The 461,373-nt window shown below is 72.2% G+C and carries 367 protein-coding genes, 5 tRNA genes and 3 riboswitches (2 of these 375 running past the window's edge); of the genes, 209 read left to right on the top strand and 163 right to left on the bottom strand.

Features of this window, described 5'->3' with window-relative positions; all coding sequences use genetic code 11:
* On the bottom strand, positions 1–1,374 hold the 5' portion of the coding sequence (locus tag AC0NZQ_RS06220; RefSeq protein ID WP_474528790.1) for an acyl-CoA carboxylase subunit beta. Its footprint begins 228 nt before the window's first position; 1,374 of the gene's 1,602 nt are visible here — the first part of the coding sequence; the start codon lies at positions 1,372–1,374; its stop codon lies off the left edge, out of view.
* Positions 1,375–1,457: 83 nt separating this feature from the next.
* Between AC0NZQ_RS06220 and AC0NZQ_RS06225 the strand changes: the two genes are divergently transcribed.
* Positions 1,458–2,243, top strand: coding sequence for a biotin--[acetyl-CoA-carboxylase] ligase (locus AC0NZQ_RS06225; protein WP_474528791.1), 786 nt, complete (start codon positions 1,458–1,460; stop codon positions 2,241–2,243).
* Between the two features lie 51 nt (positions 2,244–2,294).
* The gene (locus tag AC0NZQ_RS06230) at positions 2,295–2,858 is read left to right on the top strand and encodes a PH domain-containing protein (RefSeq protein WP_474528792.1); all 564 of its coding nucleotides are present in this window, start codon (positions 2,295–2,297) and stop codon (positions 2,856–2,858) included.
* A 17-nt stretch (positions 2,859–2,875) separates the two neighbouring features.
* On the opposite strand, the gene AC0NZQ_RS06235 is transcribed toward AC0NZQ_RS06230, so the two are convergent.
* From AC0NZQ_RS06235 to AC0NZQ_RS06350, 24 genes are all read right to left on the bottom strand, one after another.
* Positions 2,876–3,562: a hypothetical protein gene (locus AC0NZQ_RS06235; protein WP_474528793.1), complete on the bottom strand. Its 687-nt coding sequence runs from the start codon at positions 3,560–3,562 to the stop codon at positions 2,876–2,878.
* Positions 3,562–4,269 carry a PilN domain-containing protein gene (locus AC0NZQ_RS06240; RefSeq protein ID WP_474528794.1) on the bottom strand — a complete coding sequence of 236 codons (708 nt, stop codon included), beginning with the start codon at positions 4,267–4,269 and terminating at the stop codon, positions 3,562–3,564. The genes AC0NZQ_RS06235 and AC0NZQ_RS06240 overlap by 1 nt, the downstream gene beginning before the upstream one ends.
* The gene (gene pilM, locus AC0NZQ_RS06245) at positions 4,269–5,342 is read right to left on the bottom strand and encodes a type IV pilus assembly protein PilM (protein ID WP_474528795.1); all 1,074 of its coding nucleotides are present in this window, start codon (positions 5,340–5,342) and stop codon (positions 4,269–4,271) included. Before pilM (AC0NZQ_RS06245) ends, AC0NZQ_RS06240 begins: the two co-directional genes overlap by 1 nt.
* A 25-nt stretch (positions 5,343–5,367) precedes the next feature.
* On the bottom strand, positions 5,368–6,255 hold the full coding sequence (locus AC0NZQ_RS06250) for a prepilin peptidase (RefSeq protein ID WP_474528796.1): 888 nt from the start codon (positions 6,253–6,255) through the stop codon (positions 5,368–5,370).
* Positions 6,252–8,309, bottom strand: a complete 2,058-nt coding sequence (locus AC0NZQ_RS06255; RefSeq protein WP_474528797.1) for a hypothetical protein — start codon at positions 8,307–8,309, stop codon at positions 6,252–6,254. Before AC0NZQ_RS06255 ends, AC0NZQ_RS06250 begins: the two co-directional genes overlap by 4 nt.
* Positions 8,306–8,950, bottom strand: a complete 645-nt coding sequence (locus AC0NZQ_RS06260) for a hypothetical protein (RefSeq protein ID WP_474528798.1) — start codon at positions 8,948–8,950, stop codon at positions 8,306–8,308. Before AC0NZQ_RS06260 ends, AC0NZQ_RS06255 begins: the two co-directional genes overlap by 4 nt.
* Positions 8,944–9,429 (bottom strand): type IV pilus modification PilV family protein, encoded by a 486-nt coding sequence (locus AC0NZQ_RS06265; RefSeq protein WP_474528799.1) that lies wholly within the window; start codon positions 9,427–9,429, stop codon positions 8,944–8,946. Before AC0NZQ_RS06265 ends, AC0NZQ_RS06260 begins: the two co-directional genes overlap by 7 nt.
* Before the next feature lie 18 nt (positions 9,430–9,447).
* Positions 9,448–10,557, bottom strand: a complete 1,110-nt coding sequence (locus tag AC0NZQ_RS06270; RefSeq protein ID WP_474528801.1) for a hypothetical protein — start codon at positions 10,555–10,557, stop codon at positions 9,448–9,450.
* A gap of 430 nt (positions 10,558–10,987) precedes the next feature.
* Positions 10,988–11,668, bottom strand: coding sequence for a hypothetical protein (locus tag AC0NZQ_RS06275; RefSeq protein ID WP_474528802.1), 681 nt, complete (start codon positions 11,666–11,668; stop codon positions 10,988–10,990).
* Complete coding sequence (locus tag AC0NZQ_RS06280) at positions 11,668–12,384, bottom strand: PilN domain-containing protein (protein ID WP_474528803.1); 717 nt, start codon at positions 12,382–12,384, stop codon at positions 11,668–11,670. Before AC0NZQ_RS06280 ends, AC0NZQ_RS06275 begins: the two co-directional genes overlap by 1 nt.
* Positions 12,381–13,463: a type IV pilus assembly protein PilM gene (gene pilM / locus AC0NZQ_RS06285; protein ID WP_474528804.1), complete on the bottom strand. Its 1,083-nt coding sequence runs from the start codon at positions 13,461–13,463 to the stop codon at positions 12,381–12,383. Before pilM (AC0NZQ_RS06285) ends, AC0NZQ_RS06280 begins: the two co-directional genes overlap by 4 nt.
* A gap of 57 nt (positions 13,464–13,520) precedes the next feature.
* Positions 13,521–16,265 (bottom strand): hypothetical protein, encoded by a 2,745-nt coding sequence (locus tag AC0NZQ_RS06290; protein ID WP_474528805.1) that lies wholly within the window; start codon positions 16,263–16,265, stop codon positions 13,521–13,523.
* Positions 16,262–16,990 carry a PilW family protein gene (locus AC0NZQ_RS06295; protein WP_474528806.1) on the bottom strand — a complete coding sequence of 243 codons (729 nt, stop codon included), beginning with the start codon at positions 16,988–16,990 and terminating at the stop codon, positions 16,262–16,264. Before AC0NZQ_RS06295 ends, AC0NZQ_RS06290 begins: the two co-directional genes overlap by 4 nt.
* Positions 16,984–17,439 (bottom strand): hypothetical protein, encoded by a 456-nt coding sequence (locus AC0NZQ_RS06300; protein WP_474528807.1) that lies wholly within the window; start codon positions 17,437–17,439, stop codon positions 16,984–16,986. The genes AC0NZQ_RS06295 and AC0NZQ_RS06300 overlap by 7 nt, the downstream gene beginning before the upstream one ends.
* 101 nt (positions 17,440–17,540) lie before the next feature.
* Positions 17,541–18,056, bottom strand: coding sequence for a prepilin-type N-terminal cleavage/methylation domain-containing protein (locus AC0NZQ_RS06305; RefSeq protein WP_474528808.1), 516 nt, complete (start codon positions 18,054–18,056; stop codon positions 17,541–17,543).
* A 176-nt stretch (positions 18,057–18,232) separates the two neighbouring features.
* A complete protein-coding gene (locus AC0NZQ_RS06310; RefSeq protein WP_474528809.1) occupies positions 18,233–18,736 on the bottom strand; it encodes a prepilin-type N-terminal cleavage/methylation domain-containing protein in 504 nt (167 codons plus the stop codon).
* A 118-nt stretch (positions 18,737–18,854) separates the two neighbouring features.
* Positions 18,855–20,111 carry a type II secretion system F family protein gene (locus tag AC0NZQ_RS06315; protein WP_474528810.1) on the bottom strand — a complete coding sequence of 419 codons (1,257 nt, stop codon included), beginning with the start codon at positions 20,109–20,111 and terminating at the stop codon, positions 18,855–18,857.
* Positions 20,108–21,439, bottom strand: coding sequence for a type IV pilus twitching motility protein PilT (locus AC0NZQ_RS06320; RefSeq protein WP_474528811.1), 1,332 nt, complete (start codon positions 21,437–21,439; stop codon positions 20,108–20,110). Before AC0NZQ_RS06320 ends, AC0NZQ_RS06315 begins: the two co-directional genes overlap by 4 nt.
* Before the next feature lie 231 nt (positions 21,440–21,670).
* On the bottom strand, positions 21,671–23,335 hold the full coding sequence (locus AC0NZQ_RS06325; protein ID WP_474528812.1) for a GspE/PulE family protein: 1,665 nt from the start codon (positions 23,333–23,335) through the stop codon (positions 21,671–21,673).
* Between the two features lie 83 nt (positions 23,336–23,418).
* Positions 23,419–23,853 carry a CBS domain-containing protein gene (locus AC0NZQ_RS06330; RefSeq protein ID WP_474528813.1) on the bottom strand — a complete coding sequence of 145 codons (435 nt, stop codon included), beginning with the start codon at positions 23,851–23,853 and terminating at the stop codon, positions 23,419–23,421.
* 16 nt (positions 23,854–23,869) lie between these two features.
* Positions 23,870–25,918 (bottom strand): LAGLIDADG family homing endonuclease, encoded by a 2,049-nt coding sequence (locus AC0NZQ_RS06335; RefSeq protein WP_474528814.1) that lies wholly within the window; start codon positions 25,916–25,918, stop codon positions 23,870–23,872.
* Positions 25,915–29,367, bottom strand: a complete 3,453-nt coding sequence (locus tag AC0NZQ_RS06340; RefSeq protein WP_474528815.1) for an error-prone DNA polymerase — start codon at positions 29,365–29,367, stop codon at positions 25,915–25,917. The genes AC0NZQ_RS06335 and AC0NZQ_RS06340 overlap by 4 nt, the downstream gene beginning before the upstream one ends.
* Before the next feature lie 40 nt (positions 29,368–29,407).
* Entirely contained in the window at positions 29,408–29,644 is a 237-nt protein-coding gene (locus tag AC0NZQ_RS06345; RefSeq protein WP_474528816.1) for a hypothetical protein, read from the bottom strand.
* Between the two features lie 83 nt (positions 29,645–29,727).
* Positions 29,728–30,609, bottom strand: coding sequence for a GNAT family N-acetyltransferase (locus tag AC0NZQ_RS06350; RefSeq protein ID WP_474528817.1), 882 nt, complete (start codon positions 30,607–30,609; stop codon positions 29,728–29,730).
* Between the two features lie 163 nt (positions 30,610–30,772).
* Here AC0NZQ_RS06350 and AC0NZQ_RS06355 point away from each other — a divergent pair, with 163 nt between their 5' ends.
* The 3 genes from AC0NZQ_RS06355 (at position 30,773) to AC0NZQ_RS06365 (ending at position 33,667) form a co-directional block, all read left to right on the top strand.
* Positions 30,773–30,943, top strand: coding sequence for a hypothetical protein (locus tag AC0NZQ_RS06355; RefSeq protein WP_474528819.1), 171 nt, complete (start codon positions 30,773–30,775; stop codon positions 30,941–30,943).
* Positions 30,944–31,114: 171 nt separating this feature from the next.
* Positions 31,115–32,029, top strand: a complete 915-nt coding sequence (locus AC0NZQ_RS06360) for an AurF N-oxygenase family protein (RefSeq protein WP_474529436.1) — start codon at positions 31,115–31,117, stop codon at positions 32,027–32,029.
* Positions 32,030–33,667, top strand: a complete 1,638-nt coding sequence (locus AC0NZQ_RS06365) for an FAD-dependent oxidoreductase (RefSeq protein WP_474528822.1) — start codon at positions 32,030–32,032, stop codon at positions 33,665–33,667.
* Positions 33,668–33,670: 3 nt separating this feature from the next.
* Here the strand turns inward: AC0NZQ_RS06365 and AC0NZQ_RS06370 are convergent, their stop codons facing one another.
* Genes AC0NZQ_RS06370 through AC0NZQ_RS06380 form a run of 3 tightly spaced genes read right to left on the bottom strand, consistent with a single transcriptional unit; the run spans position 33,671 to position 36,928 of the window.
* Complete coding sequence (locus AC0NZQ_RS06370) at positions 33,671–34,462, bottom strand: hypothetical protein (RefSeq protein ID WP_474528824.1); 792 nt, start codon at positions 34,460–34,462, stop codon at positions 33,671–33,673.
* Between the two features lie 55 nt (positions 34,463–34,517).
* Complete coding sequence (locus tag AC0NZQ_RS06375) at positions 34,518–35,645, bottom strand: DUF5685 family protein (RefSeq protein WP_474528825.1); 1,128 nt, start codon at positions 35,643–35,645, stop codon at positions 34,518–34,520.
* Positions 35,646–35,674: 29 nt separating this feature from the next.
* The gene (locus tag AC0NZQ_RS06380; protein WP_474528826.1) at positions 35,675–36,928 is read right to left on the bottom strand and encodes an APC family permease; all 1,254 of its coding nucleotides are present in this window, start codon (positions 36,926–36,928) and stop codon (positions 35,675–35,677) included.
* A gap of 83 nt (positions 36,929–37,011) precedes the next feature.
* Here AC0NZQ_RS06380 and AC0NZQ_RS06385 point away from each other — a divergent pair, with 83 nt between their 5' ends.
* The 5 genes from AC0NZQ_RS06385 (at position 37,012) to AC0NZQ_RS06405 (ending at position 41,825) form a co-directional block, all read left to right on the top strand.
* The gene (locus AC0NZQ_RS06385) at positions 37,012–37,221 is read left to right on the top strand and encodes a dodecin (RefSeq protein WP_474528827.1); all 210 of its coding nucleotides are present in this window, start codon (positions 37,012–37,014) and stop codon (positions 37,219–37,221) included.
* 2 nt (positions 37,222–37,223) lie between these two features.
* Positions 37,224–37,676: a flavodoxin family protein gene (locus tag AC0NZQ_RS06390; RefSeq protein WP_474528828.1), complete on the top strand. Its 453-nt coding sequence runs from the start codon at positions 37,224–37,226 to the stop codon at positions 37,674–37,676.
* A 98-nt stretch (positions 37,677–37,774) separates the two neighbouring features.
* Positions 37,775–39,109 (top strand): alpha/beta hydrolase, encoded by a 1,335-nt coding sequence (locus AC0NZQ_RS06395; RefSeq protein ID WP_474528829.1) that lies wholly within the window; start codon positions 37,775–37,777, stop codon positions 39,107–39,109.
* Between the two features lie 32 nt (positions 39,110–39,141).
* A complete protein-coding gene (locus AC0NZQ_RS06400) occupies positions 39,142–40,851 on the top strand; it encodes a phosphatidylglycerol lysyltransferase domain-containing protein (protein WP_474528830.1) in 1,710 nt (569 codons plus the stop codon).
* Positions 40,848–41,825 carry an alpha/beta hydrolase gene (locus AC0NZQ_RS06405; protein ID WP_474528831.1) on the top strand — a complete coding sequence of 326 codons (978 nt, stop codon included), beginning with the start codon at positions 40,848–40,850 and terminating at the stop codon, positions 41,823–41,825. Before AC0NZQ_RS06400 ends, AC0NZQ_RS06405 begins: the two co-directional genes overlap by 4 nt.
* 4 nt (positions 41,826–41,829) lie before the next feature.
* Here the strand turns inward: AC0NZQ_RS06405 and AC0NZQ_RS06410 are convergent, their stop codons facing one another.
* The 3 genes from AC0NZQ_RS06410 to AC0NZQ_RS06420 are packed head-to-tail and all read right to left on the bottom strand — an operon-like array spanning position 41,830 to position 44,802.
* Positions 41,830–43,401 (bottom strand): DNA polymerase Y family protein, encoded by a 1,572-nt coding sequence (locus tag AC0NZQ_RS06410; RefSeq protein ID WP_474528832.1) that lies wholly within the window; start codon positions 43,399–43,401, stop codon positions 41,830–41,832.
* 2 nt (positions 43,402–43,403) lie between these two features.
* Entirely contained in the window at positions 43,404–44,093 is a 690-nt protein-coding gene (locus tag AC0NZQ_RS06415) for a hypothetical protein (protein ID WP_474528833.1), read from the bottom strand.
* Positions 44,094–44,124: 31 nt separating this feature from the next.
* Complete coding sequence (locus AC0NZQ_RS06420; RefSeq protein ID WP_474528834.1) at positions 44,125–44,802, bottom strand: TetR/AcrR family transcriptional regulator; 678 nt, start codon at positions 44,800–44,802, stop codon at positions 44,125–44,127.
* 86 nt (positions 44,803–44,888) lie between these two features.
* On the opposite strand from AC0NZQ_RS06420, the gene AC0NZQ_RS06425 reads away from it, so the two are divergent.
* Positions 44,889–45,830, top strand: a complete 942-nt coding sequence (locus tag AC0NZQ_RS06425) for a hypothetical protein (protein ID WP_474528835.1) — start codon at positions 44,889–44,891, stop codon at positions 45,828–45,830.
* A gap of 12 nt (positions 45,831–45,842) precedes the next feature.
* Here AC0NZQ_RS06425 and asnB read toward each other — a convergent pair whose 3' ends face one another.
* A complete protein-coding gene (asnB, locus tag AC0NZQ_RS06430) occupies positions 45,843–47,705 on the bottom strand; it encodes an asparagine synthase (glutamine-hydrolyzing) (RefSeq protein ID WP_474528836.1) in 1,863 nt (620 codons plus the stop codon).
* 147 nt (positions 47,706–47,852) lie between these two features.
* Here asnB and AC0NZQ_RS06435 point away from each other — a divergent pair, with 147 nt between their 5' ends.
* On the top strand, positions 47,853–48,548 hold the full coding sequence (locus AC0NZQ_RS06435; protein ID WP_474528837.1) for an alpha/beta fold hydrolase: 696 nt from the start codon (positions 47,853–47,855) through the stop codon (positions 48,546–48,548).
* On the opposite strand, the gene AC0NZQ_RS06440 is transcribed toward AC0NZQ_RS06435, so the two are convergent.
* Entirely contained in the window at positions 48,545–48,814 is a 270-nt protein-coding gene (locus AC0NZQ_RS06440) for a hypothetical protein (protein WP_474528838.1), read from the bottom strand. The two genes, AC0NZQ_RS06435 and AC0NZQ_RS06440, sit on opposite strands and share 4 nt — an antisense overlap.
* 240 nt (positions 48,815–49,054) lie before the next feature.
* Between AC0NZQ_RS06440 and AC0NZQ_RS06445 the strand changes: the two genes are divergently transcribed.
* The 5 genes from AC0NZQ_RS06445 to AC0NZQ_RS06465 all read left to right on the top strand — a co-directional run bounded on the left by AC0NZQ_RS06445 (position 49,055) and on the right by AC0NZQ_RS06465 (position 56,879).
* A complete protein-coding gene (locus AC0NZQ_RS06445; RefSeq protein ID WP_474528839.1) occupies positions 49,055–50,176 on the top strand; it encodes a helix-turn-helix domain-containing protein in 1,122 nt (373 codons plus the stop codon).
* A gap of 59 nt (positions 50,177–50,235) precedes the next feature.
* Complete coding sequence (locus tag AC0NZQ_RS06450) at positions 50,236–51,030, top strand: hypothetical protein (protein WP_474528840.1); 795 nt, start codon at positions 50,236–50,238, stop codon at positions 51,028–51,030.
* 150 nt (positions 51,031–51,180) lie between these two features.
* Entirely contained in the window at positions 51,181–55,092 is a 3,912-nt protein-coding gene (hrpA, locus tag AC0NZQ_RS06455; RefSeq protein ID WP_474528842.1) for an ATP-dependent RNA helicase HrpA, read from the top strand.
* Between the two features lie 97 nt (positions 55,093–55,189).
* Positions 55,190–55,612 carry a YciI family protein gene (locus AC0NZQ_RS06460; protein WP_474528843.1) on the top strand — a complete coding sequence of 141 codons (423 nt, stop codon included), beginning with the start codon at positions 55,190–55,192 and terminating at the stop codon, positions 55,610–55,612.
* A 7-nt stretch (positions 55,613–55,619) separates the two neighbouring features.
* The gene (locus AC0NZQ_RS06465) at positions 55,620–56,879 is read left to right on the top strand and encodes an RNA polymerase sigma factor (protein WP_474528845.1); all 1,260 of its coding nucleotides are present in this window, start codon (positions 55,620–55,622) and stop codon (positions 56,877–56,879) included.
* Here the strand turns inward: AC0NZQ_RS06465 and AC0NZQ_RS06470 are convergent.
* Positions 56,870–58,120, bottom strand: a complete 1,251-nt coding sequence (locus AC0NZQ_RS06470) for an arginine deiminase (RefSeq protein WP_474528847.1) — start codon at positions 58,118–58,120, stop codon at positions 56,870–56,872. The genes AC0NZQ_RS06465 and AC0NZQ_RS06470 overlap by 10 nt on opposite strands.
* Before the next feature lie 129 nt (positions 58,121–58,249).
* On the opposite strand from AC0NZQ_RS06470, the gene AC0NZQ_RS06475 reads away from it, so the two are divergent.
* Complete coding sequence (locus tag AC0NZQ_RS06475; RefSeq protein ID WP_474528848.1) at positions 58,250–58,720, top strand: hypothetical protein; 471 nt, start codon at positions 58,250–58,252, stop codon at positions 58,718–58,720.
* A 2-nt stretch (positions 58,721–58,722) separates the two neighbouring features.
* On the opposite strand, the gene AC0NZQ_RS06480 is transcribed toward AC0NZQ_RS06475, so the two are convergent.
* The gene (locus tag AC0NZQ_RS06480; protein ID WP_474528849.1) at positions 58,723–59,220 is read right to left on the bottom strand and encodes a GtrA family protein; all 498 of its coding nucleotides are present in this window, start codon (positions 59,218–59,220) and stop codon (positions 58,723–58,725) included.
* 103 nt (positions 59,221–59,323) lie between these two features.
* Between AC0NZQ_RS06480 and AC0NZQ_RS06485 the strand changes: the two genes are divergently transcribed.
* The 4 genes from AC0NZQ_RS06485 to AC0NZQ_RS06500 all read left to right on the top strand — a co-directional run bounded on the left by AC0NZQ_RS06485 (position 59,324) and on the right by AC0NZQ_RS06500 (position 64,664).
* The gene (locus tag AC0NZQ_RS06485; RefSeq protein WP_474528850.1) at positions 59,324–60,484 is read left to right on the top strand and encodes a 5-(carboxyamino)imidazole ribonucleotide synthase; all 1,161 of its coding nucleotides are present in this window, start codon (positions 59,324–59,326) and stop codon (positions 60,482–60,484) included.
* Complete coding sequence (purE, locus tag AC0NZQ_RS06490; protein ID WP_474528851.1) at positions 60,477–60,971, top strand: 5-(carboxyamino)imidazole ribonucleotide mutase; 495 nt, start codon at positions 60,477–60,479, stop codon at positions 60,969–60,971. The genes AC0NZQ_RS06485 and purE overlap by 8 nt, the downstream gene beginning before the upstream one ends.
* Positions 60,972–61,039: 68 nt before the next feature.
* Positions 61,040–63,697, top strand: coding sequence for an alpha/beta fold hydrolase (locus tag AC0NZQ_RS06495; protein ID WP_474528852.1), 2,658 nt, complete (start codon positions 61,040–61,042; stop codon positions 63,695–63,697).
* Complete coding sequence (locus AC0NZQ_RS06500) at positions 63,690–64,664, top strand: ABC transporter permease (protein WP_474528853.1); 975 nt, start codon at positions 63,690–63,692, stop codon at positions 64,662–64,664. Before AC0NZQ_RS06495 ends, AC0NZQ_RS06500 begins: the two co-directional genes overlap by 8 nt.
* A gap of 1 nt (position 64,665) precedes the next feature.
* On the opposite strand, the gene AC0NZQ_RS06505 is transcribed toward AC0NZQ_RS06500, so the two are convergent.
* The gene (locus tag AC0NZQ_RS06505) at positions 64,666–65,196 is read right to left on the bottom strand and encodes a CGNR zinc finger domain-containing protein (RefSeq protein ID WP_474528854.1); all 531 of its coding nucleotides are present in this window, start codon (positions 65,194–65,196) and stop codon (positions 64,666–64,668) included.
* A 73-nt stretch (positions 65,197–65,269) separates the two neighbouring features.
* Between AC0NZQ_RS06505 and AC0NZQ_RS06510 the strand changes: the two genes are divergently transcribed.
* On the top strand, positions 65,270–66,256 hold the full coding sequence (locus tag AC0NZQ_RS06510) for an EamA family transporter (RefSeq protein WP_474528855.1): 987 nt from the start codon (positions 65,270–65,272) through the stop codon (positions 66,254–66,256).
* A 4-nt stretch (positions 66,257–66,260) separates the two neighbouring features.
* Positions 66,261–66,869, top strand: coding sequence for an acVLRF1 family peptidyl-tRNA hydrolase (locus AC0NZQ_RS06515; RefSeq protein ID WP_474528856.1), 609 nt, complete (start codon positions 66,261–66,263; stop codon positions 66,867–66,869).
* Here the strand turns inward: AC0NZQ_RS06515 and AC0NZQ_RS06520 are convergent.
* Complete coding sequence (locus tag AC0NZQ_RS06520) at positions 66,853–67,707, bottom strand: alpha/beta hydrolase fold domain-containing protein (RefSeq protein ID WP_474528857.1); 855 nt, start codon at positions 67,705–67,707, stop codon at positions 66,853–66,855. The two genes, AC0NZQ_RS06515 and AC0NZQ_RS06520, sit on opposite strands and share 17 nt — an antisense overlap.
* Before the next feature lie 4 nt (positions 67,708–67,711).
* Positions 67,712–69,034: a UDP-glucose dehydrogenase family protein gene (locus AC0NZQ_RS06525; RefSeq protein WP_474528858.1), complete on the bottom strand. Its 1,323-nt coding sequence runs from the start codon at positions 69,032–69,034 to the stop codon at positions 67,712–67,714.
* A gap of 56 nt (positions 69,035–69,090) precedes the next feature.
* Here AC0NZQ_RS06525 and pgi point away from each other — a divergent pair, with 56 nt between their 5' ends.
* Together pgi and gnd are read left to right on the top strand one after the other, a co-directional pair.
* On the top strand, positions 69,091–70,734 hold the full coding sequence (gene pgi, locus AC0NZQ_RS06530) for a glucose-6-phosphate isomerase (protein WP_474528859.1): 1,644 nt from the start codon (positions 69,091–69,093) through the stop codon (positions 70,732–70,734).
* A gap of 1 nt (position 70,735) precedes the next feature.
* Complete coding sequence (gnd, locus tag AC0NZQ_RS06535) at positions 70,736–71,755, top strand: phosphogluconate dehydrogenase (NAD(+)-dependent, decarboxylating) (RefSeq protein ID WP_474528863.1); 1,020 nt, start codon at positions 70,736–70,738, stop codon at positions 71,753–71,755.
* 156 nt (positions 71,756–71,911) lie between these two features.
* Here gnd and AC0NZQ_RS06540 read toward each other — a convergent pair whose 3' ends face one another.
* Positions 71,912–73,999, bottom strand: a complete 2,088-nt coding sequence (locus AC0NZQ_RS06540; RefSeq protein ID WP_474528864.1) for a CASTOR/POLLUX-related putative ion channel — start codon at positions 73,997–73,999, stop codon at positions 71,912–71,914.
* 96 nt (positions 74,000–74,095) lie between these two features.
* On the bottom strand, positions 74,096–75,541 hold the full coding sequence (gndA, locus tag AC0NZQ_RS06545; RefSeq protein ID WP_474528866.1) for an NADP-dependent phosphogluconate dehydrogenase: 1,446 nt from the start codon (positions 75,539–75,541) through the stop codon (positions 74,096–74,098).
* A 143-nt stretch (positions 75,542–75,684) separates the two neighbouring features.
* Between gndA and AC0NZQ_RS06550 the strand changes: the two genes are divergently transcribed.
* On the top strand, positions 75,685–77,154 hold the full coding sequence (locus tag AC0NZQ_RS06550; RefSeq protein WP_474528867.1) for a DUF1800 domain-containing protein: 1,470 nt from the start codon (positions 75,685–75,687) through the stop codon (positions 77,152–77,154).
* 10 nt (positions 77,155–77,164) lie between these two features.
* Positions 77,165–78,481: a DUF1501 domain-containing protein gene (locus AC0NZQ_RS06555; RefSeq protein ID WP_474528868.1), complete on the top strand. Its 1,317-nt coding sequence runs from the start codon at positions 77,165–77,167 to the stop codon at positions 78,479–78,481.
* A gap of 105 nt (positions 78,482–78,586) precedes the next feature.
* Here AC0NZQ_RS06555 and AC0NZQ_RS06560 read toward each other — a convergent pair whose 3' ends face one another.
* Positions 78,587–81,106, bottom strand: coding sequence for a hypothetical protein (locus tag AC0NZQ_RS06560; RefSeq protein ID WP_474528869.1), 2,520 nt, complete (start codon positions 81,104–81,106; stop codon positions 78,587–78,589).
* Between the two features lie 127 nt (positions 81,107–81,233).
* Here AC0NZQ_RS06560 and AC0NZQ_RS06565 point away from each other — a divergent pair, with 127 nt between their 5' ends.
* Entirely contained in the window at positions 81,234–82,460 is a 1,227-nt protein-coding gene (locus AC0NZQ_RS06565; protein WP_474528871.1) for an amidohydrolase, read from the top strand.
* Positions 82,461–82,522: 62 nt separating this feature from the next.
* On the opposite strand, the gene AC0NZQ_RS06570 is transcribed toward AC0NZQ_RS06565, so the two are convergent.
* Positions 82,523–83,473 (bottom strand): alpha/beta hydrolase, encoded by a 951-nt coding sequence (locus AC0NZQ_RS06570; protein WP_474528872.1) that lies wholly within the window; start codon positions 83,471–83,473, stop codon positions 82,523–82,525.
* A 29-nt stretch (positions 83,474–83,502) separates the two neighbouring features.
* Complete coding sequence (locus AC0NZQ_RS06575) at positions 83,503–83,958, bottom strand: hypothetical protein (RefSeq protein ID WP_474528874.1); 456 nt, start codon at positions 83,956–83,958, stop codon at positions 83,503–83,505.
* Positions 83,959–84,009: 51 nt separating this feature from the next.
* Between AC0NZQ_RS06575 and AC0NZQ_RS06580 the strand changes: the two genes are divergently transcribed.
* Positions 84,010–84,546, top strand: coding sequence for an NUDIX hydrolase (locus AC0NZQ_RS06580; RefSeq protein ID WP_474528875.1), 537 nt, complete (start codon positions 84,010–84,012; stop codon positions 84,544–84,546).
* Between the two features lie 11 nt (positions 84,547–84,557).
* Here AC0NZQ_RS06580 and AC0NZQ_RS06585 read toward each other — a convergent pair whose 3' ends face one another.
* Positions 84,558–86,003 (bottom strand): glycine hydroxymethyltransferase, encoded by a 1,446-nt coding sequence (locus AC0NZQ_RS06585; RefSeq protein ID WP_474528876.1) that lies wholly within the window; start codon positions 86,001–86,003, stop codon positions 84,558–84,560.
* A 25-nt stretch (positions 86,004–86,028) separates the two neighbouring features.
* Positions 86,029–86,113: riboswitch (ZMP/ZTP riboswitch) on the bottom strand.
* 4 nt (positions 86,114–86,117) lie between these two features.
* A complete protein-coding gene (locus tag AC0NZQ_RS06590) occupies positions 86,118–88,148 on the bottom strand; it encodes a putative bifunctional diguanylate cyclase/phosphodiesterase (RefSeq protein ID WP_474528877.1) in 2,031 nt (676 codons plus the stop codon).
* Between the two features lie 106 nt (positions 88,149–88,254).
* On the opposite strand from AC0NZQ_RS06590, the gene AC0NZQ_RS06595 reads away from it, so the two are divergent.
* Positions 88,255–89,418: an acyl-CoA dehydrogenase gene (locus AC0NZQ_RS06595; RefSeq protein WP_474528878.1), complete on the top strand. Its 1,164-nt coding sequence runs from the start codon at positions 88,255–88,257 to the stop codon at positions 89,416–89,418.
* A 22-nt stretch (positions 89,419–89,440) separates the two neighbouring features.
* On the opposite strand, the gene AC0NZQ_RS06600 is transcribed toward AC0NZQ_RS06595, so the two are convergent.
* The 8 genes from AC0NZQ_RS06600 to AC0NZQ_RS06635 form a co-directional block, all read right to left on the bottom strand.
* On the bottom strand, positions 89,441–96,769 hold the full coding sequence (locus AC0NZQ_RS06600; protein ID WP_474528879.1) for an amino acid adenylation domain-containing protein: 7,329 nt from the start codon (positions 96,767–96,769) through the stop codon (positions 89,441–89,443).
* Positions 96,766–98,115, bottom strand: a complete 1,350-nt coding sequence (locus AC0NZQ_RS06605) for an aminotransferase-like domain-containing protein (protein ID WP_474528880.1) — start codon at positions 98,113–98,115, stop codon at positions 96,766–96,768. The genes AC0NZQ_RS06600 and AC0NZQ_RS06605 overlap by 4 nt, the downstream gene beginning before the upstream one ends.
* A gap of 2 nt (positions 98,116–98,117) precedes the next feature.
* The gene (locus AC0NZQ_RS06610; protein ID WP_474528881.1) at positions 98,118–98,342 is read right to left on the bottom strand and encodes an MbtH family protein; all 225 of its coding nucleotides are present in this window, start codon (positions 98,340–98,342) and stop codon (positions 98,118–98,120) included.
* On the bottom strand, positions 98,339–99,169 hold the full coding sequence (locus tag AC0NZQ_RS06615) for a thioesterase II family protein (protein WP_474528882.1): 831 nt from the start codon (positions 99,167–99,169) through the stop codon (positions 98,339–98,341). Before AC0NZQ_RS06615 ends, AC0NZQ_RS06610 begins: the two co-directional genes overlap by 4 nt.
* Complete coding sequence (locus AC0NZQ_RS06620) at positions 99,166–100,560, bottom strand: enoyl-CoA hydratase/isomerase family protein (protein ID WP_474528883.1); 1,395 nt, start codon at positions 100,558–100,560, stop codon at positions 99,166–99,168. Before AC0NZQ_RS06620 ends, AC0NZQ_RS06615 begins: the two co-directional genes overlap by 4 nt.
* Positions 100,557–115,289, bottom strand: a complete 14,733-nt coding sequence (locus tag AC0NZQ_RS06625; protein ID WP_474528884.1) for an amino acid adenylation domain-containing protein — start codon at positions 115,287–115,289, stop codon at positions 100,557–100,559. The genes AC0NZQ_RS06620 and AC0NZQ_RS06625 overlap by 4 nt, the downstream gene beginning before the upstream one ends.
* Positions 115,286–123,166: an amino acid adenylation domain-containing protein gene (locus AC0NZQ_RS06630; RefSeq protein ID WP_474528886.1), complete on the bottom strand. Its 7,881-nt coding sequence runs from the start codon at positions 123,164–123,166 to the stop codon at positions 115,286–115,288. The genes AC0NZQ_RS06625 and AC0NZQ_RS06630 overlap by 4 nt, the downstream gene beginning before the upstream one ends.
* Before the next feature lie 80 nt (positions 123,167–123,246).
* Entirely contained in the window at positions 123,247–124,035 is a 789-nt protein-coding gene (locus AC0NZQ_RS06635; RefSeq protein WP_474528887.1) for a response regulator transcription factor, read from the bottom strand.
* A gap of 190 nt (positions 124,036–124,225) precedes the next feature.
* Between AC0NZQ_RS06635 and AC0NZQ_RS06640 the strand changes: the two genes are divergently transcribed.
* The 4 genes from AC0NZQ_RS06640 (at position 124,226) to AC0NZQ_RS06655 (ending at position 127,945) form a co-directional block, all read left to right on the top strand.
* A complete protein-coding gene (locus AC0NZQ_RS06640) occupies positions 124,226–124,540 on the top strand; it encodes a phosphopantetheine-binding protein (RefSeq protein ID WP_474528888.1) in 315 nt (104 codons plus the stop codon).
* A 92-nt stretch (positions 124,541–124,632) separates the two neighbouring features.
* Entirely contained in the window at positions 124,633–125,739 is a 1,107-nt protein-coding gene (locus tag AC0NZQ_RS06645) for an LLM class flavin-dependent oxidoreductase (protein WP_474528889.1), read from the top strand.
* An 11-nt stretch (positions 125,740–125,750) separates the two neighbouring features.
* Positions 125,751–126,902, top strand: coding sequence for an N-methyl-L-tryptophan oxidase (solA, locus tag AC0NZQ_RS06650; RefSeq protein ID WP_474528890.1), 1,152 nt, complete (start codon positions 125,751–125,753; stop codon positions 126,900–126,902).
* A gap of 32 nt (positions 126,903–126,934) precedes the next feature.
* Positions 126,935–127,945, top strand: a complete 1,011-nt coding sequence (locus AC0NZQ_RS06655) for an AfsR/SARP family transcriptional regulator (RefSeq protein WP_474528891.1) — start codon at positions 126,935–126,937, stop codon at positions 127,943–127,945.
* 9 nt (positions 127,946–127,954) lie between these two features.
* Here the strand turns inward: AC0NZQ_RS06655 and AC0NZQ_RS06660 are convergent, their stop codons facing one another.
* Genes AC0NZQ_RS06660 through AC0NZQ_RS06680 form a run of 5 tightly spaced genes read right to left on the bottom strand, consistent with a single transcriptional unit; the run spans position 127,955 to position 144,625 of the window.
* Positions 127,955–129,616 carry an ABC-F family ATP-binding cassette domain-containing protein gene (locus AC0NZQ_RS06660; protein WP_474528892.1) on the bottom strand — a complete coding sequence of 554 codons (1,662 nt, stop codon included), beginning with the start codon at positions 129,614–129,616 and terminating at the stop codon, positions 127,955–127,957.
* Entirely contained in the window at positions 129,613–130,392 is a 780-nt protein-coding gene (locus AC0NZQ_RS06665; RefSeq protein WP_474528894.1) for a thioesterase II family protein, read from the bottom strand. The genes AC0NZQ_RS06660 and AC0NZQ_RS06665 overlap by 4 nt, the downstream gene beginning before the upstream one ends.
* On the bottom strand, positions 130,389–131,258 hold the full coding sequence (locus AC0NZQ_RS06670; RefSeq protein WP_474528895.1) for an ACP S-malonyltransferase: 870 nt from the start codon (positions 131,256–131,258) through the stop codon (positions 130,389–130,391). The genes AC0NZQ_RS06665 and AC0NZQ_RS06670 overlap by 4 nt, the downstream gene beginning before the upstream one ends.
* On the bottom strand, positions 131,255–138,658 hold the full coding sequence (locus AC0NZQ_RS06675) for an amino acid adenylation domain-containing protein (protein WP_474528896.1): 7,404 nt from the start codon (positions 138,656–138,658) through the stop codon (positions 131,255–131,257). Before AC0NZQ_RS06675 ends, AC0NZQ_RS06670 begins: the two co-directional genes overlap by 4 nt.
* A gap of 42 nt (positions 138,659–138,700) precedes the next feature.
* Complete coding sequence (locus AC0NZQ_RS06680; protein ID WP_474528898.1) at positions 138,701–144,625, bottom strand: SDR family NAD(P)-dependent oxidoreductase; 5,925 nt, start codon at positions 144,623–144,625, stop codon at positions 138,701–138,703.
* Between AC0NZQ_RS06680 and AC0NZQ_RS06685 the strand changes: the two genes are divergently transcribed.
* A complete protein-coding gene (locus tag AC0NZQ_RS06685) occupies positions 144,603–144,794 on the top strand; it encodes a hypothetical protein (protein ID WP_474528899.1) in 192 nt (63 codons plus the stop codon). The two genes, AC0NZQ_RS06680 and AC0NZQ_RS06685, sit on opposite strands and share 23 nt — an antisense overlap.
* A gap of 82 nt (positions 144,795–144,876) precedes the next feature.
* On the opposite strand, the gene AC0NZQ_RS06690 is transcribed toward AC0NZQ_RS06685, so the two are convergent.
* The 11 genes from AC0NZQ_RS06690 to AC0NZQ_RS06740 all read right to left on the bottom strand — a co-directional run bounded on the left by AC0NZQ_RS06690 (position 144,877) and on the right by AC0NZQ_RS06740 (position 176,543).
* A complete protein-coding gene (locus AC0NZQ_RS06690) occupies positions 144,877–145,659 on the bottom strand; it encodes a polyketide synthase (RefSeq protein ID WP_474528900.1) in 783 nt (260 codons plus the stop codon).
* A complete protein-coding gene (locus AC0NZQ_RS06695; protein WP_474528901.1) occupies positions 145,656–146,417 on the bottom strand; it encodes an enoyl-CoA hydratase-related protein in 762 nt (253 codons plus the stop codon). Before AC0NZQ_RS06695 ends, AC0NZQ_RS06690 begins: the two co-directional genes overlap by 4 nt.
* A gap of 2 nt (positions 146,418–146,419) precedes the next feature.
* Complete coding sequence (locus tag AC0NZQ_RS06700) at positions 146,420–147,664, bottom strand: hydroxymethylglutaryl-CoA synthase family protein (protein WP_474528902.1); 1,245 nt, start codon at positions 147,662–147,664, stop codon at positions 146,420–146,422.
* Positions 147,661–148,962 carry a beta-ketoacyl synthase N-terminal-like domain-containing protein gene (locus AC0NZQ_RS06705; protein WP_474528903.1) on the bottom strand — a complete coding sequence of 434 codons (1,302 nt, stop codon included), beginning with the start codon at positions 148,960–148,962 and terminating at the stop codon, positions 147,661–147,663. Before AC0NZQ_RS06705 ends, AC0NZQ_RS06700 begins: the two co-directional genes overlap by 4 nt.
* Positions 148,959–149,213 (bottom strand): phosphopantetheine-binding protein, encoded by a 255-nt coding sequence (locus tag AC0NZQ_RS06710; protein ID WP_474528904.1) that lies wholly within the window; start codon positions 149,211–149,213, stop codon positions 148,959–148,961. Before AC0NZQ_RS06710 ends, AC0NZQ_RS06705 begins: the two co-directional genes overlap by 4 nt.
* Before the next feature lie 36 nt (positions 149,214–149,249).
* On the bottom strand, positions 149,250–156,287 hold the full coding sequence (locus tag AC0NZQ_RS06715; RefSeq protein WP_474528905.1) for an SDR family oxidoreductase: 7,038 nt from the start codon (positions 156,285–156,287) through the stop codon (positions 149,250–149,252).
* On the bottom strand, positions 156,284–170,917 hold the full coding sequence (locus tag AC0NZQ_RS06720) for an amino acid adenylation domain-containing protein (RefSeq protein WP_474528907.1): 14,634 nt from the start codon (positions 170,915–170,917) through the stop codon (positions 156,284–156,286). Before AC0NZQ_RS06720 ends, AC0NZQ_RS06715 begins: the two co-directional genes overlap by 4 nt.
* On the bottom strand, positions 170,914–172,995 hold the full coding sequence (locus AC0NZQ_RS06725; RefSeq protein ID WP_474528908.1) for an alpha-ketoacid dehydrogenase subunit alpha/beta: 2,082 nt from the start codon (positions 172,993–172,995) through the stop codon (positions 170,914–170,916). The genes AC0NZQ_RS06720 and AC0NZQ_RS06725 overlap by 4 nt, the downstream gene beginning before the upstream one ends.
* A 246-nt stretch (positions 172,996–173,241) precedes the next feature.
* Positions 173,242–174,099 (bottom strand): AfsR/SARP family transcriptional regulator, encoded by an 858-nt coding sequence (locus AC0NZQ_RS06730; RefSeq protein WP_474528909.1) that lies wholly within the window; start codon positions 174,097–174,099, stop codon positions 173,242–173,244.
* A 105-nt stretch (positions 174,100–174,204) separates the two neighbouring features.
* Positions 174,205–175,413, bottom strand: a complete 1,209-nt coding sequence (locus AC0NZQ_RS06735; RefSeq protein ID WP_474528910.1) for a cytochrome P450 — start codon at positions 175,411–175,413, stop codon at positions 174,205–174,207.
* A complete protein-coding gene (locus tag AC0NZQ_RS06740; protein WP_474528911.1) occupies positions 175,410–176,543 on the bottom strand; it encodes an ornithine cyclodeaminase family protein in 1,134 nt (377 codons plus the stop codon). Before AC0NZQ_RS06740 ends, AC0NZQ_RS06735 begins: the two co-directional genes overlap by 4 nt.
* Before the next feature lie 204 nt (positions 176,544–176,747).
* On the opposite strand from AC0NZQ_RS06740, the gene AC0NZQ_RS06745 reads away from it, so the two are divergent.
* The 3 genes from AC0NZQ_RS06745 to AC0NZQ_RS06755 are packed head-to-tail and all read left to right on the top strand — an operon-like array spanning position 176,748 to position 179,836.
* Positions 176,748–178,397, top strand: a complete 1,650-nt coding sequence (locus AC0NZQ_RS06745) for a (2,3-dihydroxybenzoyl)adenylate synthase (RefSeq protein WP_474528912.1) — start codon at positions 176,748–176,750, stop codon at positions 178,395–178,397.
* 5 nt (positions 178,398–178,402) lie between these two features.
* The gene (locus AC0NZQ_RS06750) at positions 178,403–179,641 is read left to right on the top strand and encodes a DegT/DnrJ/EryC1/StrS family aminotransferase (protein WP_474528914.1); all 1,239 of its coding nucleotides are present in this window, start codon (positions 178,403–178,405) and stop codon (positions 179,639–179,641) included.
* Positions 179,642–179,650: 9 nt separating this feature from the next.
* Entirely contained in the window at positions 179,651–179,836 is a 186-nt protein-coding gene (locus AC0NZQ_RS06755; protein WP_474528915.1) for a tautomerase family protein, read from the top strand.
* A gap of 31 nt (positions 179,837–179,867) precedes the next feature.
* Here AC0NZQ_RS06755 and AC0NZQ_RS06760 read toward each other — a convergent pair whose 3' ends face one another.
* The 3 genes from AC0NZQ_RS06760 to AC0NZQ_RS06770 all read right to left on the bottom strand — a co-directional run bounded on the left by AC0NZQ_RS06760 (position 179,868) and on the right by AC0NZQ_RS06770 (position 182,994).
* Positions 179,868–180,587 (bottom strand): TetR/AcrR family transcriptional regulator, encoded by a 720-nt coding sequence (locus tag AC0NZQ_RS06760; protein WP_474528916.1) that lies wholly within the window; start codon positions 180,585–180,587, stop codon positions 179,868–179,870.
* A gap of 97 nt (positions 180,588–180,684) precedes the next feature.
* Entirely contained in the window at positions 180,685–182,250 is a 1,566-nt protein-coding gene (locus AC0NZQ_RS06765; RefSeq protein WP_474528917.1) for an MFS transporter, read from the bottom strand.
* A 66-nt stretch (positions 182,251–182,316) separates the two neighbouring features.
* Positions 182,317–182,994 carry a ScbR family autoregulator-binding transcription factor gene (locus tag AC0NZQ_RS06770; protein WP_474528918.1) on the bottom strand — a complete coding sequence of 226 codons (678 nt, stop codon included), beginning with the start codon at positions 182,992–182,994 and terminating at the stop codon, positions 182,317–182,319.
* Between the two features lie 173 nt (positions 182,995–183,167).
* Between AC0NZQ_RS06770 and AC0NZQ_RS06775 the strand changes: the two genes are divergently transcribed.
* Positions 183,168–184,031, top strand: coding sequence for a ScbA/BarX family gamma-butyrolactone biosynthesis protein (locus tag AC0NZQ_RS06775; RefSeq protein ID WP_474528919.1), 864 nt, complete (start codon positions 183,168–183,170; stop codon positions 184,029–184,031).
* A 12-nt stretch (positions 184,032–184,043) separates the two neighbouring features.
* Here AC0NZQ_RS06775 and AC0NZQ_RS06780 read toward each other — a convergent pair whose 3' ends face one another.
* On the bottom strand, positions 184,044–184,805 hold the full coding sequence (locus tag AC0NZQ_RS06780; protein WP_474528921.1) for an SDR family NAD(P)-dependent oxidoreductase: 762 nt from the start codon (positions 184,803–184,805) through the stop codon (positions 184,044–184,046).
* A gap of 31 nt (positions 184,806–184,836) precedes the next feature.
* A complete protein-coding gene (locus AC0NZQ_RS06785) occupies positions 184,837–186,447 on the bottom strand; it encodes an ABC-F family ATP-binding cassette domain-containing protein (RefSeq protein ID WP_474528923.1) in 1,611 nt (536 codons plus the stop codon).
* Between the two features lie 117 nt (positions 186,448–186,564).
* Between AC0NZQ_RS06785 and fahA the strand changes: the two genes are divergently transcribed.
* Positions 186,565–187,734, top strand: a complete 1,170-nt coding sequence (gene fahA, locus AC0NZQ_RS06790; protein ID WP_474528924.1) for a fumarylacetoacetase — start codon at positions 186,565–186,567, stop codon at positions 187,732–187,734.
* Between the two features lie 34 nt (positions 187,735–187,768).
* Here fahA and AC0NZQ_RS06795 read toward each other — a convergent pair whose 3' ends face one another.
* Complete coding sequence (locus AC0NZQ_RS06795; RefSeq protein ID WP_474528925.1) at positions 187,769–188,626, bottom strand: NAD(P)H-binding protein; 858 nt, start codon at positions 188,624–188,626, stop codon at positions 187,769–187,771.
* Between the two features lie 67 nt (positions 188,627–188,693).
* On the opposite strand from AC0NZQ_RS06795, the gene AC0NZQ_RS06800 reads away from it, so the two are divergent.
* Together AC0NZQ_RS06800 and AC0NZQ_RS06805 are read left to right on the top strand one after the other, a co-directional pair.
* Positions 188,694–189,134, top strand: coding sequence for an Rrf2 family transcriptional regulator (locus AC0NZQ_RS06800; protein ID WP_474528926.1), 441 nt, complete (start codon positions 188,694–188,696; stop codon positions 189,132–189,134).
* 111 nt (positions 189,135–189,245) lie between these two features.
* Positions 189,246–190,667, top strand: a complete 1,422-nt coding sequence (locus tag AC0NZQ_RS06805) for a S1C family serine protease (protein WP_474528927.1) — start codon at positions 189,246–189,248, stop codon at positions 190,665–190,667.
* Between the two features lie 33 nt (positions 190,668–190,700).
* Here AC0NZQ_RS06805 and AC0NZQ_RS06810 read toward each other — a convergent pair whose 3' ends face one another.
* Entirely contained in the window at positions 190,701–190,976 is a 276-nt protein-coding gene (locus AC0NZQ_RS06810) for a hypothetical protein (RefSeq protein ID WP_474528928.1), read from the bottom strand.
* A gap of 44 nt (positions 190,977–191,020) precedes the next feature.
* Positions 191,021–192,379 carry a cryptochrome/photolyase family protein gene (locus tag AC0NZQ_RS06815; RefSeq protein WP_474528929.1) on the bottom strand — a complete coding sequence of 453 codons (1,359 nt, stop codon included), beginning with the start codon at positions 192,377–192,379 and terminating at the stop codon, positions 191,021–191,023.
* A 51-nt stretch (positions 192,380–192,430) separates the two neighbouring features.
* Here AC0NZQ_RS06815 and AC0NZQ_RS06820 point away from each other — a divergent pair, with 51 nt between their 5' ends.
* The 20 genes from AC0NZQ_RS06820 to AC0NZQ_RS06915 all read left to right on the top strand — a co-directional run bounded on the left by AC0NZQ_RS06820 (position 192,431) and on the right by AC0NZQ_RS06915 (position 211,306).
* A complete protein-coding gene (locus tag AC0NZQ_RS06820) occupies positions 192,431–192,871 on the top strand; it encodes a DUF5709 domain-containing protein (protein ID WP_474528930.1) in 441 nt (146 codons plus the stop codon).
* A 19-nt stretch (positions 192,872–192,890) separates the two neighbouring features.
* A complete protein-coding gene (locus AC0NZQ_RS06825; protein ID WP_474528931.1) occupies positions 192,891–193,529 on the top strand; it encodes an MBL fold metallo-hydrolase in 639 nt (212 codons plus the stop codon).
* An 8-nt stretch (positions 193,530–193,537) separates the two neighbouring features.
* Positions 193,538–194,614, top strand: coding sequence for a dipeptidase (locus AC0NZQ_RS06830; protein WP_474529437.1), 1,077 nt, complete (start codon positions 193,538–193,540; stop codon positions 194,612–194,614).
* A 49-nt stretch (positions 194,615–194,663) separates the two neighbouring features.
* The gene (locus AC0NZQ_RS06835; RefSeq protein WP_474528932.1) at positions 194,664–195,209 is read left to right on the top strand and encodes a PadR family transcriptional regulator; all 546 of its coding nucleotides are present in this window, start codon (positions 194,664–194,666) and stop codon (positions 195,207–195,209) included.
* The gene (locus AC0NZQ_RS06840; protein ID WP_474528933.1) at positions 195,206–197,227 is read left to right on the top strand and encodes an oxidoreductase; all 2,022 of its coding nucleotides are present in this window, start codon (positions 195,206–195,208) and stop codon (positions 197,225–197,227) included. Before AC0NZQ_RS06835 ends, AC0NZQ_RS06840 begins: the two co-directional genes overlap by 4 nt.
* Before the next feature lie 68 nt (positions 197,228–197,295).
* Positions 197,296–198,456: a hypothetical protein gene (locus tag AC0NZQ_RS06845; RefSeq protein ID WP_474528934.1), complete on the top strand. Its 1,161-nt coding sequence runs from the start codon at positions 197,296–197,298 to the stop codon at positions 198,454–198,456.
* Positions 198,453–198,950: a DUF1697 domain-containing protein gene (locus AC0NZQ_RS06850; protein WP_474528935.1), complete on the top strand. Its 498-nt coding sequence runs from the start codon at positions 198,453–198,455 to the stop codon at positions 198,948–198,950. Before AC0NZQ_RS06845 ends, AC0NZQ_RS06850 begins: the two co-directional genes overlap by 4 nt.
* 154 nt (positions 198,951–199,104) lie before the next feature.
* Entirely contained in the window at positions 199,105–199,929 is an 825-nt protein-coding gene (locus AC0NZQ_RS06855) for an amidohydrolase family protein (RefSeq protein ID WP_474528936.1), read from the top strand.
* 24 nt (positions 199,930–199,953) lie between these two features.
* Positions 199,954–200,484: an MSMEG_0572/Sll0783 family nitrogen starvation response protein gene (locus AC0NZQ_RS06860; protein ID WP_474528937.1), complete on the top strand. Its 531-nt coding sequence runs from the start codon at positions 199,954–199,956 to the stop codon at positions 200,482–200,484.
* A gap of 2 nt (positions 200,485–200,486) precedes the next feature.
* Positions 200,487–201,545 carry an MSMEG_0568 family radical SAM protein gene (locus AC0NZQ_RS06865; protein WP_474528938.1) on the top strand — a complete coding sequence of 353 codons (1,059 nt, stop codon included), beginning with the start codon at positions 200,487–200,489 and terminating at the stop codon, positions 201,543–201,545.
* Between the two features lie 5 nt (positions 201,546–201,550).
* Positions 201,551–202,960, top strand: coding sequence for an MSMEG_0567/sll0787 family protein (locus tag AC0NZQ_RS06870; RefSeq protein ID WP_474528939.1), 1,410 nt, complete (start codon positions 201,551–201,553; stop codon positions 202,958–202,960).
* Complete coding sequence (locus AC0NZQ_RS06875) at positions 202,957–203,796, top strand: carbon-nitrogen hydrolase family protein (protein ID WP_474528940.1); 840 nt, start codon at positions 202,957–202,959, stop codon at positions 203,794–203,796. Before AC0NZQ_RS06870 ends, AC0NZQ_RS06875 begins: the two co-directional genes overlap by 4 nt.
* Complete coding sequence (locus AC0NZQ_RS06880; protein WP_474528941.1) at positions 203,793–205,031, top strand: MSMEG_0569 family flavin-dependent oxidoreductase; 1,239 nt, start codon at positions 203,793–203,795, stop codon at positions 205,029–205,031. Before AC0NZQ_RS06875 ends, AC0NZQ_RS06880 begins: the two co-directional genes overlap by 4 nt.
* Entirely contained in the window at positions 205,028–205,858 is an 831-nt protein-coding gene (locus AC0NZQ_RS06885) for a carbon-nitrogen hydrolase family protein (protein WP_474528942.1), read from the top strand. The genes AC0NZQ_RS06880 and AC0NZQ_RS06885 overlap by 4 nt, the downstream gene beginning before the upstream one ends.
* Positions 205,859–206,968: an MSMEG_0565 family glycosyltransferase gene (locus AC0NZQ_RS06890; RefSeq protein WP_474528943.1), complete on the top strand. Its 1,110-nt coding sequence runs from the start codon at positions 205,859–205,861 to the stop codon at positions 206,966–206,968.
* A gap of 50 nt (positions 206,969–207,018) precedes the next feature.
* Positions 207,019–207,396 (top strand): DUF485 domain-containing protein, encoded by a 378-nt coding sequence (locus AC0NZQ_RS06895; protein WP_474528944.1) that lies wholly within the window; start codon positions 207,019–207,021, stop codon positions 207,394–207,396.
* Positions 207,393–209,036, top strand: coding sequence for a solute symporter family protein (locus AC0NZQ_RS06900; RefSeq protein ID WP_474528945.1), 1,644 nt, complete (start codon positions 207,393–207,395; stop codon positions 209,034–209,036). Before AC0NZQ_RS06895 ends, AC0NZQ_RS06900 begins: the two co-directional genes overlap by 4 nt.
* A gap of 176 nt (positions 209,037–209,212) precedes the next feature.
* A complete protein-coding gene (locus tag AC0NZQ_RS06905) occupies positions 209,213–209,764 on the top strand; it encodes a DoxX family protein (protein WP_474528946.1) in 552 nt (183 codons plus the stop codon).
* A 51-nt stretch (positions 209,765–209,815) separates the two neighbouring features.
* Complete coding sequence (locus AC0NZQ_RS06910) at positions 209,816–209,989, top strand: hypothetical protein (protein WP_474528947.1); 174 nt, start codon at positions 209,816–209,818, stop codon at positions 209,987–209,989.
* Positions 209,990–210,055: 66 nt separating this feature from the next.
* Positions 210,056–211,306 carry a sensor domain-containing phosphodiesterase gene (locus AC0NZQ_RS06915; protein WP_474528948.1) on the top strand — a complete coding sequence of 417 codons (1,251 nt, stop codon included), beginning with the start codon at positions 210,056–210,058 and terminating at the stop codon, positions 211,304–211,306.
* Positions 211,307–211,381: 75 nt separating this feature from the next.
* Here the strand turns inward: AC0NZQ_RS06915 and AC0NZQ_RS06920 are convergent, their stop codons facing one another.
* Both AC0NZQ_RS06920 and AC0NZQ_RS06925 read right to left on the bottom strand, forming a co-directional pair.
* Positions 211,382–213,670, bottom strand: a complete 2,289-nt coding sequence (locus AC0NZQ_RS06920; protein WP_474528949.1) for a HelD family protein — start codon at positions 213,668–213,670, stop codon at positions 211,382–211,384.
* A 39-nt stretch (positions 213,671–213,709) separates the two neighbouring features.
* On the bottom strand, positions 213,710–214,849 hold the full coding sequence (locus AC0NZQ_RS06925) for a DUF3500 domain-containing protein (RefSeq protein WP_474528950.1): 1,140 nt from the start codon (positions 214,847–214,849) through the stop codon (positions 213,710–213,712).
* Positions 214,850–214,930: 81 nt separating this feature from the next.
* Here AC0NZQ_RS06925 and AC0NZQ_RS06930 point away from each other — a divergent pair, with 81 nt between their 5' ends.
* The 4 genes from AC0NZQ_RS06930 (at position 214,931) to AC0NZQ_RS06945 (ending at position 217,231) form a co-directional block, all read left to right on the top strand.
* A complete protein-coding gene (locus tag AC0NZQ_RS06930) occupies positions 214,931–215,251 on the top strand; it encodes a putative quinol monooxygenase (protein ID WP_474528951.1) in 321 nt (106 codons plus the stop codon).
* Between the two features lie 94 nt (positions 215,252–215,345).
* Positions 215,346–216,617 carry a serine hydrolase domain-containing protein gene (locus AC0NZQ_RS06935; RefSeq protein ID WP_474528952.1) on the top strand — a complete coding sequence of 424 codons (1,272 nt, stop codon included), beginning with the start codon at positions 215,346–215,348 and terminating at the stop codon, positions 216,615–216,617.
* A 1-nt stretch (position 216,618) separates the two neighbouring features.
* The gene (locus AC0NZQ_RS06940; protein WP_474528953.1) at positions 216,619–216,852 is read left to right on the top strand and encodes a hypothetical protein; all 234 of its coding nucleotides are present in this window, start codon (positions 216,619–216,621) and stop codon (positions 216,850–216,852) included.
* A gap of 31 nt (positions 216,853–216,883) precedes the next feature.
* Positions 216,884–217,231: an avidin-fold protein gene (locus AC0NZQ_RS06945; RefSeq protein ID WP_474528954.1), complete on the top strand. Its 348-nt coding sequence runs from the start codon at positions 216,884–216,886 to the stop codon at positions 217,229–217,231.
* 36 nt (positions 217,232–217,267) lie between these two features.
* Here the strand turns inward: AC0NZQ_RS06945 and AC0NZQ_RS06950 are convergent, their stop codons facing one another.
* From AC0NZQ_RS06950 to AC0NZQ_RS06960, 3 genes are all read right to left on the bottom strand, one after another.
* Positions 217,268–218,152: an alpha/beta hydrolase gene (locus AC0NZQ_RS06950; RefSeq protein ID WP_474528955.1), complete on the bottom strand. Its 885-nt coding sequence runs from the start codon at positions 218,150–218,152 to the stop codon at positions 217,268–217,270.
* Positions 218,153–218,677: 525 nt separating this feature from the next.
* Positions 218,678–219,172, bottom strand: coding sequence for a hypothetical protein (locus AC0NZQ_RS06955; RefSeq protein WP_474528956.1), 495 nt, complete (start codon positions 219,170–219,172; stop codon positions 218,678–218,680).
* Positions 219,173–219,720: 548 nt separating this feature from the next.
* Positions 219,721–219,793: transfer RNA gene (locus tag AC0NZQ_RS06960), tRNA-Arg, on the bottom strand.
* Positions 219,794–219,899: 106 nt separating this feature from the next.
* Here AC0NZQ_RS06960 and AC0NZQ_RS06965 point away from each other — a divergent pair.
* Positions 219,900–220,256, top strand: a complete 357-nt coding sequence (locus AC0NZQ_RS06965) for a hypothetical protein (protein WP_474528957.1) — start codon at positions 219,900–219,902, stop codon at positions 220,254–220,256.
* Positions 220,257–220,265: 9 nt separating this feature from the next.
* On the opposite strand, the gene AC0NZQ_RS06970 is transcribed toward AC0NZQ_RS06965, so the two are convergent.
* Positions 220,266–221,915, bottom strand: a complete 1,650-nt coding sequence (locus AC0NZQ_RS06970) for an alpha/beta fold hydrolase (protein ID WP_474528958.1) — start codon at positions 221,913–221,915, stop codon at positions 220,266–220,268.
* A gap of 56 nt (positions 221,916–221,971) precedes the next feature.
* Between AC0NZQ_RS06970 and moaC the strand changes: the two genes are divergently transcribed.
* From moaC to AC0NZQ_RS06990, 4 genes are read left to right on the top strand one after another with little or no spacing between them, the layout of a single operon-like run.
* Positions 221,972–222,472 carry a cyclic pyranopterin monophosphate synthase MoaC gene (gene moaC / locus AC0NZQ_RS06975; RefSeq protein WP_474528959.1) on the top strand — a complete coding sequence of 167 codons (501 nt, stop codon included), beginning with the start codon at positions 221,972–221,974 and terminating at the stop codon, positions 222,470–222,472.
* Positions 222,469–222,957 (top strand): MogA/MoaB family molybdenum cofactor biosynthesis protein, encoded by a 489-nt coding sequence (locus AC0NZQ_RS06980; RefSeq protein WP_474528960.1) that lies wholly within the window; start codon positions 222,469–222,471, stop codon positions 222,955–222,957. The genes moaC and AC0NZQ_RS06980 overlap by 4 nt, the downstream gene beginning before the upstream one ends.
* Positions 222,957–223,463, top strand: coding sequence for a molybdenum cofactor biosynthesis protein MoaE (locus tag AC0NZQ_RS06985; RefSeq protein WP_474528961.1), 507 nt, complete (start codon positions 222,957–222,959; stop codon positions 223,461–223,463). Before AC0NZQ_RS06980 ends, AC0NZQ_RS06985 begins: the two co-directional genes overlap by 1 nt.
* Positions 223,460–223,636 carry a hypothetical protein gene (locus AC0NZQ_RS06990; protein ID WP_474528962.1) on the top strand — a complete coding sequence of 59 codons (177 nt, stop codon included), beginning with the start codon at positions 223,460–223,462 and terminating at the stop codon, positions 223,634–223,636. The genes AC0NZQ_RS06985 and AC0NZQ_RS06990 overlap by 4 nt, the downstream gene beginning before the upstream one ends.
* 41 nt (positions 223,637–223,677) lie before the next feature.
* Here the strand turns inward: AC0NZQ_RS06990 and mscL are convergent, their stop codons facing one another.
* The 5 genes from mscL to AC0NZQ_RS07015 all read right to left on the bottom strand — a co-directional run bounded on the left by mscL (position 223,678) and on the right by AC0NZQ_RS07015 (position 227,312).
* Positions 223,678–224,094, bottom strand: a complete 417-nt coding sequence (mscL, locus tag AC0NZQ_RS06995; RefSeq protein ID WP_474528963.1) for a large conductance mechanosensitive channel protein MscL — start codon at positions 224,092–224,094, stop codon at positions 223,678–223,680.
* A 52-nt stretch (positions 224,095–224,146) separates the two neighbouring features.
* Positions 224,147–224,806 (bottom strand): SAF domain-containing protein, encoded by a 660-nt coding sequence (locus AC0NZQ_RS07000; RefSeq protein ID WP_474528964.1) that lies wholly within the window; start codon positions 224,804–224,806, stop codon positions 224,147–224,149.
* Between the two features lie 129 nt (positions 224,807–224,935).
* Positions 224,936–225,310 carry an FmdB family zinc ribbon protein gene (locus AC0NZQ_RS07005; RefSeq protein ID WP_474528965.1) on the bottom strand — a complete coding sequence of 125 codons (375 nt, stop codon included), beginning with the start codon at positions 225,308–225,310 and terminating at the stop codon, positions 224,936–224,938.
* A 50-nt stretch (positions 225,311–225,360) separates the two neighbouring features.
* Positions 225,361–225,936: a 5-formyltetrahydrofolate cyclo-ligase gene (locus AC0NZQ_RS07010; protein ID WP_474528966.1), complete on the bottom strand. Its 576-nt coding sequence runs from the start codon at positions 225,934–225,936 to the stop codon at positions 225,361–225,363.
* Positions 225,933–227,312, bottom strand: a complete 1,380-nt coding sequence (locus AC0NZQ_RS07015; RefSeq protein ID WP_474528967.1) for a UTP--glucose-1-phosphate uridylyltransferase — start codon at positions 227,310–227,312, stop codon at positions 225,933–225,935. The genes AC0NZQ_RS07010 and AC0NZQ_RS07015 overlap by 4 nt, the downstream gene beginning before the upstream one ends.
* A 146-nt stretch (positions 227,313–227,458) precedes the next feature.
* On the opposite strand from AC0NZQ_RS07015, the gene glp reads away from it, so the two are divergent.
* From glp to AC0NZQ_RS07050, 7 genes are all read left to right on the top strand, one after another.
* Positions 227,459–228,697, top strand: a complete 1,239-nt coding sequence (gene glp, locus AC0NZQ_RS07020) for a molybdotransferase-like divisome protein Glp (protein ID WP_474528968.1) — start codon at positions 227,459–227,461, stop codon at positions 228,695–228,697.
* A 59-nt stretch (positions 228,698–228,756) separates the two neighbouring features.
* Positions 228,757–229,404, top strand: a complete 648-nt coding sequence (locus tag AC0NZQ_RS07025; protein ID WP_474528969.1) for a GNAT family N-acetyltransferase — start codon at positions 228,757–228,759, stop codon at positions 229,402–229,404.
* Between the two features lie 133 nt (positions 229,405–229,537).
* On the top strand, positions 229,538–230,275 hold the full coding sequence (sepX, locus tag AC0NZQ_RS07030) for a divisome protein SepX/GlpR (RefSeq protein ID WP_474528970.1): 738 nt from the start codon (positions 229,538–229,540) through the stop codon (positions 230,273–230,275).
* Positions 230,276–230,301: 26 nt separating this feature from the next.
* Entirely contained in the window at positions 230,302–232,020 is a 1,719-nt protein-coding gene (locus AC0NZQ_RS07035; RefSeq protein WP_474528971.1) for a stealth family protein, read from the top strand.
* A 79-nt stretch (positions 232,021–232,099) separates the two neighbouring features.
* Positions 232,100–232,173 (top strand) — tRNA-Ala (locus AC0NZQ_RS07040).
* Between the two features lie 447 nt (positions 232,174–232,620).
* Positions 232,621–233,031 (top strand): hypothetical protein, encoded by a 411-nt coding sequence (locus AC0NZQ_RS07045; protein ID WP_474528972.1) that lies wholly within the window; start codon positions 232,621–232,623, stop codon positions 233,029–233,031.
* Between the two features lie 42 nt (positions 233,032–233,073).
* A complete protein-coding gene (locus tag AC0NZQ_RS07050) occupies positions 233,074–233,478 on the top strand; it encodes a hypothetical protein (protein WP_474528973.1) in 405 nt (134 codons plus the stop codon).
* Positions 233,479–233,605: 127 nt separating this feature from the next.
* Here AC0NZQ_RS07050 and AC0NZQ_RS07055 read toward each other — a convergent pair whose 3' ends face one another.
* The gene (locus AC0NZQ_RS07055) at positions 233,606–234,421 is read right to left on the bottom strand and encodes a helix-turn-helix domain-containing protein (protein ID WP_474528974.1); all 816 of its coding nucleotides are present in this window, start codon (positions 234,419–234,421) and stop codon (positions 233,606–233,608) included.
* A gap of 230 nt (positions 234,422–234,651) precedes the next feature.
* Here AC0NZQ_RS07055 and AC0NZQ_RS07060 point away from each other — a divergent pair.
* The 7 genes from AC0NZQ_RS07060 (at position 234,652) to AC0NZQ_RS07090 (ending at position 241,256) form a co-directional block, all read left to right on the top strand.
* A tRNA-Pro gene (locus tag AC0NZQ_RS07060) sits at positions 234,652–234,744 on the top strand.
* A gap of 171 nt (positions 234,745–234,915) precedes the next feature.
* Positions 234,916–235,611: a TetR-like C-terminal domain-containing protein gene (locus AC0NZQ_RS07065; protein WP_474528975.1), complete on the top strand. Its 696-nt coding sequence runs from the start codon at positions 234,916–234,918 to the stop codon at positions 235,609–235,611.
* A 53-nt stretch (positions 235,612–235,664) separates the two neighbouring features.
* Positions 235,665–236,885, top strand: a complete 1,221-nt coding sequence (locus AC0NZQ_RS07070; RefSeq protein ID WP_474528976.1) for a cytochrome P450 — start codon at positions 235,665–235,667, stop codon at positions 236,883–236,885.
* A gap of 55 nt (positions 236,886–236,940) precedes the next feature.
* On the top strand, positions 236,941–238,401 hold the full coding sequence (locus AC0NZQ_RS07075; RefSeq protein WP_474528977.1) for an MFS transporter: 1,461 nt from the start codon (positions 236,941–236,943) through the stop codon (positions 238,399–238,401).
* Between the two features lie 84 nt (positions 238,402–238,485).
* Positions 238,486–239,325 carry an alpha/beta fold hydrolase gene (locus AC0NZQ_RS07080; protein ID WP_474528978.1) on the top strand — a complete coding sequence of 280 codons (840 nt, stop codon included), beginning with the start codon at positions 238,486–238,488 and terminating at the stop codon, positions 239,323–239,325.
* Complete coding sequence (locus AC0NZQ_RS07085) at positions 239,303–240,160, top strand: MmyB family transcriptional regulator (RefSeq protein WP_474528979.1); 858 nt, start codon at positions 239,303–239,305, stop codon at positions 240,158–240,160. The genes AC0NZQ_RS07080 and AC0NZQ_RS07085 overlap by 23 nt, the downstream gene beginning before the upstream one ends.
* 220 nt (positions 240,161–240,380) lie before the next feature.
* A complete protein-coding gene (locus tag AC0NZQ_RS07090) occupies positions 240,381–241,256 on the top strand; it encodes a helix-turn-helix domain-containing protein (RefSeq protein ID WP_474528980.1) in 876 nt (291 codons plus the stop codon).
* A gap of 167 nt (positions 241,257–241,423) precedes the next feature.
* Here the strand turns inward: AC0NZQ_RS07090 and AC0NZQ_RS07095 are convergent, their stop codons facing one another.
* Positions 241,424–241,795, bottom strand: a complete 372-nt coding sequence (locus tag AC0NZQ_RS07095; RefSeq protein WP_474528981.1) for a nuclear transport factor 2 family protein — start codon at positions 241,793–241,795, stop codon at positions 241,424–241,426.
* Positions 241,796–242,078: 283 nt separating this feature from the next.
* On the opposite strand from AC0NZQ_RS07095, the gene AC0NZQ_RS07100 reads away from it, so the two are divergent.
* Genes AC0NZQ_RS07100 through AC0NZQ_RS07130 form a run of 7 tightly spaced genes read left to right on the top strand, consistent with a single transcriptional unit; the run spans position 242,079 to position 252,430 of the window.
* Positions 242,079–242,876, top strand: coding sequence for a transposase (locus tag AC0NZQ_RS07100; protein WP_474528982.1), 798 nt, complete (start codon positions 242,079–242,081; stop codon positions 242,874–242,876).
* Entirely contained in the window at positions 242,786–243,109 is a 324-nt protein-coding gene (locus tag AC0NZQ_RS07105; protein ID WP_474528984.1) for an acyl carrier protein, read from the top strand. The genes AC0NZQ_RS07100 and AC0NZQ_RS07105 overlap by 91 nt, the downstream gene beginning before the upstream one ends.
* Positions 243,106–248,397 carry a type I polyketide synthase gene (locus AC0NZQ_RS07110; protein ID WP_474528986.1) on the top strand — a complete coding sequence of 1,764 codons (5,292 nt, stop codon included), beginning with the start codon at positions 243,106–243,108 and terminating at the stop codon, positions 248,395–248,397. Before AC0NZQ_RS07105 ends, AC0NZQ_RS07110 begins: the two co-directional genes overlap by 4 nt.
* Positions 248,394–250,073 carry a long-chain-fatty-acid--CoA ligase gene (locus tag AC0NZQ_RS07115; protein ID WP_474528987.1) on the top strand — a complete coding sequence of 560 codons (1,680 nt, stop codon included), beginning with the start codon at positions 248,394–248,396 and terminating at the stop codon, positions 250,071–250,073. The genes AC0NZQ_RS07110 and AC0NZQ_RS07115 overlap by 4 nt, the downstream gene beginning before the upstream one ends.
* Positions 250,070–251,092 (top strand): LLM class flavin-dependent oxidoreductase, encoded by a 1,023-nt coding sequence (locus AC0NZQ_RS07120; RefSeq protein ID WP_474528988.1) that lies wholly within the window; start codon positions 250,070–250,072, stop codon positions 251,090–251,092. Before AC0NZQ_RS07115 ends, AC0NZQ_RS07120 begins: the two co-directional genes overlap by 4 nt.
* 41 nt (positions 251,093–251,133) lie before the next feature.
* A complete protein-coding gene (locus AC0NZQ_RS07125; RefSeq protein ID WP_474528989.1) occupies positions 251,134–251,943 on the top strand; it encodes a thioesterase II family protein in 810 nt (269 codons plus the stop codon).
* Between the two features lie 52 nt (positions 251,944–251,995).
* On the top strand, positions 251,996–252,430 hold the full coding sequence (locus AC0NZQ_RS07130) for a PaaI family thioesterase (protein ID WP_474528990.1): 435 nt from the start codon (positions 251,996–251,998) through the stop codon (positions 252,428–252,430).
* A gap of 98 nt (positions 252,431–252,528) precedes the next feature.
* On the opposite strand, the gene AC0NZQ_RS07135 is transcribed toward AC0NZQ_RS07130, so the two are convergent.
* From AC0NZQ_RS07135 to AC0NZQ_RS07145, 3 genes are all read right to left on the bottom strand, one after another.
* Entirely contained in the window at positions 252,529–253,392 is an 864-nt protein-coding gene (locus tag AC0NZQ_RS07135) for an AfsR/SARP family transcriptional regulator (protein ID WP_474528991.1), read from the bottom strand.
* Between the two features lie 208 nt (positions 253,393–253,600).
* On the bottom strand, positions 253,601–253,798 hold the full coding sequence (locus AC0NZQ_RS07140) for a hypothetical protein (RefSeq protein WP_474528992.1): 198 nt from the start codon (positions 253,796–253,798) through the stop codon (positions 253,601–253,603).
* 25 nt (positions 253,799–253,823) lie between these two features.
* Positions 253,824–254,852: a phosphatidylglycerol lysyltransferase domain-containing protein gene (locus tag AC0NZQ_RS07145; protein ID WP_474528993.1), complete on the bottom strand. Its 1,029-nt coding sequence runs from the start codon at positions 254,850–254,852 to the stop codon at positions 253,824–253,826.
* A gap of 589 nt (positions 254,853–255,441) precedes the next feature.
* Here AC0NZQ_RS07145 and AC0NZQ_RS07150 point away from each other — a divergent pair.
* From AC0NZQ_RS07150 to AC0NZQ_RS07220, 15 genes are all read left to right on the top strand, one after another.
* Positions 255,442–256,518 carry a diacylglycerol/lipid kinase family protein gene (locus AC0NZQ_RS07150; RefSeq protein ID WP_474528994.1) on the top strand — a complete coding sequence of 359 codons (1,077 nt, stop codon included), beginning with the start codon at positions 255,442–255,444 and terminating at the stop codon, positions 256,516–256,518.
* A complete protein-coding gene (locus tag AC0NZQ_RS07155) occupies positions 256,515–258,134 on the top strand; it encodes an MmgE/PrpD family protein (protein ID WP_474528995.1) in 1,620 nt (539 codons plus the stop codon). The genes AC0NZQ_RS07150 and AC0NZQ_RS07155 overlap by 4 nt, the downstream gene beginning before the upstream one ends.
* 97 nt (positions 258,135–258,231) lie before the next feature.
* Positions 258,232–259,878: an aldehyde dehydrogenase family protein gene (locus tag AC0NZQ_RS07160; protein WP_474528996.1), complete on the top strand. Its 1,647-nt coding sequence runs from the start codon at positions 258,232–258,234 to the stop codon at positions 259,876–259,878.
* A 39-nt stretch (positions 259,879–259,917) separates the two neighbouring features.
* Positions 259,918–261,060, top strand: a complete 1,143-nt coding sequence (locus AC0NZQ_RS07165; protein ID WP_474528997.1) for an acyl-CoA dehydrogenase — start codon at positions 259,918–259,920, stop codon at positions 261,058–261,060.
* Between the two features lie 50 nt (positions 261,061–261,110).
* Entirely contained in the window at positions 261,111–262,436 is a 1,326-nt protein-coding gene (locus AC0NZQ_RS07170; RefSeq protein ID WP_474528998.1) for an aspartate aminotransferase family protein, read from the top strand.
* Between the two features lie 6 nt (positions 262,437–262,442).
* Positions 262,443–262,955, top strand: a complete 513-nt coding sequence (locus AC0NZQ_RS07175) for a type II toxin-antitoxin system RatA family toxin (protein WP_474528999.1) — start codon at positions 262,443–262,445, stop codon at positions 262,953–262,955.
* A gap of 6 nt (positions 262,956–262,961) precedes the next feature.
* Positions 262,962–263,498: a hypothetical protein gene (locus AC0NZQ_RS07180; protein ID WP_474529000.1), complete on the top strand. Its 537-nt coding sequence runs from the start codon at positions 262,962–262,964 to the stop codon at positions 263,496–263,498.
* Between the two features lie 110 nt (positions 263,499–263,608).
* Positions 263,609–264,523 (top strand): ferritin family protein, encoded by a 915-nt coding sequence (locus tag AC0NZQ_RS07185; protein WP_474529438.1) that lies wholly within the window; start codon positions 263,609–263,611, stop codon positions 264,521–264,523.
* A complete protein-coding gene (locus AC0NZQ_RS07190) occupies positions 264,520–265,557 on the top strand; it encodes a beta-ketoacyl-ACP synthase III (protein WP_474529001.1) in 1,038 nt (345 codons plus the stop codon). Before AC0NZQ_RS07185 ends, AC0NZQ_RS07190 begins: the two co-directional genes overlap by 4 nt.
* A 76-nt stretch (positions 265,558–265,633) precedes the next feature.
* Positions 265,634–265,909: an acyl carrier protein gene (locus AC0NZQ_RS07195; RefSeq protein WP_474529002.1), complete on the top strand. Its 276-nt coding sequence runs from the start codon at positions 265,634–265,636 to the stop codon at positions 265,907–265,909.
* Positions 265,909–267,126, top strand: a complete 1,218-nt coding sequence (locus tag AC0NZQ_RS07200) for a beta-ketoacyl-[acyl-carrier-protein] synthase family protein (protein WP_474529004.1) — start codon at positions 265,909–265,911, stop codon at positions 267,124–267,126. The genes AC0NZQ_RS07195 and AC0NZQ_RS07200 overlap by 1 nt, the downstream gene beginning before the upstream one ends.
* Positions 267,123–268,658 carry an acyl-CoA carboxylase subunit beta gene (locus AC0NZQ_RS07205; protein WP_474529005.1) on the top strand — a complete coding sequence of 512 codons (1,536 nt, stop codon included), beginning with the start codon at positions 267,123–267,125 and terminating at the stop codon, positions 268,656–268,658. Before AC0NZQ_RS07200 ends, AC0NZQ_RS07205 begins: the two co-directional genes overlap by 4 nt.
* Before the next feature lie 40 nt (positions 268,659–268,698).
* Positions 268,699–269,952 (top strand): fatty acid desaturase family protein, encoded by a 1,254-nt coding sequence (locus AC0NZQ_RS07210; protein ID WP_474529006.1) that lies wholly within the window; start codon positions 268,699–268,701, stop codon positions 269,950–269,952.
* Positions 269,953–270,019: 67 nt separating this feature from the next.
* Positions 270,020–271,540 (top strand): APC family permease, encoded by a 1,521-nt coding sequence (locus AC0NZQ_RS07215; protein ID WP_474529007.1) that lies wholly within the window; start codon positions 270,020–270,022, stop codon positions 271,538–271,540.
* Between the two features lie 97 nt (positions 271,541–271,637).
* On the top strand, positions 271,638–274,166 hold the full coding sequence (locus AC0NZQ_RS07220) for a bifunctional glycosyltransferase/CDP-glycerol:glycerophosphate glycerophosphotransferase (RefSeq protein ID WP_474529008.1): 2,529 nt from the start codon (positions 271,638–271,640) through the stop codon (positions 274,164–274,166).
* Between the two features lie 69 nt (positions 274,167–274,235).
* On the opposite strand, the gene AC0NZQ_RS07225 is transcribed toward AC0NZQ_RS07220, so the two are convergent.
* Together AC0NZQ_RS07225 and AC0NZQ_RS07230 are read right to left on the bottom strand one after the other, a co-directional pair.
* On the bottom strand, positions 274,236–274,439 hold the full coding sequence (locus AC0NZQ_RS07225; protein WP_474529009.1) for a CsbD family protein: 204 nt from the start codon (positions 274,437–274,439) through the stop codon (positions 274,236–274,238).
* Positions 274,439–274,693, bottom strand: coding sequence for a hypothetical protein (locus AC0NZQ_RS07230; RefSeq protein WP_474529010.1), 255 nt, complete (start codon positions 274,691–274,693; stop codon positions 274,439–274,441). Before AC0NZQ_RS07230 ends, AC0NZQ_RS07225 begins: the two co-directional genes overlap by 1 nt.
* A gap of 234 nt (positions 274,694–274,927) precedes the next feature.
* Between AC0NZQ_RS07230 and AC0NZQ_RS07235 the strand changes: the two genes are divergently transcribed.
* Complete coding sequence (locus tag AC0NZQ_RS07235) at positions 274,928–275,602, top strand: phosphatase PAP2 family protein (RefSeq protein WP_474529011.1); 675 nt, start codon at positions 274,928–274,930, stop codon at positions 275,600–275,602.
* Here the strand turns inward: AC0NZQ_RS07235 and AC0NZQ_RS07240 are convergent.
* The 3 genes from AC0NZQ_RS07240 to AC0NZQ_RS07250 all read right to left on the bottom strand — a co-directional run bounded on the left by AC0NZQ_RS07240 (position 275,553) and on the right by AC0NZQ_RS07250 (position 280,003).
* The gene (locus AC0NZQ_RS07240; RefSeq protein ID WP_474529012.1) at positions 275,553–277,079 is read right to left on the bottom strand and encodes an AMP-binding protein; all 1,527 of its coding nucleotides are present in this window, start codon (positions 277,077–277,079) and stop codon (positions 275,553–275,555) included. The two genes, AC0NZQ_RS07235 and AC0NZQ_RS07240, sit on opposite strands and share 50 nt — an antisense overlap.
* 85 nt (positions 277,080–277,164) lie before the next feature.
* The gene (locus AC0NZQ_RS07245) at positions 277,165–278,325 is read right to left on the bottom strand and encodes a hypothetical protein (RefSeq protein WP_474529013.1); all 1,161 of its coding nucleotides are present in this window, start codon (positions 278,323–278,325) and stop codon (positions 277,165–277,167) included.
* 40 nt (positions 278,326–278,365) lie between these two features.
* Entirely contained in the window at positions 278,366–280,003 is a 1,638-nt protein-coding gene (locus AC0NZQ_RS07250) for a dolichyl-phosphate-mannose--protein mannosyltransferase (protein ID WP_474529015.1), read from the bottom strand.
* A gap of 46 nt (positions 280,004–280,049) precedes the next feature.
* Between AC0NZQ_RS07250 and rsmI the strand changes: the two genes are divergently transcribed.
* From rsmI to AC0NZQ_RS07300, 10 genes are all read left to right on the top strand, one after another.
* Positions 280,050–280,895 carry a 16S rRNA (cytidine(1402)-2'-O)-methyltransferase gene (gene rsmI, locus AC0NZQ_RS07255; protein ID WP_474529016.1) on the top strand — a complete coding sequence of 282 codons (846 nt, stop codon included), beginning with the start codon at positions 280,050–280,052 and terminating at the stop codon, positions 280,893–280,895.
* Positions 280,896–280,918: 23 nt separating this feature from the next.
* Positions 280,919–282,715: a methionine--tRNA ligase gene (metG, locus tag AC0NZQ_RS07260; RefSeq protein WP_474529017.1), complete on the top strand. Its 1,797-nt coding sequence runs from the start codon at positions 280,919–280,921 to the stop codon at positions 282,713–282,715.
* Complete coding sequence (locus AC0NZQ_RS07265; RefSeq protein ID WP_474529018.1) at positions 282,699–283,541, top strand: TatD family hydrolase; 843 nt, start codon at positions 282,699–282,701, stop codon at positions 283,539–283,541. The genes metG and AC0NZQ_RS07265 overlap by 17 nt, the downstream gene beginning before the upstream one ends.
* Positions 283,542–283,893: 352 nt before the next feature.
* Entirely contained in the window at positions 283,894–284,979 is a 1,086-nt protein-coding gene (locus AC0NZQ_RS07270; RefSeq protein WP_474529019.1) for a transglycosylase family protein, read from the top strand.
* Between the two features lie 120 nt (positions 284,980–285,099).
* Positions 285,100–286,260 (top strand): aggregation-promoting factor C-terminal-like domain-containing protein, encoded by a 1,161-nt coding sequence (locus AC0NZQ_RS07275; RefSeq protein WP_474529020.1) that lies wholly within the window; start codon positions 285,100–285,102, stop codon positions 286,258–286,260.
* A gap of 24 nt (positions 286,261–286,284) precedes the next feature.
* Positions 286,285–287,037, top strand: a complete 753-nt coding sequence (locus AC0NZQ_RS07280) for an alpha/beta fold hydrolase (protein ID WP_474529021.1) — start codon at positions 286,285–286,287, stop codon at positions 287,035–287,037.
* Positions 287,034–288,248 (top strand): M20 metallopeptidase family protein, encoded by a 1,215-nt coding sequence (locus AC0NZQ_RS07285; RefSeq protein ID WP_474529022.1) that lies wholly within the window; start codon positions 287,034–287,036, stop codon positions 288,246–288,248. Before AC0NZQ_RS07280 ends, AC0NZQ_RS07285 begins: the two co-directional genes overlap by 4 nt.
* The gene (rsmA, locus tag AC0NZQ_RS07290; protein ID WP_474529023.1) at positions 288,245–289,084 is read left to right on the top strand and encodes a 16S rRNA (adenine(1518)-N(6)/adenine(1519)-N(6))-dimethyltransferase RsmA; all 840 of its coding nucleotides are present in this window, start codon (positions 288,245–288,247) and stop codon (positions 289,082–289,084) included. The genes AC0NZQ_RS07285 and rsmA overlap by 4 nt, the downstream gene beginning before the upstream one ends.
* A 14-nt stretch (positions 289,085–289,098) precedes the next feature.
* A complete protein-coding gene (locus AC0NZQ_RS07295; protein WP_474529024.1) occupies positions 289,099–289,626 on the top strand; it encodes a CD225/dispanin family protein in 528 nt (175 codons plus the stop codon).
* A gap of 1 nt (position 289,627) precedes the next feature.
* Positions 289,628–290,053 carry a DUF4190 domain-containing protein gene (locus tag AC0NZQ_RS07300; protein ID WP_474529025.1) on the top strand — a complete coding sequence of 142 codons (426 nt, stop codon included), beginning with the start codon at positions 289,628–289,630 and terminating at the stop codon, positions 290,051–290,053.
* Between the two features lie 6 nt (positions 290,054–290,059).
* Here AC0NZQ_RS07300 and AC0NZQ_RS07305 read toward each other — a convergent pair whose 3' ends face one another.
* The 3 genes from AC0NZQ_RS07305 to AC0NZQ_RS07315 form a co-directional block, all read right to left on the bottom strand.
* The gene (locus tag AC0NZQ_RS07305) at positions 290,060–291,040 is read right to left on the bottom strand and encodes a ribose-phosphate diphosphokinase (RefSeq protein WP_474529026.1); all 981 of its coding nucleotides are present in this window, start codon (positions 291,038–291,040) and stop codon (positions 290,060–290,062) included.
* Positions 291,041–291,042: 2 nt separating this feature from the next.
* Positions 291,043–292,485 carry a bifunctional UDP-N-acetylglucosamine diphosphorylase/glucosamine-1-phosphate N-acetyltransferase GlmU gene (glmU, locus tag AC0NZQ_RS07310; protein ID WP_474529027.1) on the bottom strand — a complete coding sequence of 481 codons (1,443 nt, stop codon included), beginning with the start codon at positions 292,483–292,485 and terminating at the stop codon, positions 291,043–291,045.
* Positions 292,486–292,525: 40 nt separating this feature from the next.
* Positions 292,526–292,601: transfer RNA gene (locus tag AC0NZQ_RS07315), tRNA-Gln, on the bottom strand.
* Positions 292,602–292,756: 155 nt separating this feature from the next.
* On the opposite strand from AC0NZQ_RS07315, the gene AC0NZQ_RS07320 reads away from it, so the two are divergent.
* On the top strand, positions 292,757–293,695 hold the full coding sequence (locus tag AC0NZQ_RS07320; protein ID WP_474529029.1) for an acyl-CoA desaturase: 939 nt from the start codon (positions 292,757–292,759) through the stop codon (positions 293,693–293,695).
* Between the two features lie 62 nt (positions 293,696–293,757).
* Here the strand turns inward: AC0NZQ_RS07320 and kynU are convergent, their stop codons facing one another.
* Positions 293,758–295,005 (bottom strand): kynureninase, encoded by a 1,248-nt coding sequence (kynU, locus tag AC0NZQ_RS07325; protein WP_474529030.1) that lies wholly within the window; start codon positions 295,003–295,005, stop codon positions 293,758–293,760.
* A gap of 10 nt (positions 295,006–295,015) precedes the next feature.
* Positions 295,016–295,780: a tryptophan 2,3-dioxygenase gene (locus tag AC0NZQ_RS07330; RefSeq protein ID WP_474529031.1), complete on the bottom strand. Its 765-nt coding sequence runs from the start codon at positions 295,778–295,780 to the stop codon at positions 295,016–295,018.
* Between the two features lie 33 nt (positions 295,781–295,813).
* Here AC0NZQ_RS07330 and AC0NZQ_RS07335 point away from each other — a divergent pair, with 33 nt between their 5' ends.
* From AC0NZQ_RS07335 to AC0NZQ_RS07345, 3 genes are all read left to right on the top strand, one after another.
* Positions 295,814–296,452 carry a TetR/AcrR family transcriptional regulator gene (locus tag AC0NZQ_RS07335; protein WP_474529032.1) on the top strand — a complete coding sequence of 213 codons (639 nt, stop codon included), beginning with the start codon at positions 295,814–295,816 and terminating at the stop codon, positions 296,450–296,452.
* Positions 296,453–296,521: 69 nt separating this feature from the next.
* Positions 296,522–298,498 carry a hypothetical protein gene (locus AC0NZQ_RS07340; protein ID WP_474529033.1) on the top strand — a complete coding sequence of 659 codons (1,977 nt, stop codon included), beginning with the start codon at positions 296,522–296,524 and terminating at the stop codon, positions 298,496–298,498.
* Positions 298,499–298,568: 70 nt separating this feature from the next.
* Positions 298,569–299,525: a DivIVA domain-containing protein gene (locus tag AC0NZQ_RS07345; RefSeq protein ID WP_474529034.1), complete on the top strand. Its 957-nt coding sequence runs from the start codon at positions 298,569–298,571 to the stop codon at positions 299,523–299,525.
* Positions 299,526–299,594: 69 nt separating this feature from the next.
* Here the strand turns inward: AC0NZQ_RS07345 and AC0NZQ_RS07350 are convergent, their stop codons facing one another.
* Complete coding sequence (locus AC0NZQ_RS07350) at positions 299,595–301,364, bottom strand: ABC-F family ATP-binding cassette domain-containing protein (protein ID WP_474529035.1); 1,770 nt, start codon at positions 301,362–301,364, stop codon at positions 299,595–299,597.
* A 10-nt stretch (positions 301,365–301,374) separates the two neighbouring features.
* Positions 301,375–302,298: a 4-(cytidine 5'-diphospho)-2-C-methyl-D-erythritol kinase gene (locus AC0NZQ_RS07355; protein ID WP_474529036.1), complete on the bottom strand. Its 924-nt coding sequence runs from the start codon at positions 302,296–302,298 to the stop codon at positions 301,375–301,377.
* A gap of 226 nt (positions 302,299–302,524) precedes the next feature.
* Here AC0NZQ_RS07355 and AC0NZQ_RS07360 point away from each other — a divergent pair, with 226 nt between their 5' ends.
* The 3 genes from AC0NZQ_RS07360 (at position 302,525) to AC0NZQ_RS07370 (ending at position 305,473) form a co-directional block, all read left to right on the top strand.
* Complete coding sequence (locus AC0NZQ_RS07360; RefSeq protein WP_474529037.1) at positions 302,525–303,205, top strand: 50S ribosomal protein L25/general stress protein Ctc; 681 nt, start codon at positions 302,525–302,527, stop codon at positions 303,203–303,205.
* Positions 303,206–303,223: 18 nt separating this feature from the next.
* On the top strand, positions 303,224–303,793 hold the full coding sequence (gene pth / locus AC0NZQ_RS07365) for an aminoacyl-tRNA hydrolase (RefSeq protein WP_474529038.1): 570 nt from the start codon (positions 303,224–303,226) through the stop codon (positions 303,791–303,793).
* Positions 303,794–304,033: 240 nt separating this feature from the next.
* Positions 304,034–305,473, top strand: a complete 1,440-nt coding sequence (locus AC0NZQ_RS07370) for a protein adenylyltransferase SelO (RefSeq protein ID WP_474529039.1) — start codon at positions 304,034–304,036, stop codon at positions 305,471–305,473.
* A gap of 11 nt (positions 305,474–305,484) precedes the next feature.
* Here the strand turns inward: AC0NZQ_RS07370 and AC0NZQ_RS07375 are convergent, their stop codons facing one another.
* The gene (locus AC0NZQ_RS07375) at positions 305,485–305,832 is read right to left on the bottom strand and encodes a hypothetical protein (protein ID WP_474529040.1); all 348 of its coding nucleotides are present in this window, start codon (positions 305,830–305,832) and stop codon (positions 305,485–305,487) included.
* A 138-nt stretch (positions 305,833–305,970) separates the two neighbouring features.
* Between AC0NZQ_RS07375 and AC0NZQ_RS07380 the strand changes: the two genes are divergently transcribed.
* Positions 305,971–307,422 (top strand): HNH endonuclease signature motif containing protein, encoded by a 1,452-nt coding sequence (locus AC0NZQ_RS07380; RefSeq protein WP_474529041.1) that lies wholly within the window; start codon positions 305,971–305,973, stop codon positions 307,420–307,422.
* Positions 307,423–307,472: 50 nt separating this feature from the next.
* Here the strand turns inward: AC0NZQ_RS07380 and AC0NZQ_RS07385 are convergent, their stop codons facing one another.
* The 4 genes from AC0NZQ_RS07385 to AC0NZQ_RS07400 form a co-directional block, all read right to left on the bottom strand.
* Positions 307,473–309,389 carry a serine/threonine-protein kinase gene (locus AC0NZQ_RS07385; RefSeq protein ID WP_474529042.1) on the bottom strand — a complete coding sequence of 639 codons (1,917 nt, stop codon included), beginning with the start codon at positions 309,387–309,389 and terminating at the stop codon, positions 307,473–307,475.
* Positions 309,386–309,730 carry a hypothetical protein gene (locus AC0NZQ_RS07390; RefSeq protein WP_474529043.1) on the bottom strand — a complete coding sequence of 115 codons (345 nt, stop codon included), beginning with the start codon at positions 309,728–309,730 and terminating at the stop codon, positions 309,386–309,388. Before AC0NZQ_RS07390 ends, AC0NZQ_RS07385 begins: the two co-directional genes overlap by 4 nt.
* A 91-nt stretch (positions 309,731–309,821) precedes the next feature.
* Complete coding sequence (locus tag AC0NZQ_RS07395) at positions 309,822–310,664, bottom strand: aldo/keto reductase (RefSeq protein ID WP_474529044.1); 843 nt, start codon at positions 310,662–310,664, stop codon at positions 309,822–309,824.
* A 47-nt stretch (positions 310,665–310,711) separates the two neighbouring features.
* Positions 310,712–311,809, bottom strand: a complete 1,098-nt coding sequence (locus AC0NZQ_RS07400; protein WP_474529045.1) for a cysteine--tRNA ligase — start codon at positions 311,807–311,809, stop codon at positions 310,712–310,714.
* A gap of 126 nt (positions 311,810–311,935) precedes the next feature.
* Between AC0NZQ_RS07400 and AC0NZQ_RS07405 the strand changes: the two genes are divergently transcribed.
* The gene (locus AC0NZQ_RS07405) at positions 311,936–312,166 is read left to right on the top strand and encodes a sigma factor-like helix-turn-helix DNA-binding protein (RefSeq protein WP_474529047.1); all 231 of its coding nucleotides are present in this window, start codon (positions 311,936–311,938) and stop codon (positions 312,164–312,166) included.
* Positions 312,167–312,169: 3 nt separating this feature from the next.
* Here AC0NZQ_RS07405 and AC0NZQ_RS07410 read toward each other — a convergent pair whose 3' ends face one another.
* On the bottom strand, positions 312,170–312,529 hold the full coding sequence (locus AC0NZQ_RS07410; protein WP_474529048.1) for a hypothetical protein: 360 nt from the start codon (positions 312,527–312,529) through the stop codon (positions 312,170–312,172).
* A gap of 81 nt (positions 312,530–312,610) precedes the next feature.
* Here AC0NZQ_RS07410 and AC0NZQ_RS07415 point away from each other — a divergent pair.
* Positions 312,611–312,684: transfer RNA gene (locus AC0NZQ_RS07415), tRNA-Gly, on the top strand.
* Positions 312,685–312,763: 79 nt separating this feature from the next.
* Here AC0NZQ_RS07415 and AC0NZQ_RS07420 read toward each other — a convergent pair.
* The 3 genes from AC0NZQ_RS07420 to moaA form a co-directional block, all read right to left on the bottom strand.
* Positions 312,764–313,453, bottom strand: a complete 690-nt coding sequence (locus AC0NZQ_RS07420) for a YoaK family protein (protein WP_474529049.1) — start codon at positions 313,451–313,453, stop codon at positions 312,764–312,766.
* A 135-nt stretch (positions 313,454–313,588) separates the two neighbouring features.
* A complete protein-coding gene (locus AC0NZQ_RS07425; RefSeq protein WP_474529050.1) occupies positions 313,589–314,065 on the bottom strand; it encodes a CBS domain-containing protein in 477 nt (158 codons plus the stop codon).
* A gap of 19 nt (positions 314,066–314,084) precedes the next feature.
* The gene (moaA, locus tag AC0NZQ_RS07430) at positions 314,085–315,089 is read right to left on the bottom strand and encodes a GTP 3',8-cyclase MoaA (RefSeq protein ID WP_474529051.1); all 1,005 of its coding nucleotides are present in this window, start codon (positions 315,087–315,089) and stop codon (positions 314,085–314,087) included.
* A 260-nt stretch (positions 315,090–315,349) separates the two neighbouring features.
* Between moaA and AC0NZQ_RS07435 the strand changes: the two genes are divergently transcribed.
* The gene (locus AC0NZQ_RS07435; protein WP_474529052.1) at positions 315,350–316,351 is read left to right on the top strand and encodes a helix-turn-helix domain-containing protein; all 1,002 of its coding nucleotides are present in this window, start codon (positions 315,350–315,352) and stop codon (positions 316,349–316,351) included.
* On the opposite strand, the gene AC0NZQ_RS07440 is transcribed toward AC0NZQ_RS07435, so the two are convergent.
* The 4 genes from AC0NZQ_RS07440 to AC0NZQ_RS07455 all read right to left on the bottom strand — a co-directional run bounded on the left by AC0NZQ_RS07440 (position 316,332) and on the right by AC0NZQ_RS07455 (position 321,084).
* Entirely contained in the window at positions 316,332–317,381 is a 1,050-nt protein-coding gene (locus tag AC0NZQ_RS07440; protein WP_474529053.1) for a GGDEF domain-containing protein, read from the bottom strand. The two genes, AC0NZQ_RS07435 and AC0NZQ_RS07440, sit on opposite strands and share 20 nt — an antisense overlap.
* Before the next feature lie 176 nt (positions 317,382–317,557).
* The gene (locus AC0NZQ_RS07445) at positions 317,558–318,574 is read right to left on the bottom strand and encodes an NAD(P)/FAD-dependent oxidoreductase (RefSeq protein WP_474529054.1); all 1,017 of its coding nucleotides are present in this window, start codon (positions 318,572–318,574) and stop codon (positions 317,558–317,560) included.
* A complete protein-coding gene (gene fdxA / locus AC0NZQ_RS07450) occupies positions 318,571–318,900 on the bottom strand; it encodes a ferredoxin (protein ID WP_474529056.1) in 330 nt (109 codons plus the stop codon). The genes AC0NZQ_RS07445 and fdxA overlap by 4 nt, the downstream gene beginning before the upstream one ends.
* A 3-nt stretch (positions 318,901–318,903) precedes the next feature.
* Entirely contained in the window at positions 318,904–321,084 is a 2,181-nt protein-coding gene (locus AC0NZQ_RS07455; protein WP_474529057.1) for a molybdopterin-containing oxidoreductase family protein, read from the bottom strand.
* A gap of 252 nt (positions 321,085–321,336) precedes the next feature.
* Here AC0NZQ_RS07455 and AC0NZQ_RS07460 point away from each other — a divergent pair, with 252 nt between their 5' ends.
* Positions 321,337–321,960 (top strand): hypothetical protein, encoded by a 624-nt coding sequence (locus AC0NZQ_RS07460; RefSeq protein ID WP_474529058.1) that lies wholly within the window; start codon positions 321,337–321,339, stop codon positions 321,958–321,960.
* A 45-nt stretch (positions 321,961–322,005) separates the two neighbouring features.
* Here the strand turns inward: AC0NZQ_RS07460 and gad are convergent, their stop codons facing one another.
* Complete coding sequence (gene gad / locus AC0NZQ_RS07465; protein WP_474529059.1) at positions 322,006–323,376, bottom strand: glutamate decarboxylase; 1,371 nt, start codon at positions 323,374–323,376, stop codon at positions 322,006–322,008.
* A 177-nt stretch (positions 323,377–323,553) separates the two neighbouring features.
* Between gad and AC0NZQ_RS07470 the strand changes: the two genes are divergently transcribed.
* Entirely contained in the window at positions 323,554–324,525 is a 972-nt protein-coding gene (locus AC0NZQ_RS07470) for a beta-ketoacyl-ACP synthase 3 (protein ID WP_474529060.1), read from the top strand.
* A 13-nt stretch (positions 324,526–324,538) separates the two neighbouring features.
* Here AC0NZQ_RS07470 and AC0NZQ_RS07475 read toward each other — a convergent pair whose 3' ends face one another.
* Both AC0NZQ_RS07475 and AC0NZQ_RS07480 read right to left on the bottom strand, forming a co-directional pair.
* Positions 324,539–325,690 carry an acyl-CoA dehydrogenase family protein gene (locus AC0NZQ_RS07475; RefSeq protein WP_474529061.1) on the bottom strand — a complete coding sequence of 384 codons (1,152 nt, stop codon included), beginning with the start codon at positions 325,688–325,690 and terminating at the stop codon, positions 324,539–324,541.
* Positions 325,691–325,704: 14 nt separating this feature from the next.
* The gene (locus AC0NZQ_RS07480; protein WP_474529062.1) at positions 325,705–326,466 is read right to left on the bottom strand and encodes a 3-hydroxyacyl-CoA dehydrogenase; all 762 of its coding nucleotides are present in this window, start codon (positions 326,464–326,466) and stop codon (positions 325,705–325,707) included.
* Positions 326,467–326,581: 115 nt separating this feature from the next.
* On the opposite strand from AC0NZQ_RS07480, the gene AC0NZQ_RS07485 reads away from it, so the two are divergent.
* Positions 326,582–327,199, top strand: a complete 618-nt coding sequence (locus AC0NZQ_RS07485) for a TetR/AcrR family transcriptional regulator (RefSeq protein ID WP_474529063.1) — start codon at positions 326,582–326,584, stop codon at positions 327,197–327,199.
* Between the two features lie 850 nt (positions 327,200–328,049).
* Positions 328,050–328,781: an ANTAR domain-containing protein gene (locus AC0NZQ_RS07490; protein ID WP_474529064.1), complete on the top strand. Its 732-nt coding sequence runs from the start codon at positions 328,050–328,052 to the stop codon at positions 328,779–328,781.
* 105 nt (positions 328,782–328,886) lie between these two features.
* Here AC0NZQ_RS07490 and AC0NZQ_RS07495 read toward each other — a convergent pair whose 3' ends face one another.
* Both AC0NZQ_RS07495 and AC0NZQ_RS07500 read right to left on the bottom strand, forming a co-directional pair.
* Positions 328,887–329,057: a hypothetical protein gene (locus AC0NZQ_RS07495; protein WP_474529065.1), complete on the bottom strand. Its 171-nt coding sequence runs from the start codon at positions 329,055–329,057 to the stop codon at positions 328,887–328,889.
* A gap of 83 nt (positions 329,058–329,140) precedes the next feature.
* The gene (locus AC0NZQ_RS07500; RefSeq protein WP_474529066.1) at positions 329,141–329,419 is read right to left on the bottom strand and encodes a hypothetical protein; all 279 of its coding nucleotides are present in this window, start codon (positions 329,417–329,419) and stop codon (positions 329,141–329,143) included.
* Between the two features lie 293 nt (positions 329,420–329,712).
* Between AC0NZQ_RS07500 and AC0NZQ_RS07505 the strand changes: the two genes are divergently transcribed.
* The 9 genes from AC0NZQ_RS07505 to AC0NZQ_RS07545 all read left to right on the top strand — a co-directional run bounded on the left by AC0NZQ_RS07505 (position 329,713) and on the right by AC0NZQ_RS07545 (position 340,514).
* Positions 329,713–330,456 carry a sigma-70 family RNA polymerase sigma factor gene (locus AC0NZQ_RS07505; RefSeq protein WP_474529067.1) on the top strand — a complete coding sequence of 248 codons (744 nt, stop codon included), beginning with the start codon at positions 329,713–329,715 and terminating at the stop codon, positions 330,454–330,456.
* A gap of 119 nt (positions 330,457–330,575) precedes the next feature.
* Positions 330,576–331,223 carry a hypothetical protein gene (locus tag AC0NZQ_RS07510; RefSeq protein WP_474529068.1) on the top strand — a complete coding sequence of 216 codons (648 nt, stop codon included), beginning with the start codon at positions 330,576–330,578 and terminating at the stop codon, positions 331,221–331,223.
* Between the two features lie 132 nt (positions 331,224–331,355).
* The gene (locus tag AC0NZQ_RS07515) at positions 331,356–335,081 is read left to right on the top strand and encodes a TIGR03773 family transporter-associated surface protein (RefSeq protein ID WP_474529069.1); all 3,726 of its coding nucleotides are present in this window, start codon (positions 331,356–331,358) and stop codon (positions 335,079–335,081) included.
* Positions 335,078–336,676 (top strand): anchored repeat ABC transporter, substrate-binding protein, encoded by a 1,599-nt coding sequence (locus AC0NZQ_RS07520; protein ID WP_474529070.1) that lies wholly within the window; start codon positions 335,078–335,080, stop codon positions 336,674–336,676. Before AC0NZQ_RS07515 ends, AC0NZQ_RS07520 begins: the two co-directional genes overlap by 4 nt.
* Positions 336,673–337,626, top strand: coding sequence for a TIGR03773 family transporter-associated surface protein (locus tag AC0NZQ_RS07525; protein WP_474529071.1), 954 nt, complete (start codon positions 336,673–336,675; stop codon positions 337,624–337,626). The genes AC0NZQ_RS07520 and AC0NZQ_RS07525 overlap by 4 nt, the downstream gene beginning before the upstream one ends.
* Positions 337,623–338,342 carry an anchored repeat-type ABC transporter ATP-binding subunit gene (locus tag AC0NZQ_RS07530; protein ID WP_474529073.1) on the top strand — a complete coding sequence of 240 codons (720 nt, stop codon included), beginning with the start codon at positions 337,623–337,625 and terminating at the stop codon, positions 338,340–338,342. The genes AC0NZQ_RS07525 and AC0NZQ_RS07530 overlap by 4 nt, the downstream gene beginning before the upstream one ends.
* Positions 338,343–338,346: 4 nt before the next feature.
* Entirely contained in the window at positions 338,347–339,273 is a 927-nt protein-coding gene (locus AC0NZQ_RS07535) for an anchored repeat-type ABC transporter permease subunit (protein WP_474529439.1), read from the top strand.
* Positions 339,242–339,406, top strand: a complete 165-nt coding sequence (rpmF, locus tag AC0NZQ_RS07540) for a 50S ribosomal protein L32 (protein ID WP_474529074.1) — start codon at positions 339,242–339,244, stop codon at positions 339,404–339,406. The genes AC0NZQ_RS07535 and rpmF overlap by 32 nt, the downstream gene beginning before the upstream one ends.
* Before the next feature lie 85 nt (positions 339,407–339,491).
* Positions 339,492–340,514 carry a ketopantoate reductase family protein gene (locus AC0NZQ_RS07545; protein ID WP_474529075.1) on the top strand — a complete coding sequence of 341 codons (1,023 nt, stop codon included), beginning with the start codon at positions 339,492–339,494 and terminating at the stop codon, positions 340,512–340,514.
* A gap of 91 nt (positions 340,515–340,605) precedes the next feature.
* On the opposite strand, the gene AC0NZQ_RS07550 is transcribed toward AC0NZQ_RS07545, so the two are convergent.
* Both AC0NZQ_RS07550 and AC0NZQ_RS07555 read right to left on the bottom strand, forming a co-directional pair.
* Positions 340,606–341,853: a M24 family metallopeptidase gene (locus tag AC0NZQ_RS07550; RefSeq protein WP_474529076.1), complete on the bottom strand. Its 1,248-nt coding sequence runs from the start codon at positions 341,851–341,853 to the stop codon at positions 340,606–340,608.
* On the bottom strand, positions 341,850–343,178 hold the full coding sequence (locus AC0NZQ_RS07555) for a M24 family metallopeptidase (protein ID WP_474529077.1): 1,329 nt from the start codon (positions 343,176–343,178) through the stop codon (positions 341,850–341,852). Before AC0NZQ_RS07555 ends, AC0NZQ_RS07550 begins: the two co-directional genes overlap by 4 nt.
* A 324-nt stretch (positions 343,179–343,502) precedes the next feature.
* On the opposite strand from AC0NZQ_RS07555, the gene AC0NZQ_RS07560 reads away from it, so the two are divergent.
* The 8 genes from AC0NZQ_RS07560 to AC0NZQ_RS07595 all read left to right on the top strand — a co-directional run bounded on the left by AC0NZQ_RS07560 (position 343,503) and on the right by AC0NZQ_RS07595 (position 355,198).
* Positions 343,503–344,597: an ABC transporter permease gene (locus tag AC0NZQ_RS07560; protein ID WP_474529078.1), complete on the top strand. Its 1,095-nt coding sequence runs from the start codon at positions 343,503–343,505 to the stop codon at positions 344,595–344,597.
* A gap of 66 nt (positions 344,598–344,663) precedes the next feature.
* Complete coding sequence (locus AC0NZQ_RS07565) at positions 344,664–345,836, top strand: substrate-binding domain-containing protein (RefSeq protein ID WP_474529079.1); 1,173 nt, start codon at positions 344,664–344,666, stop codon at positions 345,834–345,836.
* 88 nt (positions 345,837–345,924) lie between these two features.
* Entirely contained in the window at positions 345,925–348,480 is a 2,556-nt protein-coding gene (locus tag AC0NZQ_RS07570) for an ATP-binding cassette domain-containing protein (protein WP_474529080.1), read from the top strand.
* Positions 348,481–348,551: 71 nt separating this feature from the next.
* Positions 348,552–349,967: an amidohydrolase family protein gene (locus tag AC0NZQ_RS07575; protein ID WP_474529081.1), complete on the top strand. Its 1,416-nt coding sequence runs from the start codon at positions 348,552–348,554 to the stop codon at positions 349,965–349,967.
* 2 nt (positions 349,968–349,969) lie between these two features.
* Positions 349,970–350,872, top strand: coding sequence for an NAD(P)-dependent oxidoreductase (locus AC0NZQ_RS07580; protein WP_474529082.1), 903 nt, complete (start codon positions 349,970–349,972; stop codon positions 350,870–350,872).
* The gene (locus AC0NZQ_RS07585) at positions 350,869–351,981 is read left to right on the top strand and encodes a zinc-dependent alcohol dehydrogenase (protein WP_474529083.1); all 1,113 of its coding nucleotides are present in this window, start codon (positions 350,869–350,871) and stop codon (positions 351,979–351,981) included. The genes AC0NZQ_RS07580 and AC0NZQ_RS07585 overlap by 4 nt, the downstream gene beginning before the upstream one ends.
* A complete protein-coding gene (locus AC0NZQ_RS07590; RefSeq protein ID WP_474529084.1) occupies positions 351,978–353,462 on the top strand; it encodes an NAD-dependent succinate-semialdehyde dehydrogenase in 1,485 nt (494 codons plus the stop codon). Before AC0NZQ_RS07585 ends, AC0NZQ_RS07590 begins: the two co-directional genes overlap by 4 nt.
* 74 nt (positions 353,463–353,536) lie before the next feature.
* Complete coding sequence (locus AC0NZQ_RS07595; protein WP_474529085.1) at positions 353,537–355,198, top strand: purine-cytosine permease family protein; 1,662 nt, start codon at positions 353,537–353,539, stop codon at positions 355,196–355,198.
* 42 nt (positions 355,199–355,240) lie between these two features.
* Here the strand turns inward: AC0NZQ_RS07595 and AC0NZQ_RS07600 are convergent, their stop codons facing one another.
* From AC0NZQ_RS07600 to AC0NZQ_RS07615, 4 genes are all read right to left on the bottom strand, one after another.
* Positions 355,241–356,290: a LacI family DNA-binding transcriptional regulator gene (locus AC0NZQ_RS07600; RefSeq protein WP_474529086.1), complete on the bottom strand. Its 1,050-nt coding sequence runs from the start codon at positions 356,288–356,290 to the stop codon at positions 355,241–355,243.
* A gap of 83 nt (positions 356,291–356,373) precedes the next feature.
* Positions 356,374–357,060 carry a GntR family transcriptional regulator gene (locus tag AC0NZQ_RS07605; RefSeq protein WP_474529087.1) on the bottom strand — a complete coding sequence of 229 codons (687 nt, stop codon included), beginning with the start codon at positions 357,058–357,060 and terminating at the stop codon, positions 356,374–356,376.
* A 189-nt stretch (positions 357,061–357,249) separates the two neighbouring features.
* The gene (locus tag AC0NZQ_RS07610; RefSeq protein ID WP_474529088.1) at positions 357,250–357,744 is read right to left on the bottom strand and encodes a VOC family protein; all 495 of its coding nucleotides are present in this window, start codon (positions 357,742–357,744) and stop codon (positions 357,250–357,252) included.
* Between the two features lie 54 nt (positions 357,745–357,798).
* Positions 357,799–358,116 (bottom strand): Dabb family protein, encoded by a 318-nt coding sequence (locus tag AC0NZQ_RS07615; protein ID WP_474529089.1) that lies wholly within the window; start codon positions 358,114–358,116, stop codon positions 357,799–357,801.
* Between the two features lie 61 nt (positions 358,117–358,177).
* Between AC0NZQ_RS07615 and AC0NZQ_RS07620 the strand changes: the two genes are divergently transcribed.
* The 14 genes from AC0NZQ_RS07620 to AC0NZQ_RS07685 all read left to right on the top strand — a co-directional run bounded on the left by AC0NZQ_RS07620 (position 358,178) and on the right by AC0NZQ_RS07685 (position 377,364).
* The gene (locus tag AC0NZQ_RS07620) at positions 358,178–359,242 is read left to right on the top strand and encodes a ketopantoate reductase family protein (RefSeq protein ID WP_474529090.1); all 1,065 of its coding nucleotides are present in this window, start codon (positions 358,178–358,180) and stop codon (positions 359,240–359,242) included.
* A gap of 76 nt (positions 359,243–359,318) precedes the next feature.
* The gene (locus AC0NZQ_RS07625) at positions 359,319–361,499 is read left to right on the top strand and encodes an alpha-ketoacid dehydrogenase subunit alpha/beta (protein ID WP_474529091.1); all 2,181 of its coding nucleotides are present in this window, start codon (positions 359,319–359,321) and stop codon (positions 361,497–361,499) included.
* Positions 361,500–361,508: 9 nt separating this feature from the next.
* A complete protein-coding gene (locus AC0NZQ_RS07630; protein ID WP_474529092.1) occupies positions 361,509–362,909 on the top strand; it encodes a dihydrolipoamide acetyltransferase family protein in 1,401 nt (466 codons plus the stop codon).
* 140 nt (positions 362,910–363,049) lie between these two features.
* A complete protein-coding gene (locus tag AC0NZQ_RS07635) occupies positions 363,050–364,624 on the top strand; it encodes a hypothetical protein (protein ID WP_474529094.1) in 1,575 nt (524 codons plus the stop codon).
* A gap of 34 nt (positions 364,625–364,658) precedes the next feature.
* Entirely contained in the window at positions 364,659–365,843 is a 1,185-nt protein-coding gene (gene xylA, locus AC0NZQ_RS07640; RefSeq protein WP_474529095.1) for a xylose isomerase, read from the top strand.
* 1 nt (position 365,844) lies between these two features.
* Positions 365,845–367,227 (top strand): xylulokinase, encoded by a 1,383-nt coding sequence (xylB, locus tag AC0NZQ_RS07645; protein ID WP_474529097.1) that lies wholly within the window; start codon positions 365,845–365,847, stop codon positions 367,225–367,227.
* The gene (locus tag AC0NZQ_RS07650; RefSeq protein ID WP_474529098.1) at positions 367,196–368,458 is read left to right on the top strand and encodes an ROK family protein; all 1,263 of its coding nucleotides are present in this window, start codon (positions 367,196–367,198) and stop codon (positions 368,456–368,458) included. Before xylB ends, AC0NZQ_RS07650 begins: the two co-directional genes overlap by 32 nt.
* A gap of 117 nt (positions 368,459–368,575) precedes the next feature.
* Positions 368,576–369,592, top strand: coding sequence for a LacI family DNA-binding transcriptional regulator (locus tag AC0NZQ_RS07655; RefSeq protein WP_474529099.1), 1,017 nt, complete (start codon positions 368,576–368,578; stop codon positions 369,590–369,592).
* A gap of 186 nt (positions 369,593–369,778) precedes the next feature.
* Positions 369,779–371,026 carry a sugar ABC transporter substrate-binding protein gene (locus AC0NZQ_RS07660; protein ID WP_474529100.1) on the top strand — a complete coding sequence of 416 codons (1,248 nt, stop codon included), beginning with the start codon at positions 369,779–369,781 and terminating at the stop codon, positions 371,024–371,026.
* 65 nt (positions 371,027–371,091) lie between these two features.
* Positions 371,092–372,081, top strand: a complete 990-nt coding sequence (locus tag AC0NZQ_RS07665) for a carbohydrate ABC transporter permease (protein WP_474529101.1) — start codon at positions 371,092–371,094, stop codon at positions 372,079–372,081.
* Positions 372,078–372,896, top strand: coding sequence for a carbohydrate ABC transporter permease (locus AC0NZQ_RS07670; protein WP_474529102.1), 819 nt, complete (start codon positions 372,078–372,080; stop codon positions 372,894–372,896). Before AC0NZQ_RS07665 ends, AC0NZQ_RS07670 begins: the two co-directional genes overlap by 4 nt.
* A 5-nt stretch (positions 372,897–372,901) precedes the next feature.
* The gene (locus AC0NZQ_RS07675) at positions 372,902–374,647 is read left to right on the top strand and encodes an amylo-alpha-1,6-glucosidase (RefSeq protein WP_474529103.1); all 1,746 of its coding nucleotides are present in this window, start codon (positions 372,902–372,904) and stop codon (positions 374,645–374,647) included.
* 45 nt (positions 374,648–374,692) lie between these two features.
* A complete protein-coding gene (locus tag AC0NZQ_RS07680; RefSeq protein WP_474529104.1) occupies positions 374,693–375,151 on the top strand; it encodes an N-acetyltransferase family protein in 459 nt (152 codons plus the stop codon).
* 71 nt (positions 375,152–375,222) lie between these two features.
* Positions 375,223–377,364 (top strand): PP2C family protein-serine/threonine phosphatase, encoded by a 2,142-nt coding sequence (locus tag AC0NZQ_RS07685; protein ID WP_474529106.1) that lies wholly within the window; start codon positions 375,223–375,225, stop codon positions 377,362–377,364.
* 41 nt (positions 377,365–377,405) lie between these two features.
* Here AC0NZQ_RS07685 and eda read toward each other — a convergent pair whose 3' ends face one another.
* Both eda and edd read right to left on the bottom strand, forming a co-directional pair.
* Positions 377,406–378,068 carry a bifunctional 4-hydroxy-2-oxoglutarate aldolase/2-dehydro-3-deoxy-phosphogluconate aldolase gene (eda, locus tag AC0NZQ_RS07690; protein WP_474529107.1) on the bottom strand — a complete coding sequence of 221 codons (663 nt, stop codon included), beginning with the start codon at positions 378,066–378,068 and terminating at the stop codon, positions 377,406–377,408.
* Complete coding sequence (gene edd / locus AC0NZQ_RS07695; protein ID WP_474529108.1) at positions 378,065–379,912, bottom strand: phosphogluconate dehydratase; 1,848 nt, start codon at positions 379,910–379,912, stop codon at positions 378,065–378,067. Before edd ends, eda begins: the two co-directional genes overlap by 4 nt.
* A gap of 91 nt (positions 379,913–380,003) precedes the next feature.
* Here edd and AC0NZQ_RS07700 point away from each other — a divergent pair, with 91 nt between their 5' ends.
* Positions 380,004–381,188 (top strand): ROK family protein, encoded by a 1,185-nt coding sequence (locus tag AC0NZQ_RS07700; protein ID WP_474529109.1) that lies wholly within the window; start codon positions 380,004–380,006, stop codon positions 381,186–381,188.
* Between the two features lie 17 nt (positions 381,189–381,205).
* Here the strand turns inward: AC0NZQ_RS07700 and AC0NZQ_RS07705 are convergent, their stop codons facing one another.
* Positions 381,206–382,165, bottom strand: coding sequence for a TetR/AcrR family transcriptional regulator (locus AC0NZQ_RS07705; RefSeq protein ID WP_474529110.1), 960 nt, complete (start codon positions 382,163–382,165; stop codon positions 381,206–381,208).
* Positions 382,166–382,391: 226 nt separating this feature from the next.
* On the opposite strand from AC0NZQ_RS07705, the gene AC0NZQ_RS07710 reads away from it, so the two are divergent.
* The 15 genes from AC0NZQ_RS07710 (at position 382,392) to AC0NZQ_RS07780 (ending at position 398,547) form a co-directional block, all read left to right on the top strand.
* Positions 382,392–382,565 (top strand): CsbD family protein, encoded by a 174-nt coding sequence (locus AC0NZQ_RS07710; RefSeq protein ID WP_474529111.1) that lies wholly within the window; start codon positions 382,392–382,394, stop codon positions 382,563–382,565.
* 119 nt (positions 382,566–382,684) lie between these two features.
* Positions 382,685–383,008 carry a hypothetical protein gene (locus AC0NZQ_RS07715; protein ID WP_474529112.1) on the top strand — a complete coding sequence of 108 codons (324 nt, stop codon included), beginning with the start codon at positions 382,685–382,687 and terminating at the stop codon, positions 383,006–383,008.
* Positions 383,009–383,043: 35 nt separating this feature from the next.
* Positions 383,044–383,475 (top strand): CBS domain-containing protein, encoded by a 432-nt coding sequence (locus AC0NZQ_RS07720; RefSeq protein WP_474529113.1) that lies wholly within the window; start codon positions 383,044–383,046, stop codon positions 383,473–383,475.
* Between the two features lie 269 nt (positions 383,476–383,744).
* Positions 383,745–384,260: a hypothetical protein gene (locus tag AC0NZQ_RS07725; RefSeq protein WP_474529114.1), complete on the top strand. Its 516-nt coding sequence runs from the start codon at positions 383,745–383,747 to the stop codon at positions 384,258–384,260.
* Positions 384,257–384,661, top strand: coding sequence for a hypothetical protein (locus tag AC0NZQ_RS07730; protein ID WP_474529115.1), 405 nt, complete (start codon positions 384,257–384,259; stop codon positions 384,659–384,661). The genes AC0NZQ_RS07725 and AC0NZQ_RS07730 overlap by 4 nt, the downstream gene beginning before the upstream one ends.
* Before the next feature lie 5 nt (positions 384,662–384,666).
* Positions 384,667–385,488: a phosphate ABC transporter ATP-binding protein gene (locus AC0NZQ_RS07735; protein WP_474529440.1), complete on the top strand. Its 822-nt coding sequence runs from the start codon at positions 384,667–384,669 to the stop codon at positions 385,486–385,488.
* The gene (gene pstC / locus AC0NZQ_RS07740; protein ID WP_474529116.1) at positions 385,485–386,528 is read left to right on the top strand and encodes a phosphate ABC transporter permease subunit PstC; all 1,044 of its coding nucleotides are present in this window, start codon (positions 385,485–385,487) and stop codon (positions 386,526–386,528) included. Before AC0NZQ_RS07735 ends, pstC begins: the two co-directional genes overlap by 4 nt.
* Positions 386,529–386,535: 7 nt before the next feature.
* The gene (pstA, locus tag AC0NZQ_RS07745) at positions 386,536–387,672 is read left to right on the top strand and encodes a phosphate ABC transporter permease PstA (RefSeq protein ID WP_474529117.1); all 1,137 of its coding nucleotides are present in this window, start codon (positions 386,536–386,538) and stop codon (positions 387,670–387,672) included.
* A gap of 24 nt (positions 387,673–387,696) precedes the next feature.
* A complete protein-coding gene (locus tag AC0NZQ_RS07750) occupies positions 387,697–389,418 on the top strand; it encodes a substrate-binding domain-containing protein (RefSeq protein WP_474529118.1) in 1,722 nt (573 codons plus the stop codon).
* Positions 389,415–392,258: a hypothetical protein gene (locus tag AC0NZQ_RS07755; protein WP_474529119.1), complete on the top strand. Its 2,844-nt coding sequence runs from the start codon at positions 389,415–389,417 to the stop codon at positions 392,256–392,258. The genes AC0NZQ_RS07750 and AC0NZQ_RS07755 overlap by 4 nt, the downstream gene beginning before the upstream one ends.
* A complete protein-coding gene (locus tag AC0NZQ_RS07760) occupies positions 392,255–393,157 on the top strand; it encodes a sortase (RefSeq protein WP_474529120.1) in 903 nt (300 codons plus the stop codon). The genes AC0NZQ_RS07755 and AC0NZQ_RS07760 overlap by 4 nt, the downstream gene beginning before the upstream one ends.
* A gap of 126 nt (positions 393,158–393,283) precedes the next feature.
* On the top strand, positions 393,284–394,576 hold the full coding sequence (locus tag AC0NZQ_RS07765) for a substrate-binding domain-containing protein (RefSeq protein WP_474529121.1): 1,293 nt from the start codon (positions 393,284–393,286) through the stop codon (positions 394,574–394,576).
* 105 nt (positions 394,577–394,681) lie between these two features.
* Positions 394,682–396,424: an Ig-like domain-containing protein gene (locus AC0NZQ_RS07770; protein ID WP_474529122.1), complete on the top strand. Its 1,743-nt coding sequence runs from the start codon at positions 394,682–394,684 to the stop codon at positions 396,422–396,424.
* A gap of 132 nt (positions 396,425–396,556) precedes the next feature.
* Positions 396,557–397,672 carry a hypothetical protein gene (locus AC0NZQ_RS07775; protein ID WP_474529123.1) on the top strand — a complete coding sequence of 372 codons (1,116 nt, stop codon included), beginning with the start codon at positions 396,557–396,559 and terminating at the stop codon, positions 397,670–397,672.
* Positions 397,669–398,547, top strand: coding sequence for a hypothetical protein (locus tag AC0NZQ_RS07780; protein WP_474529125.1), 879 nt, complete (start codon positions 397,669–397,671; stop codon positions 398,545–398,547). Before AC0NZQ_RS07775 ends, AC0NZQ_RS07780 begins: the two co-directional genes overlap by 4 nt.
* Positions 398,548–398,587: 40 nt before the next feature.
* On the opposite strand, the gene AC0NZQ_RS07785 is transcribed toward AC0NZQ_RS07780, so the two are convergent.
* Complete coding sequence (locus AC0NZQ_RS07785; RefSeq protein ID WP_474529126.1) at positions 398,588–399,376, bottom strand: alpha/beta fold hydrolase; 789 nt, start codon at positions 399,374–399,376, stop codon at positions 398,588–398,590.
* Between the two features lie 134 nt (positions 399,377–399,510).
* Between AC0NZQ_RS07785 and AC0NZQ_RS07790 the strand changes: the two genes are divergently transcribed.
* The 3 genes from AC0NZQ_RS07790 (at position 399,511) to AC0NZQ_RS07800 (ending at position 402,466) form a co-directional block, all read left to right on the top strand.
* Positions 399,511–399,927, top strand: a complete 417-nt coding sequence (locus AC0NZQ_RS07790; RefSeq protein ID WP_474529127.1) for a MarR family winged helix-turn-helix transcriptional regulator — start codon at positions 399,511–399,513, stop codon at positions 399,925–399,927.
* Between the two features lie 174 nt (positions 399,928–400,101).
* Positions 400,102–401,871 carry an Ig-like domain repeat protein gene (locus AC0NZQ_RS07795; protein WP_474529128.1) on the top strand — a complete coding sequence of 590 codons (1,770 nt, stop codon included), beginning with the start codon at positions 400,102–400,104 and terminating at the stop codon, positions 401,869–401,871.
* Positions 401,872–401,899: 28 nt separating this feature from the next.
* Positions 401,900–402,466, top strand: a complete 567-nt coding sequence (locus AC0NZQ_RS07800) for a hypothetical protein (protein WP_474529130.1) — start codon at positions 401,900–401,902, stop codon at positions 402,464–402,466.
* Between the two features lie 22 nt (positions 402,467–402,488).
* Here the strand turns inward: AC0NZQ_RS07800 and AC0NZQ_RS07805 are convergent, their stop codons facing one another.
* Complete coding sequence (locus AC0NZQ_RS07805; protein WP_474529131.1) at positions 402,489–403,151, bottom strand: alpha/beta fold hydrolase; 663 nt, start codon at positions 403,149–403,151, stop codon at positions 402,489–402,491.
* A gap of 83 nt (positions 403,152–403,234) precedes the next feature.
* On the opposite strand from AC0NZQ_RS07805, the gene AC0NZQ_RS07810 reads away from it, so the two are divergent.
* Positions 403,235–404,242 carry a YihY/virulence factor BrkB family protein gene (locus AC0NZQ_RS07810; protein ID WP_474529132.1) on the top strand — a complete coding sequence of 336 codons (1,008 nt, stop codon included), beginning with the start codon at positions 403,235–403,237 and terminating at the stop codon, positions 404,240–404,242.
* A 24-nt stretch (positions 404,243–404,266) separates the two neighbouring features.
* Positions 404,267–405,847, top strand: coding sequence for an adenylate/guanylate cyclase domain-containing protein (locus tag AC0NZQ_RS07815; protein WP_474529133.1), 1,581 nt, complete (start codon positions 404,267–404,269; stop codon positions 405,845–405,847).
* Here the strand turns inward: AC0NZQ_RS07815 and AC0NZQ_RS07820 are convergent.
* From AC0NZQ_RS07820 to bluB, 3 genes are read right to left on the bottom strand one after another with little or no spacing between them, the layout of a single operon-like run.
* Entirely contained in the window at positions 405,796–407,292 is a 1,497-nt protein-coding gene (locus AC0NZQ_RS07820) for a cobyric acid synthase (protein WP_474529134.1), read from the bottom strand. The genes AC0NZQ_RS07815 and AC0NZQ_RS07820 overlap by 52 nt on opposite strands.
* On the bottom strand, positions 407,289–408,197 hold the full coding sequence (locus AC0NZQ_RS07825; protein WP_474529135.1) for a cobalamin biosynthesis protein: 909 nt from the start codon (positions 408,195–408,197) through the stop codon (positions 407,289–407,291). The genes AC0NZQ_RS07820 and AC0NZQ_RS07825 overlap by 4 nt, the downstream gene beginning before the upstream one ends.
* Positions 408,194–409,894, bottom strand: coding sequence for a 5,6-dimethylbenzimidazole synthase (bluB, locus tag AC0NZQ_RS07830; protein ID WP_474529137.1), 1,701 nt, complete (start codon positions 409,892–409,894; stop codon positions 408,194–408,196). Before bluB ends, AC0NZQ_RS07825 begins: the two co-directional genes overlap by 4 nt.
* 5 nt (positions 409,895–409,899) lie before the next feature.
* On the opposite strand from bluB, the gene AC0NZQ_RS07835 reads away from it, so the two are divergent.
* Positions 409,900–410,472: a histidine phosphatase family protein gene (locus AC0NZQ_RS07835; protein WP_474529138.1), complete on the top strand. Its 573-nt coding sequence runs from the start codon at positions 409,900–409,902 to the stop codon at positions 410,470–410,472.
* Here the strand turns inward: AC0NZQ_RS07835 and cobS are convergent.
* Genes cobS through AC0NZQ_RS07865 form a run of 6 tightly spaced genes read right to left on the bottom strand, consistent with a single transcriptional unit; the run spans position 410,444 to position 417,409 of the window.
* Positions 410,444–411,199, bottom strand: coding sequence for an adenosylcobinamide-GDP ribazoletransferase (gene cobS / locus AC0NZQ_RS07840; protein ID WP_474529139.1), 756 nt, complete (start codon positions 411,197–411,199; stop codon positions 410,444–410,446). The genes AC0NZQ_RS07835 and cobS overlap by 29 nt on opposite strands.
* Complete coding sequence (gene cobA, locus AC0NZQ_RS07845) at positions 411,199–412,440, bottom strand: uroporphyrinogen-III C-methyltransferase (protein ID WP_474529140.1); 1,242 nt, start codon at positions 412,438–412,440, stop codon at positions 411,199–411,201. Before cobA ends, cobS begins: the two co-directional genes overlap by 1 nt.
* Positions 412,437–413,453, bottom strand: a complete 1,017-nt coding sequence (gene cobC / locus AC0NZQ_RS07850; protein WP_474529141.1) for an Rv2231c family pyridoxal phosphate-dependent protein CobC — start codon at positions 413,451–413,453, stop codon at positions 412,437–412,439. The genes cobA and cobC overlap by 4 nt, the downstream gene beginning before the upstream one ends.
* Positions 413,450–414,832, bottom strand: coding sequence for a cobyrinate a,c-diamide synthase (locus tag AC0NZQ_RS07855; RefSeq protein ID WP_474529142.1), 1,383 nt, complete (start codon positions 414,830–414,832; stop codon positions 413,450–413,452). Before AC0NZQ_RS07855 ends, cobC begins: the two co-directional genes overlap by 4 nt.
* A gap of 4 nt (positions 414,833–414,836) precedes the next feature.
* Positions 414,837–415,448 carry a cob(I)yrinic acid a,c-diamide adenosyltransferase gene (gene cobO / locus AC0NZQ_RS07860; protein ID WP_474529143.1) on the bottom strand — a complete coding sequence of 204 codons (612 nt, stop codon included), beginning with the start codon at positions 415,446–415,448 and terminating at the stop codon, positions 414,837–414,839.
* Entirely contained in the window at positions 415,448–417,409 is a 1,962-nt protein-coding gene (locus AC0NZQ_RS07865; protein WP_474529441.1) for a VWA domain-containing protein, read from the bottom strand. Before AC0NZQ_RS07865 ends, cobO begins: the two co-directional genes overlap by 1 nt.
* 65 nt (positions 417,410–417,474) lie before the next feature.
* On the opposite strand from AC0NZQ_RS07865, the gene AC0NZQ_RS07870 reads away from it, so the two are divergent.
* Entirely contained in the window at positions 417,475–418,227 is a 753-nt protein-coding gene (locus tag AC0NZQ_RS07870; protein ID WP_474529144.1) for a (2Fe-2S)-binding protein, read from the top strand.
* A 4-nt stretch (positions 418,228–418,231) separates the two neighbouring features.
* Here AC0NZQ_RS07870 and AC0NZQ_RS07875 read toward each other — a convergent pair whose 3' ends face one another.
* Positions 418,232–419,086, bottom strand: a complete 855-nt coding sequence (locus tag AC0NZQ_RS07875; protein ID WP_474529145.1) for a CbtA family protein — start codon at positions 419,084–419,086, stop codon at positions 418,232–418,234.
* Between the two features lie 20 nt (positions 419,087–419,106).
* Complete coding sequence (locus AC0NZQ_RS07880; protein WP_474529146.1) at positions 419,107–419,322, bottom strand: CbtB domain-containing protein; 216 nt, start codon at positions 419,320–419,322, stop codon at positions 419,107–419,109.
* 55 nt (positions 419,323–419,377) lie between these two features.
* A riboswitch (cobalamin riboswitch) is annotated at positions 419,378–419,438 on the bottom strand.
* A gap of 84 nt (positions 419,439–419,522) precedes the next feature.
* Between AC0NZQ_RS07880 and cbiE the strand changes: the two genes are divergently transcribed.
* Positions 419,523–420,722 (top strand): precorrin-6y C5,15-methyltransferase (decarboxylating) subunit CbiE, encoded by a 1,200-nt coding sequence (gene cbiE, locus AC0NZQ_RS07885; protein ID WP_474529147.1) that lies wholly within the window; start codon positions 419,523–419,525, stop codon positions 420,720–420,722.
* Positions 420,723–420,753: 31 nt separating this feature from the next.
* Entirely contained in the window at positions 420,754–421,500 is a 747-nt protein-coding gene (gene cobM, locus AC0NZQ_RS07890; protein WP_474529148.1) for a precorrin-4 C(11)-methyltransferase, read from the top strand.
* Here cobM and cobF read toward each other — a convergent pair.
* Positions 421,470–422,231 carry a precorrin-6A synthase (deacetylating) gene (cobF, locus tag AC0NZQ_RS07895; RefSeq protein ID WP_474529149.1) on the bottom strand — a complete coding sequence of 254 codons (762 nt, stop codon included), beginning with the start codon at positions 422,229–422,231 and terminating at the stop codon, positions 421,470–421,472. The genes cobM and cobF overlap by 31 nt on opposite strands.
* Before the next feature lie 18 nt (positions 422,232–422,249).
* Between cobF and AC0NZQ_RS07900 the strand changes: the two genes are divergently transcribed.
* Entirely contained in the window at positions 422,250–422,993 is a 744-nt protein-coding gene (locus tag AC0NZQ_RS07900) for a cobalt-precorrin-6A reductase (RefSeq protein WP_474529150.1), read from the top strand.
* Here the strand turns inward: AC0NZQ_RS07900 and cobJ are convergent.
* Genes cobJ through AC0NZQ_RS07915 form a run of 3 tightly spaced genes read right to left on the bottom strand, consistent with a single transcriptional unit; the run spans position 422,962 to position 426,044 of the window.
* Positions 422,962–424,464 (bottom strand): precorrin-3B C(17)-methyltransferase, encoded by a 1,503-nt coding sequence (gene cobJ, locus AC0NZQ_RS07905; protein ID WP_474529151.1) that lies wholly within the window; start codon positions 424,462–424,464, stop codon positions 422,962–422,964. The genes AC0NZQ_RS07900 and cobJ overlap by 32 nt on opposite strands.
* Position 424,465: 1 nt before the next feature.
* Complete coding sequence (locus tag AC0NZQ_RS07910) at positions 424,466–425,098, bottom strand: precorrin-8X methylmutase (protein ID WP_474529152.1); 633 nt, start codon at positions 425,096–425,098, stop codon at positions 424,466–424,468.
* Positions 425,091–426,044, bottom strand: a complete 954-nt coding sequence (locus tag AC0NZQ_RS07915) for a precorrin-3B synthase (protein WP_474529153.1) — start codon at positions 426,042–426,044, stop codon at positions 425,091–425,093. Before AC0NZQ_RS07915 ends, AC0NZQ_RS07910 begins: the two co-directional genes overlap by 8 nt.
* A 77-nt stretch (positions 426,045–426,121) precedes the next feature.
* Positions 426,122–426,239, top strand: a riboswitch (cobalamin riboswitch).
* 39 nt (positions 426,240–426,278) lie between these two features.
* On the opposite strand from AC0NZQ_RS07915, the gene cobN reads away from it, so the two are divergent.
* Positions 426,279–429,824 carry a cobaltochelatase subunit CobN gene (gene cobN, locus AC0NZQ_RS07920; RefSeq protein ID WP_474529154.1) on the top strand — a complete coding sequence of 1,182 codons (3,546 nt, stop codon included), beginning with the start codon at positions 426,279–426,281 and terminating at the stop codon, positions 429,822–429,824.
* A gap of 65 nt (positions 429,825–429,889) precedes the next feature.
* Here cobN and AC0NZQ_RS07925 read toward each other — a convergent pair whose 3' ends face one another.
* Positions 429,890–430,234 (bottom strand): MerR family transcriptional regulator, encoded by a 345-nt coding sequence (locus AC0NZQ_RS07925; RefSeq protein ID WP_474529155.1) that lies wholly within the window; start codon positions 430,232–430,234, stop codon positions 429,890–429,892.
* Between the two features lie 60 nt (positions 430,235–430,294).
* Here AC0NZQ_RS07925 and AC0NZQ_RS07930 point away from each other — a divergent pair, with 60 nt between their 5' ends.
* Positions 430,295–431,077 carry an alpha/beta fold hydrolase gene (locus AC0NZQ_RS07930; protein WP_474529157.1) on the top strand — a complete coding sequence of 261 codons (783 nt, stop codon included), beginning with the start codon at positions 430,295–430,297 and terminating at the stop codon, positions 431,075–431,077.
* Positions 431,078–431,145: 68 nt separating this feature from the next.
* Here AC0NZQ_RS07930 and AC0NZQ_RS07935 read toward each other — a convergent pair whose 3' ends face one another.
* Together AC0NZQ_RS07935 and AC0NZQ_RS07940 are read right to left on the bottom strand one after the other, a co-directional pair.
* Positions 431,146–431,457: a hypothetical protein gene (locus tag AC0NZQ_RS07935; protein ID WP_474529158.1), complete on the bottom strand. Its 312-nt coding sequence runs from the start codon at positions 431,455–431,457 to the stop codon at positions 431,146–431,148.
* Entirely contained in the window at positions 431,454–431,663 is a 210-nt protein-coding gene (locus AC0NZQ_RS07940; RefSeq protein WP_474529159.1) for a hypervirulence associated TUDOR domain-containing protein, read from the bottom strand. The genes AC0NZQ_RS07935 and AC0NZQ_RS07940 overlap by 4 nt, the downstream gene beginning before the upstream one ends.
* Positions 431,664–431,706: 43 nt before the next feature.
* Between AC0NZQ_RS07940 and AC0NZQ_RS07945 the strand changes: the two genes are divergently transcribed.
* Positions 431,707–432,681: a TIGR03557 family F420-dependent LLM class oxidoreductase gene (locus tag AC0NZQ_RS07945; protein WP_474529160.1), complete on the top strand. Its 975-nt coding sequence runs from the start codon at positions 431,707–431,709 to the stop codon at positions 432,679–432,681.
* A gap of 10 nt (positions 432,682–432,691) precedes the next feature.
* Complete coding sequence (locus AC0NZQ_RS07950) at positions 432,692–434,494, top strand: glycoside hydrolase family 15 protein (RefSeq protein ID WP_474529162.1); 1,803 nt, start codon at positions 432,692–432,694, stop codon at positions 434,492–434,494.
* Here the strand turns inward: AC0NZQ_RS07950 and AC0NZQ_RS07955 are convergent.
* Positions 434,469–434,936, bottom strand: coding sequence for a hypothetical protein (locus AC0NZQ_RS07955; RefSeq protein ID WP_474529163.1), 468 nt, complete (start codon positions 434,934–434,936; stop codon positions 434,469–434,471). The genes AC0NZQ_RS07950 and AC0NZQ_RS07955 overlap by 26 nt on opposite strands.
* An 82-nt stretch (positions 434,937–435,018) precedes the next feature.
* Positions 435,019–435,996 (bottom strand): TIGR03557 family F420-dependent LLM class oxidoreductase, encoded by a 978-nt coding sequence (locus tag AC0NZQ_RS07960; protein WP_474529164.1) that lies wholly within the window; start codon positions 435,994–435,996, stop codon positions 435,019–435,021.
* 39 nt (positions 435,997–436,035) lie between these two features.
* On the opposite strand from AC0NZQ_RS07960, the gene AC0NZQ_RS07965 reads away from it, so the two are divergent.
* The gene (locus AC0NZQ_RS07965) at positions 436,036–436,197 is read left to right on the top strand and encodes a hypothetical protein (protein WP_474529165.1); all 162 of its coding nucleotides are present in this window, start codon (positions 436,036–436,038) and stop codon (positions 436,195–436,197) included.
* Here AC0NZQ_RS07965 and AC0NZQ_RS07970 read toward each other — a convergent pair whose 3' ends face one another.
* Positions 436,198–437,040: an MOSC domain-containing protein gene (locus AC0NZQ_RS07970; RefSeq protein ID WP_474529166.1), complete on the bottom strand. Its 843-nt coding sequence runs from the start codon at positions 437,038–437,040 to the stop codon at positions 436,198–436,200.
* A gap of 125 nt (positions 437,041–437,165) precedes the next feature.
* Between AC0NZQ_RS07970 and AC0NZQ_RS07975 the strand changes: the two genes are divergently transcribed.
* From AC0NZQ_RS07975 to AC0NZQ_RS07985, 3 genes are all read left to right on the top strand, one after another.
* Positions 437,166–438,044 carry a trypsin-like serine peptidase gene (locus tag AC0NZQ_RS07975; protein WP_474529167.1) on the top strand — a complete coding sequence of 293 codons (879 nt, stop codon included), beginning with the start codon at positions 437,166–437,168 and terminating at the stop codon, positions 438,042–438,044.
* 123 nt (positions 438,045–438,167) lie between these two features.
* Positions 438,168–439,046 carry a sulfotransferase family protein gene (locus tag AC0NZQ_RS07980; RefSeq protein WP_474529168.1) on the top strand — a complete coding sequence of 293 codons (879 nt, stop codon included), beginning with the start codon at positions 438,168–438,170 and terminating at the stop codon, positions 439,044–439,046.
* 203 nt (positions 439,047–439,249) lie between these two features.
* Positions 439,250–439,783 carry a hypothetical protein gene (locus tag AC0NZQ_RS07985; RefSeq protein ID WP_474529169.1) on the top strand — a complete coding sequence of 178 codons (534 nt, stop codon included), beginning with the start codon at positions 439,250–439,252 and terminating at the stop codon, positions 439,781–439,783.
* 23 nt (positions 439,784–439,806) lie between these two features.
* Here the strand turns inward: AC0NZQ_RS07985 and AC0NZQ_RS07990 are convergent, their stop codons facing one another.
* Genes AC0NZQ_RS07990 through AC0NZQ_RS08010 form a run of 5 tightly spaced genes read right to left on the bottom strand, consistent with a single transcriptional unit; the run spans position 439,807 to position 444,843 of the window.
* Positions 439,807–441,090 (bottom strand): DUF58 domain-containing protein, encoded by a 1,284-nt coding sequence (locus tag AC0NZQ_RS07990; protein ID WP_474529170.1) that lies wholly within the window; start codon positions 441,088–441,090, stop codon positions 439,807–439,809.
* Between the two features lie 7 nt (positions 441,091–441,097).
* Positions 441,098–442,078: an AAA family ATPase gene (locus AC0NZQ_RS07995; protein ID WP_474529171.1), complete on the bottom strand. Its 981-nt coding sequence runs from the start codon at positions 442,076–442,078 to the stop codon at positions 441,098–441,100.
* A 10-nt stretch (positions 442,079–442,088) separates the two neighbouring features.
* Complete coding sequence (locus AC0NZQ_RS08000) at positions 442,089–443,282, bottom strand: DUF4350 domain-containing protein (protein WP_474529172.1); 1,194 nt, start codon at positions 443,280–443,282, stop codon at positions 442,089–442,091.
* Complete coding sequence (locus tag AC0NZQ_RS08005) at positions 443,279–443,944, bottom strand: DUF4129 domain-containing protein (protein WP_474529173.1); 666 nt, start codon at positions 443,942–443,944, stop codon at positions 443,279–443,281. The genes AC0NZQ_RS08000 and AC0NZQ_RS08005 overlap by 4 nt, the downstream gene beginning before the upstream one ends.
* Positions 443,938–444,843, bottom strand: a complete 906-nt coding sequence (locus AC0NZQ_RS08010) for a hypothetical protein (protein WP_474529174.1) — start codon at positions 444,841–444,843, stop codon at positions 443,938–443,940. Before AC0NZQ_RS08010 ends, AC0NZQ_RS08005 begins: the two co-directional genes overlap by 7 nt.
* A 109-nt stretch (positions 444,844–444,952) precedes the next feature.
* Here AC0NZQ_RS08010 and mtrA point away from each other — a divergent pair, with 109 nt between their 5' ends.
* The 5 genes from mtrA to hpf all read left to right on the top strand — a co-directional run bounded on the left by mtrA (position 444,953) and on the right by hpf (position 450,872).
* Positions 444,953–445,642 (top strand): MtrAB system response regulator MtrA, encoded by a 690-nt coding sequence (mtrA, locus tag AC0NZQ_RS08015; RefSeq protein WP_474529175.1) that lies wholly within the window; start codon positions 444,953–444,955, stop codon positions 445,640–445,642.
* A 4-nt stretch (positions 445,643–445,646) separates the two neighbouring features.
* A complete protein-coding gene (gene mtrB, locus AC0NZQ_RS08020; RefSeq protein WP_474529176.1) occupies positions 445,647–447,392 on the top strand; it encodes an MtrAB system histidine kinase MtrB in 1,746 nt (581 codons plus the stop codon).
* 100 nt (positions 447,393–447,492) lie between these two features.
* Positions 447,493–449,283 (top strand): LpqB family beta-propeller domain-containing protein, encoded by a 1,791-nt coding sequence (locus AC0NZQ_RS08025; protein WP_474529177.1) that lies wholly within the window; start codon positions 447,493–447,495, stop codon positions 449,281–449,283.
* A gap of 148 nt (positions 449,284–449,431) precedes the next feature.
* Entirely contained in the window at positions 449,432–450,136 is a 705-nt protein-coding gene (locus AC0NZQ_RS08030; RefSeq protein ID WP_474529178.1) for a ComF family protein, read from the top strand.
* Between the two features lie 127 nt (positions 450,137–450,263).
* The gene (gene hpf, locus AC0NZQ_RS08035; RefSeq protein WP_474529442.1) at positions 450,264–450,872 is read left to right on the top strand and encodes a ribosome hibernation-promoting factor, HPF/YfiA family; all 609 of its coding nucleotides are present in this window, start codon (positions 450,264–450,266) and stop codon (positions 450,870–450,872) included.
* 157 nt (positions 450,873–451,029) lie between these two features.
* On the opposite strand, the gene AC0NZQ_RS08040 is transcribed toward hpf, so the two are convergent.
* Positions 451,030–452,151 (bottom strand): GNAT family N-acetyltransferase, encoded by a 1,122-nt coding sequence (locus AC0NZQ_RS08040; RefSeq protein WP_474529179.1) that lies wholly within the window; start codon positions 452,149–452,151, stop codon positions 451,030–451,032.
* A 39-nt stretch (positions 452,152–452,190) separates the two neighbouring features.
* Here AC0NZQ_RS08040 and AC0NZQ_RS08045 point away from each other — a divergent pair, with 39 nt between their 5' ends.
* Positions 452,191–453,465 carry an ionic transporter y4hA gene (locus tag AC0NZQ_RS08045; protein ID WP_474529180.1) on the top strand — a complete coding sequence of 425 codons (1,275 nt, stop codon included), beginning with the start codon at positions 452,191–452,193 and terminating at the stop codon, positions 453,463–453,465.
* Positions 453,466–453,510: 45 nt separating this feature from the next.
* Positions 453,511–456,399 carry a preprotein translocase subunit SecA gene (secA, locus tag AC0NZQ_RS08050; RefSeq protein WP_474529181.1) on the top strand — a complete coding sequence of 963 codons (2,889 nt, stop codon included), beginning with the start codon at positions 453,511–453,513 and terminating at the stop codon, positions 456,397–456,399.
* Positions 456,400–456,601: 202 nt separating this feature from the next.
* Here the strand turns inward: secA and AC0NZQ_RS08055 are convergent, their stop codons facing one another.
* Positions 456,602–457,153 carry an Rv3235 family protein gene (locus AC0NZQ_RS08055; RefSeq protein ID WP_474529182.1) on the bottom strand — a complete coding sequence of 184 codons (552 nt, stop codon included), beginning with the start codon at positions 457,151–457,153 and terminating at the stop codon, positions 456,602–456,604.
* Positions 457,150–458,073 carry a LysM peptidoglycan-binding domain-containing protein gene (locus AC0NZQ_RS08060; protein WP_474529183.1) on the bottom strand — a complete coding sequence of 308 codons (924 nt, stop codon included), beginning with the start codon at positions 458,071–458,073 and terminating at the stop codon, positions 457,150–457,152. Before AC0NZQ_RS08060 ends, AC0NZQ_RS08055 begins: the two co-directional genes overlap by 4 nt.
* 115 nt (positions 458,074–458,188) lie before the next feature.
* Between AC0NZQ_RS08060 and AC0NZQ_RS08065 the strand changes: the two genes are divergently transcribed.
* The 3 genes from AC0NZQ_RS08065 to AC0NZQ_RS08075 form a co-directional block, all read left to right on the top strand.
* Positions 458,189–459,979 carry an SIR2 family protein gene (locus AC0NZQ_RS08065; protein WP_474529184.1) on the top strand — a complete coding sequence of 597 codons (1,791 nt, stop codon included), beginning with the start codon at positions 458,189–458,191 and terminating at the stop codon, positions 459,977–459,979.
* A 47-nt stretch (positions 459,980–460,026) separates the two neighbouring features.
* On the top strand, positions 460,027–460,584 hold the full coding sequence (locus AC0NZQ_RS08070) for a hypothetical protein (protein ID WP_474529186.1): 558 nt from the start codon (positions 460,027–460,029) through the stop codon (positions 460,582–460,584).
* 395 nt (positions 460,585–460,979) lie between these two features.
* Positions 460,980–461,373 carry the 5' portion of a fatty acyl-AMP ligase gene (locus AC0NZQ_RS08075; RefSeq protein WP_474529188.1) on the top strand. It continues 1,433 nt past the right edge of the window, so 394 of the gene's 1,827 nt are visible here — the first part of the coding sequence; it begins with the start codon at positions 460,980–460,982; its stop codon lies off the right edge, out of view.

A 461,373-nucleotide genomic window follows, 5' to 3' on the forward strand; every position in this document is an offset into this window, starting at 1 on the left:
CAGGATGTTCACCGCGCCCTGGGCGCCCATGACGGCGATCTGCGCCGAGGGCCAGGCGAGGTTGATGTCGGCGCCGAGGTGCTTGGACCCCATCACGTCGTAGGCGCCACCGAAGGCCTTGCGGGTGATGACGGTGACCTTGGGGACCGTCGCCTCGCTGTAGGCGTAGATCAGCTTCGCGCCGCGACGGATGATGCCGGTGTGCTCCTGCTCGACACCGGGCAGGAAGCCGGGGACGTCGACGAGAGTCAGCACCGGGATGTTGAAGGCGTCGCAGGTGCGGACGAAGCGCGCTGCCTTCTCCGAGGCGTCGATGTCCAGGCAGCCGGCGAACTGCATCGGCTGGTTGGCCACGATGCCCACCGGATAGCCCTCGATACGACCGAAGCCGACGATGATGTTCTGCGCGAAGAGCTCGTGGACCTCGAGGAAGTCGCCGTCGTCGAGCAGGTGGTTGATGACCTCGTGCATGTCGTAGGGCGTGTTCGCCGAGTCCGGGATGAAGCTGTCCAGGACGGCGTCGTCCTCGTCGATCGTGTCGGTGACCTCGGTGGCGAAGACCGGCACCGGGTCGAGGTTGTTCGACGGCAGGAACGACAGCAGCGACTTCACATAGCCGATGGCGTCGTCCTCGTCGCTGCCGAGGTAGTGCGCGTTGCCGCTCTTGGTGTTGTGGGTGCGGGCGCCGCCCAGCTCCTCGAGCGTGACGTCCTCGCCCGTGACGGTCTTGACCACGTCCGGGCCGGTGATGAACATCTGCGAGGTCTGGTCGACCATGACGATGAAGTCGGTCAGGGCCGGGGAGTAGACGTGCCCGCCGGCCGCCGCGCCCATGATCAGCGAGATCTGCGGGATCACGCCGGAGGCCCGCACCGTGCGGTGGAAGATCTCGCCGTAGAGGCCGAGGGAGACGACGCCTTCCTGGATGCGGGCGCCACCACCCTCGTTGATGCCGACGACCGGGCAGCCCGTCTTCATGGCGAAGTCCAGCACCTTGACGATCTTCTCGCCGTAGACCTGGCCGAGCGCGCCGCCGAAGACGGTGACGTCCTGGCTGAAGACGGCGACCGGACGGCCGTCGACGGTGCCGGCGCCGGTGACGACGCCGTCACCGTAGGGCTTGTTCTGCTCCATGCCGAAGTTGGTCGAGCGGTGCCGGGCGAACTCGTCGAACTCCATGAAGGAGCCCTCGTCGAGCAGCGCGTGGATGCGCTCGCGGGCCGTCATCTTGCCCTTGGCGTGCTGCTTCTCCACCGCGCGCGCGGAGCCGGCGTGGACCGCCTCGTCGTAGCGGCGCTCGAGATCGGCCAGCTTGCCGGCCGTGGTGTGGATGTCGGGTGCGGAGTCCGGGGACTCGACGGCGTCGGCGGTCATGGCCTTGGACTCTAATCGGCGCGACGGTGCGCTACGGCCGTGAGGTGACCGATCTCGCCGCGCGACCCGGTTACGGTGGGGCGATGGACCGCCCGCCGCTGGACGTCGAGGCCATCCGCGCCGCCCTGGGAGATCGCTGGAGCAGCGTCGAGACGGTCGCCGAGACGGCGTCCACGAACGCCGACCTGCTGGCCCGGCCCGCCGCCGCCGACCGCACCCTGCTCGCCGCCGACTTCCAGAACGCCGGCCGGGGACGCTTCGACCGGGTCTGGAGCTCACCGCCCCGAGCCGGGATGACGGCCTCCTTCCTCGTCCGGCCCGCCGCGCCGCTGGCAGCCCGCGGCTGGCTGCCGCTGCTCGCCGGGGTCGCGGTCTGCGAGGCGGTGACGGAGCTGACCGGCCTGCAGCCGACGCTCAAGTGGCCCAACGACGCGCAGCTGGCGGGCGCGAAGTTCGCGGGGATCCTGGCCCAGTCGGTCGAGGACGCCGTCGTCATCGGGGTCGGCGCCAACGTCTCCACCACGGCCGAGGAGCTCCCCGCCGGGGTGGCAGCCACGTCACTGGCCCTCGCCGGCGCCGAGGTGACCCCGACCCAGCTGGTGATCGCGGTGGCGCGGCGCCTGGACGCGCGACTGGCCCAGTGGGACGACTGCCACGGTGATGCCGCCGCCTGCGGCCTCGCCGCGGGGTACCGGGAACGCTGCGGGACGCTCGGAGAACCGGTCCGGGTCACCTTGGGCCAGGGAGAGGTCGTGACCGGCACCGCTCGCGACATCGACGACCGGGGACACCTCGTCGTCACGGTCGACGGCGTCGACCGGGTCGTGACGGCCGGCGACGTCGAGCACCTGCGCCCCGCGATCGGATAGCCTGCGGCCACTCCCGGCTCGCCGATGCCGGGTCGCAGGAGGCGGTCGTCCATGGGGTATCCCGAGAAGCTGCTCGCCGACGACGAGCGCGTCGTCGAGCACCTGCACCCGCACTGGATCACGCTGGTACCCGCGACGTTCTGGTTGGTGGCGATCGGTGCCGGCGCCGGTGCCGGCATCGCCCTGGCGCCGCACCACGGCACCGGCCGCACCGTGGTGACCGTCGGCGTCCTCGTCCTCGCGGTCATCCTGCTGCTCTGGCTCACCTTCGCGCCCTGGATTCGCTGGCGCACCACGCACTACGTCTTCACCACGCATCGCGTGCTGATCCGGCGCGGCGTGCTGCACCACGTCGGCCGGGACATCTCGCTGCAGCGGATCAGCGACGTCGCGTTCAGCCAGTCGCTCTGGGACCGTCTGGTCCGCGCCGGCACCCTCACCATCGAGTCCGCCGGGGAGCACGGGCAGGAGACGCTGAAGAACGTGCCACGCTCTGATCAGGTCCAGCAGCTGCTCAACCGCTTGATCGAGGAGGACGCCGACCGCCGCGCGCGATCGGCGTACGGCAACCCGCCGGCCGGCTACCGGGGCCGGGAGGACCATCCCGACCGCTGAGACGCCGGCAGCCGGTCTCAGCGCCCGGCGGCCTGCGAGAGCTGCGTGCGCTCGGCGGCGGCGCTCGGTGCGACGAAGGCCTGCATGGTGAGCTGCAGCGAGGTCGCGCCGCCCTCGGCGCTGCCGCGGACCATGTGGGTGATGAGGACGGCGCGCGGCTGCTCGGTCTGCAGTTTGCGCAAGAACGAGTCAAGTCGCGCGGAGGGGCCGTTGACCTGTGCGGTGATGGTGAGGCCGTAGACACCGGCGAGGCTGCCCGCCGCGGGTACGCCCGCCGACGCCGTCGGCGACGAGGCCGGCGCGGGACTGGTCGACGCAGCGGCGGGCGTGCCACCGGCCACCGTCGACATGTCCACCGGCGCGCCCACGGCCAGCGAGACGACGTCGGTCCCGGTGCGGTTGCCGAGGACCTGCAGGGAGCGAAGGAAGTCCGGCACGCCGCCGGTGTCCGGCAGCGCCCGCTGCGCCGCCTGCAGTGCGCTCCGCACCGTGGTCATGTCCCGGCTCTCGTTGCGCAGCGTCGAGAGCTTGGCCTGCCAGGCCAGGTTGGTCTGGCGCACGTCGGCGGCCTGCCCCTTGATGCTGGTGGTCTCGGCACGCTGTGGTGAGACGAGCAGGACCCAGCCGAGGACGGCGACCGCGATCGCCGCGACGATGCCGCCGGCGATCCAGCGCCGCTCCTGCGGCGAGCGAGATGCCGACATCACTTGCCTCCCTTGCTCTGGTAGCGCCCGCTCAGGGCCTCGGCGGTGACCGGGACGGTCATCTGCCAGGTGCTGCCGCCGTCGGCCTTGGTGACGCTGGTGATGGCGGGGGTGCCGAAGCCCGTCACCTTGGCGAGCGCGTCGGCGAAGTCGGCGACCCTGTCCTTGTCGCGGGCGGTCCCGGTGAGCGCGAGCGATCCGATCTGCTGCAGCCCCGAGGTGTCGAGCGGGTCCGTCTGAGCGGTGCTGCTCGCGCCGGTGACGGCGGCGTCGACCTGGGTGATCGCGACCCCGGCCGGTGCGGTCCGGCGCAGCGTGGCGAGCAGGTCGCTCCACGTCACGTCGGTCGCCATGAGCTGCCGCAGCCGGTTCTGGATCGTCGCGGTGGCCGCCTTGTCGGTGACCAGCGGGGCATAACGACCGGTCTGCTGCTGCAGCGCCGTCTGCGCCCGGCGCGCCTCGTCCAGCCCGTTCTGTGCCGAGTGGGTCTGCCACCACGAACCGCCGTAGGCCCCGACCAGGACGGCGACGAGGGCGGCGATGCCGATGATCACCCGGCGCCGGACGATGTCGGTGCGGCGGCCCGCGGCGATCTCGTCCGGCAGCAGGTTGACCCGGACCGGGACGAAGCGTGGCGCGCAGCCCTGCTCCGCGGCGACCGCCGGCTCGGGAGCGTGGTCGGCGGCGCGGTCGGTGACGGCGGTCATCAGGCTGCTCCCAACGTCAGGCCGATGGAGACGGCGGCGGCCGAACGGAAGCGACCCAGCGCGTCGACCTGTCCCTGCTGCTGGGCCTTGCGGGGTCGTGCGATGCGCTGCAGTGGGTCGGAGAGGAAGGTCGGGATGCTTACGGCTCGCGTCAGCTCGTCGGCGAGGCCCGGCAGCAGGGAGGCGCCGCCGACCAGCGCCAGCCGGACGACGCGGTTCGCCGGATGCGCGGACCGGAAGTAGTTGAGCGAACCGCGGACCTCCACGATCAGCGGTCGCAGTGCCTCGGCGATGATCGCCGGGGTCTCGGTCAGGTCGATGCCGTCGACCGTGCGCGCCGCCGTGTCGGAGAGTGGCCGCAGCCCGTGGCGCCGCTTCACCCGCTCCGCGTCAGCCGTGGCGAGGCCCAGCCGGGTGGCGAGCTGGGCGGTGATCTCGTCGCCGCCGCGGGGGATGGTCCGGACGATCTGCGGGACGCCGTCGGTGTGGATCACGATGCTGGTGCTGTTGGCGCCGAGGTCGACGACGGCCTCGGTGTCCTGCGCGAGATGGGCGCAGGCACGCAGCACCGCGAACGAGGCGAGGTCGACCTGCACGACGGGCAGCCCCGCCGCCTCGACGGCGCGGACGATGTCGATCACGGCCCGTTTCGGCGCCGCCACGATGAGGCCGGCCACGGTGTCCCTGCCGTCGGCGGGGGCCGGCTGCAACGGATAGAAATCCAGTGCCGCCTCGTCTACCGGCAGCGGCAGGACGTCACGGGCGAGGAACGGCAGCGCTTGGCGCAGCTCCTTGGCCGGCAGCCGGGGGACGTCGAACTCGCGGACCACCACCTGCTGGTGGGTGACCCCGAGGACGACGTTGCGGGTGGAGAAGTCGTGCTCGGCCCAGAGCGCTCGCAGTGCCGAGGTGACGGCCTTGTCGTCCTTCACGACACCGCCCACGACGGCCTCGGCGGGGAGCACGCGCTGCCCGAACCGGGTGACCAGCGGTCGCTCCTTGGCGGTGGTCGCCTCGACGGCACGGATCGACGTGGACCCGATGTCCAGGCCGACGACGGTGGTGGCTGCCATGAGGATTCTCCTTCGGTCCGGACGATCAGACGGCGAACAGCGAGCCGGACCACGCGAGGAGCGGGGCGGCGGCGAGGACGACGAGGACGGTGCCGGCGATGAGGGCCGCGCCGACGGGGACGGTGGCCGGACGCGCGGCGACGACGGCGGCGGGGGCAGCAGGGCCGGCAGGGGCGAAGGCGGTGGGGGCGACCGTGGGACGTCGCCTCGGCGCGGCACCGATCCCGGCGATGCCCGCGACACCCGCCACGCCCGCCACGGCGACGACGATCACCATCACGATCAGGCCGGTGACCAGGGTCGACCAGGACAGCCAGCCCAGGTACATCCCCAGCAGGCCGGCGAGTTTGGCGTGACCGGGCGCGACGGCGAAGGGGGCGGCGAGCGCCATGGTGAAGACGGCCAGGCCGAAGCCGACCGCGCCGACGAGCGCCCGCAGGGTGGGGTGCCAGTCCCCGCCGACGGCGCCGGCCGGCAGCAGCAGGGCCGAGGCCACGACGTAGGAAGGCAGCACGATGACGTCCGGCAGCCGGCGCAGGTCCAGGTCGATCATGGCCAGCGAGACGGCGACACCGGTGAGGTACAGATAGGCCGGGACCTCGGCCGAGACCCCGAAGCGGAGCACGACGGCGACGAAGAGCGCGGCCGTGATCAGCTCCACCAGCGGATACCGCATGCTGATCGGCAGCCGGCACGACGCGCAGCGGCCCCGCAGCACCAGCCAGCTCAGCACCGGCACGTTGTGCCGACCCCGGATCGGGGTGTCGCAGCCGGGACAGTGCGAGGGCGGCGAGACCACCGACTCCTCGCGCGGCACGCGGTGGATGACCACGTTGAGGAAGGAGCCGATCGCCAGCCCCAGGACGGCCGCGAGCGCCACCGGCAGCCAGCGGGCGAGTTCGTCGACTGTCACCGCGGGCTCCCGGACGAGACATTGAGGATGGTCCACGGCGAGGCGGCGCCGGCGCCGTTGTCCAGCACGGGGACGAAGGGCAGTCCGGCCGAGGCGTAGCTGAGGTAGTCGACGCGCAGCGAGTAGCCCGACGACGGTCGGCTGGTCGAGATCGCGGTCGTCGGAACCTCCCAGAGCTGCCCGACGGCGCCCCGGTGGTTCATGTAGACGCCGCCGTCGACGACGAGCGTCCCCAGCGCGCTGCCACGGTTGAAGTTGTCGACACGCACGGAGCCGCTGAGCGCCATCACCGCGGCCTCGATCCGGCGGTCACCGGTGGCGCCGAGGTTCTGGTACTGCCGCGACGGGTGCGTCGCCTTCAGAGTGCCGTCGGAGCGCGCGACCAGCTTGCTCTCGGCGTTCGAGTAGAGCCCGCTGATGTCGTTGGGGCAGTAGCCGTCCGTCGGGCTGCCGGCAGCGCAGGCGACCGGGTGATAGATCCGGACGTCGTTCACGGCGACGAGGTCGATGGCGGCGCCGCCGGTCCAGGACCGCTCGCCGGCGGAGTTGGTGCCGACGGTCCTGGTGGTGGTGACGTCGCCGGTGACGACGATGTCGTGGGTGGCGACGAGGCTGAGCCGGCCGCTGCTCAACGTGCCCTGCACGTAGGCGTCGCCGGCGGAGGTCGAGTAGCTGGTGATGTCGCCGCCGCTGCCGAGGGCCAGGCCGGGAAAGGACGGCGCCATCCCCGAGCCGGGGGTCCCGGCGTCCCGGATCTTGATCGTGGTGGCGGTGACGGGGACGCTCGCCTGCACGCCCGTACCGGAGGTCGCCGGGGTGTAGCAGGTGCTCCCCGCGACGCCGGTGGTGAGCGGGCTGGTGATGGTGGCGTTGCTGCCGGCGAGGACGATCCGGGTAGGCCCGCTGTAGGTGCAGTCGGCGACCGGGTCGGCCGTGGCCGGCAGGCTCAGCTGCTGCGAGAACGTGGCGACAGCCTGCCGGCCGGAGCTGGTGACGGGGGTGCCGCCGAGCAGGGGGTCGGTCCGGTAGGGCGCGGTCGCGTCGCCGACCGCCGGACGGGACGCCGTCGACCAGCCGGTGGCGGCCGGCGGCAGCGTCTCGGCGTCGGGCACCGTGAAGGACGGCCCGCTGGTCGACCCCACCTCGCCGTTGGTCAGGTAGAGCGCGTCGCGGCTGTAGACCGGACCGGTGAAGCGCGCGCCCTTGCTGAACCGAACCTCGCAGGGGGCGTCGCGGGAGATGGTGGTGCGTTGCGAGAGCCCGGGAAGGACGCCGGTGATCGGATCGGCGGCCAGGGTGTAGCCGTCCTCGCTGAAGTCGGTTCCCGGCGCGAGCCCGGTGCGACCGGCGCTGACGCTGCCGCGTCCCCTGCCACCGAGGGCGACGGGGTTGCTCGGGTCGTCGTAGTAGAGGGCGTCGCAGACGGTGTCGGTGTAACCGTCCGCCGGTGCGCTCGCCGTCCCGTTCCAGTGGACGACGGACCGCGCCGGCAGCCCCACCGCCGCCGCCGTCGTCGGGTCCGAGAGCGTGATGGTGCGGTCGCGGTAGTACGAGCGCAGGAAGGCCGTGCCCAGCGTCTCGTAGTTGGAGAAGTAGGTGAAGCGCAGCACGCTCGGCTTGCCCGACAGGTCGGCGGTGAGGCTGCGGGTCGCGCCGTTGGCACCGTTGGCGCGTCCGGTCGACACCACGCGGACGGTGCCGCCGTTGGCGTCGAGGTAGCGGGTGTTGTTGAGCGCGGTGACCGAGTAGGTCTGGGCGCCGATGGACGCGGTGAGCGTCGGGTTGGTCCGCAGCCACTCGCAGGCCTGGATGCTGACGCTGCGGCAGTGGGCGTTGAGCTGGGCGAGGTAATCCTGGATGCCGGACTGCGCGGCCGCGAGGGCGGCGTAGTTGTCCTGGCTCGCCCGGGCCGGCCGGACGTTGTTCGTGACGACGGTGAGCATGGTGGCGGTGCCGAGCATGACCATCGTGCCGACGAAGAGCACGAAGAGCAGGGCGAAGCCGCCGTCGTCGGCAACGCTGGGACGCCCCCGGCGGGCAGCGAGCCGGCTCACGTCGCACCGCCGGGCAGCTTGGCGCTCGAGGTGAAGGTCCGCACGCCGCCCGTACGCGGGGTCACCCGGAAGGCCAGGTCGACGCGCGTCACGGCGGCGCTCGCGGCGGTGAGCAGGGCGGTGCAGTCCAGAGCGGTGCCGTCGGCGAGGTACGGCCGGAACAGGCAGGCCGGCGTGCCGCCGGTAGCCGGCAGCAGCGACGCCCCCTCGGCGACCTGCACCAGCGTGTCGGCCGAGCCGTTGCGCGTCAGCGTCTGCACGAGCTGGTCGCCCCGCAGCTGCAGCGTGACGCGCGTGGTGGCGGTCGTGGTGCAGCTGTCGGTGCAGGCGGGCAGGTTGCCGAGCTGGGCGTTGAACGACACCGAGGTCGGCGTCACGCTGAGGCCCCGGTCGGCGGGGTCGGCCGACGGGACGACGGCGACCTGCAGCAGGTCGGTCCAGGCGCTCATCGTGGTGCGGGCGGCCGCGGTGCTCAGGCTGCCGTCGGCGGTGCGGTCCGTGGTGTCGGCCGTGGTGACGAGCATGGTGAGGGCGAGGGCCCCGGCTATCGACATCAGCGACATCGAGACGAGCAGCTCGGTGAGGCTGATGCCGGCGTCGGCGCCGCCGCTGCGGGCCCGCCGCAGCACCCCGGTCAGCATGCGATCACCGAGTCCATGCGGACCACGCGGCCGGCGGCGCCGGGCGGGGTGACCGTGACGCTGACGGCGATCTTGCGGACGGACTCGTCGCCGGGGGCCACCGTGGCGGTCGCGGCCAGGCAACGCTGGTCGGGGTAGCTGACGGTGCGGGTCACCGTGAAGGTCTTGCCGCCGACTGTCTGCTGGGCCGAGACGCTGGGCGCGGCCGTCAGGGACGCCTTGGACATCGCGCGGGCGCGGTCGGTCTCCTGCTGCGCCAGCTGGGCGGCGGTGACCCGGTCGGCGGTGTCGTTGTTGCCCTTGACCCCGGTGACGAGCGCGAGCACGGCCGCGGCCGCCACGATGACGAAGAGGGTCAGCGAGACGATGGCCTCGATGAGGGTGAAGCCGGCGTCGGCGTGGGCACCGTGCGCGCGCCGCGAGAGCATGCCGGCGGGCGTCCCCGGCCGGTGGCGCGGGACTGGCACGGTGCAGGTCATTCCGGTCTCCTCTCCGGCTCAGACGAGGGCAGGGGGGATCCAGCCGGGCTGCAGCGAGCCGGCGGTGGCGGCGGTGTAGGCGAGCTTGAGATCGACCAGGCCGCCGGGGTTCGTCCCGCTGGTGACGGTGACGCTGGCGAGCGGGACGCCCAGCAGGCTCAGCAGCTTGAGCTTCACCGCAACGGCGAGGTCGGCGGTGACGGCCAGACCCCAGGCCGAGGCGGGGCTGGACTGCGAGAGGGCGCCCGGACCGAGCCTGATGGTCATGGTCGCGGCGGTGCCGTCGTCGGTGAGGACGCCCAGCCCCGAGGCCGCGGAGAGCAGGTTGTTCAACCCGGTGGCGGCGAGCAGCTGCGACAGGCCGAGGGTGACGGTGAGGGTGACGAGGTTGCCGTCCACCTTGACGTTGACGCCGAAGCCGGCGACCGTGATCGTCTGCCCCACCGCGGGCACGACGACGCCGCCGATCTTGGCGATGATCCCGCCGCCCTGGGCCAGCGACAGTGTCAACCGGTCCTGCAGCAGCGAGCTGCCGCTGAGCGACTGGGTGGCGGCGCAGCTGGTCGGCGTCGTGGCGCACGATGCCGAGGACCCGATGACGCCGAGGTCGCCGACGGGAAAGCCGAGCAGGGTGAGGTTGGGGTTCGCCACCCGCGCGCTCGCCGTGTACCCGGCGGCATCGCCGGTGGCGTACCCCTGCGTGGCGCCGGTGGTCAGGACGACCGCGGGGGGTGCGGCGACGGCGGGCAGCAGGGGGCCGAAGCAGTTGCTCGCGTCCCAGCCGCGCTGACCGCAGGTGGGGTAGCCGCTGCTGGGACGCGGCTGCTGGCCGTCGCTGCTCTGCGCCGCGAGCCCCACGCCGACCAGGGCGTTGGCGAGCTGGGTCGTCACGGTGTTCGGCAGGGCGAGCAACGCGTTCACCAGCGGCGTCACCACGGAGCTGGTGAGGGGCCCGGTGATGGTGTCGGTGCCGAGCAGGCCACCGAGCAGCGACACCTTCGACGTCAGGGTCAGCTGCGTCCCGGTGGTGACGGCAGCGGCCTTCGCCTCACTCGAACCGTCGCCCGGCGCGCTGACGGCGTCTGCGCCGCGGGAGAGGCTGCCGGCCAGCAGCGCGAGCGCCGCCACGACCGCGACACCACCGCGTATCCGCCGCCGTCGACGCAGCCGACCGGACCCGGGCCGCGCGGAGCGGGCGGGGCGGAGGCGGGGTGCGCGGGTCACGGAGGGCCTCTCGATAGGTCGCTCACAACCGGCAGGTGAGCACTTGGTTCACACAGATTTTACGTGGGATCTCGGCAACATACAATCGGTGTCAAGTTGCGGGATGCGGACAGCACGACGGCCGGAGCGGCGAATGTTCTCCCCGTCGTCCCCGGCCCCCCGGTCAGACGACGTGATTCGCGGCTCCGGCCGCCGTGTGTTCCGAGGATGACCTCGGAACGGTTGTCGGACTGGCGCAGCAGTGACGGGCCCCCCGGCCGATGAGTGCGTTGCCAGTCCGACACGCGCCCGGCGGCGCGTGCTCGTGGGCGGGGCGTGCCCGCCGCGATACAGGTCAGCGACCCCCGGGGGTGGGTGTCGTGGCGGCCCCACCGCTCGCTGGCGCGACGAAGGCCGTCATGGACAGCTGCAGTGAGCTCGTCCCGCCCGTGCCCTTCGCGCGGGTCACCGATGTGAGCAGGACCGCCCGGGTGTTCGAGGCGTCCTGGAGGCGGCCGAGGAATCGACTCAGCGCGACGTCGCGGCCGGAGACGGTGGCGGTGAGGGGCAGCTGCAGGATTCCGCTCGCCGATCCGCCGGCCTGGCCCGCCGCGGGCGTGTTCGCCGAGGGCGACGCGGAGGATGCCGTCGCCGACGGGGCGGTCGCCGGTGCCGGTGCCGCGCTCACCGGTGTCGGGTCGCCGACGTTGACGGAGGTGACCGCGGTCCGGGTCGTGGCGGCGAGCGACTGCAGCTGGCGCAGGAAGGCCGAGGCCCCGGTACTGCTCGGCAGCGCCGTCCGCGCGGCGGCGAGCGCGGCCCGGTACTGCCCGGCCTTGGCCTGCTCGCCGCTGAGCTGGGTCACCCGCGACTGCAGCGTGGTGTTGGTCAGCTGCGCGTCCGCGGTCTGCGACTGGATGTCGGCGGTCTCGTCCCGCTGGGGGGAGATGAGCAGGAACCAGCCGACGAGGGCGATGACGAGGGCGAGCACGCCGGCACCGATCAGGTGCAGCCGTTCCCGTTGCTGAGTACCCATCACTTGCCCACCTTCGGGGTGAAGCGGCCACTGAAGACCCGCGAGCTCATCGAGATCTCGATGGCGAAGGTCCCCTTGCCGCCGCTGACGATGACATTGCTCGGCTTGACCCGGACGAAGCCGGGAATGCGGCCCAGGGCATCGACGAAGGCGGCCACCGAGCGGTAGTCGCGGGTGGTGCCGGCGAGGTCGAGGGAGCCGGCCAGTGTCGTCCCGGCCGGCAGCAGCGCGGTGTCGGCGTCGGTCGCGGCATCGTTCGCGCCGGCGAGCTTGCCGGAGAACTGCAGGATCGACACCCCGGCCGGCGCGGCGGCGTCGAGGGAGGCCAGCAGCCTGCGCCACTCGATGTCGCTGGTCATCACTGCGCCGAGCTGGACTCGCAGCTGGGCGATCTGAGCCTGCGTCTGGACGATGGCCTGGTACCCGCGGACGCGATTGTCGAGCTGGCTGGTCTGCTGCCGGGTGGCGTCGAGCTCGTCCTGCGAGGAGCTGGTCTGCTGCCGGGCCAGGCCGTAACCGACCCCGACGAGCACCAGCAGCGCGACGAGCGCGACGGCCAGCCGGCGGCGCAGCCAGGTCAACCGCCGCTTGCCGATGACCTCCGGCGGCATCAGGTTCGCGCGGACGGTCGCCACCGGTGCCGCGGTCGCCGCAGTGAGATCCCGCAGCGGCATGGTGCGGGCGGTACGAGGCGCGCCGCCGGTGGTGGCGGTCACGACGCCACCCCCAGGGTGAGGCCGACCGACACCGCGGCCGCGGAGCGGTAGTGGCTCAGGGCGTCGTGCCCGCTGCCTCGACGGGCGTAGCCCACGTACTGCAGCGGGTTGCCGAGTGACGTCGGGACGCCGACCAGGCCGCCGAGGGTCTCGGTGAGGCCACGCAGCCGGGAGCCGCCGCCGACGAGCGTCATCCGCGAGACGACGCTGTCGGGTTGGCTCTTGGCGAAGTAGCCGATCGAGCTGCGGATCTCGTTGACGAGCGGCCGGACGGCCTCGTCCATCGCCTCGGCGTGGTCGGGCCCCAGCATGCCGGTGAGCCCGACCTGGCACTTGTGCTGCTCGGCATCGGGCATGGAGAGGTTGAGCCGACGGCTGAGCAGCGCGGTGATCTCGTCCCCGCCTCGCGGAATCGTCCGGACGATCTGCGGGACGCCCCCGACGTGGATCACGAAGAGGGTCGTGTTGGCGCCGATGTCGACGACGGCCTCGGCGCCGTTCGTCGCCGCGGCGACCGCGCGGAGGACGGCGAAGCAGGCGAGGTCCACCCGCTCGACGTGCAGTCCGGCGCGCTCCACCGCCTCGACGGTGTCGGCAACGGCCTCGCGGGGTGCCGCGGTCAGCAGACCGCGAACGGTGTCCTTGCGGGTCGCCGCGCCGGTCTTGTCCTTGCCGCGGCGACCCTTGCGCCCGTCGCCGCTCCCGGCGTCCTCGAGCGGGAAGAAGTCGAGGATGGCGTCGTCCACCGGCAGCGGCAGGACGTCGCGAACCTGGTGCGGCAGCGCGCGGCGCCTCTCGGCTTCGGGGAGGTTGGCGATCTCGATCTCCCGCACCACCACCTGGGTGTGGCTGACGGCGAGGGCGACCGAACCGGACGACAGCGCCTTGCCGCCGCGCAGCTGCTTCAGTGTGGCGGTCACGGCCTTGGGGTCCCTGACGACGCCGCCGACCACGGCGCCGGGGGGCATGGCGAGCTGTTCGAAGCGTTCGATCATCGGACGGTTCTTGGTGCGTTTCACCTCCACCGCGCGAACGGTGGTGGCCCCGAGGTCGAGGCCGGCGATCAGGGGGGCAGCCATCTCAGGCTCCTTCGGCGGGGTGGGGGGTGTGGGGGGCGCGAACGGCAGAGGGGCAGGTCATGGCGACGCCGGCGGATTCGTGCCCGCGGAGAGGCTGACGATGTCCCACGGGCGGGCGTAGTTGCCGCTGGTGGCCGGCGGCACGTACGGCAACTCGGCACGCTGCAGGTCGACGTACGTGTACTGCAGCGTCGTCCCGCTGAGGTTGACCGATCCGGAGATGACACCGTTTCCGCCGCGGAAGGACTGGTAGACGCCGCCCTTGATGTTCAGGTAGCCGACGTAGTCGCCGCGGTTGTAGTTGTCGGTTCGCAGCGAGCCGGAGAGGGCGAAGACGGCGGCCTCGATGGTCCTGTTCGCCGGGCTCGCCATGTTGCGGTACTGCTCGGCAGGGTGGGCACTGGCGTAACCGCCGTTCGTGATCAGCGAGTTGGAGCTCGAGGTCAGTCCGGTGATGTCGTTGGGGCACCAGCCGGGGCTGGTGTTGTTGATGTCGGTGGCGTCCTGGTCGACGCAGCTCACCGGGTGGTAGTTGCGCACGTTCTGGCCGGCGGCGATCGAGACCGCGTCGGTGTCCGGGGTGTAGCCGGTGGGGTTGGTGATGTCGCCGGTGATGATCACGTCGTTGTCGGCGACGAGGCTGAGCTTGCCCTTGTTCGCTCCGTCGACGTACAGGTCGCCGGGCTGGTTGCTGCCGCCGGAGCCGGCGTAGGCACCGCTGGCGGTGGTGCCGGTGTTGTACTCGGTGACGTCCTTGGGGTTGGGGAAGTAGCTGACGCCGCTCGGCGGGGTGTAGGTGTAGTCCGACTGTGTGACGGTGAAGCTGAACGCCGGGGTGCCGGAGCTCCACGACCCGCCGGAGTAGACCTGGCGCTTGACGGTGAGCGTGATCGGCGTCGCCGTCAGCGTCTCGGTCGCCGGGGTCGGCATCGTGAAGAACGTGTCGGCGCCGGTGCCACTCTTGGCAATGGAGCCGGTCGTGGTCGAGACCGGCGTCGGCGTGCCGACCGTGGCCGTGGCAACGTAGCGCCGGCTGCCGGCGACATTGGCCTTGGCCAGACGGGCGTTGGCGGCGTTGACCAAGCAGGCGGCCTGGTCGGCGCTCGTGCCGGTGACGCAGCTGGCGGGGGCCACGTCGGCGACGATGGCGTTCCGGACGGCCTGATAGGCGCCGCCGGTCTGGGTGACGCTCGGTGACAGGCTGGGCCCCAGCTGGTTGTACTCGCATTCGAAGAGCTGCCGGTTCGTTGCGGTGGCGCTGCCGCAGCTGGTCTTGGTGTACGACAGCCACCCGGTCGAGGTCGTCGCGTCCGTGGCCGTGCCCAGGTTGGTCCAGGCGCAGGGCTTCGAGGCGCCGGCCGAGTAGAGCACGCTCGTCGAGCAGGCGGCCCCGATCGCGGAGCTGTCGTCGTGCTTGGTGACGTCGCTGGGAACGTCCGTCGACGGCACCCAGAAGACCTCGTTGGTTGCGCTCGGCGTCTGCGTCGCCTTGGTGGGGTTCGCCGGCCACCCGCCGCTGGGCGCGGTGCCCTTGTTGCGGACGACGATCGCGCCGCTGCCGTACTTCGTGTAGTCGAGGGTGAAGTTCCGGACGCCGTCGCTGCTGATGTCCACGGTGGGGTAGCAGCCGCTGCTCGAATCGGTGTTCCTGGCATTGGTGCGCGGGCTGGTGATGGTGGCGGTGCCGTCGCCGTTGAGCTTGACGCGCGTCGGGCCGCTGTAGACGCAGGCGTTCTTGGGGACGCCGTCCTGGCCGATCGTCGCGTCCAGCTGCAGATCCGCCGCGGCGACGGTGGGGAAGTTCGTGGTGTTGGTCATCGTCGTGCCGCGGTAGTTCTGACCGGGGGGTGGCTGCGGGTTGGTGTAGCGCTTCGCGTCCTGGTCGTCGTAACCCCACATCGTGTAGACGGGCTGGTTGAAGCGCGGCCCGCTGCCGTTGCTGAGCAGGGCGTCGCGGGTGAAGGTCTTGCCGTCCTGCACCATCGACGAGCTGAAGACCAGGTCGCAGCCGCCACTGCGGGTGACGCTGGTGCCGCTGCTGAGGCTCGAGGTGGCGCCGAGCCGGCCGTCCTCGCCGTAATCCGAGCCATTGGCATTGCGCCCGGGCGACGACGCCGACTCGTAGTACCAGTGCTGGCCGCAGTTCGCCGCGGTGTCGGGGCCGGTGGTGTCCGGGCCGGCCCAGGTCACGTAACGCGGTACCGAGGAGTTGTTGTACCGGTAGGACGACGACACGTTGCCGTAGATGCCGCTGTCGGAGAGGTAGATCTTGCGACCGGGCGTGTAGTAGCCATTGAGGAAGGCCGGGGCGAACGATTCGTAGTCGGAGTAGTAGCCATAGGAGAGGATGCTCGGCTGCAGCGAGAGGTCAGCGACAACGGTGCGCGTGACGTCGTGCGAGCGTCCGGTCGAGGTGACGCGGACATAACCGTCCGACGTCACGTTCTTCGCGGTGGTCCACGAGTACGACTGCGCGGTCCCGAGGGAGGGTCGGGTCTGGTTACTGACGTTGTTGCTGCTGGCGCCCAACGCGTCGGGGCAGACCCGTGACTGCGACCGGCACCACGGCAGGCTGACCAGATAGGCGATGACGTCGTCGACGCCGGAGCGGGCGGCCTCGGTCGCGGCCAGGGCGTCCTCGCTGTTCTTGGCTTCGCTGATGTTGGGCACGACAGCGGCGAGGGCGGCGGCCACTCCCAGCGTGACGAGGGTGGTGACGAGCAGTGCGAAGATCAGCGCGAAACCGCCCTCGCCGTCGCCGGCCCGCCGACGGCGGAGGGTCTCGTGCAACCGGGAGGTCATGACGTCGCCCCGGTGATGGCGACGGTGGACGACAGTCGCTGCACGGTAGTGCCGGTCTTGCCGGGGGCGATCAGCTGAATCCCCACCGCGGCAACGCTGCTGGCGGTCATGGCTGGCGTGCACTGCGTCGCGGGCTCGGTCGCGCTCGTGCAGTAGGTGAACACCGGGACGGGCGACTTCAGAGTGTCGTTCGCGATGGCACGCAAGAGCGTGACGGTCGAGGTCGGCTTCGACGGGTCGGGGTAGTTCGTCGTGTAGTCGTAGGGCGAGGGATAGGTGGTGTAGGCGATCTTGGGCGCGTAGGTCTTCTCCACGAGCTGGCCGTTCACGATCGAGATGTCGATCTTCGTCGGCGGCGTCCGGGTGGTCGACCCGCTGCGGCTCGCGGCGTTGAGGTTGCTGTAGAAGACGACCCGGTACGGGGTGAGCACCTCGAAGCGACCGGTGGGGAACCCGGCGCGGGCGGTGGGCGTGTCGGCGTAGCGCAGCAGGCTGCCGATGCTCTCGATCGCCACTCGCGCGTCGGCACCCACCATGCTCTCCTCGCCGACGCGGTCGGTCTGCCGGGAACTGACGATGAAGAAGGAGAGAGCGACCGCGCCGAAGATGGCCATCAGGGTCATGCCCACCATGAGTTCGATGAGGGTCGTGCCGGCGTCGTCGCCAAGGCGTCGCTGCCCGGGCGCGCGGTGCCCCATCCGCACCGCGCGCAGCCGGGTCAGCACGCCAGCTCCGTCGCGACGACCACCCGGTCGGCCGCCTTGGCGGGTGGCCAGGTGACGGTGGTGGTCACGATCATGTAGGGCCGGGCCGAAAAGTTCGGCGTGGCCGGGCAGGCGCCGATGACGCTGTCGTCCGATCGCTTGATGCTGACCGAACGGGTCAGCGTGTAGGTGGTGCCGTTGACCGACATGGCCGTCGGGCCGGTGGCCCGGGGGTAGTTGGGGAAGCGCAGAGCGCGCGCCGACTGCAGATCGCGCTGCGCCAGGTTGGCAGCGGTGACACGGTCGGTGCTGGTCTTCGAGGTCGTGGTGGCGTTGACGGTCGCGGTGACCGACGCCGCCGCCACGGTGGCGAGCAGGGTGAAGGCGACCAGCGCCTCCAACGTCGTGAAGCCGCGGTCGTCACTTCGGTCAACTCGACGGAGTCGGGGACGGACCCGGGTGGGGGGCATGGGTCACCTCCATCGCAGAAGTGGGGATGTGGAGTTGGGAGCCGGCAGACGCCGGCCGATCGGGGTGGGACGCCGGTCGCGTCCCACCCCGAGCGGAGGCATTACTTGATGACGCCGCCGGCGTTGCTGTTGTAGCTGTAGTTGTTGCCGGTGGTGTCGGCGTTCTTCTTGCCGTCGGGGTTCCAGGTCGTCATGGTGACGGCGCCGCCGCTGTTGGCGAAGTGCAGGTGGGTGCCATCGGAGAGGTTGACGCGCTCGTACTGGTAGGAGCCGGCGGAGCCGCACTGGAACTGGAAGGCGCCGGTGACGTCGGTCAGGCTCGACAGGGCGGCGGGGGTGGCGGCGGTGTCGACCAGCGCGGTGGGGTAGCTGTTGCCGTTCTCGCTGTAGCACTGCTGCAGGGCCGAGACGGCGGCGCGCAGGTCGCTCTGCGAGGACTTGTCGTTGGCGCCCCTCTGGTAGTTCAGGTAGAGCGGGATCGCGATGGCGATGAGGATGCCGATGATCACGACGACGACGAGCAGCTCGATGAGGGTGAAGCCACCCTCGCCGTTGTCGCGCTTGGCCTTGAGGTCGTGGTACTTGCCGATCAGCGTGTCGAACGGGGTGCGGGACATGGTGTGAGCCTCCGGAGACTCGTGCGGGGAAGAACCGGTTCATCGGGGGAGGTGAACCGGGGGCCGGCCCTGAGCTGGACCGGCGCCGCGCGTGGGGGACGGCGCGGACGTCGAAGGCCCTCCCGGGTGGCCGCGAGCGACGATGTCGCCCGCGGCCACCTGTGGTGGAGCTGGTGCTACTTGATGACGCCGCCGGCGTTGCTGTTGTAGCTGTAGTTGTTGCCGGTGGTGTCGGCGTTCTTCTTGCCGTCGGGGTTCCAGGTCGTCATGGTGACGGTGCCGCCGCTGTTGGCGAAGTGCAGGTGGGTGCCATCGGAGAGGTTGACGCGCTCGTACTGGTAGGAGCCGGCGGAGCCGCACTGGAACTGGAAGGCGCCGGTGACGTTGGTCAGGCTCGACAGGGCGGCGGGGGTGGCGGCGGTGTCGACCAGCGCGGTGGGGTAGCTGTTGCCGTTCTCGCTGTAGCACTGCTGCAGGGCCGAGACGGCGGCGCGCAGGTCGCTCTGCGAGGACTTGTCGTTGGCGCCCCTCTGGTAGTTCAGGTAGAGCGGGATCGCGATGGCGATGAGGATGCCGATGATCACGACGACGACGAGCAGCTCGATGAGGGTGAAGCCACCCTCGCCGTTGTCGCGCTTGGCCTTGAGGTCGTGGTACTTGCCGATCAGCTTGTCGTACATGGTGAGCCTCCGGGACTCTGCGGGGGGTTGTCCGGAACTCGGGGGCGAGGACCGGAGGGTCGGCCGGCGGGGACGGGCCGTCTCCGTGCTGGGCACGGAAGTTCGGTGATGGGCCTTGCTATTGGTTGCCGATGTTCTGGTAGATGGAGAACATCGGCAGGTAGAGGCAGATGACCATGACGCCGACGAGTGCGCCCATCACCACGACCATGAGCGGTTCGATGGCGGCGGTCAGCGACTCGGTGGCGGTCTCCACCTCGTGGTCGTAGAAGTCGGAGATCTTGTCGAGCATCGCGCTGATCTGGCCGGTCTCCTCGCCGACCTCGATCATCTGCACCACCATCTGCGGGAAGACCTCGTGGTGCGACAGCGGTGCCGACATCGGCTGACCCTGCTTCACCGCGTTGGCGACGTCCTTCATCGCGGCACCGATCACCGCGTTGCCGGTCGTGCCACCGACGACGTCCAGAGCCTGCATCACGGGGACGCCGACGCCGAGCAGGGTGCCGAGGTTGCGGGAGAAGCGACTGATCGCGATCTTGGTGAAGAGCTTGCCGAAGACGGGGACGCGCAGCTTGAGGGCGTCGAACTTCAGCCGCCATTGCTCGTCGGACTTCAGTTTCTTTTTGAAGGCCCGGACGCAGGCGAAAGTGATGGCGCCGGCAAGCGGCAGGATCCAGAGCGCGTTGTGCGACAGCGTCACCATGATCTGGGTCGGCAGCGGCAGCTTGCCACCCAGGTTGGCGAACATCTTCTCGAAGATGGGGACGATGAAGAGCAGGACGCCGGTGATCATGAGCAGGCTGAAGCAGATGACGATGACCGGGTAGGTCATGGCCGACTTGATCTTGGCCCGGAGGTTGGCGTCCTTCTCGAAGTTCTGCGCCAGTCGTTCCAGGGCCTGGTCGAGGAAGCCGCCGGTCTCGCCGGCCTTGATCATCGCGACCATAATGACCGGGAAGATCTTGTCGTGCTTGGCCATGGCCTGCGACATCGACTGGCCGGTCTCGATGTCGCGGCGGACGTCCCGGATGGCCTGGGCCAGGACCTGGTTGTCGGTCTGCTCCTCGAGAATGGTGAGCGAGCGCAGCAGGGACAGCCCCGACGAGGCCATCGTCGCGAACTGCCGAGAGAAGATGGCGAGGTCCTTCAGGCCGACCTTGGGGCCGAGGCCGGGGAGCTTGATCTCGCGCTGCAGGCCGACACCGGACTGCTGGATGAACAGCGGGGTGACGCCCTGCGCCTTGAGGGCCGACGCGACCGCGGTCTCGTCGCGGGCCTCCAGCGTGCCCTTGCTCCGCTTGCCCTTCGTGTCGACGGCCTCGAAGGCGAAGGTCTTGTCCTTGGCTGCCTTGGCCTTCGTCGGGGCGCTCACGAGGCACGTCCTGCGAGCCGACGGAACTCCTCGGGGGCGTGGCAGAGCGTCAGTGCCTGCTCGTAACCGACGGCACCCTCGCGGACGCGCTCGGCCAGGTGGGCGTCGAAGGTCAGCATGCCGTCGCCTCCGGAGGACTGCATGAAGGAGGGGATCTGGTGGTTCTTGCCCTCGCGGATCAGGTTGCGGATCGCGGCGGTCGCGAACATGACCTCGCAGATCACGGTGCGGCCGGAGCCGTCGGGACGGCGGGCCAGCGACTGGGTGACCACGCCCTGCAGCGCTGTGGAGAGCTGCGCTCGGATCTCCTGCTGCTGGTGCGCCGGGAACATGTCGATGACGCGGTCGATGGTCTGCGCGGCCGACTGCGTGTGCAGGGTGGCGAGCACGAGGTGGCCGGTCTCGGCCGCGGTCAGCGCCGTCGAGACCGTCTCGAGGTCCCGCATCTCGCCGACCAGGATGATGTCGGGGTCCTGCCGCAGCACGTGCTTGAGGGCGTCGGCGAAGCCGTGGGTGTCGACGCCGAGCTCGCGCTGGTTGACGACGCACCGCTTGTGCTGGTGCATGAACTCGATCGGGTCCTCGATCGTGACGATGTGGTCACGCCGGGTCCGGTTGGCGAGGTCCAGCAGTGCGGCGAGCGTGGTCGTCTTGCCCGAGCCGGTCGGCCCGGTGACGAGGACCAGGCCACGCGGCAGGCTGGCGAAGCGGGCGATCTGCTCGGGGATGCCGAGGTCGTGCAGCGCCTTGATCTCGTGCGGGATCGAGCGCATGACCGCGCCGTAGCTGTTGCGCTGCTGGAACAGGTTGATCCGGAAGCGGGAGACGTCCGGCAGGCTGTAGGCCAGGTCGAACTCGAGGTCGGCCTCGAAGCGGGCCCACTGCTGGTCGTCCACGACGCAGCGGACGATCGCGTCGGTGTCCTTGGGCTCCAGGACCGCCCAGCCGGCCAGCGGGTTCAGGTCGCCGTGCAGCCGCATCACCGGCGGCACCCCGACGGTGAGATGCAGGTCCGAGCCGCCGCTGCGGACCATCGTGGTGAGCATGGTGTCAAGCGAGCGGCGGGCGTCCGACCGGTCGACGCGGCTGACGGCGGCCGGCGGGACGGGCGCGGGCACCGGGCTCGGCGCGGCGGTGCTGGTGTGGTGGCCGAAGTCGTACCCGGTGTCGACCGGGTGGGGCTGGTAGCTCGGCGCCGGCGGGTAGCCCGGCTGCGGGTAGCCCGGCGGTGGGAAGTTCGGTGTCGGGTAGCCGGGCTGCGAGTAGCCGGTTGCCGGGTGGGGCGCGGGGAGCGGCGACGCGTCCCACGAGGTGCGGGGAGTGGTCATCGTCGCCTCCTTTCGCGCCAGACGTGAGCAAGACCTAACGCAGAACTTACACACGCAGATCTAACGCTTCAAGAGGTTGCACCAGTCTTCTTCACGCGCATTTAACGGCTGGAAGCCGGAGAATCCGGACGAAGCGAAGGGTGATCCGGGACCTTGGTCCGTCACCGCGCGGTCCCTTGGTCGTTGGCGGGACCCGCCGACCTGAGTAGGGCGGTAACCGGCGACGCGCCGTCAGACGGCGACGCGGAGCACCTCGGCGAGCGACGTCTCGCCGAGGGCGGCCTTGCGCAGTCCGTCGTAGCGCAGCAGCCACATGCCCTGGTCCAGCGCAACGTGCTGGATCTCGTTGGCCGACGCCCGCGCGACGGCGAGACGCTCGACCTCTTCGGTGACCGGCATGACCTCGTGCAGGGCGATCCGGCCGCGGTAGCCGGTGTTGGCACACGAGCGGCAGCCGGTGGGCCGGTAGAGCTGGGTGGGGTGGCCGAGCAGCTCCGCCGGCCAGCGGGACGCCGTCAGCTCCGCCGGTGTCGGCGTGTACGCCTCCTTGCACCAGGTGCAGAGCCGCCGGGCCAGTCGCTGCGCCATCACGCTGTCCAGCGACGAGCCGACCAGGAAGGGCTCGATGCCCATCTCCACCAGGCGGGTGACGGCCGACGGTGCGTCGTTGGTGTGCAGCGTGGAGAGCACGAGGTGGCCGGTCAGCGATGCCTCGATGGCGAGCTGGGCAGTGGTGCGATCGCGGATCTCGCCGATGAGCACGACGTCGGGGTCGGAGCGCAGGATGGCCGGCAGCACCGCGGCGAAGGTGAGGCCCGCCTTGTGGTTGACCTGCACCTGGTTGACGCCCGGCAGCCGGTACTCGACTGGATCCTCGACCGTGATGACGTTGACCTCGGGGCTGCTGATCGTGTTCAGCGCCGCGTAGAGCGTCGTGGACTTCCCCGAGCCGGTCGGGCCGGTCACCAGCACCATGCCGTGGGGCTTCTTCAGGGAGCCGACGAAGCGGTCGTAGTTCTCGTCGGTGAAGCCGAGGCGTTCGAGGTCCAGGTCGACGCCGCCGGTGTCGAGCACCCGGAGCACGATCTTCTCGCCCCACACCGTGGGCAGCGTCGCGACGCGGAGGTCGACACTGCGACCGCCGAGGTTCATGGTGATACGACCGTTCTGCGGGACCCGTCGCTCGGTGATGTCCACCCCGGACATGATCTTCAGTCGGCTGATGAGCGCCGACTGCGCGGTGCGGGGCACGGTGTCGATCTCGTGCAGCACGCCGTCGATGCGGAAACGCACCCGCAGGTCGCCGTCAGTGGGCTCCAGGTGCATGTCCGAGGCCCGGTTCTGGATGGCCTGCTCGATGAGCGAGTTGACGTAGCGGACGATGGGCGCGTCCTCGGCGTCTGCCGTGACGACCACGTCGAGCTTGTCGTCCTCGTCGTTGGACTCGACCTCGTCGAGGTCGTTCTCGGCGCGCTGGTAGCGGTCCAGCATCTTGATGAGCTCGTCGCGGGCCACCGACACCGGCCGGACCGGCATGCCCGTGGAGGCGCGGACGTCGTCGAGGGCGAGGACGTCACCGGGATCGGAGAGCGCCACCACGAGCTCGCCGCGCTCGATGGCGATGCCGAGCACCCGATGCCGGCGCGAGAGCGTCAGCGGGATGGCGCTCACCGCGGCGGGGTCGAGGGGATAGGTCGACAGGTCGACGCTCTCGATGCCGTAGGCATCGGCGAGCACCTCGGCGAGCTCGACCTCGGTCACCGTGCCCTGGTCGACGAGGACGTCGCGGAGCGGCCGGCCGGTCTGGTTGGCCAGCTCGACGGCGGCGACGATGGCGGAGACGTCGAACCCGCGATGGCGCAGCGCGTCGAGCACAGGCCCGTGCGTCTCGTACATCGCGTGTCCGTTATCCGTGTGACTGGTGTGATGGCGCCGGCAGCACCATCGGCCGGGTTACCCGGGACTGAAGCGAGCCAACCTCAGCCGGCGATGTACTGCTCCAGCTGCTGCCGGTCCTGCTCCAGCTGGGCGATGCGGGCGGCCACGACGTCACCGATGGAGACGATGCCGATCAGCGAGCCGTCGTCGATGACGGGCATGTGGCGGATGCGCCGCTCGGTCATGGCCTCGGCGACGCGGTGGACGTCGTCACCGCTGCTGCAGCTGACGACGGTGGTGGTCATGATGTCGGCCACCGGCCGCTGCAGGATGCCCGCGCCGTCGCGGGCGATGCGGCGTACGACATCGCGTTCGGAGACGATCCCGGCGACGCCGGCCTCGTCCACGGCCAGCAACGCGCCCACGTTGTGCTCGGCGAGGGTCGCGAGGAGCGTGGTGACGGGATCGGACGGGGCGATCGTGACGACGGCGGCTCGATCGTGGCTCTTGCGGCGGAGCAGGTCGGAGATGTTCACGGTGGTCACCTCTCGCTCAGGTCGAGTGCGTGGGCCCACCTTGCCGCAGTGCGGCCTCAGGCGCCAGGCCTCGGCGGATCTCACGGCTGCTGCTGCGGTTCCGGTGCACCCCGGCGCGCTCGTAGAGCTCGTCGAGGTAGCGCGGGGGCGCGTACGTTCCGGCGCCGCCACCCGGGTACCGCCGCAGGTAGGAGGCGTACTGCTCCGGGAAGGCGCCGCGCAGCCAGTCCAGGAAGTGCTCGCGCACCCCGCCGCGCAGGTAGAGCGCGCTGATGCCGAGCAGCCGCCCGCCGGCATCGTCGATGGCGGTGACCACCTCGCGCAGCTGTGCCGGTGAGTCGCTGAGGCCGGGGAGGACGGGCGCGACGAGGGCCCCGGTCCGGACGCCGGCGGCAGCCAGCTCTGCCATCGCCGCCACCCGCCGTCGCGGGTTCGGAGTCCCCGGCTCGCTCGCCCGCCAGATCTGCTGGTCCAGCGTGCCGAGGGAGAAGTTGACCTGCACCGGTTGCCTGGCTGCGGCCTCGGTCAGCACGTCGAGGTCGCGGGTGACGAGCGGGGACTTGGTGAGGATGGAGAACGGTGTGCCCCGCTCGGTCAGCGCCTGCAGCACGCCGCGGGTGAGCCGGTACTTCGCCTCCGCGCGCTGGTACGGATCGGTGTTGGTGCCCATCGCCACCGCCTCGTTGCGCCACGACGGCCGGGCGAGTTCGGCCCGCAGCTTCTCGACCGCGTTGATCTTGACCACGATGCGCCGGTCGAAGTCGCGGCCGAGGTTCAGGCCGAGGTATTCGTGCGTGGGGCGGGCGAAGCAGTTGTGACTGACAACCCCATTGGCGATGAAGTCACCGGTGTCGGTGCTGATGTCGTACATCGGGATGTCGACGCCGAGGTCTTCGACCCCGACCACTCGCAGGTCGGCGTCGGTCTTGATGGCTACGTGGTCGACGACCCGCTTGCGAGTGGTGGCCGGATCGGTGAGGAGGAAGAACCGAACCCGCTCGCGGAGGCCGCCGCGAAGCCGAACGGTTCTGACGCCGTTCGCCTTCGGCACGTCGAGTACGACGTCGAAGCCGAACGATGCCGCGGCGTCCATCGTCTGGCGAAGCATGTCCGGGTCGGCGTTGCTGATGCGCAGGACCCCACGCGAGTGCGAGCCCTCAGCGTCGAAGACGCCGGCGAGGAATCCTCGTCGCCACTCCGGGTCAGGTTGGCCTGGCCATGCGATGGCGCTGACGAGCGCGCGAACGTCGGCTTCGCGCGACGTCCGGATGGCATCGAGCGGACGACGTGTGGATGTAGCCGGGCTGAAGGTAAAGGTGGTGGTCGCGATACCGAGCTCATCGAGTAGGAAGCGTCGCGACCGCTCGAGGGGTTCATAGTCGACGAGTGCGAGTCGGAATCGGTGCACTGTTCCGTGAGAACGACCCGGACGTTCGTACTGGTACGAGCCGAGGTGCGCATCCCCACGAATCATTCCCGTCAGATAGCCACGTCGGTAGGCCGAGGTCTCCGTCGGTGTGGCGGGGAGTGTGCCGAGCCCCAAGAGGGAGTTCCGCGTCGTCAGATGCGGCCGCTGCGCTGGTGCGGCTGCGTTCGTGACGTGCTTCCAGCCGCGTTCGGTCAGGAAACGGTGGTCGCCGCTGGCGACAAGGGTGGTGCCATCGGCCAGGGTCACCCGGTACGCACGACGCATCGTGCGCCACTGGTCGCGCACCGTCGTCGGGGCGTAGCGACGGTAGGAACGGCTGCGAACGGTGCCGTACACGCGATCGCCGGGCCGGATCTGCGAGATGACCTTCGTGCGTCCGTTCGCCATGAGGACCAGGGTGTCCCCTGCCAGGCAATAGGAGCACGCATGACTGCAGCCGCGGTAGACGTTGATCGTCCAGTTGGTCGGTGCCCGCGAGCCGTCCGGCACGTGGTTGAGGATCGACTTGGCCGTCACGTGCAGGAACTCCAGACCCGACATGCGTCCGGTGCCGAGTTCGGGCACCAGGAGCTCCTCGGTCGAGAAGAGGCCGGGTGACTCGTCGCGGGTGGTCGGCCAACGGAGCGCGTCGCTCACCGGAAGTCCCGCGACTGGTTGCGCAGGCCGAGGTTGAGGCGCTCCAGCTTCTCGGCGAGGACGTTGATCACGCCGTCCTTGGTGTTCTCCAGCATGCCACGGATGAGCAGCCCGCCCGATTCGCGGGCGACGCGCCGGTACTTCTGCCAGACGATCTCGTCGACGATCACGTTCACCATGCCGGTCTCGTCCTCGAGGTTGATGAAGGTGACGCCGCGCGCGGTCGCGGGACGCTGCCGGTGGGTGACGACCCCGCCCACGAGCACCCGGGTGTGGTTCGGGATCGCGCGCAGATCGCGGGCGGTGATGATGCCGCGGGCGGCCAGCCGCGGCCGGATCAGCGCCGTCGGATAGGTCGTCGGGGTGACGCCGGTGGCCCACATGTCGGCGATGAGCTGTTCGGGCTCGGTCATGGTGGGCAGCTGCGCCGGCGCGGCCTCGTCGAAGACGGCGAGGTCCAGCTGGCCGGGACGTGCGGTGGCGGCCGCACCGGCACCCCAGAGCGCGTTGCGGCGGTCGGCGTCGAAGCAGGCGAAGGCGCCGGCGGTGGCGAGCGCCTCCACCTGCTCGGCGCTCAGGCCCACTCGACGGGAGAGGTCGGCCATGGAGGCGAACATCCCGCGCGTCCGCTCGGCCACGATGGCCTCCGCCAGGTCGTCGCCGATCGTCCGGACCGAGCCGAGCCCGAGGCGGACCGCCGGCTGCGGAGCGTCCAGGCACGCGCACTGCGACGGACCGTCGGCCGCTTCGAGCGACGCGCCGGCCAGGGAGTGTTCCAGTGACGGGCCGCGGACCTCGACGCCGTGCCGCTTCGCGTCGTGGACGAGCGACTGCGACGAGTAGAACCCCATCGGCTGCGCATTGATCAGAGCTGCGCAAAAGGCCGCGGGATAGTGCAGTTTGAGCCAGGAGGAGGCGTAGACGAGTAGCGCGAACGAGATCGAGTGCGACTCGGCGAAGCCGAAGGAGGCGAAAGCGCGGATCCGCTCGAAGATCTGGTCGGCGACCTCGCCGGCGATGCCGTTGCGCTCCATGCCCTCGTAGAGCCGCTTGCGCATCGCCTCGATCTTGTCGTGACCGCGCTTGGAGCCCATGGCCCGGCGCAGCGTGTCTGCCTCGGCGGGGGAGAAGTCGGCGACGCCGACCGCGATCTGCATGAGCTGTTCCTGGAAGAGCGGGATGCCGAAGGTCCGTTCCAGCGCGGGTTTCAGGCGCGGATGTGGGTACGAGACCGGTTCGTCGCCGTTCTTGCGGCGGATGAAGGGATGCACCGAGTCGCCCTGGATGGGTCCGGGACGGATGAGGGCGACCTCGCACGCCAGGTCGTAGAAGCGATCGGGTTTGAGCCGCGGCAGTGTCGCCATCTGGGCGCGGGACTCGACCTGGAAGACGCCGACCGAGTCGGCCCGCTGCAGCATCGCGTAGACGCAGGGCGCCTCCTTGGGGATGGTCGCCAGCTCGTAGGTGACGCCGTGGTGCTCGGTGATCAGGTCGAAGCAGTACCTGATCGCCGAGAGCATGCCGAGGCCGAGCAGGTCGAACTTGACCAGGCCGATGTCGGCGCAGTCGTCCTTGTCCCACTGCAGCACGGTGCGGTCGGCCATGCGTCCCCACTCGACGGGACAGACGTCGATGACGGGGCGGTCGCACATCACCATGCCGCCGGAGTGGATGCCCAGATGTCGCGGGGTGTTCTGCAGCTCGGCGGCAAGGGCGAGGACCGGGGCGGGGATGTCGGCCGGGACGGTGTCGATGCTCTCCGGAACGCCCTCGCGGTCGGGCAGGGCGGTGGGCTGCGGGATGTTCCCCGCCTGCGGGTGGCTGGGGGTGTAGGCCCAGTAGTAGCCCTGCTCGATCTCCTTGCTCCAGGCGTCCTGCTGGCCTTGGGAGTAGCCGAGTGCCTTGGCGACGTCGCGGACCGCGGACTTGGGGCGGTAGGTGATGACGTTGGCGACCTGCGCGGCATGCTCGCGGCCGTGGCGCCGGTAGACGTACTGGATGGCCTCCTCGCGCCGGTCGGACTCGATGTCGATGTCGATGTCCGGCGGCTCGGCGCGCTCGGGGGCGAGGAAGCGCTCGAACATGAGGCCGTAGAAGACCGGGTCGACCGCAGTGATCTGCAGGGCGTAACAGACTGCGGAGTTCGCGGCGCTGCCCCGGCCCTGGCAGAGGATGCCGTTCTCGCGGCAGAAGCGGGCGATGTCCCAGACGACGAGGAAGTAACCCGGGAAGTGGAGCTGTTCGATGATCTCCAGCTCGTGCTCGATCATCTCGTAGGCCTTGGCCTCGTGCGGCTGGCCGCCGAACCGCATCGTCGCGCCGTCGTAGGCGAGCTTGCGCAGGTAGGACATCTCGTCCAGGCCGTCCTCGCACGGGAAGGGCGGGAGGTCAGGGGCGATCAGCCGCAGCGGGAAGGTGATCTCGCCGCCGAGCCGGGCGGCGTTGCGGACGGCATCGGGCCAGCGGGCGAAGCGGGTGGCCATCTCGTCCCCCGAGCGCAGGTGCTGCCCGGACCATGCCGGCAACCACCCGTCGATCTCGTCCAGGCTGCTGCGGGCGCGGACGGCGGCCATGGCGGTGGCCAGGGGCCGGCGCGGCGGACCGTGGTAGTGCGCAGCGGTGGTGGCCACCAGGGGCAGCCGGAACTCGCCGGCCAGCGCCGCGAGCACCTCGTAGCGCTCGTCGGCCAGCGGATCCAGCTCGTAGGTGAGCTCGACGGCGACGTTGTCGCGGCCGAAGCTCTGTACGAGCCGGTCCAGTGCGCGCCGCGCACCGGCCTCGCCGTCACGGTCCAGGGCACGGCGCACCGCACCCTTGCGGCAGCCGGTGAGGACGAGCCAGTGCCCCGCGGCCGCCTCGGCCAGCGCCTCGACGTCGTCGTAGCGCGGCCGGCCCTTGGCGCCGCCGCGCAGGTGCGCCTGGCCGATCGCGCGGGAGAGCCGGGTGTAGCCCTCGGGGCCGCGGGCGAGGGCGAGCAGATGGGTGCCGGGCGGATCGGGGTTGCCGACCCGCACGGCCAGGTCGGCCTCGGAGCGGGTCCGGGCCACGGGGGTGTCGAGCGAGAGCTCCGCGCCGTAGCCCGCGGCCAGCCCGTGCGCGCTCGCGGCCTCGGCGAAGCGGACCAGGCCGTAGACGCCGTCGTGGTCGGTGAGGGTCAGCGACTCCAGCCCGAGGGCGACGGCCTCCTCCACCAGCTCCTCGGGCGAGGAGGCGCCGTCGAGGAAACTGAACGAGGAGTGCGCGTGCAGTTCCGCGTACGGCACCGCCGTTGTCGGGCGGGCCACCGGCGTCGCCTCGTAGGCGTCCCGTTTCCGCGACCAGGCGGGGGAGTCGCCGCCGTCACCCCGCGGGAGCGGGCCGAGCGGAACCTTGCGGGCCGGTGGCTCGGGACGCCCCGACAGCCGCCGCTCGAGCTCCCGCCAGGGGATCTCCGGATTCTCCCAACCCACCGGTCGAGCATAGAACGGGTGTTCTAAATCTGCACATCGGTCAGGTGAGCCGGAACTGGAACTCCTCGTCGTGCGAGATCGCCCGGGCGTAGGCGACCATCTCCGCTTCGGAGAGGCTGACGCCGATGCGCCGGAGGGCGAGGACGGCGATCGGCGCGATGTCCTCGGCCGGCTCGCCGGTGTGCTTGTCCCGCAGCTCGGCGTCGACCTCGTTCACACGGGCGTGCGAGCGGGTGAAGATCGACTTGCCGCCCCCGATATTCATGTCGAACACCATGCGGGCCACTATGGCACGCCGCGGTCCGGCCCGCCGGGCGTCAGACGTCGAAGCGCCCGGGGCCTTCACCGAACCGCGCCGCCTCATCGGCCTGCTCTCGCTGGAGGTCCAGTCGCGGCGGTAGCCGCACGAAGCCAGCCGACTCGTAGGTGGCGATGGCGTTCGGCAGCGAGCTGGGGGTGCAGACCTGAACGCTGGTCGAGCCCATCTCCCGCAGCCGGGTGGCGGCGGCCCGGCAGATCCAGGGTCCCGTAGCCGCGGTGTCGGTGGTCGGCGTGTACCCCCAGCGGTTCGATCAGAGCCGGCCTCCCGGGGCCGGATGACCACACCGTCAGCGTCGCCACCGCCACCCCGGCCGAATCGCGGGCGAGAAGGCACCGGGCCTCGGCGAAGGCCGGCCCGGCTGCCATGATCTGCCACCTCTCGTCGGTGAATTGCGGGTTGCCCCACGCCGAGCGATGCACGGCCGTGCACTCGGACAGCTGATCGGTCGAGGCGACGACCTCGACCTGCAGTGGCAGTGGCGGTCGCGGGTCGGGCGAGCCGAGGTCCAGGCGCAGCGGCGTCCACGACTCACCCTCGCTCCAGCCGTGAGCCCGCAACAGTTCCTTCACTCGGCTCCCGTCGGGGGCCTCGATGGCCGCACTTCCCGATGGCAGCACGCCGCGGTCCGGATCGGAGACGTCGGCGACGACGCGTCGAGCCAGCTCGTCGCTTCGCCACATCGCCGGTGCCACGGTGGTGCGCAGCACCTCCGGCCCGTCGAGTAATCCGATCGCGACGATGTCGCCGTGCCAGCTCCAGAGGCGCAGGGCAGCCCCCAGCTGGTCCGCGCCGGATCGCCAGGCCCAGCCAAGATCGCCCGGGTGCAGCTGGATCGGCGCATTCTCACGCTGCCAGCTGCGGAGGATGTCGATTACCTCGCCGAGTCGGGATGCGCTCGGCTGTTCCAGCTCGATCACCATCGGCTGATCACATCACCTCGTCGTGGTCGTCATAGGCGGCTGGCCGTGTGCTGCCTGCGGTTCCGGCTTCCCGACAGCGGGGCACCCTGGGATCACGGTCCGCGCCCACCGCCCGGACCGCCGGCCGAACCCGTGCCGGGGCACCACCGCCCGAGGAGGCCCCATGAGCACGAACCGCACCGACCACGACGAGCCCGCGAACCCCGACGACCGCGACGCGGGTGGTCGCCACCTTCCCGAGGTGGGCGACGACGAGCGGGAGAACCGCGAGCACATCGCCGAGACGGGAGAACCGAAGCGCGACAAGTTCGGCAACGCCGACGGGGCCAGCTGATCGCGGTGGTCCGTAGGTCCACGCTCAGTGGCGGCCAGCTGGCGTGACCAGCGTCGCTCGGGGGGTTGTAGCTGTGACGGGCCGTGATACATACTCGTCATCTCGGGTACCTATCACGTCAAGTCACAGGTACGCCCGTCCCGAGTGAGCCAGGGAGACGCGATGACCCTCATGGACCGCGACACCAGCACCACCGCCGGCACCGGCGCGCCCTCGACCGACGACGTCGCCGCCCGCCTGCTCGGCTCCAGTGCGCAACTCTCCTACGACCCGCGGCTGGAGGTCGACTGGGAGACCCCGCTGGATCCGAGCCATCACGGTGCCAGCCCCGAGTGGTCGACGCTCTACGGGACGTCCTACTGGGACGAGCTCACCGAGGCGCAGCGCGCCGAGCTGACCCGGCAGGAGTCGGCCTGCGTCGCCAGCACCGGGATCTGGTTCGAGATCATCCTGCAGCAGATGATGCTGCGCGACGTCTACGCCAAGGACCGGACCTCCGCCGAGTTCCAGTGGGCGCTCACCGAGATCGCCGACGAGTGCCGGCACTCGATCATGTTCGCCCGCGGCGCGGAGAAGTTGAACGCGCCGGCCTACATGCCGAAGCGGGCCGTGGTCGAGCTCGGTCGAATCTTCAAGACCATCGCCTGGGGTGAGGCCGCCTACGCCGCGATCCTCGTCGCCGAGGAGGTCCTCGACGTCATGCAGCGCGACTGGATGCGCGACGAGCGCGTGGCGCCCTTCGTGCGGACGATCAACAACATCCACGTCGTCGAGGAATCGCGACACATGAAGTTCGCCCGGCAGGAGGTCGTCGACCGGATGGCCGGGGTGAGCCGCGCCCGTCGCCACAGCAGCGCCCTGCTCGTCGCCCTCGCCGCCTACTTCATCGTCACCAGCATGGTCAGCGACGAGGTCTACGAGCAGGCCGGGCTGGACGTCCAGCGCGCCAAGCGGGAGGCCGCCGCGAACGAGCACTACAAGGCCCTGCTGCGCTCCAGCTGCCGCGGCCTCATGGAGTTCCTCGAGTCGGCCGGCCTGCTGACGGCACCGGCGAAGGCGTTGTACAAGCGCGCGAATCTGCTCTAAATGCCGTACGTCATCACGCAGAACTGCTGCAAAGACGCCTCCTGCGTCACGGCGTGCCCGGTCAACTGCATTCACCCGGCCCCGCCGGAGCAGGGGTTCGCTGACGAGCCGATGCTCTACGTCGACCCGCGGGCCTGCATCGACTGCGGTGCCTGTGCCGACGCCTGCCCGGTCGATGCCATCGTCCCGGCGGACACGCTGCGCGGGCCCGAGCGCATCTACATCCAGCTCAACGCCGACCACTTCGCCGATGTCCCGGTCGCGCCCGCCTCCGGGCCGCTCTTCCGCACGTGGGACAACCCGACCTTCGACTGGTCTTTGCCGAGCGACTTCGCCGGCCTGGACGTCGCCGTCGTCGGCACGGGTCCGGCGGGCATGTACGCCGCCGAACTGCTGCTGCTGCACACGCAGTCCACCGTCACGCTGATCGACCGGTTGCCGGTGGCCGGCGGGCTCGTCCGCTACGGCGTCGCGCCCGACCACCCCGGCACCAAGCGCATCGGCCACACCTTCGCCCGGCTCTACGCGCATCCGCGAGTGCGCATGCTGCTCGGCGTGGACGTCGGCACCGCGGTGAGCGTCGCTCAGCTTGCCGAGCACTTCGACGCCGTGATCTATGCCGTCGGAGCCTCGGTCGGAAAGCAGTTGGGCGTCCCCGGCGAGGAGCTCCGCGGCTGCGTCACCGCGCCTGACCTCGTCGGCTGGTACAACGCGCATCCCGACGTCCCCGCCGATGCCGTCAGCCTCGATCACGATCGCGCGGTCGTGGTGGGCAACGGCAACGTGGCGCTGGACGTCGCGCGCATCCTGAGCTCCGACCCCGCCGCGCTCGCCGGGACCGACATCGCCGACCATGCGCTGTCGGCGCTCCAGGGTCGTCCCGTCCGCGAGGTGGTGCTGCTCGCCCGGCGCGGACCCGAGGACGCCGCCTACTCGGCGCCGGAGCTGCTGGCGCTGCGCGAGCTGAGTGACGAGCACGATGTCGAACTCGTGGTGGACGACCGCGATCCGCGCACTGGCGACGCCATCGACGCCGCGGCGCCGGGGAGCAAGGCCGGGCTGCTGCAACCGCTGCGCCGGGTACGCCCCGACGGCGGCACGCCTGCGCTGGGGCGCCGCATCGTGCTGCGCTTCCACACCACGGTGGCGGAGCTGACCGGCAACGGTCGCGTGACGGCGGTCCGCCTCGCTGACGGTGACGAGCTCGACTGCGGGCTGGTCGTCACCTCCATCGGCTACGGCGGACGTCCGGTGCCGGGCCTGCCCTTCGACGCGGCGGCGGGCGTCGTGCCCCACGAGGCCGGACGGGTCGCCGGCGTCGCCGGGGCCTATGCGGTGGGCTGGTGCAAGCGCGGGTCGTCCGGCGGTATCGGCGACAACCGCACCGACGCGGCCGAGACGGTCCGCACCCTGCTCGACGACGCCGTCGCGGGGAGGCTGCCGCGCGGCAAGGGTGGGGCCAAGGCGCTGGCGCGGCTGGTCGGCCGGGCCGGGGTGGACGTGGTGGACGGCGAGGGGTTGCGGCGGATCCTCGCCGCCGAACAGGCGCGGGGGAAGTCCCACGGTCGGCCGGCGGCGAAGTTCGCGACCGTGCCGGATCTCGTTGCCGCGAGCCGCAGGCGTCGCCTGCCGCGCTGAGCCTCAGCCGGTGGCGTCGTCCGACGGCGGCGCGTCTGGCCGCGGGTCGTGCTGCGGGTCGTGCTCTGGGGCACCTGACTGCGCGGCGCCGTCGTCCGGCTGTGTGCGGGCGGCGCGGTACGTGGTCGTCCGCAGCTGCACCGGCATCATCCGTGGTGCGGCGCTCTCGGCCGGGGCGTCGCTCGCGGTGGCCTGACGGAACCGCTTCATCCGCAGCTTGATCGGCAGCAGTCGGGGTCCGACGGGGGACTTCTTCGCCGGCGTGGCCGTCCGGTAAGTGCGCGGCCGGAACGAGACCGGCAGCATCGCCGCGCGGGCGGCGGCGACGTCCTCGCCGGCGATGATGTCGGGGCTCGAACCCCCGCCGGGGCGGCTGCCGTACTGCTCGTGGAGACCCCCGGGGCCGTACATCGGATCCTCGACGACCCCGCTGGGCCGGGACCGGGAGATGTGGTGTTCCGAGACGTCGTCCGCGGGCAGCGGACCGGTCTCCCCGGTGCTGCCGACTGCGGCGTCGCCGTCCGCCGGTCCGTCCGAGCTGACGGTCGGCCGCGACGGACGGTCCACGCGCGGCATCGTGCTGTAGTCCGGCAGCGCGCCGCCCTGGAACAGCTGCATGGCGTCGTCGGCAAAGACGGAGACCCAGTTGCCGGAGGGGTACAGCGCGGCGAGCGTGGTGCCGACGAAGACCTCGAGATTGCCGCCGTTGACCCGCCAGCGCGTCCCCAGCTCGTACTTCTCGAAGCAGCTGGGCACGTCGTCGTAGTCGCGGGTGACCACGACCGTCAACGACACGCCGCGGACGATACCCGGTGCGAGACCGCGGCGGAGTGGTTCGCCAGCGGCCCGGCTAGCAATCGCAGCAGTTGCAGCAATCGCAACAGTCCGGACAGTCTCCGCACGAACTGCAGCAGTCGCACCAGCCGCAGATGCGGTCGCAGAATCCCCGCTTCTCCTCCTCGTCCAGGTCGGAGGAGTTCTGCGAACAGGCCTGACAGGTGCCGCAGGCGACGAGAGAGGCGAGGCAGCCGGCGACGGGGCCCTTGGGCTTCGCCGCCGGTGGCGCCTCCCACCCCGGCCGGCTCGGCGGCTGCTGCTCCGGTGGGAGCGGTGGGGTGAGCGGTGGCGGCTGCGGCTCCCCGGCGTGGCCGAAGGCCCGCCGGACCGCGGCATCCAGCTCGTGGACGAGGAGCTTGTGGACCAGCTGTCCATCGACGACGTCGACCTCGCAGAGGGCGAGTCGGACGCCGAGGACGGCGTCGTCGCAGTGCCGGCGGACCTCGTCCGGAGTCAGGCCGAGGGCGTCGATCGGATTCCAGGCGCCCGCGGCGCGGTCGGCGTGGAGGTCCTCGACGGCGTCGAGCAGGTGGGCCAGCCGTCCGAAGAGCCGACCCGCCTCGGCCAGCGGCGCTTCGTTTCCGGGCCGTCCGGCCACGACCGCGGTGTGCCGGAAGGCGAGGGCGGTCGCCGCCTCGGTCGGCGCGGTGACGTCCAGCAGGGACGTCGGCGAGACCTCGACGCCGGCCTGCGCCGCGACGGTCTCGAGCAGGGCCCGGCTGTCCAGCGCGACCGTGGTAGCGGTGGCCGCACCGGCGAGGGCCAAGCGGTCGGCGACTCCGCTGCCCACCCGTTCGCGGAGCCGGCCGGCGAGGTCACCGTCCTCGACATGATCACGCAGCCGGGCGGAGGCGAGCAAGAGCGAGACGGCGGCGGCGAGCCGGGCGCCGTCACCGCGGGCCACCGAGGCGCGATGCATGCCGCGCAGCGCGCAGGGTCCCGCGGTGCGTCGCCCGCCTGCCCGGCCGAGCTGCGCCTCGACCAGGACCGAGACGACGAGGGCGTCGTAGTTGGTCACCAGCCGCGCGGCCTGGCCGTGCTCGTCACGCAGCGCCAGACAGAGTCCGCACAGGTGGGCCAGCCAGTCGCGCCGCAGCTCGGGGCCGAGGCGATTTCGGCACGGCCGAATGATCCCGAACATGCGCGAGAACCTAGTGCCGTCGGTGCCTGTCAGCCATGGCGCCGCGCCCGCGAGGTCGCGACGTACCCGACGGCGCCGAGCCCGACGACCAGTGCGCCGCCCAGCACACTCGTCATCGGCAGGTTCGCGGCGAGCACGGCGCAGCCGATGAGGCCGAGGGCCGGGACCCAGCGGGGTGGCGGCTCCTCGTCGCTGCGCAGGGTTGCCGCACTGGCGTTGGCCACCGCGTAGTAGAGGAGCACGCCGAAGGACGAGAAACCGATCGCGGCGCGGACGTCCCAGACGAGCACCAGCAGCACCACCACCGCGGCGACGGCGATCTCGGCGTTGCGAGGCGTCCCGCGGCGGTCGTCCACGCCGGCCAACCGGTGGGGCAGGTGACGGTCGCGGGCCATGGCGAGCGTGGTGCGCGAGACGCCGAGGAGCAGGGCGAGCAACGAACCCAGCGCCGCGAGCGCCGCGCCGACACGGACCACGGGCGCCATGGCGCCTGCTCCGGCGGCCTCGACCGCCGTACGCAGCGGCGCGGGGGAGCCGGCCAGCGCCGGTGCCCCGGCGGCCGCGAGCACCGCCACGGCGACGAGGGCGTACACCGTCAGCGTGAGGGTGAGCGCGATTCGGACGGCGCGGGGGATGGTGCGGGCCGGGTCGCGGACCTCCTCGCTGAGGGTGGCCAGCCGGGCGTAGCCGGCGAAGGCGAAGAAGAGGAACCCGGCCGCCTGCAGGACGCCGCGGACCCCACCGCCGGGGAACGGGTCGAGCCGGCTGCCCGGCGCCGTCGCGCCCAGCAAGCAGACGACCACCACGGCGGCAAGGACGAGCAGCACGACGACCACGACGACCCGGGTGACGATCATGGTCCGCTGCACGCCCGACACCGACAGCGCGGTGAGCGCGACCACCGCCACGACCGCAGCCGGTCGGGGGTGGGACGGGACGGCGTAGGCGGCGAAGGTCAAGGCCATCGCCGCGCAGCTGGCCGTCTTGCCCACCACGAAGGACCAGCCGGCCAGATGTCCCCAGAACGGGCCGAGCCGGCGCCGGCCGTAGACGTAGGTCCCTCCGGACTCGGGGTGGCGTGCCGCCAACCGTGCCGAGGAGATCGCGTTGCAGTACGCGACCACGGCGGCGACGGCCAGTGCCAGCAACAGCCCCGCTCCTGCCGCGCGCGCGGCGGGGCCGAAGGCCGCGAAGACACCGGCGCCGAGCATGGCGCCGAGGCCCACCGTCGTCGCGTCGACCATGCCGAGACGTCGGCTCAGGCGAGGAGCGGGCGGCGTCACCCGGGCAGTCTGCCGCGATCGGGTGAACATCGGGCCACGGGCGGGGAGGACCAGAGGGAGGATTCCCACCACAGGAGGCAGTCATGGCCGACAACACCTACCGCGTCACCGAGATCGTCGGAACGTCCGAGACCGGCGTCGACGACGCGATCAAGGGCGCGATCGGTCGCGCCGCGCAGACGCTGCGCGGCCTCGACTGGTTCGAGGTCACCGAGATCCGCGGGCACATCGAGGACGGCGCCGTCGCGCACGTTCAGGTGGGGCTGAAGGTCGGTTTCAAGCTCGAGGACTGAGGATGGCGGTTCTGCTCGTCGTCCACCACACGCCCTCACCCGCCACCCGGGAGCTGCTGGAGGCTGTGCTGGCCGGAACCAAGGCCGACGGCATCGAGGGCGTGGAGGTGCGGACCCGTCCGGCGCTCGTCGCCTCGGCCGTCGAGGTGCTCGAGGCCGACGGGTTCCTGCTCGGCACCCCGGCCAACATCGGCTACCTCTCCGGGGCGATGAAGCACTTCTTCGACGGCGTCTACTACCCGACCCTGACGGAGAAGCCCGGTGCCCCCTACGGGCTCTGGGTTCACGGCAACAACGACGCCGCCGGCGCGGTCCGGGCCGCCGAGTCGATCACGACCGGTCTGGGCTGGCGACGGGCGGTGGAGCCGGTGGTGATCACCGGCGGGGTCGACAAGGCGGCCCGCGAGGCGTGCTTCGAGCTCGGCGCCACGGTGGCGGCGACGCTGATGTCGTGAGACGACGAAGAAGCAACTGAGCCGTTCGGCTTCCTCACACCTGCTCTGCACGAGAGTTCCCTCCGTCGCGATGACGCGACATTCGTGCAGGAGGGGCCGTGGAACCCGATTCGGTATTGCTCGTCGTCGTGCTCGTGCTGGTCACCGGCGCAGCTCTGTACCTGGCTGCCCGTGACGGGCGGTGGTGGTGGAAGGCCACGGGGGCGACCCTCGCCTTCGTCCTCGCCATCGGAGTGGGAGCTGTCGCGGTCAACGACTACTACGGCTACTACACCAGCTGGGGTCAGCTGGCTGACGACTTCGGCGGCGGCGATGCCACCTTCGTCAGCCAGGTCTCCGACCGCGGCACCTCGCAGCTGGGACAGGGCACCCTTGAGTCGGTGATGTTTCGCGGAGCCCGCTCCGGCATCAACCGCGAGGGCCTGGTTTACCTGCCGCCGCAGTACTTCCAGGCGCGCTACGCCCACACCCGCTTCCCCGTCGTCGAGCTGACCCACGGCACGCCCGGCTCGCCGTCGCAGTACCCGGTGCAGCTGCAGCTCGTGGCGCTCGCGCACCACCTGCTGGAGTACCGGCAGGCCGGCCCGATGATCTTCGTGATGCCCGACATCAGCGACGGCAACCGCTTCGAGGAGTGCGTCGACGCGCCGGGCGCCAAGGACGACACCTACGTCACGCAGGACGTCCGCGCCGATGTGCTGGCACACTTCCGGGCCGCCACCGACCCCGCCGAGTGGGGCATCGCCGGGTTCTCCTCCGGCGGGTACTGCTCGGCCAATCTCGCGCTGCGCCACCCTGCCGACTTCGGCGCCGCGGGCCTGATGGACGCCTACTACCGCCCGCAGGACGGCCCTGCCGCGGCGGCCCTGCACGACAACCGGCAGGCCGAGCGCGCGAACGACCCGCTCGCCCTCGCCGCAGCGCTCACCACGCGGTCCGCGCCGGTGCCGTCGTTCTGGATCTCGGCCGGCACCGGGGTGGCCGAGGACATCAACGGTGCTCGCGCCTTCATCCGGGCGCTGCACGGCATCGAGCAGGTCACCTTCGATCGTGAGCCTGGTGCCGGACACAACTTCTACGCTTGGCGCGCCTCGCTGCCGCCGCTGCTCGCGTGGATGTGGACGCAGCTCGCACCGCCGGCGCTGCGACACCAGTTCCCGGTCGCGGGCGCCGCGCAGGAGACCACGCTGCCGGTCACGCAACCGCCGTCGGTCGACACGAAGCACGCCCGTCACACGCTGCTGCCGCTGCGGCCGTCCCACCGCCCGAGCATGCCCGTCAGCGGTGGCGCCACGGCCCACCACCTCGCACCGTCGGCCGTCCCGTCGAGCGCGAGCCCGTCCTCGGCGCGTCCCTCGGCCACGGCGCATCCCTCGGCTGTCCCCTCCACCCACCCCACCCGCACCACCGCCTCGAAAGGACCACGGTCGTGACGCTCAGCCTCGGCGCGATGAGGAGCCGAACAGTGACCCCGCGCGATGACGACGAGCGCGGCCCCGCGCGCCCCACGCCCGCCGCGCTGGCCCTGGTCACGGTGATCACCGGACTGTTGCTGCTGGCCGATGTCCTGGTGCCTCGCGACTGGCGGGTGCACTCGATCTCCACCGTGGTCGTCCCCGCCCCGGCCGGTGCCGCAGCGCGAGCCGTCGGTCTCGTTGCGGGCATCTTCCTGCTCCGCCTGGCCCGGGGGCTGCGGCAGCGACGGCGGGTGGCCTGGCGGCTCGCCGTCATCACCTGCGCCTGCGTCCTGGCGACCGAGGTGGTGCGGCACGAGGTCCGGATCGTCACCACGCTGCTGGTCGCGGGGCTCTTCATCGGTCTGATCGTGCGTCGCTCCGCCTTCACCGCCCGCACGGGTGCCCGTGGCAAGCGCATCGCCTTCCGCATCCTCTGGCAGGGCATCGTCTTCACCTTCGGCTACGGCATGCTGCTGCTCGTCCTGCCCGGCCACGTGCCCGGTCACGTCGGCTGGGGCCAGCGGCTCGGCGAGGTGGCGGCCTCGGCCGTCGGCCTCGGCGGCACCATTCCGATTAGCTCCGACTACTACGCCGATCTCGTGCACGCCACGGTCCTGCTCTCGGCCCTGCTCACCCTGGCGCTGTCGCTGGTCGTCGCGCTGCGCCCGGCGGCGGAGCCGCCCACGCTCGACGCGTCGGACGAGCAGCGGCTGCGGGAGCTGCTGGTCAAGCAGGGCACGCGCGACTCGCTCGGCTACTTTGCGCTGCGGCGCGACAAGTCAGTGGTCTGGTCGGCGTCCGGCAAGGCTGCGGTCACCTTCCGGGTGCTCGACGGCGTCGCCTTGATCAGCGGAGACCCGCTGGGTGATCCCGAGGCATGGCCCGGTGCGCTCTCGGCGTTCCGCGAGCTGACCGAGCAGCAGGGTTGGGTCCCGGCGGCCATGGGCAGCAGCGAGCTGGGCGCCAGCATCCTGCAGCGCGAGTGCGGCATGCGGGCGTTGGCCCTCGGCGACGAGGCCATCTTGGACGTCGCCTCCTTCTCGCTGGCCGGTCGCAGCATGCGCGACACCCGGCAGGCCTGCGCCCGGCTGCAGCGCAACGGCTACGAGGTCGTCATCCGGCGCAGCGCCGACATCCCGGCCGACGAACGACGCGAGCTCGCCGAGGCGGCGGAGCGCTGGCGCACCGACAGCGTCGAGCGCGGTTTCTCGATGGCGCTGTCGCGCTTCGGCGACGAGGCCGACGACCAGTGCGTCGTGGTCACGGCACGCCAGAACGGCGAGGTCCGCGGCCTGCTCAACTTCGTGCCGTGGGGCAAGGACGGGCTCTCCCTGGACCTCATGCGCCGTGATCGCAAGGCCGACAACGGCCTCAACGAGCTGATGATCGCCGAGCTCGCGCTGGGCTGCTCGGCGCTCGGCGTGAAGCGGATCTCGCTGAACTTCGCGGTCTTCCGCGACGCCCTGGCCCGCGGCGAGCGGATCGGCGCCGGCCCGGTGCTGCGCGGGTGGCGGTGGGTGCTGCTGGTCGCCTCGCGCTGGTACCAGATCGAGTCGCTCTACAAGTTCAACGACAAGTTCGGACCGCAGTGGGAGCCCCGCTTCTTCTGCTACCCGCGGATGCGGGACGTGCCGCGGGTGGCGCTCGCCGCGCTGGAGGCGGAGGCCTTCGTCGTCCGGCCGACCCTGCTGGCGCGCCTGACGGGCCACCACGCGTGACGGTACGGAAGGGGCGGGTCGCGCTGGCGGTGGGCGTGGGGCTCTCCGTCGCCGCGGTGGCGGCCTCGGTGCTCACCTCGGGCAGCGGGTCGTCGGCGCGGCCGAGGCACGACACCAGCGCCGGGCGGGACGCGGGGGCGTCCCGCCCGGCGCAGGCGGCCATCACCTCCTCGCCGGTGGCCAGGTCGGTGGCGGCGGCGGGTCTGAGCAGCCACGCCATTCCCGGCACGACCTCGCACTTCCGTGCCCGGCCGGCACTGGTCTGGATTCCGCCGGCGGCCCGGTCGCACCCGTCGTACCGCTTCCCCGTCCTCGAGCTGCTCATCGGCACGCCGGGCTCGCCGTCCAATTGGACCGAGCGGGGGCGCCTCGTGCAGACCATGTCCGCGCTCGCGGCTCGGCACGGTGGGCGGGCGCCGGTCGTCGTCGTGGTGGACGAGAACGGCACGCACGCAGCCGATACCGAGTGTGTCGACAAGCGCTCCGGTGATGTCGAGAAGTACCTCAGCGTCGATGTCCCGCGGTGGATCCGCGGCAACCTCCCGGTGCGGACCGGCCGCACCTCCTTCGCCATCGGCGGTCTCTCCGAGGGCGGCACGTGTGCGCTCATGCTCGCGCTGCGGCATCCGGCGATCTGGCAGACCTTCGACGACATCTCGGGGCTGGCGCGGCCCACCGTCGGCAACGACGACGACCGCGCCCGGACCATTCGCATCCTCTTCGGCGGCAGCGCCGCCGCCTTCGACGCCCACGACCCGACCGTGCTGCTGCGGCGGCACCGGTACCCGACCACCCGGGGCGAGCTCTCGTGGGGACGCGGTGACGCGAAGATCGTGCGGGACATGAAGATCGTCCGGCCGCTGCTGGTCAAGGCCGGCGTGAAGACGCGGGCCGTCTCCCGTAGCGGATCGCACGACTGGACGGTCTTCGGCTGGGGGCTGTCGTCCTTCGTGGGCTGGTGGTACCAGGGGTAGCGGGTCAGTCGTACACCGCCTCGACCTGCCAGCGGGCACCCTCGGCCGTCATGGTGCCCACGACGAGGTAGGCCCGGCCGTGGACGTCCACGACTTGGCACCGGACCACGCGGCGTGCCTCCGCGCCGGCCCACCAGCGCTCGTCCACCGGCCAGGGACCGGCCCACGAGGTGACGGCGGCGACGTCGCGCTCGAAGCCGAAGTACGCCGGCGGTGCCGGCATCGCGCCGCGCTCGGTGACAGTGACCGGGCGCCGGGCGGCGTCGAGCAGCTGGGCCGGTCGCGGTGGGTCCAGCAGGACCGAAGGTGCCGGTGCGGGCAGCTGGCCGGGCCAGGGCTGTTCGGGCGAGCGCAGCGGCAGCGGTTCGTCACCCCAGGGCACCAACCGCGTCCGCTGGCTCGGGTCGCGGCCACCGTCGAGGACGGGGGAGAGCACCGAGCCGTGTCCGAGCAGGGTCTGCACCCGGGCCAGGGCACGGGCGGCGCGTTCGTCGTCGTCACCCTGCCCGCCCCACAGTGCCTGCTGGTGCGCCCCTGTGGGGACGACCTCGAGGGGGACGAGGACGAGCCGGATGATCCCACCGGTGGGTCGGTGCGCCCCGGACAACCAGCCCTCGAGCTGCCAGCGGACCCGGTCCAGGACGTCGGCGGCGCCCATCACCCCGGCGTGCCGCCATCGGCGCACCGTCTCCTCGCCGTTCTCGCTCAGCGCCTGCAGCTCGAGGCAGGAACAGGCCAGGCCGTGGGCAGCGAGGTCGAGGACGAACTGCTCGGCCAGACCACGGGCCGAGAACGCCACCGTGTCGACCCGGTCGACAGGGGGTTCGAGATCGAGGGTGACGGTGAACTCGACCGGCGGGCGGCGCCCGCTGACGGGACGGTCGTCGACGCCGCCGGCCTGCCGGTGCGCCCACATCCCCTCCGGGCCGAAGCGGGCCAACACGTCGCGGGCGGGGAGGGCGGCGAAGGCGCCGAGGGTCCGGATGCCCAGCCGCGTGAGCAGGTCGATCAACGGCGAGGTCCCGCTCGGGTCGAGCGTCTCGACGGGCAGGCTCTCCAGAAAGGCGGGAGAGTCACCCGGTTCCACGACCATGCCGCGCCGTGCCGCCTGCTCGGCGGCGAAGCTGCCGTCGGCGATGCCGATGAGCAGATCGGCGCCGTTCAGGGCGGGGATGCCGGCCACCCCGCGGGACAGCGCCTGCAACACGCCGGTCTCGCCACCGAAGTACCGGGTGGGACCGCGCACGCCGATGGCGGCCAGTCCCGGCCGGGTGATCTCCACGCCGGGGGCGATGGCCTCCAGCGCCGCGACGACCGGTTCGAAGACCCGCGCCTCGGCCGCCTCGTCGCGGCCGAGGACGACGAGGTCGGGGCAGCGTCCCTGAGCCTCCCGGCGTCGCAACCCGCGCCGGACGCCGTGATCGCGGGCGACCTGCGAGCAGGCGACCACCCGGTTGGCGGTGACGACGGCCAGCGGCTCGTCGGCGCGGCGGCCGGCGTCGACCCTGGCGGTGGTGACCGGCCAGTCGGGGCACCAGATCGAGATGCGACGGGTGGCGTGGTCGGTGACAGTCATGGTCACCCGGCGAGGTCGATGACGGGGGCGAGCGGCTCGGCTGCGGCCAGACCACCGCCGGGGGCCGGGAGCAGCAGGTCGGCCGAGCGCGGCCGGGCGGAGGTGCCACGGCCGGCGGCGGAGACGGTGACCCGCCGGGCCCGCAGCCGCCCGGTGCCGTCACCGATGCCGAGCCAGGCGCCGCCCTCGGCTCGCAGCCGGACATCCGCACCCGGCCACGAGGTGGTGGCGGCGCCGACGAAGGGCATGAGCACGGCGTCCTTGCTGCGGGCCCGGGCAGCCAGGCGGCGGACGTCACCGGGGGGCAGCGACCGGCGCCCCACCGGCGGACGGGCGACGACGACGTCGACGGCATCCAGCAGCGCGCCCACCGCCGTGGTCCATCCCGCGTCGGCGGCGGGGACCAGGGCGAGTCGCCGCAGATCGACGCCGTACCCGGCGGCCGCCTCGGCGCTGATCCGCGGGAAGCCGACCAGGGCGCACCACGCGCCGCCGGCCGAGGCGGCACCGAGGAGGGCGTAGACCAGCGACACCGAGCCGCTGACGCTCACCGTGCTGCCCCGCCGCAGCCCGTCGGGCAGCACGGTGCGCAGGGCGTCGGCCACCGGCAGCGGCGGTGCCGTCCGGAGGCCGTACCGTTGCCAGTCGACGACCGACGATCCGTCGGGCTTGCGGATGGCAACGTCCAGCATCAGTCAATCATCGAACAGGCGTTCGATTGCGTCAATCCGGCTCCGGCGTGTCGCCGTCCTGCGGGTGCGCTCGCCGCGGCGCCGTCGGGGGCGGCCCCACCAGTCGCAGCACCATGTCCTCGGCGAGCGCGTCACGATCGGGCCAGGGGAACCACGGCAGGCTCGCGCGCAGCGTCGCCTGGCCGTGGAGTCCGACCCAGATGCGGGTGGTGGCGAGCGTGGCGTCCTGATCGGGGTCCGGCCCGCTCTCCAGATAGGCCCTGGTCGCCGCGAATAGCACCCCGAACGCGTCCGCCCCCGGTACCTGGCTCACGTCGTCGGCCTGCTGCGCGGTCCCGTCGAGGCGATGGCGCTCGAAGAGCACCCGGTAGTGGTGGGGCTGCCGAGCGGCGAAGTCGAGATAGGCCAGGCAGACGTGGCGCAGGGCCTCGGCCGGGTCGGGCGGGCCTGCGGCGGTGGCCTCGGCCAGTGTCGCGGCCAGCTCGGCGAAGGTGCCGGTGATGACCTCGCGCCGGATGTCGTCGCGATCGGCGAAGTGGCCGTAGATGGCCGGTGCCGTGACGCCGGCTCGCCGGGCGATGGCCCGCAGTGTCAGCGCGTCGTCGCTGCCGGTCTCCTCCAGGATCTTGCTCGCCGCGTCCAGGATGGCCGTCCGCAGCTCTGTGCCCCGACCGCTGCGCCGCGGTCGGTCCTTCGGTCCCACTGTCACCCGGTCGACTTTACAGGTGTTTAGATGTGCACCCGGACGGGCAACTAAACACCTGTAAACCAACATCGGCGGCAGTGGAGGCGATCATGTTCGAAGAGTTCGGTCAGGCAGCGCGGTGGCATCGCCCCCTGGCGGTCTTCGCAGGGGCTATGGCGATCACCGGCGTCGGCTGCGGCATCGGATACGCGGTGGATCCGCGCCTGCTCGACGGGGTCTCGGTGTGGGCCAAGCCCCTGAAGTTCTCGGTCTCCTTCGCGGTCTACGCCGGCACCCTGGCCTGGTTGACCTCGCGGTTGGACGACTCGCGGGGTGCGCGCCTGGCTCGCAGGGCGGGCACGATCATCGCCGTCGCCGCGGCGGGGGAGATGCTGGCCGTCCTGCTCCAGGCCGCCCGGGGACGGCGCAGCCACTTCAACGTCTCCACCCCCGTCGACGCTGCCGTCTACGCGGCCATGGGCGGGCTGGCGGTGGTCATCTTCGTCGCCACCATCGCGGTAGCCGTCGCCCTGCTGCGGCAATCGCCGTCCGGTGACCCCGCCCTGCGGTGGGCGTTGCGGTTCGGCGTGGCGATCAGCCTGGCCGGCATGGCCGTCGGCTTCCTGATGGTCACCCCGCGGTCCGGGCAGGGTCCGGGGTCGGCGGCCATCGGCGGCCACAACGTCGGTTCGGTCGGGGCCGGGCACGTGCTGCCGGTGCTCGGCTGGGACACCAGCGGCGGGGACCTCCGCGTGCCCCACTTCGTCGGCATGCACGCGCTGCAGGTGCTGCCGCTGCTCGCTGCCGGGCTCGCCCTGCTGCCGGGTCTGCGACGCCAGGACGAGCAGACCCGGCTGCGGCTGCTGCAGGTCGCCTCCGGTGGGTACGCCGGCGCCTTCGGCCTCGTGCTCTGGCAGGCGCTGCGCGGCCAGTCGGTCACCTCGCCGGACCGCTGGACGACGGCTGCCGCCGCAACCCTGGTCGGAGGTGTCGCGGCGGCAGTCGTGGCCGTGCTTGCCCGCCATCGGCGGGCCGAGGCCAGTCCTCGGTGACGCGGCCGAGGATCAGACGTCCAGGGCGACGTCGTAGTCACGCAGCCAGTCGTCGATGAACAGCAGTCGGTCGACGGGCATCTGCTTGCTCGTGTCGGGTGAGGCGGCGAGCTCGCGGACCTGATCGAGGTCGGCGAGGCGGTGGACGGCGGAGCTGTCGTCGTCCACGCGGCGCAGCAGCTCGGCCGACGTGGCGGCGACGTAACCGGGGTCCTGCGTCTGCGGGTACGGGCTCTTCACGCGCTGGACCACCGACTCGGGCAGCAGGTGCTTGGTCGCGGCGCGCAGCAGCGACTTCTCGCGGCCGTCGAAGGTCTTCATCGCCCACGGCGTGTTGAAGACGTACTCGACGAGGCGGTGGTCGCAGAAGGGCACGCGAACCTCGAGCCCGACGGCCATGCTCATCCGGTCCTTGCGGTCGAGCAGGTTGGGCAGGAACCGGGTCAGGTAGAGGTAGCAGACCTCGCGCATCCGGGCCTCGTGCCCGGTCTGCCCCTCGACCCGCGGCACGTTCGCCAGCGCGGTGGCGTACTCGTCGGCGAGGTACTGCGGCAGCTCCAGCGCCTTGGCGATCGGCTCGGCGATCAGCTGCGGCTGGATCATGCGCCGGCTCATCGAACCGTGCAGCCACGGGAACGAACCGGAGTAGATGGCGTCGTGGTCGTGGAACTCCTTGTAGCCGCCGAAGACCTCGTCGGCCGACTCGCCGGACAGCGCCACGGTCGACTGCTCGCGGACGGCCTTGAAGAGCAGGTACAGCGAGGTGTCCATCTCGCCGAGGCTGGGCAGGTCGCGGGCGTGCAGGACGGCGTGCCGGGCGGCCGGATCGAGCAGTGCGGCGTTGTCCAGCTCGATGGTGCGGTGGTCGGCAGCGACGTGCTGGGCGACGTCGATGACGTAGGGCTGATCCGGCGTGCCACGCAGGTCGTCGGCCTTAAAGTTGTCGGTGTATCCGCTGAAGTCCACCGAGAACGAGCGCACCGGACCGGCCCCGGCATCGCGCAGCTTCTCGGCCGCCAGCGCGGTGAGCGCCGACGAGTCCAGTCCACCGGAGAGCAGCGTGCAGAGCGGGACGTCGGCGATGAGCTGCCGGTTCGCGGTGTCGAGCAGCAGGTCCCGGACGGTGCCGATGGTGGTGTCGAGATCGTCGGTGTGCTCGTAGCCGGGAAGCGTCCAGTAGGTCTCGTCGTGGACGCCGTTGCGGTCGATGCGGACGACGTGGCCGGGCGTGACCTCCTTCATGCCGCGGAACGGCGTCTCGCCGGGGACGGCCACGAAGCCGAAGACCTTGCGCAGGCCGTCCTCGTCCACGACACGCTCGGCGAGCGGGTTGGCCAGGATGGCCTTGGGCTCGGAACCGAAGAGGACGCCGTGCTGCGTCGGGTAGTAGTACAGCGGCTTGATGCCGAGACGGTCGCGGACGAGCAACAGTTGCTGCGCGGCCTCGTCCCAGATCGCGTAGGCGAACATGCCGTTGAAGCGCTCGACGGCGCGCGGGCCCCACTGTCGGTGGGCGGCGAGGACGACCTCGGTGTCACTGCGGGTGGCGAAGTGGACCCCGGCCGCGGCCAGCTCGTCACGGATCTCGCGGAAGTTGTAGGTCTCGCCGCTGTAGACCATGGCAAGTTCGTCGGATCGGGCGCCGTCCTGCCAGCGCAGGAACTCGCCGGTGCGCTTGTCCACCGACATCGGCTGGTCGCCGGTCTCGAGGTCGATGACCGACAGCCGGCGGTGGCCCAGCGCGGCGTGTTCGCGCAGGTACAACCCCTCGGCGTCGGGGCCGCGGTCGGCCATGGTCCTGGTCATCGCCTCGGCGGTCGACCGCCGGGTCCGCAGGTCGGTGCCGAAGTCGATCCAGCCGGCAATTCCGCACATGAGCGCCACTCCTTCGTGGTCCGAGATTCAGTTAGCTTGGCTAACGATATCGCGGATCGACCGAAATGTCGGAATCCGTGATCAACTAGTCACCTCGATTGACTGCCGACGATGGCGGGTAGGGCGCGCGATGTCTACGGTGTGAACATGGTGACGTTCGTGTTGGTGCCCGGTGCCGGGGGCGCCGGCACGATGTACTGGTCCGAGGTGGTGGCGGAGCTCGCGGTGCGCGGGCACACCGGACTCGCGGTGGAGATCGCGGGCGACGATCCCGCGCTCGGGCTGCCCGAGTACGCGGCGATCACCGACGAGGCCATCGGCGAGCACCGGGACGTCGTCCTGGTGGCTCAGTCGATGGGCGGCTTCACCGCGCCGATGGTGCGCAAGCGGGATCAGCTGCGGGCCATCGTGCTGGTCAACGCCATGATCCCGCAGCCGGGGGAGACGCCGGGCGAGTGGTTCGTGGCGACCGCCTCGGGCGAGGCGATGGCCGAGTCGGACCGGCGGCTGGGGCACGAGGGCGGCTTCGACAATCCCGACGCGATGGACTTCTACTTCCTGCACGACATCCCGGCGGCGGTACGAGCCGCCATGGTCGGCGGGGACCGTTCGCCGTCGGACACCCCTTTCGCGCAGCCCTGCGCATTCCGGGCGTGGCCCGAGGTGCCGCTCCACGTCTTGGTCGGGGCGGACGACCGGCTCTTCCCGCGGGACTTCCAGCTCAGGGTGGCCCGCGAACGCCTCGGCATCGAGGCCGACGTCATGCCCGGCGGGCACCTGGTGGCGAAGAGCCGCCCGGCCGAGGTGGCCGAGCGGCTCGTCGCGTACTCGCAGCAGCGTTAGCGGGTGCCGGAGTCGTCCGGCTCGACCGCGTGAGCGGCATCTTCGTCGCTGATCCGGACGCCGGCGAGGGCGTCGCCGGCGCCGGTCCCCTCGACGGTCGGCGCCTCGCCGGCGGCGGGTGCGTCGGTGGGCGGCGGTCCTTCGCCGCCCGTCGAGCGCTGCAGCGGCTGGATACGGTCCTCGGCCGCCTTGGCGTCGGGATTGTTGTTGGCGTCGAGCCCCTCGTGCGGCTCGACCGGGATGTCCTGGTCGGTCGGTTCGGTCATGGCCTCGATGTACCCATGCCGCACCTCGGCGAACGGTTCGCCGACGTGCGCCGTGTCCCACCGCCTGGTGGGCCCCGAGCGAACGCATCGCCGGGTTCGCTGAGTTGCCGAGCCACGCTGGCTCGTGCGGTCGCCCCGGCGGGGGTCAGCCGGCGTCGGATGTTTCCTCGTATTGCGAGTTTCGCGACTTGGTAAACAAGCTTGAAGTAGTAAACAACGGGCGCTAGCATCACGTTTACCATGTTGGGAAACGCGGGTTCCGAGGAACATCTCGTCGATCAGGCGATCGATTGGCTCAACGCCGTCCTCGGGTCGGGCTTCAAGGCAGAACGGCAGCCCCGCACGGTCCCATCCCGGTCGGCAGGGGTCATCCACCAGATCGACGGACTCATCACCATCGAGACGCAGAATGCTCAGGCGACGCTGTCTGTCGAGGCCAAGGCAGCCTTCACGCCCCGAGACGTCGAGCGACTGCTGGACACTCAGCAACGGCTGGCGACGCTCGCCCACGTCGGCCTGTTGCTCGTGGCGCCTTGGCTCAGCCCGCGTGCACGCGAGATCATCAGAGCGCGCGGGGCCAACTATCTCGACCTGACCGGCAACTGCCTCATCCGGCTCGAGAACCCGCCGGTGTTCATCCGGGTCGACGGCGCAGCAAAGGATCCGGCTCCCAAGGCTCGCGCCGCGGGACTTCGCGGAGCGAAGACCGGGCGGCTCGTTCGGGTGCTGGCCGAGGCCATTCCGCCGTACGGTGTCCGAGAACTGGCAGACAAGTCTGGTCTCACTCCCGGATATGTCTCCCGCCTCTTGGAGACCCTGGACCGCGAGGCGCTCGTGCAGCGTGAGGGCCGCGGACGGGTGAAGGCCGTCGACTACGTGCGACTGATCGAGCAGTACGCGGCTCACGCCAGTCTGCTTCGGACTCGCGGAGCTGCAACCTTCATCGCCCCCGCCGGAGCCAAGACGGCGCTGGCACAGCTCGCGCAGGTAGACCGGCCGACCGCGGTCACCGGATCGTTCGCCGCCGCTCGGCTGGAGCCGATTGCAGCGCCAGCGTTGCTGGCGGTCTACGCGGCCGACTTCCGAGCGGTTGTTGACAGCCTGCGACTCCTGCCTGCCGATGCGGGCGCCGACGTAGTCCTGTTGGCGCCGCCAGATCCAGTGGTGTGGGACAGCGTCGAAATGAGGGACGGCATCACCTACGTCGCGCCAGCGCAAGTCGCGATGGACTGTCTGGCCGGCAATGGCCGCATGCCGGCCGAGGGTGCTGCAGTGTTGGACTGGATGAGCGCCCACGAGGAGACCTGGCGCGCCGAGTCGCTCGGCGAGCTGCCTCGCTACGGGGCAGGGCCGACACGATGACCGGATCTCACCCACCCGCGCCTGCGTACATCGCTGCGCGGCGAGTTTTGTTGCATGCCTTGAAGACCCTTGCCGCTCACAGCGGTGCCGTCGTCGTGGCCGGTGCCCAGGCCGTCTACCTCCACACCGGCACGCTCGATCTCGACGCGACGATCGCCCCGTACACCACAGACGGCGACCTCGCCCTCGATCCCGACAGCCTCGGCGATGAGCCCGCCTTGGAGGCCGCGATGCGCGCCGCCGGCTTCGAGCTCAAGCGCACTCGGCAAGGGCACGTCGAACCCGGCATCTGGGTCGCCACGACCAAGGTCGCAGAGACCACCTTCGAGGTGCCCGTCGACCTGATCGTCCCCGATGCGGTCGCTGGAGGAGGACGGCGTGGTGCCAGGTTGCCCGCGCACGGCAAGCAGGCGGCGCGACGCGCAGTCGGTCTCGAAGCCGCGCTGATCGATCACTCGCCCATCACGATCAGTTCGCTCGACGCCGGCGACACGGATCAGGTGGTGGCCCGGGTAGCCGGTGTTGCGGCACTTCTCGTTGCCAAGGCGCACAAGCTGCAGGATCGGCTGAAAACCGACCGGTTGTCTGACAAGGATGCCGCCGATGTCATCCGGCTCATGCAGTTCTCCGATCCGGCCGAGGTTCGGTTGGCGATGAACCGCCTCATCGGTGACGTGATAGCGGGGCCGGTCACACAGGCCGCCCTGGGTCATCTCGAGGCGATGTTCGGCCGGCGCAACGGCGTCGGCGTGCAACTCGCCGTGCGTGCGATGCAGGCCGCCGTGCCGAGCGCGCGCGTCGAGGCAGTGTCCGTCGCGTACGTTCGCGCGCTGCTCGGCGCACCGACATCATGAACGGCGTCGCCGTCCGATTCACCGATTTTGCGCCAGCCGACCTCATCACCTCTGTCCTCGGCCGGCCCATGGGACCGAACCGGCTGTGTTCGGAGCGCGAGCTGCTGCTGTTCCCGATCCGACTGGCGGGCACCGCCTAGGCTGGATCGAGTGTCCGCACCACCGTCAGCTGCCGAGCTGCGCGCCCGGCTCGACGGGGTGACGCTCCGCGACGCCGACCGCCTCCGTCGCCGCCTCGACGGCCTGCGCCGACGGGACAACCCGCGGCTCCGCGAGCAGCTCGCCGCCCAGATCGCGCGGGGCGAGGGTCTGGTCGAGACCCGCCGGCTGGCCGTTCCCGAGATCCGCTACCCGGATCTGCCCGTCAGCGCCAAGCGCGACGACATCGCCGCCGCGATTCGAGATCATCAGGTCGTCGTCGTGGCGGGGGAGACCGGCTCGGGGAAGACGACCCAGCTGCCCAAGATCTGTCTCGAGCTGGGGCGTGGCGTCCGCGGCACCATCGGTCACACCCAACCGCGGCGGCTCGCCGCGCGGACCGTCGCGCAGCGCATCGCCGACGAGGTGGGCTCGCCGCTGGGCGACACCGTCGGCTACACCGTGCGGTTCACCGACGAGGTGAGCGACCGCACGTTGGTGAAGCTGATGACCGACGGCATCCTGCTCGCCGAGATGCAGCGCGACCGCCGGCTGCTGCGCTACGACACGCTGATCCTCGACGAGGCCCACGAGCGCAGCCTCAACATCGACTTCCTGCTCGGGTACCTCAAGCAGCTGCTGCCGCGGCGTCCCGACCTCAAAGTCGTCGTCACCAGCGCCACGATCGAGCCCGAGCGCTTCGCCGCCCACTTCGCCGGTTCCGACGGCGCCCCCGCCCCCATCGTCGAGGTCTCGGGACGCACCTATCCCGTCGAGATCCGGTACCGCCCGCTCGAACAGCCGGTGGTCGGCGACGACGACGATCCCGACGATCCCGACCACGAGATCGTCCGCACCGAGACCCGCGACCCCACCGAGGCCATCGTCGACGCGGTGCGCGAGCTCGAGGCCGAGGCACCCGGTGACGTGCTGGTCTTCCTCTCCGGAGAGCGCGAGATCCGGGACACTGCCGAGGCGCTCGCCGAGCTGCGTGACACCGAGGTGCTGCCGCTCTACGCGCGACTGGGCACAGCCGAGCAGCAGAAGGTCTTCCAGCCGTCGACGGCGCGGCGGCGGGTCGTGCTCGCCACCAACGTCGCCGAGACCTCGCTGACGGTGCCGGGGATCCGGTACGTCGTCGACCCCGGCACCGCCCGCATCTCGCGGTATTCGCGGCGGACGAAGGTCCAGCGGCTGCCCATCGAGCCGGTCTCGCAGGCCTCCGCCGCCCAGCGGGCCGGTCGCTGCGGCCGGGTCGCGGACGGCATCTGCATCCGGCTGTACTCACAGGACGACTTCGAGGCGCGGCCGCGCTACACCGATCCGGAGATCCTGCGCACCAACCTCGCGTCGGTGATGCTGCAGATGGCGGCGCTGCAGCTGGGAGAGATGGCGGACTTCCCGTTCCTCGACCCGCCCGACCGACGCAGCGTGCGTGACGGCCTCCAGCTGCTGCAGGAGCTGGGCGCCTTCGACGGCGAGGGCGCGCTGACGCCCACCGGGCGGCGGCTGGCGCAGCTGCCGGTGGATCCGCGCCTCGGCCGGATGATCCTCGCCGCGGCGGATGAGGGCTGCGTGCGCGAGGTGCTCGTCCTCGCCGCCGCGCTCTCGATCCCCGACCCGCGGGAACGCCCCACCGATCGCGAGGAGGCTGCTCGCGCCAAGCACGCCCGCTTCGCCGACGAGCACTCGGACTTCGTCTCGCTGCTGAACCTCTGGAACTACATCCGCGAGCAGCGCCGGGAGCGTTCGGGCAACGCGTTCCGCCGGATGTGCCGTGACGAGTTCCTGCACTACCTGCGGGTGCGCGAGTGGCAGGACCTCGTCGGTCAATTGCGCACGATCGCGCGAAGTATCGATGTCGTCGAGCAGGACGAACCCGCCCCTGCCGACCGCGTCCACGCCGCGCTGCTGGCCGGGCTGCTCGGACATGTCGGCGTCCGCGAGGGTGACAACCGGGACTACCTCGGCGCCCGGAACTCGCGCTTCGTCCTCGCGCCGGGTTCGGTGCTGACCAAGAGGCCGCCGCGCTGGATCGTGGTCGCCGATCTGGTCGAGACCTCCCGGCTCTTCGGACGGGTCGCGGCCCGCGTCGACCCCGACACCGTCGAGCGCGTGGCGGGTCCGCTCGTGCAGCGCACGTACAGCGAGCCGCACTGGGACGCCAAGCGCGGCGCCGTCATGGCGTACGAGCGGGTCACCCTCTACGGGCTGCCGCTCGTCCCGCGTCGGCGCGTGGGCTACTCGACGGTGGACCCCGAGGAGGCGCGGGAGCTCTTCGTCCGGCACGCGCTCGTCGAGGGTGACTGGACGACCCGGCATCACTTCTTCCGTGACAACCAGGCGTTGCGTGCCGAGCTGGAGGAACTGGAGGAACGTGCCCGCCGCCGCGACCTGCTGCTCACCGACGACGAGCTCTTCACCTGGTACGACCAGCGCGTCCCCGCTGGCGTCGTCTCGCAGCGCCACTTCGACGCGTGGTGGAAGAAGCAGCGGCACACGACGCCCGAGCTGCTGACGCTGACCCGCGACGACCTGCTTCGCGACGACGGCGACGACACCGAGACCCTCGACGAGTGGCAGGCCGGTGACCTGGCGCTGCCCGTCACCTATCGCTTCGAGCCGGGCGCCGACGACGACGGCGTCACTGTTCACGTCCCCGTCGACGTGCTGGCGCGGCTCGGCGGTGAGGAGTTCGCGTGGCAGGTGCCGGCGCTGCGCGAAGAGCTGGTCGTCGCGCTGCTGCGGGCGCTGCCGAAGGAGCTGCGGCGCAGTTTCGTGCCGATCCCCGACACCGCCCGCGCCGTGCTCGCCGAGTTGCAACCCGGCCAGGAACCGTTGCTGCCGGGTCTGCAGCGCGAGTTGCAGCGGCGCACCGGCGTCCTCGTCCCGCTCGACGCCTTCGACCTCGACAAGATCCCGTCCCACCTGCGGGTGAGCTTCGCCGTCGAGGACGACGCCGGCGAGGTGGTGGCCCGCGGCAAGGACCTCACCGCGCTGCAGGAGCAGCTCGCCGCGCCGGTCCGGGCCGCGGTGGCGGCGGCCGTCGCCGGGGAGCTCGAACGCTCCGGACTCACCGACTGGCCGGCGGACCTGGCCGAGCTGCCCCGCAGTGTGGAGCGGACGAGCGGTGCCCACACCGTCCGCGGTTTCCCGGCCCTGGTCGACGAGACCGGCGGGGTGGCCGTCCGCGTCTGCGCGACCGAGGCCGAGCAGGCCGCCGCCATGCCCGCCGGCATCCGCCGGCTGCTGCGGCTCTCGCTGCCGTCCCCGGCCAAGGCGGTCGAGCGCTCGCTGGGGACCCGGGCGCGACTGGTGCTGGGCGCCAACCCGGACGGTTCGCTCGCCGCGCTGATCGAGGACGCCGCCGACGCGGCGATCGACTCGCTGGTCGCGGCGCCGGTATGGCGCCGGTCTGATTTTGCGCAGCTGCGCGACAAGGTGGCGACGGAGCTGGTGGTGACGACGGTCGACATCGTCCGGCGGGTGGAGGACGTCCTCGCTGCAGCTCACGACGTCCGGCTCGCGCTGCCAACCGATCCGCCGAGGTCGCAGGCCGAGGCGATCACCGACATCCGCGAGCAGTTCCGCCGATTGCTGCCGGTCGGCTTCGTCACCCGGATCGGTGCGGCGCACCTGCGCGACGCGGCCCGCTACGTCACCGCCATCAGCCGGCGCCTGGAGCTGCTGCCCCGTGACGTCGAGACCGACCGTGGCCGGATGCTGCGGGTCCACGCCGTCCGCGACGCCTACGACGAGCTGGTCCGGGCGCTGCCACCGATCCGGGCGCAGGCGCCTGACGTCCGGGACATCGCCCGGCAGATCGAGGAGCTGCGGGTGAGCCTCTGGGCCCAGCAGCTGGGGACGCCGCGGCCGGTGAGCGAGAAGCGGATCTACCGAGCGATCGACGCCGTCCAACTCTGATCGAGATTTCTTGTCTAGCCTGTCGATTCCGGCGCGGCCCGTTCGACGCCAGGGTGAGGCAGGGCAGCGGGCCCGCCCGAGACGACAGGAGAATCCGATGCGCGTGATGGTCATCGTCAAGGCCACCGAGGACAGCGAAGCCGGCCGCATGCCCACGACCGAGGAGCTCAACGAGATGGGGCGCTTCAACGCCGAGCTCGCCGCGGCCGGCATCATCCTCGCCGCGGACGGCATCACTCCCAGCTCGAAGGGCAAGCGGGTGCGGTTCAGCGACAAGAAGGCGACGGTGGTGGACGGCCCCTTCGCCGAGACCAAGGAGCTCGTCTCCGGGTTCTGGATCTGGGAGGTCTCCTCCCTGGACGAGGCGATGGAGTGGGCCCAGCGGGTGCCCTTCGTCGACGGCGAGGTCGAGGTGCGTCCCATCTTCGAGCTGACCGACTTCGGCGACGAGTTCACGCCCGAGATGCAGGCGCAGGAGCAGGCGCTGCGCGAGACCATCGAGACCCGGGCGCAGTCCTGACGCGGCCGTGACGCACGCCGACCTCGACCGCCGGATCGCCGCGATCTGGCGGATCGAGGCCGTCCGGATCGTGGCCGGACTCGCCCGCGCCACCCGCGACGTGCCGCTGGCGGAGGACCTCGCCCAGGACGCCCTCGTCGCCGCGCTGGAGCAGTGGCCCGCGGCAGGTGTCCCGGACAATCCGGGGGCGTGGCTGATGTCGGTCGCCCGGCGCCGCTGGGTCGACGGCGTGCGTCGCGACGTCACGTACCAGCGCAAGCTGGCCGAGGTGGGGCGCGAGCAGCAGGACACCGTCGATCCGTACGACGAGCTGGATCTCGACCGGGGCCCGACGCTGGCCGACGACACGCTCCGGTTGATCTTCACCGCCTGTCACCCGGTGCTCGCCGCCGAGGCGCGGGTGGCGTTGACGCTGCGCATGATCGGTGGACTGACCACCGACGAGATCGCGCGGGCCTTCCTGGTGCCGGTGCCGACGATGGCGGCCCGCATCACCCGGGCGAAGAAGGCCCTCGCCACGGCCGGCGTCCCCTTCGAGACGCCGACGGGCGACGAGCTCGCCGCCCGGCTCGACTCGGTGCTGGAGGTCGTCTACCTGATCTTCAACGAGGGGTACGCGGCCTCCTCCGGTACGGCGCTGACCAGGCCGGTGCTCTGCGAGGAGGCGATGCGGCTGGCTCGCATGCTCGCCGCCGTGGCGCCGGGCGAGGCGGAGGCGCACGGGCTGGTGGCCCTGCTCGAGCTGCAGGCTTCCCGACTCCGGGCCCGGACCGCGGCCGACGGCTCGCCGGTCCGGCTGCTCGAGCAGGACCGCTCCCGTTGGGACCGCACCCTCATCACCCACGCCCTCGGCGCACTGGACCGGGCCGAGGCGCTCGACCCGCGCGGCCGCTACGTGCTGCAGGCCGCCATCGCCGCCTGCCACGCCCGGGCGCCGCGGGCCGTCGAGACCGACTGGCTGCGGATCGCCGAGCTCTACGGCGACCTCGTGGACGTCACCGAGTCCCCGATCGTCGAGCTCAACCGGGCCGTCGCCGTCGCCATGGCCGGTGACCCGACCGAGGCGCTGGGGATCGTCGACGACCTCGCTGCGGCCGACCTCTCCGTGCTGCGCGGCTATCACCTGCTGCCGGCGGTGCGGGGCGACGTCCTGGCCCGGCTGGGGCGAGGCGCCGAGGCGGCGGCGGAGTTCCGGCGCGCCGCCGAGCTCTGCGGCAACGACGCCGAGCGGGCCGTCCTGCTGGGCCGGGCAGCCGATCAGGACTGACCGGGCAGCGGATCCCGCACGATGGGGCAGGTCATGCACCGGGCGCCGCCGCGACCACGGCCCAGCTCGCCGCCGGAGACCGCGAGCACCTCGATGCCGTGCTTGTCGAGCAGCGCGTTGGTGACGACGTTGCGGTCGTAGCCGACCACGACGCCGGGCTCGAGGGCGAAGTAGTTGTTGCCGTCGCTCCACTGCTCCCGTTCGGCGGCGCGGGGGTCGTCGCCGGCGCGGAGCACGGTGACCCGGTCGACCTGCAGCGCCAGGGCGAGCGCCTGGACGAGGTTGCCGGCCGGCTCGACCCGCAGCGGTTCCCCCGGCCCGTCGGCCGGGGTGAGACGCCAGGCGCGGAGCGCGGCGAGGTCCAGCATCGGGTAGGCGACGAAGGTGGCGACATCGACCATGGTCAGCACCGTGTCCAGGTGCATGGTGGCGCGGGCGGCGGGGATGTCCACGGCGAGCACCTCCTGTGCGGAGCCGGTCTCGAAGAGCCGGCGGGCGAGCAGCTCCACCGCCGCCGGGGTCGTCCGCTCGCCCATGCCGACGAGGACGACGTCCTCGCTGAGGACGAGCACGTCGCCGCCCTCCAGCGTGGCGGGTCGGTGGTCTCGGTCGTCGTCGCCGTAGAAGAACGTGAAGTCCGCCTCGCGCAGCAGCGGGTGGTAGCGATACACCGCCCGGGTGTGGACGGACTCCCGCTGCCGGGCCAGCTTGGCCATGGGGTTGACGGTGACGCCGTTGTTGATCCATGCCGAGTTGTCGCGCTGGAAGAGCGTGTTCGGCAGCGGCGGCAGGACGAGATCGTCCGGCCCGAGTGACTGCCAGTGCAGTCCGACCGGGGTGGCGAAGCTCAGGTCGGACTTGAGCACGCCGCCGATGAGCAGGCCGGCAAGGGTCCGGGCGTCGACGTCGTCGAAGAGGTCACGCAGCCGCCGCGCCATCTGGACGCCGAACCGCTCCGGGGTGCAGGTGCGCTCCACGACGAAGTCGCGACCGTCCGGGGTGTCGAGGGCGCCGGTGAGCAGGTCGGCGAAGCGGTGGACGGTCGCCCCGCGGCTCGCCAGCACCTCGACGAAGGCGTCGTGCTCGTCGCGGGCCCGGTCGGCCCACGGGACGTCGTCGAAGAGCAGGCCGTGGATGTTGCTCGGCGTCAGGCGGTCCAGTTCGCGACCGGGGCGATGGGTCACGACGTGCCGCAGCCTGCCGATCTCGGAGCCGAGCCGGGGCTGCAGGGGTTCGGGCATCGGTTCAGCATGGCAGGAGGAAGGGGGAACGCCGGGACAACGACGAACATGCCTCGCGCCGGGCATGGACGTGACCGCACCGACGGTTCACCATGGACCTCCCGTCGTCACCGGAAGAGGTGGGCACCGATGGATCACGACAGCACAGTCACCGACACCCCTGCCGAACTCGACGCGGTCCGCGCGCGGCGCGTCGAACTGCGGGGCACGCTCAACCTGCTGGAGATCACGCTGGCCGCGCCGGCCTCCGGACGCGAGGTGGTGTGGGGCGAGACGGTCCACGACGCCCTCGTCACCCTGGCCGGCGACTTCGCCGCCCACGTCGAGGTCACCGAGGGTCCGGAGGGCCTGCACCAGTCCATCCTCGGTGGTGATGTCCGGCTGGCGAACGCGGTGGCCGCTCTCACCGCCGAGCATGGCGAGCTGGCCGGTGAGATCGCCTCGCTGGTGGCGGACTCGGCCGCGCCGTGTCGCGAGGGTGACGTCGACGCTCTCCGTGACCGCGCGACCCGGCTGCTGGGGCATCTCGTCCGACATCGCCAGCGTGGCGCGGACCTCGTCTACGAGGCCTTCGAGACCGACATCGGTGAGGGCGGGTAGCGCTACTCGGCCAGTTCGACGTCCAGGTCGACGTTCTTGGCGTGCACCCGATCCGGGTGGAGGAAGACGAACCGCTTGTAGGCCCAGAAGCGGAAGAGAGTGCCCAGACCGATCGTCACCAGGTTCACCACGAAGACGACCGAGCTGTTGTGGCTGAAACCGAGCGGGTACACGAAGAGGCCGATCACAGCCAGTGAGAACGCCAGGGTGATGCCGTTGATACCGAAGAAATAGGCGGTTTCGCGGCCGATTCCCGTGCGCGCGCGGTGGGAGAACGAGAGGTGCCGGTTGCCGAAGTAGGCGAAGGTCGTCGAGACGATGGTCGAGACCGTCTTGGCCTTCAGTGCCGCATGCCAGGCCGAGGTCAGCAGCGTAAACAGCCCCACGTCGATGACGAAGGCGAGCGCACCGATCACGCCGAAGGCGGCGATCTCCTTGGCGAGGACCCGGTACGACCCCCGCAGGCGTTCGCGGAGCGACGAGGGGCGTAGTGAGGTCATGGTGGCAGAAGAATAGACCGGCGACGGCACCGCCACGGCTCGTCGCCCAGCGATTGGCCAGGAGGCTCCGGCTCCGGCCGCCCCGGTCAGTAGGCTGCCGTCCGTGGACGAACGCACCGGTCTGCCCGTCGTCGGCGTGGTCGGCGCCGGCCAGCTGGCCCGGATGACCCATCAGGCCGCCATCGCGCTGGGCCAGTCGGTGGCGCTGCTGGCCGACACCCCCGACGACGGCGCCGCCCTCGTGGCGCACGAGGTGGAGGTGGGCAGCTACCGCTCGCTGGACGACCTGCGCCGCTTCGCCGCCGGCAAGGACGTCGTCACCTTCGACCACGAGCACGTGCCGAACGAGCACCTGGTCGCGCTGGAGGCCGACGGCGTCAACGTCCAGCCGGGTTCGGCCGCGCTGCGCTTCGCCCAGGACAAGCTGGCCATGCGCGAGCGCCTCACCGGGCTCGGGCTGCCCTGCCCGCGCTGGACCGCCGTCGCCGACGCGGCCGAGTTGGCGGCCTTCGGCAACGAGGTTGGCTGGCCCCTGGTCCTGAAGGCGGCCTCCGGCGGCTACGACGGCAAGGGCGTCTGGGTGGTGGACTCCGTCGCCGAGGCCGCCGACGTCCTCGCCTCGGGGACGCGGCTGCTCGCCGAGGAGAAGGTGGCGATCGTGCGCGAGGTCGCGGCGGTCGTCGCCCGCTCGCCGTTCGGGCAGGGTGCGGCCTGGCCGGTCGTGGAGACCGTGCAACGCGACGGCATCTGCGTCGAGGTCATCGCCCCGGCGCCCGACCTGGACCCCGAGCTCGCCGAGAAGGCCCAGTCGCTCGCACTGCGGGTCGCCAGTGAGCTGGGGGTGACCGGGGTGCTGGCCGTCGAGCTCTTCGTCACCGCTGCCGGCCTGGTGGTGAACGAGCTCGCCATGCGGCCCCACAACTCCGGGCACTGGAGCATCGAGGGCGCCCGGACCTCACAGTTCGAGCAGCACCTGCGTGCCGTCCTCGACTACCCGCTGGGCTCGACCGCCCCCACCGCGCCATGGACGGTGATGGTCAACCTGCTCGGCGGCCCCGACGACGTCGAGCCGGCCCTCGACGAGCGGGTGCACCACTTCATGGCGCACTGGCCGGAGGTGAAGCTGCACCTCTACGGCAAGCAGTTCCGTCCCGGCCGCAAGGTCGGACACGTCACCGCTCTCGGTGACGACCTCGACACCGTTCGCCGCCGCGCTGCCGAGGCCGCGCAGTACCTGAGGTTCGGAGGACCCGGTCATGACTGACGTCGGGATCATCATGGGGTCCGACTCGGACTTCACCGTGATGTCCGCCGCCCACGAGGCCCTCGACGAGTTCCGAGTCGCGCACGAGGTGCGCGTGGTCTCGGCCCACCGGACGCCCGAGGGGATGGTGGAGTACGCCAAGCAGGCGGCCGGCCGCGGGCTGAAGGTGATCATCGCCGGCGCCGGGGGAGCGGCGCACCTGCCGGGGATGGTGGCGTCGCTGACCTCGCTGCCGGTGATCGGCGTGCCCGTCCCGCTGAAGTACCTCGACGGCATGGACTCGCTGCTCTCCATCGTCCAGATGCCCGCCGGCGTCCCCGTGGCGACGGTCTCCATCGGCGGCGCGCGCAACGCCGGACTGCTCGCGGTGCGCATCCTCGCCGCCCACGACCCCGAGCTGGCCGCCCGGATGGACGCCTTCCGAGCCGGCCTCGCCGACACCGCGACGGCCAAGAACGAGGCGTTGCAGCAGCGCCTGGAACCCTGAGCCGGCGGCGGCGTAACCGGGGGTCAACCCGGAAGACTGCGCACAGCTGATCTCCGTACAGTGGCCGGATGCCTGACCTCGGCGCCGTCCGCCAGCGCCTGCGCTCCCGAAAAGTCCTCGCCCTGCTCGGGGCGGTGGTCGTGGCGCTCGCCGCCATCACGGTGGTCTCGGTCGCGACATCGGACCCTGACGTCCGCAAGATCTCGCAGACGCAGGTCGGGGTGCCCGAGCCCGACGGCCAGGGCGTCCGGCTCGAGGCGTACCTGTACCTCCCCGAACAGCGGCCGGCGCCGGCCGTCCTGCTGACTCCCGGTTTCGGCGGCACCGCTGACGGCATGGACGGCACCGCTCGGCAGTACGCCGAGGCGGGCTACGTCGTGCTGACCTACACCCCGCGCGGCTTCGGAGGCTCCGGCGGCAAGATCCACTTCGCCTCGCCGAAGTACGAGGTGGCCGACATGCGGCGAATGGTGAGCTACCTCGCGACGCTGCCCGAGGTCCGCAAGAAGGGTAATGACCCCGAGGTGGCCGCCGCGGGCTCCTCGTACGGCGGTGGCCTGTCGCTGCTGCTGGCCGGCTACGACCGCCGGGTGGATGCCGTCGCCGCGGACATCACCTGGAACAACCTCGAGAACGCCTTCTTCCCCAACTTCGCCGGCTCCGCCGCCGGTCCCTTCAAGAAGCTCTGGGTCGGCCAGCTCTTCGGCAACGGCTTCGGGTCACAGCGTCAGGGTGGGCTGGCCGCGCTCGGTTCGTCCGGACGAAGCCGATCCGCCGCCCCGGCCGGCACCTCGTCCTGTGGCCGCTTCGCCGCCGACGTCTGCCAGGCCTACCAGCAGTCGGCGGCGGCCGGGGCCCCGACGAGCGCGCTGCGGCGTCTCGTCGAGGACGCCAGCCCGTCGTCGGTCATCAGTCGGATCCGCGTCCCCACGCAGCTCACGCAGGGAGTGCAGGACTCGCTCTTCCCGCTTAGCGAGGCCGACGCCAACGCCCGCGGCATCGCCGCCAACGGCGCTCCGGTCTCGGTCGACTGGCGCGCCGGAGGCCACGACAACGCGGCGGCCGGTGGCGGGGTGGCCACCGCGAACGCCATCTCGTGGTTCGACAAGGTCTTCGCCGGCGACAACTTGAAGGGCGCGCAGCCCTTCGACTACAACGACGAGAACGGTTCGGTCAACGCCGAGGACGACGAGTCGGTGCCGGCCACGCTGCAGACCTCCGGTTATCCGGGGATCGAGGGGACGAAGGTCGACCGACGGTCGGTGTCGATCGCCGGCGCTCCGCAGCAGATCACCTCTCCCGCCGGCGGCGTGCCGGCCGTGATCACCAGCATCCCCGGCCTCGGCGGGATCTCGTCCCGCTTCGACCAGGCGCTGGCCCTGCTACCGTCCGCGCCGGGTCAGACGGCGGTCTTCACCTCCGATGAGCTCAGCGACGCCGTGCCCATCGTCGGCCAGTCGACCGTGCCGATCACCGTCACCTCGCAGAGCGCCACGGACGCCGTGCTCTTCGTCGGGCTGCGCGACGTGGACGGCTCGTCGGCGACGCTGCCGTCGCAACTGGTGTCGCCGATCAAGGTGACCGGGCTGCAGCCGGGTACGCCGCGCACCGTCACGGTCCGGCTGCCCACCGTGGTGCAGAAGGTGCTGCGTGGCCACCGGCTCGCCCTCACCGTCAGCGCCTCGGACTTCGCCTACGCCGGTCCGAGCAACGCCCGCACCTACACGATCTCGCTGCCGCAGAATCGCACGGCGGTGAGCGTCCCGACCGCCGAGGGCCGCGAGGTCGGCGGCGGCTATCCGCTGGGCTGGCTGTGGTTCGGCCTCGGTGCCTGCGCCCTCGTCGCCGCCCTCGTCGGGTTGATCTTCCGTCGTCGCCGGCAGGTGCTCAAGCCTGACCCGTCGCTCTTCGACACGCCGGTCGTGGTCCGCGGGCTGGTGAAGGAGTACGCCGGCGGCTACCGCGCCGTCGACGGCATCAGCTTCACCGTCGAGAAGGGCCAGGTCGTCGGCCTGCTCGGCCCCAACGGTGCCGGCAAGACCACCGCGCTGCGGGTGCTGGTCGGCCTCATCACCGCCACCGAGGGCGAGCTCTACGTCTTCGGTCAGCGAATCGCGCCCGGCGCCCCGGTGCTGTCGCGGCTCGGCTCGTTCATCGAGGGCCCGGGCTTCCTGCCGCACCTCACCGGTCGGGAGAACCTCCGCCTCTACTGGGCCGCCACCGGACGTCCCGAGCACGAGGCGGAGTTCTCCGTCGCGCTGGACATCGCCGGCCTCGGCGGCTCGGTGGATCGCCGCGTCGGGACGTACAGCCAGGGCATGCGGCAGCGGCTCGGCATCGCGCAGGCGATGCTCGGCCTGCCGGAGCTGCTCGTCCTCGACGAACCCACCAACGGCCTCGACCCGCCGCAGATCGCCGAGATGCGCGAGGTCATGAAGCAGTACGCGGAGACCGGCCGCACCGTGGTCGTCTCCAGCCACCTGCTCTCCGAGGTCGAGCAGACCTGTACCCACGTCGTCGTCATGCACAAGGGGCGCGTGGTGTCGGCGGGTTCGGTCGACGAGATCTCGGGCACCGACGGCGCGCAGCTGTCGGTCGCCGACCCGGCGCAGGCCGCCGAGATCCTGGCTCGCAACGGTGTCGATGCCCAGCTCGTCCCCGCCCGGCGTTCGCTCGAGGACGTCTTCCTGGAACTCATCGGTGAGGAAGTGAACGTCGATGGCTGACCCCCGCGTCGAACCGAGCCCGAACGGCGCCCTGGGTCGGCCCGTGCGGTCGACGGACCGGGAACGGTCCAAGGTGGCGGCGACCCACCGCGGCGTCCACGACCGGCTGGCGGTGCTGGATCCCGAGCGTCCGCACAGTTACAACCCGCACCGCACGTTGCGGTTCCGGGTCGAGTTCGTGCGGCAGGTGAAGCGGCGGCGGACGCAGGTGGCCTTCGGGCTGCTGCTGGCGCTGCCGCTGATCATCGCGTTGGTCTTCCAGTTCGGTGGCGAGTCGGTGGACACCAACGGCGCGCCGCAGCTGGTCGGGCTGGCGACGGCCGGCGGCACGAACTTCGCGCTCTTCACCCTCTTCGCCGCGGTGGGCTTCCTGCTCGTCGTGGTGGTGGCGCTCTTCGCCGGCGACACGGTGTCGAGCGAGGCGAGCTGGTCGTCGCTGCGCTACCTGCTGGCCCAGCCGGTGCCGCGTGCCCGGCTGCTGCGGCAGAAGCTCGCCGTCGCGGCTGTGATGTGCGTGGCGGCGACGCTGCTGCTGCCGGTGTGGTCCTACCTCATCGGCGGGCTCTTCTTCGGCTTCGGCCCGGCCGTCTCGCCGCTGGGCGGGACGGTCGGCGGCGACGGCTCGACGCTGGAGACGATGCTGGTCATCGTCGGGTACGTCAGCGTTCAGCTGCTCGGCGTCGCCGCGATGGCGTTCTTCTTCAGCACGCTGGTCGACAACCCGCTCGGTGCGGTCGGCGGTGCGGTGATGTTCACCGTGATCAGCAACATCCTGGACGAGATCACCGCACTCGGCGTCGTCCGCAACTACCTGCTCGCGCACTGGGACTACTCCTGGACGGCGGCGCTGTCGTCCCCCACGGTCTACGACGACATGATCCGCGGCACCGGGGTGGCGCTGGTCTACATTGCAGTCTTCCTCGGCCTGGCGTTCCTGCGCTTCGACCGCAAGGACATCACCAGCTGAGTCAACCGCGCTGCCGGGCGCGGTAGGCCGCGACGTGGGCGCGGTTGCCGCAGCCGCCCTCGCAGAACTTGCGGGAGCGGTTCTTGGAGAGGTCCACGAGCACGGACGAGCAGTCGTCCGCGGCACAGATCCGCAGCCGCCCCAGCTCGCCCATCCGGATGACGTCGACGAAGGCCATCGCCGCCTCCACGGCCATCCGGTCGGCGAGTGGCGCCTCGGAGCTCGTCGCGTGCAGGTGGTAGTCCCAGCCGTCGTGGGCCACCAGCTGCGGCAGCGCCGACGCCTCCCGCAGCAGCGCGTTGGTGATCTCGACGGCCTGGTCGACCTCGGCTCCCCACACCGCCCGCAGCCGTGGGCGCAGTGCCCGGACAGCCTCCAGCTCGGCCCGGCTGCGGCGATGCGCGCCGGTCCAGCCCCACTGGGTCACGAAGTCGGCGAGCTCGGCGACGGTGTCCAAGCCGCCGTCGTCCTCGGTGTTGACCAGCGCTGCCGCAGCGGCGAGCGCGACCTCGGTGTCATGAGCAAAAAGCACCTTGACTCCTTTCAGGTCCCGCCGCTAGCGTCACGAGCGTTCGTAGCTTAGCTCCTTACGCGATGGAGGCCCCGTGCGCGGCAACCAGACGACCGTCGGCCTCGGCATCGCGGCGATCTCCGCCGCCACCTTCGGCACGGCCGGCTCGTTCGCCAACTCGCTGATGGCGTCGGGCTGGAGCCCGGGTGGCGCGGTCATCACCCGCATCGGGTTCGCCGCGCTGATGCTCACGGTGCCGGCGTTGATCGTGCTGCGCGGCCGCTGGGCCCAGCTCCGGCGCAGTGCGCGGGCCGTCGCGACCTACGGTGTCGTCGCCATTGCCGGCTGCCAGCTCTTCTTCTTCAACGCCATCCAGCATCTCTCGGTCGGGGTGGCGCTGCTGCTCGAGTACTGCGGGACGCTGCTGGTCGTGCTGTGGATGTGGGCCCGCCACGGGCAGCGGCCGTCCCGGTTGACGATGGCCGGCGGCGCCGTCGCGCTCGTCGGGCTGGTGCTGGTCCTGGACCTCACCGGACCGCAGCGAGTGGATCTCGTTGGCGTCTGCTGGGGGCTGAGCGCGGCGGCCGGCCTCGCGACCTACTTCGTCCTCTCCGCGCGCGCCGACGACGAGGTGCACCCGATCGCCATGGCCTGGGCCGGCATGGTGCTCGGCGTGACCGTTCTCGCTGCCTGCGCCGCGGTCGGCGTCATCTCCTTCCGTACGAGCGCCGCGGACGCCCGGCTCGCAGGGCAGACCGTCAGCTGGGTGGTGCCCGCCGTCGGCGTCGCCCTCATCGCCACCCTCGCCGCGTACACGACCGGGATCGCCGCCGCCCGCCGGCTGGGGGCCAGGGTTGCCTCCTTCGTCGGGCTGGCCGAGGTCGTCTTCGCCATCCTCTTCGCCTGGCTGCTGTTGAGTCAGCAGCCGTCCGGCCTGCAGCTCGTCGGCGCCGCCGTCGTCCTCGCCGGCATCGCCCTCGTCCGGCTCGGCGACCGGGCCGACGCGCCGGCGGAGTCGGGGGCGGCGGCGCTGGAGATCCCGCTCGCCGGTGCGTCGTCGGCACCTCCCACGGCATCCTGACGTCATGAGCCCACCCCTGGACGCCCGACGGGTGACCGTCGCCGCCGCACGTGTCGAGCGCTGGCTCGCCGGCTTCGCCGAGCGACACGGCGAGGTGACCGAGACGGAGTCCCCGGAGTGGGTGGAGCTCACCGGCGCCGACGGTGACCGTGCCTGGATCGAGGTCCCGTTCCCGCCGCTGGCCGGCTCCCTCGTCGAGCACGTCACCCGCCGGCGCCGGATCGGGGTCCTGCTGGTGCGCCGGGGCGGCTACGCCGCCGGCGTCTTCGACGGTGCCGAGCTGGTGGCGTCCAAGACCGGATCGAGCTACGTGCAGGGCACCACCAAGGCCGGCGGGTGGTCGCAGCAGCGTTACGCCCGGCGGCGGGCGAACCAGGCGGCCGCGGCCTTCGCGGCGGCGGCCGACGGTGCGGCCGGGGTACTGGCCGAGGCCACCCTCGACGGTGTCGTCGCCGGGGGCGACCGCGACGCCGTCCGCGCGGTGCTGGCCGATCGCCGGCTGTCCCACCTCGAACCGACCGGGCCCTGGCTGGAGGTCAAGGATCCACGCCGCCGGGTGCTCGAGGCCAGCCCCGACCAGTTCCTGGCGGTCCGGATCAGCCTGCTGCCGTGACCCGGTCGGCGAAGGCCAGCACCTGGCTCAGCACGCCGGGCTGCACCAGCGCCTTGTGATTGCTGCCGGGGACGATCCCCAGGGTCACCGGACGTCCGGCTGCGCGCAGGGCCGAGGCCAGCTGGCGTGACATGGCGGCCGGCACCACCGGGTCGCGCAGCGAGTGCAGGACGAGGAACGGCGGCGTCCGGGCGGAGAGATGGGTGACCACGCGGGTGTCCTGCCATCGGGACGCGCAGACGGTGGGCAGGCAGCCGACCAGCTGGACCGCCGCCCGGCGCAGCGGCCGGAAGGGCGCCCGCAGCGCGGCGAGCGGGTCCGCCACCCCGGCCAGGTCGACGACGCCCGCCACCCTGCCCCGCGTCCCCTCCACGGCGGCGAGGTGACCGCCGGCGGACTCGCCGATGAGGACACCACGCTCGGGCGAGACGCCGAGGCCGGCGGCATCGGCTCGGATGCGGTCGACCGCGGCGGCGACGTCCACCCGCTGCGCGGGCCAGCGGGCCACCTGGCTGAGCCGGTACTCGACGGAGAAGACCTGGTAACCGCGAGGCAGCAGTCGGGCGGCGAACATCGCGGCGGTGGGGGAGTCCGCCCGGCCGGAGAGCCACGATCCGCCATGGACGTACAGCAGCCACGGCGCGTTTCGGCGTCCGGCCAGGGTCCAGGCGCGCAGCTGCGCCCCGTGCCCCAGTGGGAAGACGAAACGTCCGCTGCCCACCACGCTGGTGGTGGGCGACGGGGCGGGTTGCCGGCGGCTGCCGTCGTCGGCGCAGCCGGTCAGCGAGGTGCCCAGCAGGACGGCGGCGACCGCCCCGATCACCCAGCGCTGCGGCATCGGCTCAGGGGCGGCCGAGCGCGCGGTACTGCCAGCCCGCGGCGCGCCACTGCGCCGGGTCGAGCACGTTGCGGCCGTCCACGATCTTGCGCTGGCTCACCAGCTTGCCGACGACACCGGGGTGCATGTACTTGAACTCGTCCCATTCGGTGAGGAGGAAGACGATGTCGGCCTGGTCGAGGGCGTCCTCCAGCGAGGTCGCGTACGTCAGCTCGGGGTGCTTGGCCCTCGCGGTGGCCAGTGCCTCGGGGTCGTAGATGGTGACCGCGCCCTCGCGACGGCCGATGGCGGCGGCGACGTCGAGCGCGGGGGAGTCGCGGATGTCGTCGGAGTTGGGCTTGAAGGCGGCGCCGAGCGCGGCGACCTTCGCGCCGCGGTAGCTGCCGTCGAGCAGGTCCAGACCGAGCTCGACGGTGCGGGCGCGGCGGCGCTGGTTGATCTTGTCGACCTCGTGCAGGAACGAGACGGCCTGGTCGACGCCCAGCTCACCGGCCCGGGCGATGAAGGCACGGATGTCCTTGGGCAGGCAGCCCCCGCCGAAGCCGAGGCCGGCGTTGAGGAAGCGGCGGCCGATGCGGACGTCGTGGCCGATGGCCTCGGCGAGCTTGGTGACGTCGGCGCCGGTGGTCTCGCAGACCTCGGCCATCGCGTTGATGAACGAGATCTTGGTGGCGAGGAAGGAGTTCGCCGCCACCTTGACCAGCTCCGCGGTCGCGAAGTCGGTGACGACGACGGGGGTGCCGGCCTTGATGACCGGCTCGAAGGCGGCGCGGATGGCCTTCTCCGACCAGTCGCTCTGGACGCCGAAGACGAGCCGGTCGGGGCGCAGCGTGTCCTGGACGGCGAAGCCCTCACGCAGGAACTCGGGGTTCCAGGCCAGCTCGACCTCCGGATGCGGAGCCAGCTGCTTGAGCAGGGTCTCCATCCGCGCCGCGGTGCCGGCGGGGACCGTGGACTTGCCCACGACCAGCGCCTGCCGGGTGAGGTGCGGCGCGAGCGAGCTGAAGGCCGACTCGACGTAGGTCATGTCGGCGGCGAGCTCACCGGCCCGCTGCGGGGTGCCGACGCAGACGAAGTGGACGTCGGCGAACTCGGCGACCTCGCGGTAGTCGGTCGTGAAGTGCAGCCGGCCGCCGTTGACGTGCTTCTCCAGCAGTTCCGGCAGTTCGGGCTCGAAGAAAGGGACTTTTCCGGCCCTGAGCTGGTCGATCTTGGCGCTGTCGACGTCCAGGCCGATGACCTCGTACCCCAGCTCGACCATGCACACCGCATGGGTCGCGCCGAGGTACCCGGTGCCGATGACGGACAGGCGTGGCCGCTCGCTCATGCGAAGAGGCTAACTGGCGCCGTTTGCCCGTCACGCCGGTCTGGTACGCATGGCTTATGGCTTCCATCCCGCCGCTGACGCAACGCCCCGCCTGGACCGCCCTCCAGCAGCACTTCCGGGAGGTCGAATCGGCGCACCTGCGCGAGCTCTTCGCCGACGACCCCACTCGCGGGGAGCGGCTGACCGCCGAGGCGGTGGGGATCTTCCTGGACTATTCCAAGAACCGGGTCACCGACGAGACGCTGCGGCTGCTGCGGCAGCTGGCCGACGAGTCGGGGCTGCGCGAGCGGATCGACGCCATGTTCGCCGGCGAGAAGATCAACACCACCGAGGACCGGGCCGTGCTGCACGTGGCGTTGCGGGCGCCACGGAACGAGCGCATCGCCGTCGACGGGGTGGACGTCGTCCCCGCCGTCCACGAGGTGCTGGGTCGGATGGCGGAGTTCGCCGACCGGGTGCGGGCCGGCCGCTGGCTGGGACACACCGGCAAGCCGATCCGCAACATCGTCAACATCGGGATCGGCGGCTCCGATCTCGGCCCGGTGATGGCCTACGAGGCGCTGCGGCACTACTCGACCCGTGAGCTCACCTTCCGCTTCGTCTCCAACGTCGACGGGACGGACTTCGCCGAGGCCACGCGCGACCTCGACCCCGCCGAGACGCTCTTCATCGTCTCGTCCAAGACGTTCACGACGCTGGAGACGATGACCAACGCCGAGACGGCCCGCGACTGGCTGCTCGCCACGCTGGAGGACCGTTCGGCCATCGCGAAGCACTTCGTCGCCGTCTCGACCAACAGCGACGCGGTGAGCGAGTTCGGCATCGACGTCATGAACATGTTCGGCTTCTGGGACTGGGTCGGCGGCCGCTACTCGATGGACTCCGCCATCGGGCTGTCGACGATGCTGGCCATCGGACCGGACGGCTTCCGGGAGCTGCTCGACGGCTTCCACGCCATGGACGAGCACTTCCGGACGGCGCCGTTCGAGCAGAACCTGCCGGTGCTGCTGGGGCTGCTGACGGTCTGGTACGTCGACTTCTTCGGTGCCCAGACGCAGGCGGTGCTGCCCTACGACCAGTACCTCAAGCGCTTCCCGGCCTACCTGCAGCAGCTCACGATGGAGTCCAACGGCAAGCACGTCACCCTCGCCGGCGAGCAGGTCGACTACGCCACCGGCCCGGTCTACTGGGGCGAGCCGGGGACGAACGGGCAGCACAGCTTCTACCAGCTGATCCACCAGGGGACGCTGCTCATCCCCGCCGACTTCATCGGCTTCCTGCACTCGCTCAACCCGCTCGGCGAGCACCACGACCTGCTAACGGCCAACGTCTTCGCGCAGACTGAGGCGCTGGCCTTCGGCAAGACCGCCGAGGAGGTCCGCGCCGAGGGGACGGACGAGTCGCTGGTCCCGCACCGCGTCTTCGAGGGCAACCGGCCGTCCAACACGCTGCTCGTGGACCGGCTCACGCCGCACGCCCTCGGCGCGTTGGTGGCCCTCTACGAGCACTCCGTCTTCACCCAGGGCACGATCTGGTCGGTGAACAGCTTCGACCAGTGGGGCGTCGAGTTGGGCAAGGTGCTGGCCAAGAAGGTCGCCGCCGAGCTCTCGTCGTCCGACGAGCCCGATCTGCAGCACGACAGTTCCACCAACGCCCTCATCCGCCGGTACCGGTCCGCGCGCAGCACGAAGGAGTCCTGACATGCAACTCGGAATGATCGGCCTCGGCCGGATGGGCGCCAACATCGTCCGGCGCATCATGCGCGACGGCCACACCGCCGTCGCCTACGACACCAACGCCGACACCGTCGCCGAACTCGTCAAGGACGGCGCCGTCGGCTCGGACTCGCTCAAGGACTTCGTCGCCAAGCTCGAGACGCCCCGTGTCGCGTGGGTGATGATCCCGGCCGGCATCACCGACAAGGTGGTGCAGGAGCTCGCCGAGCTGCTCGACTCCGGCGACATCATCATCAATGGCGGCAACTCCAACTACCGCGAGGACTTCGACCGCGCCGCCGCGCTGGCCGGGCGCGGCATCCACTACCTCGACGTCGGCACCAGCGGCGGTGTCTGGGGTCTGGAGCGCGGCTACTGCCTGATGATCGGCGGCAACGAGGAGGCTTACCAGCACTGCGAGCCGCTCTTCGCCTCCATCGCCCCCGGCGTCGGTGACGTCGAGCGGACGCCCGGCCGCAAGGGCGACCCGGCGCCGGAGGAGCAGGGCTACCTGCACTGCGGCCCGGCCGGGTCGGGCCACTTCGTGAAGATGGTCCACAACGGCATCGAGTACGGCATGATGGCCGCCTACGCGGAGGGCCTCAACGTGCTGGCCAAGGCCAACGCCGGGTCCAAGGAGCAGTCGCACTCGGCGGAGGAGACCCCGCTGGACCAGCCGCAGTACTACCAGTACGACCTGGACCTGGCGAAGGTCACCGAGGTCTGGCGCCGCGGCTCGGTCGTCGCCTCCTGGCTGCTGGACCTCACCGCCGGCGCGCTGCACGGCAACCCGAACCTCGACGGCATCGCCGGCCGCGTCTCGGACTCCGGCGAGGGCCGCTGGACGATCAAGGCCGGCATCGACGAGGGCGTCCCCACCCCGGTCCTCGCCGCGTCACTGTTCGCCCGCTTCTCCTCACGGGGCGAGGCCGTCTACGCCGACAAGCTGCTGTCGGCCATGCGGCAGGCCTTCGGTGGTCACGTGGAGTTGCCCACAGGCGAGTGAGCCTCCCTCAGGCGCCGAGTGGTCGATTTCCTGCCCCAGTGGTCGCCTGACCAGCGACCACTGGGCGCTCATTTCGACCACTCGGCGCGCAGAGGATGCGTCCACTCGGCGCGCGGGGCGGGCGTCTGAACGTGTCGTGAGGAGGGCGCCCGCCCCTCAGGACCGCGAGTGCCGCCCACCGGCATTGGGCAGTACCCGGTTCTCCCCGTTGAGGGCGGCCATGCCGTCCGGGCGGGGTGCGTCGGTGATGCGGGGGGCCTGCTGCCGGTCTAGGACGGTGGGGCCGAAGACCTCGGGGCCGCCCACGGGTTCCAGGACGAGGGCCGACGCGGCGTGGTCGCGGTTGGGGGTCGGCGGCTTCGGACGGGAGGCCCGGCCAGCGATGACGAGGACCTCGTCGTCCGGACCCAGCGTGAGCGGCGTGGACTTCGCCGGGTTGAGGACCGCCGGCGACCCGGCGAGGCGGTAGCCGATGGCGCAGGCGCCATGGACCATCGCGGTGGCGACGACGACGCCGAAGGTCGTGGGGCCGGCCGGGGCCAGGAAGCGTGCCGGCTGCAGCGACAGGTAGCACCCGGCGGCGTTGAAGAGCTCCGCGAAGACCTCCTGCAGCTCGAGCCGCTCGGAGAGCTGGGCCAGCATGAGACTGGAGAGCTCGTCGCTGACGATGAAGTCGTCCACCCCGGTCGTCTCGGCGAGCGGCACGTTGGCGCCGTCGAGCAGCTCGGCCACGACCCGGGGCCGGCTCGACCGTCCCGCCCAGGCCCGGTTGAGGGCCAGCAGGGTCAGCATGGAGCGGGTGTCGGCGTCGGTGACGCTGAGCTGGTCGCGGTAGCAGAGCACGATCATCTGCTCGTAGCTCTCGCGTCCCAGCCGGGCCAGCACCGCCTCGGGACCGTCGGGGAGTGCGAAGACGTTCACCTTGCAGTGGTCGTACTGCGGCAGCTCGATGCTCTCGGGCGGGCAGAGCACCGGGTCGACGAGCAGGTGGATGGTGGAGCCCTCGGCCAGGAACTGGTCGAGCTCGCGCAGCACCGCGAAGCCGAAGGTGCTCCAGCCGACGACGGCGATGTGCGACCGGGCGGTGGCCACGCCGCCGCCGTCCACCCGTCCGGCCGCCACCCCGGCGAAGCCGGTGAAGACGACCTGGTCGTCGTCGCTGGCGACGGCGATGATCTCGTCGCCGAGCTCGATCCGGGCGTTCGGCGACGGGTTGAGCATGACGCGGCCCTCGCGGTGCAGGCCGACCACGCTGGCGCGCTCGAAGGCCCCGGCCGCGTCGAAGAAGGTGTGGCCGACCAGCTCCGGGACGGCCTGGAAGTAGAACTCGTCGCCGTCGAAGTCGAGCAGGTCCCGGAAGACCGCCGCCAAGCCGCTCTGGTAACAGGCCTGGGCGGTCACCTGGCTGATGACCTCGTCGGCGCAGACGGTGCCGATGCGGCGCCCGGTGAGGGCGCGCAGCGTGGCCGCGTACTCGGCGTCGCGCAGCTCCGCGACGAGCCGGGTCCGCTCGAAGTGGGGGTCCACCGAGCGGACGGCGAGGAAGGTCTTCACGACCTCGGCGTCGCCGTCCTCACCGCTGAGGATGACCACCGACCGGGCCTTCTCCAGGTGCACCAGGTGCAAGTCCGCCACGACGGTGGGGCTGCCGGTGCGGCAGACGATGCGGGTGGTGCGCCGGTTGCCGACGGAGCGGCGCAGGTCGTCCTCCATCTCGTCGGCGGGCCGATCGGCGAGGACGACGACGACCTGGTGCTCGTGGTTGGCGTTGGCCTCGATGAGCTCGCTGAGGACGACGGGCAGCCGCGGCGACCAGCCGAGGATGAGCGTGTGCCCTTCCTCGAAGACCGCGCCCCGACCCTTGCGCAGTTGTTCCACCTTCTGGTCGACCGCGCTGGCGATGAGGCCGATGAGCGACCCGGCCAGGAAGATGCCCGACAGCGTGACGAAGAGGCTCAGCAGCCGGGTCGCCCAGTGCGTGTCGGAGGCCATGGTGCCGGTGTCGAGCACCCGCAGCATCGACTGCCAGAAGGCCTCGTCGAAGCGCAGGCCCTTGGTGTCGCCGTTGACGCCGGTGAGGCCGAGCAGGGTCTGCGTCATCGCCGCGAAGACGATGATCGCGAGCATGACCAGGCCGAGGTAGCCGACCACGACGATGGGACCGCGGGCGAGCGCGAGGTCGAAGCGGTACCGCAGGCGACGCCGTAGCAGGACTAGACGCTCGCGCCGGTCAGGAGTGGCCACGGCAGGTAGGGTGCCACGAATTTCGCCCGAAAGGTCACTGTGACCTCACATTCGGGACCATCGGCCGGACGCCTGATTCCCGCCGCGCCGAGGCCCTCAGGCGTCGTGCTGCTTGCCGTCGCCGGCCCACTCCACGTGGAACGACCCGTCGCCGTCGATCCGCTTGTAGGTGTGCGCGCCGAAGTTGTCCCGCAGTCCCTGGATCAAGGCCGCGGGCAGGCGGTCGCGGCGCAGGCCGTCGAAGTACGACAGCGACGACGCGAAGGCCGGGACGGGGATGCCGGCCAACGACGCCGTCGAGACGATGCGACGCCAGGCGTCCAGGCCGTTCTTCACCGCGTCGGTGAAGTAGGGGGCGACCAGCAGCGAGGGCAGCTCGCTGTTCTCGCCGTAGGCGTCGTGGATGCGGTTCAGGAACCGGGCCCGAATGATGCAGCCGCCACGCCAGATCATGGCCATGGCGCCGGGGTCCACGTTCCAGTCGTACTCGACGCTGCCGGCCTTGATCTGGTCGAAGCCCTGCGCGTAGGCGACCACCTTGGAGGCGTAGAGCGCCAGCCGGACGTCCTCGACGAAGGCGTCGCGGTCGCTGACGTCCAGTGACGTGGTCTCGCTGCCGAAGGCCTCGCGGGCGGGCTGCCGCTGCTCGGCGTGGCCCGACAGCGCCCGGGCGAAGGTCGCCTCGGCGATGCCGGTGATGGGGACGCCGAGGTCCAGCGCGCTCTGCACTGTCCAGCGTCCGGTGCCCTTCTGCTCGGCCTGGTCGAGGATGACGTCCACCAGCGGCTTGCCGCTGACGTCGTCGGTGTGGCTCAGCACATCGGCCGTGATCTCGATGAGGAAGCTCTCGAGGTCGCCCTCGTTCCAGGTGCGGAAGATGTCGGCGATCTCGCCGGGCGTGGCGTCCAGCCCCTCGCGGAGCAGGTCGTAGGCCTCGGCGATGAGCTGCATGTCGGCGTACTCGATGCCGTTGTGGACCATCTTGACGAAGTGGCCCGCGCCGTCCGGCCCGACGTGGACGCAGCAGGGCTCGCCGTCCACCTCGGCGGCGATGGAGCGGAAGATCGGGCCGAGGCGGTCCCAGGCATGCTTCGAGCCGCCAGGCATGATCGACGGGCCTTCCAGTGCGCCCACCTCGCCGCCGGAGACGCCGCAGCCGACGAAGTGCAGTCCCTTCTCGCTGAGCGAAGCCTCGCGCCGTCGGGTGTCGGCGTAGTGGGCGTTGCCGCAGTCGACGATGATGTCGCCCTCGTCGAGCAGCGGGACGAGTTCCTCGATCACCGCGTCGGTCGGATCGCCGGCCTTGACCATGATGATGATGGCGCGCGGCTTCTCGATGGAGTTGACGAAGTCTTCGAGCTGCTCGGACGGGACGAAGGTGCCCTCGTCACCGTGGTCGGCCACCAGCTTCTCGGTGCGGGCGTGGGTGCGGTTGTGCAGCGCGACGGTGTGCCCGTTGCGGGCCAGATTGCGGGCCAGGTTGCGGCCCATGACCGCGAGTCCGGTGACGCCGATGGTGGCGGTTGCCTCTGCTGAGCTCATGCCCTTGTCATATCCATCGACGCGCCGTCCTACGCCAGCCCCCTGGCGCCGCGTCCGACCTCACGCTAACCTCACGTAAGCGCGGGGAGCGTCGCAGGCCGGGAGCGGGATGTCCGGCCGGAACGGAAGGCTCGTCCCCGCCCATGACCGCCCGCATCTACCCCACCATCGCCGCAGCGATGAACGCGGCTTCGCGGACCGCGGTCGCGCCCCTGGTCTGGGACCCGGTCAACCACCTGCTGTCCCGGTTCAGCTTCGGCCCGACCGCCGCCAGCCGCGCCTACGTCGCGCGCAACGGTCCCGACGCCTGGTACCAGCTGATGGTCTCGCGCGCCCAGCGCTTCCCCGGCTACTCGGCCCATCGCGCCCTCGCCGCGCAGGGGCCGCTGCTCACCCAGTCGCCCTACGACGTCCGGCAGTGGCTGAAGGCCAACGGACGCGAGTACGGCTGGGACGCCATGGATCAGCTCACCCGGGTAACGCTCGGGCTGCAGGGCTGGAGCCCGTCGCAGCTCTACGAGGTGCTCGTCGACTTCTTCAGCAACCACCTCAACGTGCAGAACAAGAACAGCGACCTCTGGTGCACCCGCCACGCCTACGACCGCGAGGTGATCCGCCGGTACGCGACGGGGTCGTTCACCAACATGCTGCTGGCCTCGTCCAAGCACCCGGCGATGCTCACCTACCTCAACCTCGGTCAGTCGACCAAGGCCGCGATCAACGAGAACTACGGCCGCGAACTCCTGGAGCTGCACACGGTCGGGCTGCGCTACAGCGAGAGCGACGTCAAGAACGCTGCGCGGCTGCTCACCGGACGCACCTTCACCAGCAGCTTCAACTACGTCTACGACGGCAGCATCCACCCGACCGGTCGGGTGCAGGTCCTCGGTTTCAGCCACGCCAACAGCTCCGCGCCCGGCGGCGAGCGGGCCGGCGACGACCTGCTGCGCTATCTCGCCGCCCACCCCTGGACGGCGCAGAACCTCGCCCGCAAGCTCTGCGTCCGGTTCGTCTCCGACACGCCGTCCACCGACCTCGTCAACGCGGTGGCGCAGGCCTACCTGGACAACCGCACCCAGATCCTGCCGATGGTCTCGACCATCCTGCGCTCGACGGAGTTCTGGCAGTCCCGCGGCAAGAAGGTGCGCCGTCCCGCCGAGAACATGATCGCCACGCTGCGGATCCTCGGCGTCGGCGTCGACAGCTGGACGCCGGCGCTGAACACGCTGAGCTGGCTGTCGGACCGGATGGGCAACTGCCCGCTGCAGTGGCCGGCGCCGAACGGCTACCCCGACGTCGCCTCGGCCTGGCGCTCGGCCGGGACCCTGCTCAACACCTGGTCGCATCACCTGGGCTTCGCCGGCGGCTGGTGGGACGGGTTGCGCGACGTCGACATCACCACCTTCTGGACCGGTGCCACCACCAGCGGTCAGGCCATCGACATGCTCACCCGGCGGCTGACCGGGATGACGTGGTCGGCGACCCACAAGGCGGCGTTGCAGACCTTCCTCAACGAGCCGGCCTCGACCCTGCTGACCAGGTCGAACCTGCGCTGGAACGCCTACCCGCTCGCGGCCATCGTCCTCGACGGCCCTCACCACGCCCTGCGCTGATCGGACGACCATGACTGACACCGGTGACATCGAGTGCGCGCTGCAGACGCGAGCTGATCGGGTGAGAGCCGACCTCGTGGCGCAGGACGAGGCCTGGGGTACGGGCGGCTGGACGCGGCGGCGGTTCCTCGCCGGCGCCGGCATGGTGGGTGTCGCCGCGATGGCCTCGCAGCTGGTGACCACCCGCGCGGCCTACGCCGCCGCGCCGTCGACCGACGACCGCACGCTGATCGTGGTCTTCCTCCGCGGTGCGGCCGACGGCCTGCGGATCGTGCAGCCGAGTTCGTCGGACCTCGGCCTGGACTACCTCAAGACGGTCCGCTCCGGCCTGGTGCTGGGGGAGGCCAACCTCATCCCGATGGGCAACTCGCCCGGCTGGGGCATGAACAAGAAGCTGCAGCCGCTCTACGACTCGCTCTGGGCCACCGGTGAGCTCGCCTTCGTCCCGGGCTGCTCGCAGGGCGGCATCACCCGCAGCCACTTCCAGGCCCAGCAGTGGCTGGAGAAGGGCGGCTCGAACACCTCGTCCTCGGGCTGGCTCGAACGGGTGCTGGAGGCCCTCGGACCCGGCACGACCTTCCGTGCGGTGGCCGAGGGGAACGCCCGACCGGTCTCGCTCTCCGGCCCGGCCGAGTCGCTGACGCTGTCGTCCATCGCCGACTTCGTCTTCCCCGGCTGGGACTCGATCCGGCCACAGTCCCAGCAGGCGGTGACCGAGCTGTACCGGGGGATGTCGGGCTTCCTCGGCCAGGACGTCCCCACCACCATGGCCGCCCTCGCCACGGCGGCGACCGTGCGCGCGCAGCCGGCGACCACGGTCACCTACCCCACCGGCAGCTTCGCCACCTCGCTGAAGGACCTCGCCGGCATCCTGCGGTCCGAGGTGGGGCTGCAGGTCGCCACCGTGGACATCGGCGGCTGGGACACCCACACCGACGAGATCAGCGACCTGGACAGCAATCTGGACTACGTCGCCCGCTGCCTGCAGTCCTTCATGACCGATCTCGGCCCCGACCGGCGCAAGCGGGTGACGGTGGCCGTGATGACCGAGTTCGGCCGGCGCGTGGGCATGAACGCCAGCGGCGGCACCGATCACGGTCACGGCAGCCTGATGTGGCTGCTCGGCGGCGGCCTCGCCCGCAGCGGCGTCTTCGGCGCCTGGACCAAGCTCAGCAGCACCACCCTGGACGACGGCGACGTCCCCGGCGTCAACAACCCGTTCGACGTCCTCGGCGAGCTCGTCCAGAAGCGGCTCGGCGTGGGATCGCTCTCGCCGATCTTCTACGGCTACTCGGCCAACCCGCTCGGGGTCGCCGTCAGCACCTGAGCCGGCGCTGGCGAGATCCTGTTGTCCCCGCCGACATGCCGGGCGGCGCCGCGGCCGAACCGTCTCTCGCGCAGCTGCTCCGCCACGCCGTCCTCCTCGTTGCCGTCAGGGCCGTCGGACTCGCGCCGCCAGTTCGGCCGCGGCGAGCTGGAAGTAGCCCGACTCGTCGGCCCAGAAGTTCGAGTGCCGGCCGGGATCGGCGTAGGTCGTGTCGCCGGGGCGCGGGCCGAACGAGGGCGGATCCGGGCAGTGCCATTCCCAGTCGGGCGGACCGGCCAGCGGCACTTCGCCCAGCACCGGCACCGTGGGGGTCGCCGCCCGTGTCGCGACGACCTGCGCGGGGCCGGCGGTGACCTGACCGCCCAGATAGTCGGTGTAGCGCCACAGGTTGATCCAGCGCGGCGGCCCCTGGTCCCCGCCGCCGAGCTGGACCTCGACCTCGTACAGCCGCGCCGGGCCGAAGTAGGCGGGGAAGAAGCGGCCGTAGAGCCGTCGCAGCACGCAGCCGAAGGAGAGGAAGGCCAGCTGCGGCAGCACGCGCACCGAGCCGGGAGTCCGGGCGTCCCAGGTGGCGAGCTGCTTGATCACCGCGGCGCTGATGACGGTGCCCTGGCTGTGCGCAGCTAGGACGACGCCATGGTCTTCGTGCCGCACCCGGTAGGCCGAGACGTAGGTGACGACGTCGGGGACGGTCCGCTCGGCGTAGCAGGGCGCCGCCAGCGGGTGGCAGAGCCGGGGCCAGAAGGCGGCGACGTCCCAGAGGATCCCGACCGTCCGCCGCACCGCCGGTGTCCGGAAGGCGAGTGCGCCGAGCGAGACGAGGCCGAGCAGGGTGAAGACGGCCAGGTAGGTGCCCACCGCGCCCAGGGCCTGCGCGGAGAGCCAACCGTCGGCGATACCGCCGATGACCGACTCCGGGGCTCGTCCACCGCCCGCCGCGAGGTGCCCGCCGAACCACGCCACGATGAGGGCGCCGACGACGACCAGGGCGCCGATGACGCTGCTCGCCTCGTCCACCAGCCGGCCGAAGAGCATGGCCCGGCGGATCGCCATCGCGCGGGCGGGGTCGCGTCGAGTGTCATCGCCGTAGTCGGCGTCCAGGTAGGCCTCGCCGCCGGGACGCCACGCCCAGCGATAGAGGACGCTCGCCGCGGCCACGACGAGGATCAGCAGCAGGGAGGCCGCGGCGAAGGTGAAGGCGAGGTTCGCGCTGGCGACGACGGCGGGCACCTCGAAGTGCACGTAGGAGTACCCGATCTCGCGATAGCTCGGCCGCAGCGAGCCCGTGTCGAGCCACGTCGCGGCGTACATGTAGGTCCCGGCGCTGAAGGTGGCGGCGAAGAAGGTTCCCAGCGCGGCGAAGGCGGCGGTCCCCCAGCCGCCGAGCGGCGCTCGGATGGCCCGGTGCGCTCCGGTCTCGCCCGGTGGGGCGAAACCGGCGGCGCGCATCCGCCACACCACGACCACGACGGCGACGAGCGCGGCGATCGCGGCGGCGCTGGTCCACAGCACGGTGCCGGTGAAGTAGGGCAGGCCGTTCAGCGGCGTGCGCCGCAGCGCGGTGGCCGTCGCGGGGCTGCCGGGCGAGGTCGCGGTCGAGCCGGCCAGCGTGGTGAGCCAGCGTTCGTCCACCCAGCGGTGCATGATCGCCAGCCCGCCGAGCTGGACCGCCGCTGCCACGCCGAGAACACCCCACACCGCGAGCGCGGCGCGCCGCCACGCCTCGGATTCGGCGTGGGCACTGAACGAGTGGGACCACAGCGCCACGAGCGCGTAGCCGACGACAGCGGCGGGTACCACAGCCCAGACGAGGGCGCCGGTGGTGGCGATGGCACTCCACAGCACCAGCGCCGCGCCGACCTGCAGGTGCAGGGTGCGCAGGCGCTGGACCGGGACGGCATTGCGCCACATGTTCGGTGACTCCAGCGGCAGCTCGGCCGGGCGCCGCGGCGTCGGTGTGGCCCGCAGTGCCGCCTGCTCCTCCTCGCCGAACTCGACCACCGTCTTCTCGTAGCGGTCGGTGGTGCGCTTGGCGACGAGGGCGATGACGGCCAGCTGCGCCACCGGCACGAGCATGCCGAGCAGCAGCATGTGCTCGATGGAGAACCGGTTCGCGGCGGAGAGGTCGTGGAAGACGACGTCCGGCGCCGCGCCGCTGCAGCTGCTGCCGCCACTGCACTGCCAGGAGACGAGGTCCATCCCGACGCCGATGCCGGTCACCACGTAGAGGCAGGTGAGGGCGAGGGCCAGCAGGCGGCAGGTGAACCAGAGCCACCGCGTCGAGAGGTCGGTAGCCGACGGACCGCCGGGCCGGGCGCGGGGCGCGACGTTGACCAGGGTCAGCGGGAGCAGCAGCAGCCAGAGCGCGCGGGCCGCGGTGCCGGAGGTGAGCCCGCCCCAGTTGTACGAGTGCAGCTCGGGTGCCTCCGGACGGGCCGGGGAGAATGGGTCCGGCGCGCCGTCGCGACGTTCGGCCGCGAGCCGCGGCCGGTAGAAGCCGGCGATGCGGTCGCCCGCCACCCGGGCGACGGACTGCCGATCGAGCAGGTCTTCCGGCGGCGTGCCCGAGACGCCGTGCACCCGCAGTTCCATCACGTCACCAGACGTGCGCTCACGCTCAGCCATGGTGGGGGAAAGGTAGACCCGAGCGCGGCCGCCGGACAGGGTCTTTCGGTCACCCGTGGCGACGAGTCGGGTCCGCTTCGCCCCGGCCTGCGACCTTCGCCGCCACGCTGCGTGATTGAGTGACGTCATGGCATACAGCGCAGTGGGGACGGCCGCGATCGTCGGGGGCCGCGTCGTCGTGGGTGACGGCGCGGTCCACGACGCCGGCACGGTCTTGGTGGTGGACGGGGTCATCACCGAGGTGGGGCCGGACGTCGCGGTCCCGGACGGGGTCGAGGTCGTCGACGCCACCGGACGCTGGGTGCTGCCGGGCTTCGTCGAGGCGCACGGCCACGTCGGCATCGACGAGGAGGCGCAGGGGTGGGCCGGTAACGACACCAACGAGATGACCGACCCCAACGGCGCCCGGTTCCGCGCCCTCGACGCCATCAACCCGGCCGACCTCGGTTTCCGGGACGCGTTGGCCGGCGGGGTGACCTCCGTGGTGGTCAAGCCGGGCAGCGGCAACCCCATCGGCGGACAGACGGTGGCTCTCAAGACCTGGGGCCGCGTCGTGGACGAGATGGTGATCAAGGCGCCGGCCTCGGTGAAGAGCGCGCTCGGCGAGAACCCCAAGCGCATCTACGGCGAGCGCAAGCAGACCCCGTCGACCCGCCAGGGCATCGCCGCGGTCATCCGCGAGGCCTTCCTCCGCGCGCAGGACTACCGCGCCCGGCGCGACGCGGCCGCGGCCGAGGGGAAGCCCTTCGACCGGGACCCCACCAGCGAGGTGCTGGTGCGGGTCCTCGACGGCGAGCTGCCGTGGAGCCAGCACAGCCACCGCGCCGACGACATCGCCACCGCGCTGCGGCTGGCCGACGAGTTCGGCTACCGGCTGATCGTCAACCACGCCACCGAGGGTCATCTGATCGCGGACCTGCTGGCCGAGCGCGACATCCCGTGCGTCGTCGGCCCGCTCTTCACCACGAGGTCCAAGGTCGAGCTGCGGGAGCGGACCATCGCCACCCCCGGCCGGCTGGCCCGCGCCGGGGTGCGGGTGGCCATCACCACCGACCACCCGGTGGTCCCGATCAACTTCCTGGTCCACCAGGCCACGCTGGCGGTGAAGGAGGGCATGACCCGCGACGACGCGCTACGTGCCATCACGGTCAACCCGGCGCAGATCATGGGCCTCGACGAGCGGGTGGGCAGCCTGCGACCGGGACTCGACGGGGACGTCGTCATCTGGGACGGCGATCCGTTGGACGTGATGAGCCGAGCGCTGCGGGTCTTCGTCCGGGGCGTGCCGGTCTACGAGTGGCACGCCCATCCCGAGGGCGGCGGCGCCGGTGTCACCGTCTCGCCCTACGCGTGATCGAGAGGCGGTTCCGGTCGCGCTGACGACCGGAACCGCCTGTGGATCACGGCGGGGACGGGTCAGTCGTGCGCGAGCAGCGTCGCCAGCTCGGCGTTGATCCAGGCAGTGGCCTCGGCGGCACCGGAGCTGAAGGCCTCCATGCCGTAGAAGCCGTGGATGAGACCGGCGAACTGCCGGTGCGCGACCCGGACCCCGGCCCCGGCCAGCGCGGCGGCGTAGGCGTCGCCCTCGTCGCGCAACGGATCGAACTCGGCGGTGGCCACCACCGCCGGGGCCAGCCCGGACAGGTCGCCGTGCAGCGGTGAGAGCCGGGGGTCGGTGGCGAGCCCGGCCACCGCCGGGTCGTCCGGATCGGCGACACCGAGATAGTTGGCCGCGAACCAGTGCATGTCGTCCATCGTCAGGAAGTAACCGGTCGCGTTCTCGGTGCGCGAGCCGTACTCACCGAGCAGGTCCACGGCCGGATAGACCAGCAGCTGGGCGGCCAGCGGCAGTCCGTCCCGCGCCGCCTGCTGCGCGCAGACAGCGGCGAGGTTGCCGCCGGCGCTGTCGCCGCCCACCGCCACGGCGCGGGCGTCGCCGCCGAACTCCTGGATGTGACCGGCGACGTACTGCAGTGCCGCGTAGCAGGCGTCCCCCGCGGCGGGGAAGCGATTCTCCGGCGCGAGCGGGTAGTCCAGGCTCACGACCACGGCGCCGGTGTCGCGGACCAGGCGCCGGCAGCTGTTGTCGTGGGTGTCGAGGTCGCCGATGACGAACCCGCCGCCGTGGAGGAAGACGATGGTGGGGACGGCCCCCTCGCCCTCGGGCCGGTAGATCCGCGACCGGACACCCGCGATCTCGCGTTCGTCCACGGCGCCGACCGGCACGACGGAGGCGGGGTCGCGGAGGTCGACCAGCAGGGTGCGCAGCCCGGCGCGTGCCTGCGCCGGCGTGCCCTCCGACAGCGCCGGGTTGCCGGCGGCTTCCATCATCTGCAACAGGGCGGCGATCTGCGGGTCGAGTGGCATCCCCCGATCGTGGCATGCCGCCGGCCGGGTCAGCCGGAGCGGTACCAGCTGTTGCTCGGCCGGGCCGCGAGCAGGGCCACGACGCCGAGGTCCAGGACGAAGGCGAGGACGTCGAGCACCCGCGACGGGCTGGGCTGATGCCGTCCGAGCCGCTGCAGCGTCGTCACGATGCCGAAGGCGGCGAGCAGCCAGGTGGCGATACGCGCCCAGTTGCGACCGCGGGTGACGTGGCGGGTCAGTAGTGGCAGGGCGACGATGAAGGCGACGTAGCCGAGCACCGTGATGCGGACCGCGGTGTCGACGCTGGCCGGCGACGGCGTCGGGGTGGCGTCACGCAGCAGTCGCCGGACGTCGTCGATCGTCAGGACGAAGACGATCAGCGCGACGAGGTTCACGGCGGCGATGGCGATCATCACCCGGGCGGCGTGCAGCACGGCCCGGGGCCGGTACGCGGGAGCCGCGTCCGGGACGTCGGTCTGCAGCATCGAAGCCCCCTGTCGTCGGGGCCGACGCTAGTGTGCGCGAGACTCGAAGCCGTGGACGTCACGCCGACAGACCGCCCGATTCGTTCCCGCCGGACCGTCCGCGTGCTGCTGCTGGACGAGCGTGACCGGCTCTTCCTGATGCATGACAGCGACCAGGGACTCCCGGCCGACCACCCGGGCTTTCGCTGGTGGATGACGCCCGGCGGCGGCATCGACCCCGGCGAGGACGTCGTGGCTGCCGCCGTCCGCGAGCTGCAGGAGGAGACCGGGCTGGTCGTCAGCGCCGCCGACGTGCACGGCCCGGTCGCCAGGGTCCGCGTCACGCACGGCTACAGCGACAAGATCATCCACTCCGAGGACACCTACGTCGTCGTCCGCACCAGCGAGTTCGAGGTCGACACGAGCGGTTTCACCGCCGACGAGCAGCTGACGGTCCTCGGTCAGCGCTGGTGGACCGGCCCCGAGCTCGCTGCCACCGAGGAGACGATCTGGCCGGCGTGCCTCGGTGCGCTCCGGGACGCCGCCGCCGACCCCGCGAGCTGGCCGCTGGAGCTCCCCGACGTCGAGGAGTCCAGCGTCCCGACCTGAGGCCGGGCGCGCTACAGCTCCAGGCCCGGGTACAGCGGGTTGGCCTCGAGCAGCTCGTCGGCGGCGGACTGGACCTTGCCGGCGACGCCGTCGGCGATGGTGTACTTCGCCTTGGACGCGCCGCCGCTCGCCGCCGCGGTGGGGGTGGTGTTGGACAGGACGTCGGTGATGAGCTCGGCGACCCGGTCGAACTCGGCCGTGCCGAAGCCCCGTGAGGTGAGCGCGGGCGTGCCGATGCGGACGCCGGAGGTGTACCAGGCCCCGTTCGGATCCCGGGGGATCGCGTTGCGGTTGGTGACGATGCCCGAGTCCAGCAGGGCAGACTCCGCCTGCCGACCGGTGATGCCGAAGCTGGAGACGTCGAGCAGGACCAGGTGGTTCTCGGTGCCGCCGGTGACCAGCGTGACGCCCCGCTTGGTGAGTCCCTCGGCGAGGGCGACGGCGTTGTCCGCGACGTTCTGCGCGTAGCTGCGGAAGGAGTCCTGCCGGGCCTCGGCGAAGGCGACGGCCTTCGCGGCCATGACGTGCCCCATCGGACCACCGAGCACCATCGGGCAGCCGCGGTCGACGGCGTCGGCGAACTCGGGCTGGCTCAGCACCATGCCACCGCGCGGCCCGCGCAGTGACTTGTGGGTGGTCGTGGTGACGATGTGCGCGTGCGGCACCGGGTCGAAGTCGCCGGTGAAGACCTTGCCCGCGACGAGGCCGGCGAAGTGCGCCATGTCGACCATCAGCACGGCCCCGACCTCGTCGGCGATCTCGCGCATCTTGGCGAAGTTCACCTTGCGGGGGTAGGCCGAGTAGCCGGCGATGAGCACCAGCGGCTTGAATTCGCGCGCCGTTGCGCGAACGGCGTCGTAGTCGAGCAGCCCCGTCTCGGGGTCGGTGCCGTAGGACGACTGCTCGAACATCTTGCCGCTGATGTTGGGACGGAACCCGTGCGTCAGGTGGCCGCCGGCGTCCAGCGACATGCCGAGTGCGCGCTGGTTGCCCATCGCCCGCCGCAGCTGCTGCCAGTCGGCCTCGGTGAGGTCGTTGACGTGCTTGGCGCCGGCCTCGGCGAGTGCCGGCGACTCCAGCTTGGTGGCCAGGATCGCCCAGAAGGCGACGAGGTTGGCATCGATGCCCGAGTGCGGCTGGACGTAGGCGTGCGGAGCGCCGAAGAGGGCCTTGGCGTGGTCGGCCGCGACCTGCTCGACGGTGTCGATGTTCTGGCAGGCTGCGTAGAACCGGTGTCCCACGGTGCCCTCGGCGTACTTGTCCGAGAGCCACGTGCCCATGGTGAGCAGGGTGGCCGGCGAGGCGTAGTTCTCGCTCGCGATGAGCTTGAGCGAGCCACGCTGGTCGGCGAGTTCGCCGCGGATCGCGCCCGCGACCGTCGGTTCGACGGACTCGATGACCTGCAGCGCGGCCTGATAGGCCCGCGAGGCGGTGGCGGCGTCGAAGGGCTGTGACATGAAGGGGCCTCCGTCGGTTCGATCTTCGGTGAGCCCAGGCGCGCGGCGGGTGCTGCCGAGCCGCTCCCCGGTGGTCGCGTCCACCTGAAGCGCCAGTCACGGCTCGTCGCGAGATTACCGCACCGGGTACACCGCGAGGCCGTCCAGCAGGCTGGCCGCGGTCGCCGCCTCGTCTCGGGCCGACGACCAGAGGAAGCCCTGCGCGCGATCGCAGTCCGTCCGGCCGAGCCACCGCACCTGCTCGGCGAGCTCGACGCCCTCGGCGACGACCGTCAGCTCGACCGCGGCACCGATGGCGATGACGGCGGCCGCGACGGCGGCGTCGTGCGGGTCGCGGGTGACGTTGTCCAGGAACGACTTGTCGATCTTGAGGGTGTCGACCGGCAGCGTGCGCAGGTAGGACAGGGAGCTGAAGCCGGTCCCGAAGTCGTCAATGGCGATGCGGACGCCGTGGTGCCGCAGCGTGGCCAGATTGTTCCGGACGGCGTCGATACCGCTCGCCAGCATGCTCTCGGTGATCTCGAGGACCAGCTGCTCGGCGGGGAAGGCCGTGGTCGCGAGGACGGCGAGCACCTCGTCGGGGAAGTCCGGGCGCATCAGCTGCTGCACCGTGATGTTCACGGACATGTCCAGCGGACGCCCGGCGATCCGAAGGAACCGCACCCCGGCCCGACAGGCCTCGGTGAGGACGGCCCGGCCGAGGGCGTGGATTAGCCCGGTCTCCTCGGCGACCGGCACGAAGCGGGACGGCCCGACGATCTCGTCCGGTCGGATCCACCGGGCCAGCGCCTCGAAGCCGACGATGGCGCCGGTCTCCAGCTCCACGACCGGTTGGAAGTGCGGCACGATGTCGCCGTCGTCGAGGGCAGCCTGCAGTTCGGCGCGCAGCGCGAGCCGGTCGAGGGCATCGCGCTCCAGCGTCGCGTCGTGGACCTGGATGTTGCCGCGCCCGCGGCTCTTGGCCAGGTACATCGCCACGTCGGCGGCCCGCAGCAGCTCGACGCCGTCGGAGTCGTCGGCCACGGTCGCCGCGACTCCGACGCTCATGCCGAGTCGCACCATGTAGCCGGCGAGGTCCATCGGTCGGTTGAAGCTGGCGAGCAGTCGTTCGGCGACGGCGAGGGCCCCGGTGACGTCCAGGTCGTCGAGCAGCACCGCGAACTCGTCGCCGCCGAGCCGGGCCACCGTGTCGCCGGGACGTACGATCTCGGCGGCGCGGAGTGCGAACTCCTGCAGCACGGTGTCGCCCACGCCGTGGCCGAGGCAGTCGTTGACGGCTTTGAAGTCGTCGAGGTCGCAGAAGATGATCGCCACCTGCCGCTTGGTGTCACCGAGTCGCGTCTGCAGGGCGTGAGCGAGCCGGTCGGTGAAGAGGCGACGGTTGGCCAGGTTGGTGAGCGAGTCGTGCAGAGCCTGTCGGGTCAGCTCGCGTTCGAGCCGCTTGCGCTCGGTGACGTCGCGCAGCGTGATGACCGTGCCGCCGACGGCCGGATCGTCGGTGCGGTTGGCCACAGTGCCTTCCACGTCGAACTCGTGGCCGGTCGCCGAGCGCAGCCGTGCCGAGATGCTGTTCTCCTCCCCGGTCTCGGTGAGGTAGACGACCCGGCTCAACCCGAGGCGGTCCGCGGGGGCGACGAGGTCGTCGTAGTAGGTGTCGACGAGGTGCTCGGGACTTACGCCCAGCACGGAACGGGTGGAGGGGCTGGCGTAGGTGATCACTCCGCTCGCGTCGCAGACCAGGATGAGGTCGGCCGAGCGCTGGACCAGGGCCGCGAGCCGCTGGGCACCGTCGGTGGCGGCCCGCTCGGCCGTCTGGTCGTGCTCCGCCCGCCGGTGGCGGCGCACGAGACGCTGGAACCACAGCGTCCATCCGACGGTGGCGGCGCTGAGCAGCACCACGTACAGCAGGTCGGCCAGGCCGGTGGACTGGATGTGCGCGTGGATGAGGTGCAGTACGAGGAACTCGACCGCGACGACCGCGACGATGCTCGACCAGACCACTCGCGGCCGGAGGAAGCCGCCGGCGCGCTCGCGGGGCGGGGCGGCGACGACGGCGTGCGGGCCGATGACCGGCGCTGGCGACGGCGGTCTCTGCGCGAACGCGGGCCGCGCCGGGTGCTCCGGCGGTGAGGCGATGGCGGTCATGGGCCCTCCTTGGCCAAGGCATGCATCACTAGCTAACACCAAATTTACATTGCGCACCACCCGTGCATGACGCCGGCGAAACAGTAGGACGTCCTAGTATCGAGTCATGGGCATCGGCAATCCGGATTTCGACCAGTACCAGCTCACCGACGAGCAGCGGATGCTGCGGCAGGCGGTGCGCGAGCTCGCCGAGGACCGCATCGCGCCGCGGGCCGCCGAGATCGACGAGACGGGGGAGTTCCCGTACGACGTGCTCGAGGCGTTGGTCAGGGCGGGCTTCCATGCCGTCCACGTGCCCGAGGAGTACGGCGGCATGGGGGCCGACGCGGTGTCGGCGGCCATCGTGGTGGAGGAGATCGCGCGGGTCTGCGCGTCGTCCTCCCTCATCCCGGCCGTCAACAAGCTCGGCTCGCAGCCGGTGATCCTCTCCGGTTCCGACGCGCTGAAGAAGGAGGTCCTCGTCCCGCTGGCCGAGGGCGAGGGCATGTTCAGCTACGCCTTGAGCGAGCGGGAGGCCGGTTCGGACGCTGCGTCGATGCGCACCCGGGCCGTCCTCGACGGTGACCACTGGGTGCTGAACGGCACGAAGGCGTGGATCAGCAACGCCGGCGTCTCGACGTTCTACACCGTCATGGCCGTGACCGAGCCCGGCAAGGGCGCCAACGGCATCTCGGCCTTCGTCGTCCACAAGGACGACCCCGGCTTCTCGGTCGGCAGCAAGGAGCGCAAGCTCGGCATCAAGGGCAGTCCCACGTGCGAGATCCACTTCGAGGACTGCACCATCCCGCGCGACCGCATCGTCGGCGAGCCCGGCACCGGCTTCAAGACAGCACTCCGCACGCTCGACCACACCCGTCTCACCATCGGCTCGCAGGCCCTCGGCATCGCCCAGGGTGCGCTCGACGCGTCGATCGCCTACGTCAAGGAGCGGCGCCAGTTCGGCAAGGCCATCGCCGACTTCCAGGGCGTGCAGTTCATGCTCGCCGACATGGCGATGCGCATCGAGGCCGCCCGCCAGCTCGTCTACGCCGCCGCCGCCCGAGCCGAGCGCAACGAGCCGAACCTGACCTTCACCTCGTCCGCAGCCAAGGTCTTCGCCTCCGACACGGCCATGTCGGTCACCACCGACGCGGTCCAGCTCTTCGGCGGCGCCGGCTACACCATGGACTTCCCCGTCGAGCGGATGATGCGCGACGCCAAGATCACCCAGATCTACGAGGGCACCAACCAGATCAACCGCATGGTGATGGCCCGCAACCTGCTGAAGTAGCCATGCGGCAGCACCCGGCGGGTCAGCCGCTGCGAACGGTGAGTTCGGCCAGGGTCCGGGCCAGCACGGCCGAGTTGTCCCCGGTCATCATCGTCACGTGGTTGCCGGGCACCGCCTGCGCGCGCAGGTCCGGACAGTGATCCTCCCAACCCAGCGCGAACCGGTGGTGGAAGCGGTCGGACTCGTCGTAGGCGGTGCCGCGCCCGAATCCAGCATCGGCGGCTCGCAGCACGGTGACGGGTCCGGCGTAGGGCTCGGGTCGGTAGCGCTGGATCGCCTCGACGCTGTCCCGCATGAGCTCCAGCGGGTCACCCTCGCCGGTGGCCTGCATCCAGTCGGCGATGTGGGCCAGCTCGGTGAGGTAGTCGGTCGCGTCCGCGGGCTCGGCCGTGGTGTCGGACCGCTCTCCGGTCTCTCCGGTCGCGCGGCGTTCGACCACCGCGCGCAGCGCCGCGTGGAACGACCCGTCGGCATCGGCGTCGGTGAGGTCGCCATCGGGGGCGCCGGCGTCGATGAGCAAGGCGGGCACGGCGCGTCCCCGGTCGGCCTCGACCTGCCGGGCCATCTCGTAGGCCAGCACCCCGCCTCCGGAGAAGCCGCTGAACCAGATCGGTTCGCCGGCGTCGAGTTCGGCCTGGACCGACGCGAGATGGGTGGCGGCGAGTTCGGCCACGGTGAGGTGTGGCGGGTTGGCGGCGCCGGCCCGCGGATCGCGCAGGGCGAGGATCCGCTGCGGCCCCGGGTAGGCATTGGCCAGCGGCACGTAGCAGGCGATCTCGCCGCCGGGCGGGTGGACCAGGACGAGCGTGCCGGCGCCGGCCCGGGTCGCCGGACGCAGTTGGACCGCCATCTCGAGACCGACCGCAGTCTCCGGCGCCTCGGCCAGCAGCGCAGCGAGGCGTCCGGCCGTCGGGTGGGCGAGCAGGTCGTCCAGCCGGAGGGTTCGGCCGGTGAGCTCGGAGAGGTCGCGCAACAGCTTCATGGCCAGCAGCGAGTGACCGCCGACATCGAAGAAGTGGTCGGCGGCTCGCACCTCGTCGGTGCCGAAGGTCTGCCGCCAGGCGGTCCGGACGAGGTCGGCGTGCTCGGTGTCCGGCCACTGGTCCTCAGCCGACCCGGTGCTGGCCACCGGCGCGGTGGCCGGGGCCATCCGCGGCAGATGATCGGCATCGACCGAGGTCAGAAGCGTGTCGATCGGGGTGTCCCCCGCTCCGGGCAAGGTCCGAAGCAGGTCCCGGCACTGGTCGGCGAGGTGCTGCGCCTCGGCGTCGGCCAGCCGCGCCCGGTCGTGGACGACGTCGAGCACCAGGCTGTCGTCGACATCGCGGTAGGCGAGCAGGGTGACGGCGTACGCGGTCTGCGATCCCACCGAATCGGGCAATCCGACCTCGATGCCCAGGGTGACGAGGTCGTCGTGCAGGCCCTCGGCCGACCGGGGGTAGTTCTCGAACACCACCAGGCTCTCGATCAGCCGGTCCGTCGGCGCTCGGCCGGTCCACTGGTGGATCTGACCGGTGGCCACCCACTCGTAAGCCGAACTGTCGAGCAGGTGGTCGCGGACGTCGGCGAGCAGATCGACCGGTGTCGCGTCGCGGTCGACGACGACGCCGACGGGCAGTGAGTTCATGAGCAGTCCACGGATCTGCTCGACACCGTCGAGATCGATGCGCCGGCCGGAGACGGTGGTGCCGAAGCAGACGGCCACGTCACGCGCGGTCGACTGTGCCGCGCGGGCCAGCAGCAGCGCCCACGCAGCGTGGACGGCGGTGCTCTCGGTCGCCGACCGGCGTGCCGTCCAGGTGTGCAGGGTCCGGGCGTCGGCGGCGTCCAGGCGAGCCCGGACTCGTCCCGAGCCGGTCTGGCCCGTGGGGTCACCCGTGACCGCCGGAAGCAGCGCGAGATCGCCCGAGGGCAGGGCGGTGGACCAGAACTGCCGGGCAGCCTGATCGTCCTGCGCGTCGAGCCAGGCGCGATGGTCTCGGATGTCGGGTCGCCGGTCCCGTTCCGGGCGCGGGGCTCGGTCGAGGTAGGCGCGGTAGAAGTCCTGAATCAGCTGCGAGACGCTCCACCCGTCGAGCAGGGCGTGGTGGAAGGTCAGCAGCACCCGGGCTCGGTGCTCGTGACCGTCTCCGCCGTCGCGCATCACGGCCAGCCGCAGCAGTCCGGGACGGTCCAGCGCGAAGCCCTGCAGTCGTTCCCGCTCCCGCAGCCGGTCCCAGTCGGCGATGTCTCCGTCGCATACCCGGATCTCTGGTTCGACGTGATCGTGCACGACCAGCTGCGGGCCACCGGTCCACGAGAACGACGATCGCAGCACCGCCTCGCGGGCGAAGACGGTGGCCCAGGCCTCGCGGAAGCGGTCGGCGTCCAGCGGGCCGTCCCACGTCCAGAAGAGCTGCTCCACGTAGCGCCCGGTGCCGGGGTGGGCAAGCGCGTCCAGCAGCAGCCCCTCCTGGGCCGGGGTGGCCGCCACGACCAGTCGAGGGTCAGGTGCGGGGTCCGGAGCACGCCCCGCCGTGCGGATGTCTTCGGCCACGATGGAGGCGGCCGCGGCACCGGACAGCTCGGCCAACACCATGCGCAGCTGAGTCACCAGCGCGTCGACGGAGTCCTCGTCCACCCCGTCGTGCGGGCTCGGTACCCAGGTCAGCCCGGTGCGCAGACGACCGTCGTGGACGATGCCGTACACCTCGAGGGCGTAGACCCGCTCGCAGCGCGCCGAATGCTCCCGCGGGATGGGCCGGCTCGACATGCGGAACAGCTCGCCGGTGCCGAGCTGATCGGCCTGGCCGTAGTAGTTGAAGCAGGCCAGGGCGGGGGCGAGGTCGCGCAGGTCGCGCCGCAGCTCGGCGTCGGACGCGAACTCTCGACACGCCCCGAAGCTGACGCCGCCCTCGGGGACGGCGGCGAGTTCGACGCCGGCGCGCGCGACAAAGTCGCGGGCCGCGGCCGCGCGGTCGGCGGTGACGACCACGGGATGGATCGAGGTGAACCAGCCGACCGTCCGGTACAGGTCGTCGTGGCCGTGCCGGCCGTGGGTCTCCACATCGAAGGTAACGGTGTCGCTGCCCCGCCACCGGCTGAGGGCGAGCGCGAACGCCGCGGTCATCACCTGATGTACGGGCATCTCGAGGCCGGCCGGCACAGCACCGATGAGCTGCGCGGTCGCGGCCGGATCGAGCGAGAACTCGACCCGGCGGATCGCTCGTTCGTCCGGCGCGGGAGTGGTGAGCAGCAGGCCACCGGAGGCCCGTCGCCGCCGGCACAAGTCGCGCCAGTAGGCGCCGAGCGACGGATCGTCGGCGAGATGCCGCAGTCCCCGTACCCAGGCCGCGTAGCCCAGATCCTCCTCGGGCAGGGCCGGCAGCTCCTCGCGGGCCAGGCTGCGCAGTGCCGAGTCGAGGTCCTCGAGCACGACCCGCCACGAGACGCCGTCCATCACCAGGTGGTGGACGGCGATGAGCAGCAGGTCCGGGCCGGGGTCGCACCGGGCGAGGACAGCGCGCACATGCACGCCGGAGAGCGGATCTAGGCTGGCCTCGGCGTCCTCGAAGAGCGCGTCGAGACCGTCGGGGCCGTCGAGACCGCCGAGACCGTCGGGGCCGTCGGGATGGCCGTGGACACCGCGGACCGGGTCGTGAACCCGGAGGATGTCGCGGGGAGCGGAGCGGGCGAAGGGATGTTCGGAAATCATCGCCCCGGCGTGCCCGGCCTGCGGCGCCGTGAACCGGGCCGACAGCGCCGGGTGGGCCGCGACCACCGCCTGCAGCGCCAGGCGCAGGGCGCCGGTGTCGATCGGAGCAGTGAGTTCCAGCAGCACCGACTGGTTCCACTGGTGTCGGTCGGTGTGGATGTTGCGGAAGAACCAGGACTGCACGGGGGCCAGCGCCGCGGCCACGGCCGGGGCGGGCGAGGCGGACCGTCGGGGTTCGGGCGTCACGGCCGGAGTCGCGGTGGTCACGGGGATGGCGGTCCCGGCCAGGTGTCGGGCCAGGTCGGCCAGCACCGGGTGGTGGTAGAGCGCCTTGGTCGCTAGCGTGACCCCGGCACGGCGCAGCCGGGAGGTCAGCTGCATGGCGAGGATCGAGTCGCCCCCCACCTCGAAGAAGTGCGCGTCGTCGTCGTCGACCCCGAGCAGGTCGGACCAGATGCTCCGCAGGATGTCCAGCACTGCGGCCGGTGGGGGTCCCTCGGCCGGTGCCGCGTCCGGTGTGGCTTCGGGCGCAGCCATCGTCGCGGCGTCGCTGGCAGCAGCCGGCTCGGGCAGCGGCTCCGGGGCAGCGGCGGTGGCCGTGCCGGCGGTGGTGGTGCCGGCGGTGGTGGTGCCGGCGGTGGTGGTGCCGGCGGCGGTGGTGCCGGCGGCGGTGGTGACGGCGGCGGTGGTGACGGCGGTGGTGGTGACGGCGGTGGTGGTGACGGCGGCGGCGAGGGCCTGGCGGTCGGTCTTGCCGTTGGCCAGCAGCGGGATACGCGCGACCGGGTGCAGCCGGGCCGGGACCATGTGTGACGGCAGGGCTGCGGCGAGACGGTGGCGTGCCTCGCGCAGGTCGAGCGTCGGGGCCACCAGCCAGGCCTCGAGCTGGGTGCTTCCCGCGGCATGTACCGAGACACCGACGGTGGCGTCCTGGACCCCGGGCAGCGCGCGCAGCGCGGCGCGGACCTCGCCGAGCTCGACCCGGTTGCCGTTGATCTTGACCTGGTCGTCCAGCCGGCCGAGATGCGTGAGTCCGACCTCGGGCAGCAGCCGGACGAGGTCACCGGTGCGGTAGGCGAGCAGGGGCTGACCGGCCGGGCCGAGGGGCAGCCGGCGGTAGCGGTCTGCAGTGCCCTGCGGATCTCCGACGTACCCGTCGGAGACGGTCGCGCCGCTGATCCACAGCTCGCCGGGCGCGCCGGGTGGCAGCGGACGACCGTGAGCGTCCAGGACGTGGCAGCCGATGTTGTCGAAGGGGATGCCGATCGGGACCTCGGCCCGCCGGGTCCAGACCCGCTCGTCACCGCGCGGCCAGGAGAACACGGTGCTGTAGGAGGTCTCGGTCGGTCCGTAGGCGTTGTGCAGCCGGGCCGGTGTCGCGGCCTCGGCCGCCTGGCGCAGCTCGTTGGGCAGCGACTCGCCGGTGCTGACGATCGTATGCAGCGTCCGCGCCGTCTCCAGGCGTCCGGTCTCCACGAGCAGACGGAGCTGCGAGGGGACGACGTGCAGCAGCGTGACGCGGTGCGTGATCAGGGTGTCGAGCAGCAGGTCGGCGTCGGCCTCGGCGTCGGGCGGGGCGACGACGAGGCGCCCACCGGAGACGAGGGGGACGAACATCTCGTGGGCGCTGACGTCGAAGGTGAACGGCGCCTTGAGAAGCATCGCGTCCTCCGCGCCGATCCCGAAGTGCCGCTGGGCGGCGAGCGCATCCGCCGCCAGGACGCGGTGGCTCAGGGCCACGCCCTTCGGCACGCCGGTCGACCCGGAGGTGTACAGCACGTGCAGCGTGCACGCACCGTCGACGGCGGCGGGCGCGACGGCCGGCGCGCCGTCGAGCAGCCGGTCCAGGTGGACGGACCGGACCCCGTCGGGCAGCGCGTCGGCGGTCTCGCCGGCCACCACCGCCAGCGTCATCTCGCTGCTGGTCACGATGTGCTGCCGGCGGGCCGCCGGGTGTGAGGCGCTGAAGGGCACGTAGGCCGCGCCGAGACGCAGGATGGCGAGAATGACGGCCACGGCGTCGTCCGAACGCGGCACGAGCAGACCGACCCGGTCACCGGCCACCACGCCCCGGGCCGCGAGCCCCGCGGCGTACAGCCCGATCCGCTCGTCGAACTCGGCGTAGGTCCAGGTCCGATCCCCGAACTCCACCGCGATGCGCTCCGGGGCCGAGGCCACCTGCCGGGCGAAGAGGGTGTTGACGTCGTCGGCGACCAGAGGGCGCTCGACCGCGTCCAGCACGGCCAGCTCGGACCGTGCGCCCGGACTCAGCCCCGTCAGTTCGGACAGCGGTGCGTCGGGGCTCGCCACGAACTGTTCCAGCAGCGCGTGCAAGTGGTCGACGAAGGCCGTGGCCGTGGCCGCTTCGATGGCCGACGCGTCGTAGCGCAGCAGCCCCGCCACGGTGTCGACACCGTCGTGCAGTTCCAGCGTCATCAGTCCGGAGCCGCGGACGGGGGTGTCGGGGAGCCAGCGGGCACGCACTCCGTCGGCCAGGACGATGCCGTCCCGAGCGGCGACCGTGCGGTCGGCCCAGCTGTGCAGGACGAACGTGCAGTCGAAGGCGTCTGCCCGCGGCGCGGCGGTCGGGAGTTGTCCGACGATCCGCGGGAACGGCAGCGCCGAGTGGTCGATCGCGCGCACGAGGTCCGACTGCACCGCGCGGACGTGTTCCGCTGCGGTGCCGCACGGTGGTGTGGCGTCGGCCCCCTCGTTCGCGTCCGACGGTGCGGTGACGCCGACGAGCACGGTGCGCACGAAGTAACCGACCGCATCGGCGTGCGCCGGGCCACGCAGGCCGAGCGGAACCCCGACCGTCGGCCGGGCCTGCCGCGAGTACGTCTGCAGGGCGCGCAGGTAGGCGGCGAGCAGGACGGCGGTGCGGACGACACGGTGGCGCTGAGCGAACCGGTTGATGGCGGCGGTGAGATCGGGCCCGAGACGGACGGGCACGTGACCGGCACCGGCCGTCGTGTCGAGCCCATGGGTCGGGTCGTCCAGGGGCAGGTCCAGGGTGAGGTCGGCGTGGGCGATGCGCTCGCGCCAGTACCGCTCCAGCTCGCCGCGGGTCTCGTCGTCCAGCGCGTCGCGCTCGGTGACGTAGTCGGCCCAGCGGCCGGGTGCGGGCGTGTCGATGCCACCCCGCTCGTAGGCGGTCAGCAGGTCACGCAGGACGATCGCGCTCGACTCGCCGTCGATCACGAGGTGGTGGACGACCAGCACGAGGGTGTGGTGGTCGGCGCCGTGGCGCAGCAGGGTGGCCCGCATCGTGGCGTCCGCCTCGAGGTCGAGCGGCTCGCCGGCCATCGTCCGCAGCAACTCCTGGTCGACGCTCGCGCCGGGACCGTCGCTTGGCAGCGGGGACTCCCTGACGGTCAGCGGCGGACACCAGTGCGGCCGCAGCGTGAAGTGCGGGACACCGTGGTCGTCGTCGGTGACGACGGCACCGAGCAGCTCGTGCCGTTGGACCACGGTGACGAGGGCTGCCCGGAGCCGGTCCGCGTCGAGCCGGCCGCGCAGGTCGAGCACGAGCATGACGTGGTACGGCGCGGCCTCGGGGTCGACGCGGTGCTGATGCAGCAGGCCGAGCTGCTCGGCCGTCATCGCGACCGTGGCGGCGGTGGGTCCGGCGGCGGGGTGCGCGGCGACTGCGGTCATGACGCGGACTCCTGTCGAGCGTGGTCGCGGTACTCGTCGACGAAATGCGCGAGCCTGTCCAGGCCGCGCTCCATGTCGCACGGACGTTGGCCGCCGAAGGACAGGCGGATCTGGTGGTGCCCGCCCCGTCCGGCGTAGAAGTGGCTCATCGGGGTCCACAGCACGCCGTACCTGCGGGCCGAGACCTCGAGCGCGGCGTCGTCGGCGCGGAACGGGACGGTGAGGACGGCGAACATGCCGCCCTCGGGAATCGTCCACGAGACGTCGGTGCGGCCGCCGAAACAGGCGACCAGGCCGTCGCGAAGCAGCAGTCGGTTACGGCGGTGGATGCCGGCCGAGACCTCGCTGGCCCGCTGCACGCTGCAGCCGTTCTCGAGCAGCAGACCGCCGATGACAGCCTGCGAGATCGACGAGGTGTTGAGGGTCAGCATGCTCTTGATCCGCCCGAGCAGGTCGGCCAGCACCCCGCCGGAGCTCACCGGCTGGTCCGCCAGGACGTAGGCGATCCGCGCACCGGGATACGCCGTCTTGGCGAACGAGCCGAGGTAGACGACCCGCCCGCGGGTGTCGGCTGCCTTGAGGGTGCGTGGCCGGGCGCCGGGCTCGTGGAACATCGAGTACGGGTTGTCCTCGAGCAGCAGCAGGTCGTGCGTGTCGGCGATGTCGAGCAACCGGGCGCGAGCCTGCTCGTCGAGCACGGACCCACCGGGGTTGGCGAAGTCCGGGACGACGTAGCAGGCGCGGGGGAGACGTCCGGCGGCCCTGGCGCGGCCGATCTGACGGACGAGGTCGTCGGTGTCGAGCCCGGTGGCGTCTTCGCGCACCGGCCAGACGGTGGTCTCGGTGATCCGGGCGGCACCGGTGAAGCCGACGTAGGTGGGGCTGGCGGCGAGCACGACATCGTCGGGGCCGCGACGCAGCGCGCGCAGCAGCAGCACCATGGCTTCCTGGCAACCGGTGGTCACGACGATGCAGTCGGGGTCGGCGTCGATGCCCTCGTCGATGCGCAGGTGTTCGGCGACGAGATCGCGGATGATGCCCTTGGTGTCGCCGTACTGGAACAGCGTGGTGACGATCTGACGCTCGTCCAGCCCGCGCACCGTGCGCAGGTGGTCGATGAACAGGTCGAGGTGCCGGTGCAGCGAGTCCGGGTGCAACGGCTCCTCGGTCGGACGCCCCGCCGCGAAGGTCACTGCCCCGGGATAGCGGCCGCTGATGTCGTTGAGCAGCGTCATCGACTCCAGGGCCGGGTCGCTGAGCGAGGCGTGCAGGTCGTCGGCGGAGAGCACGATGCGGTCGGGGTCGCTGCGGGCGGTCATCGTGTCGGCGAGCGGGCCGGCCGGCATGCTCACATCGTCGCGCCGTCGGCCGCCATCGCGGCCACCAGGCTGGCCGGTCGCATGTCCGTCCACACCGTCTCGATGTGGTGCAGCGCTGTCTCCCGGTCGGTGGCCTCGAGCTCGACGGTCCAGCCCGCGGGAACGGCTGCGAACGACGGCCACAGTGAGTACTGCCGCTCGTCGTTGACCAGGACCAGGAAGGTGGCTTCGGCGTCGTCGAAGGGATTGTTCATCGGAGCTCCTCGGTTCGGCTGGGTGTGTCGATGATGTCGCCCGACTCTGCGACGGGCCTGACGTAGGCCTGACGAGCCGGCGGCATCGGGCCGGCCGCGGCTGCGATGTCGTGGACCAGGGCCGTGACGACGGGCGTCGGGTCGAGGTAGGGGTGGAAGTGGTCGCCGGCGAAGGTGTGGGTGACGATGGGCCGATCCGTCACGTCGGCCCAGGCCACGGCCTCGTCGGCCGTCAGCTCGGCATCGTCGAGTCCGCGATGCACGGACAGTGGCACGTCGACCCGTTCGCGCGGGCGTGGCTCATAGGTCTCAACGAGGCAGTAGTCGGCGCGCGTCGAGGAGAGGATCATCGCTCGCAGGTCGGGATCGTCCAGCAGCTCCGCCGGAACGCCGCCGAGGCGCCGCAGCTCGGCGAGCACGTCGTCCTCGGAGCCCGAGTGGACCGTCGTCGGTCGCAGGACATCGGGGCCGGGCAGCCCCGACACCGTCAGCGAGACGACCCGATGACCCGTGTCGGTGAGCATGCGCGCCAGGTGGAATGCCACCAGGGCGCCCATGCTGTGACCGTAGATCGCGACCGGCCGGTCGGAGAGAGTCGCGACGGCGCCGGCCGCCTCGGCCGCCAGGCTGCGCACGTCGCGGGCGAGAGGATGGTGCGCGCGGTCACCGCGCCCCGGGTACTGCACGGCATGCAGCTCGACATCGTCGGGCAGCAGGCCGTCCCACGGGTGGAACGCAGTGGCCGAGCCGCCGCCGTGCGGACAGGCGACGAGCCGGACGCCCTCGGTGCGCGGACGGCGGCAGCGCAGCACCTCGCCGGTGATCACCCTGCACGTCCGGCGGCGGCACGGCGTTCGCGTCGCTGGATCCAGGTGCGCTCCAACTTCTCGACGAGGTCGGGGCTGTACAGCCGATAGGCCTGTTCGAGGGCGTAGCGGGCCAGGTAACGCCGAAAGAGCTCGGGGGGTTCCTCGCCGAAGTGCACCATCCGCCGGTTGGCGAGCACGGCGGGGTTGTCCAGCCGCTGGGCTGCCGTCAGGACGGCCGCGTCGACGTGCTCGGCCGGCACGGCGTCGTCGACCAGCAGGCGTCCCTCCGGCGAGCCGGCCGTGGCGCGTCGTCCCCCGACGATGAAGTCGCGGGCCAGGCGGGCGCCGAGTACGCGGGGCATCCGCAGGTTGGCCAGGCCGGGCACCAAGCCCTCGTCCAGAGCCGGGAGGGAGAACCAGGAGTCCTCGGCGGCCACCACGCGGTCGAACTGCGGCAGGATCTGCATGCCGCCGCCCACGGCGAACGAGTCGACGGCCGCGACCCAGGGCTTGTCCGCTGCGGGCCACCAGCGGTCTCCGCAGGACCCGTCGGCGGGTCCGCCCGCCAGCTCGTCGTCGACGGCCAGGCCGCGGGTGAACTTCGAGATGTATCCCGCCTCGCGCCGTAGCAGGAAGCCGAGCAGCGAGATGCCGCCGTCGAAGAGGGTTGTCAGGTTGATGCCCGCGTTGAAGACGCGGCGCCCGGTGTAGGACGGGTGGGTCATCGACGCGCCGCGCAGCACGCCGACATGGGTGGCGGGATCCAGCAGCACCAGGTCGGTGCAGGTCTCCAGGCCCGCGACGGCGTCGTCGTCCTCGGCGTTGAGATAGCGCAGATTTGCGAATTCGACGATCGAGATGCCATCGGTTCGCGTGACCCGGCACAGACCGGTGTCGACGTGACCGGTCCGAGCAAATTCCGCCTGCCGATCGAGGGCGGCCGGGGTGGGGCGCAGCATCGCCCGGAGCAGGTGTGGGCCGGCGACGTCGTCGTCGAGCAGGGCGTGGAAGAAGAGGCCCTGGTCGATCTCCCAGCCCTCTTTCTCTCGCTGCGGCAGGGCGGCGTCGGCGGCCATCTGGGCTGGTTCGGGAAGCAGTCCCGGGAAGACGTCCACGGCAGCCGCGGCGATCTCGTCGAACCCGAGCGCGTGCCGGTGCCCGTCGGTCAGCTCGGCATGGACGGTGCCGGCGTGCCGGGCGAGGAACCGGCGACGCGCCCGGCGTCCCATCGCGTGCGCCTGCGCCGCCCGCGCGCTCTCGCCCGCATCGCGCCGGACCGAGGACGGCAACAGGTCGACGGTCTCGCGTTCGCGTCGCAGCACATCGCGCACGGCGGCCCACTCGGCGCCGAAGTCATCGCACGAGCCGGCCCGGAAGGAGGTCCGATACTGGTCGGCAGTGGTGGTCACGTGGTCACGTCCGTTCGTCTCGTCGTGGACAGCAGGTCCTCGGTCAGCAGCCGGTGCCCGATCTCGGCCAGGGCCGCAGGCCGGGCAATGCCGGCGTGGTCGGTGTCGAGCCGCGTGACGTGCACCTGGCCGCGGGCATGGGCCTGCCAGGCGGACGGGTCGAAGTCGCCCTCGGCGGGGTCGTGATGGGCGCCGAAGAAGTGCAGGTCGGCATCGACGACGGTGGGCGAGAAGTCCGCGAGCAGGGACGTGTTGTTGACGAACACCGCGATCAGCCTGTCCACGGCGTCGTCGTCGAGGCCCGCGACCGCCGAACCGGTGTCGCGCAGGCGGTCCATGACCGGACCTCGTTCCAGATCCGCCGGGCCGAATTCGGTGGCCCGGTCCAGCCCCGCGGCGTTCAACAGGATCGCGAGCACCTGCTGCTCGCCGACCTCGCCGTAGTCGGCGTCGAAGGTGCCGGGGTAGGCGTCCAGGACGGCCAGCAGGTCGACGTCGCCGCCGAGCGCCTGCAGCCGTGCGGCGAGGGCGTGCGCGACGAGCCCACCGAAGGACCAGCCGAGCAGCCGGTACGGACCGTCGGGGTTGATGCGCCGGACCTGGTCGGCGTAGTCGGCGACCATCGAGTCGATGCTGTCGGCGAGCTCGTCGCCGGGCAGCAACCCCCGCGCCTGGAGCGCGTACACCGGCTGGTCGGCCGGCAGGGCGCGCAGCAGCCCGGCGTAGATCCACCCGAACCCACCGGCCGGGTGCACGCAGAACAGCGGCGGGCGGGAGCCGCCGGTGCGCAGCGCGAGCATCACGCCCAACGGGTCACCGGCAGGTGCCCCACCGGCCGCGCGGGCGCTCAACCCGGCGACGGTCGGGGTGTCGAACAGCTCAGCCACGCTCAGCTCGATCCCGAGCGTGGCCCGGATGCGGCTCACCAGCCGCAGCGCCAGCACGGAGTGTCCGCCGAGATCGAAGAAGCTGTCGTCGATACCGACAGCGGTCGACAACCCCAGTACGTCGGCGAAGAGGCCGGCCAGGACGTCCTCGTGTGGCGTGCGTGGCAGCCGCCTGTCTCCATCGTCACCACGCCGATCCCAGTCGGGGGTCGGCAACGCGGCGCGGTCGAGCTTGCCGTTGGCGGTGAGGGGTAGTTCGGCCAGCACCACGAAGGTTGCGGGAACGAGGTAGTCGGGCAGGGACTGCTCCAGGTCGGCGCGCAGCCGGGCCAGGTCCAGCGACGGTCCGTCCACCACGTACCCGACCACGGACGGATCGCCGGCGGGGCCACGGTGAACGGCCACAGCGGCTCCGCTGACGTCGGGGTGGGCGGCGAGCGCGGCCTGCACCTCCGAGGGTTCGATGCGGAAGCCGCGGATCTTGACCTGGTCGTCGTCCCGGCCGAGAAACTCCAGCACTCCGTCGGCGTTCCACCGGGCGAGGTCACCCGTGCGGTACATCCGAGCGCCGCCGTCGCCGAAGTCGGTGGCGAACGGGTCGGGGACGAACCGTTCTGCGGTGAGCTGCGGCTGTTGCCAGTACCCGCGGGCGAGCCCGGCGCCGGCGATGTACAGCGAGCCGGGCGCGCCCGGTGGGACGAGTTGCAGTCGGTCGTCCAGCACATAGGCACGGGTGTCGGAGAGCGGAGATCCGATGGGCACGCTGTCGGCGACGACGTCACCGGCAGCGAAGCCTCGCCACGTGCAGCCCAGGGTGATCTCGGTCGGGCCGTAGAGCACCTTGACCACCGTCGTCGGGCTCGCGGCGAGCACGGCCCGTACCGCGCCGGCGGGGACGACATCGCCGCCGGTCCACACCTGGCCGATGCCGTCGAAGGCGTCCGGGGTCTCGTCGGCGATGACCCCGAACAAGCCGGCAGTCACCAGCAGGGAGGTGACGCCGTGCTCGGCGGCCATGCGACGCAGCACGTCACCGTCCAGCTCGCCGGCGGGTGCGACGACGATACGGCCCCCGGACAGCAGCGGACTCCAGAGCTCGTAGGTCGAGATGTCGAAGGCGAACGGGGAGTGCATGAGCACCCGAGCGTCCGGCCCCGGCTCCCAGCACGGGTCGACGGCCAGGGCGATGACGTCGTGGTGGGTGATGCCGATGCCCTTCGGCTCGCCCGTCGAGCCGGAGGTGAACATCAGGTAGGCAAGCTGCTCCGGCGCGATGTGGCGAGGACGGGGGGTGGCCGGGTCGGTGATGTCGGCGGCTGTCGGATCGGCGACGACCAGGTCGGCGGGTCCGATCGACCAGCGGGGCACGCGTGCGCCGTCGGTGACGTCGGCGGGCACCCGCTCGGCGGAGACGTCGTCGGTGAGCAGCAGTCGAGCGCCGGTGGCCGCGACCACCTGCCGCCACCGTGCCGCGGGGTGCCGGTCGTGCAGCGGGACGTACACGGCACCTGCGCCCAGGACGGCGAGGGTGGAGATCACCAGCTCGGCGGAGCGTCGCTGCAGGATCGCCACGCGGTCCTCGGTCCCGATCCCGGCGCGCACGAGCCGCCGGGTGAGTCGGTCGGCGCAGGCTGCCACCTCGGCGTAGGTGAGTTCCCGCTCGCCGTCGACGACGGCGATCGCGTCGGGGGTGAGCCGCACCTGCTCGGCGAAGAGGTCGGGTACCGAGCGGGCAGTCTCCCTGCCGGGTGCGATGGTGTCGTTCCACTCGTGCAGCACGCGTCCGCTCAGGTCGGCGGCCAGCACCGGGAGGTCGGCCAGCGGACGGTGTGGCTCGGCCGCCGCGGCCGTCAGCAGCTGGACGAGCCCGTCGATCACGGCCTCGGCGATCATCGGGTGGAACAGGTCGGTGCGGTACTCCAGCATCGTCTCGATACCGCCGGGCCGACCATCGGCGTCCCGGCGTTCGACGGCGTTGACGGTGAGGTCGAACTTGGCGATGTCGAGGTCGACCATCACCGGCGTCGCCGTGACCCCCGGCAGGTCGAGGGCGCCCGCAGGCGCGTTCTGCAGCGCCAGCAGCACCTGGAAGAGCGGGTGCCGCGTGGTCGACCTGGTCGGCGCGAGGTCGCTGACGATGTGCTCGAAGGGCAGGTCCTGGTTGTCGAACGCGGCGAGGGCGGTGTCGCGGGCGCGGCCGAGCAGCTCGTGCAGGCTCGGGGTCCCGCTCGTGTCGGTGCGTAGGACGACCGGGTTGATGAACAGCCCGACCAACTCGTCCAGGGTGTCGGAGGTGCGCCCGGCCACCGGCGTGCCCAGAGGGATGTCCGTGCCGGCGCCCAGCCTGGTGAGCAGCGCCGACAGGGCCGCCTGCAGCACCATGAAGACGGTGGCGTCGGCCTCGCGTGCGATCCGCAGCAGGTCGGCATGCACGGCGGCCGGAACCGTGCGCAGGATGGCCCGTCCCGCACCCTCGACTGCGGGCACCGGCTGATGGGTGCCGGGGAGTTCCAGGGCCGCGGGCAGACCCTGCAACGTGCGGGCCCAGAAGGCGCGCTGGGCATCGAGGTCGTGCACGGCGCGGCGCTGCCACAGTGCGAAGTCCGCGTACTGCAGCGGCAGCGGGGCGAAGTCCGGTCGGCCACCAGCGTGGCGTGCCGCGTAGGCGACGCTCAGGTCGCGGCCGAGCGGGGCGAGCGACCAGCCGTCGGCGGCGATGTGGTGCACGACCAGCACGAGGACATGCCGCTGCTCGGACTCGCGCAGCAGCATCGCTCGGATCGGCAGATCGCGGGCCAGGTCGAAGCAGTGGCCGGCGGCGGCGCGCAAGGCCGGCTCGAGGGTGTCGGGCGTGACGTCCACGCACTCGAAGACCGGCCGCGCCTGCTCGGCCGGCACCACGATCTGGGTGCCCGAGCCGTCGACCTCGTCGATCAGAGTCCGCAGCACCTCGTGCCGGGCGACGACATCGTCGAGAGCGAGGGCGAGCGCCTCGACGTCGAGTGACCCCTCCAGCCGCATCGCGATCGGCAGGTTGTAGGTCGGGTCGGGGCCGGTGACTCGGTCCAGGAACCACAGCCGTTCCTGGCCGAACGACAGCGGCAACCGATCGGGGCGGGAGCCGGCTTCCGGGGCGCTCCGTCGACCGGAGGCCGCCCGGCGCATCCTGGTGCTCAGCTGCGCGATCGTCGGAGCCTCGAACAGGTCGCGCAGTGCGAGGTCGACCTGCAGTGTCGACCGGATGCGGGCCAGCAGCCGGGTGGCGAGCAGCGAGTGCCCGCCGAGGTCGAAGAACCCGTCGTCGATGCCGACGTCCGACACCTGCAGGATCTCGCCGAAGAGCGCGGCGAGCGACCGCTCGTCGTCGTTGCGCGGCAGTCGAGCCGGACCGACGGGGGCGGGGTCCGGCAGGGCGGCGATGTCGAGCTTGCCGTTGGCCGTGCGGGCGAACTCGTCGACGACCACCACGACCGAAGGCACCATGAAACCCGGCAGCGTGGTCGCCAGCTCGGCGCGAAGCTGCAGCGGGTCGCAGGCAGCGGTGTCGGGGGCGGGAACCACGTAACCGACCAGACGTGTTCCGGTCGCCTCCCGGCGGCCGACCACCGCGGCGCGTCCGACGCCCGGCAGCGCGCCGAGCGCGGCCTCGACCTCGCCGAGCTCGACCCGGAACCCCTGGATCTTCACCTGGTCGTCGCTGCGGCCGAGGTACTCCAGTGCTCCGGAGCGGAGGCGCCGGGCCCGGTCACCGGTGCGGTACATCCGTGACCCCGGAGGCCCGAAAGGATCGGCGACGAAGCGCGCGGCGGTCAGCTCCGGACGACCCCGATAGCCCCGTGCCACCCCGTCTCCGGCGAGGTAGAGCTCGCCGGGCACGCCGTCGGGGACCGGTCGCAGATGAGCGTCGAGCAGGCGGACGACGGCGCCGTCCACGCTCTCGCCGAGCGGGGCGATGCCGGGCCAGGTGTCGACCCGGGCCGGCATCGTCGCCGTGGTGACGGCATGGGTCTCCGCCGGACCGTAGACGTTGTGCAGCGTGCGTCCGGAGGCGAAGAAGCGGCGTGTGGCGGCGGCCGTCGAGAGAGCCTCACCCCCCTGGAAGACATCGGTCAGCGCGGGAAGCTGGTGCCCGGTCCGCCCGGCGGCCTCGATCAGAGCCTCGATGACCAGGTTGGGGGCGAACAGCTCGGCGACGTCGTGCCGCTGCAGCCAGCCGACCAGCAGGTCGGCGCTGCGGCGGGTCGGTTCGGTCGGCAGCACGAGGGTGCGTCCGCTCCCCAGCGGCGCCAGGATCTCCTGGACCGAGAAGTCGAAGCCGATCGCGGTGAACTGGGCCGTCCGCACCCCGGTCGCGGCCGGGAAGCGGCGGATGTGCCAGCGCAGCAGGTTGGACAGACCCGCACCCGGCATGACGACGGCCTTCGGCACCCCGGTGGAGCCCGAGGTGTAGACGACGTACGCCGGGTTGGCGAGGCGGATCGGGGCGGTGCGCTCGTCGTCGGTGAGCGGGGCGGTGGGGTCGACCGGGGCGTCGGCGCTACCGACAGCGACGAGCGGAATCTCGGTCGGGATGCCGTCGCAGGCTCCGACGTTGCTCAGCACGCAGAGCGGTCGTGCGTCCGACAGCATCTGGGTCACCCGCGCAGCCGGGTACTCGCAGTCGACGGGCAGGTAGGCCGCGCCGGTCTTGATCACGGCCAGGATCGCCACGACCAGCTCTGCCGAGCGCGGCATCGCGACCGCGACCACCTGCTCCGGCCCGGCGCCCCGGGCGACGAGAGCACGAGCGAGCGTGTCAGCCCGGCGGTGCAGTTCGGCGTAGGAGAGGCTGCTCTCCTCGAAGACGACGGCGGTGGCGTCCGGGGTGAGCGCGGCCTGCGCCTCCAGCAGGGCATGCACCCGGTCGTCCGCCGCCGCGACCGGCGGCTGCCCCGCGCCGGCGGCGAGCGCCGCCCGCACCTCGTCCGGGGCCGCGGCGGGGAGGTCGCAGAGGCGACGGTCGGGGTCGGTGGCCAGCGCGGCGAGCAGCTGCCCGAAGCGGTCCGCGAGCGCGGCGACGGTGGCGTGGTCGAACAGGTCGGAGCTGTACTCGAGCGCCGCGTCGATGCCCGCCGGGGCCCCGTCGGAGTCGACCTCGGCCGACATGGACAGGTGCAGGTCGAACTTCGCGATGCCGACGTCGACCGGGGCGGTGGCGACCTCGACACCGTCGAAGGTGAGCGGACCGGTGCCGTCGATGTAGGAGAACATCACCTGGAACAGCGGCGGGTGTGACATCGAGCGCTGCGGCCGCAGATGCTCGACGACCTTCTCGAACGGCACGTCCTGGTGGGCGTAGGCGGCCAGGGCCGTCTCCCGCACCCTTGCGAGCAGGTCGCGGAAGGTCGGGGCTCCGGCGAGGTCGGTGCGGAGCACGAGAGTGTTCACGAAGAAGCCGACGAGGTCGTCGACGGCCTCGCTCGACCTGCCGGCGACGGGGCTGCCGATCGGGATGTCGTTGCCCGCGCCGTGCTGTTCGAGCAGGGTCGCGAAGGCGGCCTGCAGGGTCATGAACAGGGTCGCCCGGGAGTCGGCGGCGACGGCGTTCAGGGCGCGATGGACGCTGGCCGGCACCTCGAAGCGCACTGTCGCGCCACGGTGGCTCGGTATCGACGGGCGCGGCCGGTCGGTGGGCAGGTCCAGGGCCTCGGGAATGCCCCGCAGGGCCTCGCGCCAGTAGGCCAGCTGGCCGGCGGCCAGGCTGTCGGCATCATCCTCGGCCCCGAGCAGCTCGCGCTGCCACAGGGCGTAGTCGACGTACTGCACGGGCAGGTCCGGCCAGGTCGGCGCGGTGCCGGCGAGCCGGGCGGCGTAAGCCGTGGAGAGGTCCCGGGCCAGCGGGCGCCACGACCAGCCGTCGCCGGCCACGTGATTGAGCACCAGCAGCAGGACATGCTCCTCGGGACCCACGCCGAAGACGGTGGCGCGGATGGGCAGGTCGTGTGCCGGGTCGAAGGGCAGCCGGGCGGCGCGGTCCACCGCGGCCTCGAGGTCGTCCTCGGCGACCGGGACGAAGGGGCAGGCGATGGCGACGTCCTCGGCGGCCACGACGTCCTGGTAGGGCACGCCGTCGTCGTCGGACGGCAGCAGCGTGCGCAGGGACTCGTGGCGAACGGTCACGTCGGTGACGGCCGCGCGCAGGGCGTCGACGTCGAGCCGGCCGCGCAGGCGCAGGCTCATCGGGATGTTGTAGGTCGCCGAGGGGCCCTCGAGCTGGCGCAGGAACCACAGGCGCAGTTGGGCGAACGACAGCGGTGGCCGCGCCGGCCGCGGCCGACGGGTCAGGCTGGGTCGACTGCCCTGGGCCGCGCCGACGCACTCGGCGAAGGCGGCGACGGTGGGTGCAGCGAACAGGTCCCGCACCGAGACGTCCACGCCGAAGACGCTGCGGACCCTGCTGACCAGGCGGGTGGCGAGCAGCGAGTGTCCGCCGAGGTCGAAGAAGTCGCGGTCGGCACCCACTCGGGACAGGCCCAGCAGTTCGGCGAAGAGCGAGCACAGGATCTGCTGCCGCTCACCGACGGGCTGGGCCCCGACCGCGCGGACGTCCCAGTCCGGCGTGGGGAGGGCCGCCCGGTCGAGCTTGCCGTTCGGGGTGAGCGGCAGCGCGTCGAGCACGAGGATGGCCGACGGCACCAGACCGGCGGGTAGGGCGGTGCGGCAGGCCGCGGCCGCACGGGCGGGCAGGTCGTCGGCCGGCTTGCCGCCGGGGACGTTGGCCAGTGGCCGGGCCGGGTCGGCCGGACGGGCGGGTCGCGCGGACGCGGCACGACCGGGCGCCGCCACTTCGATGTCGATCCGACCCGGTGTCGCGGAGGGCATGACGGCGACGTCCAGGCCATGGTCCGCGGCCCAGGTCGCGACGGCCTCGGGGTCGGGCCACGCGCCGGTGGGCACGGCGTCGAGGGCGCGCCGCGCGGCCTCGGCGTCCCCGTCGAGCAGCAGCGCGCGGGCAGTCGTCTCGTGCTGCTGCCGGGTGTCGGGCGCGCCGGTCACGCGGATCGCGTCCTGGGGCTGAGTCCGGGCCTCCACCACGGCCAGCGCGAAGGCGGCCGGGTCGTCGAACTCCGGCCGCCAGGCGAGGTCGACGGTGCTCGCGCGCGTCGGTTCGACGCTGTGGAGCACCACGTCGTAGCGGTGCCGGGTCATCTCGTTGTGCCGGGCACCCCGACGCACCCGTAGCTCGACGCCCGGCAGGCCGAGCGCGGCCATGCGGTCGGCGCCGAACCAGGCGGGGTCCAACAGCAGCTCCGGTTCGTCGGCAAGGCTGCGTGTGACCCGCGCGGCGACGGTGCTCGCGGTGTCGAACTCACTGCCCCGGCGCAGCTCGACCGCGGTGCGGAATGTTGCCAGCGAGGCCAGATTGCGGACGTCGCCGAGGACGATGCGCCCGGTCGGGCTCAGGAGCGGCACCAGGTTGCCGAGCAGGTCGGCCAGGTAGTCGGCGCTGGGGAAGTACTGCACCACCGAGTTCAGGACGATGGTGTCGAACCGTCCGGTCGGCAGGCCGGCGAGGTCGTGCGCGGGGCGCGCGTCCAGGGTGACCCGGTCGACGAGCGCGGGATCGGCGGCCACGTGCCGACGCAGGCGCTCGATGACAGCGGCCGAGATGTCGGTGCCGACGTACTCGGCGCAGGTCGGGGCGATCCGGGTGAGCACCAGGCCGGTGCCGCAGCCGATCTCGAGCACGGTCGACCCGGCGTGCCGGCTGATGAGATCGACGCTGGCCTGTCGCCACTCGGCCATCTCGGCCTCCGGCAGCGGACGGCCGGTGTAGCTGGAGTTCCAGCCGGTGAAGTCGTCGCCGGCGGCGGTGCCGGTGTCGCGGTAGTGCTCGTCGTAGGTCGTGCGCCAGACCGCGAGCCGGGCGTCCTCGCCGTCGAGGTCGCGGCCGTCGCCCTCGTCGGTCGCCGGACCGGGCACCAGGTAGCCGACCAGCCGTGGTTCGCCGCGGTGCTCGACCGTGGTGACGACAGCCCGCTCGACGCCAGGGACAGTGCCGAGCACGGCTTCGACCTCGCCCGGTTCGATGCGGACGCCTCGCACCTTGACCTGCTCGTCAGCCCGGCCCAGGTAGTCCAGCTGGCCGTCGGCGCGCCACCGGGCCAGGTCGCCCGAGCGGTACATCCGCGAGCCGGCGGGACCGAAGAGGTCGGCGACGAAGCGCTGCGCGGTCAGACCGGGCCGACCCAGGTAACCCCGCGCGATGCCGCCGCCGGCCAGGTAGAGCTCGCCGACGACCCCGACGCCGACCGGCTGCAGCCGGTCGTCCAGGACGTAGGTGCGCGCGTGCGCCACCGGACGTCCGATCGGCGGGGTCGCCGGGTCGACCAGGGTGTCGCTCACCGTCGTGCAGACGGTGGCCTCGGTGGGGCCGTAGGCGTCGTACATCTCGCGGCCGGGCGCCCACCGGGCGAGGAGCTCGGCAGTGCCGGCCTCGCCGGCGATCACGAGGGTGACGTCGTCGGCGAAGGTGTGGCTGCCCATGGCGGCGAGGGCGCTCGGGGTGATGGTGACGAAGTCCGTTGCGGTCTCACCGACGAGATCGGCCAGTGCTGCCCCGGGTCGGAGCCGGTCGGCGGGGGCCAGCGTGAGGGCGCTACCGGAGAGCAGGGCCAGCGTGATCTCCCAGGCGGCGGCGTCGAAGCCGATCGCGGCCAGCTGCAGGACGCGGCGGCCGGGGCCCAGGCCGAAGCGCTCGATCAGCGGAACCAGGTTGGCGACGATGTTGCGGTGCTCGACCATCACACCCTTCGGGCGTCCGGTCGAGCCCGAGGTGTAGACGACATAGGCGGCGTCGCGGGGGTGCGGGCCGGCTGCGGCGACGGCGGGCTCCGCCTCGCCGAGGTCGTGAGTCACGGCGCCCCGGTCGGAGGCTGCGACGATCATGACGGCGGCCTCGGCGGGTAGCCCGCCGGCGAGCGTGGCCGTGGTGAGCACCAGGCGCGGGCTGCTGTCGGCCAGCAGGTGAGCGATGCGAGCCTGCGGGTAGTCCGGGTCGATCGGCACGTACGCTGCCCCGGTCTTCAGCACGGCCACGAGGGCGCAGATCAGCTCCGGGGACCGTGGCAGGCACAGCGCCACCCGGTCGCCGCGACCGACGCCGCGGGCGAGCAGCGTCCGCGCGAGGCGGTCGCTGCGGGCGTCGAGCTCGGCGTAGCTGATCGTCGTGCCCTCGTACCGCAGCGCATCGGCGTGCGGGGTCTCCCGGACACGGCGTGCGAACAGCTCCGGCCAGGTCGTCCCGGCACCGGCGTCGGTCTCGGTGTCGCTGCCGGTGTCGTTCCAGTCGTGGACGACGCGGTCGTACTCCTCGTCGGGCAGCACGTCGACGTCGCCGATGCGGGCGTCGGGGTCGGCGCAGACGGCCGCGAGCAGCATCGTGAAGCGCTCGCTCAGCGCCCGGACGCTCTCCCGCTCGAAGAGGTCGGTGTCGTACTCCCAGTCGCCGTGCAGCTCGGCGGCGCCGGTGCCGTCCGCGCAGGGAGCGATACGGCGGGCCAGGGCCAGCGCCAGATCGAACTTGGCGAACCCGACCTGCACCGGCTCGACGGCGACCTCCAGATCGGCGAGCACGGGCTCGGTCCGGGGCGCGGACTGATAGGCCAGCAGCACCTGGAACAGCGGGTTGCGGGCGTGGCTGCGCGCGGGGTTCACCGCCTCGACGAGCTTGTCGAAGGGAAGGTCCTGGTGTGCGTAGGCGGCGAGGTCCGTCTCCCGGACTCGGCCGATCAGCTCACGGAAGGTCGGGTTGCCCGACGTGTCGACCCGCAGCACCAACGTGTTGACGAAGAAGCCGACCAGATCCTCGAGCGCGTCGTCGGTGCGTCCGGCGATGGGGCTGCCGATGGGGATGTCGGTGCCCGCGCCCACGCGGCTCAACAGGGCAGCGAAGGCGGCGTGCAGCACCATGAAGAGGCTGGCGTCGCAGCCCTTCGCCAGCGCGTCCAGCCGGGCGGTGAGCGCCGGGTCGGCTCGGAAGGCGAGGGTCGAGCCGCGGTGTCGGGCCGAGTCGGGACGGGACCGGTCCGTGGGCAGGCGCAGGCCCTCGGGCAGCTCGGCCAGCTGCTCGCGCCAGTAGTCCAGCTGCTCGGTCATCAGACTGGTCCGGTCGTCCTCGGAGCCGAGCAGTCGGCGTTGCCACAGGGCGTAGTCGGCGTACTGCACGCTCGTGCCGGCCGGCTCCGACCCGGGCCCGCTCGTGGGCTCCTCGCCGGCCTGCCGGCGCGTGTAAGCGCGGTTCAGATCGTCGAGCAGCGTGCCGATGGACCATCCGTCACCGGCGATGTGGTGCAGCACGAGCATCAGCACGTGCTCGTTGTCCGAGAGCCGCAGCAGCGTCGGGCGCAGCGGCAGGTCGACGGCGAGGTCGTAGACGACGGCGGCCAGCTCGGCGAGCCGGCCCGGCAGCTCGCCGGGGGCGATCTCCTCGACGGCGAGCGCCGGGGCCCGGTCGGGAACGGGGTGCACCAGCTGGTGCGGCTCTCCGTCGACGGCCGGGTAGGTGGTGCGCAGGATCTCGTGGGCGGCGAGGCAGTCGGCGAGCGCCTGCTGCAGGGCCTCGACGCGCAGAGCACCGGTGAGGCGCAGGGCCGTGGGGATGTTGTACGTCGAGTTCGGCCCGTCCAGCCGGTTGAGGAACCACAGCCGGCGCTGCGCGAACGACAGCGGCAGTACCGCCGGACGCTCGGCACGGCTCAGTGGCGGGCGTGTCGAGGCGCGGTCGTCGAGCAGGCCGGCGAGCCCGGCGGGGGTGGGGCGGTCGAAGAGGTCGCGGACCGTGAGTTCGGTGCCCAGCACGCTGCGCAGCCGGGCGGTCAGTCGGGTCGCGAGCAGGGAGTGGCCGCCGAGGTCGAAGAAATCGTCGTGGACGCCGACCGGGACCGTGCGACCGAGCACGTCGGCGAAGAGCGCGCAGAGGACCTCCTCGCGCGGTGAGCGCGGCAGCCCGGCCGTGGCGGTGGACACGGGCGCCGGCAGCGCGGCCCGGTCGAGCTTGCCGTTGGCGGTGCGCGGGAGGGCAGGGACCGGCACGATGGCGGTGGGGACGAGGTGGTCGGGCAACACGGCGGCGAGGTCGGCCCGCAGCCGCACGGGGTCGGGGTGCACGCCGGGGACGCCGACGACGTAGGCGACCAGGGTGCGGTTGCCCGCGCCGGTATCGCGCGCGATGACGGCTGCGCCGGCGAGGTCAGGACGTGCGGCCAGGACGGTCTCGACCTCGCCGGGCTCGACCCGGATTCCGCGGATCTTCACCTGGTCGTCGGTGCGTCCCAGGAATTCCAGGGCACCGTCGGCGGTGCGCCGAACCAGGTCGCCACTGCGGTACATCCGCGCGCCCGGGGTCGTCGCGTACGGATCGGCCACGAACCGGGCGGCGGTCTCGGCGCTGCGGTGCAGGTAACCCCGGGCCTGCTGCACGCCGGCGAGGTACAGCTCGCCCGCGGTGCCGACCGGGACAGGACGCAGGCAGCGGTCCAGGACGTAGTTGCCGGTGCCGCGCAACGGCGTGCCGATGCCCGGCGTCCGGGTGCCGGTCGCGTCGACGGCGGTGGCGGTGACGACGTGTGTCTCGGCTGGCCCGTAGTGGTTGTGCAGCTGTGCGTATGCGACGGCACCCGTGCACAGTGCCCGCACCGGGTCACTGATCTGCAGTCGCTCCCCGGCCTGCACGACGTGCCGCAGAGACGGCAGCTGCAGGTCGAGTTCGAGGGCGGCCTCGCCTACCGCGTGCAGCACCAGGGTGGGGGCGTAGAGCTCGGTCACGCCCTCACCGGCCAGCCATCGAGCCAAGGCCGCAGCGTCCCGACGAGTGGCGTCGTCGGGAACGGCCAGGGTCCGCCCGGTGAGCAGGGCCGACAGGATCTCCTGGGACGCCACGTCGAAGCTGAGGGAGGCGAACTGGGCCACGACCGCGTCGTCGTCCGCGGGCACGACGCGGGCGTGCTCGCTCAGCAGGTTCACCAACGCCCCGGCCGGCATGACGACGGCCTTGGGGCGCCCGGTCGAGCCCGAGGTGTACATGACGTAGGCCGGGTGCAGTGGTCCGACCGGTGCGGGCGGCACCGAGTCCGCGGCCGCCTGTCCGGCCGCCAGTTCGGCTGCCAGCTCGGCGAACACGTCCTCGGTCAGCACCAGCGTCGGCCGCGCATCGGCGATCATCGCCTCGATGCGTTCGGCGGGGTAGTCGGGGTCCAGCGGCAGGTAGGCAGCCCCGCACTCGAGCACGGCGAGCAGCGCGGTGACGAGCCGGCTGGACCGGCTGAGCTGCACGGCGACGATCGACTCCGGGCCCACGCCGCGATGGCTCAGCCGGGCGGCCAGGTCGCGGACGGCAGCGTGCAGCTCCCGGTAGCTGAGGGTGGCATCCGGGGCTCGCAGCGCCACGGCCTCCGGGGTGCTGCGAGCCTGGTCGGCGAAGCGTTGCGCCGGACCTCGCCACGGGACGTCCGCGGGACGGTCGGCGACCCCGGCCGCGATCGCGCGGGCGGCGTCGTCCGGGGTGAGCAGCGTGAGTGAGCCGAGTCTGGTGTCCGGACGCGCGGCGAACTCGGCGAGCACGCGGCGCAGCGTGTCGAGCACGTCGGCCGCCGCGGCGCCGAGGCGGTGATCCAGCCGGAGGCGCAGCCGTCGGCCCGGGATGACCAGCAGCGCCAGCGGGTAGTGGGTGCCGTCGCCGACGGCGAGTTCGGTGAGCCGCAACCCGCCGGCCCGAGCGGTGAGGACGTCCTGATCCAGCGGATAGTTCTCGAAGACCAGGAGGCTGTCGAAGAGGGTGCCGCGTCCGGCGGCCTGCTGGATCCGGGCCACCGGCAGGTGCCGGTGGTCGATGAGGGCCGACTGCTCGTCCTGCAGGCGGGCCAGCAGGTCGGACAGTGTGCGCATGGGTGTCAGCGCGACCCGCACCGGGACGGTGTTGATGAAGGTCCCGATGGTGGTGTCGATGCCGGGGATCTCGGGCGGCCGGTTGGAGACAGTGGCACCGAAGACGACGTCGTCGGCGCCGGTGAGGTGGCCGAGCACGGTCGCCCAGCACCCTTGGACCACGGTGTTCAGGGTGAGCCCGTGGGCCCGTGCCGTCGCGGCGATCGCCGCGGTGGTCGGCTCGTCGAGCTCGAACCAGTCCTGCGCCGGCGGGGCGTCGCCGAGCGGACCGGCCAGCGTCGGGGACTCCAGGTCGCCGAGGTAGTCGCGCCAGGCGTCCTCGGACTTGCTCCGGTCCAGTCCGGCCAGCCAGCCGAGGTACTCGCGATAGGGCGTGACGATCGGCAACGTCGCGTCGTCGCCGTCGGCCCCGTAGAGCGCGAAGAACTCGCCCAGCAGCAGCGGCATCGACCAGCCGTCCAGGACGAGGTGGTGGGTGGTGATGAGCAGGCGATGCCGCTGCTCGCCCAACACGACCAGCGTGACGCGGAACAGCGGCGGCTGCAGCGGGTCGAAGCGGCGGGCCCGGTCGTCGGCGACGATGCGGTCCAGCCGCGCTGCGGGGTCGGGATCGGCCCGCAGGTCGAGCAGCTCGAAGGGCACCTCGATCGCGGTGGGGACGAACTGCACCGGCTCGTCCATCGTGTCCTGCCAGAACCCGGCCCGCAGGTTCGGGTGCCGGCGCAGCAGGGTCGTCAGCGACCGTCGCAGCACGTCGATGCGGATCGGGCCGTCGAGGTCCAGCGAGAGCTGCACCGTGTAGGGGTCGGGCGTCGACGGATCGGTCTCGGCCTCGGCAGCCGTCAGACCGAGCTGGAAGAGCAACCCCTCCTGGAGCGGAGCGAGCGGCAGCACCTCCGCAATGGCGCGGGGGGTCATGGGTTCACCTTCCACATGGCTTCGAGTCGCTCGATCTGGGACTGGTCCATCGACACCAGGGCCAGGTCGGACGGGGTGCGTCCGCCCGCGTCGCCCTGTGCCGCGTGCCGGTCCAGGGCGGTCAGGGCCGCTTCCCACAGCTCGGCGAGCTCGGCGAGCGCGGAGCCGGCGAAGATGCGGCCGGCGCTGCTCCACATCGCCTGCAGCACCGGACGTCCGGTCGTCGCGTCCTCGGCGGCGAAGCAGTTCAGCTCGACGGCGTGGGCCAACGGCAGGTTGAGGTCGGCGCCGGCGCCCAGTGCCGAGGCGTCCGGAGCGGCGGCGAAGGGTGTCTGCGCCGAACCGGTGAACCGCCCCAGGTAGTTGAAGCCGAGGTCGGGCTGGGGGAGCGCGGCCAGCCGGCCACCGGAGGCCGGGTGCAGGTGGCGCAGCCGGCCGTAACCGAGGCCGCCGTCCGGAATTGCGCGGATCTGCTCTTTCACGGCCTTGATCGCCTGACCGCACGCCGGCCCGGCCGCGAACGCGTCCTGCACGTCGATACCGGCGAGGTCCAGGCGGGCGGGATACAGGCTGGTGAACCAGCCGACGGTCCGGGCGAGGTCCGCACCGTCGCCGCGACCGTGGCCCTCGAGATCGACCAGCAGGCCGGAGCGTCGTGACCCACGCGGCGCGCCGGGACGGCGTCGCAACCGGGCCACGGCTAGGGCGAGCGCGGTGAGCAGGACGTCGTCGACCTTCGCGTGGTACGCCGACGGCAGGTCGATCAGCAACGCCGAGGTGAGGTCCGCGGAGACGGTGCGGACGAGCCGGACCGCGGTCCCCTCGGTGTCGCGAGCCGGGTCACTCGGGCCACCGGCGATCGGCGCCGTCGGTCCATCGAGCAGATCGAGCCATCGCTCGGTCTCACCGGCCGCGGCCCGCCGGGCGGCGTCGTCGGCCAGCGATGCGGCCCAGGACCGGAACGAGCGGCTCCGAGTCGGCAGCTCGGGCCGACGGTCCTCGGCCCGGGCGGCCCAGGCCTCGGCGAGGTCGGGGAGCAGGACCCGCCAGGAGACGCCGTCGACCGCGAGGTGGTGGACGACGAGCAGCAGCGTGCCGGGGCCGTCCGGACCGGCGTCGAACCAGACAGCCTGGACCATGTCCTCGGTCGGGTCCAGGCGGGCCAGTGCGGCGGCGGTGTGCTCGGTCACGAGGCGCTCGCGCTCGTGCGATTCGGTGTCGCGCAGGTCGACGGTGCGCAGCCAGCCGGCGGCGTCCACCGAGGCTCGGACGACGACGCCGGGGCCGTCGGGACCGGAGTCGGTCAGCTGTGCGCGCAGCAGGTCGTGGTGCCCGGCCAGGGTCTGCAGGGCCCCGACGACGGTCGCCTCGGACGCCGCTGGCGGGACGGTGAACCGCAGCGACTGGCTGACGCCACGGAGCGGCCCGCCCCGGCCGGCGAGCCAGCGCAGCATCGGCGTGGGGGCGATCTCGCCGACCGGCTCGTCGGCCTCGGTCTCGGTCTCGGCGATGTCGATGGGCAGTGGCACGACGACGCGGGCCAGCTCGGCCACCGTGCGGTGCGCGAAGACCTGGGCCGCGCCGAGCTCGAGGTGCGCGCGCCGCACCCTGCCGGCGAGCTGAATGGCCATGATGCTGTCGCCGCCCAGATCGAAGAAGCCGTCGTCGATCCCGAAATCGGTGCGCCGCAGAACCGTGGCGAACGCGTCGTGCAGCTGCTGCTCGGTCTCGTTGCGGGGCGAGCGGCGGTCGCTGCCGGCGGCGAATGCGGGCGCCGGGAGCGCGCGGCGATCGAGTTTGCCGTTGGCAGTGAGCGGCAACCGCTCCAGCACCACGATCGCCGCCGGCACCATGTAGTCGGGCAGTGACTCGCCCACGCCGCCGCGCAGTGCCTGTTCCTCAAGGGCGGCCGAGCCGTCGGCGACCACGTAGCCGACGAGCCGCTTCTCACCCGGCTCGTCGCTGCGGACGATGACCGCGGCCTGGGCCACTCCCGGTCGGCGGGCGAGCACCGACTCGATCTCGCCGAGCTCGATGCGGAACCCGCGGACCTTGACCTGGTCGTCGATGCGTCCGAGGAACTCGAGGACGCCGTCGTGGCGGCGGCGGACGAGATCACCGGTGCGGTACAGCCGTGCGCCCGGGTCGCCGAAGGGATCAGCGACGAAGCGCTCGGCGGTGAGTCGCGGTCGCTGCAGGTAACCGCGGGCCAGACCCTCCCCGCCGATGTAGAGCTCACCCCGGACGCCGACCGGCACCAGGTTCAGCCGCTCGTCCAGGACGTGGCAGGTGGTGTTGTCCAGCGGGGTGCCGATCGGCACGGTGGGGGGCGCGATCCACGGTGCGCGCATGTGGTGGTGGGTGGTGAAGGTCGTCGACTCGGTCGGGCCGTAGCCGTCCACGACGACGGTGTCCGGGGATGCGGCCAGCACCCGCTCGACGGCCGTCGGTGCGACGACGTCACCGCCGGTCCAGACCTCGCCCACACCGCGGAAGCAGTCCGGGCTCTCCTCGGCCATCAGGTTGAAGACGCCGCTGGTGAGCCAGAGCGAGGTGACGGCGTGCTCGGCGATCAGGCGGCGCAGCGTGTCGGTGTCGAGATCGCCCGGCGGGCCGACGACGACGGTGCCGCCCGAGAGCAGCGGCACCCACAACTCGTACTGCGACGTGTCGAACGAGTACGGCGAGTTCAACAGCACCCGCCGCTGGTGGCCGGTCTCCCAGCAGCGGTCGGCGGCGAAGGCGACCATGTTGTGCTGGGTGATGGCCACGCCCTTGGGCTCACCGGTCGAGCCCGAGGTGTACATCACGTAGGCGAGCTGCGCCGGGACGACCTCGGGTCGGGCGGCACGGGGGACGGTGGCCGTCTCGTCACTGCCGTCGACGACGACCACGGCCGTCCGGCCCGACCACGACGCGCAGTCGAAGTCCGAGTCGGTGCGGCGGTCGGTGAGCAGCACCTCGGCGCCCACCTCGCCGAGGATGAGGGCCATGCGCGCCGGGGGAAAGCGTGTGTTGAGCGGCACGTAATACCCGCCGGCCTTGAGGACGGCGAGGAGCGAGACGACGAGATGCACCGATCGCTGCTGCAACACCGCGACCGCGGACTCCGCGCCGACGCCGTGGGCGGCGAGCCAATCGGCGAGACGTCCGGCTCGCGCGTCCAGCTCGCGATAGGTGAGGCGGGTGCCGTCGTCGGCCTGTACCGCGATGGCGTCCGGGGTGGCGCGCACCTGCTCGGCGAAGCACGCGGCCATGCCGGCAGCCGGGATGGGGGCGGCGGTGTCGTTGCACTCCGTGAGCAGTCGGGCCCGTTCGCGAGCGTCGACCAGGTCGACCGAGCCGATGCGCAGGTCGGGGTCGTCGGCTACCGCGGCGAGCAGGGCGAGCAGCCGCGTGACGATGCCCGCCGCGGTCTCGCGGTCGAACAGGTCCTGGTCGAACTCCAGGTCGCCGTCGATGCCGGCCGGGAGACCGGTGGCGTCCCGGTGGTCGACGAGGTTGATGGTGAGGTCGAACTTCGCGACGCCGAAGTCCAGCGGTTCGCGCCCGACCACGAGCCCCTCCAGCGCCGGGGTCGGCTCGAAGTCCTGGTAGGACAGCACGACCTGGAACAGCGGGTGCTGCGCACCGGCGCGTCCCGGACGGACGTGTTCGACGACGCGGTCGAAGGGGACGTCCTGATGGGCGTACGCGGCCAGCGCCGTGCTTCGCACCCGGCCGAGCAGCTCCGTGAACCGCGGGTTGCCCGAGGTGTCGGCGCGCAGTACGACCGGGTTGATGAAGAAGCCGACGAGGTCGTCCATGGCGCGGTCCGAGCGACCCGCGGCCGGGCAGCCGATGGGAATGTCGGTGCCGGCGCCCAGCCGGTCGAGCAGGGCCGCCAGGGCGGCCTGCATCACCATGTACACCGTCGATCCGTGCTGCCGTGCCAGCCTGTCCAGCCGGCGGTGCAGCAGGGTGTCGATGCGCAGCGGCAGCGACCCGCCGCGGTGTCGGGCCACCGGCGGCCGGGCCCGGTCGTAGGGCAGGTCCAGCTGGCCGGGCATGCCGTCCAGAGCCTGGCGCCAGAAGGCCAGCTGACGAGCGGCCCGGCTCGGCGGATCGGTCTCGTCGCCGAGCAGCTCCGGCTGCCAGGCCGCGACGTCGCGGTACTCCAGCGCGGGGGCCGTGCGAGCGGGCGGCGTGTCGTCGCGCAGGAGGTCGCGGTAGAGGTCGCCGAGATCGTCGAAGAGCGGGATGAGCGACCACCCGTCCCCGGCGATGTGGTGGATGAGCAACAGCAGGACGTGCTCGTGCGGACCCAGCGCGAACAGCTGCGCCCGCATCGGCAGCTCGGCGCGCAGGTCGAACGGCTCGCGAGCCGCGGCACGCAGCGCAGCGGGCAGGGACTGCTCGTCGGCCTCGGCGGTGCGTAGCAGGCGGGGCGGCACCGGCAGCACGACCGGGTCGCCGTTCTCACCCCGGTACACGGTGCGCAGGATCGGGTGCCGGTCGAGCAGGGCGCGGAGGGCGGCGTCCAGGGCGGAGCGGTCCAGTTCGCCGGACAGCCGGAGGGCGACGGGCATGTTGTAGGTCGGAGCCGGGCCGTGCACCTCCCGCAGGACCCACATGCGCCGCTGCGCCGCGGTCATGGTGAACGGGGCGTCGGGGGCCGCCGGGCGCAGCGCTGGGCGCGGCTCGCGCGCGTCGCCGGCCGCGGCGAGCAGCCCGGCCGGGGTGGGGTGGTCGAAGAGGTCGCCGATGCCGATCTCGAGGGACAGCTCGACGCGGGCGGCCGCGAGCAGGCGGGTCGCGAGCAGCGAGTGGCCGCCGAGGTCGAAGAAGTTGTCGTCCGGGGCGACGTCGTCGCGACCGAGCACGCGCGCGAAGAGCCGGCGCAGCAGGACGCCCCGGTCGTCTCCGCTCGCGGGCGCCGGCTCGCCCCCGCGCGCGGCGTCGCGGCCGTCGTCGGGCAGTGCAGCCAGGCCGGCGCGGTCCAGCTTGCCGTTGGCGTCCATCGGCAGCGCGTCCAGCACCGTGAACGACGTCGGCACCGACGCTGGCGGGAGCACGGTACGCAACAGGTCGCGCCAGGCGGCGATGTCGGACCGCGCCCCGGCGGCCGGGACGACGTAGGCGGCCAGGCTCGCTCCGGCGCCCGCGTCCTCGCGGGCCAGCACGGCCGAGTCGGCGACGCCGGGGCAGCCGGCCAGTGCGGCCTCGACCTCGCCCAGCTCGATGCGGAACCCGCGCACCTTCACCTGCCGGTCCGCGCGTCCGAGGTAGTCCAGCCCGCCGTCGGGGCGTCGGCGCACGACATCGCCGGTCCGGTACATGCGCTCACCCGACGGCGCGGCCACGAACCGCGTCGCGGTGAGACCCGGCCGGTTCAGGTAGCCGTGGGCCAGGCCGGCACCGGTCACGTAGAGCTCGCCGGCGAAGCCGTCCGGAACCGGGCAGAGCGCGGCGTCGAGCACGTGGGTGTCGAGATGGGCGAGCGGGCCGCCGATGTCGGCGCGGGACCGGCCGGGTCGCACCACGGTGTGCGTGACGTGCACCGTGGTCTCGGTGATGCCGTACATGTTCGACACGGTCGGACGGCGCCGGGTCGAGTGCAGCCAGCTGTCCAGGCGGGTGGGGTCGAGCGCCTCGCCGCCGAGCACGACGTGCCGCACCGAGGACGGCAGATCGCCGGCCGCGAGCAGCTGGTAGAGCGCCGTCGGGGTCTGGCTCAGCACGGTGACGCCGTGGTCGACCAGCAGCTGTCGCGTCGCCGCGGGCGAACGGCTCGTGAGGTAGGGGACGACGACCAGGGTGCCGCCGTGCAGCAGCGGTCCCCACAGCTCCCAGACCGAGAAGTCGAAGGCGTAGGAATGGAACATCGTCCACACGTCGGCCGGGCCGAAGTCGATCTGCTCCCGGCAGCTCGCGAAGAGGGCGGCGATGTTCCGGTGCGGGATGCAGACCCCCTTGGGACGTCCGGTGCTACCGCTGGTGTAGATCACGTAGGCGGTCGAGAGCGGATCGACGGCGACATCGGGATCATCGTCGGGGCACCCGGCGACCGCGAGGTCGGTCAGATCGACCCAGCGCGCGGCGACGTCCGTACCGCCGTCGGTGTCGCCGTCGGTGCCGCCGCCGGTTCCGTTGTCGGGGGCACCGACCGGGTGGTCGGATGCCGGGCCGCGACCCAGGATCACGACGGGGTCGGCGTCGGCGATCATGGTGCGCAGCCGCTGGGTCGGGTAGTCGGGGTCGAGCGGCAGATAGGCCGCGCCGGACTTGAGCACGCCGAGGACGGCGACGACGAGCTCGACGCCGCGAGGCAGGGCGATCGCCACCAGCGACCCCGGCCCGGCCCCGCGCGCGGCGAGGAGGTGTGCGACCCGGTTCGCGCGGGCGTTGAGCTCCGCGTAGGTGAGGGTGCCGTCGTCGGCCACGACGGCCGTCCGGTCCGGCTGGCGCCGCACCTGCGCGGCGAAGGCCGCGAGGGGCAGCGGCAGGGCGTCGGTTGCCGCGGCGGCCTGCGGACGGGCAGCACCTGTCGGCGGCGGGATGGCGCCGAGCAGGTGCGCCGCCGGATCGGCAGCAGCCTCGGCGAGGGCGGTGAGGACGCGGACGAAGCGCTCGAGGTGGCTCCGCGTCGCGGCGTGATCGAGCTGACCGGCGCTGCCCTCGACCAGCACCTGCAACCGGTCGTCGGGCAGGTCGCGGACGGTGATCTTGACGGCGTCGACAGGACCGGTGCGCAACGTCCGGACCACCGCCCCGAGCCCGGCGAAGTCGGGGTCGGGGCGCCGCGGTTGGACGTCGATCGTGACCGGGTGCATCGCCTCGCGGTCACCGAGTCGTCCGAGGTCTCGCCGCAGTTCGGCCTGCGGGTAACGCTGATGGGCCAGCAGGCCTTCGACCGCGTCCCGAACCTCGGCGACCAGCAGGTCCAGCCGCCGCGCCGGCGACGCGTCGACCACGACGGGCAGCACACCCGCGGTCATGGCGGGCAGGCTCCGGGTGGCCCGGCTGCGCCGGCCGGGGACCGCCAGGCCGACGGCGGCCCGGTCGGTGCTCAGCAGCCGTTGCGTGTGCAGGGCCGCCGCGGCCACCACCGCGACGGGACGGGCGGTGCCCGAGTGACGGGCGACGCGCTCGAGTCCGGCGGTCACGGGTGCGCCGAGGACGGTCTCGACGCGGTGGATGCTCCCGGCCGCTGAGTCGGGCACCGCCGCGGGAGCAGCAGCGAGCGGTGTCTCCGGGCTACCGGCGCAGGCCGCGCGCCAGAACCGCGCGTCGGCCTCGAAGGCAGCGTCGGCCCGGTAGGCGACCCCGGCCGCGAGCAGCTCGGCGAGCAGGTCCTCGTCGGACGACGCGACGCCGGTCGGGCCCGGACCCGACGGGTTCGGGCCTACTGAGTACGCGGCCGCCACCCGGTCCACGAACGTCGCCATGCCGCGGCCGTCCAGCGCGATGTGGTGGACGGCGAGGATCCAGTGGTGCAGTTGCGGACCGACGGTGACGAGCAGGCTGCGCAGTAGGGGGTCGGTGTCCGGGCGCAGCGGGGTGTCCAGCAGCCGGTGGGCGGCAGCCTCGGCCGCCGCGACCGGGTCGTCGGCGGCGCTGACGTCGAGGCACTCGGTCGCCGTCGAGCCGACGCCGGCAGGCAGCAGCCGCTGAGCGATGGTGCCGTCGTCGGAGACTTCGATCCTGGCGCGTACCGCCGCCGACGAGGCGATGGCGGTCTCGACGGCCGCGACGAAACGGTCCGGATCGAGGGGCCCGCTGAGCTCGATCCGGTCCGCGCCCAGATAGGTGGTGCCGCTCGGGTCGGCCGCCTGTGCGAACCAGATACCGAGCTGCGCGTCGGTGAGGTCGAGCAGCGGGGTCTCGGCGGCCGGCATCGTGGTCCCTCGTTCCGTGTCGTCGTGGGGTGGTCGCTGCGGGTCGTCGCTGCGCGCGGTCGCTGCGGCGGTCCGGGCGCTCAGCGCAGGCCGGACTCGTAGGCGTGGATGACGGCGTGGACGCGGTTGGGCAGGTCCAGCTTGTGCAGCACGCTGCGGACATGGGACTTCACCGTGTGCTCGGACACGGTGAGCTCGGCGGCGATGCCGGCGTTGCTCAGGCCGCTCGCGATCCCGACGAGCACCTCCCGCTCGCGGTCGGTGAGCGCCGCGATCGAGGCGCCGGTGGTGACCCGCCGTGCGGCCGTGCCGGCGGCTGCGGCTGGCCGGGTCTCGTCCTCGTCCGCAACCGCGACGGCTGCCTCGGGGCCGACGTCGGGGTCGATGTCGTCGCGCAGCACCCGGTAGCCGGAGCTGGCCAGCTCGATGGCGGCTGCGAGCTGCGCGCCGGCCACGCTGGCCGGGAGCAGACCGTGGACGCAGTGCCGGTCGTCGGGGCGTGCGTCGCCGCCCACGACGACGATGCGGGGGATCGGGTCGAGGTGCTCGATCATCAGGCGTGCCTGCTGCACCAGCGCCGCGTCGTGCAGCACCAGCACGTCCGGTGCGCTGCTCAGCAGCTCGGCTTGGGCCCGCGGCTCGATCTCACCGTCGCCGACGACCTCGACGGTTGCCGCTCCGGCGAGCATCGCCCGCATGCCGGTGCGCACCAGAGCGTCGTGGGCCAGCACGAAAACCCGCGTCACCGAGCCGGCGACGGCGGGACGGAGCGGCGTCGGAGCAGGCCCGTCGAGCGAGGTCGCCGACGGTGCCGGGGGGAGCAGACGGATGTCGGTCCGGAGCGTCCGGACGTTGCTGGAACGGTCCACGAAGCACCTCACTGCACTGGGGAGTCATCGGCAGGGTAAGGGCCCGCGGGTGGCGTCCAATACTGATTCCTAGTGGGCCTCAAGTGCGTTTCAAGCGGACTTCTACTGCGTCCTCAGTAATGCACACAATTGCCGAGGGAATCGCGGCCGACGGGGTGTTCTGACGCAATTTCCTGCTAATTTCCGAGCCATGTCCGACCATGACCGAACACCAGGACCGAACCGTGGCAATGAGGGCACGGACGAGGACTTCGGGGTGCAGCGGCTCCGCGAGGTCGTGGCCCGAAGCATGCGTCGATCGGTCGCCGAGCTGCCCGGTGACGACGAGGACCTCATCGATCACGGCGCCCATTCCCTCACGGTCATGCACGTCGTCTCGGCCGCCGCCGAGCACGGGATCCGGCTCGAGGAGAAGGACCTCTGGCTCGACCCCACGCTGGCCGGCTGGTGGCGATGTGTCCAGGACGGCCGGGAACTCGGACGGGACGCCGTCGGGTCGAGCTGACAACTTCTGGTGACGATTGCCGCAACGACAGATCGTTGAGCGCCGAAACATATTCGGACGGTCAACCCACTCGAGCGACCTCTGGAGGGTCCATGGAATTCGGCGTCAATTTCTTTCCGGTTGTCGATCCTGCGCGCCTGAGTGCCGACCGTTACTACGCGCAAGCCCTCGAGCTGGCCGCGGACGCCGACCGGTTGGGGTTCGAGCACGTCCAGATCGTCGAACACTTCGGATCGCCCTACGGGGGGTACAGCCCGGACCCGATCGCCTTCCTGAGCGCCGTGGCGGCGCGGACGACTCGGATCCGCGTCACCACCGGCGCAGTCATCGCGGCCTTCGCTCAGCCGATCCAGCTCGCGGCCTCCCTGGCGATGCTGGACAACCTCTCGGGTGGTCGCCTGGACGTCGGCTTCGGCCGCGCGTTCCTGCCCACGGAGTTCGAGGCGTTCGGCGTCTCTCTCGATTCCAGTCGCTCCCGCTTCGACGAAGGCATCGAGGCGTGCGTGGCGCTGTGGACCGGCCGTGATGTCGTTTTCGAGGGAGAGCACCACCGCTTCGGCCCGTTTACCAGCTATCCGCGCCCGCTGCAGCAGCCGCACCCACCGATCTTCGTCGCCTCGGCCACGAGCCCGGAGTCCTGTGCGGCGGCAGGTCGTGCCGGTCACCACCTGCAGGTCGTCCCGTCGGTGACCTCTCGGGAGGGACTGACCGCGATGATCGCCGGCTATCGGGCGGCTCGCGCCGAAGCCGGGCACGACGGGCCGGGCCGCATCCAGGTCAAGTACACCTGCTACCTGGGCGAGGACGCCGAGGTCGTGCTGTCCGACGCCCGGGAGAACGAGCACAACTACGTCGCCCGGATGGCTGACGCGGTGGCCGGCTGGGCCACCGCGCGCAGCGCTGCGTACCCCGGATACGAGAAATTCGTGGACAAGGTCAAGACCTACGACTTCGATCGGTCGCTGGCCGAGCGCAAGGTGCTCGCCGGCACCGTCGAGGACGTCGCCGGGCAGATCGGGGAGATCAGGGACTGGTATGGCTCCGACATCTGCCTGAGCCTGCAGTTCAATCCCGGTCATCTGCCGCATCACCGCGCCCGCCGCGCCATGGAGCTCTTCGCCTCGGAGGTCGCGCCGCGGTTCTCCGGCTCGATGTCAGGCTCCGTCACCGGCGCCGCGCTCGGTGCCGGCGTCGCCTGAACGGTCCGACGATGACGGCCTCTCACTTCCACGCCGATGTCGCCGTCGTCGGCCTCGGCGCCTGGGGCGCGTGCGCGCTGTGGCGGCTCGCCGAGGCCGGGGTCTCGGTGATCGGCATCGAGCGCTACGGGTTGGGCAACGTCCATGGATCGTCGTACGGCGGCACCCGGATGTTCCGCACGGCCTGCCTGGAACACCCCGATCTCGTACCGATGGCGCAGCGTTCGGCGCAGCTGTGGCGTGAACTCGAGCGGCGCACCGGTGTCGAGCTGATGGTCGGCAGTGGTGCTGCGCTCATCGGCCCGCCTGACGGAGCGATCGTCGGGGGAGCCCTCGCCGCGGCCCGCACCCACGACCTGGACTACCGGCTGCTCGACGCCCCGAGGCTTGCCGCGGCCATGCCCGCCCATGCCGACGTCCCGGCCGGCCACGTCGCTCTGCTGGAGCCGCAGGCCGGCGTCGTCCGGGCCGAGGGCACCATCCACGCCGCCGTCAGCCGGGCCGTCGACCTCGGGGCGCGCGTGCTGACCGACACGCGCGTGCTCGCCTTCGACAGTGACCCTCGCGGCGTCACCCTCTCGACCGGCCTCAGCGAACTGCGGGTCCGTCAGGTCGTGCTCTGCGTCGGTCCCTGGCTGGATCAGCTCGTCGACGGGCTGGCGCTGGAGACGATCCGGATGCCGGTCACCTGGTACACCCCGGATCCCGCGGACGATCGCTTCGAGCTGGCCAGCATGCCGGTGTTCATGCGCGAGCTCGACAGCGGCGAGGTCCTCTGGGGCCACGGCCGGCTGCCGGGAAGCTCGCTGGTCAAGCTGGGACTGGAGGATGTCGGCGTCCACTTCGAGCGGGTGGTGGTCGAGGAACTCGACCGATCGATCGGACCGGCGGACTGGACGGCGTGTGCCGAGCAGACCCGTCGGCATCTGCCCGCACTGCCCGACGAGCCCGTCCGGGTATCGGTCTCGCCCTACTCCCAGACCCCGGACGGTCAGTTCCTGATCGGCCGTCCGCGCGCCGATCCGCGCGTGGTGATCGCCGGCGGCTGCTGCAGCCACGGCTTCAAGCACTCGCCCGCGGTGGGCCAGCTCGTCGCCGACCTGGTCGTCGGCCACGCCCCCGACATGCGCATCGACTTCCTCGACCCGAACCGCTTCGACTGACCGACGTCACATCCCCACAGATTGGTGGACGTATGCAGATCCGAATCCTCGGACCGATCGAGCTGCACGAGAACGGTCGGCCGGCAGTGTCGCCCAAGGGGGCCAAGCAGCGGGCGCTGCTCGGCGCGCTCGTCGTGCGGATGGGACGTCCGGTGACTGCCGGACAGCTCGTGAACGAGCTCTGGGGTGACGACCCGCCGGCCAATGCCGCCAACGCGCTGCAGGCTCACGTGGTCCGGCTGCGTCGGCTGCTGGAGACCGCGGGCGGGCCCGCCGCACCGCGGGTGCTCACCCATCCGCTCGGTTACGTGCTGCACGCCGGTCCGGAGGCCACCGACGCAGCCCGCTTCCTGCGCATGTCCTCGGAGGGACGGGCGCTGGCGCACGACGACCCCGAGCGAGCCCTGCAGGTGCTGCGCGGCGCGCTGGATCTCTGGCACGGTCCGGCCCTGGCGGGGTGCACCGGCGCCATCTGCCGGGCCGACGCGACCCAGCTCGACGAGGGTCGGTTGCAGGCCCTGGAGACGCTCTTCGACGTCAGCCTCCGGACCGGCCGGCACGCCGACGTCATCGCCGACCTGGAGGACCTCGTCGCGGCCAACCCGCTACGTGAGCGTCTCTACGACCTGCTGATGCTCGCGCTGTACCGGTCGCACCGCCAGGCCGAGGCACTCGGAATCTACGAGCGAGCCCGCGGCCATCTCAGCGGTGAGCTGGGCATGGAGCCCGGGCCGGCGCTGCGGGCCCGGCTGCGCGCCGTCCTCGAGCACGATCCCGAGCTCGACGCTCCGGTCGGATCGCCCGCGGAGCGGGGTGCGCCCGCGCGCCGGGGCCGCGTCCGCCCGTCGGTGGAGACGGCCGCCGAGAGCCCGTTCGACGCGCGGCAACCCCTCGCCGCCGAGATCGCCGACCTGCAGCGCGACCTGGGTGACCTGGCCCGGCAGCACCGCGACCTCACCCGCCGAATGGAAGCCCTGTGCCGCCTCGCCGGTCGTTCCGCCGACCTCACGGGACGCCCGGCCGACGTCGCCGTCACGGCGTGAGGTCGATCCTCAGAGGCTGATGGTGGTGCCCGCCGAGGCGCGGAACCGGCGGTCGTGGGTGACCGTCACGACCGGCCCGGCGAACTGCTCGATCGCGGCCTCCAGATCGGCGACGAGCGCCAGGCTGAGGTGATTGGTGGGTTCGTCCAGGAGCAGCACGTCCGGGCGGCCCGTCACCAGGACGGCGAGGTCCAGGCGACGGCGCTGCCCGCTGCTGAGCGACCCCACAGCGACGTCCAGGTCGGCCGGCCGGAAGAGCCCGAGTGCCAGCAGCGCCTCGCCGGCGTCGTCCTCAGCCGTACCGGTGGCGCGCGCGTACGCCGAGCGCAGCAGGCGGGTCGGGTCGTCGACGACGCTGTCCTGACGCAGCAGGCCGACCCTGACGCCCGGACGGCGCCACACCGTCCCGCGTGCGGCCGTCTCCACCCCGGCCAGCAGGCGCAGGAAGGTCGACTTACCCGAGCCGTTGGGGCCGACCACGACGATCCGGTCCCGGCCGGCCAGGGTCAGTCCGGGCAACTCGATGCCGGTGTCGGTGCGACACGGTTCGGCCACGAGCAGCGCCGCGCCGTCGGGACCTGCGTTGTCGGGACCTGCGTTGTCGGGACCTGCGTTGTCGGGACCTGCGCCGGTGACCGCGTCGGGGCCGAAGCGCAGCGGCGGGGGCGGCGCCGGCACGGGGTCGCGGTGTAGCCGGTCGATCTCGGCGCGAGCCGATCGCACGTTCCGCGCCACGGCGGCCTGCGCGCCCGCGCCCCGCATGTCGTAGTTCATCTTGGCGTTGTCGCGTCGGGGCCGGTAATCCGTGGCTGCCCGGTCGGCACCGGCCAGCCTGGTCGCCGCGTCGGCGCAGGCGGCGAGCCAGTCCCGGTGCGCCTGCTCCCAACGGCGCCGCGCGGCCCGCTGGGTCGAGAGATAGTCGCCGTACCCGCCGCCGTAGAGCGTCACGCTGCCCCGTGGGCCGTCCAGGTCGACGATTCCGGTCACCGCCGTGTCGAGCAGGTCGCGGTCGTGGCTGGCGATCAGGCACGGGCCGCGGAAGCCGGCGATCCACCGCCCCAGCCAGTCGACCGCGTCGTCGTCGAGGTGGTTGGTGGGCTCGTCGAGCAGCAGGGCGCCGGGTTCGCCGAGCAGCAGGACGGCCAGGGCCAGGCGCGCCCGCTCGCCGCCGGAGAACCGGTCGACGGGCCGGTCGGTGGGGAGTCCGCCGAGCCCGAGCACGTCGAGCACCTCGGCGACCCGCGCCTCGAAGTGCCACCCACCCCGGTCGGCGAACTCCTCCTGGACCTGGCCGTACTCGTCGGTCAGCGCCGACAGCTCGGCGCCGTCGGCCGTGGCCATCGACTGCTCGAGCTCGCGCATCCGGTCGGCCAGCCGATCGACACCGCGACGCGCGTGGGCGAGGGCCTCGGCGAAGGTCCAGTCGGCAGGGAAGGACGGCTCCTGCGGCAGGTACCCGATCTCGGCCTCGTCTAGAGCGACGTGCACCGTGCCCGAGTCGGGCGGCTCCACCCCGGCCAGCGTGGCGAGGAGGGTTGACTTGCCCACGCCGTTCTCGCCGATCAGGCCGAGACGTTCGCCGGCCGAGACGGTCAGCGTCACCCCGTTCAGGACGGTTCGGGTGCCGCGGACCCGGACGAGGTCCTCGACTCGGAGATGACGTGCGGTCACCGGCGGCTACCCGGCGACGTCGCCGACAGGGCGTGGCGGATCTTCTCGACCATCGCCGCCACCACCTCACCGGGGCGGGACTGGAAATAGAAGTGGTCCCCGTCGTAGAGGTGGGCGCCCTGCCAGCGGGTTGCGTGCTGTTCCCAGTCGAGCAGCCGGTCGACCGGCACCACGATGTCGCGGGTACCGCCGAAGACCGAGAGCGGGACAGGGACGGGTCCGGCGTCCGGGCGCGGGCGCCACGACTCGACCACCCGCAGGTCGGCCCGGATCAGCGGAGCCAGCATGTCCCACAGGTCGGGGTCGTCGAGCACGACCGCAGGAGTCCCTCCCATCCGGTGCAGGTGGTCGCGCAGGTCGGCATCCGGCAGCCGCCATCGCTCGGTGCCCTCACCCTGCGCGCGTGGCGCTCCCCGCGCCGAGAGCCCGAGCCACACCGGCGTCGGCAGACCCTCCCGCGCCAGCCGCGCGGTCAGCTCGTGGGCTATGAGGCCGCCCATGCTGTGTCCGATGAAGGCGAACGGTCGCGTCGCCGACAGCAGCACCTCGTCCCGGAACACGTCCACCAACTCGTCGGCGTCCCGGCAGGAGGGCAGGTCTGCGAGGCGGCCGCGGCCGGGAGCGTCGAGCAGGACGATCTCCCAGTCGGCGGGGAAGTGTCGGGGCCAGTCCCGGAAAGTGAGGTGGGACCCGCCGGCGTGGTGGAAGACGAAGACCCGCAGGGTGGGGTCGGTGACGGGGCGAGGCACCGTGGCGGTGCCGGGGACGCGGGTCATGCCGCTGCTCCGATGCTGCGTTCACGCCGGATCTGTCGCAGGAGCCCGGCCAGTACCCGGCTCGTGCCGATCTCGACGAAGTCGGTGTCGGGGTCGTCGTCCAGCAGACGCGCGACGGTGCGGTGCCATAGCACCGGGTGGTCGATCTGCTCGACGAGGAGGTCGGCGGTGGTCGCCGGGGTGTACGTGTCGCCCGTGCGATTCGCCAGCACCGGGATGGTGGGCGTCGCGAAGCCGGTCGCGCGGATCGTCGGCTCCACCGCGCGAGCTGCGGGGGCCATCAGCGTCGAGTGGAACGGCCCGCTGACCGCGAGGCGGCGGACCATCCGCGCCCCCGCGTCCTCGAGGATCTGGGTCACGTCGTCGAGGTCCTCGCCGGGACCGGCCAGCACGATCTGCGTCGCGGTGTTGAGGTTGGCCGGCTCGAGCGTGCCGAAGCCGGCTCGCAGCAGCAGGAAGCGAAGCGTCGACTCCGGCATCCCGATCACCGCGCTCATCCCGCCACCGGTGATCGCGGCCATCGCTGCCGCTCGGGCCGCCACGAGGCGCAGTCCATCGCCGAACCCGAAGACCCCGGCAGCCTCCAGCGCGTTGTACTCGCCCAGACTGTGGCCCACGGCGACGTCGGCGACCAACCCGTCTTCCCGTGCGGCCCGGAAGGCCAGCGCGTTGACGACGTACATCGCCGGCTGCGTCCACCGGGTGTCGTCGAGCCGGTCGTCGGGGTCGTCGATGCAGAGCCGCGCAATGTCGTCACCGAGAATGGCGTCGGCCTCGGCGACGAGCTCGGGGAAGCGACCGAAGAGGTCGGCGCCCATGCCACGCTGCTGCGCGCCCTGGCCGGGGAACATCACGACGCACGTCATCGCACGGTCCCTTCGGAAGGGAAGGCGGTCGCGGCGAGTTCAGCGAGATCGTCGACGGTGAAGAAGCTTTCCATGGGTATGCGTCGTCCTCCCGAGGCGGCGACTTGGGTCGTGATGTGCAGCAGCTGCCGGCTGTCGATGCCGAGATCGAGCAGGTTCTGCCGGGGCGACAGGCTGGTCGCGGGGATGCTGGCGACCTCGGCCACGACGGTGGCCAGTCGGTCGAAGGGTGTCGACTCGGTGGCAGTCTCGGTGGCGGACTCGGTGTCTGCTCCCGTGGCCGATGACGGGGTGACGGTGTGGTCCGCAGGGCGAGTGTCGGCCGCCGCGACGGCGCCGTCGAGGGCCACTGCCACCGTCGCCACCGGGACCGCCGGCAGCGAGACTCGTTGCGCCCGGCCGGAGGTCTGTTCCGGCCAGGCGACCTCCTCCCCGGCCAGCCAGCGTTCCGCGGTCGCATGCTCGGCGGGGTCAGGGGTCAGGGTGGTCGCGTCCGGTGCCGTTGTCCGGCCGGTCCGCAGCGCCTGCGCGAGGCCGCGCAACCGGTCGGTGGCACCGGCGCGGTCGGTGACCACGATGGCCCGCACGGACCGGTCGACGCGACCGTGGCGCAGGGTGTCGGCGACCGCGTCCAGGCCGAGGTCCGGACGCCGGCCGAGCGTCTCGGCGAGCCGGTCGGCATAGCGGGCGAGCAGCTCGCCGGTATCGGCGGAGAGAGCCAGCACTCGCACGCTGCCGGTGTCGGCGGGCGGTGGCGGTGGCGCCTCGACCACGAGACTGCCGCACGAGCCGCCCCCGGCCACCCCGTTGACGAGGGCTCGGCGCGGTCGGCCGTCGGCCGTGCGCCATCCGGTCCGGCCGTCAGCGAGGGCGGCTCGCCGATCGGTGAGGGCCGGGTTGACCGGACCGGTCAGGCGCGTCGGGTACGGGGTGTCGCGGCGGAACTGCGCGATCACCTTCCCCAGCTGGGCGAAGACCGACGCTGCCTCCAGATGACCGGTGCCGGGCTTGACCGAACCGACGGGCAGCGGTGTGTCGTCCCGCTCGTCAACGAGGCGCGCGACAGCGGCGTATTCGAGCGCATCGCCGAGGCCGGCCCCGGCCGCAGCAGCCTCGACGTAGCCGATGTCGACCGGTGCCAGGCCCGCGTCGGCGATGGCGGCGCGCATCACCTGCTCGAGGCCTGCCGGGTCCGGGATGCCGAATGTGCGAGTCCGTCCGGAGTGCGCCAGCGCACCGCCTCGCAGCACCGCATGGATGGGGTCGCCGTCGCGCCGGGCGGCGTCGAGCGGCTTGAGCAGCACGGCTCCGACGCCCTCGCCGACGAGCCACCCGCTCGCCTGCGCGGTGAAGGCGCAGGAGTCGGGGTCGTCGGCGAGCAGGCCCATCCGGGCGAGCACGTCCAGGTGGTCGGCGTGCAGCACCAGGTTCGCCCCGGCCGCGACGGCGAGGTCACAGGAACCCGAGCGCAGTGCGGCCATCGCGGCCTCGACGGCGGCCAGGCCGGAGACGCAGCCGGAGTCGAGCACGGTGCTGGGTCCGGTGAGGCCGAACCGGTGCGACACCCGGTGCGCCAGGCCGGCCCGGGTGGCGAAGGTGCCCGGCCGTCCGGCCGCCCGCGCGTCGACGCCGTGCTGTGCGTGGTCGTGCCACATGGTTCCGGCGAAGACGCCGACCCGGCCTCCGGCGGCGAGCTGGGCGGGGGTCATGGCGGCATCGTCGAGGCAGCGGCGCACGACCCCGACGAGCAGCCGCTCCTGCGGGTCGACGGCGACGGCGTCCGGGGCCGAGAGCGCGAGGGTGTCGAGTTCGGTGCGCCCGGCATCGGCCAGGTAACCGCCGATGCGGCACCCGGCCGGACCGTCCATGGGCACGGGAAGCCCGCGGTCGGCCGGTATGGGGCCGATCGCCGTCCCGGCCGCTGCGAGCAGAGCGTCCAGGGCGTCGAGGTCGTCGGCACCGGGCAGATCCGCGGCGTAACCGATGATCGCGACCGCTCGCTCGTCGACCGCGGCGACTTCCGGTTCGGTGGCGATCGCGGGCTCGGTGGCGATCGCTGCACCGGAGGCGAGGGTGGCGAGGGACGCGCGACGCTCGAGGGTGGCGCCATCCAGCGCTCCGCCCCACAGCGAGAGCAGCAGCTCCTGGTCCGGTTGCAGGTCGAAGCGGTCCCGAACAGCATCGAAGTTCATCTCGCCGATCGCGCACGTGCCGAGGCCGAGGCCGGGGGCCCGCGTCGCGAGGAGCTGGGCGAGCTGGCCGGCCTCGATCAGCGCGAAGCGCTCGGCATTGGCCTGGCCGTAGACCGGGGCGATGGCCGACGGCGTCGAGACCAGGAAGATTGCGAAGGCGCTCGCCTCGACCAGGCCGCGGTTGTGGAACACGTGCTGCTCGGTGTCGAGACCGAGCTCGCCGTCGACCTCCACGAGCGTGCGTCCGGCGGGGTCGACGTAGTACAGACCGCCGGCCAGATCCGTCACCGCGCCGGGACGGACGCAGACGTAGACCTGGACGGGGTACAGGCCGCCGGCCGATCCGTACCGCCGCTTCGGAGCGTCGAGACGGCCCCACGTCACGGTGGCGAGCAGGTCCAGCAGTGGTCCCGCGTCCATCGGCGCTTCGGCGAACGTCCGGAAGGATGTCGCATCGAAGAGTTCGAGCGGATCGTCCCCGGCGACGGCGGGCAGCGCCTGTCGGCGGCGATCGACTGGCAGGATGCGCTCGGCGTGGCGGGCGGCTTTGAACGCGGCCTTGGCCTCGGGGTCGAAGGCGATGCGGACATCGGGGCCGGTGGTGGCCGGCGCGGCGCGGCCGGCCACCGGTGCCGCCGTCGCATCGGCGCTCCTTCCGGCCGTCGGGTCGGGCACCGATGTCGGCATCGGGTCGGCCGTGGACGTGCAGGCGGCGGCGATGTGCCGAGGAGTCGGTGAGGAGAGCAGGACGTCGACGGGTACGGCCGTCCCGAGGCGTTCGTCGATCAGCTGCGCCAGCCGGATCATCGAGAACGAGGTGGCACCGAGATCGAAGAGGTCGGCGTCGAGATCGACGGTGTCGAGCCCGATGACCTCGGCGGCGATCGCGGCGACGGCGGTGGGGTTCGGTTCGGCGACGGCGGTCGGGTTCGGTTTGGTGACGGGTGTCGGGTCTGGTTCGGCGACGGCCACGTCGCGGCCGACCGGGAGGGGGCTCGGCCCGGGGGCCGGGCTCTCCGCACGGGGCCTGGTGGGCGACGGCGTGGCGAGCAGCGCGGCGGCGGCGCGGTCGAGCTTGCCGTTGGGGTTCAGCGGCAAGCGGTCGACGACGACCGACCGGGACGGCACGAGTGCGGCCGGCAGGTGCCGGGCCGCGACGCGCCGGAGGTCGGCCAGCGTCGGCGTGGCGGCACCGGGCGAGACGGTCAGCACCGCGGCGAGCTCCCGCTCGTCGGTGTCCGGATCGGTCACGACAACGACGGCTGCGCCGGTGACCCCGGGCACTCCGTCCAGGGCGGCCTCGATCTCCTGCGGCTCGACGCGCATGCCCCGCACCTTGACCTGATCGTCGTTGCGGCCGAGGTAACGCAGCAGCCCGTCGGCGTCGAGGCGACCGAGGTCACCGGTGCGGTAGAGGCGCGGCGACGGTTCGTCGTCCCACGGCGAGGCGATGAACTTCTCCGCGGTGAGCTCGGGACGGTGGTGATACCCGAGCGCGACCTGCACGCCGGCGATGACGATCTCGCCGGTCTCTCCGGGCTCGACCCGACGCAGGTCGTCGTCCACGAGATGGATGCGGGTGTTGGCGACCGGTGTCCCGATCGGCAGCGTGCTCTCGGTCCAGTCCCGGCGACAGGTCCACCGGGTGACGTCCACGGCGGCCTCGGTGGGGCCGTAGAGGTTGTGGAGCTCGACCGCGGACGGCATGACGGCGAAGAACCGGTGCATGGTCTTCGCCGGCAACGCCTCGCCGCTGGCGAAGACGTGACGCAGGCTGGTGCATGCCGCGCTGAGGGGTTCGCGCACGAACAGGTCGAGCATCGACGGCACGAAGTGCATGACACTGACCCGCTCGTCGCGGACGAGGGTCGCGAGGTAGGCAGGGTCCTGGTGTCCGCCCGGCCGCGCCACGACGATGGCCGCCCCGGTGAGCAGCGGCCAGAAGAATTCCCAGACCGAGACGTCGAAGGAGCACGGGGTCTTCTGGACGATCCGGTCGCCGGGGGCGACGGGGAATTCGTCCTGCATCCACCGCAGCCGGTTGACCACCCCGGCGTGGGTGTTGCGGCAACCCTTGGGACGTCCGGACGTGCCGGAGGTATAGATCGTGTAGACGGGGTCCTGCCCGCCGGCGGGGGAGTCCGGCGGCGTGGCCGGCCGGTGCTCCAGCTCGGCCCGGACGGCCGGATCGTCCAGGCACAGGACGGCGCAGCCGGCCGGGGCGAGCCCGGCGTGGCCCCGGTCGGTGACCAGCACCCGTGCTTCGCTGTCGGCGAGCAGGAAGCCGACCCGGTCCGCAGGCGCGGAGACGTCGACCGGGACGTAGGGCAGGCCGGCGCGGACGGCGGCCACCAGCGCGTGCACCAGGGTGTCGCCGCGTTCGAGGAGCACCGCGACGTGCCCGCCGGACGGTCCGGCGAGCTCGCGCAGGCGATGGGCTATACGCGCGGTGCGCTCGTCCAACTCGCGGTAGGTCGTCGTGGTGCCGCCCGCGATCAGTGCCTCCTCGTCGGCGTGCCGGGTGAAGGACGCGGTGAGTGACGCGCCGAGGGAGTCCCCGGCGTCGGCATCGGGGTCGACATCGGCGTCGATGCCGTCGGCATCAACGAATTCGCGCACGGTTGCGCAATAATCGGCGAAGTTCTGCTCCAACCAGGACGGGTCCACCGCGCCGTCGAGGGCGTCCCACTGAGCGATGAGCCGGTCGCCGTCGAGCATCGGCACGTGGTCCAGAGCGACGCCGACGGTCTGCGACTGGCTGTCGAGCAGCCGCACCTCGCCCATGGCGAGTCCGGGGTCGAGTTCGGCGACCCGGGTGAAGACCACCGGCAGCGCGAACTCGCCACGTTCGCGCATGATCCTGCGACGCAGCTCGGGCAGACCGGGGACGACCGCGCCGCGGTCGAGCTGGGCGCGGACGCGGGACCACAGTTCGCGAGCCCGGGCAGCGAAGTCGACGGGCAGGGTGGCGTCGACGGTGACCCACGCCAGGCCGGTGAAGTCGGCCACCATGCCGGCTGCGCCGGGAACGTCGTCCGGACGATCCCAGGAGACCACGGTGACGGTGTAGTCGTCGGCAGCGAGAGTGCTCACCCGGTCGGTGTAGGCGGTCAGCAGCACCATGTCCGCAGGGACGCCGATGGCGGCCGCCCTGTCCACGAGCGCGCGCCACGACCCGATGTCGGCCCGGCGGTGGACGCGCTGTCGGCCGATGCCGGTCGTGGCCAGGGCCGGCCCGGCCGGCAGGATGTCGAACTGCGCGCGCCACTGCTGCCGGGCGAGCCGGAGCCGCTGCTCGTCGCCGCCGGCTGCGGCGCCGCGGGCCACGAGGTGGGCGCGCGGGTCGGCCGACGGTTCGAGGGGCACGTCCGCCCCGCGCAGCAGGGCGAATAGCTGGCCGAGCAGCATCGCGTAGCTACGAGCATCGGCCAGCAGCGCGTCGAGCAGTACCGACAGCACGGCCGTGCCGTCGGCGAGCAGGGCCAGCTCCAGGCGATGCAGCGGAGCGGACCCGAGGGCCGGCGCGGTGGCCTGCAGCCGTCCTCTGGCTTCGGCCGCAACGCCAGCCGCGTCGGCCGGCTGCTCGCGCAGGTCGCGCACCGTCACACCGGCGTCCGGGACGCACGAATCGTCCACCCGCAGCGTGCCGTCGGGATCGACGGTCGCGCGCAGCATCGGGTGATGCCGGACCAGGCGGGCCCAGTGCGCGCGGAATTGCTCCGGGTCGACCCGGGGCAGCAGGAACTGCTGACACACGCTGGAACTCTCGCCCTGCGTCACGCGGCCGACGAGGTAGGCGGTCTGGATCGCGGTGAGCGGCAGATGGCAAGGCGCGGCCGGCAGGGTCGGCGGCAGGGTCGGCTCCGGGCCCGCCAGCGGGGTGGACAGGGCCGTGTCCGGGTCGCGGGCGAGGGCGGTGAGCAGGGCGTGGACGCGGTCGGCGACGGCCTCGACGAGGTCGGGTTCGACGGTGTCGACGCGGTGGTCCCAGCTCAGGTGCAGGGCGCCGTCGCGTTCCTGCGCGCAGATCTCGAGGTGGACGGCGGCGGTCCGGGTCGCCGACGCGGCGAGGTCGACGTGCTGCGCCCAGTTAGCGGGGTCACCGTCGTGGTGGTCGGCGATGCTGCCCAGCAGGCTGGTGAAGACGGTGCGCGGCTGGGCCGCAGCGGCCGACCGCGTTCGCCGGCGGTGGTCCCGCAGGACCCGCACGCCGCTGACGTCGCCGTGTTCGAGGTCGCTCCACAACCGGTCCTGGATGGTGGCGAGCCGTTCGCTCAGGTCACCGGTCGTCCGGGGGGCCAGGTAGACCGACGTGGAGATCATGGGCCCGACGAGCCGGGGGACGTCCGGATGCACCGGCTGGCGGTTGTAGGTCGTGAGGATGACGGGCAGCACGTCCGGCAGCGGTGTGGCGCGCCGGGTCGTCTCGACGTCCAGGACACCGGTCGTGAGCGCCAGCAGCAGCGCCGAGGGGGTGGCACCGGCACGGCGGGCGGTGCGCGAGACTGCCGCCCAGTCGCCGGCGGCGAGCGTCGTCACCTGCCGCGCGTACGCCGGAGGGACGGCGGTGGCGTCGCCGTCGTGTCCGGCGGGACGCAGTGCGGCATCGAGGTCTGCGTCTGCCAGCGCGTCGCGCCAGTACGCGACCGACCGGGGGCTCGGTGCAACGGTCGTGCGCTCCAGGTACTGCGGGAAATCGACGCCGGGCGCGACCGGGGCTTGTCCGGTGCGGTAGGCGCCGTACCAGTCCTGCAGCAGCACCGACACGCTGGGACCGTCGGCGATCAACTCGCTGACGTCGAGCAGCACCCGGTCGCGGCCCGAGGGCAGCGCGACGGCGCGCACCGCGAAGAGGGGCCAGCGGAACGGATCGAGGTCGGCGGCCCCGCGCGCTCGCAGCTCGGCCAGCGCGGCCGTCACCTCGTGCGGCTCGGCGTGACCGAGGTCGAGCCACTCGATGTGCTGCTCCGGGACCTGCGGCTGGATGACCTGCAGTCCGTCGACGGTGATGCGCGCGCGCAGCATGTCGGTGGTGGTGAGCACCGCGTTCCAGGCCCGGTCCAGCCGCGCCCGGTCCAGGCGGTCGACCTCGAACTCGAGGTGGACGTGGGTGCTTCCCGCGCTGCCGTCCGAGACCCGGGCGACGAGCAGGGCCTGCTGGATCTCGCTCAACTCGAACGGGGTGCCGGCTTCGGTACGTGTCGTCACGAGCTGCTCCTCCTGCGGTGGGGCGGGACACGGGGAACGAGGTCACACATGGGTCGCCACCTCCTTCGAACCGGCCAGCTGGCGGGCGAGTTCGGCGACGCTGGCCTCGCTCAGCCTGCGCAGCGGGATGGTCGTCCCGTAGCGCTCGCCGATCTGGAACCGAAGATTCATCAGATTGATCGAGTCGATGCCGAGGTCGAGCAGCCCGGTCTCGGTGTCGACCGCGTCCGTGCCCGCGGCCACCAGGTCGGCGACGAGGCCGGACAGCTCGGCCAGCAGCTCCCCGGCGGTGGGGTCGACCGCGGGGTCGACAGCGGGGTCGACAGCGGGGTCGACAGCGCGGGCGGTACCGGGGTCGGTATCGCGGGCGGCATCGCGGGCAGTGTCGGGCGGGCACGGGCGCTGCGGGACGGGGGGCGTCGTCTGCTGCGGCTGTGGCGGCAGGTGCCGGGCCGGGTGACCCACCAGCGCGGGCGCAGGAGCGACGATGGGGGGCTCGGCAGCGCGACCGAGCCAGAAGCGGCGGCGCAGGAAGGCGCTGGTGGCGACCGGGATCATCCGTCCGGGGAGGGCCGGCCCGCCGATGTCCAGACCGCTGACCCACAGCGCGGCAAGCTGGTGCAGGCGCCCACCGGCCCAGAGGCTGGCGAGGAACCGGTCGGTCTCGGCCAGGCCGGCGAGCGAGCGCGCCGGTCCGACCTCGCCCCCGACGGACCCGACGTGGACGCTCTCGCCGGCGGCGTCGTCGCGCACGAAGGCGGTGAGTCCGGCGGTGAGGTCGGCGATGTCGGAGGCGACGACCGCGAGCCGGTGGTCGGCGTGCCGACGACCGGTACGGAGACTGTGGGCGAGGTCGGCCAGGGACGGGGACGGGTCTCGCCGCAGCGAGTCGACCAGCCGATCGGCGCTGGCGACCAGGTGGGGTCGGCTGGGGGCGGAGAGCAGCACGAGCTGCGGGCCGGTCGGACCCGTCGGGGCTGTCGGGGCTGTCGTCGGGGTGAACTCCTCGACGATCACGTGCGCGTTCACTCCGCCCGCGCCGAAGCTGCTGATTCCCGCACGACGCGGCAAGGGCGTGCCGTCGGTGTCGTGCAGCACCGGCCACTCGCGGACCGATGCGGGGAGGACGAAGCGCGTGGCGGCGAGGTCGAGCAGCGGGTTGACCGGGTCGGCGTGGAGCGTCGGGGCGATGACACGGTGGCGCAGCTGGAGGATCACCTTGGTGAGGGCCGCCAGACCGGCCACCGATTCGCCGTGCCCGATCAGCGACTTGACCGAACCGAGCGCACACGGCGTGCCGGTGTCGCCGTAGGCCGCACGCAGCGCGGCGACCTCGACCGGATCCCCGAGCTCGGTGCCCGTCCCGTGCGCCTCGACGTAGGTGACGGTGCCGGGGTCGACCTCGGACCGGGCCAGCGCCCGGCGCAGCACGGCCGCCTGCGCGGTCGTGCTGGGGGCGGTGAAGGCCGTCGAGCGTCCGCCGTGGGAGACGGCGCTGCCCCGGATGACGGCGTGGACGGTGTCGCCGTCGGCCAGCGCACGATCCAGGGCTTTGACGACCACGGCGCCGACGCCCTCACCGGGGCCGAAGCCGCCGCCGCCGGTGCCGAAGCTGCGGCACCGGCCGTCCGGGGCGAGGAAGCCGGAACGGGCGAGCATGTGCAGCCGTGAGGGGTGGAGGTAGAGGTTGACCGCGCCCACCAGCGCGGCCGCGCACTCGCCCCGCCGCAGCGCGTCCACTGCGAGGTGCAGCGCGACCAGCGACGAGGAGCACGCGGTGTCGACGGGCTGGCTCGGTCCCCGCAGATCCAGCAGGTACGACAACCGGTTGGGCAGGCTCCAGTACTGCCCGCTGGGGACGTCGCGGTCGCCCGCGTGCCAGCGTTGCGCTCCCAGCAGCTGGTAGTCGCTCGCCGTGACGGCCGCGAAGACCCCGACGCTGCGGGCGACACCGTCCTCGGAGCGCAGGTGGTCGAGCCGCTCGCCGGTGCAGCCGGCGTCCTCCAGCGCCTGCCAGGCCGTCTCGAGGAAGAGTCGCTCCTGCGGGTCGAGCAGCGTGGCGTCGCGGGTCGGGAACCCGAAGAAGTCGGGGTCGAAGGCGTCGACATCGTCCAGGAAGTGGCCGTCGGCGTGGACGGTGCCGTCCTCCCATCGGTCGGCGGGCAGGGCGCTCACGGTGTCGACGCCACGACTCACGTTGTCCCAGAACGCGTCGAGGTCCGGGGCCTGCGGGTAGCGGCCGCTCAACCCCACGATCGCGAAGGCCTCCGCAGACGACCCCGCCGGGGTGACGCTCCGCTGCTGCGTCCTCACGCTGGCCGCCGATCTCGGCGCCGGTGTCGGCGCCGGTGTCAGCGGCGCGGCTCGCAGTGGGGTCGTTGCGGGGGCCGGCGTCTCGGCGACGGCGAGGCTCTGTTCCGGCGCCGCGTCAGCGGTCGCGAGCAGATGATCGACGACGTCGCCCAGGTGTCCGGCCCCGAAGAGCACCTCCGGGCCGACTGGTCCCAGCGCGGCGCTGAGCCGGGCGGACACGGTACGGATCATCAGCGAGTCCAGGCCGAGGTCGGCGAGCGAGTGCTCGTCACGGATGGTCTGCACCGGACGTCCCACCGCCTCGGCGACCGTCGCCCTGACGCGGGCCACCACGGCCGCCCGGTCCTGCCCCGGTGACGCGCCCGGTGCAGGTGCCCCCGACGCCTCGGAGGCTCCCGGTGCCGTGGTCGGGGCTGCGACGAGCCTGGCATCCGGTGCGTCGGGAGCGAGCAGGTGGTGAGCTGCCAGATGGGCCTGCCAGCGCTGCCGATCGCCGACGAAGATCGAGACGATCGGGTCGGTCGTGGCGTCGTCGGCCAGCAGGTTCTCCAGCAGGTCGAGGGCGGTGTCGGCCGGCAGCGGTCGCATCCCGGTCGTCTCCGAGACGACGGTGAGCACGGGTTCGGGCACCGTCATCCCCGGCACGTCCCAGAGCGGCCACTGCACCGAGAGGGTGCGTCCGTGGCGCCGTCCGGCCGCGACCTCACCGGCCCGTTGCGCGGCGAGACCGTCGAGGTGGGCGTTGGCAAAGGCGTAGTCGGACTGCCCCAGGTTGCCGGTCACCGCGGCGACCGACGAGAAGAGGACGAAGCTGTCCAGCTCGAGATCCGCGGTGGCGCGGTCCAGGGCCCGGGCACCGGCCGTCTTCGCCGCCAGCACCGCGCGGACGTCGGCCGGGTCCTTGCGGATCAGATACGAGTCCCGGATCACCCCGGCGGCGTGATAGACGCGGTTCAGGGTGCCTTCGACGGCCACCACATCGGCGACCAGGGCCTCCGCCGCGGCGGGATCGGTGATGTCGGCGACGGTGTAGCGCGTGCCGGGTAGCCGGTCGAGCTCGTCACGCACATCGCTGGGGAGCCGGTCGTGCGGCGTCCGGCCGCAGAGCACGACCGAGTCGCCGCCGTACGCGAGCCGCCGTGCCAGTGCCCGGCCGACACCACCGGCCCCGCCGGTCACCAGGTGGACCAGCGGTGCGGGCCGAGGGCGAGCCGCGGGAGGCCGCGGTGCAGCGGAGACGGTGGCGCGCAGCCGGCCGGGGCCGCGCAGGTCGACGAGATGGCCGTGTTCGGCGGCGGTCGCCGCGAGTTCCGCCGCGAGCGCGGCGCCACACCGGGAGTCATCGCGGCCCACGAGCGCGGCCCGCCCGGTGAGCCGCGGGTTCTCCTGACGCAGCGACTGCACCAGCGCCCCGCCGGCCCGGGCCGAAACGGCGTCGTCGGTGACGAGGACGAGGTGCAGACGCCGGTCGGACAGCGCGCGCAGCATCGCCCGCAGGACGCCGAACAGCTGCGCGCCGTCCTCGTCGGCGGCCGGCACGGCGACGAGTGCGGTGAGCCTGTCGGCGCCGGCCGCGACGGCATCGGCGACGGCACTGCCCGCAGCCGCTGCGTCGCGCACGGCGACCGCGCCGGCAGGTGCGATGCCGTCCAGCACGCCGGCCGGGCCGTACACGAGCGTCGCCGCGGCGGCAGGGGCCGGGACGGGCGGCAGCGGGGCGGCGATCCAGTCCGGACGCTGCAGCACGAGGTCCTCGGCCGGGAGCGTGGACTGCGGTGCCGGTGCCGGTGCCGGTGCCGGTGTCGGTGCCGGTGCCGGTGTCGGTGCCGGTGTCGGTGCATCGGGCGTCGTGACCCAGTGGCGGTCCCGGCCGAAGGCGTAGCCGGGCAGGGAGAGCCGGCGGTGCGGGCCGCCGGGCGCGACAGTCTCCCAGTCGAGGTCCACGCCCTGGACATAGAGCTGTCCCAGCGCGCGCAGCTCGGCGACGGACGGCTCTTCGGTGAGCGAGGCCGCCAGGCGGGTGGCCAGCTCCTGCTGCGCGGCACGCAGCGCCCGTGACGGTGCCTCGGTGTGGGTGGCTCGGCCCGGAGCAGCCTCGCCGAGGCGCCTGGGGTCGGCTGCACCGGCGGCGAGCAGATCCAACGACTCCAGCAATTCCGCGCCGGTGGTGACGAGCAACGCGACCCGGATGCGGTGGTGGTCGCGCGCGCAGCCCAACGTGTGCGCGATCGCGGCCAGGTCGATGGCGGTGCCGGGACGCCGCAACCGGCGGGCCAGTTCCCTGGCCCGATCCGCCACTGCCGCCGGCGCCCGGCCGGAGAGCGCGATCAGCACGGGACGCTCCGGTGCCTGCTCGGCGGTGGTCGGCGGTGCCTGCTCGATCACGACCACGGCGTTGCTGCCGCTGAAGCCGAAGGAGCTGACGGTGGCCCGCAGACCGCGCCCGGCGGGGCGGGCGAGCTCCTCGCATCCGGTGGCGATCCGGAGCGGGCCGGCATCCAGGTCGAGGCGGGGGTTGAGGCGCTGGACATGCAGCGAGGGCGGCACTGTGCCGGTCTCCACCACGCTGATGGCTTTGAGCAGACCGGCGAGCCCGGCCGCGGCCGAGGTGTGCCCGATGTTGCCCTTGACTGAGCCGATGGGCAGCGTCCCGCGCGCCCGGCCGGCGGCGAAGACCCGGTTCAGCGCGTCGATCTCGATGGGGTCACCCAGCGGCGTCCCGGTGCCGTGGCACTCGACGTAGTCGATCGAGGCAGGGTCGATGCCGTGGCGATGCAGCGTCGACGCCAACAGGTCGGCCTGGGCGTGCACGTTGGGGGCGGTGATGCCGTTGGTGCGTCCGTCCTGGTTGATGCCGGACGCGCGGACGACGGCATGGACGGGATCGCCGTCGCGCAGCGCGGCCGCCAGGGGTTTCAGCACGACGGCCGCGCACCCCTCACCGGGGACGATGCCGTCGGCCGCGGCGTCGAACGGCCGGCATCGCCCGGTGGGCGACAGCATGCCGGCCCGGCTCATGTACACGTGCGGCAGCTCGGTCAGGTAGAGCGTGACGCCGCCGACGACCATGAGGTCCGCATCGCCCAGTCGCAGCGCCTGGCAGGCCAGGTGCAGGGCGGTCAGCGACGACGAGCAAGCGGTGTCCAGCGTCGCCACCGGGCCCCGCAGGTCGAGCTGGTAGGCGATGCGGGCCGCCAGCATGGAGTTCGAGTTGCCCTGCATGACCTGCGGCAGTCGAGCGAACATGCTGTGCCGCTCGATGACGTCGCGGTAGTCGTTCATCATCACGCCCGCATAGACGCCGCACCGGGCGCGGGCGAGCTGCGAGGGGCGCAGCCCGGCGTGCTCGAGGGCTCGCCATGCCTGCTCGAGGAACAGCCGGGCCTGCGGGTCGGTGAGCTCGGCCTCGCGCGGGTTCATGCCGAAGAACTCGGCGTCGAAGCAGTCGGCGTCGTCGACGAACGCACCCCATTTGGAGACCGACCTGCCCTCGGCAGCCGGGTTCGCGTCGTAGTGCTCGGTGACGTTCCACCGAGAGGGCGGTACCTCGGTGACGGTGTCGGTGCCGGCCAGCAGCATTGCCCGGAATGCCTCGGCGTCGTCGGCCTGCGGGAACCGGGAGCTGTAGCCGATGATCGCGATCGGCATCGTCATGGGCATCGTGGCGGGATCGCTCTTCGCGGCCGACTCGGCCGCGGGTTCGAGTGCCGGGGCAGAGGCCGGTGTCGAGGCCGGTGTCGAGGCCGGTGTCGAGGCCGGTGTCGAGGCCTGCGTCGCGGCCTGTGCCGTGGTCGGTGCCGGGGTCGGTGCCGAGGTGCGGTGACGCGCGAGGGCGAGCAGGGTCGTCGCATCGTCGCGGTCGAGTGTGCCGGCCCGGAACCTGGCCAGGATGTCTCGTGCGTCCATCAGTGCGTCGCCTCTGTCGTCGTCGGGGCAGGGGGCCGGCCGTAGGCCTCGCGAATGCGCTGCGCGACCTCGGGCAGGCGGAACGTCGTCCGATGCATCCGGGCCTCGGCGGCGATGGCGTCGGTGGTGCTGCGCAGCAGCTCACCGGACAGTTCGGCCTTCAGCAGTTCGAGCGAGGTCCGCGGGGCGGCCGCGACGGACTCGGCGAGTTCGAGGGCCCGAGCCGGGACCTCGTCGTGGGCGACGATGTCGAGAGGGGCGTGGCGGCGGGCCAGCTCAGCGCCGCGGTAATTGCGGGCGCTCCAGAGCAGTTCGGTGCCCAGCACTCGGCCGAGCTTGCGCGGCAACACATCGGTGGCACCCATGCCGGGTGTGAATCCGTACCGCATGAAGTTCGCCGCGTAGACCGAGCGGAGGCTGAAGACGGCCAGGTCGGCGTAGAGGGCGAGGACGAGTCCACCGCCGATGGCGTGGCCCTGCACCGAGGCGACCACCGGCAGTGGGCAGCGGGCGAACTCCCGGAAGAAGTCGTCGGTGTCGAAGCTGCCGCGGCCGTCGGCGAAGGCCCGCAGCTCGCGCTGGGTGCCGCCGGCACAGAAAAGCTCCGGCAGCCCTCGGACGAGGACGACTCTGGTCGTCGGCGCGGCCACGGCCTGCGCCATGGCCGTCACCAGGCCGCCGGTGAACTCCGGGGTGAAGGTGTTGCGCCCTTCGCGGTCGGCCATGGTGACGACGGCGACAGCACCGCCGGTCTCGACTCCGATCGGGGACCCGCCCGTCATCGCAGCACCTGCGCGTCGGCGAGGCGGTCGAGCCGCGCACGGACCCCGGCGTCGGCGAGGCGGTCGAGCAGCAGCGCCGAGGCGTCCGGACCGAGATCGGCGTCGCGCGGGTGCAGCCGGGTGCGGAAGGCCTTGAGCGCGGCAGCCGTGTCACGGTCGAGACGGCCGAGGGCCACGAGCGTCTGGCGCAGCATGGTCTCGGCCGGGCCGTCGGCGCGGTCGGCGAGCCCGCAGGCGAGGGCGGCGGCGGGGTCGAAGGACTCCGTGAGCAGGGCGGCGGTGAAGGCGCGTTGCTCGCCGATGCGGCGTGCGACGAAGGGCAGGGCCATGGCCGGGACGAGCCCGACGAGGGTCTCGGTGAGCCGGAACCGGGCGTTCTCGCCGGCGAGGACGAGATCACAGGCGCAGGCCAGTCCGACGCCGCCGGCCGTGGCGGTGCCATCGACGAGGGCAACGGTCACCAGCGGCCCCGACGCGAGCCGTTCGAGCAGGTGCCAGTACGGCAACGCTTCCCCGTCGCTGGACGCCGCCTGCAGTCGCGTGGCCGGCGGTGCTCCGTCGGACAGATCGGTGCCGACGCAGAACCGGGCACCGCGGGCGCTCAGCACGAGAACCCGGCAGTCGGGGTCCTGCTCGGCGTTGCTCAGGGCGCCGGTGAGGGCGTCGAGGAGTTCCGGGGTCAGCGGATTGCCGGCCTCGGGCCGGTCCAGCTCGACCCGGACGACCCCCCGGCCCCGGACGATGGTGAGGGGCGACATGGTCAGGCGCCCACCCAGACGTACTCGCGGTGGTAACCGCGGACGGCCTCGAGCAGCAGCGTCCGACCTCCCGAGGACCCGACGGCCGACTTCATGATCTGCGGGAAGCGATCGAGGTCGAGGTCGAAGTCGCGGGTGCCGAAGCCGAGCTCGGCGGTCGCGGCGAGCAGCTCGTCGTACTCGTCGATGGCCAGGTGATGCCGCCCGGCCAGCTGCTCCCCGATCCGCATGCCACTCAGCACCTGCTGTGACTGCGGCGACACGACGGCGCTGAAGAACTCCGACGAGCATCCCGAGCCGTAGGAGAAGATGCCGATGCGGCGCTCGCCGTCGATCGGGGCGTGCTGGATGGTGCTGGCCAGGGCCAGGAAGACGGTGCCTGCGTAGACGTTGCCGACCTGCTGGGGATAGATGATCGACGGGGCGAGACGCCGGACGAAGTCGTCCTCGATCGCGGCGGGAGTCGTCCGCTTGAGCCGCCGCAGCACGGCTCGGTGCGCGCCCTTGACCATGCCGGGGAACGGGGTGTGCATGGCGAGCAGATCGAGATCCGCGATCAGGTCGGCGCCGCCGACCTTGGCCGAGTAGTCGGTGAAGGAACCGGTCAGGCAATCGATGTAGCTCAGCAGCGACAGGTCAGCGTCGCCTGCCTCGATGGCCGGGTCCGGCCGGCAGGTGTCCATCACCTCGTAGCTGTGCAGGCCGTTGGCGCCGGGGTCGAGGACGGCGACACGCGGGTCGTCGCTGATCAGCATCGCGACGGCCCCGGCGCCCTGGCTGGGCTCGACGTAGGTGTGCGGGACGGGTCGGGCGACGTCGCTGGCGATGACCAGCGCCTTGGCGCCGTCGTGCGGCCCGGCGCCGATGACGGCGGCTGCCATCTGGAGCGCGGCCGTGCCGCTGTAACAGGCCTGCTTCACCTCGAAGAGCCGGCAGGTGCGTGGCAACCCCAGCTGGTCGTGGACGTAGGTGGCCAGCGACTTGCCGAAGTCCAGGCCGGACTCGGTGCCGACGACGACCAGCTCGATGCGCGCGCGCTCGTCCTCGGAGAGGGCGTCCACCAGCGGTGTGGCCGCGTTCACCGCGAACGAGACGGCGTCCTCACAGTGCAGCGCCACGCTCTTGCGCTGCATCATCAGGTTGTCCATGCGGGCGTCGTCCAGACCGCGGGCGGCGAAGAGTTCGGCGACGTCGACGTAGGTACGGGCGCAGTAGACGTTCAGTGCTTCGATGCCGACGTTTCTCATCTGGACTTCCCGGTGGTGGCTGCGCGCAGGACGACAGCAGCGTTGACGCCACCGAATCCCACGCTGGTGGACAGGGCTGTGCGCAGTGGACGGTGCACCGCCTCGCGGCCGACGAAGTGCAGCTGGTCGTCGAGGGGTGCGTCCAGGTTCGGGTTGGGATGGCAAGCGCCGGCGCGCAGCTGCGCGATGCACGCCACGGCCTCGACGAGGCCGGCGGCACCGAGGCAGTGCCCGGTGAGGGGTTTGGTGGAGTTGATCATCGGGGTGGCGCCGTCGAAGACCCTGCGCAGTGCGCGCGCCTCGGTGGCGTCGCCCAGCTCGGAACCGGTGCCGTGGGCGTTGACGTAGTCGATCTCCGCCGGGGTCAGACCGGCCGTGGCGATAGCGGCGCGCATGGCCGCCACCTCGCCGTCGGCGTCCGGCGCGGTCCCGCGACGGGCGTCCAGCCGCTGCCCGTGGCCGGCGATCACGGCCAGTGCGCTCGCCCCGCGGGACTGAGCGGCGGCCGCCGTCTCGAGGACGAGGGCGGCGGCGCCCTCGCCGGCCACGAAGCCCTGCCGGCGGGTGTCGAAGGGGCGGCACATGCTGCCGGGTCGGTCGCGGAAGTGCTCCCACGCCATAGCCCCGCTGAGCCGGAAGGCCTCGCGGGCCGCAGCGGAGAGCCGGACGGCCGGCGCCACCACCAGGACGTGGTCGAGGGCCCCGGAGGCGATGGCGCGGACGGCCTGGACGAGGGCGACCGTGCCGCTCGCCGAGGCGGCGCCGACGGTCCAACCCTCGCCGGTGATTCCGGTGACCTCGGCGACCGTGCCGATGACGTCGTTGTCGAGGTGGGTGAGCGCGTACGACGCGCGCAGCCGTCCGCCGTGTCCGGCGTGCGCGAGCACGGCCGCCGCGCTGTGGGCCAGCGCCAGGTTGCTGCCCGCGCCGACGATGCCGGTGCGGGCTGCGACGGCCGGCTCCGTCACGGTGGGCAGGCCAGCGTCGCGGACGGCGACGAGCGCCACGCAGGCCGCGGTGCGCGCGGGCAGCGGCAGCCGGGAGGCGAGCCGGCAGAGCTGCTCGGCCGTGGCAGGGTCGTCGGCGAGGTGCCGAGCGGCCCACTGCCGCACCTCGAACCCGTCCAGGGTCGCCGCGGGGGCGGACTGGTCGGCGCCGTCGTCCAGGACGACCCCGCTTCGTCCGGCGAGCAGCGCGGCGGCGAAGGTGGCGAGGTCGTCGCCGATCGGGGACAGCACCGAGGCCGCCGTCACCACGACCGGTGACGACGGTGGCCGGCCACCGATCGGTTCGCTCATCCCAGGTGGGCGTGCAGGGTCGTGACGAGCGAGTCGATGTCCGAGACCTCGGCGAAGGCCCGGGCCGGGACCCGGATCCCCAGGTCCTCCTGACTGGCGAGCACGACGTCGGTGCGGTCGAGCGAGTTCGCGCCGAGGTCACGCATGCTCGACGTGCGCGTGATCTGCTCGGGCGACAGCTCGGGCAGCACCTCGATGAGGTTGCGGCGGACGATCTCGAAGACGTCGTCACGGGTCGGGGTCGTGGGCATGGTTCCTCCTGGCGCTACGGGGCTGGTGGGTCGTGATCAGGAACGGATGCGTTCCAGGGCCAGGGCGGCGTCGTCGAGGCTCAGCCGCTCGGCGCGAACGTCGTCCAGCAGGCGGGCGATCTGCTCCGCCACCGGGTCGGCGGTCGGTCCGGCCGCCGACGGCGTGCTCGGGACGGCTGCCGGTGCTGCCGCTGACGGCGTGCTCGGGGCGGCTGTCGGTGCTGTCGGTGGTGTTGGCGGGGAGTCGACCTGCTCCGCCACGTGTGCGGCGAAGGCCTCGGGAGTCGCGAACTCGTAGAGCGCGGTGGCCTTGACGTCGGTGCCGCAGGACTTGTTCACGGCGGAGACGAACTCGACACCCAGGATCGAGTCGACCCCGAGGTCGAGGAAGGTCTGGCCGGTGTCCAGCGCGTCGCGTTCGAGGTAGAGCACGTCGCAGAGCCGTCCGTAGACCCGCTCGTAGACCTGCTCGGCGACCTGCTCGGCGGCGTGTCCGTCGAGCAGGTCGCTCGGGGTTGCGGCGGTGGCCGGGATCGCTGCCGGCAGTTCGGTGGCGGCCGGAGCCGTCGCTGGGGGTGTCGGGGCCGACGGTGCGATGTCGCCCGGAGCCGTCGGTGGCGTCGGGACCGGCGATGCGGTCTCGAGGGGGTCGCGCCGCAGGGTGCGCAGCGAAACCGTTCCCGGACGGGTCACGGCGTCCTCCTGGTGTTCTTCGGGGTGGGTGGCGGAGTGGGGCAGGGCAGTGCCGGGATCGGCAGGAGAGTCATCGGGGCCGTGCTGCTGTCGCGTCCGCGCAGGGACGCGGCCGAAGTCACGGAGGTGGTGACGCGCCTGACCGGGTGGGGCCTCGTCGCGGGGTTCGTCGAGGCGCGCCAGCTGCAGGTCGTACCAGCAGCGGACCCGTTCGAAGGGGTAACCCGGCAGCGGGATCCGGCGGGCATCGGGGCCGGCGCCGCTGGCGCGGAGCCGATCGATCCGCTTGCCGTCGAGCCAGGCCGCGACCTGGTGGCGGTTCACCCCGTCCGGGACGGGAGCGGCGCGGACGGTCTCGGGATCGGTGAGTCCGGCGAGCCCGGCGAGGAGGTCGTCCAGCGTCCGGGCGCCGACGGCGACACGCTGCGCCAGATCGGCCCGGCCCACGGCGAAGGTGTACGCGATGTCGATGAGCTCCGGGGCCCGGCCGTTGTCGCGGGCTTCGAGCAGCGCGCCGTGCAGGACCCGGGCGTAGTCGGCCAGGGCGCGGTCGGAACGGGCCGACAGCAGCAGCACGACGTCGGTGTCGGTGCCGATGTCACGTGCGGCTCGGGGCGGCGCCTCCTCGACGACGAGGTGTGCGTTGGCCCCACCGGCGCCAAAGGAGCTGATACCGGCGCGCAATGGTTGGTCGGCTCGCGCCGGCGTCCAGTCCCCGACCTCCTGCTGCACCCGGAACGGCACCTCGTCGAAGTCGATCTCGGGATTGGGCGGGCTCGCGTGCAGCGACGGGACGAGGGTGCGGTGCCGCAGCTGCAACAGCACCTTGGCCAGGGCGACGATCCCGGCCGCAGACTCCAGGTGCCCGACGTTCGACTTCACCGATCCGATCGGAACACGTGCCTGCGCTCCGACACCGTCGCGGGCGAAGGCGGTGGCCAGGCCGCGGATCTCGATCGGGTCCCCGAGGGAGGTGCCGGTGCCGTGGGCCTCCACGTAGTCCAGGTCGCCGGCGCTCAGCTTCGCGTCACGCAGGGCCTTGGTGATCAGGTCGGCCTGGGCGCGGGGATTGGGGACGGTGTAGCCGTTGGTCCGTCCGCCGTGGTTGGCGGCGCTGCCCCGGATGACGCCGTGGATGTGGTCGCCGTCGCGCAGCGCGTCAGCCAGCGGCTTGAGTACCACAGCGCCGACCCCCTCGCCGGGGACGTAGCCGTCACCGCCGGCGCCGAAGCTGCGACACCGGCCATCGCTGGAGGCGAAGCGGCCCTGGCCCAGCATCAGGTACTTGTTCGGGTGGATCGAGACGTTCACCCCGCCGGCGATGGCGACGGCCGACGACCCGCTGCGCAGCGACTCCACGGCGAGATGGATCGCGGTGAGCGCGGACGAGCAGGCGGTGTCGACGGCCATGCTCGGGCCCTGGAAGTCGAAGAAGTACGACACGCGGTTCGCGATCGACCAGTAGGCGCTGTCGGTGAGCACCGGGTTGCCGCGCAGCCGCTCCTCCGCCTCGTGCAGCTGGTACTCGCCGTACATCGCGCCGACGAAGACCCCGACATCGCGGCGGCGGACCGGGTCGCTGCCGGCGCCGAGTTGCTCGGGTGCGTAGCCGGCGTCGTCCAGGGCCGACCAGCACGTCTCGAGGAACAGCCGGGCCTGGGGATCGATGATCCCGGCCTCGCGGGGGGAGATGCGGAACAGGGCGGCGTCGAAGTCCTGAACGGCGTCCAGGAAGCCGCCCCACCTGGTGTAGGTCCGGTCCGGTCGGGTCCGGTCGGTGTCGTAGAGGGCGTCGGCATCCCAGCGGTCGGCCGGGACCTCGACGATGCTGTCGCGCCCCTCGAGCAGGTTCCGCCACAGCGCGTCCAGGTCGGCCGCCTGCGGAAACCGTCCGGCGATGCCGATGATGGCGATGGCGCGAGGGTCGACGGTGCGGTCGTGCGGCGCCTCGGTTGATCCTCCCACCGGTGCTCCGTGCGGTGCTCCGTGCGGTGCTCCGTGCGGTGCTCCGTGCGGTGCTCCGTGCGGTGCTCCGTGCGGCGCATCGTCCGGTGCGCCGTCCGGTGCGCCGGTTGACGCTCCCGTCGGCGCTCCGTCTGGAGCCTCAACCGGCGCGGCTGACGGCAGCTCGGGCAGGAGGGCGGCGCAGTGCTCGGCGGCGGTCTCGAGCAGGTGGTCGGCGACCTCGCCGACCGACCGGCACTCGAAGAGCAGGGTGCGCGAGAGCGCACCGAAACGTTTCCGGAGGGCGTCGACGACCTGGATCGCGAGCAGGGAGTCGATACCCAGGTCGTCGAAGAGGAGGTCGGCTGCGACCTCGTCGGCCGGCGTGCGGGTAACCCGGGCGACGCACGCGGTCACCTCGGCCAGCACCGCGGCTCGGAGCGCGTCGGAGTCGGTGGCGGGCGGGTCGGTCGGCCCGACCGGCGGGGCGACATCCGGCGCGGCCGACAGCTGCGGGAAGCTCTGGACCAGGCGGGCGCGGTCGCCGCAGAGGACGACGGGAGACACCGTGCCGCGGGACATCGTCCCGTCGGCGAGCAGGCGCTCGAGCAGGTGCAGGCCGGTGTCGGTCGGAAGGCCGGTGCCGCCCGCTTCGGCCAGGGCTGCCTCCCCGACGGGGCCGAGCTGCATGCCGCCCTCGGCCCAGTAGGGCCAGGCAACGGCGAGGGAACGCCCCTGCCGCGTCGGGTCGGCGGCCCGCTGTCGCACGACCTCGGTCGCGGCGGCGTTGGCGTAGGCGTAGTCGGACTGGCCCGGGCTGCCGAGCGCTGCGGAGATCGACCCGAACACCACGAAGGCGTCCAGCGGCCAGTGCGCGGTCGCCGCGTCGAGGGCCCGGGTGCCGGACAGCTTCCCGCCGACGACCTCGCGCACGTCGTCCGGGTCCTTGCGCAGCACGTAGGAGTCCCGGAGCGATCCGGCCAGATGGAAGACGCCGCGGACGGGGTCGTCGTCGCGATGCAGCGTGGCCGCGGCGGCGGCGACCGCGTGATCGTCGCTCACATCGAGCGGAAGGTGCTCGACCGAGCCACCGTGCTCGGCGGCCAGGCGTTGCATGCGGCGCAGCTCCGCGTCGTAGGCGGTGCCGGCCGCGCGCCGCCCGCTCAGGACGACACGGGCGCGGTGGACGGTGAGCAGGTGCTCGGCGAGACGGAGGGCCAGGCCGCCCAGGCCGGTGATCCAGTACCGGCCACCGTCGCGCAGCACCGACGGGGCCATGCTCGGGTACGGCCGTTCGCCGAGCTGCTGCGTCGTGAGGACGCCTCTGTCGTCGACCTCCATGGCGCCCGGAGGGGCCGTCCCGGCCGCCAGCGCCGCGAGTGCGACGTCGGTGGCGGCGTGCCGGTCTGCTCCGGCGTGGAGGCCCAGCGTGGCGACGAGGACGCGAGGGTTCTCGGCGGCCACGGAGCGGGCGAGCGCGGCCAACCCGGCGCCGACGACGGCCGCCGCGGGATCGTCGGCGGGCCAGGGCAGGAGGAGGTGCAGCCCGCGCCGGGCGAGCGGCCGGAGCAGTTCGCGCAGCAGCCCGGTCACCCGGACCGCGGTCTCGACGCCCCGGTCGTCCGGTGGCGTCGTCCACACGAGGCGGACCGGTCCGGTGTCACCCGCTGCAGCGACGACCCGGGCGGCGAGAGCAGCGAGGTCGGGGCCGGCGCTGAGGTGGACGGCGGCGTCGGGGTGGGCCGGTCCGTCGATGCTCACGACCGGCGCCGCCCGGACGGGGGTGATCGGGTGGAGTTCGGCGGGCGCCGGCACGACCCTGGTGGTCGACGTGAGGACATGGGTGTCGGCGGGCAGTTCGGGGCGTGTCGCCGGCAGCGGACGCAGCGCGAGTCCGATGAGGGTCAGCAGGGGCGCCCCGTGCTCATCGACGATCCGGACGTCGTACTTGCGCACCCGGCGGCCGCTGCCGGACAGCGGCGCCTGCCGGACCTGGACCCACACCTCGTCGGGGAGCGGCGCGACCACCTGGATGTCGTCCACGGCGAACGGGATGTAGGTCTCGTCGGACCGGCCGTCGCGCGCGACGAGACCGACGACCGACTGCAGGGCGCCGTCGACGATGTACGGCGAGACACTGCGGGTCGACGCTCGCGTCGAGCGCACCCGGGCCAGCACACCGTCGGGACCGTGCCGCAGTTCGGCCAGGACGGTGAACGCCGGTCCGTAGGCGACGCCGTGCTCGGTGAAGTAGCGGTAGAGGCCCTCGGGTGGCTCCGCGTGGGGATAGCGGGTGGTGCGGTCGGCGAGGTCCAGCGGTTCGGCGCGCTCCGGTTCCCCGAGACGTACCCGGGCGGTGGCGTGGTCGGTGGACGCCCCGCCGTCCGCGGGCCGGGACGAGACCGTCACCTGGTCGCCGGCGAGGTCCGCGGTGACCAGGAGCGCGTCGACCACGCGAACCGGCTCACCGAAGACGACATCGGTCAGGCCGGTGACGCCGGGTGTCGTCGCCACGGCACGATCGAGCGCGAGCTGCAGCTGCGCGGCTGCGGGCAGGACAGGGACGCCGGCCACGACGTGGTCGGCGACGAGAGCGGATCCGGCGTCGACGCGCAGGTCGGTCGTGGGGTCGTCGGTCGTGGGGTCGTCGGTCTGGACGGGGGCGGTCCCTGGGGCGTCGCCCTCGGCCCACGGCAGCGGCCAGCGCTGCCGTGCGAAGGGGTAGCCGGGCAGGTGCGCGCGCCGTCGGCCGCACTCGGCCTCGCTGCCGGGTCCGTCGTCGGGCCAGGCTCGCGCCCCTGCCACCCAGCCGGCCACGGCGGCGTCGTCCGGGACGGAGCCGAGGCCGGCTTCGGCGTCGGCTCGCGCCCGGAGCAGGGCGGCCAGCTCGGCCGGGTCGTGCGCCGCCACGGCGAGGCGGACGCGGCGATGGCTGCGGCCGTGACGCAGGGTCTGCACCACGGCGAGGTAGTCGGTTGCCGGGTGCGCTTCGAGCCACTGCGCCAGCGCCCGGCAGTGACGACGGAGGGCGTCCTCGTCGTGGGCCGAGACGGGCACCCAGTACCGGCGGGCCTCGCCCGAGAGGATGGCCGGTGTCGTCTCCGGGGCCTGTTCCAGCACGACGTGTGCGTTCGTGCCACCGATCCCGAAGGAGCTGACCGCAGCCCGGCGGGGCCCGTCGGCCAGCGGCCAGCCGGGTGTCCCGTCGGCGATCCGTAACCCGACGGCGTCGGCGATCGCCCGGTTGGGGGTCGTGAACGGCTGCTGGGCCGGCACCGTGCCGTGCTCCAGGCAGAGGACGGCCTTGATCAGCCCGGCGATGCCGGCGGCGGTGTTCAGGTGGCCGATCGCGCCCTTCACCGAACCGACCGCGGCCGGGGCGGCGCGCTCGATGTCGCCGTACACCTCTTGCAGGGCGGCGAACTCGATCGGATCGCCCAAGGGAGTGCCGGTGCCGTGCGCCTCGATGAAACCGACCGTGGCGGGGTCGACTCGCGCGACGCTCAGCGCCTCGGCCAGCACGGCCCGTTGCCCGGCCTGCGACGGCGCGTGGAAGTCCATCTTGCGGGCGCCGTCGTTGTTGACGGCGCTGCCGCGGATGATGGCGCGGACGGGGTCGCCGTCGGCCACGGCGTCGGCCAAGCGGCGCAGGACGACCGCGGCGGTGCCGTTGCCGAAGACGGTGCCGTCGGCGTCGTCGTCGAAGGGACGGCACGCCCCGCTCGGGGAGAGGATCATCTCCGGCGCGGCCAGGTATCCCGCCTGGGGGAAGTGCAGCGAGGACGCCGCGACCAGGGCGAGGTCGCACTCGTCGTTGAGCAGGCTCTCGCTGGCCAGGTGGACGGCGACCAGTCCGCTGGAACACGCGGTCTGGACGGTCAGGCTCGGCCCGGTCAGCCCGAGCTTGAACGAGATCCGGGTCGCGGCGAAGTCCTTGTCCGATGAGCTGAACCGCACCATGCCGGCGGCGTCGAGTCCGGTGATGCCGACCCGCGGTGTGCTCGGCTGACCGACCGACACGTAGGCCGCCGTGTGCAAGCCGGTGCGGTCCGGGGCGTACCCGGCGTCCTCGAGGGCGTGCCACGAGTTCTCGAGCAGGATGCGCTGCTGGGGATCCAGCCATTCCGCGTGGACCCGGCTGTATCCGAAGAAGTCGGCATCGAAGGCGTCGGCGTCGGGGAGGGCGACGCCGACGGGCAGGAACGACGGGTGATCCTGGACGCGTGCGGGGTGCCCCATCGCGGCCAGCTCGCTGCGGCTGTGTCGGCGTACCGCACCGGTCCCGGCAGTGAGGAGGTCCCAGAGGCGCTCGGCCGAGCCGGCCTCCCCGAAACGGCAGGAGAGGCCGACCACGGCGATGGCGTCGTCGTAGCTGTCGTCGTCACCGTCGTTCTGCTCGGCGCTGCCCGTGGCAGGGCGCGGCGGTGCTGAGGTCATGGCTGGTCTCCGCTTCGCAGGGCCCGGCGCCGGGCGCCGCGGGACGATCGACCGCCCGGCGCGGACGGGCGCGGGCTCGAGGCAGGTGCGCCGGCGGGCGGGTGGTGGGACGACCCGCCGCACGCCGGGGTGCAGCGTTCCGTCAGCAGGTCGATCTGGTCGGCGAGAGTGGGGTGAGCGAACAGGTCGGTGAGTTCGAGTCGGGACGGGTAGACCTGGTCGATCCGCGCGAAGAGCCGGCCGAGCAGCAGCGAGTTGCCGCCCAGGTCGAAGAACCGACGGTCGGCGGGAACCTCGGTGAGCTCGAGCAGGTCGGCCCATGCCCGCCGTACCGCAGCGTCGATCTGGGATCGGGTATCCGCGCTCGGCGCGGGAGATGCCGGTTCGGCTGCCGGTCCGCTCGCGGCAACCATGCCGGCGATGGCGCGGCGGTCGACCTTGCCGTTGGGGGTCGTGGGCAGGTGCTGCACCGGCATCACCCGGTCGGGGAGCATCCAGTCGGCCAGGCGAGTCGCGGCGAAGTCGCGCAGCGTCCGGGCGTCCGCAACGGCCGTGCCACTCGGCGCGGTCACGACCGCGACGAGGGGGGCCGGACCGGAGTCGCGCAGGCAGACCACGGCGCGCGACACCGACGGGTGCGCCTCCAAGCAGGCCTCGATCTCGCCCAGCTCCACCCGGTGCCCGCGGATCTTCACCTGAGCGTCGGCGCGGCCGAGGAACAGCAGGCGTCCGTCGCCGTCGCGACGGACGAGGTCGCCGGTGCGGTAGTAGCGGCCACCGGCCTCGGGTGCGCCGGGATGGCGCCCGAAACGGGCCGCGGTGAGGTCGTCGGCCCGCCAGTAACCCCGGCTGACGCCGGCGCCGCCGATCCAGAGTTCACCGGCCGTCGACGACACCGCGCCGTGCTCGTCGACCAGGACGAGGTCGGTGGCCCCGATCGGTTCGCCGAGATGGACGACGTCGTCCGCACCGATCAGTGCGATGGTGGACCAGATGGTGGTCTCGGTCGGGCCGTAGACGTTCCACAGGCTGCCGGTGCGGGCAACCAGGTCGCGGGCGAGCGCGACGGGCAGCGCCTCGCCCCCACACAGCGCGGTGAGCCCTTGCCGTCCGGTCCAGCCGCCGTCGAGGAGCAGCTGCCACCCTGACGGAGTGGCCTGCATGGTCGTGATGCGGCGGTCGTCCACCAGGGTGGCGAGGCGCCGTGCGTCGACGACATCGCGACGCCGTGCCACCACGACCGTCGAGCCGTTCAGCAGGGGCAGGAACAGCTCGAGCACCGAGATGTCGAAGCAGGCGGTCGTGACGGCCAGCAGCCGGTCGTCGGGACCCGTGGCGATCCGTTCCGCGACCGCGGTGAGCGTGTGCACGACATTGCCGTGCGTGACCACGACGCCCTTCGGCGTGCCGGTGCTGCCGGACGTGAACATCACGTACGCCGGGTCCTCCGGCGTGGGCCCCGCGGCGGTGATGGCAGGGGTCGCCGGGTCCTCGCTGCCGGCGGCCCGGACGTCCAGGGTCTGCAGGGTGTCGGGCAGCAGGTGCGCCAGCGTCGGGCAGGTCACCGCGAGTTCGCAGCCGGAGGCGGCGAGCACCAGGGCGAGCCGGTCGGCCGGGTAGGACTCGTCCAGCGGCACGTACGGCCGGCCGGAGCGCATGATCGCCAGCAGCGTCGCCGGCAGCCACGCGTCCCGCTCGACGAGCACGGCGACGGGCGCGCCGGCAGGCGCGGCGGCGTCCACCCGGGCGGCGATCCGATCGGCCACGGCGTCGAGTTCGGCGTAGCTGAGTTCCCGTTCGTCGTCCTCGACGGCGACCCGGTGCGGGTTCCGCGCGATCGAGTCCGCGACCGCACCGACGAGGGTGCCTGCGGTGGGCGTGAGGAGCCCGGCGACATCGCGGGTTCCGGTGCCGAGCAGCCCGACCGTCCGCCGCATCGTCTCCACAATGCGGTCGACCGCCTCCCGGTCGAGGGCGTCGAGGCGATGATTGGCCACGATGGTGACGCCGTCGGCGGTGTCGGTGATCTCCAGGCCGAGGTCGAACTCGCCGCGCTGTCCGCGGTGGTGGGTCAGGGCGCCGAACGGCGCCGCCAGGTCGGCGGTGGCCGGATCGCGTCGCCAGTTCTGGTAGGCCAGAGTGACCCGGGGGACGGCGCTGTCCCCGCCGGCCTCTCGCACGAGATCCAGTAGCCGCGGGAAGGGCAGACGCGCGTGAGCCACGGCGCCGCGGACCTCGTCGTGGAGCTCGTGCAACCAGCCGGTCACCGGCCCCGCGGCGGGCACGTCGATACGCAGCGGGACGGTGTTGACCAGGCAGCCGATGGTGTCGTCGGACGCCGCGTCGCGGCGCAGGTCCACCGGAACGGCGACGGTGAACGTGTGGACGCCCGTGGTCCGTGTCAGGGCGGCCGAGACCAGGGCGAGCACCACGCTGAACGGGGTCACCCCGGCGGCGCTCGCCAGCTCGGCGACGCGGCGTCCGAACTCAGCCGGCAGTCGGTAGTCGTAGGCGGCCGCGCTGCCGCCGCGGTTCGTCGAGGCCGGGAAGGGTGGCTGAGCGCGCAGGCCGTCGAGGCGCTGCCGCCAGGACCGCTCGCTCGCCCCGGCGTCGTCGCTGAGCTCCGCGGCTTCGCGGGCGACGAGCACGTCCAGCGGCGTCGGCTCGGGACGCGACGGCATCGGGGCCCGTCCGACGCGTGCGGCGTAGGCGTGCCGCAGCTCCACGTCGAGCAGCTCCGCTGACCGTCCGTCGACGGCGATGTGGTGGGTCAGCACCTGCAGCAGCCGACGCTGCCCGGCCCGCCACAACACCAGCTGCAGCAGGGGACCGGCGCCGAGGTCGACGGGGGCATCGGCGCGGGCGCGGACGGCCGCGTCGAGCTCGGCCGGTTCCACCGTGCGCTCGACCAGTTCCGGAGGTGCCGCGGCGGTCAGCGCGAGCACGCCGTCCACCGGCCGGATCCGGCATTCCAGGACCGGGTGCCGGGCGACCACGTCGGCCAGTGCGGCGCGCAGCAGAGCCACGTCGACATCGGCGTCCAGCTCGCGGGTGAACGCCACGGTGTAGACCGCCGCGTCGACGGCGGACTGCTCGGCCGCCCAGTAGCCGACGAGCCGATCGGGCAGCGGGAGCGGCAAGCGCAGGCCGGTCGCAGCGGGGGTGCGGGACCCGGTCTCGACCCGGGTCGCGGTGACGGCGGGGACGGCCGTCGCGAGCACGCCGACCAGGCGCTCGCGGTAATCCCGCAGTAAGGCGTCGGCAAGCTCGTCGAGCGTGGCGCTGTCGAGCAGGAGGGCGGTGGGCAGGTGGGCCAGATCGTCCTCGAGCAGCCGGCCCAGCCGCATCATCGCCAGGGATTCGACGCCCAGGTCGGTCAGATTCCGCAGCGGATCGATCTCGTCGACGGGGAGGCCGATGGCCAGTGCCAGTCGGCCGGTGAGATAGGCGACGAGGGCCGCCTTCGGGTCGTCGTCACGCGACGGGACGGCCGCCTCCGCTTCCGCCGCTTCCGCGCTCTCCGACCCGAGCGAGCCGGCGGGGGCAGCGACGTCGGCACCGCCGAGGTCGTCGGTGGTCGGGATGCCCACACTCGCGCCGAACCGCTGCTGGTCCCCGGCGACGAGCGCGACCTGCGAGTCGGGACCGCCCAACCAGGGCAGGGCGTGCGCGGCCAACGATCGGGTCGACGCGGGGACGAGCCCGTGCGTGCGGCGCAGGTGCTCGACGACCACGCTGGGCGGCGCCATGCCTGCGTCGGCGACCAGCGGCAGGGCCACTGACAGCGTGGCGCCTCGCCGGTCCCCGGCGTGTACCCAGCCGGCGCGGGCCAGGGCGAACCCGTCGAGGAAACCGTTGGCGAAGGCGTAGTCGGACTGTCCTTCGTTGCCGACCACGGTGGCAAGCGACCCGACGAGCACGAAAGAGTCCAACTCGTGGTCGGCGAAGGCGGCGTCGACCGAGGCGGCGACGAGGACCTTGGCCCGGCAGACCTCGGCGATGTCGGCCGCGGTCTTGCAGCGTAGGAACCCGTCGCGCAGGACACCGGTGCAGACGATCACCGACCGGACCTGGTCGGTGCCGAACTCGGCCGCCAGGGTCGCCATGGCGATCGGGTCGGTGGCGTCGCACTGCCGGTAGTCGATGCCGTCGATGCCCCGCAGCTCGGCGAGGTCGGGGTTCGCGCTCCGTCCGGTGAGGACGATCTGAGCCTGCGGGCAGGCTGCGCGCAGCAGGCGCGCGAGCTGCCGACCCAACCCGCCGGCTCCGCCGATGAGCAGGTACGTGCCGTCGGCACGCCATCGTGCGGCAGTGCCCGGCGAGCCGGCCGGCACGAGTACCCGTCGTTGCCGGCGTCCGAGCGAGAGATCGAACCAGTCCACGCCGCCCGACCCGGTGGCGGCCGAACCGGCCGACCGGGCTTCCGCCAGCGTGGCCCGGGCGGCTGCCACCGGGTCCGACTCGCGCCAGGCGGGGTCGAGACCGACCAGGCGCAGGCGCAGGCGTCCGGTCTCGGCCTGCACGGTGCGCAGCAGGCTGTGCGCGGCCGGCAGCAGGGTGACGGCGTCCGCGGGAAGGGCGACGGTGACGTGCGTGCCGTCCAGCTGCCGGGTGCGCACGAGTCGCCGCAGCAGGTCGAACAGCACGGAGGCGGCGCCGTCGCGGAACCGAGTCCACTCCGCCTCGACGTCACCCGGGGTACCCGGCACGACGCCGAACCAGTGACCGGCAGGACCGCCGGTGAGGTCGACGAGAATGGTCGCGGGGACGCCGTGCGCCCGGACGAGGCGGGTCATGTCACCCGTCCCGCCGTCGCCGTCGCCGTCCGGGTCGGCGGCACCCGCCAAGACCTCGTCGAGACCGAGCTGCACGTCGGCCTCGGGATGCGCTCCACCGACAGTCCAGAGCGGGCCGGGCCGGGCCGCGAGCGCCGGGGCCGGCTCCCATCGCGGCAGGTAGGCCACGATCGGATCGTCGGTCGCGGACGTCGAGCAGGCCCGCGGCACAACGGCCGCGGCCTCCGTCTTCGGCGGCCGGGCATCCGGAAGCCGGCCGAGGGTGATCCGGAAGCCGTCCAGCTCGGCGAGCACGACACCATCGGTGTCCACGACGACGATGTCGAAGACCAGCGGACTGACGCCACGACGGACATGTGCGATCACGGGGGCGGAGCCCGAGACCGGGCCCGACAGTGCGAGCCGCGCTATGCCCACCGGCCGCGGACGTCCCCGACCGGCGGTGCCGTCCTGCAGCGCGAGCCAGGCCGCAGCCTGGCAGGCACCGTCGAGCAGGGACGGGTGCAGGACGTGCCGGCCGTCGGGGTCGTCGTCGGTGTGGAGCTCGGCGGTGAGTTCGTCGTCGCTGGCGCCGACGGCGCGCACGGTGCGGTAGAGCCGACCGTGATCCAGGCCGTGGTCGCGGAAGGCCCGGTAGAACGCATCGATCTCGACTGGATTGCATTGCAGCCGGCGGCGGAGTTCCCGGATCCGGTACCGGGTGTCGACCAGGGCGGTGTCGGCGCCGCGGCGCGGGTAGGCCCGGGCGGTGGCCACCGGGTCGGTCCCGCCGGCGTCCACGACGATCCGCCTCGCGCCGTCGCCGTCGGGCGCGGCGAGCTCGGCAGTCACCGTCAGCGGCAGTCCGGTGCCCGGGGCCGGCCAGACGAGGTCGCGCAGATCATGGGTGTACGGGGACACGTCCGCGACCGACAAGGCCTCGAGGAGGATCTCGGTGCTCACCGCTGCGGGCAGGACGGCGGACCCGTCGACCACATGCTCGGCCAGCCAGCGTGATCCGGCTCCGAAGGTCGCCGCGGCGGTGCGGACCGCGTCGACCGAGACCGACCGGATCAGCGGCAACCGGGCAGTGCGGTGTCCGTCGAGCGGCGTGGGCGGGGCGGGGAGACCGACATGGCGTCCGGCTGCCGGGGTGGGGGGCAGGTTGACCCGCCGGCCGGTGGTCGGTACGTCCGGGACGGTGCCGTCGGCCAGCCACCGGCGCAGCTCGAGCGGGTCGTCGTCGGCGGCGACGGTGACGAGGGCGGGATGGGCTCGTCCGGCGGCCAGGGCGTCCAGCGCAGCGACGGTGCCGGCGCGGTCGTCGGCGACGATCGCCGCGCGGGCCGGGAAGTTCCGGCGGCCCGTGGTGAGGGTGTAGGCGACGTCCGACGGGGCAGCTTCGGCGGTGTAGGCCGTCTCGCCGGCGGCACCGGAGAGGACCGGCGCCAACCGCTCGGCGAGCAGCCGCAGCCGCGCCTCGTCCGGGGCCGAGAGCGGCACGACCACGGACCCTGCAGTGTCGGACGGCCGGGGTGCGATGCCGGGCGAGGGCAGGTACTGCTCGACCACGACGGTGGCGTTGGCCCCGCCCGCGCCGAAGGAGTTCACGACCGCGCACCGCGGCTGGGGTTCGCCGTCCCTGTCCTGCCGTTCGCGCCACGCGACGGCCTCGCGCTGGACGACCGCGCCGAGCCCGGCCAGGTCGAGGTCCGGGTTGAGGTGCTCGGCGTGCAACGAGGCTGCCAGGGTTCGGTGGCGCAGCTGCAGCAGCACCTTGGTCAGGCCTGCCACCCCCGCGGCGGCCTCACCGTGACCGATGTTGGTCTTGACCGACCCCAGCCGCAGCGGTGCGGTGCGGTCCCGACCGGCGAGGGCCAGCGCCAACCCGCGCAGCTCGACCGGATCGCCGAGGGCGGTGCCTGTTCCGTGCGCCTCGACGTAGTCGATACGGGACGGGTCGACACCGGATCGCCGCAGCGTCGAGGCGACGACCGCGGCCTGGGCGTTCGGGTTGGGCACGGTGTAACCGCCCGTGCCGCCGCCGTGGTTGATGCCCGTGCCCCGGATCACCGCATGGATGGTGTCGCCGTCGGCCTCGGCCGCAGCCAGGGTCTTCAGCACCAGCACGCCGACGCCCTCGCCGGGGACGAAGCCGTCGGCGTCGGCGCCGAAGGTGCGGGTCCGGTCGCCGCGGGAGGGCATTCCCAAGGCGCAGAGCCCGGCGAAGCGGTCCGGGTGCAGGTAGAGGTTCACGCCGCCGGCCAGGGCGATGTCGGCGTCGTCGGCCTGCAACGCTCGGCAGGCGAGGTGGAGTGCGGTCAGCGAGGACGAGCACATCGTGTCGACGGTGAGGCTGGGACCGGCGAGGTCCAGGGCATGCGAGACGCGGTTGGCCACCGAGGCCGCGGCGCTCACGGCGTACTCGGGGTTGTCGGCTCCGGCGAGCCGGGCGTCGTGCTGGGCCAGCAGCGCGCTGGTCGAGGTGACGCCGGCGAAGACGCCCACGCGCAGGCCGGTCCTGCCCGACAGCTGGTCTCGTGAGTACCCCGCGAATTCGACCGCGTCGTGGGAGGTCTGCAGGAACAGCCGCTCCTGCGGGTCCATCGCTGTCGCGTCGTGGCGGGTGATGCGGAACAGCTCGGCGTCGAAGTCGTGGACGTCGTCGAGGAAGCAGCCCCAGCGTGCGTAGCCGCCGTCGCGGGTGCGCGCCGCGCGCCAGTCCCAGCGCTCCGCGGGGACCTCGGTCGCGGCGTGCCGGCCGTCGCGCAGCAGGCGCCAGAAACTGTCCAGGTCGGACGCGCCGGGGTACCGGCCGGCCAGGCCGATGACCGCGACGGGTGCGTCGATCGCGGTCCGCGTCGGGGTGACTGTCCGCTCGCGCACCACGACGGGCTGCGGTGAGGTCGACACCGTTGGCGCGGGTGCTGCGGCTGCGGGTGCAGGTGAGGATGGCGCCGGCGAGGCGGATGCGGGCGGGGCAGGTGCGGGCGGGGCGGGTGCCGGGGCCGACAACGACCTGGCCAGCGCGTCGATCGTGCGGTGCTCGAAGAGGGCGGTGCGTGACAGGGTGCCGAACTCCGCGCTCACCGCGCGGGTGAGTTCCAGGTTGAGCAACGAGTCGACACCGAGCTCCTGCCAGGCGACGTCCGTGGGGATGGCGGCCGCTGCCGACGCGGCGGTGATGTCGCGGACGAGCTCTCGCAGCCGCTCGACGATGCGCGGATCGGGATGTCCCGGTGACGGGGATTGTGGTGCCGGTAGATCCCGGACTGCGGGCCGGCACGTCAACACGGCCAGTGCGCCCGGGCCCCGCGTCGACTCCCGGACAGCCGGTGGCGCCCAGCCGGCGTCGGTGAAGAGCGCGCGCCAGCGCGGGACGTCGAGCAGCGGCCCGTCGGGCTGCCGGCGCGCCGGGTCGGTGGCCCGCCACCAGCCGTCGGTGAGGCCGAAGGTGAGCGTGTACACCGCAGCCGGGCTGGTCATCTCGACGAGGACGAGGGCGGCGTCCTCGTGCAGGAGCGCGGCGACATGGTCCAGCGTCGCGACGAGGTCGGCGGTGGCGTGCAGCACGTTGCTGGCCACCACGATGTCGAACCCGGTGCCGGTGAGGTCCTGCTCGTCGGGGTGCTGCTCGATGTCGAGGACGGCGGTGCGCACCCGGCCGGCGAACCGCCGCCCGGTCCGGCGCAGGAAGGCCGGCGACACGTCCGTGATCAGGTAGTCGACGTCGTCGATGCCACGGCGGTCCAGCTCGTCGAGCACCGCGCCGGTGGTGGCCCCGACCCCGGCGCCGATCTCCAGGATGCGCACCGTCGTGTCGCCCCGGGCGATCCGCTCGGCGGCCAGCTGCCCCACCTGCTCGGCAGCGCGGGCGTTGGCCGGTTCGAAGAGCCGATTGCCGCTGTAGACGGCGGCGACCGCCTCCAGGGACCCGTCCGGGAAGAGGACGTCGGTGGCCTGCGCGTCGCCCTCGAGCAGGTCGGGATAGGCGGCGAGGGCGCGGTCGAGCAGCTCCAGGTGGCCAAGCAGATCCGGCGCCGCTGCCAGCAGCTCGGCGCGGCTGCGGCGCAGGTCGTCGGCCGACGGCGGGTCCACCACCCCGGCGAGCATCGGCAGCATCGCGCCGGTCAACCGCCGGTGCCGCGGATGCACGGGTCGAGAGGCGAGGAACGCCGCCGCGTCGGCGTGGTGGCCGGCAGCGGTGTCGGCGCGCCACGACGCCATACGTGCGGCGAGAGCGTCCCGGGCGTACTGCTCGAGCCGGTGTGCCGCCGCCTCGCTCTCCGGAGCCCCGGCGACGGCGGGCTCGGAGAGCTCGTCCAGCAGGCGCGGTGTTCCGCTGACGACGACCGCCTGCACCTGCGCCGCGGTCAGGCCGTCGTCGTAGGCGGCCAGGCCGTCCGAGGCGGAGAAGGCAGTGATGCCCGGGTACTGCCGGTGCACGTGCGTGCCGTAGCGCCGGGCGAGGCCCACGCCGTCCCACAGGCCCCAGTCGAAGACCCGCACCCGCCGGCCTGCGGCGTGCAGTGCCTCGGCGTAGTGATCGAGGAAGGAGTTCGCCGCAGCGTAGGCGAACCCGCCGACGCTGCCGAAGAGTCCGGCCACCGACGAGAAGAGCACGAGGGTCGGGGCGTCCGGGCCGTCGGTCGCTTTCCGCAACGCGACGGCGCCGCGGACCTTGCCGGCCACGAGGGCCTCGACCTCGGCCTCGCCGAGGGTGCCGAGCAGACCGTCGACGGTCGAACCCACCGTCAGCACGACGGTGTCAGGGGCGCCGAACTCGCGACGACAGGTCTCGAGAACGTGCTCGATCGAGCCGGGTTCGTCGAGGTCGGCGACCACGTAGCGAACCCGTGCGCCCAGCGCACGGAGGTCGCTGCACAGCTCGTCCACGGCCGAATCCGGACGCCGTCGACCGGCGAGCAGCAAGGAGGTGCCGCCGTCGCGTGCGAGGTGCCGGGCCAGCTCCGCGCCGATCCCTCCGGCGCCGCCGATGATCACGTGGCATCCCCCGACCCGGGGCTCCGACGTGGTCTCGGGCGCGAGGTCGTCCGCCTGTCGCCGGCCGCCCTGCTCGAACACCTCACGGTGCACGACGCCGTTGCGGACCGATACCCGCGCCACCGTCTCGGCGCCCTCGACGGCGAGGGCAAGGGCCAAGTCGCCGGAGGAGTCGTGGTCGCCGTCGCAGAGCCGGTCCGGGGCCAGGTCGACGGCGGCGACACGCAGGCCGGGCAGCTCGCGAGGCAGGCTCCGGACCGCGCCGAGCAGCAGGCCCTGCAGCGCCGCACCGGGCGTGACCACGCCGTCGGCGGATGCGCTGCCGGTGGTGACGAGCAGCACCTCGTAACCGCCGTGGTCGTGTCGCGCCGCCAGGGCTTGGCCCAGGGCCAGCACCGCAGCGACCCAGCCACGGGCGGCGGTCAGACCCTCCTCGTCGTCGTCCCATCGGCCGCCGGGGACGACCAGCACGACGGGCACGACGGGCACGACGCCGTCGCCGGACGGGCGTGCCCCCCGGCCGAGGGCGTCGAGTGCCTCGTCGAGGCGACCCCGCAGCGCCGGTGCGTCGCCGATGTCGATCAGCCGCGACTCCCGGCCGCCGGTTCGACCGGCGAGGGCGCGGCTCTCCCGGTCGTGCAGCACCACGCAGGGTCGCTCTGCCCGGCCCTGTGCCGACGGCATCGTCACCGGTCGCCAGGACGGGGTGAGAACTCGGACCGCGTCGGGTGCCGAGGAGACGGGTGCCGAGGAGTCGGGTGCCGAGGAGTCGGGTGCCGAGGAGTCGGGTGCCGAAGAGACGGGTGCCGAAGAGACGGGTGCCGAAGAGACGGGTGCCGCAGCAACCCGTGCCGCAGCGACCCGTTCCGCAGCGTCGGTGGCGGGCCGGACCCCGGGCGTCGAGGTCATCAGCTCGACCCCGCGGGCCCGCAGCACGAGGCTCCCGGCGGTCGCCGAGGAGACGTCGATGTCGACGACCAGCCTGCCGGTGGTGCGTTGCCGCGCTCGGGCGTGGATCCGGGCCGAATCGGGCACCGTGCCGCTCCAGGCAAGTTCGGCGATGCGCGCGCAGACATGTCCGCGCGACTCGTCGAGCAGGCCGCAGGCCGCCTGCAGGCAGGCGTCCAGCCAGGCCGTCCGCTGGGTGCGGTGGTCCCCGTCGGGGGCACGCACTCCGGCACGCAGGGTGTCGCCGGAGCGGCTGGCGTCGTGCAGGACGCGGTACGCCGGTCCCACCTCGATGCCGTTGCCCACGATGACGGCGTCGATGTCGATGTCGGTGCCGGCGGAGTCCTGCGGCGCGGTCAGCGGCTCGTCGGAGCGCAGCTCGAGTGGTCGGGCCGACGCCGGCACCGCCCCGTCGGTGTCGACGAGGTCGATCCGGCCTGACGCGTCGACCCGCCGGACGACCTGCAGCCCGTGATCGGTGGAGACCGGCGTGCGGAAACGCAGGTCGCCCAGCTCGATCGCCCCGCCGGTGGCGGCCAGGGCTTCGACGAGGGCGGCGGCGGGGGCCACCCGACGTCCGCCGACACGGTGGTCGAGCAGCACGTGGCCGGCCGGGAGCCCGGCAGCATCGGCGTCGGAATCGGTAGGTCGATCGGGCGCCGCGTCAGGCAGCCAGTACCGCTGCCGGTCGAACGGATAGCCGACCAGTGGGACGCGCCGAGGTCGAGCGGAGGTCGTCCACAGCTTCGTCCACGCGGCCTCACCGCCGGCCAGCCACGCGCTCACGGTCGGATCGTCGATCTCCGGTGCGATCGGAGCGCCGGCGGCCAGGGCACGCAGACCGGCGACCAGCGCACCCCGGTCCCCGGCGACGACCACGGCACGCTCGGCGAGCGAACGTCGCCCGGACTGCAGCGTCCACGCGATCGCAGCAAGGCTCGTCCGCGCCACGGCATCGACGTGGTCGGCCAGCTCGCCCGCGAGTCGTCGCAGGGCGCTTGGGCCGGCTGCGGAGAGTGGGAAGACGCGGGCGCCGGGGTCGGATCGCTCGACCGCCACTGGCTCCGTGGGGGCCTGCTCGAGTACCACGTGCGCGTTGCTGCCGCCGAAGCCGAAGGCACTCACCGCGGCGCGACGCGGCTGGCCGTCGGTCGGCCAGTCCCGGGTGCGCTCGCTGATCGACACCGGGGTCCCGGCGGGGTCCAGGGCAGGGTTCAGAGTGGCGAGGCCAGCCGTGCCGGGGATGCGACCGTGACGCAGCACCTGCACGGTCTTGATGAGCCCGGCCAGGCCCGCAGCTCCCTCGAGGTGCCCGATGTTGGCCTTGGCCGATCCGATCCAGAGCCGACCCCGCGGTCCGGCTGCCGACCGCGCACCGGCCAGCACCTCGGTGATGGCCGCCAGCTCGATCGGATCACCCAGCGGGGTACCGGTGCCGTGCGCTTCGAGGAACCCCAGTTCGGATGCGTCCAGGCCGGCGCGGTCCAGGGCAGTTCGGATCAGGGCGCTCTGCGCGACCGGGTTCGGGGCAGTGAGCGAGGCGGCGCGTCCGCCGTGATTGAGCGATGTTGCGCGAATGACGGCCAGGATCGGGTCGTCGCCCGCGTTGGCGTCCGCCAGGCGGCGCAGCACGACCCAGCCTGCCCCCTCGCCACGGACGAAACCGTCGGCGGCGGCGTCGAAGACCAGGCTGTGCCCGGCCTCGGAGGTCATGCCGGCGGAGGCGAAAGCGGCGTCGTTGAAGTCGTTGCTGAGCAGGTTTGCCGCGCCGACGAGGGCGAGGTCGCAGTCGCCACGGGCGAGCGCGGCCTCAGCGAGGGCGAGCGCGGTCAACGCTCCGGAGCAGGCTGTGTCGACGGTGATGCTCGGCCCGGTGAAGTTGTAGTGGTGCGACACGCGGTTGGCCAGGAAGGCAGGGAACGTCCCAACTGTCGCGTACCCGTCCGGCTTCCCGTGACGGACGACCTGCTCGCGGTAGTCGTAACTGCATGCGGCCACGAAGACGCCGGTGTTGCTCGCGTCGAGGGCATCGGGGTCCAGCCCGGCATGCTCGAGCGCGTGCCAGCTCAGCTCCAGCAGCAGCCGCTGCTGCGGGTCCATCGCGCTCGCCTGGCGGGCGGTGATCCCGAAGAACGGGGCGTCGAACTCGTCGATGCGGGGTAGCAAGGCTGCTCGGGAGGTCGCCGCGGTCGGACGTCCGGTGCGGTGCGGTGCCGGGCGATCGATGTGCTGCTCGACGCGCTCCAGCACCTGCCAGAACTCTTCGACGTCAGCAGCGCCGGGGAATCGGCACGACATCCCGATGATCGCCGTCGCGCCGGTCGGGCCGGCCGGAGCTTCCGGTGCCTCACCGGACGTGTCGTGGCAGACCGCGGCCGGGTCCCGGACATCGAGCACGTGCTCGGCGATGGCATGGACGGTGGGGTGACGCCAGAGCATGGTCACCGGCACCGGCGCGTGGAAGTCGGTGGCGACCCGCCGCGCCAGCGTGACGGCACGGGCCGAGTCGAAACCCTGCTCGCCGAGCGGCTGGGCGGGGTCGACGGCGTGCCCCGCGATCTCCTCGGCAAGCCGATGCAGCCCGGCCCGCACCGCGCCCTCGTCGCGCGCCGAGGTCGGGCGGCCCACCTCGGCAGGGGCCGACTGCGGCGACGCCGACTCTGGCAACGCCGACTGCAGCGACGCCGTCACAGCGGCGAGGTAAGCAGCGGCGTCGACACCGTTGGCGACGGTGTGGTCGAAGACGAGGACGAGGTTGCGGACCCCGGCAGCGGTGGGCGCGCCGACGAAGAGGGTGGCGACGGACGGGGGGACGACGACCGGCGTCGCGAGTACCGGGCCGTCCTCGCCGAGGTAGGAGACGATCAGCGTGACGCGTTCGTCGGCGCCGCCCGCGCCGGCCAGAGCCCGTTCGAGGGCCCCAGCGTAGGCGGCGTCGAAGCCGGCCGCATCCAGTGTGTCCGCGGCACGGACGACCCCGACGGTGAGGTCCCGGGCCTCCGTGGTGCAGGCGAAACCGAGGTCGAGGTGCCGGTAGGTGCGAACTCGCTCGGTGTCGACACGGCGGCTGCGGGTCCAGTCCAGGCCGGTCGACGCGAGGGCGGCGTGGTGGGCGATCGCGGCCGGCACTGTCGCGATGCCGGCGACGGCCGCGGCGTGGGCGGCCACCGCGGCGGCGACCGTCGACTCGGCGACCTCGACGGCGATCATGGCCGGGACGGCCGCCCCCGCCGCACCGAGCATGCTGCGGTTGAGCGACTGCTGGCGGAGGCTCTGCGTGTCGTCGCGGTGATCGGCGTCGGCGGTGGTGTCGGATTCGGCGGCGGTGTCGGATTCGGCTGTGGTGTCGGTGTCGGCTGTGGTGTCGGCCGCGGGGCCGTCCCCGCCGGTGCTCCCGTCATCGAGTCGCCGACCGGCGAGCCAGGCGTCCAGGTCGGCCGGGGCCAGGAACGATCCCCGCGCCGGAATGCGGTCGAAGACCGCGGGGTCGATGCCCAGCGTGCGCGCCCGGGCTCGGGTTGCGGGCGGGACCCGGCGTGGCGCGGGCGGGGGAGGCGTACGCCAGTCGGCTGACTCGGCTGACTCGGCTGACTCGGCTGACTCGGCTGACTCGGCTGCGTCGGCTGACTCGGCTGACTCGGCTGCACCGGCATCGACTGCGGTGCCGATCCTCGCGATCACAGTGCCGATCGGGACGCGCTGGTCCTCGGCCACGAGCCACTCGGTCAGGACACCGGCGACGGGGGACTCGATCTCGACGACTGCCTTGTCGTGCTCGACCTCGTAGAGCACCTCGTCCTTGGCAACCGTGTCGCCGGGTTCCTTGCACAGGGCGACGACGCGGGCCGTCGTGATGCCCTCGCCGAAGCGGGGCAGCACGATCTCGGTGCCGGTGGCGCTCATGCGAGCACGCTCCGCACGGCCGCGACCACGTCGTCGACATCGGGGAGCACGGCCGACTCGAGGTCGGGGTGGAAGGGGACGTGGACGTCGTCGCGACTGACGAGTCGAGGTGGGGCCAGCAGCGAGTAGAAGTCGTCGTCGCCGCAGAGCAGCTGGGCGACCAGCCCGCCACCGAAGCTGCTGGTGCGAGCATCCTCCTGCACGACCACGAGCCGACCCGTACGCCGCAGCGACTCGCGCACCGCGTCCAGGTGCAACGGGACGAGCCAGCGCAGGTCGAGGATCTCGATGTCGGCGCCCTCGTCGGCGAGCCGATCGGCCGCGTGGTGGGCCAGCTCGACGCCATTGCCCCAGGTCACCACCGTGACGGCGGAACCCCTCCGGACGATCCGTGCCCCGAGCGTGCTCGCCGCGCGGTCACCGCCGGCGGGGGCGACGGGCTGCGAGGGGTGCTCGACCCGCATCAGGTGTTTGGGCAGCAGGATGAGGGTGGGGTCCTCGGCGGCCAGGGAGTCACGGAAGGCTGCCAGCGTGTCGGCCGGCGTCGAGGGGACCACGACGCGCAGGCCGGGCAGATGGGTGAAGAGGCTCTCGTTGCTCTGGCTGTGCCAGGGACCGCCGCCGGGCAGGTACCCGCCCCATGGCGCGTAGATGACGAGCGGGCAGCGCCACCGGGAGACGCTGCGCCAGCGGAGGGTGCCGACGTGGGTGCTCAGCTGGTTCCAGGCAGGGCCGGCGAAGTCGATGAACTGCAGCTCCACCACCGGGCGCATTCCGGTCGCGGCGAGTCCGACGGCGGCGCCGACGATGGTCGCCTCGGCCAGCGGGGAGTTCAGCACCCGCTCGGGCGCGACGGCCCCCAGGCCCTTCGTGAAGCCGAAGACGCCGCCCTTGGGGTCCTCGATGTCCTCGCCGAAGACGATCAGGCGCGGGTCGTGGCGAAGTCCCTCGGCGAGACCGTGGTTCACCGCCGCCACGATCGTCGTCGGCGGGGCGTCCGGCTCGTCGATCCGCTCGGGCAGGACCACCGGTGTCGCGGCGAAGAGATGCTCACCAACCCGGCCGGTGTCGGCCACCGGCTCGTCGGCAACCTCTTCGTAGACGCGTTCGATGTCGGTGGCCAGTCGCCGGGTGGTGTCGGCGAGCCACCGGTCGTCGATGACGCCCTCGTCCTGCAGTCGCCGGGCGAATGCGGCGACCGGGTCGTGCATCGCCGCGATCTCCGAGCTCGGCCGGTAGCGGCGATGGTCGTCGGAGGAGGTGTGGGAGTCGAGCCGGTCGCAGACGCACCACAGGACGGTCGGCCCCCCGCCGCTCCGGGCCCGGACGACGGCGCGTTCGGTGGCCGAGTGCACCTCGTCGGGATCGGCTCCGTCGACCAGGGTGGTGATCTCGTCGGGCAGCATGCCGAGCTGCCAGGTGGAGTTGTGCTCGGTGGGGCTGCTGACGCCATAGCCATTGTCCGAGACCAGGAAGACTGTCGGCAGCCGGTGCTCGCGGGCGAAGGCGAGCGCTTCGAGGAATTCGCCCTGTCGGGTCGATGCCTCGCCCACTGAGCAGAGCGTGACCGAGTCCTCGCCCCGCAGCGCCGACGACCAGGCCGCCCCCACCGCCGGCAGGCACTGGCTGGCCGTGGGGCTGGCCAGCGACAGCACGTGTCCGTCCGGATGGGAGAAGTGCGAGCTCATCGCACGCCCGGCCGAGTGCGACTCGGCCTTGCCCATGAGGTCGCGGGCCTGGGCGACGACGTCCATGCCCCGGGCGAGCAGCAGGGCACGGTCCCGGTAGTGCGGGGCCAGCAGATCGTCCGGGCGCAGCGGCAGCACCGCCGCGGCCAAGGCCTCGTGGCCGGCCGAGGAGATGTGGAACCACGCCTTGCCTTGGCGCAGCATGATGCCCGAGCGGCGGTCGCACTCGCGCGAGGTCATCATCACCTCGAGCAGTGCCCGGCGTCGGTCGTCGGGGATCCGCCCGCCGGACCGCAGGATCCGGGACCGTGCCGCGCGCGGCACGACTGCGTCCGGAGCAGTTGCCTCGCGCGAGGGTGAGGTGTCGTGCGGTGCTGCGGCGTGCACCACGGAGCTCTCCCTCGATCGGTCGGTAGTCGTCTGCGGTCCGACGACACGTGCAGTCACGCGACACGTGGAATCAATGCTCCGGCGCGAGCACCGTGGCGCGCATCGGTCGTGGGGCGGCTCTTGCCGCGGGGCGGCCTCCCTCTTTCGGGGGAGGTGACGGCGCGGCCGGGGCGTCGGAGGGGCAGACTCTTCATCCGTGCGGGGGAGGTGACCCGTGGACGTCCCCCTCCGCGGGGATGACGTCGGTCAGCCGGTCGCGCCCAGGGCGAGGGTCGGGGCGTCCTTGACGGCGCACCCGTCGAGGATTGCGCGGTGAAGCTGCTGCAGCGCGTGGCCCGGCTCGAGGCCGAGGCGTCCGACCAGGACGGCGCGCAGCCGCTGATAGGTGAGGAGGGCCTCACCGCGGCGGCCGGAGCTGCGCAGTGCCTCCATGAGCTGGAGGTGGAGAGCCTCGTGCGTGGGGTGCTCGTTGGTGAGGACCGTCAGCAGCGAGATGACCTCGCGGTGCCGGCCGAGGGCCAGTTGCGCGGCGACGTGCTCCTCGGCAGCGCAGAGGCGTGCCTCGTCCAGCCGTCGGGCCTCCATGGTGAGGACCTCCCCGCACTGGACGTCGGCGAAGGCCGGACCGCGCCACACCGCCAGCGCGCTGCCGAGCAGGCGGGAACCGCCGTGTGCGTCGCGTTCGGCGATCGCGCGGTAGCCGGCGCCGGCGGCCTGCTCGAACTGGCGGGCGTCGACCGCGCCGGCCCCGGTGAACAACCGGTACCCGCCCGGCAGGGTCGCGAGGACCTCTTTGGGGCCACGGTGGTCGCCGAGTCGCGAGAGCACGTCGGCGATGTGCTCCCGCAGGTGCAGCACGTGGGTCTGCAGGGTGTTGCGGGCGCTGTGCGGCAACTCGTCGCCCCAGAGCTCCCGGTAGAGCGTGGCGACCGGCACGGTCTCGTCGGCATGGGCGCTGAGGGTGGCGAGCACCTGCCGCGGCTTCGGGGCCGTGGGCACCAACGACTCGCCCCCCAGGCTCACCTTGAACGTCCCGAGCACCTCGATGTCGATCCCGTGCGTCGTGCCCGGTTCCTCGCGGACGAGTGTGCCGTTCGGTGCCATGTCGGTGATCCCCCCAGGTGTCTCACTCGGCAAACGAGACAAAAGATACCGGGCGGTCGGTTTGCAGGTCTAGACCTTAGCCGGTTAACGCCGTGCGTCAGTTGGTCAGTGGCGCACCAGGACCGGCAGCGCCCGGGCACCGAACAGGCCCTGGTGGTGGTAGGCGATCTCTGCGTCGGGGTCGATGCGCAGGTCGGCGAAGCGGCCGAGCAGGGCGTCCAGGGCCAGGCGCCCCTCCATACGAGCCAGCGGCGCGCCGAGGCAGTAGTGGATCCCGTGGCCGAACGCCAGTTGCTGGGACGAGCCGCGGGTGATGTCGAAGCGGTCGGGATCGGGGAAGTGTCGCTCGTCGTGGTTGGCCGACAGCACCGAGGGCGTCACCATCCGCCCGGCCGGAATCGGGATGCCGGCGAGCACGGTGTCGGTGGTCGTGACCCGGGCCATGATCGTGATGGGGGAGCGGAAGCGCATCGTCTCCTCGACCACGGCGCCGAGCAGACTGCGGTCGGCGCGCACCTCGGCGGCGATGCCGGGGTTCTCCTCCAGGCTCTGCACCGCGTTGCTGAGCATCATCGACGTCGAGACGTGACCGGCCATCAGCAGCAGGGCCGCGAACTCGACGATCTGCTGGTCGGTCAATCGCTCGCCGTCGTCAGTGGCAGCGATGAGACCTGAGATGAGGTCGCTGGTGGGACGCGCGCGGCGGTCGTCCACGTGCGCCTGCAGGTAGGCGTGCAGCTCGCGCAGCGGGCGCCGCACCTTCTCCTCGTAGTCCTCGCCGGCGTCGTCGCCGAACTGCATGTCGACGGCGTCGTCGACCTGGACCGACAGCATCTGCTCAGACCACGTCCGGAACAGGACCCGGTCCTCCGCGGGGACGCCCAGGAGCTCGGCGATGACGATCACCGGCAGCGGGTAGGCGAAGTCGCGGACGAGGTCGAAGGAATCGCCCTCGACCCGGTCGAGCAGCTCTTCGGCGATCTCGACGATGCGGGGCTCGAGCGCGGCGACGGCGCGTGCGGTGAAGGCCTGGCTGACCAGGGTTCGCAGCCGGCGATGCATCGGCGGGTCGATCACCGACAGGATCTGCTCGCTCAGGGCGTCCGAGTCCGGGCGCAGCCGGGAGAGGTCCGAGGAGTACGTCCCGTAGTCGTTGGAGACGGTCCGCACGTCGGCGTAGCGGTAGACGTGGAAGACGCCGTACTGGTCCTCGTGGACGGGGTGTTCGTCGCGCATGGTGCGCAACCAGTCGAACAGTTGCCAGCCACCGTCGGTGACCGACGGTGCGGGGGCTGTGCCGGGGGCGGCCGTCATCGGAGCTCCTTCGCCAGGGAGCGGCCACCAACGACCGCTGTTGTTGTCCGGGGAGGTGTGGTCAGGGGTCTGTCGCGGCCGGTGGGCACCGACTCCGGCGGGAACGAGTACGGGTCGAGATGGTCCGACGGATGGTGCTCCAGCTGCAGGCGACGTCCGAGATCGTGTTCGGCGGCGATCTCGAGCAGCACCTCCATGGCCAGGTGGTCCTCCAGGGCCATGCCCGTGGAGTCGAAGACGGTGGGACGGCCCTGCAGCGCCGAGGCATGATCCGGTTGTGCGCACAGCTGCGCCAGCGACGGTCCGATCTCGGCCTCCGAGCACTGCTGCAGCTCGCCCTCGCGGCGGCACTGCTCGGGGTGATCGGGCACGACGACGGCACGTCGCAGCAGCCCGGGGGACAGCTCGGTCTTGCCCTGCAGGTCCGACCCGACGGCGTTCACGTGAAGGTGCTCGCGTCCGCTCACGTCGGGCAGGACGGGCCCATCGCCCACCGGCACCGAGGTGGCAGTCGCGACGATGTCGGACTCCGACGCGATGCGGCTCGCCGACGCCACCTCGATCTCGAGGCCCAGGAAGGCCGCCCGCCGGACGAACGACGCCGCCCGGGTGGGGTCGATGTCGTGGACGAGCACTCGGCGGACCGGACGCACCCGGCACAGCCCGTGCAACTGCGTCACGGCCTGGGCTCCCGCTCCGATCAGTCCGACGACAGTGCTGTCTGGGTGCGCCAGCAGTCGCGCCGCGACCGCTGAGGCGGCGCCGGTCCTGATCGCGGTGAGCAGCACACCGTCCGACAGCGCCGTCAGGGCGCCGGTCGCGTCGTCGAAGCGCAGGACTGTCCCCAGGATGGTCGGCAGCCCGAACGTCGCGGGGTTGGCCGGGCTGTACGCGACCGCCTTGAGGGTGATGCTGTCGCCTGCGTGGCGGTGCGGCATCCACTCCCACACGCCGGCCGCGGGCTCGTCGCGGACGAAGCCGCCGCGCAGCGGGGACAGCTCGCGTCGACCCTCGCCGACATCGACCATCCCGTCGTGCACCCGGTCGATCACCCGGTCCATGACCGCGTCCCGGCCGGCGAGCTCGAGCATGGTCGCGATGTCCCGAGCGGTGATCACCCAGGTGTCCAACGGACCCTCCCAGTGGCGTCGTGATGGCGTCGTCGCGCGGCCGGTCCTGACCTGCGTCTGCTGACTGCGTTGCCGACGAGAGTGACGCAGCCGGCTGATGCCGTCCTGATGTGGCGGTGATAGCGAGCGTGGTCAGGTGCGAATCAGCCGGTTGTCATCGAGGTCGGCCACCATGACCGGAGTTGCTCGCAGAGAGGTGTTCCGATGTTGGACGGATGCGTCGCGTGGCCTGCCGAGACGGCCGAGCGTTACCGGGTCGAGGGCTACTGGACCGACCGGAGCCTCGGATCGCTGCTGCGCGACTGGTCGGCCGCCTACGGTGACCGGACGGCCCTCATCGATGCCGACGGGACGAGCCTCACGTACGCCGAGCTCGACGCCCGCTGTGACCGGTTGGCCGCCGGCTTCGCGGCGCGCGGCATCCGGGCCGGCGACCGGATCGTCGTGCAGCTGCCCAACAGCCACGAGTTCGTCGCCGTCTGCTTCGCGCTGTTCCGGATCGGTGCGCTGCCGGTCTTCGCGCTGCCGTCCTACCGGGCCAACGAGCTCGGCCACCTCATCGGCATCTCCGGCGCGGTCGGCTACGTCTTCTCGACCTCCGGGCGCGAGAGCGAGCTGGGTCCGCTGGCCCACGAGCTGCGGCGCCAGCACGCCGACCTGCGCGTCCTCGTCGTCTCCGGCAACCTGCCCGATCCGGCCGACGGCGTCGACCGACTCGCCGACCTGGCCGCGACCCCCGGCCGGGACTTCCCCGACCCCGACCCCGGTGACGTCGCCTTCTTCCTGCTGTCCGGAGGGACGACGGCGCTGCCCAAGCTGATCCCGCGCACCCACAACGACTACGCCTATCAAGCCGACACCTTGGCCGACATCTGCGAGGTGGATGCGGACACCGTCTATCTCGCCGTCCTGCCCGTGGAGTTCAACTTCCCGTGGGGGTGCCCGGGGATCATCGGCGTCCTCAGCCGCGGCGGACGCGTCGTCTTCGCCGCCCGTCCGGCACCGGACCACTGCTTCCCGCTCGTCGAGCGCGACGGCGTGACGATGACGTCGCTGATCCCCACCATCGCCCACCTGTGGCTCGACGCCGCGGCGGGGGCTGTCGCGTCGGACATCTCCAGCCTGCGGCTCCTGCAGATCGGCAGTGCCAAGTTGCACGACGAGGTGGCCGCTCGCATCGAACCCGAGCTGGGGGTGCGCCTGCAGCAGGTCTTCGGTATGGCCGAGGGACTGCTGACGGTCACCCGGCTGGACGACCCGGACCACCTCGTCCTCACCACGCAGGGGCGCGCCATCTCGCCTGCCGACGAGATTCGTGTCGTCGACACCGAGGGCGCCGTGGTCGCACCGGGACAGATCGGCGAACTGCTCACCCGCGGCCCGTACACGCTGCAGGGCTACTACCGGGCTCCGGAGCACAACGCGAAGGCCTTCACCGACGACGGCTTCTACCGGTCGGGTGATCTCGTGCGGCAGCTCCCGAGCGGGGAGATCGTGATCGAGGGCCGCATCAAGGACGTCGTGATCCGCGGCGGGTACAAGGTGTCGGCGACCGAGGTCGAATCGCACCTGACCGCACATCCGGATCTGCAACAGGCCGCGGTGGTCCCCATGCTCGACGACGTGCTGGGCGAGCTCGTCTACGCCTTCGCCGTCCCGGCCGACGACGAGGTGGACGTCCCGCTCGCGGCGCTACGTCGTTTCCTGCGCGCCCGGGGAGTGGCCGACTACAAGCTGCCCGATCGCGTCGAACTCGTGCCCGAGCTGCCGCTGACCGGGCTGAACAAGGTCGACAAGAACGCACTCAAGGCTCGGCTGGCAGCGCGCGTCGCCGAGCCGGTCGACGCCGGCTGAACCCGATGATTCAAGGGTCGCCGGCCGGGCATCGCGTGCCGTTCCAGCGTCGGGGGTCGATCCTCGGTGACGCCGACGCCGCCGCCCTGCTCGAAGTGCTGCGCTCGCAGGAACCGCTGTCGGCCGGTCGGTGGCGCCAACGGTTCGAGGACGCGTTCGCCGACCTCGTCGGCTCGCGGTACGCCCTGACGACGACCAGTGGGACGGTCGCGCTCGAGATGGCGGTCCGCCTGCTCGACCTGGCGCCCGGTGACGAGGTCATCGCCACCCCGCAGACCTTCCAGGCCACGGCGCAGCCGCTGCTGGAGTACGACGTGGACGTTAGGTTCTGTGACGTCCGACCCGACACCCTCAACCTCGACCCGGACGCCCTGGAGGCACTGGTCAGCGACCGCACCCGCGCCGTCCTGGTCACGCACTACGGCGGGTACCCGGCCGACATGGATCGGATCATGGCGATCGCGGCCCCGCGCGGCATCGTCGTCGTCGAGGACTGCGCCCACGCCATCGGCGCGATGTACCGCGACCGGGCGCCCGGCTCGCTGGCCGACATCGGCTGCTTCAGCTTTCACTCGTCCAAGAACATCACCACCCTCGGCGAGGGCGGCATGATCACCATGCAGCGCTCGGACTGGGCAGCGCGCGTCGAGCGCATGCGCGGCAACGAGATCGACGGCGTCTTCGCCGAGCGGGGCGCCGACGCCGACGACGTTCCCGGAGTGCTGCCCTGGATGCGGTTCTCCGAGCACGTCTACCGGCGGACGGTGCTGGACCTGCGCAGCGCAGGCACCAACGCGACGATGTCCGAGGCCGCTGCCGCGGTAGGTCTGACCCAGCTCGATGCCCTGCCCGGCTTCACGTCGCGACGTGGTTCGATCGCGCGTCGGCTCGACGACGCACTGCGTGACGTCCCGGACGTCCGACTGCAGGTCCCGGAGGCGGGCAACGTGCACGCGTACCACCTCTACACCGCGTTCCTCGGCGGCGGCGCGCAGATGCGCGAGGACGTCGTGCGCAGCCTGGACCGGATGGGGGTGGAGGTGCAGCTGCGGTACTTCCCGCTCCACCTCCTGCCCGAGTGGCGTGCCCGCGGGCACCGGGCGGGTGAGTGCCCGGTCGCCGAGCGGCTCTGGTTCGAGGAGCAGCTCAGCCTGCCCTGCCACCCGTCGCTCACCGATGATCAGGTCGACTATCTCGTCGACGCCGTCACGACCGCGCTCACCCGATCGCGCACCGCTGTCTAGAGGAGTCGTATGCCCTTCATCGACGTCAAGATCTTCGACCGCCGCCTGGACGACGGCAACGACGCCGAACTCATCGAGCGGATCACCCAGGCTGTGGTGGACGTCTTCGGCGAGTCGATCCGGCCCCAGACCTGGGTCACGCTGACCGGGGTGTCGCCTGCGCACTGGGGCATCGGCGGCCGGCCCGCCAGCTGAGGCGGCATCAACGGGACCGCACCGTCCTGCTCTACCGCGACGACGACGGCGCGGTCCCGTTGATGCCGGCGAGCAACCAGCTCAGCGCCTGATCGAAGTCCCGGTCGCGTACCTGCTGGATGCCGGTCTCGTCGCTGCGGGCCAGCACTCCGCCCGGCTGCGGCCCGCCGTCGGTGCGCATCTGCTCCGACAGCAGGGCCAGGTACTCGTCGGTCGTGGCATTCGACTGCCGCGCGTAGTCGATCCAGCGGACCTCCATCGCCACGAATCCGTAGGCGTACTGGAAGATCGCCGCGAGCGCGGCGGAACGATCGGCCTCCGACAGCGGCGAGCGCTGGATCGCGTCCTGCGCGCGGGCGGTGACCCGCAGGCTGTGCGGACCGATGTTGAGGTAGTCGCCGAGGCATCGGATCGCCCAGGGGTGCGTGATCATGGTGCGTCGCCACGCGGTCACCAGCGAGCGCAGCTCCTCGGACCAGTCCTGCCCCGGCGCGGGCTCCACGTCGATCTCCGCCGACACGGCGTCGAGTGCGAGCTCGAGCAGATCGTCCTTGTTGGCGACGTGCCAGTACACCGACATGGGCGTCACGCCCAGCTCGGTCGCCAGCCGTCGCATCGAGAAGTCGTTGACGCCATGGGCGTCGAGTAGCCGGATGGCCGCGGTCACGATCTTGTCCGGGCTGAGGGTGCCGGCGCCGGGCCCCTCGGTCCGGCTGCGGACCTTCCGGTCCGGGGTCAACCAGACACTCATGCGATCTCCCGCACGTCCCTTGCTCGGCATGCCCTACCTGTCCCCGGACCTGTTGGCCGGGGACAGGTAGGTGGTGTCGTCGGTACGCCCGGGCCGGTCAGTCGACCAGCGCCGGATCGCGATCCGCGGCCGGCGCCGGCGCGCCGGTCGCCCTGCTGTTCGCCCGGTGGAGCAGGAACCCGGCGAGCAGGCCCCCGGCGAACACCGCCGTCGCCCCGACCAGCTGGCTGATCTGGACGCCGTCGGCGAAGGCATTGTGGATCCGGACGATGGTATCGGCATCGGTGACCGAGGCGAGCGCGTCGGCCAGCGAGCCGGGCTTGGAGCCGCCGAGGTCGGGCTGTCGGGCGATGAACTGGGCGCTGAGCACGGCGCCGAGCACGGCGACGCCGATCCCGCCGCCGAACTCGGTGAGAGTGCCCTGGACCCCGGCCCCGACGCCGGCCTTCTCGACCGGGATGGAGCTCATGATCGCGTTCACCATGGCGGGCATGGCGAGCGAGATGCCGGTGCCCATCACCAGCAGCCCGACCAGGATGCCGAGGTAGCTGTTGCCCGGACGGCCGAGCACGGCCAGCAGGCACAACCCGACGGCGAGGGCTGTCATGCCGAGAGCGATGGTCGCCGCTGAACCGATCCGTTTGAGCACCTTGACGCTCACCCCGCGCAGGTTGAGCACGACGATGATCCCGGCCAACGGTACGGTCCGCAGCCCCGCCTCCAGGGGGCTGTAGTTGAGCACCAGCTGCAGCTGTTGGGTGAGCAGGAAGAGCGAGCCCGCCATGCCGAACGCCACCAGCAGGCCGCCGGCGATCGCCCCGTTGAACCGAGCATTGGCGAAGAAGGACATGTCCAGCATCGGGTCGTCGACGTGCAGTTCCCAGAGCACGAACGCGATCAGGCCGATGATGCCGATGGCTGCTGCGCCGAGCACGATCCCGGAGGTCCAGCCGTCGCCGGGCCCCCCGATAATCGCGTAGACGACACCGGTCATGCCCACGATCGACAGCAGCGCGCCGACGAAGTCGGGTCGGCCGGCCGGGTGCTTGATTTCGGGGATGAGCTTGGCTGCGACCAGCGCGCTGATCAGAGCCACCGGGACGTTGATCAGGAAGATCGATCCCCACCAGAAGTGACTGAGCAGGACGCCGCCGAGTACCGGGCCGCCGGCGAAGCCGACCGAGCTCACCGCGCCCCAGATGCCGATGGCCATGGGCCGCTCGTCGTCGTCGAACGTGTGCATGATGACGGCCAGCGTGGTGGTCATGATCAACGCTCCGCCGACGCCCATGCCGGCGCGGGCCGCGATGACCTGTGCCGGGGAGTTGGCCAGTGCCGCGAACAGCGATCCGGTACCGAACAGGGTGAGACCGACGAGCAGGGCCCGCTTGCGGCCGTAGCGGTCGGCCGTGGTGCCGGCGATGAGCAGGAGACCCGACTGGACGAGGGCGTAGGCGTTGATCATCCACTGGATGTCGGCCGTGGACGCACCGAGGTCGCGGTTGAGCTCGGGGATGGCGAGGTTCAGGACGGTGTTGTCGAGCAGGACGACGATCTGGGCCAGGCAGACGGCCGCCAGGATGACCCAGCGGTCGGGGCGACGGTGACGCACGGTGTCGGCCGCACTGCCGGGGGCCGGTGTGCCGGTGTCGAGTTCGGACACGACGGGACTCCTAGGACAGAGGGGTACGGGAGATCCTTCGTCGAGCACTGTACAGCGTAGAAGACTCTACTGTGTAGAGCTTTTCCCGTGATGGCTCTCCTCGCCCGGCAGGCTGGCACCGTGGCTCCCCTCGAGCCGAAGGCCACCTGCGCGGGCACCGGTGGCGATCGCGGGCAGCAGGTGCCGCCACATCGTGCTGATCCGGTGGGGGAGGTCGGCTCGACCTGTCTCGATGCGCGACAGCATCTGCAAGCCGGTGAAAGCCCCCACGATCAGCTCGGCGGTCTCCCGCGGCTCGATGTCGGCCCGCACCTCGCCGTCGTCGCGGCCCTGGATCAGGAGCCGCTCGCACATCGCGGCCCAGTCGCCGAACGGAGCCAGCTCGGAGAAGTCCTCGGTGCCCTCGTCCAGGCTCAACCGGGCACCGGACTGCACGATCGGGTCGGTCTGCATCAGGTGCGCGACATGCAGGCTCAGGTCGATCAGCGACTGCAGTGCCGACTCCGCCGCCGGAGGGACGACGCCCGACGTCTGGTTGCGCAGCACCTCGCGGGCCAGCTCGGCCTTGGACGCGAAGTGGAAGTACATCGCGCCCTTGGTGACCTTCGCCCGCTGCATGATCTCGTTGAGGGAGGCGGCCTGATACCCGACCTCGGCGAAGACCGAAGCGGCCGCGCGAAGGATGGTGGCCCGGGTGTGGACGGCGCGGGCCTGCAGGGGTTGCCGGCCGGACTCGGCAGCCACGCGCACGAACCTCCCACGGCAGACGGTGGGTCCCCCTGATGTTTCTCGAACCCTATCTGGCGACGGTACGGTCGCGACGTGGTGCACGCAGGTGCGAGCGGCGGGCGTGCCGGCGCCGTCGGCTTCGTGCTGTCGGCGCACCCGTGCCGGCCGTGGGCGGCGCGGTGACCGGCGTGCCGCGCGAGCTCGTGCACCGCACCGGGCGCGGGCTCGTGCTCCCCCTCGACTGGCGGAGCTGCGGCGACACGCGGTGCGAGGTCACCGTCCGGTGGCCCGGACACCACGACTTCTACGCGCCCGCGAGTGGCAGGCACGACCCGTTGCTGGCCGCCGAGTCACTCCGCCAGGCGGGCATCCTGGTGGCCCATGCACGCTTCGGCGTCCCGTTGGGCCACCAGTTCATCCTGCACACGCTCGACTACGAGCTCGACGTGGCTGCTCTGCCCGACGGCGCCGGACCGGCCGACGTCCGGGTGGACCTGGAGTGCCATGACATCCGGTACCGGGCGCGGCGCCTGGCCGGCATGCGCTACGTCGCGCGCTTCCGCACCGGCGCGGTGACCATCGGGGTCGGGTCGGCGCAGTTCGACTGCGTGAGCGCGGCGTTGTACCGGCGGTTGCGCGGCGAGCGTTTCGGCGCGGCGGTCTGCTCCGGCGAGCTGGCCCCGGCGCTGGCTCCGGCGCTGGTGGGGCGCTCTGCCGAGCGCGACGTCGTGCTCTCGCGGGGGCGCGAACCGGGGGTCTGGAGGCTGCGGGTCGACCCGGACAATCCCGATCTGTTCGACCACGCCTGCGACCACGTCCCCGGAATGGTGCTGTGTGAGGCGGCGCGGCAGGTCGCATCGGCGGTCGGCGCGGGGGTCCGGTTCGCCCCGACCCGGCTCGATGTCGCCTTCCTGCGCTACGTGGAGCACGACACGCCATGTGACCTGCGAGCGGGCGATCGAGTCGTCGGCGGCGGCGAGCAGAGCCTCCGCGTTGTCGCGCTGCAGGCCGACCTGCCGGTCTTCGAGTGTCGGCTGTCCGGCCCGGTGTGAGCGGCGAGCCGGTCAGACGACGGTGAAACCGCCGTCGACGACGAGGGTCTCACCGGTGGTGAACGACGCCCGATCGCTGAGCAGCCAGGCCGCGGCATGGGCAATCTCGGCGCCCTCGGCGGTGCGACGCTGCGGGGTGGCCGCGTGCAGGGCGGCCTCCACGCCCGGATTGCGCTCGAACCACTGCACCATCATCTCGCTGCGGGTGGTGCCCGGGGCGATGGCGTTGACCCGGATGCCGTGGGGGGCGTACTCGACGGCGGCGGCCTTCGTGAGACCGATGACCGCGTGCTTGGACGCGATGTAGGCCGCCGCGACCGGGGTGGCCACCACGCCGCCCACACTGCTGGTGTTGACGATGGCCCCGCGTCCGACCGCGCTCATCACGGCGAGTTCGGCGCGCAGGCAGTGGAAGACCCCGCGGACGTTGACGTCCATGATCTGGTCGTACAGCTCGTCGGGGAACTCGTGCAGCCGGATCTGCTCGGCCCCGAAGCCGGCGTTGTTGAAGGCTCCGTCCAGGCCGCCGAAGCGGGCGACCGCGCGTTGCACGGCGGCCTCGACATCGGCACGTCGGGTGACGTCGGTGCCGACGGCTTCGGCCCGGTCGGGACCGAGTTCGTCGACGAGGACCGCGAGCTCAGCCGTGCGCCGAGCGGCGAGCACGACGTTGGCGCCCTCGGCCACGAAGAGCCGTGCCGCTGCGGCGCCGATGCCGCTGCTCGCGCCGGTGACGAGGACGGTCTTGCCGGTCAGTAATCCGGAGGCGGCCATGCCGCAGATCGTCGCGCACTTGCTCGACGAACTACAACGGATCGGACTCGCGGAGCACGCCATCCTCCAGCCGCAGCCATCGCGTGATGTCGAGCTCGCGCAGGAACGGCAGGTCGTGGCTCGCCACGATCAGGGCGCCCTGGTACGCATCGAGGGAGACGCCGAGCTCGCGCACGCTGGCCAGGTCGAGATTGTTGGTCGGTTCGTCGAGCAGCAGCAGGTTCGGCGGCGGTTCGGAGAGCAGCAGCGCCGCCAGCGTGGCGCGGAAGCGCTCGCCGCCGGAGAGGGTCGAGACGAGCTGGTCGGCGCGCCTGCCCTTGAAGAGGAATCGGGCCAGACGCGCCCGGATGTCGTTGTCGCTCGCCGACGGCGCGAACTGCGCGACGTTCGCCACGACGGAGCGGTCCGGGTCGAGGATGTCGAGCCGCTGGGGCAGGTATCGAATGGCCGCGGCGACGTCCACGCTGCCGCCCAGCGGCTCGAGGCGGCCGGCGACGGTGTCGAGCAGTGTGCTCTTGCCGGCGCCGTTGCCGCCGACGAGCGCGATGCGTTCCGGGCCGCGCACGATGAGGTCGGTCGGCTGCTGGCAGCGCGTCGTCAACCCCTTCAGGGTCAGGATGGTCCGCCCGGCCGGGACGTCGGTCTCGGGTAGGTCGACTCGGATCTCGTCGTCGTCGCGCAGGGCCTCCTCGGTGTCGGCGACGCGGTGTTTCGCCTCCTCCAGCTTCTCCAGGTGCATGTTGCGGTGCTTGCCGGCTGAGACCTGCGCCTGCCGCTTGCGCTCCTTCATCACCGCCCGCGGTTCGCGCTTGGTGTCGTACATCTTCTGCCCGTACCGCAGGCGTCGGTCGAGCTTGATGCGGGCGTCGCTGAGCTCCCGCTTCTGCCGGCGCAGATCCTGCTCGGCGACGCGGACCATGCGCTCCGCGGCCTCCTGCTCCTGGGCCACGGCGGCCTCGTAGTCGGCGAAGTTGCCGCCGTAACGCAGCAGCTCGCCGTCGCGCAGATCGCAGATCTGGTCCACGAGCTGGAGCAGCTCGCGGTCGTGGCTGACGATCACCATCGTTCCGTGCCAGGTGCGGACGGCCTCGTAGAGCCGCTCTCTGGCGTCCCGGTCGAGGTTGTTGGTGGGCTCGTCGAGCAGCAGGACGTCCGGGGAGGCCATCAGCCGGGCGGCCAGGCACAGCAGCACCGACTGTCCGCCGGAGAGTTCTCCGATGCGGCGGTCGAGCTCGACGTCGGTCAGGCCGAGGCGGTCCAGGGTGGCCCGGGCGCGCTCGTCGACGTCCCAGTCGTCGCCGACGATGGCAAAGTTCGCCTCGCTCGCGTCGCCGGCCTCGATCGCGCGTAGCGCCACGCGGACGTCGTGGACACCGAGGGCACGCTCGACGGTGGTTCCGGCGTCGAGGGACACGTCCTGCGGCAGGTACTGCAGCGTGCCGTGCACCGCGACGGTCCCGCTGGCCGGCGTCAGCTCGCCGGCGATCAGCCGCAACAGCGTCGACTTGCCCGAACCGTTGACGCCGATGAGGCCGCTGCGGCCGGTTCCGAAGACGGCCGAGAAGTCCTCGAAGACGGTCTCGCCGTCGGGCCAGGCGAAGGTGAGCTCGGAGCAGACGACGGCGGTGGTGACGGTAGACATAGCCTGCCTCTCACGGTCGAACGCTGAGTCCTATACACCGTACAACAGCGGCGCCTGCGGAAATGCGGCTCGGGAGGCCGTGCTCGCCGATCGCGGCGGAGCCTGGTGAGATGAGGCGTGCTTCGAGACGACGGTTTCGGCCCGGACCACCTGCCGTACGGGGTCTTCGCGACCGCCGACACCGACTGGCGCGTCGGTGTCCGACTCGGCGACGGTGTCCTGGACCTCGCCGCCGCGGCGCAGGCGACGCGTCCGGAGTGGGTGCCGTTCTTTGCCGTCGCTGCCCTGAACCCGCTGCTCGCGGCGGGCAAGCAGGTCTGGGACGACGTCCGGGCCTGGGTGCGGACCCTGCCGGCAGACGAGCTGATCCCGCTGCCGGACGTGCGGCTGCGACTGCCCTTCGAGGTGGCCGACTACGTCGACTACTACGCCTCGCTGGACCACGCCACCAACGTCGGACGGATCTTCCGTCCCGAGGCCGAGCCGCTCACCCCGAACTGGCGGCATCTGCCGGTGAGCTATCACGGCCGGGCCGGGTCGATCGTCGTGTCGGGTACCGACATCCACCGGCCGAAGGGACAGCGCAGGACGCCCGGCGACGAGGCTCCGGCTTTCGGTCCCAGCCTCCGGCTCGACATCGAGGCCGAGCTCGGCTTCGTCGTAGGCCGGTCCCTGCCGCTGGGCGAGAGCGCGGGGACGGGGGACTTCGGGGAGACGGTCTTCGGCGTCGTGGGCCTCAACGACTGGTCCGCGCGAGACATCCAGGCATGGGAGTACGTGCCGCTCGGCCCCAACCTCGGCAAGTCCTTCGCCACGAGCATCTCGGCCTGGGTCACCCCGCTGGCCGCCCTCGACGCTGCCCGACTGCCGCTGCCGACGCAGCAACCGGCCGTCCTGGACTACCTGCACCAGGACGGTGCCTACGGCTTCGACATCGCCATCGAGGTCGAGCTGAACGGGCACGTGGTCGCGCGGCCCAACTACCGGCACATGTACTGGTCGCCGGCACAGATGCTGGCGCACATGACGGTCAACGGTGCGTCCTTGCGCGTCGGCGATCTCTACGCCTCCGGCACGATCTCGGGCCCGGCGCCCGAGCAGCGCGGCTGCCTGTTGGAGCTGTCGTGGGGTGGCGCGGAACCCTTCGAGGTTGCGGGGGAGCGGCGGACATTCCTCCTCGACGGTGACGAGGTCGTCCTGCGTTACCGCGCGGCGAACGGCGTCACGCTCGGTGAGGTGCGGGGCCGCATCCTGCCGTCGACCCCGTCCCCCGGTGGTGGCGGCTGACGCTCGTATCCGAGCGTCAGCCGCCACGACCGCGTCAGAGCAGGGCGGAGACGGGCGTCGGCTCGACCCCACCCAGGTCCCGGACGGCGTCGGAGACCACGTCGAGGTAGCCCTCGCGGGCGGCGGTGCCGAAGGAGGCGAGCAACTGCGCGACGGCCTCGGGGAGGCCGGCGTGCTGGACGAGCCCGGCGATGTAGGCGGCGTCGTCGACGTCCACCACCTCGACCGCCTTGCCGGCGATGCCGGCGGCGAGCTCGGCGAGGTCCTTGGTGCCGAGGGCCTGCGGTCCGCTGATCTCGATGGCGGCGTCGACGACCGCGGCGTCGTCGGAGAGCAGGGCACCCACGCCGGCCGCGGCGCAGTCGGCCCGCGTGACGTAGGCGGTGCGTCCGGCGCCGACGTTGGTGACGAGTTGCCCGGTCGCCGCCGCCTGCTTCACGACGTCGACCTGCATGTCGGCGTAGAGGTTGTTGCGCAGCAGGGTCCAGCCGGTGCCGCTGGCCTGCAGGTGCGCCTCGGTGGCGAGGTGGTCCGCGGTGACCGCGGCGGGGTTCTGCTCCGCCGCGCCGGCCAGCGAGGTGTAGGCGATGCGCTCGACACCGGCCGCGACCGCGGCGTCGATGGCAGCCTTGTGCCCCTCGACCCGGGCGCCGACGGCGTCGGTGGAGACGAGCAGGACCCGCTGCACCCCGGCGAAGGCGTCGGCCAGGGTCTCGGGGCGGTCGAAGTCGGCAGCGCGGACGTCGGCGCCACGGGCGGCGAGGTCGGCAAGCTTGGCCGGGTCGCGCGTCAGCAGGACGACATGGTCGTCCGCGCCGGCGCGGGTGAGGAGGTTCTCGGCGGCGAGGCGGCCGAGCTGGCCCGAGGCACCGGTGATCGCGTAGGTGGTCATCGTCCATCCAATCGTAGCTGTTGCTGTTACGAATCAACCGTAGCCATACCGGTTGCGATAAGGCAAGATGGGATTCGTGACCAGCCGCACCAACACCCAGTTCGCGGTGGCGGCGCACGTCCTGGTCTATCTCGCCGGCGCGGGTGCCGGTCGTGCCGTCAGCTCCGACGAGCTAGCCGGCAGTGTCAACGTCAACCCGGTGCACATCCGCCGCGTCCTCGGACCGCTGCGCGAGGCGGGGCTGCTGCGCTCACGGCCGGGCGCCGGCGGCGGCTGGGAGCTGGCGCGCGCTGCCAGCGGCATCCACTTCGACGAGGTCTGGGCTCTGGTGCAGGGTGACGATCCCGTCCTCGCCTCGCACGGACCGAGCCCGCAGTGCCCGGTCGGCCGCGTCGTCGACAGGCTCCTCGGCGACCTGCAGGACGATGTCGCCCGCGCCATTGCTCGTGAACTGCACGGCCGGACGGTCGCCGACGTGGTCGCAGGCGTGGAGCTGCCGGCGCCCTGACCGGCCGAAGCGGACGGAGCTGAGAAAATGCCCGCAAGCGTTGCCGGCCCTCATAGGAAAAGCATGGTTTTCGCTCAGCGCATCTCTTGCCAGCGGGCGTGTCCTGGCGACATGACCACCTCCGAACCCGAGTCCGGCGCCTCGCAGCCGGAGCACCAGCGCCCCATGGGCACCCCGTACGACCCGTACGCGGGGTACCCGCAGTACCCGCACGACCCGCGGTACGCCTACCCGCAGCAGCCGCCCCCGTCGGGATGGGCCGGCTACCAGTGGACCGCGCCGATCGGGGCCTACGGGCCGCCGCAGCAGCCACCGCCGCACCGGGGCTCGGGCGGTCGCCGCGCCCTGCTGGGTGTCGGGGCAGCGGTCCTCGCCGCGGCCCTGGTCGTCTCCGGGATCGAGATCGGCCAGGCCACCAGGTCCGACACGACCGCGGGTCGGCAGGCCGACGGCAGCTCGCTCTTCGGCTCCGGCTCCGGCAGCACCGGCACCGGCGGCGAGAACGGCAACGGGAACACCGGCGGCGGCACCCTGCAGATCCCCGATCCGTTCCCCGGTCTCTTCCCGGGACAACAGGGCCAGGGCTCGCAGACGCAGGGCACCGGGACGGCGGCGAGCAGCACACAGCAGCGGGGCATCGTCACCATCACCTCGGTGCTGAAGTACCAGAACGCCGAGAGCGCCGGCACCGGGATGATCCTCACCAGTGGCGGCGAGGTGCTCACCAACAACCACGTCATCGACGGGGCCACGTCGGTGACCGTGACCGACGAGTCGACCGGCAAGTCCTACGCGGCCAAGGTGGTCGGCACGGACCCGACCGACGACGTCGCGGTGCTGCAGCTGAAGAACGCCTCCGGCCTCACCACCGCCAAGGTGGGCGACACCTCCGACGTGAAGCAGCTCGGGGTGGGCGACAAGGTGACCGGTGTCGGCAACGCCGGCGGCACGGGATCGCTGACCCAGGTGTCGGGCAAGGTGACCGCGCTGCAGCGCTCCATCACGGCCAGCGACGAGACCGGCGGCAACGCCGAGAACCTGAGCGGTCTCATCCAGACCGACGCCGCCATCGTGGCGGGCGACTCCGGCGGGCCCCTCTACGACGCGAACGGCACTATCGTCGGCATCGACACCGCTGCGTCGAGCACGAACGGCACGCAGGGGGTCACCTCGCAGGGTTACGCCATCCCGATCGACCACGCCCTGAGCATCGCCCGGCAGATCGAGTCCGGGATCGAGACCTCCTCGGTGCACATCGGACTGCCGGCCTTCCTCGGCGTGGGCGTCGCCAACTCCACCGCCTCCGGCGCCGCGGTGAGCACGCTGCTCGACGGCGGTCCCGCGGCGGCTGCCGGCATCACACCGGGCTCGGTGATCACCGCCGTCGGTGGCACGTCGGTGACGAACGCGGCCGGTCTGAAGACGGCGCTGGGCAAGCACCAGCCCGGTGACCGGGTGTCGCTGCACTGGACCGACACGGCCGGGAAGCAGCACACCGCCACCGTCACGCTGGCCGGGGGTCCTGCGGACTGACCCGGTCCGGCGGCGGGGCGTGGACCGCGGCGGTCAGGCGGCGCGAGAGTCGTCGACCGTCGCGGTCATCGCACGGGCGTAGGCCGCGACGAAGGGCCGGCTCGCGCGGGCCCGGTTGTCGGCCTCGGACGGATCCACCAGGGTGCGCCAGAGCGGATCGGCAGCCGGTGCCGCCGGCGCATCGACCGGGCCTCGCGCACTGCCGCGGGGCATGCGGGTGCAGTTGTCCTCGAAGAGATAGTTGCCGAAGAGCACCAGCAGCGCCATGGCGACTGCGGTTCCCCCGAGCACGAGCAGCAGAACGAACATCTGACGATCCCCCGATCGCGCCGCCGGCCCCCCTGCCTGCGACGTCAGGACTTAATCTTGCCATAACGCTCGAGGGCTTCGCGGCGTTCGGCGGCGTGATCGACGATGCGTGTCGCGTATCCGTCGGGTAGGCCGTCCGGCAGATCCCACGGCTCGTGGGCAGCCTTGCCGTCGACCCCGCGCAGCTCGGGGATCCAGCGGCGGACGTAGCCGCCGTCCGGGTCGAACTTCAGGCCCTGCGTCACCGGGTTGAAGACACGGAAGAACGGGGACGCGTCGGTGCCGCTGCCGGCCGTCCACTGCCAGCCGTGCTGGTTCGAGGCGAGGTCGCCGTCCACCAGGTGCTGCATGAAGTGGCGAGCCCCGTGCTGCCATTCGATGTGCAGATCCTTCACCAGGAAGGAGGCGACGATCATCCGCACCCGGTTGTGGATCCAGCCCTCGCCCAGCAGCTGCCGCATGCCGGCGTCCACGATGGGGAAGCCGGTGCGCCCCTCGCGCCAGGCGTCGAAGGCATCCGAGTCCGCTCGCGCGTACTCCAGCTTCGCCAGCTGCGGCTGGAAGTACTCACGCGCCGAGTCGGGGAAGTGGTGCAGGATCATCGCGTAGAAGTCGCGCCAGGCCAGCTCCTTGCGGTAGGTCTCGTCGGTGCGGCTCAGATCCGCCAGCAGGGTGCGCGGGTGGATGCAGCCGTACTTGAGATAGACCGACATGCGTGAGGTGCGGTCGAGGTCCGGCCGGTTCCGGTCGTCGCCGTACTTGGCGAGGATGCCCTTGTCCTTGTAGGCCTTCCACGCCTTGAGCGCGGCCGCCTCACCGGGCTCGGGGAGCTCGAGATCCTCGGGCAGCTTGGGATCGGCCGGGATGTCGGTGGAGTCCAGCTCGGCGTGCCAGTCGACGCGACCGGTGATCGTCGTGGCCGGGTCGCGCCAGCCGTGGTCGAGCCAGGCGCGGTAGAACGGCGTGTAGACCTTGTACGGCGTGCCGTCGTTCTTCACCACCCGGCCGGGGGCGATGGCGTAGGGCGAGCCGGTGCGCACGAGCGGGACGCCCTCGCCGGTGCTCGCCAGCTCCTTCTCCACGGCCTCGTCGCGGGCCTTGCCGTACGGGCCGAAGTCCGCCGCGACGTGCACCGAGGACGCACCGACCTCGCGGGCCACCTTCGGCACGGCGTTGACCGGATCGCCCCGGCGGATCACCAGCTGCCCGCCGGCCTTCTCCAGGTCGGCAGCCAGCGCGCGGAGCGCGCCGTAGAGGAAGGCCGTGCGCGGGGCGCCGGCCGGCTTCAGCAGCTTCTGATCCAGGACGAAGAGCGCCACGACCGGACCGTCCTTGGCTGCCTCGTGCAGCGCGGGGTTGTCACGGAGGCGCAGGTCGCGCCGGAACCACAGCACGGAGGTCACACCCGCGAGCCTGCCCGTGACAGCGGATCGATAAGCGGGAAGGCCGATGGCATGAGTTCACCGCGTAGCAACGATTCCGACGACCTCTACGACGGCGTGGTCGTCGATCGCGACCAGCCTGACCCGTCGGACACGCTCACCGGCGACAACACCGACGACCCGATGGATGCCGGCTACAACCCGCCCGACCGGGAGAACAAGGCGTGGCGCGGCGACACGGCCGAGGAGGCCCGCGAGGGCGAGTCCCTGGACGCCAAGCTGGCCGAGGAGGTCCCTGAGGTCAGCGAGGCCGATCTCGACCGCGCCGACGAGGACGAGCGGGTGGGACGCCTGCTGGCGCCGGACGAGGGCGCGCACCCGGACGAGGAGAAGGACGAGATCGCCACCGACGTGGGCCGGGCCGGGTACGCGGCCAGCGCCGAGGAGGCCGCGATGCACGCCTCCGAGGAGGCCGCGCCGCCGGCAGAACTCGACGGTCCCGCCACCGTCTGACCGGGCTAGGGTCGAGGGCGTGCAGCTGACGAAGTACACCCATTCCTGCGTCCGCCTCGACGACGGTGACCGCTCGCTCGTCCTCGACCCCGGTGTCTTCAGCGAGGTGGATGCCGCGCTCGACGGTGTCCGGGCTGTGCTGATCACCCACGAGCACCCCGATCACCTGGACGTCGACAAGCTCCGGGCAGCGGTGGAGCGGGACTCCCACCTCGCCGTCTGGGCGCCGGCGTCCGTTGCCGCCCAGCTGGAACTCGGTGACCGTGTCACCGTCAGCGAGCCGGGGCAGACCTTCGAGGCCGGCGGCTTCGGGGTGCAGACCGTCGGTGGGCAACACGCGGTGATCCACCCGTCGATCCCGGTGATCGCCAACGTCGGGTACCTGATCGACGAGCAGGTCTATCACCCCGGCGACTCCTTCGACGTCCCCACCGCCGCCGTGGACACGCTGCTCGCCCCCCTCCACGCGCCGTGGTCCAAGCTGTCGGAGGTGATCGACTTCGTGGTGGCGGTGCGCGCGCGCCGGGCGATCAACCTGCACGACAGCCTGTTGACCGACATCGGTCGGAACATGGTCGAGGGCCACCTGGGCCGCATCGGGGGCGACTACGGCGTCGAGTTCACCCACCTCGCGCCGAGCGAGAGCCTCGCGGTGTGACCGCCACGATGCGCATCGTCGACGGGCACAACGACCTGCCGTGGGCGATGCGCCTGCTCAACGGCTACGACCTCGACGACTACCCTCTGGACACCGACCAGTCGCGGACCCACACCGATCTGGTGCGGCTGCGACGCGGCGGTGTGGCCGCGCAGTTCTGGTCGGTGTACGTCCCGTGCCGCATGGGCGTCACCGAGACGCTGGAGCAGATCGACTTCACTTTGCGCATGATCGCGCATTATCCCGAGCAGCTCGCGCTGGCGCTCACGGCGGCCGATGTCGAACAGGCCTGGCGCGACGGACGGATCGCCTCGTTGCTCGGCGCCGAGGGCGGCCACTCCATCGACTCGTCCCTGGCGGTCTTGCGGACGCTGCATGCCCTGGGCGTCCGGTACCTGACGCTGACGCACAACGACAACGTGCCATGGGCCGACTCGGCCACCGACGTCCCCGCCGTGGGCGGGCTGTCGGAGTTCGGGCGCGACGTGGTGCGGGAGATGAACCGGCTCGGCATGCTGGTCGATCTGTCGCACGTCGCGGCGACGACGATGCGGGACGCCTTGGCGACGACAGCGAAGCCCGTGATCTTCAGCCACTCCTCCGCGCGCGCCGTCACCGACCATCCGCGCAACGTCCCGGACGACGTCCTGACGACGCTCGCCGGCAACGGCGGCGTCTGCATGGTCACCTTCGTCCCCGGCTTCGTCTCGCAGGCCTGTGCCGACTGGTACGACGAGCTGCGCGCGAGGGTGCGGGCGCGGGGCGAGGATCCGCGTGACCTCGACGTCCTGGACGCGGCGGCGCTGCGCCTCGCCGAGACGACCCCCCGGCCCACGGCAACGGTGGCGGACGTCGCCGATCACGTCGAGCACGTCCGCGAGGTCGCCGGTCTCGAGCACGTCGGCCTCGGTGGCGACTACGACGGCTGTGATCAGCTGCCCGACGGCCTGTCGGACGTCTCGACCTATCCGGTGCTGCTCGACGAGCTGCACGGCCGGGGCTGGTCGGAGGGTGAGCTGGCGGCGCTGACCCATCGCAACATCCTGCGGGTTCTCGGCGACAACGAGCCCGGCGGCGCCCCCTGATTCGTCGCGTGGTTGCAGTGCAACCAGTTGCATAGCTAGAGTCCGTCGTGTGGCGCTGGAGCACGCGATCCTGGTGGCGCTCGCCGAGCGGGCGAGCACCGGTTACGACCTCGCGCGCCGCTTCGACAAGTCCGTCGGCCGGTTCTGGACGGCCACGCACCAGCAGGTCTACAAGGTGCTGGCGCGGATGGAGGACGACGGCTGGGTGGCCTCGACGGCCGTCGCGCAGGAGGGGCGTCCGGACAAGAAGGTCTACGAGGTGACCGACGAGGGTCGGACGGAACTGGCCGCCTGGCTGCCCCGCCCGGCCCCGCTGGAGACGGCGCGTTCCGATCTCGCCGTCAAGATCCGCGGTGCTGCGCACGGTGACCCGCGGGCGGTGGCGGCCGAGGTCCGGCGGCACCGTGACGTCCACGCCGAGCGGCTCGCCTTCTACCTGGAGAACGAGAAGGACGAGTTCGCCGACCCGGCCGCGCTGCGCGGCACCCCGCTGCACCAGTGGCTGGTGCTGCGCGGCGGCATCGAACTCGAACGCGGCTTCGTCGCCTGGTGCGACGAGGTCATCGCACACCTGGAACTCCCGGAGGAGACGTGACCCGCTACCCGCACCTGCTCGCCCCGCTCGACCTCGGCTTCACCACACTGCCGAACCGGGTGCTGATGGGATCCATGCACACCGGGCTCGAGGACCGGCCCAAGAACCTGTCGAAGCTGGCCGAGTTCTACGCCGAGCGGGCCCGCGGCGGGGTGGGGCTCATCGTCACCGGCGGATTCGGCGTCAACCGGACCGGCTGGCTGCTGCCCCTGGCCGGCAAGCTCACCACCGCGCGCGAGGTCTCGCGCCACCGGCAGATCACCGACGCCGTCCACGACAACGGCGGGCGGATCGCGCTGCAGCTGCTGCACGCCGGCCGTTACAGCTACCACCCGCTGAGCGCGACGGCGTCGGCCTCGAAGTCGCCCATCACGCCGTTCCGCGCGCGGGGCATGTCGGCGCGCGAGGTGCGTCGGACGATCGACGACTTCGCTCACTCGGCCGAGCTTGCCCGGCAGGCGGGCTACGACGGCGTCGAGATCATGGGCAGCGAGGGCTACCTCATCAACCAGTTCCTCACCGCGCGGGTGAACCGGCGCGACGACGAGTGGGGCGGGACCTCGGCGAACCGCCGCCGGTTCCCGACCGAGATCGTCCGCAAGGCCCGGGCCGCCGCCGGCGACGACTTCGTCATCGTCTACCGGATGTCGCTGCTCGACCTCGTCGAGGACGGCCAGAGCTGGGACGAGACCGTCGCCCTCGCCCACGAGATCGAGGCCGCCGGCGCCACCATGATCAACACCGGCATCGGCTGGCACGAGGCGAGGGTGCCGACCATCGTGACCTCCGTGCCGCGGGCGGCCTTCAGCTGGGTCACCGGCAAACTGCGGCCCGAGGTCTCGATCCCGGTGATCGCCTCCAACCGCATCAACATGCCCGAGACGGCCGAGCAGATCCTCGCCGACGGGGACGCCGACATGGTCTCTCTCGCCCGGCCGTTCCTCGCCGACCCGGAGTGGGTGCGCAAGGCCGAGGGCGATCGCGTCGACGAGATCAACACCTGCATCGCCTGCAACCAGGCCTGCCTGGACCACACCTTCAAGCACAAGATCGCCAGCTGCCTGGTCAACCCGAGGGCCGGTCACGAGACCGAGCTGGTGCTGCGGCCGGTGTCGCGTGCTCGCCGGGTCGCGGTCGTCGGAGCCGGGCCGGCCGGGCTCGCCGCGGCCACCGCCGCCGCCGAGCGTGGCCACGACGTCGAGCTCTTCGAGGCCGAGGCTGAGCTCGGCGGGCAGTTCCAGCTCGCCCGCCGCATCCCGGGCAAGGAGGAGTTCGCCGAGACGCTGCGCTACTTCACCCGCCGGCTGGAGGTGCTGGGGGTGAAGGTCCACCTCGGTCACCGGGTGGCGGCCGGCGAGCTCGCCACCGGCTGGGACGACATCGTCGTCGCCACCGGGGTGACCCCGCGCCGGATCGCCATCCCCGGCGCCGACCGTCCGAACGTCCATTCCTACGCCGACGTGATCAGCGGGGCGGCCACAGTGGGACGTCGTGTCGCCGTCATCGGGGCGGGCGGCATCGGCTTCGACGTCGGCGAGTTCCTGACGCACAGCGGCTCGACGAGCGAGCCGCAGACGCGCGAGCAGTGGCAGCGGGAGTGGGGCGTCGGGGATCCGGCCACGGCTCCGGGTGGTCTCGTCACCGCCGAGCGGGAGGCGTCGCCGCGGCAGGTGTACCTGCTGCAGCGCAAGAGCACGAAGGTCGGCGCCGGCCTCGGCAAGACCAGCGGCTGGGTGCACCGGAGCACGCTGGCCCATCGCGGCGTCGAGACGATCAGGGGGGTCACATACGACCGCATCGACGACGCCGGACTGCATGTCACGGTTGAGGAAACCCCGCGCCTGCTTGAGGTGGACGACATCGTCGTCTGCGTCGGGCAGGAGTCCCGGCGGGAGCTGGCCGACGCGCTCACCGGCACCGGCGCGCGGGTCCATGTCATCGGTGGCGCCGACATCGCCGCCGAGCTGGACGCCAAGCGGGCCATCGACCAGGGCACCCGCCTCGCCGCCGCCCTCTGACGCCACGATCCGGGAGTGTCAGTCCCGCTCAGCGGGACTGGCGCTCCCGAATCGTGAAGACTTCGGGCGTGAGCAGACCTGAGGTGGAGCTGGTGCCGTACGCGCGGTTCGGGGCGGACTTCCGTCGCCTGGCCGTCAGCGTCGAGCGGGTCACCGCGGCGCTGGCCTCGCTCGCGCGCCGGGAGCTGCGCTTCGGGCCGTACTCGCCCATCCCGCTCACCAGCCTCGAGGCCGGAGGTCGGCTGGGCACCCCGCAGGTGCGTCTCGCCGACCCGCAGCTGCGGTCCTTCGCGGTGACCGTGCCTGCCACCCTGGACCTCACCGTCAAGCTCGGCGCCGTCTCGCGGGTGCAGGCCGAGCTGGAGATCGACCTGCTGCTGACGCCCCGTCCCGCCGACCGGCTCTTCCTCTACATCGATGCCGCGCCGGTGCGGGCGGCCGACGTGCGCATCCGGGTCCGCGGCCGCGGCCTCGGTGCCGCCGTGAGCGGAGTCGTCGGCGGCCTGCCCGGGGCCGTCACCGACGAGGTCCGGCGGCAGGTGGCCAAGCAGATCACCAACGTCCTGCGCGGGTCGTCCTCGCGGCAGGCGCGCACCATCGACATCGCCTCCCGGATCGACGGCTCGCCCCGGCGTCCCGCGCCGACGGCACTGCGCTGGGTGGACGACGGGGAGTTCGGCCGCCAGTTCGTCCGCCGGGCCGTCACCACCGAGCGCGTCACCAGCGGCTTCGGGTCGCTCGCCGGCCGGACGATGGAGATCGGACCGCTCAGGGTGGGGCCGGGCGGCATGGCGACCGTCCGGGCCACCGGCACCGTCGACCTGCCGGCGGTCACCCCGCCGGCGACCGGCGCCGCCGAGCCGACCTTCACCGTGGTGCTGCCGCTGCACCTCGACCTCGGTGTCGAGCTGCTCGGTCGCGTCCACCGCTACCGCGCCGAGATCACCGCGCAGCTACGTGCCACGCCGCGGCCGGCCGACGCGGTCCGCATCGTGATCGACATCCCACCCGTCGAGGCCGCGGACATCACCGTTGCGCTGCAGGCCGCCGACAACCTCGCCGGGATGCTCGGCCGGGCGGGCAAGATCGAGGAGCAGATCGCCGCGCAGGTGCAACGGACCGTCAACGACCAGATCGCCGCGGCCGATGCGCGGGTGGTCGACGTCGGGGCCATCGTCTCCGGGGCGGATGCCAAGGACGAGCCACGCCCGCGTCCCATGCCCTCGTGACCGCCGCGCTCGCCCTCCTGCGCAACCTCAACCAGGGTCAGCGCGGCAACCCCGACACCGCGCAGCTCGCCGCCGCCTTCGTCGCGTCGGGCGGGCGGGAGGTGAGGACGGTGCGCGGCAACGGCACCGTCGTCTTCGTGGCCGACGATCCGGCCGGCTGCACCGCGGCCGCGGTGGCGGCACTCCGGGCGGAGTCGCCCTGGGATGACGTCGGCCACGTCCTGGAGCTGGCGGCCGTGCGCCTGGCGCTGACGGCCGTCCCCGAGGACGACGCGCGGTGGGAGTTCAGCGCCCTCGGCGCCGGCCCGCTGCCCACGCTTCCGCTCGTCGGGCGGCGCTGCGAGGTGGTCGCCGCCGGGCCCGGCTGGGCTGTCTCGCGGAACGAGCGCGACCGGGAGAGCTTCGCGACACCGACGTTGGAGCGCGCGCTGGGGCGCCCCGTCACCTCCCGCGGTGTGACGACGGTGCGGCGAGCGCTCGCTGCTCCGGCATGAGAGATCGAGAGCGGATACGCGGGCCGCAGCACTCGGATCTCCTCTCGGTCGGCGGCGCACGTGTCGCTGCGCTGAAACATCGGCGCTATATCGGACACGCGGATTTGTTCCGAAAGTAACCATCGGTGAAACGCCGGCGGCCTTGACTGGTCCCATGCCAGCCGGGGTGAACGACGCGCACCGCCATCTCGGGGTGCTGCCGTCCTGGCCGTTCTACGGCGGACCGCCGGTGAACCCCGACACCACCGCGCGGGCCACCATCGCTGAGCTGATCGCCGACCTGGACCGCGAGGGCACCGAGCGGTGCCTGGTGCTGCCCAACTACGGCGTGCCGGAGGTCGCGGAGTCCTTCGCCCTCAACGAGCTGGTCATCGAGGCGGCGCAGCACGACGACCGCATCCGCGCCGGACTCTTCGTCTCGCCCCGGCCGCAGGACGCCGACCTGAACACCACGGCGCTCGCCCTCGCCGGCGAGGAGGGTGTCCGTGCCCTCAAGACCACCTTCCTGCTCGGCGGCTCGGCGACCGACCCCGACTGCCTGCTCCAGCTCGACCGGCTCTTCGCGGCGGCGCGCGACCACGACCTCACCGTCCACATCCACACCTCGCCGGGCGCGGCGTCGGACATCGACCAGGTCGGGACGCTCGTGGAGCGCTACGCCGACGACGTCCGACTGCACCTGGTCCACCTCGGCGGCGGGATGAGCGGGCACATCAAGCTCATCGGCGGCCGCTTCTTCGACTGGATCAGCGCTGGCAAGCGGGTCTACACCGACACCAGCTGGGCCATCGGCTTCGCCCCCCGCTGGCTCGCCGCCGAGATCGACGCCCGCGGCCTGGGCGCCGACCGAGTCCTCTTCGCCAGCGACGAGCCGTGGGGGGACTGGACCGGGGAGCACGCCCGGCTGGCCGCCGCGGCCGGCGACGGGGAGTTCGCCCGCCACGCCTTCACCGACAACTTCGATGCCCTCTACGGCTGACCCATCCACCACCAAGGAGATCGCATGACCACCACCATCGCCGACCCCACCGTCGCCGAGAACGCCGAGAAGTCCCGCGAGGAGATCCCGCACCCGTCGCTGGCCAAGGGCAGCAACCTCTACGGCGGCACGAAGGTCTTCCCTGACTACCAGGCATCGGAGGGGCAGGCGTGGTTCGGCCTCGTCCACGCCATCGCCCACGAGTCGTCGGTGAGCTTCGTGGCGATCCTGCAGGCGACCCGGGCACTGCGCAAGGGCTTCGAGTCCGCGCTCTACTTCTACGGTCCGGGCGCGATCAACTGCAACGCCAACCGCGGCTTCCCCACCACCGGTGACGACGCCTTCCCCGGCGAGACCAACATCAACAAGGCGCTGGAGACCTTCATCGCCGAGGGTGGCACCGTCTACTGCTGTCGGTTCGGGATGGCGCTGCACGGCATGCGGGAAGAGGACCTCATCGCCGGGATCATCCCGACGCACCCGCTGGACGTGCAGGACGCGGTGATCCACTACGCCAACAAGGGCGCCATCATCCAGTCCAACTTCCTGCTCTGATCATGACGAGCACCTGCCTGCGAGCCGAGCTCGCCGAGCACGGCGTGGCGGTGGACGCGCCGGTCCACCGCCGCGCCGGGGCGGGGCCGTCCGACGACGGTCACGTCCTGCTCGGCGGTGTCGGGGCGGCGCTGCCGATCGTGCCGACGAGCAAGTACCGGGTGCGTGGCGGTCGCCTCATGCTCGGTGGCGCAGACCTCGGTCTGGACGTCGAGCCCATCGCCCGGCCCGCCTTCTACGACCTCGCCACCGCCGACGGGGTGCCGTACGAGAAGATCGCGCGGCTGCACGGCAAGGACGTCCTGGCCACCACCGTCGTCCAGACCTGCATCCGTTACGACGAGGCCGAGCGCTGCCGCTTCTGCGCCATCGAGGAGTCGCTGGCGCAGGGCAGCACCACCGCGGTCAAGACCCCGGCGCAGCTGGCCGAGGTCGCCGAGGCGGCCGTCCGGTTGGACGGGATCCGGCAGGTCGTCATGACCACCGGCACCTCCAACGGCCGGGACCGGGGGGCACGGCACCTCGCCCGCTGTGTCGCGGCAGTGGTCGCGGCCGTCCCCGGCCTGCCGGTGCAGGTGCAGCTCGAGCCGCCGGCGGATCTCAGCACGATCGCCGAGCTGCGGGAGGCGGGTGCGGCCAGCATCGGCATCCACGTCGAGTCCCTGGACGACACCGTCCGCCGTCGCTGGATGCCCGGCAAGGGCTCGGTGCCGATGGCCGAGTACGAGGCGGCGTGGCGCGAGGCCGTCCGGGTCTTCGGGCGCAACCAGGTCTCGACCTACCTCATCGTCGGCCTCGGTGAGGACCCCGACGAGCTGGTGGCCGGGGCCGGGCGCCTCATTGACATGGGTGTCTACCCGTTCGTCGTCCCGTACCGCCCGATCGCCGGGACACTGGCCACCGATGTCGACCGGGTGCCGGCGCCGCCGTCGTGGCTGGTGGCCGACGTGACCGCTCGGGTCGGGGAGCTGCTGGCCGCCGCCGGTATGCGCGGCTCCGAGCAGAAAGCAGGCTGTGCGGCCTGCGGTGCCTGCAGTGCGCTGTCGACGGCGGGCGGGTGAGTGCCGTGACCGAGGTACTGGGTGCCGTGCTCATCGGGACCGATGTCGCCACGCCGCCGCGCCGGGGTGTGACCGTCGAGGTCGCGGCGGAGCGGGCGGCGCGTGAGGACTACCGGCGACTGCGGCAGGAGGCCTTCGTCGTCGAGCAGGGGCTCTTCGCCGGCAGCGACGGTGACGACATCGACGACGATCCCCGGCTGGTGGTCCTGGTCGCACGTGACCTGGCCGGCCACGTCGTCGGCGGCGTGCGGCTGGCCCCCGCCACCACCCCGGACCTCGGCTGGTGGCACGGCTCGCGACTGGTCGTCGCGCCCGGCGTCCGCGGCGCGGCCGGCGTCGGGTCCGCGCTCATCCGCGCGGCCTGTGCTCATGCCGAGCGGCTCGGCGCGCTGCGTTTCGAGGCCGACGTGCAGGCAGCGCACGAGCACCTCTTCGCGCTGCTCGGCTGGCAGTCGCGGCACCCGGTGATCCTGGCCGGCCGGGCGCACGTCCGGATGCGGTGGCCGATCGAGCGCTTCGCCGCACAGGCGCGGGCCACCAAGTCCCCGCTCGGCGCGCTGCTGCACGGCCTGAACCCGGGCGGCGCGGGTTTCGTCGGCGACGACGGTGCACCCGTGCCCGGCAGCGATCTGGTCGCCGCCTGCGACGCCATCGTCCCGGCTCTGGTCGAGCGCGACCCGGAGTGGGCAGGGTGGTGCGGCGTCCTCGTCAACGTCAACGACCTCGCCGCGATGGGCGCCGATCCCGTGGGGCTGCTCGACGCCGTCGGCGCGCGTGACGCGTCGTTCGCCGCGCGGGTGCTCTCCGGGATCCGGGCCGCCGCCCGCGCCTGGGACGTCCCTGTCCTCGGCGGGCACACCCAGTTCGGCGTCCCCGCCGCATTGAGCATCACCGCCCTCGGCCGCACCGATCACCCGGTGCCGGCCGGCGGTGGCCGTCCCGGCCATGCCGTCACGCTGACGGCGGACCTCGCCGGTAGCTGGCGACCGGGTCACACCGGACGGCAGTGGGACTCCACCACCTCCCGCCGCACCGCCGAGCTGCAGGCCATGGGTTCGGCCGTTGCGCGCAGCCGTCCTGCCGCGGCCAAGGACGTCAGCATGGCCGGCGTCGTCGGCACCCTCGGCATGCTGGCCGAGGCGAGTGGCTGCGGTGCCGTGCTGGACGTCGCGGCGGTCCCGACCCCCGCCGACGCCCTCACCGCCGACTGGCTCGGCTGCTTCCCCGGCTTCGGCATGCTCACCGCCGACCACCCCGACGCCCCGGCCGTCCAGGCCGGACCCGCCGTCAGCGCCCGCTGCGGCGACCTCGTCACCGGGGCCGGCGTGGCACTGCGCTGGCCGGACGGCGAGACCACCCCCGGTGTCCCGGCCGATGTCACCGGGCTCGGACCCGCGAGCGGAGGAACCTCATGACCCTCACCGTGGCTGCGGTGGCCGACAACTTCGGCCGCGACCTCGAGGCCGCTTTCGCGCGCATTCGCGTCATCGTCGCCGAGGCCAGAGCACGGGGCACGCGCCTCGTCGTCCTGCCCGAGGCGACACTCGGCGGCTACCTCGCCGACCTGGGTGGCGGGGACGTCCCGTTGCCGCCCGCCCTCGATCTGGACGGGCCCGAGATTGCGCAGCTCTGCGCGATCGCCGGTGACGTCGTGGTCACCGCCGGACTGTGCGAATCCGACGGCGGCACCCGGTACAACACCGCGGTCGCCGTCACCGGCGACGGGGTGCTCGGCGTGCACCGCAAGGTCCACCAGCCGCTGGGGGAGGGTGCCTCCTACGCCGCCGGTGACCGCTTCGCCGCCTTCGACACTCCCGTGGGGCGGCTCGGCATGATGATCTGTTACGACAAGGCGTTCCCCGAGGCGGCCCGGGCGCTGGCGCTGGACGGCGCCGAGATCGTGGCGTGCATGTCGGCATGGCCCGCGGCCCGGACCAACGCCGCGCCCGACCTGGCCGGAGACCGCTGGACTCGTCGCTTCGACCTCTTCGACCAGGCTCGCGCGCTGGAGAACCAGCTGCTCTGGGTCTCGGCCAACCAGGCGGGCTCCTTCGGCTCGCTCCGTTTCGTCGCCAGCGCCAAGATCGTCGACGTCGGCGGCGACGTGCTGGCCACCACCGGGACCAGCGCTGGCGTCGCCTACGCCGACGTGAATCTCGACGACATGCTGCAGCGGGCCCGCGGCGGTGGGATGTTCCACCTGCGTGACCGCCGTGCCGATGTCTACGGACTGGCGGGGGTGGGGGCGTGAGCGTCGAAGCCCACGACGTCGTCGTCGTCGGCGGCGGCCAGGCCGGTCTGGCCGTGAGCTGGTACCTCACCGGCAGCGGGGTCGACCACGTCGTCCTGGAGCGTGACACCCGGATGCACGCGTGGTCCGACCAGCGCTGGGACACCTTCTGCCTCGTCACCCCGAACTGGCAGTGCCGGCTGCCCGGCTACCACTACCGCGGTCCCGACCCCGACGGCTTCATGGTCGGCAAGGAGGTCGTGGCCTGGCTCGACGGCTACGTCGCCTCCTTCGACCCGCCGCTGCGCGAACACACCACTGTCACCTCCGTGCGACTGAGGGCCGATGGCGGCTTCGACGTGGAGACGTCCGTCGGGGCGATGCGGGCAGGTCAGGTGGTGGTGGCGACGGGCGGTTACCACCGCCCCGCCGTCCCGCGCGCCGCCGAGGCGCTCCCGGCCTCGGTGGTGCAGCTCCACTCCTCGGCCTACCGCAACCCCGAGCAGTTCCCGGCCGGACCGGTCCTCGTGGTCGGCACGGGTCAGTCCGGCGCGCAGATCGCCGAGGATCTGCTGCTGGCCGGCCGAGACGTGCATCTCGCCGTCGGGCGGGCACCCCGCTTCGCCCGGCGCTACCGGGGACGGGACGTCATCGCGTGGATGCAGGACACCGGCCATTACGACAAGCCCGTCACCGACAAGCCGGTCGCCGAGCGGACGCAGGACCGCACCAACCACTACGTCACCGGCCGCGACGGCGGGCGGGACATCGACCTGCGGCGTTTCGCGACGGAGGGCATGACGCTGCACGGCCGGCTCAGCGGGATCGACGACGGTGTGCTCCGCTTCGCCGACGACCTCGAACGCAACCTCGACGCCGCGGACGCGGTGTACAACGGCATCAACCAGCTGATTGACGACCACATCGCCGCCCGCGGCATCGCCGTGACCGAACCGCCCTCACGCTACGAACCGGTATGGCGACCGGACGGCTACCGGGGCTCGCAGCTGAGCGGAGCCGACCTCGCCGGCGTGGTGTGGGCGACCGGTTTCACCCGCGACTACAGCTGGCTGCACGCCCCCGTCTTCGACGGGGCGGGACATCCGCAGCACCTGCGCGGCATCACCCCGGTGGCCGGCCTCTCCTTCGTCGGACTGCCCTGGCTGCACACCTGGGGATCCGGCCGCTTCGCCGGCATCGAGCGGGACGCCGAGCACGTCGCGCGTCACGTGATCGAAGCCGTCGCGGCACCATGACGGCGGTACGGCTCGCCGCCGCGTCGGCGCACTTCGGACGCGACCTCGCGCGGTCGCTGGAGCGGATCGGCACGGCGATCGACGCGGCGAAGAAGGTCGACAGCTCGCTGCTGGTGCTGCCACACGCCGCGCTGGGTGGCTACCTGGCCGATCTGCGGTCACCGGATCCGGACGCGCTGCCGCCGGCGTTGGCTCCGGATGCGGAGATCTTTGCGCAGATCTGCGCCATGGCCAGCGACCTCGTGGTCTGCCTGGGCTACTCGGAGCTCTCCGACGGGCAGCGCTGGAATGCCGCCGTCTGCCTGCACGGCGACGGCGTGCTGGGTCGGTACCGCAAGGTCCATCAACCGCCGGGGGAGTCGCTGGTCTACTCGACCGGCAGCGTCATCGAGGCGTTCGACACGCCGGTCGGCCGCCTGGGCATGCTCATCGACTACGACAAGACCTTCCCCGAGGCCGCCCGCACCCTGGCTCTGGACGAGGCCCGCGTCATCGCCTGTCTCTGCGCGTGGCCGGCCAGCCTGACTCAGCGCGCGCCGCGCATGGCGCAGGACCGGCAGTCACGGCTCTTCGACCTCTACGACTGCGCCCGCGCCGCCGAGAACCAGGTGGTGTGGGCCTCGGCGAACCAGACCGGGACGCTCGGTGGACTGCGGTTCCTGGGGCAGTCCAAGATCGTCGGACCCGGCGGCGAGGTACTGGCCCGGACCTGGGCGAAGGCCGGTCTCGCCGTCGCCGAGCTCGACGTGGACGCCGAGATCGCCCGGGCCCGCCTCGTCCTGCATCACCTGCGCGAGCGCCGCCCTGACCTGTACGCGGAGAAGTGAGTGCGGATCGCGCTGCTGACCTACTCGACCCGTCCCCGGGGCGGGGTGGTCCACACGCTCGCGCTGGCCGAGGCGCTGGCGGCGCAGGACGTGTCGGTGGACGTGTGGAGCCTCGCGCGGGGCGGCGACACCGGCTTCTACCGGCCGGTGGATCGGTCGGTCGGGATCCGGCTGGTCCCCTTCCCTGACCGGGCCGGGGAGAGCGTGGGCGCGCGCATCCTGCGCTCCATCGACGCGCTGCGGGCGGCCGTCGACCCGGCGGAGTACGACCTCGTCCACGCCCAGGACTGCATCAGCGCCAACGCCGTACCGCGCTGCGTGCGGACCGTGCACCACCTCGACACCTTCACCACCCCCGAGCTCGCCGCCTGCCACGAGCGGGCTCTCGTCACCCCGTTCGCGCACGTCTGCGTCTCGGCGGCGGTGGCCGGCGAGGTCCGCGCGGGATGGGGCATCGAGGCCACTGTGATCCCGAACGGCGTCGCCGCCGAGCGTTTCGCCGGCGTCCCCGCCGTCGAGCGGGACCGTCGCCGCGACGAGCTCGGGCGCTACGTCCTCGCTGTCGGCGGGATCGAACCGCGCAAGGGCACCCTGGACCTCGTCGAGGCCATGGCCCTGCTGGCCACCGCTGACCCCGGACTGCGGCTGGTGATCGCCGGCGGAGAGACGCTCTTCGACTACCGGGACTACCGCGACCGGGTCTTCGCCCGTGCCACGGAGCTCGGCGTCGAACCGGTGGTCCTGGGGCCGGTGGCCGAGGACGATCTTCCCGGTTACGTCGCGGCGGCCGCCGCCTTCGCCTTCCCGTCGGTCAAGGAGGGCTTCGGTCTGGCCGCGATGGAGGCGCTGGCCGCCGAGGTACCGGTGGTGATGCGGGATCTGCCCGTGCTGCGGGAGGTCTTCGACGGTGCCGTCACCTTCGCCGCCGACCCCGCCGGCATCGCCGCGGGCCTGCGCGAGGCCACGTCCTCGCCGAACCGGCACGCTGCCGCCGGGACGGCACTGGCCCGACGGCACAGCTGGTCGGCCGCCGCCACGGCGCACGTCGCGCTCTACTCCCGGCTCCTGGAAGGCCGCCGCCCGAGGGGGTCACAGCTGCAGCACAGCTAAATACGGTGCATTGCAGTGATCTGGCTCATACCCGGTCATGGGAGGCAGCGGTGCCCGAACCCGTCGTCAGCGGTGCGAAACGGTCTCCGGAGCCTGCTCCGGAGACGTACGTCGACGTCGCTAATTCACCCGAGTTCGATGCGCTGCGGCGCACCTTCCGGCGCTTCGTCTTCCCGATGTCGGCGCTCTTCCTGGGCTGGTACCTGGTCTACGTCCTGCTCTCGAACTACGCGGTGGAGTTCATGTCCACCGAGGTCTTCGGCAACGTGCACCTCGGCCTGCTCATCGGCCTGCTGCAGTTCGTCTCGACCTTCGCGATCACCATGGCCTACCGGCGCTGGGCCGATCGGAGATTCGACCCCGCCGCCGAGGAGCTGGCGCGACGGGTTCACCTGCCCGAGTCGGCCGAGGGCGAGGCGGGCCGATGAGGGCCGAGGCCGCCGTCACCGCTGCCGAGATCGGCGAGCCCGGCGTCAACATCACGATCTTCGCGGTCTTCGTCGTGGTGACGCTCGTGATCGTTTTGCGCGTCTCGCGCAAGAAGGCGGGGGCGAGCGAGTTCTACGCCGGCGGGCGGAACTTCACGGGCCCGCAGAACGGCATCGCGCTGGCCGGCGACTACCTCTCGGCGGCGAGCTTCCTCGGCATTGCCGGGGCGATCGCACTCTTCGGTTACGACGGCTTCCTCTACTCCATCGGCTTCCTCGTCGCGTGGCTGGTCGCGCTGCTGCTCGTGGCCGAGCTGCTGCGCAACACCGGCCGCTTCACCATGGCCGACGTCCTCTCCTTCCGCCTCGCCCAGCGCCCCGTGCGTGCCGCCGCCGGACTCTCGACGCTGGTCGTCAGCCTCTTCTACCTGCTCGCGCAGATGGCCGGCGCCGGCGGGCTGGTCGCGCTGCTGCTCGGCATTGAGGACAAGGCCGGTCAGGCGCTGGTGATCGCCATCGTCGGCGTGCTCATGATCGGCTACGTCCTCGTCGGCGGCATGCGGGGAACCACCTGGGTGCAGATCATCAAGGCCGCGCTGCTCATCGTCGGTGCCGCCGTGATGACGGTCTGGGTCCTCGGCAAGTACGGCTTCAACATCAGCGAGCTGCTCGGGGCGGCGGTGAATGCGGACGGCAGCAGGGGTGAGGCGCTACTCAACCCGGGTGCGCAGTACGGCCTGAGCGGACTGTCCAAGCTGGACTTCCTCTCCCTCGGGCTCGCGCTCGTCCTCGGCACCGCCGGGTTGCCGCACGTCCTGATGCGCTTCTACACGGTGCCCTCGGCCAAGGAGGCCCGGCGGTCGGTGGTCTGGGCCATCTGGCTCATCGGCATCTTCTACCTCTTCACCCTCGTCATCGGCTACGGCGCCGGGGCCATCGTCGGTCCGGAATCGATCGCGGGCGCCCCCGGCAAGGCCAACTCCGCCGCGCCGCTGCTGGCCTTCGAGCTCGGCGGGACCTTCCTGCTGGGGATCATCGCCGCCGTCGCCTTCGCGACCATCCTCGCGGTCGTCGCCGGTCTGACGATCACCGCGAGCGCGTCCTTCGCCCACGACATCTACAACAACGTGATCAAGCGTGGCCAGGTGAGCAGCGCGGGCGAGGTGCGGGTCGCGCGCATCACGGTGGTGGTGATCGGCATGGTGGCCATCGCCGGCGGTATCGCGGCCAACGGTCAGAACGTCGCCTTCCTGGTCGCGCTCGCCTTCGCGATCGCGGCCAGCGCCAACCTCCCGACGATCCTCTTCTCGCTGTTCTGGCCGCGCTTCAACACCCGCGGCGCGCTCTGGAGCATGTACGGCGGACTGGCGTCCTGCCTGATCCTCATCGTCTTCTCGCCGGTGGTCTCGGGCAAGCCCGCCGGTCCGGACGGCAAGAGCACGTCCATGATCACCGACCCCGCCGTCGACTTCCACTGGTTCGGTCTGGACAACCCCGGCATCGTCACCATCCCGCTCTCCTTCCTGCTGGCCGTCGTGGGGACGCTGACCAGTCGCTCGGCCTCCACCCGTGAGAAGGCGGCCGAGATGGAGGTCCGCAGCCTCACCGGCGCCGGCGCGGAGAAGGCCACCGCGCACTGACCGCCGGCCGACGGTTGTGGCGGCAGAGCGCCGTATCCGAGCCGCTGCCGCCACAACCGGAGCGCGGGGCTGTGTGACATGTGTGCAAAGCCACCCGGACCGATATGAACCGGACGGAGCCGGCAACCGTGTCCTTGATTGAGTGTTCAGCCATTCGACCAAGGAGTGACTCCCTCATGACCACCTCCGTCAGCGATCGCCCGATCAGCGAGACCTCCGCGAGCAGCACGTCTCGCAGCACCGCCACCACCACCGATGTCGGCCTGCTCGTTCTCCGGGTCGCCGCCGGCCTCGTCTTCATGGCGCACGGCGCGCAGAAGCTCTTCGGCTGGTTCGGCGGAAACGGGATCGACGGCACCGCCAAGTTCTTCGCCTCGGCCGGATTCGAGCCGGGCACCCTCTTCGCCGTGCTCGGCGGCCTGGCCGAGTTCGGCGGCGGCTTGCTGCTCGTGCTCGGCCTCGGCACCGCGCTGGGCGGGGCGTCCCTCATCGCCACCATGGCCGGTGCCGCGTCGGTGGCCGCCGACGGTGCGAACAACGCCTTCTTCAGCCAGGACAACGGCTACGAGTACCCGCTGCTGCTCGCCCTCGTCGCGCTCGGGCTCACCCTGACCGGGGCGGGTCGGCTCTCCCTCGATGCCGGCCGGCCGTGGGACTCCGCCCGGCTCCGGCTCGGGCTCGCCGGTGCCGGCGTCGTCGCGGCGATCGTCACCGTCCTCGTTCGCTGAGGCATTGATCGGGGTACCGCCTTACGAGCACCACCGACACTGGAGGCAGTAATGGCAGAGACCAAGAAGGCCGGCGACGGTATCTCCGACGAGGAGATGGTCGAGCAGGTCAACGAGCAGACCTCGAGCGACGAGAAGTGGGCCGACGTCTCCAAGCGTGAGGCCGACGGCATCACCACCGAGACCGAGCTGGCGAAGGCCGACGCCGACGAGCTCGAAGGCTGATCGTCTTCGCACCACCTGACGGCCGGTCCTGCCTCGCGGCGGGACCGGCCGTCTAACATTCCTCTCATGTCGCGGCCTGCTCCCGAGGCCACCGAACTGGTGGACCGCGCGCTCGCAGCCGCTCCACCCACCGTGCTCTTCCAGCCGGTGGTGGACCTCGGCTCCACGGCGGCGCCGGCGGTCGGGTACGAGGCGCTGGCGCGATGGCCGGCCTCGGTCGGCGCGACGGCCGACCTCTTCCGGGCGGCCGAGCGGACCGACCGCATCGCCGACCTGGACTACGCCTGCCGCAACGCCGCGGTCCGCACCGCTCTCGATGCCGGCATCGACGGCGACACCCTGCTCTTCGTCAACGTGGAGCCGGTGTCGTCGCTGCGCTCGACGGTGGGGTTGGACACCTCGCTGTGGCGCTACGCCGCCCGGACGTTGCGGATCGTCCTCGAGATCACCGAGCGCAAGATCCTCGACGACGCGGCGGCGTTGCTGCTCGCGGTGAAGGAGGCCCGCGACGTCGGCTGGCTGATCGCGGTCGACGACCTCGGTGCCAACCCCGACTCGCTGGCCATGCTGGAGTTCATCCGCCCCGACCTGGTCAAGCTCGATCTCGGCTTCGTGCAACGGTCCATCGACAGTGCCGCCGCCCGGACGTTGCGCGACGTCTCGGCCTACTGCGAGCGGACCGGGGCGACCGTCATCGCCGAGGGGATCGAGACCGAGGAGCACCTGGAGCGGGCGCTCGAGATCGGGGCCGGGCTGGGGCAGGGGTATCTCTTCGGACGCCCCGGCAGCCTGCAGCCGGCGCACGCGGTCTTCCGGCCACGGCCGTTGCCGGAACTGCCGCGTGCCGAGACGCCGTTCCGGCTGCTCAGTGAGCGGCGTGGTTACCGGATCTGCCGCGGGAACGTGCTCCGGCGGCTCAGCGACGATGTCGAGCGGCAGATCGACGAGATGGGCGACGCCCCGATCGTGCTGGCGACGCAGGTCCGTCGCTCCCGGGCTCGCCACGATTTCCTTGCCCGCTACGGCCGCTACGCCGCGACCTCGCCACTGGTCCTGGTGCTGGGTGAGGGCATGCCGGCGGAGCCGGCGCCCCGCGTCCACGGTGCGGCGCTGGCGCCGGGCGATCCGCTCCTCGACGAGTGGGCGATCATCGTCCTCGGGGCGCAGACGGCGGTCGCGCTCACCGCGCAGGACCTCGGCGACGACGGACCCGAGGACGAGCGTCGGTTCCGCTACGCGATGACCCAGGACCGTGACCTCGTCACCGCTGCCGGGGTGTCGCTGCTCAACCGCCTGGTGCGTCCGGAGGCGGACTGACGCCGGCCGCCCCCGCGCAGGCGTGGCTGCGGGCGTGGGTCAGGCTGCGGGCGTGGGTCAGGCGGCGGTCGTCGGTCAGGACGGCGCGAGCCCGGCCGGCAGCGCCTCGTGATGCACCACGTGCAGCCGCTGCGTGGGGCGGGTGAGCGCGACGTAGAGGTCGTTGAGACCGCGCGCCGACTCGGCCACGATGCGGGCCGGCTCGACGATCACCACGGTGTCGAACTCCAAACCCTTGGCCTGCGCGACCGTCAGTACCGACACCGGCGAGCCGAGCGCGTTCGAGTCTGCCGTGACGATGCCCTCGGGCAGCGCCTCGGCGATGGCGGTGGCGCTGTCGTGATGGCCCGCGGCAGAGGTAATCACCGCGACCGTGCCCGCGCCCGCGTCGCGCCACTCCTGCTCGACGATCGCGGCGAGCGCGGTGGTGGCGTACGGCGACTCGTCCAGTCGGGTGAAGCGGGGCTCGTGGCGACCCACCCGCGCCGAGGTCGGGGCCTGCACCGACGAGCCGGCGGCCCGCAGCACCGCGGCGGCGAGGTCCATCACCTGCTCGGGGGTGCGGTAGTTGACGGTGAGCTCGGCCTGACGCCAGCGGTCGCCGACGTGCGGCTCGAAGACCTCCCCCCAGGACGACGCGCCCGCGGCGGAGCCGGTCTGCGCGACATCGCCGACGACGGTGAAGGAGCGCGACGGGCAGCGCCGCATCAGCAGCCGCCACGCCATCGGTGAGAGCTCCTGGGCCTCGTCGACGACGACGTGTCCGAAGGCCCAGGTGCGGTCGGTGTCGGCCTGCTCGGCGACGCTGGTCGCCGAGCGGCTGGCGGCGTAGCGGCTGGCCAGCTGCTCGGCCGTGCCGAACCCGGCGCCACCGAAGGTGTCCTGCACCTGTCGGGCGTACTCGACCTCGGCCCGGCGGTCGGCCTCGGCGCGCGCGGCGGCCGCCGTCGCGCCGGCGGTCTCGTCGGCGCCGAGCAGCTCGGCGGCCTCGTCGAGCAGCGGGACGTCGGCCGGCGTCCAGGGGGCGTCGCGGTCGCGGCGCAGCAGTGCCCGCTCGTCTCGGCTCAGTCGTCCGCCCGCCTCGGCCAACAGCTCCGGCCGGGCGTAGAGATCACGCAGCAGGCGCTCGGGTGGCAGCGGCGGCCAGCACAGGTTCAGCTCGCGGCGGACGTCCCGTGCCGCGTACAGCTCACTCAGCAGTCCCGGCCGCGAGTCGTCGTCGACGTCCACCCCCCGCGCCTCGGCCAGGACGCGCAGCAGGTGCTTCATCACCACGGAGACGAAGGTGCGACGAGCGACGTTGTGCGGTGCCCGCGTCCGCCGGGCGGCCTCTCGTGCCTCGCGGACGTACCGCGGCTGCAGCCGGATGACGGTGCCCTCGATGTCCAGGGGGCGGCCGGAGTCGATCAGGCGCTGCCGGCGCCGTACCGCCTCGGCGATGACCTTCGCCATGCGCAGATCGCCCTTGAGTGCGACCACCTCGGCCGGCTCGGCTGCCGTCGCGACGACGCCGTGATACAGCTCGCCGGGCGTGGACATCACCACCGCGTCGGCCTCGCCGAGTGCGGGGAGCACCTGGTCGATGTAGCGCAGGAAGACGCGGTTGGGGCCGACGAGCAGCACGCCCGAGCGGGCGATGCGCTCGCGATTGGCGTAGAGCAGGAAGGCGGTGCGGTGCAGCGCCACCGCGGTCTTACCGGTGCCGGGACCGCCCTGGACCACGAGCACGCCGGCGAGCGGAGCGCGGATGACAGCGTCCTGGTCACCCTGGATGGTGGCGACGATGTCGCGCATCCGCGGCCCGCGGGCGGCGTCCAGGCTGGCGTACAGCGCCCCTTCGCCGAGGACGGCATGCCCGCCGTCCACCCCGGCGGCCTCGAAGCCCTCGAGGTCCAGCACTTCGTCCTGGATGCCGGTGACCCGACGCCGGGTGGTGGCGATCTGTCGCCGCCGCAACACGTTCTCCGGACGGGCCGCCGTCGCCTGGTAGAACGGCTCGGCGGCGGGGGCGCGCCAGTCGACGAGCAGCTCGTGGCGCTCGCCGGCGTCGTCGGCGTCCGAGAGCCCGATCCGTCCCACGTAGCGCCGCTCGCCGCCGGCCAGGTCGAGGCGGCCGAAGCACATCCGCGCCTCGACGTTCTCCAGCGTCCGCACCCGCTCGCCGTAGAGCCGCATGAAGGCGTCCCGCTCGGCCCGGGCGCCGGGGGTCCCGACGGTGCCGCTGCGCGCCGTCCGGGCCAGCGACTGCTGCGCCTCGGCCAGCAACCGGTCGCGCAACTCGTAGAGCCGGGTGACGTGGGCCTGTTCGAGCGCGAGCTCGGCGGCGAGGATGTCGGCGTCGGACTCCTGCTCTGCTGCCGTCACCACACCTCCCGACTCCTGCGAAAACGGCCGGAGATCAACCTACCGGGTCCGGTGCCGGTGCTCGGCGTGATGCCGGGCCAGCACGTCGAGGCCGAAGTCGGTGCCGGGATCACGCCACACCGAGTGAGCGTGGTTGGCGTCGCGCTGGGTGTTGTCCCATTCGATGAGCAGGCTCGGTCCCTGGAGGCGGTAGTAGTTCGGCGCGCCGGGCTCCAGCGAGCCGGCCCAGGCCACGTGGACGGCGTCCAGAGCGGTCTCGTCGTAGTCCGGCGCGAGGCCGTCGGGCACCCGCAGGAAGTAGGTGTCGAGCAGCGCGCGCAGCGTGGCCCGCTGGTCCGCGTCGAGTTCGGCGGCCGGCACTCCCTTAGGCTGCTCGGTGTACTCGACGGCGGTGTGGTCGGCCTCGTCGTAGTCGGCCGCGGCGTCGATGCGGTCGCTGAGATCCTGCAGCTTGTCCTGCTCCTCGTCGTCGCGGAAGCGCTCGGTGCGCCAGATGCCCGCGAGCGGGATCACCCGGTTGCCCTCGGCAACCGTGGTGCGGTTGGCGGTGACGAAGTCCGAGGGCGCCTTGTCGAGCACGACCGCTCGCTGACGCAGCGGCGGCGACAGCGAAGCCACCAGCTGTCGGGCGAGGTCCTCGACGCGGCCGAGCGGTCGGTTGACCGCGCCACCGAGCAGCGGAGAGCTCGCCGGATCGGCCCCCATGAAGCAGGGGGTGACGGCCACGAGCTCGCCGTCGACGACCAGGTTGTTCAGCGAGACGTGGTGCCCGCCGAAGCGCCAACCCCAGGGTCGCTCGCCACCGGATTCGCCGAAGACCCGCAGGTAGTACATGCCGGGATCCCGGCCCCGCTCCCGGTCGAAGCGGACGGTGAAGTCCTCGACCCGGTCCAGGACGTTCTCCAGCCCCATCGTCGTCGCCACCGTGACGTAGCCGGCCTCGGAGAGTCCGGTGGCGACCAGGCGCATCGCGGCCCGTTGCTGGGCCGGCCGCTGCTCGTGCAGCGTGAGCCCGCCGTGGTCGGTGGGCGTGTAGAACCAGCGGCGACGTTCGTCGTCGGTGGCGTCGTCCGCCGGCACCGCACCGACGGCCGTCGCACGCTGGTCGGCGTCCAGCAGCTCGAGCCAAGCCGCCGCGGCATCGGCCATCGACTCGGCCAGGTCGCGGCGGACGGTCATGCCACGAACCTATCCGTTGTGGCCGGTCGATTGCGTGCAATACGTTGGGTGAGAACCTGTCAGCTGCCGCGAGGAGTCGCCATGCCCACCCCTACCGACGACAACCGGGACCTGCTCACCGTCGTGGCCACGATGACGGCGGCACCGGGCAGGCGCGACGAGCTCAAGCAGGCGCTGCAGGAGCTCGTCCCGCTCACCGTCGCCGAGGACGGCTGCGTCAACTACGACCTGCACCAGGGCGTCGAGAACCCCGACGAGTTCGCCTTCTACGAGAACTGGACCTCGGCGGAGAAGCTGGACGCGCACCTCGCCGCACCGCACCTGGCCGCCTTCGCCGCGCGGCTGGGCGAGCTGCTCGACGACGGCGGGCTCACCATCCGCCGGATGCGGCGCGTCGGCTGACGCGCGGCGCAACGCGACGAGCCGGCCGGGAACCCCTAACGTTGCCCTGATCGACACCACACTCGTCCGTCGCCGCACGCCGTATCGCGGCGTCGTGCCCCGCTGGGCGGACGCGCGGATCCGCCTCCCGCGTGACCTCGACGCCGTCACCACCATCGGCGTCGAGGCGGACCCGGCCTCGGCGGGGCTGCGCCAGCGGGACGTCGAGCGGATGTGGCGCGCCGCCGTCGCGCTGTACCGCACGGGGGTCCACCCGTCCGTCGTCCTCACCGTGCGTCGCCACGGCACGGTCGTGGTCAACCGGGCCATCGGCCATGCGTGGGGCAACGGCCCGTCCGATCCGCCGGACGCGGAGAAGGTGCTGGCCCGGCCGGAGACGCCCTACTGCATCTTCTCCGCGTCGAAGGGCTTCACCGCCACCGTCGTCCACGCGCTGGCCGAGCGCGGCCACTTCGGTCTGGACGATCGCGTCGCCGACTATGTCGAGGGCTACGGACAACGGGGTAAGGCCAACACGACGATCCGACACGTGCTCGGTCACCGGGCCGGCGTGCCGTTCCTGCCGCGGGGCGCGACCGATCTGGGCCGGCTCGCCGACCCGGACTTCATCCGCGACACGATGAGCCGGATGCGGCCGGTGGCGCGGCCGGGCAGCCGGCTGATCTACCACGCGGTGAGCGGCGGGTTCGTGCTGGAAGAGGTCGTGCTCGGTGCCACCGGCCGGAGCCTGCGTGAGCACCTGGCCGAGCTCGTCCTCGATCCGCTGGGCTTCCGGTGGTCCAACTACGGGGTCGCCCCGGCTGACGTCGGGCTCGTCGCGCCGTCCTATCGGACGGGCCCGGTGCTGCTGCCGCCGATCTCGACGTACGTGTCGCGGGTCCTGGGTGCCTCGCTGAGTGAGGTCGTCACGATGTCCGGGGACCCGCGATTCCTCACCGGCGTCATCCCGTCGGCCAATGTCGTGAGCACCGCCGAGGAGACCGCTCGCTTCTACGACGTCCTGGCCCACGGCGGCACGCTGGACGGGGTGCAGGTGCTGCGGCCGGAGTCGCTGCGCGGGGCCACCACGACCTCGGCCCACCTCGAACCCGATCTGGGGTTGGGCGGACTGCCGGTGCGTTACGGCGCGGGCTACATGCTCGGCGCCGAGCGGCTGTCCATCTTCGGCCAGCACGCCGACCGTGCCTTCGGCCACGTCGGGCTCATGAACGTCCTCGGCTGGGCCGACCCGGAACGCGCGCTGGCGGCCTCGCTCATGACCTCGGGCAAGGTCATCCTCTACGAGGGCCTGCCACGCTGGCTCGCCGTCCCCGGCGTGATCGCCGCCCTCGTGCCGAAGGTGCCGAGGGCCGACATCCCGTTCTGACGTGACCGTGACGCATACCGGCCGGGCCGGAACCGGCGGCACGGGCGGCTGCGAACCCGTGAGCATGCTCGAAGAACACGCCCGCAGGTACAAGACGGCAGTAGTGCTCCTGGCCACGGGGCAGGGGTGCAGCCTCACCGAGGCGGTCGAGCTGATCGACCTCGCCGTCCTCGAACTCGACGAGCCCGCAGCGCACATCGCCTCCTACGTCCGGACCTTCGGCGAGCTGCCCTGAAGGCTCGCGGCGCGGCTGCTTCGATGGCGGCATGATCCCCAGCCTCGACGGCCGCACCCTCGTCGGTGTCAGCAACTCCGGCGACGGCGAGGTGGACGCCGCGACCTCGTTCAGCTATCACGAGCGCGACGGGTTGATCTGGGCGGAGTACGCCGGCGGCGAGATCCGGCTCGGTCGCCTCGCCGGGACCCGATGCGGCGACCTGCTGGACTTCCGCTACGTCCACGTCTCGGCCGACGGCACGAGTAGCGGTGGCCACTGCACCGCCCGCCTGGAACTACTGGCCGATGGCCGGCTCCGCTCACACGAGTCGTGGCGCTGGGAGTCGCGGCCGGGGTCCGGGGAGAGCGTCGTGGAGGAGGTGCCGCGGCGGTCGTGACCCGGCTTCGTCAGTGGTGCGACGGGCGGGCTGGGGTCACCACTGGGCGACGATCCACTGCCGCAGCGCGTAGGCCCGCGAGCCGCCGTCGATGAGCACCGAGGAGGCGTGCCCGACGCCCGGCACGTGCTTGACGACGCTGCCGATGCCCTTCGCCGCGAGCAACGAGGCGTACTCGTCTGGCGTCGACTGCGGGACGACGGTGTCGTCGTCGCCCATCGCCATGTACACCGGCGGCATCCCGGCGGCGAGACGCGTCTCGGGCATGAAGGCGCGCCAATTGGTCAGGCACTGCGAGCCCGGTGTCGCCTGCGCGTAGGTGCAGCCCATCATCGCGGCCTCACGGTCGCAGAGTCCGCCGGTGCCGCAGCCGCTGGTCACGGTCTGGGGTCGCAGCACACCGGAGGCGCTGACGATGCTGGAGACGCCGGCGTGGCCCGCGGCGAACTGTGCCATGTGGCCGCCGGCGCTGAAGCCGTAGACGGTGCCGTGATCGGGGTCCAGGCCGAAGGTCGAGGTATGGGCCATGATCCAGTTGAGCGCCGCGTTGACGTCGTTCTTCTGCTGGTCCCACGTCACGCTCGAGCCGCGGCGGTACTCCATGTTGAAGACCTGCCAGCCCGCGCCGTAGAACATGTCGACCGCGTCCTGGACAGAGGCGCGCGTGCCGTTGATCCACGACCCGCCATGGATGGTGAGCACCCACGGTGCGCCGCTGCGGCACGAGAGCGTCGTCGCCGTCAGCTGCTCCTGCGCCGGGCTGGGATTGGCGTACTGGAAGTCGTCGACCTGCTTGACGCAGGCGGCCGGCTGCGATGCGGGCTGCGCTGTCACCGCCCGCGCTCCGTTCTGCGACGGTGTGGACGCCAGGGCGGCCACCGCGGCCGACAGGATGCAGAGCGCGCTGAAGATCCGGGTCACGTGCGGACGCTAGCAGCGCCGGCCGTTGTGTGCCGGACTCTTGTGGCGCGTGATGACACGTGTGTAACTTCCGCGAGGGGAGCTGATCTGACGGACCGCGAAGCCCTGTACCCACATCGCGGGTGCGGAGTTTCCTCGCGTCCGACCGCTGGCCGGCGGGCGTCAGGGCGGGTAGGGCCGTAGGCCGCTGTGAGGCCTCGCGACGTGGCCCCGACAGGATTCGAACGTGTGGCACCAGGTTTGGGCGAGTGCTCGACCTATGAACCATTGGCGCGGCCAATGTGCGACTGCTTTGGGTGGCCGGTGTCAGGTCGAGGTCATCACGTCACGGCCCCTACCGGGCGGACGTTTCGCGAGCGTCCGACTGCCCGTGCCGAGCTCGATCAATCGGTCTGCCGGCTCTGGGGACGTTGTTGTGTTGAGCAGGCGTGGTCATCGCTCTCGTTTGTCCCGCGAGCACTTTCTCGCAGCCCGAGATCGTCAACCGTCCCGCCCTCGTGAGGGCGGGACGGTTGACCGCTCGGCTCAGCATTCTGGTCGTTTCACCGCCGTGTGATTCCCGGCGAAGGAGTAGAGCCCCACCTCGTAAAGGCCCCCTATCTGGGAGACGACCCGAGTGCTCTGGTCGAGGAAGTCTCTCCACGCCTCGGCTTCGGTTTCGACGATGCCTCTGACCGCACCCGTACAGCTATTCGCCCGATACTCAAAGATCCAGCCGTCCTGGCCGTTACTGGAGCCGGTCGAGGCCACTTGGTGCCCCCCTTGGAAAGTGACCAGGACCTGGAAATAATTTGTTTTATCGCCCACGGCCATCTGCGTGTACGCGGAGGTGCCTCTATAGCCGCGCAGGTGGCCTGCCGAACTCTCGGTCATCCACTCGTACTGACTGGTGTACTCCACGACGGTGCTACTGCCGCCTGCGTACTTATAAATAGTGTAAAAACGTCCGCAACCGCTGTCGCCGCAAATGGTGTTGGCACTGGCCGAAGACGGCCATCCGAATGAAAGCGCGATGGTCATGAGGGACACCGCCGCGCCGGCTAATACCCTTGTGACGCCCCGATGCGACATTGCGGCCACCCTTCTGTGCATCACTGACGCTTACCTGTTGTAAGCGTATTCTCAGCATGGCTGGACCAAATCTATATGCGTGTATCTGTCAGGGCAAGACCGGCGCGAGCCGAGCGGCACCTTCGGCGCGGAATGGTGGGATTCCGAACCTGACCCGACTTCTCGGGCCTGCGAGGGCCATGTGGTGCCTGGTCTCGGCTTCGCTGCGTACCGACGAGGCGGCATAGAAGATGGGTGCATACCACTCGCCGCCGCTCAGCGGGGCCTTGCGCTGGGTTCCGATCGATGTTTCGGCCAGTCAGTCGTGACCGTCAGCAAGGCTTCATTGTGAGCACGGTGGGGTGACTTCGTCGATTTCGCGGCTTTCGAGGACCCAGCCGTTGCACATGGCCACCGCTCGGTTCTGACGAAGTCCTAGCTAGACATGTCTCGCCCGAGCCCTCGGTTAGACCGTTGGCCCAAGGCGCGTGCCGAGCCCATCCTGCGTCTCGCCAACGTGCCCCCGACAGGATTCGAACCTGTGACACCCGCTTTAGGAGAGCGGTGCTCTATCCCCTGAGCTACGAGGGCGGGGACCCTGCGAGGCTACCGGGTCGTGCGGCGAGACGCTGATCACTCCGGCCCGATGGAACACCCGCGCAACCTCGGGGCAACAGCCGCCGTTGACCCTCATGTGATGACGACGCGCTCCGGTTCCCGTCGGTACTTCCTCGCGGAGGAGACGGCGGCGCGGCCGCGCTTCGATCCCGCGCTGTCGGTGCGGGAGAACGCGCAGCGGATCGCGGCCTGGGAATGGGGCGGCCGGCGGGTCGAGCAGGCGGCGGCACTGGCCGACGAGCTGATCGTCACCGACGCCGCGGATGCTGCGGCCTGGACCGCAGCCGTCCTCTGCGCTGTTGCCGCCGACGGCGGCCGTGACCAGGCGCGGGGCTGGAGTCGCACCCTCACTGCCCTGTCGGAGATGACCGGCGTCCCGCGCGAGGAGATGATCGCGCGTCGCGATCAGCTGCCCGGGTTGCGCGCCTCGGCCTGAGGCATCGCCTCAGCCGATCGGGACGCTGATCGACGCCGGCGCCGCAGCGGTGGAGGAGACCGTGACTCGCGTGCCGGCCGGTGCCGCCTGTGACCACCACGGCTCGACCGTGTCGATCACCAGGGCGAGCTGGTGCCCGGCCGGCAGCGTCCAGTCGATCGGTTCGAGCTGCACGTTCACTCGCTTGGCCGTTCCGCCACTCAGTCCCGTCACCGTCACCGGCGTCATCGCCATCAGCCGACCGACCCCGCCCGGTGCGGTGTCGTAGAGGTAGGCGTACAGCGACACGGCGGGGGCGTTCGCGGCGACCGACAGCCGGTACGTCACCGAGCCCAACACCCGCGCCGGCGAACCTGTCGGTCCCGCGGCCCAGACGAAGGCGCGGTCCGGGGAGAGCCCGGCCACCGAGGTGAAGGGCAGCACGTACTTGTCCGGCGCCACGAACTGGCTGCCCCCGATCTGCGCACCCGAGTCCTGTCCCACCGTCAGGGACGCCTGCCACGCCGAGGCCGAGGGCACGATCGACACCGCCGCCGGCGTCGGGGCGGCCAGTGACTGGGTGATGCGGCCGGGCGCGGGCCAGGACCGGAACCCCGCGAGCTGCTTGGTGGTGACGTCCTGCAGCTGGACCGGCTGCTGCTCGTCGATGCCGTTGTCCTTGCCGCCCAGGTAGTGCTCGAGCCAGGCGTAGGCGGCGTCACCCAGCGCGCTGCGCCGGCCGGCGAGCAGCGGCTGCTCGGGGCCGGTGTGATCACCGAGCGAGAGCTGCAATCGCTTCGGCGTGGTGAGCCGGTCGAAGAACCCGACCAGGGGCGCCGGGGTCAGCAGCGAATCCTCCCAGCCGTTGCCGATCATGATGGCCGGACGATTGCGGTTCAGCTGATCCAGATACGTGACGGGGGAGCGGGGCCGGGCGAAGCGGTCGAAGCGGGGGCCGTTGTCGACCGGGTTCACTCGCAGCCGGGCGGCGAGCTCCGTCAGTTCCGGCGCCGCCCGCGGCACCGTCAGCAGCCCGTTGAGGCCGATGGCGTTCGCGGTGCGGTTGGTGTCCAGGGCGGCGGCGAGGTCCGTCCAGGTGCTCAGCGCCACCACGGCACGCACCCGGCGGTCCGCGGCTGCGGTGAGCAGCGAGATCCCGCCGCCGTAGGAGACCCCGAGCATCCCGATCCGCGTCGGGTCGGCGGCGGTGTGGCGCAGTGCCCAGTCGATCACCGTCCGTGCGTCGGCCCGGGTCTTCTCGCCGGCGAGGTCCACCTCGCCGCCGGAGTCCTTGAAACCGCGCTGGGTGTAGGAGACCGTCACGAACCCGGCCGCGGTGAGGGTCTTGGCCACCGCGACGTACTCGGTGCGGTCGGCGTTGTAGCTGGCCGGCATCACCACGAGCGGGTGACGGCCGCCGCCGGTGGGCTGGGTGACCAGCGCGGCCAGCCCCACCCCGTCGGCGGCCGTGATCGACGCCGCGCCGTCCGGGGTGCTGCCCGCGTCGCTGTCGGAGGAGTTGCGCCGGACGGCGACGACGGCCAGCACCGCTGCGACCAGGACCGCCACGGCCAGCACGATCAGCAGCGGCCGTCGACCACGCCCCGCCGGCGAGTCCGCCGGCGCGGGCGACGGCGTCTCCGGGGACGGGCGGGGACGGTCGTGCGGGGGAACGGACACCCGGCCATGATGCCCGCAAGGGCCGCCGCGTGCCCGCTGGCCGCTACTGTCGGCGGGTGGCTTCCGAGACTGCCCCCCACCCCACCGCCGCGGCCCTGACCCACGTCGACGAGCAGGGCGCAGCGCGGATGGTCGACGTCTCGGCCAAGGACGTCACCACCCGCACCGCCTCGGCGACGGGTCGCTTCGAGACGACCGCCGAGGTCATCGGCCTGCTGCGGCGCGACGGCCTGCCCAAGGGCGACGCCCTCGCCGTGGCGCGCATCGCCGGCATCGCCGCGGCCAAACGGACGCCGGATCTGGTCCCGCTCTGCCATCCCGTGGCACTGCACGGCGTGAGCGTGGACCTCGAGCTGGACGAGACCGGCGTGACCATCACCGCGACCACGCGCACCGCCGACCGCACCGGAGTCGAGATGGAGGCGCTGACCAGCGTGGTCACCGCCGGGCTCGCCCTCTACGACATGGTGAAGGCCGTCGATCGCGGGGCGCGGCTGACCGACGTCCGGCTGCTGAGCAAGGACGGCGGCCGGTCCGGACCCTGGCACGCGTCGTGAAGGCCGCCGTCATCACCTGCTCGAATCGATCGGCGAGCGGCGAACGCGCTGACGACAGCGGCGAGATGCTCGTCGCGGGGCTCAGCGGGATGGGGCACGAGATCGTGCTGCGCCGCATCGTCCCCGACGAGGTCGGGCAGATCCGGGACGCGGTCACCGCGGCACTCGCCGCCGGCGCCCGAGCGGTCATCACCACCGGCGGCACCGGCATGACGCCCACCGACGTCACACCGGAGGCGATCGGGCCGCTGCTGGAACGCCAGGTGCCCGGCATCGCCGAGACCTTGCGAGCCGTCTCGCGCGACCGCGTGCCGACCTCGGTGCTGTCGCGCGGCGTCGCCGGGACCATCGGGGCCGCCCTCGTCGTCACGCTGCCGGGATCGCCCGGCGGGGTGAAGGACGGCCTCGCCGTGCTCGGACCCCTGCTCGACCACGCCGTCGACCAGCTCGGCGGCGGCGACCATCGACCCGGCGGAGGCGTCTGATGACCGACCCCATCCCTGATCCGCTGCTGCGACTCGCCGAGGCCCAGGTCCACGACGACGGTGCCGGCGCGGCTGCGTCCCGCGAGCCGAAGGTCCGGATCGCCGTCGTCACCGACACACCGCTGGATCTGCTCGCCCACGAGCGAGCCGTCGCCCTCCCCACCGCGGGCGCGCACGTCGTCTTCCAGGGGGTCGTCCGGGATCACGACCACGGCCGTACCGTCGTCGACCTGGACTACGAAGGCCACCCGACCGCGACCCGGATCATCCGCGAGGTCGCCGACGAGATCGCCGACGACCCCGCCGTCCTCGCCGTGGCCGTGAGCCACCGGATCGGGTCACTGCGGATCGGCGACGTGGCCTTGGTCGCCGCGGTCGCCACCGCGCACCGTGGTCAGGCGTTCGCTGCCTGCGCCCGGCTAGTGGACGAGGTCAAGGCGCGGCTGCCGATCTGGAAGCGACAGACCTTCGACGACGGCACCGACGAGTGGGTGAACTGCCCGTGACCGGGGAGACGCCGCGTCGTCCGGCCGCCCCGGACCGGGACGACGAGCCCGTGCTGCCGTCCCGCTCTCGTGACGACTCCGACGTGGGCTGGGGCGACGAACGCTCCGAGCGTGCCGGCGAGCGCGACGAGGAGTGGTACCGGCGGGAACGCCCGCCGCACCACGGCGACTGAGTCGCGGCGCGCTCGGGCGTCCCCGCCGAATCCCCTAGGGCTCAGAGCGACTTCTTGTTCTCCGCCAGCAGGTCGCGGATCTGCTCCAGCAGCTGGATGTCCTCGGCCTTCGGGGTGGGGTCCGGCTCGCCCTTGGCCGTCTTCAGCGCCCGGCGCTCCTGCACCTTGTTCATCGGCACCACGAGGACGAAGTACACCACCGCCGCGGTCGCCACGAAGGTGATCAGGGAGTTGATGATCGTCGAGAAGTCGATGAACGTCTTGGTTTTGAGATCGCCGCCGCGCAGCGAGAAGCCGAAGCCGTCGACCTTGGAACCCGGCAGGGCGTTGACCAACGGGGTGATGATCGCGCCGACGAAGTCCTGCACCACCTTGGCGAAGGCAGCGCCGATGACGAACGCCACCGCCAGCTCGACGATGTTGCCGCGCAGGATGAAGTCCTTGAAACCCTTGAGCATGCTGTTCTCCGGAGTGGGACGACGGCTCGGGCAGCCGTCACTGCGTCAGACCCTAAGGGGGTAACGCGACAACCTGGAACACTCCGACACTTCGAGCACCGCTGATCCGCACCGCCTCGTCCCGGTGGAGGGCCAGCACCAGGCGGCAGCCACCACCGCCGGCGTCCGGAGGCAGCACCGCGAGCACGAGCACCCGGCCCGCGAGTCGGATCGCCCGCGGGGCCCGGTCCGTCGCCCCGTCAGGCGGCGATTCGTCTGGCAATTCGTCACGCCTCGCCACCGCAAGCAGGTCCACGCGTCCACCGGCCCGCACCACGCCACGGACGTCGGTGCCGACATCGACCGGCACGGCGGCGCTGCCGGCCGCCAACCCGCGGGTCAGGCCGTTGTCGAGCAACCGGGTGACGGTGACTGGCTCGTCTCGCAGCACGGCCCCGGCCAGGAGGCGCCCCAGCAGGCGGCGGGGGGAGCTCACCGTCCCCGTGATACCGCGGACGCGGTGGGACAGGCGCAGGTCGCCCGCCCCGAGCCGGTGCCCGGCGCCCAACTCACGTGCGGCCACGACGACGGCGGCAGGCGCCCGCGCCGGGGCGCGCCCGACCCGACCGGTCAGCGCGCTCACCCCCGCCAGCAGCAGGCACGTCGCCGCAGCCGCCACCCGCCACCGCGTCCCGATCCGGGAGAGCGTCAGGCGTATCGAGTCCCAGGGCATGCCGCGACGCTAGGAGTCGCGGGACCGTCGCGGGGCGTCGTCACGACCGGCTGTGGACGACACGCCCGAGTGTGGATGCTCCGCGCCGATGTGTCGGTGCGTCCTGCTACAGCGTGTCCTGGTGGTGGATCAGGCCGACGAGGCGGCCTTGCCCGAGGACGAGCTGCTGCTCGCGGCCGGCGAGCTCGACGAGGCAGGGGAGGCAGACGAGCCCGAGGACGACGCCGAGCTCGACGACGAACTGGACGAGGACTCCGACGACGAGCTCGACTCCTTGCTCGACGACGACTCCTTGGTGGCGGCGGTCGACGAGCTGTTCTGCGAGCGGCTGTCGTTGCGGTAAAAACCTGAGCCCTTGAAGACGACGCCGACCGAGCCGTAGACCTTCCGCACCGGGCTGCCGCAGACGGGGCATTCGCTCGCGGCGGGATCGGTGAAGGACTGGACGAGTTCGAAGCGGTTACCGCACTCGGTGTTGGTGCAGGCGTACTGGTACGTGGGCATCGTCGGGTGATCCTCCGGGGCTGCGACCTGGCACTCCCAGCTTACGACTGCTAACCCGAGGCTGCGACGCCGAGGTCGCGCCAGCCTGCCGGGGTGACCGCAGCGGTCACCGGTACGTCCCACTCGTCACCGGGCAACCGGCTCAGCAGCTCGCCGTCGAAGAGCAGCGCCACCAGCGGCACCCCCGGCCGGCAGCGCGGCAGGGCCCGGTCGTAGGAGCCGCCTCCGCGCCCGAGACGCGTGCCGTCCGGGGCGACGGCGAAGGCTGGGACCAAGACCGCGTCGGCGGCACCCACCGCATCCAGGCCCAACGGTTCACGTGAACCGCCGGGTCGCCACCACGCCCAGTCCAGGTCCCGATCGGTCATGGTGATCGGCACCAGGACCCGTACGCCGCCGGCGACGAGCGCGGCAAGGAGTTCCGCCGAGCCCGGCTCGGTCGGCATCGGCTCGTACGCCGCCACCACGGACCACTGCCCGGCGCGCGCCAGGACGTGACCGGCCACCGCCTGCCGCGCAGCCTCGCGATCCGGCTCCGGCAGTGCCCGCCGAGCGGCGGCCAGCCGGCGCCGCAGGGTGGCCTTGTCCCCGGCGTCCCCGGCGTCCCCACCGACCTCGGCGGTCACGACCCCAGTGTGGTGCCGTCGGGCACGCGGCCATCGGGGAAGTCGGCGGCCGCGACCGACACGTCGCCGACGACCCGGACGTCCGCGCCGAAGGTCACCTCGCCCGCGACGGTGAGCGAGGCGGCGGCGACGAGCGACGGCGGGCCGGCCGGGAAGCGAGCGTCGAAGTCCCGGACGAGCTTGAAGTGGTCCTTGTCCAGGCTCACCAGCGGCTGCGGGTCGGCTGTGGCCTGCAGCCGGTAGTCGTCGTCGAGGGTGAAGACGTCGCTGCGCAGCAGCAGCAGGTCGTCGGTGGTCTTCACCGGGACGAAGCGGTCCCGGCCGGCGACGACGGCCCGTGCGCCGTCGAAGGTGCCGATGGCCGACCCCATCGCCGACTCGATCTGGACCACCGGCGTCGAGCGGGGGTCCGACGGGTCGACGGTCTTGGCGTTGCGGATGATCGGCAGCTCCAGGACGCCACCGTTGCGGTCGAGCTCGACGGCGACGGCGCGCAGATCCAGCCAGACGTTGTTGGTGTTGAAGAAGCGGTGCCGGGTGAGGTCCTGCATGGCCGCGGCGTCCTCGTCGGAGGTCTGCGCGGTCTCGCGCAGGATCAGCCGGCCGTCCGAGCGCCGCATCGCCAGATGTCCGCCCTTGCGCTCGGCCGGCGTCCGGACGCAGGTCTCGGAGACCATCGGCGCGCCGCTCGCGGCCAGCCACGACACCAGCCGCGGGTCGACGACCGACCCCAGGTTGTCGGCGTTGGAGCAGAGGGCGTACCGGAAGCCGGCCGACAGCAGTCGATCGAGCAGACCCGACGAGCGCAGCGAACCGAAGAGGTCGCCATGCCCTGGCGGGCACCACTCCAGCGACGGATCCGTCGGCCAGTCGACGGGGGCGAGGTCGTCGGCGCGCAGCTTGGGTTCGCGGCTCTGCAGGAAGTCCAGCGGCAGGCCGTCGACGGCGAGGTCGGGATAGGCGGCGAGCGCGTCCAGCGTCGGCTGCCGGGTGCGGAAGCTGTTCATGAAGATCACCGGCAGCGCCACGCCGTGCCGCTCGCGGAAGGCCAGCGTCTGCCGCGCGATGATGTCGAGGAAGGTGAGCCCGTCCTTGACTCGAAGCAGGGTCTTGGCGGTGTCGAGCCCCATGGAGGTCCCCAGCCCGCCATTGAGCCGGACCATCACCGTGGCCGACAACGCCTCCCGATCGACCTCGGCCGGCAGCTCCTCGAGCGCCGGTAGCTCGGTGATCGGCTCGATCGTCTCCTCGGCGATCAAGCCCGATTCACCGGATTCGACGATCCGGTAGTTGCGCTCGAAGGTGGCGATGGCCTCGGCCGGGACGTCCGCCTCGCGCATACGGGAGACGGCGGCGGCCAGGTGCTCTGCACTCACAGGATCGAATCTTTCCATGCAATTCCGCCGAGCCGCCGCCTGTCCGCGCCGGTAGGACGGGCCCAACGTGCTTAGCTGGTCGGCGTTCGGATCGGCAGCGCGAACCCGCGCCGGCGATCAGCGGCGACCAGCAAGGGGTGTGAGGCGTGGCCGGGGACCGACTGCGCACGGTGGACGAGCACCTGGCGATCGTCTTGGACGGTATCGGCTCGATGGATCCCATCGAGCTGACGCTGCTCGACGCGCAGGGGCTGCTGCTGGCCGAGAACGTCAGCTCCGACTTCCCGCTGCCCAGCTTCGACAACTCCGCCATGGACGGCTACGCGGTCCGCGCCATCGACACCCGTGACAGCAACCCCGTGGACCCGACCGTCCTGCAGGTCGTCGGCGATGTCGCTGCCGGCGCGAAGGCGCGCTCGGGGATGGGTCCCGGTCTGGCCATGCGGATCATGACCGGCGCGCCGCTGCCGGCCGGCGCCGACGCCGTCATCCCGCTGGAGGACACCGACCGAGGCCTGGCCCGGGTCGCCGTCCACCGTCCGGTACGCACCGGCGAGTTCGTCCGCCGCGCCGGGGAGGATCTCGCCGCCGACGCCCCCGCCCTCGGGGCCGGTGCCGCGCTGGGGCCGCAGCAGCTGGCCCTGCTCGCAGCCCTCGGCCGGGATCGGGTGATCGTCCGGCCGCGGCCGCGGGTGACGATCCTCTCCACCGGTAGCGAGCTCATCGAGGTGGGACGCCGGCCCTCCTTCGGCGAGGTCATCGACTCCAACAGCTACATGATCGCCGCGGCGGCCCGGGACGCCGGCGCCGACGCGCGGCGCATCGGCATCGTCCCCGACGACCACTCGGCGCTGCTCGACGCGCTGGAGAACCAGCTGCTGCGCGCCGACATCCTCGTCACCACCGGCGGCGTCAGCATGGGCGCCTACGACGTGGTGAAGGAGGCGCTCAGCGAGATCGGCACCGTCGAGTTCACCAAGGTGGCGATGCAGCCCGGCAAGCCGCAGGGTTTCGGCCATCTCGGCGACAAGGTGCCGATCTTCTGCCTCCCCGGCAACCCGGTGAGCAGCCTGGTCTCGTTCGAGGCTTTCGTCCGGCCGGCGATCCGCAAGCTGCTCGGCAAGCGCAGCCTGCAACGCGCCACCGTCAAGGCCACCGCGCTCGAGGGCGCCACCAGTCCGCACGGGGTGCGGCAGTACCGGCGCGGGGTGTTGCACCGCGAGTCGGCCGGCGGGTACAGCGTCTCCTTCGTCGGCGGGCCGGGGTCGCACCTGCTCGCGTCGCTGGCGCTCTCCAACTGCCTGGTCGTGCTGGAGGAGGAGGTCACCGAGCTCCGCGCCGGGCAGCAGGTGACGGTCATCCCGCTGCTGTTGGCCAACCGGTGACCGACCGCGTAGACGCGACCCGTCGCGCACACTGCCGCCGCGTGCACTAGGAAGGACGGGTGGCTCCCCGAACTCCCGGCTGGCCCGCGCGGCCGGCCGCGGGGCCCGTCGAGCTGCGCCCGCCCCGCCTGCGCGACGCGCGGATGTGGAGCGAGGTCCGGCTGCGCAACGAGCAGTGGCTCGCGCCGTGGGAGCCGAGCTCGCCGCACGCCTGGCAGGACCGCAACGCCGTCGGGGCCTGGCCGAGCCTGCACTCGTCGCTGAAGGTGGCGGCACGGCGCGGGATGATGCTGCCGTTCGTCGTCCTCTACGGCGGTCGCCTCGTCGGGCAGGTGAACGTCTCGAACGTGGTCCACGGGGCGCTGCGCTCGTGCACCATCGGGTACTGGGTGGACTCGGCCGTCGCGGGGCGCAATGTCACCCCCACCGCGGTGGCGCTCGTCATAGACCACTGCTTCGCCCACGTCGGCATGCACCGCGTCGAGATCGACATCCGTCCCGAGAACAAGGCGAGCCTGCGGGTCGTGGAGAAGCTCGGACTGCGCCGGGAGGGCTACTACGAGCGCTTCCTCGACATCGACGGCGCCTGGCGTGACCACGCCGCCTTCGCCATCACCGTCGAGGAGCTGAGAGGCGCGAGCATGCTCTCCCGGCTGCCCAGGTTGCCGCCGGTACCGACCTGGCGCGCGGTCAGCCGCACCGACTGAAAGACCTTTCTCAACCTCAACCTGAGGGTTTTGGACGACACGCCGTCTGACGTACGGGCCGGGACCGCCCGGGCTCACTAACTTTGGGTCTGGCCGGTGTTACTGGTGTGACTGCTGAAACTGGAGGTGCGATGTGCCATCGCCGATGATGACCGTGGTCATCCTCGTCGTCCTCTGGTCGATCGTGGTCATCCCCATGATCTTTCGCCGCAACGACGAGATGAAGCGTGACCGCTCCGTGGCCGAGTGGGGTCAGGGCATGCGCGCGCTGGGCCGTCGGGCCGCCGCCGGCGGTCGCCCGGTGGAGAACCCCGACGTCTTCGTCACCCGCCGGTCGCAGCCGGTCCGCGAGCCCGTCGCCGCCGGCGCCGCCACCCCCTCAGCCGCCAGGTCCCCGCAGCCCGTCGCCGCGGCACGCCGGCCCGTGCCCGCCGCCCAGGAGGCGTTGATGTACCCACCCGACCGCTCGGAACTCTCCGAGGCCCGTGCCGCGATGCTGGCCCGACGCCGTCGCTCGCTGACCACCCTCGCCGGCGGCAGTCTCGTCTTCGTGATCGCCGCGCTGGCGATCGGCGGACTGATGTGGCTGCTCGCGCTGCCGTTCCTGGTCGGCTTCGCCGGTTACCTGATGTTCCTGCGGAATCAGGCGCTGCGCGACCGCTCGCGTCGCGAGAACCGCCAGCAGCGCGCCGCGTCGCGCCGGCCCGCCGGTTACGACGCGACCGAGCAGGTCGCCCGCTTCGACGAGGCGCCGGCCACCGTGGTCCGCATCGACGACGACGACATCGAGCTGCACAGCATGGACACCATCGACCTCACCGGTCTCTACAGCGAGGACGCCGCACCGGCGCTGCAGCGGCGCGCCAGCTGACGCTGTCAGGTAGCTAGTCTCACCCGGTGGTCGGGACACCAGTCGAACGCAAGACGGTCAGTCGCTCTGCCGGTTCGGTCGACGACGTCCGTGAGACCTGGCCGCAGCTGCCTCGCCTGACGCCCGCCGCGCGCCTGGCCGGCCGGCCGGGGGCGGCTGTCCTGGACCGGCTGGAGCGGGCGTGGCTGCGTCGGCGGTTGCCCTTCCGCGTCCAGGGCGGGACGCCCCGGCGCACCCTGACCTGGCACCACAAGCGCCTGACCGTCGTCGAGATCGATCCCGCCGCCACCGGTCGATCGGCGGCCCGGGCCAACCTGGACCTCGTGGTCCGGGCCTGCGACGCGGCGGGCGTGCCGTACTTCCTCGTCCCCGAGCCGGAGCGCCTCACCTTCCGTGTCGGCGTCGCCGACGCGCAGTGGCAGCACTTCGTCACCGGACTGGTCGAGCTGGGTCGCCGCGAGCCGGTCTACGGCGGCGTGGGCGCCCGCACCCGGAACACCTACACCCGCTGGAGCGCCGCTACCGTCGTCCCCGAGCTCGTCGCCGCGCTCCGCGCCCAGGACGATGTCGACGTCTTCCGGCCGGTCGCCCCGCGACCCGGTGGGCAGGTGCTCGCCTCGGAGTGGGCGTGTCGCGTCGAGCGATGGCGGACGGACGAGCAGCAGCGGCTGCTCGCCCCCACGCCGAACGCGCGCGCCGCCACCGTCGCCGCCTCGCGACGGCAACCGGCGACGATCACGGTCGACGACGCCGCGGTCGCCACGCTCGAGGTCTTCACTGCGCCGCACGTCTTCGACGTGACCTTCCCCGTGGACGCGGTCTACCTCTGGGTCGACGGCGCCGACCCGGCCTGGCAGGCGCGCAAGGCGGCTGCGCTCGGCACTGGCGCGCCCGAGGCGGACGCCGACACGGCCGCCCGCTTCCGCGACGGCGGCGAGCTGAGGTACGCGCTGCGCTCGCTCGGGCAGTACGCCCCGTGGGTGCGGCGAGTCTTCCTCGTCACCGACGGGCAGGTGCCGTCCTGGCTGGACGTCGAGGCCCCCGGTCTCACCCTCGTCGACCACCGCGACATCTTCGGCGACGAAGGGAGGTTGCCCACCTTCAACTCGCACGCCATCGGCGCTCGGCTGCACCACATCGACGGGCTTGCCGAGCACTACCTCTATCTCAACGACGACGTCTTCTTCGGCCGCGAGGTCACGCCCCACCTCTTCTTCGAGGCGAACGGCCTCTCCCGGTTCTTCCTCTCCCGGCTGAGCCTGGGCTTCGCCGACGACGGCGGTTCGCGGTCCTTCGAGGCGGCTCGCCGCAACGTCGCCGACCTGCTGCACCGGGACTTCGGACGAGCGCCGACCAACATCTTCTATCACTCCCCGGTGCCGCAGCAGCGCTCGGTGATGCGGGAGCTGGAGGAGCGGTACGCCGAGCAGTTCCGCATCACCATCGGCAACCAGTTCCGCTCGGCCACGGACATCGAGCCGAACTCGTGGCTGCACCACTACTACGCCTACCTCACCGGCCGCGCTGTCCCCGGCCGCATCGGCTACAGCTACGTCGAGCTGCACCGGCCCGGCGCGACGGCCGAGCTGAAGCGACTGGCCCGTCGACGTGACCGGGACGTCTTCTGCCTCAACGACGACGACGCTGTCACCCCGGAGCAGCAGGCCTTCGCCGCCAGCTGGCTGGAGCGCTACTTTCCCGTGCCGAGCCGTTTCGAGCGGGAGCAGGGCGCAGCCACTCCGTGATCGACCGAGGTTGCAGCAAGGCGATCGTGCGTGGCTGCTAGTGTTGACTGCGGTTCGCGGCACGGTCGCGAGCTGGTCAGGGGCTGTGGCGCAGTCTGGTAGCGCACCTCGTTCGCATCGAGGGGGTCAGGGGTTCGACTCCCCTCAGCTCCACAAGTTTTGAGGCGAGCTTCCTCCGGCACGCCGGATGCCGGTCCTGCCGGCAGTGTTCGGGCCGCGGGCCGCTGTCTTTCGTGGGCCGCTTCGGCCGAGTGCTAGGGCGTGTCTGACAATCCGTGCTCTGCTGCGCGACGCCCGGGCACGCACGCTGCCGCGTTGTCGTCGTCGGCCGTAGCAGGCTACGACCGTCCTCCTCCGCCTTACATCGCGCGCACCCGACCGCCGCTCGCGACGAGCGAGAATCGTCAGACACGCCCTAGTTGCGTGCGACGGACCGGTTCCGACACCACGGATCTTCTGACGTCTCCGCGCCGTCGTTCCCGGACTCGGGCGAACGAGGGGCTGCGGACCGGTGCGAGGTGACCGAAAAGTGGAAGAATTCGGCTTTCATGTCGAGCGGCGTACGGCCGAACGACCCGGGTCGCTGCAAAGGGTTCAGACTTGAAGGTGCTGGTCGCGATACTCGTCAGTCTGTCCGTGCTCTTAGGAGCCTCCGTCATCCAACTCCTCTTGAAGGTGGCTTCGCGGCGGGACTCGCCCGGCGCCGCTCCGCGTCCTCTCGAGTGGGATGACATCGGGTTATGGTCAGACTGGACGACGAACGTTCTGGTTGCGTTCGGCGTCTTCGCATTGAAGTTGCCCGATTCAGACGGACAACTGACTGGATATCAGACCGGGGTCTTGCTCGGGTGCGCTGTCCTCGGCCTTGGCGTCTTGCCTGTGTACATCCGCTGGGTGGGTACCGATCCGATTACGGGCAAGTTGCGCCGCAAACAGGGGCTGATCGTGGCCAACGTGTTCTCCCTCATCATTATCATTACGGCCGTCAGCGCCGGCGTGAACTTCTACTGAGGGTCAGTAATGGCAACACCGGGACCGGGGAGACGGGGCGCTATGATCTCGATCGTCAGAGGCAATGCCGGAATCTTTATCGTGGGAGCGTTGCTGTCGATCGGAGCGGTCGCGGCGATCACGCCCAGTGCGGGTTTCGGCGTATCGGTGATCATTCTTGCCGTTGCCACGGTAGTGGGCTTGACGGCCACTTGGCTGGCATTGCTGGCCCACACGGCTCAAGTGGATCGTATTCTCGAACGGTTCGTTTCGTATCCCGAAAGCAGCTCCGCGCGCGCTGAGGCGCGCGCCGCTCTGGCGGAGCTACCCAGCGACGAACTCGTTCGACTCACCGTGAGGCGTGGCGTATCGGAGCGCGGGCTGGATCGAGTGCTGGACAATCCTGACCGAGATTCCGATGTGGTCTTGGACTACGTGCTTGACGCCTTGCGCGAGCGGAGGGCCTAGACCCCTCGCGTGGCACTGGTGGCGTTGCGGCTCATTGACGCCGGGGTGGCTACCTGGTTTGCCGGTCACTCCAACGACGGTCGCTGGCGCAACCAGGGATCAGGGACAGGAAGGCTCGCCTCGCCCCTCAGCCGGCGCGCTGCTGCAGGATCCGCGCGGTCTCGGCATCGGCAGGGAAGAAGCTCTCGATGGAGAGCTCCTGGACGGTGACGTCCCGTGGGGTGCCGAAGGTCGTCACGGTGCTGAAGAGCGACAGCTCGTCGTCCCCCATCGCCAGGCGCAGCGGCACCACCACGTCGGCGGTCTCGATCTCCTCGTCCGTCTCGTCGGCACCGGAGCCGCTGAGGGCGAGCAGCTCGTCGTGCAGCGTGATCAGGCCGGGGTCGGCGGTCTCGCGGATCTGGAACTCCAGCCGCTCCAGGATGTGCGCCCGCCACTCGGGCAGGTTGCGGATGCGGGGGGCGAGGCCCTGGGGGTGGAGGCTGAAGCGCAGCACGTTCACCGGCGGCTCCAGCAACTCCGGCGGCGCGCCCGCCAGGAGCATCTGCGCGCTGGAGTTCGCCATGATCAGGTTCCAGGAGCGGTCCACCACCAGAGCCGGGTACGGGTCGTGACCGGCCAGCACCTTGCCCACTGCCTCGCGCACCATGCTCAGCCGGGGCTGCTCCAGCGAGGTCTCGGAGTACATCGGCGCGAAGCCGGCGGCGAAGAGCAGGCGGTTCCGGGCGCGGAGCGGGACGTCGAGCTGAGCGGCCAGGCGGAGCACCAGGCTGCGGCTCGGTGTCGACCGCCCGGTCTCGATGAAGCTCAGATGCCGCGTCGAGACCTCCGTGCGGCTGGCGAGGTCCAGCTGCGAGAGCTTGCGGTTCTCACGCCACTCGCGCAACAGGTCGCCGAACTCGTAGTCGGACTCTGAACCGACGGATGTGGTCTTGACGGCCACGGAACCTCCCTGGGGCTGCCCGCGACGGGGCCGCGAGAAGCAGACGAAGGCAGCCTACGGGGCATCAAGGACATTCGGAGCGCTGTCGCCGAGCGTTCACGGCGTCGTCGGGACCCGGTCCGGGCCGGTGTCAGGGCGATGTCAGGGGCCGGTCAGGACGGCGGCGCAAGCTCTGTTCATCGCCAAGCGAGAGCGGCGAGAAACACCAGATCGACAACTGAACATCGCATGGAGAGGTCCCCGTAGTGGCCTAGCGGGATCTGCACCCTTGGGTGAAGAGGAGTTCTTCTGGACTCACGCAGGTTCGAATCCTGCCCTCTCCGCAACGTCCGTCCGACAACGATCGCGGCGGGGACCGGTGTCTGAGCCCCCGGTCCCCGCCGCTTTCGCGTGTTGCCCTCCTGCCACGTGCCTGACCGGCCCCGTCGAGATCGCCCCGATTTTTACTCCGTAGGTAATCGACCCGCCGCCGTCGCTCACCCAGGGTGAACGGCATGACGACGAGCACCCGGCCCGACCGCGGCGCCACCCTCGACGACCTCGACGAGACGCTCCGGTCGCTGTTGACCACGCGCTTCGCCCTCGATCTCTCACCCGAGCGGGTGGCCGGACTGGCCGGTCTGGACGCCGAGTCCGTCGCCGCCTCCTTCCCGGACTCCGATGCCCTGCTCGGGGCGCTCGTGCTGCGCGCCTATCACGACATGAGCGACGCCGCCGAGGCGGCGGCTGCCGCGTCGTCCCACCTCGCCCCGGCGCAGCGCTGGTCGGCGATCTGCCTCGGCGTCCGCGAGTGGGCGCTGGCGCGGCCGGCGGACTACAGCCTGATCTGGGGCCCGCCGGTCCCCGGCTTCGTGGCCCCGGAGGAGACGATGGCCGCCGGCGCCCGCACCGTCGTCGCCCTCACGACCGTCCTGCGTGACGCCGTCGCGGACGGAACCCTCGCCGACCGGCCGGTCCAGGTCGAGGAATCGGCCGAGCTCGGCGGCACCATCGACACCTTGTCGGCCGGGCTGCTCTCCGGGCTGCCTCGCGACGTCGTGATCGGCATGGTCGTCGCCTGGACTCAGCTGCACGGGATGCTCGGCTTCGAGGTGCACGGTCACGTGGCCGGCATTGCCGAGGATCCCGGCGCCTTCTTCGTCCATGCGACGCGCTGGACGGCCCGCAGCCTGGGCCTGCCCGAGAGCTGACCCGCCGCTCGCGCCTGCTCACCCCCGCGTTCCGCCGACCGAGAGGAAGTCCGATGTCCGCCAGCCTGCTCGACGCCGCCGAGACTGTCCTGGAGTGGCCGTTCGTCCGAACCCCGGACGGCCGGCCACCGGAATTGCTGGACCAGTTGCGTGCCGGCGCCGCCTGCCCGGTCCGGCTCCCCGGAATTGCCACGGAGTCGCGCCGGGCCTGGCTCGTCACCTCCTACGAGGACGTGTCGACAGCTCTCAGCGATCCGCGGTTCAGTGCTGACGAACTCCGCCCCGGCGCACCGGTCCGCATCCAGCTGCCACCGGGCGACCGTCCCAGCTCGTTCCTGCGCATGGACGACCCCGAGCACCAGCGGCTGCGAGGCATGATCGCCACCGAGTTCACCGCACGCCGGGTGCGTGCCGTGCGGCCCAGCGTGCAGGCTCGCGTCGACGAACTGCTGGACGAGCTGGCCGAGCAGCCGCGCGAAGCCGATCTCCAGGAGCTCTTCACCCGCCGGCTGCCGACGACGATCATCGCTGACGTCCTGGGGGTCCCGGCCGACGACACCGTCGACTTCGTCCGACTCACCCGCACGATCCTCGGGCAGGACGACCCGCAGGCGAGCCTGGCTGCCTATCTGAAGATGAACGACTACCTCCTCGGCCTGGTCCACGCCAAGCTCGCCGAACCCGGCGACGACCTGCTCAGCCGGGCAGCCCGGACCTATCTGGCGACCGGCGAGGTGACGGCCGACGAGCTCGTCGGCATCGCCCGACTGGTGCTCGTCGCCGGACACGAGACGACGACGAACCAGCTCGCCCTGGACGTGCTGAGCCTGCTGCTCGACGACGACCTCCGCCGCCGGGTCCTGGCCGACGACGGTGAGCTGATCCCGACCTACGTCGAGGAGGCGATGCGGTTCTGGTCGATCTCGCAGGACGCCATCCTGCGCCAGGTCACCGTCGACCTCGAGCTGGGCGGCGTGTCGATGTCGGCCGGCGATGCGGTCGTCATCTCGATCCCCTCGGCCAATCACGACGCTGCCGTCTTCGCCGACCCCGATCGCCTCCGCCTGGACCGGGACTCGGGCCGGCACCTGCAGTGGGGCCGGGGCCCCCACTTCTGTCAGGGGGCACCGCTCGCCCGCCTCGAACAGGAGCTCGCCCTGCGGTCGCTGTTCGAGCGCTTCCCCACCCTCTGCCTGGCCGTCGCCGACCCGGAACCGCTGTTCCGGACCGGCACCGTCTTCTTCGGCGTCGAAGAGCTGCCGGTGCGTTGGTAGCCCGTCCTCCCACGCCCGTCACCCCGCGGGCAACCCCACCAGAGAAAGGCACGTCATGTCCCTAGAGATGGAGGCGGGACCGGTCACCGCCACGCCGGTCCCGGCCGGTCCGGCTGACCCACCCGCCGTGGTCCGGTGGGGCGCGCTCGCGCTCGTGCTGGTCGGCAGCTTCGTCACCGTCCTCGACTACTTCATCGTCAATGTCGCCGTCCCGTCGATCCAGGGCGACCTCGGCGCGAGCCGTTCGGAGATCGAACTGGTGATCGCCGGGTACGGCGTCGCCTTCACCGCCGGGCTCATCGCCTGTGGACGGTTGGGCGATCTCTTCGGCCGGCGACGTCTCTTCGCCATCGGCCTGGCGCTGTTCACTGCGGCGTCACTGGCCTGCGGGCTCGCGCCGACGGCGGAGTTCCTCGTCATCGCCCGGATCGTGCAGGGCATCGGCGCGGCGATCCTCGTGCCGCAGGTGCTCGGCATCGTGAGCGTCGCCTACACCGGTGTGCATCGCGCCAAAGCCTTCACCGTCTACGGACTGGTCCTCGGCCTCGCCGGCGTCTTCGGTCAGATCATCGGCGGCGGCCTCATCAGCGCCGACATCGCCGGCAGTGACTGGCGCTCGGTGTTCTTGATCAACGTCCCTATCGGTCTTGTCGCGCTGGCGCTCGTGACCAAGGTGCTGCCGAAGCCCGCCCGAGACCCCAAGGCCAAGCTGGACGTGGTGGGCGCGCTGCTCGTCACGGCCGTGCTGGCGCTGATCGTCGGATGCCTGGTGGAGGGTCGCGAACAGGGTTGGCCGGTCTGGTCGTGGGGCGGCCTGATCCTGGCAGTCATCCTGGCCGACGTCACGGTCCTGCACCTGCGGCGCAAGGACCGCAAGGACGGGCACCCGCTCATCTCGCCGGCCCTGTTCCGGAGCCGCAGCTTCTCCGTCGGACTGGCGGCGACCTTCGTCTACTTCCTGGCGATGGGGTCGTTCTTCTTCCTCTTCGCGCTCTTCGTCCAGCAGGGGCGGGGGCTGTCGGCCCTGGAGTCCGGAAGCCTCTTCATGGCTGCCGGCGCCGGCTACTTCGGCAGCTCGCTGGCCTCCATCTCGCTGGCCCAGCGGCTCGGCACCAAACTGGTCGTGCTCGGACCGCTGACCGTCGCCCTCGGCTACGGCCTGGTGCTCTTCACCGTCTCCCGCATCGGTGTCGACGGCTCCGTCACCTGGCTCATCCCCGGCCTCGTGCTCGCCGGCCTCGGCATGGGCATGACGACCGGACCGCTGACCAACATCGTGCTCTCCGGGACCGATCCGGAGCACGCGGCCTCGGCCTCCGGCGCGGTCAACACCGCTCAGGAGGGCGGCGCAGCCATCGGTGTCACGATCGCCGGGGCCGTCTTCTACCCGGTCCTCGGCGCCGGCGACCTCGCCACCGACTACCCGCACGCCTTCCAGATCGGCCTGCTGCCGCTCATCGGCTGCGCCGTGTTGGCCGCGGTGATCGCGGAGTTCCTGCCCCGCTCCCGCGGCTGAGCGGGCCCGCTGCCCACGAGCCCCGCGGCGGACCGTCGTCCGCCGCGGGGTCACGACAGAACACCTCTCCGGGAGGAGATCACGATGAGCAGGCTGACGACACGTCACGGCGTCGAGCTGCACTACGAGGACTGGGGAGCGGGGCGCCCGGTCATCCTGCTGGGCACCGCGATGATGGACTCCCGCATGTGGGAGGACCTCGCCACCGGGCTCGCCCTGCAGGGGTTCCGAGCGGTTGCCTACGACCGTCGGGGCTGCGGCCGTTCGGACCGGCCGTGGGACGGCTACGACTACGAGACACTCGCCGACGACCTCGCCGACGTCCTGGAGCAGCTGGACCTGCGCAACGCGGCGCTGCTCGGCTACGCCGTCGGCGGGGGTGAGGCGGTCAGCTACCTGGCTCGCCACGGCAGTGGCCGGGTCGACCAGCTGATGCTGGTGGCATCGACGACGCCGTTCATGATGCAGGCGGCCGACAATCCGGACGGCCTGCCGCCGGGTCTCTTCGACGAGATCGCCGAGCTCATGGTCGCCGACCGGCCGCGTTGGGTGAGCGAGCTGGTGCCCCACTTCTTCGGAGCCGACGCCGTCTCGCCCGACTATGCGCAGTGGGTCGTGCGGATGGCGCTGGACTGCTCGGCCCGAGCGGCGCTGGAGATCTATCGCACGCTCTTCAGCACCGACCTCCGCGCAGAGACGCGCAAAGTCGACGTCCCGACCCTGATCGTGCACGGCGACGCCGATCAGGGTGCGCCGTGGCCGCTCTGCGGCGAGCGCACCGCGCAGCTGCTTCCCGGCGCCGAGACGCTGGTGTACCCCGACGCAGCCCACGGTCTCTTCGCCACCCACGCGGCGCAGCTGTCGGCCGATGTCCTGGCCTTCCTCCGGACGGGGGTCGCCCGTGAAGCCGTCGCCGGCGGGTGAGCCGGGTCCACACCGCCGAGAGGAGCCGGGGCTCGGGGACACCTGGGTCGTCGACGTCGAGGTGGCAGACCTGCCGGCCGGGGCCACCACCTTCCTGCGGACGGTCAAGGCGCTGGGTCCGCCGGTGGGGGAGCGTTACCGGGTTCGGCGGCGGTCCACGCCGGTCTACTTCCATCGTCCCGAGGACGATCCGATGTTCGCGTCGGGCACCGGTGAGCTGGTCCGATTGATCTTGGCCGGTCTGCGTCCCTATCCGGCGGCCGCGGTCGACGCCGACTGGAACATCGTGGCCACCAGTGCGGCCTTCGCCGTTCTCACGATGGGGCTCTCGGCCGGGTGGCTCGCCCTGCAGTCGAACCTGCTCCGGCTGGCACTGCACCCGAACGGGATCAGCTCACGGGTCGTCGAGGTCGAGGGCTGGCGTGCCGCCTGGCGTCCCAACCTCGTCGAGGCCGCTGTGCGTGAGGCGTCGGGCGTTCGGGCGGGGCGGCCACCGGGCGGCGACCCCGGCCGTGGCGATCGGGACGCGCGCACCCCGCTGCCGTTCCGGGACCTGCTGCGGGCCGTCGACGCCGCACCGTCGGAGGCAGCGGCCGGCCGCCCCTCGGCTCCGGTTACGGGTCGTGCGGACGTCGATTCGACCGGCATCCCGCTCCGCCTGCGGTACGGCGGCGACACGCTGTCGTTGTTGGCGACCGGCACGGCCCTGCCGGCTGGCGACGGCAGCGGGCTGCGCATCATCGCGTTCCTGCCGAGCAACGAGATCACGGTTCGGATGCTGCACGAGCTCCCGCCGCCGCCGACGTCCTCGCGACGTCAGGAGTACGCGTTATGAATCATGAAGCAACGTTCGCCCGCATCCGTCCGGAGCTGCTACCTTTTGCCATCGTTGGCGATCATGATGGCCGACGAGTGCCATCGCAGCTCGGCGCGCCACCGGATCGACGGAGCCGGCCGGCGGGTCGCCGGTGGCATCCGTCCGGTCGACGCGCTCGGCCGTCCGGCTCGCTCTGCAATTCGCTGTCATCGTTCGCTCAATAGCTCCGGGGAAATTGATGAATCGGCCGACGCAGCAACAATATCTATTCGGAGATATTCTGCGAGAATGGCGTGCTCGGCGCGGAGTAACGCAATCCGCGCTCGCCGGCGACGTGGACATCTCGCCACGCCATCTCAGCTTCGTGGAAAACGGCCGGGCCAGGCCGAGCCGCGTCCTCGTGCTGCGGCTGGCCTCCGCGCTGGACGTCTCGCTGCGCGGTCAGAACGAGATGCTGCTGGCCGCCGGTTACGCACCGAACTACACCGAGCAGGCTCTCGACGACCCGGCCATGGCCGTCGTCCGCACCGCCATCAGCAAGGTGCTCGAAGGCCACGATCCCTTCCCCGCCCTGGTCGTCGACCGGATGTGGAATCTGGTGGAGGCGAACCAGGCGCTCTCCGCGCTCCTCGAGGATGTCCCCGCGCCGCTGCGCGCCGCACCCTGCAACATGCTTCGACTGAGCCTGCACCCGGACGGGCTGGCGCCGGACGTCCTCAACCTGCCGCAATGGCGGGAGAACGTCCTCTCCAGGCTGGCCCGGCAGATGCGCACGGCACCCGGCGACGAGAGCATGGACGCCCTCTACCGCGAGCTCGCGGCGTATCCCACGCACGGTCCGGGCTATGCCTCGCCGCGCTGTCCCGCCGGCGGTGACCTCGACTCGGCGGCGTCTGGGGGCGTCGCCACCGACGTCGTCGTGCCGATGCGGCTGCGCCGCGGTGATCAGGTGCTGTCGCTGTTCAGCACGATCACGACCTTCGGCACGCCACGCGACATCACCGTCCACGAGTTGACGATCGAGGCGTTCTTCCCCGCCGATGACGCCAGCGCAGCGATGCTGCGCGACCTCGCCGACGGCCGCCGCGGTCAGGCCACCTCCATCCCCGCCTGAGGCCCGCGGAGCTGCTCGGAGCTGCTGGGTCCTGCCGGACGACGGGGAGATCGGCGCTGCTCGGGCGGGGTGCTCCTGCCCGGACGTGAAGCGCCGCCGCAGCGAGGTGCTACGGCGGCGCTGGCGACGCCCCGGCTGCGCCGGGCCGCCCTCACGGGTGTGGCGCGTCAGGCGGCCGCGGGCATCTTGTCGATGAAGCCCGTCACGGCGGTGATCTGACCGGCGTCGTTCACCGTGGCAACGTCGAAGCCGATCACGATCGGGTCGGCGCCGGGCGCGGGGACGAGGTCCCAGGTGAAGCGCACGACGTTGTGATGGGCGTCGAAGACCTGACCAGCGACGAAGGTGAGCCCCTGGAACTGCTCCTGGGCGCCACCCACGACGGCGTCGAAGCCGTCGCGGCCGGCCACCGAGGCCAGCGGGTCGATGTAGGTGGCGTCCTCGGCGAGGAGCTCGTCGATCTTGGCGCGCCGGGCGCCGGCGTCGGTCTCGTTCCACACGTCGACGTAGCGGTCGACGACGGACTTGAGATCGCTCATGTCATTTCCCCTTCGGTGCGGTAAATGCGAGTGTGTGAGTGCGACACCGACAGTGCCGTGCGCGTTTGCCGAAGTCGATTACCTGCGTGGTAATCATTGGGCCGTCGGGCACGCTCCGGTCCGGCTTGCATGACCTGCCAGGTAATATTTCGCGCCGTCGCAGGTCGACTTATTCCGAACCTCTGGCCGCCCGCTTAGTCTCGGGCCGAGCCTCACGGCAGCAGCGTGTGCGGTGATCCGGCAGGGCCTCGGCCGATCGCCTCCTCCCGTCGCGTTGCACCGGATGCGCGGCTGCCGGCGATCACCGTCGCGGCGTCGTCGCGCGGCGGGTCGCAGCGTGGCTCCGCGGCAGAGACGGGAGTACGGGGTGAACGGTGAAGGCCTGGCCAAGCGTCTGGTGACCGACGAGCTGTGGGATGTCGTGGAGCCCCTGCTGCCGAAGGGTCGTTCGCGGCCGCAGGGCGGCGGCCGGCCCCGGGCGGACGACCGAGCCGTCTTCACCGCCATCACGTTCGTGCTGACGAGCGGATGTTCCTGGCGTGCCCTGCCCGGCATCTTCGGCGTCACCTCACCCACGGCGCACCGGCGTTTCGTCGAGTGGACCGCACGGGGGCTGTGGAAGGCGGTGGACGAGCGGGTCCGCGAGCAGCTGGGCAACGGCAGCGAGGCCGCCTGGACAGCGGTGCTGCGGGCGGCGGCCGTGGATCGCAGCGGCCTGGAGGACGTCCGACCGCCCTCGCCCGCCGAGCCGGCCACCCGCCGCGGTGACAGCCGGCAGTCGGCGCGCGCCGCGGAGTCCCGGGGACGGGGCGAGCCCGCCCGCTGGCTCCCCGGACGGCCCGCCGCCGCGGCGTCTCCTGCCGGCCGCGGCCCGCAGTACCGCATCCCCGCGCGCCCCGGCGACGGCGAGGTCATCCGGCAGTCAGCACCGGGTCAGCGGGCGGTGATGCCCTGGGAACGTCCGATGCCGCCGTCCGGAAGGTGCGCCCCATGGCCGATGCCCGAGCTGTCCCCGTCCTCAGCGCCCGCGACCTCGCCCACGAGGCCGGCTACGCGCGTTACGAGGCCCTCGAGGATCTGATCGTCCGTCAGGTTCGGTCGCTCACCGCGGCCGCCGCCGACGACCCGATCCCCACCGACGTCACGTACGCGGCGCTGGGGCTGACGTCGGCGCGGCTGGCCCAGCTGCGACAGCGCCTGGAACAGCAGCTCGATCTGGACATCGAGGCGGCGACGCTCTTCGACTGCGCCACCGTCGACGCCCTCGTCGCGCACCTCGACGGTGTGATCAGCGGTCTGGTCGGTACGCGATGAGCACCGCCGCCCACGCTGCCACCGATCCGAGCGTCGACCCGAACGCAGAACCGATCGCCGTCGTCGGCGTCGGCCTGCGCTTCCCCGGCGGCTGCCACAGCTTCGACGACTACGTCGCCTTCCTGGCAGCGGGCAGGTCCGGCATCGTCCCGCTCCCGACCGATCGCTGGGACGTCGACGCCTTCACCCCGACGCAGCCCGGCGAGGCCGGCAAGATCGCCACCGTCGGCGGCGGCTTCCTCGATCGCATCGACGACTTCGACGCAGCCTTCTTCAACATCTCGCCGAAGGAGGCCCAGTACATCGACCCGCAGCAGCGCATGGTGCTCGAGACGGCGTGGCAGGCACTCGAGCACGCCGGGATCGATCCGACCCCGCTGCGGCGCGGGAACGGCAGCGTCTACGTCGGTGCGAGCTCCATCGACTACGCCCTGGAGCTGGACGGGCTGGACTATCCCGACCTCGACGGGCACCTCGCCGCCGGCATCACCATGTTCCCGATGTCGGGGCGACTCTCCTACTTCCTCGGCTGGCGCGGACCCAGCGCGACCGTCGACACCGCCTGCTCGTCCTCCCTCACGGCCCTGCACATGGCCGTCGGCGGCCTGCGTGCCGGCGAGACCGACATCGCGCTCTGCGGCGGCGTCAACGCGATCCACCATCCGCGCATCACGGTGATGTTCTCCCACGCGCAGATGCTGGCCCCGGACGCGCTGTGCAAGACCTTCGACGATGCGGCCGACGGTTACGTCCGCGCCGAGGGCTGCGGGATGCTGGTGTTGAAGCGGCTCTCGTCGGCCGTCGCCGACGGCGACCGGGTGCTCGCAGTCATCCGCGGCACCGCCATCGGGCAGGACGGTGAGAGCGCGGGACTCACGGTGCCGAACGGCAACGCGCAGACCCTGGTGATGCAGCGGGCGCTCGCCGCCGCCGGTGTGACCGCCGGCGACATCCAGTACGTCGAGGCGCACGGGACCGGCACCCCGCTGGGAGATCCGATCGAGCTCGGCGGCATCAACGACGTCTTCGCCGCATCCCACACGGCCGAGGATCCGCTGATCGTCGGCTCGGTGAAGACCAATCTCGGCCACATGGAGCCCGCGTCGGGCGTGGTCGGGCTGATCAAGGTCATCGGGCAGCTCCGCGAGCGGACGATCTTCCGGCACCTCAACCTGGCGACGCCGTCCGCCCGCATCCCGTGGGATCGCTATCCGATCGAGATCCCCACCGAGGCGCGCCCGTGGGACGCTCCGGTCCGCCGTGCCGTGGTGAACAGCTTCGGATTCGCCGGTGCCATCGGGGCAGCCGTCCTCGAGCAGGCACCGGAACCGTCGCCGACGGCCGCCGGGCAGCTGGACGGGGACATCGCTGCCCCGCAACATCCCCGCCCCGGCGTCCTCGCCGTCTCGGCACGGAGCGTCCCGGCCCTGCGCGCGCGGCTCGAGCAGCTCCGCGACCACGTGACCGAGCGTCCGGAGCTGGAGGTCCCGGCCGTCTGCGCCGCCGCCAACACCGGACGCGCGCACTTCGCTCACCGGGTGGCCCTGACCGCCGTCGACCGCGACGGCCTCGTCGGCGCGCTCGACCGGTCGCTGGCGGAGCTGCCGACGGCGAGTACCTCGGGACTGCGCCGGATCGCCTTCTTCTTCGGCGGCCAGGGGACGCAGTACGCCGGGATGGGTGCCGCTGCCTACGAGCGGTTCAGCGCCTTCCGGGAGACCGTCGAGGAGTGTGAGGCGCTCTTCGCGCCGCACCTGGAGCGCTCGGTGCGCGACCTGCTCCTCGGGCACGGCGAGGGTCTCGAGGCGATCGACGAGACGGCCTACACCCAGCCCGCGCTCTTCGTCCTCGAACTGGCGCTGGCCCGGCTCTGGGCCTCGTGGGGCGTGCGGCCGAGCGTCGTCGCCGGCCACAGCATCGGTGAGCTCACCGCCGCCACCGTGGCCGGGGTCTTCTCGCTGCCCGACGCGGTGCGGGTCGTCGCCGCGCGGGGACGTCTCATGCAGTCGGTGACGACACCGGGCGGGATGATCGCGGTGAACGCATCGTCGGCGGAGATCGAGGAGGCGCTCGCGGGCCACGCCGATCTCGCGGTGGCCGCGGTGAACGCCCCCCGGCAGACCGTGGTCTCGGGTGCCGCCGGGGCGCTGGCCGAGCTCGCCGCCTCCCTGCGCGCCGATGGTCACCGCGTGGAGGCGCTCGCGGTGTCGCACGCCTTCCACTCGCCCCTCATGGCCGAGGTCTACGAGGAGTTCCGGGCGGTGCTGGCCGACGTCGAGTTCGGCGCGCCGGAGATGTCGCTCATCTCGAACGTGACCGGTACGGCGCTGCGGGCCGCGCAGGCGGCCGACCCCGACTACTGGGTAGGGCACATCGGGTCGCCGGTGCTCTTCATGGACGGCGCCCGGGCCGCGTTGCGGCGTGGCCGCCATGCCGTGATCGAGATCGGGCCCTCGTCCGCCCTCACCGCGCTCGCCCGCCAGGCGGTGCCCGCCGAGGACCACGTCTGGATCACGAGCCTGCGTCGCCGGGAGGCCGACTCCACGCTGCCGCTGGTGCGGGCCCTGGGCGAGTTCTACCAGGCCGGCGGCCGGGTCGACTGGGACGGCGTCCACGCCGACGACCCGGCCTCGCACGTCACGCTGCCCACCTACCCGTTCCAGCGCAGCCGGTTCTGGTTGCCGACGCCAACCGGCTCCGGCCCCGTCGAGTCCGTGCCGGGGGCGCATCCGCTGCTCGGTGCGGCGGTGACGGCCGACGCCCCCGTGCTCGGCGAGTTCGAGATCTCGCTGAGCGCTGCCTCCGCTGCCACCGCCGCCCCGGTCGAGGAGCTGCGCGGTGGCGGCGTCGAGGACGACGAGACCACGTCGCAGCTGCCGTTCACGGCCCTGCTCGAGGTGGTGCTGGCCGCGCAGGACGCCTGCCTCGGGCACACCGGCGCCACCGTCGAGGACCTCGTCGTCCACGAAGCGGTCACGCTCCCGGCCGAGCTGTGCACCCGGCTGACCGACACCGGGATCGAGGTCTTCTCGACAGTCGGCGACGAGCGCCGGCTGCACCTGAGCGCCACCCTCGACACCACGACGGCCGTCACCATGCCGCCCGCCGGCGATCCGGACACGCCCCTGCCCGACCCGGGGTCCATCACCGTGGCGGGTGCCGACCTCGCAGTCGACCTCGCCGCGGTGGGACGGGAGTACGGCACCCCCCTGCCGGTGCCCACGTCGATCACCATCGCCTCGGACGGGGTGGTGCGGGTTCAGCTGCCGGCGCGGCGGCCGCGTCCGCACGAGCACCTGCCGGTCGACACGGTGGAGGCGGCGCTGCTCGCCCTGGGGGCGACCTCGTTGGACGGCCCCGCCTGCCGCGTCACGGCCGTGGAGCGGCTGCGGATGTGGCGCAAGCCGCGCGGTACCGAGCTCCACCTCACCGCTCGTCCGGTGCCGTCCGATGTCGACGGACAGCGACGGTTCGCCTGCACCCTCGCCGACGACCGCGGTCCGGTCGCCGCGCTGGACGGCGTCACCCTCACCGCGCCGGACGATCCGTCCGGCCGGGAGCGGTTCGTCCACCGCCAGCACTGGGTCGACAGCGACGAGGCCGCCGGCGTCGCCCCTGTCCGGCACGTGCTGCTGCTCTCCGACAGGCTCGCGCCCGGTCTCGACGAGCGGCCCGGGCTGCGTGTGAGCCGTCGTGGCATCGCCGCCGACGCCACGGAGCTCAGCGCGGAGATCGCTCGCCTCGTGGACGACGGCGTCACCGATGTCTGCTGGGCCTGGCACGGTGACACCGCGGCCCCCACCGAGGCCGGCGTGCGGGCCGAGGCGGAGCGCAACATCGCCGAGCTGCTCGGCGTCGTCGCCGCTCTCGCGTCGCGTCGGGTACGGCTGTGGCTGATCACCCGCGGGGCGCAGCGGGTCGAGGGCGACCCGATCGGCAACGGATCGGGCCTGGCCGCCAGCGCGCTCTGGGGCTTCGGCAGCACCCTGCTCAACGAGATGCCGCAGCTGCGGCCGACGCTCCTGGACCTGGACGCGGAGTTGGACGCGGCGGCGGATGTCGAGACGGCCGCCCTTGCCGCGGAGCTCGCCCGCCCGGAGACGGCGGAGTACCGCATCGCGTACCGGCACGGGCGGCGGCTCGTCCGCCGGCTGCTGCCGGCCGACGCCACCGCCGGCCGTCGCGTCACCCCCCGCCGCCTGCGCGCCGACCGGAGCTACGTGATCCTCGGCGGCCTCGGCGGGCTGGGCGTCGCCTCGGCCGCGGAGCTCGTCGCCTGCGGGGCGCGTGAGCTCGTCCTGGTCAGCCGCAGCGGACGGGTCACGGCCGAGGTCGAGGGCCTGCTGGCGTCACTTCGGGACCGGGCCCGCATCCGCATCGTCGCCGCCGACATCGGGGCGCCGGGGGCGGTCGGTCAGCTGCTGGCGGGCGTGGCCGGGGACGGCCCACCCGTCGCCGGCATCGTCCACGCCGCCGGTGCGGTCGGCAAGGATCTGGTGGCGCAGCTCGACTGGCCGGCCGTCGCCGAGCACCTGGCGCCGAAGATGTTCGGGGCATGGGCGGTGCACGAGGCGACCCGTGACCTGCCCGAGCTGGAGTTCCTCGCCTTCTACTCCTCGATCGCCGGCGTGATCGGCGGCGTCACCCAGGCGCACTACGCCGCGGGCAGCACCTACCTCGAGGCCCTTGCCGAATGGCGGGCGGCGGCCGGGCTGCCGGGTGTGGCACTGAGCTGGGGAGCCTGGGCGTCGCTGGGGATGTCGGCACGTCTCGACGCCGGCCTCACCGCCGAGATCGGCCGGGGCGGCATCAACTTCTTCTCCCCGCACCGGGGGCTGCGGGCGCTGCGGGAGCTGCTCACCGCTTCCGGCGCGCACGTGGTAGGCAGTTTCGACTGGGACCGCGTCTCGGCTGCGGCCGCCGTGGACCATCCACTCTTCCGGGCCGTCGCCGCGCCGCGCGCCGCGGTGGGCGTCGACCTCTCGGAGCTGCTGGCACTGCCGCACGACCAGCTCGTGATCCGGGTGGCCGGCATGGTCCGCGACGGTGTCGGCAAAGCCCTGCATCTGGACGACAGCAGCGTCCTCGATCCGGACGCGGAGGTCCGCACCTTCGGCCTGGACTCGCTGATGTCGATGGAGGTCAAGTCCGGCCTGGACCGTGCCCTCGGGCTGAGCCTGCCGGCGTCGCTGGCCTTCGACCACCCCACCATCACCGCGATGACGAGCTTCGTGACGACGGCGCTCACCGGCGTGACGGCCTCGTCCGAGACGGGGGCTGCGCGATGAGCGCCGGGACTGTGGACCTGGCCGGCGACACCCTCGCCCCGGACGTCCGCTGCGAGCAGGACTGGACCCTCGCCCACGCGGCGGCGGCGCGGGCCGTCGACCGACGGGACCACCCGGCCATCGTCTGCGAGGACCGGGTCGTGACCTTCGGCGAGGTGTACGCGCGCAGCCGCCGGATCGCCGCCGCGCTCCGGCGCGACGGCGTCGGCGGCGGTGACCGCGTCGCCTACCTGGCTCGCGAGTCCGAGCACTATTACACGGCCATCCTGGCCTGCGCCGCGGTGGGCGCCGTCCTCGTCCCGGTGAACTGGCGACTGACCGCACCCGAGGTCGCGCACGTGCTCTCGGACTCCGGGGCGGTGCTCGTCTTCGCCGAGTCCGAGTTCCGCGCCGCCGTCACCGCCGCGGTGCCGGTGGTGACGCTCGACCGCCCCGACGGCGGTGTCGACGCTGGTGCCGACGGTGGTGTCGAGAATGCTGCCGACGGTGGTCTCGACAGAGACGACCACGGCGCGGGGCTGCGCGCCTGGTACGCCGACGCCGACGCCGACGCCGACTCCGACGCCGCTGCATCGCCTCCGGGGGCGCAAATGAGCCCGGACGACCCGGTGGTGCAGATCTACACCTCGGGCACCACCGGACTGCCGAAGGGCGTCGTGCTGGCGCACCGCAGCTTCTTCACGCTGCCCGCCGCCTCGGCGCGGCAGGGCGTGGCGTGGCTCGACTGGCTGGCCGACGACGTCAACCTCATCTCGCTGCCGGGACTGGGTATCGCGGGGATCGGCTGGTTCATGCATGGGTATGTCGCCGGTGCCACCAGCGTGCTGATGCGCGCCTTCGAACCGCAGCTGGCGGTCCGGCTGATGGCCGAGCACGGGGTGACGACCACCTTCGCCGCACCGGCGATGCTCGGCATGATCCTGGCCGAGCGGCGCGCTGGCCCGGAGACCTTCGCCGCACTCCGCAAGGTCGCCTACGGGGCTGCCCCGATGCCGGAGGATCTGCTCGTCCGCTGCCGGGAACGATTCGGCTGCGAGCTGGTGCAGATCTACTCCAGCACCGAGGCCGGCAGCGTCGCGGTCTGTCTGCCGCCGGCCGAGCACGAGGTCGGCAATCCGCGGTTGCGGTCGGTCGGTCGAGCCTGCCCGGGCAACGAGGTGCAGATCGTCGACGTGACCGGACGCGTGCTCCCGGTCGGCGAGATCGGCCAGGTGCGGGTCTGGACGCCGGCGAAAATGCTGGGCTACTGGCGGCGTCCGGAGGCGACGGCGGAGACGCTGCGCGACGGGTGGCTGCACATGGGCGACGCCGGTTACCTCGATGCCGACGGCTACCTCTACCTCTGCGATCGCATCGCCGACACGATCATCGTGGCCGGTCAGAACGTCTATCCCGCCGAGGTCGAGCGGGAGCTCCGGCAGCATCCGGCGATCGCCGACGTCGCCGTCGTCGCGCTGCCCGACCCCGAACTCGGCGACCGTGTCCACGCCGCCGTCGTCCCGGCCGGGGACGAGCGGCCGACGGCCCGCGAGCTCGCCACGTTCCTGGCCACCTCGCTGGCGTCGTTCAAGATCCCCACCGGGGTCACCTGGGTCGAGGCGCTGCCACGCAATCCGTCAGGGAAAGTGCTGCGTCGCGAGGTCCGCGCGCAGCTCACCGCCGGGGGTGCGGCATGACCAGCTCAGCCAGGGCCGCGGCCGGTGGCGTCGGCGTCGGCGTGCTGCTCCCCACCCGGGAGCAGGCGATGACCGGCCGTCTCGACGGGCCGGCGCTGGTCCGCTTCGCGCAACGGGCCGAGGAGCTCGGCTTCGACTCGGTCTGGGCCGGCGACTCCGTCCTGGCCCGGCCGCGGCTGGACCCGTTGCTCGTCCTCGCCGCGGCCGCGGCGGCCACCACCAGCATCGGAGTCGGCACCGCGGCCTGGACGGCGATCCTGCGTCACCCGGCCGTGGGTGCTCACCTGCTCGCCAGCCTGGCCCACGTCAGCGGCGACCGTCTCGTGGCGGGCGTGGGGTCGGGGTTCCCCATCCCCGAGACCGAGGCGGAGTTCGCCGCGCTGGGGCTTCCCTTCGACCGCCGCGCCGGGCGTCTCGACGAGACGGTGGCGCTCTGGCGCGCCGCCTGGGCGGGACAGGACACCGATCACGAGGGACGGTTCTTCACCGTCGGCGGCATCGACCGGCTGCCGCAGCCGCCCCGCTCCGTCGGGCCGCCGGTGTGGCTCGCCGGGAGCGGCACCCCGGCCGTGCTGGACCGCGTCGCCGCGAGCTACGACGGCTGGCTACCGTTCCTGCCCACCGCGGCGGACTACGACAGCGCCGCGGCCGGCCTCGCCGACCGGTTGGCGGCTCGGGGCCGTGCCGCAGACGCCGTGGTGCCGTCGCTCTACGCAACCCTCTGCGTCAACCCCGACGCCGCCGCCGCGCGCACCGAGCTGGATCGCTACCTGCGCGCCTACTACGGCCGGGACCTCGAGACCATGGCCTCGATCCAGGCCTACGGCTGGGGGAGCGCGGAGCAGTGCGTCGCGTGGCTCGCCGACTACGTGGCGGCGGGGGCCCGCCACGTGGTCCTGCGCATCGGCTCCCTCGAACCCGCCCGGCAGCTGGACCGGCTCGCCGCCGAGGTGCTGCCGGCACTGCGTGCACTCGCTCCCGCCGCCACCGTCGGCGCCGCCGACCTGGCGTCGTCCTGATCTCCCGACCCGTCGTCATCCCGTCTCCGGAGGCACCCACCATGCAGGCCACCACCACCCTGGCGATGCAGCAGTCGCTCGTCGCCACCCCCACGTCCGAGGGGCACTGGTTCGAACCGGTCGAGGCGGCCGACTCGGCACCGACCCGACTGCTGCTCTTCCCGCACGCCGGCAGCGGCGCGATCATCTACCGGGACTGGCCGCAGCTGCTGCCGCCGTCGATCTCGTCCCAGGCGGTGACTCTCCCCGGCCGGCACCACCGGCGTAGCGAGCAGACCTACACCGAGTGGGACCCGCTCTTCGACGCGCTGCTGGAGGCCGTCCTGGACGAGGTCGACGACCGGCCGTACGCCTTCTTCGGGCACTGCCTCGGGGCGCAGCTGGCCTATCGGCTGACCGCACGCATCCAGGCGATGGGGGAGCGGGGACCGGCGCTGCTGGGGATGTCCGGCTGGTCGCCCGAGGGCTTCTTCGCGCCGACCTACGAGCAGGTGCACATGTCCGAGGCCGAGATGATCGAGTGGATCAAGCGGCTCGGCTCGTTCCCCGCGGAGATCTACGACAACCCGGAGATGCTGGCCCTGGTGATCCCGGCTCTGCGCGCCGATCTCGCCGTCGCCGCCGCCTACGTCGACGACGGCGCGGTGGTCGACTGCCCGATCGCCTCCTACGGCGGCCGTTCCGACCCGCTCATGGAGCGTCCCGACGCGATGAGCGCCTGGCCGGGACGCAGCGCCGCCTATCTCGGACACAGCGAGTTCCCCGGCGGCCACTTCTTCATCGACGCGCACGCAGCTGCGGTCACCTCGGACTTCGCGCGCCACCTCGGCCGCTTGACCGGCACCGCGTGATGCGGGCAGCGTGGCTCGGCGACGCGAGAGATCGACGGACAGAGGTGAGCCGATGAGCAGCACGACCCCGACCCCGACGCCGGCCGAGCTGCTGGCCCTGATGCCGTTCGCCGTCCGGGCGGGAATCGAGCTGGAGACCGCTGCCGCCGACGAGGTGGTCGGCCGGCTGGCGTGGACGCCGGAGCGCTGCACCGCCGGCGGCCTGCTGCACGGCGGCGCCCTGCTGGGGCTGGCCGACACCGTCGCCGCGGTCTGCGCCTTCCTCAACCTGCCGCCGCGGGCGACGACGGCGACGATCTCGCTCAACGCCACCTGGTTCGGCGCCGTCCGCGAGGGCGAGGTGCAGGCGACCAGCCGGCCGCTGCACGTCGGGCGGACGACCATCGCCGTGCAGTCGGAGCTGGTCAACGTCCGCGACGGCGGCGATGCGCCACCGAAGCGGATCGCGATCGTCACCAGCCTGCAGAGCGTGCAGTCGGCCGGTTAGCAGCGCGGCTACTCGGACAGCAGCCGAGCGGGGACCTCGAGACGAGGTCCCCGCTCGGTCACGCGGGGTCGGTGGATGCGGTGATCAGTGACGACGCCTCATGACGCCCGCAGCGAGGTGTGCTCGCCACCGGGGCCGACGAGGGCGTCGTGGCGCAGGATCGCGCCCTCCAGGCGCTGCAGCGAGGGGGACGGGTCCACGCCGAGCTCGTCGCCCAGCCGGGCGCGGATGGCCTGGTAGGTCGAGAGCGCCTCGGTCTGCCGTCCGCTGCGGTACAGCGCCACCATCAGCTGTTCGCAGAAGCGCTCGTTGAGCGGCTGGTTCAACGTCAGCTCTGCGAGCTGGGGCAGGACGCTCTCGTGCTGGCCCGAGCGCAGCCGGAGGTCCACCAGCATCTCGTGGGCGAGGGTGCCGGCCGCCTCGTAGCGCGCGGTCGCGGCTCGGCAGAGCGGCCCGCCCACCTCGCCGCCGAAGACGTCGCCGTTCCAGAGCGTCAGCGCCGATCGCAGCAGCGGCTCGGCCGTGGCGTCGTCGCAGAGCCGCGCGCGCGTCACGGCGCGCTGGAACACCACGACGTCGATCTGCTCGGCGACCACCATCAGCCGGTAGCCGCTCGGCAGGCACGCCAGCTGCACGCCGTCCTGACCACCGCCGTGCAGCTTGCGGCGCAGCCGGCTCACGTGGGCCTGCAACGAGTTCTCGGCCGTGGTCGGGGGCTCCTCGCCCCACAGCTCGGCGATGAGGGCGCCGGTCGAGACCGAACGCCCCTCGGCGGCGAGCAGCGTGGCGAGCAGGGCGCGCTGGCTGGCGCCGCAGATCTCGATCGGACGTCCGCGCTGCAGGTACGACAGCGAGCCGAGGACACGGAACGTCAGCGGGGCACTACCGAGATCGGGATCTCCGTCGTCGGCAGTCACGTCGATGAGCTCCTCGCGGAGGGGGGAGTGGGCAGGTGCGGTCACGGTGTCGTCCTTGCTGGAGGCAGCGGGCACGGGGGTCGAGTGCGGCGGGACCGGGATGCGGCCCGGGCGGAGTCGGCCGGGAGCGGTGGTGCGCCGTCGGATGGTGCAGCGGCTCCGGCGGGCGAGCGACGAAGCGGAGTCACGGCCGGCGACTGCGCCGGCGTGGTGATCGGGTCAGCGTGGTGATCGGGTCAGCGTGGTGATCGGATCAGCGTGCGGCGAGCAGGGCGTCGAGCTCGGCGAGGCGGGTGTTGACACCGTCGCGCACCGCGGTGTCGTCGGGCGCGTGACAGATGGCGACGAACCCCTCGAGCAGGCCGAAGGCCAGCTGTTGTTCCGGGCTGAGCTCCGGTGTGGTCTCGGTGGCGTCGGTGGTGGTGGCGTCGGTGGTGGTGGCGGTCGTCATGACGATGGCTCCCCGGGGTCGGTGGTCAGAGTGCGCCGGCGGCGCGGAAGACGTGGACGAGGCCGCTGATGTCGGCCTCGCCGTGGAAGGCGATGTACTCCGGCAGCACGAGGTGCTGGGTCCACTTCTGCTTGTAGGCCAGCTGCGTCTGGGCCGGGTAGACCTCGGCGCCGTGCTCCCAGAGCAGGGCCATCAGGGCGGCGAAGCCGGGACTGGCGTTCGGCATCTCGACGCTCTCGGCGAGGCTGGTGAAGGGCGTGAAGCCGAAGTGGAGCCAGGCCACGCCCTCGGCGATGAAGGTGTCGATCGCCGCCTTGTTGATGGCCTCCATGATGCCGGGCGTGCGGTCGGGGATCCGGCGGCTCAGATCGTGCATCCAGCCGGCTCGGGATCCGTAGACGGGGGAGTAAGAGATGTAACCGGCGAGTTGGTCGTCGATGGTCCCGACGAAGAGGCGACGGTGCTCCTGCATCACGCCGCCGTACTGCCCGACCAGGTACTCCAGCTCCTTGACCTCGTCGCCCTTGTCCCTGAGCCAGACGGCATCGAGCTCGCGCATCGCGCTGTCCCACTCGGGCTGGGGCACCTCGCGGATCACGAGTCCGGAGCGGTGCGCCCGCTTGATCTTGTTGCGCAGCTGCATGTACTTGGTGCCGGCGAGCGTGAACCGGGACAGGTCGATGGCGTAGGAGCCGCCGATCTGGTTCACGGTGAAGCCGGCGCCGGCGTAGAGCTCGGCGTCACGCCGCTGCAGCTGGATCGCCACGACGTCACGACGCGCGGCGACGCTGCGCGCGGTGAAGGCGTCGAGGAGCTCGGTGTAGTGCTCCGGTGCCGTAAAGGGACCGCCGAACTGGACGTCGTAGTTGCCGGCGCTGCGGTACACCACCAGCCCCGGCACGCCCGGCGACGTGAAGTAGCGGTTGCCCTCGCTGACGGCGAGGAAGGCGCTCGGGTTGTCACTGTCGGTGTAGGCGCGGATGGCGGCCAGCGCATCGGCGGCGGTGGCCGGCGGGGCGTCGGTCTCAGGTGAGGTCGGGTGCGTGAGGGTCATCAGCTGCTCCTGCTCGTCGGCGGTTCGTCGTCGCCGGGCGGCGTCTGCGTTCTCGGCGGGCCGCCGTCGGCCGGGCAGGAGCTTTTTTTCATATCGCCGGGCGGCGAACAATCCCGAAGGTCCGGATTGACGGGTTCGAAGACGGCGGATCATCTCAATAGGTGGAGGTGAAGACCGGTACGGCCCTCTTGACTCCGACGGCTCGATCGCGGGCAGTTCTGGCGGAGGTATCCCAAATTGGACATATCGGTCTGCTGTGATCGTTCTCCGATGACGCCCCGAAGAATTTCACGCAACCAACTGAGCCACTCCGTTGGGAACGCCCGAGCGGCGAAGGCCGCATGACCACCTGCGCTGACGCTGTCAGGACAGCGTCAGCGGTGCTTCCTAGCGTGGCTCCCACCCGGGGTCCGGCGCACAGTGGCCAGGGCCGCGGCCAGCCCCCGCCACCGTTCGGTGAACGCGCCGAACCAGTGCCCTGACGGAGCCCCACATGGTTCGCGAGCCCGCGACGTCCCCCTCTTCCCTCTCGGTTCTCAGCGGCCCGAACGGCGCCGAGCCGACAGAGCCACCCGCGCCACCATCACCCGTGTCACCCAACGGCGCCGCGCCGGCCGTGCCGCTCGCGCCGGGTGCGGTGACCCCTGCAGCGGTGACCCCCGCAGCGGAGTCGCCGGCAGCGACCGTCGGGGCCGCGGCGACGGCGCCGGAGACCCCGCCGCGTCCCGTGGCGCGGGCGGTGGTGATCGTCAACCCCGTGGCCGGGTCGGTCACCGACGAGGTGGTGCGGCGCATCGAGGAGATCGCGGCGCGGCATGTCGGCGAGCTGCGCATGGAGTTCACCGAAGCGGCCGGTGGCGCCGAGCAGCTGGCGGCGGCCGCCGCGGCCGCAGGCGTCGACGTGGTGATCGCCGTCGGCGGCGACGGCACCGTCCGCGAGGTCGTGGAGGGACTCACCTGGCGCTGCGTCGGTCGTCCGGACCTGCTCGTCATGCCCGGCGGCACGGGGAACTCGAACTATCGCGCGCACTGGGGCCAGTTGCCGTGGGAGGCCGCGCTGGACAGCGCCCTCGGCGGTCGCGCCGCGCGCCGCCAGCTGGACGTGGCCTGGCTCGTCGAACTGGACTGTGCCGTCCTGCTGGGTGCCGGCTCCGGTCTCATCGAGGCCTGCCTGCGGTACGCCGCCGAGGTCGGCGCCACCGGCCGGGAGCGGTACCGCCTCGCACTGGACCTGGCCGTCGAGCGCACCGTCCCCTATCCCGGACGGGTACTGGTCGACGGCGACGTCGTGCACGAGGGCCCCACCTCCCTCGTCAACGTGGGCGGTGGTCGTTTCCGCGGCGGCGCGTACCAGGTCATGCCCCACTCGCAGCTGGACGATCAGCTGCTCGACGTCTGCGTCGTGGGCGACGCCACCCCGATGGCGCAGCTGCCGGAGCTTTTGCGCAACGGTGCGCATGTTCAGCTCTCGGACGCGGTCTACGCCCGCGGACGTACCGTCACCGTGCTGCGGACCGACGGCCAGCCGCTGGCCTACGAGCACGACGGCGAGTCGACCCCGCTCGAATGGGACCAGTTCACCATCACCGTCATGCCCGGTTCGGTGCCGGTGATCTGCCACCCGGCGGCACCCGGTTTCGCAGGCTCGGGTGAGGCGTCGGGGTGAGCCCGCTGCTCGAGCAGCTCGGCACGTGGGCTGCCGAACTCGACTACGACGACATCCCCGACCGAGTCGTCGAGTTCGCGGTCAGCCAGGTCGTCTCGCAGCTCGCGGCGACGCGCGGAGGGATGCGGCACCCCGCGGGGCTCGGCCTGCTCCGGGCCTACGGGCATCCCCGCCAACCCGATCCGCAGCGCGCCGCGGCGGCGATGTCGGTGCTGGGGTCGTGGCTGAACCTGGACGACACTGCCTACGCCGGCCACCTCGGCCCGGCCAGCGTGCCGGTGTCCCTCGCCTACGCCCGGGCCCTGCGGCTGAACGGTCGCGAGCTGCTCCGTGCCGTCGTGGTGGCCGACGAGGTCGCCGGCCGGATCACCGCGGCAGCAACGCTGGGCCCGCTGCGGGGCCAGATGGCGCTGCACAGCTACCTCGTCGCCGCGGTGGCGGCCCGGCTCGCCGCCGAACGGGCGCCGGCCGGCGTCTGGGTCGACGCCCTGGGCCTCGCCCTCGCCGCCCCCGCCGCGCCGGTGTCGCACGGTTTCTTCGGCAGCGACGCGAAGCTCGTCCACACCTACGCCCCGGTCCTCGCCGGCCTCGCCGCCTGCGACGCGGCGCATGCCGGTCTGCGCGCCGCGCCGGACCTGCTCGAGCACCCCGAAGGCTTCCTCGCCTCGGTCGCCGAGGTCCCCTGTCCGGCCGCCGTCACCGCCGGCCTCGGCACTCGCTGGCACACCGAGACGCAGTCGTTCAAGCTGCGACCCGGCGGTCCCGGCGTGGACGCGGCGGTGGACTGCGCCCTCGAGCTGCACGCCGAGTGCGCCGCCGCCGGCCGTCCGCTCCGGGCCGCGGAGATCGACCGCGTCGAGGTCACGGCGTCGGCGTACACCACCTACGCCGGCCGACGCGCCGAGAGCTACGTGGCCGGGCCGGCCGCGCCGCTGAGCTCGCTGCTGCTCACCGCGCCCTACGCCGTGGCCACCGCGCTGTTGCACGGCGACCTCACCGTCGCCGACTATGCCGCGCCGGCACTGCAGGACCCGCAGCGCTGGCAGCTCGCCGAGCGCGTCACGCTGCGACACGACCCGGAGATGACGCGGCGACTGCTCGCCTCGACGGCGCCCTTCGGACAGGCGGTGCGGGATGCCGGCGCGGCCGGCCGGGAGTGGCTCGCCGTGCTGGCTCGTCGCTTCGACATCGAGCTCGACAGCCATGGCGGCGACGACGACGACGGCTACGGCGACGACGACGGCTGTGGCGACGCGCCGACCCGAGCCGTCACCGACTTCACGCGGGCGGAGAAGGCCACCCCGGCCCGGCTACGGGTCGTGCTGCGTGACGGCGTGGTGCTGCAGCGTGCCCGCGACATCCCGCTCGGCGCCATCGGCGAGGACACCAGGCAACGCCATGCCGCGCTGGTGCACGACAAGTTCGTCGCCAACGGCGGGGATCCCGCGGTCGCGGTGGCGCTGCGCGCCCTGTCCGATGTGGCCGCCGACGAGCTGGGGGCCTTGATCGACGCCGCGCTGACCGGCGCCGCCGTGAGTGACGCTGATTTGCGCGGAGTCGCTCGAAAGGACATCGCACCCAGCGACACGCTCCGCCACCACGCCGTCGGCGAGTAGTCCCGGCGGCAGTCAGGAGGGTGTCAGGCGGCAGTCAGAGCTGCGGCCGAGCATCGACACGTAATCGAGCGGAACCCGGCCCGAGCGAAGGACAGCGATGATCATCGAGCACACCGTCGAGGACGCTGTCGAGGAGGCCGCCGGCCGCATCGGCGCAGTTCGGGAGTACCGGTCCTACGTCGGCGGGCGCGACCTGCCGGCCGGCGGCTGGGTCTACACGCTGACCGCGCGCTCGCTGCTCGAGGACGTCTTCACCAGCGCCCGTCTGAAGCGGCGGCTGGAGAAGGACCCGAACTCGCCGGAACTGAACCACCCCTACGTCGCCGGCCGGGTCGCGGCCGCTGCCGACGAGGAGATCGACGCCGCGGTCGACGCGGCCGCCGCCGCAGCCGGCACGTGGGCGACCACTCCGCTCGCGACTCGCATGCTGCTGGGCCGGCGCTTCCGCGAAGAGCTGCTCCGGCGCCGCGAGGAGTTCGTCGACATGGTCGTGAGCGAGGGCCATCCGCGCCGGCTGGCGCAGTGGGAGCTCACCTGCCTCCTCCAGATCTTCAGCGACGAGAGCCTCGCCTGGTACGAGGAGCAGATGTACGTCGAGCGGCAGCTCGGCAACCGTCGCCTCATCGTGCGGCGCGTCCCCGACGGTGTCGTCTGCGTCAACCCGCCGCAGAACGCGCCGGCGCCCAGCTCCGGGCTCACCGTCCTCGCCCTCATGGCCGGCAACACCGCGGTCGTGCGGGCGCCGCGCAGTATCGCGCTCAGCACGATGTACCTGATGCGGGACGTCGTCGCCCCGCTGCTGGACGAGCTCGGGGCCCCGCCCGGCACGCTCAACGTCCTCTGCGGCCAGCCGCGCCGCATGATCGACCGCTGGCTGGCGCACCCGGACGTCGACGACATCTTCTTCATCGGCGACAGCGCCGAGGGTCTCGATCTGCAGGCGCGCTGCCTGGCGCAGGGCAAGAAGCCGATCCTCGAGCTGGCCGGCAACGACGGTCTGGTGGTCTGGCACGACGCGGACCTCGACCTGGCCGTCGAGGCGATCACCGAGTGCTTCTTCGGCTCGGGACAGATCTGCATGGTCCCGAAGTACGTCGTCGTGCATCCCGACATCGCCGACGACCTGACGGCGCGTCTCGTCGCCGCCATCGCCGCCGAGATCCGTCCCGGCTACCCGGATGCCCCCGACACCCTGCTGTCGCCGGTGCGGCGGACCGAGCGCTTCTTCGCCCAGCTCGACCAGGCCCTGGCCGGCGGTGCCGAGCTGGTCTGCGGCGGCCGCCGAACCGAAGTGGACGGCACGCCCTCGGAGACCGGCGTCTTCCTGCAGCCGACGGTGTTGCGGGTCGCCGGCCTCACAGGGGCGCGGCAGCTGGACGTCGTCCGCCACGAGACCTTCTACCCGCTGCTGCCGCTGGTCGTCCCCGAGGCCGCCCCCGACGAGGTGCTCCTGGACCTGGTCGTCGCCTTCGTGGACGACAACGAGTACGGCCTGCGCAACTCGCTCTGGACGAGTGACCCCGCCGTCGTCGACACCTTCCTCGCCGGCGTCCGGCACGGCGGTCTGTTGAAGATCAACGACTCGCACATCGGCTTCCTGCCCTTCCTGCCGACCCACGGTGGCACCGGCCTCACCGGCGGGGCCTTCGGCGAGGCCAACTACCCGATCTTGAAGACGTCGCACCTGCAGGGCGTGAGCATCGCCGACGCGGTACGGCCCCGCGACGCCGTCTTCGACGTCTGACAGCAGCTCCCCCCACCGACCACTGGAAAGGAACGACCGATGCGTTCACTGGACCTCGCTCGCCAGGCCTGCGAGAAGTTTCACCCCGGTCTCTGCGCCGACCTCGAGGGCATCGCGCTGCGCGAGCGCGAGGCGGTCGGCAGCCCGGTCGTCGACATGTTCCGCAAGGCCGACGGGGGCGGCCTGCTCGTCCCCGAGGCCTTCGGCGGCGCGGAGGCCTCGGCGCTGGACGCGAGCCGGGTGATGCGCGGACTCTCGTCCTACTCGCCCTCGCTCGGCGCCGCGGTCTGCATGCATCACTTCACCGTCGGGATGCTCTTCGCCCTCGCCGACACCGCCGACCGGCTCACGGACGCGCAGCTCGGCGTCATGCGCCGCATCGTCCCGGACCGGCTGCTGCTTGCCTCGGGCTGGTCGGAGGGTCGTACCAACCAGAACATCCTCGCGCCCAGCGTCACGGCCCGCGCCGACGGCGACGAGTGGGTGCTCGACGGCTCGAAGAAGCCCTGCAGCCTCTCCGGCTCCATGGATCTGCTCACCGCCAGCGTGGCGGTGCCCGGTGCCGACGGTGGCGAGCCGACGCTCGCGCTCGCCCTCGTGCCGGCCGACGCGGCCGGGATCTCCGTCCACCCGTTCTGGGCCACGGAGGTGCTCGCCGCCGCCGAGAGCGACGAGGTGCGCTTGACGGGGGTCCGCGTTCCCGACGCGGCCATCATCCGTTCGCAGCCGGACGATCCGCACCGCCTGGACGACCTGCAGACCGCGGGCTTCGTCTGGTTCGTCATGCTGATCAGCTCGGTCTACGCCGGCGCGGCGGGTGCGCTCGTCGCCGACCTGGTCCAGCGGGCCAAGGGCAGCGTTGCCGAGCGGGCGCAGGTCGTCGTCGAGCTGGAGTCCGCCCTCGCCCTGCTCGAGGGCGTGGCCCGCTCGGTGGACGACGGGCTGACCGGCGACGACGCCGTCGCGGCCGTCCTGGTGGCCCGCTACGCCATGCAGGGAGCACTCGCGCGCGCCACCGATCTGGGCGTGGAGCTGCTCGGCGGCATGAGCTTCATCGGCTCGCCGGACACCGCCTACCTCAGCTCGGCGGTCCGCGCGCTGGCCTTCCACCCGCCCTCGCGATCCAGCGCGGCGCAGCCGCTGCTCGACTATGTCGCCGGCGCCCCGCTTCAGCTCGGCTGAGCCGTCCCGAGCGACACCACCCTCGACCCGGCTTCGGAAAGGCAGTTGCGATGACCCTCATCGATCCCGCGCCCGCCCCGGCGCGCGTCGGGCAGCCACCGGCGCTCCAGGCCGGTGACCAGCCCGAGACCCGTCACATCCTGAACCTGTACCGCACCCATCTGAGCAAGGGTCGCGCGACGCTGGCCGAGCTCTTCGGCACCCACATGGAGACCTTCTCCGAGGGTGCGTCGCTGCGGACCTCCGACGGCGAGACGTTCCTCAACTGCGGTGGCTACGGCGTCTACACCATGGGTGCCCGGCACCCCGTGGTGATGGCGCACGTGCGACGGCAGCTCGAGACGCACCCGATCGCCACCCGCATCCTGCTCGAACCGCAGGTCGCGCTGGCCGCCGAGGCGCTCTGCTCGGTCACGCCCGAGGGCATGGACCGCGTGCACTTCGCCCTCTCCGGCGCCGAGGCGGTCGAGACCGGACTCAAGCTGGCGCGTGCCCACGGCTTCCGCCGCATCGTCTCGACGGTCGGTGGCTACCACGGCAAGTCGCTCGGGGCACTGTCGGCGACCGGCAAAGACGTCTACCAGGCGCCCTTCCGGCCCCTCCTGCCCGACGTGACGCACGTGCCCTACGGCGACGCCGACGCCATCGAGGCCGAGCTGCGGGCGCACCCGGGCGAGGTCTGCGTGATCGTGGAACCGGTGCAGGGCGAGGGTGGCGTCATCATCCCGCCGGCGGACTACCTGCGCCGGATCGCGGCAGCCTGCGCCGAGCACGGCGGCTTCTTCATCCTCGACGAGGTGCAGACCGGCATGGGCCGGCTCGGCGAGTGGTGGGGCGCCGACCTCGCCGGGGTGACCCCCGACGTCCTGCTGGCGGGCAAGGCGCTGGGCGGCGGCGTCCTGCCGGTCTCGGCGGCCGTCGCCAGCCGCAAGGTGTTCCGTCCCTTCGACAAGGACCCCTACCTGCACACCGGCACCTTCTCCGGCGCCCCCATCCTCATGGCCGCCGTGGTGGGAGCCATCGAGGCGGTCAAGCAAGACCGCCTCGTCAGCCGCGCGGCCGAGCTGGGCCACCGGCTGCTGCCGGCGATCGAGCAGATCGTCCGCCGCAACTGCGGTGAGCTGGTCGCCGACGTCCGCGGCGTGGGACTGCTCGTCGGCGTCGAGTTCGTCGAGGCGGGCATCGCCGGCGAGCTGCTCATCGAACTGTTCAACCACGGCGTGGTGGCCAACCACAGCATGAACGGCAGCGCGACCGTCCGGTTCACGCCGCCGGCGACGCTGACGCCTGCCGAGACCGATTTCCTGCTCACCGCCCTGGACGGCGCCACCAAGGACCTGGTGGCGCGCCGGGCCAGCATCCCGGAGAGGTGGTAGTACCCGATGCGTCGAGTGGAACTGACCGCGCACATCCCGTCCCGACAGCCCCATGAGGTCTTCGCGGAGGTGATCAAGTTCGAGCGCTTCCGCAAGCTCGCGCCGCACGTCGCCGCGGTGAGCGTGCAGCGCACCCTCCCCGAGCCGGTGGGCGAGTCGAGCTGGGAGCTGCACTTCCGCAGCGGCCTGCTGACCTGGGAGGAGGAGGAGGTCTTCGCCGCCGACCACAGCGGCTTCACCTTCGTCCAGACCGACGGCGACTTCGACACCTTCGCCGGCTCCTGGTCCATGATCGCCGAGGGCGACGGGACCGAGCTCCGCTTCGAGGCCGAGTTCGACTTCGGCATCGCCAGCCTGGAGTCGATCCTCGACCCCATCGCCGCGCGGGTGATCAAGGAGACGGTGGCCTGGTCGGTGGCGGGACTCTTCGCCGACGTCAGGCTCGAGGTCGAATCCGACCTGCTCACCGATCTGCTCGCCCGGCAGAACGGCGCCCCCGCCTCCCCGGCAGGGGTGTGATCGGCGATGGACCAGGCCAACCGCTTCGAGACGCGGACCACCTTCTCCCTGCACCGCGCCGAGTACCTCTTCCTCTGGCTGATCGCCACCGCGCTGTTGATCGTCAACATCGGTGAGATCAACTGGGCGGTGGCGCTCTTCCTCTTCTTCTACATCGACGTCATCGGGTACTTCCCCGGCGCCATCGCCTGGCATCGCAGCAAGACCAAGCGGATCGCCAAGGGTTACTACGTCCTCTACAACACGATGCACTCGCTCATCACGCAGACCGTGGTCGTCGGGGTGTGGGGCCTGGCCTTCGGCTGGCAGTGGGCCTTCCTGGTCGTCCCTTTCCACCTCTTCGGCGACCGCGGTCTCTTCGGCAACTTCCTCAAGCCGTTCTCGGTCTCCTTCGAGCCGGCCACCCACCCCGTCTTCGCCGCCGTCTCCGATCGGCTGGAGCAGTACGGCGCACCCGAGCACGCCCCGAAGACCGCTCCCGAGGCGGTCGACTCCCTCACCAGCACCGCCGACACCACCGCCCCCGAGGAGGCCCTGCGATGACCGACACCCTGCCTGCCGCGCCGCCGGCGGCCGCCCGCCCGGAGACCGCCGACGCCCCGGTCGCCACCGAGGCCGACTGGGACACCGCCCCCGGCCTGCTCGACGGCGCCATGACGCTCGAGCTCTCCGTCGCCGACTGCGACCTGCCCTACTGGTTCGGCTCGGTGGCCGCGGGCACGCTGCGCGGCCGCACCGCCACCGGCTACCTGCGGGGCACGCCCACCCCGGCCCACATGACCGTCCCCGGTCCGCTGCGGGAGTCGTTGTCGACCGAGCTGGCCTACCGTTCGCTGGCCGAGGAGAAGGCGACCCGCATTCTCGCCTCCTACGTGGCCGAGGCCCCCGGCATCCCCGAGATGGACTTCTACGCGACGCAGCTGATCGACGAGGCGCGCCACTCGATGGTGTTCCGCAACCACCTCGTCGACATGGGCCATCCCGCCGACACGCTGCTGGCCGACATCGCCGAGATGGGCCGTACCTACTGCGCGGAGGTGCTCGACCCGGTCGAGGAGTTCGCGCTGCAGATCGTCCGGGACGAGCACGACTTCATCGGCGGCGTCGCCGTCTTCACCATCGTCATCGAGGGTGTCCTCGCTCCGGCCGCCGAGTTGAGCGAGCGGAAGTGGGACCCGCTGGATCCGGCGGCCAGCGAGATCGCCCGGGGCGCAGCCATCGACGAGATTCGCCACCTGACGGTGGGGAGCTCGATCATCCGCGACCACCTGCTGGCGCACCCGGAGTACCGGCCCCGGCTGCTCGAGATCCTCGACGCGGGCGTCGAACTCTGGGACCGCGTGCCGGACAAGAAGTACGTGATGGCGCGTGAGGAGCTCTTCCAACAGGGCATGGCGCAGCACGCCGACCTCATCGGTGACTACGAACTCTTCCCGGGGTGTCGCATGATCGACACCACGCCCCAGGAGCGCTACGACATCGCCGAACGCTGGACCGACCAGATGGCCGAGGCCCGGATGGCCTACATGGGGCTGCCCGGCGTGCTGGGCGGGGGCCACAGCCGGTGACCACCCCACCGGGTCAGCGCAGCGCCGTGGTCTGCGGCGTCGGGTCGTACCTGCCGGGCAGGCGGGTCACCAACGGCGACCTGGCCCGCACGCTCGACACCTCCGACGAGTGGATCCGGTCCCGCACCGGGATCGGCACCCGGCACTGGGTCGAGCCCGGCACGTCGACCGGTGACCTCGCCACCCGCGCAGGCGAGCTCGCGCTGAAGTCCGCGGACGGCGTGGACGTCGACGCCGTCGTGCTCGCCACGACGACGCCCGACCGGATCTGCCCGGCGACGGCGCCGGACGTCGCGTCGCGGCTGGGGCTGACCGGGGTGCCGGCGTGGGATGTCTCCGCCGTCTGCACCGGGTTCCTCTACGCCCTGGCCAGTGCCGCCGGACTGATCGCCGCCGGCGCCGCCGGTCGCGTGCTGGTGATCGGGGCGGAGACCTTCTCCGCGCTCACCGATCCGACCGATCGCAGCACCCGCGTCATCTTCGGCGACGGGGCCGGCGCGCTCGTCCTGCGGGCCGGTCACGCCGACGAGCCCGGTGCCATCGGACCCCTGGTGCTCGGCAGCGACGGCGAGATGTCGCACCTGATCACCGTCCCCGGCGGCGGCATCCGCGACCGGGTCGACGGGGTGGAGACGGAGGCGGCCGATCGCTGGTTCCGCATGGTCGGCGGCGAGGTCTACCGGTATGCGGTGGCGCGGATGTCCGGCAGTGCCCGCACCGCCCTCGAGCGGGCCGGGTGGGGTGTCGCCGACGTGGACCGGCTGGTGGCTCACCAGGCCAACTCCCGTATCTGCACCGCCGTCGCCGAGGGCCTCGGCCTGGAGGCGGCGTCGGTGCTCTCCAACATCTCCCGGGTCGGCAACACCGCCGCCGCCTCCGTCCCGCTGCTGCTCGCCGAGTCGGCGGCGACGGGTGCCCTCGCCGCGGGGCAGCGGGTGCTGCTCACCGCCTTCGGCGGCGGCGTCACCTGGGGCGCCGGGACCCTCACCTGGCCCGAGGTCGTCCCGCACTGCGAGATCGGCGACGCCGCCTGAGGCAGCACCGCACATCAGCCCACCACACCCACCGGATCACCCACCGGATCACCCACCGAGCAAGGAGCAGACGATCATGACCGCTACCACCGACACCACCGCCGACGCCGCGACCACCACGCTGGCCGTGCTGCGCTCGGTCCTGCAGGAGAAGTTCCACGTCCCCGAGGCCGACATCGACCTCGGGCGCAGCCTCCACGAGCACGACCTCGATTCGCTGGACGTCGTGGAGCTCGCCGACATCGTCGAGCAGGAGCTCGGCGCCCGGGTCACCGACGACGAGCTCTCCGAGGCGGGTGCGCTGTCGGCCGTCGTCGAGCTGATCGCCGGCCGCATCGCTGCCGCGGGCTGATGTCGGCCGCCCCGGTCGCGGTGACCGGCATCGGGATGTACACCCCGGCCGGGGCGACCACCGCTGAGTGTTGGACGAACGTGCTCGCCGGCCGGTCCACGGCCCGGACCGACCCGGCGCTGGCCGGGCTCCCGGTCGACTTCAGCGCCCGGGTGCCCGTCGAGCCGGACGAGCTGCTGGATCCGCGTCAGGCTCGCCGGATGGATCGCTTCACCCAGTTCGCCGTCGTCGCCGCTCGCGAGGCGGTGCGGGACGCCGGACTCGACCCGAAGGCGTGGGACGGGGCCCGGGTCGGCATCGTCCTCGGCTGCGCCGACGGCGGCCCCGGCACCGTGGAGCGGCAGCACCGCGTCCTGGTCGAGGAGCGAGCCACCCTCGTCTCGGCCCTGCTGCTGCCCATGCAGCTGCCCAACATGTGCGCCGGCCAGGTCGCCATCGACCTCGGCATCCGGGGCCCCAGCCGTGTCATCGCCACCGCCTGCGCCTCCGGGACCGATGCCATCGGCCTGGCGCGCGACCTGCTGCTGCTCGATCGCTGCGACATCGTGCTGGCCGGTGGCACCGACGCCATGATCACCCCGTTGGTGATGACCGGGTTCGCCCGCATGGGCGCGCTCTCGGGTCGCTCCGACGATCCCGGCACCGCCTCGCGCCCCTTCGACCGTCACCGTGACGGTTTCGTCGCCGGCGAGGGCGCGACCGTCCTCGTCCTGGAACGCCGTGCCGATGCGACCGCGCGCCGCGCGCGGGTCCGCAGCCTGGTCGCCGGCTACGGTGCGAGCACCGACGCCCACCACATCACCTCGCCGGAGCCCGCCGGCACCGGCATCGAGCTCGCGCTGCGGCGCGCCCTCGACGATGCCGGTGTCGGGACGGCAGAGGTCCAGCACGTGAACGCCCACGGCACCTCGACCCGGCTCAACGACGCCGTCGAGGCCGCGCTGGTCGCACGATCCATGCCACACGGACCGGTCGTCAGCTCGACCAAGGGCGTCACCGGCCACCTCTTCGGCGCCGCCGGCGCCGCCGAGGCCGCCTTCGCCTGCCTCAGCGTCGAGCATGCGCTCGTCCCGCCCACGGCCAACCTCGTCGACGCCGATGTCGAGGCCGAGGTCAACATCGCCACCGCGCCCGTCACCGGTCGGGTCGACGTCGCCGTCAGCAACTCGCTCGGCTTCGGGGGGCACAACGCAGTGCTGGTGGTGACCGCAGCATGACCGCCCACACCGCCGATCGCGCCGACACCGACGCCCTGCTGCACGAGGCTGCCGCCGCCGCGGTCGCCGCGGCCGGCCGGCCCGCGGTGCCCCGGGAGGAGCCCGAACCGCCACGCCGCCCGGCTGCCGAGCGGGTGACCGCGCTGCTCGACGCCGGCACCTTCCTCGAGCTCGGCAGCGGTGCCAAGCATCAGAGCACCGCCTTCGACCTGCACCACAAGCGACCTGCCGGTGACGGCGTGATCACCGGGATCGGGGCGGTCGACGGCCGCACCGTCGCGCTCTTCGCGCAGTCGGCGGCCGCGCTGGGCGGCTCGTTGGGCGAGACCCATGCCGCCAAGATCCGCCGCACCTGCGAGTGGGCGGAGCGGTCGCGCTCGCCGGTCGTCGGTCTCCTGGACTCCGGCGGCGCCCGTATCCAGGAGGGCACCGGCGCGCTGGACGGCTACGGCTCGATCTTCCGAGCCAACGTGGCACTAAGCGGTCGCGTGCCCCAGGTGTCGGTCGTCCTCGGCCCCTGTGCCGGCGGGGCGGTCTACTCGCCCGCGCTCACCGACATCGTGATCATGCAGCGTTCCCGCGCGCAGATGTTCCTCACCGGACCGAAGGTGGTCAAGGCCGTCACCGCCGAGGACATCACCGCCGACGAGCTCGGCGGCAGCGATGTCCATGCCCGTCGCTCGGGCGTGGTCCACCTCGAGGCCGACGACGAGGACGCCGCGATCGCCCTCGCTCGCCGGGTGCTGAGCTACCTGCCCTCCTCGTGCTGGGACGAGCTCCCGCTCGCGGTGCCGGGGGAGGCCCTGGCGATGCCGGCGGTGCCGGGGGACCCGCGCAAGGTCTACGACGTCTGCGGTGTCATCGACGGTGTCGTCGACCGCGGGAGCTTCCTGCAGTTGCAGCCCCGCTTCGCGCGCAACATCGTCATCGGGTTCGCCCGCGTCCGGGGCTGTCCGGTCGGCGTGGTGGCCAACCAACCGCAGCGGATGGCCGGCACGCTCGACATCCGCGCCGCGGAGAAGGCGGCACGCTTCGTCCGTCTCTGCGACGCCTTCGGACTGCCGCTGGTGACCCTGGTCGACACACCCGGCTTCCTGCCCGGCACGGCGCAGGAGTACGACGGCGTGATCCGCAAGGGAGCCAAGCTGCTCTACGCCTTCGCCGAGGCGACCGTGCCGCGGGTGACCGTGGTGCTGCGCAAGGCCTACGGCGGCGCCTACATCGTCATGAACTCCAAGTCGCTGGGCGCCGACGCGGTCTTCGCCTGGCCCGGCGCCGAGCTGGCGGTGATGGGGGTCGACGGCGCGGTCGACATCATCTTCCGTCGCGAGCTGGCCGCCGATCCGTCCCGGCGCGACGAGCTCGTCCAGCGCTACCGGGAGCAGGCCGTCGCACCGACGGTGGCGGCCGAACGCATGTCGGTCGACGAGATCATCGAGCCTTCCCGTACCCGCGACGTCGTGGCGCGGACGCTGGCGAGCCTCGCCTCGGGGAGCCCACCCCGCTTCCGGCACGACAACCTGCCGCAGTAGCGACGCCGACGGCGCCCGGCGCACCCCACCGATCAGTCCGGTGTCAGGCGCCGATCAGCCCCGGTCGTCAGGCTCGCGGCGAGGCCTCGACCTCGCCCGGCAGCCCCGGAACCGTCCGCCAATTCCCACCTTCGACGCCTCCGCAACCTTCGCCGTCCTCGCCCAGGAGCCCGCCATGCAGATGAACGCGCCCGCACCGTCTTCCGACGGGGAGCCGCCGTCGGCCGCCCCCGTCGCCACGCTGCCCGACCGGCTGGCCTTCGACCGGTCGCACGTCAAGGAGACCGGCAACCGCTTCGCCGAGCTGAACGCCCTGGTGCGTGCGGAGGGCCTGCTCGACCTGCGGCCCGGCCGGTACGTGCTCAAGCTCGTGGTGAACACCGCCATGATCATCGCCGGACTCGCGGCGTTCTTCACCCTCGGCGCGTCGTGGTGGCAGCTCTTCGTCGCCGTCTGGATGGGGCTCTGCGGGGGGCAGAGCGCGTTCCTGTGGCACGACGCCGCGCACAAGGCCATGTTCCGGGACAAGCGGCTGGCCACCGCCGTCGGCCGGGTGCACGCGAACCTGATCAACGGCGTGAGCTACGAGTGGTGGGTCAACCACCACAATCGCCACCACAGCTTCCCCAACCACCTGGAGAACGACCCGGACATCGGCCGCCGGACCGTGATCTTCCACGTCTCGCAGTACGCGAAGCGCAGCCGCCGCGGCAAGTTCATCGTCCGTCACCAGCGGGTGCTCTTCTTCGTGCTCCTCGTCTTCGAGGGTCTCAAGCTCCACAAGATCGGCTACAAGGCGGCGAAGGCCGGCCTGGTCAAGCATCCGCGCACCGAGGTCGCCCTTCTCGTCGCCCACGCCGCGATCTTCCTCGGCTGCGTCTTCTGGATCCTGACCCCGCTGCAGGCCGTGGCCTTCGTCTTCGTCCAGCAGGCCGTGCTCGGCGTCTACTTCGGCATGATCTTCGCCCCGAACCACAAGGGGATGCCGGTCCGCTCGGACGAGGAGACGCTCGACTGGCTCGACCGGCAGGTCCTCACCTCGCGCAACATCACGCCGTCGCCGCTGGTGGACTTCCTCTTCGGCGGTCTGAACTACCAGGTGGAGCACCACCTCTTCCCGACCATGCCGCAGATGAACCTCGGCCGGACGCGACTGATCGTCCGCGACTTCTGCGAGCGCAAGCAGATCCCGTACTACGAGGTCGGCTTCGTGCAGTCCTACCGGGAGGTGGCCGACTACCTCCTCGAGGTCACCGAGGACGTCCGCGGCAGCCTCGAGCCGGCCGGCCGCTGAGCTCGACCCCCGCCACACCGCCAGTCCCCGCCGTCCCGTTCCCACACCCCGAACCGGAGATCCCGTCATGATCGACACGACCACCTCGTCGGCCGGCGGTGTCACACCGCGCGGCGACACCCCGCCCGCCGGCGGCGAGCTGCGCGGCTCGCTGACCACGCCTCGCATCGTGCTCCTCGTCGTCGCGGCCGCGGCGCCCCTGGCCGCGGTCGTCGGCACGGTCCCGCTGGCCTTCGCACTCGGTAACGGTGTCGGCGTCCCCGGCATGTTCCTCTTCGCAGGCCTGGTACTGCTCTGCTTCGCGGTGGGTTACGCCGCCATGAGTCGCCGCATCGTCAACGCCGGTGGCTTCTACACCTATCTCTCGCTCGGCCTGGGCCGACCCGTCGCGCTGGCCGGCGGCTTCGCCGCCGTGGTGGCCTACAACGCTGCCGCCATCGGTCTGCTGGGCGCCTTCGGGTACTTCGCCCACATCACGGCCCTGTCGCACGGGCTGGACGTGCCGTGGGAGGTGTGGTCGGGCGGCGCGGTACTGCTGCTGGGCGTCCTGGCCTACCGCCAGATCGACCTCTCGGCTCGCGTGCTCGCCGCCCTGATGGTCGCCGAGATCGGCGTCCTGGTCGTCGTGGACGTCGCCGTCCTCGCCAAGGGCGGCGGCCACACCCTGCCGCTCAACTCGATCTCGCCGGACAACGTCTTCAGCGGGGCGGTGGGCGTCACCATGATGTTCGCCTTCATGTCCTTCATCGGCTTCGAGTCCGCGGCGCTCTACGGCGAGGAGACCAAGAACCCGCGGCGCAGCGTGCCGCTGGCCACCTACCTGTCGGTGATCGTCATCGCCGGCTTCTACGCGCTCACCAGCTGGGTGGCGGTCGGCGCCACCGGTGAGGACCGGCTCCGCGAGGTCGCCGGGACGCAGCTGGGTGACCTCTTCTTCTCGATCAGCACCCGGTACGTCTCGTCCGACTTCACGACGGTGATGCAGGTGCTGCTCTGCACCAGCCTGCTCGCGGCCACCCTCGCGCTGCACAACGCTGCCAACCGGTACACCTTCGTGCTGGGCCGCGAGCGCGTGCTCCCGGCGTGGTTCGGGCAGGCCCATCCGCGCCATCACTCGCCGCATCGGACCGCGATCGTCCACCTGGTGGTCATGGTCGTGGTCGCCGGCGCCTTCGCGCTCGCCGGGCTCGACCCATACACCAGCCTCGCCACGACGCTGCTCGGTCTCGGCACCCTGGGGATCGTGCTGCTGCAGGCCGCGGCGGGCTTCGCCGTGGTCGGCTTCTTCTGGCGCCGTCCCGACCGTTCGCTGCTCAAGACGGTGCTGGCGCCGCTCGTCGGCGCCGTCGGCCTCAGCATCGCCGCCGGACTGCTGGTCGACAAGTTCGACCTGCTCACCGGGACCACCAACCCGGTGATCAACGCGCTGCCGTGGGTCTTCGTGGCGACGACGGTGCTCGGAGTGGTTTATGCCGCGGTACTGCGCCGGACCCGGCCGGAGCGCTACGCCGAGCTCGCCGCCTCACCGCAGCCCGAGCAGGAGGTCGCCGCGGTCGAGTCGCCGGTGGCCGCGGGCTCTCCGGTCTGACGGCTGACCGCCTGCGGGCGCCTGCCTGGCGCGGCCCGTCCGACCGCCGCCGGTACTGTCGCGGGAAAGGTCGCAGGCGGGAGAGGTCACGTCAGGAATGGTGGACAAGGGATCCGAGCCGCGGTTCTCGATCGTCAGCGCGGTGTACGACGTGGCGCGCTACCTGCCGGACTACATCCGCTCGATCGAGGCACAGACCTTCCCGCTCGACCGGGTGCAGGTCGTGGTCGTGGACGACGGCTCGCGGGACGACTCGCTGGCCGTCCTGCGGGCTTGGCAGCAGCGGCGGCCCGAGCTGGTGACGGTGCTGAGCAAGGACAACGGCGGGCAGGGCTCGGCGCGCAACCTCGGCACGACACACGCCACGGGGGAGTGGATCACGTACCTCGACCCGGACGATCTGGTGGCGCCGGACTACCTCGCCGTGGTGGACGCCGCCCTGAGCCGGGACCCCGACGTCTCCCTCGTCGCCACCCACCGCATCCTGCTCGACGACGCGACGGGGGCAGAGCGTGACGAGCACCCGCTGCGGCGGATGTTCGACGGGGATCGGGTCGTCGACCTCGACCTGGCGCCGGACTTCTTCCACGGCTCGGCGCCGGCGGCCTTCTTCCGGACCGCCGTCCTGCGCGAGCACGATATTGCCTTCGACGACCGGATCCGACCCAACTTCGAGGACGGCCACTTCTGCTCGCGCTACCTGCTGCGGGCCGGCGTCTCGCGGGTCGCCTTCCTCAAGTCCGCGCGCTACCTCTATCGCAAGCGGGCGGACAGCTCGTCGACGCTGCAGACCAGCCTGCTGGATCCGGCGCGCTACCGGGTCGTGCCGCGACACGGCTACCTGGCACTGCTGCGGGAGTCGGCGACGGCGGACGGGTACGCGCCGGAGTGGCTGCAGAACTTCGTGCTCTACGAGCTGTCGTACTACTTCGGAGCCGAGGCGGCGATGAGCGCGTCGCCCACCGCAGCCAGGGGAGCGGTCGGCGCCGAGTTCGTCCGGACATTGCGTGAGATCGCGCAATTACTCGATCCGCAGGTCGTGGCGGCCTTCGCGGTGCGCCGCTTCGACTCGGTGTGGCGGGACATCTTGCTTCACCTCACCGACGACGACTGGGTGGCCGGGTACGCCGCCGTCACCGGTTACGACGCTCGTAAGAAGCTGGTGCGCGTCGGCTACCGCTACCGCGGGACCCCGCCCACCGAGCAGTTCGTCTCCGACGGCCGGCCGGTCGACGTGGTCCACGGCAAGGTGCGGGTCCACGAGTACTTCGGCAGCGTCCTGATAAACGAGCGCATCGCCTGGGTGCCCGTCCGCGGCGCGGTGCGGTTGCGACTGAACGGCACCGCGGTCGTGATGCGGGGGGAGTGGCCCGAGCCCGAGCGCACCTCGGTACGTCCCTACACCCTGCGCACCTGGACCGGCGCGACGAAGACGGCGGCGCTGGCGACGAAGGACGAGAGCCTGGTGCGCCTCGCGCGGAGCCGGCTGGTGCGACGCACCTTCGCCGACGCGTGGGTCATCATGGACCGCATCCCCGCCGCGGACGACAACGGCGAGCGGCTGTTCCGCTATCTGCGCGACGAGCGCAAGGACATCAACGCCTGGTTCGTCCTGGACGAGAACAGCCCGGACTGGCGTCGGTTGAAGGACGACGGCTACGACCATCTCGTCGCCCACGGCTCCACCCGCTGGAAGCTGCTCATGCTCAACTGCCGGCACTTCGTGGCGTCCCACACCGAGGCAGCGGTCCGCAAGCCCGCGGAGATCCTGCGGCTGACCCGCCCCACCTGGAGCTTCACGTTCCTGCAGCACGGCGTGATCAAGGACGACCTGTCGCGGTGGCTCAACAGCAAGGCCATCGACGTCTTCGTGACGAGCACGCAGGACGAGTACGACTCGATCGCCGGTGACGGCACCGGGTACGTCTACACCGACAAGGAGGTCGTGCTCTCCGGCCTGCCCCGTTTCGACCGGCTGCGCTCACTGTCCCGGCCGGTCGCCGAGCGGGATCTCGTCCTCGTCTGCCCCACCTGGCGGATCTGGCTCAGCCCGCGCGAGGCCGACGACCAACCCCGCACCGTGGTCGACGACTTCGTCGAGACGGACTACGCCCGGCACTGGCTGGCATTCCTGCGTGACGAGCGGATCCGCGACGCGCTGGCCGCGCGCGGACTGCGGCTGGGCTTCCTGCCGCATCCCAACATCCAGCCCGTCCTCGGCCGGCTGGACCTGCCGTCGTGGGTGGAGCCGCTGACCTACGCCGGCACGGACATCCAGCAGCTGCTCGCGCGGACGGCGCTGATGGTCACCGACTACTCGTCGCAGGCCTTCAACGCCGGATACCTCGACGCCCCGGTCGTGTACTACCAGTTCGACGCCGAGACCGTCTTCGGCGGCGGCCACGTCGGGGTCAAGGGCTACTACGACTACGCCCGCGACGGTTTCGGTCCGGTGACCACGACCTTGGACGACACCGTCGCGGCCGTCACGCGGATCGCCGCCGATCCGTCCTACTCGGCCGGACCCGACTACGACGGTCGTGCCGCCCGCGCCTTCCCGACCCGTGACGGTCGCTGCTGCGAGCGCGTGGTCGCCGCCATCGAGCAGCTCGACGCGAAGTCCTGACCGCGGACGATCCGGGGGACGACGAGGCCCGGACACCGAGCGGTGTCCGGGCCCCGGTACAGCGTGAGGTCAGTCCTGCAGACCCTTGAGTTCCTTCTCGAGCGCCTCTGCCTTCTTCTCGTGCGCCTGCGCCTCGGCCTGCGCCTCGTTGGCCTCGGTCTCCTCCTGGCCCTTGCTCTGCTGGGCCTCGCCCTCGGCCTGGAGCTTCTCGTCGTCGACCGCGTCGCCGACGGTGCTCTTGACCGCTCCCTTGATCGTCTCGCCGATACCCATCAGTTCGCCGCCTCCTTGACCTTCTGCGCCGAGGCCTGCTGGGACTCGGCTGCCTTCGCCTTGGCCCGATGCCCCTCGGCCTCGGCCTGCGCCTTCACGGCCTTCAGCTTCTCGGTGCCCATCTCCTGCCGGATCTGACCGGCCTTGGTCAGCCGCTCGCGGTCCAGGACGGTGCCCACGAGTTCCTGGCCGAGACCGACGACCTTGTCGATCAGTCCGGCCGCGTTCTTGGGGTCGATGCGCGGGATCTGCACGTAATCCACTCCTTGTTGAGTAGTCAGTCGAATCGTCAGTCGAATCGTCGGATGGACGGTCGAGAGCCGGATCGCGCGACGTCGCGACGACGCCTCGTCTCTTCGCCTACCCGCGTTGCACGGGCGGCGGGCCGAACAGTGGCGCGGCGCACGTCCATCGGCAATCGCCAGGCCGACTCTGCGACCATCGCCGCTATGGACGCCGCGCCGCACGGGAGATCGCGGGCTCGCCTGGTGCCGCGGAGCAGGTGGGGAGGCGTCGTCGCGGTCCTGGCCTGGGCCGTGCTGCTGGTCATGGGGTGGTTCCTGCGTGACAGCCGTGATCCGACCCGCTTCGACGCTGACGTCCACAGCTGGCTCTTCGCCCACACGGGGACAGGCTTCAGCCAGGTGACGCTGGCGCTCTCCGAACCGGCACTCAGCATCGGCCTCTGCGCGGTGGTCGTGATCGGGGCCGCCCTCGTCGGCCGGTGGGACCTCGCCGTCCTCGGCGTCGTCGGCCCGGCTGCCGGCCTGGTCCTCGAGTCCCACGTTCTCAAGCCCGGTTTCGACCGGCTGTACGGCGCGGTGGAGGTGGCCTCCGGTGGAGCGGTCAAGGCCGGCTACGCCTATCCCAGCGGCCACCAGACGGGGCTCGTCTGCGCGCTCATGCTGCTGCTGATCCCGCTGCTGGCGAGCGGGGCGGCGGCCAAGGTCAAGCTGGCCGCCGGCCTCCTGGTCGCCGTCTGGAGCGCATTCGCCGCCGTCGGGCTGGTCCGCAACGACTACCACTACGCCACCGACACCCTCGGCGGTACCTGTCTCGGCGTCGGCGTGATGCTGACGATCGCGCTGGGGCTCGATCTGGTCGGACCGCGCCTCAGTTCACCTGCCGCTCGCGGCCGGACCAGAACTGCTCGCGCAGCTTGAACTTCTGCAGCTTGCCGGTCGCCGTGCGGGGCAGCTCGTCGACGAAGTCCACCCGCTTGGGGCACTTGTAGCCGGCCAGCACGGTGCGACAGTGCGTGATGAGGGCGTCGGCCGACACCTCCGAGCCGTCGGTGACGACGAGGGCGGTCACCAGCTCGCCCCACTTCTCGTCCGGGATGCCGATGACGGCGACCTCCCTGACCGCCGGGTGGGACATGAGGGCGTCCTCCACCTCGATGGACGAGACGTTCTCCCCGCCGCTGATGATGACGTCCTTCTTGCGGTCCGAGATCGTCAGGTAGCCGTCGTCGAAGCTGCCGCCGTCGCCGGTGTGGAACCAGTTGCCGGCCTGCGCCTCGGCCGTCGCGTCGGGCTGCTCCCAGTAGCCGTCCAGATTGTGGTTGGACTGCGTCAGCACCTCGCCGTCGTTGTCGATCATGACCCGGACGCCGAGGGCCGGCGTCCCGGCGCGGCCGAGGCGGCGGGCCCGCTCGTGGGTGTCGAGCTCGTCCCATTCGGCCCGCTGCCGGTTGACGGTGACGAGCGGGGAGGTCTCGGTGAGGCCGTAGATCTGGATGAACTCCCAGCCCAGCTCGTCCAGGACGCGTTCGATCGTTCGGGTGGGCGGCGGGGCGCCGGCGGCGATGATGCGGAGCCGGTCGCGACCGGGGATCTCGCCGGACCAGTCGGGCGCGGCGTCGAGGGCGGCCGCGATGACCGCCGGCGCCGCGCACATCACGGTGACGCCGTGCCGGTCGATCCGTCGCAGGATCTCGGTGCCGTCGACCTTGCGCAGGATGACGTGCTTGGCCCCGACGCCGGTCATGGCGAAGGGCATACCCCAGCCGTTGGCGTGGAACTGCGGCAGCGTGTGCAGGTAGACGTCCCGGTCGCTCGCGGTGACGTGGAGGCCGAAGACGGTGGCGTTGAGCCAGTTGTTGCGGTGGGTCAGCTGCACGCCCTTGGGGCGTGCGGTGGTGCCGGAGGTGTAGTTGATGGTGGCGGTGGCGGCCTCGTCCGGCTCCCGCCACGGCGCCGGTGCCACACCGGGCAGGTACAGGTCGTCGTCGTCGCCCAGGACGAACTTGTGCGTCACGTCCAGGTCGGCGAGGACGTCTCGGTGCGCCGGATCGACGTAGACCACGTCGGCGCCGCTGTGCCCGACGATGTAGCGGATCTCGGCGTGGCTGAGGCGGAAGTTGATCGGGACGAGGACGCGGCCGTAGCCGGAGACACCGTAGAAGGATGTCAGCAGCCGCGCGGAGTTCTCGCTGACGAAGGCGACCCGGCCGCCTTCGCCGACGCCGAGCGAGTCCAACTTGGCCGCCTGCGCCGCGGCCAGCTCGGCCATCCGGCGGTAGCTGAGCTCGCCGAGGCTCGGCGCGGGCTGGTCGGGCTCGTCGACGACGCCGATGCGATCGGGATAGGTGGTGACGGCGCGATCGATGAAGTCGCGGACGGTCAAGGGGTAGTACACGCGAGAGCCTCCCGGCGGTGGACGGTCTGCAACCGATCACACCATCGGGAGGCTCTCGTGGGAACCCGCGACGAACTGTCGAGGCTCAGGCGACCTTCTTGCGCACCTGCTTGAGCTGCTGCTGGGTGGCCTTGTTGGCCTGCTTGAACTGCTTCTTCGCCGTCTTCTTGGCCGCCCGGCGAGTCTGCTTGGCCTTCTTCTCGGCGATGGTGCTGGCGTCGTCGTACCAGTCCGCGGCGGCGGTGCGGGCCTGCTTGGCGGCGTCCTTGGCGACAACACGGGCGCGGTCGGCGACGACCGGAGCCGTCTCGCGAGCCTGCCGGCCGAGGTCCTTGGCGCGGTCGGTGACGGCCGGGGCGTACTCGCCGTAGAGCTCGGTGGCGGTGCCGCGGGCGCGGTCGGCGGCGTCCTTGGCACGGTCGGCCACGACCGGCGCGTACTGGTCGTAGAGATCCACCGCGGTGTCGCGGGCCTGCTTCGCTCGTTCGGCGACGACCGGAGCGACGGTCTCGTAGACGTCCTCGGCCTTCGCCCGGGCGCGCTCGGCCTGCTTGGCGACGACCGGCGCCAGCTCGTCACGCTTGTCGGCCAGCCGCTTGGCGGCGTCCTCCGAGGCCTGCAGCGCCCGCTTGCCGGCGTCGGACTTCGTGGCCTTCTTCTGCGCCTTCTTCAGCGCCTTGCTGGCCTTCTTGTTGAGATCCTGCTGCCGGTGACGGGCGAGCTCCAACGCCTCGGCGCCGGACTTGCGCGCGGCCTTACGGGCCTTGCGACGCTGGCGACGGCTGAGCTTCTCGTGGACGGTCGCGCTGAGCTCGACCTTCTTGTCGTGCGCCGGGGACAGCACCCCGTCGGCCACGAGGCCGACACCGATGCCGAGCATCCAGACGTCCTTGGCGATCGGTAGGCCCTGCTGGGTCGGCCGGAACTTGTCGTCGTGCATGCCCGGCGTGTTGACGTAGATGTTGAGCAGCGACGCGGAGAAGCCCGCGAGGGCGGCGCCGGCGATCACCGGCGAGACGACCGGGGCCAGCAGCGCACCGCCAACGGCGAGCTCGCCGACGGCGACGCCCTTGACGAACAGCTTCGGATCGATCTTGCCGAGGAACCCGTAGGTGCCGCTGGCCAGACCGTGCAGCTGCGTCGCGGTCTCCTCGTCCGCGCTCAACTTCCCGATGCCGGAGTTGAGGATGAAGGCGCCCGTGACGGCGCGCAGCGGAGCACGACGCACCTTGGCGGCGAGGCTCATATGGGTTTCCTCCTGAGAACTGGCGGTCCTGATTTGGTCCTCATACCCACGAGGGCAGCCACATATGCGCGTGCCACACGTCGTAGGTCAACAGGCCACCGGTGAAGAGCGGCCACATCCAGGCGAAATCCGCGACGACCAGCGCGAGGTAACCCGCCAGCGCCGCCGTCCCCCACGTGCGACGCCGCCGCGCAGCGAGGACCCGATCGGCGGGACCGGGGCGGACGGCGGGGCCGAGCACCACCCCCAGGGCCAGGGTCAGCCCGATGACCAGGAACGGGACCAGCGGGGCCATGTAGAAGAGGAACATGGTGCGGTCCAGATTCTGGAACCAGACCAGCCAGCCGGCGGCGAAGGCGAACCAGATCGCGCCGGCGCGCCAGTCGCGGGTGGTGAGCCAGTGCCAGGCCAGCCACAACAGCATGGGTACGAAGGCCCACCACAGCAGCGGCGTCCCGATCAGCAGCACCGCCCGCGAGCAGGACGACGCACCGCAGCCGCTCTGCGAGCCGTCGTAGTAGAAGCTCACCGGGCGGCCGAGCACCAGCCAGGACCACGGGTTGGACTGGTAGGCGTGCGGGCTGTCCAGCCCCTCGTGGAAGCGGTAGGCGTTGAGGTGGTAGTCGCCCAGCGACCTGATCGGCCCCGGTACCCACCCCCAGTTGAAGGGGATGACGCCCAGCAGCTTGGCCGAGGTGCCGTGGCTGTCGGCCCAGTGCCGGTTCCAGGCGTTCTCGCCGGTGAACCATCCCAGCCAGGTGAAGAGGTAGGCCGCGACCGGAGCCGCCAGCAGCGAGCCGAGACCGGGCAACACCGCCCGGCGCAGCCAACTGCGCAGCGGCCGCCGCACCCCGGCGGACTTCAACGCGGCGCGGTCCCAGACCAGCGACATGATCGCGAAGATGAGGAAGAACGACAGCGCCGACCATTTCACGCCACAGGCCAGCCCCAGCAGCACCCCGCCGAGCAGCCGCCACGGCCGGGGGCCGAGGCTCGGCACGCCGCCCTGGCTGAGGTCCGCGCCGTCGGCGACGAGCTCGCCGAGGCGAGCCCGCATCCGGTCCCGATCGACGACGAGGGCGGCGAAGGCCGCGATGACGAAGAACTGCAGGAAGATGTCCAGGATCGCGGTGCGCGAGAGCACCAGCGAGAGCCCCTCGAGCGCCATCAGCACGCCGGCGATACCGCCGAAGAGGGTCGAGCGCATCATCCGCCGGACGGTGCGCGCCACGATGACGACCGCGAGCGTGCCGACGATCGCCGGCGCTATCCGCCAGCCGAGGGAGTTGGTGAGGTTCTCGGTCGAGTCCCGCCCGCCCAGCAGCCACTCCGACGCTGCGATGAGCCACTTCCCCAGTGGCGGGTGGACGATGAACATGTAGCCGCGGTTGTCCTCGTAGCCGTAGCGCAGGATCTCCTGGGCCTCGACGGCGTAGTAGACCTCGTCGAACTGCATGCCGTTCTTGGGGATCGCGTTGAGACCGGGCGGCGAACCGAGCGCCCAGAACCGCGTCAGCCCGGCGAGCAGGGCGACGACGGCCGTCATCAGCCAGCCGAGGCCCGGCCTCGGGTCGTGCCAGGCGGCGAGCGGTCCGGGTACGGGGCGCCGCGGCCGTGGTGCCGGGGCCGCCGGCGGCTCACCCGCGCCGTCCGCGGGAGCCTCGAGGGTCGCCGTCACGCGCTCGATAGTAGGGGCTGCCCGCTGGGGGAATAGGGTGCGCGCCATGGTCGAGCCGGGACGGGTGCTGCTGGCCGCGACGCCGCTGGGCCGCCCCGGCGACGCCTCGGCGCGGCTGCGGGACGCGCTCGCCGTCACGGCGGTGATCGCCGCCGAGGACACCCGGCGGCTGCAGCGGCTCTGCCGAGACCTCGAGGTCACCCCGACGGGGCGGATCGTCTCCTTCTTCGACGGCAACGAGACCGGCCGGGTGCCCCAGCTGCTCGAGCTGCTGCGGGGCGGTGCCGATGTGCTGGTGGTGACCGACGCGGGCATGCCTTCGGTCTCCGACCCCGGTTACCGCCTCGTCTCGGCCGCCGTCGCCGACGAGATCGAGGTGACCTGCCTGCCCGGCCCCTCCGCGGTGACGACCGCGCTGGCCGTCTCCGGGCTGCCGGTGGACCGCTTCTGCTTCGAGGGCTTCCTGCCGCGCAAGTCCGGGGACCGGCGCCGCGCGCTGGACGCACTGGCCGCCGAACGCCGCACCCTGGTCTTCTTCGAGGCGCCGCACCGGACGGCCGAGGCCCTGGCCGACCTGCGCGCCGCCTTCGGCGCGGACCGCCGCGCCGCGGTCTGCCGCGAGCTCACCAAGACCCACGAGGAGGTCGTCCGGGGCAGCCTGGCCGACCTCGCCGACTGGGCGACCGGCGAGGTCCGCGGGGAGATCACCCTCGTCGTGGCCGGCGCCCCGGAGCGGGAGGTCGACGCCACGCCGGACGACCTCGCCGCGGCCGTCGCCGTCCGCGAGCGCGCCGGGGTGTCACGCAAGGACGCCATCGCCGACGTGGCCCGGGACACCGGGCTGCGCAAGCGGGATGTCTACGCCGCTGTCGTCGCGGCGAAGAACGGCTGAGGTCGCCTCACTACGCTTGACCCGTGACCGACCATATCCTCACCGCCGTCGCGTGGCCGTATGCCAACGGCCCGCGCCACATCGGACATGTCGCCGGCTTCGGCGTCCCGTCCGACGTCTTCAGCCGCTACCAGCGGATGGCGGGGAACAAGGTGCTGATGGTCAGCGGTACCGACGAGCACGGCACGCCGATCCAGGTGCAGGCCGACAACGAGGGCGTCAGCGCCCGCGAGCTGGCCGACCGCAACGCGCTGGTCATCGCCAAGGATCTGCAGAACCTGGGGCTCAGCTACGACCTCTTCACCCGGACGACCACGCGCAACCACTACGCGGTCGTCCAGGAGCTCTTCCTGGGCCTGCTCAAGAACGGCTACATCTTCCCGCAGACCCAGCTCGGCGCGGTGAGCCCCTCCACCGGGCGGACGTTGCCCGATCGCTACATCGAGGGCGAGTGCCCGATCTGCCACTACCCGTCGGCCCGCGGGGACCAGTGCGACAACTGCGGCAACCAGCTCGATCCGGTCGACCTCATCAACCCCACGAGCCGTATCAACGGCGAGACGCCGAAGTTCGTCGAGACCGAGCACTACTTCCTGGACCTCCCGGCCTTCGGTGAGGTGCTGGCCGACTGGCTGAAGAAGCAGGACCACTGGCGCCCCAACGTGCAGCGGTTCAGCCTCAACCTGCTCGACGACCTCAAGCCCCGCGCGATCACCCGCGACCTGGAATGGGGCGTGCCGATCCCGCTGGACGCCTGGCGTGACCGCTCGGACAAGAAGATCTACGTCTGGTTCGACGCCGTCATCGGCTACCTCTCGGCCTCCATCGAGTGGGCGCAGCGCAGCGGCGACCCGGAGGCCTGGCGAGCCTGGTGGCAGAACCCGGAGGCCCGCGCCTACTACTTCATGGGCAAGGACAACATCGTCTTCCACAGCGAGATCTGGCCGGCGATGCTCTTCGGCTACTCGGGGATCGGCGCTAAGGGCGGCGAGCCGGGGTCGCTGGGAGCCTTGGACCGACCCCACGAGGTCGTCTCCAGCGAGTTCCTCACCATGGAGGGGAAGAAGTTCTCCTCCTCGCGGGGCGTCGTCATCTACGTGGGCGACGTGCTCTCGCGCTACGACGCCGACGCGCTGCGCTACTACCTCGCCGTCGCCGGACCGGAGAACCAGGACACCGACTTCACCTGGGCCGAGTTCGTCCGCCGCAACAACGACGAGCTCGTCGGTGGCTGGGGCAACCTGGTGAACCGCACCATCTCGATGACGGCCAAGAACCTCGGCGCGATCCCGGCGCCGGGGGAGCTGACCGACGCCGACCACGCGCTGCTGGCGACCTCGCGCAATGCCTTCGCCTCCATCGGCGAGTTGCTGGCGCGCTCCCGGCAGAAGGCTGCCGTCGGCGAGGCCATGGGCATCGTCAGCGCTGCCAACAAGTACCTGTCCGACATGGAGCCCTGGAAGCTGAAGAACGCCGACCCCGAGCGGATGGCCTCCGTCCTGCACGTGGCGCTGCAGGTGGTGGACGACGCCAAGACGCTGCTGACGCCGTTCCTGCCCTCCTCCTCGACGAAGATCCACGCGTTGCTGCGCGGTGAGGAGCGCTGGGCCGGGATGCCTGAGCTCGTCGAGGTGGACGAGCCCACCGCGGCGGGCTCGCCGAGCTACTCGGTGCTCACCGGGGACTACGACACCGGCGCCCGCTGGGAGTCGCGGCCGATCGAGGTGGGACGGCCGCTGGCCGCACCGACGCCGGTCTTCACCAAGCTCGACCCCAAGGTCGTGGCCGAGGAGCTCGAGCGCCTTGCCCCCGCGGACTGACCAGCCGCCGCCCTCCCCGGAGCCGCTGCGCACGCCCGTCCTGGACGCTCACACGCACCTGGACGCGATGGCGCAGCGGGCAGGGCTCGCGCCCGACGCCGCCTTCGTCGCGACGCAGATGGCCGCGGCGCGCGAGGTGGGCGTCGTCGCGGCCGTCACGGTGGGGGACACGGTGGCCTCCTCGCGGTGGTGCGTCGCCGCCGCCGACGGCCATCCCGACGTCTACGCCGCCGTCGCGGTGCATCCGACGGAGGTCGCGGACCTCGACGAGGACGGCTATGCCGAGCTGGAGCGGCTCGCCGGGCACCCCAAAGTCGTCGCCGTCGGCGAGACCGGGCTGGACTACTACTGGGACCGCACCGAGCCGGCTGACCAGCAGCGGCACTTCCGACGGCACATCGAGCTGGCCAAGGCCACCGGACTGCCGCTGATGATCCACGACCGGGAGGCCCACGCCGACGTGCTGCGCATCCTGCGGGAGGAGGGACCGCCGGCGCAGGTGGTCTTCCATGCCTTCTCCGGTGACGCGGCCATGGCGCGGGAGTGCGTCGCGGCGGGGTACGTGCTCTCCTTCCCCGGCGTGGTGACCTTCCGCAACGCGCCGGAGCTGCGTGAGGCTGCGGGGGTCGTACCGGCCGAGCACCTGCTGGTGGAGACCGACGCGCCGTTCCTGACCCCGCATCCGCACCGGGGCCGCCCCAACGCGCCCCGGTTGCTACCCCTGACGCTGCGGGGTCTGGCGGCCGCCGGCGGGCACGACCCCGATGCACTCGCCGCCGTGATGGCGGCCACGGCCGAGCGCGTGTTCGGGATCACGACGCGCTGATACGGCGTCCAATGTGAGGTGAGTCACAAAAGTCGCCGACGGGCAACTGTTAGGCACGCGCCGTGCGTCTGAAGAGTGCTGCCCGAGGGCTGCACCCGTCGCAACGGCGAACTGCTCCAAGCCCCGCGACCGGGGCGCGTCGCGTCACTGTCTCAAGTGCCGCTCGAACCTTGCCGGACACGGTGCGTCACCGGAAGCGTTGCCGGTCGGCTTCGAGCGCAAACATGCCGCGAATCACGCGAAACGGACAGATCGCCGGCATGGGGTTTTGGACTCGGTCGTGGGCTCTCGTTACGTTGTCGTGACCAACGAGCCGGGCTAACGGATGCCCGACATCCACGGGAGTGAGTACGTGCGTCGCAGTCTCAAGTACGGCCTGTACGGGGCGGTCCTCGCGGGCATCGTCGGCGGAACCGCCGCCTTCGCCACCGCGGGCGGGACCCCCGTGACGCTGGTGGTGGACGGCAAGAGCCGCACCGTCGACGCCCAAGCCGACAACGTGCGCGGTGTCCTGGCCGACGCCGGCTACAAGATCAACGCGCACGACCTCGTCGCGCCGAGCCCCGACACCGCGATCAAGGACGGCACCAAGATCGTCCTGAAACAGGGCCGGCTGCTGAAGCTGGTCGTGGACGGCAAGCCGCGCAGCGTCTGGACCACGGCGCCCACCGTCGCGCAGGCGCTCTCCGCGCTGGGCTACTCGCAGGCGAACTTCGTCTCGGTCTCCCGTTCCAAGCGCCTCCCGGTGGACGCGACCACGTCGATCGTCATGCGCGCGCCCAAGGACGTCGCCGTGATCCACGACAAGCGCACCGCCGACGCGGTCTCCACCGCGAGCACGGTCCGCGACCTGCTGGTCAACCTCGACATCACCCTCGGCGCGGAGGACCGCGTCACGCCGGCCCTGGACACCCCGCTCACCGACGGGCTGCGCGTCCGGGTGCAGCGGGTCGAGACCAAGCAGGTGGTGCGGAGCGAGAGCGTCGACTTCACCGTCAACCGCGTCAGCGACAAGTCGATGTACAAGGGCGAGTCGCAGGTGGTGCGCAAGGGGCGCGAAGGCGCCGAGCGGGTCACCTACTCGATCGTCTACGTCGACGGCAAGCGCACGTCGAGCAAAGTGCTCTCCCGGACCACGACGCGCGAGGCGCGCGAGCAGGTGGTCAAGTACGGCACCAAGGTGCGCAAGCTGCAGAACAACGGCCTGAACTGGGACGCCATGGCCCAGTGCGAGGCCGGCGGCAACTGGCACATCAACACCGGCAACGGCTTCTACGGCGGCCTGCAGTTCGACTCCGGCACCTGGCTGGCCAACGGTGGCGGCAAGTACGCCCCGCGCGCCGACCTCGCCAGCCGTGAGGAGCAGATCGACATCGCGACCAAGCTCTACAACAGCCGCGGCTCCAGCCCGTGGCCCGTCTGTGGCGCACGGCTGTAAGTCCGGTCCCAAAGATCATTCCGGCGGGACCAGGGTCCCTGCGCCCTGCCGCCGGCGGTCCGTTACTGTTTCGTGACCGACCACCCCCACTGACGACAGAGCTCGAGGAGCCCTTTCACCGTGCTGCGAAGTGTGAAGTACGGCCTCTACGGCGCCGTCCTGGCCGGCCTCGTGGCCGCCCCGGTCGTGTGGATGTCGGTCGACAAGAGCGTCACCCTGACCGTCGACGGCAAGGCCCGGACGGTCTCCACCACCGCCAGTGACGTCGGCGCGCTGCTCTCCGACCAGGGCCTCAAGGTCAAGCAGCGCGACCTCGTCGCCCCGTCCACCACGACCTCGGTCAAGGACGGCATGAAGGTGGTCGTCAACCGGGCCCGGCTGCTGCACCTCAACGTCGACGGCAAGGCGCAGTCCATCTGGACGACCGCCCCCACCGTCGCAGTGGCGCTCGCGCAGCTGGGTTACTCCGACAGCGACTTCGTCTCCGTCTCGCGCTCCCGGCGGCTCCCGCTCGACCCCACCGCCATCGCCATCCGGACCCCCCGTGTCGTCACCGTGGTCCACGACGGCCAGCGCGAGACGGTCAGCACCACCGAGCCGACCGTGGCGCGGCTGCTGGCCACCATCGCGGTCCGCGTCGACGGCGACGACCGGCTCTCGGTGGCGCCGAGCGCCGCGACCGCCCAGGGTCAGACCATCGTGATCCAGCGGGTCGCGCAGAAGACGCTGACGCGCACCGTCGACCTCGACTACGCCACGACCCGCAAGAACGACGGCGACCTGCGCAAGGGCGCCACGAAGGTCATCCGGCCCGGCCGCAACGGCAAGGCCCAGGTCACGTACGTCATCACCACCGTCGACGGCAAGAAGTCGGCCTCCCGCAAGGTCAAGACGGTGACGCTGACCGCGCCGCGGACCCGGATCCTGGCTGTCGGCACCAAGAAGGTCGCCCTCGCCGCCATGGCCCCGACGCCGAGCCCCGGCTCGGCCAAGGCGATCGCGAAGCAACTGGCGGCGCAGCGCGGCTGGGGCGACGACCAGTACAGCTGCCTCGTCGAGATGTGGAACCGCGAGAGCGGTTGGCGCGTCACGGCCGAGAACTCCGGCAGCGGTGCCTACGGCATCCCGCAGGCCCTCCCCGGCTCCAAGATGGCCTCCGCCGGGCCGGACTGGCAGACCAGCGCGGAGACGCAGATCAAGTGGGGCCTGGGCTACATCGCCGCCCGCTACGACACCCCCTGCGGCGCGCTGAGCTTCTGGAACGCGAACCACTACTACTGATCGGTCGGGGGCTAGGGTCGTCGGGTGGCACCTGACGTCCTCGAGCTCGCCCACGACCGCCGCGGTACCGGACCACTGCTGGTCCTGCTGCACGGCATCACCGAGGATCGGCGGTCCTGGGACCCGCTGACCAACGAGCTGGCGCACGACCACACCGTGCTGCGGGTCGATCTGCGCGGGCACGGTGAGTCGCCGGCCGGGGAGGCGTACGGGCTCGCCGACTACGCCGCCGACCTCGCGCCGCTGGTCGGTGACGAGGTCCCGCTCGTCGTCGGTCACTCGCTCGGCGGGACCGTCGCCACCGCCTACGCCGCGGCCTATCCGACCCGCGGGGTGGTCAACGTCGACCAGTCGCTGGACCTCGCCTCGCTGCAGGACCAGCTCAAGCAGGCCGAACCGGCGCTGCGGGGCGACGCCTTCGGCGAGGTCATCACCGCGCTCTTCGACGGCCTGCGGGGACGCCTCGGCGACGAGGAGTTCGGACGGCTGTCGCGGCTGCGGGCGCCTCGCCAGGACGTCGTCCTCGGCACCTGGTCGCTGCTGCTGGACCACACCGCCGACGAGGTCAGCGCCGCGGTGTCGGCCACGGCGCGCGCGGTCCGGGTGCCGTATCTCTCCCTCTTCGGCATCGACCCCGGCCCGGACTACGCCGCCTGGCTGAGCTCGCTCGTTCCCGGTGCGACCGTCGAGGTCTGGGACGGTGACGGTCACTATCCGCACCTGGTCCAGCCCGACCGTTTCGTGGCCGCGGTACGTGCCTTCGAGGCGGAGCTGTGAGCGCCGTGCTCGACGACGCCCGGGGGCAGTCCGACGAGCTGGTCGCGCTGCGCCGGGATCTGCACCGCCACCCCGAACTGGGCCTGGAGCTGCCGAGGACGCAGGAGCGCGTCCTGCGTGAGCTCGACGGCCTCCCGCTGGAGATCACGACCGGCCGCGCCGGCCTCGGGTCGGTCGCGGCCGTCCTGCGCGGTGGTGCCGGGGGGACGGGTGAGCGCTCGGTGCTGCTGCGGGCCGACATGGACGGCCTGCCGCTCGCCGAGCAGACCGGGCTGGACTTCGCTGCCACCACCGGCACCATGCACGCCTGCGGCCACGACCTCCACACGACGATGCTGATCGGCGCCGCCCGGCTGCTCGCCGCCCGGCGTGACGCGCTCGCCGGGGACGTGATCTTCATGTTCCAGCCCGGGGAGGAGGGCTACGACGGCGCCGGACACATGATCGCCGACGGCATCCTCGAGGTCGCCGGTCCGCGCCCCGAGGCCGCCTTCTTCCTGCACGTCACCTCCTCGACCGTGCCGAACGGCGTGGTGGCGCTGCGACCGGGGCCCATGCTCGCCGCCGCCGACACCCTGCACGTCACGGTGATCGGCACCGGCGGGCACGCGTCCAACCCGCATCGGGCGCAGGATCCCGTCGCGGTGACGGCCGAGATCATCACGGCGCTGCAGACGTTGGTCACCCGACAGTTCGACGTCTTCGACCCGGTCGTGGTCACGGTGGGCAACCTCCACGCCGGCACGCAGCACAACATCATCCCCGAGCGTGCCGAGTTCCAGGCGACGGTCCGCTCGTTCTCGGCCGCGCACCAGGCGGCGATGAGCGAGAAGGCGGTTCGCCTGGTCCGCGGCATCGCCGAGGCTCACGGGCTGCGTGCCGAGGTCGAGTACGAGTCGCTGTACCCGGTGACCGTGAACGACGCGGGGATGACCGATCTGCTGGGGGCCACCGCCGCCGAGCTGCTGGGCGAGCCGGCCGCCATGATCATGCCGAACCCGCACACCGGCTCCGAGGACTTCTCCCGCGTGCTCGACGCCGTCCCCGGCGCCATGGCCTTCCTCGGGGCGTGCGCGCCGGGCGTCGACCCGGATGCCGCGCCCTACAACCACTCGCCGTTCGCGCACTTCGACGAGGGTGTCCTGCCCACCGGCGCCGCGCTCTACGCCTCGCTGGCGCTCGCCACGCTCTCGCGCCCCACCGGGACGTGACCGATCCGCTCCTCGGCCCGGCCGAGATCCGCACGCTGGCCGGCCGGCTCGGTGTCCGCCCGACCAAGCAGCTCGGCCAGAACTTCCTCCACGACCCCAACACCATCCGGCGCATCGTCCGCACCGCCGAGCTGGAACCCGGTGAGCGCGTCCTCGAGGTGGGCCCCGGGCTGGGGTCGCTGACCCTGGGACTGCTCGCCGCCGGACATCCGGTGACGGCGCTGGAGATCGATCCGGTGCTCGCCGCCGCGCTGCCGGAGACGGTGGCGCAGCGCTGCCCCGAGGCAGAGCTGATCACGGTCACGGGCGACGCGCTGCGCACGACCGAGCTGCCGGGGGCCGCACCCACCGCCCTGGTCGCCAACTTGCCGTACAACGTGGCGGTGCCGGTCGTGCTGCACCTGCTCACCACGCTGCCCTCGCTGCGCCGTGGGCTGGTGATGGTGCAGGCGGAGGTGGCCGACCGGCTGGCCGCCGCGCCGGGTAGCAAGGTCTACGGCGTGCCCAGCGTCAAGGCCGCCTGGTTCGCCGAGACGAGCCGTGCCGGTGCGGTGCCGCGGGCCGTCTTCTGGCCCGTCCCCAACGTGGACTCCGGTCTGGTGCGGCTGTTGGTCCGCGAACCGCCGCCGACCTCGGCGACGCGGGCGGACGTCTTCGCCGTCGTGGACGCCGCCTTCGCCCAGCGACGCAAGACGCTGCGTGCGGCGTTGTCGTCCTGGGCGGGCTCCGCGCCCGCCGCCGAGACGGCGCTGCGCGAGGCGGGTATCGATCCGGGCGCGCGGGGTGAGACCCTGTCCGTCATCGATTTCGCGCGTTTGGCCGCCACGCGGCCCTGACGGAGGAACTCACCGTGACGTACCCGCAGCAGCCCTACGGTCAGCAGCCCGGCCAGCAGCCCTCCTGGCAGCAGCCCGGCCAGCAGCCCTCCGGGCAGCAGCCGGGTCAGCAGTCGTCGTCCGGCCAGCCCTCCTACGGGCAGTACGGGCAGCAGGGGCAGTACGGGCAGCCCGCCTACGGGCAGCAGCCGTATGGCCAGCAGCCGTACGGGCAGCAGGGGCAGTACGGGCAGCAGCCGTATGGTCAGCAGCCCTACGGTCAGCCCGGCTACCCGCCGGCGCCGTACCCCGCGATGGGGGCGGTGCAGAAGCCGGTGGGGTGGTTCGTCGTCAACTGGCTCTTCTTCTGGCCGCTGGCCATCTACTCGCTGGTGTCGGCGTGGCAGAACATCGACCCGGCCCTCTTCCGCGGCGACATCGCCGGCGCGCAGCGCGAGGCCGACCGCGTGAAGAAGTTCGGCATCATCGCGCTCTGCGTCTGGGGCGGGATCATGGTCTTCTACCTCATCGTGGTCGTGGCCCTCGTCGGCTCCACGACCTGACATGACCGATCCGTCCGCGCCGGGCGCTGAGCCGTATCCGGGCCCGCCCGCCTGGTCCGCCGACCCCTACGGCCCGCCGACCCACCCCGGTCAGAGCCCGACCTACGGATATCCGCCTGCCCCCGGATATCCGCCGCCGGGGTATCCGCCGCAGCCCGGCTACCCACCGCCGTACGGCTACCCGCCTGCGCCACGGGCGACCAACGGACTCGCGATCGCGTCGCTGGTCCTCGGCGTGCTGTGGCTCTACTGGCTGGGCAGCCTGCTCGCGCTGATCTTCGGCCTCGTGGCCCGCAGCCAGATCAAGCAGCGGGGCGAGAGCGGCGACGGCATGGCCATCGCGGGCGTCGTGCTCGGGCTGGTCGGACTCGGTGCGCTGCTGCTCTTCTTCGTCATCGGCGTCACCGTCGCCGACAGCGGCGGTTAGGAACGGCTAGGAACGGCCCTGGAAGAGGCTTGTCACCGAGCCGTCCTCGAAGACCTCCTTAATCGCCTTCGCGAGCAGCGGGGCGATCGACAGCACCGTCAGCTTGTCGAACTGCTGCTCCGGCGTGATGGGCAGCGTGTTGGTGACGACGACCTCGGCCACCCGGCTGTTCTTGAGCCGGTCGGTGGCCGGGCCGGAGAAGATGCCGTGGGTCGCGGCGATGACGACATCGGTCGCGCCCTCGTCGAAGAGCAGGTCGGCGGCCTTGGAGATCGAGCCCGCGGTGTCGATCATGTCGTCGATGAGCAGGCAGCAGCGGCCGCTGACCTCTCCGACGACGCGGTTCGCGACGACCTCGTTGGCGGCGTCGATGTTGCGGCTCTTGTGGACGAAGGCGAGGTCCAGGCCGCCGAGCTCGTCAGCCCACTGCTCGGCCGTGCGGACGCGTCCAGTGTCGGGGGAGACGACGACGAGGTCGCGCTCGCCGTACTTCTCGCGGATGTGATCGGCGAGCAGCGGCATGGCGAAGAGATGGTCGACGGGTCCGTCGAAGAAGCCCTGGATCTGCGCGGTGTGCAGGTCGACGGCCATGAGGCGGTCGGCACCGGCTGTCTTGAACATGTCGGCGATCAGGCGGGCCGAGATGGGCTCGCGGCCACGATGCTTCTTGTCCTGGCGCGAGTAGGGGTAGAACGGCGCCACCACGGTGATGCGTTTGGCCGAGGCCCGCTTCAGCGCGTCGACGAGGATGAGGCTCTCCATCACCCATTCGTTGATGGGTGTGGTGTGCGACTGGACGACGAAGGCGTCCGTGCCGCGGACGGACTCGTTGGGCCGGATGAAGAGCTCGCCGTTGGCGAAGACGCGGCGCGTGGTCTCGGTGACCGTGATGCCGAGGTACTGGCCGATCTCGTCGGCCAGTTCGGGATAGGCGCCGCCCGAGAGCAGCACGAGACTCTTGCTGCCGGCGACCTGGAGCGTGGACATCGTCAGTTCTCCTGCTCGGTCTGGGCGAGAGCACGTGCGGCGGCATCGGCGGCGGGCGTCCCGGCTCGTTTGCGTTGCACCCAGCCTGCCACGTTGCGCTGCTGCGCGCGGGCGACGGCCATCGCACCCGGCGGGACGTCGTGGGTCAGCACGGATCCGGCGGCGGTGTAGGCCCCGTCGCCGATGGTGCGCGGGGCCACGATCATCGTGTCCGACCCGATCCGGACGTGGTCGCCCACCGTGGTGTGGTGCTTGGCGACCCCGTCGTAGTTGACGAAGACCGTCGCCGCGCCGATGTTGCTGCCCTCGCCGATGGTGGCGTCGCCGACGTAGCTCAGGTGGGGCACCTTGGACCCCCGTCCGACGGTCGCGTTCTTCAGCTCGACGTAGGTCCCGACGTGGGCCTCCTCGGCCAGGACGGTGCCCGGCCGGAGGTAGGCGAAGGGGCCGACGGTGACGCGAGCGCCGATCCGGGCGCTGATCGCCACGGTGCGGGTGACGACGGCGCCGGCGCCGACCACGGTGTCGGTGAGCGTGCTGTCCGGCCCGATCTCCGCGCCGGCGGCGACCGAGGTGGCGCCGCGCAGCTCGACCGACGGCCGCAGCGTGACGTCCGCGGCGAGCTCGACGCTGGCGTCCACCCAGGTCGTCGCGGGGTCGGTCACCGTCACGCCGGCGCGCATGTGCGCCTCGAGCAGGCGCTGGTTGTACGCCCGGTGGGCGGCGGCGAGCTGCACCCGGTCGTTGACGCCGGCGGTGACCTCGGCCGGTGCGACGACGGCACCGATGGGACGCGACTGAGCGGCGAAGATGCCGATGACGTCGGGCAGGTACTCCTCGCCCTGGGCGTTGGCGGTGGAGAGCCGGGTCACCGCCTCACGCAGCAGGGAGTGGTCGAAGGCGTAGACGCTCGTGGCGACCTCGGCGATACCGAGCTCGTCGGGGGTGGCGTCCTTGTGCTCGACGACCCGCAGTACGGCGCCGTCGCTGTCACGGACCACCCGGCCGTAGCCGGTGGGGTCGGTGACCACGCTGGTGAGCAGGGTGGCAGCGGCCCCGGACGACTGGTGCTCGGCGACCAGGGCTGTGAGCGCGGCCTCGGTCAGCAACGGGGCGTCACCGGGGACGATCACCACCGTCCCGGTGGCGTCGCCGGGGACCGCCGCCAGGGCGAGCCGGGCGGCGTGGCCGGTGCCGTTCTGCTCGGCCTGGACGACCGGCACCGCGTCGGGTGCGATCTGCGCCAGGTGGGCGGTGACCTCGTCGCGGCGATGCCCCACCACGACGACCGCGTGCTCCGGGCGCAGCGGCGCGGCCGCCGCCAGCACGTGGCCCAGCATGGTGCGGCCGGCGAAGGCGTGCAGCACCTTGGGGGTGGCCTGCGAGCGCATGCGGGTGCCCTCCCCGGCGGCGAGGACGACGACGGCGGCGGGTGGGACGAGCACGGGCGGGCAGCACCTCTCGTAGCGCGGGTGGGGATCGCTGTGGCTGGGGGACTCGGACTCGAACCGAGACTGCACGGCTCCAAAGGCCGGCGGGCTGCCGATTACCCCATCCCCCACAGAACGCCGCTCAGCCTATGCCAACGTCCGCTGAGCGAGGATGTCGTGCTCACAGACAGCCTGGCTACGCTTGCGTAAGTTACGCTTCCGTAGCCCGTCCGATACCGCGCCCGCTCGCGTGCGGTCCCCGACGAAACGAAAAGAGCCACTGCCCATGACCCTGCTCGACGAGCGCCCCGGCGCCACGCCGAAGCCGACCTTCGAGGGAACGAAGAAGCGCGGGGAGCAGACCATGCTCTACGCCTTCGTGATCCTTCCCTTCCTCGCCTTCCTCGCCGCCGTCCCGGTCGCCTGGGGCTGGGGCATGGGCTGGACCGACGTCGTGCTGATGCTCGTCTTCTACGTCGTCTCCGGGCTCGGCATCACCGTCGGCTACCACCGCCTCTTCACGCACAGCTCGTTCAAGGCCAACCGGCCGCTGCGGGCAGCGCTGGCCATCGCCGGCTCGCTCGCCATCGAGGGTCCGGTGATCCGCTGGGTCGCCGACCACCGCCGCCACCACGCCTTCAGCGACAAGGAGGGCGATCCGCACTCGCCGTGGCGCTTCGGTGAGACCAAGCGCGGCCTGGCCAAGGGCTTCTGGTTCGCCCACATCGGCTGGCTCTTCGACCTCGAGCACACGAACCGCGAGAAGTACACGCCGGACCTGCTGCGCGACAAGGACATCAGCCGCATCGACAAGCTCTTCCCGGTGTGGGTGCTCGTCTCGGTCTTCCTGCCCGCGGCGATCGGTGGCCTGGTGACGATGTCCTGGGCCGGCGCGCTCTCGGCGTTCTTCTGGGCCTCGCTGGTGCGGATCTTCGTGCTGCACCACGTGACGTGGTCCATCAACTCGGTCTGCCACATGATCGGCGAGCGTCCCTTCGCCGCTCGGGACAAGAGCGCCAACTTCTGGCCGCTGGCGATCCTCAGCTTCGGCGAGAGCTGGCACAACATGCACCACGCCGACCCGACCGCCGCCCGCCACGGCGTGCTCCGCGGCCAGATCGACTCGTCGGCCCGCACGATCTGGCTCTTCGAGAAGCTGGGTTGGGCCACGGACGTCCGCTGGCCCAAGCCCGAGCGGCTGGAGAAGCTTCGCGTCAAGGCCTGACCCGCCACGGACAGCGGCCCGACACGAGACTCGTGTCGGGCCGCCGTCGTTGGTGAGGACGCTCAGGTGACGGCGGCCCGCGTGGCGTAGCGCGGGTCGCGGTACTCGCCACTGGTGAGGACGTCGCGCAGCGTGGTCATCGCGTCCCACACCTCGGCGAAGCCGAGATAGGGGGCCGCGAAGCCGAGGCGCAGGATGTCCGGCTCGCGGAAGTCGCCGATGACGCCGCGGGCGATCAGCGCCTGCGTCACGGCGTAGGCCTCCGGGATGCGCAGCGCCACCTGCGAGCCGCGCCGGCTCGGTTCCCGCGGCGTCGCCGAGGTGACCCCGGCCAGCTCGCGATCGGCGAAGTCGATGACGAGCTGGGTCAGCGTCAGCGACTTGGCACGGATCTGCGCGATCGAGACGCCGTCGAAGACGTCGAGCGCGGCGTCCAGCGACCGCATGGCGAGCACGGCAGGCGTCCCGATGCGGGCTCGCTCGATGCCGCCGGCGGGGGCGTAACCGGGTTCGAGGGCGAACGGGTCGGCGTGCCCCTGCCAACCGGTCAGCGGCAGCTCGGCCGCGGCGTGGTGCCGCTGCGCCAGGTAGAGCCAGGCAGGGGCGCCGGGGCCGCCGTTGAGGTACTTGTACGAGCAGCCGACCGCCGCGTCCGCGCCGATCGCGTCCAGGTCGAAGGGCACCGCTCCGGCCGCGTGAGCGAGGTCCCAGAGCATGAGCGCGCCGGCGTCGTGGACGGCGGCGGTGATGCCGGCCGAGTCCCAGAGCTCGCCGGTGCGGTAGTCCACGGCGCTGAACGAGACCGCCGCGACGTCGTCGGTGAGGACCGAGGCGAGCTCCGGCGGCGAGACGCGCACCAGGGTGAGCCCGAGCAGGCGGGCGACCGACTCGGCGAGGTACTGGTCGGTCGGGAAGTTCCCGCCGTCGGTGACCAGGGTCCGGCGGCCGGGGGAGAGCCGCACCAGCGCGGTGAGGGCCTGGAAGAGCTGGATGCTCGTCGAGTCGCCGCACATGACCTGGCCGGGCGCGGCCCCGACGAGGGCGCCGATGCGGTCGCCGACCCTGGCCGGCAGCGTCCACCAGCCGTTGACGTTCCAGGACCGGATGAGGTCGCGCCCCCACTGCCGTTCGACGGTGTCGGCGACCGCCTCGCCGACTGCAACCGGCAGCGCGCCCAGCGAGTTGCCGTCCAGGTAGCAGATCCCCTCGGGCAGGACGAAGCGCGCTCGCAGGAAGCCCAGCGGATCGGCGGCGTCGGCGGCGAGCGCGGCCTCCCGGGACGTGATCGCCGGCGGGCTCTGCTCAGGCACCGCGTTCTGCTCAGGCACTGCGCACCGTCCAGAGGTCGGCGAAGGCGGGACGGAAGAGGGTGGAGCGCAGGTAGTCCGCGCCGGCCGAGCCGCCGGTGCCGGGCTGCGCGCCGATGATCCGCTCGACCATCTTGACGTGCCGGTAGCGCCATTCCTGGATGCCCTCGTCGATGTCGACGAGGGACTCGCAGACCCCGACGAAGGGGTCGGTCTCGTCGGCGTAGAGGGCGGCGAGGAGCGCCAGGATGTCCGGATCGCCGGCGGGCCACGGCTCGCCGGGGTCCCGTTCGAGGGCGGCGGTCGGCACGTCGTGCCCCACCGCGGCCAGGCCGTGCAGCAGCGAGTCGAAGACCGAACGGCGGCGCAGGGCGGCAGCGGTGCGCGGGTCGCGCGTGGGGTCGAGGTCCCGACGCCCCAGGACGGCCTCGAGCTCGCGGAACTGCTCGGACTGGAAGCCGCTGGAGCCGCCGAGCTCCGGGCGGAAGGCGGCGAACTGCCGCGGTGTCATGGTCTCCAGCACGTCTAGCTGCCCGACGATGGTCTTGAGGATCTTCGCGATGCGCCGTGCCGGCTGGAGGGCGCCGGTGGCGTCGCCGGCCTCCAAACGGCGCTGCAGCAGCTCCGCCTCGTGCAGGATCTGCTTGAACCACAGCTCGTACACCTGGTGGATGATCACGAAGAGCAGCTCGTCGTGGGCGTCGGTGCGCGGGGACTGGCAGTCCAGCAGCTCGGGCAGGCGCAGGTAGCTCACATAGGTGAGATCGGCCGTGGTCATGGGACCATCCTCTCCGATGAGTGGGACAAGTCGATGAGCGAGGCGACCGGGCGCGCCCGGGTCCGCATGACCGGTCAGGAGCGGCGCGAGCAGCTCGTGTCGATCGGACGCACGCTGTTCGCCGAGAAGGGCTTCGACGGCGCCTCGATCGAGGAGATCGCGTCGCGGGCCGGCGTCAGCAAACCGGTGGTCTACGAGCACTTCGGCGGCAAGGAAGGGCTCTACGCCGTCGTCGTCGACCGCGAGATGGCCGACCTGCTGGGCCGGCTGACCCGTGCCCTGGACTCCGGCGAGCCCCACGACCTCGTCGAGCAGGCCGCGCTGGCCCTGCTCACCTACATCGAGGAGGAGACCGACGGCTTCCGCATCCTGAGCCGCGACTCGCCGGGGGCCGGTGCCTCCGGCGGCACCTTCTCCTCGCTGCTCAACGACATCGCCAGCCAGGTGGAGCACATCCTCGGGCGCGAGTTCAACCGTCGTGGCATCGACACCAAGCTCGCACCGATGTACGCGCAGATGCTCGTCGGCATGGTGGCGGTCACCGGGACCTGGTGGCTCGAGGAGCGCAAGCCCAAGCGCGAGGAGGTCGCCGCCCACCTGGTCAACCTCGGCTGGAACGGGCTGGCCCACCTGGAGAAGAAGCCGCGGCCACTGCGGCGCCGCAAGACATGAGTCGGCGCGGAATTCGGCACGCCCGCGGTCGGCGGACTCCTGTAGCCGGACCGGACGCGGCCTGAGAGCATGACCCCCATGCAGGGTGAGGCAGGCGGGGACGCCAACGGTCAGGCCGATGTCCCGCAGCCGGGCAACGACGTCCCGTCGTCATCGTGGGGTGAGGCGTCCTACCGCTCCGGACGCGACTCGCGCCGCGATGCCGGCCGCCACGCGCATCCGGCCGACGCCGAGGAGCGTCGGGTGACACTCGATGCCGTCGCGGCGCACGACGAGGCCGGCGCCATCATCTCCGACGCGCTGGAGCAGGCCCGTCTCGTGACCGAGCGGGCCGAGGCGGCCGCGGATGCGTTGCTGGCCGACGCGCGGCAGGACGCCGACCGGGACCTCGCCGACGCGCGCGAGGCCTCCCGGGTGCTGCGGGAGCAGGCCGAGGCCATCGTCGCCGCCGCCCGCAGTCGGGGCGCCGAACTGGACGCCCGGACTCGGCAGCGCGACGAGGAGGCCACCGCCGCGCGGGACGAGGCCAAGCGGAGCCTCGACCAGGAGCTGGCCGAGCTGCGGCGCGCCTTCGAGGAGCGCCGCGACGCTGAGCAGCAGCAGGCCGAGACTGCTGCCGCCGACGTCATCGCCGCCGCCGAGAAGCAGGCCGGCACGCTGCGTGAGGAGGCGGAGCGGGCACTCGCCGACGCCCGTCGCGAGGGCGAGCGGATCGTGGCCGAGGCGGGGGAGCGTGGGGCCGGGCTGCTCGACGAGGCGCGCGCAACCATCGCTGCCGAGAACGCAGCCGCGGCGGAGCAGACCGCCTGGACCAAGCAGACGATGACCGATCTGCTGGCCGCTGCCGAGACCGACGCCGAGAAGATCCGGCAGGCTGCGCGCGACGAGGCCAGCCAGATCGCGAAGGCCATCGCCGACGACGCCGAGCGGGTCCGGGACCGGCTCCGCAACGAGGACGCCGAGCAGCGCCGTCGCCTCACCGGCGAGCGGGAGGCCGCGGCGGCCGAGATCGCCGCCCAGCGTGCCGCCGCCGAGCAGGATGCGGCCGAGATCCGGCAGCGGGCCGGGGACGAGGCGGAGCGCCTCCTCGCCGACATCGACGTCCAGGCCGAGCGGGCCAACGACAGTGCCCAGCGCCGTCTCGCCGAGGCCGAAGCCGGCGCGCGGGCCATCCGGGCCCAGACGGCCGCCGATCTCGAACGGGTGCAGAACGAGACCCGAGAGCTGCGCCGCAGCGCCAAGCAGGAGGCCGCCCGCACCCTCACCGAGGCCCGCGCCGAGGCCGACGAGCTGCGGACCACCGCCCGCAACCTGCTCGCCGACGCCCGGGCCGAGGTTGCGGTGCTCACCGCGCACCGCGACGAGATCAGCGCGCAGCTGAGCGACCTCTCCGGCGTCATCAACGCGCTCGCCGTCGCCGAGCGGGCCCAGGGGGGCGCCGGTGCGGTCTCGGAGGCCGCCGAGGCGGCGGCTGCCGCGGTGGCCGGGAAGACGGCGTCCGCGGCCGGAGACGTGCCGGCTGGCTTTGCGACGACCGGGGACGAGCCGGGCGGGGACGAGCTGGCCGGAGGTGAGCTGGCCGGAGGCGAGCTGGCCGGAGGCGAGTCGGGCAGGGACGAGTCGGACGAGTCGGACAGGAATGAGCCGGGCGGGAATGAGCCGAACGAGTCGGCGGCCGGGAATGAGCCGGGCAGCGGGGCGCCGGTCCTGCCCGAGCCGGATGCGGGGTCCGCGGTGCCGGCGGCCGTCTCCGCCCAACGCATCGAGATCGACTTCGGCACCGAGCCGGAGCCGACGGCGGTCCGGGATGCGCCGGGTGGCCCACCGGCTCAGCCCGCGGCTGGGCAGGCAAGCGACCGGTCGCACGAGCCGGGTGACGCTGCGGCCGGCGAGCCGGGTGACGCTGCGGCCGAGCGTCCGTCTCACCAGCCGTCCCGACCCTCGGCCGACGTGCCGGCAGCGCAGTCGGTGACGCAGAGCAAGCCGGTGGCGCCGGCCCCGGCGCGCGCCGCAGGAAGCGCCCGTCCCAGGCCGGGACAGTCCTGACCCCCCGGGGCGCCCCGGCGCCTAGTACCGTGCAGACGCCACGACGCGACGAAAGCGAGCAAGCAGGCTCATGAGCGAGCAGACGAACAGCACCTTCCGCACCGTCATGCGCGGGTACGAGCCCCACGAGGTCGACCGCCACCTCGCGGAGCTGTCGCAGCAGGCCGACGAGGCGAAGTCGCGCGCCGAGCAGCTCGCCAGCGAGCTTGACTCGGTGAAGGGGCAGCTCGCGGCGGCGAACGAGGAGTCCAAGCGCGCCGCCGCCGCAGCCGCCAGCGCGCAGGCGGCCAAGCCGCTGCCGCCGTCGGAGCCGACCTTCCACGACTTCGGCAAGCGGGTCGGACGCATCTTGGCCATGGCCGAGGAGGAGGCCGAGGAGATGCGCAGCGCGGCCGTCGCCGAGGTCGACCGCAAGCTGGCCGAGGCCGAGGAGCAGAGCTCCCGCAGCCGCTCCGAGGCCGATGCCTACGCGCGCGAGACGCGCGACAACGCCGACCAGGAGGCCGCCCGCATCGTCGAGGAGGCCAAGCGCAGCGCCGACCAGATGATCGACGACGCCGAGCGGCGGGCGATGGCACGTCGTGGCGAGGCCGAGGCCGTCTACGAGGAGCAGCGTGCGCAGGCCGCCAAGGCCGCGGCGGACTTCGAGAAGACCCTCGCGGAGCGTCGTGACGCCGCCGAGCAGATCTTCCAGGAGCGCACCGACGAGATGGAGCAGGCGCTCAGCGAGGCCCGGGACCTCGTCGCCAAGACGCGTCACGAGGCGGACGCCATCGCCGCGGACTCGCAGCGCAAGGCTGCGCAGATCGCCGCGGAGTCCGAGCAGCGCGCCGAGCAGATCATCGCCGACGCCACTGCCCGCGCCGACCGCATCCGGGACGAGTCCGACCGTGAGCTGGCCGCGGCGGTCCAGCGGCGCAACGCGATCAACGCCCAGCTGACCAACGTCCGGCAGATGCTGGCGACCCTGTCGGGCACCACCCCGGCCGCCCTGCCGGACGCCGAGGAGACCGACACCAGCAAGTAACCCCTCCGATTTTGGCGGCGGACGCTCACATGTGAGCGTCCGCCGCCAAAACCGTCGAGGTGGCCGAGGTCAGCCCAGCTCGTCGGCTAGCGTGAGCCAGGCCTCCTCGGTCTGCTCCCGTTCGGCGGCGACCTCGCGCAGTTCGGCGTCGAGCTCGGCTACCTTGCCGTAGTCGGTGGCGTAAGCGGCCAGCTGCTCGTGCAGCGTGGCCTCCTTCTTCTGCAGGGTAGCGACCCGTCGCTCGAGGCGGTCCAGCTCCTTGCGGGCGGCTCTCGTGTCACCTCGCTTCTCACGCCGCTCGTCGGCAGCGCTGTCGGCCGTCGCCGCGGTGGTCGCCGCGCGGCGGGCAAGGTATTCGTCCACACCACCGGGCAGCGCGGCGAGCGAGCCGTCGCCGAGCAGTGCCACGGTGGTGTCGCAGACCCGTTCGAGCAGGTAGCGGTCGTGGCTGACGATCACCAGCGTGCCCGCCCAGCCGTCGAGCAGATCCTCCAGCGCGGCGAGGGTGTCGGTGTCGAGGTCGTTGGTGGGCTCGTCCAGCAGCAGCAGGTTGGGTTGGGCGAGCAGCAGGCGGAGCAGCTGCAGCCGGCGCCGCTCGCCGCCGGAGAGGTCGCCCACCGGTGTCCACTGCCGGGAGTTGTCGAATCCGAAGCGCTCGGCCAGCTGTCCGGCCGAGAGCTCGACCCCGCCGAGCTCGGCGGTCGTGCGGACCTCGCTGACCGCCTCCAGCACGCGCAGCCCGTCCGGCAGCTCGTGCAGTTCCTGGGTCAGATGTCCGACGTGGACGGTCTGGCCGATCCGGACCGTGCCGGCGTCGGGCTCGAGCTCGCCGGCGAGCAGTCGCAGCAGGTGGCTCTTGCCGGCACCGTTCACGCCGATGACGCCGATGCGGTCACCGGGGCCGACGTGCCAGGTGACGTGGTCCAGCAGGGTGCGGGTGCCGCCGACGGTGACGGCGACGTCCTCGACGTCGACGACCTGCCGTCCCAGCCGCCTTTGCGCAAGTGCGCGCAATTCCACGCGCTGGCGGGGCTCCGGGACATCGGCGATGAGGGTCTCTGCCGCCTCGATCCGGAACCGTGGCTTGGACGTCCGCGCCGGGGCGCCGCGCCGCAGCCACGCCAGCTCCTTGCGCAGCAGGTTCTGTCGCCGCGCCTCGCTGGCGTCGGCCTGCCGGGCCCGCTCGGCACGGGCGAGGACGTAGGCGGCGTACCCGCCGTCGTACTGCCGGACGGTCGCGTCCGCGATCTCCCACGTCCGGTCCACGACGGCGTCGAGGAACCAGCGGTCGTGGGTGACGACGAGCAGCGCCCCCTTGCGGCGACGCAGGTGGTCGGCCAACCAGGTGATGCCCTCGACGTCGAGGTGGTTGGTGGGTTCGTCCAGGACGAGCAGCTCTGCCTCGCGGACGAGCGCGGCGGCCAGCGCCACCCGCCGCCGCTCGCCGCCGGAGAGGCGGGCGACGTCGGCGTCCAGACCGACGGTGGCCAGGCCGAGACCCTCCAGGATTGCGCGGATCGCGGCATCCCCGGCCCACTCGTGCTCGGCGGCGTCACCCACCACGACCTGTCGCACCGACGTCCCCGCAGGCAGCTCGCCACGCTGGGTCACTCGGGCGATCTGCAGGTCGCGCGAACGGGTCACCCGGCCGCTGTCCGGGACCTCCTCGCCGATGATCAACTTCAGCAGCGTCGACTTGCCGCCGCCGTTGCGCCCGACGATGCCGATGCGCTCGCCCGCCGCCACGCCGAGCGAGACGCCGTCCAAGACGACGGTCGTGGCGTACGCCTTGCCGACCTCTTCGAGATTGACCAGGTTGGCCCCGGCTGCCGTCGCCATCAGATCACCCTCATCGATCGAGCACCGTTGCGCCCGCGACCGGGCCGGAGGCCGGCCGGGCGGTGCGGCAGACGCCGGCCGCCTCGAGCTCCGCGGCGAGCACGGTCGCGGCGGCAGCGCTCTCGCAGAGGAAGGCGCAGGTCGGTCCCGATCCTGACACCAGCCCGGCGAGAGCGCCCGAGCGGGCACCGGCGGCCAAGGTCTCGGCCAGTTCCGGGCGGATCGTCAGCACCGCCGGTTGCAGGTCGTTGCCGAGCCGCTCGGCGATCCGGGTGAGGTCCCCGGCGGCGAGCGCGTCCAGCAGTGCGGTGGGCTCGCCCAGCGGCGGTGGCGCGCTGCCGTCGGCCCGCATCGCGTCGAGTCGCGCGTAGGCGGCACCGGCCGAGATGCCGGCGTCGGAGATCGCGAAGACCCAGTGCAGCGTGCCGCGGGTCGGCACGCTCGTCAGCAGCTCACCCCGTCCGGTGCCGACCGCGGTACCGCCGAGAAGGGGGAAGGCGACATCGCTGCCGAGCCGAGCGGCCAGCGACAGCAGGTCCGTGCTCGCGACCTCCAGCTGCCAGAGTCGGGCGCAGGCGAGCAGGGCGGCGGCCGCGTCGGCGGAGCCGCCGGCCATGCCGCCGGCAACGGGGATCGCCTTTCGGACGTCGAGCCGCGCCGCCGCCTCGACACCCGCGTGCCGGGCCAGCAGGACGGCGGCCTGCCACGCCAGGTTGCCGGCGTCGGTGGGCAGCGTCTCGGCCCCCTCTCCCGAGGTGGTGAGGGAGAGCGCCGGGGCGGGGTGGACGTCGACCTCGTCGACGAGGTCCACGGCGTGGAAGACGTTGACGAGGTCGTGGTAGCCGTCCTCGCGCGCGGCACCGACGCCGAGGTGCAGGTTCACCTTGGCCGGGACCTGCACCCGCACCGGCGCGGGGGATGGACGGGACGGCACCCGGCCGAGCCTAGTGAGGGCTGTGGACGCACCGGACCCGTGGTCGGCGCGGCCTCGCATACCGGGTAGGCTGACGAGGTTGCCCCGGCGAGGGACGGTGCGATCGCGACAGCGACGTCACCGATCCGTCATCGACGCGGTGTCGCTCGTCGATGCGCGTCGTCGCGTCCGAGGCACCGACGTGAGTGTGACAACCCGAGAGACGATTCGTTCGAGGAGTACTGCTGTGTCCGAGGTCCGACTGTCCGCCGCCACGCGCACCGAGTTCGGCAAGGGTGCTTCGCGCCGCGCACGCCGTGACGGCAAGGTTCCGGCCGTCATCTACGGACACGGCGCCGACCCGAAGCACGTCGCGCTGCCGGCGCGCGAGTTCGCCGCCGCGATCCGCAACGGCGGTTCCAACGTCCTGCTGACCCTCGACCTGGACGGCGACGAGCAGCTGGCCATCCCGAAGTCGATCCAGCGTCACCCGATCAAGGGCTACTTCGAGCACGTCGACCTGCTGACCGTTCGCCGCGGCGAGAAGGTCACCGTCGACGTCCCGATCACCGTCAACGGCGAGATCGTGGCCGGCGGCCTGCTCAACCAGGAGAACACCTCGATCTCCGTCGAGGCCGAGGCGACCAACATCCCGACCGAGGTCGAGGTCTCCATCGAGGGCCTCGAGGTCGGCAGCCAGATCACGGCCGCCGATGTCGCCCTGCCGGCCGGTGCCACGCTGGACAGCGACCCCGAACTGCTCGTCCTCGCCATCGTCGAGGCGCCCACCGCGGAGGACCTCGAGGCCGAGGTCGCCGAGGCGGCCGAGGAGCTGGGCATCGTCGAGGACGCCCCCGAGTCGGACGAGAGCGACTCCGAGGGCGGCGAGTCCGAGGGCGAGTCGTCCGACGCCGAGAAGTCCGAGTAAGACCTCCCGTTCGCTGCCGTGGCCGACGACAGATTCCTCGTCGTCGGCCTCGGCAACCCCGGCCCGAAGTACGAGACGACCCGGCACAACGCGGGGTTCCTCGTCCTCGACCTGCTCGCCGAGCGTGTCGGCGGGGCCTTCAAGAGCCACCGCAGTCGCGCCGACGTCGTCGAGGGCCGGCTCGCGGGCCTGCCCGTGGTGCTGGCCAAGCCGAAGTCGTACATGAACGAGTCGGGCGGCCCGGTGAAGGCCGTCGCGGCCTTCTACAAGATCCCGCTGGAGCGGATAGTCGTCGTCCACGACGAACTGGACGTGCCCTTCGGGACGCTGCGCATCAAGCGCGGCGGCGGCGACGGCGGCCACAACGGGCTGCGGTCCACCACCTCGGCGCTCGGTGGCAAGGACTATGCACGGGTGCGTTTCGGCATCGGCCGACCGCCCGGACGGCAGGATCCCGCCGACTACGTGCTTCGCGATTTCGCCCCGGCCGAGCGGAAGGATCTCGGCTTCGAGATCGACCGGGCAGCCGACGCCGTGGAGGCGGTCATCACCGACGGCATCGAGGCCGCGCAGAACAGGTTCCACTAGGGCGTGTCTGACAATTCTCGCTCGTCGCGAGCGGCGGTCGGGTGCGCGCGATGCAAGGCGGAGGAGGACGGTCGTAGCCTGCTACGGCCGACGACGACAACGCGGCAGCGTGCGTGCCCGGGCGTCGCGCAGCAGAGCACGGGATTGTCAGACACGCCCTAGGGGCCCGTCCGACGGTTGTCGCTCGTCGCGAGCGGAGCACGGGATCGTCAGACACGCCCTTGTCGTACCGTAGACGCGGTGAGTGCCACCGTCACCCGTCTCGGCGACTCGTTCGCCCGCGATCTGCCCGAGCTCGCTCTGGCCTGGCGGGCCGAAGCGGCCCCCGAGCCGCAGTTGCTCGTCCTCAACGAGCCACTGGCCGCGGAGCTCGGCCTGGATCCGGCCTTCCTCCGCAGCCCCGAGGGGTTGCGCTTCCTGGTCGGCAACGAGCTGCCGGCCGGGACCGTCCCGGTCGCGCAGGCCTACTCGGGGCACCAGTTCGGTTCTTACTCGCCGCGTCTGGGTGACGGCCGGGCCCTGCTGCTCGGCGAGCTGAGCGGTCGGGAGCTGCACCTCAAGGGCTCGGGACGCACGCCCTTCGCCCGTGGCGGCGACGGCCGCGCCGTGGTCGGGCCGATGCTGCGCGAGTACGTGCTCAGTGAGTCGATGCACGCCCTCGGCGTCCCGACCACCCGCTCGCTGGCCGTGGTCGCGACCGGACGCGCGGTGCAGCGCGAGACGGTGCTGCCCGGTGCGGTCCTGGCTCGGGTGGCGGCGAGTCATCTGCGGGTCGGGACGTTCCAGTACGCCGCCTCGTTGCAGGACGCCGAGCTGCTCGGGCGCCTCACCACCTACGCGATCGCCCGCCACCACCCCGAGCTCGCCGCCGCCGACAACCCGGCGCTGGGGTTGCTGCAGGCCGTGATTGCCGCGCAGGCCGCGCTCGTCGCGCAGTGGATGCTGCTGGGCTTCGTCCACGGCGTCATGAACACCGACAACATGACCATCTCCGGCGAGACCATCGACTACGGCCCCTGCGCCTTCCTCGACGACTACGATCCCGAAGCCGTCTTCAGCTCCATCGACGGGATGGGGCGCTACGCCTACGAGAACCAGCCGCCCGCCGCCCAGTGGAACCTGGCCCGACTGGCCGAGGCGCTGCTGCCGCTGCTCGCCGACGACCAGGATGCGGCGGTCACGCTCGCCAACGGCGCCCTGCAGACCTTCGGCGCCCACTACGAGCAGGCCCGCCTCGCCGGTTTGCGCCGCAAGCTGGGTCTCGCCATGACCGTGGACGACGCCGTGGTGGCCGAGCTGGGCGAGCAGCTGCTCTCCCTCATGCAGGCCGACCACGTCGACTACACCGGGCTGTTCCGCGACCTCGCCGGTGCCGCGCGCGACGATGCCGAGCCGGTACGCGGACGCTTCCTGGACCTCGCCGGCATCGACGCCTGGCTCGCGCGCTGGCGAGCTCTCGCGCCGGACGCGGCGGTCCTGGCGGCGACCAACCCCGTCTACGTGCCTCGCAACCACCTGATCGAGCCCGCCCTGGCGGCGGCGAACGACGGCGACCTGCGCCCCGTGCTCGACTTGATCGAGGCGATATCGCGCCCCTTCACCCGGCGAGCTGGTCTCGAGCGTTTCGAGTCCGACGCGCCCGCCGACTTCGGGCGTTACCAGACGTTCTGCGGGACCTGAACCGGACGCCTTCAGGCGCGACCTTCGCAGATCCATTGATTCACCACGCCGGCATACCGGCGATGCACCCAGAGACTCTGACCAGCCTTCCCGAGTAGCCGGCAGTATTGCCTGCCGTTGTCGTTGATCACCTGGAAGGCGCTGCGGTCCATGGTCGTCAGCAGCGGTCCCAGCTCGTTCCCGGAATAGCGTCGCCAGACTGCCGCGGAGTCTGCGGTGAGGGTCAGTGCGCGATCACGCGTGAAGAGCTGCTCGACGTTCGCGTGCCCGCCGAAGCGCGGGTACAGCCCTTGCAGTGCCGGCAGGGCAGAGTCCGCCGTCGCCCCCTGGCGCTGTAGCGACCTGATCAGCGCGGCCATCGCTTCGTCCCGGTAAGCCGGGTCGAAGCCGAAGGGGGTGCGCCAAGGTAGTCGCATCGCGCGAGAGTAGCTCGCCGGGGTGTGAATCCAACGCGGAATGTACTGCTAACACTGGCATGTTCGAATATGCTCGATTGTATGGGGGAGGGTATCGGCGAGGCGCTGGCTCGGTTGCACGCTGCCCTCGACGCGCTGGGCGATGCGGCGTTGGACGGGTTGTCTGATGAGGAGACGCTGCAGTTTGCGCGGGAGGTCGAGACGGTGGCGCGGCGGGTGGCGCCGGTGCAGGAGCGGGTCGCGGCCGAGGTGGACCGGCGTGGGGTCGCGTTCGCATACGGGTGCGCGAAGACGTCGGTGCTGTTGTCGCAGCTGCTGCGGTTGTCGCGCAGCGAGGCCACGGCGCGGGTCAGGGCGGCCGACCGGTTCACGCCACGGCAGGCGCTGAGCGGTGAGGTGTTGCCGGCACTGCTGCCGCAGGTGGCCGCCGCGCAGCAGTCAGGACAGATCTCACCGCGGCATGCCGCCGTCATCGCCGATGCCCTCGACCGGCTCCCCGATGCGGTCGACGAGACCGGTCAGGTGGCTGGCGGGGCGGGTCGGATGGCCGAGATCGAGACGTTCCTGGTCGAGCAGGCCCGCCAGTTCACCCCCGACACTCTGGCCACGGTGACCCGCCGGCTGGTCGACACCCTCGACCCGGACGGCACCCTGCGTGACGTCGACTACCGGGACCGACGCCGCAGCCTGACGATGCGTCAGCGTCCGGACGGATCAGTGACCGGTCGTTTCGAGGGGACGGCTGAATTGGGCGAGCTGTTGCTGACGGTGCTGGACGCCACCGCCGCGCCGAAACCGGCAGCCGAGGGTGTCGCTGATGGCCGGACGCTGGAGCAGCGGCAGCACGACGGACTCGCCGACGCGCTGCGGCTGGTGCTGCGGGCCGGGGAACTGCCCACCGTGAACGGGGTCGTCGCCACCGTGATCCTCACCGCCAGCACCGAGCAGTGGCGCGACGGACACGGCCTGGTCCGCACCGGTCACGGCGCCCTCGTCCCCACCAGCGACGCCAGCCGCATCGCCGGCGGCGAGGCCAGGTTCCTGCCTGTCCTCTTCGACACCGACGACCCACCCGACAATCCATTTAGCAGCCCACTCGGCGGCCCACTCGACGACCCACCTGATGCCGCACCTGATGCCGCACCTGATGCCGCACCCGACACCTGGCCGCCGGAGGTCTCGACGATCTTCCGGACCGTCCGCCCGGTCGCCGCCTACGGCCAATCCCAGCGGCTCTTCACCCAGAACCAGCGACTCGTCTTCACCGCCCGCGACGGCGGCTGCAGCTTCCCCGGCTGCACCACGCCCGCCCTCTGGTGCGAAGCCGACCACCTCACAGCCTGGACCGACGGCGGCCCCACCAGCATCAACAACGGTCACCTGCTCTGCCGACACCACCACCGCGAGAAAGACCGGCAAGGCTGGACCGTCACCATGATCAACCAACAACCCCACTGGACCCCACCAGCCTGGCTCGACCCCACCCAAACCCCACGCCACAACCACGCCCACCACCCCCTCAGCGTCACCTGACGACGGTGAAAGCCTGTATCGAGCGGTGTGGCGTGAATCGGCCGTGGCGCTCAGCCGACGCACTTGCGGGACGACAGCCCGAAGACGGTGTCACCCGTTGCCGTGGTCGAGACAGCGGCCAGCCGGAGGCAGTGCCGGCCGCTCGGGAATGCCGCGAGCGTCACCCCGCGACGGTCGGCCGGCACGGTGGTGAGGGCCCGGCGGCCCTCGCCGTCGTCCAGGAAGACCACCACCGGGGCGGTGCTGCCGGTGGGTACCCGCCAGCGCAGGTCGACGCGGGTGTCGGTCCGGGCGATCTTGGTGATCACGGGCGCGAGCCGCGGATCGAAGACCGCACTGCCGCTCGGCCCGGACGGCAACGTGCTGACGCTCGGGACGACGACCACCGGCGCGGTCGAGGCCGAGGTCGACGGTGTGGGGGTGGGCCGGGGCTCGACGGCGGGTTGGTCGTCACCCGAGCGCAGCACGCCGAGCAGCACGCCCGCGGCCAGCGCGGCGGCAGTGACGCCGGTGAGCGCCCACCAGCGGCGGTTCGAGCGAGGCACTGCGTCCGGCTCGGCGGGCGGTGGTTCCACGGGACGACGCCCGGTGGCGTCCTCGTCGGGCCGGCTCTCCGCTGGGCTCGGCGACGGCAGGTGGGCCAGCGCGGAGACCGCGACGGGCTCGTACCCGGCCGCCCCTCCCGGCGCCTCGGCTCCCGCTGGGCTCGCCGTGGCGGCAGCTGCCGACGGTGTGGCCCCGGACGGTGTGGCCCCGGACGGTGTGGCCCCGGACGGTGTGGCCCCGGACGGTGTGGCCCCCGACGGTGTGGCCCCCGACGGTGTGGCCCCCGACGGTGTGGCCCCCGACGGTGCGGTCCCGGCAGATGGGGCCTCGGGAGGGGCGCCCTCGACGGGCATGGCCGGGGACGAAGCATCGTCCACAGGCGAGTCAGGGCCGGACGACGTCTCCGAGCGGGTTGCGACGGGCGCCGGTGGAGTCCCGGACGGCACCCCGGTAGAAGCTGTCGCCCCGGTAGACGCTGCCGCCTCGGCAGGCGCCCAGCTGCGCTCCTCGGTCGGGAGGGCGTCGAGTGCCGCGCGGAGCTCGGCGGCCGAGGCGAACCTGTCCTCACGCGCCTTGGCCAGGCATCGAGCGACGACGGCGGCTAGCTTCACCGGCACGTCGTCACGGCTCAGCGTGCGGGGCGTCTCGGTGCGTGCCCGCCGCAGGTAGGCGAGCGCGGAGTCCTCGTCCGGGTCGTCGGCGGCGAACGGCGCGCGGCCGTCGAGCATGGTGAACAGCGTCGAGCCGAGCGAGTAGATGTCGTCGGCGACGGTGGGCTTCTCGCCGTCCAGGATCTGCGGCGAGGCGTGGCGGTAGGAGAAGCGCTCCAGCGACGCCGAGTGACCGGCGTCGATGGCGCGGGCGAGTCCGAAGTCGGCGAGCACCCAGGACGTCGGCAGCACGAGCACGTTCTGTGGCTTCACGTCCCGGTGAAGGACGCCCTGGTCGTGGGCGAAGGCGAGGGCGTCGGCGATGACCGAACCGGCCGCGACCACCTCACTCACCGGCAGTGGACCGCGGGCCCGGATGCGGTCGTGCAGCGAACCCAGTTCGAAGTAGTCCATGACCAGGCAGGGCCTGCCCGCGCCGGTCGTCCCCACCGCGAGGACGGTCATGATGTGCGGGTGCTGCCGCCCCAGGCGGACGGTGATCTCCAACTCGCGGCGGAACCGCGCCAGCGCCTCGGCGTTGTCCGGGGTGTCGTCGAGCTCGACGACCTTGATCGCGACGTCGCGACCCACCTCCTCCTCGTGGGCGCGATAGACGACGCTGTCCCCGCCGCGTGCCACGACGACCGCATCGCGGTAGCCCGGCAGCAGGGCGGGCGGATCGGCCGTCGGCGGTGCGGCGCGACGCGGCGCCCAGGCGGCGTCGTCGTCACCGGGCCGGGCTGCGCCGGCGGGGAGGTCGCGGTCGGTCACGACGGCGGCTGCCAGTGTCGGCGGACCAGGACGATCTCCCGCTCGGCGACCTCGAGATCAGCCTCGTTCGGCCGGTTGACGTCGCGGGCGCGCAGCGCACCGCTCACTCCCAGCCGTGACGGGCCGGCGCCGGCGAGGTCGTGCAGGCCTCGCTCCTCGTCCTGTCGCCGCCGGGGACGGTCGGCGGAACGTGCGGCACGGGATCCGGCGGAGGTGGACACCGGCGGGGCCGAGGTGGCCGGCGGCGTCGCCCGGTCGGCTACCGGCGGCGGGCCGGCCGGGGCTGCGGCGCGACGACGGCGACGGCGCTGCCGTCGCTGGGGGTCGGCCGACTCGGACATGGGTCGATCCTTGCGCACCCGTCGGCGCGACGCACGAGGGCCGGGTCCGGCACGCCTCCGGACTCGGCCCTCGCCACTGTCGTGGCCCCGCTCAGTCGGGGATGTAGTCGAACGTGTCGGGGTCGGGGCCGGTCCGCTCGTTCTTGTTCACCGAGCTGATCGTCTCGATGTCGTCGCCGTCGAGCTCGAAGTCGAAGATCGAGATGTTCTCGACGATGCGCTCGGGCGTCGTCGACTTCGGGAAGACGATGTCACCGCGCTCGATGTGCCAGCGCAGCACGACCTGCGCCACCGTCTTGCCGTACTTCTCGGCGATGGAGTTGATCACCGGGTCGTCCAAGACCTTGCCCTGCGCGATCGGCGACCAGGCCTCCACGGCGATCTGGTGTTCGCCGCAGTACGCCCGGACGTCGTCCTGGGTGAGGTACGGGTGGACCTCGATCTGGTTGACCGCGGGGACGACCTCGGTCTCGGCGAAGAGCCGACCCAGGTGGTGCGGGTTGAAGTTCGAGACGCCGATCGAGCGGGCGCGTCCCTCGCGATAGAACTCCTCGAGCGTCTGCCACGTGGAGACGAAGTCGCCGTCGTAGCGGGTCGGCAGCGGCCAGTGGATGAGGAAGAGGTCGACGTAATCGGACCCCAGCTTCTCCAGCGTCTCGTCGAAGGAGCGCTGGGCGTCCTCGGGCCGGTGGTTGCCGTTGTTGAGCTTGCTCGTCAGGAACAGCTCACTGCGGTCGATGCCGGACTTCGCGACGGCCTCGCCCACCTCACGCTCGTTGCCGTACATCTGAGCGGTGTCGATGTGGCGATAGCCGGCATCGAAGGCTCGCTGCGTCGCCTCGACGGTGTCCTTGGGTTCGATCTGGAACACGCCGAAGCCGAACTGCGGAATGGTCTTGCCGTTGTTGAGCAGGATTTCGGGAACTGCACTCACAGGTTGTCGTCTCCTTCTGCCGTTGCGTCCACAGAAGGGCCTACCCGTCAGGAGAGTGCGAGCAACTCGATGAAGGTGCGGGCGGCCTGACCGCCGTCGTCGAGCGCGATCTGCAGCGCCCGCGGGACGTCGAGATCGTCCAGCAGCGCGGCGGGGACGGCGGCCGCTCCCGGTGCCGAGCCGGGGCTGGCCGCGGCAGCGTAGAGCTGCTCGAGGGTGGCCTCGGCGGCGTCGAGATCGCCGGCGGAGTAGTCCCAGGGTGCGCTCCACTGCCGGTTGAGGCAGAGCAGTCGAACGGCGCCGGGGGTGTGATCGCGCAGCAGGTCCTGGACCAGCACGAGGTTTCCGGTGGATTTCGCCATCTTGGCTCCACCGACCGACACGATCCCCGCGCGCAGCCAGCTGCGGGCGAAGGGCGCGACGCCCGTCGCCGCCTCGGCCAGCGCCGCCTCGCAGGCGTGGTGCGGGTAGGCGAGGTCGCCGCCGCCGCAGTGGATGTCGACGGTGGGGCCGAAGAGTGCCAGCACCATGGCGGCGCACTCGGCGTGCCAGCCGGGCCGGCCGTCGCCCCAGGGGCTGGGCCAGCTGACGTCGTCGCCGGCCGACCCGGCCTGCCAGACCGCGACGTCCAGTGGGTCGTCCTTGTCGGCGTCGTCGGGGTGGTCGTGGAATTCCGTGGCCCGGCTCAGCGCCGTCTCGCGGTCGAGGCCGACGTGCGCGTAGGCACCGGAGGTCCGGGCGTAGACGGTGCCGTTGCGCTCGTAGGCCGCGTCCCGCTCGAGCAGCGCGGTGGCGAGCTGGACGACGTGCCCGATGTGCTGGGCGGCGCTGGGGGAGTGGTCCGGCGGGCGGACCTGCAGGGTGGCCATGGTCTGCTCGAAGGAGGCGCGCTGCAGCGTCGCGAGCATGGTGTGCGGCTCGCCCCGGCGGCGAGCCTCGGCGAAGAGGACATCGTCGACGTCGGTCACGTTGCGCGCGACGGTGACGGTGTGGCCGTGCCAGCGCAGCACCCGCTCGACGGCGTCGGCCCAGATGTAGGTGGCGGCGTGGCCGAGGTGCGTGACGTCGTAGGGGGTGATGCCGCAGACGTACATCCGCACCCGGCCGACCATCGGCAGCGCGGCACCGCCGAGCCGCAGACGCATGGGGGGACCGGTGAGGCGCGAGGGATTCACACCGGGCATCTTGCCAGCGTCCGCCGTGAGACCTGACAGGTCGCAACTCGGTAACGAGCGGTCGGGTTGCGGGCAACACCGGGGCATGCTGTGGACGTGCCGGATCCCTACGGCCAGGCGGCCGGACTGCTGTCGTGGTCCCACGACGTGCGTCGAGCCCTGCGCCGCCTGGACCCGACGCAGAGCCGGGTGGTGCGGCTGGTCTACTTCGAGCGGCGCACCCGCGACCAGGTCGCCGACGAGCTGAAGCTGCCGCGCGACGCGGTGACCACCGCGCTCGCCTCGGGGATGCAGGCGCTGGCGCTGGCGGTGCTGGCCTCGGACTGAGGCCTACTGACCGAAGCTCAGTCGCAGGTCCCGGTTGGTCAGTTCCTGCATCCGCTTGCGGAGGTGTCCGACGGCCGCCGGACCCGGCTCCGGCCCGTCGGTGAACAGCGTCCAGATCAGCAGGGTGCCGTCGCCGCCGTCGGGGCACACCTCGAAGCGGACGACGACCTGCGGGTGCCGCGGCCAGAGCGAGCTCCATTGCAGCTCGCTACCGGCGCGCAGGACGGTGACGGTCGGCGGGACCTCGTCGTCGAGCAGGTGCAGCCATGACCGGCGCTCCCGGTTGCCGGGGTCCAGCAGCTCGGCGTAGACGATCCGCGGTGGCGGCGCCTGCGTCCTGGCCTTCCGCCCGATCTCCCGCACCGGCGGAGCGTAGCCAGCCGGTAGCCGCCCGGGCGAACGGATTGGCACAGTCGGTATCCTGCTCGTGCGGCACCACCGCACGCGGGCGTAGCTCAATGGTAGAGCCTCAGTCTTCCAAACTGATTACGCGAGTTCGATTCTCGTCGCCCGCTCCACGAGTCTGCTTCGCCCGGCCACGACGATGGCGCGGGCTCGTCCTCGTCCTCACCCCGTTCCGAGTGCCGCCGACCGCGGCTAGGCAGCCGCGTGGGGCGCTCGCCGCGCGGCGCGGCTGGTCGCGACGGCGATCGTGACGAGCACGATCAGCAGCACCGGGACCACGAGCAGGACGGCGTGGTCGTGCAGCGCGCGTACGGCCAGGGCCCCCAGCAGCGCGCCGCCGGCGAAGGAGAGCACGACCGCCAGCAACGCGCGGGTCCGAGCTGCGGCCTCGGCGTCGTGGTCGACCAGCCATCCGGCCGCCTCGCTGACGAGTGAGCGCAGGTTCCCGGTGGTGAAGGTGGTGTTGTAGCTCGACCGGCGCACCTGGCGGAAGGTGCCGACCTGCAGGGTCGCCGCCCACGCCACGAGGATCACGGCCACGACATCGGGCAGCGCCACGAGGCCGACCACGGTGAAGACGACGCACTCGGTGACGAGGACGATGCGGGCCGGTCGGGCCAGCCAGCGCAGGTGACGTGATCGGGCGAGCGCCTCGACGGTGATCATGCCGACGATGAAGGCGGCGATGGGCGGCAGATGACGCAGCGCGGCAGCCCAATGGCCGGTGCCGGCGTCGATGCCGAAGAGCACCACGTTGCCGGTCTGGGCGTTGGCGAAGACGCCGCCGAGGGAGAGGAACGCGTAGGCGTCGAGGAACCCGCCGACCGCGGCGAGGGCCATGGCCTCGGGCACGCTCTCGTCCCGGACCCGCACCCTCGCCACGGACGAGATCCTAAGGGCCCCCGTTGTCGCTCACCCGCGCTCGCCGGGTGATCGAGGAAGAAAGCAGACGCGCGACGCGGGAGTCCCGTGCCGCCCGTGAGGCCGCGCTGAGGCGATCCGGTGCTGATCTCGCGGTCAGGACCGCGCGGCTCGGCGCGCTGCGACATCGGCATCCGAGCAGTAGCCGTGGCGGTGCCGCTTGAGGCACAGCAGACCCAGCAGGTCACCGCGGTCGTCGACCACCGCGAGTCGGCGTGAGGTCGACTCGACCAGCAGGGCATCGGCGACGGCGAGCGGTATCCCGGCCGGGACGGTGCGGCCGGCCAGCCGGGAGACCGCCAGGACCGATGCCTGCTCCGTGTCGGCCGTGCCCGGTGGCGCCGACAGGTCCTCGGCCACCACGACGCCGAGCAGTCGCCGTCCCGCCACGAGCAGCAGCGCCTGCAGATGGTCGTCGGCGAGCAGCGTGCGGGCCTGGTCGAGGCCGAGGTCGGCCGGCCAGGTCTTGGGGTGATGCAGCATGACGTCGTCGACGAGCGGGACGGTGAGCTGCCGCGGACTGGTCGCTGCCCTCGGGATTGCGGGAGGGATGCTCGTGGCCCGTCGGCTCACCTCGATCAGCACCTCCCCCTCATCCGCCGAGATAGGACATCTCGACCGGCGTCCGGGATCCGGCCACCAGGGCGCGGAGCTCGGAGTAGCGGTCGTCGCGGCCGCCCCAGAGGCCGGCGAGGAAGTCGCGCAGATCGCCGGGCCGGCGAGGGCCGCGCAGCAGTGCGCGCAGGTCGGTGCCGCCGGTCGAGAAGAGGCAGGTGTGCAGCTGCCCGTCCGCGGTGAGGCGGGCCCGGGTGCAGGTGCCGCAGAAGGGCGCCGACACCGAGCCGATGAGGCCGATCTCGGCGCTGCCGTCGCGTAGCCGCAGCCGCCGCGCCACCTCGCCGAGGCGGTTCGGCGGGAGCTCGTCGACCGGCCACCGCCGCTCGATGACCTCGCGGATCTCGGCGATCGGCACCACCTGATCGCTGCTCCAGCCGTTGGTGCTGCCGACGTCCATGAACTCGATGAAGCGCAGCACGACGCCGCTGCCGCGGAACTGCTCCACCAGGGGGACGACCTGGTCGGCGTTGATCCCGCGCCGGATGACGGCGTTGACCTTCAGCTGGGCGAACCCCGCCGCCCGCGCGGCCTCGATGCCGGCCAGCACGTCCGCGACGGCGAACCGGCTGTCGCTGGCCCGGCGGAAGGCGGCGTCGGTGACGGCGTCGAGGCTCACGGTGAGCCGACCGAGGCCCGCCGCGCGCAGTGCGGCAGCGTGACGCGCCAGCAGGACGCCGTTCGTGGTCATGGCGAGGTCCAGCTCGCCGAGGGCCGCCAGCCGTGCCACCAGGTCGGGGACGTCCGGCCGCAGCAGTGGCTCGCCGCCGGTGAGGCGGACCGTCCGGACGCCCAGTCCGACTGCCGCGGCCACGACGTCGGCGATCTCGGCGTAGCTGAGCAGCTCGGGGGAGCCGAGGTAGCGGTGGTCCGCGCCGAAGACGGCGCGCGGCATGCAGTAACCGCACCGGAGGTTGCAGCGATCCGTCAGCGAGATCCGCAGGTCACGCAGCGGACGCCCACGCCGGTCCAGAGTTCTCACGGGCAGCCTCTCCACGAACGCGACGCCTCCTCTCGGGTGGTCGTCCAGGCTGTCATCGCGCCGGACTCCGTCGGCGACGACCAGGGACGAGAACTCGACTCTCCGCGTCATCGGCCACCGCAGCGTTCGTGTCGCTGCTATTCCTTGAGGACAGGGCCGACGTCCGTCCTGCGATTCGCCCGACGGCGGGTTGAGGTGAGCAGCGCGGCGGGCTAGCTTCGCGACACGACCGGAATGCGGGGCAAGGGGGTGACTCTCGGGTGCTGAACGAGCTCACGCCGGAGACCCACGTCAATGCCCGCGACGAGCGCGGCTGGCAGCTGGTGCTGCGCGAGCACTTCGTCAGCCTCGACGTCGGACGGACGGGCGGTGACGTCCGGGGTGACGTCGAGAGTCGCATGCTGGGCCACGCCCAGGTCTCGACCGTGACGTCGGTCGATCAGAACATCTCGCGCACCGCCTCGCTGCTGCGTGACGGCGAGGCGCTGCTGCAGGTCGGCCTCATCCGCTCGGGATCGGCGATCGTCGAGCAGGACGGTCGCACCGCCACCCTGCGGCCGGGGGACTTCGTCGTCTACGAGACCTCCCGGCCCTTCGAGTGGCAGCTGCGCTCCTCGGCGCACTCGCCCCGTTGGGAGCTGACGGTGTATTCCTGGCGTCGCGCCGACTTCAACCTGAGCGAGGCGATCTCGCGGGACGCCACCGCCCGCGCCTTCAGCGCGGAGGCCGGCATGGGTCGTGTGCTGAGCAACCTGCTCTGCGACGTGGTGGACGAGCACGTCGCGCTCGGCATGGGGCACGCCGGCCAGGTGGCCGATCACGTCGGTGACCTCGTCGCGGTCGCCGCGCAGTCGCTGCCGGATCTCATCGGTGCCTCGACCCGGACCGGCACGGCCTCGCTGCTCGCCGCAGCCGATTCCTACATCGACAACCACCTCGCCGACCCTGACCTCAACCCGGATCGGGTGGCGGCGGCGGTCTCCGTCTCCACCCGGCAGCTGCACCGCCTCTTCGCCTCGCGGGAGCAGACCGTCGCCCAGACCATCCGGAGTCGTCGTCTGCACGGCGCACGGCGCGAGATCCGCAGCAGCATCGTCCGGGACAAGTCTTTGCGCGAGATCGCGCGGAACTGGGGCTTCGTCGACCTCGGTGTCTTCGGCAGGCTCTTTCGGCAGGCGTTCGGGATGAGCCCGCGCGAGTACCGCCAGCTGATGTGCGAGCTCTCCGGCGACCCCCGCGCGGTTACCCGTCCCCGACGCTGATCGGGGCTGGGAGACTTGGCCTGAGCACCCCTGGCGCGAGGTCTCGGCCGCCGTCCGGGTCGTGTCGATACGTGTCCCGTCCGGCCGCCTTCGCGGCATACAGCGCGCGGTCGGCGGCGGCGAGGCTCTGTGCGGCGCCGCGGCCGTCGCTGCACTGGGCGATGCCCGCGGAGAAGGTGACGTCCGGCTGCAGCAGCTTCCAATGCAACCGCAGTCTTTCGAGCACGGCCTCGCTCTGCCGGGGACTGGTGGACGGCAGGACCACGACGAACTCCTCGCCGCCGTAGCGCGCGCAGTAGTCGTCCTCACGCAAGATGGCCTGAAGGGCGCTTCCGAAGTCGATGAGGATTCGGTCCCCGGCGCTGTGCCCGTACTCGTCGTTGATGCGCTTGAAGTAGTCGAGGTCGCAGACGACGAGGCTGGTTCCCGGCTGGCAGGCGGCGAGTCGCACGTCGAGGTCGCGCCGGTTGGCCAAGCCGGTGAGCGGGTCGCTGAATGCGGCAGCGCGCAAAGACGCCGCCATCATCGCTTGACGAGCGACGAAACCGGCCAGCACCTCGGCCAAGACGATCCAGACACTGGTGGCAACGACGAGCCGGACCGCCACCTCGGAATCAAGCTTGCCGTAGACGGCCACGAGAGCGACCGACGAGGGCACAACCAGGGCGATGCTGGCGCGCGGGCGTTGGGTCAGCCCGGCGTAGCCGTAGCAGAGCGTGAAGAAGCCGGACAGTGGCGCGAACGACCCGCGGGTGGTGATGCCGAGTGCTGTGAAGGCAGCGAAGACGACGACGGGGAAGAGCAGCAGGGTCGGGGTCGGGTACCTGGTCCACTCGATCAGCACACTGAGCCCGGTCACGACGGCCATCACCACGGAGACGGCGGCGAGGGCCGTCCACCCTTGGTTGTCGAGGTGAAGGACGGGGGCGGCGACGGTGGTCAGCACCCCGGTGAGAACCAACAGGGCACATCCCATGCCGACCGCGCTGTCGCCGTCGCCGCGGCCGATCCGGCGGAGCAGACGCTGCACGAGGTGATCATCAGAACGGCGATGCTCTGTCTGCCGCCAGTGCACCATGCACTCACCATCGGCTGGCGCAGGGATGTCTTGAGACCCGTCACGACGGCGTCGGGGCGCCACGACCCGCCCGGGCGACGATGCCGAAGGCTCCGGCATCGTGATGTCGGTTCGTCTCGACCTATGTCTCAGAAACCGGCGTCGCTGGAGTGGCCGGGGACAATCGCCGCCCCGGCCTGCACCAACGGCGCCGCGTGGTTGACGGCCGTCGCCGCCTCGCCGAAGCCCACGCTGATGAGCGTGATCTTGTCCGGGTGCCCGCAGCAGTCGCCGGCCGCGAAGACGCGTGGCAGCGAGGTGCGTTGCGCGCGGTCGACGGCCACCTGCCGGCGGTCCAGCTCCAGCCCCCACCGCCGCAGCGGTCCGAGATCGGCCTTGAAGCCGAGCGCCGCTACCACCACGTCGGCCTTGCGGTGCAGGGTCCGCCCGGCGTCGTCGGTCAGCGAGACCCCCTCGACGACGCGGTCGCCGTGGACCGCGGTGACCTCGACAGGCGTCAGGATCTCCACGGACCCGGACCGCAGCCGGGCGACGCTGGCCTCGTGGGCGCGGAAGCTGTCCCGGCGGTGGACGAGGGTGACGCTGCGGGCCACCGGCTCGAGCGTGACCGCCCAGTCGACGGCGCTGTCCCCGCCGCCCACCACCACGACATCGGCGCCGGCGTAGTCGGCCGGTCGCGGGACGAAGTGCACGACACCGCGGCCGGTGAACTCGTTGCCCGCCGGCAGCGGGCGCGGCGTGAAGCTGCCGATGCCGGCGGCGAGCAGGACGGCGCGACCACGCAGCACCGTGCCGCCGGTCGTCGTCAGCAGGGCGTGGTCGGGTCCGGTCACCAGGTCCACGACCTGCTCGCCGAGGACGTACCGGGGCTTGGCGGACTCGGCCTGCTCGGCCAGCGCGTCGACGAGCTGCTGCCCCTTGACGGCGGGGTAGCCGGCGACGTCGAAGACCAGCTTCTCCGGGTACATCGCCGCGGTCTGCCCGCCCACGTGGTCCAGGGCGTCGACGACGGCCACCGACATGCCCCGGAAGCCGGCGTAGTACGCGGCATAGAGCCCGACCGGACCCGCCCCGACGACGACGAGGTCCACGTCGATCTCGGCGGTCCCGGCGGCAGCTGTGGCCGTGGTGGCAGCGGTGCTCATCCGGAAGCGGTCGTCCGGGGCCAGGAGGTGACGACCGGGTGGTCGCCACCGAGCGGGCCGACCTCCTCGGCGCCGTTCTCGGCGTCCGGGTGGGTCTGGAAGAACTCCACCGCGACGGCCCGGAACTGCTCCCTCTCCGCCGGGAGCTTGTACTCCGAGACGATGGCGTCGTTGGGGCAGGCGGGCACGCACTTGCCGCAGTCGACGCACTCGTCGGGGTGGATGTAGAGCATCCGGTCGCCCTCGTAGATGCAGTCGACCGGGCACTCCTCCCGGCAGGCCTTGTCGGTGACGTCGATGCAGGCGTCGGTGATCACGTAGGCCATCGCTCAGCCCGCCGCGGCCGGCCGGACGAGGGCGACCTCGATCAGCGTGTCGGAGAAGGTGGGGGCGTTGCCGAGATCGGCGAAGCGGGTGGGGTTCAGCGCGCTCAGCGTGGCCAGGCCCAGCGAGTCCGAACGCCAGTGGCCGACGTGACAGACGGTGACGCCGGACATCGTCGACTGATCCACCTTGGCCAGCAGCTCGACGCTGCCCCGGTCGTTGAAGGCACGGACGACGTCACCGTTGGCGATGCCGCGGGCCGCCGCGTCGTCGGGGTTGAGCAGCAGCGTCGCCGGCTTCTGCACCTTCTGGTGGAACTCGATGTTGGCGAAGCTGGAGTTGATGAAGGCGTGCGACTTGGGCGAGATGAGGTTGAGCGGGTACTTCTCGGCGAGGCCGGGGTCGGCCTCGGAGGTCTCCCGCGGCGCGATGTAGTGCGGCAGCGGGTCCACCGGCTGGCCGGGCTGGTGGTCGTTGGAGCCCTGGCGGAACAGCGGGACCACGAAGTTGCCGCCGGCCGCGGCGGACGAGACGAACTCGGTCTTGCCCGACGGCGTGCGGAAGTTCCCCTCCCGGTGCGGCGCGTACTCCTCGGCCGGCGGCACGTTGAGCCTGGCCCAGCCCTGCTCGCGCAGTGATTCCACCGTGATGCCGGCCATCGCTGGGGCAGACCAGTCGAAGGCCTCGGCGATCATCTCCGCGTCCGTTCGGGTGAAGATAGGGTCGTCGTCGAAGCCCATGGCCGCCGCGAGCCGGCGGAACAGCTCGGTGTTGGGGACCGCCTCGCCCAGCGGTGCGATGGACGGGTTGTTGTAGGTCACGTAGAGGTGGCCCCAGGAGAACATGATGTCCTCCTGCTCCAGCTGCGTCGTGGCGGGCAGCACGATGTCGGCGTAGCGCGCGGTGTCAGTCAGGAACTGCTCGCTGACGACGGTGAAGAGGTCCTCGCGTGAGAGCCCCGCCAACAGCAGTTCCTGGTCCGGCGCCACGACGACCGGGTTGGAGTTGTAGACGACCAGGGCATGGAGTGGGGTCCTGAGCTCGAGCTGGCCGGTGAGCGCCTGACCGAGCAGGAACTGGTTGACCACCTGGGTGCCCGGCGTCTGCAACTCCGGGTGCATGAAGGCCGGCCAGTTGACGGGGAAGGCCCACAGCGGCAGCTGCAGGATGCCGCCGCCGGGCTGACGCCAGGCACCGACCAGGGCCGGCAGGCACGACAGCGCGCGCACGGTCTGGCCGCCGCCGGCGTGCCGTTCCACCGCGACGCCGATCCGGATCACCGACGGCTGCGAGGTGGCGTACTCGCGGGCCAGGGTGGTGATGGTCTCGGCGGGGATGCCGGTCTCGCGCGCCGCCCACTCCGGTGTGTACTGCCGCACCCGCTCGACCAGCTCGTCGTAGCCGACGGTGTACCGGGCGATGTAGTCGTCGTCGGTGAGGCCCTCGGCGATGATCACGTTCATCATCGCCAGCGCCAGCGCGCCGTCGGTGCCGGGGCGGATCGCGATGTGCTGGCTCGCCTGGCGGGCCGTCTTGGTCCGCACCGGGTCGACGACGACGACCTTGGCGCCCCGCTTCTTGGCCTCGGCGATGTAGGGCCAGAGATGCAGGTTCGTGCTCATGATGTTGGCGGCCCAGATGAGGATGAACTTGGAGTGCACCAGCGACTCGGGGTCGACCCCGGCGGTGTCACCGATGGTCATCGCGTAGGCGGTGCAGGAGCCGGAGTCGCAGTAGGTGCGCTCGGCCACGGTGGCGCCGAGACGGTTGAAGAACGGATCGCCGACGTTCAGTCCGTTGAGGATGCCCTGGGTGCCGAGATAGCTGACGGGCATGATCGCCTCGGCGCCGTGCTCGTCGGCGACCTGGCCGAGGCGGGTCGCGATCTCGCTGATGGCCTCGTCCCAGGTGATCCGCTCGAACTCGCCGGCCCCCTTGGGTCCGGTGCGGCGCATCGGGTACAGCACCCGGTCGGGGTGGTAGACGCGGTCGAGGTAGTTGTCGACCTTCACGCAGAGCCCGCCGTTGGTGTACGGCTGCTCCTTGCTCCCCGCGATGTCGACGGCGACGCCGTCCCGGACGGTGACCACCATGGCGCAGGTGTCCGGGCAGTCCTGGGGGCAGGCGCCCAGCACCGTCAGCTCGCGCGTACCGGTGTCGGGTGCCGAGTCGTCGAGCAGCGTCATCTTCGCCTCCTGGTCAGCGGATACCGAGGTATCAAGCCTGACCTGGAGGCACCCCCGCAGGCGGCCGGTGCAGTGACAGGGAGTCGACGATCCGCGACCGGCCGGCCCGATGTCAGCCGGTGGCAGCCTCCGACAGTTGTGAGGCTCAGCTGAGCGGTCTACATCGGCTGTCGCAACGCCACGGCCCTCGGATCCGTCAGCAGAAGGGAGTGCAGCCACCCGGTGGCACCGCAAGGGGAGAGGAGATCCGACATGCGTCGTCTGCCGCGAAAGACCGTCACCGTGCTCGCCGCCGTGGGTGTGGCGATGTCACCAGCCGCCGCCGACGTGGCGCAGGCCGCGCCGACACCCGCGCCGACACCCGCGCCGACAGCGCAGCGTCATCTGGCGCGGGCGCAGGCCGACTGGATCCGGGGTGACCAGCCGTCCCCGGCCGTGAGGACGGCGAGCTGGCGGGCGGCCCGCGCCGAGCTGGTTCGTTCCGGCCCCGGTTACGCGGCCCCCGCGAGGAAGCTCGCCACCCTCCTCGCCGTCTCCGGCGCCGGGGCGACGGTGCACCGCGGGCGTGCGGCGACGCTGACCCGCGACCTCGACGCCTTCTTCGACACGCCCGGCCGCTACGGGGTCTCCACCGACGTCGATCCGCTGGCCACGGCCCGTCCCGACTGGATCGCGAGCCGGCAAGCGCCGCCCCGGCAGCGCGACTTCTTCCTCGACGCTGCGCTCCGGGCGCTGTCGCACGACGTGCACCGTTACGGCCAGCAAGCGACGCAGCTTGCCGAGCTCGCAGCCCTCCCGACCGTGCACCCGACGGCAGCGCAGCGTGCGACGGCGGCGCGGCTCACGGCGTCTCTCGATGCCTTCTTCGCCTCGTAGCCCGGCGGCTGCGCGTCGGGCCCACGGCCGCCGGGCGAACGCGCGTCAGTGGTGGAACGACGCGGGCCCCGTTCGTCCGGCTGCCGCGGCGTCGTCACCGAGCGCGTCGACCACGGCGCGCAGGTGTCCCAGGAAGAGCTCGGCGAGATCGCGGGAGAAGCCGTTGCGGCAGACGACCCGCAGCACGTTCAGATCCTGCCGATCCTCGCAGAAGGCGTAGGCCGGTACCTGCCAGCCGTGCTCGCGGAGGCCCCGGGAGACGGCGTAGACATCCCACTCGGTGATCTCGTCGGTGGTGGTGAAGGCGAAGACCGGCAGCTGGTCACCGCGGGTGATGAGGCGGAACGGTCCCATCGCCTCCACCTCGCCGGCGAGATAGGTCGCGACGTCGCGGGACGCCTGCTGCACGGCGCGGAATCCCTCGAAGCCGAGACGGAAGAAGGTGTAGTACTGCGCGATGACCTCGCTGCCGGGGCGGGAGAAGTTGAGCGCGAAGGTCGGCATCTGACCGCCGAGGTAGTCGACGGTGAAGACGAGGTCGTCGGGCAGGGCCGCCTTGTCGCGCCACAGCGCCCAGCCGACGCCGGGGTAGACCAGGCCGTACTTGTGGCCGCTGGTGTTGATGGAGGCGACCCGCGGTAGCCGGAAGTCCCAGACGAGGTCCGGGTCGAGGAAGGGCGCGATCATGCCGCCGGAGGCGCCGTCGACGTGGATGGGGACGTCCGGACCGCCGTTCGCGGCGAGCTCGTCCAGGGCGGCGGCGATGTCGGCGACCGGCTCGTAGCTGCCGTCGAAGGTCGAGCCCAGGATGGCGACGACGCCGATGGTGTTCTCGTCGCAGGCCGCGGCAGCCTCGGCGGCGCCCAGGTGCAGCCGGTCACCCTCGACCGGGATCATGCGGGGCTCCACCTCCCAGTAGCGGCAGAACTTCTCCCAGCAGACCTGGACATTCGCCCCCATGACGAGATTCGGCCGGCGGGCCGGGTCGTGCCCGGTGCGGGCCTGCCACCGCCGCTTGAGAGCCATGCCGGCGAGCATGCAGGCCTCGCTCGATCCGGTGGTGGAGCAGCCCGTGGCGTGCTCGGGATCCGCGGCGTGCCAGAGGTCGGCGAGGATCGAGACGCAGCGCTGCTCGATGGCCGCGGTCTGTGGGTACTCGTCCTTGTCGATCATGTTCTTGTCCATGGACTCGGCCATGAGCCGGTGCGCCTCGGGCTCCATCCAGGTGCCGACGAAGGTCGCGAGGTTGAGCCGCGCGCTGCCGTCGAGCAGCAGCTCGTCGTGGATGAGCTGGTAGGCCACCTCGGCCGGCACGGATTCCCGCGCCAGCCGGGTGTGCGGGGCGTTCACCTCTCGCCCCAGCGACGGATCGGTGAGGCCGATCATCGGATTCGTGTGGCCGGTGCGGTGCGACATGGGGCTCCTCGACTGCGGCAGACGCCACGGTGCGGCGTCCGCCGACCGGGCCTTCCTCGACAGCCTGCCCACGCGCGGCACCGGGAATGCTGAGGACGACGGGAGCGGGTTGGCGTTACCCGGGGGTAGCGGAGAAGGTAGGGCTTCCTACTACCTACGGTACCGAAGGTTGTGCTCGTGCTCGGGTCCTCGTCTGTCTCCGGAAGCCGGCTGGCCTCCGTCTCCGCCGCCCAACCGCCGGGCGTCGTCTCCGCCGCCGAGCTCGGCCGATCCTTCGGCAAGGGACCGGAGTGGATCGCCGCCCGTACCGGGATCGAGCAGCTGCGCCGGGTCGTGGACGACGAGGGCGTGCGGCGGCTCGCCGAGCGGGCAGCCGATCGTGCGGTGCGGGCCGCCGGCCTGCGTCCCGAGCAGATCGACCTGGTCGTCACCGCGAGCTGCAGCGTGGGCGAGGCCGGTGAGCCGGTGCGCCTCACCCCGCGCCGGAGCGCCCCGCGGGCGGCGGTGATGCATCTGAACGCCGCGTGCAGCGGCTTCGGCTACGCGCTGCAGACGGCGGACGCGCTGATCCGGCAGGGGGCGGTCCGCCACGTCCTCGTGGTGGCGGCCGAACGCATGAGCTCGCTCGTCGACGCCGCCGACCTCGGGACCTCGATCATCTTCGGCGACGGGGCCGGAGCGGCCGTCGTGAGCGCCGGCGAGTCGGGCCGGGCGGGGATCGGACCGACGGTCTTCGGCAGTGACGGCGGCGCCGCCGACGTGCTGCGCTGCGACGACGCCGGGCTGCTCCGGATGGCCGGCCGTGACGTCTTCCGCTGGGCCGTGGAGACGGTGCCGCCGCTGGCCCGGCGGGCCTGCGAGCGGGCCGGCGTCCTGCTCTCGGACATCGTCGCCTTCGTCCCCCACCAGGCGAACCTGCGCATCGTGGACGCCGCCGCCAGGGCGCTCGGGCTGTCGCATGCGGTGGTGGCCGACGACGTGCGGCTCTCGGGCAACACGTCGGCGGCCTCCATCCCCATCGCCATGACCCGGCTGCTGCAGTCCGGTCGTGCCCACGCCGGCGACCTCGCCCTGCTCGTCGGGTTCGGCGCCGGGCTGAGCTACGTCGCCCAAGTGGTGGAGCTGCCCGCCGTCGCCGACGGCGTCTGACGCTCGGGCGGCCTCAGAGCCCCATGCTCTTGGAGATCACCGTCTTCATGATCTCGCTCGTGCCGCCGTAGATCCGCGTGATGCGCGCGTCGGCGTAGCGGCGGCTGATCCGGTACTCGCTCATGTAGCCGTAGCCGCCGTGCAGCTGCAGGCAGCGGTCGACGACCCGCCCCTGCAGCTCGGTGCAGTGCAGCTTGGCCTTGGCCGCGTCGGCCACGCTGAGTTCGGCGGACGACAGCAGCGTGACGCACCGGTCGACGAAGGCCTGCGCGACATCGATCTCGGTCGCCATGTCGGCGAGCGCGAACTTGGTGTTCTGGAAGGACGACACCGGTTTCGTGAAGGCGGTGCGCTCGGTGACGTAGGCGATGGTCTCGGTGACCGCCGCACGGGCCTCGGCCAGCGCCGAGATCGCGATGGAGATCCGCTCCTGGGGCAGCTTGGCAGCCAGGTAGGCGAAGCCCTGGCCCTCCTCGCCGAGGAGGTTGTCCACCGGCACCCGGACGGAGTCGAAGGACAGCTCGGCCGTGTCCTGCGAGTGCATGCCGAGCTTGTCCAGGTTGCGGCCACGCTCGAAGCCGGGCATGCCCCGCTCCACCACCAGCAGGGAGACCCCGCCACGACGGTCGTCGGCCTCGCCGGTGCGGCAGGCGACGATCACCAGGTCGGCATTGATGCCGTTGGTGATGAAGGTCTTCGCCCCGTCGAGGACGTAGTGATCGCCGTCGCGACGCGCCCGCGTCCGCATGCCGGCGAGGTCGGAGCCCGCGCCCGGCTCGGTCATGGCCACCGCGGTGATGAGCTCGCCGGAGGCGATGCCGGGCAGCCAGCGGCTCTGCTGCTCCTCGGTGGTGAGGGTGGTGAAGTAGGGCAGGCAGATGTCGTTGTGCAGCGAGATGCCGAGGCCGCTGCCGCCGATGCCGGCCGCGGCGATCTGCTCGTCCAGGATCTGGTTGAAGCGGAAGTCCGCCACCCCACCACCGCCGAAGCGGTCCGGGACCTGCATCCCCAGGAAGCCGCCCTTGCCCGCCTCGAGGAAGACCTCGCGCGGGGTGATGCCCTCGGCCTCGAACTGGTCGTAGCGGGGCACGACGTGTCTGTCGGCGAAGGCCCGGAAGGCCTCGCCGAAGGCGAGGTGCTCGTCGTCGTAGTGTCCGCGGTCCACGATGCTCGCTCCTGTTACCGGGGGGCCATGCGGATGGCGCCGTCGAGACGGATGACCTCGCCGTTGAGCATGGGATTGGCGACGATGTGCTCGACCAGTGCGCCGTACTCGGACGGGTCGCCGAGCCGGCTGGGATGCGGCACCTGCCGGCCGAGGGAGTCCTGTGCCTCCTGCGGCAGCCCCTCGAGCATCGGGGTGAGGAAGAGACCGGGGGCGATGGTGACGACCCGGATCGCCTTGTCGGCCAGGTCGCGAGCCACGGGGAGGGTGAGGCCGACGACGCCGCCCTTGGAGGCGGCGTAGGCCGCCTGTCCGATCTGGCCCTCGAAGGCGGCCACCGACGCCGTGTTGACGATGACGCCGCGCTCCTCGCCGACGGGCTCGTGGCTGAGGATCCGTTCCGCGGCCAGCCGCAGCACGTTGAAGGTGCCGATCAGGTTGACGGTGACGACGCGGCTGAACTGCTCCAGCGGCAGCACGCCGTTCTTGCCGATGACTCGGCCGGGCGTGCCGATCCCGGCGCAGTTGACGACGACGCGGATCGGGCCGAGCTCCGCGGCGCGGTCCAAGGCGGCGCTCACCTCGGACTCCGACGTCACGTCGGCGGGGGCGAAGACGCCGGGGGTGGCGAGTTCGGCGACCGCCTTGTCGCCCTCGGCGCTCGGCAGGTCGATCACCGCGACGTGGGCGCCGGCCTGCGACAACCGCTTCGCCGTGGCGAGTCCGAGGCCGGACGCACCGCCGGTGACGACGGCGACGGCACCTGAGATATCCACTGTTCAGCTCCTGTCGTGATGGACTTTCGACTGTACTGAAGCATGTACGCCAGTACAGTTCAACGTTCGTCGCGATGAGATGGGTCATGGCGGTTGTGGCTGAGAGGATGGCGCGATGGTCGGGTGGTCGCCGGTGGGTGCCGGTGCGCGTGGGCTGAGTCCGCGGCAACAGGCCATCCTCGACTCGATCGTCGACCTGCTGCTGGCCGAGGGCTTTCGCTCGCTGGGACTCGACGAGATCGCCGCCAGCGCGCACTGCTCGAAGTCGACGCTCTACGCCCTCGCCGACAGCAAGGATCAACTGGTCGCCCGCTGCGTCGAGCACTTCTTCCGTCGCGCCGCACAGCGGGTCGATGAGCGGACGGCCAGTCGCCGCACGGCCCGCACCCGACTCCACACCTACCTGCTCGCTGTCGCCGACGAGCTGGCCACGGCGTCGCCGGCGTTCCTGTCCGACGTGGCCGACACGGCGGTGACGCGGCAGAGCTACGAGCGGCACACCCACATCGCTGCCGAGCGGGTGCGGCAGCTCGTCGACGACGGCGTGCGGTCCGGCGAGTTCGACCTTGTCCATGCTCGATTCCTCGGCGAGGTTACGGCGGCGGCCATGGATGCCATCGAGCGCGGTGGCATCACCGCGCGGACGGGGCTCTCTCACGCGCAGGCCTACGCGGAGCTGGCGCGTCTCGTCCTCGCCGTGGTCGGAGTCCGCGCCGCTGCGCCGAAGGCCTGACGCTGCCGGAACATCGGCCGACGTCACCGGGAGATGACGTCGAGGCATACCGAACAATGGCGAGTACGGGTCGCCGCCCCCGGCCGAAGCGCTGAGCCGATCTGCGCAATCGGGCGCTCGCTGCCATTGACCCGGCGCGCGGCAGCGCTCGACGCGCAGGGCATACTCCGGCGTGGCGGCGACGATCATCTGTGGCATTCGCGATACGGCGTACGGGCGATCCTCGCGAGGCTGATGCCTGCTTACGCGACGTACCGCACAGTTCCCGTCCGTCCCTTATGGGGTGACGAGCAATGCTGCACTTCCGTTGTGCGAGTGCAAGTGCGAGTGCGGGCGCCACGAAACGTCGACGAGACGGCGTGCCCAGGATTCCGGGAGGAGGGGTCGCTTCGGCGACAGCGCCGGCCGCGGCCTGGTGGATCGAGAACGGCGTGTAATCGACATTCGGTGCACATTCGTGCAGTGCGCTCGAGCGAACGGCGCGGCGCCGCTCTCGCTTGGTGTATATCCGATAAAGGTATCGGCTCGGTGAGCGCTCACAGGATGTAGCGACCGGCAATATGGTGTAAACCGGTTTCATGACCGAGGTTCTCGAAAAGGCGGGCCTGCGAATGTGTGGGGACGTGAGTCCGCGTGCCCGGTTCGCCAAGGAACCGGTCCGCTGTGAGCTTTCTGCCGGACACGACGGCCTGCACCGATTTGCGCGCGCCGCCATGGAGGCGCACTGGTCGGAGGTCGCACGAGCCGAGGATCCCCCGGCCAGCCCCTGAGGCGGCCTCTTGCCGACAGTCGAGGGTTGCGATACCCCATACGGTGAGCGCGCAGAAGCGTCGCGCCGGTGAGGGGGTTGATGCCTGTGATTCCGACCGGGCTGCGCGGGCTCGACGCGCACGCAGAGATCACCGTGCAGATGGTGCCTGTCCACGAGGCGGTGCATGCGGGAACGGATCTGGCCGCTGCTGCTCGCCAGCTGGTCGAGGTCTGTCGGGACACGGTCCCCGGCTGTGACGCCGCCGGGCTCACCGAATGGCCGCTGTCGGGCGAGCCGCGAGCGGTGGTCACCACCGACCCCGCGACCTATCTGGTCGACGACCTGCAGTGCGCCCACGCCGACGGACCGTGGGCCTTCGCGCCGGTGAGCGAGGGTTTCGTCCACATCGAGGACGTCGAGTACGACCGTCGCTGGCCGGTCTTCGCCGAGGCGGTGGTGGTGCAGACCGCGATCCGCTCGATGCTCTCCTACCGGTTCCCGATCGCCGAGCGGCGGCTGACCTTCAACCTCTATGCATCGCGCGCCGCGGCCTTCGACGTCGAGGCCGTGGCGCTGGCCCGGTCGTGCGCGGCGCAGGTGCGGGCGGTGCTGCTCCACCTGGCCACGGCCACCGCGCGGACCGGATCGGTCGTCCCGGAGTCCGGCAAGGTGGTCGGGACCGCCGTGGGGCTGCTCGTCGGGCGCGAGGGCGTCACGGCCGAGCAGGCCTACCTGCACCTGCTCGAGCAGGCACGGAGTTCGCGCCGCAGGTTGCACGAGGTCGCCCGGGAGATCATCGCGGCGGCACCGGCCGGCGACGCGCGAGGGTGACGCTTCCGGCCGTGATCAGGCCGCCGGAACCACTGTGCGGCGAGCCGCGCGGTGAGCCGCGGGACGCGTTCCCGCCGACGGTGCAGCTCGACCGGGCGTGATCGGTCAGGCGCCGAATTTCCGGGCGGCCTCCCCGCTGACCTCCGATCGCCCCTCGACGAGGTCGGCGAGCAGCGGTCGGTCGGCGCGGCCGCCGAGGGTCAGGCGGCGCCACCACGGCTGCTCGATGTCACCACCGGCGTGGGGCCGCGGGCTGATGCTGTACCCGCGCGCCACCGACATCCAGGATGCCAAAGTCCGCGGTGCCCGGCCAGCCGTGGTGATCATCCACGTGCTACCCGGACGGTGGCTTCGTCGAGTCAGGCGGCCGAGCAGGCCGTCCGCTCACCGACCGGCGCGGTGTCGACGATGCCGTACTGCAGCCTGCCCTCGCCGACCACGATCACCTCGATGTGGTCGTCGTGGACCACGACCGTGCGCTCGGAGGCCGTGCCGCCGAGCGCCGAGCTCAGCGCGGTGAGCGTCGTCGTGACGTCGGCGAGCACCTGGCGATCGGCGATGACCGAGCGAAGCTCCGTGCCGAGGTCACCGCGGGCCGGACGACATCCGGCGGAGTGGTGGGAGACGGTGATGCACATGCGCCGTCACCCGGCCACGGAGAGGCGAGGGGTGGTGCGGTGCGGGGGTGTTCTGGTCACTGCTGCTCCCGGGGGTGGAGGTCGTCTCGTCATGATCATCGGCCGGATCGTGTCTCGTCTTAGCCGGATAGCGCACGATTCCGTCGCTCGCCATGACAACACGGTTGCCCTCAACCTAACCAGCGGCTTACGGTTACTAACATAAATTTCACATGACGGGGGTCGCTGCCTCTTGGTGGCGACGCCGTCGGCTGCCCCGGTGGGCAGCGCCCCTGCCGCTGAAGGACGTTCCCGTGACTGTTGACCTCCCGCTTCGTGACTGCGACGAACTGGTGCGCACCCACCTGCCGCTGGTCGGTCATGCCGTCCGCGCAGCGCTCACCCGGCTGCCGGCCGCGACGAGCCGTGGGGACCTCGTCTCGGCGGGTGTGCTCGGGCTTTTGCTCGCCGCGCGCAGTGCCGCCGAGGCGGAGGGCGCCCCGTTCGTCCGTGCCGCCGCTACGCGTATCCACGCGGCGATCGCCGATCACCTGCGGGACGACGACCGGAGCAGTCGCTCCGCGGCGTCGCGGAGGCGGGCCGACGACCAGGCTCGGCACGATGTCGCCACCGCGTTGCGCCGGGAGCCCAGCCCCGCTCAGCTGGCCCAGGCCTTTGGGGTGCGGGAGGACGAGCTCGGTCACCTCGGCGCGTCGGCCGACGGCCAGGTGGCCGGACCCGCGCCGTCACCGGTGGGCTCGCTGCCCGAGCGCCTGCGGCTCGTCGTCGACGGCTACTACCGCCACCAGCGGACCACCGCGGAGCTCGCGGCCGAGCTCGAGGTGACGCCGGCCGAGGTGGTGCAGCTGCGCAGCCGGGCGCTCGCCGAGCTCGGCGGGGGCAAGTCGTCCGGCGGCACGAGGGGGGACGGGCGCGCTGTGGCCACCGTCTTCCGCACGCCGGCCGGCGTCGCGGCGCGCGCCGCGGGCGTCCGGGCGGCCTTCGGCGCGCCGCGGGAGGGTCTTGGCGGCGACCCCCGGTTCACCGCCGCCGGCTGACCGTCTCGGGGCGGCGGCCTCGTCCGCCGTTCGCGCGCAGCCGCGCCCATCCAAGTTGACAATGATTTTCATTAACGATTAGCTCTGCGGGCCCATCCTGATCGAGCAAAGGAACCCGCATGACCCGCTTGACCCCGATCCGCTCGCTCGCCACCGGGGGTGCCGTCGCCGGCGCCGCCGCGGCGCTGCTCGTCGGCTTCTCCCCGGCGGCCTCGGCCGGCGTCGCCGGCGCTCACTACGACCTCAAGGCCAACGTCGACTGCGCCGCCCGCACCATCGAGCTCAAGGGCGAGAACCACGCCACTGAGACCGAGTACACCCTTGACACGCTGACCTTCGACGCGACGTCGAGCACCAGCGTCAGCGCGACCTCCAACGACACCGCCAAGTTCGGCGGCACCGCTCCGGTGCGCGTCCTCACCGAGGACGAGACCCAGGCGCCGCCTCGCACGGTGCTGGGGGCCGAGGTGGGATACACCAATTGCAGCGGCACGCTGCCACAGGTCACCTTCAAGCGCAGCGGCACCGCCACCGTGCCCTCCGGTGGCCGGGCGGCGGCGTACGCGAACACCAGCGGCACGCAGACCCAGGTCGACACCACCACGGCGTCGGGCAAGAACACCGGCATCGTCGTCACCGGACATGCCGACCGGCGTTGGGGCTTCACCACGACCGGCACCTACGTCCTGCCCATCACCGCCTCGGTGACCTTCAGCGGCGGCGTCGCGCGCAGCAGCACCGACAACCTGCGCTTCGCCGTCAGCTGAGCGCCGGCCGGCTCGCCGGCAGACCGTCACTCGACGGTCGCCACTGCTGAGCCCGCGCACCGCGTCCCGGCGCTCGTCGGCGTCGGGACGCGGTGATGCCTCGACCGCCTGTCGTCCCCCGGAAAGTCTGTGATGTCCCGCCTCGCCCGCCTTGCTCTCGTCTTCGTCTCGGCCGCCGTCTTCCCCGCCGTCCCGACGCTGCCCCCCGCCGCCCGCGCCGCCGACCCGCTGACTGTCGTCGACCAGGTCGGCATGCTGCGGGTCGCCCAGCGCGACGGCAGGCCCGCGCTGGAGCTCACCGCCAGCGACTACGACGGGAGCGGCAGCAGGAGCCTCGATCCGGCGCGTGTCGTGGTGCACGTGCCGACCTCGGGACTCACGACGGTGCCGCACGACGACTTCGCCCGCGACCCCGGCGGCGAGGACCCCGGCCCGGAGGACTCGTTCTACGCCTTCCTCGGCCCGGAGGGCACGCCGTACTTCCGGACGGCCGCCGACCCCGCTGACGGCGCGGCCACCGGCAATGTCGTGCTGGGCCTAGCCGGCTCCGAGTACGCCGACGGCGCGCGCGCACCCGAGATCCGGCTGCTGTCGGCGACCGGTGGGCGCAGCTATCTCTATCAGGACACCCCCGTCCGTGACGATCCCGAGGCCGAGCCCTATCGCGCACTGAACTGGGACCTCTCCCGGCCTGCCGGCGTGGCGAACATCTTCAGCGGTGTGTACGCGCCGGACGAGCGGCTCTACGCCGTCGGAGCCTTCGCCGCCGCGGGCAGCTACTGCCTCACGATGCGTCCCGAGGTGCTCCGCTTCGCCGACAACGCGACGGTCCGCGGCGCACCCGTCGCGATGCGCGTGGTCGTCGGCGACCGCAGTGCCGACCAGCTGGCTGCCACCGCTACCTGCGAGCAGCCGACCGACCCGACCGATCCCGATCCGCCGACGGGCGGGACCACGGTGCTGGGGGCCGGCAGCCACGTCGACGTCGCCGGCGTGCTCCGGGGTGGCGATCCGCTGTCGCTGGTGCTGCGCAAGACCGACGCGGCCGGGGGCGGCAACGAGAAGCTGATCCCGTTCGAGGCGGCGGTCGTCACCATCCCGGACCGCGCGCGGACCACCGTCCCGGCGCCGTCGGCGGGCGTCGACACCAGCTTCCTGGGCGCCGCCGGCTCACCCACCTGGCGCATCCCGGAGAACTACGACCGCAACCTCGTCTGGCTGGGCTTCGGCGGCGAGCTGATCACGCAACGGGTGACCAGCAGCCCGGTCCTGCGGATCACCGGCGTCACCGGTGCCGACGGCGGACCACCGCCGGGCGAGGTCGCGGTGTGGAACAACGGCAGCGTCTCCGGTGGTGCCGGTCCCACCTTCAGCACCCGGCAGGGACTGCCGCAGGGGGCCTACCTGCCGGTGGGCTCGCACGGTCACCGCAACTGGGACTTCAGTGCACCCGGCGTCTACTGCCTCGGCATGGATCTGCAGCTGGCCGATGCGGCGGGCACCGAGCAGCGTGACACCCGGCAGCTCACCGTCGTGGTGGGTGACGAGATCGATCCCGCCACCGTGACCCCCTGCGGACGCGCCGGGCAGCCGCCGCCCGTCGGGGTGCCGCACCGGAGCCCGGCCACCGCGCCGGCCGGCGTGCTCCAGCTGACCAGCAGCCCCGACGGCAGCGGCACCTCGGTCGAGAACCGGCTCACCACGTCGATGACCGCGGATGGTCGGCTCGTCACACGCATCGTGCGCGAGCGCCCGGACGGACCCGGCACGGCCTACGACCCGGCCGATGTCGTCTTCCGGGCGCGGCAGGACCGCGACGCCAACCCCTACCCGCAGGCCGGGCCCGTCGGGCGGCGGCTCTACACCTTCCACCAGTACGGCGACGGCGGCGGGGATCTGCTCGGCATCGACACCCTCGGGGTGGAGGCGTCGCAGCTGCGGGGCCGGCTCAGCTGGGCCATCACCGGGATGCGCGGTCCGGGTCGGGTCGCCTTACGTGACGCCTTCCTGAACCGGCAGATCCTGCTCGCGACCCCGGCCGCGCCGACGTCGGCCACCACCCTGGTGCCGGGCCGCTCGGAGAACCGGTTCCAGCTGCACCTCGACACGCCGGGCGTCTACTGCGTGGCGATGTCCTGGCGCGGTCGTCGCGCCTCGGACGGCGCCACCGTCGGCGACACCACGACGCTCACCCTGGTGGCGGGGGACCGGCCCGCGACGGTCACGACGTGTGGCCGGGGACAACGGCCCACCGCCGCCTCGTCGACGCCGTCCCGACCCACGAACCCGACCTCGCCCGGCTCGGGGAGCACGCGACCGGCCAGCGGTCGCAGCGTGCTGCGGTTCGGTCACGTGGACATCCGCTCCGACGTCACCGCCGCCGGCCTCCGGGTCGCGGTGCACGACGACCACGCCGAACCCGCCGTCGACCGCGACCCGGCGAAGGTCACGTTCGCGGTGGCCCCGGCCGCCCGCAGCTCCGTCCCGGCGGCGGGTGCCTACCGATTCCTCGGGCGGGCCGGCGCGCCGGTGTGGGTGCTGCCGCAGACCCAGGACGATCGGCTGCTCTGGCCGGGGTGGAACGTCGGCCTGAGCCGCGGCGGCGCCACCTCCGTGCGCTGGACGCTGAACTCCGTCCGCGGGCCGGGACGCTTCGCGCTCTTCGAGAGCGAGGCGTTCGGCACGCCGAGGGTGCTGCTCGACGGGACGAGGCGGAGCTCCTTCGGCTATTCGGCCCACGGCCACGGCAACTGGGCCTTCACCGCCGACGGGGTCTACTGCCTCGACTCCACCTTCACCGCGCTGCCCAAGGGCGGATCCGGCAAAGCCACCCTGCTCGTCGCCGTCGGCGCGCTGGACGCGACGACGGTCACCCCGGCCGACTGCGGCCGCACGGCGGCGCAGGTCCGTGGGCTCGACGCCGGTCGCGGCTCCGGGCCGTCCGGCCGGGCCCCCGGCAGCGACAGCGGAGCCGTCCCCGGCGCGCCGGTGTCGTTGCGCCCGGTGTCGCGCCCGGTGTCGGCCGGAGATCAGTCAGCGCTGCAGCGGGAGCGCTGCCTCGCGACCCCCATCGTGACGACCCGGCCGGCGCCGGCCACGGTTGTCGCCGACGGCCACCTGGACCTCGGCGCCGCGGTCCGGGGGGCTGCGCTCGTCGCCGAGCTCGAGGACGGTCGCGCCGATCCGCCGATCTCCCGGGACCCGGCAGGCGTGGTCCTCGATGTCGGCGTACGCGCCCGCAGCCGGGTCCCCGCCGGTTACGGCTTCCTCGGCCGGCAGGGCGCCCCGGTGTGGCTCATCCCGCAGACGCAGCGGACCGGGGTGCCGTGGCTGGGATGGAACACCCAGCACCCGACCCTGCGCGCGGCTGCCGCCGGCCCGGTCACCTTCGCCCTCACCGGCGTCACCGGACCGGGTCGGGTCGCGGTCTACACCGACGACGTCTTCGGCGGTGTCCGCGAGCGGGTCCTCGGGACGGCTCCGGGGTTCCCGCGGGCGACAAGGGTCCCGCTCAACGTCCACGCCCACGCGAACTGGGCCTTCACCCGGCCCGGCACCTACCGGCTCGCCCTGACGCAGTCGGTGCCGTTACGCGACGGCGGCACCCGGAGCGGGACGACCACGCTGACGATCGCCGTCGCCCGAGCCGACCCGGCGGCGTCGGCACCGGGTCTCCGGACCGTGCGCTACGTGGGCCGCACCGCCGGCGGCGAGTCCTGCCGGCTGAGCGCCTCGCAGCAGGCGCGCGCCCTCGCCAGCACCGGCGGTGACCTGATCGACGCCCTCGCCACCGGGCTCGGCCTCGTCGCTGTCGCCCTCGTCCTGCTGCTCGCCGGCCGGCGCCGGAGGCGGGTGTGACGCGCTCCGGGGCCGCCGTCGTCCTTAGTGTGGTGTTGGCCGGGGCGCTCGCCGTCACCGGCTGCGCCCCCGGTGCGGGCGGGCCGGGCGACGGCAAGCCGGTGCACGTCGTCACCACCACCGGTCTGCTGGCTGACCTCGCCCGCCACGTCGGCGGTGCGCGCGCCGCGGTGACCTCGCTGGTGCCCGCAGGCAGCGACCCGCACAGCTACGAGCCGACCCTGCGCGCCGTCCGCGCCGTCGTCTACGCCGACGTCGCCTTCAGCAACTACGCGCTGCTGGAGCAGCACAGTCTCATCAAGATGCTCGACGCCAATGTGCGCAAGAGCGCGAGAAATGTCTCGCTGGCCGAGGAGTCGGTGAAGTACGCCGCGGACCTCATCCCGCTGGTCGAGAACGTCTCGCTCGACGCCCCCTGGCTGGGACTGCGGGTCCGCGGCACCGGCGCCGCGCTCGGCGCCGACCGCAGCTCGGACGTCCGGTTGTCGGCCACCGCGTTCCGGGGCCCCGGCCGACTGGTCGGCTACCTCACCGGCAGCTTCGGTGAACCGGACGTCTTCTTCGACTCCGGCGACGGGATCGACGACGACGGGATCGACGGCGATGGTGGGGACGAGGGCGGGGCGGACGACACGGCCACGCTGCCGCCGGATGCCCACACCCACATGACGTGGGCCTTCACCGAGCCCGGCCGCTACCGCCTCGACCTGCGCGCGCGCCTCGTCCCCGGCGGGGGCCGCCGTCCCGTCGACATCGGGCGGACGAGCGTCAGCTTTGCTGTCGGCGTCAACCCCTACCGCGCGCCCGGCGTCCGCACGGTGGTCTCGGCCGGGCACTCGGACATCACCGCCGATCTCGACGCCCGGCGGATGACGCTGGTCACCGACACCGAGCAGGACGGACGTCACGGACAGCGTGACCTCGACCCCGCCACGACGGTCGTCGAGGTGCCGGCCCGGACGGCCCATGCCGTGGGCGGCGATCCCGCCTTCCGCTTCCTCGGCCGGCCGGGCGCCCGCGTCTACGAGCTGCCGCAGGCCGTCCTCGGAGCCCACGTGCACGGCGAGATCGATCCCCACCTGTGGCAGGACGTCGGCAACGCGATGGCCTACGTCAAGATCATCCGCGACGAGCTCAGCCGGGTGGACCCCGGCGGCGCGGCGACCTACGCCGGCAATGCCGCCCGCTACCTGCGAGAGCTCCGGCGCACCGACGACTACGTGCGCCGCACGATCGCGGCGGTGCCGCGAGCCGACCGGCAGCTCGTCACCACCCACGACGCCTTCGGCTACCTCGCCCACGCCTACGACCTCCGGATCGCCGGCTTCGTCACGCCGAACCCGGCCACCGAGCCAGGCCTCGGCGAGCGCCGCCGGCTCGCCGCCACCGTCCGCCGTCTCGGAGTGCGGGCGGTCTTCCTGGAGCCCGACCTCGCCGCCCGGTCCTCGCCGCTGACCACCCTCGCCAGAGACGAAGGGCTCAGGGTCTGCCGCATCTACGGCGACAGCTTCGACGCCGATGCCGACGGCGAGGTCCGCAGCTACGTCCAGATGATGCGCGCCAACGCCGACTCGATCCGGGAGTGCCTGTCGTGATCCGCCCCCTGCTCACCGCCTGCTGCCTGGCGATCGTCTCCACCGCGGCCCTGGTCGCGCCCCCGGCAGCGGCGTCGCGGACGGCGCAGCCGATCGCCCCCGCGCAGCCCACCGTCGCCGGCCACGTCGTCGTCGGCGACGGCCATCTCGACATCGGACCGAGGCTGCGGGACGGCCGCTGGCAGGTCGCCATCCACGACGACCGTGCCGGCACGCCGGTGTGGCGGCGGCCGTCCGACGTGGTCATCCGGGTGCACGACGCCGCTGCGCTCACCGCCCCACGCTCCGCGCCGTACGCCTTCCTCGGCGAGGCTCGCGGCCGGCAGGTCTACGTCATCCCGCAGACCCAGCGCCGGGGTGTGGTCTGGACGGGCTGGAACACCCGGGACCCGGCCGTCCGCGACGCCGTCGCCCTCGGTGCGACCTTCACGTTCCGGGGTCTGCGCGGGCCGGGTGCGGTGCACGTCTTCCTGCAGTCCGGCACCGGCGGACCGCCGGAGCTGCTCTGGTCCAGTGCGCGGCGGACGCCGCAGCCGCTCTTCGTCGAGGCGAACACCCACACCCACGCGAACTGGGTCTTCACCCGTCCCGGCAGCTACCAGGTGGAGCTGGAGATCTCGGCGACGCTGCGCTCCGGCCGCAAGGTCAGCGACCGGCAGTCGCTGCGCTTCGCCGTGGGTGACGGCACGCCCGCCTCGTTCGCGGCCACGCCGACGCGGCCGACAGGCTCGGCGTCGGCGTCGGCGTCGGCGCCGGTCGCCGCACCCGTCTCGGCAGCCGGGGCCGCCGCCGGCTCGAGCGACTCCGCCGACCGGACCTCCGGGTCGGTGACCTGGTTGCTCGCCGGGGCAGTGGCAGCCGCGGTGATCGCGGGCGCCGCGATCGTCGCGCTGCAGGGACGGTCGCGCCGGCGCCGAGCCGCCCTCCTCACCGGCGGGGAGCGCGGATGAGCGCGCTGACGGTGCGAGGTCTGGCCGTCGAGCTCGGCGGTCGCCGGGTCCTGCACGACGTGGACCTCGACCTCGCTGCCGGCGAGTTCGCGGGTCTCGTCGGCCCCAACGGCGCCGGCAAGACGACGCTGCTGCGGGCTGTGCTCGGTCTGGTCCGACCCAGCGCCGGAGCCGCGGTGGTGGCCGGCGCCCCCGGCTACGTGCCGCAGCGCCACGAGTTCGCCTGGGACTTCCCCATCTCGGTCGAGGGCGTGGTGCTGACCGGTCGCCGCCGGCAGATCGGGTGGTGGCGCCGGCCGCGCGTCGCCGACCACGTCGCCGTCGCCGAGGCCCTGGAGCTGGTCGGCATGACCGGGCTGCGGCGGCGTCCGGTGGGGCAGCTCTCGGGCGGTCAGCGACAGCGTGTCCTCGTCGCCCGGGCGCTGGCGGCCGCGCCACAGCTGTTGCTGCTGGACGAGCCCTTCACCGGCCTCGACATGCCGACGCAGGAACTCCTGCTGGACCTCTTCGCAGGACTCGCGCGCGACGGCCGCGCCGTGCTCATGACAACCCACGACCTGCTCGGCGCACTGCACGGCTGCGATCGTCTCTGCCTGCTGAACCGGACGATCGTGGCCGACGCGGCGCCGGCCGAGCTGACCGACCCGCGGCCCTGGATGCGGACCTTCGACGTCGGCGCCACCAGCCCGCTGCTGCGCGTGCTGGGGGTGAGCTGACGTGTTGACCCCGCTGCAGTTCGTGCAGGACCTCGGCAATCCCGATCTGGACTTCCTGCTCCGGGCGCTGCTGGTGGCGGCGATGTCGAGTGTGGTCTGCGGCGTCGTCGGCTGCCATGTGGTGCTGCGAGGCATGGCCTTCATCGGCGATGCCGTGACCCACGCCGTCTTCCCTGGCCTGGCGGTCGCCTTCGTCCTGCAGGGAAGTCTGGTGCTCGGCGGTGCGGTTGCCGGTGTGGTCACCGCAGTCCTCGTCGCGGTCTTCTCGCAGAACCGTCGGCTCAAGGAGGACAGCATCATCGGCGTCTTCCTGGTGGCCTCCTTCGCGCTCGGCATCGTGATCATCAGCCTGGCGCCCGGCTATGCCGGCTCGCTCGAGCAGTTCCTCTTCGGCTCAATCACCGGCATCCCCGACTCCGACGTGCGGACGGTCGCGCTCACCGGCGCGGTGCTGGTCGCGGTGACGCTGCTGCTGCACGGCGAGTTCGTCGCGGTGACACTGGACCGTGAGATGGCGCGAGCCCAGGGCCTCCCGGTCTTCGGGCTGGACGTCGCCCTCTACGTCATCGTGACGCTCGCGGTCGTGATCAGCGTGCAGACGATAGGCAACATCCTCGTGCTGGCGCTGCTGCTCACCCCGGCTGCCGCGGCGCGGCTGCTCACCGATCGCCTCGGCGTGATGATGCTGCTGGCGCCGCTGATCGGGATCGGCGCGACGGTGGTCGGCCTGTACCTCTCCTGGAGCATCGACCTGCCGGCGGGCGGCACCATCGTGCTCGTCGCGACCGCCGCCTTCCTGCTCTGCTGGATCTTCGCGCCCCGACACGGCGCGTTGCGCCTGGTGCTGCACCGCGTGCGGCGCCCGGCGTCCACCACCCCGTCGAGAGAAGGAGATCGTCATGGCCGTACCGAAGCGGCGCATGTCCCGTAGCCGCACTCGCCATCGCCGGGCCGCCTGGCAGGCGACCGCGGTTCCCCTGGTGCCGATCAGGGTCGGCGGCGAGCTGATCCGGGTGCCGCGACGTCTCGTCCGTGCCTATCAGGAGGGTCACCTCAAGCCCTGACTCTCGGATTTTGGATCCGTAAGACCTTCATTACGGGGCCGAAGCTGCGTAGCCTGGCCTGATTGGATCCAACAGAGGAGTTGTCATGGCACGACCGCGTATCGCGGTACTGGGGACCGGAGCGAACGGGGCCGGGGTGGGGGCGGACCTCACCCGTGCCGGACACGACGTCTCCTTCATTGAGCAGTGGCCCGATCATGTCGCGGCGATGCGCGCCGGGGGAGTCCGGGTCGACATGCCCGACGAGTCGGTGACCACCGAGGTCCGCGCGTACAACCTCTGCGACGTCGCCACCCTGCGCGAGCAGTTCGACCTGGTCTTCGTCCTGATGAAGGCCTACGACACCCGCTGGGCCTGCGAGTTGATCAAGCCGCTGGTTGCCGAGGACGGCCTCGTCGTCGGGATGCAGAACGGCATGACCGTCGACATCATTGCCGACGTCATGGGCGCCGAGCGCACCCTGGGGTGCGTCGTCGAGATCAGCTCGGCGATGTGGGAGCCCGGCGTCGTGGAGCGCCACACGCCGCCGTCGCGCTCCTGGCTGGCCGTGGGCGGGGTGCACGAGGCGACGCAGGCGCGCGCACCGGAGGTCGCGGAGATCCTCGGCGCGGCCGCCACGGTGGCTGTCGTCGACGACATCCGTTCGGCCAAGTGGATGAAGCTCGTCGTCAACGCCGGCGAGCTGGTGCCGACGGCCGTCCTGAACCTGTCGATGCACGAGGCGATGGCCGCACCGGGCATGCGCGAGTTCATGCTGCAGGCCTCCCGCGAGGCCGCCGAGGCGGCACTGGCCGACGGCCACCGCCTCGTCCCCATCCTCGGGCTGGGGGAGGAGTCGTGCCGGGACATCGACACCTACACCGAGGCCATGCTGGACATCGTCTTCGACGGTTTCGCCCTGCCCCACACCAAGACCACGGTGCTGCAGGACTGGCTCAAGGACCGTCACAGCGAGGTCAACGAGATCAACGGCCTGGTCGTGGACGTGCTGCGCCGCGCCGGGCGTGAGGCGCCGGCCAACGCCGTCACCGTCGAGCTCGCCCGCCAGATCGAGTACGGCGAGCTCAAGGCCGGCCCGGAGAACCTCGACCTGCTGCTGGCCCGCTGACCGATCGGCCGGTCACGCACCTGTCCGCCCCTCCCGCACGTGAGCGCGTGCGGGAGGGGCGGACAGCGTCCCCGGGGGGAGGGGAGGAGGGTCAGTACTCGTTGGCGACGATGAGGTCGGCCGCCGGGAACTTCGTGAGGATCTGCGGCCCGGCGTCGGTGACGACGACCTCCTCCTCGATCCGCGCCGCCGAGATGCCGTCGGCGGCCGGGCAGTAGGTCTCGACCGCGAAGACCATGCCGGCGCGGATCTCCAGCGGGTCGGTGAGCGAGTTGAGCCGCGAGATGATGGGCCGTTCGTGCAGCCCCAGTCCGAGGCCGTGGGCGAACTGGAGCCCGAAGGCCGCCAGCTCGTTGTCGAAGCCGAACGACTCGGCGGTGGGGAAGGCACGGGCGATGTCGGCACTGCTGGCGCCGACCTTCACCCGGTCGATCGCGGCGTCCATCCACTCCCGCGCCTGCTGGTACGCATCGCGCTGCGCCACCGAGGCGCTCCCGACGCCGAAGGTCCGGTAGTAGCAGGTCCGGTAGCCGTTGTAGGCGTGGATGATGTCGAAGAAGGCCTGGTCGCCCGGCCGGATGATCCGGTCGGAGAAGTTGTGCGGGTGCGGGTTGCAGCGCTCGCCGGAGACGGCGTTGATCGCCTCGACCTGCTCGGAGCCCGCGTCGTAGAGCCGCTGGCTGGCGAGCGCGACGATCTGGTTCTCGCGCACGCCGGGCTTGAGGATCTCCACGATCTCCTGGTAGACGCCGTCCACCATCGCGGCGGCCTGGCTCAGCAGCGCGATCTCGTCGGCCGACTTGATGACGCGGGCGTCCAGCATCAGCTGCTGGCCGTCGACGACGCTGATGCCCTGGCGCTGCAGTTCGAAGAGGAACGGCGGCTCGACGATGTCCACGGCAACCGGACCGGAGACCCCGGCGTCGTCGAGCAGCCCCTTGAGCTCGCGGACGGCCGACGCCATGAGCCCCGCGTCCGGCGCGATGGCCCCGCGGAGCCCCAGCATGCCGGGACGGACCCGCTCACGCTCCAACCACGGCGCGTAGAGGTGACGATGCTTGACCGCGGAGCCGAAGTCCCAGAGGTAGGGCTCCTGCCCGCGGATGAGCAGCGCGTACCGCGTCATCTTGTCGCCGAGCGCGCCGCCGATCCAGGTCTGCGTGACGTAGCGGATGTTGTAGAAGTCGAAGAGCAGCATGGCCTCGCAGCCGCTGTCTTCCAGTGCCTGCTGGGCCCGTCCGATGCGATAAGCGCGGAGTCGCTCGAAATCGACCCGGGTCTCGTAGTCGACGCCCATGTGACCCGGCGCCGGGATGGGGATGGTGATGTCGCCGCTCATGATGCGGAGTCGCCGCCGCGCGGCGGGTTGAGGTGCGACTGCGACTCGCGGACGGCCGGCAGCAGGCCGTTGACCCCGAAGTAGCGACGTCCGGCGACGAGCAACTCCTCGGCGGGGAACTTGGTGATGACCTCGCAGCCGTCCTCGGTCACCACCAGCTCCTCCTCGATGCGGGAGGCCGACGCCTTGTCCTTGCCGGGCCAGTACGTCTCCAGCGCGAAGACCATGCCGACCTCGAGGGTCTCGGGGTGGTCCAGCGAGACCAGCCGGGAGAAGATCGGCTTCTCCCAGATGGAGAGCCCGACGCCGTGGCCGTACTGCAGGCCGAAGGCCGCCTCCTCGTTGTCGAAGCCGAACTCCTGCGCCGTCGGCCAGACCGAGACGATGTCGGCGGTCGTCGCGCCGGGCTTGACCAGGGCGATGGCCTGGTCCATGTACTCCCGGCAGCGGACGTAGCTGTCCCGCTGCGCCGGCGAGGCCGACCCCACCGCGAAGGTGCGGTAGTAGCAGGTCCGGTAGCCGTTGAAGGAGTGCAGGATGTCGAAGAAGGCGGGGTCGCCGGGCCGGATCAGCCGGTCGGAGTAGACGTGCGGGTGGGGCGAGCAGCGCTCGCCCGAGATGGCGTTGACCCCCTCGACGTACTCCGAGCCGAGGTCGAGCAGCTTCTTGCTGACCAGGCCCACGCACTCGTTCTCCCGGACGCCGGCGCGCAGGAAGTCGTAGAGGTCCTCGTAGGCGGCGTCGACCATGGACGCGGCCTGGGTCAGCAGCGTGATCTCGTCGGCGGTCTTGATGCGACGCGCCTCCAGGAAGACCTGCTGGCCGTCCACCACCGTCAGGCCAGCGCGCTGCAGTGCGAAGAGCACCGGCGGCTCGATGACGTCGACGCCGATCGGCGCGTCGGTGAGGCCGTGCTCGGCCAGCACGGCGACGATCTTGGCGGCGACGGCGTCGGCGATCCCGGCGTCGGGGTGGAAGGCGCCGCGCAGCGTCGAGATGCCGGGCTGCGAGCGGGAGCTGCCGTCCTCGTTGTCCAGCCACGGGCTGTAGAGCTGGTGATGCTTCGCCGCGGAGCCGAAGTCCCAGACGACGGGTGCGCCGCCGCGGGGGACGAGGGCGAAGCGGATGAGCTTGTCCATCGCCCAGGTCCCGATGTGGGTCGCCGTGGCGTACCGGATGTTGGCGAAGTCGAAGCTCAGCAGGGCGCCGAGCTCGGAGCGCTCCAGCTCGGCGCGCAGGCGGCCGAGCCGCTCGCGGCGCAGCCGGTCCATGTCGGTCCGGCTCTCCCAGTCGACGGCGTTCGAGCCGTAGGTCGCGATTCCCACTTGAGATCCCCTGTTCGGTACGGGTTGCCGGATTTGCGCGTCACGGCGCCGTCACAGCTCTTGGATAGCAAACGTTTGTAGCACGTGGCCACGGATCATGCCCTGCGCCAGCGGCCCGTGTCGAGAGGCGATTCGCCTGATCTTTGTCCCGCTTTACCGGGGTTCCTGAGCGCTCAGGTCACGGCTTTGTCAAACAACGGCAACACGCTATTGACATTGGGTCGGTCGCGTCTATCGTTTCGCCCATCGCAAAGCTGCGATCGTTTGCACCACACCGAACGGACCAGGGCCCCGGGGGGCCGGCCGAGCCGAGAGGACCACTCGATGCCCGCTACCGCAGCCGAGCGAGACGCTGCCGCAGACCACGGCGCCCGCCGCGGTGCGCTGCGCGAGCGACTGCGCGGACGGGGCCAGTTCCTGGCCATCTGGCCGGCGCTGGCGGTGCTGCTGATCGCCAGCCCGTTCCTGGCCGGCGGCAGCCTCAGCCACCGGGCGCTGCTCACGATGGTCGCCTTCGCCGGCATCCTCGCCATCGCCGCGATCGGCCAGACGCTGGTCATCCAGCAGGGCGGCCTGGACCTCTCGGTGCCGGGCTCGATCTCGCTGGCCTCGGTGATGGTCACGCAGTACACCCACGCCGAGAACTCGCGGGCATGGTTCGGGATCGTGCTGGCGCTGGCCGTCGGCGCCGTCGGCGGGCTCGTCTGCGGGGTCGTGGTCACCCGGTTCGGGGTGACGCCGCTGGTGGCGACGCTCGGCGTCAACGCCCTCTTCTACGCCGCCGTGCTGCAGACCACGAAGGGCGCGAGCGACCAGACCGTGCCGCCGGTGCTGGACGACTTCGCCGTCGGCCGCCCGCTGGGCATCCCGAACGTCGCCGTCGTGGCGGTCGTGCTCATGATCGTGGTGCAGTGCGTCATCCGCTTCACCGTGATCGGCCGCCGCTTCGTCGCGGTCGGCGCGAACAAGCGCTCGGCACGCGCCGCGGGGCTGCGGGTCAACCGCTACCTCGTCGTCACCTATGTCGCGGCGGGTCTCTCCTACGCCGTCGCCGGGATCCTGCTCGCCTCCTACCTGAACACGCCGAACCTGCTCGTCGGCGACACTTACCTGCTGCCGACCGTCGCTGCGGTGGTGCTGGGCGGCACGTCGTTGCTCGGCGGCGCCGGCAGCGTCGTCGCCACCGCCGGCGGCGCGATCTTCCTGATCCAGCTGCAGCAGGTCGTCCAGGGCATGGGTGCCTCGGCCGCCGTCCAGAACATCATCACCGCCGCGATCATCGCCGTCGGCATGATCGCCCGGCTCGTCCCGACGCTGCGCGCCAAATTGCGCGGCCGTCGGCGCCCGGCCGGACCCGCCGCGCCTGCCACCGCCCCGGCGGCGGCCGAGCCGGCACCCGCCTCGGCGCTGTCGCGCTGACGGCACATCAGACCCCGCATCACCGCTCACCACTCGGTAAGACCCCACCGAAAGGAAATCCGCACCATGATCGAATCGCGCGCGAGGTCCCGCCGCTCCGTCGGCGCCGTCGGACTCGCGATCGTCGCGGTGTCGCTGGCCAGTGCCTGCGGCAGCTCGAACAGCAGCAGCACGGGCGGCAGCTCCGAGGGCAACGGGAAGGTGGCGACCGCGAGCGAGGCGAGCGCGATCATCGCCGACGCCGGCAAGTCCAAGGACAACTCGTGGTGCGGCACCAAGAAGATCAAGCTCGGCATCCAGGACGGCATCGGCACCAACGGCTGGTCGAAGTCCTCGATGGCCGCGGTGCGCTCCGAGGCCGCCAAGTGCAGCAACGTCACCCAGGTCGTGCAGATCGGGCTCGGCAGCCTGCCGGACTCGATCTCGCAGATCAACTCCATGGTGGCGCAGAATGTCGACGCCATCGTGATGATCCCCGACTTCGGCAAGTCGCAGCTGCCCTCGATCCGCAAGGCCACGCAGGCCGGCGTGAAGGTCGTGCCGTGGGCCGCCAACCCCGACGGCCAGGACGGCCGTGACTACGTCGCCTACGTCGACTACGACACCCAAGCCGCGGGCACCACGCTGGCGAACTGGATGGCCAAGACGCTCAAGAACAAGGGCAACGTGGTCTTCCTCGGTGGCCCCGCCGGCAACCCGGTCAGCACCGCCACCCTCGCCGGCATCAAGGACTCCTTCAGCAAGCTGCCGAACATGAAGCTGCTGACCGGCTACGACAACTTCCCGGTCACCAACTGGGACGCCGCCAAGACGCAGCAGGTTATGGCCTCGCTGCTGGCCAAGTACCCGCAGATCGACGGCGTGATCGACGACGCCGACGGCTTCACCTCCGCCGGCGTGCTCCGCGCCTACAGCAGTGCCGGCAAGAAGATGGTGCCGATGGCGACCTTCGAGAACAACTCGCTGGGCTGCGGTTACAGCAAGGAGAAGGCCAGCAACCCCGACTACCAGCTCGCGACGATCTCGACGCGCAACTGGCTGGGCCGGGTGGCCGCCCGCAAGGCGATCATGGCCGCGCAGGGCAAGACCAACACCGAGCCCGACATCTACAAGCTGCCGATCTACGACGACACCACCACCGGCAAGGCGCCGCACTGCGACAGCTCGCTGCCTGCTGAGGGCTACGTCTCCGCGCAGCTCACCGCCAGCGACCTGACCACCTACGGCAAGGCCAGCTGACCCGAGGTCCCCGGGGGCGTCGTCACCGGCAGTGCTGCTGCCGGTGACGACGTCCCGTCTCACCCACTCGACTGCTCACGGAGGAACGATGGCCGGCCAGACCGTCCTGGCGATGCACGGCGTCACCAAGACCTATCCGGGCGTCCGCGCCCTGAACGACGTGTCGTTCGAGGTGGTGGCGGGCGAGGTCCACGCCCTGCTCGGCGAGAACGGCGCGGGCAAGTCCACGCTGATCTCGGTCGCCGCCGGTGCGAACGCCCCGGACGCCGGCCGGGTCGAGATCGGCGGCGCGGAGCTGACCTCCGCCGCCCCCGCGCTGGCCCGTGAGCTCGGGCTGGCGGTGGTGTACCAGCACACGTCCGTCCTCGACGATCTCACCGCCGAAGAGAACCTGCGCTACGCGGTCCCCGCCTCGCAGCGGGGGGAGAAGAGCTCGTCGGCGGCGTGGGTCAGCGGCTGGCTCACCACCGTCGGCGCGGACTTCGACCCCGCCACCCGGGTCGCCGACCTCTCCGCCGCGCAGCGCCAGCAGCTCGAGATCGCCAAGGCACTGGCCAGCCGGCCGCAGGTGCTCATCCTCGACGAGCCCACCGAGGCGCTCACGGAGACCGAGACCGAGCAGCTCTTCGCTCTCATCGACCAGATCACCGGCCGCGGCACGGCCGTCGTCTACATCTCCCACCGGCTGCCCGAGGTCAAGCGCATCGCCGAGCGCATCACCGTGCTGCGCGACGGCGAGATCCGCGGGACCTTCGACGCCGCCGGCATCTCCGAGCGGCAGATCCTGGACCTCATCGTCGGTCGGCCGATCGAGCAGACGTTCCCGGCCAAGAACCCCGCAGCCGCCGACGCCCCGGTGCTGCTCACCTCGACCGGCATCGACTGCGGCGGTGCCTCGCCGGTCGACGTCACCGTCCGGGCCGGCGAGATCCTCGGCCTGGCCGGGGTGGAGGGCAACGGTCAGCGGGAGCTGATCCGCGTCCTCGCCGGCCTCGGCAACGGCTCCGGCCGGACCGAGGTGGACGGCCGCCGCGTGTCGCTCACCGATCCGAGCCACGCGCAGGCCGGCGGCATCGTCTACCTGCCCGGCGATCGGCAGAGCGAGGGCCTCTTCCTCGACCTGCCGGTGCGCAGCAACATCTCCACCCTCGTCCTCGGCAAGCTCTCCCGGCTCGGTGTCGTCTCCGCCTCCCGTGAGGACGAGGTGGTCCGCGCCGAGATCGACAACCTCGGCATCAAGACCGCCTCGGCCGATGTCGCCGTCCGGACGCTGTCGGGCGGCAACGCGCAGAAGGTCCTCTTCGCCCGCGCGCTGGCCGCCGGACCGAAGGTGCTGCTGGCCGACGAGCCCACCCGCGGCGTCGACGCCGGCGCCCGGCTCGAGCTGTACCGCGTGCTGCGCGAGGCCGCCGAGGCCGGCAGTGCGGTCATCGTCCTCTCCTCCGACGCCCGCGAGCTGCAGGGCCTGGCCGACCGGGTGCTGGTCTTCTCCCGCGGCGAGGTCGCCCGCACGCTGGTCGGCGACGAGATCAGCGAGGACAACATCACCGGCACCGCGCTGACCGCGGGCCGCCAGCGCAGCCACACCGCGACGGCGGCGAAGCGCCGGCCGCGGCTGCGCCGGTTCCTCTCCGGTGACTACGCCCCGACCCTCGCCCTGCTCGTCCTCATCGCGGCGGTGACGACCTACGCCTCCGTCCACTCCTCGGAGTTCCTCGGCAGCCGCAACCTGCAGGAGATGCTCTTCCTCGCCTCGGCGCTGGCCCTCACCAGCATCGGGCAGCTCATCGTGCTGATGACCGCGGGCGTGGACCTCTCCGTCGGGCCGATGATGGGGCTGACCGTGGTGGTGATGTCCTTCTTCGCCGGTGAGGGGCAGAGCACCGGGACGCTCATCGCCGGCCTCGTGGTGGTCGTCCTGGTCGGCGCCGGTGTGGGGCTCACCAACGGTCTGCTGGTGCGGGCCGTCGGGCTGACGCCGGTGATCACCACCATCGCCATGTACATCGCGCTGCAGGGTGTCTCGCTGCTGCTGCGCCCCACCCCGGACGGTTACCTCAGCCTCGGCTTCACCGACGCGCTGCAGACCGACGTCGGTCCGGTGCCGGTGGTCTTCCTCGTCGTCATCGCGCTCGTCGTGGTCGCCGAGCTCGTGCTCCGCTTCACCCGTTTCGGGGTGGCGCTGCGGGCGGTCGGCTCGGACGAGGAGACCGCGCACCGGCTCGGCGCCCGGGTCAACCCCACCATCGTCGCGGCGTACGTGCTCTGCGCCGTCTTCGCCGCCTTCGGCGGGCTGCTGCTCTCGGCCCAGGTCGGTGTCGGCGACCCGTCGCTCGGCACCAACTACACGCTGTCGAGCATCTCGGCGGTGGTCCTGGGCGGTGCCAGCATCTTCGGCGGCCGCGGCTCCTTCGTCGGCGCCTTCGCCGGTGTCGTGCTCATTCAGGAGATCAGCACCGCCACCGGTTTCGTCGGCCTCGGCCCGGCGTGGCAGTACGCGCTGCCCGGCCTGCTGATCCTCATCGCCGCCAGCTCGTACTCCCGGGCCCGGGAGAGCGGTGCACCGCGCAAGCCCGGGCTGCTGGCGCGGCTGCGCGGCGGCACCACCGACCACCCCGTGCCCGCGCCGCCGACGCCGGCCTGACCTCCCACACCCGACTCGCCCCAGCGGCATCATCCCCATCGTCCGAGACGAGAGCGAAGGAAGCACACACCATGACCGACTCCAGCGAGACCGCCGCGCCGATCGTCATCACCGGCGCGACCGTGATCACGATGGACCCCGCCCTCGGTGACCTCGAGAACGCCGACATCCGCATCGCCGACGGCAAGATCATCGAGGTCGGACCGCAGCTGGACAGCACCGGCGCCGAGGTCATCGACGGCCGCGGCTTCCTCGTCATCCCCGGCTTCGTCGACACCCACCGTCACGTCTGGGAGGCGCCGCTGCGCAACCTCGGCTCGGACTGGACGCTGGGGCACTACTTCACCGGCCTGCACTTCGGCCTCTCGACCCGCTTCCGTCCCGAGGACACCTACAACGCCAACCTGCTCGGCACCCTCGAGGCGCTGGACTCCGGCATCACCACGCTGCTCGACTGGTCGCACAACCTGGAGACCCCCGAGCACGCGGACGCCGCGGTGCAGGCGCTCTTCGACTCCGGCTCGCGCGCCGTCTTCGCCCACGGTGGCGGCGGCAGCATGTGGCAGGCGCCGAGCAGCCTGAACCACACCCGCGACGCCGTGCGCGTCCGGGACAAGTACTTCAGCTCCGACGACCAGCTCGTGACGATGGCCTTCGCCGCCCGCGGCCCGCAGTTCACCACGCCGGAGGTGACGCTGCACGACTGGGAGCTGGCCAAGGAGCTCGGCTGCCGCATCACCGTCCACGTCGGCGACGGCGCCTGGGGACGGACCGGCCCGATCCACTTCCTGGACAAGCACGGCCTGCTCGGTGACCACATCACCTACGTCCACTGCAACACGATCGGCGACGACGAGATCAAGATGATCGCCGACACCGGTGGCACCGCCTCGGTCTCGGCGGACATCGAGACGCAGATGGGCCACGGCTGGCCCGCCACCGGACGCCTGCTCGACGCCGGCATCCGGCCGAGCCTCTCCATCGACGTGGTGGTCTCCAACGGCGGCAACATGTTCAACGCCATGAAGACGACGATCAGCGTCCAGCGTGCGATCGACAACGGCAACCTCGCCAAGCCGGACGAGGAGGAGGCGCTGCGGCTCAACTGTCGCGACGTCCTGGAGTTCGCGACGCTGCAGGGTGCGCGGGCCATCGGTATGGAGGACAAGCTGGGCAGCATCACGCCCGGCAAGCTCGCCGACCTCGTCATGGTGCGCACCGACTCGCTCGGCCTGAGCCCGATGAACAACCCCGTCGGCGCGCTCGTCTACAGCGGCCACCCCGGTCTCGTCGACACCGTGCTGGTGCAGGGCAAGGTCGTCAAGCGTGACGGCAAGCTGGTCGGCATCGACCAGGAGCGCGTCATCGCCGAGGCGACCCGCACCCGTGACTACCTCATGGAGCAGGCCAAGTCGCACCCGCTGATCCCCGAGGCGCACCTCGGCGGCGACTGGCGGCCGCAGGTCACCAAGGCCCCGGAGAGCTGATCATGACAGCCCAGAAGCCGCCCGTCGGCTGGCTCGGTGCCGGCCGGATGGGCGTCCCCATGGCCGAGCGGCTGCTGGCCGCGGGCTACCCGGTCGCGGTCTGGAACCGCACGCCCGAGCGCTGCGAGCCGCTGGTCGCGGCCGGCGCGACGGCGGTGTCGCGGCCCGGTGCCACCGGCGGCGAGATCGTCTTCAGCATGGTGGCCGACGACGCCGCGCTCGACGCCCTCGTCGGCGAGGGCGGCCTCTTCGCCGGGACGCCGCCGGCGGTCTGGCTGGAGTGCTCGACGGTCTCGGACGGCGCCTCGCAGCGCGCCGCCGCGGCCGCGGCCGCGCACGGGACCGCGTACCTCTCCGCACCGGTCAGCGGGAACCCGGGCGTCGTGCGCGCTGGCAACCTGCTCTTCGCCGTCTCCGGACCGAAGGAGGCCTTCGACCGGGTGACGCCGCTGCTGGCGGCGATCGGTCGCGGCGCGCACTACGTCGGCGACGGACACCAGGCCCGGACCATCAAGCTCTGCACCAACATGATGCTCGGCGTGGTCGCGCAGACGCTGGCCGAGATCCAGGTGCTGGCACAGGCCTGCGGGGTGCAGCGTGCCGATCTCATGTCCTTCGTCGACGACAGCGCTGTCGGCTCGGCCTTCACCCGCTACAAGGGCCGCGCCATGGTCGAGCTGGACTTCGCCCCCACCTTCACCCCGGAGGGGCAGCGCAAGGACCTCCGGCTGGCGCTGGAGCAGGCGGCCGAGCGTGGCGTGAGCATGCCCATCGGCAGTGCGACGGAGGAGCAGTACACCCGGCTCGTCGACTCCGGGCTCGGCGACGGGCTGGACTTCGGCACGCTGCTGCTGCTCGCGGCCCGCGACGCCGGACTCGAGCTGACCCCGGAGCGGGTCTCGTGACGGCGACGATGCGCGCGGCCGTCTTCCACGGTCGCCACGACGTCCGCATCGACACCGTGGCGGCACCGACGCATGCGCTCCCCGGCGAGGTCCTGCTGGAGGTCGGCACCGTCGGCGTCTGCGGCACCGACGCGGCGGAGTGGTCCAAGGGGCCGGGACTCTTCCCGATCGACACGCCGCACGCGGTGACCGCCCACGTCGGACCGATGGTGATCGGCCATGAGTTCTCCGGACGCGTCGTCGGGGTCGGCGACGGCGTGGACGCCGCCTGGCTGGGCCGGCTGGTCGCGAGCTGCGGCGCGGTGCCCTGCGGTGCCTGCCGCGCCTGCCGGGTCGGGCTCACCAACCGCTGCGAGCGGTACTCGGCCGTCGGCCTGCACCGCCACGGCGCGCTGGGGGAGTACGTCTCGGTGCCGGTCGCCAGCTGCGTGGACGTCGCCGCGCACGGTCTGGACGCCGACGAGGCGGCGCTCTGCCAGCCGATGTCCATCGCGGTGCACGCCGCCCGGGCGGCCTCACTGGCCGGCGACGACCGCATCGCGCTCATCGGCGTCGGCGGCGTCGGCGCCTTCCTGGTGCACGCGCTGGCCCACCAGGGCCACGCCGTCACCGCCGTCGACCTCGACCGGGGCCGCCTCGACATCGCCGACGGCTTCGGCGCGGCGGCGACGGTCCAGGCCGGTGGCGGTCACGACGCCGATGTGGCCGCGGTCCGGGACGCCGTCGGCGGATCGGCCGACGTGGTCTTCGAGGTCAGCGGCACCGCCGCGGGGCTCCGTACCGCGATCGACCTGCTCCCCATGGGGGGCAAGGTGATCATGGTCGGCATCCAGAAGGCGCCGGTCGAGCTCACCCTCAACACCATGACGCTGCGCGAGCAGCAGCTCATCGGCGTCAACGCCATGGTGCGCGAGATCGACTTCCCGCTCGCCGTCGATCTGGTCGCCGCCCGCAAGGGTGGCTGGTCCGGCGTCGCGCCGGTGGTCCTGCCGCTGGACGACCTGGTCAGCGGCGCCCTCGAACCCATCGCCGCGGGCAAGGCGCCCGCGATCAAGGTCCTCGTCGACCCGCGCGCGAGCGCCCCCCGAGCTGTAGGAGCATCTGCGTGACCGCAACCGATACCGGCACCGGCACCGACCTCGCCGAGCTGGTGGGCATCGACGTGCCCACCGAGCTCGTGATCGGCGGCCAGTGGCGCCCCGCCGCGAGCGGCGGCACCTTCGACGTGCTGGACCCGGCCACCGAGCGTCTGCTGGCCACGGTCGCCGACGGTGACGTCGCCGACGCCGTCGCGGCGGTGGAGTCGGCCGCGGCCGCCGCCGCCGACTGGGCGGGTCGCTCCCCGCGTGACCGGGCCGAGATCCTGCGCCGCGCCTTCGACGCCATGACCGAGCAGGCCGAGGCACTGGCGCGGCTCATCGTCCTGGAGAACGGCAAGACGCTGGTGGACGCCCGCGGCGAGGTCGGCTACGCCGCGGAGTTCTTCCGCTGGTACGCCGACGAGGCAGTGCGACTCTCCGGCGAGCTCACCACCTCGCCCAACGGCGCGAACCGGATCATGGTGGTGCGCCAGCCGATCGGCGTGGCGGTGCTGGTGACGCCGTGGAACTTCCCGGCGGCGATGGCGACGCGCAAGATCGCCCCCGCGCTGGCGGCCGGCTGCACCGTGGTGCTCAAGCCCGCGGCCGAGACGCCGCTGACGGCGCTGCTGATCGGTCGCCTGCTGGAGCAGGCAGGCGTCCCCGACGGTGTCGTCAACATCGTCACCACCGAACGTCCGGGACCCGCGGTGTCGGCGATGCTCGCCGACCCCCGGGTGCGCAAGCTCTCCTTCACCGGCTCCACCGGTGTCGGCCGCACCCTGCTGGCCGAGGCGGCGAAGACCGTCGTCAGCTGCTCGATGGAGCTCGGCGGCAACGCGCCCTTCGTGGTCTTCGCCGACGCCGACCTCGACGCTGCCGTCGAGGGGGCGATGGTGGCCAAGATGCGCAACGGCGGCGAGGCCTGCACCGCGGCGAACCGCTTCCTCGTCGAACGCAGCGTGATGGCCGACTTTGCCGAGCGGTTCGCGGCGGCGATGGCGGCACAGTCGATGGGCAGCGGGCTCGACGACGGGGTCCGGCTCGGACCGCTGGTGAGCCCCCGCGCCCGCGACAAGGTCGCCGGTCTCGTGACCGAGACCGTGGCGGCCGGTGCCCGCATCGTCACCGGCGGCGAGGCGCCCGAGGGCACCGGCTGGTTCTACCCGCCCACCGTCCTCGCCGACGTCCCGGTGGACGCCCCGGTGATGCGCGAGGAGATCTTCGGTCCGGTCGCGCCGCTGGTCGCCTTCGACACCGAGGAGGAGGCGGTGCGACTGGCCAACGACACCGAGTACGGGCTGGTCTCCTACGTCTACAGCGGCGACCTGGCCCGGGCGCTGCGGGTGGCCGAGGCCTTCGACTCCGGCATGGTCGGCATCAACCGCGGGCTGGTCTCCGATCCGGCGGCCCCCTTCGGCGGCACCAAGCAGAGCGGCCTGGGCCGCGAGGGTGGCCACGAGGGCATGCTCGAGTACACCGAGTCGAAGTACATCGCGCTGAGCTGGTGACGGAACACCCCGGATCGCGGAAGGACCCACCGTCGCAACAGCGGAGCAACATCTGACTCCTAGGTTCAGCCGGCATGACAGAGACGGAGCAGGCCAGCTCGACCCTCGGTGCACCGGCTGATTCCGCGACCCCGAGCGCCGCGACGAAGGACGCGCTCGAGGACTACACGCTCCGGTTCGCGCCGCGCAGCTATCGCCGCTGGGGTACGGGCGTCGTCGCGGTCTCGGCGCTCGGCGGCATCGCCTACCTCGCCGACTTCGCGATCGGTGCCAACATCGGCATCGCGTACGGCACCACGAACGCCCTGTGGGGGATAGCTGTCTTCGCCGTCGTCATCTTCGCGACCGGCTGGCCGCTGGCGTACTACGCCGCCCGTTACAACCTGGACCTCGACCTCATCACCCGCGGCAGCGGGTTCGGCTACTACGGCTCGGTCGTCACCAACGTCATCTTCGCGACCTTCACCTTCATCTTCTTCGCCCTCGAGGGCTCGATCATGGCCCAGGGCTTGCAGCTGGGGCTGCACATGCCGCTGTGGCTCGGGTACGCGACCTCCACGCTGATCATCTTCCCGTTGGTGATCTACGGGATGAAGGTGCTGACGAAGCTCCAGCTCTGGACCACGCCGCTGTGGCTGCTGCTCATGGTCGCGCCGTTCGTCTACCTCGTCGTCCGGCACCCGGACTCGGTCGACGCGTTCTTCGCCTACGGCGGCGCGAAGGGCGACGGCCGCTTCGACCTCGGATCGGTCATGCTCGCCGCCGGCGTCTGCCTGTCGCTGATCGCGCAGATCGCCGAACAGATCGACTACCTGCGCTTCATGCCGCCGCGCACGCCGGAGAACTCCCGCCGCTGGTGGACGGCGATGATCCTTGCCGGTCCCGGCTGGGTCATCTTCGGCGCGATCAAGCAGGTGATCGGTCTGTTCCTCGCGGTGTACCTCATCGCCAACGTGGCCGACGGTGCCGCGGTCGCGAACCAGCCGGTGCACCAGTTCCTGGAGATCTACCGCGACATCATGCCGCACTGGGCGGCGCTCGGCCTCGCCGTCGCGCTCGTGGTCATCAGCCAGATCAAGATCAATGTGACCAACGCCTACTCGGGCTCGCTGGCCTGGACCAACTCCTTCACCCGCGTCACCCGTCACTACCCCGGCCGCCTGGTCTTCCTCGCCTTCAACCTCGCAGTGGCGTTGGTCCTGATGGAGGCTGACATGTTCAGCTTCCTGAACACCCTGCTGGGTTCCTACGCCAACTGCGGTATGGCGTGGGTCGTCACCGTGGCATCGGACATCGTGATCAACAAGTACCTGCTCGGACTGTCGCCCAAGCGACCGGAGTTCCGGCGCGGCATGCTCTACGCGGTCAACCCGGTCGGCTTCGGTTCGATGGCGATCGCGGCCGGTGTCTCGGTCATCTGCTTCTTCGGCGGACTCGGCTCGACCCTCGAGCCGTACTCTCCGCTGGTCGCCATCGCGCTGGCGCTGGTGCTGCCGCCGATTCTGGCGATCGCCACCCGGGGCCGCTACTACCTGCGCCGCACCGACGACGGCATCGACCTGCCGATGGAGGACGCGTGGGGCAACCCGTCCGGGGTCGAACTCGCCTGCCACGTCTGCGGCCAGGACTACGAGCGTCCGGACATGGCGGCGTGCGCCACCCACGACGCTCACGTCTGCTCGCTGTGCCTGAGCACCGACAAACGGGGCGACCACGTGCTTCCCGCGCAGGTCTGATCGGGGACCGCGGGGTCGCCGTCGACCATCCGGACGTCGGAGTCAGCGGCGCCGCGGCTTCGCCGGTGACGGCTCCGGCGCCGGTCCGGTCGAGGCGCGCATCACCAGTCGCGCCTGCAGCTGACGGACCTCGACCGGCATCGAGCCGTCGCTGTCGAGCAGGGAGAGCAGCAGCTGCGCCGCGCTCCGCCCCATCTCGTACTTCGGTGTCGCGACCGAGGTCAGCGGGGGGTTGACCCGGTCCAGGAACGACATGTCGTTGATGCCCACCAGCGAGATGTCGTCTGGGCAGACCCGCCCGGCCGCGGCGATCGCGCCGAGGCAGCCGAGGGCCATCAGGTCGTTGGCGGCGATGACGGCGGTGACACCGGGCGCGCGCGCCAGCAACCGGCCGCAGGCCTTCTCACCCTCGGCCTCGGTCAGCTCGCTCCCGGCCTCGATGTTGCCGACAGGCAGGCCGTGCCGGTGGCAGGCGGCGACGAAGGCGGCCTCCCGGTTGACGCCGATCGAGACCTCGGCGGGACCGGCGACGTGCCCGATCTCGCGGTGCCCCAGCTCCACGAGGTGCGCCACCGCCAGGTCCATGGCGCCGGCCTCGTCGAAGACCACCGCCGGGACGCTGAGATTGGCGACGGTGCGGCTGACCAGGACCAGCTTGGTGCCGTCCTTGGCCGCCTTGCGGATCAGCGGATGGTTCATCAGCGCCGTCGCGGTGATGAAGCCGTCGACCTGGCGGGCGAGCAGCCGCTCCCAGACGACCTTCTCCTTGGCGAGATTGCCGTCGGTGTTGGCGACCAGGGGGAAGTAGTGGTGAGCGCTGAGCTCGTCGTCGATACCGCGCACGATGGGCGGATAGAACGGGTTCTGCAGATCGGGGACGAGCACCCCGATGGACATCGACTTGTTGGTCCGCAGCCCGCGCGCGAGCGGGTTGGTGCGGTAGCCCAGGCTCTCGGCGAGGGCCTGGATGCGGCTCGCGGTCTCGTCGTTGACCAGGCTGCGGGTGGTCGGGTTGAGGGCGCGCGAGGCGGTGGCGACATGCACGCCCGCCGCGGAGGCGACATCCTGCAACGTGACGGATCGGCCCGCCATCAGCGGGTACGTCCCGAGCTCACAGTGGCCCTCCCGAAAAGGTCGTGCGTCCGCACCGGTGTGCAAACGACTGCAATATCGTCTCACGATTTTGCAGTGGCGAACACCTCCGGATGCTGCACGAGCTCGATCCGGGTCCGGCGGATGTGCCCGCCGAGGACGCGCTGCGCGTCCTCGCCGTCGCGCCGCTCCAGGGCATCGAGCAGCAGCCGGTGCTCGGCGTTGACGACCCACATGCGGTCCAGGCCGGCCAGCGCCACGAAGGCGCGACGGTAGTGCTGCGTCGTGTTCCAGAGGCGGTGGACGCTGCCCAGCAGCGCGTCGATGGGACAGCGCGCGTAGGAGTCGAGGTGGAAGGCGCGGTCGAGGGCGATGAACTCGCCGACGTCGGTGTTGCGCTCGATCCGGTCCTGCAGGTCGCGCAGGTGCGCGATGTCGTCGTCGGCGAGCAGCGGCAGGCTCTCGGCCAGCGCCAGCGTGTCCAGCCGCTCGCGCATGAGGTACATGACCTCCATCTCGTGCCGCGAGAGCCGGGGCACGCGGGCGCCGCGGTTGGCCTGGCTCTCGGTGAGCCCCTCGGCCTCGAGGATGCGCAGCGCCTCGCGGACGGGCAGCCGGCTCGCGCCGAGTCGCTCGGCGACCTCCTCCTGCCGGATGCGCTCACCCGGCTGGATCTGGCCGCGCAGGATGGCCGCGCGCAGGTGATCGGCGATGCGGACGCTGGCGACCGAGGCTGCCGAGGTCGCGTCGGTGTCGCCGAGTGCGGTCATGTCCGCTGAAGCTACTCGCCGGTGCGGTGCCCGGCGATGTCGCCGCACCGGGATTCGGGGGCGTCCCGCGACCCCACCACCTCGCTCCGCTCGGGTTGGCCCCATGCCGGCGCGGTTGGCCCCACGCGGGCGCGGTCGGCCGGCCGCCGGAGCCGCGCCGTGGTGGGGCCAACCGGGCGGGACGGACGGTCAGGAGCTCGACCGCCGGTCGAAGGCCTTGCCACCGGGATAGGAGACGAGCTCGAACTGCATCCCCCACGGGGCGCGGAAGTAGACCCAGCGCTGACCCTCGCTCGGTCCCTTGCTCACCGTCGGCTCGCCCATCACGTCGACGCCGGCGGACTGCAAATATTGCACCGCGGCATCGAGATCGTCGACGTAGAGGGCGACGTGGTGACCGCCCACGTCGCTGTTGCGGGGCGGCGCGGCGGCCTGCTCGGTCGCCTCGTAGTGGAAGACCTCGAAGACGGCGGCGCCGCCGCAGCGGTAGAAGTGCAGCCGGCGCATGACGGCGCGCGGGTCGACTCCGAGATGGACCTGCATCCAGTCGTCGTCGTGTTCGAACGGACCGAGCGTGTACATGTACTCGCAGCCGAGGACGTCGACGAAGAAGGCGTGCGCCTCGTCGAGATCGGGCACCGTGACCCCGATGTGGTCCAGGCGGCGCAGTCCGGGAAGTGGCATGGAGCGCAGGCTAATGGAGCCAATCAATCCTGTGAAGCTCTATTCAGCAGCTATCTAGGCGCTTTCTGGATCCAAGGATTCTCCAACCTCGATCTGGACCGCATGCCGCGACGCGAGGTGGGGCGCCATCCGGTCACGGACGAAGGCGACGTGGGCGGGGTCGTCGAGATAGGCCACGACGTCCTCGGCACTCCGGCAGACGGCCAGCACGCCGAAGTCCGCGCCCTGCCGGATGCCGAGGGCGGGACCGCATTCGTAGCGCACGAAGTAGGGCAGGTCGCGGGTCAGCTCGCGCAGCCCGCCCGCCAGCGCCTCGCCGAGATCGGCAGGGGCGTCGTCGGCGAAGTGGAAGACGACCAGATGGGCGATCATCGCCCTAGCCTAGCCTGCAAACGTTTGGCATAGTCCAGCACAATCTTCGAGGGGAGACCTCATGTCCGCACCGCGCATCGCCGTCCTGGGCACCGGCGCCAACGGCGCCTCCATCGGCGCCGACCTGGTCCGCGCCGGCCACGACGTCACGTTCATCGAACAATGGCCCGAGCACGTGGTGGCGATGCGGCGTGACGGCGTCCGCATCGAGATGCCCGACCGGGTCGAGGTGACGCCGGTCCGCGTGCTGCACCTGTGCGAGGTGGCGACGCTGCGCGAACGCTTCGATGTCGTCCTGGTGTTGGTGAAGGCCTACGACACCCGGTGGGCCTGCCATCTCATCGAGCCGCACCTGGCCGAGGACGCCCTCGTCGTCGGCGTGCAGAACGGCATGACCGCAGACGTGGTCGCCGAGGTGGTGGGTGCGCACCGGGCCATGGGAGCGGTCATCGAGATCTCGTCGACGATGTACGAGCCCGGTGTCGTCGAGCGGCACTCGGGGCCGGACCGCTCCTGGTTCGCCGTCGGCAGCCTCTCCGCCGCCACCGCGGGGCGCGAGGAGGAGATCGCCTCGCTGCTGCGTTGCGCCGGCACCGTCGAGGTCGCCGAGGACATCCGCTCGGCGAAGTGGATGAAGCTGGTCAGCAACAGCACCACGCTCGTCACGACCGCGGTGCTCGACCTGCCCATGCTCGAGGCGACGGCGACACCGGGGATGCGCGAGCTCATGATCCGCTCCGGCGAGGAGGCGCTCGCGGTGGGCCGGCGGCTCGGTTACCAGGTGCTGCCGATCTTCGGTCTGACCGCCGCGCAGGTGGTCGAGCAGGAGGGGCTGGTCGAGCGGCTGCTGGACACGCTGCTCACCGGCTTCGTGCTGCCGTCGACGACCACGACGATCCTGCAGGACTGGCACAAGGGCCGCCGGAGCGAGGTCGGCGACATCAACGGCCGTGTCGTCGCCGGCGGTCGCGACACCGGGCTAACGACGCCGGTCAATGCCGCCGTCGTCGAGGTGGCACGGCGCATCGAGTACGGCGAGCTGGCGGCGGGCGCAGTGAACGTGGAGTTGCTCCTGGAGCTGGCCTCGGCACGCTCTGGGCTTCCAAATGGATCCATTACTAGCTAGAGTTCCCGCAGTTGTCCCGTCCGCGCCGCACTGAAGCGCCGGAACGGATCCATCTCATCGTCGAGGAGATCAGCCCGTGACTACCCGCCGCACGCTGACGGCCGCATCGCCGTGGGTCGAGCTCGAGCTCGACGACAGCGATCGGGCCGACGCCGACCCCGATCTGGTCCGGCAGCTGCTGGGTCGCGCCATCTGGATCCGATCCTTCGAGGAGTACGTCCTCGAGCTCGCCGGCGCCTCGCTGGTGCACGGCCCCGCGCACTCGAGCATCGGCCAGGAGGGCGGCGCGATCGGCTCGATCCTGCCGCTGCGCTCGGACGACATGATCAACGGCTCGCACCGCGGCCACCACCAGTTCCTGGCCAAGGCGTTCGGGCACGTCCTCGAGCCCAAGCCGGGGTCCCTGCCCGAGATCACGCCCGACGTCCACGAGGTGCTGCGTCGGACGCTGGCCGAGATCTGCGGCCTCGCCGACGGCTTCTGTCGGGGCCGGGGCGGGTCGATGCACCTGCAGTGGCGCGAGGCCGGCGCGATGGGCACCAACGCCATCGTCGGCGGTGGCGTGCCACAGGCAGCCGGGTTTGCGTGGAACATGCGCAAATCAGGATCGGACGCGGTCTCGGTGACCTACTTCGGCGACGGCGCCGTCAACATCGGCTCGGTGCTGGAGAGCTTCAACCTCGCCGCGGCCTGGAAGCTGCCGGTCTGCTTCTTCATCGAGAACAACCAGTACGCCGTCTCCACGCACGTCGCCAAGGCGACGGCCGAGACCCGGCTGTCGGCCCGCGGTCTCGGCTTCAACATTCCCAGCTGGCGGGTGGACGGCATGGACACCCTCGCCGTGCACGCGGCGATGAGCGAGGCCGTGGCGCACATGCGCGCGGGCAACGGCCCGACCATCGTCGAGGCCGATCTGTACCGCTACTTCCACCAGAACGGCCCGTTCCCAGGCTCGTCGTTCGGCTACCGCGACAAAGCCGAGGAGAAGCAGTGGCGCGCCCGTGACCCGATCGCGCAGCTGCAGGAGCTCGCCGTCGGCCGGGGCCTGGTCACTCTCGACGAGGTCGAGGCCGCCCGCAAGGACGTCGCCGACGTCATGCGCGGCATCGGTGACACCCTCTTCGAGCCGCTGCCCGGTGGCAAGCCGGGACAGCGACGCATCGTCGCCGACCGGTGGCCCGATCCCGGCTTCGTGGACGTCGGCATCCGGGGCGATCTCTCCGAGCTCGACGGGTCCCGCTACGAGGAGGCCGACGAGTACACCGGCGAGCTCGCCGAGCGGAAGTTCATCGACGTCGTCAGCGAGGTGATGGCCCGCCGCATGGCCACCGACGAGCGCATCGTCGTCATGGGCGAGGACGTCGACGGTCTCAGCGGCGGCACGAACGGGGCCACCCGCAAGCCGCTCAAGGACCACCCCGACCGCGTGCTCGGCACGCCCATCAGCGAGAACGCCTTCGCCGGGCTCGCCGGCGGCATGGCACTCGACGGTCGGTACCGCCCCGTCGTCGAGTTCATGTACGCCGACTTCATGTGGGTCGCAGCCGACCAGCTCTTCAACCAGGTCGCCAAGGCCCGGCACATGTTCGGCGGCGAGAGCAGTGTGCCGTTCGTACTGCGCTCCAAGCTCGCCGCCGGTACCGGCTACGGCTCGCAGCACTCGATGGACCCCGCGGGCATCCTCACCACCGCGCCCGGCCTGCGGGTGGTGGCGCCCTCCAACCCCTACGACTACGTGGGGCTGATGAACACCGCGCTGGCCTGCGACGACCCGGTGATCGTGCTCGAGCACGTCGACCTCTACGCCTCGACGGGAACCGGACCGGTCGACGACCTGGACTACCGGCTCCCGGTGGGCAAGGCCGCTCTGCGCCGGACCGGCGACGACCTCACCGTCATCAGCTACCTCAGCATGGTGGGGCACTGCGAACAGGCGCTCGACGAGGTCACCGAGATCGCGGCCGACCTCATCGACCTGCGCTGGCTGGACCGCGCCTCGCTGGACTGGGACGCCATCGAGCAGAGCGTCCGGAAGACCAATCGGGTCCTCATCGTCGAGCAGGGTGCCAAGGGCACCTCCTACGGCGGCTGGCTCGCCGATGCCATCCAGTCGCGCCTCTTCGACTGGCTCGACGCCCCCGTGCACCGGGTGACCGGCGCCGAGGCCTCACCCAGCATCAGCAAGGTCCTCGAGCGGGCGGCCATCGCCCGCACCGAGGAAGTCGTCAGCGCCCTGCGCGCGATCGCCGCGGAATAGGGACCCGACATGGCAGAGCTGCTCACCGTTCCCGAGGTCGCCGCCGGCGCGACCGACGTCGTCCTCACCGAATGGCTGGTGCCCGCGGGCTCGGCGGTCCGGGCCGGCGACGCCATCGCGGTCGTCGAGACCGACAAGGCCAACGTCGAGGTCGAGGCCGAACAGGACGCCGTCCTGCTCGGCACGCTGGTCGAGGCCGGGGCGCGCGCCGACGTCGGCTCGCCGCTGGCCCTCTTCGGCTCCGAGGCCGAGCGCGACCAAGACGTCGACGAGTTGCTGCGACGTCTCGGCGTGGCCGTCGCCGGCCCCGCTGCGACCGTGCCCGAGGCCGCCGAGCTCCCCGCCAAGGACCTCGCTGCGAGCACCACCACGGAGCCGGCGACCTCGTCGGCGGCGGAGTCCACCACTGACCCGGCCGCGGCCGCTGCCTCCGGGCCGGCCGCGGTCGCTGAACCCGGCGCGGCGAGCGGCGCGCGCCCCGGCGGCCGGCTCTTCATCTCGCCGCTGGCCCGGCGGATGCTCGCCGACGCCGGGTTGGACGCGCACAATGTCACCGGGACCGGCCCGAACGGTCGGATCTGTCGCCGCGACGTCGAGCAGGCGGTCAAGGCGGCTGCGACACCGACGCCGGCACCGACGCCGGCCACGGCACCCGCCCCCTCGGCGCCTGCACCGGCAGCAGCCGCGGCACCGACTCCCGCGGCGCCCGCCGCCCGTCCATCGGCGACTCCGGCCGGCACGGCGGTGCCGCACACCCGGCTCCGGAAGGCGATCGCGGCCCGGCTCACGCAGAGCAAACAGCAGGTCCCGCACTTCTACCTCACCCGCACCGTCGAGGTGGACGAACTGCTCGCGCTCCGCGCACAGCTCAACGAGGTCGCCACGACGAAGGTCTCGGTCAACGACCTGCTGGTGCGGGCCATGGCGGTGGGCTATGTCGCCGTTCCGGAGGCCAACGTCGTCTGGACCGACGACGCGCTCGTCACCCATGACACGGTCGAGCTCGCCGTGGCTATCGCCTCGCCCCGCGGGCTGGTGACGCCGGTGCTGCGCGGCGTCGAGTCGATGACGCCGAGCGCGATCTCGGCACGGGTGAAGGCCTTCGTCGCGCAGGCAGCCGACGGGACGCTGCGCCAGCACGACCTCGAGGGCGGCGTCGCCACGATCAGCAACCTCGGCATGTACGGCATCGACGACTTCGCCGCGATCATCAACCCGCCGCAGTCGCTCATCCTGGCGGTGGGTGCGGCGCGGCCGACACCGGTGGTCCGCGACGGTGCCGTCGTCGCCGCGACGACGCTGACGCTCACCCTGTCGGCCGACCACCGCGCGATCGACGGCGCGCTCGCCGCCCAGTGGCTCGCGCACGTCGTCACCGCCCTCGAGCGCCCGCTGCGCCTGCTCACCTGACCCGATCGGGGAGCGCCGGTCCCGCTCAGCGGGACCGGCGCTCCCCGATCGCGGGAGAGTGGCTGAGGAACGCCCCTGCCGTTCATCGTCCCTTCATCGGCGCACGGTCACAGTGACCGTGGCGTGAGGGAGGAGGGGCTGTGCGGACGAGTGCGCGGCTGCGCCGGATCCCCGTCGAGCCGGTGGTCTTCCTGGCGGCGCTGCTGGTGCGCGTCGGGGTCGTGCTGCGCCATCACGCCGGTCTGCACGGCTGGTTCGGCTACGACGCCTCCGTCTACTTCGCCGCTGCCGACGCACTGACGCACGGTCGGCTGCCCTATCGGGACTTCGTCCTGGTGCATCCCCCCGGCCTGATGCTGGCTCTGACGCCGTTCGCCGCGCTGACCCGTTTGACCAGCGACGGTGCGGCCTTCACCGTCGCCGCCCTCGCGTTCTGCGCGATGGGGGCGCTGAACGCCGTCCTCGTGGTGCGGGTGGCTCGGCGACTCGGCCTCGGCAGGCGGGCCGCCGCGGTGGGCGGCCTCTTCGCCGCACTGTGGTTCGGGTCGGTCGGCGCGGAGTACCTGACTCGCCTCGAGCCGTTGGGCAACCTGCTGCTGCTCGCCGCCGTGCTGTTGCTGCTCCGGGCGCAGCGCGACGCCACCGCCTGGCCGGCGCTGCTCGGTGGGGCCGCACTGGGCGGGTTGGTCAGCGTGAAGATCTGGTGGTTCCCCGTCGCGGCGCTGGTCCTCGCCTGGCACGTCTGGCGGAGCCGGTCGGCGCGGTCGTCGGCTGCGGTGGCCGGTGGTGTCGTAGCCGCGCTCGCGGTGGTGGATCTGCCGTTCTTCCTCGCGGCACCGCGGGCGATGATCGCCTCGGTCGTGCAGGACCAGCTGGGCCGTCCGGACGGACCGGTCTCGACGGTGCAGCGACTGGCCGACCTCAGCTCGATCACCGCGGTGCACCGGCCGCTCACCGGGGTCGAGCAGCAGCTCGCCGCGCTCGCCGTGGTGATTGCGTTGGGCGCCCTCATGGCGCGCGCCTGGCCGATCCGCCCGGCGCGTCCGGCGCTCGTGCTGCTGGTCGGGCAGCTGGCGGTGCTGCTCGCGGCGCCGTCCTGGTTCGCCTTCTACACCGACTACCTGGCGTTGGCCCTCGCCCTCACGGTCGCCGCCGCAGCCGCCCCGCGGCGGCGGCGCGTCGGTGCGGCCATGCCGTGGCTGGTGACCTCGGCCGCCGCCGCGATCACGGTGGCCACCCTGCTGCTCGGCACCACCGTCGTCGTGCCCTATCGCGGGGCGGCGCGATTGACGCGCGCGGTCGCGGGGGTGCGCTGCGTCATGAGCGACACCCCCATGGTGGAGATCGACCTCGACGTCCTGTCCCGCGACCTGCGCGACGGGTGCCGCAACTGGGTGGACGTCACCGGCCGCACCTACGGCCCGGACCGTGGCACTGGCCGGCAGGCGGTCGATCGCGGCGCCAACGTGCGCTGGCAGCGCGATCTGCGTGCCTACCTGCTCTCGGGGGATGCCGTCGTCCTCGGCCGCGCGGCGGGCACCGGCATCACCCGGCGCGACCGGGCGGTACTGGCCTGCGGCGGCGTCCTGGCCCGCGCCGGCGGGCACGTCGTCTACCGGGTCCGGCACGTCGGCGGGCGTGTCGCCTGTCCGGGCCGCGGCATCACGGGCGGAGTCGCACTTGTCGGTCGGGGGCGGCATCGGTTAGCGTCGTAGCCAATTACTTCACCCACTGAAGAAAAGGCCCGCCATGACCCTCGAACCGACCCGCGACGACCACTTCAGCTTCGGTCTGTGGACGGTGGGGTGGCAGGCCCGCGACCCCTTCGGTGACGCCACCCGGCCGGCCCTGGACCCGGTCGAGGCGGTGCACCGGCTCGCCGAGCTCGGCGCCTGGGGCATCACCTTCCACGACGACGACCTCATCCCCTTCGGCTCGTCGGCCGCCGAGCGGGACGCGATCATCGCCCGCTTCCGCAAGGCCCTGGACGAGACCGGGCTGGTGGTGCCGATGGTGACGACCAACCTCTTCACCCACCCGGTCTTCAAGGAAGGCGCGCTCACCGCCAACGACCGCTCGGTGCGGCGCTTCGCGTTGCGCAAGCTGCTGCGCAACGCCGAGTTCGCCGCCGAGCTCGGCGCCGAGACCTTCGTGATGTGGGGTGGTCGCGAGGGCACCGAGAGCGACTTCGCCAAGGACCTCACCGCCTCGCTGGACCGCTACCGCGAGGGCATCGACACCGTCGCGGCACACATCAAAGACAACGACCTGGGCCTGCGCATCGCGCTGGAGCCCAAGCCCAACGAGCCTCGCGGCGACATCTTCCTCCCCACCGTCGGTCACGCGCTCGCCTTCATTGAGCAGCTCGAGCACGGCGACATCGTCGGCGTGAACCCCGAGGTTGGCCATGAGCAGATGGCCAACCTCAACTACGCCCACGGCATCGCGCAGGCGCTGTGGGCCGGCAAGCTCTTCCACCTGGACCTCAACGGGCAGCGCGGTCCGAAGTACGACCAAGACCTGGTCTTCGGCCACGGCGACCTGCTCAACGCCTTCGCCCTCGTCGACCTGCTCGAGCACGGTGCGCCCGGCGGTGGCCAGGCCTACACCGGCCCGCGTCACTTCGACTACAAGCCGCTGCGCACCGAGGACGTCGCCGGCGTCTGGACCACCGCCGAGGCCAACATGCGCACCTACCTGCTGCTGCGTGACCGTGCCCGGGCCTTCCGTGCCGACGCCGAGGTCGTCGAGGCGATGGCGGCGGCCGGTGTGGCCGAGCTGCGCGAGCCGACCCTCGGCCCGGACGGCCGCGCCGGACTGCTCGCCGACACCTCCGCCTTCGAGGACTTCGACGCCGACGCCTCCGGCGCCCGCGCCACCGGCGTGGTCCGCCTCAACCAGCTGGCGATCGAGCACCTGGCCGGGGCCCGCTGACATGACGCTCGTGGCCGGTGTCGACTCCTCCACGCAGGCGTGCAAGGTCGTCGTGGTCGATGCCGACACCGGTGAGGTCGTCCGCGAGGGACGGGCCGCGCACCCCGATGCGCGCGAGGCCGACCCCGCCGACTGGGAGGCCGCGCTCTCGCAGGCGGCCGCGGCGGCGGGCGGTCTCGACGACGTCGCCGCGGTGTCGGTCGCCGCGCAGCAGCACGGCCTCGTCGCCCTCGACGAGCGGGGCGAGGTGATCCGTCCCGCGCTGCTGTGGAACGACGTCCGGGCCGCCGGGGCGGCCGAGGAGCTGATCGCCGAGGCCGGCGGCCCGCAGGCGTGGGCCGAGGCGGTCGGCTCGGTCCCGGTGTCGTCCTTCACGATCTCCAAGCTGCGCTGGCTCGCCCGTCACGAGCCGGAGAACGCGGCGCGGATCGCCTCGGTCTGCCTGCCTCATGACTGGCTGACCTGGCGGCTCTCCGGCAGCAGCGACCCGGCGACCATCACGACCGACCGCGGCGACGCCAGCGGCACCGGCTACTGGTCACCGGCGAGCGGGCAGTGGCGCCCCGACCTGGTCTCGCTCGCCCTCGGCCGCGAGGTCGCCCTCCCCACCGTCCTCGGTCCGCTGGACAGTCCCGGCCGCACCCCGTCCGGGGCCGTCCTCGGTGCCGGGACGGGCGACAACGCCGGGGCGACGCTCGGTGTCGACGCGCAGCCGGGGGAGGTGCTGGTCTCGATCGGGACCTCGGGCGTCGCCTGCATGCGTGCCGACGCACCGGCCGCGGACGCCACCGGCATCGTCGCCGGCTTCGCCTCCGCCTCGGGGGACTACCTCCCGCTGGTCTGCACGCTGAACGCGGCGCGGGTACTGCAGGCGGTGGCGACCGTGCTCGGCGTCGACCAGAGCCGCTTCGACGAGCTCGCCCTCGACGCCCCGCCCGGCGCCGACGGACTCGTCCTCGTCCCGTACCTGGAGGGGGAGCGGACGCCGAACCTGCCCGACGCCCGCGGCTCGCTGCACGGGATGTCCCTGGCGACCTGCACGCCGTCGCACCTGGCGCGGGCCGCCGTCGAGGGAATGCTCGCCGGGCTGGCCGACGCGGTCGACGCCCTGCCGGCCCGGGTCGACACCGTGCTCCTGGTGGGTGGTGGCACCCGGTCGCGGGCGGTGCGGGAGATCGCGCCGACGATCTTCGGGACGCGCGTCGTCGTCCCGGCCGCGGCGGAGTACGTCGCGCTGGGGGCGGCTCGGCAGGCGGCCCTGGCCCTGCACGGTGACGCGCAGCTGCCGGCCTGGCCCCGGCGTGGCGCCGAGGAACGCCCGGCGGCGCCGGTTCCGGCGATCCGGCAACGCTATGCCACCTACGCCGCCCTCGCCGGCCGCTGACGCCGCAGTGCCGCCAGTGCCTGCAGTATCGCCAGTGCCGCCAACAGCTCCCGCCCGCCCCGAGCCGTCCCCCGCGGGAGCCGCGCCGACGTCGTCACAGGCTGTCCGGCGGCACAATCGCGCCCTGGTGCTGGCGGCGGTGGCAGCCGGACCGGGGCGGTCCCGGGCGCGCCTCGCCACCGAGCTGGGACTCTCCGCCGCGACGGTCTCCTCCCTGGTCGAAGAGCTGGTCGCGGCCGGGCTCGTCCGGACCGCCGCACCCACGGGCACCGGCCGCGGCCGCCCGGCCCTGCCGCTGGAGCTGGACCCCGCCGGCCCTGCGGTGGTGGGTGTCGAGCTCGGCGTGGCGCAGGTGAGCGCGGTCGTGCTGGACCTCACCGCCAGCGTCCTGGCCCACGCGCAGGTGTCGCTGGACGGGACGCGGACGCCGGCCGCCACGCTGCGGCGGCTGGTGACGGTGGTCGAGCAGGCGGTCGACTCCGCGGGCGCCACCATCGCGCACGGCACCATCGCCGTCCCCGGCCTGCTCGACCGATCGCAGCGGATCCGCAGGCTGCCCAACATGCCGGCATGGCAAGGTCGCGACATCGCCGCCGACCTCGGTGCCGCCCTGGACTTCTCGATGCGCGCCGACAACGAGGCGAACCTCGCCGCGCTGGCCGAGGTCCGCGCCGGGACGGTCGGGCCGGACTTCCTGCACGTCTCCGGCGAGGAGGGTGTCGGTGCCGCCGTGGTCCTCGGTGGCACGGTCTTCCGGGGTGCCCGCGGCTTCGCCGGCGAGCTCGGCCACGCGGTGGTGGACCCCGCCGGTCCGCGCTGCGGCTGCGGCGCGCGGGGCTGCCTCGAGCAGTACGCTGGCCTCGACGCGTTGCTGCGCGCTGCAAGGGTCGAGTCGGTCGAGGCGCTGCTCGCCGCGGCCGAAGCCGGTCACGGCCGGGCGCAGCAGGCGCTGGGCCGGGCGGGGGACGTCCTGGGCCGGTTGCTCGCCGACGCCGTCAACGTCCTCGACGTCCCGGCCGTCGTCCTCGGCGGTGCCTACGCCCGGCTCTTCGACTACCTCGTCGACCCGGTCCGCGCTCAGCTCGCCGCCCACGTGCTGAGCCGGGACCTGGCGGTGACCGAAGTGGTCCGCTCGGCGCACGGCGAGCAGGCCGCCGTCCTCGGTGCCGCGCTGGGGGCGCTCGACGACCTGCTCTCGGGACGGGTGGCGCCCCCGCGGCTGCCCACCTGACGAGCTGGTCCGGTCAAAGGTGGTCGCCTCGCCGCCGGCAGTCGACGTCACGTCCCCGGCCGGTGCCGGGGAATAAGCTGCGATGCCCACCCCGTCCCGCACCCCTCGGAGCCTGTCGTGAATATCGGCGAGATCGCCCGCAGGGCCGGCGTCTCGCGCAGCACGGTCTCCTATGCGCTGAGCGGCAAGCGACCCATCGCCGAGACCACGCGGCAGCGCATCTTCGCGGTGATGGAGCAGGAGAACTACCGTCCCAGTGCCGCGGCGCGGGCCCTGTCGTCGGGCACGACCTCGACGATCGGGTTGGTCATCCCGCCGCTGCACCACCGGCTCAGCGCCGCCCAGCTGCAGTTCGTCGGCGCGGTCGCCGAGGCGGCCTCCGAGCGGGATCACGACACCCTGCTCTCGCCGAGCGGCGACGACCGGCAGGCCGCCGTGGACCGGCTGGTCGGCGAGCGCCGGGTGGACGGCCTGGTGCTGATGGAGACCCGCGTCGACGATCCCCGGGTGCAGCCGCTCATCGACGCCCGGGTGCCCTTCGTGACCATCGGCCGCACCGGGCAGGCCGAGCACCACAGCTGGGTCGATCTCGATCACGACGGCCTGGTGCGCCGCGCGGTGGATCTGCTCGTCGAACTCGGCCACACCCACCTCGCCCTGGTGAACCGACCGGCCGAGCTCTACGAGCTGGGGTACATCTCGGCGCGGTTGTCGCAGGCGGCCTTCCTGGCGGCCGTGACGTCGCGCGAGGTCGTGGGCCAGGTCATCTGCAGCGAGGACGACGACGCCGACGCCGCCAGGTGCCTGCGCGAGCTGCGGCAGCGCGACCCCGAGCTGAGTGCCATCGTCACCATCAACGAGCGCTCGCTGCGCGGGCTGGTCGACGCGGCGACCGAGGCCGACCTGACCGTCGGAACCGAGCTGTCGATCATTGCGGTGGCCCCGGACTCGCTCGCCGCCACCCTGCGGCCGGCCGTCAGCAACGCCGACGTCCCCGCTGCCGACATGGGGCACATCGCCGTCGACGCCCTGCTCGACATGATCGCCGATCCCGCGCGGCCCATGGTGCAGCGACTGCTCAGCCCGGCCTTCACCAATCGCGGCTCGACGGCCAGATGGCCGGCCTCGTCCTGATCTGTCGCCCTCCGTCCGGGACTGCCGTCGTCCGCACGTCACAGAACAGTTACCGGGACGCAACAGGCTCTTGCGTGGACGGGGCGGCGAGGTTAGTTTCGTCGCACTCCATCGAACCGGTTCGATGATGAGCATGCGGCGGGGCGGACCCGTACTCGCCGGCCACTCCCGACAGGAAGGACCACCGTGGTCTCCCATCGTCTCTGGCATCGTGCCGGCGCCGTCGCCGCCGCTGCCACGCTCGTCGTCACCGCCGCCGCCTGCTCGTCCGGCTCGGGGTCGGACTCCGGCTCGGGATCCGGTTCCGGCGGCACGTACACCGTGTGGGACCCCTACCCGCAGTTCACGGCCAGCTCGGACTGGGTCAAGACCGTCACCAGCTGCGGCAAGCAGGCCGGTGTCTCCATCAAGCGGACCGGCTTCGACACCACCGATCTGGTCAACAAGGTGCTGCTCGCCGCCCAGCAGGGCAAGGCGCCCAACATCCTGGTCGTCGACAACCCGGTCGTCTCCACCCTCGCCGAGGGCGGCGTCCTCAACACCACCGAGGACCTCAAGCTCGACACCGACGCGATCGCGTCGAACATCCTCGCCGCGGGCCAGCTGGACGGGAAGACGTACGGCGTGCCGATCGGCGCCAACACCCTCGCGCTCTACTACAACAAGAAGGTGCTCTCGGCGGCTGGCGTCGACATCTCCTCGGTCAAGGACTGGGCCTCCCTCACCGCCGCGCTGGCCAAGGTCAAGGCCGCCGGCAAGAAGGGCATCACCTTCTCCGCCGTCGGCACCGAGGAGGGCAGCTTCCAGTTCCTGCCCTGGTACTGGGGTTCCGGTGCCAAGCTGACCGACCTCACCTCGTCGGACGCGCAGTCCGCCCTGGGACTGTGGAAGGGCTGGCTGGACAAGGGCTACGCCCCCAACAGCGTCCTCAACAACACCCAGCAGACGAGCTGGCAGGAGTTCCTCTCCGGCGACTACGCCTTCGGTGAGAACGGCACCTGGCAGCTCGCCGGCGCGCAGAAGTCCGGCCTGGACTACGGCATCATCTCCGTCCCGGCCAAGGACGGCGGGGCCGCGCCAACCCCCACCGGTGGCGAGTTCGTCACCGTGCCGGTGCAGCAGGACAAGGGCACCGACGCCACCTCGGCGAAGATCGTCAGCTGCCTGACGAGCGCCAAGACCGTCCTGGCCACCGACACCGCACTCTCCTACGTCTCGGCGATCACGAGCGTGCAGGCCGAGCAGGTGGCCAAGAACCCGGCCCTCAAGCCGTGGGTCGCGGCTGTCCAGACCGCCAAGGGCCGCACCAGCGACAACCTCGGCACGAAGTACCCGAAGATCTCCGAGCCGATGTGGGGCGCGGTCCAGGCGGCGCTGAGCGGATCGAAGTCCGTGAAGTCGGCCCTGGACGACGCCCAGCAGGCCGTGCGCTGACGGACCCGACCGGTTCGAGCTCCGCCTGCACAATCCCTCCGCCGACACGAAAGGGCGACACCGCGATGACCTTCGTCGATCACGAGACCACGGTGGAGCCCCGACAACCGGCGACGGCGGGGGACGGTGCGACACCGTCCCCCGCCCGTCGGCGGCCGTCTCGTCACGGCCGAGCCGTCGGCTCCCGATTCGCGGCGTGGGCGTTCCTGCTGCCGCTGGTGGCCTACCTGCTCGCGTTCTACGCCTACCCCATGTACAAGAACGTCGAGCTCAGCACGCACGACTACACGGTGCGGACGTTCGTCTTCGGTGGTGCCCCGTTCAGCGGCTTCGACAACTACCGCGCGATCTTCGACGATCCGACCTTCGTCCCGGCACTGACGCACACGCTGATCTTCACCTTCGTCTCGATCGCCGTGCAGTTCGCGATAGGCCTGGCTCTCGCGGTCTTCTTCGCCCACAACTTCCGGCTCAGTGGGCTGCTGCGCGCGCTCTTCCTCGTGCCGTGGCTGCTGCCGCTGATCGTCTCCGCCTCGACCTGGGCATGGATGCTCGACAGCGAGTCCGGAGTGATCAACTCCTTGATCCGTGGCATCGGCGGCGAGAACGTCGACTGGCTCACCTCGCCGACCTGGTCGTTGATCAGCGTGCTGCTCGCCAACATCTGGATCGGCATCCCGTTCAACCTGGTGCTGCTGTACAGCGGCCTGCAGGCCATTCCGGCCGAGATGCGCGAGGCCGCGTCGCTCGACGGCGCCGGAGCGTGGAAGAGCTTCTGGTACGTCACCTTCCCGCTGCTGCGGCCGGTCGCCTCGATCACGCTGCTGCTCGGCTTCGTCTACACCCTGAAGGTCTTCGACATCATCTGGGTGATGACCAAGGGCGGGCCGGACGGCTCGTCGACGACGCTCGCGACCTGGTCCTACCAGCTGGGCTTCGGCAGCCTCGTGCCGCGCTTCGGTCCGAGCGCCGCGGTGGGCAACGTCCTCATCCTCATGGCCGTCGTCGCCGGCCTCGGTTACATCCGCGTCCAGCGCCGCCAGGAGGTCTCATGATCACGCGCCGGTCCCGCAGCAAGACCGTGGTGGGCGTCCTGCTCACGGCGATCATGCTCTTCCCCGTCTACTGGATGATCAACGTCTCGCTGACGCCGTCGCGGCTGATGCGTACCTCGTCGCCGAACCTCTTCCCGACGACCGCCACCTTCGACGGGTACTCCCGGGTGCTGCACGAGCAGCTGCCCTACCTGCTGACCAGCCTGCTCGTCGGCTTGGGAACGGTGGCGCTCACCCTGGTCATCGCCGCCCCGGCCGCCTTCGCACTGGCCAAGCTCCGCCCGCGCGGCACCCGCACGCTGAACTTCGTGCTGCTGGTGGCACAGATGATCCCCGGCATCATCATGGCGCTGGGCTTCTACAGCATCTTCGTCGCCTTCGACCTCACCGGTCAGGCGTGGGGACTGGTGCTCGCCGACTCGACCATCGCGGTGCCGTTCGCGGTGCTGGTGCTCACCGCCTTCATGTCCGGCATCCCGGACGACCTGATCAGCGCGGCGCGGATCGACGGGGCCGGCCTGCCGAAGATCTTCGCCCTCGTCATCCTGCCGCTGAGCCGCAACGGCCTCATCACCGCCTCGCTCTTCACGTTCCTCTGGTCGTGGTCGGACTTCATCTTCGCCTCGACGCTGGACGGCTCCGGCGAGCACCGCCCGATCACGCTCGGCATCTACAACTACATCGGCAACAACACCCAGGACTGGAACGCGATCATGGCGACCGCCGTCGTCGCCTCCGTCCCCGCCGCGGTCCTGCTCGTCCTCGCCCAGCGCTATGTCGCCGCCGGTGTCACCGCCGGCGCCGTGAAGGACTGATCCGCGTGACCCCCACCCCACCCGAGGACGCGTCCGTGCCCACCTTCTCCGTCGACCAGATCCCCTTCAGCTGTCACGGGTCCTGGTTCAACCTCTCCCGCGTCGTGGGCAACGCCCGTTACGCCGACCACCTGCACCTGGTCTCTCACCAGAACGGCCTGCACCCGGTGCTCGAGCTGCTGCCGGTGACCGCTGCCGGCGAGCCCGTCGCGGCCGAGGTCGTCGCCACCGCCTCGGTGCTGTCGTGGCGCACGGCGACCGGAAGCGTCGAGGCGGTGTACGACGGGGTGGAGACGATCCGGCTCCGCGGCCGGGGCACCGCCTTCGCGCTGCGCGCCGCCGAGCCCACGCTGACCCCGTTCAGCGGCCCCTTCTTCTTCCGCGACCCCCGCGACGGGGCCTTCGTCTACACCCTCTACGAGACGGGACTGCGCTACCGGATCACCCTGCTGCGCGGCGAGGTCATCGAGATCGCCGGCGACGAGGAGCTGGGGTCGGCCAGGCGCGGCGTGGTCCTCTCCGGGGCGAGCGACTGGGAGGTGGCGGTCGAGGAGTACGAGGCGGCGCGCCCCCCGTACGTCGGCTCGCGCGACTTCGACGCGCTCGTCGCCGATGTCGCCGCCGAGTTCGAGCGGTTCGCCGACCGTGCCGCGCCGTTCCGGGGACCGCAGTTCCCGGCCGCCGATCTCGCGGCCTACACCGTCTGGTCGGCGACGGTCCGCCCGCTCGGCTTCGTCACCCGGCCGGCCGTGCTCATGAGCAAGCACTGGATGGACAAGGTCTGGAGCTGGGACCACTGCTTCAACGCCATCGCGCTGGCTCCCGGTCACCCCGACCTCGCCGTGGACCAGCTGCTGGGGATCTTCGACCACCAGGACAGCACCGGCGCGCTGCCGGACTCCGTGACGCACTCGGAGCGGCTCTTCAACTTCGTCAAGCCACCGATCCACGGCTGGGCCTTCGAGCAGTTGCGAGCCCACCTGGGACGGGCGCTGACCGCCGCCGAGCTGCGCGAGGTCTACGACCGGCTCTCCTCCTGGACCGGCTACTGGCTGGACCACCGCCGCGCCACGGCCACCGATCTGCCGCACTACCAGCACGGCAACGACAGCGGGTGGGACAACGCCACCACTTTTGCGCAGTTCCGCGTCATCGAGTCCGCCGACCTCTCCTGCTTCCTCGTGCTGCAGCTGGGGACCCTGGCACGGCTGGCCGACGAACTCGGCATGGTCGACGACGTGGCGCGCTGGACGCTGGCCGGCAAGCAGCTCCGCGAGACCGTCTTCGACCGGCTGTGGCACGACGGCCGCTTCGTCGCCCGCCAGCCGGGGAGCGGGGTCGCGCACGCCAGCCGTAGCCTGCTCGACCTCATGCCCGTGGTCCTGGGCGGCGAGCTGGACGAGGCGACCGCCGAGACGCTCGCTGCCGGCATCCGCTCCCACCTCGCCCCGGCGGGCCTGGCCACCGAGCACCCGGAGTCGGAGTTCTACGAGGCCGACGGCTACTGGCGCGGGCCGGTGTGGGCGCCGTCGACGGTCCTCGTCGAGGACGGTCTGCGCCGCGCCGGGCACGTCGAGCTGGCCGACGAGATCAGCGCCGGGTTCCGGGCGCTCTGCGAGCGCTCCGGCTTCGCCGAGAACTTCGACGCGATCACCGGCGCCGGGTTGCGCGACCGCGCCTACACCTGGACGGCGAGTGCGTACCTGCTGCTCTCGGCCCGGGCGCAGGAGCGGGCCGTCGCCACCGGGTGACGGGGGCCCGCCCGGCGGGGCGACGACGGTGGGCAGGATAGTGGCGTGACCGAGCTGCGCCCCGCCCTGCCGACCGACGCCGAGGGGCTGGCGGAGGTGCAGAACGCGATCTTCCGCGCGGGTCTGCGGTCCGGCCCGGTGGACGTGGCGCTCATCGGTGAGCGCTACCTGGAGACCGAGCACTCGATCGCCTGCACCGTCGCCGAGCGGGAGGGTCGGGTGATGGGGTTCCAGTCGTTGAAGCGCGCATGGGCTGGCAATCCCTACGGTGTGACGCCGGGCTGGGGCATCATCGGGACCCACATCCATCCCGATGCCAGCCGCGGCGGGCTGGGTCGTCGCCTCTTCGCCGTCACGCTGGCCGCGGCGCGAGCAGCGGGGCTCCGGCACATCGACGCCACCATCGGCGCCGACAACCCCGCCGGGCTGGCGTACTACCGCGCCATGGGATTCGTCCAATATCACGAGGCGAACGACACTGTCCCGCATCGGTTCGACCTCTGAGGTCGGCGCCGCTGCGCGATCCGGAGCGCCGGCGGCTATTCGCGGACGTCCGGTGCTGGCAGAATCATTGCGTGCCACCGGATGCGAGAGCCCCGCGCAGCGGCGGGCTGCCCGGCGTCGCTGAGCCGCCGACCGAGGCGGTCGCCGACCAGCTCGGCGCGACCTCACTTTCCCGCGTCGTGGCCGACTCTCCGTCCGCGGTGCTGCTGGTCGATCTCGACCGGGCGCAGGTGACCTACGCCAACGACCTGGCCCGGCAGCTGGCGCCGGAGCTCACCCTCCCCGTGGACGTCGCGGAGTGGTCCGAGCGCGCCGGCCTGCGCGACGCCAGTGGCGACGAGCTGGAGTCGACGGCAACTCCGCTGGCCAAGGTCGCGGCCGGCCACCCGGTGAACGGCGAGATGGTGACGGCGCTGCGTGGATCGGACGTCAGCGCGGCCCGCGAGCAGTTGTGGGTGATCGGCACGCCGATGAACGAGGCGCCGGGGCCGCTGAGCCGGCAGGCGCTGGTGGTCCTGCTGCCGCTGCGCGAGACCGCGGCGGTGGCGCAGGCGCAGGCCGGCGCGGCCGACCTGCGACATCGCGCCGTCGTCGCCTCCCAGCTGGCCTTCTCGATCTCCGACGCGACCGCCGACGACGACCCCCTCGTCTGGGTCAATCCGGCTTTCGAGCGCACCACGGGCTACCCGGCCGACGAGGTGATCGGCCGAAACTGCCGCCTGCTGCAAGGGCCTCTCACCGATGCTGAGACCGTCGCCCGGATCCGCCGGGGCCTGCGCGACGGCGAGCTGGTCAACGAGACGCTGCTGAACTACCGAGCCGACGGCACCGCGTTCTGGAATCACCTCGTCATCTCACCGGTATTCGACGCGGCGGGGAGGCTGACCCACCACGTGGGGGTGCAGACCGACGTCACCGAGCGGGTCGACGCCGAACGTGCGCTGCAGGTGGCCGTCCAGCGCGCGGAGGCGAGCAGCGCCCGGCAGCGGGCCGTCGCGGCCGTCGGCGCGGCGCTCACCTCCTACCTCTCCTCGGCCGCCGAGCTGCTGAGTGACCTGCCCTCGCTGGTCGTCTCCCACTTCGACGGCTGGTGCGCCGTGCTGGCCGTCGACGGTGGCGCCCTGGCCGAGATCGCCGTGGCGGCGGCACCCGCGAAGGTGGGGGTGGACTTCTGGCGTACCGAGGACGAGCTGCGCGAGTTCCTCTCCACCCGCGAGCGGCAGGTGCTCTCGGCCATCACCAACCCCGCCACGCAGTGGCCGCTGATCCTCAAGATGGAGGCGCCGGCCGAGGAGGGCGGTGCCGAGGACCAGCAGTACCACGTGCTCTTCGCGCGGATGCTCGCCCGCGGCGTGCTCTCCGGACTGCTGGTGATGGTGCGGCCGGCCGGCGGTTTCGACGACCCCGACGAGGTCACCGCACTGGCCGACCTCGCCATGCGCGCCGGCGCGGCCCTGGACAACACCCGGCTCTACTCGATGGAGCGGGACGCCGCCCTGACGCTGCAGCGCAGCATGCTCCCCGATCTGCCCACGCTGGAACATTTCGACATCTCGGCGAGCTACATCCCGGCCGCCGACGCCGCCGTCGGCGGTGACTGGTTCGACATCGTCGTGCTGCCCGGCCCGTGGATCGGCGCCGCGGTCGGCGACGTCATCGGCCACGACATGAAGGCGGCGGCGATGATGGGGCAGCTGCGCTCCATGGTCCGCACCCTGGCCTGGGAGGGGCACGAGCCGGCCCAGGTGATCACCAAGCTCGACGGGCTCGTCCGCGATCTCGGGACGGCGTCGTTCGCGACCGTCCTCTACCTGCTCATCGACGACCCGGCCGAGGGGTCGGCGGCGGGGGGGACCCGCAAGGTGACCTACACCTCCGCCGGACACCTACCGGCCATGCTCCGCCTTCCCGACGGCAGCGTGGCACGCCTCGAGGAGGCGCGGACCTCCCCGGTCGGCATCTTCGACGCCCGCCGCGTGGAGCAGGCGACGCTCGACCTGCAGCCCGGCAGCACGCTGGTCCTCTACACCGACGGACTGATCGAGCGGCGCGGCAGCGACCTCGACGCCGGATTCGACGCCCTGGAGCGCACGCTGACCGCCCTGGACGTCGACGCCAGCGCCGAGCAGACCCGCGACGCCATCACCGGAGCGCTGGTCTCACCCGAGCAGGCCGACGACACCTGCGTGCTGGTCATCCGCGTCCGGGACTGAGCCCCCGGCCTGCCCCGCGGCGCGGGGCGGGCCGCCGGGCATCAGCCGTGGTGGCCCGACAGCCCGGAGGCGGCGCGGGCCAGATCGCGGACCCGGTCCCAGTCGCCGGAGCGCAGCGCGTCCGCCGGGGTGAGCCAGGTACCGCCGACGCAGCCGACGTTGGGCAGCGCCAGGAAGTCCGGGGCGGTCGCGGCGGTGATGCCGCCGGTGGGGCAGAACCGGAGCTGCGGCAGGGGTCCGGCCACGGCGCGCAGCAGCGCGGTGCCACCCACGGCCGTCGCGGGGAAGAGCTTGGCCTCGGTGATCCCGCGCTCGAGCAACCGCATCATGTCCGACGGGCTGGCGCAGCCGGCGAGGAAGGGCAACCCGACCTCGGCGAGGGCGTCGAGCAGCCGGTCCGTGCTGCCGGGGCTGACGAGGAAGCCGGCGCCCGCGTCGGCCGCGGCCGCTGCCTGCTCACGACTGCAGACCGTCCCCGCCCCGACGAGCACCTCCGGGACCTCGGCGGCGATGGCACGGATGGCGTCCAGGCCGGCGGGGGTCCGCAGCGTGACCTCGACGATGGGCAGACCACCCGCGGCGAGCGCTCGGGCCATCGGCACGGCCTGCGCGGCGTCGTCGATCACGACGACGGGGACGACGGGGGCGAGGTCGAGCACGCTGCGCCCGACGGGTCGCAGGGTCGCGGGGGCAGTGGTGGTCATGCGGAGGTCCGATGCTCGAAGGGGACAGGGGTACGGGAGCCGAAGACGGAGGCGCCCTGGTCGGCCGGGCCCACGTGGGCCCGGAAGGCGGCGAAGAGCTCCCGGCCGGTGCCGAAGGTCTCGGACGGGGGACCGGCCGCGGGTCGGCGAGCGGCGAGGTCGAGCTCGTCGACGTGGATCGTCAGGGTGCCGGCGTCGCAGTCGAGGGTGACCAGGTCACCGTGGCTCACCCGCGCCAGCGGCCCACCCGCCGCCGCCTCGGGCGTCACGTGGATGGCCGCCGGGATGGCGCCGGAGGCACCGGACATCCGGCCGTCGGTCACCAGCGCGACCCGGTGGCCAGCGTCCTGCATGACGCCGAGTGCGGCGGTGAGGCCGTGCAGCTCCGGCATGCCGTTGGCGGCCGGACCCTGGTGCCTGATCACGATGACGGCGTCGCGGTTGAGCTGTCCGGCGCGGAACTGGCGCAGGAACTCGTCACCGTCGTCGAAGACGTGCGCCGGGGCGGTGACGACCCGGTGCTCGGGGGCGACGGCCGAGACCTTGACGACGGCCGCACCCAGGTTGCCGGTGACGATGCGGATCCCGCCGTCGGGGGAGAAGGGGCGGCTGACCGGTCGGAGCACGTCGTGGTCCAGCGAGACGGCCGGCCCCGGCCGCCAGGCGACGCCGGTGTCGGTCACGACCGGCTCCTCGGTATAGCGCCGCAGCCCGCGACCGGCGACGGTGCGGACGTCCTCGTGCAGCAGGCCCGCGTCGAGCAGCTCGCGCACCAGCAGCGGGATCCCTCCGGCGGCGTGGAAGTGGTTCACGTCCGCCGCGCCGTTGGGGTAGATGCGGGCGAGCAGGGGGACGTGACGTGCCAGGTCGGCGATGTCGTCCCAGGTCAGCTGGATGCCCGCGGCGCGCGCGATGGCCACGAGGTGGATGGTGTGGTTCGTCGACCCGCCGGTGGCGAGCAGTCCGACGCAGCCGTTGATCACGGCGCGCTCGTCGACGACGTCCGCGATCGGGGTGTACTCGGGGCCGTCGTTGGCGATGGCGACGACCCGGGCCGCGGCGGCGGTGGTGAGGGCCTCGCGCAGCTCGGTGCCGGGGTTGGGGAGGCTGGCGCCGGGCAGGTGCAGGCCCATGATCTCCATCAGCAGCTGGTTGCTGTTGGCGGTGCCGTAGAAGGTGCAGGTGCCGGGGCCGTGGTAGCTCGCGGCCTCGGCGTCCAGCAGCGTCTCGCGGTCGACCAGGCCGCGCTCGAAGAGCTTGCGCACCCGCGCCTTCTCGCCGTTCGGGATGCCGCTCGTCATGGGACCCGACGGGACGAGCACGGTCGGCAGATGGCCGAAGGACAGCGCGCCGATGAGCAGGCCGGGGACGATCTTGTCGCAGACGCCGAGCATGACGGTGGCGTCGAACATGTCGTGGGAGAGCGCGATCGCGGTGGACATCGCGATGACGTCCCGGCTGAAGAGCGACAGCTGCATGCCGTCGCGGCCCTGGGTGATGCCGTCGCACATGGCCGGGACGCCCCCGGCGACCTGTGCGATGCCGCCCGCCCCGGCGATGGCCCGCTTGAGCCGGCGCGGATAGTCCTCGAAGGGACGGTGGGCCGAGAGCATGTCGTTGTAGGACGTGACGATGGCGACGTTGGGCTTGCTGCTGCGCCGCAGGTCGGTCTTGACGGCGGGCTCCTCGGCGGCGAAGCCGTGGGCCAGGTTGGCGCAGCCCAGCCGGCTGCGCGACGTGCCGAAGCGGGCTGCCTCGGCGGTACGGGCCAGATAGGCCGTCCGGGTGGTCTCGCTGCGGGCGATGAGTCGTTCGGTGACCTCGTCGATGGCGGTGATCGGCACGGGCCGCTCCTCTCGTCGTGACGCACGCTACATCAGTTCTGCTCTAAAAATGCAAAATTACGTGTACGACAAGCAAAACTATGCTGTCCGGATGGCGAGTGCGGGTGAGGTGCTGACGCTGATCCGCAGTGGTCGCGCGGCGACCCGCCCGGACGTCGGCCGCCTCACCGGCCTGTCACGGACCGCCGTGGCGGCCCGCCTCGACGCTCTCGTCGCTGCCGGACTGGTACTGGAGGTGCAGGAGGCCGGCAACGGCGTCGGACGCCCGCCGGTGCGGCTGCGCTTCCACGACGGTGCCGGCATCGTGGCGGCGGCGGCCATCGGCCGCAGTCGCACGCGGTTGAGCGTCACCGACCTCGCCGGCGAGGTGCTGGCGGCGGGGGAGATCGACCAGGCCGGACGGGAGGTCGGCGCCCACCCCGACGACATCCTGCGTCAGGTCGCCGCCGAGCTCGCCACCCTGCTCGAGCGGGCCGGCACCTCCGCGCCGCTCGTCGCCGTCGGCGTCAGCATCCCCGGCACCGTCGATGTCGAGGCGGGCAGCAGCCTGGACTCGCCGATCATGCGACGCTGGAGCGGACTGCCGCTCGCGCCGTACTTCGCCGAGCTGGGCGGGGCGGACGCCGTCCCGGTCTACGTCGAGAACGACACCAACGTCATCGCCCTCGCCGAGGCCGACGCGCACCTGGCTGACCACGCCGATGCGCTGATCCTCAAGGCCTCGACCGGTCTCGGCGCCGCCATCGTCGCCGGCGGTCGGCTGCAGCACGGTGCGCGCGGCGCCGCCGGCGACATCGGGCACGTGAAGTACGCCGGTGCCGCCGGGGTGGAGTGCCGGTGCGGCGACACCGGCTGCGTCGAGGCGGTGGCCGGCGGCTGGGCTCTCGTGCGCGACCTCGGTGGCGCCGAGGCCGGCATCACCCACGTCCGCGACGTCGTGCAGCGCGCGCTGGACGGCGACGCTGCGGCGCGGCAGGCGATCCGGCGCAGCGGTCAGATCGTCGGCGAGGTGCTGGCCGTGGCGGTGACCCTGCTCGACCCGGCCGTCATCGTGGTCGGCGGGGACATGGCGCCTGCCTACGACCTGCTCGTCTCCGGCATGCGCGAGACGCTCTACCGGGACGCGACGGCCACGGCCAGCCGGGACCTGCAGGTGGTGGCGGCGACGCATTCGGCCGATTCGGGCGTTCGGGGGACGGCGTCGCTGGCGCTGCGCCGGGTGCTCAGTGCCGAGGCGGTCGACGCCCGGCTCGCGGGCCGCCGATCGGTGTCGTAGGCCGGGCGTCGGCCGGGTCAGGGTCGGCGCAGGCTCGCCATGTCGTCGAGCAGTCGGTCCAGATCGCGTTCGAAGTCGACCGGAGCACTGTCGGCGGCGAGGAGGCCGGCGAGCTCCCGGACATGGGGGTACTCGCCGAGGTCCGGACCGTCGGCGGCCGGCATCGCGGCGGCGAGGGGGAGGTCGGCCTCGGCCGCTCCGGTCGAACCTGACGGTAGCGCGTCCTGCGCAGCGGCGGTCTCCGCGGCGACGCCGGGTTCGGCGGCGAGCACCGCGGGCTCGTCGGCCAGTGCCTGCGCGCGGTCTGCGGTCGCGGCCGCCACGATCTCCTCCGCCTCGGGCCCGTCGCCGTGGGCCATGGCCGCCTCGGCGGCGTCGGCGCGGGCGGTGCGCTGGGCGCGGGCGACGCGCCGATCGGCGTCGGTCTCGTCCGCCGGCGCGGCGGGACGGCCGCGGTCGGCGTCGAGGGCGGCGACTTCCAAAAGCAGGTGTCCGAGCAGGAAGCTGCTGAAACGCTTGTAGACCGTCACCGCGGCCGACGGCGGGAAGTGGTGATCCTGCAGGCCGGCCAGGAACGCGTCGACCCACTGCAGCGATCGCATCGGCGGCCGGATCCACGGCGCGGTGGTGGGGGTGGTGGCGATCAGCGGGAAGACCCGCGGGTGGGTCAGCGCCATCTGCCGGATGCCGTGGGCGAGCCGGTCGAGGTAGTCGCGCCAGTCGTCGGCGTGATCGAACTGGAGCTCGGGATCGGTCGAGGTCTCCAGCACCACCCAGTCGACCAGGGCGGTGACGAGCTCCTGCCGGCTCGGGAAGTAGCGGTAGATCGCCATGGCCTCGACGCCCAGGGCCTTGCCGAGCCGTCGCATCGTCAGCCGGCCGATGCCTTCGGCCTCGACGAGGCCGACGGTGGCTCGCAGGATGTCGTCGTCGGTGAACTGCCGGGGCCGGCCGCCGGTCGCGGTCGGTTCGGTCATCACGCCTCCTGAAGGGGGTCCGCCGAGTGCTCTCTCACCCTAGGTCTCGCCGGTTGCCTACCCGGCCGGCCGGACCCGAGTGGGATGCATCGCACCCAATTGTGTTGGTCATCACCGAAGGTTTGAGGCGGCGTTTACGGGGTAAACATTCGGGTGTCGGGCGGTACACGACCCGGCCGAAGCGGACGGGACACCCCGCCCGACAGTCGATCAGAGAGGATCTGTCATGAGTGCCGTTGACAAGCTCAAGAACGCTGCCGAGGACGCCGTCGGCAAGGCGAAGGAGGCCATCGGCAGCGTGACCGACAACAAGGACCTCGAGGCCGAGGGCAAGAAGGACCAGTCCAAGTCGAGCCTCAAGGACGCTGGCGAGAACGTCAAGGACGCCTTCAAGAACTGAACCCGCCACGGCTTCGCGCCGATGGCGCACAGCCGGTCCGACCGCCGCCCACCTGCGGCAGGTCGGGCCGGCTTCATCGTGTCGGCGTCGCGTGACCGCCGGTGGGGTAGGCGATGGTCATGGACGCGATCTGGCAGTGGTTCCTGACCGTGACGGGGAGCAACGACACGTCGGGCACCTGGTACGGCTTCTGGTCGGGGTTCGGCTCCGACCTCGGGGAGTTCGCCATCGTCGGCGGGCTCATCGGGCTCTACCGGCAGCGGGTCTGTCACGCCCGCTGGTGCTGGCGGCGGGGCCGCTGCCCCGTCGAGGGGACGAAGTTCACCACGTGTCGTAAGCACGATCCCTCCACCGACAGCGACGAGGACGACGACCCGACGGCCGAGCAGATCGCCGAGAGCTACCGCCGTGCGAAGCGTCACGCCGGTCTGTCCCGGCCGTGACAGCGTCGACGTGCCGACCGGGGCAGACTGAGGTCATGCGCCCCTGCGACGACCGCGCCCTCGTCGCGGGGACCGTGGGAGAGGCGATGCTGACCGAGATCCCGGTCGCGACGCCGGAGGTGCGGGTGGCGCAGCTGCGCCACTTCTTCGCCGACGACCACGTGCACGCCGCCGTGATCGTCTCCGACGGTCGGCTGCTCGCCGTCGTCGAGCGTGACGACCTGGCCGGTGCCGCCGACGCCGACCCCGCCCTGCCCCTCGGTCGGCTCGCCGGCCGCACCGCGACCGCTGATCTGCCGCTGGCCGAGGCTCGCCGACGGCTCGACGCCGGTGGTGGTCGCCGCCTCGCCGTCGTGGACGACGATGGCCGCCTCCTCGGGCTGCTCTGTCTGAAGCGGAGCCGGCTCGGCTTCTGCAGCGATCGGGACGTCCGCGAGCGCGCCCTGGAACGGGCGGCTCACGGATAGGCACGGCGCTCCTGGCCCGCGATCCGCAGCCTCGGTCCATCCCCGCCGCCGGGACTCGTCTCGTCGCCGCGCAAGGGGCCCTTCGACCCGGCTTCGGTGGCGCCCGGCTCGTCCCCGGCCCGGACCTTTGTCGCGAGTTTCCGTCTCCGAGCGGAAAGCAGCGAGGCGCACGTGCGTCGTTCATCTTCGCGACACGCTTACAGCGCTCTCAGGCGTGAGTGTTCCCCCGCGGCCACCGAGGCCGCAGGCACTCTCCTCGGGAGCACCTCATGCCCTTGCCGCCGGACCGGCGTTCGCCCCGCTTCGTCTTCCTGACCGACGACCTCACCCCGGGTCTGCGGAGCCCGTTCGCGTGGCGCCTGGAGGCGGCCAACAACCGACCGCTCGGCCGCTCTGCAGCGGTGTCGGCGGGGCTGGCCGCCTGCCGCGCGACGGCGGCCGCCGTCATCGCCGGACTCTCGCCCGCGGTGATCGAGGCGGGCACAGCCGCGACCGACTTCGGTCCCGCCGCCGGCGTCGAGCTCGGCGTGGAGGTCGAGCGCCTCGGTGCCTACTGGCACTGGCGTCTGGACGTGCCCGGCGGCAGTGCGGTCTCCACCCATCGCTACCTCCGCCGGACCGAGTGTTTGCGTGGATTCACGCAATTCGTCGACGTCGCCGGCCGCGCTGACCCGCAGCACGGACCCGTGCGCTGCTTCGGCCCCGAGACGCTGCGCGGCTATGCCGTCCCCGCCGAGGCCACCACCGGTACCGCTGCCGACACCGCCGCGGGGGTGACGTCGTGAGCCACCACATCCAGCTCTTCGCCGACCGCAGCGGCGCCGGTGTCAGCTGGCGACTGCTCGCCCCCAACAATCGCGAGACCGCCCGTGGTACCCGCCTCTACGTGGACGAGCGCGCCTGCCGGGAGGACATCCGCCGGCTGCAGGCGGCTGCCGCCCGGCTGCAGCCCCGCTCCCGGCGGGTGCCGCAGGGGCGGTGGTCCTGGGAGCTCTCGCTGGACGGGATCGTCGTCGTCGCCGCCACCAACTCCTTCGACCGGCAGATCCGCTGCCAGCAGGTCCTCGGCGACATCGCCGGCCGGTTCGCCTCGGCGCGGATCGCCGTCACCGTCACCGACACCGCGGGCCGCCGCCGCGCGCCGCGCTGGACCATCCCCGCCCCTGCCGTCCGGGAGACCGCATGACCGTCATGGAGCACGCCCCCGTCCCGCCCGTCCCACCGGCGTCGCGCCGCCAGCCGGCCGAGCTCGACGCCCGCGCGGTGTCGGCCTGGTTCGGCTCGGCCAAGGTCCTGGACCGGGTCTCGCTGACGATGCCGGCCCGCTCGGTCACTGCGCTGATCGGACCCTCCGGCTGCGGCAAGTCGACCTTCCTGCGCATCCTCAACCGGATGCACGAGTCGGTGCCGAGCGCCAAGCTCGCCGGTGAGGTGCTGCTCGACGGTACCGACATCTACGGTCCCGGCCAGCGCATCACCGAGACCCGGCGCCGCATCGGCATGGTGTTCCAGAAGCCCAACCCGTTCCCGGCGATGTCCATCGCCGACAACGTCACCGCCGGGCTGAAGCTGACCGGCATGAAGGTGTCGCGCGGCGACCGCGCCGACCTCATCGAACGCTGCCTGACCCGGGGCGGGCTCTGGAACGAGGTCAAGGACCGCCTGCACACTCCCGGCTCGGCGCTCTCGGGCGGCCAGCAGCAGCGGCTCTGCATCGCCCGCTCGCTCGCCGTCGACCCCGACGTGCTGCTGATGGACGAACCCTGCTCGGCCCTGGACCCCACCTCCACCCGCCGCGTGGAGGAGACGATCGCCGAGCTCGCGCCGGAGATCACCATCGTCATCGTCACCCACAACATGCAGCAGGCGGCGCGGGTCTCGCAGCAGTGCGCCTTCTTCCTCGCCGCGCAGGGGACACCCGGCGGCATCGTCGAGGCCGGCGAGACCGAGCAGATCTTCAGCGACCCGCAGGACGAGCGGACCTCGGACTACGTCAACGGACGCTTCGGATGAGCCTGTCGCTCTTCGACCCGCGCCACGACGAGCACGACCACCCGACCGAGCCGATCCCGGTCGCCGTCGACACGCCCCGCCGCATCGACCCGGCGCTGCCACCCTCGGACCACGTCTTCGCGGCGGCGTCGCGGGGCATCGGCTGGTTCGTGCTGGTGCTCACCGGCGCGATCGGCGTCTTCCTCGGTTACCAGTCGATTCCCACGCTCGAGCGGTACGGGCTCGGCTTCTTCACCGAGACGCAGTGGCAGCCCGAACTGGACCGCGTCGGCATCGCCGCGGTGCTGGTCGGGACGATCCAGGTCGCCGTCATCGCGCTCGTCGTGGGATTCCCGCTGGCGCTGCTGACCGCGCTCTACATCAGCGAGTACGCGCCGGTGCGGATCAAGTCCACGCTCGTTGCGATCGTCGATCTGATGGCGGCGATCCCCAGCATCATCTACGGGCTCTGGGGCTTCTTCCTGCTGCAGGACCAGGCGATCTACCTCTCCCGCTGGCTGAGCCAACACCTCGGCTGGCTGCCGTTCTTCGCGGTCTCCACCGACCCGGACGCCGCCTCGTGGGCGCCGTCGCAGTACACCTCGTCGGCCTTCATCGCCGGCCTCTGCGTCGCCATGATGATCATGCCGATGTCCTGTGCCGTCATGCGGGGCGTCTTCTCGCTCGCCCCCATCGGCGAGCGGGAAGCCGCCTACGCGCTGGGGTCCACGAAGTGGGGCATGGTGCGGACGGTCGTGCTGCCCTTCGGCCGCGGCGGCATCATCGGTGGCACCATGCTCGGCCTCGGCCGCGCCCTCGGCGAGACCATCGCCGTCCTGCTCATCATCTCCCCGGCCTACGACCTGAAGCTGAACGTGCTGACCACGGGGACGCAGACCACCTCGGCTCTCATCGCCTCACGCTTCGGCGAGGCGACGTCGGCGCAGCTGTCGGCCCTGCTCACCGCGGGCTTCGTGCTCTTCCTCATCACCCTCGGCGTCAACACCGTCGCCGCCGTCTTCGTCGGCCGCAGTCGCAGCGGCTCGGCCACGGACATCTGAGGTCCCCATGACATCGACCCTCGACCGTCCCGAGCAGAGCGCCGTCCCCGAGTCCGCCGCCGACCCGGTCGCCGTAGGACCGCGCCCCGACGCGCCACCACCGGACGTGCCGCGCCGCATCGTCACCGGTACCGGTGACGAGCTGGGCAGCGTCGTCGGCAGCATCGCCGCCGCGCTCGCGCTCACCTGGCTGGGCTACGAGAAGCTGCTGCCCTTCAGCGGCGCACTCGGCTTCGTGGTCTGCTGGTGGCTCGTCTTCCTGGCGGTCTACGCCGGGGTCAGCGCGCTCGGCAACCCCCGCCCCATCGTCGTCTCCCGGCTCGCCGCGGCCGTCGTGACGAGCGGCGCCGCCCTCATCGGCGCGTCGCTGGTGTGGATCGTCTGGTTCATCGTCAGCAAGGGCATGCCCGCGCTGACCCACGCCAACTTCTACACCGAGGACATGGCCGGTGTCCGCCCCACGGCGCCGTTGAGCGAGGGCGGCGTGTTGCACGCGGTCGTCGGCTCCGGCATCGAGATCGGCATCGCGACGGCCATCTCGCTGCCGCTGGGTCTCGGCACCGCCATCTACATCGCCGAGGTCGGTGGCAGGGCGGCGAAGATCACCCGGACCGTCGTCGAGGCCATGACCGCACTGCCCGACATCCTGGCGGGCCTGTTCGTCTACGCGTTCCTCATCATCGGCCTCGGCTGGCAGCGCACCGGCTTCGCCGCCGCGCTCGCGCTGGCCGTCACCATGATCCCCATCATCGCCCGCTCGGGCGAGGTCGTGCTGCGGGTCGTGCCGAGCGGGCTGCGCGAGGCCAGCCTCGCCCTCGGTGCCTCGAAGTGGCAGACGGTGTGGCGCGTGGTGCTGCCGACGGCACGCTCCGGACTGGCCACCTCGGTGATCCTCGGCATCGCCCGGATCGCCGGCGAGACGGCGCCGCTGCTGATCGTCTCCGGCGCGTCGACCTTCTTCAACAAGAACCCGCTGACCGACCCCATGAACTCGCTACCCCTGTTCATCTTCTCGGCGGTGCGCAGCGGACAACCGCAGTACATCGCCCGGGGGTACGGCGCCGCCACGCTGCTGCTGTTCCTCGTCCTCGTCCTCTTCGTCACCACCCGATTCCTCGCTCGCGACAAGTCGCGCGGGCGCTGACCCCACTCCGGTTTGAGGATCCTCATGCGCACGTCAACGCCACGCCGGCTCCGCCTGCTCGCCGCGGGCTCGGTCACCCTCGCGCTCACGCTCGTCACCACCACGCACCCGGCCGGGGCCGCCCCCAGCCGCGCGCAGATCAACGGCACCGGCTCGTCGTGGAGCGCGAACGCCGTCAACCAGTGGGTCTCGGACGTGCAGACCAACGGCCTGCAGGTCGTCTACACCGGCAACGGCTCGGCCCAGGGCCGCAAGGACTTCGCCAACGGCATCACCGACTTCGCCGTCAGCGACATCGGCTACCAGGGCACCAACAAGCAGACCGGCGAGGACGACACCAACTGTGTCGGCGGTGGCAAGTGCCGCGACTTCGCCTACGAGCCGATCGTCGCCGGCGGGACGTCGTTCCCGTACCAGCTCAAGGTCGGCGGCAAGCTGGTGCGCAACCTGCGGCTCTCGGGCGAGACGCTGGCCAAGATCTTCACCTACAAGATCAGGAACTGGAACGACGCCCAGATCAGCAGGGACAACAACGGCCGGAAGTTCCCGTCGCTGCCCATCATCCCCGTGGTCCACTCCGAGGGGTCCGGCTCGACCGCGCAGTTCACGACCTACCTGGACGCGCAGTACCCCGGCATCTGGCGGCCCTTCTTCGGTCGTTCCGGCTTCACCGAGTTCTATCCGTCACCCAGCGGCGGCCAGGGCATCGCCCAGAGCGGCTCCGACGGCGTCATGAACTTCGTCTCCTCCGCGGCCGCCAACGGCGCCATCGGCTACGACGAGTACTCCTACCCGCTCGCCAAGGCATTTCCGGTGGCGAAGCTGCTCAACAAGGCCGGCTATTACACGCTGCCCGACCAGTACAGCGTCGCCGTGGCCCTCACCCACGCCAACATCAACCGCGACAAGAACTCGCCGAACTACCTGCTGCAGGATCTGCGCCAGGTCTACGTCGCACCGGAGAAGCAGGCCTACCCGATGTCGTCGTACTCCTACTTCCTCATCCCGACCGGCAAGAACGATCCGCGGATGACGACGGCGAAGCGGCAGACGCTCGCCGACTATTTGAACTTCGCGGTCTGCGAGGGACAGAAGGAGATGGGGCCGATCGGCTACTCGCCGCTGCCGCTCAATCTCGTCCAGGCCAGCTTCGAGCAGACCAGAAAGCTCCAGGCCGCTGATCCCAAGGTCGACATCAGCAAGAGCAACGCCACCAAGTGCGACAACCCGACCTTCAACCCGAGGAACCCGAAGGAGAACCGACTCGCGCAGCGCGCCCCGCTGCCGCCGGCCTGCGACAAGCAGGGCGCCGGGCCGTGCAACGACGACGGGACCAGCCCCGCGGTGGGCACCGGCAACAACGACAACGGCGCCGGCGGCGTGCGCAGCAACGGCGGTGGCAGCAACACCCCCGCCGCAGCCGGCGGGACCGCGGGCCGGACCACCGGCGGTGCGGGTGGGACCGCGACCGGCGCTGGTGGCGCCGCGGCGGGTGCCACCGCCGGGGCCAGCGCTGGCGCCACGAAGATCGACCCGGAGACCGGGCAGGCGGTGACGACGGGCACCGGCGCCGGCGGCAGCGGCGGCGGGGGACAGGCCGAACCGGCCGAGCTCGCCTCGTCGCGGCGTGACGGCATGACGGGTCTGCTCGGGCCGCTGGCGCTGCTGCAGGTCATCGTCATCCTGGTGCTGCCGCCCGTGCTCTACCTCTTCGTGCTCCGCCGCCGCCGGGAGACCTCGGCATGAACCGCCCACGTGCCGCCTCCCGCGGCCGCACCGTCCCGCGCATCGTGACCGTTGCGGCACTGGTCGCCCTCGTCGCCCCGCTCGGCACCACGCCGGTGACCGCGCAGCCACCCGCTCCCCGTTCCGCCGCCGCCCGGGCCGCGGTCGCCACGGCCGCCGTCGCCCCCTCCGACAGTGCCGTCACGCGCGAGAAGAGCGTCTCTCGCATCAATCTGGTCGACGGCAAGGACGTCTCGGTCGAGAAGCGGGAGGTCACCGTCTCCGTCGGCGACACCGCACAGCTGCGTGATCGCGACGCCGTCACCGTCAGCTGGCGCAACGCGCACCCCACCGGGGGCATCGTCGTCGACAAGAACGACGGCCCGACGGCGTCACAGCAGGAGTACCCGGTCGTGGTGATGCAGTGCCGGGGCGTCGACTCGACCTCCGTCCCGGCAGCGCAGCAGATCAGCCCGGAGACCTGCTGGACGCAGACGCCGGGTGAGCGGTTCCAGTACTCGCAGACCGGCACCGTCTTCCCGCCGTACCGCCTCGACCGGTACGCCACCACCACTGACCGGGCGATCACGGTGAACCAGCCGAGCCCGCTTCCCGCCGGCTGCTCGCCGCTCACCGCCTCGCGCTGGGTCCCCTTCGTCGCGGCCGACGGCACGCGCTACGACGGCGGTTCCCGAGGCTGCGCGGGGATGGCGCCCGAGGCTGCCGACTCGTCGGACTCGCTGCAGCCGGCGAGCACGACCTACGGCGTCGCCGACAAGAACGGCGACGGCAGCACGAAGTTCGTCATGCAGACCGCGGAGTCCAACGCCTCCCTGGGCTGCAGCGACACTGTGAAGTGCTCGCTGGTGGTGATCCCGATCATGGGGCTGAGCTGCGACGTCGCGGGGACCGCGAGCGGACCTGACCTCGGCATGGCGCCGGGTACGCGTCCGCCGGCAGCCCTGCAGCCGCGGCTGCAGAGTGAGTGCGGCCAGACCGGTCACTTCGACCCGGAGGAGCTCAACCCGGGTGCCAGCGAGACGCCGGATCTCGCGGTGACCGGTCAGCTCTGGTGGAGTGCCTCCAACTGGCGCAACCGCATCTCGATCCCGCTGCGCTTCGCGCCGTCGGCGGCGGCCTGCGACACCTCGGGCAACGCGACCTCGGTTTACGCCTACGGCTCCGAGGCCATGCTGCAGGCGACCCTGCAGTGGGCGCCGCACTTCTGCCTCGACCCGAAGCTGTACACGCTGCGTCACGTCCAGACGAGCGAGCCGCAGGCGAAGAACCTGCTCGACACCGGCTCCATCCAGGCGGCGATCCAGGCGGCACCGCCCGCGGTAGCGTTCCGAAAACCGGTGGTCCAGGCTCCGGCCGCAGTCTCCGGCTTCGCCGTTGTCGCCACCATCGACGGCGCGGACGGCCAGCCGGTCGAGGTCAGACTGAATGCGCGGTTGCTCGCCAAACTGCTCAGCGAGTCCTACCGCAGCTGCGCCACCTGCCTCGACTTCACGACGAAAGAGGCGCGCTACTCCGGATTTGCGCGGATGCGCAACAACCCCATCGACATGTCGCGCGACCCGGAGTTCCAGGCACTCAACCCGGGCATCCCGGAGACCAACTACCTGCAGGCGGCCTCGACCCTCGAGGTGATGTCCAGCGACTCGGACCTCATGACCGCGCTCACCGGGTACCTCGACGCCGACCCGGAGGCGCGCGAATTCCTCAACGGCTACCCCGACCCGTGGGGCATGACGGTGAACGAGGCCTACCGGGGCATCCAGCTCCCCGTCCCGAGCTGGCCGCTGCTCGACACGCACCTGGCCACGCTGCCGACCGGTGCCAATCTCTGCCTGACCCAGAACCCGGTGCCGTGGCTGCCACTGGTGGCCTCGCCGGTGTCGAACCCGGCCACGGTGGCACTGCACATGCAGTTCGACATCTCGAACTCGCAGACGACCTGCAAGGACAACGGCCAGCTGACCCAGCGGCTGACGGCCATCGGCCGGCAGAACGCCGGGCAGCGGTTCCTGCTCGGGCTGGTGTCGTTGGCCGACGCCCAGCGCTACCAGCTGAACACGGCGGCGCTGCAGACCACCCGAACCGGTGACGGCGACGGCCAGTTCGACACCGGCGAGGGCCGCCGCTTCGTCGCCCCCACCGACGCCGCGCTGCTGGCGGCGGGCAGGCTGCTCCGGCCGGACGACGCCATGGGTACCTGGCCCGTCTCGTACCCGGCACTGCGGCGCAGCGCGACCGCCTATCCGGGGACGGTGCTGATGTCGATCGACGTCCCGACGAAGGGTCTCTCGCGGGCCGAGGCCGGCCGGTACGGGCAGCTGCTGCGCTTCGTCGCCGGCCGTGGCCAGCTCCGTGGCAACGGTGCCGGTGACCTGCCGCCGGGTTACCTGCCGCTCACCGGCGCACTGGCCCCGCTGGCGGACTACACCGCCACCGCGGCCCGCGCCGTGGCCGAGCAGAGCGGCACCGTGCCGTACGTGAGCGGCAAGGCGGGGGGCGGCAAGCCGAGCAAGGGTGCCGGTCAGCCACCGACCCGCGCGCCGCGCGTCACGCCGGTCCGCGACGTGCCGGGGACCTCCGGTGCGGCGCCGGTCGCGGTCGCGCCGGGCTCCCCGGCCAGCCAGCCGACGACACCGACGTCATCGGCTGCGGCGACCAGCTCGGCGCCGGCGTCCTCGGCACCGGTCACCCAGCCGAACGCGGCACCGGTGGGCAGGACGACCGCACTCGACGCCGGCGTCGCCGGCAAGCTCCTGCCGATCCTGCTGGTGCTGGCACTGCTGTCCCTCGGCGTCGCCGTCTACTCCGGCGGCATCGGACGAAGGGCCTTCCGGCGATGACGCTGCTCGACCGGCCGAGACGGCGGCCCACCCTGCCCCGTCCGCAGCTTCAGGACTTCGCGCCCGCGCCGCGCTCGACCACCGGCGCGGCCGTCGCCTGGACCGCCGCCGCACTGGCCTTCCTCATCGGCTGGGTGGTGGTCTACGGCCTCTGGCTCTCCGCCTTCACCCACGACCACGACCAGGACGTGCTCTACGCGCAGTTCCGGCAGCAGGTCGCCGAGGCCACCGCCCCGCTCGGCGGCGCGATCGAGCCGGGGGCGCCGGTCGGCGTGATGTCGATGCCGTCGGCCGGGATCCGGGACGAGGTGATCGTGGAGGGGACGGCCGCCGACCAGCTCACCAGCGGTCCCGGTCACCGGCGTGACACCCCGCTGCCCGGTCAGGCCGGCGTCAGCCTCGTCTACGGCCGCTCGACGCTCTTCGGCGGTCCCTTCGGCGGCCTCGCCCACGCGCGGGCCGGCGACACCCTCACCGTCCGCACGGGGGAGGGCCTGGCCAAGTACGTCGTCGACGACGTCCGCCGTCAGGGCGACCCGTTTCCGGCCACCCTCGCCGCGGGCGCGGGTCGGCTCACCCTGGTGACGGCCGAGGACTCGGCGCTGACGACCGGGCGCACCGTCTACGTCGACGCGTCGCTGGCGAGCACGCCCTTCGGGACGCCGTCGGGGCGTCCGGCCGCGGTGCCGGCGTACGAGACGGCCATGCAGACCGACTCCTCGGCACTCTTCCCGCTGGTGCTCTGGCTGGCGCTGCTGCTCGGCGGGGTCGTGGCCGGGGTCTGGGCGCAGACCCGCTGGGGTCGGCGACAGACCTGGCTCGTCGCGGTACCGGTGGTCCTGGCCGCGCTCTGGGGCGCCAGCGAGACCGCCGTGCAGCTGCTGCCCAACCTGATGTAGGGGGAATGTCCGTCTCGGGACGTTCAGCGCAGCGGGTTCATCCCCTGTTACCGGACGGGACCTGAGAGCGAGGGGTGAGGCCATGAGGCTGAGCGCGCACAGCACCCACCTCGAAAGGACTGCCTCATGACCGGAAGGTCGATCAAGGTCGGCTTCGGCATCGCGGCGGCCGTGGCCGCCACGATGCTCGTCACGCCGACCGCGGCGCACGCGGACTACGCGCCGACCCCGAACGACGTCGTCGGCGTCGGCTCGGACACCCTGCAGCAGCTGGTGGACTTCGCCGCCGACGGCGACTACACCGGTAACCCGGGTTACAACCAGAACGTCCGCAACAAGTTCATCTCCGTCGACGCGACTGCCGACGCCAACAGCCGGCTCGCCTACGGCACCGGCGGTCTGGGCGGCACGAACGCCTGTGCGCCGGGCTCGGGCACCACCCAGGGCACCGGCAACCAGAACAGTGCCCACACCGACACGCCCTGCACACTGAACCCCACCGTGGTGCTTCGTGCCGGGCTCAGCCCGACGCAGCGGCCCAACGGCTCGGGTGCCGGATACAACCTGCTCAAGGCCGACACCAACCGCACCACCGGCAAGAGCATCAGCAACCTCGTCGACTTCTCCCGCGCCTCGTCCAAGCGCACCCCGGACGGCACGCTCTACGACAGCGTCACGGTCGCCTCCGACCCGCTGCAGATGCTCTCGTCGACCACGACCAACGCGCCGGCGTCGCTGACCAAGGACCAGCTCACCGGCATCTACAACTGCACCCTGACGACATGGGACCAGGTCGGCGGCACGGGCACCGGCACCATCAAGCCGCTCATCCCGCAGCCCGGCTCGGGCACGCGTGACTACTTCCTCGGTCAGATCGGCAACCCCACGCTGGGCAGCTGCGTCACCAACGTCGAGGAGAACGACCCCGAGGCCATCGACGGCTCCGGCAACTCGGCCAACGCCATCGAGCCGATGTCGGTCGGTCGTCTCAACCTGTTCCTCGGCAAGGACTCCACCGGCGCCCAGGTGAGCCCGTCGGGTTACTTCAAGGACCCCAGCTGCCCGCTGCCGTCCGGGCTGTCGACGACGCCGGCGGCCTGCACCGGCTCGACCTCGACGCTCGCCCCGAACGTCAAGCTCATCGGCGGCTTCGCGCCGGTGCGTGACCTGTACCTGTACTTCCGTCACGCCGACATCGCCAGCACCAAGAAATTCCAGCCCGGCTCGAACCTCAACTGGGTGCGGACGATGTTCTACAACCCGTGCCCGACGCCGGGCTCGTCGTCCTGCGTCGTCGACCCGACGACGGGTGCCGAGTACGGCCCCGGCGGTGCGCCGTGGTTCGCCTCGGGTGCTGCGCAGGCAGCCATCTCGGCGGCCGGTGTCACCCCGAAGTACGTCTACAACCAGGGCGCCTGAGCCCGCACGGGCGGGGGCCCACACGTACGACGCGGGGCGGGTGTCGCCACACCCGCCCCGCGTGATCCGCAGTCACTTCACCAACCCGGAAAGGTCACGAAGCTCGTGAAGCTTAGCAACAGGAAGATCGCCGGAGCCCTGGCTCTCGCGATCACAGGCGGGGGCCTGTTCCTCGGGACGACGTCGGCGCTGGCCGCGTCGACGCCGCCCTGGGAGCCCGACGCCAACAGCGACGGTTACGGCGCCATCAACTTCTACGACGCCAACGGCAAGCAGGTCACCGGCGGCAGCAACCTCAACCACCTCTTCGACTACGCGGTCGCGGCCACGGCCTCGCAGCGGGCCACCACCAAGGCGACGCTGCTCTTCGGCTTCCCCGACCACAACAAGGCCGACACCACCGAGTGGTACACGGTCACCGCGGCCGGCCCGACCACCTTCCCGTTGGCGAGCGCGCCCGGCGCGGTCGCCGCGGCCAATGGCAAGCCGACGGTCAAGGTCGCGGCGAACGAGGCCAACCTCAAGGCGGCGGCCGGTGGCGCCGTGCTGGACACCACCGCCGGGTACAAGGACCTCATCCAGGTGCGACTCAAGGACTCCGGCCAGGGACTGCCCAGCGAGAGCTCCTTCTGGGCCACCGACATCGCGTTCGACTCGTCGGCAGGTACCTGGAGCCAGGTCTACCCGAAGGTCGCCACGTCGACCTCCACCGCCGTCACCGCGACGCCCAACCCGGTCACCGCCGGCAGCAGCGTCACGCTCAGCGCGACCGTCACCGGCGGCGGGGCGGGCACCGTCCAGTTCAGCGACGGCAGCACGCAGCTCAACGGCCCGGTCACCGTCAGCAACGGCACGGCCTCGACGACGACGTCGTCGCTGAGCGCCGGCTCGCACACGATCACCGCCACGTACACGCCGTCCTCGGCGGCCGACTACGCTGCCTCCAGCGGCACGACCACGCTCGTGGTCAACCCGCCGGCGACCCCGACCACCACCACGCTCGCCGTCAGTGGCGACTACACCACCGCGGGCAGCGCGGCGACGCTGACGGCGAACGTCACCGGCCCCGGCAGCACGCCGAACGGCTCGGGGACGGTGGCCTTCTACGACAACGGTGCCGCCTCGCCCATCGCCGGCACGGTCACCTCGCCCAGCGCCGGCACCTACGTGCTGAGCGTGGCCAACGGCTTTGCCGCCGGTGCCCACTCGGTCGTCGCGAAGTTCAGCCCGACCGACGTCACCAGCTTCGAGGCGTCGCAGTCGGCGGCGCAGGCCTTCACCACGGCACCGGCCCAGGGCTCGCCCTGCGCCCAGCCGGGTGCGCAGTGCACCGACCCGCAGCCGATCCAGGCCACCGTGCCCGTCGGCACGCTGGTGATCGACACGCCGTACACCGCCGCCAGCCCGCTCGACCTCGGCACCCTGGCGCTGGCGTCGGACTCCAGCAAGTTCTCCGGGACGGCCACCTTCAACGACATCAAGGTGACCGACACCCGGGCGGGCAACCTGCCGTGGACGGCGCAGGCACTCTCCAGCGCGCTCAGCAACGGCAAGGGGCACAGCAACAGCACCATCAACGCGCAGAACGTGGGCCTCACCGGCCTGCAGGTCACCAAGGGCACCGGCTTCACCGGCGCGGTGACCACGCTGGACAACGCGGTGCCGACCAACCCGGTCGCCCCCGCCGACACCGGCAGCGCGGGCCTGGGCGGCTCCGCGGCGCACACTATCGCCACGGCCGACAAGGGCCAGGGCACGGTGACGCTCAAGGGCACGCTCACGGTCGTCGCGCCGTCCTCGACCGAGGCGGGGCTCTTCACCGGAACGATCACCTTCACCGTCGGCTGACCAGCCGGCATCTCGCAGGGCCGAACGACAGCGGACGTTCGGCGGGGCAGCAGCTGCTGTCCCGCCGGACGTCCGTCCGTTGTTAACGATCCGTTCCCGGCCCGTACCCGGCCGGCGACTTGGCTTCCGGGCATGACGACGAGCACTCTGCGCGGACGCCTGGCGGCGACCGCGCTGGTCGCCGGGTTGGTGGCCGGGTTGGGGCTCCCCGCGACGGTCGCCGCGCCGGCCACGGCTGCCGAACCGGCAGCGATCGTGCCGGTGGCGAGCCCGACACCGGCCGCGCGCCAGAACGCCAGCTTCGGCATCGGGCCCTCCGACGGCCGCGGCATCGACGGCCGCTCCGCGCTGACCTTCCTCGCCTCGCCGGGGTCCACCCTGGTCGACCGCATCGCCGTGGTGAACCTGTCGTCGCGGCGCACCACGCTGGCCCTCTACGCCGCGGACGCGGCGGCCAACGCCGACGGCAGCATCGGCTACCAGCCGCGTTCGGTCAAGGCGACGGATGCGGCGCGCTGGATCCGGCTCCGCACTCCGAGCAATGCCACGACCATCACCCTCGCGCCGCGACAGACGCGGGTGGTGCCGCTGCAGATCAGCGTGCCGTCCTCGGCCGCCCCCGGTGACCACGTCGCCGGTGTCATCGCCGGACTCACCGCGAAGGTCCGCAACCGCAGCGGGCAGCTGATCGACTTCGAGCAGCGGGTCGCGCTGCGGGCGTCGTTCCGGATCAGCGGCACCCTGCGACCGCAGCTCTCGGTCAGCGACCTCTCGGCCTCCTACGCCGGCCGGATCGCTCCCTTCGCCGCCGGATCGGCGCACGTCAGCTACACCGTCCGCAACACCGGCAACGTCGCCCTCGGCGCCCGGCAGCGGGTGACGGTGAGCGGTCTGTTCGGCGAGGACGGCGCTCGCGCCGCGGACGTGCCGCTGCTGCTGCCCGGTGGTGCGGCGAAGGTCGAGGTCACCGTCCCGGACGTGCTGCCGCAGCTGCGGCTCACCGCGCGCGTCTCGCTCTACCCGCTCGTGGTGAAGGGGACCGCGGACCCCGGCCTGCCCGGTGCCTTCTCCTCGACGACCGGCTTCTGGGCGGTGCCGTGGTCGCTGCTCGTGGTGCTCCTCCTCCTCGTTGTCGCCGCCGCCGGGGCCGTGGTGCTGCGCCGCCACCATCGGCGCGCCGACACCGCGCGGCACCGGCCGCGCCCCGGGAATTCTCCCGCCCTCTCACCCACCGGAGTCCCGTCATGAGCTCGCGCCGTCTCGTCCCCGCCCTGCTGTCGCTGGCCGCCTCGGCCGCGGTCGCCCTGACCGGGCCCGTCGCCGCCTCGGCGGCACCGCCGGTGAGCGATCCGAATGCCTCGGGGTACCTCGGCTTCTGCGACCGCAGTGGTCACCAGGTCCGGGGCGGCGCGCTGGCCGGCACCCCGTTCGCCTGGAAGACGGTCTCCTCGGTCCCGGCACCGGCGGGCTACCAGCGAGGCAAGGCGTCCATCGTGGGCTTCCAGCCGCGGCCGCAGGTCGACCCCTACGACTGGTCGGGCAAGCCCTTGACGGCCGCCTCGACCTTCTCCAACCCCCGGCACCCGATGGCCGCGGCCACCGCCATCGACTCCTCCTTCGGCGACTTCACCGGGACCTACACCCCGCAGGTGCAGGGGCTCATCCAGCTGCGGATGATCTTCACCGGCGTCGGGCTACCGCAGTACAGCGGCAGCTACCCGGCGCTGCTGGTGAAGATCACCGGGTCGCGGTGGCAGCAGGTGGGCGGGGGACCGGTGGACTGCACGTCGGGTTCGGCGCGCTCGGTGGAGCTGGACTCGCTGCCGGCGGCACGGCTCGAGGTGAACCACGCGCGGCCGGCGCCGGAGTCGGCACGGCAGCTGCGGGCGCAGCGCAGCAGCTCTCGCGGCAGCGCCGCGGCCGGCTCCGCGAGCGCCGGGCGGAGTGCAACGCCGGACGTCTCGGCGACGACCGGCCCGGCGGCCGTGGACGGTGCCCGCCCGGTCGCCGCCGAGCGCGCGCACGGCGCGGCCGACGGGGCCGTCTGGCCGTGGCTCGTCGCGGCCGGCCTCGTGCTGGTGCTGGCCGCCGGTGCGGTCGTCGTGCGCCGGCGCGCCATCTGAGCATGCCCGCGCGGTGTCACGCGAATTCGCGCAAAAGCTGTCACTGACCGCGCGCAAAGGCCCAGATGTCGTCGGCCAGCCGCTCCGGGGTCTCGATCTGGGGCAGATGGCCGGCGTCCTCGATGAGGTCATACCGAGCCGCGGGGATGGCTCGGCTGTAGGCCAGGCCGTGGCTCGGGGCGACGATGCGGTCGGCGGCCCCCCAGACGACGAGGGTCGGCAGAGTGATGGCCGGCAGGCGGTCGAGCAGGGTGGGGTCGGTCATCGTCCGTCCGCCGTAGGCGAGCAGGGACGCACGGTTGCCGGCCATCAGTTCCCGAGCGGCGGCGGGCAGTGCGGTGAGGTCGGTGCGGAAGCGGTCGGGGTCGTGGTAGCTCAGCTCGGTGACCTCGTCCATGGCCAGGCTGAAGAAGTCGACGATGGGGTCGGTGTCGCTGGTCAGCCCCACGGCGTCGACGATGACGACGCTGCTGATGCGGGAGCTCGTCGACATCGCCATCTCGGCCGCCGCCCAGCCGCCGAGGGAATTGCCGATCACGGTGACGTCGACGAGGTCGAGCTCGTCGAGCAAGCCGAGGTAGAGCGCGGCGAGGTCGGCGACCGACGCGAGGGCGTCCGGGCGGTCGGTGCCGCCGAAGCCGGGGTGGATCGGGGTCAGCACCCGCGCGGGGCGGGTGTCGGCGAGCACGTCGGCGAACGCAGCCACCGACTGCGGTCCGGCGCCGCCGTGCAGCAGCAGGAACGGATGTCCGGCGCCTTGCTCGAGGACGGTCACCGGGACGGGGCCGGTGGTGGGGGTGCTGACGGTGTGTTCGGCGGTGGTGCTCATGGCTGGTCCTTCTTTCTGTCAGGTCGTGACTGGCGCGGGTCGCAGGGCGAGGGGGCTGCGTCAGATACGACCCTAAATAAACATGTTGATATAAACAAGTTGAGACAACCGCTACCGAGACGTAGGTTGGCCTCATGGCCCGTTCCGTGCAGGACGTCGCGCTGTCGATCAAGCGCGCCCAGATCCGTCACCACCGCGCTCTCGAGGGCGCTCTGGCGCCACTCGGCCTCACCCTCGTGCAGTGGGACGCCCTGCGTCACCTGGACCGCAACCCCGACTCGTCACTGCACGATCTGGCCCGGCTGATCTTCCAGAGCGACCAGGCCTTCGGCACGCTGGCGACACGGATGATCGATCGTGGCCTGGTCGAGCGCGGTGCCGGTCCCGGTCGTGCCGTCCGGCTGCGGATGACGGCGAAGGGAGCTGACCTGCTGACCAAGGGAGCTGCTGTCGTCGACGGCGTCCTCGTGAATTCCTTCGCGGCCCTGTCCCCGCGCCAGCTCGATCAGCTCGGAGGGTTGTTGGAGCAGCTGCTCGGTACCGACGGCTGAGGATCACGACGGAATGTCAGACCGCAGGTCAGGCCGGCTGCCGACCTGATGGCCGGGGCCAGCTAGTTCATCCCTCGTTAGCACGACGGCGTGGCCCGCGTCGGCGACAGCGGCGAGCGTGGTCGCCATCAGCACGTCCGTACTCCCTCGGCTCAGTGAAGGACCCGCCCCGACATGACGTACCGCCTCGTGGCCCGGCTCGTGCCGGCTGCCCTCGTCCTGGCGGGGTTGTCGTTCGCGACCCCCGCCGCCGCCGCGACGACTCCGGCCTGGGAGCCGGATGCCAACTCGCACGGGTCGCTGTCGTTCTACGACACCACCGGCAAGCAGGTCACCGGCGGCAACGACCTCAGCCACCTCTTCGACTACGCCGCGGCCGCCACCGCGACCGATCGCGCCACGACCAAGGCGACGCTCTACTTCGCCTTCCCGAACTCGAAGCAGCCCGACACCAGCGAATGGTTCAGCTCGGCCCGCTCGACGGCGGCCACCTTCCCCAAGTCATCCAACCCCGCGCCGCTGAACAGCTTCGGGCAGCGTCCCGTCGCCTTCGCCAACGCCGCCGAGGCCAACCTCAAGGCGCTACTGGGCAGCGTGGAGACCGACGGCACCGCCGGCTACGCGAACACGGTGCAGGTCCGTGTCTACGACACCGGCCCGGGTGTCGGTGCGGAGACCTCCTTCTGGTCGACCGACATCAGCTACGACGCCACCGCCGGTACCTGGAGCCAGCTCTATCCCGCCGTGGTGAGCAGCGCGACCTCGGTGTCGCTGGCCGCCTCGCCCGCCGGCGCTCAGGTCACCGGCTCGGCCGTGACCTTCACCGCCACGGTGAGCCCCGCCGACGCCGCGGGCAGTGTCCAGTTCGCCGACGGCGGCACCGCGCTGGGTTCGCCGGTCGCCGTCTCCGGCGGCACGGCGCAGTACACCACCTCGGCGCTGGCCAAGGGCTCGCACAGCATCACCGCCCAGTTCGTGCCGACCTCCGGTGATCTCGCGGGGTCGGTCTCCGATGCGCAGAGCTACGTCGTCGCCGACCTCCCCGGCGCCCCGAGCGCCGTCGCCGCGACAGCGGGCAACCAGTCGGCCACCGTCACCTGGACCGCCCCCGCCAGCGACGGCGGATCGGCCATCACCTCCTACCAGGTGCAGTCCTCGACCGACGGCGCCACCTGGACCGCGGCCGCGAGCACCTCGGGGTCGGCCCGCAGCGCGACGGTGTCGCGACTGGTCAACGGCACCGGCTATCGCTTCCGGGTCCTCGCCGGCACGGCAGTAGGGACCGGCGCCGCCAGCGACCCGTCGCAGACGGTCACGCCGGTCGCGGACGGCGCCGTCGTGACGATCAGCGGTCTGCCCGGCAGCGCGAAGTACGGCACGGTCGCCACGGTCACCGCCACGCTGAGCAACGCGCGGACCAAGGCCACCCTCGGCAACCAGCCACTCACCCTTTTCCGCCGCTCGCTGCCGGGTTCGTCGTTCGCCGCGGTGGCCAAGGCGACCACGTCGAGCAAGGGTGCTGTCTCGGCGCGGGTGACGCTCACCGGCAACGCGCAGTTCCAGTGGCGCTACGCCGGTTCGGCCGCGGTCAAGGCCGCCACCAGCGCGGTGCGCTCGGTCTCGGTGAGCCGTGTGGTCGCGGCCGCGGTCACGCCCACCAGCGTGAAGCACGGGGCGAAGGCGGTGGTCCGGGTGTACGGCACCGTCACCGCCGGCGCCAAGGGCCAGCGGGTCACCGTCCAGCAGCTCAACGGCCGCTCGTGGCGGACCGTCGGCACCCCGGCGTTGGCCACGCAGAAGCTGCCGAACCGCCGGACCACGCTCGGCTACGTCTTCACCCGCACCCTGAGCAGGGTGGGGAGCTACAGCTTCCGCGTGCTCGCGGCGGCGACCAGCACCCTGGCAGCCGGCACCTCGGCGACGGTGACGGCGCGCGCCCGCTGAGGCGCAGCCCCGTCCGGAGCGAGACGTCATGACGCGGCGGTGGCTGGTGACCGCCCTCGGTTCGGTGGCCTTCTCGGCCACCGCCGTGGGCGCCACCGCCGCCGTCGCGGTCTCGTCCCCGACACCGGTCTCGGGTGGTCAGCCGGCTGTCGCCGTCGGCGGCGGCTTCGCGCCGGGCGCGGCCGTGGAGCTGCGCCTGCCCGACCGACCGCCGGCACCAGCCGGGCGTGCCGACCGCCGTGGCGTCGTCCGCGTCACCGTCGTCGCGCCGCGCACGCCGGGGAGCTATCGGGTGGTGCTCGTCGGTCCTGCCCCCGACGGCGGTCGCGTCGTGGCGCGACCCCTCGTGGTGCGGCTGCCCCGGGTGGTCAGCATCGACTTCGCCGTGCTGCCGCCGCCGACCGTCCTCCCCGAGGCGAGCGTGCCGCCCGGGCGGGTCTCCGGAGCGCCGGCTGCGACGGGGACGGCGACCGGCGGCACGGCGAGCACCGGCGTCGACACCTCGACCCTGATCGGGATCGGTCTGGCCGGCCTCGTCGGCGGCGCCGTCCTCACGGCGTGGGCGCGCCGCCGGGCCCGCCCCGGCCACGGCTGACGGGCGGGCTCAGCGGGTCGGCTCAGCGGGTCGGCTCAGTGGCGGGCGTGTTGTCGAGCAGCTGTGCGGTGACGGCGTCGACGGCCACCCGGTGGAAGGCGCGCGCGTGCCGGAGCATGGCGTGCTTGCCGCCCACGATCTCGGTGAAGGAGACCGCGGTGGTCCGGGCCAGCCGGTCGGCGACCAGGCGCGATCGCTGGATGCTCGCGATCCGGTCCGCGGTGCCGTGTGCGATGACGACCGCATGCCCGGCGGCATCCACGGCGGCGTCCTGATCGAGGACGTAGGGGTTGAGCGCCACGGCACAGCGGATCGCAGCCCGTCCCGCACCCCGCAGTGCGGCGCGGCCCCCGAGCGAGTGCCCCACCGTCACCACCGGGACGTCGTCGTCGAACCGGGCCGCCACCTCGCCGAGGGCCCAGTCCAGGTCGTCGACCGGCGTGTGCGAGACGTCCCAGCCGCGCGCGGAGTTCAGCAGCCGGAAGACGGCGAGCCGACCCCGCCCAGTCCGGGCCAGGCGCCGCGCGATCGGGATCATCCGCAGCACCGACAGCTGGGTGGGGCTGACACGCATCCGGTCTCGACGGGCGCCGCCGCCGTGGAGCACGAGCACCACACCGGCCGGGGGGCTGTCGGCGGAGAAGCGATGGCGGCCGACGGGCAGCAGGCGTGACTGGACGTCCATGCCGGTTCGCATACCCGGCGGGTCGGTTGCGTTCTCCGGCGAGTGACTGTTTACCCGCTCGTCGCCGGGGTAGCTCGGCAGGCATGAGCAGACACACCGATCCTGCCGGCGTGCCGGAGTCGCCCCGCGACATCCCGGAGCCGGGCTGGAAGGCCACGATCAAGCGGGCCGTCGGCCAGTTCAAGCACGACGACGTCACCGACCGGGCAGCCGCCCTCACCTACTTCGGCGTGCTGGCGCTCTTCCCGGGCCTGCTGGTCCTGGTCTCGGTGCTGGGGCTGCTCGGGCGCGACACCACGAATTCGCTGCTGAAGAACATCGACAGCCTCGCCCCGAGCTCGGTGGGTGACTTCCTGCGGACGATCATCGAGCAGGTGCAGGGCAAGGCCGGCACCGCGAGCCTCGCCGCCATCATCGGTCTGCTGGTCGCGCTCTGGTCGGCCTCGGGCTACATCGCCGCCTTCATGCGGGCCACGAACTCGATCTACGAGGTGGACGAGGGGCGCCCCATCTGGCGCACGGCCCCGCTGCGATTGGCGCTGACCCTGGCGATGGTGGTGCTGCTCGTGATCAGTGCCGTCCTCGTGGTGGTCACCGGGCCGATCGCGGAGAAGGTGGGCGGCGCGCTCGGCGTCGGGGACGCCGGCGTGCTCGCGTGGGACATCGCCAAGTGGCCCATCCTGCTCGTCATCGTCAGCGTCATGTTCAGCCTGCTCTACTGGGCCTCGCCCAACGTCAAGCAGCCGGGCTTCCGCTGGGTGAGCCTCGGCGGCGTCGTCGCCGTCGTCACCTGGCTGATCGTCTCGGGCCTCTTCGCGCTGTACGTGTCGTTCTCGGGGTCGTACAACAAGACCTACGGCTCGCTGGCCACGGTGATCGTCTTCCTGGTGTGGCTGTGGCTCACCAACATCGCCATCCTGCTCGGCGCCGAGATCAATGCCGAGACGCAGCGGCAGCGAGTCATCCAGGCCGGGCTGCCGCCGGAGACCGAACCCTTCGCCGAGCTGCGGTCGACGAAGAAGCTCGACGACAGCGAGCGCGAGCGGGTCGAGGAGGCCGCCCGGGTGCGGGAGCAGACCCTGCGGGAGTGAGCCGACTCTGGGATGCTGCCGGGTGTGAGCCGGCGCAGCCCCTTCGGTAACGCGCTGCTCGGAGCTGCCGACCAGTCGCCCCGGCAGCTCCGGGTCCGGGTGCAGCTGCTGCTCACGGCCATGCTCGTCACGACTCAGCTGGCCGGTGCCGCGGTGACCGGTGCGCTGGCCGCCTTCGTACTCCCGACCGAGCCGTTGACCGGCGCGTTCCGGACGGCGCTGGCCATCACCGCGCCCACCTTCCTCGCCCTCGCTCTGGCGGGCGGGATTACCTGGAACACGCGGGTGGCGCTGAAGGCCACGCGCTGGCTCCTCGACGAGCGGGAACCGGGCGAGCGCGAGCGACGGCGGACGCTGCGGCTGCCCTGGACCCTCGCCGCGAGCCACGCCGTCACGTGGGTCGTCGGCCTGGTCGTCTTCGACACGCTGGCCGTGGTGCTGCAGCCCTCCTGGCTGCTCGGCATCAGTGGCGCCACCGTCATCGGCGGGACGGTGGTCAGCGGGCTCACCTACCTGCTCGGCGAGTTCGCGCTGCGCCCGGTGGCGGCCCGCGCGCTCGCCGGCCCACCGCTGCGGCGCCGCGGGGTCGTCGGCGTCGGGGCCCGGCAACTGCTCTTCTGGACCATCGGCACCGGCGGACCGGTCGTCGGTCTGGTGCTCGCCGGGATCGTCGCGCTCGCCTCGGACGAGATCTCCAAGCAGCGTCTGGCCGTCATCGTGCTCTCGGTCTCCGGCACCGCGCTCGTCTTCGGCCTGCTGGTGACCTGGCTCAACTCCCGCTCGGTGGTGGCGCCGGTGACGACGGTGCGGCGGGCCCTCGAGCGGGTCCGGCGCGGGGATCTCGACGCCGAGGTCACCGTCTTCGACGGCAGCGAGCTGGGCCGGCTGCAGGCGGGGTTCAACGACATGGTGGCGGGGCTGCGCGAGCGGGAGGAGATCCGCGACATGTTCGGCCGACACGTCGGGCGTGAGGTGGCAGCCGCTGCGACGTCCCACCGCGGTCGGCTGGGTGGCGAGACCCGGACGGTGACGGTGCTCTTCGTCGACCTCGCCGGCTCCACCTCGTTCGCGCAGCACCATGATCCGCACTACGTGGTGGCGACCCTCAACCGCTACTTCGCCATCGTCGTCGAGGAGGTCGGCCGGGAGCACGGGCTGGTCAACAAGTTCATGGGGGACGCGGCGCTGGCGATCTTCGGCGCGCCCGGCGAGCTCGCCGACCACCCCGGTGCCGGGCTGCGAGCCGCGCGGGCGATCGCGGCCCGGCTCGCCGTCGAGGTGGCGGAGATCGACGCCGGGATCGGTGTCGCGACGGGGGAGGCGGTGGCCGGCAACATCGGCGGTGCCGACCGCTTCGAGTACACCGTCATCGGCGACGCCGTGAACAGCGCAGCCCGGCTCTGCGACCAGGCCAAGCAGGTGCCGGGTCGGGTCCTCACGACGACGGAGTCACTGACGGCGGTGGCCGCCGACGAGGCGGGCCACTGGCAGGAGGACCGCGTCCTGCTGCTGCGCGGCCGCGACGCCACGACGAGGACGGTGCGGCTGCGTGATCAGCCCGACAGCGTCGAGGTGACCGTCGGCAGGCCTTCCGGCACGCCCTGATCCAGCAGCCGACGGATCGCGGCGGTGTCGAGATGGTCGGCCACCAGATCGGCGAGGACGTCGAAGCGCCGTTGCCGCACCGCGGCGAAGTTCACGTCCGCCGCGCCGACGAAGTCCCGCCCGGTCGTCTGCGCGAGATCGCGCAGGAAGCGGCGGCGGAACTCGTCGTTGTCGAAGATGCCGTGCCAGGTGGTGCCGCGGACGGACTCCCGGCGGCAGCCGTCGAGGAAGGGCAGCCGGTCGTCGTCGACGGTGACGAGGCCGTGATGGATCTCGTAGCCGGTGACCTCGGCGCCGAGCGCGCTGCCGTGGGACCAGCGCAGGGTCTTCGCGGTCTCGAAGCGGACGTCGCAGGGGAGAAGGCCGAGCCCCGCCACCCGTCCGGCCCGGCTCTCCACGCTGTCGTCGATGGTGCGGGCCAGCATCTGGTACCCGCCGCAGATGCCCAGCACCGGACCACCGGCGGCGGCCCGATCGACGATCGCGGTGGCGAGGCCGGCGGAGCGGAGCCAGGCCAGGTCGTCGACGGTGGCCCGGGTGCCGGGGAGCACGACGAGGTCGGCGTCGGCCAGCTGCTCGGGCTCGGTGGCCAGCGTGACCGCGACGCCCGGCTCGGCGGCGAGCGGGTCCAGGTCGGTGACGTTGGAGAGCCGGGGGAAGCGAATCGCCGCGATCCGCAGCGTCTGGGTGCCGAGCGGCGGCAGCACGGCCCGGGGCCGCGAGTCGAGGTCCAGCGAGTCCTCGGCGTCGAGCCAGAGATCGCGCTGCCACGGCAGCACGCCGAAGGTGGGACGGCCGGTAAGCGCCTGCAGCTGCGCCAGGCCGGGGTCGAGCAGCCGCTGGTCGCCGCGGAACTTGTTGATCACGAAGCCCGCGATGTGCCGCTGGTCGTCGGGGTCCAGGACGGCGAGCGTCCCGAAGAGGGCGGCGAAGACGCCACCGCGGTCGATGTCGCCCACCACGATCACCGGCAGGTCCGCGGCGCGGGCCAGCCCCATGTTGGTGATGTCGCGCTCGCGCAGGTTGATCTCGGCCGGGCTGCCGGCGCCCTCGCAGATGACGACGTCGTATTTTGCGCGAAGCTGCGCCAACGAGTCGGCGACGGCGTCGCGCAGCGTGGTCTTGAAGCGGTGGTAGTCCATGGCGCCGACATCGCCGATCGGCCGGCCCAGCAGCACCACTTGCGAGCGGGTCTCGCTGCCGGGCTTCAGCAGCACCGGATTCATGATCGCCTCGGGCTCGATGCCGCAGGCCGCCGCCTGCATCGCCTGCGCCCGCCCGATCTCGGCGCCGTCGCGAGTCACCGCGGAGTTGAGGGCCATGTTCTGCGCCTTGAACGGCGCCACCGACACCCCCTCGCGCGCCAGCCACCGGCACAGCCCGGCGGTGACGACGCTCTTGCCCGCGTCCGAGGTCGTCCCCGCGACGAGCAGTGCGCCGCTCATGCCGCGCTCCGGCGCGTGGCAGCGGCGGCGGCGAGCAGGGTCGCGGCGACGGTGACGGCGCGGAGCAGGCGGGCCGTGCGGGTGATGTCGGCCGGCCCGGGGGAGCGGCCGTCGCCGAGGACGGGGCGGTCGTCCACCGTGCCGGCGTAGACATTGCGACCGCCGAGCCGCAGCCCCAGCGCACCGGCGAAGGCGGCCTCGCTGACGCCGCTGTTGGGGCTGGGGTGGCGCCGGCCGTCCCGTCGTGCGGTGGCGACGGCGCCGCGCGGGGAGCCCCCGACGACGGGGCTGGTCGCGGCGACCAGGACGGCGGTGAGCCGGGCCGGGAGCAGGTTGGCGACATCGTCCAGCCGGGCCGAGGCCCAGCCGAAGTTCCGGTACCGCGGCGAGCGGTGTCCCACCATCGCGTCCAGGGTGTTGACGGCGCGGTAGCCGAGCAGGCCGGGCGTCCCTGCCAGCGCGCCCCAGACCAGCGGTGCGACGACGGCGTCGCAGGCATTCTCGGCCAGCGACTCGACCACCGCGCGGCTCACCCCGGCCTCGTCCAGGACGGAGGTGTCACGGCCGACGAGGTGGGTGAGCCGCTGCCGGGCGGCGGGCAGGTCACCGGCGGCGAGCAGATCCCGCACGGCCAGCCCCTCGGCGGCCAGCGAACGTCCCCCCAGCACGCTCCAGCTGGCGGCGGCGACGACCAGGGTGCGGCGGGGCAGCAGCCGGCCGAGTGCGACCGTGGCGCCGACGGTGAGCGTGGTGAAGAGGACGCCGCGGCCTCGGCTGTCGGCGTGGAGACGCTGCTCCAGCGCCCCGGCGGCGCGGCCGAAGGCGGCGACGGGGTGACCGCGCCGCGGGTCGCCGACGAGCTGGTCGACGGCGGCGCCGAGCAGCAGCCCGGTCGAGAGGCTCATCGGGTCCGTCCCGTCTCGTGGCGCAGCCGCACTCCGTCGAGCAGCAGCCGGGCGGCCAGGCAGGCGCCGACCCCCTCCCCGGCGCGGAGCCGGAGCGCCAACAGCGGCTCGAGCCCCAGCTCGGTGAGCACCAGCCCGTGGCCGCGCTCACGGCTGCGTTGACCCGCGACCAGCGCGGCGCGGCAGGCCGGGTCCAGGCGGACGGCCAGCAGCGCGGCCACCGAGGTGGCGAGGCCGTCCAGGACCACCGGTACCCCCGCCGCGGCCGCGCCGAGGGTGACGCCGGCAAGGAGGGCGAACTCGGGGCCGCCGAGCGCGGCGAGTGCCTGACGAGGCTCGGCCGGTGCCCCGCTGCGCCGCAGCGCGCGGGCGACCACCTCCGTCTTGCGGGCGAGCATGGCGCTGTCGGCGCCGGCGCCGAGGCCGACCACACGGCCGGCGTCGTCCGCTGCGATCCCGAGCAGGGCGCAGGTCAGCGCGGCGGCGACGGTGGTGTTGCCGATGCCGACCTCACCGAGGGCGACGAGGCCGTCGCGCGCCGCGAGGGTCCCGAGTTCGCGACCGGTGGTGAGCAGCGCGGTCACGTCCGCGGCCGCGAGCGCGTCGGCCGTCACCAGGTCGCCCTGTTGCTGGTGCGGTCGGTCCCGCCGGACGAGCAGGCGCAGGCCGGCGGTCCGTGCGGCGACGGCGGCCAGCGACTCGCCGGCCTCGCTCGCGGCGAGGACGTCGGCAGTCACCGAGGGCGGGTAGGCCGAGACGCCCAGTGCCGCCACCGGATGGTCGGCCGCGGCGAGGACGAGCGTGCCGGAGCGGGGCGGCGATCCCGGCAGCGCGAGGACGCGGTCGAGGGTCACGTCGAGCAGCCCGAGCGAGCCGGGGGCGGCGAGCAGGTCGTCGCCGCCGTCACGGGCGCCGACGACCGCGGCCGGCGGTGGCGCCAGATGCGACGGTGGGGGTGCGGCGTCGGCCTCGGGCCAGCGCTCGGCGAAGACGACCTCGGCCAGCGGCGCGCGTCGGGACCAGCCGCGGCGTTCCAGCCCCGGCGCCGGCGGCCGCTCGTCCGGCCAGCCCAGGCAGAGCCAGCCGAGGGTCTCGACGCCCTCGGGCAGGTGCAGCAGCCCGGCCAGGTCGGCCGGGCGGAAGAGCGTCACCCAGCCCAGGCCGAGGCCGGCCCCGCGCGCGGTGAGCCACATGTTCTGGATCGCGCAGGCGCAGCTCCACAGATCGCTGTCCGGGAAGGTGGCGCGGCCGAGGACGCCGCCGGCCTCGGCGCGGCGGTCGCAGGCGACGACGATGCCGACGGGTGCTTCGCGAATGCCCTCCAGCTGCAGGTCCAGCAGGCCGGCGCGGCGCTCCGGGGTGAGCCCCTCTGCCTGTCGCAGCCGCTCGGTGTCGGCCAGCGCCGCGGCGCGGTCGCGGGTCGCCTGCTCACGGACGACCACAAAGCGCCAGGGCTGCGAGTGCCCGACCGACGGGGCGCGATGACCGGCCTCGAGGACGGCCGTGAGCAGCTCGCCGGGGACGTCGTCCGGACGGAAGCGGCGGATGTCGCGGCGAGCCGCGATGACCTCGTCCAGGCTCGCGCCGGGCATGGCCCAGCCGGTGGGGTCGCCGGCGCGTTCGGCGGCCGAGGTGGGGTCGCCGACGGTCGGCACGGGGCGGGGCCACGCCGCTCGCGGCGGATGCGGAATGCTCATCGGTCGTGATCTATCTCGTCCGGCACGGGCAGTCGACGTGGAACCGCGACGGACTGCTGCAGGGGCAGACGATGCACCCGCCGCTGACCGAGACCGGCCGTGCCCAGGCCGGTCGTGCGGGGCAGCTGATCCATGCTCGCACGCCACAGATCGACGTCTACGTCAGCAGCGATCAGGTCCGGGCCCGGCAGACGGCCGAGCTCGTGGCGGGCGGGTCTCCGGTCGTGCTCGACCGCCGGCTGCGAGAACGCCACGCCGGGCGACTGGAGGGCATGACGAGCGCGGCCGGGATGGCGGCCGTAGCCGACTTCGACTGGTCCGATCCGGAGGCCCGCCTCGGCGGCGGGGAGTCCGCGCGCGAGGTCGCGGAGCGGGTCGCCGCCGCCCTCGACGAGTACCGCGACCGGACGGCTGTCCTGGTGAGTCACGGCGACACCATCCGCCTCGCGCTGGGGTCCTGGTGCGGGCACGCGCCCGCGGCGGCGCCCTGGGTGGAGGTCGCCTCCGCCGCGGTCTTCGTCCTCGACGAGCCGGGCACGTTCACACTCCTCACCGCAGGCACGTCCCCACCAGCGTGATCATGGTCGTGACCTCGACGAGGGCGCCGTAGACGTCGCCGGTGGTGCCACCGAGGCGCCGCGTGGTGTGACGGCGCAGCGCTGCGGCGGTGAGGAGCGCGACGAGCTGCGAGAGCGGCCACCACCACCAGGCGGCACCGACCGAGACGGCCAGCACCGCCGCGGCGGCGAGGACGACGACAGTGAGGACGGCGGCGGCGGTCCGGTCGACGGCGCCGTGCACCAGGGCGCCGAAGCCGTCGGGGCGGGCGGGCGCGGTCGTGGTGGCGTGGACCGCCGCCAGCCGCCCCGTCATCGCGGCCACTGCCAGCGCGGCGCAGCCGCCCCAGCTGCCGTGCGGCACCGAGGCCAGCGCGCTGACGTCCAGCAGCAGCACCACGATCAGCGTGACGACGCCGAAGGGACCGATGTCGGACTGTCGCATGATCGCCAACGCCCGCTCGGCCGGTGCCCGGCTGCCGAGACCGTCGGCGGTGTCGGCGAGGCCGTCCAGGTGCAGGCCACGCGTGAGCAGGGCGAGCAGCCCGACGGCGAGGACGGCGCCGACGGCGACGGCGTGCGGCGCCAGGGCGTTGATCGCGACGAGCGGCAGGCCGGCGAGCAGGCCGAGCCCGGCCCCGACCACGGGAAACCAGACCATCGCGCGGCGGGCGTCGGCCGCGTCGAGGGTGGGGCGGGCCGGCACCGGCACGACGGTGAAGAGCCCCAGCGCGGTCACGATGCCCATCACTTCACCCGGCGGGCGATCCCGGCGGTCACCAGCAGGACCTCGTCGGCGGCGGCGGCCAGCCGCTGGTTGAGCTCGCCGAGGGCGTCGCGGAAGAGCCGTCCGGAGCGGGTGGCGGGGACGATCCCGGAGCCGACCTCGTCGCTGACGAGGACGGCGTCGCTCGTCTGCTCCCACGCCACCACAGCCGCGTCGAGCCGGTCGGCGAAGGCGGCTGTGAGCTCGTCGGCTTCCCAGACACCGGTCTCGTCCATGACTCGCGCCAGCCACGTCGTCACGCTGTCCACCAGCAGTGGTCCGGGCTCGCGCAGTGCGGCGGCGAGGTCACCGGTCTCGACGGTGCGCCAGCTGCCGGGACGCCGCTGCCGGTGCCGGGCGACGCGACGATCCCACTCGGCGTCGCCGGGACGCGGCGGTGCGGTGGCGACGTAGCTGACACTCTCGCGGGAGGCGAGGAGGGACTCGGCCACCGCGGACTTCCCCGAGCGGCTGCCGCCGAGGACGAGTACGCGGTGCCTGCGCGGCGGCGCGGTCCCTGACTCGATGACGATGACCGCGGGATTGCGCAGCTCTGCGCTTTCGACCGCGGTGGCGAAGTCGAGCAGGGGCGCGGTCACGACCCGCTGCGTCGGCAGGCTGGCGTCGGCGATGCAGGTGCAGCGCACCTCGGGTGCCACGCCGTCGGCCAGCAACCGGGCGGTGATCGCGCGGAGCCGGCGCATGCCCATGAGGACGACGAGGGTGGTCCCGGCCCGGCCGAGCGCCGTCCAGTCCAGGCGGTTGTCGGGGTCGTCCGGGGCCAGGTGACCGGAGACGACGGTGAAGCCGACCGCGCCGGCCGTGGAGGTCAGCGGCACCCCGGCCAGCACCGCGGCCCCGGTGGCGCTGCTGACGCCGGGGACGACCTCGACCTCGATGCCGGCAGCGGTGCAGGAGGCGACCTCCTGCGCGCCGTGGGCGAAGACGAACGGATCGCCGCCCTTGAAGCGCACGACGGTGCGGCCGGCGCGGGCGTGCTCGATCATCAGCTCGACGATCTCGTCGTAGCTCAGGGTCCGGCTGTCCGGGCCACGGGCGGCGTCGATGACGAGGACCTCCGGCCCGAGGCGGTCCAGCAGTGCGAGCGGGGCGAGCCGGTCGGCGATGACGACGTCCGCGGCGAGCAGGCGGTCCAGGCCCCGGACGGTGATGAGGTCCGGGTCGCCGGGGCCGCCGCCGACGAGGACGACCCTGCCACTCACGCCAGCACCGTCCGCAGCGCCTCGCAGAAGGCGGCCGAGACCGGCTCGTCCCGCACCGCGACCCTGATCCACTGCGGGCCCAGGCCGGGGAAGGTCTCACCCCGCCGAACGGCGAAGCCGGTGCCGAGCAGCCGCTCGCGGATGTCGGGCAGACCCGCGTCGAGCAGCACGAAGGACGCGGTGGCCGGCGCGGTGACGGTCACGCCGGGGACCGCGACGAGCCGCCGCAGCAGGTCGTCGCGCGTCGCGGCGAGGCGCGAGGCCCAGCGGGTCGCCTCGGCGACTGCGGTCGGCTGCGAGCAGAGCTCGGTGGCCAGCAGGGCGGGGGTGCTCACCGGCCACGGCGGCTGCGCGGCCCGCAGCCGGTCGATCATGTCGGCGGCGGCGAGGACGTAGCCGGCACGCAGTCCGGCCAGCCCCCAGGTCTTGGTGAGGCTGCGGACGACGACGAGGCCGGTCAGGTCGCCGTCGGCGACCGATTCCGGCTCGCCGGGGACGCAGTCGGCGAAGGCCTCGTCCACGAGCACGGTGCGACCCGGCCGCAGCAGCGCCGCGATCGTCTCCGCGGGGTGCAGCACCGAGGTGGGGTTGGTGGGGTTCCCCAGCACGACGAGGTCGGCGTCGTCCGGGACGGCGGCGGGGTCGAGGACGAACGGCGGGGCGAGGACGAGCCGGTCGACATCGTGTCCGGCAGCCCGCAGTGCGACCTCGGGCTCGGTGAACTGCGGGTGGACGACGACGGCGCGCAGTGGTCGCAGCGCCCGGGCCACGAGGACGAAGGCCTCGGCCGCACCGGCGGTGAGCAGGACCTCGCCGGGCTCCCTGTCGTGGCGCTGCGCGACGGCGGTGAGCGCGGCGGACTGGTCGGGGTAGGCGGTGAGGTCGGCGGCACGGATGCGCTCGGCGAGCCAGTCGGGCGCACCGGCCGCCCGTACGTTGACCGCGAGGTCGACCAGACCCGGCACCACGTCCCGATCACCGTGGTGCCACAGGTCGACGTCGGTCCCCCTCATGGCGTCGCCACCTGCCGGCACGCGGCGACGAAGCGTTCGGCGGTACCCGGCCGGCCGGCCCAGTTCAGGTGCAGGTACGAGGCGTGGACGTTGCCGCGGACGGCGCCGTCGGCCACCGGGTCGCCGGTGCGCGTCGACCAGTGCCAGGCCGGCTCGGTGGTGCCGCGCGAGACCAGCGCGGTGCGGTGGAACTCGTGACCGTGCACGACGTCGCCGGCGTCGGCGAGCACGGAGGCCGTGGCTGCGGTCGCCTCCCGGTAGCCGAGGGTGAGCGAGTCGGTCATGGTGGCCTCGGTGTCGAGCACGCCGCACATGTCGTGGTCGTCCAGCCGTCGGCCGAGATAGAGCAGACCTGCGCATTCGGCCGCGATGGGCATCCCCGCGGCCGCGCGAGTGGCGATGTCGCGCCGCAGCGACACATTGGCGGTGAGCTCCGCGGCGTGCACCTCGGGAAAACCACCGCCGATGACGAGGCCGGTGACGCCGTCGGGCAGGCGCTCGTCGGTGAGGGGGTCGAAGCCCACCACCTCGGCCCCGGCGGCCTGCAGCTGCTCGGGCTGCTCGGCGTAGCCGAAGGTGAAGGCCCGGCCGGCGGCGACGGCCACCCGAGCGATCGTGGACCCGGATGAGGAACTGTTCGGCGTGTCGGTCCACGATCGGGCGTGCAACGGCGGGGCGGAGCGTGCCAACCGGAGTACGGCCTCGAGGTCCACGCCCTCGCGGACCACCTCGGCGAGCTCGGCGGTGACGGCGACGGCCTCGGCGCTGCGCTCGGCGGCCGGGACCAGCCCCAGGTGTCGTGACGGGACGGCCAACGACGGCCGGCGGGCGATCGTGCCCAGCAGCGGGATCCCCAGCGGCTCCAGCGCCTCGCGCACCAGGGCGGCGTGGGCGGGGGAGCCGACCCGGTTGGCGATGACGCCGCCGAGGCGCAGAGCCGGGTCGAAGGTGGCGAAGCCGTGGACCAGCGCGGCGATCGACCGGGCCGCGCCGCTGACGTCCACGACGAGGATCACCGGCGCGTCCAACAGCTTGGCCACGTGCGCGGTCGAGGCGAACTCGCCCTTGGCCGACTGCCCGTCGAAGAGCCCCATGACGCCCTCGACGACCGCGATCTGCGCCGGCGTCGGGGTGAGCGCACCGTGGGCGAACATTCCGGCGATGCGGTGCGCCCCGACGAGGAACGGGTCGAGGTTGCGTCCCGGCCGCCCGGCGGCAAGCGTGTGGTAGCCGGGGTCGATGTAGTCCGGGCCGACCTTGTGCGGCGAGACGGTGAGGCCGGCGCCACGGAAGGCGCCCAGCAATCCGGTGGCCACCGAGGTCTTGCCCTGGCCGCTGGCGGGGGCCGCGATCACGACCCGCGGGATGTCGATCAGCATGCGCTCACCATTCGATGCCTCGTTGGCCCTTCTGGCCCGCGTCCATCGGGTGCTTGACCTTGGTCATCTCGACGACGAGATCGGCGGCGGCGACGAGGTCGGGGTGCGCGTCCCGGCCGGTGATGATCACGTGCTGCCGTCCCGGCCGATGGGTCAGGGCGTCGACGACATCGGCGACGTCGACCCAGCCCCACTTCATCGGGTACGTGAACTCGTCGAGGACGTAGCAGCCGAAGCGCTCGGCGGCGAGGTCCCGCTTGATCTGCTCCCACCCCTCGCGGGCGTTGGCCTCGTGATCGTCGGTGGGGCCGCGCTGGATCCACGACCAGCCCTCGCCCATCTTGTGCCACGCCACGGGCCCACCCTCGCCGGTCTGCTCGTGCAGCCGGCCGAGAGCGGCGAAGGCGGCCTCCTCGCCGACGCGCCACTTCGCGCTCTTGACGAACTGGTAGACGCCGACGCCCCAGCCCTGGTTCCAGGCGCGCAGCGCAAGACCGAAGGCGGCGGTCGACTTCCCCTTCATCTCGCCGGTGTGGACGATCAGCAGCGGTCGGTTGCGGCGCTGCCGGGTGGTGAGGCCGTCGTCCGGGACGACCGCCGGGACTCCCTGTGGCATCAGGCGGCCCGCCGGAGTTCCCGGACGGCACCGGCGATGCTCCCCGCGACGAGTTCGCCGAGCTGCAGCACCTCGCCGCAGAGCTGTCCGGCCAGCGTGCCGGCCATGCCGAGGCGCACCGGCCCGGACTCGCAGTCGATGACGATCGCGGCCACCCCGCTGCGCTGCAGCAGCGCGGCAGCCCGGGCCGGGTCGGCGCCGGCGGTGTGCCGACCGTCGGTGACGACGACGAGCAGGGCGCGCCGCTGCGGGTCGCGCAGCCGCTCCAGGCGAAGCGTCTCGTGGGCCTGCAGCAGCCCTGCCTCCAGCGGGGTACGGCCCCCGGTCGGCAGCGAGGTCAGCCGCGCCGCCCCGGCCTCGACCGAGGAGGTCGGCGGCAGCAGCAGCTCGGCTCCGGCGCCCCGGAAGGCGATCATCCCGATCTTGTCGCGTCGCTGGTAGGCGTCGAGCAGCAGCGAGAGCACCGCACCCTTCACCGCGGCCATCCGGCGGCGCGCCGCCATCGAGCCGCTGGCGTCGACGCAGAAGAGCACCAGGTTGGCCTCGCGCCCCTCCACCCGGCTGTCACGCAGATCGTCGCGGGCGAGCAGCAGGCCGGGACCTTGCCGGCCGCGGGCGTGCTGATGCGGCGCGGCGGCGGCGAGGGTGGCCAGCGGGTGCAGCCGGCGCACCCGGCCGCACGGCGGTCGGGCGCCGATGACGCGCCCGGTCGTGGTCTCGGCACGCGACCGGCGTCCGGCCGACCCGTGGCCGAGGCCGGGTGCCTCCAGCCGCCGGGTGCGGAAGGTGTCGGCCGGGGCCGCCGCGGGCTGGGTCCCGGCACCGGGCGAGGCCGCAGGCGGCGATGTCGTCGCCGTGGATTGGTCTGTACCTGTCGGTTCACGTGAACCGTCGTCGGGGCTGCTGTCGGGGGCGTTCGGGCCCTCGCTCGGTGGAGGTGAACCGCCGTCCGGGCCGCCGTCCGGGGGCGTGTCGTCGCCGTCGTCACCGGTGTCGCCCAGCGCATCCTCGAGCTGCTGCTCGTCCAGGCCGGGGGCGTCGAAGGGATTGCGACGGCGCCGGTGCGGCAGCGCGAGCCGGGCGGCGACCCGGACGTCGTCGGCGGTGATGCTCTCCCGGCCGCACCAGGCGGCGTGCGCGGCGGCGGCGCGAGCCATGACGATGTCGGCGCGCAATCCGTCCACGTCGAAGGCGGCGCAGACGTCGGCGATCCGGGTGAGCTCGGCGTCGGGCAGGGTCACCGCCGCCAGCCGGGACCGAGCCACGGTGATGCGGGCGGCGAGCTCGGTCTCCTCGGCGGCGAAGCGGGCGGCGAAGCCGGCGGGATCGTCGTCGAAGGCGAGCCGGCGCCGCACCACCTCGGCCCGCAGCGCTGCCTCGCGCGGTGCCGCCACCTCGACGGTGAGTCCGAAGCGGTCGAGCAGCTGTGGCCGCAGCTCGCCCTCCTCGGGGTTCATCGTCCCGACGAGGAGGAACCGGGCCGCGTGCCGCACCGAGACGCCGTCGCGCTCGACGTAGTTGGTGCCGAGGGCGGCGGCGTCGAGGAGCAGGTCGACGAGATGGTCGTGGAGCAGGTTGACCTCGTCGACGTAGAGGACGCCGCGGTGCGCGGCGGCGAGCAGGCCGGGGCGGAACGAGGTGACGCCCTGCGTCAGGGCAGCCTCGATGTCGAGCGAGCCGGTGAGCCGGTCCTCGGTCGATCCGACCGGCAGCTCGACGAGGCGGGTGGGGCGGGTGGCGGCGGAGGCGTCGGCCGGGTGCGGACCGTCCGGGCACTGCGGGTCGGGGGCCTCGGGGGAGCAGCCGAAGCGGCAGCCGTCGACCACCCGGACCTGCGGCAGCACCGCGGTGAGGGCACGGACGGCCGTCGACTTCGCGGTGCCCTTTTCACCGCGGACGAGGACGCCGCCGATGGCGGGGGAGACCGCGTTGAGCAGGAGCGCCAGCCGCATGTCGGTCATCCCGACGACGGCGGTGAAGGGGAACTGGCTCACGGGGTCTCACATCCTTTTGGCACCCTGACGGCATGACGGGTGACCTGCAGGCAGCGCTGGCGCGTGCCTCGCTGGTGGGCGCGTACTTCGCCTCGGAGTCTGCGGTCGAGGCCGGCGACGCCGGCTGGCGGCCGCTGCGCGACCTGGTCACCGACCCGGCGGCGCTCGCCGACCGGGTGGCCTTCGCCCGTGACTTCCTGTCGCGGCGCACCGGGACGGAGGTCGAGCTGCGCGCCTGCGCCTCGATCAACTCGCTCGGCGTGGTGGCGCGGCTGGTGGCGCCGGCGCTGGCCACGGCCTGCCTCGACGGGGTGGTGCCCCGCCTGGATCTGGAGAGCGTGCACTGGCGCCCGCAGGACGGCGGTCCGCTGCCGGTCGCCATCACTGCGTCGACGGGGCGCGAGGTGGCCACGGCCGGCGAGGCCGCTGCGGCCCTCGTCGAGCTGGTGATCGACTCGACGGCCGGGCCGGTCCTCGCTGCCTATCGCGAGCGCTTCTCGCTCTCGCCCAAGACGCTGTGGGGCAATCTCGCCTCGTCGCTGCACGGCGCGGCGGGGATGCTGACCGGCACCATGATCGACCCGGTGGACGTCGTCGCCGAACTGCTGGCCGCGGGTCCGCTCGCCGGCGCGGGCCGGTACGAGGCCGTTGGCGACCGGCGCTTCTTCGTGCGTCACAACTGCTGCCTCTTCTATCGCGTCCCCGCCGGCGGCAAGTGCAACGACTGCGTGCTCGTGCCCGACGTGGCGCGCCACGACCTGTGGCGCACCGCCGTCGGGCAGTAGCTCCTCAGCGCAGGACAGGGTCGCCCGTCCGGGACTCGACCGGCCGCGGGGCCGGGCGCAGCAGCCGCTCGGCCAGCGGCGCGAAGACCAGGCCGATGACGGTCCAGAGCAGCAGCTGCGCGCCCACCGAGTAGAGCCGGAACGTGAAGAGCACATCGGCCGGGAAGCCGGGGTAGACGATGTCGCCCGCGGCGTTGCGCAGCGGCAAGGGCGTCTCGGTGCCGACGTTGCCGAAGCCGGCCGCGCGGTTGGCGGCGAGCTCACCGGTGGAGGGGAGGACGGCCATGAGGACGCCGATGACGGCGAGGAACGCCAGTCCGGCGAGCAGTGAGGCCGTCCAGTTGCCGACGCGGGCGGCCAGCACCTGGCCGAGCCGGACGGCCGCGATCAGCAGGATCACCGACGCCGCGACCATGACGAGGTACAGCGCGCCTCTGGCCTTGATCGTCTCCTCGTGGCCGATCGCCGGCGGGTTGGCCGGGTACTTCACGAACGGCACGAGGTAGAAGCCGAGGAAACCGCCGGCGGCGACGAGCAGCGCGATGGAACGCGGCTTCAGCCCGCCGACGCGGCCGAGGCAGATCGAGTAGGCCACCGCGAAGAGGGCGCCCATGGCGATGCCGAAGACGATGATGCCGACCCCGATGCCCAGGTTGCCCTGGACGGCACGGCTGAAGAGCTCGTGGGTGTGCTCGTGGTCGTGGCCACCTTCGAGGGCGTGCTCCGCGGCGCTGCGGCCGTCCTCGTAGTCGATGGCGGCCTGGATCTTCGGTTCGGCGAAGATCCGGGCGAAGAGGAACGCGACGATGCCGCCGGCGAGGCCGGCGAGCATGCCGCGCACGATGATGCGCGACTCCATGGGGGAGTGACCTGCGGCGATCAGTGGCAGGGGAAGCCGAGGAAGTGGCGTGCGTCGTGCACGAACTCGTGCACCGCGGTGTTGTCACCGAAGACCGAGGTCATGCCCTGGTCGACGCCGACGAAGTAGTACGCCAGCAGCGCGAAGAGGACGACGCCGGCCAGCTGCAGGGCAGCCTTGGGCAGCGTGACGACGACCGGGGTCGCGGCGGTGGTGGGGGCGGACGTGCTGCTCATGTGAGCCTCCTCGGGGATCCAGCGTCCCCTGTCGATGGGCGGCGGCTGCAGCGCGTGACCTGACTCGCCCTCGCGGGCTCACAGTGGCGCGACCGTCCCGGATTCCCACCGGGTTCAGCGCTGCAGTGCTCGGCCAGCCTAGGGGCAGCGACGCCCGGGGCACAACGAGGGGTGTCGATGCGGTGCGGCACACTCGCACGGTGTCCGAGCCGCTCCCCGTCACCGTCGTCGGTGTCGGCGAGGGTGGGGCCGACGATCTTGCTCCCCGCGTCCGGGCGGCGCTCGCCGCCGCCGAGGTGGTGGTGGGCAGCGAACGCCAGCTGCGGCTCGTCGCGGGTCTTGTCTCGGCCGAGAAGGTGCCGCTGCCGACGCCATTGCACCCCGGTCTCGCCGCGCTGCTCGAACGGCACGCCGGTCGCCGGCTGGTGGTGCTGGCCAGCGGCGACCCGATGTTCCACGGCATCGGCGTCACCCTGGTGCGCCTGCTGGGGGCCGAGCAGGTGGACGTGCTGCCGAGCCCGTCGTCGGTCTCGCTCGCCGCGGCCCGGCTGGGGTGGTCGCTGCCCGAGTGCGAGGTCATCAGTGCCGTGAACCGGCCGCTCGCGCCGCTGCGGGCAGCGCTGGCGCCGGGCCGCCGGCTGCTCGTGCTGACGACGACGCCGACCGCGGGCACCGACGTGCGGGCCGTGCTCGCCGACGCCGGGTACGGGTCCAGTGAGGTCACCGTGCTCGCCCGCCTCGGCGGACCGGCCGAGACGATCACCGACGGTCGCGACGAGCACGACCCGCTCGCCGTCGTCGCCGTCGAGTGCCGGGTCGACGCCGGGGCAACGGCATGGTCGCGCACCGCCGCGCTGCCGGACGAGGCCTTCGAGCACGACGGCCAGCTCACCAAGCAGGAGATCCGGGCGGTGACGCTGGCCGCGCTGCAGCCGTTGCCGGGCTGGCTGCTCTGGGACGTCGGGGCGGGCTCGGGCAGCGTCGGCATCGAGTGGCTGCGCTCACATCCGTCCTGCCGGGCGGTCGCGATCGAGCCCCGCGAGGACCGCCGCGAGCGGATCGTCCGCAACGCAGAGCGCCTCGGCGTGCCGGGGCTGACGGTCGTCGCCGGCCGGGCCCCCGAGGCGCTGGCCGGCCTGCCGGAGCCGGAGGCGATCTTCGTCGGGGGCGGGGTGAGCAACGACGGGGTGCTCCCGGCCTGCGTCGCCGCGCTGCGTCCCGGCGGACGGCTCGTCGCCAACGGGGTGACGCTCGAGACCGAGACCGTGCTCGCTGCCGCCTACGCCGAGCACGGCGGGACCCTGACCCGGCTGCACGTGGAGCGGGCGTCGGCGGTCGGCGGTTTCACCGGCTGGCGCCCCGCCATGCCGGTCACCCAGTGGGCGTGGAGCAAGAGATGATGGCGTCGAGCGACGCTTGCGGAGCGAGCAGATGAGCGTGCATTTCGTCGGCGCCGGACCCGGCGCGGCCGACCTGATCACGCTGCGGGCGCAGCGGCTGCTGGCGTCCTGTTCGGTGTGCCTGTACGCGGGGTCGCTGGTCCCGGCCGAGGTACTGGACCACTGCCCGCCGACGGCCCGGCTGGTCGACACCCGCGACCTCACCCTCGACGAGATCACCGCCGAGCTGGTGGCCGCCGACGGCCGTGGCGAGGAGGTGGTGCGGCTCTGCTCCGGTGACCCGTCGGTCTACAGCGCGATGGCCGAGCAGTTCCGCCGGCTCGACGCCGCCGGAGTGGACTACGACGTCACGCCCGGCGTCCCCGCCTTCGCCGCCGCGGCGGCGACGCTGAAGCGCGAACTCACGGTGCCGACGGTGGCGCAGAGCGTCGTCCTCACCCGGTTCGCGCAGCGGGCCACGCCGATGCCCGCCGGCGAGACCCTCGCCACGCACGCCTCACCCGGTACGACGATGGTGCTGCATCTCGCCGTCCAGGCCATCGACGAGGTGGTCGCCTCGCTGCTGCCCGCCTACGGCCCGGACGTCCCCGTCGCCGTCGTTGCGCAGGCCAGCCGGGAGACCGAACTGGTGCTGCGGGGCACGCTGTCGTCGATCGCCGCGCAGGTGCACGAGGCCGGGGTGAGGCGGACCGCGGTCATCGTCGTCGGCCGCGCCCTCGCCGCCGAGGGCTTCGCCGACAGCCACCTCTACTCCTGCGACCGGGACCGCAGCAGGTAGGTGTCCATGATCCAGCCGTGCTGTTCACGCAGTTCTGCGCGAAGTCGGCTGATCTTGTCGGCGACGTCGCCGAGGCGGCCGCTCACCAGCACCTCGTCCGGGGTGCTGAGGTAGGCGCCCCAGAAGATCTGCAGATCGGGGTCCAGGCCGGCGGCGGTGAAGCCGCGGTCGAGCATGACGACGGCGCTGTCCAGTCCGTCCGGCAGGCCGTCGGTGATGCGGCGGGCCGGCGTGATGTGGATCGGCTCGCCGATGCGGTTGAGCGGTATCCGGTGAGCGGCCGTCAGCGCGTGCACGCTGGTGACGCCGGCGATGACCTCGTAGTCGAACTCGGCACCGCCGGCGAGCATGTCGTCGATGACCCGCAGCGTGCTGTCGTAGAGCGCGGGGTCGCCCCAGACCAGGAAGGCACCGACACCGTCGGGGCCGAGCTCGTCCAGCGCGGCGGTGAAGCGCTCGGCGCGGGCGGCGTGCCAGGCCGAGACAGCGGCGTCGTAGGCGGCGGCCGTCGGCGGTGTCCGATCACGGGGCGGGTCGTCGATGGTGACGATGCGGTGCTCGCGGGTGACGTGGCGGCGCAGGATCTCGTCCCGCACGTCGAGCAGGCCGCTCTTGCGCTCGCCCTTGTCGACGACGAAGAAGACGTCCACGCGGTTGAGCGCCTTGACCGCCTTGACCGTGATCTGGTCCGGGTCGCCGGGGCCGATGCCGATGACGAGCAGTTCGCGCACCGACCTAGTCTCACCGACGTGCAGATCTTGGTGCTCGGCGGGACGGGGGAGGCGCGCGCGCTCGCGGCCCGGCTCGTCGCCGAGGGGATCGAGGTGACGAGCTCGCTGGCCGGCCGCGTCAGCAATCCGGCGCTGCCGCTGGGGGAGGTGCGCATCGGCGGCTTCGGCGGGACGTCCGGGCTCGTCGACTTCCTGCGTGACGAGGCGCCGAGGGCCGTCGTGGACGCCACCCACCCCTTCGCCGACACCATCTCGCGTCACGCCGCGGTGGCCTGCGCGGCGACCGGGACGCCGCTGCTCGTGCTGCGCCGCCCCGGCTGGACGGCCCGTGCGGGCGACGACTGGCGACGGGTTCCGAGCATCGAGGCGGCGGCCGCGAGCTGCCGCGGGGCCGGGTCGGGAACGATCTTCCTCACCACCGGTCGGCGTGACCTGGCCGCCTTCGCCGCCGACGGCGATCACGACTACGTCGTCCGCACCGTCGATCCGCCGGACGTGCCGATGCCGCCGCGGACCACGCTGCTGCTCGCCCGAGGTCCCTACGACGTCGCCGGCGAGCGGGGGCTGATGACGGCGCACGGGGTCCGGCTGCTCGTCACCAAGGACAGCGGCGGTGCCCTCACCGAGGCCAAGCTCGACGCCGCGCGCGAGCTCGGCGTCCCGGTGATCGTCGTCGACCGGCCACCGCTGCCGGCCGGCGTCCGGGTGGTGGAGTCGGTCGAGCAGGCCGTCAGCTGGGCGCGGGATAGCGCCGGGGCGTGAAGACCCGGCGCTGGCCGCCGACATCGAAGGTGCGGGTCTGCGACGAGCCGATGATGAGCAGACAGCGCATGTCCACGGTGTCGAGATCCAGCTCGCCCAGGGTGGTGATCGCGACGGTCTCGGCCTCGTCGCCGACGGCCCGGCCGACGATCACCGGGGTCTCCGGGGCCCGGTGCCGCAGCAGCACGTCCCGCGCGTCGGCCAGCTGCTGCCGGCGGGTCAGCGACGCCGGGTTGTAGATCGCGATCGCGAGGTCGGCGCGAGCAGCGGCGTCGAGGCGCTCGGCCACCACGGACCACGGCTTGAGCCGGTCGGAGAGCGAGATCACCGCGTAGTCGTGACCCAGCGGGGCGCCAGCCCGGCTGGCGACGGCCTGGGCGGCGGTGAGCCCCGGCACGATCGCCACCGGCACGGCCTCGCCGGGCTCGCTCGCCGCCTCCAGCACCGCGCTGGCCATGGCGAAGACGCCGGGGTCCCCGGAGGAGACGACCGCGACGCGGCGGCCCCGGCGGGCGAGGTCGAGGGCGAACTCGGCCCGCTCGGCCTCGACCTTGTTGTCGCTGGCGTGGCGCCGCTGCCGGGCGTTGACCGGGACTCGGTCCACATAGGTCGAGTAGCCGATGATGTCGTCGGCCGCGGCGAGGACGGCGGCGGCCTGCGGGGTGAGCCAGTCCCGGCCGGCCGGGCCGAGACCGACGACGTCGACCCGTCCCTCGGTGGGGGTCGGCTCCGGTGCGTCGGAGGGCTGCAGCAGTGCCTCGTGTCCCGGCACCAGGACGACGGACATGTACGGCACCGTGCTCGGGTCGACGTCGCCGGCGCGCGCGGTGCGCTGCGTGGAGTGCGAGGCCCGCTCGACGTAGAAGGCGTCCTCGCTGCGGCCGGCCTGCTTCAGGGCGGTCTGGATGCCGTCGAAGTGCCGGCTCACCTTCATGATCGCGGCGGCGTCGGTCTGCTCGAGCCGCTCGGCCAGGACCTCCGGCGGCAGCGTGCCGGGCAGCACGGTGAGGACGTCGTCACCCTCCACCAGCGGCTGTCCCAGGGCGGCCGCCGCGGCGGCGATGGAGGTGACGCCGGGGACGATCTCGGTGCGGAAGTGCGGCGCGATGCGCTTGTGCATGTGCATGTAGGAGCTGAAGAAGAGCGGGTCGCCCTCGGCGAGCAGGACGACGTCATGTCCGGCCCGCAGGTGGACCATCAGCCGCTCCGCGGCCTCGGCGTAGAAATCGGCGATCGCACCCTCGTAGCCGCCGGGGTGGTCGATGGTCTCGGTGGTGACCGGGTAGACGAGCTGCTCCTCGGTGCAGCCGTCGCGCAGGTACGGCTCGGCGATGCCGCGGGCGATGGAGCGGCCGTGCCGGGCCGAGTGGTAGGCGACGACGTCCGCGCCCGCGATGAGGCGGGCGGCCTTCATCGTCACCAGCTCCGGGTCGCCTGGGCCGAGCCCCACGCCGTAGAGGGTGCCGCTCACGTCACTCCTCCTCCGAGGCGATCGCGTTGACGGCGGCCACGGTCATCGCGCTGCCCCCGCGCCGGCCCCGGACGACCAGGTGTTCCAGGTCGGTGTCGGCGAGCGCGTCCTTGGACTCGGCGGCGCCGATGAAGCCCACGGGGATGCCGATGATCGCGGCGGGCCGGGGTGCGCCGCCCGCGATCAGCTCCAGCAGCCGGAAGAGCGCCGTGGGGGCGTTGCCGATGGCGACGACGGCGCCGTCCAGCAGCGGCAGCCAGTGGTCCAGCGCGGCGGCCGAGCGGGTGGTGCCGAGCTCCTTGGCCAGCGCCGGCACGTCCGGGGCATCGAGGGTGCAGACGACGTCGTTGCCGGCGGGCAGCCGCGGCCGGGTGATGCCCGAGGCCACCATCTTGGCGTCGCAGAGGATGGGGGCGCCGGCGAGCAGCGCCGTCCGCGCCGCAGCCACCACGCCCGGCGAGTACCCGACGTCCGCGGGGAGGTCGACCATGCCGCAGGAGTGGATCATGCGGACCACTACGCGCGCCACGTCGGCGGGGAAGCCGTCCACTCGTGCCTCGGCCCGGATCGTCGCGAACGAGCGGCGGTAGATCTCCGCGCCGTCGGTGACGTAGTCGTAGCTCGTCTCAAGCATGGGTGTAGCCGCTCCCGTTCGCGATCATGGTGACCTCGACGTCGGACGTCCGGCCGCAGGCACGATCGCATCCGGCCCAGTGGACGCGACGGCCGGGATACCGGTCGAGTGACGCCGCCGCGTCGGCGCGGACGTCGGCCAGCGCCTTCGCGCATCGTGGCCGGCCGACGCAGGCGGTGACGCCGCGCCAGGGACTCCCGGGGTCGGTGATCAGCCCGGCGCGGGCCAGGTCGGCCGCCGCCGCGTCCCGGACCACCACCGTCCGGCCGGGGGTGACGACGATGGTCGGAAAGCCCGCTAGGGACCGGGTCTGCTCGGCCGTCAGCCGCCCCAGCGGGACGACGGCACCGCCCGGATCCGGCACCGGCGGCACCTCGGTGGCCGGCCCGTCCAGCAGTGGCTCGGTCACCTCGGCCAGCCGCCACCGGTTGCCGCGGCGGGCGACGAAGCGCTCGGCGAGGTCCAGCGCCTCGGTGATCCCGCCCGCGACCGCACGCCCCTGCGCGAGGACCCGGCCACCGTGCAGGATCACGTCCGCATCGCGCGCCGGCCCGATGCCGAAGAGGAAGCGTCCCGGCAGCGCGGCCAGGGCGGGGCGGCTGCACAGCCGGGTGTCGAGTTCGGCGACCGCCTCGTCGTGGGCCGGGTCGGGACCGGCGGTGATGTTGCGCACCCGCTCGTGGGTGGGGCTCGGCAGCAGGCCCAGGTCGGCGATCCGCTCGGCGACGTCACAGTCGGGCGGCAGGGCCCGCAGCTGGATGTTCGCCCGGCTGGTGAGCTCCAGGAATCCGGCGCCCAGATCCGCCGCGATCTCGCCCAGCCCGGCGAGCTGGGCGCCCGTGATCCGGCCACCGGGGAGCCGGACGCGAGCGAGGAAGCCGTCCGCCGCCTCGTGCAGCCGCAGCGCACCCGGGCAGCGGTCCGGGGTGGTGCGGGGGGTGGACACGACGCAGGATCGTACGTCCGATCCCTCGCCGGTGCCCCTGTCGTGCCCCGCGGAGTGTGAGAGGTCGCGCCCCGCGAAGTGTGAGAGGGTGGCCCGGTACCGGACCGCAGGAAGCTGGTGGAACTCCAGCGCGGTCCCGCCACTGTGAGCCCGTCCGCGGGCGAGCCAGGAACTGTCCCGGTACGCCATGACCACCTGCTCGGGCGCGGACCCGGGCGTGAGGAGCGCGCTGCCGTGATCGTCCTGCTGTCCACCTCGGACACCGACCTGCTCTCGGCCCGCGCCAGCGGCGCCGACTACTGGCTGGCCAACCCGGCTCGCCCCAACGGCGGTCCCGAGCACACCGACTTCGCCTCGACCATCGAGGCCGCGGACGCGATCGTCGTCCGGCTCCTCGGCTCGCCCGAGGATCTCTGCACCGGCTTCGCGCGCATCCGGGCGCTGGGCAAGCCCATGATCGTCCTGGGTGGCGAGACGACGCCGAACGCCGAATTGATGGCGCTCTCGACCGTGCCGGTCGGCGTCGCCGCCGAGGCGCACCGCTATCTGGCCGAGGGTGGTCCGGCCAACCTGGCGAACCTGCACGCCTTCGTCAGCGACACCGTCCTCATGACCGGCGAGGGCTTCGAACCGCCGGTGCCGATGCCGTCCTGGGGCGTGCTGGAACGGGCGTCCGACGCCACCGGCCCGACCGTCGCGATGCTCTACTACCGGGCCCACCAGCTCTCCGGGAACCTCGACTTCGTCCACGAGCTCTCCGGGGCGATCGAGCGTGCCGGCGGCCGGGCGCTGCCGATCTTCTGCTCGTCGCTGCGCACGCCCGAGCCCGAGCTGATCGAGACGCTGCGCGCGGCCGACGCCGTCATCGTCACCGTGCTCGCGGCCGGCGGTTCCACGCCGGCGGCGGTCCAGGCCGGCGGGGCCGACGAGGACTGGGACGCCGCTGCCCTCGCGCAGCTCGACGTGCCGATCCTGCAGGCGCTCTGCCTCACCTCGTCGCGGGAGGAGTGGGTGGCCTCCGACGACGGCCTCAGCCCGCTCGACGCCGCCACCCAGATCGCCATCCCCGAGTTCGACGGCCGGCTCATCACCGTGCCGTTCTCGTTCAAGGAGATCGGCGCCGACGGCCTCACCCGCTACGCCGCCGACCCCGAGCGCTGCGACCGCGTCGCGGGAATCGCGGTCAAGCACGCGCGGCTGGCCCACGTCCCGAACGCCGAGAAGCGCATCGCGCTGATGCTCTCGGCCTACCCGACCAAGCACGCCCGCATCGGCAACGCCGTCGGCCTGGACACCCCCGCCTCGACCGTCGCGCTGCTCACCTCGCTGCGGGCCGCGGGCTACGACATCGGTGACGAGCTCCCCCTCGAGGGGGACCCGCTCATGCACGCCCTCATCGCCGCCGGCGGTCAGGACGAGAACTGGCTCACCGAGGAGCAGCTCGCCGCCAACCCGGTGCGCATCGACGGGGCCGCCTACGCCGCGTGGTTCGCGACCCTCGACGCAGAGCTGCGCGACGGGGTGGTGGAGCACTGGGGCCCGCCGCCGGGTGAGCTCTACACCGACAACGGTGACATCGTGCTGGCGGCGCTGCGCAGCGGCAACGTCGTCGTCATGGTCCAGCCGCCGCGCGGCTTCGGCGCCAACCCGGTCGCGATCTACCACGACCCCGACCTGCCGCCGTCGCACCACTACCTCGCCGCCTACCGCTGGCTGCGCGACGAGTTCGGCGCGCACGCAGTGGTCCACGTCGGCAAGCACGGCAACCTGGAGTGGCTGCCGGGCAAGACGGCAGCGCTGTCGGCCGGCTGCGCCACCGACGCCGCGATCGGCGACCTGCCGCTGATCTATCCCTTCCTCGTCAACGACCCCGGCGAGGGGGCGCAGGCCAAGCGCCGGGTGCACGCGACGATCGTCGACCACCTCGTCCCGCCCATGGCGCGCGCCGAGAGCTACGGCGACATCGCGCGGCTGGAGCAGCTGCTCGACGAGCACGCCAACATCGCGGCCATGGACCCGGCCAAGCTGCCGGCGATCCGGGCGCAGATCTGGACGCTGATCCAGGCCGCCAAGCTGGACCACGATCTCGGCCTGGCCGATCGGCCGCACGACGCCGAGTTCGACGACTTCCTGCTCCACGTCGACGGCTGGCTCTGCGAGATCAAGGACGCGCAGATCCGCGACGGGCTGCACGTTCTCGGCGCCGCCCCGACCGGCGAGCCACGGGTCAACCTCGTGCTCGCCATCCTGCGGGCGCGGCAGATGTTCGCCGGCACCCGCTCGCTGCCCGGCCTGCGGGAGGCGCTCGGCCTCGTCGAGGGACCGGGCACCGCCACCGCGGATGCCGACCGCCACGAGGCCGAGGCGCGCCGGCTGGCGCTGGCCATGGAAGACGCCGGCTGGGACCCCGCCGCCGTCGACGGCCTCGCCACCGGCACGGTCGCCGACGTGCTGCGCTTCGCCGCCACCGAGGTCGTCCCGCGGCTGGCCGGGACGGCCGACGAGATCAGCCACGTGCTGCACGCCCTCGACGGCGGTTACGTGCCCGCCGGCCCGAGCGGCTCACCGCTGCGCGGCCTGGTCAACGTGCTCCCGACGGGACGGAACTTCTACACCGTCGACCCGCGTGCCGTGCCGTCCCGATTGGCCTGGGAGACCGGGCAGGCGATGGCGACGTCCCTGCTGGAGCGCCACCTCGCCGACACCGGCGAGTACCCGGCGTCGGTCGGCCTCAGCGCTTGGGGCACGTCGGCGATGCGGACCAGCGGCGACGACATCGCCGAGGTGCTCTCGCTGCTCGGTGTCCGCCCGGTGTGGGACGAGGCCTCACGCCGCGTCCGCGATCTGGCGGTCATCCCGCTCGACGAGCTGGGACGGCCGCGCATCGACGTCACCGTCCGGATCAGTGGCTTCTTCCGCGACGCCTTCCCGCACGTCGTCGCCATGCTGGACGATGCCGTCCGGCTGGTGGCCGGACTCGACGAGCCGGACGAGCAGAACTTCGTTCGCGCACATGTGCGCAAAGACCTCGACCTGCACGGTGACGAGCGCCGCGCGACGACGCGGATCTTCGGCTCGAAGCCGGGCGCCTACGGTGCCGGACTGCTGCCGCTCATCGACGCCCGCAACTGGCGCGATGACAACGACTTGGCCGAGGTGTACGCGGCGTGGGGCGGTTTTGCCTACGGTCGCGGCCTGGACGGGCGCGAGGCGCGCGGGGACATGGAGACTGCCTACCGCCGTATCGCGGTCGCCGCCCACAACACCGACACGCTCGAGCACGACATCGCCGACAGCGACGACTACTTCCAGTACCACGGCGGCATGATCGCCACCGTCCGCGCGCTCACCGGGCGGTCGCCGAAGGCCTACATCGGCGACTCGACCCGTCCGGACAGCGTGAAGACCCGCTCGCTGGGGGAGGAGACGGCCCGCGTCTTCCGCGCCCGCGTCACCAACCCGCGCTGGATCGACGCTATGAAGCGGCACGGCTACAAAGGCGCCTTCGAGCTGGCCGCCACGGTGGACTACCTCTTCGGCTACGACGCCACCGCCGGTGTCGTCGAGGACTGGATGTACGAAAAGCTCACCGACAGCTACGTCCACGACCCCGACACCCGGGCCTTCTTCGAGAAGTCCAACCCGTGGGCACTGCACGGCATCACCGAGCGGCTGCTCGAAGCCGCTGACCGCAAGCTCTGGGACTCCCCGGATCCGCAGACCCTGGAGGACCTGCGCCGGGCCTACCTCGAGACCGAGGGCGATCTCGAGGACCGCTGACCCCTACCGGTTGTGGCGGCCTGACGTGGTATCCCAAGTCAGGCCGCCACAACCGAAGCCAACGGTCAGGGCGTGCGCAGCAGGCTGCGGACGGCCTCGCGCTGCCCGGTCAGGGTCGTCAGCTCGGCGTCGATCGTCGCCAGCACCCGGCGCATCTCGGCCTCGACACTGGGGCAGAGGTGGACCACCGGCTCGTCGCCCGTGACGCAGGGCAGCAACGCCGCGACCGAACCGGAGCTGAAGCCGGCGGCGAGCAGCGCGCGGATCTGGCGGACTCGTCGCACGTCCTCGTCGTGATAGGCGCGGTAGCCGGCTGACGTCCGGCGCGGGGCCAGCAGACCCTGCTGCTCGTAGTAGCGCAACGAGCGGGCGCTGGCGCCGGTCCGTGCCGACAGCTCGCCGATCAGCATGTGATCCCCTTCGCAGCGGGCTTGACCTTGACGCCGGTGTCAACGCCCACGATCGACGGCATGATTCCGAACCCGTCCGATCTGCTCACCGGCACCGACGTCGTCACCCTGGGCTCCGGAGCCGTCATGGCCGTCGCGCACGGCGCTGGTGGCGGGGTCGAGGCCAACTTCGCCACGCTGGCCGAGCGGCTGCCCCGCCGGCTCGTCGGGCCCAACTTTCCGGGCTCTGGCGCGACACCACCCGCGACCGGGCCGCTGTCACTGGATGTCCTGGCCGATCAGGTGGTGGCGGCCGGCCTCGCTGCCGGGGCCCCCCAGTTCCCCGTGCTCGGGCTGTCGCTGGGGGCGGCCGTCGCGGTGACCGCTGCGGTGCGTCATCCCGAGCACGTCAGTGCGCTGGTGCTCACCGTCGGCGTGGCCCGCGCCGACGCGCAGTCCCGGTCCTTCGCCGCCGCCTGGCGAGCCCTGGACGCCGCGGGCGACCTGGCCGCGCTGTCCCGGCTGCTGCTGTTGACCGTCGGGACCGCCGACCTGCTCGCTGCGGTGGACGACGACGCGGCCGCTGCCGACATCGCCGCCGGGTACCCGCCCGGCGGCGCCGCGCACGCCGAGCTGGTGAGTCGCGTCGATGTCACCGGACTGCTGCCGCAGGTCGCGGTGCCGACTCTGGTCGTCGTCGCCGGGGCGGACCGCATCGTCCTGCCGGCCACGGCACGCAGCTTCGCCGGCATTCCTGGCGCCGAGGTGGTCGAGTACGCCGACGCCGGCCACATCTTCACGCCAGCCGAGACCCGCCGCTGGGCCACTGATGTCGCGGCGTTCCTGGAGCGCTCGCACCGCTGACCCCTGTCGATTGTGGCGGCCTGACGTTGGATAGCACGTCAGGCCGCCACAACCGGACCCGGGCAGGCTCAGCCGACCTCGCCGTCGATCGCCCAGTGCCAGTAGGCGACCGGACCGTCCGGGGAGACGACCTCGACCTCGCCGATGGCCTCGCCGAGGACGTCGCGCCAGGACGTGCCGGGGTCCTCCTTGCCGGTGAGGTCCTGCTCGCCGTCGGTGCCGGGGGCGGTACGGGGGCGCAGCCGCAGCGTCTGGTCGCTGCCCTGCATCGCGGTCAGCCGGTCGGCCAGCTCGTGGGCACCGTCGGCCGTCTCGGGGACCAGGTAGAAATCGGCGCCGGAGATCCGGACACGTACCGCCTGGCTCGCCGTCCCCGTCATGACGACAGCTTGTTCAGCGCGCTCTGTTTGTGCGCCGCCTTCGCGTCGGTCTTCTCGCTCTTGACGATGTAGTACGGCTCGTCGTCGGAGGCGTCGAACTTCCGGCCCTCGAACTGGAACTCCTTCGTCTTCTTCTCCACGACCTCGCCCTGCGTGCGACCCTGCGAGGTTCCCCAGCTGACCCGATCACCCTTGCTGTAGCTCATGACGCGGTGTTACCCGGATCCGCACGCGGGGGATCTCGCGGTCATGAAGATCGGCTATTTCCTCTCCTGCGAGGAGTACACACCGGCGAGCCTGCTGCAGCAGGCCAAGCAGGCCGAGGAGGCCGGCTTCGAAGCGCTGTGGATCTCCGACCACTTCCATCCCTGGAACGACGAGCAGGGGCAGAGCGCCTTCGTCTGGTCGATGATCGGGGCGCTGTCGCAGGTGACATCGCTGCCGGTCGAGACCGCCGTCACCTGCCCGACGATCCGGATCCACCCGGCGATCATCGCCCAGGCCGCCGCCACCAGCAGCGTCCTGCACGAGGGTCGCTTCTCGTTCGGCATCGGCAGCGGTGAGGCGCTCAACGAGCACGTCACCGGCGCGCGTTGGCCCGACACCGCGGTGCGGCTGTCGATGCTCCGCGAGTCCGTCGAGGTGATGCGCGAACTGTGGGGTGGCGGCTTCGTCGACCACCATGGTGAGCACTACACGGTGGAGAACGCCCGCATCTACACGCTGCCCGACGCGCCGCCGCCGATCATGATCAGCGGCTTCGGGCCACGGGCGGCGACGTTGGCAGGCGAGATCGGCGACGGCTACGTGACGATCCCGCCCGAGCAGGATCTCATCAAGGCCTTCCGCGACGCCGGCGGCGAGGGCAAGCCGGTCCACGCCGGCTACAAGGTCTGCTGGGGCCCGGACGACGAGACGGCGATCAGCACTGCACACACGCTGTGGCCCAACGACGCCCTCCCCGGTGAGCTCGCGCAGACGCTCTCCAGCCCGCGCCACTTCGAGCAGGCTGCCGAGCTGGTGACCAAGCAGCACATCGCCGACAGCATCGCCTACGGCAACGACCTCGACCGCCACGTCAAGGCCTTCCAGCCCTACGCCGAGGCGGGCGTGGACACCGTCTACATCCAGCAGATGGGGGCGGCGCGGCCGGGCACCGAGGCGGCGGGATTCTTCGAGTTCTACCGCGACACCGTGCTGCCGCGACTGCGCGACCTGGCGTGAGCGTCCGGGCGTGAGCCAGGCGCGGCCAAACCACGGCGGCGCGCGGGACGAGGACGGCTACGCCGACCTGCGCTCCTACGCCGTCATCGGCGACGGCCGGACCCTGGCGCTCATCGCCCGCGACGGCCGCGTCGACTGGCTGCCGTTGCCCGATGTCGATCTCGCCCCGGCCTTCGGCGCCCTGCTTGACGCGACCAACGGCGGGTACCTGGCGCTGGCGCCCGTCGAGGACTTCACCATCGAGCGGGACTACCACCCGCGCACGAACGTGCTGGTCACCGACTTCGTCACCGCGTCGGGGCGGGTGCGGGTCACCGACGCCATGAACACCGGCGTCGCCGGCCGGCTGCCCTGGGCCGAGCTCGCCCGCCGGGTCGACGGCATCGAGGGCAGCGTCCGGATGCGGGCCGAGGTGCGGCCGGGCACCTGCCTGAACACCTCTTCGCCGTACGTGCAGCACACCTCGCAGGGACCGCTGCTGCGAGTCGATGACCTGACGATGGCCGTCCGTACCGCCGGCGTCGAGGCGGTCGACGAGCACGAGACGTGGCTGGGTGCGGATCTGGTCGCCACGCCGGGCTCACGCCACCTCGTCGCGCTGGTCGCCACCCGGAAGGAGCCGCTCTTCCTCCCCGACCCGGAGGTGATCGACGCCGGCATCGACCGGACCATCGCCAACTGGGAGCACTGGTCCGACGTCTTCGACTGGGACGGACCCTGGCAGGACGACGTCCGCAGAAGCGCACAACTGCTCAAACTCCTGATCTACGCGCCGACGGGTGCGGTGGTCGCGGCGGCGACGACCTCGCTGCCTGAGAGCCCGGCCGGCGGCAAGAACTGGGACTACCGCTACGCGTGGGTCCGCGATGCGACCTACTCGCTGACGGCGCTGTTCCGCTTCGGCCTGCGGGAGGAGACGCACGCCGCCATCAGCTGGCTGCTCGGCACGATCCGGCGCCTCGGGCCGGAGCCGCACGTCATGTACCCCCTCGACGGCGGTGACCTCCTCGATCCGGTCGAGCGCGACGTCCCCGGCTGGCGCGGTATCGGTCCGGTCGTCTCCGGCAACCGTGCCCGCGATCAGCTGCAGCTCGGGGTTTACGGCGATCTCTTCGGCATCGTCGCCCTCTACGTGGAGCACGGGAACGTCCTCGACGCCGCGACCGGGCGGGCACTCGCCGAGATCGCCGACATCGCCTGCGACCGGTGGCGGAGTAAGGACGCCGGGATGTGGGAGCTCACCGAGCAGCGGCACTACGTGACCTCCAAGCTCGGCTGCTGGCAGGCGCTCACCAAGGCCGTCGAACTGGCCGAGCTGGGTCAGATCCCGGGGGATCCGTCCCGGTGGCGCAGCGAGGCCGACCGCATCCGGGCCTGGGTGGACGAGCACGGCTGGTCGCCCGAGCGCAACAGCTACGTCTGGTACCAGGGCAGCGAGCAGCTGGATGCCTCGATCCTGCTGCACGCCATCAGCGGCTTCGACCGCGGCGAACGGATGAGCGCCACCCTGGACGCGCTGCGTGACGAGCTGGGCCGGGGCGTCCACCTGTACCGGTTCTCCGGCGCGGCCGAGGAGGAGGGCGCCTTCGTCGCCTGCTCGTTCTGGCTGGCCTCGGCGCTGCATCTCTGCGGCCGCACCGACGAGGCCCGCGAGCTGATGGACGAGCTCGTCCGCGTGGCCCCCAACGACACCGGCGTGCTGGCGGAGATGATCGATCCCGACACCGGGGACTTCCTCGGCAACCTGCCGCAGGCGCTCAGTCACCTGGCCTTGATCAACGCGGCGATCACGCTCTCCGCTCCGGTGCCGTGAGCTCGTCCACCGCGGCCACGGCCAGGACGTACACCGCGTGCTGCGCCAGCGACGAGACGAGGATGCCGCGGCGCCAGCGCCAGGGCGGGGGAGTGCCGCCGAGGGTGGGGAAGAGCGTCATGGCCATGGTCTGGCAGCCGGCGTAGAAGAGGGTCGCGGCGGCCCGGCGTCGGTAGCCCGCACGGCGCAGCGCGCGGTACCCGCCCGCCACCGCGGAGCCGTAACCCCAGTGCACCAGCAGGAAGAGCGCCGTGCGTCCGGCGTGGCTGTGCGGGTCGCGGTGCAGGACCGTGGCCGCCGCGGTGACCACGTGGCCGGTGGCGTCGTAGTCGACGGGGATGCGGGCTCCGGGGCGCAGCCGGCGCTCGAGGGCGGTCGTGGCCGTCATCGCGGCGGTCCCGGCGAGGCCGTCCAGCAGGGCGCGGCGCAGGTCGGTGAGCACGCTCGAATCCTTCCCCCTCTTGCGGTTGTGGCGGCCTGACTTGGGATACCAAGTCAGGCCGCCACAACCGGAACCGGGACTGTCAGAGGGCGCGCAGCTTCTCCAGCAGCGGGCCGGCGATCTCGGCCAGGAACTCCTCCTGCGACTCGTCGCCGACCTGGACCAGCGCGACGTCGGTGAAGCCGGCGTCCAGGAACGGGCGGAAGGACTCGGCGATCTCGTCCAGATCCGGTCCGCAGGCGATGGCCTCGGCGACGTCGTCGGGACGGACGAACTGGCTCGCCGCCTCGAAGGCCACCGGCGTGGGGAGGTCGGCGTTGACCTTCCAGCCGCCGCCGAACCAGCGGAAGAGCTCATGCGCCCGCTCGATCGCGGCGTTCTTGTCCTTGCCCCAGCAGATCGGCAGCTGCCCGATCTTGCGTCCGGTGGGCAGCTGCAGGTCGTGCCGGACGCTGTCCCACTGCGACACCGCCTCGCCGTCGGGCTGCACCGCGACCAGGTGATCGGCCAGCGGCGCGAACTTCTCGATGGACGACTCGCCGGAGACCGCGACCCCGATGGGCACGGGCTGCTCGGGCAGGTCCCAGATCTTGGCGGACTCGACCGAGAAGTGCTCGCCGGTCCAGCTCGTCTGCTCCCCGGTGTGCAGCGCCCGGATGATCTCCATGGCCTCGATGAGCATCTGCTGCCGCACCCTGGCCACCGGCCAGCCGGTGCCGACGACGTGCTCGTTGAGGTTCTCCCCGGAGCCGAGGCCGAGGGTGAAGCGGTTGTCCGAGAGCAGGCCCAGCGTCGCCGCCTTCTGCGCGATGACCGCCGGGTGGTAGCGGACGGTCGGGCAGGTCACGTACGTCATGAACTCGACCCGCTCGGTCACCTGGGCGACCGCGCCCAGCACCGACCAGGCGTAGGGCGCGTGCCCCATCGACGTCAGCCAGGGGAAGTAGTGGTCGCTGGAGACCTCGAAGTCGAAACCGGCGTCCTCGGCCGCCTTGGCGTAGCGGACGAGTTCACGGGGACCGCTCTGCTCGGTCATGAGGGTGTAGCCGAATCGCGTCATGTCCGTTGGCTACCCCGGTTGCGCGGGCACCATGCCGCCATGACGAGCCCCGATGAGCTTCACGACGACAAGCCGGACGAGAAGCCCAGCCCGCAGGTCAGCCCCGGCAAGCCGGGCGACGAACCGGACACCAGCAAGCACGCCGAGAAGGACGCCATCCCGCGCGGCCACGACGACGACGAGCACCGCCAGACGGACTGATCAGCGCGGCGGCCCGTCCGGGTCGGCGACCGCGTCGAGCACCTCGACCTCGTCGCCGACCCGCAGGGTGACGCCGGGGGTGTCGGGCACCAGGTTCATGCCGAACCAGGTGCCGCTGTCGAAGCGGCGGATGCGGGCCAGCGTCGCGATGGGCTCGCGGCCCTTGCCCGCGTCCCACGGGTCGACGGTGGTCATGACGCAGCGGGCGCAGCCCTTCGGCGAGCGGAAGACGGCGTCGCCGATTCGGATGCGGCGCCAGCCGTCCTCGGCCCACGCCTCGCCGCCGTCGACCACGACGTTGGGGCGGAAGCGGGTCATCGGCAGCGGCCCCTCGTCGGCACGCGGCCCGGCCAGGATCGCGTCGTTGAGGGCCGCGAGCGAGGCCACCGTGGTGACGAGCAGCGGGTAGCCGTCGGCGAAGGAGACCCGGTCGTCCGGGTCGGCGAAGACGGGGCTCACCGGCCGCTGCGTCGGATCGGACAGGTGCACCAGCCGGACCGGCCGTCCCAGCAGCTCGCCGAACCACCGGTGTGCCTCGGCGGCGGCGGGCACGGCTGTCAGCTCGCTCTTCCAGATGCGCACCGGCTCGCCGTGGCCGTCCGGGACGGCGATCTCCAGCTCGGGTAGCCCCGGTCCGGCGACCGTGAGGCCAGCGTCGGGACGGGTCCGGGGCACCGCCAGCAGCAGCCGCGGTGCCTCCCGTGCCGTGACGACCTCGCCGTCGTCGTCGACGAGCATCCAGCGCCGGTCGCCGGTCAGGCCCCACGGCTCGACCACCGCCTCGTCGACATCGGTGCCCCGACAGGACTTCACCGGGTAGACCGAGAGGGCGGAGAGCTGCACCCGTCGAGGGTACGAGTCGACGGGGTGTCGCCGCGGCCGAGTCTCCTGCCAGCAGCGGGTGGGTAGCGTGCAACCCGGCCGGGTACCCCGACCCCGCCGATACCGGTCGTCCGCGAGGAGCCCGTATGAGCCAGTCGCATCGCAGCCCGACGCGATGGCCCCGCAGCGCGGTGGCGACCTGCTCGGTCCTCGGCGCGGCCGTCCTCGTCCTGGGGGTGACGCTCGGGGTGGTGGCCCGTCACCACGCCCGCGACGAGACGCTCGTCGCCGGCCGCCGCGCCAGCAGCGTCAGCGCCAGTGCCATGCCGGCGGCGACCTTCGACGCCGAGCAGGCGATGGTGGGCCCGCTCTTCCCGGACGGCCTCGCCCACAACCACACCTGCACCGCCACGGTCGTCGCGTCGAGCCGGGGCGACACCATCCTCACCGCCGCGCACTGCCTGTCGGGCTCGGCTCGTGGCTGGTCCTTCGTCCCCGGCTACGACAAGGGCAAGGCGCCGGACGGGGTCTGGACCGTCACCGGTCAGTACGTCACCGACGCCTGGCGCAGCGACACCCGCGCCACCGACGACTTCGCGGTGCTGACGGTCGCCGACCGCAGGATCGGCGGCCGCATCGCCACCCTCGCCTCGGTCACCGGCGCGGCCCAGATCGGGACCACGCCGGCGACGGGAACGGTCATCCGCGTGATCGGCTACAACAACGGACGCGACGACGCCGCCACCACCTGCGCGGTGCCGGTCCGGGTGCGGCACGATCATCCGACCTTCTACTGTCACGGCTTCGTCGGCGGCAGCAGCGGCAGTCCGTGGCTGCTCGCGGACGCGAACACGTCGACGGTGGTGGGGGTGATCGGCGGACGTCACCAGGGCGGCTGCACCGAGTACACCTCGCACTCCTCGCCCTTCACCGCCGCGGTCCCCGCCCTGGTGATCCGCGCCGCGGCCGGCGAGGCCGCCGACACGGCGCCGTCGGCGGGCAGCGACGACTGCCCCGCCAGCTGACCCTGGGTCGGGGCCGCCTCGGTCCCGACACGCTACGGTGATCGACACCCGGTGCAAGGCTCTGCCGATCACCGGAGGCGGTCGAGCCCTGTGCCGCCTATTCGCTGACGGGAATTCGCCACCGTGCCGCACTCGGACCGTGAGACGTCGCGCCTGCCACGACGGCTGCGGCGAGTGCTGCGACTGCGGCCCGGTGCCGGGACACCCGACGACGGCTCCGCCGACCTCCCGCCCGCGGTGCGCAGCCGCTTCTCCGACCGGACCGGACCCGCCGGGCTGCTCGTCCCCGAGCCGGTCTTCGTGCTGAGCTCGGTGCGATCGGGGTCGACATTGCTGCAGATGATCCTGGACAGCCACTCGCAGATCCATGCGCCGCACGAGCTGCACCTGGCTTCGCTCGAGGTCCGTCCCACCCGCAAGAACGCGGGGAAGGCGATGCGGGAGATCGGGCTGGACGAGGTCACGCTGGCCAACCTGCTCTGGGATCGCGTCCTGCACACCCAGCTGATGGAGTCCGGTAAGTCGATCATCGTCGACAAGACGCCCAACACCACCTTCCAGTGGCAGCGGGTCGCCGCGTTCTGGCCGCGAGCTCGCCCGTTGCTGCTGTTCCGACACCCGCTGCGGGTCGCCGAGTCGCTGATCCGGTCTCGGCCGGAGGCACCTGTCCAGCCTCACTACGAGCGCGTCGACCGCTACGCCCGCGCGCTCGCCGCCGCGCGCGACGGCATGCCGGCGGCGCACGTGCTGCGCTACGAGGACCTCACTGCCGACGCCGAGGTGCAGGTCCGGGGCGTCTGCGACTGGCTGGGGCTCTCCTTCGAGGAGCAGATGCTGGACTACCGGCAGCAGGAGCACCCCGGCCAGTTCCGCCGGGGCCTCGGCGACTGGAGCGAGACGCTGCGGCGGGGCGAGATCCGGCCGCCGGGTCAGACGCCGGGGCCGGGTGACGTCCCGGCGCCGCTGCGCGAGGCGTGCCGGCTGCTCGGCTACCCCGCCTGAGCCTCGTCGCGGTCACCGTCGGTCAGCTCTCGTGACCGGACGTGACGGCGTCGCTACGCCTACCGGCACACGCGGGCTCGACCACGCCCCGCGGGCGCGTGAAGACGCCTCGACACGGCGTGATCGCCGTCGATCCGGGGGCTCTGCGTGTGAGACTCCTGATGAGGCCGTGGCGCACGGCAGGGACCGGCGGGGAGGTGAGCATGTACCGGGTGCGAACCAGCCGCTGTCGCTGCTGCGATCTGGATCTGGACATCGCGCTGGACCCCGACGACCCGTTCGGTGAGGCGACCTGTGCGCGCTGCTACCTGCACACCGACGACGAGTGGCTGCGCAACATCGACCACGCCGCGATGTACCGCCACGCGATGCAGAACGCCCGCGACGACGCCGAGCTCGCCCGCAGCGAGCGCACCTTCTACCGCGACCGCGCCAACGACCACGCCAAGAACGGCGAGGCGCTCGTCGGCATCCTCACCGAGCTGGACGACCTGCACCACCTCCGCGGCACCCGCTGCTGCTGCGGCGCGGTCGAGTGCCGGGTCATGGAGCTGCTCTCCGATCCCGGCGTCGCGCGGATGATCGGCACCTACGACGAGCAGCGTCACACCCTCTACGAGCTGCGCCGGGCCAACCCCGGCGCGTGGGCCGAGGAGTGGGACGACATCGACGTGACGCTCGTCTACCCGCCGCCGCGCGCTCGGGGCGGTGCCGGCCGGCACCGCGCGGCCGGCTGAGCAGCACGGAGTCGCGGCAGGTCTCAGAGCCGTCCGGCTGCCTTCAGGTCGAGATAGGCGTCGGCGACCCGCGACGCGAAGCGCTCGGCGTCGGCGTCGACCACGCGGCCGCCGAGTGCCCGCACCTGCTCTGCCACCCGGTCCCGCCGGGCCAGGGCGGCGGCTGCCGCCGCAGCCGCATAGACCGCCGCGGGATCGCCTCGTCCGGCTGCCAGCGCGGTGAGCGCCGGGTCGGCGGGCGAGGCCACCACCACGGTGTGGTGCCCGGCCAGCAGCCGCACCGCCGGCAGCAGGCCGGTCTCGGCGGCGGTGTCCAGCGAGCTGAAGAGGACGACGAGCGAGCGGCGGGACACCTGCTGCAGCACCTGGCTCGCCAGCAACCGGGGGTCGGTCTCGACCAGCGCGGGTCGCAGCGGGGCGAGCACCCCGACCAGGCCGGGGAGCAGGCTGCGTCCCGCGGTGGCCGCGAGGCGGGCCCGGATCCGGACGTCGCCGGCGACCACGGCGACCCGGTCCCCGGCCCGGGCGCAGAGCGCACCGAGCAGCAGCGCCGCGTCCAGGGCGAGGTCGAGGCGGGGCGCGTCCCCGAGCCGGGCGGCCGAGGCGCGGCCGGTGTCCAGGGCCAGGACGACGTGCCGATCCCGCTCGGGGCGCCAGGTCCGGACGACGAGGTCGCGCGACCGGGCCGTCGCCCGCCAGTCGATGGCCCGGACGTCGTCGCCGTCGACGTAGCCGCGCAGCGTGTCGAACTCGCTGCCCTGGCCGCGCTGCCGGACGAGCACGGCGCCGTCGAGCTGCCGCAGCCGCGACAGCTTCTCGGGCAGGAAGCGGCGCGACGTGAAGGCCGGCAGCACCTGCAGCCGGCCCGGCACGGTGAGTCGCCGCTGCCGTCCGGCGATGCCGAGCGGACCGAGCGAGCGGACGGTGACGGCGGCCGCCTCGCGCTCGCCGCGACGGGTCGGCGTCAACGTGGTGACGATCCGACGGCGCTCACCCGGCGGCACCCGTAGCGGCTGCGCCCGCGGCAATGCCCCCGCCGACGGTTGCCAGGCGTCGCGGACCAGGCCGCGGACGATGCGGCGGCCGGCGTTGCCGATCTCCAGCACCGAGCTGGTCCGCTCGCCCAACCGGACCGGCGCACTCGGCTCGCGCCGGAGCCGCAACCCGGCGACGCGGCCGGCCAGGAGCAGGTCGGCGACGGTCGCCGTGGCCAGCAGACCGATCCAGGTCCAGAGCAGGCCGGTACCGGCGACGGCGGGCAGCGCGCCGAGCAGTGCCAGCAGCACGAACCGCCCGGTGACCATCACGGTCGGCTCACCGCGGGGCCGGCACGCCGGCGAGCACCGATTCCAGCACACCGGCCACCGTGGCGCCCTCGATCTCGGCCTCCGGACGGAGCTGGATCCGGTGCCGGAAGGTGGGGCGCACCAGCGCCTGGACGTCGTCCGGCGTCACGAAGTCGCGACCGGCGAGCCAGGCCCAGGCCCGCGACGTGGCGAGCAGGGCCGTCGCCCCACGGGGGGAGACGCCGAGCGCCACCGAGGGCGCCTGCCGGGTCGCGCGGGCGAGGTCGACGAGGTAGGCGAGCACCACCGGGTCGACGTGCACCCGCCGTACGGCGGCGCTCGCTGCGGCCACGTCGGCGGCACCGGCGACCGCGGTCACGCCCGCGCCGGCCAGATCCCCCGGATCGAAGCCCGCCGCGTGGGCGGCCAGCACGCGGTTCTCGGTCTCGCGATCGGGCAGCGGCATCAGCACCTTGACCAGGAAGCGGTCCAGCTGCGCCTCGGGCAGCGGATAGGTCCCTTCGTACTCGACCGGGTTCTGCGTGGCGATCACGCAGAAGGGATCGGGCAGCGGCCGCGGCGTGCCCTCGACCGAGACCTGCCGCTCGGCCATCGCCTCCAGCAGCGCCGACTGCGTCTTCGGCGGTGTCCGGTTGATCTCGTCGGCGAGAAGCAGGTTGGTGAAGAGGGGACCCTCGCGGAACGCGAAGTCACCCCGCCCGGCGTCGTAGACCAGCGAACCGGTGACGTCGCCGGGCATCAGGTCGGCGGTGAACTGGATCCGCGTGGTGGTGAGGTCCAGGGCGGCGGCCAGCGCGCGTACCAGCAGCGTCTTGGCCGTCCCCGGCACGCCCTCGACGAGGACGTGGCCGCGGCACAGCAGCCCGAGCAGGACCCCGGTCACGGCGGCGTCCTGCCCCACCACCGCCTTGGCGATCTCGGCGCGCACGCGCAGCAGCGCGTCCCGGGCCGGCGCGTCCCTCGAGTCGCCGGTGGCGGCGTGGGTCATGTCGTTCCCTTCATCGTGTCGTCTCCCTCGTCGTGTCGGGTGTCAGGGCGGCACCGGAGTCGGCGACGAGTCGGTCGAGGGCGGCGGCGAGCCGGACGAGGTCGTCGTCGGTGGCCGGCGCCGGCCCGGTGATGATGTCGGCGACCTCGGCGGGGGAGCGGCGCAGCAGCGGGGCGAGCGTCGCCGCCAGCCGAGTGGGGTCGACCCTCGGGTCGCCCGCCGGGTCGCCCCCCGAGTCGTGGCCGGCGTGAAGGGCGGCATGAGACGCGGCGCCGACGTGGCCGGCGAGGCGGTCGACCGCGGCGGCCCGCAGCCGCTGCGCGGCGAGGTCCCTGGCCCCGGCGCGCAGGTGCAGCCGGCCGTGCCCCTCGACGAGCTCCACCGAGCGGACCACCACCGGCAGCGGCTCGGTGACGACCGGGCCGAGGCGGCGTGCCCGCCACAGGGCGGTGAGCAGCCCCACCACGACGAGCCACCAGAAGACCCGGTAGGCCCCGGCCGGGAAGAGATCCCACACCGAGGCCGGCCTGCCGCCGCCGTCGGCATCGGCGCCCGGCAGCACCCAGGCGACCTGGCGCACGGTGCGGTCGGCGCTGATGAGATTGATGGCGAGAGCGGCCGCGCCCTCGTCGGCGAGGTGCGCGTTGGTCAGCAGCGCCGCCGAGCCGAGGACCACCACCGTGGCCGCAGCCGTCCCGCGACGCAGGACGACCCCGCCGCCGTAGCAGCTCGTGTCGCCGGCGCCGGGGGCGACGACCCTGCCGTCCACCGGCCAGTCGACCTCGCCGGCGGCGACGGCGGCGGGCAGGGCGCACCCCGGCGACGACGCCGGCGGCCCGTCCCCGTCCTGCAGGCCGAGTGCGCGCAGCGCCTGCCGCCCCGGCCGCACGAGCACCAGCCGGGCGGTTCGCGCGGCGAGCCGGCGCAGCCGGGCGGCCGAGTAGGCGTCGGGATCGGCCAGCAGCACCACCGGCCGGGAGGTGCCCGGCAGGGCGGTGGTGTCGTCGACGGCGATGCCGTCTCGCCCGAGCAGCCGCGCCAGCGCCAGCGAGCCCTCCGGCGCGGCGGAGGTCGGATCGAGGCGACGGCCGGGGGAGTCGCCGAGGCTGCCGAGCAGCAGCGCCCCGAGAACGACGGCGACGGCGAGGGCGAGCCAGAACCGCGTCCGCCGCCAGAGCGGCGCGACGACCGGCGCGGCGGTCACCACCGCTGGTCCCACCCCGCAGTCGGGCCCGCGACCGTCTCGGCGGCGAGCCGGGCCGAGGCGACTCCGTCCGCGGCACCGCGAGCCGCTGCGACGTCGGCATCGGTCACCGCTCGGCCGCCGAACCAGACCTCCTCGAAGGCGGTCATGGCGGCGGCCAGGTCGTCGGCGACCGCAGGCATGGCCGGCGCCGCCTCCCGGACCGTCGCCGCGCCGGTCCGGCCGGGCCGGGGTGGCAGCACGCCACGCTCCTCGACGACGGCGACGGCCGCGCGCAGCCACTCCCGCAGTGCCTCGGCGCGGCGTCCGTCGCTCTCGTAGCGGGCGGCCAGCCGCCGGTGGTCCCGGCTGTCGAGCGCGGCCTGCAGTTCGTCGACGGCCGCCGTCGCGCTCCGATCGCGACGGCGCAGCGTGGGGCGTCCCGCGCGCAGCGCCAGGACGATCGCGACGGCGAGCAGGAGCACCACCAGCAGCAGCATCGCGTTGCCACCGGCACCGCCGCCGAAGAGCGAGCCGAGCCGGTCGCCGATCCAGTCCAGCAGCCGCTGCAGGATGCCGGGGGCCTCGCGGGCGTACTCGCCGCGCTCCAGTTCCCGGCGGGCCGCGTCGCGGGCATCGGGTCCGGTGACGGGCCCGAGCAGGGCCGCCAGGTGCGTCACCACGCCGCGCCCGGCGGTGGGGGTGCGGCACTCGCGTCGGCACTGGCGTCGGCTTCGTCGGCGTCCATCGCCAGCCAGAGGTCGAGCCCCTCGCGGCGCATCCTTGCGTCCAGGTAGAGCAGTGTCTCGAGCACGGCCGAGATCGGGGAGAGCAGCACGCTCGCCAGCAGCGAACCGATCGCCGCCACCATCACGTAGGTGGTCCGGTCGTCGACGCCGCCGGGGGCGAAAGGATTGGAGTCGCTCAGCGCCGCGGCGAGGGCGGTGAAGGGGAGGCTGAGCAGCAGTCCCAGCACCGTCGTCACGACCCACCCCAGCGCCCGGATGCCCCAGACCGCCCAAAACCGACCGGCGACGAGTTGGGCGGAGCGGCGCAGGGCTGCCACCGGGCCCAGTTCCTCGAGGACCAGCGCCGGCGCGGCCAGGGCCCAGAGGCCCCAGAGCCAGACGCCGCCGACGACGAGCAGGACGGCGCCGAGCTCCAGGCCCACGGCGACCAGCCACGTCAGCAGCGCCAGCGGCCAGGCCCGGCGCCCCACCCGGCGCAGCGCACCGGCCGGCCCGAGCCGGCGGCCCAGCACCTCCTCGGCCGCGACCGGGGCGAGCAGGCCCGCCAGCGCGGTGCCGGCGAGCGAGCCGACGAAGAGCTCGAGCAGGAACTCCGGCAGTGCCGCGCCGCCGTCGGCTGCCGTGTCGAGGGCCGAGAGCGTCGCCGCCGAGACGAGCAGCGTCTGCACCAGCGCCACCGGCAGGGCGAGGGCGAAGGACGAGCGGGGGTTGCGGCGCACCGTGCGGACCGCGCCGTCGAGCAGCTCGGCCGGGCCGAGCGGACGCACCGGCACGGCCGGATCGGCGTGCGCCGGGCCGACCCGTCCGGGGCCGGCTCCCGTCGTGATACTCATCGCCGCCCTCCCCAGACCGCGCGCATGATGGCCTCATCATGCCCTGCTGCCTCCGGCTCACGTCCTGCCCTCACCGCATCCCGGGGGCGGGGATGGAACTATGACAGGCGTGAAACCCCGCGTCCTCGTCGTCGATGACGATTCCGCGCTGGCCGAGATGCTGGGCATCGTGCTGCGCACCGATGGTTTCGAGCCCGCCTTCGTGGCCGACGGCTCGCGAGCCGTCAAGGCGTTCCACGACACCCGGCCCGACATCGTGCTGCTCGATCTCATGCTTCCCGGCATGTCCGGCATCGACGTCTGCCGGGCGATCCGGGCCGAGAGCGGCACCCCGATCATCATGCTGACGGCCAAGACCGACACCGTGGACGTCGTCCTCGGTCTGGAGTCCGGCGCCGACGACTACGTCATGAAGCCGTTCAAGCCCAAGGAGCTTGTCGCCCGGATGCGGGCTAGGTTGCGCCAGCACGACGAGCAAGTGGGGGAGACCCTCACCATCGGCCCGCCCGACTCGCCGGTGCAGATCGACGTCCAGGCCCACCAGGTCAGCCGGGACGGCAACCCGATGGCGCTGACGCCGCTGGAGTTCGACCTGCTCGTCGCGCTGGCCCGCAAGCCGCGGCAGGTCTTCACCCGTGAGGTCCTGCTCGAGCAGGTGTGGGGCTATCGCCACGCGGCCGACACCCGGCTGGTGAACGTGCACGTGCAGCGGCTGCGGGCGAAGGTGGAACGCGACCCCGAGCGCCCGGAGGTCGTCCTCACCGTCCGCGGTGTGGGGTACAAGGCCGGCCCGCCGTGACCGGATGTCCCGACCGCGCCGCGTCCTAGCCGTGGACGCCGAGCTGCGCGCCGAACCGGCTCCCGCCGCGCCCGCCGCCTCCCCGCCGCCGTCGACGGAGACTGCCCCGGTGGCGGCCCCGTCCCCACGGCGTCGCTCGCTGCGCACCGCCGTCGGCGCCCTCGACGGCTGGCGCCAGCGCGCCGGTCGGGTCGCCGGCCGCACCGGCCGCAGCATGCTCGACAGCTGGCGCCGCTCGCTGCAGCTGCGCGTCGGCCTCACCACCGTCGTCGTCACCAGCCTGGTGGTCCTGGTCATCGGCCTGTTCCTCGTCGACAAGGTCGCCGGAGGTGTCCTCGCCGCCAAACGGGACGCCGCCATCGCCCAGGCCAGGATCGGCCTGCAGACCGCCAACTCCGTCTTCGCCGACGTGGACGCCGCCGTCCCGGCCGATGTGGGCGACGCCCGCCAGCAGATCTACGCCAGCCTCACCGCCAGCGGGACCAGCGCCGGTGCCGGGCTCTTCACCATCGTCATCGAGTCCGAGGCGGCGGGGACGAGCGACGAGGTCCCCACGATGCCGATCCCGGCGGACCTGCGGACGGCCGTCCGCGCCGGCAACCTCGTGACCCAGTACGCCCGGGTACGGGCCAGTGGGAACTCGCGCGAGCTCGTCCCCGGCCTCATCGTCGGCGAGCCGGTCCAGGCCCGCTCGGGCCTCTTCGAGCTGTACTACCTCTTCCCGCTCACGGCCGAGCAGCAGACCATCGACCTCATCCAGCGGACGGTGCTGGTGGCGGGGGTCGCGCTCGTGGTCCTGGTGCTGGGCATCGCCCTGCTGGTCACCCGGCAGGTGGTGCGTCCGCTCCGGGTCGCCGGCGAGACCGCCGGACAGCTCGCCGCGGGTGACCTCTCGCAACGCATCGCCGTCACCGGCAGCGACGACATCGGCCGGCTGGGGCAGTCCTTCAACGACATGGCCGACAGCCTGCAGCGGCAGATCCGCCGCCTGGAGGATCTCTCCCGGCTGCAGCGGCGCTTCACCAGCGACGTCTCCCACGAGCTGCGGACGCCGCTGACGACCATCCGGATGGCCTCGGAGTTCCTCTACGCCAGCCGGGACGACTTCGCCCCGGAGCTCTCCCGTGCCGCCGAACTGATGCACGACGAGCTGGATCGCTTCGAGTCGCTGCTCGGCGACCTGCTCGAGATCTCGCGGCTGGACGCCGGCGCCGTGCGCCTGGAGTCGGCCCCCGTCGACATCCGTTCGGTGATCGCGACCGCAGTCGAGGGGGCGAGGGTCCTGGCCGAGGCGCACGGCAGCGAGGTGGTGGTGACCGAGCCGGCCGAGCCGGTCATCGTGGACATCGACGCCCGACGCATCGAACGCATCCTGCGCAACCTGCTCGGCAATGCCCTGGACCACGGCGAGGGCGGGCCCGTCGAGCTCACGCTCGGCCAGGACGAGGACGCCGTCGCCATCACGGTGCGCGACTACGGGATCGGACTGCGGCCGGGCGAGGCCGGACTGGTCTTCAACCGGTTCTGGCGGGGCGATCCGTCGCGGAGCCGGCTCACCGGCGGTACCGGGCTGGGGCTGGCGATCTCGCTAGAGGACGCGCGGCTGCACGACGGCTGGCTGCAGGCCTGGGGCGAGCGGGGGCGCGGCGCGCAGTTCCGGCTCACGCTGCCCCGCCGCGCCGGCCACACGCTGATGCACTCGCCGCTGCCGCTCGACCCCGACGACATCGACGAGGAGGAGGACGCGTGAGCGACGCTTGCGGAGCGAACCAAGGGCATGAGGCGAGCCGGCAGGCGAGCTGCGCGTCGACGCCGGGCCCGAGCGCAGCGAGTGGCCCCAAGGAGGACGCGTGAGCGACGCTTGCGGAGCGAACCAGAAACGTGAGGCGAGCCGGCGTCGACTGGTCGGCCTGCTCGTCGTTGCCGTGCTCGCGCTCGCCGGCTGTACCGGGGTGCCGTCCTCCTCGCCGCCGCGCACCGTCGAGCCGATCGACATCGGCAACCGCAGCGTCCCCGCGCAGCCCGGTCCGGAGGTCGGCGCCGACGGCCGCGCGATCGTGCTCGGCTTCCTCGGCGCCAACGCGGTCGACCCCGTCAACTACGACACGGCGCGCGAGTACCTCACCGGCGCCGCCCGCAGCGAGTGGACGGCCAACGCCACCACCGTCATCAGCGGAAGGTCCGTGGGGACCGAGCAGAACGGCGCCGTGCAGGTCCGCGGTCGTATCGTCGGCTCGCTGAACCAGAACGGCGTCTATGTCCCGCAGCTGCAGGGCACCGGCGACGGTGGCCCGATCGAGACCTTCACCTTCCGCCTGGCCAAGGTGAAGGGCCAGTACCGCATCGTCGACCTGCCCGCGGGGCTGCTGCTGACCACAGAGCAGTTCGGGCAGTTCTACCGGCCGCACGCGCTCTACTTCTTCGATCAGGGCCGGCGCCACCTCGTGCCCGACACCCGCTGGAGCGCGCTGCAGGGTGGCCGGCTCAGCAGCTGGTTGGTGGGTCAGCTCGCGACGGGGCCGCGTCCGGACCTCAGCACCGCGCTCACCAACGACACGATTCCGTCGCAGGCCAACGCGCGACGGATCACGGTCAGCTCCGGCACCCCCACCCGCATCGACATCCCCGGCGCAGCTCAGCTCGACAGTCGGGGCAAGGCCCTGCTGGCGGCGCAGGTGGGTGCCACCGTCACCGATCCGACCTCGGACGACGAGCTGGAGATCACCGACGGTGGCGCCCCGGTCCCGATGCCCGGCGGCAGCGCCAGCTTCACGGCACGCGTGGCCGCCTACGACTACACCCCGGTGCCGCCACCGGCCGACGTCTTCTTCCTGCGCGAGGGCGAGATCGTGCAGGCCCCCGACTCCGCCATGCCCGGCAAGCTGCGCGACAGCCCCTTCTTCCTGGACTCCATCGCGGTGACCCAGCTCGGGACGTCGTCCAGCTTCACGGTGGCCGCGGTGACGGGCTCGGGGGACAAGGCCCGGCTCTACCTCGGCACGCAGGGCCAGGGGTACCGCGCCACCTCCGTCCGCGGCGTGCTGTCTCGGCCCGCGTGGCTGCCGGCGGGCTCACCGGGCGCGGCGTCACCGGCGGAGGTCTGGATCGGGGTGGGGGGACAGCTGGTCCGGCTCACGGTCAGCGGCAACAAGGCGACGGCGTCGACGGTGTCGATCAACGCCGGCGCCGCGGGTGGACGCATCGTGTCGGTGCGGCTGAGCCCGGAGGGTTCCCGCGTCGCGCTGGTGATCCAGTCGGCCAACGGCAGCCGCCGGCTCTACATCGGCTCCATCGTCCGCAGCGCCGGTCAGGTGCGCATCGACTCGCTGCCGGCGATCAGCCCGGACGGTGTCACCGTCGACGACGCCGCCTGGATCGGGCCGCAGAAGCTGCTGGCCATCGGTTCGACCGTCGGCTCCGGTGACCCCGGCATCTTCGAGACCTCGGCGGACGGTTCGCTCTGGACCGGACGCTCCATCGGCTCGGTGCTGCCGGGGCAGCCCGACAGCGTGACGGTGGCGGTGAGCCAGCTGGCCTGGGTGTCGGTGAACCGGACGGTCTGGCGACAGTCCGGACGCAGCTGGACCTCACCCGGTGACTCCGACCAGGTGACCGGCTACGACCCGGTCTACCTGGAGTGACGCGGCACCACCACCAGCACTGAGCTGCGCTACCACGCCTGAGCGGCACTCGAAGGGTTGTGCACAGGTCGGATCGGTTGCCGGCGTGTCGTCCACAGCCGAGGTCGCGCGGGTCGTGTCGCGACCGCGAGCGACCAGGGTGGGAGGCATGTCAGCGCCCCGCTCCGCCGCCGGCTCCGCATCGGAGTCGGTGGCGGCCCTGGTCGACCTGGTACTGCCGCGACGCTGCGTCGGTTGTCGGGCGAGCGCCGGTCCGCTCTGTCACGACTGCTTCCCGACAGCTGAGCCCTTCGTCGCGCTCGATGTCGCCGGCGTGCCGGTGATCGCCGCGGGGGTCTACGACGGTGGGCTGCGGCGGGCCGTCATCGCCTACAAGGAACGGGGCCGCCGCGACCTGGCTCGGCTGCTCGCCCGGTTGCTGGGCGCGGCCCTGCGACCGCTCCTCGACGCTGCTCCCGGCCGGCGTCGCCCCGTGCTGGTGACACCGCCGGTGTCGCGGACGGTGGCGGCCCGTCGCGGTGGTGACCACGTCCTGCGCCTGGCGCGGGGTGCGCCCGGCGCGACGGCCCTGCCGGGGACCCTGCAGCGGGTCCGGACGGTCCGCGACTCCGCCGGTCTGAGTGTCGCGGCGCGCGAGCGGAACCTCGCCGGTGCCTTCCGTGCCCGGCCACCACCGCGGCCCGGCGCGCTCGCCGTCGTGGTGGACGACATCGTCACCACGGGTGCCACCGTGGGTGAGGCCGCGCGTGCCCTGGGTGCCGCGGGCTGGGTCGTGACGGGGGCCGCGGTCGTCTGTGCGACTCCCCGACGGTTCTTCGCGAACCCATTGGCAGCGCCCGGGGAACGGGTCTAGCGTGAGCACGACCAAAACGATCAGGTGTACTTCGTCCGGCGCTCCCCGACGCATCACCAGTCATCGCCCGTGCCGGCCGTGTCACCGCGAGCATGGTGGAGGTCGCATGACAACTGTCGTGGCAAACGTGGAGATCGTCGTCCGGGGTCGCAACGTGGTGGTCCCCGATCACTATCGACAGCACGTCGAGGAAAAGCTCGCCAAGCTGGAGCGTTACGACGACAAGATCCACCGGGTCGACGTCGAGCTGCAGCACGAGAAGAACCCACGACAGAACGGCAGCTGCCAGCACGTCGAGATCACCTGCCGCACGCGGGGCCCCGTCGTCCGCAGCGAGGCCTGCGCCGAGGACTTCTACAGCGCGCTGGATCTCGCCGCCGACCGACTGGAGCGCCGGCTCCGGCAGGCCGCGGATCGGCGGCGCATCCACCACGGTCGGCGGCGGCCGCCGTCGGTCGCCGAGGCGACGGCCGCGCTGGCCGACTCCCTGGATGTTGCACCGGAGTCCATCCGCGCCGTGGACGGTGCCGATGTCGACGCGCCCGCCGAGGGTCCGGGTCAGATCGTCCGGGAGAAGACCCACCCAGGCGAGCCCATGTCGGTGGACCAGGCGCTCTTCGAGATGGAGCTGGTCGGTCACGACTTCTACCTGTTCCGCTGCGCGGAGACCGGTCAGCCGACCGTTGTCTACCGCCGGCACGCCTACGACTACGGGCTGCTGCGGCTCGAGGGCTGAGCCGCAGCAGCCCCGACGGCCGCTCACGCTTCGGCGTGGGCGGCCGTCGTCGGTCTGCCGGTGCCGCTGCGGCGTCGCCTCGTCAGCGTCGCCTCGTCAGCGTCGCCCCGTCACTGCCGGCGGTGCCCGTCGCGACGGTGCCTGTCAGGTGCTGCCCTCAGACCGGCGCTTCGGGGAGCCGGTAGAAGCGGGCCTCGTCGTGCAGGGTGCCGTCCGGGGCGCGCAGCCGGCCGCGCATGACGCCCTCGGCGAGGAAGCCGCCGGCCAGCGCCGCGCGCTGCGAGGCGACGTTGTCGATCTTGGCGCCCAGCTCGAGCCGGTCGAAGCCGTGGGCCAGCAGCCAGGGGGCGATCAGCCGGAGAGCTGCCGAGGCGACCCCGCGACCCCGCGCCGCGGGGTGGACGACGTAACCGAGCACGCCGACCCCCGGCGGCCCGTTGCGCCGGATCGCCAGCCCACCCAGATAACTGCCGGACGTCGCGTCGACGATGGCGCACTGCGCCCGCCACCCCACCAACCACTGCAGCGGCGCCTGCTGGCTGAAGCGCAGCAGTTCCGCCGGCGTCGACGGCGGCTGTCCGAAGCCGTTGGCGCGGGTCACCGGGTCGTTGTCCGCCTCCGTCAGGCCGGCGACGTCCCGCTCGTCGAGCGCCCGAACTCGGAGCACGCCGTCGCTGAGCCCGTCGGTGGGCAGCGCGGGGAAGGTCGGCGCGATCGGCTCCGGCGGATCGTCGGGGAGCCGGCCGAAGCAGGCCAGGTCACCGGCGCCGCGCCCGGCCAGCGGGGCGCCGGCGCGTTCGATCCCCTCGAAGCCGAACCCGGCCCGCAGCGCAGTGGCGGCGGAGGCGATGTTGCGGACGTCGCAGTAGAGCCCGATCCGGCGCAACCCCAACTCGCCACCCACCTCGACGAGGAGGCGGGTCGACTCGGTGGCGTACCCCCGGCCGCGGGCATCCGGCGCGATCCAGTAGCCGATCTCGGGGTTGTCGGCGTACTTGCCGCCGAAGCGCAGCGCCGCCGCACCGACGACCCGGCCGCTGGACCGCTCGACGACCGCGCTGCCGATACCGGTGCCAGCGTCGCGACCCTCGTGGCCGAGCTCGGTGACGAAGCGGTGGGCGTGCTCCGGGGTGTACGGGTCGGGCAGCTGCAGGAAGTCGAACATGGACCGGTCCCGCATCACCTCGTGCACCCGCGCCGCGTCGTCGGGCCGCCACCGCCTGAGCAGCAGTCGCGGTCCGGCGATCTCGCGGACGGACATGTCAGGGCGTTCCGGCACGGCACCCATGGTCCCGCACGCCCCAACTAGGTTGGAAGCATGGACCTCGCTGCGCTGCGCGCCCGCCTCCCGTGGACGACCGTGCTGCCGGTGGTCGCCCTCGTGGTGCTGGCGGCGACCTTCGGCCGGGACCTGACCGGGGTGCTGGTCGCGGTCGTCGCCGTGCTGCTGGTCGCCTCCGTGCTCGCCGCCGTCCACCACGCCGAGATCGTGGCCCACAAGGTGGGGGAGCCCTTCGGATCGCTCATCCTCGCCGTGGCGGTGACCGTCATCGAGGTGGGCCTCATCGTCACGCTGATGATCTCCGGCGGGGGCAAGGACACCTCCACCCTCGCCCGCGACACCGTCTTCTCCGCGGTCATGATCAGCATCAACGGCATCGTCGGCCTGGTGCTGCTCGTCAGCGCGCTCAAGCACCGCTTCGCCGTCTTCAACCCTGAGGGGGCGGGAGCGGCGCTGGCCACCGTGGTAGCGCTCTCGACGCTCTGTCTGGTCCTGCCGCGCTTCACGACCTCGGCCACCGGGCCGGAGTTCACCACCTCGCAGCTGACCTTCGCCGCCGTCGCCTCGGCGGCGCTCTACGCGATGTTCGTGGTGACCCAGACGGTGCGGCACCGTGACTTCTTCCTGCCCGTGACCCAGGACGGCCAGGTGATCAACGACGAGGACGGCGACGGACACGCCGACGCAGGCCGAGAGGCGAGGGAGCTTGCTTCCTCGTCCGAGGCCAAGGAGAGCGTTGACGAGCGCAGCGCGGAACATGCCGACGCAGGCCGAGAGGCGAGGGAGCTTGCTTCCTCGTCCGAGGCCAAGGAGAGCGTTGACGAGCGCAGCGAGGAACACGCCGATCCGCCGACGGCGCGGGCGGCGTTGGTCAGCCTCGGCCTGCTGCTGGTGGCCCTCGTCGGCGTCGTCGGCCTGGCCAAGGGGCTCTCACCGTCCATCGAGGACGCCGTCGACGCGGCCGGCGCGCCGCAGACGGTGGTGGGTGTCGTCATCGCCCTGCTCGTGCTGCTGCCGGAGACCATCGCCGCGGTGAACAACGCCCGGCGCGAGAAGGTGCAGGTCGGGCTCAACCTCGCCTACGGCTCGGCCATGGCCTCCATCGGTCTCACCATCCCGACCATCGCGGTCGCCTCGATCTGGCTGGACGGCCCGCTCGCGCTCGGCCTGGACCCGGTACAGATCGTGCTGCTCGTCGTGTCGGTGGCCGTGGCTGTGCTGACCGTGGTGCCGGGGCGGGCCAAACCGCTGCAGGGCGGGCTGCATCTGGCCCTGTTGGCGGCCTTCGTCTTCCTCTCGATCAGTCCCTGAGGCGTCCGCCACTCCGCACTGTCCGGAGCCCCGTACCATGGCCCGGTGGTTCTGAGTCGAATTCTCCGCGCGGGCGAGCAGAAGCAGGTTCGTCGGCTGTCCTCGATCGCCGATCACATCGAGACGCTCGAGGAGGACTATGTCGATCTGACCGACGCCGAGCTGCGCGCGCTGACCGACGCCTTCAAGGAGCGGCTCGCCGACGACGAGACCCTCGACGACCTCCTGCCCGAGGCGTTCGCGGTGGTCCGCGAGGCGGCCCGGCGCACGCTGGGCCAGTTCCACTACAAGGTGCAGCTCATGGGCGGTGCCGCGCTGCACCTCGGCAACATCGCCGAGATGAAGACCGGTGAGGGCAAGACGCTCGTCTCGACGCTGCCGTCCTACCTCAACGCGCTCTCCGGCGACGGCGTGCACCAGGTGACGACCAACGACTACCTGGCCAGCCGCGACGCCGACTGGATGGGACGCGTCCACCGCTTCCTGGGGCTCACGGTCGGGAAGATCACCAACAACATGGCGCCCGAGCAGCGCCGGGCCGCCTACAACTGCGACATCACCTACGGCACGAACAACGAGTTCGGCTTCGACTACCTGCGCGACAACATGGCCTGGTCGCTGGACGACCTGGTCCAGCGCGGCCACAACTTCGCCATCGTCGACGAGGCCGACTCCATCCTCATCGACGAGGCCCGCACCCCGCTGATCATCAGCGGTCCGGCCGAGGAGAACCAGCGCTGGTACCTGGAGTTCGCGCGCATCGCGCCGCGGATGAAGAAGGACCAGCACTACGAGGTCGAAGAGGGCAAGCGCACGGTGGCGGTCACCGAGGAGGGCGTCGCCTTCGTCGAGGACCAGCTCGGCATCGACAACCTCTACGAGGCCGCGAACACCCCGCTGGTCGGGTACCTCAACAACTCGCTGAAGGCCAAGGAGCTCTTCAAGCGCGACCGTGACTACATCGTCAACGACGGCGAGGTCATGATCGTCGACGAGTTCACCGGCCGCGTGCTGCAGGGGCGTCGGTACAACGAGGGCATGCACCAGGCCATCGAGGCCAAGGAGGGCGTGCCGATCCAGCAGGAGAACCAGACGCTGGCCACCATCACGCTGCAGAACTACTTCCGCCTCTACTCCAAGCTCTCCGGCATGACCGGTACCGCCCAGACCGAGGCCGCCGAGCTGCACCAGACCTACAAGCTCGGCGTGGTGCCGATCCCGACGAACAAGCCGATGGTCCGCAAGGACGAGACGGACTTCATCTACAAGACCGAGGACGCCAAGTTCGCCTCGGTCATCGACGACATCGCCGAGCGGCACGAGGCCGGTCAGCCGGTGCTCGTCGGCACCGCCAGCGTCGCGAAGTCCGAGCGGCTCAGCTCGCTGCTCCTGCGCAAGGGCATCCCGCACGAGGTCCTCAACGCCAAGCAGCACGCGCGGGAGGCGGCGATCATCGCCAACGCCGGCCGCAAGGGTGCCGTCACCATCGCCACCAACATGGCCGGTCGCGGTACCGACATCCAGCTCGGCGGCAACCCGGAGTTCTCCGCCGACCTCGCGCTCCGTGAGAAGGGCCTGACCCCGGACGAGACGCCCGAGGACTACGAGGCCGCCTGGGCCGAGGCCCTGGAGCGGGCGACCTCGGAGACCGACAAGGAGCACGAGGAGGTCGTCGAGCTCGGCGGTCTCTACGTGCTCGGCACCGAGCGGCACGAGTCGCGGCGCATCGACAACCAGCTGCGCGGTCGCGCCGGCCGGCAGGGCGACCCGGGTGAGTCGCGGTTCTACCTGTCCCTCGGCGACGACCTGATGGTCCGCTTCAACGGCGAGCGAGTCGCGGCGATGATGAACATGCTGCGGCTGCCCGAGGACGTCCCCATCGAGGCGAAGATGGTCTCGAAGGCGATCCAGAGCGCGCAGACGCAGATGGAGCAGCAGAACTTCGAGATCCGCAAGAACGTCCTCAAGTACGACGAGGTCATGAACAAGCAGCGCACCGTCGTCTACGACGAGCGGCTGCGGGTGCTGCAGGGCGCGGACCTCTCCGAGCAGATCCGTCCGATGATCGACGAGGTCGTCACCGACTACGTCACCGCCGCGACGGCGTCGGGCTACCCGGAGGAGTGGGACCTCGACCAGCTCTGGACGGCGCTGAAGACGCTCTACCCGATCAGTCTCACCAAGGACGAGGCGATCGAGCAGGCCGGCGGCGAGAAGTCCGACCTGACCCGTGAGTACCTCATCGAGGAGCTCGTCGCCGACGCGCAGGCCGCCTACGACCAGCGCGAGGAGGAGCTCGGCGCCGAGGTGCTGCGCGAGCTGGAGCGCCGGGTACTGCTCTCGGTCCTCGACCGCAAGTGGCGCGAGCACCTCTACGAGATGGACTACCTGCAGGAGGGCATCGGCCTGCGCGCGATGGCCCAGCGCGACCCGCTCGTGGAGTACAAGCGCGAGGGCTTCGACATGTTCGCCGCCATGATGGACGGGGTGAAGGAGGAGTCGGTCGGCTTCCTCTTCAACCTCGATGTCGAGGTGGACGAGGCCGGCACCGCGACCGCGACGGTCGGCGGCTCGGCTCCCGGTGTCGCCGCCGCGGTCGCCGAGGCCGACGAGCAGGCCGAGGAGGTCCGCGACGACGAGCCGCAGCTCGACGTCTCGATGCTCAAGGCCGCGCAGGACGAGCACGACGCCGCGCACGCGAACGGGGCGGCGCCGAAGATCTCGGCCAAGGGGCTGGACCGCAACCAGAGCAAGCAGCCGCTGACCTACAGCGCGCCCGAGCTCGGTTCGGACGACCCGTCGGTCACCACCGACGCCGACGACGGTCCGAAGGGCGTCAACTCCGCCACCGCCAAGCGGCAGCAGTCGCGCAGCAACCCCAACCGCGGCAGCCGCGGCAACAAGGGCGGGGCCCGCAACCGTCGCAAGCGCTGACCCGTCCTCGGTCGGGTCGTCCTCGTTCTGAGGCCGCCGTACCGGTGTGACCGCGCCCGGTGATCGACTTGTCCTTTCCGCCGTCCCAACAGCGGAAAGGACAAGTCGATCACCCTGCTGGAATGGTGCGAGCCGGGCGGTGCGGGCGAGGCAAGCCGTTGCGGTAGGCCCGTGTGTGACGTGCCCGCCGGGAGCGGGCGCGTCAGCCGAGCTGGAGTCGGGTGCAGACCCACCGGCCGCGATGGGTCTCCAGCCGCAGGGCGACGGCCCGTACACGGTCGCCGACGGCCAGGGTGGCGCAGAGCTCGGCGACGCCGGCGGCAGGCCGGTCACCCCGCACCGAGAGCACGGTGGCGCGGTGCAGCCAGTGCGAGGTCCCGCCGGCGGCGGCGCGTTCGAAGTCCGCGGCCAGCCCGCGGCTGATGGAGGGACTGAGCATTCCTGCCAGCTGGTGCAGCGGGCGCCGGCCGTCGGCGCTCTCGACGAGGCCGATGAGCAGTCGGCGGGCCAGCGCAGTGGGCTCGGCGACGGAGTGTGGCCCCGGCGCCGTGACGAGCCGGTCCCGCGGTGTCGCGGCGAAGGGCAGCTGCTGGTCGTGGGGCCCGGCCGTGGGGGCGGCGACCAGCTCGTCGTCGAAGGGTGGTTCGTAGGTCGGCGCGGGCCGGACCACCAGCTGCAGTGCGGCCCGTCCGGGACGGAGCCGGGGCGCGTGCTCGTCGGGGTCGTCGTGGTCGAGGGCGAGGGCGGCGGTCATGACGACTCCTCCGGTGTCGAGGTCGGGGCGACCGGAGCGGAGAGCACCTGCCCCGGTCGGACGAGGTTCGGGTCGTCGCCGATGACAGCCCGGTTGGCGGCATAGAGCTCGGGGACGTAGGCGGCGACCTCGGCGGGCTCTGCGCGGGGACCGAGGCGGCGCGCCGCAATGAGCCAGAGGCAGTCGCCGGGGCTGACGATCAGGCGACCGGAGGACTCGGTCGCGTGGTCGGCGCTGGCCGCCGGTCGGCTCGGCGGTGCCGGTCTCCGCGTGGCGGGCGCCGCGCTGGGAGGAGCGGGCGCCGGGGTGCTCGTCGTTCCCGCTGATTTCGGGCGCGAGACCGGTGCATCGTGCGGCGCCGCGCTCGGCGGGCTCACGGGTGTGGCAATCGGCGTCGCTGAACCGGGAGCGGTGGTCGTTGGTGTCGAGGCGCCGCCGGGCCAGCTGGGCCCGGCGGGGCGGGATGTCGCCGGTGCCTCCGGCAGCGGCCAGAGCGGGGCGGGCGGACTCGGCTGGGTGGCCGCCGGACGTCCCCCCGAGACGTCCGGCGGCCGCGCAGCCGCGCCCGCGGCGCCGACCGGGCTGATCGGGGCGAGCAGCACGCTGATGCCAGCAGATCCCACGACGAGCCGGCGCAGCAGCAGCGGCAGCGCCACCGCGGCGATGCGCTCGGCGGCGGCACCGGCGCAGCCCGGCAGTCGCGACGCGGCTACGGCCAACAGCCCGACCGCCACTCGCAGCGCCGCGAGCCAGAGGATCGCGGCCCCCAGCGTGCCGGCCACGCCGTCGAGGCCGCTGTCGTCGAGCCACCGCCGCAGCTGTGGCAGCCGATGCCAGCTGAGCGTTGCCTGCGGTGCGAGCCGGACGAGCAGCAGCGCATCGGCCGTCGCGAGAACGACCCAGCGTGCCCCGTCCCGCATGCCAATCCTTTCGTTTGCGTTTGTTTGCTTTCGTACACGTCTATTCAATGCTTTTCAAGGGCTGTTGCGCCAACTGTGGAGAAGCGGGAAGGTGGCCCTGGCGGGAGGGCATGGGATGACGATCGAGACGACACGCGCGGCGAGCTCAGATCTCCACGACGTGATGCGCGCGCTGACCCGTGAGCCCGCGGAGCGCGTCGTTTTCTGGTCCGGCGCCGGCGTCAGCGGCGATGCGCCGACGTCGGCGCCGCTGGGAAACACGCTCACGGACCGCGCACTGCGGGACGCTTTCGAGCCCTCGCTGGTTCAGGCCCTCGGTGCCGCGTACTGCTCCCTCGCGATCGCCAGAGATCGTCCTCGACTCGAGGCCGTGTTGGAGGTGGTGGCTGCCGAACATGGTCTCGACGTGCTGGCCGCGCTACTCGGTGATCTTGCTGATGCGCCTCCGAACGGGAATCACCGCTTCTTCGCCGATCACCTTCGCCGTGGTGGCCAGCACGTGACCGCCAACTTCGATACCTGCATCGAACGGGCCGGTGGCGACCCGGGGAGGATCGTCCATATCCACGGCGCTCTGTCCGACCGGGGCGACGTGGCCAGCCTGGGGGCGCGGCTGAGTCGAATCGAGCGAGGCTTTCCCCGTCATCTTCGCGAGCGGCTCGACGACGCCATCGGTCGTGCGTCCCTGCTCGTGATCGTCGGCTACAGCGGGTTGGACTACTTCGATGTCGACCCGTATTGGCGTGACGCCGCGTGTCGTGGCGTCTTTGACGGCAAACGAGTGGCCTGGGTGGATCATGCGAGTGGGTGGGGCGATCTGCTGCTGGGGCAGTCCTGCGATCGCGGCCAGCTGCGAATCTTCGCCGACGAGGGCGGGGCCGAGGTCGTCGAGATCCGTGGTCCCACGCGTGAGGTGCTGAACGCGATGGCGCAGGCGTGGGGCGCATCAGCAATCCCGCAACCTACTGGGGCGCCTCCCCCGCCCCTGCCGGCGGTGAGGGTCTCGGACTCTGCTCGCAGTCGTGCGACTACCCACTTCCTCGTCGCCGCCGGGTTGCTTCGCACGGTCCGGTCTCGGCTGGCGGCAGGTGAGTTGTCGGCAGCGGAACATGGCTGGGCCGCGTCTGCCGCATGGGGTGCGGGACAGTACGAGGAGGCGGCAGAACACTGGCGAGCTGCGAATCCGGGCGACGACCCCCTCTCCGTCGCGGTGCGGCGTGAGCGCGAGGGTGCCTGTCTGTGGCTTCGCGGGCGGCTCTTGGCTGCGCGAAGGCTCCTGCGTCGCGCGCTGGACGATGCGGCCCATCACGATGTAGAGCCGCGACAGCGGTTGATCATCGCTGAGACCCTGGTCAGGGTCCTGGTGCACATGCGGCGACTTCCCGATACCCGGTTCCTGGTCGGTAGCCGGTCGATGCGGGCCGCGCTTCACGCGTTGGACGACATCGAGCGATCGTTGCTTGAAGCTGCGGACGGCAGGCGGCTGCCGGTGCACCTCCGGGCGCGGGTGACATCGGCGCGTGCGAACCTCACCGGCCAACCGGTCCCCGCTGTCGGGGAAGGGTTCGTTCGCGACTTCGGCGAGTCCGACGCGCTCGGCGCCATGCTGAACTACGAGCACGCCGCGCTTCGTCGACGGGTGGAGCATCCTCGCGACGGCGATGGCGGACCGCCCGAGCCGTCGGAGTATGTGCGGCTTGCTCGCCGGTTCACTGCTGTCGGCAATACCGCCGACGCGGCTCGGGTGCCGCTCCTGCCGGGGGCTGCCACGGCCTTCCCGCTGTCAGAGGTGTTGTGCCGACTGGTCCGCTGTGATGTCACGATCTACCACCTCGCCAGGTTGATGACGCTGCACGTGCTCCAGCGGTCGAGGCAGGTTGCTCGGCTGCGGCGCGTGAGTCGATAGCTGTAGGTCACGATGGTCGGCTGCTGCCGCTCGGCAGGGAGGAAGTCATGCGCTGGGAGAGCCTCTTCGACGATCTGGAGGCGCAGTCCGCGGAGCTCGACCGGGCCGAGCGCTCCGGTGAGATCGACGAGCGCACGCGGGCGGAGCTCGGGCGTCTCGCGCGTCGGGATCGCTACGCCGCCGCGATCGGACTCCCGCTGCGGCTACGTCTGCTCGGCACCGCAACGCTGTCCGGTCGGCTCGAACGAGCCGGCAGCGACTGGCTGTTGCTGGCCGAGGAGGGGGAGCGCGAGGCGCTCGTTCCCGACGCCGCTGTGCTCGGGGTTCGAGGGCTGGCTCGCTTCGCCGCGGCGGCCGACTCGGGCGGGATCGTGGCGTCCCGGCTCACGCTGCGCCATGCATTGCGGGCGATCGCGCGGGATCGCTCCGTGGTGCGCGTCCAGCTGATGGACGGCTCGACCGTCGACGGGACCGTCGACCGGGTCGGGTCGGACTTCGTGGAGGTGGCGGCGCACGCTGCGGGTGAGGTGCGGCGCCGTCACGAGGTCCGCGACACCGAGCTGGTTCCGCTCCCGGCGATCGTCGTCGTCCGCCGAGCACGCTAGGAGGCCCATCGCGACGCGCGGTGTGTTCTTCACTGCAGCCGCGAATTTCGTGCACTCGGCACCGCGACTTCGTACCTCGTGGATGAAATTCGACGGCTGAGTGATCGGGTCGCGATCGGCGATGTCGGGACCGGTGCCGTGCCCCGATTAACGCCGTGTGACAGCACGGCCGAGGATCACCCTCGCCGAGGGACGCTACCGGCTCGGAGGCCCCGGAAACAGGGCGGTTTGGCAAGGCCGAACCGCGGTCGCGGGCGATGTCGATCATGAGCGCAAGTGGGTGCGCAAGTGCCACGACGGGCGCAGCGCCCGCGGCGTTGCCGCAAATGGGCGATTTCGCCATATTTTCGGTGCCGGTATTCGGCGCCCGTGACCCCCGTGCTTCGGAGCCCCACATGACGATTACGGACACCCAGTTGGACCTCCGCGTCGCAGACCTCGCCGCACGCCACCATCATCTCGGCGAGGCGCTGCGTCATCACGCGACGCAGACGCCGGACGCGCTCTTCATCCGGTTCCTCGCCTACGACGACGACCCCGGCGGCGTCGCCCACGACATGACCTTCGCCGAGGCGGACCGGCGGGTCGACGACCTCGCCGCGGAGCTGAGCCGTCACGCCGAACCGGGCGACCGGGTCGCCGTGCTGACGGCGCAGAGCAACGCCTTCGTGATCGGCTTCTTGGCGGCGCTGCGCGCCGGCCTCATCGCGGTGCCGATGTTCTCGCCCGACCTCCCCGGACACGGCGAGCGGCTGCACGCCGTCATCGGCGACTGCGACCCCGCGATCG

Source organism: Jatrophihabitans sp. sgz311053 (assembly GCF_056135305.1).

What these genes read in the sequence shown, in the direction of transcription:
- AC0NZQ_RS06225 (WP_474528791.1), top strand. Translation starts at nt 1,458, where the DNA reads ATGGACCGCCCGCCGCTGGACGTCGAGGCCATCCGCGCCGCCCTGGGA.
- AC0NZQ_RS06230 (WP_474528792.1), top strand. Translation starts at nt 2,295, where the DNA reads ATGGGGTATCCCGAGAAGCTGCTCGCCGACGACGAGCGCGTCGTCGAG.
- AC0NZQ_RS06235 (WP_474528793.1), bottom strand. Translation starts at nt 3,562, where the DNA reads ATGTCGGCATCTCGCTCGCCGCAGGAGCGGCGCTGGATCGCCGGCGGC.
- AC0NZQ_RS06240 (WP_474528794.1), bottom strand. Translation starts at nt 4,269, where the DNA reads ATGACCGCCGTCACCGACCGCGCCGCCGACCACGCTCCCGAGCCGGCG.
- pilM (WP_474528795.1), bottom strand. Translation starts at nt 5,342, where the DNA reads ATGGCAGCCACCACCGTCGTCGGCCTGGACATCGGGTCCACGTCGATC.
- AC0NZQ_RS06260 (WP_474528798.1), bottom strand. Translation starts at nt 8,950, where the DNA reads ATGCTGACCGGGGTGCTGCGGCGGGCCCGCAGCGGCGGCGCCGACGCC.
- AC0NZQ_RS06265 (WP_474528799.1), bottom strand. Translation starts at nt 9,429, where the DNA reads ATGACCTGCACCGTGCCAGTCCCGCGCCACCGGCCGGGGACGCCCGCC.
- AC0NZQ_RS06275 (WP_474528802.1), bottom strand. Translation starts at nt 11,668, where the DNA reads ATGGGTACTCAGCAACGGGAACGGCTGCACCTGATCGGTGCCGGCGTG.
- pilM (WP_474528804.1), bottom strand. Translation starts at nt 13,463, where the DNA reads ATGGCTGCCCCCCTGATCGCCGGCCTCGACCTCGGGGCCACCACCGTT.
- AC0NZQ_RS06290 (WP_474528805.1), bottom strand. Translation starts at nt 16,265, where the DNA reads ATGACCTCCCGGTTGCACGAGACCCTCCGCCGTCGGCGGGCCGGCGAC.
- AC0NZQ_RS06300 (WP_474528807.1), bottom strand. Translation starts at nt 17,439, where the DNA reads ATGCCCCCCACCCGGGTCCGTCCCCGACTCCGTCGAGTTGACCGAAGT.
- AC0NZQ_RS06305 (WP_474528808.1), bottom strand. Translation starts at nt 18,056, where the DNA reads ATGTCCCGCACCCCGTTCGACACGCTGATCGGCAAGTACCACGACCTC.
- AC0NZQ_RS06310 (WP_474528809.1), bottom strand. Translation starts at nt 18,736, where the DNA reads ATGTACGACAAGCTGATCGGCAAGTACCACGACCTCAAGGCCAAGCGC.
- AC0NZQ_RS06320 (WP_474528811.1), bottom strand. Translation starts at nt 21,439, where the DNA reads ATGACCACTCCCCGCACCTCGTGGGACGCGTCGCCGCTCCCCGCGCCC.
- AC0NZQ_RS06325 (WP_474528812.1), bottom strand. Translation starts at nt 23,335, where the DNA reads ATGTACGAGACGCACGGGCCTGTGCTCGACGCGCTGCGCCATCGCGGG.
- AC0NZQ_RS06345 (WP_474528816.1), bottom strand. Translation starts at nt 29,644, where the DNA reads ATGGTGTTCGACATGAATATCGGGGGCGGCAAGTCGATCTTCACCCGC.
- AC0NZQ_RS06350 (WP_474528817.1), bottom strand. Translation starts at nt 30,609, where the DNA reads ATGGTGATCGAGCTGGAACAGCCGAGCGCATCCCGACTCGGCGAGGTA.
- AC0NZQ_RS06355 (WP_474528819.1), top strand. Translation starts at nt 30,773, where the DNA reads ATGAGCACGAACCGCACCGACCACGACGAGCCCGCGAACCCCGACGAC.
- AC0NZQ_RS06360 (WP_474529436.1), top strand. Translation starts at nt 31,115, where the DNA reads ATGGACCGCGACACCAGCACCACCGCCGGCACCGGCGCGCCCTCGACC.
- AC0NZQ_RS06365 (WP_474528822.1), top strand. Translation starts at nt 32,030, where the DNA reads ATGCCGTACGTCATCACGCAGAACTGCTGCAAAGACGCCTCCTGCGTC.
- AC0NZQ_RS06375 (WP_474528825.1), bottom strand. Translation starts at nt 35,645, where the DNA reads ATGTTCGGGATCATTCGGCCGTGCCGAAATCGCCTCGGCCCCGAGCTG.
- AC0NZQ_RS06385 (WP_474528827.1), top strand. Translation starts at nt 37,012, where the DNA reads ATGGCCGACAACACCTACCGCGTCACCGAGATCGTCGGAACGTCCGAG.
- AC0NZQ_RS06390 (WP_474528828.1), top strand. Translation starts at nt 37,224, where the DNA reads ATGGCGGTTCTGCTCGTCGTCCACCACACGCCCTCACCCGCCACCCGG.
- AC0NZQ_RS06410 (WP_474528832.1), bottom strand. Translation starts at nt 43,401, where the DNA reads ATGACTGTCACCGACCACGCCACCCGTCGCATCTCGATCTGGTGCCCC.
- AC0NZQ_RS06415 (WP_474528833.1), bottom strand. Translation starts at nt 44,093, where the DNA reads ATGCTGGACGTTGCCATCCGCAAGCCCGACGGATCGTCGGTCGTCGAC.
- AC0NZQ_RS06425 (WP_474528835.1), top strand. Translation starts at nt 44,889, where the DNA reads ATGTTCGAAGAGTTCGGTCAGGCAGCGCGGTGGCATCGCCCCCTGGCG.
- asnB (WP_474528836.1), bottom strand. Translation starts at nt 47,705, where the DNA reads ATGTGCGGAATTGCCGGCTGGATCGACTTCGGCACCGACCTGCGGACC.
- AC0NZQ_RS06435 (WP_474528837.1), top strand. Translation starts at nt 47,853, where the DNA reads ATGGTGACGTTCGTGTTGGTGCCCGGTGCCGGGGGCGCCGGCACGATG.
- AC0NZQ_RS06440 (WP_474528838.1), bottom strand. Translation starts at nt 48,814, where the DNA reads ATGACCGAACCGACCGACCAGGACATCCCGGTCGAGCCGCACGAGGGG.
- AC0NZQ_RS06445 (WP_474528839.1), top strand. Translation starts at nt 49,055, where the DNA reads ATGTTGGGAAACGCGGGTTCCGAGGAACATCTCGTCGATCAGGCGATC.
- AC0NZQ_RS06460 (WP_474528843.1), top strand. Translation starts at nt 55,190, where the DNA reads ATGCGCGTGATGGTCATCGTCAAGGCCACCGAGGACAGCGAAGCCGGC.
- AC0NZQ_RS06470 (WP_474528847.1), bottom strand. Translation starts at nt 58,120, where the DNA reads ATGCCCGAACCCCTGCAGCCCCGGCTCGGCTCCGAGATCGGCAGGCTG.
- AC0NZQ_RS06475 (WP_474528848.1), top strand. Translation starts at nt 58,250, where the DNA reads ATGGATCACGACAGCACAGTCACCGACACCCCTGCCGAACTCGACGCG.
- AC0NZQ_RS06480 (WP_474528849.1), bottom strand. Translation starts at nt 59,220, where the DNA reads ATGACCTCACTACGCCCCTCGTCGCTCCGCGAACGCCTGCGGGGGTCG.
- purE (WP_474528851.1), top strand. Translation starts at nt 60,477, where the DNA reads ATGACTGACGTCGGGATCATCATGGGGTCCGACTCGGACTTCACCGTG.
- AC0NZQ_RS06495 (WP_474528852.1), top strand. Translation starts at nt 61,040, where the DNA reads ATGCCTGACCTCGGCGCCGTCCGCCAGCGCCTGCGCTCCCGAAAAGTC.
- AC0NZQ_RS06500 (WP_474528853.1), top strand. Translation starts at nt 63,690, where the DNA reads ATGGCTGACCCCCGCGTCGAACCGAGCCCGAACGGCGCCCTGGGTCGG.
- AC0NZQ_RS06515 (WP_474528856.1), top strand. Translation starts at nt 66,261, where the DNA reads ATGAGCCCACCCCTGGACGCCCGACGGGTGACCGTCGCCGCCGCACGT.
- AC0NZQ_RS06520 (WP_474528857.1), bottom strand. Translation starts at nt 67,707, where the DNA reads ATGCCGCAGCGCTGGGTGATCGGGGCGGTCGCCGCCGTCCTGCTGGGC.
- AC0NZQ_RS06525 (WP_474528858.1), bottom strand. Translation starts at nt 69,034, where the DNA reads ATGAGCGAGCGGCCACGCCTGTCCGTCATCGGCACCGGGTACCTCGGC.
- pgi (WP_474528859.1), top strand. Translation starts at nt 69,091, where the DNA reads ATGGCTTCCATCCCGCCGCTGACGCAACGCCCCGCCTGGACCGCCCTC.
- gnd (WP_474528863.1), top strand. Translation starts at nt 70,736, where the DNA reads ATGCAACTCGGAATGATCGGCCTCGGCCGGATGGGCGCCAACATCGTC.
- gndA (WP_474528866.1), bottom strand. Translation starts at nt 75,541, where the DNA reads ATGAGCTCAGCAGAGGCAACCGCCACCATCGGCGTCACCGGACTCGCG.
- AC0NZQ_RS06550 (WP_474528867.1), top strand. Translation starts at nt 75,685, where the DNA reads ATGACCGCCCGCATCTACCCCACCATCGCCGCAGCGATGAACGCGGCT.
- AC0NZQ_RS06555 (WP_474528868.1), top strand. Translation starts at nt 77,165, where the DNA reads ATGACTGACACCGGTGACATCGAGTGCGCGCTGCAGACGCGAGCTGAT.
- AC0NZQ_RS06560 (WP_474528869.1), bottom strand. Translation starts at nt 81,106, where the DNA reads ATGGCTGAGCGTGAGCGCACGTCTGGTGACGTGATGGAACTGCGGGTG.
- AC0NZQ_RS06565 (WP_474528871.1), top strand. Translation starts at nt 81,234, where the DNA reads ATGGCATACAGCGCAGTGGGGACGGCCGCGATCGTCGGGGGCCGCGTC.
- AC0NZQ_RS06570 (WP_474528872.1), bottom strand. Translation starts at nt 83,473, where the DNA reads ATGCCACTCGACCCGCAGATCGCCGCCCTGTTGCAGATGATGGAAGCC.
- AC0NZQ_RS06575 (WP_474528874.1), bottom strand. Translation starts at nt 83,958, where the DNA reads ATGCTGCAGACCGACGTCCCGGACGCGGCTCCCGCGTACCGGCCCCGG.
- AC0NZQ_RS06585 (WP_474528876.1), bottom strand. Translation starts at nt 86,003, where the DNA reads ATGTCACAGCCCTTCGACGCCGCCACCGCCTCGCGGGCCTATCAGGCC.
- AC0NZQ_RS06590 (WP_474528877.1), bottom strand. Translation starts at nt 88,148, where the DNA reads ATGACCGCCATCGCCTCACCGCCGGAGCACCCGGCGCGGCCCGCGTTC.
- AC0NZQ_RS06595 (WP_474528878.1), top strand. Translation starts at nt 88,255, where the DNA reads ATGGGCATCGGCAATCCGGATTTCGACCAGTACCAGCTCACCGACGAG.
- AC0NZQ_RS06600 (WP_474528879.1), bottom strand. Translation starts at nt 96,769, where the DNA reads ATGACCGCAGTCGCCGCGCACCCCGCCGCCGGACCCACCGCCGCCACG.
- AC0NZQ_RS06605 (WP_474528880.1), bottom strand. Translation starts at nt 98,115, where the DNA reads ATGCCGGCCGGCCCGCTCGCCGACACGATGACCGCCCGCAGCGACCCC.
- AC0NZQ_RS06610 (WP_474528881.1), bottom strand. Translation starts at nt 98,342, where the DNA reads ATGAACAATCCCTTCGACGACGCCGAAGCCACCTTCCTGGTCCTGGTC.
- AC0NZQ_RS06625 (WP_474528884.1), bottom strand. Translation starts at nt 115,289, where the DNA reads ATGACCCCCCGCGCCATTGCGGAGGTGCTGCCGCTCGCTCCGCTCCAG.
- AC0NZQ_RS06630 (WP_474528886.1), bottom strand. Translation starts at nt 123,166, where the DNA reads ATGCCGGCCGCCGAGACCCCGCTGCTCGACCTCACCGACGCGCAGCTC.
- AC0NZQ_RS06640 (WP_474528888.1), top strand. Translation starts at nt 124,226, where the DNA reads ATGTCCGACCATGACCGAACACCAGGACCGAACCGTGGCAATGAGGGC.
- AC0NZQ_RS06645 (WP_474528889.1), top strand. Translation starts at nt 124,633, where the DNA reads ATGGAATTCGGCGTCAATTTCTTTCCGGTTGTCGATCCTGCGCGCCTG.
- solA (WP_474528890.1), top strand. Translation starts at nt 125,751, where the DNA reads ATGACGGCCTCTCACTTCCACGCCGATGTCGCCGTCGTCGGCCTCGGC.
- AC0NZQ_RS06655 (WP_474528891.1), top strand. Translation starts at nt 126,935, where the DNA reads ATGCAGATCCGAATCCTCGGACCGATCGAGCTGCACGAGAACGGTCGG.
- AC0NZQ_RS06665 (WP_474528894.1), bottom strand. Translation starts at nt 130,392, where the DNA reads ATGACCCGCGTCCCCGGCACCGCCACGGTGCCTCGCCCCGTCACCGAC.
- AC0NZQ_RS06670 (WP_474528895.1), bottom strand. Translation starts at nt 131,258, where the DNA reads ATGACGTGCGTCGTGATGTTCCCCGGCCAGGGCGCGCAGCAGCGTGGC.
- AC0NZQ_RS06685 (WP_474528899.1), top strand. Translation starts at nt 144,603, where the DNA reads ATGATCGCGATCGGCATCGTCATGGGCATCGTGGCGGGATCGCTCTTC.
- AC0NZQ_RS06680 (WP_474528898.1), bottom strand. Translation starts at nt 144,625, where the DNA reads ATGACGATGCCGATCGCGATCATCGGCTACAGCTCCCGGTTCCCGCAG.
- AC0NZQ_RS06690 (WP_474528900.1), bottom strand. Translation starts at nt 145,659, where the DNA reads ATGACGGGCGGGTCCCCGATCGGAGTCGAGACCGGCGGTGCTGTCGCC.
- AC0NZQ_RS06695 (WP_474528901.1), bottom strand. Translation starts at nt 146,417, where the DNA reads ATGTCGCCCCTCACCATCGTCCGGGGCCGGGGGGTCGTCCGGGTCGAG.
- AC0NZQ_RS06700 (WP_474528902.1), bottom strand. Translation starts at nt 147,664, where the DNA reads ATGAGAAACGTCGGCATCGAAGCACTGAACGTCTACTGCGCCCGTACC.
- AC0NZQ_RS06705 (WP_474528903.1), bottom strand. Translation starts at nt 148,962, where the DNA reads ATGAGCGAACCGATCGGTGGCCGGCCACCGTCGTCACCGGTCGTGGTG.
- AC0NZQ_RS06710 (WP_474528904.1), bottom strand. Translation starts at nt 149,213, where the DNA reads ATGCCCACGACCCCGACCCGTGACGACGTCTTCGAGATCGTCCGCCGC.
- AC0NZQ_RS06715 (WP_474528905.1), bottom strand. Translation starts at nt 156,287, where the DNA reads ATGACCTCAGCACCGCCGCGCCCTGCCACGGGCAGCGCCGAGCAGAAC.
- AC0NZQ_RS06720 (WP_474528907.1), bottom strand. Translation starts at nt 170,917, where the DNA reads ATGAGCGCCACCGGCACCGAGATCGTGCTGCCCCGCTTCGGCGAGGGC.
- AC0NZQ_RS06730 (WP_474528909.1), bottom strand. Translation starts at nt 174,099, where the DNA reads ATGGCACCGAACGGCACACTCGTCCGCGAGGAACCGGGCACGACGCAC.
- AC0NZQ_RS06735 (WP_474528910.1), bottom strand. Translation starts at nt 175,413, where the DNA reads ATGACGGCCGCCCCCGGCACAGCCCCCGCACCGTCGGTCACCGACGGT.
- AC0NZQ_RS06745 (WP_474528912.1), top strand. Translation starts at nt 176,748, where the DNA reads ATGTTGGACGGATGCGTCGCGTGGCCTGCCGAGACGGCCGAGCGTTAC.
- AC0NZQ_RS06750 (WP_474528914.1), top strand. Translation starts at nt 178,403, where the DNA reads ATGATTCAAGGGTCGCCGGCCGGGCATCGCGTGCCGTTCCAGCGTCGG.
- AC0NZQ_RS06755 (WP_474528915.1), top strand. Translation starts at nt 179,651, where the DNA reads ATGCCCTTCATCGACGTCAAGATCTTCGACCGCCGCCTGGACGACGGC.
- AC0NZQ_RS06760 (WP_474528916.1), bottom strand. Translation starts at nt 180,587, where the DNA reads ATGAGTGTCTGGTTGACCCCGGACCGGAAGGTCCGCAGCCGGACCGAG.
- AC0NZQ_RS06780 (WP_474528921.1), bottom strand. Translation starts at nt 184,805, where the DNA reads ATGGCCGCCTCCGGATTACTGACCGGCAAGACCGTCCTCGTCACCGGC.
- AC0NZQ_RS06785 (WP_474528923.1), bottom strand. Translation starts at nt 186,447, where the DNA reads ATGTCTACCGTCACCACCGCCGTCGTCTGCTCCGAGCTCACCTTCGCC.
- AC0NZQ_RS06795 (WP_474528925.1), bottom strand. Translation starts at nt 188,626, where the DNA reads ATGACCACCTACGCGATCACCGGTGCCTCGGGCCAGCTCGGCCGCCTC.
- AC0NZQ_RS06800 (WP_474528926.1), top strand. Translation starts at nt 188,694, where the DNA reads ATGGGATTCGTGACCAGCCGCACCAACACCCAGTTCGCGGTGGCGGCG.
- AC0NZQ_RS06805 (WP_474528927.1), top strand. Translation starts at nt 189,246, where the DNA reads ATGACCACCTCCGAACCCGAGTCCGGCGCCTCGCAGCCGGAGCACCAG.
- AC0NZQ_RS06810 (WP_474528928.1), bottom strand. Translation starts at nt 190,976, where the DNA reads ATGTTCGTTCTGCTGCTCGTGCTCGGGGGAACCGCAGTCGCCATGGCG.
- AC0NZQ_RS06820 (WP_474528930.1), top strand. Translation starts at nt 192,431, where the DNA reads ATGAGTTCACCGCGTAGCAACGATTCCGACGACCTCTACGACGGCGTG.
- AC0NZQ_RS06830 (WP_474529437.1), top strand. Translation starts at nt 193,538, where the DNA reads ATGCGCATCGTCGACGGGCACAACGACCTGCCGTGGGCGATGCGCCTG.
- AC0NZQ_RS06855 (WP_474528936.1), top strand. Translation starts at nt 199,105, where the DNA reads ATGCCAGCCGGGGTGAACGACGCGCACCGCCATCTCGGGGTGCTGCCG.
- AC0NZQ_RS06860 (WP_474528937.1), top strand. Translation starts at nt 199,954, where the DNA reads ATGACCACCACCATCGCCGACCCCACCGTCGCCGAGAACGCCGAGAAG.
- AC0NZQ_RS06865 (WP_474528938.1), top strand. Translation starts at nt 200,487, where the DNA reads ATGACGAGCACCTGCCTGCGAGCCGAGCTCGCCGAGCACGGCGTGGCG.
- AC0NZQ_RS06875 (WP_474528940.1), top strand. Translation starts at nt 202,957, where the DNA reads ATGACCCTCACCGTGGCTGCGGTGGCCGACAACTTCGGCCGCGACCTC.
- AC0NZQ_RS06885 (WP_474528942.1), top strand. Translation starts at nt 205,028, where the DNA reads ATGACGGCGGTACGGCTCGCCGCCGCGTCGGCGCACTTCGGACGCGAC.
- AC0NZQ_RS06900 (WP_474528945.1), top strand. Translation starts at nt 207,393, where the DNA reads ATGAGGGCCGAGGCCGCCGTCACCGCTGCCGAGATCGGCGAGCCCGGC.
- AC0NZQ_RS06905 (WP_474528946.1), top strand. Translation starts at nt 209,213, where the DNA reads ATGACCACCTCCGTCAGCGATCGCCCGATCAGCGAGACCTCCGCGAGC.
- AC0NZQ_RS06910 (WP_474528947.1), top strand. Translation starts at nt 209,816, where the DNA reads ATGGCAGAGACCAAGAAGGCCGGCGACGGTATCTCCGACGAGGAGATG.
- AC0NZQ_RS06915 (WP_474528948.1), top strand. Translation starts at nt 210,056, where the DNA reads ATGTCGCGGCCTGCTCCCGAGGCCACCGAACTGGTGGACCGCGCGCTC.
- AC0NZQ_RS06925 (WP_474528950.1), bottom strand. Translation starts at nt 214,849, where the DNA reads ATGACCGTCCGCCGCGACCTGGCCGAGTCGATGGCCGATGCCGCGGCG.
- AC0NZQ_RS06930 (WP_474528951.1), top strand. Translation starts at nt 214,931, where the DNA reads ATGCCCACCCCTACCGACGACAACCGGGACCTGCTCACCGTCGTGGCC.
- AC0NZQ_RS06945 (WP_474528954.1), top strand. Translation starts at nt 216,884, where the DNA reads ATGATCCCCAGCCTCGACGGCCGCACCCTCGTCGGTGTCAGCAACTCC.
- AC0NZQ_RS06955 (WP_474528956.1), bottom strand. Translation starts at nt 219,172, where the DNA reads ATGACCATCGCGCTTTCATTCGGATGGCCGTCTTCGGCCAGTGCCAAC.
- AC0NZQ_RS06965 (WP_474528957.1), top strand. Translation starts at nt 219,900, where the DNA reads ATGACGACGCGCTCCGGTTCCCGTCGGTACTTCCTCGCGGAGGAGACG.
- AC0NZQ_RS06985 (WP_474528961.1), top strand. Translation starts at nt 222,957, where the DNA reads ATGACCGACCCCATCCCTGATCCGCTGCTGCGACTCGCCGAGGCCCAG.
- mscL (WP_474528963.1), bottom strand. Translation starts at nt 224,094, where the DNA reads ATGCTCAAGGGTTTCAAGGACTTCATCCTGCGCGGCAACATCGTCGAG.
- AC0NZQ_RS07000 (WP_474528964.1), bottom strand. Translation starts at nt 224,806, where the DNA reads ATGCCCTGGGACTCGATACGCCTGACGCTCTCCCGGATCGGGACGCGG.
- AC0NZQ_RS07005 (WP_474528965.1), bottom strand. Translation starts at nt 225,310, where the DNA reads ATGCCCACGTACCAGTACGCCTGCACCAACACCGAGTGCGGTAACCGC.
- AC0NZQ_RS07050 (WP_474528973.1), top strand. Translation starts at nt 233,074, where the DNA reads ATGATCTCGATCGTCAGAGGCAATGCCGGAATCTTTATCGTGGGAGCG.
- AC0NZQ_RS07065 (WP_474528975.1), top strand. Translation starts at nt 234,916, where the DNA reads ATGACGACGAGCACCCGGCCCGACCGCGGCGCCACCCTCGACGACCTC.
- AC0NZQ_RS07070 (WP_474528976.1), top strand. Translation starts at nt 235,665, where the DNA reads ATGTCCGCCAGCCTGCTCGACGCCGCCGAGACTGTCCTGGAGTGGCCG.
- AC0NZQ_RS07075 (WP_474528977.1), top strand. Translation starts at nt 236,941, where the DNA reads ATGTCCCTAGAGATGGAGGCGGGACCGGTCACCGCCACGCCGGTCCCG.
- AC0NZQ_RS07080 (WP_474528978.1), top strand. Translation starts at nt 238,486, where the DNA reads ATGAGCAGGCTGACGACACGTCACGGCGTCGAGCTGCACTACGAGGAC.
- AC0NZQ_RS07090 (WP_474528980.1), top strand. Translation starts at nt 240,381, where the DNA reads ATGAATCGGCCGACGCAGCAACAATATCTATTCGGAGATATTCTGCGA.
- AC0NZQ_RS07095 (WP_474528981.1), bottom strand. Translation starts at nt 241,795, where the DNA reads ATGAGCGATCTCAAGTCCGTCGTCGACCGCTACGTCGACGTGTGGAAC.
- AC0NZQ_RS07100 (WP_474528982.1), top strand. Translation starts at nt 242,079, where the DNA reads ATGCGCGGCTGCCGGCGATCACCGTCGCGGCGTCGTCGCGCGGCGGGT.
- AC0NZQ_RS07105 (WP_474528984.1), top strand. Translation starts at nt 242,786, where the DNA reads ATGGCCGATGCCCGAGCTGTCCCCGTCCTCAGCGCCCGCGACCTCGCC.
- AC0NZQ_RS07110 (WP_474528986.1), top strand. Translation starts at nt 243,106, where the DNA reads ATGAGCACCGCCGCCCACGCTGCCACCGATCCGAGCGTCGACCCGAAC.
- AC0NZQ_RS07115 (WP_474528987.1), top strand. Translation starts at nt 248,394, where the DNA reads ATGAGCGCCGGGACTGTGGACCTGGCCGGCGACACCCTCGCCCCGGAC.
- AC0NZQ_RS07120 (WP_474528988.1), top strand. Translation starts at nt 250,070, where the DNA reads ATGACCAGCTCAGCCAGGGCCGCGGCCGGTGGCGTCGGCGTCGGCGTG.
- AC0NZQ_RS07125 (WP_474528989.1), top strand. Translation starts at nt 251,134, where the DNA reads ATGCAGGCCACCACCACCCTGGCGATGCAGCAGTCGCTCGTCGCCACC.
- AC0NZQ_RS07130 (WP_474528990.1), top strand. Translation starts at nt 251,996, where the DNA reads ATGAGCAGCACGACCCCGACCCCGACGCCGGCCGAGCTGCTGGCCCTG.
- AC0NZQ_RS07140 (WP_474528992.1), bottom strand. Translation starts at nt 253,798, where the DNA reads ATGACGACCGCCACCACCACCGACGCCACCACCACCGACGCCACCGAG.
- AC0NZQ_RS07145 (WP_474528993.1), bottom strand. Translation starts at nt 254,852, where the DNA reads ATGACCCTCACGCACCCGACCTCACCTGAGACCGACGCCCCGCCGGCC.
- AC0NZQ_RS07160 (WP_474528996.1), top strand. Translation starts at nt 258,232, where the DNA reads ATGATCATCGAGCACACCGTCGAGGACGCTGTCGAGGAGGCCGCCGGC.
- AC0NZQ_RS07165 (WP_474528997.1), top strand. Translation starts at nt 259,918, where the DNA reads ATGCGTTCACTGGACCTCGCTCGCCAGGCCTGCGAGAAGTTTCACCCC.
- AC0NZQ_RS07170 (WP_474528998.1), top strand. Translation starts at nt 261,111, where the DNA reads ATGACCCTCATCGATCCCGCGCCCGCCCCGGCGCGCGTCGGGCAGCCA.
- AC0NZQ_RS07175 (WP_474528999.1), top strand. Translation starts at nt 262,443, where the DNA reads ATGCGTCGAGTGGAACTGACCGCGCACATCCCGTCCCGACAGCCCCAT.
- AC0NZQ_RS07180 (WP_474529000.1), top strand. Translation starts at nt 262,962, where the DNA reads ATGGACCAGGCCAACCGCTTCGAGACGCGGACCACCTTCTCCCTGCAC.
- AC0NZQ_RS07185 (WP_474529438.1), top strand. Translation starts at nt 263,609, where the DNA reads ATGACGCTCGAGCTCTCCGTCGCCGACTGCGACCTGCCCTACTGGTTC.
- AC0NZQ_RS07195 (WP_474529002.1), top strand. Translation starts at nt 265,634, where the DNA reads ATGACCGCTACCACCGACACCACCGCCGACGCCGCGACCACCACGCTG.
- AC0NZQ_RS07200 (WP_474529004.1), top strand. Translation starts at nt 265,909, where the DNA reads ATGTCGGCCGCCCCGGTCGCGGTGACCGGCATCGGGATGTACACCCCG.
- AC0NZQ_RS07205 (WP_474529005.1), top strand. Translation starts at nt 267,123, where the DNA reads ATGACCGCCCACACCGCCGATCGCGCCGACACCGACGCCCTGCTGCAC.
- AC0NZQ_RS07215 (WP_474529007.1), top strand. Translation starts at nt 270,020, where the DNA reads ATGATCGACACGACCACCTCGTCGGCCGGCGGTGTCACACCGCGCGGC.
- AC0NZQ_RS07220 (WP_474529008.1), top strand. Translation starts at nt 271,638, where the DNA reads ATGGTGGACAAGGGATCCGAGCCGCGGTTCTCGATCGTCAGCGCGGTG.
- AC0NZQ_RS07225 (WP_474529009.1), bottom strand. Translation starts at nt 274,439, where the DNA reads ATGGGTATCGGCGAGACGATCAAGGGAGCGGTCAAGAGCACCGTCGGC.
- AC0NZQ_RS07245 (WP_474529013.1), bottom strand. Translation starts at nt 278,325, where the DNA reads ATGAGCCTCGCCGCCAAGGTGCGTCGTGCTCCGCTGCGCGCCGTCACG.
- rsmI (WP_474529016.1), top strand. Translation starts at nt 280,050, where the DNA reads ATGGTCGAGCCGGGACGGGTGCTGCTGGCCGCGACGCCGCTGGGCCGC.
- AC0NZQ_RS07300 (WP_474529025.1), top strand. Translation starts at nt 289,628, where the DNA reads ATGACCGATCCGTCCGCGCCGGGCGCTGAGCCGTATCCGGGCCCGCCC.
- AC0NZQ_RS07305 (WP_474529026.1), bottom strand. Translation starts at nt 291,040, where the DNA reads ATGTCCACGCTCCAGGTCGCCGGCAGCAAGAGTCTCGTGCTGCTCTCG.
- AC0NZQ_RS07320 (WP_474529029.1), top strand. Translation starts at nt 292,757, where the DNA reads ATGACCCTGCTCGACGAGCGCCCCGGCGCCACGCCGAAGCCGACCTTC.
- AC0NZQ_RS07330 (WP_474529031.1), bottom strand. Translation starts at nt 295,780, where the DNA reads ATGACCACGGCCGATCTCACCTATGTGAGCTACCTGCGCCTGCCCGAG.
- AC0NZQ_RS07335 (WP_474529032.1), top strand. Translation starts at nt 295,814, where the DNA reads ATGAGCGAGGCGACCGGGCGCGCCCGGGTCCGCATGACCGGTCAGGAG.
- AC0NZQ_RS07340 (WP_474529033.1), top strand. Translation starts at nt 296,522, where the DNA reads ATGACCCCCATGCAGGGTGAGGCAGGCGGGGACGCCAACGGTCAGGCC.
- AC0NZQ_RS07345 (WP_474529034.1), top strand. Translation starts at nt 298,569, where the DNA reads ATGAGCGAGCAGACGAACAGCACCTTCCGCACCGTCATGCGCGGGTAC.
- AC0NZQ_RS07350 (WP_474529035.1), bottom strand. Translation starts at nt 301,364, where the DNA reads ATGGCGACGGCAGCCGGGGCCAACCTGGTCAATCTCGAAGAGGTCGGC.
- AC0NZQ_RS07375 (WP_474529040.1), bottom strand. Translation starts at nt 305,832, where the DNA reads ATGGCCGCGCTGATCAGGTCGCTACAGCGCCAGGGGGCGACGGCGGAC.
- AC0NZQ_RS07380 (WP_474529041.1), top strand. Translation starts at nt 305,971, where the DNA reads ATGGGGGAGGGTATCGGCGAGGCGCTGGCTCGGTTGCACGCTGCCCTC.
- AC0NZQ_RS07390 (WP_474529043.1), bottom strand. Translation starts at nt 309,730, where the DNA reads ATGTCCGAGTCGGCCGACCCCCAGCGACGGCAGCGCCGTCGCCGTCGT.
- AC0NZQ_RS07400 (WP_474529045.1), bottom strand. Translation starts at nt 311,809, where the DNA reads ATGCGTCTGCGGCTCGGCGGTGCCGCGCTGCCGATGGTCGGCCGGGTG.
- AC0NZQ_RS07445 (WP_474529054.1), bottom strand. Translation starts at nt 318,574, where the DNA reads ATGAGCACCGCTGCCACCACGGCCACAGCTGCCGCCGGGACCGCCGAG.
- fdxA (WP_474529056.1), bottom strand. Translation starts at nt 318,900, where the DNA reads ATGGCCTACGTGATCACCGACGCCTGCATCGACGTCACCGACAAGGCC.
- AC0NZQ_RS07455 (WP_474529057.1), bottom strand. Translation starts at nt 321,084, where the DNA reads ATGACGCTGCTCGACGACTCGGCACCCGACACCGGTACGCGCGAGCTG.
- AC0NZQ_RS07460 (WP_474529058.1), top strand. Translation starts at nt 321,337, where the DNA reads ATGCGTCGTCTGCCGCGAAAGACCGTCACCGTGCTCGCCGCCGTGGGT.
- gad (WP_474529059.1), bottom strand. Translation starts at nt 323,376, where the DNA reads ATGTCGCACCGCACCGGCCACACGAATCCGATGATCGGCCTCACCGAT.
- AC0NZQ_RS07485 (WP_474529063.1), top strand. Translation starts at nt 326,582, where the DNA reads ATGGTCGGGTGGTCGCCGGTGGGTGCCGGTGCGCGTGGGCTGAGTCCG.
- AC0NZQ_RS07490 (WP_474529064.1), top strand. Translation starts at nt 328,050, where the DNA reads ATGCCTGTGATTCCGACCGGGCTGCGCGGGCTCGACGCGCACGCAGAG.
- AC0NZQ_RS07500 (WP_474529066.1), bottom strand. Translation starts at nt 329,419, where the DNA reads ATGTGCATCACCGTCTCCCACCACTCCGCCGGATGTCGTCCGGCCCGC.
- AC0NZQ_RS07510 (WP_474529068.1), top strand. Translation starts at nt 330,576, where the DNA reads ATGACCCGCTTGACCCCGATCCGCTCGCTCGCCACCGGGGGTGCCGTC.
- AC0NZQ_RS07515 (WP_474529069.1), top strand. Translation starts at nt 331,356, where the DNA reads ATGTCCCGCCTCGCCCGCCTTGCTCTCGTCTTCGTCTCGGCCGCCGTC.
- AC0NZQ_RS07530 (WP_474529073.1), top strand. Translation starts at nt 337,623, where the DNA reads ATGAGCGCGCTGACGGTGCGAGGTCTGGCCGTCGAGCTCGGCGGTCGC.
- rpmF (WP_474529074.1), top strand. Translation starts at nt 339,242, where the DNA reads ATGGCCGTACCGAAGCGGCGCATGTCCCGTAGCCGCACTCGCCATCGC.
- AC0NZQ_RS07545 (WP_474529075.1), top strand. Translation starts at nt 339,492, where the DNA reads ATGGCACGACCGCGTATCGCGGTACTGGGGACCGGAGCGAACGGGGCC.
- AC0NZQ_RS07550 (WP_474529076.1), bottom strand. Translation starts at nt 341,853, where the DNA reads ATGAGCGGCGACATCACCATCCCCATCCCGGCGCCGGGTCACATGGGC.
- AC0NZQ_RS07560 (WP_474529078.1), top strand. Translation starts at nt 343,503, where the DNA reads ATGCCCGCTACCGCAGCCGAGCGAGACGCTGCCGCAGACCACGGCGCC.
- AC0NZQ_RS07565 (WP_474529079.1), top strand. Translation starts at nt 344,664, where the DNA reads ATGATCGAATCGCGCGCGAGGTCCCGCCGCTCCGTCGGCGCCGTCGGA.
- AC0NZQ_RS07570 (WP_474529080.1), top strand. Translation starts at nt 345,925, where the DNA reads ATGGCCGGCCAGACCGTCCTGGCGATGCACGGCGTCACCAAGACCTAT.
- AC0NZQ_RS07575 (WP_474529081.1), top strand. Translation starts at nt 348,552, where the DNA reads ATGACCGACTCCAGCGAGACCGCCGCGCCGATCGTCATCACCGGCGCG.
- AC0NZQ_RS07580 (WP_474529082.1), top strand. Translation starts at nt 349,970, where the DNA reads ATGACAGCCCAGAAGCCGCCCGTCGGCTGGCTCGGTGCCGGCCGGATG.
- AC0NZQ_RS07595 (WP_474529085.1), top strand. Translation starts at nt 353,537, where the DNA reads ATGACAGAGACGGAGCAGGCCAGCTCGACCCTCGGTGCACCGGCTGAT.
- AC0NZQ_RS07600 (WP_474529086.1), bottom strand. Translation starts at nt 356,290, where the DNA reads ATGGCGGGCCGATCCGTCACGTTGCAGGATGTCGCCTCCGCGGCGGGC.
- AC0NZQ_RS07605 (WP_474529087.1), bottom strand. Translation starts at nt 357,060, where the DNA reads ATGACCGCACTCGGCGACACCGACGCGACCTCGGCAGCCTCGGTCGCC.
- AC0NZQ_RS07610 (WP_474529088.1), bottom strand. Translation starts at nt 357,744, where the DNA reads ATGCCACTTCCCGGACTGCGCCGCCTGGACCACATCGGGGTCACGGTG.
- AC0NZQ_RS07615 (WP_474529089.1), bottom strand. Translation starts at nt 358,116, where the DNA reads ATGATCGCCCATCTGGTCGTCTTCCACTTCGCCGACGACGCCCCTGCC.
- AC0NZQ_RS07620 (WP_474529090.1), top strand. Translation starts at nt 358,178, where the DNA reads ATGTCCGCACCGCGCATCGCCGTCCTGGGCACCGGCGCCAACGGCGCC.
- AC0NZQ_RS07630 (WP_474529092.1), top strand. Translation starts at nt 361,509, where the DNA reads ATGGCAGAGCTGCTCACCGTTCCCGAGGTCGCCGCCGGCGCGACCGAC.
- xylA (WP_474529095.1), top strand. Translation starts at nt 364,659, where the DNA reads ATGACCCTCGAACCGACCCGCGACGACCACTTCAGCTTCGGTCTGTGG.
- xylB (WP_474529097.1), top strand. Translation starts at nt 365,845, where the DNA reads ATGACGCTCGTGGCCGGTGTCGACTCCTCCACGCAGGCGTGCAAGGTC.
- AC0NZQ_RS07650 (WP_474529098.1), top strand. Translation starts at nt 367,196, where the DNA reads ATGCCACCTACGCCGCCCTCGCCGGCCGCTGACGCCGCAGTGCCGCCA.
- AC0NZQ_RS07665 (WP_474529101.1), top strand. Translation starts at nt 371,092, where the DNA reads ATGACCTTCGTCGATCACGAGACCACGGTGGAGCCCCGACAACCGGCG.
- AC0NZQ_RS07670 (WP_474529102.1), top strand. Translation starts at nt 372,078, where the DNA reads ATGATCACGCGCCGGTCCCGCAGCAAGACCGTGGTGGGCGTCCTGCTC.
- eda (WP_474529107.1), bottom strand. Translation starts at nt 378,068, where the DNA reads ATGACCACCACTGCCCCCGCGACCCTGCGACCCGTCGGGCGCAGCGTG.
- AC0NZQ_RS07700 (WP_474529109.1), top strand. Translation starts at nt 380,004, where the DNA reads ATGGCGAGTGCGGGTGAGGTGCTGACGCTGATCCGCAGTGGTCGCGCG.
- AC0NZQ_RS07705 (WP_474529110.1), bottom strand. Translation starts at nt 382,165, where the DNA reads ATGACCGAACCGACCGCGACCGGCGGCCGGCCCCGGCAGTTCACCGAC.
- AC0NZQ_RS07710 (WP_474529111.1), top strand. Translation starts at nt 382,392, where the DNA reads ATGAGTGCCGTTGACAAGCTCAAGAACGCTGCCGAGGACGCCGTCGGC.
- AC0NZQ_RS07715 (WP_474529112.1), top strand. Translation starts at nt 382,685, where the DNA reads ATGGACGCGATCTGGCAGTGGTTCCTGACCGTGACGGGGAGCAACGAC.
- AC0NZQ_RS07720 (WP_474529113.1), top strand. Translation starts at nt 383,044, where the DNA reads ATGCGCCCCTGCGACGACCGCGCCCTCGTCGCGGGGACCGTGGGAGAG.
- AC0NZQ_RS07725 (WP_474529114.1), top strand. Translation starts at nt 383,745, where the DNA reads ATGCCCTTGCCGCCGGACCGGCGTTCGCCCCGCTTCGTCTTCCTGACC.
- AC0NZQ_RS07735 (WP_474529440.1), top strand. Translation starts at nt 384,667, where the DNA reads ATGGAGCACGCCCCCGTCCCGCCCGTCCCACCGGCGTCGCGCCGCCAG.
- pstC (WP_474529116.1), top strand. Translation starts at nt 385,485, where the DNA reads ATGAGCCTGTCGCTCTTCGACCCGCGCCACGACGAGCACGACCACCCG.
- pstA (WP_474529117.1), top strand. Translation starts at nt 386,536, where the DNA reads ATGACATCGACCCTCGACCGTCCCGAGCAGAGCGCCGTCCCCGAGTCC.
- AC0NZQ_RS07750 (WP_474529118.1), top strand. Translation starts at nt 387,697, where the DNA reads ATGCGCACGTCAACGCCACGCCGGCTCCGCCTGCTCGCCGCGGGCTCG.
- AC0NZQ_RS07755 (WP_474529119.1), top strand. Translation starts at nt 389,415, where the DNA reads ATGAACCGCCCACGTGCCGCCTCCCGCGGCCGCACCGTCCCGCGCATC.
- AC0NZQ_RS07760 (WP_474529120.1), top strand. Translation starts at nt 392,255, where the DNA reads ATGACGCTGCTCGACCGGCCGAGACGGCGGCCCACCCTGCCCCGTCCG.
- AC0NZQ_RS07765 (WP_474529121.1), top strand. Translation starts at nt 393,284, where the DNA reads ATGACCGGAAGGTCGATCAAGGTCGGCTTCGGCATCGCGGCGGCCGTG.
- AC0NZQ_RS07775 (WP_474529123.1), top strand. Translation starts at nt 396,557, where the DNA reads ATGACGACGAGCACTCTGCGCGGACGCCTGGCGGCGACCGCGCTGGTC.
- AC0NZQ_RS07780 (WP_474529125.1), top strand. Translation starts at nt 397,669, where the DNA reads ATGAGCTCGCGCCGTCTCGTCCCCGCCCTGCTGTCGCTGGCCGCCTCG.
- AC0NZQ_RS07785 (WP_474529126.1), bottom strand. Translation starts at nt 399,376, where the DNA reads ATGAGCACCACCGCCGAACACACCGTCAGCACCCCCACCACCGGCCCC.
- AC0NZQ_RS07790 (WP_474529127.1), top strand. Translation starts at nt 399,511, where the DNA reads ATGGCCCGTTCCGTGCAGGACGTCGCGCTGTCGATCAAGCGCGCCCAG.
- AC0NZQ_RS07795 (WP_474529128.1), top strand. Translation starts at nt 400,102, where the DNA reads ATGACGTACCGCCTCGTGGCCCGGCTCGTGCCGGCTGCCCTCGTCCTG.
- AC0NZQ_RS07800 (WP_474529130.1), top strand. Translation starts at nt 401,900, where the DNA reads ATGACGCGGCGGTGGCTGGTGACCGCCCTCGGTTCGGTGGCCTTCTCG.
- AC0NZQ_RS07805 (WP_474529131.1), bottom strand. Translation starts at nt 403,151, where the DNA reads ATGGACGTCCAGTCACGCCTGCTGCCCGTCGGCCGCCATCGCTTCTCC.
- AC0NZQ_RS07810 (WP_474529132.1), top strand. Translation starts at nt 403,235, where the DNA reads ATGAGCAGACACACCGATCCTGCCGGCGTGCCGGAGTCGCCCCGCGAC.
- AC0NZQ_RS07820 (WP_474529134.1), bottom strand. Translation starts at nt 407,292, where the DNA reads ATGAGCGGCGCACTGCTCGTCGCGGGGACGACCTCGGACGCGGGCAAG.
- AC0NZQ_RS07825 (WP_474529135.1), bottom strand. Translation starts at nt 408,197, where the DNA reads ATGAGCCTCTCGACCGGGCTGCTGCTCGGCGCCGCCGTCGACCAGCTC.
- bluB (WP_474529137.1), bottom strand. Translation starts at nt 409,894, where the DNA reads ATGAGCATTCCGCATCCGCCGCGAGCGGCGTGGCCCCGCCCCGTGCCG.
- cobS (WP_474529139.1), bottom strand. Translation starts at nt 411,199, where the DNA reads ATGGGCATCGTGACCGCGCTGGGGCTCTTCACCGTCGTGCCGGTGCCG.
- cobC (WP_474529141.1), bottom strand. Translation starts at nt 413,453, where the DNA reads ATGAGGGGGACCGACGTCGACCTGTGGCACCACGGTGATCGGGACGTG.
- AC0NZQ_RS07855 (WP_474529142.1), bottom strand. Translation starts at nt 414,832, where the DNA reads ATGCTGATCGACATCCCGCGGGTCGTGATCGCGGCCCCCGCCAGCGGC.
- cobO (WP_474529143.1), bottom strand. Translation starts at nt 415,448, where the DNA reads ATGCCACAGGGAGTCCCGGCGGTCGTCCCGGACGACGGCCTCACCACC.
- AC0NZQ_RS07865 (WP_474529441.1), bottom strand. Translation starts at nt 417,409, where the DNA reads ATGACCGACATGCGGCTGGCGCTCCTGCTCAACGCGGTCTCCCCCGCC.
- AC0NZQ_RS07870 (WP_474529144.1), top strand. Translation starts at nt 417,475, where the DNA reads ATGACGGGTGACCTGCAGGCAGCGCTGGCGCGTGCCTCGCTGGTGGGC.
- AC0NZQ_RS07875 (WP_474529145.1), bottom strand. Translation starts at nt 419,086, where the DNA reads ATGGAGTCGCGCATCATCGTGCGCGGCATGCTCGCCGGCCTCGCCGGC.
- AC0NZQ_RS07880 (WP_474529146.1), bottom strand. Translation starts at nt 419,322, where the DNA reads ATGAGCAGCACGTCCGCCCCCACCACCGCCGCGACCCCGGTCGTCGTC.
- cobM (WP_474529148.1), top strand. Translation starts at nt 420,754, where the DNA reads ATGAGCGTGCATTTCGTCGGCGCCGGACCCGGCGCGGCCGACCTGATC.
- AC0NZQ_RS07910 (WP_474529152.1), bottom strand. Translation starts at nt 425,098, where the DNA reads ATGCTTGAGACGAGCTACGACTACGTCACCGACGGCGCGGAGATCTAC.
- AC0NZQ_RS07925 (WP_474529155.1), bottom strand. Translation starts at nt 430,234, where the DNA reads ATGCTGATCGGCGAGCTGTCGGCACGGACCGGCGCCAGCGCCCGCTCG.
- AC0NZQ_RS07930 (WP_474529157.1), top strand. Translation starts at nt 430,295, where the DNA reads ATGATTCCGAACCCGTCCGATCTGCTCACCGGCACCGACGTCGTCACC.
- AC0NZQ_RS07935 (WP_474529158.1), bottom strand. Translation starts at nt 431,457, where the DNA reads ATGACGGGGACGGCGAGCCAGGCGGTACGTGTCCGGATCTCCGGCGCC.
- AC0NZQ_RS07940 (WP_474529159.1), bottom strand. Translation starts at nt 431,663, where the DNA reads ATGAGCTACAGCAAGGGTGATCGGGTCAGCTGGGGAACCTCGCAGGGT.
- AC0NZQ_RS07945 (WP_474529160.1), top strand. Translation starts at nt 431,707, where the DNA reads ATGAAGATCGGCTATTTCCTCTCCTGCGAGGAGTACACACCGGCGAGC.
- AC0NZQ_RS07960 (WP_474529164.1), bottom strand. Translation starts at nt 435,996, where the DNA reads ATGACGCGATTCGGCTACACCCTCATGACCGAGCAGAGCGGTCCCCGT.
- AC0NZQ_RS07965 (WP_474529165.1), top strand. Translation starts at nt 436,036, where the DNA reads ATGACGAGCCCCGATGAGCTTCACGACGACAAGCCGGACGAGAAGCCC.
- AC0NZQ_RS07975 (WP_474529167.1), top strand. Translation starts at nt 437,166, where the DNA reads ATGAGCCAGTCGCATCGCAGCCCGACGCGATGGCCCCGCAGCGCGGTG.
- AC0NZQ_RS07985 (WP_474529169.1), top strand. Translation starts at nt 439,250, where the DNA reads ATGTACCGGGTGCGAACCAGCCGCTGTCGCTGCTGCGATCTGGATCTG.
- AC0NZQ_RS07995 (WP_474529171.1), bottom strand. Translation starts at nt 442,078, where the DNA reads ATGACCCACGCCGCCACCGGCGACTCGAGGGACGCGCCGGCCCGGGAC.
- AC0NZQ_RS08010 (WP_474529174.1), bottom strand. Translation starts at nt 444,843, where the DNA reads ATGAGTATCACGACGGGAGCCGGCCCCGGACGGGTCGGCCCGGCGCAC.
- mtrB (WP_474529176.1), top strand. Translation starts at nt 445,647, where the DNA reads ATGTCCCGACCGCGCCGCGTCCTAGCCGTGGACGCCGAGCTGCGCGCC.
- AC0NZQ_RS08030 (WP_474529178.1), top strand. Translation starts at nt 449,432, where the DNA reads ATGTCAGCGCCCCGCTCCGCCGCCGGCTCCGCATCGGAGTCGGTGGCG.
- AC0NZQ_RS08045 (WP_474529180.1), top strand. Translation starts at nt 452,191, where the DNA reads ATGGACCTCGCTGCGCTGCGCGCCCGCCTCCCGTGGACGACCGTGCTG.
- AC0NZQ_RS08055 (WP_474529182.1), bottom strand. Translation starts at nt 457,153, where the DNA reads ATGACCGCCGCCCTCGCCCTCGACCACGACGACCCCGACGAGCACGCG.
- AC0NZQ_RS08060 (WP_474529183.1), bottom strand. Translation starts at nt 458,073, where the DNA reads ATGCGGGACGGGGCACGCTGGGTCGTTCTCGCGACGGCCGATGCGCTG.
- AC0NZQ_RS08065 (WP_474529184.1), top strand. Translation starts at nt 458,189, where the DNA reads ATGACGATCGAGACGACACGCGCGGCGAGCTCAGATCTCCACGACGTG.
- AC0NZQ_RS08070 (WP_474529186.1), top strand. Translation starts at nt 460,027, where the DNA reads ATGCGCTGGGAGAGCCTCTTCGACGATCTGGAGGCGCAGTCCGCGGAG.